The 455,690-nt window shown below is 67.4% G+C and carries 425 protein-coding genes, 5 tRNA genes and 3 pseudogenes (2 of these 433 cut by a window edge); 271 read left to right on the top strand and 162 right to left on the bottom strand.

Annotated elements, in window-relative coordinates; genetic code table 11:
- Positions 1–462 carry the 3' portion of an HhH-GPD-type base excision DNA repair protein gene (locus tag AC1DHY_RS03700; RefSeq protein ID WP_476878416.1) on the top strand. The gene continues 117 nt to the left of window position 1, outside the view, so 462 of the gene's 579 nt are visible here — the last part of the coding sequence; its start codon lies off the left edge, out of view; the stop codon is at positions 460–462.
- Between the two features lie 118 nt (positions 463–580).
- Complete coding sequence (locus tag AC1DHY_RS03695; protein WP_476903165.1) at positions 581–2,344, top strand: exo-alpha-sialidase; 1,764 nt, start codon at positions 581–583, stop codon at positions 2,342–2,344.
- Here AC1DHY_RS03695 and AC1DHY_RS03690 read toward each other — a convergent pair.
- Together AC1DHY_RS03690 and AC1DHY_RS03685 are read right to left on the bottom strand one after the other, a co-directional pair.
- Positions 2,341–2,979 (bottom strand): potassium channel family protein, encoded by a 639-nt coding sequence (locus AC1DHY_RS03690; protein WP_186372291.1) that lies wholly within the window; start codon positions 2,977–2,979, stop codon positions 2,341–2,343. The two genes, AC1DHY_RS03695 and AC1DHY_RS03690, sit on opposite strands and share 4 nt — an antisense overlap.
- Positions 2,980–3,019: 40 nt before the next feature.
- Positions 3,020–4,453, bottom strand: a complete 1,434-nt coding sequence (locus AC1DHY_RS03685) for a TrkH family potassium uptake protein (RefSeq protein WP_476878418.1) — start codon at positions 4,451–4,453, stop codon at positions 3,020–3,022.
- A 103-nt stretch (positions 4,454–4,556) separates the two neighbouring features.
- Here AC1DHY_RS03685 and AC1DHY_RS03680 point away from each other — a divergent pair, with 103 nt between their 5' ends.
- A complete protein-coding gene (locus AC1DHY_RS03680; RefSeq protein ID WP_476878419.1) occupies positions 4,557–5,780 on the top strand; it encodes an acetoin utilization protein AcuC in 1,224 nt (407 codons plus the stop codon).
- 90 nt (positions 5,781–5,870) lie between these two features.
- The gene (locus AC1DHY_RS03675; protein WP_476903164.1) at positions 5,871–6,389 is read left to right on the top strand and encodes an ArsR/SmtB family transcription factor; all 519 of its coding nucleotides are present in this window, start codon (positions 5,871–5,873) and stop codon (positions 6,387–6,389) included.
- Positions 6,390–6,431: 42 nt separating this feature from the next.
- On the opposite strand, the gene AC1DHY_RS03670 is transcribed toward AC1DHY_RS03675, so the two are convergent.
- Positions 6,432–7,751 (bottom strand): alpha-hydroxy acid oxidase, encoded by a 1,320-nt coding sequence (locus AC1DHY_RS03670; RefSeq protein WP_476878421.1) that lies wholly within the window; start codon positions 7,749–7,751, stop codon positions 6,432–6,434.
- 95 nt (positions 7,752–7,846) lie between these two features.
- Between AC1DHY_RS03670 and AC1DHY_RS03665 the strand changes: the two genes are divergently transcribed.
- The 4 genes from AC1DHY_RS03665 to AC1DHY_RS03650 all read left to right on the top strand — a co-directional run bounded on the left by AC1DHY_RS03665 (position 7,847) and on the right by AC1DHY_RS03650 (position 10,606).
- Complete coding sequence (locus tag AC1DHY_RS03665) at positions 7,847–8,536, top strand: FadR/GntR family transcriptional regulator (RefSeq protein WP_476878422.1); 690 nt, start codon at positions 7,847–7,849, stop codon at positions 8,534–8,536.
- A gap of 259 nt (positions 8,537–8,795) precedes the next feature.
- Positions 8,796–9,908 (top strand): 3-deoxy-7-phosphoheptulonate synthase, encoded by a 1,113-nt coding sequence (locus AC1DHY_RS03660; RefSeq protein WP_476878423.1) that lies wholly within the window; start codon positions 8,796–8,798, stop codon positions 9,906–9,908.
- A gap of 193 nt (positions 9,909–10,101) precedes the next feature.
- Positions 10,102–10,314: a helix-turn-helix domain-containing protein gene (locus AC1DHY_RS03655; RefSeq protein ID WP_346957799.1), complete on the top strand. Its 213-nt coding sequence runs from the start codon at positions 10,102–10,104 to the stop codon at positions 10,312–10,314.
- 193 nt (positions 10,315–10,507) lie between these two features.
- Positions 10,508–10,606 (top strand): 30S ribosomal protein bS22, encoded by a 99-nt coding sequence (locus tag AC1DHY_RS03650; RefSeq protein WP_003792170.1) that lies wholly within the window; start codon positions 10,508–10,510, stop codon positions 10,604–10,606.
- Positions 10,607–10,700: 94 nt separating this feature from the next.
- Here AC1DHY_RS03650 and AC1DHY_RS03645 read toward each other — a convergent pair whose 3' ends face one another.
- The gene (locus tag AC1DHY_RS03645) at positions 10,701–11,519 is read right to left on the bottom strand and encodes an HAD family hydrolase (protein ID WP_476878424.1); all 819 of its coding nucleotides are present in this window, start codon (positions 11,517–11,519) and stop codon (positions 10,701–10,703) included.
- A 119-nt stretch (positions 11,520–11,638) separates the two neighbouring features.
- On the opposite strand from AC1DHY_RS03645, the gene AC1DHY_RS03640 reads away from it, so the two are divergent.
- The gene (locus tag AC1DHY_RS03640) at positions 11,639–11,917 is read left to right on the top strand and encodes a glutaredoxin family protein (protein ID WP_476878425.1); all 279 of its coding nucleotides are present in this window, start codon (positions 11,639–11,641) and stop codon (positions 11,915–11,917) included.
- 81 nt (positions 11,918–11,998) lie between these two features.
- A complete protein-coding gene (locus AC1DHY_RS03635) occupies positions 11,999–12,694 on the top strand; it encodes a redox-sensing transcriptional repressor Rex (protein ID WP_476878426.1) in 696 nt (231 codons plus the stop codon).
- Between the two features lie 48 nt (positions 12,695–12,742).
- On the opposite strand, the gene AC1DHY_RS03630 is transcribed toward AC1DHY_RS03635, so the two are convergent.
- The 3 genes from AC1DHY_RS03630 to AC1DHY_RS03620 all read right to left on the bottom strand — a co-directional run bounded on the left by AC1DHY_RS03630 (position 12,743) and on the right by AC1DHY_RS03620 (position 15,227).
- Positions 12,743–13,594: a hypothetical protein gene (locus AC1DHY_RS03630; protein ID WP_476878427.1), complete on the bottom strand. Its 852-nt coding sequence runs from the start codon at positions 13,592–13,594 to the stop codon at positions 12,743–12,745.
- Between the two features lie 220 nt (positions 13,595–13,814).
- Positions 13,815–14,444, bottom strand: coding sequence for a hypothetical protein (locus AC1DHY_RS03625; protein ID WP_476878428.1), 630 nt, complete (start codon positions 14,442–14,444; stop codon positions 13,815–13,817).
- A gap of 234 nt (positions 14,445–14,678) precedes the next feature.
- Entirely contained in the window at positions 14,679–15,227 is a 549-nt protein-coding gene (locus AC1DHY_RS03620; RefSeq protein WP_476878429.1) for a YceI family protein, read from the bottom strand.
- Positions 15,228–15,442: 215 nt separating this feature from the next.
- On the opposite strand from AC1DHY_RS03620, the gene AC1DHY_RS03615 reads away from it, so the two are divergent.
- Genes AC1DHY_RS03615 through ccsB form a run of 5 tightly spaced genes read left to right on the top strand, consistent with a single transcriptional unit; the run spans position 15,443 to position 20,419 of the window.
- Positions 15,443–16,108: a histidine phosphatase family protein gene (locus tag AC1DHY_RS03615; RefSeq protein ID WP_476880180.1), complete on the top strand. Its 666-nt coding sequence runs from the start codon at positions 15,443–15,445 to the stop codon at positions 16,106–16,108.
- A 2-nt stretch (positions 16,109–16,110) separates the two neighbouring features.
- Positions 16,111–16,722, top strand: a complete 612-nt coding sequence (locus AC1DHY_RS03610) for a TlpA family protein disulfide reductase (RefSeq protein ID WP_476880179.1) — start codon at positions 16,111–16,113, stop codon at positions 16,720–16,722.
- Between the two features lie 15 nt (positions 16,723–16,737).
- A complete protein-coding gene (locus AC1DHY_RS03605; protein ID WP_476903163.1) occupies positions 16,738–17,493 on the top strand; it encodes a cytochrome c biogenesis CcdA family protein in 756 nt (251 codons plus the stop codon).
- A complete protein-coding gene (gene resB, locus AC1DHY_RS03600) occupies positions 17,493–19,301 on the top strand; it encodes a cytochrome c biogenesis protein ResB (RefSeq protein ID WP_476880177.1) in 1,809 nt (602 codons plus the stop codon). The genes AC1DHY_RS03605 and resB overlap by 1 nt, the downstream gene beginning before the upstream one ends.
- Positions 19,301–20,419 (top strand): c-type cytochrome biogenesis protein CcsB, encoded by a 1,119-nt coding sequence (gene ccsB, locus AC1DHY_RS03595; RefSeq protein WP_476880176.1) that lies wholly within the window; start codon positions 19,301–19,303, stop codon positions 20,417–20,419. Before resB ends, ccsB begins: the two co-directional genes overlap by 1 nt.
- Before the next feature lie 176 nt (positions 20,420–20,595).
- On the opposite strand, the gene AC1DHY_RS03590 is transcribed toward ccsB, so the two are convergent.
- The gene (locus AC1DHY_RS03590; protein WP_476903162.1) at positions 20,596–21,534 is read right to left on the bottom strand and encodes a hypothetical protein; all 939 of its coding nucleotides are present in this window, start codon (positions 21,532–21,534) and stop codon (positions 20,596–20,598) included.
- 826 nt (positions 21,535–22,360) lie between these two features.
- Positions 22,361–22,786, bottom strand: a complete 426-nt coding sequence (locus AC1DHY_RS03585; RefSeq protein ID WP_476880662.1) for a PLD nuclease N-terminal domain-containing protein — start codon at positions 22,784–22,786, stop codon at positions 22,361–22,363.
- A 72-nt stretch (positions 22,787–22,858) separates the two neighbouring features.
- Between AC1DHY_RS03585 and AC1DHY_RS03580 the strand changes: the two genes are divergently transcribed.
- Positions 22,859–23,167: a DUF4229 domain-containing protein gene (locus AC1DHY_RS03580; protein WP_476903161.1), complete on the top strand. Its 309-nt coding sequence runs from the start codon at positions 22,859–22,861 to the stop codon at positions 23,165–23,167.
- Between the two features lie 334 nt (positions 23,168–23,501).
- On the opposite strand, the gene AC1DHY_RS03575 is transcribed toward AC1DHY_RS03580, so the two are convergent.
- The 7 genes from AC1DHY_RS03575 to AC1DHY_RS03545 form a co-directional block, all read right to left on the bottom strand.
- The gene (locus AC1DHY_RS03575) at positions 23,502–24,383 is read right to left on the bottom strand and encodes a 1,4-dihydroxy-2-naphthoate polyprenyltransferase (protein ID WP_476903160.1); all 882 of its coding nucleotides are present in this window, start codon (positions 24,381–24,383) and stop codon (positions 23,502–23,504) included.
- 46 nt (positions 24,384–24,429) lie between these two features.
- Positions 24,430–25,593, bottom strand: coding sequence for an AMP-binding protein (locus tag AC1DHY_RS03570; RefSeq protein WP_476880517.1), 1,164 nt, complete (start codon positions 25,591–25,593; stop codon positions 24,430–24,432).
- A gap of 8 nt (positions 25,594–25,601) precedes the next feature.
- The gene (locus tag AC1DHY_RS03565; protein WP_476903159.1) at positions 25,602–26,555 is read right to left on the bottom strand and encodes a 1,4-dihydroxy-2-naphthoyl-CoA synthase; all 954 of its coding nucleotides are present in this window, start codon (positions 26,553–26,555) and stop codon (positions 25,602–25,604) included.
- Positions 26,556–26,576: 21 nt separating this feature from the next.
- The gene (locus tag AC1DHY_RS03560; protein WP_476878205.1) at positions 26,577–27,017 is read right to left on the bottom strand and encodes a VOC family protein; all 441 of its coding nucleotides are present in this window, start codon (positions 27,015–27,017) and stop codon (positions 26,577–26,579) included.
- 78 nt (positions 27,018–27,095) lie between these two features.
- On the bottom strand, positions 27,096–27,845 hold the full coding sequence (locus tag AC1DHY_RS03555; protein ID WP_476878204.1) for a lysostaphin resistance A-like protein: 750 nt from the start codon (positions 27,843–27,845) through the stop codon (positions 27,096–27,098).
- A gap of 117 nt (positions 27,846–27,962) precedes the next feature.
- On the bottom strand, positions 27,963–29,690 hold the full coding sequence (locus AC1DHY_RS03550) for a hypothetical protein (protein ID WP_476878203.1): 1,728 nt from the start codon (positions 29,688–29,690) through the stop codon (positions 27,963–27,965).
- On the bottom strand, positions 29,687–29,974 hold the full coding sequence (locus tag AC1DHY_RS03545) for a hypothetical protein (RefSeq protein ID WP_476878202.1): 288 nt from the start codon (positions 29,972–29,974) through the stop codon (positions 29,687–29,689). The genes AC1DHY_RS03550 and AC1DHY_RS03545 overlap by 4 nt, the downstream gene beginning before the upstream one ends.
- 557 nt (positions 29,975–30,531) lie before the next feature.
- Here AC1DHY_RS03545 and AC1DHY_RS03540 point away from each other — a divergent pair.
- Positions 30,532–31,989 carry an amino acid permease gene (locus AC1DHY_RS03540; protein ID WP_476878201.1) on the top strand — a complete coding sequence of 486 codons (1,458 nt, stop codon included), beginning with the start codon at positions 30,532–30,534 and terminating at the stop codon, positions 31,987–31,989.
- A 55-nt stretch (positions 31,990–32,044) separates the two neighbouring features.
- Here the strand turns inward: AC1DHY_RS03540 and AC1DHY_RS03535 are convergent, their stop codons facing one another.
- Positions 32,045–32,830: a dienelactone hydrolase family protein gene (locus tag AC1DHY_RS03535; RefSeq protein WP_476878200.1), complete on the bottom strand. Its 786-nt coding sequence runs from the start codon at positions 32,828–32,830 to the stop codon at positions 32,045–32,047.
- Positions 32,831–33,019: 189 nt separating this feature from the next.
- Positions 33,020–33,196, bottom strand: coding sequence for a CsbD family protein (locus AC1DHY_RS03530; RefSeq protein WP_476878199.1), 177 nt, complete (start codon positions 33,194–33,196; stop codon positions 33,020–33,022).
- Between the two features lie 146 nt (positions 33,197–33,342).
- On the opposite strand from AC1DHY_RS03530, the gene AC1DHY_RS03525 reads away from it, so the two are divergent.
- From AC1DHY_RS03525 to AC1DHY_RS03490, 8 genes are all read left to right on the top strand, one after another.
- Positions 33,343–33,834, top strand: a complete 492-nt coding sequence (locus AC1DHY_RS03525; protein WP_476878198.1) for an SRPBCC family protein — start codon at positions 33,343–33,345, stop codon at positions 33,832–33,834.
- The gene (locus tag AC1DHY_RS03520) at positions 33,834–34,499 is read left to right on the top strand and encodes a pentapeptide repeat-containing protein (RefSeq protein ID WP_476878197.1); all 666 of its coding nucleotides are present in this window, start codon (positions 33,834–33,836) and stop codon (positions 34,497–34,499) included. Before AC1DHY_RS03525 ends, AC1DHY_RS03520 begins: the two co-directional genes overlap by 1 nt.
- 118 nt (positions 34,500–34,617) lie before the next feature.
- Entirely contained in the window at positions 34,618–35,829 is a 1,212-nt protein-coding gene (locus AC1DHY_RS03515) for a thiolase family protein (RefSeq protein ID WP_476878196.1), read from the top strand.
- Positions 35,829–36,662, top strand: a complete 834-nt coding sequence (locus AC1DHY_RS03510; RefSeq protein ID WP_476903158.1) for an enoyl-CoA hydratase/isomerase family protein — start codon at positions 35,829–35,831, stop codon at positions 36,660–36,662. Before AC1DHY_RS03515 ends, AC1DHY_RS03510 begins: the two co-directional genes overlap by 1 nt.
- Complete coding sequence (locus AC1DHY_RS03505; RefSeq protein WP_476878194.1) at positions 36,659–37,540, top strand: 3-hydroxyacyl-CoA dehydrogenase family protein; 882 nt, start codon at positions 36,659–36,661, stop codon at positions 37,538–37,540. The genes AC1DHY_RS03510 and AC1DHY_RS03505 overlap by 4 nt, the downstream gene beginning before the upstream one ends.
- 28 nt (positions 37,541–37,568) lie before the next feature.
- Positions 37,569–38,219, top strand: a complete 651-nt coding sequence (locus AC1DHY_RS03500) for a GNAT family N-acetyltransferase (RefSeq protein WP_476878193.1) — start codon at positions 37,569–37,571, stop codon at positions 38,217–38,219.
- A 7-nt stretch (positions 38,220–38,226) separates the two neighbouring features.
- Complete coding sequence (locus AC1DHY_RS03495) at positions 38,227–38,958, top strand: tyrosine-protein phosphatase (RefSeq protein ID WP_476878192.1); 732 nt, start codon at positions 38,227–38,229, stop codon at positions 38,956–38,958.
- Between the two features lie 9 nt (positions 38,959–38,967).
- Positions 38,968–41,598 (top strand): S1 family peptidase, encoded by a 2,631-nt coding sequence (locus AC1DHY_RS03490; RefSeq protein ID WP_476903157.1) that lies wholly within the window; start codon positions 38,968–38,970, stop codon positions 41,596–41,598.
- Here AC1DHY_RS03490 and AC1DHY_RS03485 read toward each other — a convergent pair.
- Positions 41,595–42,029: a PaaI family thioesterase gene (locus AC1DHY_RS03485; RefSeq protein ID WP_476878190.1), complete on the bottom strand. Its 435-nt coding sequence runs from the start codon at positions 42,027–42,029 to the stop codon at positions 41,595–41,597. The genes AC1DHY_RS03490 and AC1DHY_RS03485 overlap by 4 nt on opposite strands.
- A gap of 172 nt (positions 42,030–42,201) precedes the next feature.
- On the opposite strand from AC1DHY_RS03485, the gene paaZ reads away from it, so the two are divergent.
- Both paaZ and AC1DHY_RS03475 read left to right on the top strand, forming a co-directional pair.
- Positions 42,202–44,313 (top strand): phenylacetic acid degradation bifunctional protein PaaZ, encoded by a 2,112-nt coding sequence (gene paaZ / locus AC1DHY_RS03480; RefSeq protein WP_476903156.1) that lies wholly within the window; start codon positions 42,202–42,204, stop codon positions 44,311–44,313.
- Between the two features lie 144 nt (positions 44,314–44,457).
- The gene (locus tag AC1DHY_RS03475) at positions 44,458–44,865 is read left to right on the top strand and encodes a VOC family protein (protein WP_476878189.1); all 408 of its coding nucleotides are present in this window, start codon (positions 44,458–44,460) and stop codon (positions 44,863–44,865) included.
- Positions 44,866–44,994: 129 nt separating this feature from the next.
- Here the strand turns inward: AC1DHY_RS03475 and AC1DHY_RS03470 are convergent, their stop codons facing one another.
- The 4 genes from AC1DHY_RS03470 to AC1DHY_RS03455 form a co-directional block, all read right to left on the bottom strand.
- Complete coding sequence (locus AC1DHY_RS03470; protein ID WP_476878188.1) at positions 44,995–45,879, bottom strand: DUF427 domain-containing protein; 885 nt, start codon at positions 45,877–45,879, stop codon at positions 44,995–44,997.
- Between the two features lie 73 nt (positions 45,880–45,952).
- On the bottom strand, positions 45,953–46,564 hold the full coding sequence (locus AC1DHY_RS03465) for a TetR/AcrR family transcriptional regulator (protein ID WP_476878187.1): 612 nt from the start codon (positions 46,562–46,564) through the stop codon (positions 45,953–45,955).
- Positions 46,565–46,663: 99 nt separating this feature from the next.
- A complete protein-coding gene (gene paaK, locus AC1DHY_RS03460) occupies positions 46,664–48,001 on the bottom strand; it encodes a phenylacetate--CoA ligase PaaK (protein ID WP_476878186.1) in 1,338 nt (445 codons plus the stop codon).
- A gap of 15 nt (positions 48,002–48,016) precedes the next feature.
- Positions 48,017–48,535, bottom strand: coding sequence for a hotdog fold thioesterase (locus AC1DHY_RS03455; RefSeq protein ID WP_476878185.1), 519 nt, complete (start codon positions 48,533–48,535; stop codon positions 48,017–48,019).
- Positions 48,536–48,626: 91 nt separating this feature from the next.
- On the opposite strand from AC1DHY_RS03455, the gene pta reads away from it, so the two are divergent.
- From pta to AC1DHY_RS03440, 3 genes are read left to right on the top strand one after another with little or no spacing between them, the layout of a single operon-like run.
- On the top strand, positions 48,627–50,741 hold the full coding sequence (pta, locus tag AC1DHY_RS03450; RefSeq protein ID WP_476878184.1) for a phosphate acetyltransferase: 2,115 nt from the start codon (positions 48,627–48,629) through the stop codon (positions 50,739–50,741).
- A gap of 8 nt (positions 50,742–50,749) precedes the next feature.
- The gene (locus AC1DHY_RS03445) at positions 50,750–51,919 is read left to right on the top strand and encodes an acetate kinase (protein ID WP_476878183.1); all 1,170 of its coding nucleotides are present in this window, start codon (positions 50,750–50,752) and stop codon (positions 51,917–51,919) included.
- Positions 51,920–51,972: 53 nt separating this feature from the next.
- Positions 51,973–52,572, top strand: coding sequence for a GNAT family N-acetyltransferase (locus tag AC1DHY_RS03440; protein WP_476878182.1), 600 nt, complete (start codon positions 51,973–51,975; stop codon positions 52,570–52,572).
- A gap of 407 nt (positions 52,573–52,979) precedes the next feature.
- Here the strand turns inward: AC1DHY_RS03440 and AC1DHY_RS03435 are convergent, their stop codons facing one another.
- The 4 genes from AC1DHY_RS03435 to rfbA form a co-directional block, all read right to left on the bottom strand.
- Complete coding sequence (locus tag AC1DHY_RS03435) at positions 52,980–55,436, bottom strand: hypothetical protein (RefSeq protein WP_476903155.1); 2,457 nt, start codon at positions 55,434–55,436, stop codon at positions 52,980–52,982.
- A 100-nt stretch (positions 55,437–55,536) separates the two neighbouring features.
- Positions 55,537–56,295, bottom strand: a complete 759-nt coding sequence (locus AC1DHY_RS03430; protein WP_476878621.1) for a peptidoglycan-binding protein — start codon at positions 56,293–56,295, stop codon at positions 55,537–55,539.
- 215 nt (positions 56,296–56,510) lie between these two features.
- Positions 56,511–58,751 (bottom strand): S9 family peptidase, encoded by a 2,241-nt coding sequence (locus AC1DHY_RS03425; protein WP_476903154.1) that lies wholly within the window; start codon positions 58,749–58,751, stop codon positions 56,511–56,513.
- Positions 58,752–58,844: 93 nt separating this feature from the next.
- Positions 58,845–59,708: a glucose-1-phosphate thymidylyltransferase RfbA gene (gene rfbA, locus AC1DHY_RS03420; RefSeq protein WP_476903153.1), complete on the bottom strand. Its 864-nt coding sequence runs from the start codon at positions 59,706–59,708 to the stop codon at positions 58,845–58,847.
- 66 nt (positions 59,709–59,774) lie between these two features.
- Between rfbA and rfbB the strand changes: the two genes are divergently transcribed.
- Together rfbB and AC1DHY_RS03410 are read left to right on the top strand one after the other, a co-directional pair.
- On the top strand, positions 59,775–60,773 hold the full coding sequence (rfbB, locus tag AC1DHY_RS03415; protein ID WP_476903152.1) for a dTDP-glucose 4,6-dehydratase: 999 nt from the start codon (positions 59,775–59,777) through the stop codon (positions 60,771–60,773).
- A 3-nt stretch (positions 60,774–60,776) separates the two neighbouring features.
- The gene (locus AC1DHY_RS03410) at positions 60,777–62,195 is read left to right on the top strand and encodes a sugar nucleotide-binding protein (RefSeq protein WP_476878616.1); all 1,419 of its coding nucleotides are present in this window, start codon (positions 60,777–60,779) and stop codon (positions 62,193–62,195) included.
- 36 nt (positions 62,196–62,231) lie between these two features.
- Here AC1DHY_RS03410 and AC1DHY_RS03405 read toward each other — a convergent pair whose 3' ends face one another.
- Entirely contained in the window at positions 62,232–63,302 is a 1,071-nt protein-coding gene (locus tag AC1DHY_RS03405; protein WP_476878615.1) for an LCP family protein, read from the bottom strand.
- Between the two features lie 52 nt (positions 63,303–63,354).
- Positions 63,355–64,422 carry an LCP family protein gene (locus tag AC1DHY_RS03400; RefSeq protein WP_476903151.1) on the bottom strand — a complete coding sequence of 356 codons (1,068 nt, stop codon included), beginning with the start codon at positions 64,420–64,422 and terminating at the stop codon, positions 63,355–63,357.
- A 199-nt stretch (positions 64,423–64,621) separates the two neighbouring features.
- Here AC1DHY_RS03400 and paaA point away from each other — a divergent pair, with 199 nt between their 5' ends.
- From paaA to AC1DHY_RS03365, 7 genes are all read left to right on the top strand, one after another.
- Positions 64,622–65,665, top strand: a complete 1,044-nt coding sequence (paaA, locus tag AC1DHY_RS03395) for a 1,2-phenylacetyl-CoA epoxidase subunit PaaA (protein ID WP_476878613.1) — start codon at positions 64,622–64,624, stop codon at positions 65,663–65,665.
- Positions 65,662–65,982, top strand: coding sequence for a 1,2-phenylacetyl-CoA epoxidase subunit PaaB (paaB, locus tag AC1DHY_RS03390; protein WP_476878612.1), 321 nt, complete (start codon positions 65,662–65,664; stop codon positions 65,980–65,982). Before paaA ends, paaB begins: the two co-directional genes overlap by 4 nt.
- Positions 65,979–66,905, top strand: coding sequence for a 1,2-phenylacetyl-CoA epoxidase subunit PaaC (paaC, locus tag AC1DHY_RS03385; protein WP_476878611.1), 927 nt, complete (start codon positions 65,979–65,981; stop codon positions 66,903–66,905). Before paaB ends, paaC begins: the two co-directional genes overlap by 4 nt.
- 2 nt (positions 66,906–66,907) lie before the next feature.
- Positions 66,908–67,483 (top strand): 1,2-phenylacetyl-CoA epoxidase subunit PaaD, encoded by a 576-nt coding sequence (gene paaD / locus AC1DHY_RS03380; protein ID WP_476878610.1) that lies wholly within the window; start codon positions 66,908–66,910, stop codon positions 67,481–67,483.
- 15 nt (positions 67,484–67,498) lie between these two features.
- On the top strand, positions 67,499–68,725 hold the full coding sequence (gene paaE, locus AC1DHY_RS03375; RefSeq protein ID WP_476878609.1) for a 1,2-phenylacetyl-CoA epoxidase subunit PaaE: 1,227 nt from the start codon (positions 67,499–67,501) through the stop codon (positions 68,723–68,725).
- A gap of 35 nt (positions 68,726–68,760) precedes the next feature.
- Positions 68,761–69,540, top strand: a complete 780-nt coding sequence (locus AC1DHY_RS03370; protein WP_476878608.1) for an enoyl-CoA hydratase/isomerase family protein — start codon at positions 68,761–68,763, stop codon at positions 69,538–69,540.
- A 131-nt stretch (positions 69,541–69,671) separates the two neighbouring features.
- Positions 69,672–70,700 carry an acyltransferase family protein gene (locus AC1DHY_RS03365; protein ID WP_476878607.1) on the top strand — a complete coding sequence of 343 codons (1,029 nt, stop codon included), beginning with the start codon at positions 69,672–69,674 and terminating at the stop codon, positions 70,698–70,700.
- On the opposite strand, the gene AC1DHY_RS03360 is transcribed toward AC1DHY_RS03365, so the two are convergent.
- On the bottom strand, positions 70,697–72,322 hold the full coding sequence (locus tag AC1DHY_RS03360; protein ID WP_476878606.1) for a glycosyl hydrolase family 28-related protein: 1,626 nt from the start codon (positions 72,320–72,322) through the stop codon (positions 70,697–70,699). The two genes, AC1DHY_RS03365 and AC1DHY_RS03360, sit on opposite strands and share 4 nt — an antisense overlap.
- Positions 72,323–72,774: 452 nt before the next feature.
- Here AC1DHY_RS03360 and AC1DHY_RS03355 point away from each other — a divergent pair, with 452 nt between their 5' ends.
- The 8 genes from AC1DHY_RS03355 (at position 72,775) to pseI (ending at position 83,685) form a co-directional block, all read left to right on the top strand.
- Positions 72,775–73,746 carry an LCP family protein gene (locus AC1DHY_RS03355; protein WP_476903150.1) on the top strand — a complete coding sequence of 324 codons (972 nt, stop codon included), beginning with the start codon at positions 72,775–72,777 and terminating at the stop codon, positions 73,744–73,746.
- Positions 73,747–73,959: 213 nt separating this feature from the next.
- Positions 73,960–75,441, top strand: a complete 1,482-nt coding sequence (locus AC1DHY_RS03350; protein ID WP_476879692.1) for a sugar transferase — start codon at positions 73,960–73,962, stop codon at positions 75,439–75,441.
- Between the two features lie 26 nt (positions 75,442–75,467).
- Positions 75,468–76,913 carry a lipopolysaccharide biosynthesis protein gene (locus AC1DHY_RS03345; RefSeq protein WP_476903149.1) on the top strand — a complete coding sequence of 482 codons (1,446 nt, stop codon included), beginning with the start codon at positions 75,468–75,470 and terminating at the stop codon, positions 76,911–76,913.
- Complete coding sequence (locus tag AC1DHY_RS03340) at positions 76,903–77,871, top strand: glycosyltransferase (RefSeq protein WP_476879690.1); 969 nt, start codon at positions 76,903–76,905, stop codon at positions 77,869–77,871. The genes AC1DHY_RS03345 and AC1DHY_RS03340 overlap by 11 nt, the downstream gene beginning before the upstream one ends.
- Entirely contained in the window at positions 77,868–78,686 is an 819-nt protein-coding gene (locus tag AC1DHY_RS03335; protein WP_476879689.1) for a glycosyltransferase family 2 protein, read from the top strand. Before AC1DHY_RS03340 ends, AC1DHY_RS03335 begins: the two co-directional genes overlap by 4 nt.
- A gap of 80 nt (positions 78,687–78,766) precedes the next feature.
- Complete coding sequence (locus tag AC1DHY_RS03330; RefSeq protein WP_476879688.1) at positions 78,767–81,346, top strand: glycosyltransferase WbsX family protein; 2,580 nt, start codon at positions 78,767–78,769, stop codon at positions 81,344–81,346.
- A complete protein-coding gene (locus tag AC1DHY_RS03325; protein ID WP_476903148.1) occupies positions 81,339–82,643 on the top strand; it encodes a hypothetical protein in 1,305 nt (434 codons plus the stop codon). Before AC1DHY_RS03330 ends, AC1DHY_RS03325 begins: the two co-directional genes overlap by 8 nt.
- Positions 82,630–83,685 carry a pseudaminic acid synthase gene (gene pseI / locus AC1DHY_RS03320; RefSeq protein WP_476878512.1) on the top strand — a complete coding sequence of 352 codons (1,056 nt, stop codon included), beginning with the start codon at positions 82,630–82,632 and terminating at the stop codon, positions 83,683–83,685. The genes AC1DHY_RS03325 and pseI overlap by 14 nt, the downstream gene beginning before the upstream one ends.
- Here the strand turns inward: pseI and AC1DHY_RS03315 are convergent.
- The 4 genes from AC1DHY_RS03315 to pseB are packed head-to-tail and all read right to left on the bottom strand — an operon-like array spanning position 83,678 to position 88,079.
- Positions 83,678–85,216, bottom strand: coding sequence for a GNAT family N-acetyltransferase (locus AC1DHY_RS03315; protein ID WP_476878511.1), 1,539 nt, complete (start codon positions 85,214–85,216; stop codon positions 83,678–83,680). The two genes, pseI and AC1DHY_RS03315, sit on opposite strands and share 8 nt — an antisense overlap.
- A gap of 1 nt (position 85,217) precedes the next feature.
- Positions 85,218–85,970 (bottom strand): cytidylyltransferase domain-containing protein, encoded by a 753-nt coding sequence (locus tag AC1DHY_RS03310; RefSeq protein ID WP_476878510.1) that lies wholly within the window; start codon positions 85,968–85,970, stop codon positions 85,218–85,220.
- Positions 85,967–87,109 (bottom strand): DegT/DnrJ/EryC1/StrS family aminotransferase, encoded by a 1,143-nt coding sequence (locus AC1DHY_RS03305; RefSeq protein ID WP_476878509.1) that lies wholly within the window; start codon positions 87,107–87,109, stop codon positions 85,967–85,969. Before AC1DHY_RS03305 ends, AC1DHY_RS03310 begins: the two co-directional genes overlap by 4 nt.
- A complete protein-coding gene (gene pseB, locus AC1DHY_RS03300) occupies positions 87,099–88,079 on the bottom strand; it encodes a UDP-N-acetylglucosamine 4,6-dehydratase (inverting) (RefSeq protein ID WP_476878508.1) in 981 nt (326 codons plus the stop codon). The genes AC1DHY_RS03305 and pseB overlap by 11 nt, the downstream gene beginning before the upstream one ends.
- Before the next feature lie 274 nt (positions 88,080–88,353).
- Between pseB and galU (AC1DHY_RS03295) the strand changes: the two genes are divergently transcribed.
- Complete coding sequence (gene galU / locus AC1DHY_RS03295; RefSeq protein ID WP_476878507.1) at positions 88,354–89,244, top strand: UTP--glucose-1-phosphate uridylyltransferase GalU; 891 nt, start codon at positions 88,354–88,356, stop codon at positions 89,242–89,244.
- Positions 89,245–89,259: 15 nt separating this feature from the next.
- On the opposite strand, the gene AC1DHY_RS03290 is transcribed toward galU (AC1DHY_RS03295), so the two are convergent.
- Complete coding sequence (locus AC1DHY_RS03290; protein ID WP_441416883.1) at positions 89,260–89,721, bottom strand: Lrp/AsnC family transcriptional regulator; 462 nt, start codon at positions 89,719–89,721, stop codon at positions 89,260–89,262.
- A 159-nt stretch (positions 89,722–89,880) separates the two neighbouring features.
- Here AC1DHY_RS03290 and pdhA point away from each other — a divergent pair, with 159 nt between their 5' ends.
- The 7 genes from pdhA (at position 89,881) to AC1DHY_RS03255 (ending at position 98,146) form a co-directional block, all read left to right on the top strand.
- Positions 89,881–91,146, top strand: a complete 1,266-nt coding sequence (gene pdhA, locus AC1DHY_RS03285) for a pyruvate dehydrogenase (acetyl-transferring) E1 component subunit alpha (protein ID WP_476878506.1) — start codon at positions 89,881–89,883, stop codon at positions 91,144–91,146.
- Positions 91,143–92,255, top strand: coding sequence for an alpha-ketoacid dehydrogenase subunit beta (locus tag AC1DHY_RS03280; protein ID WP_476903147.1), 1,113 nt, complete (start codon positions 91,143–91,145; stop codon positions 92,253–92,255). The genes pdhA and AC1DHY_RS03280 overlap by 4 nt, the downstream gene beginning before the upstream one ends.
- A gap of 2 nt (positions 92,256–92,257) precedes the next feature.
- A complete protein-coding gene (locus AC1DHY_RS03275) occupies positions 92,258–93,646 on the top strand; it encodes a dihydrolipoamide acetyltransferase family protein (protein WP_476903146.1) in 1,389 nt (462 codons plus the stop codon).
- Between the two features lie 73 nt (positions 93,647–93,719).
- Positions 93,720–94,535: an MBL fold metallo-hydrolase gene (locus AC1DHY_RS03270; RefSeq protein ID WP_476878503.1), complete on the top strand. Its 816-nt coding sequence runs from the start codon at positions 93,720–93,722 to the stop codon at positions 94,533–94,535.
- A 258-nt stretch (positions 94,536–94,793) separates the two neighbouring features.
- Positions 94,794–96,128, top strand: a complete 1,335-nt coding sequence (locus AC1DHY_RS03265; RefSeq protein WP_476878502.1) for a MinD/ParA family ATP-binding protein — start codon at positions 94,794–94,796, stop codon at positions 96,126–96,128.
- A 16-nt stretch (positions 96,129–96,144) separates the two neighbouring features.
- Positions 96,145–96,891 carry a GAF and ANTAR domain-containing protein gene (locus tag AC1DHY_RS03260; RefSeq protein ID WP_476878501.1) on the top strand — a complete coding sequence of 249 codons (747 nt, stop codon included), beginning with the start codon at positions 96,145–96,147 and terminating at the stop codon, positions 96,889–96,891.
- Between the two features lie 40 nt (positions 96,892–96,931).
- A complete protein-coding gene (locus AC1DHY_RS03255) occupies positions 96,932–98,146 on the top strand; it encodes an MFS transporter (RefSeq protein ID WP_476878500.1) in 1,215 nt (404 codons plus the stop codon).
- A gap of 27 nt (positions 98,147–98,173) precedes the next feature.
- On the opposite strand, the gene AC1DHY_RS03250 is transcribed toward AC1DHY_RS03255, so the two are convergent.
- Complete coding sequence (locus AC1DHY_RS03250; protein ID WP_476878499.1) at positions 98,174–99,385, bottom strand: aminotransferase class I/II-fold pyridoxal phosphate-dependent enzyme; 1,212 nt, start codon at positions 99,383–99,385, stop codon at positions 98,174–98,176.
- Between the two features lie 133 nt (positions 99,386–99,518).
- Positions 99,519–100,463, bottom strand: a complete 945-nt coding sequence (locus AC1DHY_RS03245; protein ID WP_476903145.1) for a phosphatase PAP2 family protein — start codon at positions 100,461–100,463, stop codon at positions 99,519–99,521.
- A gap of 136 nt (positions 100,464–100,599) precedes the next feature.
- Here AC1DHY_RS03245 and AC1DHY_RS03240 point away from each other — a divergent pair, with 136 nt between their 5' ends.
- From AC1DHY_RS03240 to AC1DHY_RS03220, 5 genes and pseudogenes are all read left to right on the top strand, one after another.
- On the top strand, positions 100,600–101,634 hold the full coding sequence (locus AC1DHY_RS03240) for an o-succinylbenzoate synthase (RefSeq protein ID WP_476878497.1): 1,035 nt from the start codon (positions 100,600–100,602) through the stop codon (positions 101,632–101,634).
- A gap of 159 nt (positions 101,635–101,793) precedes the next feature.
- A pseudogene (locus tag AC1DHY_RS03235) lies at positions 101,794–103,883 on the top strand (PhoX family protein).
- 143 nt (positions 103,884–104,026) lie between these two features.
- Positions 104,027–105,841, top strand: a complete 1,815-nt coding sequence (gene argS / locus AC1DHY_RS03230) for an arginine--tRNA ligase (protein WP_476903144.1) — start codon at positions 104,027–104,029, stop codon at positions 105,839–105,841.
- A 20-nt stretch (positions 105,842–105,861) separates the two neighbouring features.
- A complete protein-coding gene (gene menD / locus AC1DHY_RS03225; protein WP_476878515.1) occupies positions 105,862–107,583 on the top strand; it encodes a 2-succinyl-5-enolpyruvyl-6-hydroxy-3-cyclohexene-1-carboxylic-acid synthase in 1,722 nt (573 codons plus the stop codon).
- A gap of 206 nt (positions 107,584–107,789) precedes the next feature.
- Positions 107,790–108,743: a hypothetical protein gene (locus tag AC1DHY_RS03220; RefSeq protein WP_476878516.1), complete on the top strand. Its 954-nt coding sequence runs from the start codon at positions 107,790–107,792 to the stop codon at positions 108,741–108,743.
- 138 nt (positions 108,744–108,881) lie between these two features.
- On the opposite strand, the gene AC1DHY_RS03215 is transcribed toward AC1DHY_RS03220, so the two are convergent.
- The 4 genes from AC1DHY_RS03215 to AC1DHY_RS03200 form a co-directional block, all read right to left on the bottom strand.
- Positions 108,882–109,658 carry an amino acid ABC transporter ATP-binding protein gene (locus tag AC1DHY_RS03215; RefSeq protein ID WP_476878517.1) on the bottom strand — a complete coding sequence of 259 codons (777 nt, stop codon included), beginning with the start codon at positions 109,656–109,658 and terminating at the stop codon, positions 108,882–108,884.
- Positions 109,655–110,614, bottom strand: a complete 960-nt coding sequence (locus AC1DHY_RS03210) for an amino acid ABC transporter permease (protein WP_476903143.1) — start codon at positions 110,612–110,614, stop codon at positions 109,655–109,657. The genes AC1DHY_RS03215 and AC1DHY_RS03210 overlap by 4 nt, the downstream gene beginning before the upstream one ends.
- A 35-nt stretch (positions 110,615–110,649) precedes the next feature.
- Entirely contained in the window at positions 110,650–111,603 is a 954-nt protein-coding gene (locus tag AC1DHY_RS03205) for an ABC transporter substrate-binding protein (protein WP_476878519.1), read from the bottom strand.
- A 238-nt stretch (positions 111,604–111,841) separates the two neighbouring features.
- Entirely contained in the window at positions 111,842–113,224 is a 1,383-nt protein-coding gene (locus AC1DHY_RS03200) for an isochorismate synthase (protein ID WP_476903142.1), read from the bottom strand.
- Between the two features lie 87 nt (positions 113,225–113,311).
- Here AC1DHY_RS03200 and AC1DHY_RS03195 point away from each other — a divergent pair, with 87 nt between their 5' ends.
- The 4 genes from AC1DHY_RS03195 (at position 113,312) to AC1DHY_RS03180 (ending at position 117,795) form a co-directional block, all read left to right on the top strand.
- Entirely contained in the window at positions 113,312–114,103 is a 792-nt protein-coding gene (locus AC1DHY_RS03195; RefSeq protein WP_476903141.1) for a demethylmenaquinone methyltransferase, read from the top strand.
- Positions 114,104–114,115: 12 nt separating this feature from the next.
- Positions 114,116–115,456 (top strand): geranylgeranyl reductase family protein, encoded by a 1,341-nt coding sequence (locus tag AC1DHY_RS03190; RefSeq protein ID WP_476878522.1) that lies wholly within the window; start codon positions 114,116–114,118, stop codon positions 115,454–115,456.
- Positions 115,453–116,553, top strand: a complete 1,101-nt coding sequence (locus AC1DHY_RS03185) for a polyprenyl synthetase family protein (RefSeq protein ID WP_476903140.1) — start codon at positions 115,453–115,455, stop codon at positions 116,551–116,553. The genes AC1DHY_RS03190 and AC1DHY_RS03185 overlap by 4 nt, the downstream gene beginning before the upstream one ends.
- A gap of 810 nt (positions 116,554–117,363) precedes the next feature.
- Positions 117,364–117,795: an endonuclease domain-containing protein gene (locus AC1DHY_RS03180; protein ID WP_476878524.1), complete on the top strand. Its 432-nt coding sequence runs from the start codon at positions 117,364–117,366 to the stop codon at positions 117,793–117,795.
- A gap of 141 nt (positions 117,796–117,936) precedes the next feature.
- Here the strand turns inward: AC1DHY_RS03180 and AC1DHY_RS03175 are convergent, their stop codons facing one another.
- A complete protein-coding gene (locus AC1DHY_RS03175) occupies positions 117,937–118,365 on the bottom strand; it encodes a hypothetical protein (RefSeq protein WP_476878525.1) in 429 nt (142 codons plus the stop codon).
- A gap of 13 nt (positions 118,366–118,378) precedes the next feature.
- Positions 118,379–119,050, bottom strand: a complete 672-nt coding sequence (locus tag AC1DHY_RS03170; RefSeq protein ID WP_476878526.1) for a trimeric intracellular cation channel family protein — start codon at positions 119,048–119,050, stop codon at positions 118,379–118,381.
- Between the two features lie 59 nt (positions 119,051–119,109).
- Between AC1DHY_RS03170 and AC1DHY_RS03165 the strand changes: the two genes are divergently transcribed.
- The 9 genes from AC1DHY_RS03165 to AC1DHY_RS03125 all read left to right on the top strand — a co-directional run bounded on the left by AC1DHY_RS03165 (position 119,110) and on the right by AC1DHY_RS03125 (position 129,063).
- A complete protein-coding gene (locus AC1DHY_RS03165) occupies positions 119,110–119,844 on the top strand; it encodes a sirohydrochlorin chelatase (RefSeq protein ID WP_476878527.1) in 735 nt (244 codons plus the stop codon).
- A 74-nt stretch (positions 119,845–119,918) separates the two neighbouring features.
- Positions 119,919–121,664, top strand: a complete 1,746-nt coding sequence (locus tag AC1DHY_RS03160) for a nitrite/sulfite reductase (RefSeq protein WP_476903139.1) — start codon at positions 119,919–119,921, stop codon at positions 121,662–121,664.
- Positions 121,628–122,371, top strand: a complete 744-nt coding sequence (locus tag AC1DHY_RS03155; protein ID WP_476878529.1) for a phosphoadenylyl-sulfate reductase — start codon at positions 121,628–121,630, stop codon at positions 122,369–122,371. The genes AC1DHY_RS03160 and AC1DHY_RS03155 overlap by 37 nt, the downstream gene beginning before the upstream one ends.
- Positions 122,368–123,426, top strand: a complete 1,059-nt coding sequence (cysD, locus tag AC1DHY_RS03150; protein WP_476878530.1) for a sulfate adenylyltransferase subunit CysD — start codon at positions 122,368–122,370, stop codon at positions 123,424–123,426. The genes AC1DHY_RS03155 and cysD overlap by 4 nt, the downstream gene beginning before the upstream one ends.
- Positions 123,426–124,868: a sulfate adenylyltransferase subunit 1 gene (locus AC1DHY_RS03145; RefSeq protein WP_476903138.1), complete on the top strand. Its 1,443-nt coding sequence runs from the start codon at positions 123,426–123,428 to the stop codon at positions 124,866–124,868. Before cysD ends, AC1DHY_RS03145 begins: the two co-directional genes overlap by 1 nt.
- A gap of 64 nt (positions 124,869–124,932) precedes the next feature.
- Positions 124,933–125,943: a GTP pyrophosphokinase gene (locus tag AC1DHY_RS03140; RefSeq protein ID WP_476878532.1), complete on the top strand. Its 1,011-nt coding sequence runs from the start codon at positions 124,933–124,935 to the stop codon at positions 125,941–125,943.
- Positions 125,944–126,164: 221 nt separating this feature from the next.
- Positions 126,165–127,328 (top strand): ABC transporter substrate-binding protein, encoded by a 1,164-nt coding sequence (locus AC1DHY_RS03135; RefSeq protein ID WP_476903137.1) that lies wholly within the window; start codon positions 126,165–126,167, stop codon positions 127,326–127,328.
- 81 nt (positions 127,329–127,409) lie between these two features.
- A complete protein-coding gene (locus AC1DHY_RS03130; protein WP_476878534.1) occupies positions 127,410–128,135 on the top strand; it encodes an ABC transporter ATP-binding protein in 726 nt (241 codons plus the stop codon).
- Positions 128,125–129,063: an ABC transporter permease gene (locus AC1DHY_RS03125; protein ID WP_476903136.1), complete on the top strand. Its 939-nt coding sequence runs from the start codon at positions 128,125–128,127 to the stop codon at positions 129,061–129,063. The genes AC1DHY_RS03130 and AC1DHY_RS03125 overlap by 11 nt, the downstream gene beginning before the upstream one ends.
- Positions 129,064–129,129: 66 nt before the next feature.
- Here the strand turns inward: AC1DHY_RS03125 and AC1DHY_RS03120 are convergent, their stop codons facing one another.
- Positions 129,130–131,151 carry a hypothetical protein gene (locus AC1DHY_RS03120; RefSeq protein WP_476903135.1) on the bottom strand — a complete coding sequence of 674 codons (2,022 nt, stop codon included), beginning with the start codon at positions 131,149–131,151 and terminating at the stop codon, positions 129,130–129,132.
- Between the two features lie 374 nt (positions 131,152–131,525).
- On the opposite strand from AC1DHY_RS03120, the gene cobA reads away from it, so the two are divergent.
- From cobA to AC1DHY_RS03105, 3 genes are all read left to right on the top strand, one after another.
- A complete protein-coding gene (cobA, locus tag AC1DHY_RS03115) occupies positions 131,526–132,815 on the top strand; it encodes a uroporphyrinogen-III C-methyltransferase (RefSeq protein ID WP_476903134.1) in 1,290 nt (429 codons plus the stop codon).
- Between the two features lie 88 nt (positions 132,816–132,903).
- Positions 132,904–134,358, top strand: coding sequence for an FAD-dependent oxidoreductase (locus tag AC1DHY_RS03110; RefSeq protein ID WP_476878735.1), 1,455 nt, complete (start codon positions 132,904–132,906; stop codon positions 134,356–134,358).
- 102 nt (positions 134,359–134,460) lie between these two features.
- Complete coding sequence (locus AC1DHY_RS03105) at positions 134,461–135,450, top strand: DNA topoisomerase IB (RefSeq protein ID WP_476903133.1); 990 nt, start codon at positions 134,461–134,463, stop codon at positions 135,448–135,450.
- Between the two features lie 22 nt (positions 135,451–135,472).
- Here AC1DHY_RS03105 and AC1DHY_RS03100 read toward each other — a convergent pair whose 3' ends face one another.
- Complete coding sequence (locus AC1DHY_RS03100) at positions 135,473–136,330, bottom strand: DUF1206 domain-containing protein (protein WP_476878737.1); 858 nt, start codon at positions 136,328–136,330, stop codon at positions 135,473–135,475.
- A gap of 144 nt (positions 136,331–136,474) precedes the next feature.
- Between AC1DHY_RS03100 and AC1DHY_RS03095 the strand changes: the two genes are divergently transcribed.
- A complete protein-coding gene (locus AC1DHY_RS03095) occupies positions 136,475–137,011 on the top strand; it encodes a hypothetical protein (protein ID WP_476878738.1) in 537 nt (178 codons plus the stop codon).
- Here the strand turns inward: AC1DHY_RS03095 and AC1DHY_RS03090 are convergent.
- The 3 genes from AC1DHY_RS03090 to AC1DHY_RS03080 all read right to left on the bottom strand — a co-directional run bounded on the left by AC1DHY_RS03090 (position 137,008) and on the right by AC1DHY_RS03080 (position 140,502).
- The gene (locus AC1DHY_RS03090) at positions 137,008–137,694 is read right to left on the bottom strand and encodes a FadR/GntR family transcriptional regulator (RefSeq protein WP_476903132.1); all 687 of its coding nucleotides are present in this window, start codon (positions 137,692–137,694) and stop codon (positions 137,008–137,010) included. The genes AC1DHY_RS03095 and AC1DHY_RS03090 overlap by 4 nt on opposite strands.
- The gene (locus AC1DHY_RS03085; protein ID WP_476878740.1) at positions 137,691–138,965 is read right to left on the bottom strand and encodes an MFS transporter; all 1,275 of its coding nucleotides are present in this window, start codon (positions 138,963–138,965) and stop codon (positions 137,691–137,693) included. The genes AC1DHY_RS03090 and AC1DHY_RS03085 overlap by 4 nt, the downstream gene beginning before the upstream one ends.
- A gap of 94 nt (positions 138,966–139,059) precedes the next feature.
- Positions 139,060–140,502 carry a PucR family transcriptional regulator gene (locus AC1DHY_RS03080; protein WP_476878741.1) on the bottom strand — a complete coding sequence of 481 codons (1,443 nt, stop codon included), beginning with the start codon at positions 140,500–140,502 and terminating at the stop codon, positions 139,060–139,062.
- A gap of 159 nt (positions 140,503–140,661) precedes the next feature.
- Here AC1DHY_RS03080 and AC1DHY_RS03075 point away from each other — a divergent pair, with 159 nt between their 5' ends.
- From AC1DHY_RS03075 to AC1DHY_RS03065, 3 genes are all read left to right on the top strand, one after another.
- Entirely contained in the window at positions 140,662–142,092 is a 1,431-nt protein-coding gene (locus AC1DHY_RS03075) for a gamma-aminobutyraldehyde dehydrogenase (protein ID WP_476903131.1), read from the top strand.
- A gap of 110 nt (positions 142,093–142,202) precedes the next feature.
- Entirely contained in the window at positions 142,203–143,558 is a 1,356-nt protein-coding gene (gene gabT, locus AC1DHY_RS03070; protein ID WP_476878743.1) for a 4-aminobutyrate--2-oxoglutarate transaminase, read from the top strand.
- 212 nt (positions 143,559–143,770) lie between these two features.
- A complete protein-coding gene (locus AC1DHY_RS03065) occupies positions 143,771–144,643 on the top strand; it encodes a universal stress protein (RefSeq protein WP_476878744.1) in 873 nt (290 codons plus the stop codon).
- 43 nt (positions 144,644–144,686) lie between these two features.
- Here the strand turns inward: AC1DHY_RS03065 and rarD are convergent, their stop codons facing one another.
- Positions 144,687–145,607, bottom strand: a complete 921-nt coding sequence (gene rarD, locus AC1DHY_RS03060; RefSeq protein WP_476878745.1) for an EamA family transporter RarD — start codon at positions 145,605–145,607, stop codon at positions 144,687–144,689.
- Positions 145,608–145,859: 252 nt separating this feature from the next.
- Here rarD and AC1DHY_RS03055 point away from each other — a divergent pair, with 252 nt between their 5' ends.
- The 5 genes from AC1DHY_RS03055 (at position 145,860) to AC1DHY_RS03035 (ending at position 152,884) form a co-directional block, all read left to right on the top strand.
- Positions 145,860–147,296: an FAD-dependent oxidoreductase gene (locus AC1DHY_RS03055; RefSeq protein WP_476878746.1), complete on the top strand. Its 1,437-nt coding sequence runs from the start codon at positions 145,860–145,862 to the stop codon at positions 147,294–147,296.
- 239 nt (positions 147,297–147,535) lie between these two features.
- Entirely contained in the window at positions 147,536–148,930 is a 1,395-nt protein-coding gene (locus tag AC1DHY_RS03050) for a helix-turn-helix domain-containing protein (protein ID WP_476903130.1), read from the top strand.
- Positions 148,931–149,107: 177 nt separating this feature from the next.
- Positions 149,108–150,631 carry an acetaldehyde dehydrogenase ExaC gene (gene exaC / locus AC1DHY_RS03045; RefSeq protein WP_476880559.1) on the top strand — a complete coding sequence of 508 codons (1,524 nt, stop codon included), beginning with the start codon at positions 149,108–149,110 and terminating at the stop codon, positions 150,629–150,631.
- Positions 150,632–150,777: 146 nt separating this feature from the next.
- Positions 150,778–151,185 carry a DUF779 domain-containing protein gene (locus tag AC1DHY_RS03040; RefSeq protein WP_476903129.1) on the top strand — a complete coding sequence of 136 codons (408 nt, stop codon included), beginning with the start codon at positions 150,778–150,780 and terminating at the stop codon, positions 151,183–151,185.
- A 127-nt stretch (positions 151,186–151,312) separates the two neighbouring features.
- A complete protein-coding gene (locus AC1DHY_RS03035) occupies positions 151,313–152,884 on the top strand; it encodes an APC family permease (protein WP_476880319.1) in 1,572 nt (523 codons plus the stop codon).
- A 135-nt stretch (positions 152,885–153,019) separates the two neighbouring features.
- Here AC1DHY_RS03035 and AC1DHY_RS03030 read toward each other — a convergent pair whose 3' ends face one another.
- From AC1DHY_RS03030 to AC1DHY_RS03020, 3 genes are all read right to left on the bottom strand, one after another.
- Positions 153,020–153,655 carry a DUF2461 domain-containing protein gene (locus AC1DHY_RS03030; protein ID WP_476880320.1) on the bottom strand — a complete coding sequence of 212 codons (636 nt, stop codon included), beginning with the start codon at positions 153,653–153,655 and terminating at the stop codon, positions 153,020–153,022.
- A gap of 113 nt (positions 153,656–153,768) precedes the next feature.
- On the bottom strand, positions 153,769–155,268 hold the full coding sequence (locus tag AC1DHY_RS03025) for a catalase (protein WP_476880323.1): 1,500 nt from the start codon (positions 155,266–155,268) through the stop codon (positions 153,769–153,771).
- Between the two features lie 24 nt (positions 155,269–155,292).
- The gene (locus tag AC1DHY_RS03020; protein WP_476880321.1) at positions 155,293–155,760 is read right to left on the bottom strand and encodes a Fur family transcriptional regulator; all 468 of its coding nucleotides are present in this window, start codon (positions 155,758–155,760) and stop codon (positions 155,293–155,295) included.
- 81 nt (positions 155,761–155,841) lie between these two features.
- On the opposite strand from AC1DHY_RS03020, the gene AC1DHY_RS03015 reads away from it, so the two are divergent.
- Entirely contained in the window at positions 155,842–157,113 is a 1,272-nt protein-coding gene (locus AC1DHY_RS03015) for an MFS transporter (protein ID WP_476903128.1), read from the top strand.
- A gap of 64 nt (positions 157,114–157,177) precedes the next feature.
- Positions 157,178–158,047: a zinc metalloprotease HtpX gene (gene htpX / locus AC1DHY_RS03010; RefSeq protein WP_476880278.1), complete on the top strand. Its 870-nt coding sequence runs from the start codon at positions 157,178–157,180 to the stop codon at positions 158,045–158,047.
- Between the two features lie 144 nt (positions 158,048–158,191).
- On the opposite strand, the pseudogene AC1DHY_RS03005 reads toward htpX, so the two are convergent.
- Positions 158,192–158,308, bottom strand: a pseudogene (locus AC1DHY_RS03005) (nucleotide-binding YajQ family protein); the annotation flags it as partial.
- Positions 158,309–158,399: 91 nt separating this feature from the next.
- Here AC1DHY_RS03005 and AC1DHY_RS03000 point away from each other — a divergent pair.
- Entirely contained in the window at positions 158,400–158,702 is a 303-nt protein-coding gene (locus tag AC1DHY_RS03000) for a hypothetical protein (protein ID WP_476880281.1), read from the top strand.
- Between the two features lie 125 nt (positions 158,703–158,827).
- Here the strand turns inward: AC1DHY_RS03000 and AC1DHY_RS02995 are convergent, their stop codons facing one another.
- Complete coding sequence (locus AC1DHY_RS02995; RefSeq protein ID WP_476880277.1) at positions 158,828–159,319, bottom strand: YajQ family cyclic di-GMP-binding protein; 492 nt, start codon at positions 159,317–159,319, stop codon at positions 158,828–158,830.
- Positions 159,320–159,521: 202 nt separating this feature from the next.
- Here AC1DHY_RS02995 and AC1DHY_RS02990 point away from each other — a divergent pair, with 202 nt between their 5' ends.
- Both AC1DHY_RS02990 and AC1DHY_RS02985 read left to right on the top strand, forming a co-directional pair.
- Positions 159,522–159,776 carry a hypothetical protein gene (locus tag AC1DHY_RS02990; RefSeq protein WP_476880276.1) on the top strand — a complete coding sequence of 85 codons (255 nt, stop codon included), beginning with the start codon at positions 159,522–159,524 and terminating at the stop codon, positions 159,774–159,776.
- Positions 159,777–159,926: 150 nt separating this feature from the next.
- A tRNA-Tyr gene (locus AC1DHY_RS02985) sits at positions 159,927–160,008 on the top strand.
- Between the two features lie 134 nt (positions 160,009–160,142).
- Here AC1DHY_RS02985 and AC1DHY_RS02980 read toward each other — a convergent pair.
- On the bottom strand, positions 160,143–160,856 hold the full coding sequence (locus AC1DHY_RS02980; RefSeq protein ID WP_476903127.1) for an alpha/beta fold hydrolase: 714 nt from the start codon (positions 160,854–160,856) through the stop codon (positions 160,143–160,145).
- A gap of 145 nt (positions 160,857–161,001) precedes the next feature.
- Here AC1DHY_RS02980 and AC1DHY_RS02975 point away from each other — a divergent pair, with 145 nt between their 5' ends.
- The 8 genes from AC1DHY_RS02975 (at position 161,002) to trxA (ending at position 165,764) form a co-directional block, all read left to right on the top strand.
- Positions 161,002–161,394, top strand: a complete 393-nt coding sequence (locus AC1DHY_RS02975; protein ID WP_476880274.1) for a DUF7793 family protein — start codon at positions 161,002–161,004, stop codon at positions 161,392–161,394.
- A gap of 120 nt (positions 161,395–161,514) precedes the next feature.
- Complete coding sequence (locus AC1DHY_RS02970; protein WP_476903126.1) at positions 161,515–161,691, top strand: DUF1059 domain-containing protein; 177 nt, start codon at positions 161,515–161,517, stop codon at positions 161,689–161,691.
- On the top strand, positions 161,688–162,851 hold the full coding sequence (locus tag AC1DHY_RS02965; RefSeq protein WP_476879532.1) for an EAL domain-containing protein: 1,164 nt from the start codon (positions 161,688–161,690) through the stop codon (positions 162,849–162,851). The genes AC1DHY_RS02970 and AC1DHY_RS02965 overlap by 4 nt, the downstream gene beginning before the upstream one ends.
- A 52-nt stretch (positions 162,852–162,903) precedes the next feature.
- Positions 162,904–163,476, top strand: coding sequence for a GNAT family N-acetyltransferase (locus tag AC1DHY_RS02960; RefSeq protein WP_476879531.1), 573 nt, complete (start codon positions 162,904–162,906; stop codon positions 163,474–163,476).
- Between the two features lie 52 nt (positions 163,477–163,528).
- Positions 163,529–163,933 (top strand): VOC family protein, encoded by a 405-nt coding sequence (locus tag AC1DHY_RS02955; RefSeq protein ID WP_476879530.1) that lies wholly within the window; start codon positions 163,529–163,531, stop codon positions 163,931–163,933.
- A 30-nt stretch (positions 163,934–163,963) separates the two neighbouring features.
- Positions 163,964–164,689, top strand: a complete 726-nt coding sequence (locus AC1DHY_RS02950; RefSeq protein ID WP_476879529.1) for a Type 1 glutamine amidotransferase-like domain-containing protein — start codon at positions 163,964–163,966, stop codon at positions 164,687–164,689.
- A gap of 54 nt (positions 164,690–164,743) precedes the next feature.
- Complete coding sequence (locus tag AC1DHY_RS02945) at positions 164,744–165,289, top strand: acyl-CoA thioesterase (protein WP_476879528.1); 546 nt, start codon at positions 164,744–164,746, stop codon at positions 165,287–165,289.
- A 67-nt stretch (positions 165,290–165,356) separates the two neighbouring features.
- Entirely contained in the window at positions 165,357–165,764 is a 408-nt protein-coding gene (trxA, locus tag AC1DHY_RS02940) for a thioredoxin (protein ID WP_476879527.1), read from the top strand.
- 127 nt (positions 165,765–165,891) lie between these two features.
- On the opposite strand, the gene AC1DHY_RS02935 is transcribed toward trxA, so the two are convergent.
- Positions 165,892–166,170, bottom strand: a complete 279-nt coding sequence (locus AC1DHY_RS02935; protein WP_476879526.1) for a putative quinol monooxygenase — start codon at positions 166,168–166,170, stop codon at positions 165,892–165,894.
- A gap of 112 nt (positions 166,171–166,282) precedes the next feature.
- On the opposite strand from AC1DHY_RS02935, the gene AC1DHY_RS02930 reads away from it, so the two are divergent.
- Positions 166,283–167,959 (top strand): AMP-binding protein, encoded by a 1,677-nt coding sequence (locus AC1DHY_RS02930; protein ID WP_476879525.1) that lies wholly within the window; start codon positions 166,283–166,285, stop codon positions 167,957–167,959.
- 52 nt (positions 167,960–168,011) lie between these two features.
- Here AC1DHY_RS02930 and AC1DHY_RS02925 read toward each other — a convergent pair whose 3' ends face one another.
- Complete coding sequence (locus AC1DHY_RS02925; RefSeq protein WP_476879524.1) at positions 168,012–168,992, bottom strand: DNA-3-methyladenine glycosylase family protein; 981 nt, start codon at positions 168,990–168,992, stop codon at positions 168,012–168,014.
- Positions 168,993–169,169: 177 nt separating this feature from the next.
- Here AC1DHY_RS02925 and AC1DHY_RS02920 point away from each other — a divergent pair, with 177 nt between their 5' ends.
- On the top strand, positions 169,170–169,607 hold the full coding sequence (locus tag AC1DHY_RS02920) for a VOC family protein (protein WP_476879523.1): 438 nt from the start codon (positions 169,170–169,172) through the stop codon (positions 169,605–169,607).
- A gap of 10 nt (positions 169,608–169,617) precedes the next feature.
- Here the strand turns inward: AC1DHY_RS02920 and AC1DHY_RS02915 are convergent, their stop codons facing one another.
- Positions 169,618–170,751: an SLC13 family permease gene (locus AC1DHY_RS02915; RefSeq protein WP_476879533.1), complete on the bottom strand. Its 1,134-nt coding sequence runs from the start codon at positions 170,749–170,751 to the stop codon at positions 169,618–169,620.
- Between the two features lie 131 nt (positions 170,752–170,882).
- On the opposite strand from AC1DHY_RS02915, the gene AC1DHY_RS02910 reads away from it, so the two are divergent.
- The 6 genes from AC1DHY_RS02910 to AC1DHY_RS02885 are packed head-to-tail and all read left to right on the top strand — an operon-like array spanning position 170,883 to position 177,530.
- Positions 170,883–172,268 carry a cystathionine beta-synthase gene (locus AC1DHY_RS02910; RefSeq protein ID WP_476903125.1) on the top strand — a complete coding sequence of 462 codons (1,386 nt, stop codon included), beginning with the start codon at positions 170,883–170,885 and terminating at the stop codon, positions 172,266–172,268.
- A gap of 17 nt (positions 172,269–172,285) precedes the next feature.
- Entirely contained in the window at positions 172,286–173,473 is a 1,188-nt protein-coding gene (locus AC1DHY_RS02905; protein ID WP_476878915.1) for a cystathionine gamma-synthase, read from the top strand.
- Between the two features lie 6 nt (positions 173,474–173,479).
- Complete coding sequence (locus AC1DHY_RS02900; RefSeq protein WP_476878916.1) at positions 173,480–174,769, top strand: glycosyltransferase 87 family protein; 1,290 nt, start codon at positions 173,480–173,482, stop codon at positions 174,767–174,769.
- A gap of 54 nt (positions 174,770–174,823) precedes the next feature.
- The gene (locus tag AC1DHY_RS02895; RefSeq protein WP_476878917.1) at positions 174,824–175,339 is read left to right on the top strand and encodes a winged helix-turn-helix transcriptional regulator; all 516 of its coding nucleotides are present in this window, start codon (positions 174,824–174,826) and stop codon (positions 175,337–175,339) included.
- Entirely contained in the window at positions 175,336–176,700 is a 1,365-nt protein-coding gene (locus tag AC1DHY_RS02890; RefSeq protein WP_476878918.1) for an MFS transporter, read from the top strand. Before AC1DHY_RS02895 ends, AC1DHY_RS02890 begins: the two co-directional genes overlap by 4 nt.
- 20 nt (positions 176,701–176,720) lie before the next feature.
- Positions 176,721–177,530, top strand: a complete 810-nt coding sequence (locus AC1DHY_RS02885) for an SDR family oxidoreductase (RefSeq protein WP_476878919.1) — start codon at positions 176,721–176,723, stop codon at positions 177,528–177,530.
- A 26-nt stretch (positions 177,531–177,556) separates the two neighbouring features.
- Here the strand turns inward: AC1DHY_RS02885 and AC1DHY_RS02880 are convergent, their stop codons facing one another.
- On the bottom strand, positions 177,557–178,744 hold the full coding sequence (locus tag AC1DHY_RS02880; protein ID WP_476903124.1) for an acyl-CoA dehydrogenase family protein: 1,188 nt from the start codon (positions 178,742–178,744) through the stop codon (positions 177,557–177,559).
- 108 nt (positions 178,745–178,852) lie between these two features.
- Here AC1DHY_RS02880 and AC1DHY_RS02875 point away from each other — a divergent pair, with 108 nt between their 5' ends.
- From AC1DHY_RS02875 to AC1DHY_RS02850, 6 genes are all read left to right on the top strand, one after another.
- Complete coding sequence (locus AC1DHY_RS02875) at positions 178,853–179,500, top strand: MOSC domain-containing protein (RefSeq protein WP_476878921.1); 648 nt, start codon at positions 178,853–178,855, stop codon at positions 179,498–179,500.
- 394 nt (positions 179,501–179,894) lie between these two features.
- Positions 179,895–181,907 (top strand): DEAD/DEAH box helicase, encoded by a 2,013-nt coding sequence (locus AC1DHY_RS02870; RefSeq protein WP_476903123.1) that lies wholly within the window; start codon positions 179,895–179,897, stop codon positions 181,905–181,907.
- A 268-nt stretch (positions 181,908–182,175) separates the two neighbouring features.
- Positions 182,176–182,247 (top strand) — tRNA-Thr (locus AC1DHY_RS02865).
- Between the two features lie 62 nt (positions 182,248–182,309).
- Positions 182,310–182,383, top strand: a tRNA-Met gene (locus AC1DHY_RS02860).
- 85 nt (positions 182,384–182,468) lie between these two features.
- Complete coding sequence (locus AC1DHY_RS02855) at positions 182,469–183,128, top strand: SDR family oxidoreductase (RefSeq protein ID WP_476903122.1); 660 nt, start codon at positions 182,469–182,471, stop codon at positions 183,126–183,128.
- 101 nt (positions 183,129–183,229) lie between these two features.
- Entirely contained in the window at positions 183,230–184,801 is a 1,572-nt protein-coding gene (locus AC1DHY_RS02850; RefSeq protein ID WP_476878924.1) for a Na+/H+ antiporter, read from the top strand.
- 30 nt (positions 184,802–184,831) lie between these two features.
- Here AC1DHY_RS02850 and AC1DHY_RS02845 read toward each other — a convergent pair whose 3' ends face one another.
- Entirely contained in the window at positions 184,832–187,684 is a 2,853-nt protein-coding gene (locus AC1DHY_RS02845; RefSeq protein ID WP_476903121.1) for an LGFP repeat-containing protein, read from the bottom strand.
- Between the two features lie 206 nt (positions 187,685–187,890).
- Positions 187,891–189,117 (bottom strand): ROK family protein, encoded by a 1,227-nt coding sequence (locus AC1DHY_RS02840; protein WP_476880529.1) that lies wholly within the window; start codon positions 189,115–189,117, stop codon positions 187,891–187,893.
- A gap of 89 nt (positions 189,118–189,206) precedes the next feature.
- Between AC1DHY_RS02840 and AC1DHY_RS02835 the strand changes: the two genes are divergently transcribed.
- The 5 genes from AC1DHY_RS02835 to AC1DHY_RS02815 all read left to right on the top strand — a co-directional run bounded on the left by AC1DHY_RS02835 (position 189,207) and on the right by AC1DHY_RS02815 (position 194,264).
- Positions 189,207–190,913: a glycoside hydrolase family 13 protein gene (locus AC1DHY_RS02835; RefSeq protein ID WP_476903120.1), complete on the top strand. Its 1,707-nt coding sequence runs from the start codon at positions 189,207–189,209 to the stop codon at positions 190,911–190,913.
- A gap of 5 nt (positions 190,914–190,918) precedes the next feature.
- Positions 190,919–191,908 carry an aldo/keto reductase gene (locus tag AC1DHY_RS02830; protein WP_476880660.1) on the top strand — a complete coding sequence of 330 codons (990 nt, stop codon included), beginning with the start codon at positions 190,919–190,921 and terminating at the stop codon, positions 191,906–191,908.
- A gap of 130 nt (positions 191,909–192,038) precedes the next feature.
- Positions 192,039–192,902: an HpcH/HpaI aldolase/citrate lyase family protein gene (locus tag AC1DHY_RS02825; protein WP_476903119.1), complete on the top strand. Its 864-nt coding sequence runs from the start codon at positions 192,039–192,041 to the stop codon at positions 192,900–192,902.
- Between the two features lie 29 nt (positions 192,903–192,931).
- On the top strand, positions 192,932–193,891 hold the full coding sequence (locus AC1DHY_RS02820) for a DUF2797 domain-containing protein (protein WP_476903118.1): 960 nt from the start codon (positions 192,932–192,934) through the stop codon (positions 193,889–193,891).
- Positions 193,892–194,039: 148 nt separating this feature from the next.
- Positions 194,040–194,264 carry a DUF3188 domain-containing protein gene (locus AC1DHY_RS02815; protein ID WP_476880586.1) on the top strand — a complete coding sequence of 75 codons (225 nt, stop codon included), beginning with the start codon at positions 194,040–194,042 and terminating at the stop codon, positions 194,262–194,264.
- Here AC1DHY_RS02815 and AC1DHY_RS02810 read toward each other — a convergent pair.
- Positions 194,254–195,942, bottom strand: coding sequence for a SulP family inorganic anion transporter (locus AC1DHY_RS02810; protein WP_476903117.1), 1,689 nt, complete (start codon positions 195,940–195,942; stop codon positions 194,254–194,256). The two genes, AC1DHY_RS02815 and AC1DHY_RS02810, sit on opposite strands and share 11 nt — an antisense overlap.
- Positions 195,939–196,316 (bottom strand): ArsR/SmtB family transcription factor, encoded by a 378-nt coding sequence (locus tag AC1DHY_RS02805; protein ID WP_476877835.1) that lies wholly within the window; start codon positions 196,314–196,316, stop codon positions 195,939–195,941. The genes AC1DHY_RS02810 and AC1DHY_RS02805 overlap by 4 nt, the downstream gene beginning before the upstream one ends.
- A 157-nt stretch (positions 196,317–196,473) precedes the next feature.
- Between AC1DHY_RS02805 and AC1DHY_RS02800 the strand changes: the two genes are divergently transcribed.
- From AC1DHY_RS02800 to AC1DHY_RS02785, 4 genes are read left to right on the top strand one after another with little or no spacing between them, the layout of a single operon-like run.
- A complete protein-coding gene (locus tag AC1DHY_RS02800) occupies positions 196,474–196,941 on the top strand; it encodes an FAS1-like dehydratase domain-containing protein (protein ID WP_476877834.1) in 468 nt (155 codons plus the stop codon).
- Positions 196,942–196,943: 2 nt separating this feature from the next.
- On the top strand, positions 196,944–197,381 hold the full coding sequence (locus AC1DHY_RS02795) for a MaoC family dehydratase (RefSeq protein WP_476877833.1): 438 nt from the start codon (positions 196,944–196,946) through the stop codon (positions 197,379–197,381).
- Between the two features lie 21 nt (positions 197,382–197,402).
- Positions 197,403–198,674: an MFS transporter gene (locus tag AC1DHY_RS02790; protein WP_476877832.1), complete on the top strand. Its 1,272-nt coding sequence runs from the start codon at positions 197,403–197,405 to the stop codon at positions 198,672–198,674.
- Positions 198,675–198,726: 52 nt separating this feature from the next.
- Positions 198,727–199,794, top strand: coding sequence for a UDP-N-acetylmuramate dehydrogenase (locus tag AC1DHY_RS02785; protein ID WP_476877831.1), 1,068 nt, complete (start codon positions 198,727–198,729; stop codon positions 199,792–199,794).
- 49 nt (positions 199,795–199,843) lie between these two features.
- On the opposite strand, the gene AC1DHY_RS02780 is transcribed toward AC1DHY_RS02785, so the two are convergent.
- Positions 199,844–200,356, bottom strand: coding sequence for a hypothetical protein (locus tag AC1DHY_RS02780; RefSeq protein ID WP_476877830.1), 513 nt, complete (start codon positions 200,354–200,356; stop codon positions 199,844–199,846).
- A 150-nt stretch (positions 200,357–200,506) separates the two neighbouring features.
- Between AC1DHY_RS02780 and AC1DHY_RS02775 the strand changes: the two genes are divergently transcribed.
- Positions 200,507–201,625 (top strand): winged helix DNA-binding domain-containing protein, encoded by a 1,119-nt coding sequence (locus tag AC1DHY_RS02775; protein ID WP_476903116.1) that lies wholly within the window; start codon positions 200,507–200,509, stop codon positions 201,623–201,625.
- Here AC1DHY_RS02775 and asd read toward each other — a convergent pair.
- The 13 genes from asd to AC1DHY_RS02710 all read right to left on the bottom strand — a co-directional run bounded on the left by asd (position 201,622) and on the right by AC1DHY_RS02710 (position 214,246).
- Positions 201,622–202,764 (bottom strand): aspartate-semialdehyde dehydrogenase, encoded by a 1,143-nt coding sequence (gene asd, locus AC1DHY_RS02770; RefSeq protein ID WP_476877828.1) that lies wholly within the window; start codon positions 202,762–202,764, stop codon positions 201,622–201,624. The genes AC1DHY_RS02775 and asd overlap by 4 nt on opposite strands.
- Positions 202,765–202,837: 73 nt before the next feature.
- Entirely contained in the window at positions 202,838–203,170 is a 333-nt protein-coding gene (locus AC1DHY_RS02765; protein ID WP_476877827.1) for a hypothetical protein, read from the bottom strand.
- A gap of 55 nt (positions 203,171–203,225) precedes the next feature.
- Positions 203,226–203,879, bottom strand: a complete 654-nt coding sequence (locus AC1DHY_RS02760; RefSeq protein WP_476877826.1) for a hypothetical protein — start codon at positions 203,877–203,879, stop codon at positions 203,226–203,228.
- A gap of 15 nt (positions 203,880–203,894) precedes the next feature.
- Positions 203,895–204,983 (bottom strand): WXG100 family type VII secretion target, encoded by a 1,089-nt coding sequence (locus AC1DHY_RS02755; RefSeq protein ID WP_476877825.1) that lies wholly within the window; start codon positions 204,981–204,983, stop codon positions 203,895–203,897.
- A 186-nt stretch (positions 204,984–205,169) separates the two neighbouring features.
- Complete coding sequence (locus AC1DHY_RS02750) at positions 205,170–205,388, bottom strand: NF038396 family protein (protein WP_476877824.1); 219 nt, start codon at positions 205,386–205,388, stop codon at positions 205,170–205,172.
- Positions 205,388–205,972, bottom strand: a complete 585-nt coding sequence (locus tag AC1DHY_RS02745; RefSeq protein WP_476877823.1) for a dihydrofolate reductase — start codon at positions 205,970–205,972, stop codon at positions 205,388–205,390. Before AC1DHY_RS02745 ends, AC1DHY_RS02750 begins: the two co-directional genes overlap by 1 nt.
- Complete coding sequence (locus AC1DHY_RS02740; protein WP_476877822.1) at positions 205,969–206,772, bottom strand: thymidylate synthase; 804 nt, start codon at positions 206,770–206,772, stop codon at positions 205,969–205,971. The genes AC1DHY_RS02745 and AC1DHY_RS02740 overlap by 4 nt, the downstream gene beginning before the upstream one ends.
- Positions 206,773–206,781: 9 nt before the next feature.
- A complete protein-coding gene (locus AC1DHY_RS02735; RefSeq protein ID WP_476877821.1) occupies positions 206,782–207,207 on the bottom strand; it encodes a GntR family transcriptional regulator in 426 nt (141 codons plus the stop codon).
- A complete protein-coding gene (locus AC1DHY_RS02730) occupies positions 207,204–208,862 on the bottom strand; it encodes a hypothetical protein (protein WP_476877820.1) in 1,659 nt (552 codons plus the stop codon). The genes AC1DHY_RS02735 and AC1DHY_RS02730 overlap by 4 nt, the downstream gene beginning before the upstream one ends.
- 75 nt (positions 208,863–208,937) lie before the next feature.
- The gene (locus tag AC1DHY_RS02725) at positions 208,938–209,903 is read right to left on the bottom strand and encodes an NUDIX hydrolase (RefSeq protein WP_476877819.1); all 966 of its coding nucleotides are present in this window, start codon (positions 209,901–209,903) and stop codon (positions 208,938–208,940) included.
- A gap of 11 nt (positions 209,904–209,914) precedes the next feature.
- Positions 209,915–212,179 (bottom strand): RNA degradosome polyphosphate kinase, encoded by a 2,265-nt coding sequence (locus AC1DHY_RS02720; RefSeq protein WP_476877818.1) that lies wholly within the window; start codon positions 212,177–212,179, stop codon positions 209,915–209,917.
- A 103-nt stretch (positions 212,180–212,282) separates the two neighbouring features.
- Positions 212,283–213,281 carry a mycothiol synthase gene (mshD, locus tag AC1DHY_RS02715; protein ID WP_476877817.1) on the bottom strand — a complete coding sequence of 333 codons (999 nt, stop codon included), beginning with the start codon at positions 213,279–213,281 and terminating at the stop codon, positions 212,283–212,285.
- Between the two features lie 266 nt (positions 213,282–213,547).
- Positions 213,548–214,246: a winged helix-turn-helix transcriptional regulator gene (locus AC1DHY_RS02710; protein WP_476877816.1), complete on the bottom strand. Its 699-nt coding sequence runs from the start codon at positions 214,244–214,246 to the stop codon at positions 213,548–213,550.
- 376 nt (positions 214,247–214,622) lie between these two features.
- Between AC1DHY_RS02710 and AC1DHY_RS02705 the strand changes: the two genes are divergently transcribed.
- The 6 genes from AC1DHY_RS02705 (at position 214,623) to AC1DHY_RS02680 (ending at position 220,114) form a co-directional block, all read left to right on the top strand.
- On the top strand, positions 214,623–215,357 hold the full coding sequence (locus AC1DHY_RS02705; RefSeq protein WP_476877815.1) for a permease: 735 nt from the start codon (positions 214,623–214,625) through the stop codon (positions 215,355–215,357).
- 184 nt (positions 215,358–215,541) lie between these two features.
- On the top strand, positions 215,542–216,156 hold the full coding sequence (locus AC1DHY_RS02700) for a nitrobindin family protein (protein WP_476877814.1): 615 nt from the start codon (positions 215,542–215,544) through the stop codon (positions 216,154–216,156).
- Positions 216,157–216,227: 71 nt separating this feature from the next.
- Positions 216,228–216,974, top strand: coding sequence for a flavodoxin family protein (locus AC1DHY_RS02695; RefSeq protein WP_476877813.1), 747 nt, complete (start codon positions 216,228–216,230; stop codon positions 216,972–216,974).
- 22 nt (positions 216,975–216,996) lie between these two features.
- The gene (gene ygfZ / locus AC1DHY_RS02690; protein WP_476877812.1) at positions 216,997–218,079 is read left to right on the top strand and encodes a CAF17-like 4Fe-4S cluster assembly/insertion protein YgfZ; all 1,083 of its coding nucleotides are present in this window, start codon (positions 216,997–216,999) and stop codon (positions 218,077–218,079) included.
- Positions 218,076–218,492 (top strand): ankyrin repeat domain-containing protein, encoded by a 417-nt coding sequence (locus tag AC1DHY_RS02685; protein ID WP_476877811.1) that lies wholly within the window; start codon positions 218,076–218,078, stop codon positions 218,490–218,492. Before ygfZ ends, AC1DHY_RS02685 begins: the two co-directional genes overlap by 4 nt.
- Before the next feature lie 74 nt (positions 218,493–218,566).
- Complete coding sequence (locus AC1DHY_RS02680) at positions 218,567–220,114, top strand: DHA2 family efflux MFS transporter permease subunit (RefSeq protein ID WP_476903115.1); 1,548 nt, start codon at positions 218,567–218,569, stop codon at positions 220,112–220,114.
- Here AC1DHY_RS02680 and AC1DHY_RS02675 read toward each other — a convergent pair.
- From AC1DHY_RS02675 to AC1DHY_RS02655, 5 genes are all read right to left on the bottom strand, one after another.
- Positions 220,111–220,821 carry a GNAT family N-acetyltransferase gene (locus AC1DHY_RS02675; protein WP_476877809.1) on the bottom strand — a complete coding sequence of 237 codons (711 nt, stop codon included), beginning with the start codon at positions 220,819–220,821 and terminating at the stop codon, positions 220,111–220,113. The genes AC1DHY_RS02680 and AC1DHY_RS02675 overlap by 4 nt on opposite strands.
- A gap of 44 nt (positions 220,822–220,865) precedes the next feature.
- Entirely contained in the window at positions 220,866–221,891 is a 1,026-nt protein-coding gene (locus AC1DHY_RS02670; protein WP_476877808.1) for a 6-phosphofructokinase, read from the bottom strand.
- A gap of 207 nt (positions 221,892–222,098) precedes the next feature.
- Positions 222,099–222,353, bottom strand: coding sequence for a PspC domain-containing protein (locus AC1DHY_RS02665; RefSeq protein ID WP_476877807.1), 255 nt, complete (start codon positions 222,351–222,353; stop codon positions 222,099–222,101).
- A gap of 3 nt (positions 222,354–222,356) precedes the next feature.
- Positions 222,357–222,623 carry a hypothetical protein gene (locus tag AC1DHY_RS02660; protein ID WP_476877806.1) on the bottom strand — a complete coding sequence of 89 codons (267 nt, stop codon included), beginning with the start codon at positions 222,621–222,623 and terminating at the stop codon, positions 222,357–222,359.
- A 1-nt stretch (position 222,624) separates the two neighbouring features.
- Positions 222,625–224,268, bottom strand: a complete 1,644-nt coding sequence (locus AC1DHY_RS02655; protein WP_476877805.1) for a PspC domain-containing protein — start codon at positions 224,266–224,268, stop codon at positions 222,625–222,627.
- 124 nt (positions 224,269–224,392) lie between these two features.
- Here AC1DHY_RS02655 and AC1DHY_RS02650 point away from each other — a divergent pair, with 124 nt between their 5' ends.
- Together AC1DHY_RS02650 and AC1DHY_RS02645 are read left to right on the top strand one after the other, a co-directional pair.
- Positions 224,393–225,769, top strand: a complete 1,377-nt coding sequence (locus AC1DHY_RS02650; protein WP_476903114.1) for an ATP-binding protein — start codon at positions 224,393–224,395, stop codon at positions 225,767–225,769.
- A gap of 53 nt (positions 225,770–225,822) precedes the next feature.
- Positions 225,823–226,455 (top strand): LuxR C-terminal-related transcriptional regulator, encoded by a 633-nt coding sequence (locus AC1DHY_RS02645; RefSeq protein ID WP_476877837.1) that lies wholly within the window; start codon positions 225,823–225,825, stop codon positions 226,453–226,455.
- 82 nt (positions 226,456–226,537) lie between these two features.
- Here AC1DHY_RS02645 and AC1DHY_RS02640 read toward each other — a convergent pair whose 3' ends face one another.
- On the bottom strand, positions 226,538–227,755 hold the full coding sequence (locus AC1DHY_RS02640; RefSeq protein ID WP_476903113.1) for a pyridoxal phosphate-dependent aminotransferase: 1,218 nt from the start codon (positions 227,753–227,755) through the stop codon (positions 226,538–226,540).
- Between the two features lie 286 nt (positions 227,756–228,041).
- Between AC1DHY_RS02640 and AC1DHY_RS02635 the strand changes: the two genes are divergently transcribed.
- The 10 genes from AC1DHY_RS02635 to AC1DHY_RS02590 all read left to right on the top strand — a co-directional run bounded on the left by AC1DHY_RS02635 (position 228,042) and on the right by AC1DHY_RS02590 (position 236,699).
- Positions 228,042–228,114, top strand: a tRNA-Trp gene (locus AC1DHY_RS02635).
- Between the two features lie 79 nt (positions 228,115–228,193).
- Positions 228,194–228,478 carry a preprotein translocase subunit SecE gene (secE, locus tag AC1DHY_RS02630; RefSeq protein WP_056738571.1) on the top strand — a complete coding sequence of 95 codons (285 nt, stop codon included), beginning with the start codon at positions 228,194–228,196 and terminating at the stop codon, positions 228,476–228,478.
- Positions 228,479–228,590: 112 nt separating this feature from the next.
- Positions 228,591–229,397, top strand: coding sequence for a transcription termination/antitermination protein NusG (nusG, locus tag AC1DHY_RS02625; protein ID WP_476877802.1), 807 nt, complete (start codon positions 228,591–228,593; stop codon positions 229,395–229,397).
- A 129-nt stretch (positions 229,398–229,526) separates the two neighbouring features.
- On the top strand, positions 229,527–229,958 hold the full coding sequence (gene rplK / locus AC1DHY_RS02620) for a 50S ribosomal protein L11 (RefSeq protein ID WP_018773647.1): 432 nt from the start codon (positions 229,527–229,529) through the stop codon (positions 229,956–229,958).
- 181 nt (positions 229,959–230,139) lie between these two features.
- A complete protein-coding gene (gene rplA, locus AC1DHY_RS02615) occupies positions 230,140–230,847 on the top strand; it encodes a 50S ribosomal protein L1 (protein ID WP_476862376.1) in 708 nt (235 codons plus the stop codon).
- A 94-nt stretch (positions 230,848–230,941) separates the two neighbouring features.
- Positions 230,942–232,054, top strand: a complete 1,113-nt coding sequence (locus tag AC1DHY_RS02610; RefSeq protein ID WP_476877799.1) for a GNAT family N-acetyltransferase — start codon at positions 230,942–230,944, stop codon at positions 232,052–232,054.
- A gap of 132 nt (positions 232,055–232,186) precedes the next feature.
- Complete coding sequence (locus AC1DHY_RS02605) at positions 232,187–233,305, top strand: GNAT family N-acetyltransferase (protein WP_476877798.1); 1,119 nt, start codon at positions 232,187–232,189, stop codon at positions 233,303–233,305.
- A gap of 291 nt (positions 233,306–233,596) precedes the next feature.
- A complete protein-coding gene (rplJ, locus tag AC1DHY_RS02600; protein ID WP_138768559.1) occupies positions 233,597–234,187 on the top strand; it encodes a 50S ribosomal protein L10 in 591 nt (196 codons plus the stop codon).
- Positions 234,188–234,264: 77 nt separating this feature from the next.
- The gene (rplL, locus tag AC1DHY_RS02595; protein ID WP_476877797.1) at positions 234,265–234,642 is read left to right on the top strand and encodes a 50S ribosomal protein L7/L12; all 378 of its coding nucleotides are present in this window, start codon (positions 234,265–234,267) and stop codon (positions 234,640–234,642) included.
- 224 nt (positions 234,643–234,866) lie between these two features.
- Positions 234,867–236,699, top strand: coding sequence for a bifunctional metallophosphatase/5'-nucleotidase (locus tag AC1DHY_RS02590; protein ID WP_476877796.1), 1,833 nt, complete (start codon positions 234,867–234,869; stop codon positions 236,697–236,699).
- 110 nt (positions 236,700–236,809) lie between these two features.
- Here AC1DHY_RS02590 and AC1DHY_RS02585 read toward each other — a convergent pair whose 3' ends face one another.
- A complete protein-coding gene (locus AC1DHY_RS02585; protein WP_476877795.1) occupies positions 236,810–237,364 on the bottom strand; it encodes an aminoacyl-tRNA deacylase in 555 nt (184 codons plus the stop codon).
- Positions 237,364–238,563 carry an acetyl-CoA C-acetyltransferase gene (locus AC1DHY_RS02580; protein ID WP_476877794.1) on the bottom strand — a complete coding sequence of 400 codons (1,200 nt, stop codon included), beginning with the start codon at positions 238,561–238,563 and terminating at the stop codon, positions 237,364–237,366. Before AC1DHY_RS02580 ends, AC1DHY_RS02585 begins: the two co-directional genes overlap by 1 nt.
- 378 nt (positions 238,564–238,941) lie before the next feature.
- On the opposite strand from AC1DHY_RS02580, the gene rpoB reads away from it, so the two are divergent.
- The 7 genes from rpoB to AC1DHY_RS02545 all read left to right on the top strand — a co-directional run bounded on the left by rpoB (position 238,942) and on the right by AC1DHY_RS02545 (position 251,672).
- Entirely contained in the window at positions 238,942–242,457 is a 3,516-nt protein-coding gene (rpoB, locus tag AC1DHY_RS02575; RefSeq protein WP_476903112.1) for a DNA-directed RNA polymerase subunit beta, read from the top strand.
- A gap of 103 nt (positions 242,458–242,560) precedes the next feature.
- Positions 242,561–246,460: a DNA-directed RNA polymerase subunit beta' gene (locus AC1DHY_RS02570; RefSeq protein ID WP_476903111.1), complete on the top strand. Its 3,900-nt coding sequence runs from the start codon at positions 242,561–242,563 to the stop codon at positions 246,458–246,460.
- A gap of 487 nt (positions 246,461–246,947) precedes the next feature.
- Positions 246,948–247,322 (top strand): 30S ribosomal protein S12, encoded by a 375-nt coding sequence (gene rpsL / locus AC1DHY_RS02565; protein ID WP_009358312.1) that lies wholly within the window; start codon positions 246,948–246,950, stop codon positions 247,320–247,322.
- 1 nt (position 247,323) lies between these two features.
- On the top strand, positions 247,324–247,794 hold the full coding sequence (gene rpsG / locus AC1DHY_RS02560; protein WP_026531948.1) for a 30S ribosomal protein S7: 471 nt from the start codon (positions 247,324–247,326) through the stop codon (positions 247,792–247,794).
- A gap of 69 nt (positions 247,795–247,863) precedes the next feature.
- Positions 247,864–249,978, top strand: a complete 2,115-nt coding sequence (gene fusA, locus AC1DHY_RS02555; protein WP_476903110.1) for an elongation factor G — start codon at positions 247,864–247,866, stop codon at positions 249,976–249,978.
- A gap of 236 nt (positions 249,979–250,214) precedes the next feature.
- On the top strand, positions 250,215–251,405 hold the full coding sequence (gene tuf, locus AC1DHY_RS02550) for an elongation factor Tu (RefSeq protein ID WP_003803827.1): 1,191 nt from the start codon (positions 250,215–250,217) through the stop codon (positions 251,403–251,405).
- A gap of 141 nt (positions 251,406–251,546) precedes the next feature.
- Positions 251,547–251,672, top strand: coding sequence for a hypothetical protein (locus tag AC1DHY_RS02545; protein WP_476879703.1), 126 nt, complete (start codon positions 251,547–251,549; stop codon positions 251,670–251,672).
- A 37-nt stretch (positions 251,673–251,709) separates the two neighbouring features.
- On the opposite strand, the gene AC1DHY_RS02540 is transcribed toward AC1DHY_RS02545, so the two are convergent.
- Positions 251,710–253,149 carry a GH1 family beta-glucosidase gene (locus AC1DHY_RS02540; RefSeq protein ID WP_476879704.1) on the bottom strand — a complete coding sequence of 480 codons (1,440 nt, stop codon included), beginning with the start codon at positions 253,147–253,149 and terminating at the stop codon, positions 251,710–251,712.
- Positions 253,150–253,597: 448 nt separating this feature from the next.
- On the opposite strand from AC1DHY_RS02540, the gene rpsJ reads away from it, so the two are divergent.
- The 23 genes from rpsJ to map all read left to right on the top strand — a co-directional run bounded on the left by rpsJ (position 253,598) and on the right by map (position 266,525).
- Complete coding sequence (gene rpsJ / locus AC1DHY_RS02535; RefSeq protein WP_003803825.1) at positions 253,598–253,906, top strand: 30S ribosomal protein S10; 309 nt, start codon at positions 253,598–253,600, stop codon at positions 253,904–253,906.
- Between the two features lie 17 nt (positions 253,907–253,923).
- Complete coding sequence (gene rplC / locus AC1DHY_RS02530) at positions 253,924–254,574, top strand: 50S ribosomal protein L3 (protein ID WP_301226767.1); 651 nt, start codon at positions 253,924–253,926, stop codon at positions 254,572–254,574.
- A 2-nt stretch (positions 254,575–254,576) separates the two neighbouring features.
- Positions 254,577–255,197, top strand: a complete 621-nt coding sequence (gene rplD / locus AC1DHY_RS02525) for a 50S ribosomal protein L4 (protein ID WP_476879705.1) — start codon at positions 254,577–254,579, stop codon at positions 255,195–255,197.
- Positions 255,194–255,499 (top strand): 50S ribosomal protein L23, encoded by a 306-nt coding sequence (gene rplW, locus AC1DHY_RS02520; protein WP_018773664.1) that lies wholly within the window; start codon positions 255,194–255,196, stop codon positions 255,497–255,499. The genes rplD and rplW overlap by 4 nt, the downstream gene beginning before the upstream one ends.
- A gap of 29 nt (positions 255,500–255,528) precedes the next feature.
- Positions 255,529–256,368 carry a 50S ribosomal protein L2 gene (gene rplB / locus AC1DHY_RS02515; protein ID WP_024366131.1) on the top strand — a complete coding sequence of 280 codons (840 nt, stop codon included), beginning with the start codon at positions 255,529–255,531 and terminating at the stop codon, positions 256,366–256,368.
- A gap of 12 nt (positions 256,369–256,380) precedes the next feature.
- The gene (gene rpsS / locus AC1DHY_RS02510; protein ID WP_018773666.1) at positions 256,381–256,662 is read left to right on the top strand and encodes a 30S ribosomal protein S19; all 282 of its coding nucleotides are present in this window, start codon (positions 256,381–256,383) and stop codon (positions 256,660–256,662) included.
- A 38-nt stretch (positions 256,663–256,700) separates the two neighbouring features.
- Entirely contained in the window at positions 256,701–257,066 is a 366-nt protein-coding gene (gene rplV / locus AC1DHY_RS02505) for a 50S ribosomal protein L22 (protein ID WP_003803798.1), read from the top strand.
- Positions 257,067–257,900, top strand: coding sequence for a 30S ribosomal protein S3 (gene rpsC, locus AC1DHY_RS02500; protein WP_476879706.1), 834 nt, complete (start codon positions 257,067–257,069; stop codon positions 257,898–257,900).
- Complete coding sequence (gene rplP, locus AC1DHY_RS02495; protein WP_138768571.1) at positions 257,901–258,317, top strand: 50S ribosomal protein L16; 417 nt, start codon at positions 257,901–257,903, stop codon at positions 258,315–258,317.
- Between the two features lie 2 nt (positions 258,318–258,319).
- A complete protein-coding gene (rpmC, locus tag AC1DHY_RS02490; RefSeq protein ID WP_011692802.1) occupies positions 258,320–258,649 on the top strand; it encodes a 50S ribosomal protein L29 in 330 nt (109 codons plus the stop codon).
- Positions 258,646–258,954 (top strand): 30S ribosomal protein S17, encoded by a 309-nt coding sequence (gene rpsQ / locus AC1DHY_RS02485; protein ID WP_056737811.1) that lies wholly within the window; start codon positions 258,646–258,648, stop codon positions 258,952–258,954. Before rpmC ends, rpsQ begins: the two co-directional genes overlap by 4 nt.
- A gap of 405 nt (positions 258,955–259,359) precedes the next feature.
- Entirely contained in the window at positions 259,360–259,728 is a 369-nt protein-coding gene (rplN, locus tag AC1DHY_RS02480) for a 50S ribosomal protein L14 (protein ID WP_003803789.1), read from the top strand.
- 3 nt (positions 259,729–259,731) lie between these two features.
- Positions 259,732–260,091 (top strand): 50S ribosomal protein L24, encoded by a 360-nt coding sequence (rplX, locus tag AC1DHY_RS02475; protein ID WP_066436866.1) that lies wholly within the window; start codon positions 259,732–259,734, stop codon positions 260,089–260,091.
- Positions 260,091–260,672, top strand: a complete 582-nt coding sequence (rplE, locus tag AC1DHY_RS02470; RefSeq protein WP_476880333.1) for a 50S ribosomal protein L5 — start codon at positions 260,091–260,093, stop codon at positions 260,670–260,672. The genes rplX and rplE overlap by 1 nt, the downstream gene beginning before the upstream one ends.
- 94 nt (positions 260,673–260,766) lie before the next feature.
- A complete protein-coding gene (gene rpsH, locus AC1DHY_RS02465; protein WP_056737814.1) occupies positions 260,767–261,165 on the top strand; it encodes a 30S ribosomal protein S8 in 399 nt (132 codons plus the stop codon).
- A gap of 18 nt (positions 261,166–261,183) precedes the next feature.
- Positions 261,184–261,720, top strand: coding sequence for a 50S ribosomal protein L6 (gene rplF / locus AC1DHY_RS02460; RefSeq protein WP_476880332.1), 537 nt, complete (start codon positions 261,184–261,186; stop codon positions 261,718–261,720).
- A 2-nt stretch (positions 261,721–261,722) separates the two neighbouring features.
- Positions 261,723–262,106, top strand: coding sequence for a 50S ribosomal protein L18 (rplR, locus tag AC1DHY_RS02455; protein ID WP_018773674.1), 384 nt, complete (start codon positions 261,723–261,725; stop codon positions 262,104–262,106).
- Positions 262,107–262,132: 26 nt separating this feature from the next.
- Positions 262,133–262,813: a 30S ribosomal protein S5 gene (gene rpsE, locus AC1DHY_RS02450; RefSeq protein ID WP_377985280.1), complete on the top strand. Its 681-nt coding sequence runs from the start codon at positions 262,133–262,135 to the stop codon at positions 262,811–262,813.
- 3 nt (positions 262,814–262,816) lie between these two features.
- On the top strand, positions 262,817–263,023 hold the full coding sequence (rpmD, locus tag AC1DHY_RS02445; RefSeq protein ID WP_056626615.1) for a 50S ribosomal protein L30: 207 nt from the start codon (positions 262,817–262,819) through the stop codon (positions 263,021–263,023).
- Positions 263,024–263,518 carry a 50S ribosomal protein L15 gene (rplO, locus tag AC1DHY_RS02440; protein WP_058931722.1) on the top strand — a complete coding sequence of 165 codons (495 nt, stop codon included), beginning with the start codon at positions 263,024–263,026 and terminating at the stop codon, positions 263,516–263,518.
- 187 nt (positions 263,519–263,705) lie between these two features.
- Positions 263,706–265,016 carry a preprotein translocase subunit SecY gene (gene secY, locus AC1DHY_RS02435; protein WP_476880329.1) on the top strand — a complete coding sequence of 437 codons (1,311 nt, stop codon included), beginning with the start codon at positions 263,706–263,708 and terminating at the stop codon, positions 265,014–265,016.
- Between the two features lie 5 nt (positions 265,017–265,021).
- Complete coding sequence (locus AC1DHY_RS02430) at positions 265,022–265,591, top strand: adenylate kinase (protein ID WP_476903109.1); 570 nt, start codon at positions 265,022–265,024, stop codon at positions 265,589–265,591.
- Positions 265,592–265,697: 106 nt separating this feature from the next.
- Positions 265,698–266,525 (top strand): type I methionyl aminopeptidase, encoded by an 828-nt coding sequence (map, locus tag AC1DHY_RS02425; protein ID WP_476877945.1) that lies wholly within the window; start codon positions 265,698–265,700, stop codon positions 266,523–266,525.
- 95 nt (positions 266,526–266,620) lie between these two features.
- On the opposite strand, the gene AC1DHY_RS02420 is transcribed toward map, so the two are convergent.
- From AC1DHY_RS02420 to AC1DHY_RS02410, 3 genes are all read right to left on the bottom strand, one after another.
- Entirely contained in the window at positions 266,621–267,967 is a 1,347-nt protein-coding gene (locus AC1DHY_RS02420; RefSeq protein WP_476903108.1) for an ABC transporter substrate-binding protein, read from the bottom strand.
- Positions 267,968–268,045: 78 nt separating this feature from the next.
- Positions 268,046–268,963, bottom strand: coding sequence for a carbohydrate ABC transporter permease (locus AC1DHY_RS02415; protein WP_476877943.1), 918 nt, complete (start codon positions 268,961–268,963; stop codon positions 268,046–268,048).
- Positions 268,960–269,913, bottom strand: coding sequence for a carbohydrate ABC transporter permease (locus tag AC1DHY_RS02410; protein WP_476877942.1), 954 nt, complete (start codon positions 269,911–269,913; stop codon positions 268,960–268,962). The genes AC1DHY_RS02415 and AC1DHY_RS02410 overlap by 4 nt, the downstream gene beginning before the upstream one ends.
- 232 nt (positions 269,914–270,145) lie before the next feature.
- On the opposite strand from AC1DHY_RS02410, the gene AC1DHY_RS02405 reads away from it, so the two are divergent.
- From AC1DHY_RS02405 to AC1DHY_RS02370, 8 genes are all read left to right on the top strand, one after another.
- Positions 270,146–271,210 (top strand): P1 family peptidase, encoded by a 1,065-nt coding sequence (locus tag AC1DHY_RS02405; protein WP_476877941.1) that lies wholly within the window; start codon positions 270,146–270,148, stop codon positions 271,208–271,210.
- A 170-nt stretch (positions 271,211–271,380) separates the two neighbouring features.
- Positions 271,381–271,602 carry a translation initiation factor IF-1 gene (gene infA, locus AC1DHY_RS02400; protein ID WP_009358723.1) on the top strand — a complete coding sequence of 74 codons (222 nt, stop codon included), beginning with the start codon at positions 271,381–271,383 and terminating at the stop codon, positions 271,600–271,602.
- A gap of 69 nt (positions 271,603–271,671) precedes the next feature.
- On the top strand, positions 271,672–271,785 hold the full coding sequence (gene rpmJ, locus AC1DHY_RS02395; RefSeq protein WP_009358722.1) for a 50S ribosomal protein L36: 114 nt from the start codon (positions 271,672–271,674) through the stop codon (positions 271,783–271,785).
- A gap of 185 nt (positions 271,786–271,970) precedes the next feature.
- Positions 271,971–272,345 carry a 30S ribosomal protein S13 gene (gene rpsM / locus AC1DHY_RS02390; RefSeq protein ID WP_476877940.1) on the top strand — a complete coding sequence of 125 codons (375 nt, stop codon included), beginning with the start codon at positions 271,971–271,973 and terminating at the stop codon, positions 272,343–272,345.
- Positions 272,346–272,445: 100 nt separating this feature from the next.
- The gene (gene rpsK / locus AC1DHY_RS02385; protein WP_066436904.1) at positions 272,446–272,847 is read left to right on the top strand and encodes a 30S ribosomal protein S11; all 402 of its coding nucleotides are present in this window, start codon (positions 272,446–272,448) and stop codon (positions 272,845–272,847) included.
- 125 nt (positions 272,848–272,972) lie between these two features.
- The gene (locus tag AC1DHY_RS02380; RefSeq protein ID WP_476903107.1) at positions 272,973–273,983 is read left to right on the top strand and encodes a DNA-directed RNA polymerase subunit alpha; all 1,011 of its coding nucleotides are present in this window, start codon (positions 272,973–272,975) and stop codon (positions 273,981–273,983) included.
- A gap of 75 nt (positions 273,984–274,058) precedes the next feature.
- The gene (rplQ, locus tag AC1DHY_RS02375; RefSeq protein WP_476877939.1) at positions 274,059–274,748 is read left to right on the top strand and encodes a 50S ribosomal protein L17, sunset domain variant; all 690 of its coding nucleotides are present in this window, start codon (positions 274,059–274,061) and stop codon (positions 274,746–274,748) included.
- A 32-nt stretch (positions 274,749–274,780) separates the two neighbouring features.
- The gene (locus AC1DHY_RS02370) at positions 274,781–275,671 is read left to right on the top strand and encodes a tRNA pseudouridine synthase A (protein WP_476877938.1); all 891 of its coding nucleotides are present in this window, start codon (positions 274,781–274,783) and stop codon (positions 275,669–275,671) included.
- A 6-nt stretch (positions 275,672–275,677) separates the two neighbouring features.
- Here the strand turns inward: AC1DHY_RS02370 and AC1DHY_RS02365 are convergent, their stop codons facing one another.
- On the bottom strand, positions 275,678–277,303 hold the full coding sequence (locus tag AC1DHY_RS02365) for a sensor histidine kinase (RefSeq protein ID WP_476903106.1): 1,626 nt from the start codon (positions 277,301–277,303) through the stop codon (positions 275,678–275,680).
- A gap of 253 nt (positions 277,304–277,556) precedes the next feature.
- On the opposite strand from AC1DHY_RS02365, the gene AC1DHY_RS02360 reads away from it, so the two are divergent.
- Positions 277,557–278,315, top strand: coding sequence for a response regulator transcription factor (locus tag AC1DHY_RS02360; RefSeq protein ID WP_476877936.1), 759 nt, complete (start codon positions 277,557–277,559; stop codon positions 278,313–278,315).
- Here the strand turns inward: AC1DHY_RS02360 and AC1DHY_RS02355 are convergent.
- From AC1DHY_RS02355 to AC1DHY_RS02270, 18 genes are all read right to left on the bottom strand, one after another.
- The gene (locus tag AC1DHY_RS02355; protein ID WP_476877935.1) at positions 278,312–278,773 is read right to left on the bottom strand and encodes an Hpt domain-containing protein; all 462 of its coding nucleotides are present in this window, start codon (positions 278,771–278,773) and stop codon (positions 278,312–278,314) included. The two genes, AC1DHY_RS02360 and AC1DHY_RS02355, sit on opposite strands and share 4 nt — an antisense overlap.
- An 85-nt stretch (positions 278,774–278,858) precedes the next feature.
- Positions 278,859–279,740, bottom strand: coding sequence for a type II secretion system F family protein (locus AC1DHY_RS02350; protein WP_476877934.1), 882 nt, complete (start codon positions 279,738–279,740; stop codon positions 278,859–278,861).
- Positions 279,741–279,747: 7 nt separating this feature from the next.
- Positions 279,748–280,680 (bottom strand): type II secretion system F family protein, encoded by a 933-nt coding sequence (locus tag AC1DHY_RS02345; protein ID WP_476903105.1) that lies wholly within the window; start codon positions 280,678–280,680, stop codon positions 279,748–279,750.
- A 7-nt stretch (positions 280,681–280,687) separates the two neighbouring features.
- Complete coding sequence (locus AC1DHY_RS02340; RefSeq protein ID WP_476877932.1) at positions 280,688–282,205, bottom strand: CpaF family protein; 1,518 nt, start codon at positions 282,203–282,205, stop codon at positions 280,688–280,690.
- Positions 282,202–283,398 (bottom strand): CpaE/TadZ family protein, encoded by a 1,197-nt coding sequence (locus AC1DHY_RS02335; RefSeq protein WP_476903104.1) that lies wholly within the window; start codon positions 283,396–283,398, stop codon positions 282,202–282,204. The genes AC1DHY_RS02340 and AC1DHY_RS02335 overlap by 4 nt, the downstream gene beginning before the upstream one ends.
- Positions 283,395–284,171 (bottom strand): Flp pilus assembly protein CpaB, encoded by a 777-nt coding sequence (gene cpaB, locus AC1DHY_RS02330; RefSeq protein ID WP_476903103.1) that lies wholly within the window; start codon positions 284,169–284,171, stop codon positions 283,395–283,397. The genes AC1DHY_RS02335 and cpaB (AC1DHY_RS02330) overlap by 4 nt, the downstream gene beginning before the upstream one ends.
- A 2-nt stretch (positions 284,172–284,173) precedes the next feature.
- The gene (locus tag AC1DHY_RS02325) at positions 284,174–285,151 is read right to left on the bottom strand and encodes a pilus assembly protein TadG-related protein (RefSeq protein ID WP_476877929.1); all 978 of its coding nucleotides are present in this window, start codon (positions 285,149–285,151) and stop codon (positions 284,174–284,176) included.
- Positions 285,139–285,555, bottom strand: coding sequence for a TadE/TadG family type IV pilus assembly protein (locus tag AC1DHY_RS02320; RefSeq protein WP_476877928.1), 417 nt, complete (start codon positions 285,553–285,555; stop codon positions 285,139–285,141). The genes AC1DHY_RS02325 and AC1DHY_RS02320 overlap by 13 nt, the downstream gene beginning before the upstream one ends.
- A gap of 104 nt (positions 285,556–285,659) precedes the next feature.
- Complete coding sequence (locus tag AC1DHY_RS02315; RefSeq protein ID WP_476877927.1) at positions 285,660–285,890, bottom strand: Flp family type IVb pilin; 231 nt, start codon at positions 285,888–285,890, stop codon at positions 285,660–285,662.
- A gap of 254 nt (positions 285,891–286,144) precedes the next feature.
- Complete coding sequence (locus AC1DHY_RS02310) at positions 286,145–287,026, bottom strand: type II secretion system F family protein (protein WP_476877926.1); 882 nt, start codon at positions 287,024–287,026, stop codon at positions 286,145–286,147.
- Between the two features lie 17 nt (positions 287,027–287,043).
- On the bottom strand, positions 287,044–287,991 hold the full coding sequence (locus AC1DHY_RS02305; protein WP_476877925.1) for a type II secretion system F family protein: 948 nt from the start codon (positions 287,989–287,991) through the stop codon (positions 287,044–287,046).
- Between the two features lie 2 nt (positions 287,992–287,993).
- Complete coding sequence (locus AC1DHY_RS02300) at positions 287,994–289,469, bottom strand: CpaF family protein (protein WP_476903102.1); 1,476 nt, start codon at positions 289,467–289,469, stop codon at positions 287,994–287,996.
- Entirely contained in the window at positions 289,466–290,668 is a 1,203-nt protein-coding gene (locus tag AC1DHY_RS02295) for a CpaE/TadZ family protein (RefSeq protein ID WP_476903101.1), read from the bottom strand. Before AC1DHY_RS02295 ends, AC1DHY_RS02300 begins: the two co-directional genes overlap by 4 nt.
- A complete protein-coding gene (gene cpaB / locus AC1DHY_RS02290) occupies positions 290,665–291,456 on the bottom strand; it encodes a Flp pilus assembly protein CpaB (protein WP_476877922.1) in 792 nt (263 codons plus the stop codon). Before cpaB (AC1DHY_RS02290) ends, AC1DHY_RS02295 begins: the two co-directional genes overlap by 4 nt.
- Before the next feature lie 20 nt (positions 291,457–291,476).
- Entirely contained in the window at positions 291,477–292,511 is a 1,035-nt protein-coding gene (locus tag AC1DHY_RS02285; RefSeq protein ID WP_476877921.1) for a pilus assembly protein TadG-related protein, read from the bottom strand.
- The gene (locus AC1DHY_RS02280) at positions 292,499–292,906 is read right to left on the bottom strand and encodes a TadE/TadG family type IV pilus assembly protein (protein ID WP_476877920.1); all 408 of its coding nucleotides are present in this window, start codon (positions 292,904–292,906) and stop codon (positions 292,499–292,501) included. Before AC1DHY_RS02280 ends, AC1DHY_RS02285 begins: the two co-directional genes overlap by 13 nt.
- A 104-nt stretch (positions 292,907–293,010) precedes the next feature.
- Positions 293,011–293,205 (bottom strand): Flp family type IVb pilin, encoded by a 195-nt coding sequence (locus AC1DHY_RS02275; protein WP_476877919.1) that lies wholly within the window; start codon positions 293,203–293,205, stop codon positions 293,011–293,013.
- 281 nt (positions 293,206–293,486) lie between these two features.
- Entirely contained in the window at positions 293,487–294,152 is a 666-nt protein-coding gene (locus tag AC1DHY_RS02270) for a prepilin peptidase (protein WP_476877918.1), read from the bottom strand.
- Positions 294,153–294,458: 306 nt separating this feature from the next.
- Between AC1DHY_RS02270 and rplM the strand changes: the two genes are divergently transcribed.
- The 3 genes from rplM to glmM all read left to right on the top strand — a co-directional run bounded on the left by rplM (position 294,459) and on the right by glmM (position 297,032).
- Positions 294,459–294,902 (top strand): 50S ribosomal protein L13, encoded by a 444-nt coding sequence (rplM, locus tag AC1DHY_RS02265; protein ID WP_476877917.1) that lies wholly within the window; start codon positions 294,459–294,461, stop codon positions 294,900–294,902.
- A gap of 38 nt (positions 294,903–294,940) precedes the next feature.
- Positions 294,941–295,447 carry a 30S ribosomal protein S9 gene (gene rpsI, locus AC1DHY_RS02260; protein ID WP_346959848.1) on the top strand — a complete coding sequence of 169 codons (507 nt, stop codon included), beginning with the start codon at positions 294,941–294,943 and terminating at the stop codon, positions 295,445–295,447.
- A 223-nt stretch (positions 295,448–295,670) separates the two neighbouring features.
- Positions 295,671–297,032 carry a phosphoglucosamine mutase gene (gene glmM, locus AC1DHY_RS02255; protein WP_476903100.1) on the top strand — a complete coding sequence of 454 codons (1,362 nt, stop codon included), beginning with the start codon at positions 295,671–295,673 and terminating at the stop codon, positions 297,030–297,032.
- Between the two features lie 60 nt (positions 297,033–297,092).
- Here the strand turns inward: glmM and AC1DHY_RS02250 are convergent, their stop codons facing one another.
- Entirely contained in the window at positions 297,093–297,962 is an 870-nt protein-coding gene (locus tag AC1DHY_RS02250) for a M15 family metallopeptidase (RefSeq protein ID WP_476877915.1), read from the bottom strand.
- Positions 297,963–298,033: 71 nt separating this feature from the next.
- Complete coding sequence (coaA, locus tag AC1DHY_RS02245; protein ID WP_476877914.1) at positions 298,034–298,999, bottom strand: type I pantothenate kinase; 966 nt, start codon at positions 298,997–298,999, stop codon at positions 298,034–298,036.
- A 122-nt stretch (positions 299,000–299,121) separates the two neighbouring features.
- On the opposite strand from coaA, the gene glmS reads away from it, so the two are divergent.
- From glmS to AC1DHY_RS02205, 8 genes are all read left to right on the top strand, one after another.
- Positions 299,122–301,014, top strand: a complete 1,893-nt coding sequence (glmS, locus tag AC1DHY_RS02240) for a glutamine--fructose-6-phosphate transaminase (isomerizing) (RefSeq protein ID WP_476903099.1) — start codon at positions 299,122–299,124, stop codon at positions 301,012–301,014.
- Positions 301,015–301,018: 4 nt separating this feature from the next.
- On the top strand, positions 301,019–301,366 hold the full coding sequence (locus AC1DHY_RS02235) for a holo-ACP synthase (RefSeq protein WP_146336899.1): 348 nt from the start codon (positions 301,019–301,021) through the stop codon (positions 301,364–301,366).
- 5 nt (positions 301,367–301,371) lie between these two features.
- On the top strand, positions 301,372–302,910 hold the full coding sequence (locus tag AC1DHY_RS02230; RefSeq protein ID WP_476903098.1) for an NAD(P)H-hydrate epimerase: 1,539 nt from the start codon (positions 301,372–301,374) through the stop codon (positions 302,908–302,910).
- A 91-nt stretch (positions 302,911–303,001) separates the two neighbouring features.
- Positions 303,002–305,242: a glycogen debranching protein GlgX gene (glgX, locus tag AC1DHY_RS02225; protein ID WP_476878317.1), complete on the top strand. Its 2,241-nt coding sequence runs from the start codon at positions 303,002–303,004 to the stop codon at positions 305,240–305,242.
- Positions 305,239–307,563 carry a malto-oligosyltrehalose synthase gene (gene treY / locus AC1DHY_RS02220; protein ID WP_476878316.1) on the top strand — a complete coding sequence of 775 codons (2,325 nt, stop codon included), beginning with the start codon at positions 305,239–305,241 and terminating at the stop codon, positions 307,561–307,563. The genes glgX and treY overlap by 4 nt, the downstream gene beginning before the upstream one ends.
- 37 nt (positions 307,564–307,600) lie before the next feature.
- Positions 307,601–309,379, top strand: coding sequence for a malto-oligosyltrehalose trehalohydrolase (treZ, locus tag AC1DHY_RS02215; protein WP_476878315.1), 1,779 nt, complete (start codon positions 307,601–307,603; stop codon positions 309,377–309,379).
- Positions 309,380–309,393: 14 nt separating this feature from the next.
- Positions 309,394–310,431 carry an L-glyceraldehyde 3-phosphate reductase gene (mgrA, locus tag AC1DHY_RS02210; RefSeq protein WP_476903097.1) on the top strand — a complete coding sequence of 346 codons (1,038 nt, stop codon included), beginning with the start codon at positions 309,394–309,396 and terminating at the stop codon, positions 310,429–310,431.
- A gap of 190 nt (positions 310,432–310,621) precedes the next feature.
- The gene (locus AC1DHY_RS02205; protein ID WP_476878313.1) at positions 310,622–311,707 is read left to right on the top strand and encodes an inositol-3-phosphate synthase; all 1,086 of its coding nucleotides are present in this window, start codon (positions 310,622–310,624) and stop codon (positions 311,705–311,707) included.
- 75 nt (positions 311,708–311,782) lie between these two features.
- On the opposite strand, the gene AC1DHY_RS02200 is transcribed toward AC1DHY_RS02205, so the two are convergent.
- Together AC1DHY_RS02200 and mshA are read right to left on the bottom strand one after the other, a co-directional pair.
- The gene (locus AC1DHY_RS02200) at positions 311,783–313,504 is read right to left on the bottom strand and encodes a formate--tetrahydrofolate ligase (RefSeq protein WP_476878312.1); all 1,722 of its coding nucleotides are present in this window, start codon (positions 313,502–313,504) and stop codon (positions 311,783–311,785) included.
- A gap of 72 nt (positions 313,505–313,576) precedes the next feature.
- Entirely contained in the window at positions 313,577–314,842 is a 1,266-nt protein-coding gene (gene mshA / locus AC1DHY_RS02195) for a D-inositol-3-phosphate glycosyltransferase (RefSeq protein WP_476878311.1), read from the bottom strand.
- A gap of 97 nt (positions 314,843–314,939) precedes the next feature.
- Between mshA and AC1DHY_RS02190 the strand changes: the two genes are divergently transcribed.
- Positions 314,940–315,476: an N-acetyltransferase family protein gene (locus AC1DHY_RS02190; protein ID WP_476878310.1), complete on the top strand. Its 537-nt coding sequence runs from the start codon at positions 314,940–314,942 to the stop codon at positions 315,474–315,476.
- On the opposite strand, the gene AC1DHY_RS02185 is transcribed toward AC1DHY_RS02190, so the two are convergent.
- Entirely contained in the window at positions 315,473–316,936 is a 1,464-nt protein-coding gene (locus AC1DHY_RS02185; protein WP_476878309.1) for a family 4 glycosyl hydrolase, read from the bottom strand. The genes AC1DHY_RS02190 and AC1DHY_RS02185 overlap by 4 nt on opposite strands.
- An 82-nt stretch (positions 316,937–317,018) precedes the next feature.
- Between AC1DHY_RS02185 and AC1DHY_RS02180 the strand changes: the two genes are divergently transcribed.
- From AC1DHY_RS02180 to tsaD, 6 genes are all read left to right on the top strand, one after another.
- Positions 317,019–318,110, top strand: coding sequence for a carbohydrate kinase family protein (locus tag AC1DHY_RS02180; protein ID WP_476878308.1), 1,092 nt, complete (start codon positions 317,019–317,021; stop codon positions 318,108–318,110).
- Positions 318,111–318,459: 349 nt separating this feature from the next.
- Positions 318,460–319,677 (top strand): alanine racemase, encoded by a 1,218-nt coding sequence (alr, locus tag AC1DHY_RS02175; protein WP_476903096.1) that lies wholly within the window; start codon positions 318,460–318,462, stop codon positions 319,675–319,677.
- On the top strand, positions 319,674–320,318 hold the full coding sequence (tsaE, locus tag AC1DHY_RS02170) for a tRNA (adenosine(37)-N6)-threonylcarbamoyltransferase complex ATPase subunit type 1 TsaE (protein ID WP_476878306.1): 645 nt from the start codon (positions 319,674–319,676) through the stop codon (positions 320,316–320,318). Before alr ends, tsaE begins: the two co-directional genes overlap by 4 nt.
- A 2-nt stretch (positions 320,319–320,320) precedes the next feature.
- Positions 320,321–320,992, top strand: coding sequence for a tRNA (adenosine(37)-N6)-threonylcarbamoyltransferase complex dimerization subunit type 1 TsaB (gene tsaB / locus AC1DHY_RS02165; protein ID WP_476878305.1), 672 nt, complete (start codon positions 320,321–320,323; stop codon positions 320,990–320,992).
- A 38-nt stretch (positions 320,993–321,030) separates the two neighbouring features.
- Entirely contained in the window at positions 321,031–321,531 is a 501-nt protein-coding gene (rimI, locus tag AC1DHY_RS02160) for a ribosomal protein S18-alanine N-acetyltransferase (RefSeq protein WP_476878320.1), read from the top strand.
- A gap of 8 nt (positions 321,532–321,539) precedes the next feature.
- Positions 321,540–322,631, top strand: a complete 1,092-nt coding sequence (gene tsaD / locus AC1DHY_RS02155; protein ID WP_476878319.1) for a tRNA (adenosine(37)-N6)-threonylcarbamoyltransferase complex transferase subunit TsaD — start codon at positions 321,540–321,542, stop codon at positions 322,629–322,631.
- Positions 322,632–322,668: 37 nt separating this feature from the next.
- Here the strand turns inward: tsaD and AC1DHY_RS02150 are convergent, their stop codons facing one another.
- Positions 322,669–323,820: a glutamate--cysteine ligase gene (locus AC1DHY_RS02150; protein ID WP_476878304.1), complete on the bottom strand. Its 1,152-nt coding sequence runs from the start codon at positions 323,818–323,820 to the stop codon at positions 322,669–322,671.
- A 289-nt stretch (positions 323,821–324,109) separates the two neighbouring features.
- Here AC1DHY_RS02150 and AC1DHY_RS02145 point away from each other — a divergent pair, with 289 nt between their 5' ends.
- Positions 324,110–324,943 carry a shikimate 5-dehydrogenase gene (locus AC1DHY_RS02145; RefSeq protein ID WP_476878303.1) on the top strand — a complete coding sequence of 278 codons (834 nt, stop codon included), beginning with the start codon at positions 324,110–324,112 and terminating at the stop codon, positions 324,941–324,943.
- A gap of 53 nt (positions 324,944–324,996) precedes the next feature.
- Here AC1DHY_RS02145 and AC1DHY_RS02140 read toward each other — a convergent pair whose 3' ends face one another.
- Entirely contained in the window at positions 324,997–326,238 is a 1,242-nt protein-coding gene (locus AC1DHY_RS02140; RefSeq protein WP_476878302.1) for a class I SAM-dependent methyltransferase, read from the bottom strand.
- 56 nt (positions 326,239–326,294) lie between these two features.
- Between AC1DHY_RS02140 and AC1DHY_RS02135 the strand changes: the two genes are divergently transcribed.
- The 4 genes from AC1DHY_RS02135 (at position 326,295) to AC1DHY_RS02120 (ending at position 331,614) form a co-directional block, all read left to right on the top strand.
- Positions 326,295–326,720 (top strand): hypothetical protein, encoded by a 426-nt coding sequence (locus AC1DHY_RS02135; protein WP_476878301.1) that lies wholly within the window; start codon positions 326,295–326,297, stop codon positions 326,718–326,720.
- A gap of 657 nt (positions 326,721–327,377) precedes the next feature.
- Positions 327,378–327,674 (top strand): co-chaperone GroES, encoded by a 297-nt coding sequence (groES, locus tag AC1DHY_RS02130; protein ID WP_056737866.1) that lies wholly within the window; start codon positions 327,378–327,380, stop codon positions 327,672–327,674.
- An 81-nt stretch (positions 327,675–327,755) separates the two neighbouring features.
- Positions 327,756–329,366 carry a chaperonin GroEL gene (gene groL, locus AC1DHY_RS02125; protein WP_476903095.1) on the top strand — a complete coding sequence of 537 codons (1,611 nt, stop codon included), beginning with the start codon at positions 327,756–327,758 and terminating at the stop codon, positions 329,364–329,366.
- 184 nt (positions 329,367–329,550) lie between these two features.
- The gene (locus tag AC1DHY_RS02120) at positions 329,551–331,614 is read left to right on the top strand and encodes an acyltransferase family protein (RefSeq protein ID WP_476903094.1); all 2,064 of its coding nucleotides are present in this window, start codon (positions 329,551–329,553) and stop codon (positions 331,612–331,614) included.
- A gap of 47 nt (positions 331,615–331,661) precedes the next feature.
- On the opposite strand, the gene AC1DHY_RS02115 is transcribed toward AC1DHY_RS02120, so the two are convergent.
- Positions 331,662–332,630, bottom strand: a complete 969-nt coding sequence (locus AC1DHY_RS02115) for a DUF389 domain-containing protein (RefSeq protein ID WP_476903093.1) — start codon at positions 332,628–332,630, stop codon at positions 331,662–331,664.
- Positions 332,631–332,778: 148 nt separating this feature from the next.
- On the opposite strand from AC1DHY_RS02115, the gene AC1DHY_RS02110 reads away from it, so the two are divergent.
- From AC1DHY_RS02110 to AC1DHY_RS02100, 3 genes are all read left to right on the top strand, one after another.
- Complete coding sequence (locus tag AC1DHY_RS02110; RefSeq protein ID WP_476903092.1) at positions 332,779–334,863, top strand: acyltransferase family protein; 2,085 nt, start codon at positions 332,779–332,781, stop codon at positions 334,861–334,863.
- 181 nt (positions 334,864–335,044) lie between these two features.
- The gene (guaB, locus tag AC1DHY_RS02105) at positions 335,045–336,556 is read left to right on the top strand and encodes an IMP dehydrogenase (RefSeq protein WP_476879795.1); all 1,512 of its coding nucleotides are present in this window, start codon (positions 335,045–335,047) and stop codon (positions 336,554–336,556) included.
- Between the two features lie 134 nt (positions 336,557–336,690).
- Entirely contained in the window at positions 336,691–338,532 is a 1,842-nt protein-coding gene (locus AC1DHY_RS02100) for an ABC transporter ATP-binding protein (RefSeq protein ID WP_476879796.1), read from the top strand.
- 19 nt (positions 338,533–338,551) lie between these two features.
- Here the strand turns inward: AC1DHY_RS02100 and AC1DHY_RS02095 are convergent, their stop codons facing one another.
- Together AC1DHY_RS02095 and AC1DHY_RS02090 are read right to left on the bottom strand one after the other, a co-directional pair.
- Entirely contained in the window at positions 338,552–339,175 is a 624-nt protein-coding gene (locus AC1DHY_RS02095) for a hypothetical protein (RefSeq protein WP_476879797.1), read from the bottom strand.
- A 177-nt stretch (positions 339,176–339,352) separates the two neighbouring features.
- A complete protein-coding gene (locus AC1DHY_RS02090; RefSeq protein ID WP_476879798.1) occupies positions 339,353–341,248 on the bottom strand; it encodes a S8 family peptidase in 1,896 nt (631 codons plus the stop codon).
- 282 nt (positions 341,249–341,530) lie between these two features.
- On the opposite strand from AC1DHY_RS02090, the gene AC1DHY_RS02085 reads away from it, so the two are divergent.
- The 8 genes from AC1DHY_RS02085 (at position 341,531) to AC1DHY_RS02050 (ending at position 352,721) form a co-directional block, all read left to right on the top strand.
- Positions 341,531–342,667 (top strand): GuaB3 family IMP dehydrogenase-related protein, encoded by a 1,137-nt coding sequence (locus AC1DHY_RS02085; RefSeq protein WP_476879121.1) that lies wholly within the window; start codon positions 341,531–341,533, stop codon positions 342,665–342,667.
- Positions 342,668–342,759: 92 nt separating this feature from the next.
- Positions 342,760–344,511: a glycerol-3-phosphate dehydrogenase/oxidase gene (locus AC1DHY_RS02080; RefSeq protein ID WP_476903091.1), complete on the top strand. Its 1,752-nt coding sequence runs from the start codon at positions 342,760–342,762 to the stop codon at positions 344,509–344,511.
- A 64-nt stretch (positions 344,512–344,575) separates the two neighbouring features.
- Complete coding sequence (locus AC1DHY_RS02075; RefSeq protein WP_476879119.1) at positions 344,576–345,064, top strand: PTS sugar transporter subunit IIA; 489 nt, start codon at positions 344,576–344,578, stop codon at positions 345,062–345,064.
- Between the two features lie 91 nt (positions 345,065–345,155).
- On the top strand, positions 345,156–346,016 hold the full coding sequence (locus tag AC1DHY_RS02070; RefSeq protein WP_476879118.1) for an SURF1 family protein: 861 nt from the start codon (positions 345,156–345,158) through the stop codon (positions 346,014–346,016).
- Entirely contained in the window at positions 346,013–346,525 is a 513-nt protein-coding gene (locus AC1DHY_RS02065) for a DUF3817 domain-containing protein (RefSeq protein ID WP_476879117.1), read from the top strand. Before AC1DHY_RS02070 ends, AC1DHY_RS02065 begins: the two co-directional genes overlap by 4 nt.
- A 109-nt stretch (positions 346,526–346,634) precedes the next feature.
- A complete protein-coding gene (gene guaA, locus AC1DHY_RS02060) occupies positions 346,635–348,224 on the top strand; it encodes a glutamine-hydrolyzing GMP synthase (protein ID WP_476879116.1) in 1,590 nt (529 codons plus the stop codon).
- Between the two features lie 229 nt (positions 348,225–348,453).
- A complete protein-coding gene (locus tag AC1DHY_RS02055) occupies positions 348,454–352,272 on the top strand; it encodes an AAA family ATPase (protein ID WP_476903090.1) in 3,819 nt (1,272 codons plus the stop codon).
- Positions 352,273–352,352: 80 nt separating this feature from the next.
- The gene (locus tag AC1DHY_RS02050; RefSeq protein ID WP_476879114.1) at positions 352,353–352,721 is read left to right on the top strand and encodes a hypothetical protein; all 369 of its coding nucleotides are present in this window, start codon (positions 352,353–352,355) and stop codon (positions 352,719–352,721) included.
- Positions 352,722–352,760: 39 nt separating this feature from the next.
- Here the strand turns inward: AC1DHY_RS02050 and AC1DHY_RS02045 are convergent, their stop codons facing one another.
- The 3 genes from AC1DHY_RS02045 to AC1DHY_RS02035 all read right to left on the bottom strand — a co-directional run bounded on the left by AC1DHY_RS02045 (position 352,761) and on the right by AC1DHY_RS02035 (position 354,671).
- A complete protein-coding gene (locus tag AC1DHY_RS02045; protein WP_476879113.1) occupies positions 352,761–353,516 on the bottom strand; it encodes an RcpC/CpaB family pilus assembly protein in 756 nt (251 codons plus the stop codon).
- 109 nt (positions 353,517–353,625) lie between these two features.
- On the bottom strand, positions 353,626–353,877 hold the full coding sequence (locus AC1DHY_RS02040) for an FmdB family zinc ribbon protein (protein ID WP_476879112.1): 252 nt from the start codon (positions 353,875–353,877) through the stop codon (positions 353,626–353,628).
- A 146-nt stretch (positions 353,878–354,023) separates the two neighbouring features.
- Positions 354,024–354,671 (bottom strand): 5-formyltetrahydrofolate cyclo-ligase, encoded by a 648-nt coding sequence (locus AC1DHY_RS02035; RefSeq protein WP_476879122.1) that lies wholly within the window; start codon positions 354,669–354,671, stop codon positions 354,024–354,026.
- A 108-nt stretch (positions 354,672–354,779) separates the two neighbouring features.
- Between AC1DHY_RS02035 and galU (AC1DHY_RS02030) the strand changes: the two genes are divergently transcribed.
- The 5 genes from galU (AC1DHY_RS02030) (at position 354,780) to AC1DHY_RS02010 (ending at position 358,392) form a co-directional block, all read left to right on the top strand.
- Positions 354,780–355,685: a UTP--glucose-1-phosphate uridylyltransferase GalU gene (galU, locus tag AC1DHY_RS02030; protein WP_476878962.1), complete on the top strand. Its 906-nt coding sequence runs from the start codon at positions 354,780–354,782 to the stop codon at positions 355,683–355,685.
- Positions 355,686–355,689: 4 nt separating this feature from the next.
- A complete protein-coding gene (locus AC1DHY_RS02025; protein ID WP_476878963.1) occupies positions 355,690–356,331 on the top strand; it encodes a GNAT family N-acetyltransferase in 642 nt (213 codons plus the stop codon).
- Positions 356,332–356,454: 123 nt separating this feature from the next.
- On the top strand, positions 356,455–357,393 hold the full coding sequence (locus AC1DHY_RS02020) for a hypothetical protein (RefSeq protein WP_476878964.1): 939 nt from the start codon (positions 356,455–356,457) through the stop codon (positions 357,391–357,393).
- Between the two features lie 79 nt (positions 357,394–357,472).
- The gene (locus AC1DHY_RS02015; protein WP_476878965.1) at positions 357,473–358,273 is read left to right on the top strand and encodes an SDR family oxidoreductase; all 801 of its coding nucleotides are present in this window, start codon (positions 357,473–357,475) and stop codon (positions 358,271–358,273) included.
- A gap of 46 nt (positions 358,274–358,319) precedes the next feature.
- A tRNA-Ala gene (locus AC1DHY_RS02010) sits at positions 358,320–358,392 on the top strand.
- Positions 358,393–358,554: 162 nt separating this feature from the next.
- Here AC1DHY_RS02010 and AC1DHY_RS02005 read toward each other — a convergent pair.
- Positions 358,555–359,919, bottom strand: a complete 1,365-nt coding sequence (locus AC1DHY_RS02005; protein WP_476878966.1) for a sensor domain-containing phosphodiesterase — start codon at positions 359,917–359,919, stop codon at positions 358,555–358,557.
- Positions 359,920–360,282: 363 nt separating this feature from the next.
- Here AC1DHY_RS02005 and AC1DHY_RS02000 point away from each other — a divergent pair, with 363 nt between their 5' ends.
- The gene (locus AC1DHY_RS02000) at positions 360,283–361,533 is read left to right on the top strand and encodes a coiled-coil domain-containing protein (protein WP_476878967.1); all 1,251 of its coding nucleotides are present in this window, start codon (positions 360,283–360,285) and stop codon (positions 361,531–361,533) included.
- Positions 361,534–361,548: 15 nt separating this feature from the next.
- Here AC1DHY_RS02000 and AC1DHY_RS01995 read toward each other — a convergent pair whose 3' ends face one another.
- A complete protein-coding gene (locus tag AC1DHY_RS01995; RefSeq protein WP_476878968.1) occupies positions 361,549–362,091 on the bottom strand; it encodes a hypothetical protein in 543 nt (180 codons plus the stop codon).
- A 126-nt stretch (positions 362,092–362,217) separates the two neighbouring features.
- On the opposite strand from AC1DHY_RS01995, the gene AC1DHY_RS01990 reads away from it, so the two are divergent.
- The 3 genes from AC1DHY_RS01990 to AC1DHY_RS01980 all read left to right on the top strand — a co-directional run bounded on the left by AC1DHY_RS01990 (position 362,218) and on the right by AC1DHY_RS01980 (position 364,755).
- Entirely contained in the window at positions 362,218–362,679 is a 462-nt protein-coding gene (locus tag AC1DHY_RS01990; RefSeq protein ID WP_476878969.1) for a GatB/YqeY domain-containing protein, read from the top strand.
- A 91-nt stretch (positions 362,680–362,770) separates the two neighbouring features.
- Complete coding sequence (locus AC1DHY_RS01985) at positions 362,771–364,363, top strand: ABC-F family ATP-binding cassette domain-containing protein (protein WP_476903089.1); 1,593 nt, start codon at positions 362,771–362,773, stop codon at positions 364,361–364,363.
- A gap of 62 nt (positions 364,364–364,425) precedes the next feature.
- Positions 364,426–364,755: a hypothetical protein gene (locus tag AC1DHY_RS01980; protein ID WP_476878971.1), complete on the top strand. Its 330-nt coding sequence runs from the start codon at positions 364,426–364,428 to the stop codon at positions 364,753–364,755.
- A 105-nt stretch (positions 364,756–364,860) separates the two neighbouring features.
- Here the strand turns inward: AC1DHY_RS01980 and corA are convergent, their stop codons facing one another.
- Both corA and AC1DHY_RS01970 read right to left on the bottom strand, forming a co-directional pair.
- Positions 364,861–365,856: a magnesium/cobalt transporter CorA gene (gene corA, locus AC1DHY_RS01975; protein WP_476878972.1), complete on the bottom strand. Its 996-nt coding sequence runs from the start codon at positions 365,854–365,856 to the stop codon at positions 364,861–364,863.
- Positions 365,853–366,395, bottom strand: a complete 543-nt coding sequence (locus tag AC1DHY_RS01970; RefSeq protein ID WP_476903088.1) for an Lrp/AsnC family transcriptional regulator — start codon at positions 366,393–366,395, stop codon at positions 365,853–365,855. Before AC1DHY_RS01970 ends, corA begins: the two co-directional genes overlap by 4 nt.
- Positions 366,396–366,570: 175 nt before the next feature.
- Here AC1DHY_RS01970 and AC1DHY_RS01965 point away from each other — a divergent pair, with 175 nt between their 5' ends.
- A complete protein-coding gene (locus AC1DHY_RS01965; RefSeq protein ID WP_476903087.1) occupies positions 366,571–367,812 on the top strand; it encodes an MFS transporter in 1,242 nt (413 codons plus the stop codon).
- Positions 367,813–367,823: 11 nt separating this feature from the next.
- On the opposite strand, the gene AC1DHY_RS01960 is transcribed toward AC1DHY_RS01965, so the two are convergent.
- Positions 367,824–368,330: an Lrp/AsnC family transcriptional regulator gene (locus AC1DHY_RS01960; protein WP_476878975.1), complete on the bottom strand. Its 507-nt coding sequence runs from the start codon at positions 368,328–368,330 to the stop codon at positions 367,824–367,826.
- A 132-nt stretch (positions 368,331–368,462) separates the two neighbouring features.
- On the opposite strand from AC1DHY_RS01960, the pseudogene AC1DHY_RS01955 reads away from it, so the two are divergent.
- Positions 368,463–369,464 (top strand): annotated as a pseudogene (locus AC1DHY_RS01955) (trans-sulfuration enzyme family protein); the annotation flags it as partial.
- Here AC1DHY_RS01955 and AC1DHY_RS01950 read toward each other — a convergent pair.
- Complete coding sequence (locus AC1DHY_RS01950; protein WP_476903086.1) at positions 369,378–370,787, bottom strand: MFS transporter; 1,410 nt, start codon at positions 370,785–370,787, stop codon at positions 369,378–369,380. The pseudogene AC1DHY_RS01955 and the gene AC1DHY_RS01950 overlap by 87 nt on opposite strands.
- 87 nt (positions 370,788–370,874) lie before the next feature.
- On the opposite strand from AC1DHY_RS01950, the gene AC1DHY_RS01945 reads away from it, so the two are divergent.
- Positions 370,875–371,858 (top strand): LysR family transcriptional regulator, encoded by a 984-nt coding sequence (locus AC1DHY_RS01945; RefSeq protein WP_476903263.1) that lies wholly within the window; start codon positions 370,875–370,877, stop codon positions 371,856–371,858.
- Between the two features lie 13 nt (positions 371,859–371,871).
- Here AC1DHY_RS01945 and AC1DHY_RS01940 read toward each other — a convergent pair whose 3' ends face one another.
- Positions 371,872–372,912, bottom strand: a complete 1,041-nt coding sequence (locus tag AC1DHY_RS01940; RefSeq protein ID WP_476878977.1) for a nitronate monooxygenase — start codon at positions 372,910–372,912, stop codon at positions 371,872–371,874.
- Between the two features lie 36 nt (positions 372,913–372,948).
- Here AC1DHY_RS01940 and AC1DHY_RS01935 point away from each other — a divergent pair, with 36 nt between their 5' ends.
- Positions 372,949–373,869, top strand: coding sequence for an N-acetylglucosamine kinase (locus tag AC1DHY_RS01935; protein WP_476878978.1), 921 nt, complete (start codon positions 372,949–372,951; stop codon positions 373,867–373,869).
- Positions 373,870–373,891: 22 nt separating this feature from the next.
- On the opposite strand, the gene AC1DHY_RS01930 is transcribed toward AC1DHY_RS01935, so the two are convergent.
- A complete protein-coding gene (locus AC1DHY_RS01930) occupies positions 373,892–374,914 on the bottom strand; it encodes a pirin family protein (protein WP_476878979.1) in 1,023 nt (340 codons plus the stop codon).
- A gap of 65 nt (positions 374,915–374,979) precedes the next feature.
- Between AC1DHY_RS01930 and AC1DHY_RS01925 the strand changes: the two genes are divergently transcribed.
- The 8 genes from AC1DHY_RS01925 (at position 374,980) to AC1DHY_RS01890 (ending at position 382,858) form a co-directional block, all read left to right on the top strand.
- Positions 374,980–375,432 (top strand): NUDIX hydrolase, encoded by a 453-nt coding sequence (locus AC1DHY_RS01925; protein ID WP_476878980.1) that lies wholly within the window; start codon positions 374,980–374,982, stop codon positions 375,430–375,432.
- A gap of 238 nt (positions 375,433–375,670) precedes the next feature.
- Entirely contained in the window at positions 375,671–376,816 is a 1,146-nt protein-coding gene (rsgA, locus tag AC1DHY_RS01920; RefSeq protein ID WP_476878981.1) for a ribosome small subunit-dependent GTPase A, read from the top strand.
- Positions 376,817–377,042: 226 nt separating this feature from the next.
- On the top strand, positions 377,043–378,137 hold the full coding sequence (locus AC1DHY_RS01915) for an ABC transporter ATP-binding protein (RefSeq protein WP_476878982.1): 1,095 nt from the start codon (positions 377,043–377,045) through the stop codon (positions 378,135–378,137).
- Complete coding sequence (locus tag AC1DHY_RS01910) at positions 378,137–378,847, top strand: ABC transporter permease (protein WP_476903085.1); 711 nt, start codon at positions 378,137–378,139, stop codon at positions 378,845–378,847. Before AC1DHY_RS01915 ends, AC1DHY_RS01910 begins: the two co-directional genes overlap by 1 nt.
- Entirely contained in the window at positions 378,844–379,590 is a 747-nt protein-coding gene (locus AC1DHY_RS01905) for an ABC transporter permease (protein WP_476878984.1), read from the top strand. The genes AC1DHY_RS01910 and AC1DHY_RS01905 overlap by 4 nt, the downstream gene beginning before the upstream one ends.
- Positions 379,587–380,549: an ABC transporter substrate-binding protein gene (locus tag AC1DHY_RS01900; protein ID WP_476903084.1), complete on the top strand. Its 963-nt coding sequence runs from the start codon at positions 379,587–379,589 to the stop codon at positions 380,547–380,549. Before AC1DHY_RS01905 ends, AC1DHY_RS01900 begins: the two co-directional genes overlap by 4 nt.
- A 164-nt stretch (positions 380,550–380,713) precedes the next feature.
- Complete coding sequence (locus AC1DHY_RS01895) at positions 380,714–381,934, top strand: pyridoxal phosphate-dependent aminotransferase (RefSeq protein WP_476903083.1); 1,221 nt, start codon at positions 380,714–380,716, stop codon at positions 381,932–381,934.
- Between the two features lie 69 nt (positions 381,935–382,003).
- Positions 382,004–382,858, top strand: coding sequence for a polyphosphate kinase 2 family protein (locus AC1DHY_RS01890; protein WP_476903082.1), 855 nt, complete (start codon positions 382,004–382,006; stop codon positions 382,856–382,858).
- 45 nt (positions 382,859–382,903) lie between these two features.
- Here the strand turns inward: AC1DHY_RS01890 and AC1DHY_RS01885 are convergent, their stop codons facing one another.
- Complete coding sequence (locus tag AC1DHY_RS01885; RefSeq protein ID WP_476879431.1) at positions 382,904–383,155, bottom strand: exodeoxyribonuclease VII small subunit; 252 nt, start codon at positions 383,153–383,155, stop codon at positions 382,904–382,906.
- A gap of 81 nt (positions 383,156–383,236) precedes the next feature.
- The gene (gene xseA, locus AC1DHY_RS01880; RefSeq protein WP_476879430.1) at positions 383,237–384,523 is read right to left on the bottom strand and encodes an exodeoxyribonuclease VII large subunit; all 1,287 of its coding nucleotides are present in this window, start codon (positions 384,521–384,523) and stop codon (positions 383,237–383,239) included.
- 209 nt (positions 384,524–384,732) lie between these two features.
- On the opposite strand from xseA, the gene AC1DHY_RS01875 reads away from it, so the two are divergent.
- Together AC1DHY_RS01875 and AC1DHY_RS01870 are read left to right on the top strand one after the other, a co-directional pair.
- On the top strand, positions 384,733–385,581 hold the full coding sequence (locus tag AC1DHY_RS01875; protein WP_476879429.1) for a hypothetical protein: 849 nt from the start codon (positions 384,733–384,735) through the stop codon (positions 385,579–385,581).
- A 38-nt stretch (positions 385,582–385,619) separates the two neighbouring features.
- The gene (locus tag AC1DHY_RS01870; protein WP_476879428.1) at positions 385,620–386,705 is read left to right on the top strand and encodes a 4-hydroxy-3-methylbut-2-enyl diphosphate reductase; all 1,086 of its coding nucleotides are present in this window, start codon (positions 385,620–385,622) and stop codon (positions 386,703–386,705) included.
- A gap of 64 nt (positions 386,706–386,769) precedes the next feature.
- Here AC1DHY_RS01870 and AC1DHY_RS01865 read toward each other — a convergent pair whose 3' ends face one another.
- The gene (locus tag AC1DHY_RS01865) at positions 386,770–388,032 is read right to left on the bottom strand and encodes a DNA recombination protein RmuC (protein WP_476879427.1); all 1,263 of its coding nucleotides are present in this window, start codon (positions 388,030–388,032) and stop codon (positions 386,770–386,772) included.
- Between the two features lie 169 nt (positions 388,033–388,201).
- On the opposite strand from AC1DHY_RS01865, the gene ychF reads away from it, so the two are divergent.
- Positions 388,202–389,287, top strand: coding sequence for a redox-regulated ATPase YchF (gene ychF / locus AC1DHY_RS01860; protein ID WP_476879426.1), 1,086 nt, complete (start codon positions 388,202–388,204; stop codon positions 389,285–389,287).
- Positions 389,288–389,371: 84 nt separating this feature from the next.
- Here ychF and AC1DHY_RS01855 read toward each other — a convergent pair whose 3' ends face one another.
- From AC1DHY_RS01855 to AC1DHY_RS01835, 5 genes are all read right to left on the bottom strand, one after another.
- Positions 389,372–390,064 carry a hypothetical protein gene (locus tag AC1DHY_RS01855; RefSeq protein ID WP_476903081.1) on the bottom strand — a complete coding sequence of 231 codons (693 nt, stop codon included), beginning with the start codon at positions 390,062–390,064 and terminating at the stop codon, positions 389,372–389,374.
- 217 nt (positions 390,065–390,281) lie between these two features.
- Positions 390,282–391,403 (bottom strand): enolase C-terminal domain-like protein, encoded by a 1,122-nt coding sequence (locus AC1DHY_RS01850; protein WP_476879424.1) that lies wholly within the window; start codon positions 391,401–391,403, stop codon positions 390,282–390,284.
- An 82-nt stretch (positions 391,404–391,485) separates the two neighbouring features.
- Complete coding sequence (locus tag AC1DHY_RS01845) at positions 391,486–393,123, bottom strand: GMC family oxidoreductase (RefSeq protein ID WP_476903080.1); 1,638 nt, start codon at positions 393,121–393,123, stop codon at positions 391,486–391,488.
- Complete coding sequence (locus tag AC1DHY_RS01840; protein WP_476880116.1) at positions 393,123–393,779, bottom strand: gluconate 2-dehydrogenase subunit 3 family protein; 657 nt, start codon at positions 393,777–393,779, stop codon at positions 393,123–393,125. Before AC1DHY_RS01840 ends, AC1DHY_RS01845 begins: the two co-directional genes overlap by 1 nt.
- On the bottom strand, positions 393,776–394,234 hold the full coding sequence (locus AC1DHY_RS01835; RefSeq protein ID WP_476880117.1) for a hypothetical protein: 459 nt from the start codon (positions 394,232–394,234) through the stop codon (positions 393,776–393,778). The genes AC1DHY_RS01840 and AC1DHY_RS01835 overlap by 4 nt, the downstream gene beginning before the upstream one ends.
- A 219-nt stretch (positions 394,235–394,453) precedes the next feature.
- On the opposite strand from AC1DHY_RS01835, the gene AC1DHY_RS01830 reads away from it, so the two are divergent.
- The gene (locus AC1DHY_RS01830) at positions 394,454–394,828 is read left to right on the top strand and encodes a MarR family winged helix-turn-helix transcriptional regulator (protein WP_476903079.1); all 375 of its coding nucleotides are present in this window, start codon (positions 394,454–394,456) and stop codon (positions 394,826–394,828) included.
- A 398-nt stretch (positions 394,829–395,226) separates the two neighbouring features.
- Here AC1DHY_RS01830 and AC1DHY_RS01825 read toward each other — a convergent pair whose 3' ends face one another.
- From AC1DHY_RS01825 to AC1DHY_RS01810, 4 genes are all read right to left on the bottom strand, one after another.
- On the bottom strand, positions 395,227–396,249 hold the full coding sequence (locus AC1DHY_RS01825) for an SDR family oxidoreductase (protein WP_476880119.1): 1,023 nt from the start codon (positions 396,247–396,249) through the stop codon (positions 395,227–395,229).
- A gap of 59 nt (positions 396,250–396,308) precedes the next feature.
- Positions 396,309–398,081, bottom strand: coding sequence for a glycoside hydrolase family 15 protein (locus tag AC1DHY_RS01820; RefSeq protein WP_476880120.1), 1,773 nt, complete (start codon positions 398,079–398,081; stop codon positions 396,309–396,311).
- A 107-nt stretch (positions 398,082–398,188) separates the two neighbouring features.
- On the bottom strand, positions 398,189–400,024 hold the full coding sequence (locus tag AC1DHY_RS01815; protein ID WP_476903078.1) for a thiamine pyrophosphate-requiring protein: 1,836 nt from the start codon (positions 400,022–400,024) through the stop codon (positions 398,189–398,191).
- A gap of 108 nt (positions 400,025–400,132) precedes the next feature.
- Positions 400,133–400,351 carry a hypothetical protein gene (locus tag AC1DHY_RS01810; RefSeq protein WP_476879987.1) on the bottom strand — a complete coding sequence of 73 codons (219 nt, stop codon included), beginning with the start codon at positions 400,349–400,351 and terminating at the stop codon, positions 400,133–400,135.
- Between the two features lie 228 nt (positions 400,352–400,579).
- On the opposite strand from AC1DHY_RS01810, the gene AC1DHY_RS01805 reads away from it, so the two are divergent.
- Positions 400,580–401,644, top strand: a complete 1,065-nt coding sequence (locus AC1DHY_RS01805; protein ID WP_476903077.1) for a sodium:calcium antiporter — start codon at positions 400,580–400,582, stop codon at positions 401,642–401,644.
- 56 nt (positions 401,645–401,700) lie between these two features.
- Positions 401,701–402,318: a hypothetical protein gene (locus tag AC1DHY_RS01800; RefSeq protein WP_476879985.1), complete on the top strand. Its 618-nt coding sequence runs from the start codon at positions 401,701–401,703 to the stop codon at positions 402,316–402,318.
- Between the two features lie 210 nt (positions 402,319–402,528).
- Here the strand turns inward: AC1DHY_RS01800 and AC1DHY_RS01795 are convergent, their stop codons facing one another.
- The gene (locus tag AC1DHY_RS01795; RefSeq protein WP_476903076.1) at positions 402,529–403,026 is read right to left on the bottom strand and encodes a DUF4188 domain-containing protein; all 498 of its coding nucleotides are present in this window, start codon (positions 403,024–403,026) and stop codon (positions 402,529–402,531) included.
- Positions 403,027–403,081: 55 nt separating this feature from the next.
- Between AC1DHY_RS01795 and AC1DHY_RS01790 the strand changes: the two genes are divergently transcribed.
- Positions 403,082–403,651, top strand: coding sequence for a TetR-like C-terminal domain-containing protein (locus AC1DHY_RS01790; protein WP_476879983.1), 570 nt, complete (start codon positions 403,082–403,084; stop codon positions 403,649–403,651).
- A gap of 132 nt (positions 403,652–403,783) precedes the next feature.
- On the top strand, positions 403,784–404,308 hold the full coding sequence (locus AC1DHY_RS01785) for a hypothetical protein (protein WP_476879982.1): 525 nt from the start codon (positions 403,784–403,786) through the stop codon (positions 404,306–404,308).
- A gap of 75 nt (positions 404,309–404,383) precedes the next feature.
- On the opposite strand, the gene AC1DHY_RS01780 is transcribed toward AC1DHY_RS01785, so the two are convergent.
- Together AC1DHY_RS01780 and AC1DHY_RS01775 are read right to left on the bottom strand one after the other, a co-directional pair.
- Positions 404,384–405,406: an AI-2E family transporter gene (locus AC1DHY_RS01780; RefSeq protein ID WP_476879981.1), complete on the bottom strand. Its 1,023-nt coding sequence runs from the start codon at positions 405,404–405,406 to the stop codon at positions 404,384–404,386.
- Positions 405,407–405,528: 122 nt separating this feature from the next.
- Positions 405,529–406,245, bottom strand: coding sequence for a VTT domain-containing protein (locus tag AC1DHY_RS01775; protein ID WP_476879980.1), 717 nt, complete (start codon positions 406,243–406,245; stop codon positions 405,529–405,531).
- Positions 406,246–406,450: 205 nt separating this feature from the next.
- On the opposite strand from AC1DHY_RS01775, the gene AC1DHY_RS01770 reads away from it, so the two are divergent.
- Positions 406,451–409,363 carry an alkaline phosphatase family protein gene (locus AC1DHY_RS01770; RefSeq protein ID WP_476903075.1) on the top strand — a complete coding sequence of 971 codons (2,913 nt, stop codon included), beginning with the start codon at positions 406,451–406,453 and terminating at the stop codon, positions 409,361–409,363.
- Between the two features lie 100 nt (positions 409,364–409,463).
- On the opposite strand, the gene AC1DHY_RS01765 is transcribed toward AC1DHY_RS01770, so the two are convergent.
- From AC1DHY_RS01765 to AC1DHY_RS01755, 3 genes are read right to left on the bottom strand one after another with little or no spacing between them, the layout of a single operon-like run.
- Positions 409,464–410,231, bottom strand: a complete 768-nt coding sequence (locus tag AC1DHY_RS01765; protein WP_476880298.1) for an SCO1664 family protein — start codon at positions 410,229–410,231, stop codon at positions 409,464–409,466.
- Positions 410,231–410,785: a DUF3090 domain-containing protein gene (locus AC1DHY_RS01760; protein WP_476880297.1), complete on the bottom strand. Its 555-nt coding sequence runs from the start codon at positions 410,783–410,785 to the stop codon at positions 410,231–410,233. The genes AC1DHY_RS01765 and AC1DHY_RS01760 overlap by 1 nt, the downstream gene beginning before the upstream one ends.
- A 24-nt stretch (positions 410,786–410,809) precedes the next feature.
- A complete protein-coding gene (locus AC1DHY_RS01755; protein WP_476880296.1) occupies positions 410,810–411,502 on the bottom strand; it encodes a histidine phosphatase family protein in 693 nt (230 codons plus the stop codon).
- Between the two features lie 156 nt (positions 411,503–411,658).
- Here AC1DHY_RS01755 and AC1DHY_RS01750 point away from each other — a divergent pair, with 156 nt between their 5' ends.
- From AC1DHY_RS01750 to AC1DHY_RS01735, 4 genes are all read left to right on the top strand, one after another.
- A complete protein-coding gene (locus AC1DHY_RS01750; protein ID WP_476880295.1) occupies positions 411,659–412,093 on the top strand; it encodes an SRPBCC family protein in 435 nt (144 codons plus the stop codon).
- 383 nt (positions 412,094–412,476) lie between these two features.
- Positions 412,477–414,258: an ABC transporter family substrate-binding protein gene (locus tag AC1DHY_RS01745; protein ID WP_476903074.1), complete on the top strand. Its 1,782-nt coding sequence runs from the start codon at positions 412,477–412,479 to the stop codon at positions 414,256–414,258.
- A 182-nt stretch (positions 414,259–414,440) separates the two neighbouring features.
- A complete protein-coding gene (locus AC1DHY_RS01740) occupies positions 414,441–415,982 on the top strand; it encodes an ABC transporter permease (RefSeq protein WP_476903073.1) in 1,542 nt (513 codons plus the stop codon).
- Positions 415,979–417,085, top strand: coding sequence for an ABC transporter permease (locus AC1DHY_RS01735; protein WP_476903072.1), 1,107 nt, complete (start codon positions 415,979–415,981; stop codon positions 417,083–417,085). The genes AC1DHY_RS01740 and AC1DHY_RS01735 overlap by 4 nt, the downstream gene beginning before the upstream one ends.
- A gap of 57 nt (positions 417,086–417,142) precedes the next feature.
- Here AC1DHY_RS01735 and AC1DHY_RS01730 read toward each other — a convergent pair whose 3' ends face one another.
- Positions 417,143–417,778: a PH domain-containing protein gene (locus AC1DHY_RS01730; protein ID WP_476880623.1), complete on the bottom strand. Its 636-nt coding sequence runs from the start codon at positions 417,776–417,778 to the stop codon at positions 417,143–417,145.
- 79 nt (positions 417,779–417,857) lie between these two features.
- On the opposite strand from AC1DHY_RS01730, the gene AC1DHY_RS01725 reads away from it, so the two are divergent.
- The 5 genes from AC1DHY_RS01725 (at position 417,858) to AC1DHY_RS01705 (ending at position 425,533) form a co-directional block, all read left to right on the top strand.
- Entirely contained in the window at positions 417,858–419,684 is a 1,827-nt protein-coding gene (locus AC1DHY_RS01725; protein WP_476903071.1) for an ABC transporter ATP-binding protein, read from the top strand.
- A 277-nt stretch (positions 419,685–419,961) separates the two neighbouring features.
- Positions 419,962–421,602, top strand: a complete 1,641-nt coding sequence (locus tag AC1DHY_RS01720; RefSeq protein WP_476880372.1) for a peptide ABC transporter substrate-binding protein — start codon at positions 419,962–419,964, stop codon at positions 421,600–421,602.
- 214 nt (positions 421,603–421,816) lie between these two features.
- Complete coding sequence (locus tag AC1DHY_RS01715; protein WP_476880373.1) at positions 421,817–422,746, top strand: ABC transporter permease; 930 nt, start codon at positions 421,817–421,819, stop codon at positions 422,744–422,746.
- A complete protein-coding gene (locus tag AC1DHY_RS01710) occupies positions 422,736–423,728 on the top strand; it encodes an ABC transporter permease (protein ID WP_476903070.1) in 993 nt (330 codons plus the stop codon). Before AC1DHY_RS01715 ends, AC1DHY_RS01710 begins: the two co-directional genes overlap by 11 nt.
- Before the next feature lie 11 nt (positions 423,729–423,739).
- Entirely contained in the window at positions 423,740–425,533 is a 1,794-nt protein-coding gene (locus AC1DHY_RS01705) for an ABC transporter ATP-binding protein (protein WP_476903069.1), read from the top strand.
- Here the strand turns inward: AC1DHY_RS01705 and AC1DHY_RS01700 are convergent.
- Positions 425,530–426,366 carry an SGNH/GDSL hydrolase family protein gene (locus AC1DHY_RS01700; RefSeq protein WP_476880376.1) on the bottom strand — a complete coding sequence of 279 codons (837 nt, stop codon included), beginning with the start codon at positions 426,364–426,366 and terminating at the stop codon, positions 425,530–425,532. The genes AC1DHY_RS01705 and AC1DHY_RS01700 overlap by 4 nt on opposite strands.
- A gap of 271 nt (positions 426,367–426,637) precedes the next feature.
- On the opposite strand from AC1DHY_RS01700, the gene typA reads away from it, so the two are divergent.
- From typA to AC1DHY_RS01685, 3 genes are all read left to right on the top strand, one after another.
- Entirely contained in the window at positions 426,638–428,566 is a 1,929-nt protein-coding gene (typA, locus tag AC1DHY_RS01695; RefSeq protein WP_476880377.1) for a translational GTPase TypA, read from the top strand.
- 27 nt (positions 428,567–428,593) lie between these two features.
- Positions 428,594–428,971, top strand: a complete 378-nt coding sequence (locus tag AC1DHY_RS01690) for a hypothetical protein (RefSeq protein WP_476880378.1) — start codon at positions 428,594–428,596, stop codon at positions 428,969–428,971.
- Between the two features lie 388 nt (positions 428,972–429,359).
- Positions 429,360–430,169: a hypothetical protein gene (locus AC1DHY_RS01685; protein ID WP_476880379.1), complete on the top strand. Its 810-nt coding sequence runs from the start codon at positions 429,360–429,362 to the stop codon at positions 430,167–430,169.
- A 313-nt stretch (positions 430,170–430,482) separates the two neighbouring features.
- Here AC1DHY_RS01685 and AC1DHY_RS01680 read toward each other — a convergent pair whose 3' ends face one another.
- Positions 430,483–430,737, bottom strand: coding sequence for a putative acetyltransferase (locus tag AC1DHY_RS01680; protein ID WP_476878408.1), 255 nt, complete (start codon positions 430,735–430,737; stop codon positions 430,483–430,485).
- A 152-nt stretch (positions 430,738–430,889) separates the two neighbouring features.
- Here AC1DHY_RS01680 and fdxA point away from each other — a divergent pair, with 152 nt between their 5' ends.
- The 5 genes from fdxA (at position 430,890) to AC1DHY_RS01655 (ending at position 435,336) form a co-directional block, all read left to right on the top strand.
- The gene (fdxA, locus tag AC1DHY_RS01675) at positions 430,890–431,216 is read left to right on the top strand and encodes a ferredoxin (protein WP_476878407.1); all 327 of its coding nucleotides are present in this window, start codon (positions 430,890–430,892) and stop codon (positions 431,214–431,216) included.
- 10 nt (positions 431,217–431,226) lie between these two features.
- Entirely contained in the window at positions 431,227–432,375 is a 1,149-nt protein-coding gene (gene dapC, locus AC1DHY_RS01670; protein ID WP_476903068.1) for a succinyldiaminopimelate transaminase, read from the top strand.
- Positions 432,376–432,606: 231 nt separating this feature from the next.
- Entirely contained in the window at positions 432,607–433,890 is a 1,284-nt protein-coding gene (locus tag AC1DHY_RS01665) for a citrate synthase (RefSeq protein WP_476878405.1), read from the top strand.
- A 137-nt stretch (positions 433,891–434,027) separates the two neighbouring features.
- Entirely contained in the window at positions 434,028–434,666 is a 639-nt protein-coding gene (locus tag AC1DHY_RS01660; protein WP_476878404.1) for a TetR/AcrR family transcriptional regulator, read from the top strand.
- 58 nt (positions 434,667–434,724) lie between these two features.
- Positions 434,725–435,336, top strand: coding sequence for a hypothetical protein (locus tag AC1DHY_RS01655; RefSeq protein WP_476878403.1), 612 nt, complete (start codon positions 434,725–434,727; stop codon positions 435,334–435,336).
- 28 nt (positions 435,337–435,364) lie between these two features.
- On the opposite strand, the gene AC1DHY_RS01650 is transcribed toward AC1DHY_RS01655, so the two are convergent.
- Positions 435,365–436,216 (bottom strand): hypothetical protein, encoded by an 852-nt coding sequence (locus tag AC1DHY_RS01650; protein ID WP_476878402.1) that lies wholly within the window; start codon positions 436,214–436,216, stop codon positions 435,365–435,367.
- 66 nt (positions 436,217–436,282) lie between these two features.
- Complete coding sequence (dapD, locus tag AC1DHY_RS01645; RefSeq protein ID WP_476903067.1) at positions 436,283–437,293, bottom strand: 2,3,4,5-tetrahydropyridine-2,6-dicarboxylate N-succinyltransferase; 1,011 nt, start codon at positions 437,291–437,293, stop codon at positions 436,283–436,285.
- Positions 437,294–437,366: 73 nt separating this feature from the next.
- Between dapD and dapE the strand changes: the two genes are divergently transcribed.
- Complete coding sequence (gene dapE, locus AC1DHY_RS01640) at positions 437,367–438,491, top strand: succinyl-diaminopimelate desuccinylase (protein WP_476878400.1); 1,125 nt, start codon at positions 437,367–437,369, stop codon at positions 438,489–438,491.
- A gap of 84 nt (positions 438,492–438,575) precedes the next feature.
- On the opposite strand, the gene AC1DHY_RS01635 is transcribed toward dapE, so the two are convergent.
- The 4 genes from AC1DHY_RS01635 to AC1DHY_RS01620 form a co-directional block, all read right to left on the bottom strand.
- The gene (locus tag AC1DHY_RS01635) at positions 438,576–439,427 is read right to left on the bottom strand and encodes an amino acid ABC transporter permease (RefSeq protein WP_476878399.1); all 852 of its coding nucleotides are present in this window, start codon (positions 439,425–439,427) and stop codon (positions 438,576–438,578) included.
- Complete coding sequence (locus tag AC1DHY_RS01630; RefSeq protein ID WP_476878398.1) at positions 439,424–440,071, bottom strand: amino acid ABC transporter permease; 648 nt, start codon at positions 440,069–440,071, stop codon at positions 439,424–439,426. Before AC1DHY_RS01630 ends, AC1DHY_RS01635 begins: the two co-directional genes overlap by 4 nt.
- 62 nt (positions 440,072–440,133) lie before the next feature.
- Positions 440,134–441,033, bottom strand: coding sequence for a glutamate ABC transporter substrate-binding protein (locus tag AC1DHY_RS01625; protein ID WP_476878397.1), 900 nt, complete (start codon positions 441,031–441,033; stop codon positions 440,134–440,136).
- Positions 441,034–441,093: 60 nt separating this feature from the next.
- Positions 441,094–441,849 (bottom strand): amino acid ABC transporter ATP-binding protein, encoded by a 756-nt coding sequence (locus AC1DHY_RS01620; RefSeq protein WP_476878396.1) that lies wholly within the window; start codon positions 441,847–441,849, stop codon positions 441,094–441,096.
- A gap of 155 nt (positions 441,850–442,004) precedes the next feature.
- Between AC1DHY_RS01620 and AC1DHY_RS01615 the strand changes: the two genes are divergently transcribed.
- The 4 genes from AC1DHY_RS01615 (at position 442,005) to AC1DHY_RS01600 (ending at position 445,030) form a co-directional block, all read left to right on the top strand.
- Complete coding sequence (locus tag AC1DHY_RS01615) at positions 442,005–442,880, top strand: LOG family protein (RefSeq protein ID WP_476878395.1); 876 nt, start codon at positions 442,005–442,007, stop codon at positions 442,878–442,880.
- Between the two features lie 35 nt (positions 442,881–442,915).
- Positions 442,916–443,296 carry a DivIVA domain-containing protein gene (locus tag AC1DHY_RS01610; protein ID WP_476878394.1) on the top strand — a complete coding sequence of 127 codons (381 nt, stop codon included), beginning with the start codon at positions 442,916–442,918 and terminating at the stop codon, positions 443,294–443,296.
- A 20-nt stretch (positions 443,297–443,316) separates the two neighbouring features.
- Entirely contained in the window at positions 443,317–444,639 is a 1,323-nt protein-coding gene (locus AC1DHY_RS01605; protein WP_476903262.1) for a hypothetical protein, read from the top strand.
- Between the two features lie 223 nt (positions 444,640–444,862).
- Positions 444,863–445,030, top strand: coding sequence for a DUF3117 domain-containing protein (locus tag AC1DHY_RS01600; RefSeq protein WP_079550332.1), 168 nt, complete (start codon positions 444,863–444,865; stop codon positions 445,028–445,030).
- A gap of 62 nt (positions 445,031–445,092) precedes the next feature.
- Here the strand turns inward: AC1DHY_RS01600 and AC1DHY_RS01595 are convergent, their stop codons facing one another.
- A complete protein-coding gene (locus AC1DHY_RS01595; RefSeq protein WP_476878393.1) occupies positions 445,093–445,725 on the bottom strand; it encodes an O-methyltransferase in 633 nt (210 codons plus the stop codon).
- Between the two features lie 238 nt (positions 445,726–445,963).
- On the opposite strand from AC1DHY_RS01595, the gene sigE reads away from it, so the two are divergent.
- From sigE to AC1DHY_RS01580, 3 genes are all read left to right on the top strand, one after another.
- On the top strand, positions 445,964–446,593 hold the full coding sequence (sigE, locus tag AC1DHY_RS01590) for an RNA polymerase sigma factor SigE (protein ID WP_476878392.1): 630 nt from the start codon (positions 445,964–445,966) through the stop codon (positions 446,591–446,593).
- An 8-nt stretch (positions 446,594–446,601) separates the two neighbouring features.
- On the top strand, positions 446,602–447,726 hold the full coding sequence (locus AC1DHY_RS01585; RefSeq protein WP_476878391.1) for a hypothetical protein: 1,125 nt from the start codon (positions 446,602–446,604) through the stop codon (positions 447,724–447,726).
- Between the two features lie 99 nt (positions 447,727–447,825).
- Positions 447,826–448,203: a twin-arginine translocase TatA/TatE family subunit gene (locus tag AC1DHY_RS01580; RefSeq protein WP_476878390.1), complete on the top strand. Its 378-nt coding sequence runs from the start codon at positions 447,826–447,828 to the stop codon at positions 448,201–448,203.
- A 39-nt stretch (positions 448,204–448,242) separates the two neighbouring features.
- On the opposite strand, the gene AC1DHY_RS01575 is transcribed toward AC1DHY_RS01580, so the two are convergent.
- Genes AC1DHY_RS01575 through AC1DHY_RS01565 form a run of 3 tightly spaced genes read right to left on the bottom strand, consistent with a single transcriptional unit; the run spans position 448,243 to position 451,387 of the window.
- Positions 448,243–449,391 carry an Mrp/NBP35 family ATP-binding protein gene (locus tag AC1DHY_RS01575; RefSeq protein ID WP_476903066.1) on the bottom strand — a complete coding sequence of 383 codons (1,149 nt, stop codon included), beginning with the start codon at positions 449,389–449,391 and terminating at the stop codon, positions 448,243–448,245.
- 12 nt (positions 449,392–449,403) lie between these two features.
- The gene (locus AC1DHY_RS01570; RefSeq protein ID WP_476878388.1) at positions 449,404–450,123 is read right to left on the bottom strand and encodes a DUF1003 domain-containing protein; all 720 of its coding nucleotides are present in this window, start codon (positions 450,121–450,123) and stop codon (positions 449,404–449,406) included.
- Complete coding sequence (locus AC1DHY_RS01565; protein WP_476878387.1) at positions 450,104–451,387, bottom strand: magnesium transporter MgtE N-terminal domain-containing protein; 1,284 nt, start codon at positions 451,385–451,387, stop codon at positions 450,104–450,106. Before AC1DHY_RS01565 ends, AC1DHY_RS01570 begins: the two co-directional genes overlap by 20 nt.
- 77 nt (positions 451,388–451,464) lie before the next feature.
- Here AC1DHY_RS01565 and AC1DHY_RS01560 point away from each other — a divergent pair, with 77 nt between their 5' ends.
- Positions 451,465–452,361: a YflT domain-containing protein gene (locus AC1DHY_RS01560; protein WP_476878386.1), complete on the top strand. Its 897-nt coding sequence runs from the start codon at positions 451,465–451,467 to the stop codon at positions 452,359–452,361.
- Positions 452,362–452,446: 85 nt separating this feature from the next.
- Here the strand turns inward: AC1DHY_RS01560 and AC1DHY_RS01555 are convergent, their stop codons facing one another.
- Positions 452,447–454,030 (bottom strand): aminopeptidase P family protein, encoded by a 1,584-nt coding sequence (locus AC1DHY_RS01555; protein ID WP_476903065.1) that lies wholly within the window; start codon positions 454,028–454,030, stop codon positions 452,447–452,449.
- A gap of 71 nt (positions 454,031–454,101) precedes the next feature.
- On the opposite strand from AC1DHY_RS01555, the gene AC1DHY_RS01550 reads away from it, so the two are divergent.
- Positions 454,102–454,947 (top strand): PHP domain-containing protein, encoded by an 846-nt coding sequence (locus tag AC1DHY_RS01550; RefSeq protein WP_476903064.1) that lies wholly within the window; start codon positions 454,102–454,104, stop codon positions 454,945–454,947.
- Positions 454,948–454,955: 8 nt separating this feature from the next.
- Positions 454,956–455,564, top strand: coding sequence for a MarC family protein (locus tag AC1DHY_RS01545; protein ID WP_476903261.1), 609 nt, complete (start codon positions 454,956–454,958; stop codon positions 455,562–455,564).
- 31 nt (positions 455,565–455,595) lie between these two features.
- Here the strand turns inward: AC1DHY_RS01545 and AC1DHY_RS01540 are convergent, their stop codons facing one another.
- Positions 455,596–455,690, bottom strand: partial view of a DNA-methyltransferase gene (locus AC1DHY_RS01540; RefSeq protein ID WP_476880508.1) — the final stretch only. It continues 799 nt past the right edge of the window; the window shows 95 of its 894 coding nt (coding positions 800–894); the start codon falls outside the window, past its right edge; the stop codon is at positions 455,596–455,598.

The raw sequence follows: 455,690 nt of genomic DNA, 5'->3' as shown, positions 1-455,690 counted from the left end.
GGTCCGGAAAAGATCCGTGCCCGCATCGGCTCCATGGACCCGGCACGGATCGCCGGCCAGGACCCGCAGGCCTTTGTCGAGATGTTCAAGGAACGCCCCGCCGTCCACCGCTTCCCCGGCTCCATGGCCGGTCGCGTCCAGGCCCTCGCCGAGACGGTGCACAGCGACTGGGACGGCGACGCATCCGCCATCTGGACGAAGGGAAACCCCGACGGCCAGGAGGTCCTGCGCCGGTTGAAGTCGCTGCCGGGGTTCGGCGAGCAGAAGGCCAAGATCTTCCTGGCGCTGCTGGGTAAACAATGCGGACTCCAGGCCGAAGGATGGCGTGAGGCGGCCGGCCACTACGGCCAGGCGGACGCTTACCTGTCCGTTGCGGACATCGTGGATCCGGAGTCGCTGACCAAGGTCCGGGCCAGCAAGCAGGCGGCCAAAGCCGCGGCAAAGGCGGCCAAGGGGAGCTAGCGGGCGGAGGCGTTCCCCGCCGCTGCTTGCGCCGTGCCGCGGGTGTTCGGCTGACCTCCCACAAGATAGTGACTTATGGCTCGTTGTGGGGTCAGCCGCCGCGGTAACTAATTGGACTATGAACAGCCGCGGACGGGTACCGCAGCCGGGGCGCGCACGGTCAATCCTGGCGCCGCTCGTCGCCTGTGTGCTCAGCGCCGTTATGCTCGCGCCGGGCGATCAGCCAGTTTCCGGCCCCGGCACAAGTTCCAGCAGCGGTATCAGCATCGGCAGCAGCATCAGTGCCGGAATCAGCAGCGGTACCAGCATTGACGACAACGCCAGACACTTCAGCAGCCGGGTCCTCGCGTCCAACGGCGACAAGGCCATCGACCCCGTCCTTGGCAGGCACTATCGAATCGTCGCGCTCGCAAGCCTTGGCAACGGCGTCGTGCTCGCCGCCTATGACGGCCGTCCCGACGGCGGCGACTCCCCGTCGGCCAACTCCATCATCCAGCGGCGCAGCACCGATCGGGGCAAGACCTGGGGCGCCCCCACCTTCGTCGCGCGCGGCCAGGTCGCCGCGCGCAAAGCACGTCGTTTTGGCTTTAGCGACCCGAGCTACGTAGTGGACCGGGAAACCGGCACGATCTTCAACTTCCACGTCTACTCGAAGGGCGCGGGCTTCGGCAGCAGCAGGCTCGGTAAGAACGATGCCGATCGGAGAATCATCAGCTCCGAGGTCTCCGTCTCGACCGACGGCGGGCTGACATGGTCGACGGACCCGGCGAACCGGCGGGCGTTGCCCCCGCGCCCGTCCTATGCCCGGGGGTCCAAGTACGCGGCTTTCGCGGGCCCCCTCATCACCCGCGTCGTCAAACCGGTGGGAACCAGGGTCCACGGGGTGGCCAACGTCGGCGGCGTCCTAGGTCAGTTCGCGACCTCAGGGGAGGGCATACAACTCCGGTACGGGCCCCACAAGGGACGGCTCATCCAGCAATTCGCCGGCAGGATCATCCAGTGGGATGGCTCGAAGCGGCTCCAGGCGTACAGTGTGTTCTCCGACGACCACGGCCGTAGCTGGCGCAGGGGCAAACCAGTGGGCGTGAACATGAATGAAAACAAGGTCGTCGAGCTCTCCAACGGCGATGTGATGCTCAATTCCCGAGACAACGCAGGCGGCGGCGGACGGCGGATCGCGGTCTCGCACGACGGCGGCGAGACCTACGGCCCTGTCACCTACAACTCCGTGCTCACCGACCCCCGCAACAACGCCACGATCACACGGATGTTCCCCGACGCGCCCAAGGGCTCAGCCGACGCCCGGAAACTGCTCTTTTCCAACGCCAACAACCCGCCGTTCGCCCGGAAGAACGGCACGATCCGCTATTCGTGCGACGACGGGGCGACCTGGAGTACCTCACGGGCCTTCGCGCCCGGCCTGCCGACAAACTACTCCACCGTGACCGCGCTGGGGAGCGGGCTGTACGGCATCCTCTATGAGGGTGCGCACAACACCATTACCTTCGATAGGTTCGACTCCAGGTGGCTTGACCCCCTGTGCGGACATCTCATCAGCGATTCCCCCTCAGTGCCGGCAGGCGGGCGAGTGGACGTCACGTTTACGGTGACCAACGAAGGTGAGCTCACCTTCAAGCCCGGACGTCTCTCGCTGAGCCTGCCCGCCGGCTGGACCTCGACGGACGCGGAGGTGCCCGCAATCGCTGCCGGAGGCTTTGCGACCGCAGCCGTCCGCGTGCGCGTCCCGGCCACCGCGAGGGCGGGCACCACCACCTGTACCGCCAAGTTCATGAGCGAGCAGGGGCATCTGGAGGTCAAAGTCCGTGTCACGGTCACCCACGCCCGGAAACCCCGGACTCCGCCGGCCGTGGCCCAGGATTAGGGCCGGGCCGCGAACCGCTCCAGCAGGTCCACGTGGCCGGAAACAATGAGCATGTCCCGTGCGGAGACCTTGGTCTCCGGGCGGGCGTAGGTGAAGTCCTCGCCGGGGGATTTCACACCCACGATCGTGACCCCGTACTTGGAACGCACCTTGGACTCATCCAGGGTGAACCCCACGGTTTCGCGCGGAGGGTACATTTTCACGATCGCGAAGTCGTCGTCGAACTCAATGAAGTCCAGCATCCTGCCCGAGACCAGGTGTGCGGCGCGGACCCCGGCGTCGGCCTCCGGGTAGATCACGTGGTTGGCTCCGATCCGGGTCAGGATCTTGCCGTGGGAGGGCGTGATGGCCTTGACCCACAGGTGCTCGATGCCGAGGTCCACCAGGTTGACGGTGATCAGCACCGAGGACTCGATCGAGGTGCCCACGCCGACGACGGCGGAGCTGAACTCCTGCGCGCCGAGCTGGCGGAGGGCGTCGATGTTGGTCGCGTCGGCCTCGACCACGTGGGTCAGTACGCTGGCCCACTTCTGCACCAGGCTTCGGTCGCGTTCAATCGCGAGCACCTCGCGGCCCTGCTTGACCAGCTGCTCAGCGGTGGACGCGCCGAAGCGGCCGAGCCCGATTACCAGCACGGGCGCGTTGTGGGCGGGGCGGTTGACGGCGCCTGAGGTACTAGCCAATGATCGGTCTCTCTTCCGGGTAGTGGTACAACTGGCTGCGCTGGCGCAGGGCCAGCCCAGCGGCGAGGGTGACGGTGCCGACGCGGCCGGCGAACATCAGGGCGGTCAGCACGTACACGCCGGCAGGGGGCAGTTCGGCGCTGAGGTTGGTGCTCAGGCCCACGGTGGCGAACGCGGAAATCGTTTCAAAGAGCACCCGGTCCAGGGATGCGCCGCTGATCTGCAGGAGCAGCAGGGCGGAGACGGCCACCAGGGTGGCGCCGGCGACGATCACCGAAATTGCCACCCGCATGGTCCCCTCGGGGATGGTGCGGCCATAGATCTTCACGTCCGCGTCGCCCCGCGCCTCGGCAATGATGGCCAGGAACATAACGGCGATGGTGGTCACCTTGATGCCGCCGGCGGTTGAGGCCGAACCGCCGCCGGCGAACATCAGCGCGTCCGTCAGCAGCATGGTGGTGGAGTCCATCTGGTTCTGGTCCACCAGGTTGAAGCCGCCGGAGCGGGTCATCACGGAAGCAAAAAGTGAATGGGTGATCTTGTCGCCCAGGTTCATGCCCCCAATGGTGCGCATGTTTTCCCACTCCAGCAGGCCCCACAGGACCGTGCCCGCAGCCAGCAGGATCAGCGAGACCTGGATGGTCAGCTTGGTGTGGAGGTTCCACTTCTTCCAGTTCAGCCCGTTCTGCTGCAGCACCATCACGACGGGGAAGCCGAGGCTGCCGAGGAACACGCCGACCATCAGCGGGACCAGGATCCACAGGTCGGTTTCGTAGGGGACGATCCCGTCCGAATGCGGGGTGAAACCGGCGTTGTTGAATGCGGAAATGGCGTAGAAGACCCCGTGCCAGACGGACTCGCCTACGCTCTCGCCCAGGGCCAGGAAGCGGGGGATCATGGCCAGCGCCAGCCCGGCTTCGATGACCACGGAGGTGACGATCACGATCCGCAGCAGGGTGCCCACCTCGCCGAGGCGGCCGGCGTTGTTCATGGCTTCCTGGGCGATCAGCTTGCCGCGGACGCCGAGCTTCTTGCTGACCATCAGTGCGAGCAGGGAGGCCAGGGTCAGGGTGCCGAGGCCGCCAACGAAGATGCCGACCAGGATGATGAGCTGGCCGAAGAAGGACCAGTGGACGGCCGTGGACACCACGGTCAGCCCGGTCACGCAGACGGCCGAGACGGCGGTGAACAGGGCCTGGTGCAGCGGCGTGACCTGCCCGGTGGCCGAGGACACGGGCAGGGACAGGAGCGCGGTGAAAATCAGGATCACGACGGCGAATGCCGAGACCGCCAGCCGGGCCGGGGAGGTGTTGGCGATGTCGTCGATGAAGTCGCGCAGCCGGGTGAAGATCCACAGGCCCTCGCGCTCCGGCTGGCCGGGGTGCCAGCTGGCCGGGTTCTGTGACCTCGACTGGCTTTGCGTCATGTGCGGCTTGTCCTCGGTTGTAACGGCGTCCCTCAGTAGTAAACCACTTTATTCCGCGCAATGACGGGGGAGCGGGGCGGTGCGCTCCGGTAGCCTGTGATTGATGACCTTCCTGCCCGGACTCGTTCAGACCGCCCTGCCGACGACGGTGGTGTGGGACTCCGCCATGACGGCCTACAACTTCGGCCACGGCCACCCGATGGCGCCGGAGCGGATGGAGCTGACCGAGCGGCTGGCCGGCAGCCTGGGGCTGTTCGACCTGGACCATGTGAGGGTCGCGGCCCCGTCCGTGGCCAGTGATGAGGAACTGGGCGCCGTGCACAGCGCGGAATACATCCACGCCGTCCGCCGCGTCAGCGCGGACCCGGACACTCCCGACCTTGCCCGCGGTCTCGGCACAGAGGACGACCCCGCCTTCGCCGGCATGCACGAGGCCAGTGCCCGGCTGGCCGGCGGGTCCCTCCTGGCGGCCGCGGCCATCCTGGACGAAACCGCGGTCCGGGCGGTGAACTTCGGCGGCGGCATGCACCACGCCTCGCGGGAACGGGCCAGCGGCTTCTGCATCTACAACGACGCCGCCCTGGCCATCCAACGGCTGCTCGACGGCGGGGTGCAGCGGGTGGCGTACGTCGACGTCGACGCGCACCACGGGGACGGAACGCAAAGTATTTTCTGGGACGACCCCCGGGTCCTGACCATCTCGCTGCACGAAACCGGGCTGACGCTGTTCCCCGGGACCGGCTTCGCCAACGAGATCGGCGGTCCCAATGCCCAGGGCAGCGCGGTGAACGTGGCACTGCCGGCCGGAACGGGGGACGCAGGCTGGCTGCGGGCCTTCCACGCGGTAGTCCCGCAGCTCGTGGGCGCGTTTGAACCGGAGGTTATCGTCAGCCAGCACGGCTGCGACTCGCACCGGCTGGATCCCCTGACGCACCTGAACATCAGTGTGGACGGCCAGCGCGAGGCTGCCATCGCGATCGGCAACCTCGCCGCGCGCTACTGCGAGAACCGCTGGATCTCCACCGGCGGCGGCGGGTACAACGTGATCACCGTGGTGCCCCGGTCCTGGAGCCACCTGATTGCCATTGCCGCCGGGCGGCCGGTGCCCCTTCGGACCCCGGTCCCCGAGGACTGGCGGCAGTATGTGCAGGACAAGTACGGGGCCAAATACGGCGTCGAACCGCCCGCCGTGATGGGCGACGACGTCGACCTCTGGTGGCGTTCGTGGGAGGTCGGTTTCGACCCCAACGACGAGGTTGACCGCACGGTTATGGCCACGCGGAAGGAAGTCTTCCCGCTCTACGGCCTTGACCCCTGGTTCGACTGACACCGGCGCCCACGAGCCCCCGCCGGGTCCCCGGACCGGGGCAGTAATTGGTGGATGCCATCCGGCGTATATGTCGCTAGGGTGGACTGCATGGTGACAGACGACGTATTTGCCGTCATTGCTGAGGCAACCCGGCGTGACATTCTGGTGTCCCTGCGCAACGGGGACAAGGCAGTGGGGGAGCTGGTCCAGGAGCTCGACGCGAGCCAGCCCACCATCTCAAAACACCTCAAGGTGCTGCGCGAAGCAGACCTTGTGAGCATGCGCGCCCAGGGCCAGAAGCGCTACTACGCGCTGAACCCGAAACCGCTGGCCGGCGTCGCCAGCTGGCTGGAGACGTTCGACGTCGGCCGTCCCGCTGCCGAGCCAGCAGCCCCTCCCGCCCCGGCGCAGGCCGCTCCCGGCACCCTGGCAGCAGCGGCTGCCCCCTCCGGGACCGTTGCGCCCGACCTGCCGAAGGACAGCTCACTGAGCCCCGCCGTCGCCCTCCCGGTCGGCACCGCGGGAGAAGACACCCGGCCGCAGCAGATCGGGCGCAGCGTCGGTCGAGCCGCCACCCGCGCCGCGGACCTGCTGGCGAACCTGCCCAAGTTCGGCCGGAAGAAGTAGCCCCGCCCGCCCCCACGGGACAACAGCAGACCCGCCGGGCGGCTATCGGGCGAGCAGCCGGACGTGGTCAGGGGTCAGCTCCGAGATCCGGCTGACGCCCAGCAGCGCCATGGTGCGGCGCATGTCCGCCTCAAGGATGCCAATGGCACGGTCCACCCCGGCCCGGCCCCCGGCCATCAGGCCGTAAAGATACGCGCGGCCGATCAGGGTGAAGTCGGCTCCCATGGCCAGGGCCGCGATGATGTCCGCGCCGCTCATGATCCCGGTATCCAGGATGACGGCGGCGTCACTGTGGTCCGCTTTCAGGGCCGCGGAGACCTCCGGCAGGAGATGGAACGGAATGGGTGCCCGGTCCAGCTGGCGGCCGCCGTGGTTGGACAGGACGATGCCGTCTGCGCCGTGGTCCACCACCTTGCGCGCGTCCTCGACTGTCTGGATGCCCTTGACCACCAGATTGCCCTTCCAGGTTTCGCGCAGCCAGTCGAGGTCCTCGAAGGTCAGGGTGGGATCGAACATGGAGTTGATCAGGTCCGCCACCGTGCCGGTGTAGCGCGAGAGCGAGGCAAAGGTCAGGGGTTCGTGGGTGAGGAAGTTGAACCACCACGCCGGCCGGTAGGACGCGTCCAGCACGGTCTTTAGCGTCAGCGCCGGCGGGATGGTCATGCCGTTGCGGACGTCACGGAGCCGGGCGCCGGCGACGGCGGTATCCACGGTCACCATCAGGGTGTCGTTCCCGGCGCGGGCGGCGCGCTCGATCAGTTCCAGGGAGCGGTCCCGGTCCGTCCACAAGTACAGCTGGAACCAGTTGCGGCCGTCAGGGGCGGCCGCAGCGACGTCCTCGATGGAGGCCGTGCCCATGGTGGAGAGTGTGTACGGGATGCCCGCGTCCGCGGCGGCGCGCGAGCCGGCGTATTCGCCCTCCGATTGCATCATCCGGGTGAAGCCGGTGGGTGCGATGCCGAAAGGCAGGCGGGCGGTCCTGCCGAGGATTTCGGTGCTGAGATCCACGCTGGAGACATCTCGCAGGATGCCCGGGCGGAATTCGATATCAAGGAACGCCTCGCGCGCCCGGCGGAGGGTGATCTCCGCTTCGGCCGCGCCGTCCGTGTAATCGAAGGGTGCCTTGGGCGTGCGCCGCTTGGCCATGTCCCGGAGGTCCCAGATGGTGCTGGCCCGGCGCAGCCGCGCTTCGCGGCCGAAATCGGGCTTCTTGAACTGCATCAGCGGCGCGAGGTCCGCGTACTTGGGGATGCGCCGTTTCAGGGCGGCCGGGACGCCGCGCTGGGGGGCGGCGGTGGCGGAGGCTGTTTCCGACGGCGTCGTCGGCGCCTCCGGGTTGCCGGTGATGGTGGGTTGCGTCATAGCGTCCTCCGGGCGTCCAAATGCAGTGGCTGCGGTTCTGTGGTCCAACCACACTGTAGGGGATGTGGTCGGACCACAACAAGTACTATGGGTCCATGCGTACGCACCAGCTGGTCCTGCAGTGGATTGAGGAACAACTCTCCAGCGGACAGCTCCTCGTGGGCGGCCGGCTCCCCGCGGAACGGACACTGGCCGAGCGGCTGGGCGTCTCCCGCACCTCGGTTCGCGAGGCCATCCGGATCCTGGAGGCCATGGGTGTGGTCCGGGCCGGCGTGGGCTCCGGCCCCGACGCCGGGACCGTGGTGATCTCGGATCCGACGGCGGCCTTGGGCGCTGCCCTGCGGCTCCATGTGGCCACGTCGCATCTTCCCGTGGCGGACATTGTGCAGACGCGTGTGCTGCTCGAGTCCTGGGCGGCGGCACGGGCGCGGCCGGATGCGCCGGCCCTGGCCGAGGCCGCTGCCCTGCTGGAGCGAATGGAGGACTGCGCGGACACTGCCGAGTTCCTGGCCCTGGATGTCCGGTTCCACCTGGCACTGGCGGACGCCGCCGGCAACGCCGTGGTCAGCGCCATGATGGGTTCCCTGCGTGAATCCATCCAGGACTACGCCAGCCGGCTGACAGCCAACCTGCCGGACTGGCAGGCCACCGCCGCGCGCCTGCGGCATGAGCACCGGGGCATCCTTTCAGCCATCGGCAGGAACGACGGCGCCGGGGCGGCCAGGCTGGTGGCGGACCATATCGAGGGCTACTACGCCGAGGCGGGGCTGGGCGGCCGGTCCTGACCGCACCCATCCGCGCCGCGGCCGCGCGGCGGCAATATTACGCCGCCGCTTTGCCCTGCCGCCCGGGCGGGGTTATGGTCAATGGCATGACTAACCGTTGGTATGCGTATTTTTCGTTGGCTCTGGAGGGGCCCGCGTCTAACTGACACGCATCCACGTACCTTCAGAGCCAACAGGGCAGAGATAATTCTCTGCCCTTCGCCATTTCTCCGGCGGGTTCTGATCAGGGCCCGCTCCGCACCCCGGACAGGACCCCACCATGAGTATCGAAGCAGCCACTGACAGCCAGCAGTCCACATCCAACCTGCGCGTCAGCCGCTTCACCCCGCTGCCCACCCCGCAGGAAATGATCGCGGAACTCCCGCTGGACGCCCGCGGATCGGACGTCGTCGGCCGCGGCCGGGACGAGGTGCGGGCGATCATGGACGGCGTCGACGACCGGCTACTGGTGATTGTGGGCCCCTGCTCCATCCACGACCCCAAGGCCGGGCTGGAATACGCCCGGAGGCTGGTCAGCCAGGCCGAAAAGCACCGCGAGGACCTCCTCATCGTCATGCGCACCTACTTCGAGAAGCCGCGCACCACGGTGGGCTGGAAGGGCCTGATCAACGACCCCCGGCTCGATGGCAGCCATGACATCGCCGCCGGCCTGCGCGCCGCCCGCCAGTTCCTCCGCCAGGTCACGGCACTCGGGCTGCCTACCGCCACGGAATTCCTCGAACCGATCAGCCCGCAGTACATGGCGGACCTCGTCGTGTGGGGGGCCATCGGCGCCCGCACCACGGAGAGCCAGATCCACCGCCAGCTCGCCTCCGGCCTCTCGATGCCGATCGGGTTCAAGAACGGGACCGACGGCGGCCTCCAGGTGGCCCTTGACGCCTGCAGCGCCGCGGGTGCCGCCCAGGCGTTCCTGGGAATTGACGACGACGGCCGCGCCGCCCTGGTCAGCACCGCCGGTAACCCGGACACCCACGTCATCCTCCGCGGCGGCAGCGGCGGGCCCAACTTCGCCGCGGCCGACGTCGAGGCCGCCTCGGCCAGGCTTGCCGCCAAGCAGCTGAACCCGCGCCTGATCGTGGACGCCAGCCACGCCAACAGCGGCAAGAACCACCACCGGCAGGCAGAGGTGGCGCTCGAAATTGGTGCCCAGCTCGAAAACGGCGGAGCCTCGGCGTCTGCCATCGCCGGCGTGATGCTGGAGAGCTTCCTGGTCGGGGGTGCGCAGGCCCTGGACGTCGCCGACCACGCCGCCGGAACCGACAGCCTCCGGTACGGCCAGAGCGTCACCGACGCCTGCATGGACTGGGATGTCACGGCGTCGTTGCTCGGGGAGCTGGCGGCCTCGGCGCGGGCCCGGCGGAACCGAGGCTAAGGGCCAAACGTGGAAGGGTGGCTCCTGCGCAAATCCTGCGGAAATCCTTCGCAGATTCTTGCGGAAACCTTTCACATTGGCACCACTAACCCCTAGAGTATCTAGCACATGGTTGTTTGATGGCTCAGCATCGGCACACCGCCATGTCGTTCAGACGGGGCAGCCGTTCGCTTGAGCAAAAGGAATAAGGGAAATGTCTTCGGAGGCCAACTTCTCCAACGCGCGCTTTCTCACCGTGGCCGAGGTCGCGGATGTGATGCGGGTATCGAAAATGACCGTGTATCGCCTGGTGCACTCCGGCGAAATGCCGGCGGTGCGCTTCGGCCGCTCATACCGGGTTCCGGAAAACGCCGTCGAACAGTACCTCAAGGGTGCTGTCGTCGACGGACGCACTGAGACGGCCTGAGTCTTCTGCCGCCGCGCCGGGCCGCAGCAGACCCCCTCGCGGGGCCTGCGGTCGTGGTGTGCCCCCGATAGGCGGTACCCTGTTAAGGAACGTTTTACGTCATTGTAAGAACCTGTCAGTTGTTCAGTCTGCTGCTTAGCCCGCGGACCCTTCCCAACAGGCAGGTAATGCATCTAGCCGGTAAGGAACTTTCGTGGGTTCAGTTATTAAGAAGCGTCGCAAGCGTATGGCCAAGAAGAAGCACCGCAAGCTGCTTCGCAAGACGCGCCACCAGCGTCGCAACAAGAAGTAGAGATACTTCCCCAGCGTCAATGCCCGTTGCCTTCCGGCGGCGGGCATTTTCCGTTTTCCCGGCAGGTGCGGCTGGCCGGACGCGGCGGTGGCTGTTAGACGGTCGGGCCGCGGAACCTGGAGAAGCCGCGCCAAAGGCCGTAGACGGCTCCGCCGACGGTCGCGGCTTTGAGCCCCAGCGTCGCGGCCCGGCGGCCGGACCGGAAGTCGTAGACCGGCCAGTTGTTTTCGCGGGCGTGGCGGCGCAGCCGGGCGTCCGGGTTGATGGCCACGGGATGCCCCACCATGCTCAGCAGCGGGATGTCGTTGTGCGAATCGCTGTAGGCCCAGCAGCGGGCGAGGTCCAGGCCTTCCGCCTCGGCAATGGCGCGGACCGCCACGGCTTTCGCGGGGCCGTGCAGGATGTCACCCACCAGGCGTCCGGTGTAGGAGCCCTCGTGGATCTCGCCCACGGTGCCGAGGGCGCCCGTGAGGCCGAGCCGGGTGGAGATGACGGTGGCTACCTCCACGGGGGTGGCGGTGACTAGCCAGACGCGGCGGCCCACCCGCAGGTGCTGTTCGGCCAGCGCCTTGGTCCCGGGCCAGATCCGGGACTCGATCATCTCGTCGTAGACTTCCTCGCCGAGGGCCTCGATGTCCTTGACGGTAAAACCGGAGGCCAGGCTCAGCGCGGTGTCACGGACGGCGTGGACATCGTCCAGCTTCTCGCCGCGGAATACGAACATCAGCTGCTTCCAGGCGAACCCGGCGGCCTGCGGGATGGTGAACGCTCCGCGCTGGTGCATCTTCCGGGCCACATGGAACAGGCTGGCGCCCCGCATGAGGGTGTTATCGACGTCGAAGAAGGCAGCTTCGCCGTGCTGCGCGGACGCAACCGGCGGCGTGGCCACAGCGACGATCTTCTCCTCGGGCATGCCACGAGTCTAGTCAATGCACGGGGATCCCTCGCGCAGGACTGCCCGGCGTCCCGCCGGCGGGGGTGGAAACCGCAGCGGCGTCGACGACCGGATCGGGTCCGGGCTACCGTGGAGCCATGACCAAACCCGCCCCCGACGTCGTCCTCATCACCAAGGCCGACTGCCATCTCTGCACCGACGCGCGTGCCGCCGTCGGCAGGGTCACCGCCGCGCTGGGACTTGGCTGGTCCGAGCAATCCATCGACGGCGACGCCGAACTCCGCGACCGCTATGCGGAGGAGATCCCGGTGCTGCTGGTGGACGGCGTCCAGCGCGACTTCTGGCGGATCGACGAAGTCCGGCTGGCGCGCACCCTGCGGCGCGCCCTGGGCCTGCCCGAGTCACCGCCCGCCTAAGCGGGCCCCCGGGCGCGGCTTTGTGGCCCGAACTGCGGGGGCCCTAGAGTGGAGGCACAACGCGACTCAATGGAGCAGATAGTGACTTCGCTGGATTCCTCACCCGATGCCCTGCCCGGCGGAACCGGGACTGCCGCCAAGCAGATCCCGCCCGCGGCCGTGGCCCGGCTGACGATCTATCTGCGCGCCCTCACCACCCTGCTGGCCGACGGCGTGGACCGCGTGTCCTCGGAATCCCTCGCCGAAGCGTCGGGCGTCAGTTCCTCCACTCTCCGCAAGGACCTCTCCTACGTGGGCTCCTACGGGACCAGAGGCGTGGGCTATGAGGTGCAGTACCTGAACAGGCATATCGCGGCAGCCCTGGGGCTGACGCACGACTGGAAAGTCGCGATCGTCGGGGCCGGCAACCTCGGCAAGGCCCTCGCCCGCTACGGCGGATTCGAGTCCCGCGGCTTTGACATCGTGGCGATCTTCGACGCCGACCAGATGGTGGTGGGCAGCGAGGTGGGCTGGTTGCGGGTCAGCGACGCCGCGGACCTTGAGGCCGTGCTGCAGCGCACCGGCGCCAACATGGTGGTCCTGGCGCTGCCTGCGGCCGTGGCGCAGGGTGTCTGTGACCGTGTGGTGGCAGCCGGGGTGCGCAGCATCCTGAGTTTTGCCCCGGTCATGCTGCAGGTGCCGGCCGGGGTCAACCTCCGGAAGGTGGACATGGCCACCGAACTCCAGATCCTCGCCTACCACGCACAAAGGGCGCAGGACCCGGAGGACGCTGACTAGGATCAGCCTGCCCGTCCGGATCCCGCGCCCTTGGCTGCGGGTACTGGCTTAGCGCCCGTAGGGGTTCTGCGCGTAGGGGTTGGTGAACGGCTGCTGCTTCTGGAAGTACGGCGAGACCGTCGGCAAGTACAGGATCACAATGCCGGCCACACCCATCAGGATCACAATGATCTGCAGGATGCCGGAGACGACGCCGAAGGAGAAGGCTCCGCCGAAGAGGCCGAGCAGCGAGATGGCGGCGAATACGATGCCCAGGATGCGGGCCCAGTTCTTGCCCTTGCGGACCGGGAAGGCTACCAGTGCGTACAGGCCCAGGGAGATGAGTCCGCCGATGATGCCGCTGGCCGGGATGATTCCACGCACGGCGTTGATTTCGGAGGGGGAGAGGCTCTTGCCCTGCTGGACGGCAGCTTCCTGCATGGCGGTTTCAAAGTACGCCGCACCGGTGAAGGCAATGACCAGGCTGCTGACGAACGCGAGGACGCCGGCACCGATGATGAGCCAGAAGGCAAGATCCAGCTGCGCGGGCCGGGTCGCGGTGCCGCCGCCCGGGAGCTCCGAGGGATACTGCGCGTAGGGCGACTGGCCGTAAGGGCTCTGGCCGAACTGGCCGGGAGCCTGGCCATAGGCCGACGGCTGCTGCCCGTACTGCGGCGCGTTCTGGCCGTACTGCTGCTGGCCGTACTGCGGAGACTGCTGCCCATACTGCTGCTGGCCGTACTGCGGCGCGTTCTGCCCGTACTGGGGCTGCTGCTGGCCGTACTGCGGGGCCTGCGGTGCGTTCTGCCCGTACTGCGGCGGCTGCTGTCCGTACTGGGGAGGCTGCTGGCCGTACTGCGGAGCCTGCTTGCCCGACTCGGGTCCGTCCGGGCTGGAAGGCTCGACTGGCGGGTTACTCATGGCGGTCCTTTGCATGTGGTTGACGGAATGGGCTACCGGGACCAGCGTTACAACCCTGCCCCCAGCGTGGTTTAAGTACACCGTACCGCGCACACGCGGCCGTTTGGGTCATTCCCAAGAGGTATTCTCGGCGGCACGAGGGGCGCACTGAACGGCGGCACGAGCGGCGGCACGCGGGAGCGGGAGGACGGGGTGGCCAGGTCCCGTTTCCCGGCCGCGACTAGGCCGCGGGACCTGGCCGGAAACGTCCCTTGAAGCCCTCAAACCAGGACTGTGACCGGGGCAGCCACATCAGGGCCGTCGCCACGAGGCTGATGACAAAGCCGGGCCAGCTTCCGCCTCCGGCCATCCCAGAACTCAGCGCGGCGAGCACCAGGCTGACACCGGCCGCGAGGGTCAGGCCGAACCGGGCCCATTCCCAACCTTCCGCCATTTTCATCGCCAGCGTGACCTGCACCGCGGCGAGGGCCACAGAGACCAGCACCAGCAAGAGCAGCAGGATGCCGGATAGCGGTGAGACCACAAACAGGACGAGGGTGCCAAACAGCCCGATCACCCCTGCGAGCAGTCCCAACACGCCGCCGACCACCCACACCCAATACGAGATCTTCAGCTCCGTGGGCATCGCCGGGACGTTGAGTATCGACGAGTAGCCGCCAACGGGGAGTGCCTCCCGGAAGGTCCGTGGCCGGTCCTCGGGCCAACGGAATCGGAACCCGGGTGCCCGTCCGGGGCCGGGGGTGCCGCCCGCTGCGGGGCCGTCGGCCGGGCCGGGCAGGGCGGCGCCCGGCTCCGGCGGTGTTGTGCCGTCGGGCTGGGGTGGCTCGGGGACGTCGCCGGAATTGCTCATGGATTTCACTTTAGACCGCCAGGCTGGGGGTTCCCAGAGGACTCCGGGACTGGCGCGCGGCGTCCCGCAAGCACCCGGTGCGCCCGGCACCGACGCAGCGGAACCACCAGGCTCATGGCGCGGAGTGCCGGGCTTAAACGACGACACCCCGCGCCGCCTTGGAGGCGGTGCGGGGTGTCCAGGAGGCCGCCGGCGGTCAGCCGGTGAGCTCGTCCGCCCTGGAGGGCGTGGGAACTAGGCTGCGGGGGCGATGAAGGCGAGCTCAAGGTTGATGGCAACCTTGTCGCTGACCAGCACGCCACCGGCTTCGAGGACTGCGTTCCAGGTCAGGCCGAAGTCCTTGCGGCTGATGGTGGTTTCCGCGGTCAGACCGGCGCGGGTGTTGCCGAACGGGTCAACGGCCACGCCGTTGAGCTCGGTTTCCAGCGCCACCGGGCGGGTGACACCCTTGATGGTCAGGTCGCCCTGCAGCTCGTAGGCGTCGCCCTTGGCCACGATGGCGTTGGAGACGAAGGAGATCTCCGGGAACTTCTCGACGTCGAAGAAGTCCTCGCCGCGGACGTGGCCGTCGCGGTTGGCGTCGCCGGAGTCGAAGCTCGCGGTCTTGATGGTGGCGTTCACCTTGGAGTCGGCGACGTTCTCGGCGAGGTCCAGGGTTGCGTCGGCGTCCTTGAACTGGCCGCGGACCTTGCTGATGCTGGCGTGGCGGACGGTGAAGCCGATTTCGCTGTGCGAGTTGTCGAGGGTCCAGGTGCCGGTGGTGAGGTTAGCGGGAAGTGCCATGGTGGTTCTCCTTGAGTCGGGTGGGGTGGTGCCTGAGTTCGTCTGATCGTAGGTTGACGCTTCATTTGTTGAAGACTCAACTAACTGCTTCACCCAGTATAAACATGCATTTGCATCTTTTATTCCTCTTCCGGGGAACATTTCGAAAAAACTTTCAGTTCTACTTCTCGTAGAAGATTTCGTCATTGCCCCTGCCCTTTGAGAAACTGGTACACATGCCCCAAGCCACTGTTCATTTGCTCCGCCACGGCGAGGTCCACAACCCCGACGGCGTCCTGTACGGCAGGCTGCCGGAGTTCCACCTCTCCGAGCTGGGCCGGGAGATGGCCCGGACGCTCGCCGAGCACTTCAGCGAACAGGCCGCGCAGGGCGCCAAAATCGTGCATCTGGTCGCGTCTCCGCTGACCCGCGCCCAGGAAACGGCCCAGCCGATCTCGCAGGCGCTTGGCCTCGACATCGTCACTGAAGAGCGGATCATCGAGGCAGAAAACTACTTCCAGGGCCTCCAGGTCTCCAAGGGCGAGATCCTCAAGCCCAAGCACTGGCCGATGCTGCGCAACCCGCTCCGGCCCTCCTGGGGCGAGCCCTACAAGGAGCAGGCCGCCCGGGTGGCTGCCGCGGTGCAGGACGCGCGCCTTCGGGCCATTGAAGTGGGCGGCGACGGCGCCGAGGCCATCCTGGTGAGCCACCAGCTGCCCATCTGGGCCACCCGCCTCAGCGCCGAGGGCAAACCGCTGTGGCACGATCCGCGGAAACGCGAATGCACCCTGACCTCGGTCACGTCCCTGGTGTTCGACGACGCCGGTGAGATCCTGCGCGTCGACTACAGCGAACCTGCTGCCGCCCTGCTGCCCGGTGCCTCCAGCACCCCGGGGGCATAAGCATGGTGGCTAACGATGCCCGCTTGTCCCGCCGGAACGTCCTCACCGCGGGCGGTGCCGCCCTCGCCGTCGTGTTGGGCCTCTCCGGCTGCGCCCAGGAGGATGACCTGGCCAAGCAGGCCATAGCCGGCGACAACAAAAACTATGTGGCCGGCGACGGCTCCGTGACCGAATTCGCCGCCGCCGAACGCAAACGCCCGGTGGACATCAAGGGGACACTGTTCGACGGCACCGAGGTCTCGGCGTCGGCGTTCCAGGGCAAGGTCACGGTGCTGAACTTCTGGTTCGCAGCCTGCGCGCCGTGCCGGGTGGAGGCACCCTCGCTGGAGGCCCTGCACCAGGAGTTCAAGAGCCAGGGCGTGCAGTTCTTCGGGGTCAACCTGCGCGATGAGAAGCCGACGGCGGAAGCCTTCGACAAGACCTTCAACCTGAGCTACCCGAGTTTCAACGACAAGGACGGCGCCGTGCTGCTGTCCGTGTCCGGGCTCGTTCCGCCGGGTGCCGTTCCCACCACGCTGGTCCTGGACAAAAAGGGCCGCGTCGCCTCCCGGGTGCTCGGCGAAATCGAAAAGGGCACCCTGAAGTCCCTCATCGCCGCCGCCGTGGCCGAGTAGCCGGGCATCAACGCCATGAACAGCCCCTTCGCCGAAGCCATCCTGAGCGGTTCGCTTCTGCTCGCCATCCCGGTGGCGCTGCTGGCCGGTTTTGTCTCCTTCCTTTCGCCCTGCGTGCTGCCCCTGGTCCCCGGCTACCTTGGCTACGTAACGGGGCTGACCGGCGTCGACCTGCAGAAGCAGCGTCGGGGCCGGATGCTGGCCGGCATCGGACTCTTCGTCCTCGGCTTCTCGGTGATCTTCGTCCTCCTCGGCGGGGCCTTCGGCCAGCTGGGCACACTGATCACCGGCTCGCAGAACGCCTGGGTGACGCAGGTGCTGGGGCTCGTGGTGATCGTGATGGGCGTGGTGTTCCTGGGCGGCTTCTCCTGGCTGCAGCGCGACGCCAAGATCCACGCGAAGCCGCCCGCCGGTCTCTGGGGCGCGCCGCTCCTGGGCATCACCTTCGGCCTGGGCTGGGCCCCCTGCATCGGACCGACGTATTCGGCCGTCCAGCTGCTGAGCCTCTCCGGCGGGTCCTCCGCTGCCAAGGGCGCACTCCTGGCCTTCGTCTATAGCCTCGGGCTGGGCATCCCGTTCCTGCTGATCGCCCTGGCCGTCCGCCGCGGCATCGGTGTGCTGTCCTTCTTCCGGAAGCACCGGCTCGCCATCCAGCGCAGCGGCGGCGGCATCCTGATTGTGCTGGGCCTGCTGATGGCCAGCGGAGTGTGGGGCGCCTGGGTGTCCGGGCTGCAGTACTGGTTCCAAACCGATGTGACATTGCCGATCTGATGAGCGAGCGAGTGAACGTAGAGAATAAAACCCCGTCCCCCGGCACGCCCGGAACCGGTTCCAGCACCGTGGCGGAGGCCAAGTCGGACGCCGTGCTGCCCACGCTCGGGCCGCTGGGCATGCTCCGCTGGGCGTGGACGCAGCTGACCAGCATGCGCACCGCCCTGTTCCTCCTGCTCCTGCTCGCCGTCGCGGCCGTGCCCGGTTCACTGTTCCCGCAGCGTCCCGCTAACCCCGCCATCGTGACGCAGTACATCAAGGACCACCCGGATTACGGCAAGCTCCTCGATTCGCTGCAGCTCTACGACGTCTATTCGTCGGCATGGTTCTCCGCCATCTACATCCTGCTGTTCATCTCCTTGATCGGTTGCGTGGTGCCCCGCGCGATCGTGCACTACAAGGCCATGCGCTCCCAGCCGCCGCGCACCCCGGCCCGGCTGTCCCGGCTGCCCGAATACGGAACCCTGGTGGTCCCCGCGGGTGCCGGGATCCCGGCGTCGGCCGCTATTGACGACGCCGCTGCCCTGCTGAAGAAGCGCGGCTACCGGGTGGAGGTCCGGGACCGCGACGGCGCCCGGCCCTCCCTGGGCGCGGAACGCGGCTTCCTCAAGGAAGTGGGCAACCTTGTCTTCCACACGGCCCTGATCGGGGTCCTGGTCTCCGTCGCCGCCGGCGGCCTGTTCGGGTACAGCGGCCAGCGGATCCTGGTCGAGGGCGACACGTTCGTGAACACCCTGGTGGGCTACGACCAGTTCACCCCGGGCACCAACTTCCAGAGCAGCCAGCTGGAGCCGTACTCCATCCAGCTGGACAAGTTCCACATCACGTTCGACCGGGAATCGAAGGGCAAGTTCGGCCAGCCCATCGACTTCAAGGCTGATGTCACCACCAAGGAAAACCCCGGGGCGCCTGCCAAAAAAGAGGTGCTGAAGGTCAACGATCCCCTCAGCCTCGGCGGCACCAGCATCTACCTGACCGGCAACGGCTACGCCCCCGTGGTCACCGTGCGGGACGGCAAGGGCAACATCGCCATGCAGGGCCCGGTGGTGGCCAAGCTGCAGGGCGAGAACTACTACTCCTCGGTGGTCATCAAGGTCCCGGACGCGAAACCGGAACAGCTGGCGTTCGCCGGCTTCTTCCTGCCCACCGCGTTCATCACCAAGGACGGGGTGTCCTTCAGCGGCGACCCCGAACTCTTCAACCCGCAGCTGACCCTCAACTCCTACTACGGCGACCTCGGCCTGGACAGCGGGTCCCCGCAGAACGTCTTCGAGCTCGACGTGAAGAAGCTGACGCCGCTGAACGCCCGAAACCTGCCCACGAAGGGCATTGTGCTGACCCCGGGCACCACCCACACGCTGCCCAACGGCAAGGGCACCATCAGTTTCGACGGCGTCAAGCGCTACGTCGGCGTGGACATCCACCACAACCCGGGCCAGGTGTACGCGCTCATCTTCGCGCTGCTCGCCGTCGCTGGCCTGGTCACCTCGCTGTACGTCAACCGCCGCCGCGTCTGGGTCCGCACCGGAACCCATGAGGACGGCCGGACCATGGTGGAATACGGGCTCCTGGCCCGCGGCGAGGACCACCGCCTGGCGGGCGAGGCCGCCGCCATCCGTGCACTGCTCTCCGCAGCATGGCCGGTGGACGAACCCGCCGCCGATTCCCAGCCTGCTCCCAGCGCGACAGCGGATAATGACCGGGCGGATGCAGGCGCCCAATCCGGCGTACAGACCGCCCCGGAACAACCCGCAACAGACTCCACCCAGTCCACAGCAGGCTCTCCCGAGTCAAAGAAGGATCAGTAATGTTCCCCATTAACGAAACCATGGGCCAGTACAGCGAGCTCTTTATGCTGCTCGCCGCAGGCACCTACACCGTGGCCTTCATCGCCTTCGCGTGGGACCTGGCCAAGAGCAGCAAGACGCTGCGCGCCGTGGACCTCAAGGCCGCGGAGCTCTCCGGCGCCGAGGCCGCCCGCGTCCCGGTGGGCGCAGGCGTTTCTGCCGGTGCCGGCGCAGGCGTCGGCGGTTCCTCCGCGGGTGTGGACCGGGCCGATTCCGACGTCAGCGGCCCGATCGGGCGCGCCGAGCGTCCGACGTCGTCCGTCTCCGGTGGCCAGGGGGCGGGCCTGACCGCCGACGGCGGCATGCGCTACGGCGGTGAACGCCGGGCTCCGGCGCGTGTCGCCGTCGCCCTCGCCGTGCTGGGTGCCGCCATCCACGCTGCCGGCGTCATCACCCGTGCCCTTGGCGCGGGCCGGGTGCCGTGGGGCAACATGTACGAGTTCCTGACCACAGGCGCCTTCGTCGCTGTGGCCGTCTTCCTGCTGGTGCTGATCCGCCGCGACCTGCGGTTCCTCGGCACCTTCGTGATCGGGCTGGCCATCATCATGCTGGTCGCCGCGTCCGTCGCGTTCTGGACCCCCGTGGGGCACCTCGTGCCGGCGCTCCAGAGCTACTGGCTGATCATCCACGTCTCCATCGCCGTGCTTTCCTCTGCGCTCTTCACGCTGACGTTCGCCATGTCGGCGCTGCAGCTGGTCCAGTCACACCGGCAGAAGACCATTGCGGCCGGCGGGGCTGACAAGCTGGGCTTCATGCGCCTGGTCCCGAACGCGCTGAGCCTGGAGAACCTGTCCTACCGGATCAACGCGATCGCCTTCGTCGGCTGGACCTTCACGCTGATGTTCGGCGCCATCTGGGCCGAGAAGGCCTGGGGCCGGTTCTGGGGCTGGGACACCAAGGAAGTGTGGACGTTCGTGATCTGGGTGGTCTACGCCGGCTACCTGCACGCACGTGCCACCCGCGGCTGGACCGGGACCCGCGCGGCGTGGCTCTCGATCGTGGGCTACCTCTGCGTGGTCTTCAACTTCACCATCGTGAACCAGTTCTTCAACGGCCTGCACTCCTACTCGGGGCTGTAGGTTTCTGGGGGCGCGCCGGCCTAGTTGGTTCCGCCCGCGCGACGACGCTCGACGGTCCGCCACGCGCTACGCTCGACGATTCGCCACAAATGGCCGCTAAACCCCTCGGTTTAGCGGCCATTTGTGTCAGATGGACGACGTTGGCCCTCTAGACGGCGCAGGCCAACCCCTGTGGGTCAGCGCCGGGTGCTGTTGGTCTTGGGGGTCCAGCCGCGTTCGGCCAGCGCCGCCCGCACCCTGGTGACCGCCGTCGGCTCCATGCCGGGCGCGAACGGGGTCAGATCCCACTGCGTCAACACAACCACCCGCCACCCGGCGTCCCGCGCGTTTTCATCCCGAAAGATGTCGCTTCGCCGTTGGGTTGGATTGGCGTGGTGTCCGCCGTCGTACTGGATCGCGATCTTTTCCCGCTCATAAGACAGATCAGGATCCTGGATCCAGCCGCCGGTTGCGTCGAACATTGGAACGTTAATGGCCGGCTCGGGGAGGCCGTGGCGGGTCAGGAGCAGCCGGAGTTCCGTCTCTTTGGGCGAGTCCGTGCCGGCGCGAACCAGCGCCCGCGCCCGCATTGCGGGTCGGTAGCCCGGCATGCCGGCTCGACGCGCGAGGTAGGCGTCAAGCTCAGCCACGGTGGTGAAGGGATTCCGTCGACGCAGCAGATAGTCGCCTGCCATGACAAGTTCGTCCAGGCTCAGTGTGCCGGCGAGGTCGAACCACGTGCGCAGCGGGGAGGTGCACTGGACTCTGATCCCGGCCACGATGTCGTCCGCTTCAAGGACGCCTTGATGACCCTCCACATCCTTGCGGCGCACGGCACGCTCGCCCCGCTGGCTTGTCAGGTGAACGACTGCTGGATTGGCCAGCGATGTCGGCAGCGGAAAGCCCCACAGGACGGCGGCCGAAAGGTGGCTCACCACCGCACCCGTCACCGCGCACAACGCATGGAGCCGTTCCAGCAGTGTGTCGGGAAGCGAGGCGGCGGCACGCGCACCGTGGCAGGGGGTGACGAGGTCGCGCGCGCGGATCCGACGGCGGCTCAGCCCCTCTGCGCGGGCCTCCGCGACGGTGAAAGGTCTGCTCCGAAGCTGTGGCGGGAGACTGCTCGGTTGGCGCATAGGAAAATTCTGGGCCCTACAGAAGGTCGTCGCGGCGTTATCCACAGGACAGGCGCGGTGTGGGGGAGCAGTGGACTTGGTCCGTGCCGGCCGCTCGTGGATGTAGTAGCGCGGCGAACTGCCAGAGATGGCCGCTATGGGTCTCCTGAAGCGGCCGTTTGTGGCAACGGGGCGTGCACGCGGGGTACGGGGTGACGTGCGCGGAGCGAGGGCCATGATGCGGGGAGTGTGGCTGTGTGCCGACGTCTCGTGCTTGGAACACTCGTTTCATGAAGCACAAGGAGCCAGGTGGGCCGGACAATGAGGTCGGTGGCTGCCCACTGGCGCGGGGCGCTCGGCGAAGTGCCAGAGATGACCGCTATGGGTCTCCTGAAGCGGCCGTTTGAGGCAACTGGGAGTACCCGCGGGAGCGGGGGTGCGGCGGGGAGTTCGGCCGTTTGTGGCAACTGGGAGTACCCGCGGGAGCGGGGATGCGGCGGGGAGGTCGGCCGTTTGTGGCAAATGGGCGTGCACGCGGGGTACGGGGCGAAGTGCGCGGAGCGAGGGCCATGATGCGGGGAGTGTGGCTGTGTGCCGACGTCTCGCGCTTGGAACTCACGTTTCATGAAGCACAGGAGCCAGGTGGGCCGGACAACGAGGTCCGTGGCGGGCCACTGGCGCGGGGAGCACGCCGAGATGACAGAGATGGCCGCTATGAGGTGGATGAAGCGGCCGTTTGTGGCAAGTGGGCGTGCCTGCGGCGTGTGGGGATGCGACGGGCGGGGTTGTGGGCGGCGTGCAGTCCGCGCCAGGCTGCGGGGCTGGGCCCACCTACACCCGGGTAGCGCTACTTGACCTCGTCGGTGCCTTGCGTGGTATCGCCGCTGCCGTGGGTTTCGCCGGTGTCCGGGCCGCGGTTCTCCCCGCTGTTGTTGCCGAGCTCGCGCTCCTTCGCGTCGAGTTCGGCCTTCAGCTTCTTGAGCCGGTCAGCCTCCGACTGGTTGCGCCGGCGCTGTTCGAGGTTGCGGAGGAAATCGGGGTCGTCGTCCGGCGCAGTGGGGTGCCGGTAGCTGACTGGGGCCTCCGGAGCCTGGCCCCGCGGCCGGCCGATCAGGAACCACAAAACCGCTCCGAGTACGGGGAGGACGATCTGCACTACGATCCAGGCAGGCTTGGAAATGCCCTTTGTCAGGCGTGCGTCGGTCCGGATGAGGTCGATGAGACCGTAGATAAAAACGACCAGTACAAGGATTGGTACCACGACACGGAGCATAGCTTCAGTTTAGCCTCCGCGCGAGCTTCCGGCGTCGGGCGGCGGCCCGGCCAGGACGGCTAAACTGGGTACGTGGCTTTCCTGAAATACTCCCTGATCCGTCTCGCGCTATTCGCCCCGCTGTTTGCGCTGTTCATCTACCTGCAGCTCGGCTGGCTGCTCGCCGCCCTCTGCGCGGGGATGATGGCTTTCGCCATCAGCTTCCTCTTCTTCCAGAAGCAGCGCGACGAGGCCACCGCCGCAATCCACTCGCGCCTGTCGGGCCAGGCCAAGCCGCTGCGCAGCGCGGGGGAGATCGACGACGCCGACGCCGAGGACCGCCTCGTCGACCAGCACCCGGACGTCACCGTCCGAAACGAGATCCGCCCCAAGGACTCCTAGGTTTCGGAGGTTCCGCGGCGGAGGCTAGGTTTCGGAGGTCCCGCGGCGGAGGCTAGGCCCGCAGCCGAGGCCCGGTGCCGGGAGGCCCGGGGGATTCCGCGGCGGAGGCTAGGCCCGCAGCCGAGGCCCGGTGCCGGGAGGCCCGGGAAGTTCCGCGGCGGAGGCTAGGCCCGCAGCCGAGGCCCGGTGCCGGGAGGCCCGGGAAGTTCCGCGGCCGAGGCTAGGCCCGCGGCCGAGGCCAGGTGCAGGGAGGCACCGGAGACCCCGCGGCCGACGCTAGGTCCCGGCAGCCCCTCGCCGGCTCCGGCGAACCCCCCGAATAACCGACCCCGCCCTAGAACCCGCGGCTCAGCACCAGGCCCAGCGAGAACAGCACGGCGTAGCCCAGGTTGATCAAGCCGGTCTGCTTCAGCACCGGGATCAGGCTCTTGCGGCGGCGGCCCGCGATCATCAGCCAGGACGGCATCAGGATGGCCGGGATCAGCAGCAGCACAATCAACATCCACGGCCGTCCCGGCGCCAGCACAATCACCAGCAGGATCGCCACGGCCAGCATCAGCACGTAGCTTTCCCGGGCGTGCTTGTCGCCGAGGCGCACAGCCAGGGTCTTCTTCCCGGCCACACGGTCGGTGGGGATGTCCCGCACGTTGTTGGCCATCAGCAGGGCGCAGGCGATCAGGCCCGTGCCGATCGCGCCGATGATGGCCGCGACGCTGAGCTGTCCGGCCTGGGTGTAGGTGGTGCCCAGCGTGGCCACCAGCCCGAAGAACACAAACACAAACAGGTCGCCCAGGCCGAGGTAGCCGTAGGGGTTCTTACCGCCGGTGTAGCCCCACGCCGCCATCACGCAGCCCACACCCACCAGGATGAGCCACCAGGCCTGCGTGATGATGACCAGGACCAGCCCGAACAGCATCGCCAGGCCGAACGCAGCGAAGGCGGCACGCTTGACGTGTTCCGGCTTGGCCACACCGGATCCCACCAGCCGCAGCGGGCCCACCCGGTCCTCGTCGGTGCCACGGATACCGTCGGAGTAGTCGTTGGCGAAGTTCACGCCGATCTGGAGCAGCAGGGCCACCAGGGCAGCCAGTACGGCGTTGACGGGGCGGAACGCGTTCATCTCGTAGGCCGCGGCGGACCCGATCAGGACCGGAGCGACCGCGGCCGGCAGGGTGCGCAGGCGGGCGCCTTGGATCCATTGTGCGGCTGTGGCCACGGTCAGTACCTCGTTGGTTCGGTGGTGATCTGGTGGAAAGACTTTTCTATTTTCCCCGATGACGGGCGTCCAGCAGAACGCTCATGCCCAGCCGGTCAGGTTTGCCGTTGGGAAGCATCATCAGTTCCGCGGCAGTCAGCACGGTTTTCGGGACCAGGACGCCGGTCAGGGCGCCTGCGGAGCCGCCGAGAATCCCGGCAGTGAAGGCCTCGGCCGCTTCGGCGGAACCGTCGGCCAGCACCACGTACGCGGCCAGGGCCTGTCCCCACTCGGCGGACGGCACCCCCGCCACGAACGCCGCCAGCACACCCTCAAGCCGCTCCAACTCCGCCTGCACGTGCGCGGCGGAGACTTTCACGCCGCCGGTGATCACGACGTCGTCCGCGCGCCCCAGCACTGTGAGGGTGCCGTCGGGCGCGAACTCGCCGAGGTCATTGGTCCGGTACCAGCGGATCCCGCCGTCGTCGACAAAGGTCGCGGCGGTCAGCTCCGGCTCGTCGAGATAGCCGGCGGCGATGGTCGCCCCGCCTAGCAAGATCCGGCCGTCGGGCGCGATCTTGACCTCGACGCCGTCCAGCGGCACGCCGTCGTAGACGCATCCGCCGCAGGTCTCGGCAGAACCATAGGTGGTGACTACCCGGACGCCGGCCTCCCTGGCCGCCGCGAGGAGGCCCGCCGACGCCGGGGCGCCGCCCAGGAGCACGCCGTTGAAGCGCCGGAGCACGGCCAGGGTCTCCGGGGACGGCGAGTCCAGCAGGCGCTGCAGCTGGGTGGGCACCAGGGACGTGAACCGGAGCTTGTCCGTCAGTTCCTGCGCCGCGGCGGTGAAGGCCTCTGCGGTGAACCCGCCGGAGAGGTCCATGGCCCAGGGGCGGGTGCCGGCGAACAGCGACCGGACCAGGACCTGGACGCCGGCCACGAACTGCACGGGCAGTGCCAGCAGCCACTGGCCCTCGCCCTTGAGCGCCATGGCTGTCGCCATGGAGGAGGCCGCCAGGGCGTCCACGGTCAGGACCGTGGCTTTCGGTGCGCCGGTGGACCCTGAGGTCCGCACCACGACGGCGGCATCCTCGACGCCGGGCGTCTCCACCCGCGAGACGGCGGGGGAGCCATCCGGCCCGGCGGAGAGTTCGACGGCGGGACCCTCCCCGCCGAGGGCGGCGGCAAGGGCGGCGAGGGCGGGCTCGATGTCTACCGCTCCGGAGGTCATGGCGCGGCCTAGAAGTAGTACGGGAAGTTGGACCAGTCGGGATCGCGCTTTTCGAGGAAGGCTTCCTTGCCCTCCACGGCCTCGTCCGTCATGTACGCCAGCCGCGTCGCCTCGCCGGCGAACACCTGCTGGCCGGCCAGGCCGTCGTCAGCCAGGTTGAAGGCGAACTTCAGCATCCGGATGGCCTGCGGGGACTGCCGGGCGATGTCGGCGGCGTATTCCAGCGCCACTTCCTCGAGCCGCTCGTGGTCGACGGCCTCGTTCACCGCGCCCATCCGGACCATGTCCTCAGCGGAATATTCGCGGGCGAGGAAGAAGATTTCGCGGGCTGATTTCTGCCCGATCTGGCGGGCCAGCAGGGCCGAGCCATAACCGGCGTCGAAGCTGCCCACGGTCGCGTCGGTCTGCTTGAACTTGCCGTGCTGCCGGGACGCGATGGTGAGATCCGAAACGACGTGCAGGGAGTGCCCGCCGCCTGCCGCCCAGCCGTTGACGACGGCGATGACCACCTTGGGCATGGTCCGCATCAGGCGCTGGACCTCGAGGATGTGCAGCCGGCCCGCGCGGGCCGGATCGATCGTTTCCGTCGTCTCGCCGTTTGCGTACCGGTAGCCGTCGCGGCCGCGGATCCGCTGGTCGCCGCCGGAGCAGAACGAGTGGCCGCCGTCCTTGGGGGAGGGGCCGTTGCCGGTCAGCAGGACGGTGGCGACATCCGGGCTCATCCGGGCGTGGTCCATGGCCCGGTAGAGCTCATCGACGGTGCCGGGCCGGAACGCGTTGCGGACCTCGGGCCGGTTGAAGGCGATCCGGACGGTGGGCAGGTCCCGCACCACGGTGCCGTCCGCGGCGCGCTCCACCTGCCGGTGGTACGTCATGTCCTGGAAGTCGTCGAAGCCGGTCACGGTGCGCCAGCGGGTGGGGTCAAAGACGTCGGACACCTTGGCGGGGATTTCGTTGCTCACAGTCCGAGTGTAGTAATCGGCTCAGCTGATGCAGAACTCGTTGCCCTCCGGGTCCGCCATGGTGTGCCAGGAATGCGGGCCCTCATTGGCAGTCCAGAGGAACGTGGCGCCGCGCGCTTCCAGGGCTGCCCGTGCCGCGTCCTTGTCCGCCCCGGCCAGGTTTACGTCCCAGTGGATCCGGTTTTTCACGGTCTTCGGTTCGGGCGCTGTCTGGAACAGGATCCTGCGGGTGGGCGGCTTGGCATCGAGGTCCCCCGGCGGACGGATCGCGGCGCCGGTCAGCCAGACCAGCTTCCCGTGGTGCAGCTTGGTCTCCGCGTCCGTCGCGAAGCCCTGCTCGATCATGGACCGGATGAAGGCCTCATCCTGCGGTTCGACGGCCCATTCCAGGGTCTCGGCCCACCAGTCGGCAAGGGCATGCGGGTCAAGGCAATCGACAGCTATCTGGATGTTCAGTGCCATGGGAAAAACCTACGACGACGGCGGCCCGGAAGCTAGGTGCGGGGCGGAAGTTCCGTCCCGCACCGGCTTTTAGGCGGCCTACTGGAGCTGCTCGAGGACTTCGGGCGGGATCGCGTAGATAAAGATGACGGCCAGCAGGTTCTTGGCGGCGTGGACTGAATACGAAAACATCAGATTCTTGCCGGTCCAGACGTAGGCGAACACCAAAACCGCCCCTATAGCGAGATACGGCATAAGGGCCGGCAGGGTCAGCGCTTCCTGGCCCACGATGTGCAGGGCCGCGAACAGCACCACTGACAGGGCGCAGCACACCCAGATGTTCAGCCGCCGGCTCAGTTTGCCGATCAGCAGATGCCGGAAGATGTACTCCTCGACGAACGGCCCCACAATCACCAGCAGCGGCACCATCAGCCAGGCGGGAACCTGTTGCATCAGGGCCTGCAGTCCGGCCTGGTTGGCGGACGTCTGCGGCGGACCGGTGACGGCGACCAGAACGGCGGTGAGGATCATCGCGGCCACCACGGCCAGGGGCACCATCAGCAGGGTGAACCACGGCCTGGTGGCCAGCACCCGGAGATCCCGGCGCGCCACCTGGTGGGCGGCGGAGAGGGCAAGCAGGCCGATGGCCGCGTAAAACACCAGGTTCACGGCGTAAGTGACGACAGCCGGGTTGGACGAGAGGTGCACCACCAGCGGGGCGAGCAGCCCGGACGCGGTGGCGAAGAACGCCGCAACCGCCACATAGGTGCCCGCGGTGACGTAGTCCAGCCGGGAGAAGGCATACAGTTCGGGACGCGGCGCGGGTGGTTGTCGGAGTGCGGTGCCCATGCCACCAAGCCTAGCCCGCGCGGCGGGCCCGCGCGGTGGGCCTGGGTGGGTCCGGAGACAGCTAACGCCCGGGCCGAGGGCGCCGGGCGTTAGCTGTGGTGGATACGGTGCGGAGTCCTAGCGGAAGAGCGCCGAGTAGGTTCCCATGATGATCCGGTCACCCGGGGTGGACTTGCGGATGTAATCCACCACGGCCCAGTCATCGAGCGAGATGCAGCCCGCCGTCGGGATCTTGTTCATGTGCAGGAAGATGGCGAAACCGGCGTCCTGGACGATGGTGGGCCGGTTGTAGTTGATGACCACGCCCTGCCGGTAGTAGCCCAGGCTGGCGAACCACCACATGTTCTCGTCCCAGCCGACCCACGAGGAGGACTCGTGGTACTTGTTGTACGTCGGCGTCCACGGGTTGCCGCCCCAGCGCGAGCGGGGATTCAGCGTGCGGTATGCCAGTTTGGTGCCCGGGTTGCCGAGACCAAACGCCTCGGTCACGGAGAAGGATCCCGTGGGCGAGAACAGGTTCCGGGTGGGGCCGGACGGAACTCCCGGCGGCTTGAACCCGGATTTGCCCACGTACCCGTCGGTGCGCCAGTCCGGGACATACGTTCCGGCGATCTTCATGCAGTACAGGTTGGTCGCATGGTTCAGCCCGTATCCCTGGGTCCAGGTCAGCAGCACACGGTTCGCGCCGTACGTGGAGTACTTGGACTTGCCGTTGTTCAGGTTCTGGCACTCCGACATCCCGAAGATCCGGTACCCGGGTTTGACGGTCCAGCCCACAAAGCCGCGCTGGAACGCCTGGATGCACTGGCCCGGGACGCATTTCTCGTTGGCCAGCGGGTAGCCCAGGCTGCTCCGGGTCTCGCCGACCCGGAGGTACCGGGCGCCGAGGGCGCCGCGGGAAATCCAGGCTCCGGTGGCCGAGGACCAGTAGACGGTTCCGCCCTGGAAACGCTGCAGGCATCCGCCGGCGGCCTGCCCGCACGCCTTCGCGGTGGTGGGATAGCCCATCACGCCGGCCTGTGCGCCGGAGGCCTTCCAGCGGGTGTAAATGACGCCCTGGACAACCCGGGCCGCGGTTTTCGGGGACCAGAACACGGCGCCGTTGGCGAAGTACTGGTAGCAGCCCCGGGCGGTCAGTCCGCAGACCTCGGCCGTGCTTGGCAGCCCGAGTCCGGCGGCTTCACCCTGTGCCCGCCATAGGTTTCCGATCCCGCCGCGGGACCAGATCTGCTGGACTCCCTTGGTGGTCCAAGTCAGGAAGCGGCCGCTGGAGAACTTCTGGATGGTCCCGCCCGCCACCGCGGTTTCGTCGGTGACAGGGTAGCCGTACAGGGCCGCTCCGCCCTTCGCATGCCACCAGGGGCCGGTGTGGCCCGCGGTCCGCAGGACCAGCCGGGCGCCCGTTGCCGCGGTCCAGTAGACCGATCCGCCGGCGAACGCCTGGCTGCAGACGTCGCCGGAACACAGCTGGTTCGCCGTCGGAGCGCCGAGGGCGCCGGCGGCACCGCTCAGCGAGGTCCACTTCAGGCCGATCGGGCCGACGACGACGACGGGATCCGGCGCCGGCGGGGGAGTCAGGGTGGGTGCCGGGGTTGGTGTTGGGTCGACCGCCGGTGAGGTCGGATCCGGGGTGGCCGTGGTGGTCGGCGTCGGGCTGATGACCGGCGCGGGATCGGCCGGTGCCGGGGCGGAGCCGGTCGGTGACGGGGTGTCCGTCGGCGTCGCCGTAGGGCTGGCGGTGTCCGAGGGCGCCGGAGTAGCGGTCTCCGCGAATGCCGGGGCGACGGCGAGCGGGCCGGCCGCCAGGCCAAAAACCACCGCCGAGACAAGAAGTAGTTTTTTCATGGGGCATCCTCTACGGAAACGACCGGCGTGCAGGCCGTGGTTTTGTCCTTCGTCTTGGCGAAGTCGGGTGCATCGACGTCGGCCGACTGGCCGGCCGCGATGGTCTTGGTGATGATCGTGTGCCCTGCCACCAGGGGACCCGCGGTGACCGCGATCGCCACGGTGAACACCTTGCTCTTGGTGCTGGTGTTATCGAGGGTTCCCTTGAACGACCAGGACCCGTCCGCGGAGGGGCTGCAGGAGTACTGCCGCCAGGCGTAGGGCGCGTTCAGGGATGTGGACACGTCGGCGGGCGCGGACGTGTCCGGTGCCGCCGATCCTGACGCTGATGATGTTGGTGCGGATGGTGCTGCGGTGGTGCCGGCGCTGGATGTGGCTGGCCCTGGGCCGCCGCTTGAACACCCCGCTAAAGCGAGAAGCAGCACTGCAGGCAGTAGCGCTCTCCGTTTCATAGTCTCCCCCTGACTCACGGCACTTCTGCCATGGCCTGCAACGAAGTGTGCAGGCGAACCGGCGGGGAAGTTCCCGCCGGTTCGCTCAGAGTAATGGAAACAACGGCCTGACCAGCGTTTATGTATCAAAACGTTGTCTAAAAATGCGTATTCGTGGCGGCCCTGGCGCCGCGGCGGGGCGTCCTCCGGGCCGTCGAGGATGTTGCCCGCGTCACGGTGAGGCCCCGAAAGCTAGTACTATGGACGAGCCGCGCGACGCTGCGACCCCCTGTGAGTTCCGGTCCCCGCCCCTGCCCGCCTTCCTCCGCTGAGGGCGCAGGACGGGCCTGTGCCTGTGCTCCCGGAGCCGCCTCCCGCTGCGGCGCTACCCCGACATACAAGGAACAGTTGTGCCACAAAGTACTTCCACAGAAGCCAAGAGCGCGCCGGAGCAAACCGCCGTCGACTCGACCCTCAGCGCCGAGGGTTACAAGAAGTCCCTGAGTGGCCGCCAGGTCACCATGATCGCCATGGGCGGCGCGATCGGCGTCGGCCTCTTTATGGGAGCCGGCGGCCGGCTGGCCTCCACCGGCCCCGCGCTGATTTTCTCCTACGCCATCGCCGGCGTAATCGCCTACCTGCTGATGCGGGCCCTGGGCGAGCTGATCATGTACCGCCAGACCTCCGGCTCCTTCGTCAGCTACGCCGGGGAGATGTTCGGTAAGAAGGGCGCCTACCTCTCCGGTTGGATGTACTTCATCAACTGGGCCATGACCGGCATCGCGGAGCTGATCGCGATCGGCCTGTACTTCCAGTTCTTCTTCCCCAACGTACCGGTCGAGTTGACGGCCATCGCGGCGCTGCTGCTGCTGGTGGGCGTGAACCTGCTGAGTGTTAAGGCGTTCGGCGAATTCGAATTCTGGGCCTCGGTCCTGAAGGTAGCCGCCATCCTGATCTTCCTGGCCGTCGGTACCTTCATGGTGGTCACCAACGCCAAGGTCGGCAACGGCCACGCCTCCGTGACCAACCTCTTTGCCGGCGACGGCGGGATGTTCCCCAAGGGTGCCCTGGTGATGATCCTGGTCCTCAACGCCGTGATCTTCGCCTACAACGCGATCGAACTTGTCGGCATCACCGCCGGCGAAATGGAGGACCCGGCCAAGGAGGTCCCGAAGGCCATCCGCGCCGTCGTCATCCGCATCGTGGTGTTCTACGTCGGTTCGGTCACCCTGCTGGCCATGCTCCTGCCGTCGGACCAGTACAAGGCCGGCACCTCGCCCTTCGTCACCGTCTTCGGCCAGATGGGCCTGCCGTGGATGGGCGATGTGATGAACATGATCGTCATCACCGCGGCGCTGTCCTCCTGCAACTCGGGCCTGTACTCCATCGGCCGGATCTTCCGCACCATGGCCAACAACGGGCACGCCCCGCAGTGGCTGACCCGGATGTCCAAGAGCCACGTACCCTATGCCGCGATCCTGGCGATCGGCGCGGTCTACCTCGTGGGCATCCTGCTGAACATCTGGCTGGGCGGCTCCCACGCGTTCGATCTCGCCCTGAACACCGCCTCGATCGGCGTCATTTTCACCTGGGGTTCCATCTTCGCCAGCCAGATCGCGCTGCGGAAGATCAAGGGCAACGCCTCGTCCCTGCCGATGCCGGGTTCACCGTGGACCAGCTGGGCCGGCCTGGTGGCACTGCTCGCCATCACGGTGCTGATCGGTTTCGACACGATGACCAGCAAGACCGGCGAGGTGTTCCAGTTGGGCCTGTGGACCCTCGCGACCATCCCGTTCTTCGCGGTGGTGCTCTGGCTCGGCTGGCAGAAGGTCAAGCACAACGAACCCAAGAGCGAGCTCTTCAGCTAGTCTCCAACCCTATCGATTGCCCCGTAACCGCCGTTTTGGGGTCCCAAAAGGGCGGTTACGGAGCAGTCGATCCGGGATTCTTCAGGTACCGGCCGAAGTGTTCCTCGATCCGGTGCCAGGCCTCGGGGGCGGACTGCGGATCCGGGCCCACCCCAAGGACGCGGAACAGCGGACGCAGGGGCCTGGGCCCGATCTCGGCGTCGTTGAGGAATGAGTGGCCGGCAGTTTCGAATTCCTTGATGTCGTGCACCACTCCCAGCGTCCCGAGCACCGCTTCCAGCTGCGCCGACCCGTTCCGCAGCCCACGGTCCTTCGCGCCGAAGTTGGCAACGATCGGACAGGCACCGGCGAGGGCCGTTTCCGGGTCCTTCGGCAGCCGCCCGTAGTTCACGGCCGCGGCGTCGAACCCGTCATTGGCCAGCAGGAGCGCGAAACCGCCGCCCATGCAGAAGCCAATCACGCCGATCTTCCCGGTGGTGCGGCCCGAATCCAAGAGCCACTGCCGTGCGGCGGCGAGATCCGTGAACGCACGTCCCTGCCCCGCCGTGACGGCGCGCATGGTCGACACGAGGCAGCGTCGCGCGCCGCCGTCGCTGAACAGGTCCACCGCCAGCGTCAGGTAACCGGCGGCGGCCATCCGTTCCGCGTGCCGGATAGTGATGTCATCGAGCCCGAACGCTTCGTGGATCATCAGCAGGGCCGGAAACGGCCCGTCCCCGGCCGGCTCGGCGAGGTAGCCGTAAAGACGGGGCGAGCCCCCGGCCGCCATACCGGCCGCGCTCAGGTCGACATTGTGCCGCTCTGTATCCGGGCCGCTCGGGTCCGAAGCTTTCCTGGCCATCTGCGCTCCTGTGGCGTCCTGCCCGCTGGTCGCGGGCGGTTGCCGACAGTCTTGCACTGAAGCGCGCCGGGTGTGCACCGCGTGCGCGCCGGGGGCTCCCAAGATCCGGCCGGGCACCAAAGTGAAAAGAGCACAAAAAACGGCGCCGGACGTCCCCCAAAGGAACGCCCGACGCCGTCTGTGTGCGGATTAGTCGCGCTTGAACGCGTCCTTGGCGTTCTCGCCAACCTTCTTCGCGTCGGCAACGACCTGGTCCTTCTGGCCTTCGGCCTTCAGCTGGTCATTGTCCGTGGCGTTTCCGGTAGCTTCCTTGGCCTTGCCGCCGAGGTGCTCCGCTTCGTTCTGAATCTTGTCTCCGATACCCATGGTGTGCTCCACCTTTCGTTTCCGGTTGAAATTCAACGCAGTTTTAGCCTAACACGAAGCATGCTTACTAATTCAAGTCCTTTTTTCGGCGGACTTCGGCCAGGGTGTGGCTGAGGGATCTTGGGGCGCCGGACTAGGCTCGAACCATGGAGTTAAAAACCACCCTCACCCAGCACGTGAACGCCCCGGCGGCCAAGGTGTGGGCCGTCGTTACGGACATTCCCGGCTCGCCCGCAACCCTGTCCGCCGTCCAATCCGTCCAGCTCATCACAGGCAGCGCCTATGCCGAAGGGACCCGCTGGCGGGAGACCCGGACCATGTTCGGCCGGCCCGAGACCGTGGAGATGTGGGTTTCCCGCTGTGAACCGCCCTCCCCGGGACGCGCTGGCAGTGCGGGGAGCACCGGAAGCACCACCGTGCAGGCCCGCCAGAGCGGCACCGACTACACGTCCCGGTTCAGCCTGGCGGAGCGCGACGGCGGCACGGACCTCACCCTGACGTTCACCGCCGTTCCAGTCCGGACCACCCGGCTCGCCAGGGCCGCGATGGTGGTTTTTGGCCCGCTGGGGATGAGGCTCACGCGCAAGGGCCTGGCCCGGGACCTCGCCGAGATCGCCGGCAAAGCGGAAGGCCTCTGATGGCGGCGTCGGGGAAATCCAAAATCACCGCGCCGCGGCTCACGCCGGTCCGCCTCCCGGACCTCGTCGATGATCCCGCGCCGGAGTTCCGCCGCGGGATGAGGTACGACGGCGTCCGGTACAGCCGCGCGGACGCCGACGGACTGGAGCTCAGCGGCACCGACTTCGCCGAATGCGAGTTCAACGGCGCCTCCTTCAACGAGACCCAGTTGCGCGGTGCCGGGTTCCGGGACAGCATCCTGGCCGAGGTGTATGCCCCGGTGCTGACGGCCGCGCGCTCACACCTGCGCGACGTCGAGATCCGCAATCCGCGCTGGGGCTCGGCGGAACTGTATGAGAGCGGCTGGCAGTCCGTGCGGATCGACGGTGGCAAGCTGGACTACGTCAATTTCCGGGGGTCCAAACTGACCGACGTGCAGATCAGCGACTGCATCATCAACGAACTGGACCTGGGCTCCTGCACGGCCACCCGGGTCGCGCTGAAGAACTGCACCATCGGAAGCGTGGACTTCAGCGGCGCCCGGCTCAAGGATTTTGACCTCCGGGGCACGGAATTCCGCTCTGTGAGCGGCTTGGGCAGTCTCTCCGGCATCGTCGTCGACGAGTACCAGCTCACCCTGCTCGCCCCCTTGCTGGCAGGCCACCTGGGCATCACGGTCGCCTGAGCCCGGCGGCGTCATCAGGGGCCGTCCGGTTGACCCCGCTGGGCCGGTGTGTAATCTTTATAGAACGAACGGTCGGTAATTTTATTGCGGCCCAGCTCCCTTGGTGAAGGATGTTCTCATGGTCGAGGCTTTTCTTGTTGGCGGTGCCCGCACTCCGGTGGGGCGGTACGGGGGCGCCCTTTCCGGGGTCCGTCCCGATGACCTGGCCGCACTCGTGGTCCGCGAGGCCGTGGCCCGTGCCGGCGTCGACCCGGACGCGATTGACGAGGTCATCCTCGGGAACGCCAACGGTGCCGGCGAGGAAAACCGCAACGTCGCCCGGATGGCCACCATCCTGGCCGGCCTGCCGCTGCACATCCCGGGCATCACCGTCAACCGGTTGTGCGCCTCGGGCCTGAGCGCCATCATCATGGCCAGCCAGATGATCAAATCGGGCGCCGCGGACATCGTGGTGGCCGGCGGCGTCGAATCGATGAGCCGCGCCCCCTGGGTGCAGGAAAAACCGCAGACCGCTTTCGCCAAGCCCGGCCAGATTTTTGATACCTCCATCGGCTGGCGCTTCGCCAACCCGCTGTTCCAGAAGGGTGAACTTTCCCGCGACGGCAAGATGACCTACTCCATGCCGGAAACGGCGGAAGAAGTGGCCCGCGTGGACGGCATCACCCGCGAGGACGCCGATGCGTTCGCCGTCCGTTCGCACGAACTCTCCCTCGCCGCGATCGCCGCCGGCCGCTTCGCCGCGGAGATCGTCCCCGTGACCGTCAAGACCCGCAAGGCCGAAACGGTGGTCGACACCGACGAGGGCCCGCGCGCCGGCACCACCATGGACGTGCTCGCCAATCTCCGGCCGGTGGTTGCCGGGGGCTCCGTGGTCACCGCGGGCAACTCCTCCACCCTGAACGACGGCGCCTCCGCGATCATCGTCGCCTCCGAGGCGGCCATCCAGAAGCTGGGCCTCACCCCGCGGGCCCGCATCATCGACGGGGCGTCCGCCGGCTGCGAACCCGAGATCATGGGCATCGGGCCCGTCCCGGCCACCCAAAAGGTCCTCGCCCGCGCCGGCCTCGGCGTCGGTGACCTCGGCGCCGTCGAACTCAATGAAGCCTTCGCGACGCAGTCCCTGGCCTCCGTGCGCCGGCTGGGTCTGGACCCGGAGATTGTGAACCGCGACGGCGGCGCGATCTCACTGGGGCACCCGCTGGGCTCGTCGGGCTCCCGGATCGCGATCACCCTGCTGGGGCGGATGGAACGCGAAGATGCGCGGATCGGCCTGGCCACCATGTGCATCGGCGTGGGACAGGGCACCGCCATGCTGCTGGAGCGCGTCTAATGGCGGCCCAGCCCGCCTGCCTGGATACCGCTGGCTTCAGCACGCTCCTGGTCGAGGAGCAGCAGGACCGGTTGGTGGTGCTGCTGAACCGGCCAGAGGTCCGCAACGCGATCGACCAGCAGATGGTCGACGAGCTCCACCGGGTCTGCGCCTACCTGGAGCAGACCCCGAAGGTGCTGATCCTGGCCGGCACGGAGGGCGTCTTCGCCTCCGGCGCGGACATCGCACAGCTGCGTGAACGCCGCAGGGACGACGCCCTGCAGGGCATCAACTCCACCATCTTCGTCCGCATCGCCAAGCTGCCGATGCCGGTCATTGCCGCTCTCGACGGCTTCTGCCTGGGCGGCGGGGCCGAGCTCGCCTACGCGGCCGACTTCCGCATCGGCACCCCCGGGGTCCGGATCGGCAACCCCGAGACGGGCCTGGGCATCCTCGCCGCCGCCGGGGCCAGCTGGCGCCTGAAGGAACTGGTGGGGGAGCCCGTCGCGAAGGACATCCTGCTGGCCGGCGCTGTGCTCCGCGCCGACCGGGCGCTCGCCGTCGGGCTTATCACCGAGGTCCATGAACCCGCGCAGCTGATGGTCGGCGCCCACGCGCTGGCGGACCGGATCGGGCAGCAGGACCCCCTCGCCGTGCGGATCACCAAATCCGTGTTCCATGCCCCGGCCGAGGCACACCCGCTGATCGACCAGCTCGCCCAGGGCATCCTTTTCGAATCCCAGGCGAAGTTCGACCGGATGCAGGCCTTCCTGGACAAAAAGTCCGCCAAGAAGTCGGCCGCACTGCCGGCCGCACCGCCAGAGACCTCTTCAGACCGGAAGAAGCAGCCATGAGCAGCCCCTTAGTTCCCGCCAGCGTTCCCGCCGTCCCCGCCTCCGTTGGAGTGCTCGGCGGCGGCCGGATGGGCGCGGGCATCGCCCACGCCTTCCTGATCAACGGGGCCAACGTCCTGGTGGTGGAACGCGACGACGAATCCGCCGAGGCCGCCCGGGAACGGGTGGAGTCGGCCGCCGCCAAGAGCATCGAACTCGGCGCCACCGACGGCAACCTGGACGAGATGGTCTCCAGGCTCTCCGTCACTGTGGACTACGACGACTTCAAGGATCGGCAGTTGGTTGTCGAGGCCGTACCCGAGGACTGGGACCTGAAGGTCGCCTCGCTGCGCGGGATCGAGGAACGCCTCGGCGCCGACGCCTACCTCGCCTCCAACACCTCGTCGCTGTCCGTCAACGGCCTGGCCCGCGAGCTGAAGCGCCCGCAGAACTTCCTGGGCCTGCACTTCTTCAACCCGGTTCCGGCCTCCACCCTGATCGAGGTGGTGCTCGGCGAGCAGACCAGCGAAACCCTCGCCCGGGACGCCCGCGGCTGGGTCGCGGCACTGGGCAAGACCGCCGTCGTCGTCAACGACGCCCCCGGCTTCGCGTCCTCACGGCTGGGGGTAGCCATCGCCCTGGAGGCGATGCGCATGGTGGAGGAAGGCGTGGCCTCGGCCGAGGACATCGACAACGCGATGGTCCTGGGCTACAAGCACCCCACGGGCCCGCTGCGCACCACCGACATTGTGGGCCTGGACGTCCGGCTGGGCATCGCCGAATACCTGGCTTCGACGCTGGGTGAACGCTTCGCCCCGCCGCAGATCCTCCGGGACAAGGTGGCCCGCGGCGAGCTTGGCCGCAAAACCGGCAAGGGCTTCTTCGACTGGACTGCCTGAGCCGGACCGGCATGCCTAGGATGGAGCGGTGACTACCGCCCCGCCGCGCATTGAACCCATCACCCTCACCGGCACGCACGTGGTGCTGGAACCGCTCAGCCACGCGCACCACGACGGGCTGGTGGAAGCTGCCCGCGACGGCGAACTCTGGAAACTCTGGTACACCTCCGTGCCGGCCCCGGAAGCCATGACAGCCGAGATCGACCGGCGACTGGCCCTCCAGCAGGCAGGGTCCATGCTGCCCTTCACCACGCGGCTGCTCGATCCGGCCACCGGGGGTCCAGGGCAGGTCATCGGCATGACCACCTACATGAACATCGACGCCGCCACACCGCGGGTGGAAATCGGTTCCACCTGGAACGCGCTCTCCGCCCACGGCAGCGGCAGCAACCCCGACTCCAAGCTGCTGCTGCTCCGGCATGCCTTCGAGACGCTCGGATGCCCGGCGGTGGAATTCCGCACGCACTGGCTCAACCACCAGTCGCGCGAGGCGATCGCCCGGCTCGGCGCCAAACAGGACGGTGTGCTGCGCAGCCACAGCCGCACGGCCGACGGTCAGCTCCGGGACACCGTGGTGTTCTCCATCCTCGAACACGAATGGCCGATGGTCCGGACCGGCCTGGAATACCGCCTCGTCGGCCGCCGCCGGGGCTCGGCGGACGGCCGGGCCGATGGCTAGCCCGGGGATGCGGCCGGAGCCCGTTGCCCCGGCCGGCCCGCCGGATGACGGCCGCGCCGTGGATTGGGACGGTGCCGTCAACGCCTGGCATATTGCGGGGGACGTGTACCGGATGGGACGCCGGGAATGGCTCACCGAGACCGGCTGGCAGCAGGCGTACGACGGCGGCATCCGCACAGTCATTGACCTGCGCAACCCCGAGGAGGTCCGCCGGCGCGACACAGACCCTGTGGTGGGCGCCGAAACCCTGGCCGCGTTCGACGTCGTGCACGCCCCCACGGAGGACCCGGCGAACAGCGAATTCCGTGAACTCTGCGTTCCCTACCTGAACGACCCCGCGTACTATCGGGACAACGCCAGGATCTTCCCCGGGAAGCTCGCGCAGGTATTCAAGGCTGTGGCCGCAGCGCGCGGCGGCGTCGTCATCCACTGCTCCGCCGGCCGGGACCGCAGCGGCATGATCGCGGCTATGCTCCAGGACCTCGGCGGGGCCGGGGAGCCCGCCATCGCGGCGGCCTACGAACGCGCCATGCGGGGAATCAATGAGCACCACCGCCGGTCCGGGACGCCCCACCCGCACGAACGGTACCTTCCCGAGGACGTCCTGGCGCCCCTGATTGAACGACGCCGGAACAGCCTGCTGCGGTTCGTCCGGGAGGTAACCACCGCCGAATTTTTGGGCCACAATGGCGTAACGGTCCACGAGTTGGCCGCCATCCGGGGCAAACTGGCGCGTTAGAGTAACCGGGTGAAGACTCCCACCTACCGGCTTGTAATGCGGGCAGTGGCGGCCACCGCCGTTGCTCTCGGAGGGTCTTCGCTGGCCGTCCCTGCCTACGCCGAAGCCAGCGCCCCCGACCCCGCCGCGTCCTCCCCGGCGGCACCGGACATCAGCGACGCCGGACTTGCCGAAGCCGTGCAACGGGACCTGGGCATGACGATGGAAGAGTTCAACGCCGCCGGTACGCAGGCCAAACGGGCCGCCGCCGCAGCCACCACCCTGCGCGCGCTGCCGGGGTACCTCGGGATCGTCCTGCGGGACGGAAAAATCGTGGTCCAGGGTCACGGGACCGAGCTCCAGGCGGGCGTCAACGAACTCAACAAGACCGCCCCGGCCGACATCGTGCTCGAGGCACCCGCGGGGAGTGCCGCGGCAACTCCGGCACCCTCACCCTCAGCTTCGCCGGCTCCCAAGGCAACACCGAAGGCGGCACCCGGCGCCGCGCCCGAACTTCGCGCCGGCAGCGCCGAACAGCTCTTCCAGGCCTACGTCCGTGATGTGGGGCCAGCCGGGCTGCAAGCCGTCGCCTACGCGGACGGGCACTTCATCATCCGCACCGGCGGCACCAACAGCGCCGAGGCCAGCACCGCCGGCGCCCTGGTGCCCGGCATCGTCCGCCCGTTCCAGGTGCCCGCGCCCGGCACCGCCGATCCGGCAGCGCAGCCCGCTCCCGGCAAGACCTCGGCGGCAGACTTCGTGGCGCGCTACGCCAACGTGGAGCTGGAAAAGGGCGCAGCCATCAAAACCGAGGAGGACTACTTCGGCGGCCAGGGCTTTGTCATCGACAACATGACCATCTGCTCCGCCGGTTTCGGCGCCTTCGATCCGCACGGCCTGCCGCTGGTCCTCACCGCCGGCCACTGCGCCGAGGACGGAGCCGCAGCCCGGGCCGACGTCGAACCCTCCACCGCGGCACCGGCGGGCGGCGCGACGACGGCGCTGCCAGCTGTTCCCGGGCTCCTCGGAACGTTCGGCTTCAGCCAGTTCGGCGGCCCCAACAACTCGGCCATCACCGGGACCGAGGCCACCCCCGGCAACATCGGCACCGACATCGCCGTGATCAAAGACGTGCGGCCCGGCCTCGACGTTCAGTCGTCGGCCACGACCTGGCAGAACCCTGCCGCGCCCGCCCGGACGTCCGTGAAGATCATCGGCACCACCGCGCCATATCAGGGCCAGGCCGTGTGCCGCTCCGGCCGGACCACCGGGTGGTCCTGCGGCACGGTGGCCGAGACCGGCATCTACGTGGTGGCGGGACGGACCACGGACCCGGCAGACCTGCGCGCTTTCAAGGGATTCCTGTCCCACGACGTCCAGTCCAGCGGCGGCGACTCAGGCGGCCCCTGGATCAGCGGCAACTACGCGGTCGGCACCCACTCCGCCGGCGAACCGAAGGACGCCACGCAGAACTTCGCCGTCGCCACCACACTGCAGGATGCGCTCGGGTACGTGCCTGGCCCCGTCCAGCTCCGGCTGTTCCTCAACAAACCAACCCTGGCCGGAACGGCCGATGGCGGCACGGTCCTGCCCGGCTCCGTCATCCGCGGGCACGTGGCCGCCGCCCCCGCCTCGGCCGTTGCCGCCGACTCCAAGGTCCGCCTGACACGGCAGGACCAGGCCGCCGTCGACCTCCCGGTGGACGCGGCAGGCAACTGGTCGTTCAGCGCACCCGCAGCCGAGGGCCCGTTCCAGTTCACAGCCGAAACCGTCAACGGCTTCAGCAAGTCCGGGGCCAAGGACTTCCGCCTCAACGTCTCGGCCCTGCCGGCGCCCGCAATCACAACGCCCGCGCCGGGATCCACCAGCACGGGCCTCGACAGCGTCGAAGGCACAGGCACCCCGGGCAGCGTTGTGACGCTTTCCGGCGATCTGGCGGGCTCGGCGACGGTCGCGCCGGACGGACAGTGGAGTATCCCGCTGGGCAACCAACCGGTCTACGGCAAGGTGACCGTCTCCGCGGTCCAGGCCTCGGCCGGCCACGCGGACAGCCCCACGACGACGGCGGAGTTCAGTGTGCGGCCGCCGGCCCCAGTGGTCGACGGGGACTGGGCCGGGGCCTCGTTCCGCCAGGGCGAGGTGCCCGCCGCGATCTCGGGGACCGGCGTGGACGCAGCCTCCGTCACGGTACTGATCGACGGCCAGGCCGTTGGGCAAGCGCGCGCCGGCGCCGCCGGGATGGGGACGAAGGGAGTGTCCGCGTCGCTGGTGCCGCAGGTTGTGGTGGCCGGCGGGCGTTGGAGTGTGGCCGTCCCGGACGGCCTGGCCGTGGGCCCGCATACCGTGTCGGTGTCCCAGTCGGTCGACGGGGTTGCCTCGGCGCCGATGGGTTTCCGGTTCCGTATTGATCAGCCGGCAGCTGCGGCCGCTTCGGGTGGACCTGCCGCCTCGGCGGGACCCGCCGCCGCTGCGGGACCTGCCGCCCCCGCCCCGGGAGCAGCCGCCCTGGGGGCAGGCCGCCCCGTCCAGCAGCCGGGCGGCCCGGCGGCCTTGGCCAGCACCGGCGCGGGCGGTGCGCTGACCGCCGCCGGCTGGGGAGCAGGGGCGCTCTTGCTTGGCGGCGCGCTGCTGGCCGCCAGCCGGCGTCGGGCCGTCCGCTAGGGCTTCGGCCCTGGCTGGTTCTTCCGGTCCAGCAGCAGGTTGGTGATCCGCATGGTGCACAGCCGGTCGCCGGCTTCGTTGGTGATCAGGACCTCGTGAGTGGTCAGCGTGCCGCCAAGGTGCACGGGAGTGGCGGTGATCGTCACAAGCCCCCCGCGGGCGGACTTGTGATGGGTTGCCGAGACGTCCACCCCCACCGCTGTTTTCCCCATGGTGCTGGCGTGAATCACCGCGGCCCAGGAGCCCACTGCCTCGCCCACGGCCAGCGAGGCACCGCCGTGCAGCAGGCCGAAGGACTGGCGGTTGCCCTCCACCGGCATGGTCGCCACAACGCGCTCCACTGATTGCTCGAGGATCTTGACGCCCATCTTTTCGTCAAGTTCGCCGAGCGTGATGGTCCACAGGTCGGTACCGCGGGGATCGGTGGTCATTGCGTCTCCTTCGGGGGCTCTGCCCGGTCACAGACCGGCAGTGGTGCCGGTAGTCGTGCCGGTACTAGTGTGCCGCACGGCTCAGTCATGTACTGTAGACATATTACCGAACGGACGGTCAGTAATGCGCTGGCCGCGTGATCTTGCCCCGCGTTGGAAGGACCCGTCAACGATGACCACCACTGCAACTGCTCCGGAACCCTCAGTGGGCACCGTCGAGATCGTTCCCAGCTTCATCCGCAACTCCTGGTGGACCCCGGACGCCGCCTCAGCCGCCGGTGCGGCCGACGTCCTGGACGCCAGCACGGGTGAACTTCTGGCCAAGGTGAGCACCGAGGGCCTCGACCTTGCCGGCGTCGTCGACTACGGCCGCACCACCGGCCAGACGGAACTGGGCAAGCTGACCTTCCACCAGCGCGCCCTCAAGCTTAAGGAACTGGCGCAGTACCTCAACGGCCGCCGCGACGAGTTCTATGCCCTCTCCGCGCAGACCGGCGCCACCAAGATCGACTCGATGGTCGACATCGACGGCGGCATCGGCGTGCTCTTCACCTTCGGCTCCAAGGGCCGGCGCGAACTGCCCAACGCCCAGGTGGTAGTGGATGGCCCCATGGAGGTGCTTTCGCGGGACGGCTCCTTCGCCGGCGAGCACATCTACACCCGGATTCCCGGCGTCGCCGTACAGATCAACGCCTTCAACTTCCCGGTCTGGGGCATGCTCGAGAAGCTGGCCCCGGCCTTCATCGCCGGCGTCCCCACCATCGTCAAGCCGGCCACCCCCACGGGCTACGTCGCGGCTGCTGTAGTGAAGGCCATCGACGAGTCCGGGATCCTGCCCGAAGGCTCACTGCAGCTGGTCTCCGGCTCCGTCCGCACCCTGCTTGACCACCTCGACTACCGTGACCTCGTCGCCTTCACCGGCTCCGCGGCCACCGCCAACACGCTCAAGTCCCACCCCAACGTGGTCACTGGCGGCGTGCGCTTCACCTCCGAGACAGACTCCCTCAACGCCGCGATCCTCGGTACGGACGCCGTCAAGGGCACCCCGGAATTCGACGCGTTCATCAAGTCGCTCGTCACCGAAATGACCGTCAAGGCCGGCCAGAAGTGCACCTCCATCCGCCGTGCCATCGTGCCGCAGGACCTGGTGTCCGACGTCGTCGCCGCCGTGGGGGAGCGGATCGCCGAGCGCGTCGTCGTGGGCGACCCCCGCGCGGAGGGCGTCACTATGGGTGCCCTCGCCTCGCTCGACCAGCTCGCCGACGTGCGTGCCGCCGTCCAGTCCATGCTCGACGCCGGCGGGGAGCTTGCCTACGGCACGCTTGACTCACCGAAGGTCACCAGCGCCGACGGCAGCATCGGCGTCGTCGACGGCGGTGCGTTTATGTCCCCGGTGCTGCTGAGCTGGGCCAACCCGGAAGCCGAAGAGGTCCACTCGCTGGAAGCCTTCGGCCCCGTCTCCTCCGTGATCGGCTACACCGACCTCGCCGACGCCGTCCGCCTCGCGGCCCGGGGCGGCGGCTCACTGGTGGCCTCCGTCTGCACCAACGACCCCGACGTGGCCCGTGAACTGGTCACGGGCATCGCTGCCCACCACGGCCGGGTGCTGATGCTCAACCGCGAGGACGCGCGCAGCTCCACCGGCCACGGCTCCCCGGTTCCGCACCTGGTCCACGGCGGCCCGGGCCGTGCCGGCGGCGGCGAGGAACTGGGCGGCATCCGCTCGGTGATGCACCACATGCAGCGCACCGCCATCCAGGGTTCGCCCAACATGCTAACCGCCGTCACCGGCGTCTGGCACACCGGCGCCGACCGCAACTTCACCCTCGACACCGAGGGCCAGCACCCGTTCCGGAAGCCGCTGTCCACCCTGCACATCGGCGACGCCATCCGCTCGGAGCTGCGTGAGGTCTCCCTGGACGAGATCACGAAATTCGCCAACTCCACCGGCGACACCTTCTACGCCCACACCAACCAGGAAGCCGCGGAAGCCAACCCGTTCTTCCCGGGCATCGTGGCCCACGGGTACCTGCTGCTGGCCTGGGGCGCCGGACTGTTCGTCGAACCCGCTCCGGGCCCGGTCCTGGCCAACTACGGCCTGGAGAACCTGCGCTTCATCACCCCCGTCGCGGCCGGCGACTCCATCCGCGTCACCCTGACGGCCAAGAAGATCACCCCGCGTGAGACCGACGAGTACGGCGAGGTGGCCTGGGACGCCGTCCTGACCAACCAGAACGACGAGATCGTCGCCACCTACGACGTCCTGACCCTCGTCGAGAAGTAACCGCTCCCTCCTCCGCCCCGTTGCGCTATCACTTGTGGCTGCTAAAACCCCGGAATGGCAACCATAAGTGATAGGGCAACCGGGGAGGGGCGGGCTCTTTCCACCCTGCTGCGGCGTAAAATCGTGCTCGTAGGAGGTGGCGAAATGTCCCTAGTACTCAGCAAAGCCACAACAGTCCTGCCAGTTGATGATGCAGCGCGTGCCCGGCATTTTTACGCGGACACCCTGGGGCTCCCGCACCGTGGCGTGGCAGAGGACGGAAGCGAAATGTTCGGCTCAGAAGGCGGCCCGATGCTGCAGCTGATGCCAGTCAGGGATGGAAAGCATTCCGAGCACACCACCCTGAGTTTCGAAGTCAGCGAGATCGAGCGCACCGTCAGGGAGATGGAAGCCCGGGGCGTAATGTTCCAGGACTACAACCTGCCCGACCTCAAGACCGAGAACCACATTTGCACTACGGATTCTGAAAAGTGCGCCTGGTTCATGGACTCCGAACATAATGTCCTCTGCGTACACGAGAACATCATGACGGCGGCCGACTACCAGCTCTGAGCACGGTCAACAGCACCCCGGTCCTCCGGGGTGCTGTTCTGCGCACGGGCCTGCCGCCTCCCGCTGCGCGGCCGGGGCACATCGACACGGACACGCCGGTATTTCCTCCCCGAGAGGCCGGGCAGGGGGTCAATGCGCCCCAGGGCCGCCCGGGCCGCCCGGGCCGCCTGGCCGGTCCGGGCGGGACCACGGCGACACCGGCCGGGGCTGCAGCACCCCATTGACCTTCAGGTCCACGCGCTCATTGAAGAAACAGATGAGGCCATGGATCTGGGCGGCATCGCGGAACCGCCGGTCGTAGCTCCAGGCGATGTTGCCGCCCTGGTCCGACGCCGGGTAGCTCCAGTAGCTGGCCTGGCCCTTGTACGGACAGACGGTCCGCTTGGGACTGGCCTCCAGCCGGTCCAGCCGCACGTCCGCGGGCTGGAAGTAGTAGCGGACCGGCAGCATGGTCTCGTACAACAGCTGCGCGCCGGTGGTGCGGGCCAGCGTGACGCCGTCGAGCGCCACTTCCACCTCCGCCGACGACGCGCGGATGTCCACCCGGTGGAACGGATCCCGGGGGTGGCCGATGATCTCTTCGTCGTCCTCGAGCCAGTCGAAGGCCGCGAAGTCCAGGACGATGTGCCCGGAAAGGTCCGGATCCGCGGGCCGGAAGGCGGCGCGGGCGACCGTGGCCGACGGCGTCACGACGTCGAGCTCCTCGCCCGGCGCGGTATGCCGGCCAAAGCCGGTGACGGGGTCCAGTGACGTGGCAGCAGTACCCGCCCGAATCGCGAAGGCGTGCTCTTCGACGTCGGCCGCCGGCAGTGACGGGGCGGCGAGCCCGGCGAGCAGGTCCTGCTCCGGGACGGCAAAGATCGGGGTGATCCGCCGCGGCTCCCAGACCAAGTACGCGCGCGAAGTGTCCACCACCGGCACGCCGTCGTGGCTGGCGCGGATCCTCTTGGCCGTGGGCTCGTAGCGGAACTGGGGGAAGGTGCCCATCAGCACTTCGGATAACCTGGTGGCCATCCTCCCAGCGTGGCCCGCGGCAAGCGGCCCGTCAATGGCAGCAGCCCGGGACGGCCCCGGGCGGAAGGGTGGGTTAGTCCCGGCCGGGGACGTGCAGGCCGTGGAACGCCATGGTGATGACGTCGTCGGCCAGCTTCCCGGGCGAGAGCGAACCGCCGGGCTTGTACCACTCGACGATCGAGTTGATGGTGCCGAACAGGAGCCGCGTGACGGTGCGGGGGTCGATGTCCTGGCGCAGGGAACCCTCGTCGCGGGCCGCGGAAATCAGGGCCGCCACCTTGTGGTCGAAGGTGCGGCGGCGTTCCAGGGCGTCGCGTTCGATCTCGGTGTTGCCGCGCAGCCGGAGCAGCAGGGTCACGAAGGGCAGCCGCTCCACCAGGACGGAGATGGTCTCGCGGAGCACGAATTCCAGCCGGGCGTCGGCCGATCCGGTCTGCGCCCCGGGCTGGTCCAGGATGGCTTCCAGGCCGCCGAGGGCGTGGTCCAGGGCCAGCTTGAGGAGATCGCCCTTGGACGGGACATGGTGGTAGATGGCCGACTTCGAGATGCCCAGGTTCTCGGCAAGGATGCCCATTGACGTGGCGTCATAGCCGTGCCGGTTGAAGACGTCGACGGCGATCAGCAGCACTGATTGCTGGTCATAGCCGGGGCGGCCGCGCTTGGCGGTGGTAGCTGTGCTGGGCATACTCGCTAGTTTCTCATGAACGGTCGGTCAGTCCGGCAGCCGCGACGCCGGGAGTCGCGGCTGCCGGTCCGGCCGGGTGGCCGGACCCGCAGGGCGGAATTAGCCCTTCGGACGCATGTCGTAGATCCGGCGCAGCTTGCCGTTGGAGCGCTCCAGCGAACCGGGATCGACGACGTCGACGGTGCAGGAGGAGCCGACGTGGATCTTGATCTGCTGCTGCAGAACCTTCGCCGCCGAGGCGCTGCCCTCGGCGCTGACCGCTTCGCGGCGCTCGATCTTGACCGTGAGCTGGTCCATCCGCTGGCCTTCGGGGCGGGTGAGTTCCAGCTGGAAGTGCGGGCTGAGCTCGGGAATGCGCAGGGCGATTTCCTCGATCTGCGAGGGGAACAGGTTCACGCCGCGCAGGATGATCATGTCGTCGCTGCGGCCGGTGATGCGTCCCATACGGCGGTGGGCCGGGCGGGCCGTGCCGGGAAGCAGCCGGGTGAGGTCCTTGGTGCGGTACCGGATGATCGGCAGCGCCTCCTTGGTCAGCGAGGTGAAGACCAGCTCGCCGGGTTCGCCGTCGCCCAAGACCACGGAGGGGTCGAAGGCGTCGATGATTTCGGGGCGGAAGTGGTCCTCCCAGATGTGGCTGCCGTCCTGTGTCTCCACGGCTTCGCCGGCGACGCCGGGTCCCATGACCTCGGACAGGCCGTAGATGTCGCAAGCCTTGATGTTCATGGTGACTTCGAGCTCGTGCCGCATTTCCTCGGTCCAGGGCTCGGCGCCCAGCACGGCGAACTTCAGCGAGGTGGAGGCCGGGTCGATGCCCTGCTTCATCATGGCGTCCGCGATGGTCAACAGGTAGGTCGGGGTGGCCAGGATGGCGTCCGGCTTGAAGTCCTGGATCAGCGTGATCTGGCGTTCGGTCTGGCCGCCGGAGATCGGGATGACGGTGCAGCCGAGGGCCTCCGCGCCGGCGTGGGCGCCCATGCCGCCGGTGAACAGGCCGTAGCCGTAGGCGTTGTGGACCTTCATGCCCGGACGCACACCGGAGGCGCGCAGGGAGCGGGCCACCAGCTTGGCCCAGTCGGCGAGGTCCTTCTTGGTGTAGCCCACAACGGTGGCGCGTCCGGTGGTGCCGGAGCTGGCGTGGATGCGGGCCACCTCGTTCTGCGGCACGGCGAACATCCCGAAGGGGTACTCGAGCCGCAGGTCTTCCTTCGTGGTGAACGGGAACTTCCCCAGGTCCTCGAGCTCGCGGAGGTCGGAGGGGTGCACGCCGGCCTCGTCGAACTTCCGCTTGTAGAGGGGCACGCGGTCGTAGGCGTACGCGACGGTGTGCTGAAGGCGGCTGAGCTGCAGCGCCTCGAGCTCGTCGCGGGAGATGGTTTCTTCGCGGTCCAGGACGGCGTCGCTGGCGGCGAGGGCAGATTCAGCGGTGGGGGTGGTCATCGGTGTCCTACGTTTCTATTTCTTGGAGATGGTGCGGCTGCGGCCGCGGAACTCGGCGATGAGTTCGCCCGGGGCGGTGTCGGAAGGAAGCTCGCCCGGGAGCGTGGGGGATGCGGCGCCGGCGGGGGAACCGGCCGGGGCCTGCGCTGTTCCGGGGTCGGCGGCGTAGATCTGGACGTCGTACAGGCCGCTCCGTCCGGTGCTGGCACGGTGATTCGCGACGGCGGTGAGGATTTGCCCACGGAACGCCGGCTTGATGAAGTTGATGTCCACACCGGACGCGACGGTGATGGACCCGGCGTCGGACGCTGCTGGGGCCGCCGGGTTGCAGGCGAGGGCGAAGGCGGTATCGCCGAAAGCGAAGATCATGCCGCCGTGGGCCATGCCGAAGCCGTTGAGCATTTCCTGCCGGAGGGGCATCCGGATGGTGGCGTGGCCGTCGGCGAGGGCCAGAACCTCAACGCCCATCCATTCGGAGGCGTAGTCGTCCTTCAGGATGGGGTGGGTGTCACCGGAAATCGTCAGTTCAGCCATGCGTCATTGCCTCCAGCTTTATTTACCGAATGTTCATTAGGTAATCCCATTCGGGTGCCCGCTGTCAAGGGGTGTAAGTATGCTGGGACACATGGCCAAAGGAATATATGTCAGTGCGACGACGCCGGGATCCGGGAAGTCGCTGGTAGCCCTGGGCCTGGCGGACACGCTGCACCGCCACGCTGACCGCATCGGGTTCTTCAAGCCTGTGGTCCACGGCCGGGCGGACGCGGACCCGATGGTCGCGCTGATGAAATCCCGCTTTGACCTCGACGACGACCGCTGCCGGGGCGGCCTGACCTTCGCCGAAGTGCGGGGCCTACTGGCCGAGGGCAAACGCGAGGAAATCGATTCGCGGTGCGTGGAGATCTTCGCGGAGATGTCCCGCCACTGCGACGTGGTGATCATCGAGGGGACAGACCTGACCGGCCAGGACGCCGCCGTCGAATTCGACCTGAACGCCCGGCTCGCCAACAACCTCGCGGCGCCCATGGTCGCCGTCGTCGGAGCCAGGGGCCGCACCGTGGCCGAAACCGCGGACGCCGTCGAGGTGGCCCGCAAGGAACTGCTCGCCGAACGGTGCACGTTGCTGGCGATTATGGTCAACCGCGCCGAGCCCCGGGACCTGGAGGCGATCGCCGCGGCGGTCCGGCCGGGCGCTTCCGGCCGGCCGGTGTACGTCTTCCCGGAGCTTGAGGACATCGCCCGGCCCACCACCGGCGAGGTCGCCACCGCCCTGGGCTTGGGCCAGGTAGCCGGGCTGCCGGACCGCGAACGGGATGTCCGTTCGGTCAAGGTGGCCGCCATGAATGTGGCCAATTTCCTGCACGTGCTCGACGACGGCGCCCTGGTGATCGTGCCGGGCGACCGCGCGGATGTGCTGGTGGCCTGCCTGGCCTCCTCCCTTTCGGCCGAGTTCCCGGTCCCGTCGGCCCTGATCCTGACCGGTGGCCTGGCCCCGGACCCCACCATTTACTCCCTGCTGGCGCAGGCTCCGTTCCCGATCTTCGCGGCCCCGGATGACACCTACATGACAGCCAAGCGCGTCTCCGAGGTGCGCAGCGAAATCTGGTCGGGGCACCGCCGGAAGGTCGCATCCGCGCTGGGTCTCTGGGCCAAACAGGTGGACGAGGCCGAACTCCTGGAGCGGCTGCACCTGCCGCGGCCGGAGCGGATGACGCCGCTGCGGTTCCTGCATGACCTCATTGAACGGGCGCGTTCCCAGCGCCGCCACATTGTCCTGCCGGAGGGCTCGGATGTCCGCATCCTGCGTGCCGCGGAGATCCTGCACCGCCGGGACGTCTGTGAGCTGACGGTGCTGGGCCGCGAGGCCGACGTCCGCGAGCTCGCCGCCACCCAGGGGATCGACCTTAGCGGAATCAACATTGTGGACCCGGCCACCTCGGAATTGCGCCAGGGTTTCGCGCAGAAGTACGCGGAACTGCGCGCGCACAAGGGGGTGGACCTGGCCAAGGCGCTCGAAGTGATGCAGGACGAGAGCTACTTCGGCACCATGATGGTCCAGCTCGGGGTGGTGGACGGGATGGTCTCCGGCGCCGCCCACACCACGGCACACACCATCCGCCCGGCCCTGGAATTCGTGAAGACCCGCGAGGGCGTCAAGATCGTCTCCTCGGTGTTCCTGATGCTGATGCCGGACCGGGTGCTGGTCTACGGCGACTGCGCCGTCAACCCGGAACCCAACGTGGAGCAGCTCGCGGACATCGCCCTCGCCTCGGCCGAAACCGCCGCCCAGTTCGGCGTTGAACCGCGGGTCGCGATGCTCTCCTACTCCACCGGAGGCTCCGGCGCCGGCGAAGCGGTGGACGCCGTCCGGCAGGCCACCGAACTCGTGCGGCAGCGGCGCCCGGACCTCGCCGTCGAGGGTCCCATCCAGTACGACGCCGCCGTTGACGCCGCGATCGCCGAGTCCAAGATGCCGGGCTCGACCGTGGCCGGGCAGGCGACGGTGTTCATTTTCCCGGACCTGAACACCGGCAACAACACCTACAAGGCGGTCCAGCAGTCCTCCGGGGCCGTCGCCGTCGGGCCCGTCCTGCAGGGCCTCCGCAAGCCGGTCAACGACCTCTCCCGCGGCTGCACGGTGGACGACATCCTCAACACCGTGGCCATCACCGCGATCCAGGCGCAGGCCGGTGACCAGGACGCCGCGTCCGCAACCCTGTCCGTCGAAGCCAAGGCTTAGGAGGCCCCATGCTCGTGCTCGTCATCAACTCCGGTTCGTCCTCGCTTAAGTACCAGGTCCGCGATGTTGAGGCGGGCAGCGTCCTCGCCGAGGGGCTGGTGGAGAAAATCGGGATGGGCAACGGCGGCGACGGCGACGGGGAGATCGAGGGCCCCCGCGACCACGCTGAGGCGCTTGAGCAGGTGGACGGCGCTATCCACGAGGCTCTGGGCGACCGGCCGCTCGACGCCGTCGGGCACCGTGTGGTCCACGGCGGGGAACGCTTCGCCGAGCCGGTGCTGGTCAACAACGAGATCGCCCGCGCCATCGAACGGCTGAACCCGCTCGCCCCGCTGCATAACCCGGCCAACGTGCTTGGGATCCGCGCCATTGCCAAGAAATGGCCGGAACTGCCGCAGGTGGCCGTGTTCGACACTGCTTTCCACCGCACCCTGCCCGAGCACGCCTGGCGCTACGCCGTGCCGGACGAGCTCTATACAAACCACGGCATCCGGCGCTACGGCTTCCACGGCACCTCGCACGAATACGTCGCGCACCAGGCGGCCGCGCTGCTGGACCTGCCGGTGGAGGAGTTCGACGGCGTGATCGCCCACCTGGGCAACGGCGCGTCCGTTACCGCCATCCGCGGCGGCAAATCCGTCGACACGTCCATGGGGTTCACCCCGCTCGAGGGCCTCGTGATGGGCACCCGCTCCGGCGACCTCGACCCCTCGATCCTGGTGTTCCTGGCCCGGGCCGGCTGGTCCGCCGAGGACCTCGACTCCATGCTCAACCGGCGCTCCGGGCTGAAAGGCCTGGCCGGCAACAACGACATGCGCTCCGTGGTGGAGGCCGCCGACGCCGGCGACGCCAAGGCCGCAATGGCCCTCGCGGTGGCCTCCTACCGGCTCTCGAAGTACATCGGCGGGTATCACGTGGCCGTCGGTGGGGCGAAGGCACTGGTCTTCACCGCCGGCATTGGCGAGAACTCGTACCAGTTCCGCAGCCTGGTCGCGGACCGGTTGGGCGCGCTGGGCGTGGAGCTCGACGCCGGGCTGAACCGCCAGCGGTCTAAGGAACCCCGGGTGATTTCGACCGCGGAATCGGCCCTGCCGGTGCTGGTGGTGCCGACTGACGAGGAGCGCGCGATCGCCGAGGCCACGGCCGCCGTCGTCACCCAGTCATCGACTGCTCCGTAACCCCCTTTTCCCATAACGGCACCTGCGGAGCAATCGATGGGTAGCGTGGGGGCATGACCGACCCGAGCCTTCCCTTCAGCCTGCCCATCCGCACTGAGCGGCTGGTGCTGCGCCGGTTCGAGGCCGCGGACCTTGATGCCTTCCACGCCTACCACTCGCTGCCCGAGACGGCCCGCTTCCTGCCGCGGGAGGCCAAGAGCTACACCCAATCCATGGAGCAGGTGGGCAAGTACGCCAACTTCGAATTCGAGAAAGAGGGCGACTGGGTGGCCCTCGCCATCGAGGCCGCGGAGGCGCCCGGGCTGATTGGCGAAGTGGTCCTCAAATGGCTGCCCGGCCGCGGCCAGGCCGAGGTTGGCTGGAGCCTGGCCCCGGCGGCCCGCGGGAAAGGGTACGCGGCGGAGGCGGCGGCCGCGATCCTGGAATTGGGCTTCGGAGTGCTGGGCTTCCACCGGATCGATGCCAAGCTCGACGCCCTCAACACCTCCTCCGCAGCTCTCTGCACCCGCCTTGGCATGCGCCTGGAATCCACCCAGGTGGACAAGTGGCATTACAAGGGGGAGTGGGCGACCGAAGTGGTCTACGCACTGCTCGCCGACGAATGGCGGGCCCGGCAGGGTGGTGCGGGTGCGGGTGCGGGTGCGGGTTCGTGACGTGGGCTGACCCGACCAATTGACGCCTCGAAGTGACGAAAGTGGCCGCTAAGCGTGGCCTCATAGCGGCCATTTTTGGCAAACGGGTGGTTTCGGCTGGCTGGCGCTCCCTGCATCCGGATCCCGAAAGACGCAGTCGAGGTTTCGCCAGCCGCGCGTGTGCAGGAATGAGCATGTCCATTCGTCGGCCATGCCGGCGGTCCAGGAGTGGGCTTGTCCGGGTTCGCATCCACGGCGCGAGTACGACATCCGACGCGAGCCCGCACCACCAAGACCACGCCCGCGCCACCCGTTTGCCAGAAATGGCCGCTAAGGGGAGTCCCTTAGCGGCCATCTGTGGCGAATCGGCGAGCAACAAATCAGCGAGCAACACCAGCGGAGGACCAGCCCCCGCCACCCAGCAAGCCCTACGGCGCCGGCGGGGCCGTGTCCGTGGGGGCAGCCGTCGTCGCCGGGGCGGGGTCGACGACGCCGCCGGACGGCTGCCCGGGAGCAGGCGCCAGGGTGGGTGCAGGCGCTGGCCCTCCCGGAGCAGGGGCACCCGGAGCGACGGTTTCACCCGGCGCTGGAGCAGCCGTCTGGCCGGGGGCAGGCTGCTCCGTGGAGCCGCCCGTCCCGCCGGTGTTCGGTGCCGGCGTCGAACCCGGTGAGGACGTCCCGGACGGAGAAGCGGCTCCGGCCGGTGTGGCGCTGGGATCCGTCCGGACGATCTCCATGATTTGTTCCTTGAAGCCGTTCAGTTTGCCTTGGATCTCCGAGAGCGGGACGTTCTGGATATTTCCGGCGTACTCCGCGATCTGGCGCCACAAATCGTTGAGCTTGGTCATCCCGTCCGCGCTCAACGGGCCGTCCAGCGTGAGGACCAGCTGGCTGGCCAGGGCGTAGGTCAGGCAGCGGAGGCAGTTGTAGTTGGCCGCGGTGGAGAGGTTCTCCGGGACAATCACGTTGGCCTGCCCCACAATCAGCACCACCTGGAAGCCCACAGCTACCGCGGCGCAGTCCTTGCAGCTGGCGAAGGCGTTGGCGTCGTTGCGGTTGCGGACGTCGGCGCCGTCGTCGGCCCAGACAAGGGCGAAGGCGACGTCGTACACCACGGAGCCGTCCTTGGTGTTCACGGCGAGTGCCTGGTTGCCGCCGTCCTGCGGTGGAGCAGGCTTGTCGAACGGGAACACCCAGGACGGAGCCGGGGCGGACGGAGCCGATGAGCCGGACGCACCCGAACCGGCAGCCTGCGCGGCCGGGTCGCGAGGCACCAGCACCATGCTCAACTGCGGATTCTCACGGGTGGGCTTACGGGCGCCCTGGGGCCAGAGCGCCACGGTCTTTCCCGACTGGCCCTCCTTCATCCCGGTGAGGGACTGCGCCGGGAAAGCGGTTGTCGTGATGTCGCTGAGGGTCCCGCGCTCGTACGGCTGGACGGGCCGGTATGTCTCCGCGCCGGGCCACCAAGCCCAGGCCAGGCCGGCGGTGACGGCCAGGATGGCCGCCATCGCGACGCCGCGCTGGAGTGTCTTGCCCCGGGTCTTGGCCCAGAGTCCGGTGACGAACTGCCGGCCCAGGCGCAGCAGGATGTAGAAGATGCCCAGAACCGGTAGGCCGATGCAGATGATCGCCAGCACACGCACCGCGGCGTCGGCAAAGTCCCCGGCGGAGAGGCTGTGCGCGAACATGGCCTCCTGCTTGGCGGCGTTGTCCCACGCGGTGCCGAGGACCCGGGGGAGGGTCAGCACCATGCTGAGCAGGCTGAACACCAGGAGCGGCACCGTGACGAGAACCCAGACCGTAACGACTGCCCTGGCCCACGGCTTGAGCAGCTGGGCCTCGGGGTCAGTCTTCCGCCAGGGAATGAGGGCCAGCAGGGTCGGCTTGATCCGCTGGAACAGGTCCGGGACGCCGGTGGCGTCGGCCAGGATGTGGTAGCCGTCGAAACGGATCATCGGCATCAGCTGCCGGACCATCTGCAGGATCTGGGTGACCACCACCAGCAGCAACGCGTCAAAGCCGGTGGCCCACCAGACACCCATGATGACGACGGCGACAATCGCGTTGAAGTACAGCCCGCCGAGGTCAGTGCGGATCCGGCCGCCCCGGCCCAGCCGGTACGAATCGGTGACGTCCGTGTAGAACGCCGGCCACATCAGGTACAAACCGGTGCCCATGGCGCCCGGCGTGGCACCGCCGCGGCGGGCCGCAGCAGCGTGGCCGAATTCGTGGAACCCGGCTGAGAGCACCGTGACGAGCAGGATCAGCAGCACCAGGCCGGGGTTGGCGAAGGCTTCATGGGTGGCGGAGGCGAGCCCCTTGACCATCAGCACCCACCAGCACGTCGCGAGGAAGGCAGCCGTCACCGCCACCACAATCAGCGGGTTGAAGAGCGCGGCGAACGGCGACGTGATTTTCCGGGTCCGCTCCGGATCCGTCACAGAGTAGCGGAACCGCATGCCCAGCAGCGGATTGGACTTCTTGACCTCCGGTTGCGAGCCGTCCGCCAGGCGCAGGAGGCCCAGGGGGAGCAGCTGGGAGTCGATCAGCGTCCGCACGTTCTCGGCACTGATGGGTTTGCCGGTCGCCTCGCCCGCGTGCCCCGCGATCTCCTCCAGTCCGCGCTGCCCGTCGATGGCCTCGAGCACCAAATAGAGCAGCCGCGTCAGTTGGATGGTCTGCCCGTCGGCGCGCCGGACCAGTGAGGGCGCCTGCTTGTAGCCGGAGCCCTTGGTCTCGCCGAGCAGCTGGACGCCGTCGGCCAGGGCCGGCGGCGGCAGGGTGCCCACTGTAGAGGACGACGCCGGAAGGCCGGGTTCCGCTCCCGGCGCGCCAGGGGTGCCGGCCGTGCCAGCCGCGCCGGGAGCCGTCGCCCCAGCCACGCCAGACGCTGCGGATCCGGCAGCCGATGTGTCATCGCCGGACAGGGCCGGAGGGCCGCCCTGGTCGGACGGCCCCCCGTAAACGGTGCTCATCTGCGTGCTACTGCTTCAGGTCGGACTGCTGGTCGGCCGAAGCCGTGGCATTGCCGTGGATGTCCTGGTTGATGATGGCATCCTGGTGGGCGACGGCGTAGGCCTGGCTGTCGATGGAGCCGATGTTGGCGCCAACCGCGGCGTCGATCGGCGCCGCAACGTTGGCGTTGGCGGCCACGGCACCGTTGATCGGGGCGGCGATGCCCGCGTTGGCGTCCAGGTTGACGTTGACGTTGAGCAGGTTGCCGTTCAGGGCGCCCGCGGCACCGGCACCAACGCCGCCAAGGTCCGGAGTGGTTCCACCAGGCAGCACACCGCCGGGGACAATGCCGCCGTCGGTAGTCCCGGTGGGAACCGCCGTCGGATCGACAGCAGGGACGGCGGCCGGATCCACCGCAGCCGGAGCAGCCGCGGGATCTGCCGTTGCCGGCGCAGCAGTAGCGCCGCCGTCGGCAGCGGTGCCTTGGTCGATGGCGCTGTCCTGCACGGAGTGGGCCGTGGCGTCGCCGGTGATGCCCTGGTTGATGAGGGTTCCCTGGTCCGCCAGGGCCTGCGAGTCCGACCCCACGGAGAGAACGTTGGCTGATGCTCCGGCATCGATCGGGGCCGCGACGTTGGCGTTGGCCGCGACGCCGAGGTCGATCGGAGCGGCGGCGCTGATGCCGAGATTCAGGTCGGCATTCAGATCCAGGACGGACGCGACTTCCTTGTCCGGGAGCGCGGTGGCGCCTTCGGCCAGCAGTTCCTCGTCAGACAGGCCGCTCATAGCTCGTTCAGTACTCACGAATGACTCCAGTTCCGGCACGGTTTTGTGCTGCCCCCAGTGAGCAGTGTCTCCACCGACGTGCCTAGTGCAGGTCAATAGTAAGCATGATGATCAAATTTTGGTACACGCGGGATCTGAAATCCCGATCGATTGCTCCGTAGGGGCCCTTTTGGACCCTCAAAACGGCGGTTACGGAGCAATCGATCGGGGAGGGGCTACCTCAGGCCGGCTCCCGGGAGCAGGGCAGCCGCACCGAGGGAGTCCGCGACGAACGCGTAGTCCCAGGCCCGTTCCCGCCACTGGACGTACCGGCCGGAGGCGCCGCCGTGGCCGCCGTCCATCTCGATCTTCATCACGATCGGCTCGCTGCCAGTGTTCTCCTCGCGCAGCCGCTGCACCCATTTGGCGGGCTCCACATAGAGCACCCGGGTGTCATTGAAGCTGGTGACGGCGGCAATCTTCGGATACGCCGCCGCCCGGACGTTTTCGTACGGGGTGTACGACTTCATGTAGGCGTAGACCTCGGGGTCCGTGATGGGATTGCCCCATTCCTCCCACTCCAGGGCGGAGAGCGGGAGCTCGGGGTCCAGGATGGTGCTCAGGGCATCCACGAACGGGACCGCGGCGACAATCGCCGCGTACTTCTCCGGCGCCAGGTTGGCCACGGCGCCCATCAGCAGGCCGCCGGCCGAGCCGCCCATGGCCGCGATCCGGGCCGGGTCCACCCAGCCGGATCCGGCGAGCCAGTCGGTCGCGGCGATGAAGTCGGTGAAGGTGTTCTTCTTGTGCAGCTTCTTACCGTCGTCATACCAGTGCCGGCCCAGCTCTCCGCCGCCGCGGATGTGCGCGATCACAAACACAATGCCGCGGTCCAGCAGCGAAAGCCGCGGGATGCCGAAGCCCGGATCCATGCTCAGCTCGTACGAGCCGTACCCGTAGACCAGGCCGGCCGCCGTCGAATCCGGCGCCACCGAGGCGTGCCGGAGCACCGAGAGCGGGATCCGGGTCCCGTCCGCGGCCTCTGCCCATTCCCGGGTGGCCACGTAGTCCGCCGCCGAGTAGCCGCCCAGCACCGGGCTTTCCTTCCGCAGCAGCAACTCTCCGGCGGGCTGGTCCGGGGTGGGGAGCACAAAGTCGTAGACCCGCGACGGCGTGAAGTAGGAGGTGTAGCCCATCCGGATCACGGGGGCCTCGTAGTCGGAGCCGGCCACACCGGCGGTGTAGAGCTCCTCGTCGAAGGCCGGTTCCACCGGGTCGCCCTGTTCCGGGGTGCCGAGCCCGGCCAGCGGCAGGACCTGCACCCGCTCGATGGTGTCCTTGCGGATGGACAGCACCAGGTGGGTGGACGTGACGCCGGCGCCGTTGACGCGGACCTCGTCAGAATGCGCGACGACGGTCCGCCAGTGCTGCTCGGCTGCCGGCTTGGCTAGTTCGGCTGGATCGACCAGCGAGACCATGGAGTTGATGGCGCCCTTGTTGTGGGTCAGCAGGATGGCTTCGGAGGCCTCGCCGTCCGGGCCGGTCAGCAGGAACGGTTCTGCTTCGTACAGGATGCGCTCGTCGCGTGAGATCACGGTGGTCAGCCCGGCGTCCGGCGCATCAAAGCGCAGCAGCCGGGTCTCGCTGAACTCCGAGCAGCCGATGCCCAGGACCAGGTGGCGCCGGTCCGCGGAGAGCTCGAAGCCGAGCCACATCGCGACGTCGTCCTCCTGGTAGATCACTTCGTCATCGGTGACGGGCGTGCCCAGCACGTGGGACTTCACCTGGTACGGGCGCCAGGACGCGTCCACCACGGTGTAGAAGATCCGGGTGCCGTCGGGGGAGAAGGAGACGCCGTAGAAGACGTTCTCGATCACGTCGGGCAGCAGTTCCCCGGTCCGGAGGTCCTTGATCCGCAGCGTAAAGCGCTCGTCGCCGGCGTTGTCCACGGCGTAGGCATACAGGTTCCCGTCGATGGTCACCGCGGAGCCGCCGACGGCGAAGAACGGCTTGCCCTCGGCCTCCACGTTCCCGTCCAGCAGCACTTCCTCGCCGGGAATCCCGACGCCGACCTCGACGGCGGGCGGCGTCCAGTCCGCCACCCGGTCACCGCTGTCCTGCGCGCGGACGCGGCACTGGATGCCGTACTCCTTGCCCTCCACGGAACGGGTGTAGTACCACCAGCCGTCCTTGCGGTTCGGCACGGAGAGGTCGGTTTCCTGGGTGCGGCCCTTAATCTCCTGGAAGATTGCCTCGCGCAGCGGTTCCTGATGGGCGGTCACGGCCTCCTGGTAGGCGTTCTCGGCCTGCAGGAGTTCCACCACCTCCGGGGATTCCTTGTCCCGGAGCCACTCGTAGTTGTCCTCGAAGACGTCCCCGTGGTGGGTCCGCTGGAAAGGAACCTTCTTGGCCACGGGGGCGACGGGGGCAGGTGCGGCGGCGCCGGAAAGGCCCCGGGTGGCGGGAGTCTCAGTCATGCTCACCAATATATAGAGCCGACGACGCCGGCCGGCCTGTGTTCGCTACCGGGAGACCGGCGCTCATTGACGGCCGCTGTCAGCGTCTCGGGCTCATTCGGAGAGCAGGGCCATCAGGTACCGCCCGTAACCGCTCTTGGCCAGGGGCTCGGCACGCTCGCGGAGCGCGTCGTCGTCCAGGAAGCCGAGCCGCCAGGCGATCTCCTCGGGGCAGCCGATGGAGAGGCCCTGGCGCTTCTGGACCGTGCGGACAAATTCCGATGCCTCATTCAGCGAATCAAAAGTTCCGGTATCCAGCCATGCCGATCCGCGCGGAAGGATTTCCACCTGCAGCTTCCCGCGTTCGAGATAAACGCGGTTGACGTCGGTGATTTCCAATTCGCCGCGCGCCGATGGTGTGAGGTTCTTGGCAATGTCCACAACATCGTTGTCGTAGAAGTAGAGGCCGGGAACAGCGTAGTGGCTGCGGGGATTTTCCGGTTTTTCCTCCAGCGAGACGGCTTTACCCGCGGCATCGAATTCGACCACGCCGTAGGCCGACGGGTCGGCCACCCAGTACCCGAAGACGGCACCGCCGTCGATGTTCTCGAAGCGGCGCAGCTGGGTGCCCATGCCGTGCCCATAGAAGATGTTGTCGCCCAGCACCAGGGCCACCGGGCCGTCGCCGATATGGTCGGCGCCGAGCACGAAGGCCTGCGCCAGTCCGTCGGGGGAGGGCTGCTGCTTGTAGGTGATGCTGACGCCGAACCGGCTGCCGTCGCCGAGCAGGCGCTCAAACTGGTCGCCGTCCTGGGGGGTGGTGATTATCAGGATGTCGCGAATACCCGCCAGCATCAGCGTTGAAAGCGGGTAATAAATCATTGGTTTGTCATAGACCGGTACCAGCTGTTTGCTGATGCCCAACGTAATTGGATGAAGTCGTGAACCGGTCCCCCCGGCGAGGATAATTCCGCGCATGACGCCAATCTTCCACCGAGGTTTCTCGTTCAACCAAATCTGCCTCGCTGTGGAACGATATAAACCATGCAGCGATTCCTCGTTACCGGCGGCGCCGGCTTCATCGGTTCCAACTTCGTCCACTATGTCCTGGACAACACCGACCACCACGTCACGGTGCTGGACAAGCTCAGCTACGCGGGAAACCTGGAATCCCTCAACGGCCTGCCGGCGGACCGCTTCCGGTTTGTGCAGGGCGACATCTGCGACGCCGCCGTCGTCGACGGCCTGGTGGCCGGGGCCGACGTCGTGGTCCACTACGCCGCTGAATCGCACAACGATAACTCGCTGCACGATCCGCGTCCCTTCCTGGACACCAACATCATCGGCACGTACACGCTGATCGAGGCGGCCCGGAAGCACCACAAGCGCTTCCACCACATCTCCACGGACGAGGTCTACGGCGACCTGGAACTGGATGACCCGGAGCGTTTCACCGAGGACACCCCGTACAACCCCTCAAGCCCCTACTCCTCGACCAAGGCGGGTTCGGACCTGCTGGTCCGGGCCTGGGTGCGGTCCTTCGGGCTGCAAGCCACCATCAGCAACTGCTCGAACAACTACGGCCCGTACCAGCACGTGGAGAAGTTCATCCCGCGGCAGATCACCAACGTCATCGACGGCATCCGGCCCAAGCTGTACGGCAAGGGGGAAAACGTCCGCGACTGGATCCACGCCAACGACCACTCCTCCGCCGTGCTGGCCATCATTGCCAAGGGCCGGATCGGGGAGACGTACCTGATCGGTGCCGACGGCGAGAAGAACAATAAAGAGGTAGTGGAGCTGATCCTCAAGCACTTCGGGCAGGCCACGGACGCCTATGACCATGTGATGGACCGGCCCGGCCACGACCTGCGGTACGCGATCGACTCCTCGAAGCTGCGGACCGAGCTCGGCTGGGAGCCGCAGTTCTCCGACTTTGGGTCGGGCATCGAGGACACCATTGCCTGGTACCGGGACAACCAGGACTGGTGGCGGCCGCAGAAGGCCGCAACCGAGGCCCGGTACCAGGAACAGGGCCAGTAGGACATGTCGATCGAGTTTTCGAAGAAGCTCACCGCCCACCAGACCCCCATCCCCGGCGTCGTCCTCTACGACCTCCCGGTCCACGGTGACAACCGTGGCTGGTTCAAGGAGAACTGGCAGCGGGAAAAGACGGTGGCCCTGGGCCTGCCGGACTTCCGGCCGGTGCAAAACAACATCTCCTTCAACGAGAAAGCCGGTACCACCCGCGGCATCCACGCCGAGCCGTGGGACAAGTTCATCTCCGTGGCCACCGGCAAAATCTTCGGCGCCTGGGTGGACCTGCGCGAAGGTGCGACGTTCGGCGCCGTGTTCACCGCCGAACTGGACCCCAGCCAGGCCATCTTCATCCCCCGCGGAGTGGGCAACGCTTTCCAGACCTTGGAGGACAACACCGCCTACACCTACCTGGTCAACGACCACTGGTCCGCCGACGCCCAGGGCCAGTACACGTTCCTGAACCTCGCCGACGAGGCCGCAGCCATCGCCTGGCCGGTGCCCCTGGCAGACGCCGAGCTCTCGGACAAGGACAAGGCCCACCCGCGGCTCGCGGACGTGGTTCCGATGCCGCCGAAGAAGATCCTGGTCCTGGGCGCCGACGGCCAGCTCGGCAAGGCGCTGCGCGCGGCGTACGACGGCGAGACGCACGTCGAGTTCGCCGGCCGGGCCGAGTTCGACCTCGGCAGCGAGGACGCCTTTGCCGCCCGGAACTGGAAAAACTACTCGACGATCATCAATGCCGCCGCGTATACCGCCGTCGACGCCGCCGAGACCCCCGAGGGCCGCAGCACCGCGTGGGCGGTAAACGCCACGGCCGTCGCACGTCTGGCCCGGACGGCCGTCGATCACGACCTCACCCTGGTGAACGTCTCCTCTGATTACGTCTTTGACGGCACCCTAGGGACCCACGATGAATCCGAGCCCGCCACCCCGCTGGGCGTATACGGCCAGACGAAGGCCGCCGGGGATGCGGCCGCCAGCGCCGTGCCGCGGCACTACACGGTGCGCACCAGTTGGGTCATCGGGGACGGCAACAACTTTGTCCGCACCATGGTGTCCCTGGCCGGGCGCGGCATCGAACCGTCGGTGGTCAATGACCAGATCGGCCGCCTCAGCTTCACGGAGGATATCGCCGCAGGCATCCGGCACCTGCTGGAGTCGGCGGCGGAGTACGGGACGTACAACCTTACTAACAGCGGGGACCCGCAGTCCTGGGCCGAGATCGCGGCCGACGTCTTCGAGGCCTGCGGGAAACCCCGCGACGCCGTCACCGGCATCAGCACCGAGAAGTACTTCGAAGGCAAAGCCGCGGCCCCGCGCCCGCTCAACAGTGTCCTGTCCCTGGAGAAGATCACCGCGGCCGGATTCAAGCCCAGGGACGCGAAGGAAGCCCTGTCCGGCTACCTCGCTGCCCTGGCCATGTAGCGGCGGCGGGATTTTCCCAGGCGCAAGATCCGCCGCCTAGTTGCCGTTCTGGAGCTTGTGGACGGCCACGTACGTGTCCAGCTTGTTGGCGCGCAAGGCCGCCGCAACGCCCGCCGTGGCCGCAGGGTCCTGGAGAACGATCGACTGGCCGTCGGCGCTGGTGCCGATGCCGGCCGTGGGCAGCGTGAAGAACACTCCGCCCCCCGCGGGGGTGGTGCGGAAGCTGTAGGTGAGGCGCGTCAGCGTGTCCAGCGTCAATGCCGGGCTCAGCGTGATCCGGGGGAGCGCGATTGCCGCCACCTTCCGGGCGGTGGCGCGGTCCTGGACGCTTTGCTTGACCACCTTGGCCAGGACGGCCTTGAGGAAGGTCTGCTGGTTCCGCACGCGCTGGTAGTCGCCGTCGACGAAGGCCTTGCGCTCGCGGACGAAGTCCAGTGCCCGGGCGCCCTTGAGCCGGTTGACGCCGGCGGGGAACCGGACGGACGGGTCGATCGAGGACGTAAAGGCCTGCTTGACGTTGACGTCGACGCCGCCGACGGCATCGCTGAGGGCGGTGAACGTCTGGAAGTCGACCATCACCGTCTGGTTGATGTGCTGGCCCAGCAGGGACTCGACAGTGCGCGTCGCCAGCGGGATGCCGCCCATTTGCAGGCTCGCGTTGATTTTCGCTTCACCGTGGCCGGGGATGGTGACCCAGAGGTCCCGCATCAGGGAGATGCCGTAGACCCGCTTGCGGTTCGCGGGCACGTGGATGAAGACCATGGTGTCGGCCCGCTGGTCGGCTGCCTTGCCGGCCGCGGCCGCCCCGCGCTGGTCCACCCGGCTGTCGCTGCCGATCAGCAGGATGTTCAGCGCGGTGGGTGCCGGCTCCGGGACCGGCTTGGGGGTGGGCTTCGGTGTGGCCTTCGGCGTCGCAGTCGGGGTGGGGCTCGGGACCGGGGCGGCGGTCTCGGTGCGTGGTGCGAGCAGGAACGCCGCGGTAGCGACGCCGGCGCTCAGCAGCAGCGCAAGGGCGACAATCAGGATCCGGCGCCGCTTCCGATCCGCCGGCGGGGCCGGAGGCGGGGGCGGAGTTGCCGGTGGGTCTGCGGGTTCAGGGCTGGCCATGACGGGACAGTATCACCGCCGGTCCCGCCCGGACCGCCTCACACGGCGGAGATCAGTTGCCGTTTTCCAACTTGTTCGCCGCCACGTATTCGCCCAGCTTGTCCGCGGCCATCGCCGCGGCCAGGTCCTGGATGGCTTTCGGATCCGCCACCACAATGGACTGCCCGTCCGCCGACGTCCCGACGCCCCCGGTGGGCAGGGTGAACATCACGGTGTTCTGCGACCGGATGTTCCGCAGTTCGAAGGCAAGGCCGCCCACCGTGGCGGAGTCCATCCCCTTGTCCACCGTCAGGAACGGTGCGACAGCCCCCACCATGTTGTTGACCGTCACCGGGTTGGTCAGCGTGGAGCCGGAGATCGACTTCTTGATGATTTCCCGCAGGAACTCCTGCTGGTTGCGGACCCGCTGGTAGTCGCCGTCGGCGTAGGCGTGGCGCTCGCGGACGAAGGCCAGCGCTTCGGTGCCGTTGAAGGTGTGCTCGCCGGGGGCGTAGGTCTTGCCGGGCAGGGCATCGGAGGTGAAGGGCAGTTTGATGTTCACGGTCACGCCGCCCAGGGCGTCCGTGAGGCCCTTGAATCCTTCGAAGTCGACCATGGCGACGTGGTCGATGCGCTGCTTGAACAGTGACTCGATGGTCTGCACCATCAGCGGGGTGCCGCCGAGGGCCAGCGCCGCGTTGATCTTTGACTCGCCGTGGCCGGGGATGGGTACCCAGAGGTCGCGCATGATGGAAATGGAGTAGATGTGCTGGCGGTCCGCGGGGATGTGCAGGAGGATCAGCGTGTCCGCGCGCTGGTCCGAGGGTGTGCCGCCGGTGTTGTCCGCTCCGGCGGTTCCACGGCTGTCGCTGCCCATGACCAGGATGTTCATCGCGCCCTGGGCTGCGCCGGTCTTGGCCGGCCGCGTCGAATCCGCCGGGAAGGCCTGCTCCAGCTTGTGCGTGCCGGAGTCCCAGGTGTGGGCCAGGTTGAAGAGGTAGCCGCCCACCACCACGGCCACAAGGGCCACGACGGCGGCGACGGCGATCAGCACCCTGCGTCCGCGTCGCTTCCTGGCGGGCGGCAGCGCGCGGGCGGCCGGCTCGGGGGCGTGGGCGTCGGGGTCGAACGGGTGTGTCATGGCATCCTCAAGGTCGGCCGGCGAGCTGTCCGGGTTTAGGCCCCCGCTACAAACTTAACACCGCGGCCGCAGGGCCGGTGGATGGGCCGGCGGGAAAATGGGGGCGGCGCCGTCGTCGTGTGCTTGACTCGTTTCCCGCCTTCCGCATATCCTGAACGAACGGTCGGTAATTATTTATCGGAAATGCATAGGAGCAACCATGGCATCGCAGACCCTGCAGTCAGTGCCCGCCGAGCCATCGCCGGCACGGCACGAGGCCAGGCACGAAATGAGCCCCGAGGACGCGGCCCGCTACGACGCCGAGGGCCAGGCCTACTTCGACAAGGTCATGGCGGACGATTCCCGGATCGAGCCCCGCGACTGGATGCCCCCGGCGTACCGCAAAACCCTGCTCCGCCAGATCTCCCAGCACGCCCACTCGGAGATCATCGGCATGCAGCCGGAAGCCAACTGGATCTCGCGTGCGCCGAGCCTGAAGCGCAAGGCCATCCTGATGGCGAAGGTCCAGGACGAGGCCGGCCACGGCCTCTACCTCTACTCCGCCGCCGAGACCCTGGGCCAGCCGCGCGACCAGATGATGCAGGACCTGATGGCCGGCAAGGCCAAGTACTCGTCCATCTTCAACTACCCGGCCCGGACCTGGGCCGACATGGGTGCCATCGGCTGGATGGTCGACGGCGCCGCTATCGCCAACCAGGTGCCGCTCTGCCGCGCCTCGTTCGGTCCCTACGGCCGCGCCATGGTCCGCGTGTGCAAGGAAGAGTCCTTCCATCAGCGGCAGGGCTTCGAGATCCTGCTTGAACTCTCGCACGGTACCCCCGAGCAGAAGCAGATGGCCCAGGACGCCGTGAACCGCTGGTACGCCCCCGCCCTGATGATGTTCGGTCCGCCGGACGACGATTCCCCCAACTCCAAGCAGTCCATGGCCTGGAACATCAAGCGCTTCAGCAACGACGAGCTCCGCAACCGCTTTGTCGGCATGATGATGGAGCAGGTCAAGGTCCTGGACCTCACTCTGCCGGACAAGGACATCCGCTTCAACGAGGAAACCCGGAAGTGGGAGCACGGGCCCCTGGACTGGGACGAGTTCCATGAAGTCCTGGCCGGCCGCGGCCCGTGCAACGCCCAGCGCCTGGAACGGCGCCGCGACGCACACCAGAACGGCGCCTGGGTGCGCGAAGCCGCTGCCGCCTACGCGGAAAAGCAGGCAAAGAAGCTCGCAGAAAAGGAAACCGCAGCATGAGCCCCAACGTGGCCCCCACCCCCGAACCGCACGCAGGCAACGTCTGGCCCATCTGGGAAGTCTTTGTCCGCTCCAGCCGCGGGCTCTCCCACGTCCACGCCGGATCGCTGCACGCCCCGGATGCCGCCATGGCCCTGCGCAACGCCCGCGATCTCTACACCCGCCGCAACGAGGGTGTCTCCATCTGGGTTGTCCCCGCGGATGCCATCGCCTCCAGCGACCCGGACGCCAAGGGCGCCTTCTTCGAGTCGCCGCAGGGCAAGGACTACCGGCACGCGACGTACTACACCAAGAGCGAGGGCGTGAAGCACCTGTGAGCACCCCAGAGACCACCACCGAGACGGACCACGACGGCGGCCACGGCAACATTTCCGTCGGCGTCGCCGGGGCGGGCGCCGGGGGCGACGGCACGGCCAGTGCCACCCGCATCACCCCGGGCAACGCCCTTCGGCCGGAGGACATCGCCCTGGCCGTCAGCCGGGGGACCGCCAAGCCCAGCGCGGACGCCGCCGAGCTCGCCCTGCGCCTGGGCGATGACGCCCTGATCCTGGCCCAGCGGCTGGCCCACTGGATTTCCCGTGCCCCTGAGCTTGAGGAAGACATCGCCCTGGGCAACATCGCACTGGACCAGCTGGGCCACGCCCGGTCGTTCCTGAGCTACGCCGGGGGACTGGACGGCCGGAGCGAGGACGATCTCGCCTACTTCCGCCGCGAACACGAGTTCCGTTCGGTGGAACTCTTCGAACAGCCCAACGGTGACTTCGCGGTCACCATCGCACGGCAGTTCGTCGTCAGCTACTACCAGTTCGAGCTTTACCGCCGGCTGGCCGAGTCCACCGACGCCACCCTCGCCGGGATCGCGGCGAAGGCCGTCAAGGAAGTGGATTACCACCGCGACCACAGCGCCCAGTGGGTGCTGCGCCTCGCGCTCGGGACGGAGGAATCCCGCGAGCGGATGATCCACGGCTTCAAGGTCATCTGGCCGTATGTGGAGGAGCTCTTCCGCGACGACGAGCTCACGGCCCGCCTCAGTGAGTCCGGCGTGTCCGTCCAGCCCTCCAGCCTGCGCGCCGACTTCGACCGGCTCACCGCGGAGGTCCTGGCCGAGGCCGAACTCGACGTTCCGCAGGTCCAGCCGGCCCCCGGCGGTGGACGCCGCGGCCTCCACTCCGAGCACTTGGGTTACCTCCTCGCGGAGATGCAGGTCCTGGCCCGTGAATTCCCCGGAGCGAGCTGGTAACCATGCCGGACATGTACGTCAGCCACCCCACGGCCGATTCCACGGTCCGCCGGGAACAGACTGCTGAGCAGAAGGCCTGGGAGCTCGCCGCCACGGTGTGCGACCCGGAGATCCCGGTCCTCACCATCGCGGATCTCGGGATCCTCCGCGGCGTCACTGTGACGAAGGAGCCCAGCGCGGACGACGGCGGTATGGTCCCCGGTGTGCGGATCACCATCACGCCCACCTACTCGGGTTGCCCGGCTATGGATGCCATCCGCGACGACCTCACCAGTGCCTTCAACCGGGCCGGCTATCCGCGCGTCGACGTCGACCTGGTGCTTTCCCCGGCCTGGACCACGGACTGGATGAGCGCGGAAGGCAAGGCCAAGCTGCAGGAGTACGGAATTGCGCCGCCCTCCGGCCGCTCGGCCGCAGGCGGACACTCCGGGCCGGTCCGGCTCTCTCTCGCCGTGAAGTGCCCGCAGTGCTCGTCGCTGCACACCAAGGAACTCACCCGCTTCGGTTCCACCTCCTGCAAGGCGCTTTACGTCTGCCAGGAGTGCAAGGAACCGTTCGACTATTTCAAAGTTTTGTAAGGAACAGGTGCTCCCATGACTGTTGTCCGCCAGACCGCCGCCGAGCAGGCCACGGCAACCGGCCGCCGTCGTGCGTCCTTCCACGCCCTCGCCGTGGACGAGGTCCGCCGCCTCACCGACGACGCCATCGAGGTCACCTTCGGCGTCCCGCCCGAACTGGCGGGACAGTTCGACTACCTCCCGGGACAGTACGTCGCGCTGCGCACCACGCTGCCGGACGAGCAGGGCGAACCGCACGAGGTGCGCCGCAGCTACTCCATTTGCGCCGAGCCGCGCAGCTTCGCGGACGGCAGCAGCGAGATCCGCGTGGCCATCAAAAAGGACCTCGGCGGGATGTTCTCGACCTGGGCCAACGCCGAGCTCAAAGCCGGCGACGTCCTGGACGTGATGAGCCCGATGGGTGCCTTTGTGTCCAAGCACGGCCGTGACGGCAAGCCGGTCGAACAAAACGTGATGAACTCGATGAACCATCCGGAGGAGCTGGCCGGCGAGCCCGGGAACTTCGTGGCCATCGCGGCGGGATCCGGCATCACCCCCGTCATCGCCATTGCCCGGACGCTGCTCGCGGCGCACCCGGACACGCGCTTCGACCTGGTCTACGCCAACAAGGCCGCGATGGACGTGATGTTCCTCGAGGAACTGGCCGACCTCAAGGACAAGTACCCGGCCAGGCTGGCGCTGCACCACGTACTGTCCCGCGAACAGCGGATCGCCCCGCTGCTGAGCGGCCGGATCGACTCCGAGAAGCTGCAGACACTGCTCGGCACCGCCATCCACGCGGACGACGTCGACGAATGGTTCCTCTGCGGGCCCTTCGAGCTGGTGCAACTGTGCCGCGACACCCTCGCGGCCCGCGGCGTCAAGCCGGAGCATGTCCGTTTCGAGCTGTTCACCTCCGGCAAACCGGACCGTCCCGAAGGCAACATCGGCCGTCCCGTGATCGCCGACGAGTCCAAAGAAACGTACAAGATCACGTTCAAACTCGACGGCCTGCAGGGGGAGGTGGCCAGCCCCACGCACGCCCGTGAATCGATCCTGAACGCGGCCCTGCGGGTCAGGCCGGACGTCCCCTTCGCCTGTGCCGGCGGGGTGTGCGGCACCTGCCGCGCCAAGGTGGTCACCGGAACCGTCACGATGGACGAGAACTACGCGCTTGAGCAGGATGAGCTGGACAAGGGCTACGTCCTGACCTGCCAGTCCCACCCGACCACCCCGGAAGTCACTGTCGACTTCGACGTCTAGCCTTCCGCCGCCTTTTTTCAAACCCTAGGAGCCGCATGATTTCCCTGACCGTCGCCGACGGCATCGCCGAAGTTGTTCTGGACGCCCCGCAGAAGCTGAACTCGCTGGACGAGCAGGCGTTGAAGGATTTGGCACAGGCGTACGACGACGCCGCCGCGGCCGCCGCTCGCGGCGAGGTCCGGGCGCTGTTGCTCCGCGGTGAGGGCCGCGCGTTCTGCGCGGGCAGGGACATCGCCGGGGTGACTCCGGCGAACGACGACGTCCAGGGCTACCTGGGCGGCCTGGTGCAGCCGCTGCTGCAGAAGATGAGCTCCTTCCCCGCACCGACGTTCGCCGCGGCCCACGGTGCCTGCCTGGGCGTGGGGCTCGGGCTCCTGCTCGCCACGGACGTGGTGTACGTCGCGGACAACGCCAAGTTCGGGTCCCCGTTCGCCAAGCTCGGGGCCACCCTGGATTCCGGCGGGCACTGGTACTTCACGGAACGTTTGGGGATGCACCGGACCCTGGACCTGATCTACACCGCCGAGCTCATGAGCGGCACCGAGGCTGTGGCGCAGGGGCTGTTCAGCCGGGCCATGCCCGCGGACCAGCTGCTTGAGACCACCCGCGGCATCGTCGCCAATGTGGCCAGCGGCGCCACCGGGGCGTTCAACGCCAGCAAGGAACTGGTGGCGCACATCCGCGACCAGCGGCTGGGCCTCTGGGCGTCCATGGAGGAGGAGAACGCGGAGCAGGCGCGGCTCTGCAAGAGTGAGGACTACGCCGAGGGTTTCCTGGCCTTCCAGGAGAAGCGCAGCCCGGTCTTCAAGGGCTGACCGCAGCGCGGCGGGCTTCCCCCTCCGTGGCGGCCTACCCGGTGCTTACGTAGGAACTACCGTCGCCGTTCGCTGGGTGCCCGAAGAGCTGGGTAGCATTGGTCGGTTGCTACTTGAACTTGGGGGATTGGGTGCGTTCGAAATCGCTGCAGTACATGCCTGCGCTTGACGGTCTGCGGGCGGTGGCGGTCGGCATGGTATTCACGGTGCACGCGCTACCGTCGCTGAGGTTCCCCGGAGGTCTGGGCGTTGACGTATTCTTCGTCATCAGCGGTTTTCTCATCACACGGATCCTGCTGAAGGAATACCGGCGGGATGGCCGCATCGACCTGAAGGCGTTCTACCTCAAGCGGGCTTTGCGGCTTTACCCGGCGCTGCTCGTTGCCTGTCTTGCCTTCGTGGTCTTCTTCGTGGCGTTGCGGCACGCGCTGCCGGTGGCTCTGCTGAAAGTTACGGGAGTCGCTCTCGCCTACATATCCAACATTTGGATGACGGTGACCGGTACGTTTATTGGTCATTTGTCCCATACGTGGTCGCTTGCCATGGAGGAACAGTTCTATCTGGTGTGGCCGATCCTGCTGCTAGTGGTGATTCGTTTCCGTCGGCCCGAAATTATCGTCGCGCTCCTCGCCATGGGGGGGCTGGTCGCTTGGACGCTCGCCGGGGCAGACCAGCCTTATAACCCCTTGTTGAAGGCAGGTGGCCTGTTGGTCGGCTGTCTTGTGGGGTTCCTGGTTGAGAGACGTCCGTGGCAGAGTCCGGTCCTTGCCTACCTTGCCGTGGCGGTGTTCGTGGCGTGCGCGTACCTGGAGTCGATCGGTGCGCTCAAGCGTGAGTGGACGCTGCCAATCGTCAGTCTTACCGTTCCGTTCCTGATCGTGCATCTGGCTTTCGGGCAGGGCCTGTTGGTGCGCTTCCTGTCATCGCGCCTCCTGGTTCACCTGGGAATGCTGAGCTACGGTCTGTACGTCTGGCACTACATGGTGCTTTCGGCCCTGGGAATGGTCGGTTTCACGAACGGCCTCAAGATGACTCTGATCGCCGTCGTCATCACCTATGCAGGAGCTTGGCTGAGCTTCAGGTTCGTTGAGAGTCCGGTCCTGAAAATGAAAGACAAAATCGGAGTGAAGCCCCCCGCGCCCGTTCCGGCCGCGCTCTAGGCCATCTTCACGCTCACGCCACGCGGGTTCGCGGTGGATGCGCCTCCGCCGGAGAGGGCGGTGACGTGGGCTGTTACGAAGGAGGCCGATCCGCTGGCTTTTGCCGACACGGCCACGCCGGTGGTGCCGGAGGGGGAAAACGCCAGGCTGACTCCGCCCTGGGCCACGTCAGCCACCGGGGTGAAGTACTGCGGTGCCCCGTTCTCCGGCCGGACGTAACGGACGTAGCGGACGTATACCGTTCCCGTCGCGTTCCGGCCGACCACCTTGACCTCGACTTCAAACGAGCTGTAATTGCTGGTCGAGGCAATGGTCGCCAGCGGAGTGACGGTCCCGACGGCCAGGTCGAATGACTTGGACGCGTAGTCTTGCTTCCGGCCGCCGGTTCCCTCGACGTACGAGTTACGTCCCTGGCTGGCACTGCTGAGCAGGGTGGTCGAGTCGATGGCGCCCAGGGTGCAAGCAAAGAACTGGTGGTTCGACATGGATGAATCGGCCGGTGACCCGCTGAATCCCCACCCGGTGGTCTGCTCAACCCGAAGCCCCGTGAACGAGCACCGGGTGTTCGTGGCGTCGACGTCGAACCCGTGAGCCCCGGGCTGCCCGCCCATTCCCAAAACCCGCCACTTGATGCCCTCGAGCATCAGCGACGAGCAGTTGCGCGCATACACTCCGCCGCCGCCGAGCTGGACCCCGAAGACGTTGCGGACAATAACCGTGTTGCAGTTGTTTAGTTCCAGGCCGTTGGCGGAGTTCTTGGTGGTGGTGTCACCCATGATGTCGAGGCCGTCAATGGTCGAATTATTGACGTACGTGAGGGAATAGACGACGGCGGCAACTTCCGCTGACTTGTTGTCGCGGACGGTCAGTTTCTCGTGTGCGCTCGAGCTGGTTCCGGTGGCACGCAGATGCGTGCCCGCACCGTTGGAGTCGAAGTAGTTGCCGGCAATGAGCATGTGCCGGACTTTCGCGGTGGTGGTGACATCGACGGCGACTGAGCCCGTCCCGTGAAAGCGGCAGTTTTCAATAGTGGTGCCTCGGTTCCCGTTGCCGGCGCCGGCGCCGCTATGGAACGGGGTCAGACCATCGATAACCACCGCACGGGCACAGCCTGAAAACAGTGACCGAACGACGGCGGCATTGCGGCCGCGGACGAGAACGCCCACGGAGCACCGCTGGAGTGTGGCGCCGACGATGGCGCAGTCGACATCGGCGTTCGTGGAACCGTACAGATCGAGGCCCGTCACCGTTGGCGCCCCGGCAACGCCGCCGCTGTCACCAATGATGGCCATGTCCTGGAAGACGAACCCGGCATGCTTGATAACAATGACCGCTATGTTCGCAGCGGAGGGACGGAGGGACACGGCATACCCGTCCCGGGGCTGGCCCAGGAAACGGATGTTCGGCTGGACCACGGTCAGGCTGGCACTGGTTTTGTACCAGGCACCCGAGCCGGTTCCCGGAAAATACACGGTGGACCCGGGGGACGCAGCATCAACGGCGGCCTGAATGGCTGCGGTGTCATCCGCAATTCCGTCACCCTTCGCCCCGAAATCCCGGACGTTGAACATCAGCTGGCCTGCCGGTAGCGCAGCCGGGACAGCCAGCCGGGCGGACGGCACGGTGGACGCTCCCAACGCGGCAGGTAAGAGGGCTCCACCGCCAAGAAATAAGCCGAACCGGCGTCGATCAAACTCTGCACCTGTAGAACCACCAGAATGAGGTTTCATGACCATCTCCGAGAGTTGGCTAATAGACTCATCCTGCGCGCCGCGACCTTGGGAAAACCTTGGGAAATCTTGCGCGATGGCCCTGTGTTTGTTTGTGGTTGCGGCTGTCCCGCCGGGCATGCGGAGTTTTGCCCAATCCCGACCTCCCGGAGGGCGTCATGCCTGTCAAGAGGGCATGCGCCATTCGGCTAGGATTGAGCTCTTGTGAATTCTATTTGGGGGAGTGGGCGACTGTGACTGAGTCGTATGAAGATGCTGGTAATTCTGGGACGCGCGGGCCTGAAAATTCACGCCACCTGTCGAAGAAGAAATCCAGGCGCCCCCTGCTCATAGTCGCACTCTCCGTGTTGGCCGTCCTGGTGCTCGCCGGGGCTGCGGTCGGCATTTACGGCTACAACCTTGCCAGTAATTTCAACAACAACACGCAGAAGATCGAATCGGCGTTCCCCGATGACAGCACCCGGCCTGCGGCGTCGCAAGGCAAAGACGGCAAGCCGGCCCCGGTGAACATCCTGCTGATGGGCAGCGACGCCCGCAGCGCCTCGCTCGAAGCGTCCAAGGACGGACAGGCGAGCGACCAGCGCTCGGACACCCTGATGCTGCTTCACATTCCGGCAGACCGGAAAAACATCTACGTGATGTCCGTGATGCGTGATACCTGGATCAACATTCCGGGCAAAGGCGAAGCCAAGATCAACGCTGCGCTGCCCACAGGCGGCGTGCCTCTGGTGGTCCAGACCCTTGAAGGCCTCTTCGGTGTCCGCATCGACCACGTCGCGGGCATGGACTTCGCCGGCTTCGAGGCGCTGACGGACGCACTGGGCGGCGTCGAAATCACCGTGCCGTATGAATTCAAGTCTTTCCACATGCCCGGAAAAACCTTCAGCCAGGGCAAGCAGCTCATGGACGGGGCAACGGCTCTGGCGTATGTCCGGGAACGGTACGCCTTCCCCGACGGCGACTACCAGCGGGTCAAGAACCAGCAGGCGTTCCTCAAGGCCGTTATGTCCAAGATGCTGACGGCGGGCACCCTGTCCAACCCGGTCACCATCAATGACATCGTGACCAAATTCTCGCCGTACGTCAGCGTGGACAAGTCCCTGGACGCCGGAGCCGTCGCCGCCCTCGGCGTGCAGCTCAAGGACGTCCGGACGTCGAACGTCACCATGTTCACTCTCCCCAACTTGGGAGTAGGCACGTCCGCTGACGGCCAGTCCATTGTTGTTCCGGATTTCGATGAAATCAAAAAGGTTTCCGACGCATTGAAGTCCGACACCATGGACGCCTACGTTCAGGCGTCCAAACACACAAAGTAGGGCGGACGCCTCACCATGGTGGCGGCCCGGATGACTTACTCCGGGAGCCGACTACTAGGCGGTGTATTCTGCACTAGTGCCCGCGCGGACTCTTCGCATTCCAACGCGCCGGCATCAATCAGCACAAAAAGGGGTAGCACATTGTTTGGGGGAAGTTGCCGAGCCACTGTCAGTGGCATGCACAACCGCTGCAAGGCGGGTGAATTCTGACGCATGGAAACGTTAGCGACAGTCGATGTTCCGGCCGCTGAAATTCCGACCCGCGACCGGGTAACCAACGTCCTGAAAAGGCATATCCGTTGGCTCCGGGTAACGGACTTCGCCGTCGTGGTGGCGGCCGTGATGCTTGCCCAGACGGCTAAGTTTGGGCCACCCAATGAATCCGTCAAGGGATCCAGTTTTCATTTCAGCTATGAATTCCTCTCGGTGGTCCTCGCACTGGCGTGGTGCCTGTGCCTGGTCGCCTACAAGACCGCAGACGCCAAAGTCCTTGGGCTGGGGGCCGACGAATACCGGCGCACCCTGGCCGCCACACTTCGCGTTTTCGGGTCCGTGGCCATCATCGCCATGGTGTTCCAGATCGATATTGCGCGCAGCTACCTGGCGTTGTCCTTCCCCGTAGGGGCACTGGGCCTTGTGGCAAGCCGGTGGTTCTGGCGTAAATGGCTGACAAAACAACGGCGCAAGGGCGAGAAGTCCTCCCGCGTGCTGGTGGTCGGCGCCCACGATGACATCACCCGGGTGGTTCGCAGGTTGGACCAGCTCCCCGAGGCCGGGTACCGGGTAGTGGGTGTAGCACTCCTTGACGGGCCGGCGTCAGGATCGCTGAACGTGGCAGGCCACGTGGTCGACGTCGTCGGGCCTCCGGAGACGATTGTCAGCGCCGTCCTCCGCGCCCGCGCGGACGCCGTCGTCGTTGCCGGCCAGACGAAGCAGCGCTTCGAGTACCTCCGGGACCTCGGCTGGGCGCTGGAGGAAATCCGCGCCGAACTGATCGTTGCCTCCGAGCTCACCAACATCGCCGGCCCGCGCATCCACGTCCGCCCGGTGGAGGGACTGCCGCTGGTCCACGTGGAACTGCCCGATTATGAGGGCGCGAAGCTCTTTGTAAAACGAACAGCTGACTTCCTGGTGTCCGCCATCGGCTTCATCGCACTTCTTCCGGTCTTCATCGCCGTGGCCATCGCCATCAAGCTGGACAGCAAGGGGCCGGTGTTCTTCCGCCAGGAACGGATCGGCCTGCGCGGCAAACCCTTCGGGATGTGGAAATTCCGCTCCATGGCGGCCAACGCGCAGGACAACCTGGACAGCGTGCTCGACGCCGAGGACGGGTTCCGGGTCTTTTACAAAGCAAAGAAGGACCCGCGGGTCACCCGGCTCGGCCGCATCCTGCGCCGCTACTCGATCGACGAATTGCCGCAGCTGATCAATGTCCTCGCCGGCGACATGGCACTGGTGGGACCGCGGCCGCAAATCCAGCGGGAGGTTGATCTCTACGACAACCACCTGACCCGACGGCTGTACGTGAAGCCCGGGATCACCGGACTCTGGCAGGTCAGCGGCCGCAATAACCTCAGCCCTGACGACAGTGCACGGCTGGACCTCTATTACGTGGAGAACTGGTCCCTGACCACTGACATGCGGATTCTTGCCCGCACCCTCCGCGCTGTCTATGCCAGCGAAGGTGCTTATTAATGTTGTATCGAAGGGTTAGGCGCTAGGTGGCGGCACGTACTATCCAGGCGCAGGCCGCCCCGGCCGCCGGCCGTAAGTTACTGGGGCAAGGCAGCGTCTACGCCGTCGCGACCGTGGCGCCCATCCTGGTGACTCTCGGACTCACCCCGGTGCTGACCCGTCTCCTGGGACCGTTTGAGTACGGCCTCGTGGGCGTCTCCATCACGCTCTACCAGCTCGGAGCCGTGCTCCTGGGCCTCGGGTTTCCCGCCGCAATCACCCGCCACGCCATCGTGGAGAAGTCGGGCCTGGCCGGGGCGCGCGGTATCGCGGCGGCCAGCGCCCTCCTCGCCGTCCTGCTGGCGGCCGTCCTGATTGGCGCGGCACCGTTGTGGTCGCCGCTGATGATGCCCGAAGGCCACCACGGCCTGGTGGTCTGGCCGGTGGTGTCCGCAGTCGGCCTGACGGCGCTCACCGCCAGCCAGTCCATGTTCCGGGCCGCCGAAAATGTCCGCGCATTTACTGCCTTCGCAGCGCTCTCCGCCGTGGCGCCCCTGGGACTCGGCCTGCTGTCCGTCTGGCAAAGCGACGCCACAGCCGCGAACTACCTGCCGTTCGTTGCGGCCGGACACCTGGCCGTCGGCGCACTGTCCATGCTCTGGGCCTGCCGCGGTTCGAAGCTGAGAATCACACTGCACGAGACCGTTGCCGCGTTCCGGGTGGGGCTGCCCACCGTGCCGCACCAGGTTGCGAGTTCGTTGCTGCTGGTGGTCCTGGTGGCCGTCACGGTGGCATCCTCCGGGGTGGCCGCAGCCGGCGGCCTCCAGCTGGCCATTACCTTGGGCTCGACGCCGATGGTGCTGCTGGCCGCGGTCAACAACGCCTGGGCACCTATGATTTACCGGAGTCCGGACGCGCAACGAACCGCGCTACTGGGCAGCACGTTCCGGACGGTAGCGCTCCTTGTGCTCCTGCTCCTGGCCGGATTCGCGGTGCTGGGGCCGCCGGTGATCCACTTGGTGGGCGGTCCCGTGGCCGACCAGCCCGGGGTGGTCCAAAGCGCCATGATGGTAGCGGCGGCGACCGTGGCCATGACCGGGTACCTGGTCAACACGCATCTGGTTTTCCTGAGCGGACGAACCGGGCTCCTGGCGGTCACCACGCCCCTGGCAGCGGCGGCCGCCGTGGCCCTGGCCGCAATGGTTGCCGCGCAGCCGGGCAGCGCGCTGTGGGCTGTGGCTGCCGCCGTACCGGCTTTCCACCTCTGCCAGTCGATGTGGAGTATTTGGCTGCGCCGCCGAACAGGGCTGCCGATGGCGCCCACGCTCGGCGGGGTTTTGACCTTGTCCCTGGGCCTTCCGCCGCTTGCGGTGAGCGCCGTTACGGGTGACATTGTGCTGACCTTGGCGTTCTCAGTTGCTGCCTTCGCTCTGGCTTTGTTGCTCAACCGGCGGCATCTCGCCGCGCACGTGAGGACCTCCGGTGCCGCTTAAACAACCTGGTGTCATTTGCCTTGCCGTTTACCGGCCCGATCCCGGCCTGCTGCGGGTGCAACTGGAATCGATCGCTGCGCAGACCCTGACGGACTGGACCTGCATCATCGGCATCGACGGGCGTGACCCGGACGCGGCCCGGGAGGTCCGCGACATTGTCGGCTCGGACGCCCGCTTTGTGGTCCACGAATACCCTGACCGGCTCGGCTTTTACCGTAACTTCGAGCGCGTCCTGGCGGAGGCAAACCCTGACGCCGGCTGGGTCGCCCTGGCGGACCAGGATGACCTTTGGTACCCGCGCAAGCTGGAGATCATGGTGCCGTTACTGGAATCGCACGCCCTGGTGGCAGGCCAGGCGAGAATTGTCGATCTGCGTGCCGGCGACGCTGCCGCGCCGGACGCCGTCACGGTCCGCGTGATGCACGGGCTGGGACCGTTGCTCCTCGACAACTGCATTACCGGGAGCCTGAGTGTCCTGCGGACCCCCCTTCTCCGGGTGGCGCTGCCGTTCCCGGAACCCACCGACGCCGCGTATCACGACCACTGGCTCGCGCTTTGCGCCGACGTCGACGGCGGCATCAAGATCCTGCCCGACGTCGTCCAGGACTACCAGCAGCACGCCGCGAACGTCATCGGAGAAGAACTCGGCCGGTCCGTGACCAGCCGCATTTCCAAGCTCCGGGGCGCGGCGGCGGGAGGGCTGGGCCGCCAGTTGGATTACCTCAGCCAGCATCGCTTCGGCTGGCGTGCCAGGATGTGCCGGACGGTCCTGGAACGGGCAGCCGTGCCGGAAAATAAGCTCCCGATCATCAACGCTTTTGCATCCCCGACCGGCAGCTTCGAGCTTGCTAAGATCATCGTTCGTGCCGTCGTTGCACACCACTCACCTCCCGCGCGCTCATTGGCCATTCTGGCTGGCAGCATCTGGGCGGGGCGTACTAGGAGGACCCTCACATGACCGCATCCAACTGGACCATCATCACGGTCAGCTACAACAGTTCGGCTGACCTTCAACAGTGGTGGGCCGCCGAAACGCCCAAGCCCTACCGCTGGATCGTGGTGGATAACGGATCGACAGACGACTCCGTCGCGGTGGCCCGTGGCCTCGGCGCCGAAGTCATCGCCCAGGCAGAAAACCTCGGCTTCGCCACCGCCAACAACGCCGCACTAGCGCTTGTCGAGACCCCCTACGTAGCCTTCGTCAACCCGGATGTGTCCGTGAACGCGGCCGACCTGCCCCGCCTGGCGGAGATGAGCAGGACGCACGGCGCCGTCGTCGCGCCGCAGCTGGTCAACCCCGACGGTTCCCTGCAGCCCAACGGCAGGGGCCTGCCGTTCCTGATGGACAAATTCGCCCACCGCGGGCTCTCCCTTCCCGGTGCAGATGCCGAGGCGTACCTGCCGTCAACCTCCCCGGCGCCCACCTACGTTGCCTGGGCCATGGGGGCAGCGGTCTGCGGTTCAACGGAGTACTTCAAATCTACCGGCGGCTGGGATCAGCGGTTCTTCCTCTATTACGAAGACCACGCCATGGGTCTGGATGCCTGGCAGAACAATGCGCCGGTCATCGTGGATCCGACGTGCCGGTGGGTCCACGGCTGGCGCCGCGAGACGCACGGCGTGAGGTTCATGCCCTGGGTGCGGGAAGTCGCATCCGCCGCGAGGTTCTACCGGAGGCATCCCCTGTTGCTGCTGCCCGTGCGGCGGCCGGCCCAACGCCGTTACGCGGCGATCATTGAGCGTTCCGGCCAGCCGGTTGGGGCCGGCAAATGAGCGCCCCGCTGATGAGCAGCCGCTGGGCTGAAGCGTTGCAACCGTCGGCATCCAGGCCTTTGCCCCACGCCGGGCGGGTTGTGCGCGTCTTCTCCGCTGCGGTCCTGTTCTCCCTTGCCCTCTGGGGCGCCGGGGCAGTCACCTTCGGGGCGACCCGCGACGGCTGGCTGATCATCCAGGCCGTCCTCACACTGGCCATCACCTCGGTGATGCTCTATCGCTGCGTGGTGAGCCAGACCTTCAACATTGCCTGGACGATTTTCTGGACCTGGACGTTCATCTTCATGGCCCTGGCCCCGGCTTTCCAGCTGGCAGCCAACCGTTTCCCCTGGAAGGGAACGTTCACGGCGGGTACCCTCTCGACTGCCCAGCAGGTGGTCCTGGCCGGGCTCGCCGCGGCGGCAATCGGCTACTTCGCTGCACGCCGCGTGCCCTGGCGGTCTGAACCGGCGACGCGGGGCCGAGGCCCTCGGTGGTGGCAGCCGGGGATCGGCGGAGCCATGACCGCAATGCTGTGGGCGCAGGTCGGAACCGGCCTGCTGTTCGCAGCACTGATGGGCTCCGGACTGATGACCGGCCGTGTCGCTTTCCGGGAAACGCTGCTTCGCGTCGCGGACCTGCCCGGCGGCGGCTCGCTGTACTTCCTCGCCGAGGCCGGCGCCATCGCCATCCCCGCCGCCGGTATTGCCCTGTACCGCAGCGGGATCAAGGTGTCCGGCAAGCTCCTGGTGGCGGCCGTCGTCGCCGGAGCCATCGTGACCAACCCGCTGATCGGTTCACGGTTCCTCACGGGAAGCTTTGTTGTGGCGGTCGTCGCGGCATACCTGATCAACAGCAAATGGCTCCGGTGGCTGCCGGCATCCACGGTGCTGGTGTTTGTCACCGTGTTCCCCACCCTCGACCTCATGCGCGGCGACGGGACCGGCTCCACAGCCGTGGGCGCATCCCTGCCGAGCGCCACCCTGCTGAACTTCGATTTTGACGCGTTCGAGATGCTGCTGCGCGAGGTCTCGGTGCAGTCCATTCCGGCCGGCATGCCGGACCGTCTGGATCTCTTCATCGCACCCTTCCTGCGCTGGATCCCGGTGCTGTCCAACCTGGTCCAGGGACACGCCAGCGGACCCGTCGTGGCCAAGGCGACGGGGATGGGCTACACCAACGTCTCCATGCCTTTCTGGGGCGAAGCCCACCTCGTGGGTGGCTTCCTGGGCGTCTTCGTGGCGTTCATCCTGCTGGGCGCACTCCTGGCCTGGGCAGGTCCCCGGTTCCCCGGCACCGCGGCGACGCTGTCCGGCCGGGCCGTTGCCGCCCCGGTGGGCGCCCTCCTGTTTATGGTCCTGCGCGGCTCCCTCTACGAGGTGCTGGGCTTCCTGCTGCTCGCCATGGCGGTGGGCGTCGTCGTCGTCGCTGCCGCCCGGAGCGGGTCGGGTGTGCCCCAGGGCACGGTCGACGACGGCGGCGCACCGGTACCAGCGGAGGCAGCCAACCGTCCCCTCACGGTGGCGTTCTACCTCCCGCAGTACCACGCGATTCCCGAAAACGATGAGTGGTGGGGGACCGGCTTCACCGAGTGGACGAACGTCCGGAAAGCCACCGCCCTCTTCGACGGACATGACCACCCGCGCCGGCCCGCCGACTTCGGCTACTACGACCTGACGGTGGCCGGTGTGGCCGACCGGCAGGCCGAGCTCGCCCGGGCCAACGACGTCGACGCCTTCTGCTTCTACTACTACTGGTTCGCCGGCAAGCGGCTGCTGGAACGCCCCATTGACGATTACGTGGAACGCGGGCCCGATTTCCCGTTCTGCATTTCCTGGGCCAACGAAAACTGGACGCGCCGCTGGGACGGCCAGGACCAGTCGGTACTGATTGGCCAGGACTACGCGGAGGGCACGGCAGAACAGGTCTTCCTGGACTTCCTGCCGTACCTCCGGGATCCGCGCTACCTGCGCAACAACGGGCGCGCGGTTATTGTGGTGCACCGGGTGGACCACCTGCCGGACGCCCCCCAGTTCGCGCGGACCTGGCGTGAACTGGCCGACCAGCACGGCGTGGGCCCGCTGGAACTCATCGCGGCCGAGACCAAGCCCGGAATCCGCCCGGCCCCGTTCGGCTTCGACGCCGTCAGCGAGTTCCCCCCGGTCGGTTCCAACACCCTCGCCGCCGCCAAACTGGTCCCGCCAGCCGGCCTGAGCCCCAGCTTCCGTGGCCGGATCATGTCCTACCCGCGGATGGTCGAGCGCTTTATGCGCCGCCCGGAGCCCGGGTTCGTCCGCTACCGAGCCGTTGCCCCCGGGTGGGACAACACCGCGCGGCGGTCCAACAACTCCACCGTGTACGTCGACTCCTCGCCCGAGGGCTACCGTCGCTGGCTGCAGTTTGCCCGGGCCAGCGAAGCACGTCGGCAGCACGGCATGGTCTTCGTCAACGCCTGGAACGAGTGGGCGGAGGGCTCCTACCTCGAGCCGGACGAGACCCACGGAACGGACTACCTCACGGCAACCCGCTGGGACGCGGCGCCACTCCCGCACCGGCCCCGCACCCCCATGGGCAGTCCCGGCTTCCCGTGGCTCCAGTCGCTGGCGAAATCGGCGGCGGGCAGCGTGCTGGCCTCCTGGCGGACACTGCGAAACAACCTCGCCTCGCTCCGCCGTGGATAACAGGGCAGTGGCCGCGGAGGTCGCGGCCTCCCTGGCGATCGGCAACGAGACATCGCTGGACCGCCAGCTTCTACGCGCGGCCGCGGGTTTCGCCGCCCTTGTGGGCGGTGCCGCGCGCCGGTCCGGTGGCACGGGCCGGCCCGCTGACGGGGCCGTCTGGACAGTGTTCGCCAACCCCGTGGCCCACGGCGTTGTCCTGGGCTCGGCCGTTGCGGAGGCGCTGAAGGGCCTCCCGGTGGAACTTGTGGCGGACGCCAGGCACGCCTCTTCGGACCTGCGCCCGGGGTTGTCCTTCCCCGGACTGGCCCCGGCCTCCATGGCGCGCGTCTCGGGCTGGAAACGGCTGGGCGGCGCCCTGCAGCTCCGGCGCGCCCTGCCGGGGGGAGCCCTGCGGTCCCTGCCGGCGGCGAGGGTGTACAGGGAGTATCTCTTCCTGGCCCAGGCGGTGCGCTACCTCGCGGCGCTGGACGCCGTTGCCGGCGCCGCCCTGGTGCTGACCGACTTCGATCGGCATAACTACTGTTGGCCGCTGGTCTGGGCCGCGAAGCAACACGGCATTCCCACCATGACCCTGGTGCACGGAACGCCCAACGAGGCCAACTACGTCCCCGTGCTGGCCGACTGGGTGGGCGTCTGGGGGCAGGCGCAGGACTCCTGGTTCCGCCGGCACAGCCCTGACACGGCCCGGGTGGTCATCGGCCGCCCCGAAGCCGAGGAGTTCCGGCAGCCGGCCGGGCCCCTGCGGCGCGTCATCGTCTGCCACTCGATGGAAGAGTTGTCCGCCACTGAAGCCACGGCACTGGCCCGGCTGATCACCGGCCTGCGGGAGCGCGGGGTGGCCTGCGAACTCCGCCTGCACCCCAAGGTCCGGCAGCAGAAAGGCCTCGGCAGCTGGGAACCCCTTGCGGAACTGGCCGCCAAGACCGAGCTTGCCGAGGGAAACTTGTTCGCCAAGCTCCAGCCCGGTGACGGCGTGGTGGCCGTAACGTCCTCCGCCGTCGTCCAGGCCTGCGTGGCCGGCTACCCGGTGGCCGTAGTGGCCGACTCAAGCCGGGTCCTGCCGGCCGACGTCGCCGTCGTCGCCCTTCACCCGAGCCCGCTGCTGGGACTCGCCGACGGCGGTCACGACGCCGCGGACGCCGGCGCGTCCATGGCGGACCTGCGGACCTCGCTGGTCGCCTTCACAGGCCACGCGTCACGCACAGCCCTGCGGGATGCCGTCGAGGGCATCCTGGACCAAAGCATCCTTTCCACCCACCGTTCGAAGCAAGATGAGGTAGAGCATGAGCGCCGCTGACATTAACATCGGTCCCCGCAAGGTGGGGCCAGGACATAAACCGTTCATCATCGCCGAGGTCTCCGGCAACCACAACGGAGACCTGGCCCGCGCCCTGGACATCGTGGACATGGTGGCGGACGCGGGCGCAGACGCCGTCAAACTGCAGACCTACACCGCCGACACCATCACCATCGACTGTGACCGGCCCGAGTTTGTGATCTCAGCTGACCATCCGCTGTGGGGCGGGCAGACTCTTTACAGCCTCTACGAGCAGGCCCACACCCCGTGGAAGTGGCATGAGGCCATCTTCGAGAAGGCGCGCAGCCGGGGGCTGATTCCGTTTTCCAGCCCGTTCGACAACACCGCCGTGGACCTGCTCGAGGACTTGGACGCCCAGGTCTACAAGATCGCTTCGTTGGAGATCGGGGACACCGCCCTGCTCCGGACCGTGGCACGGACGGGGAAACCCGTCATCCTCTCCAACGGTGCCGCGTCCCTCGCCGATGTGGAGACGGCGCTGTCCGTCATCCGGGGCGAAGGCAACAACCAGGTGGTGGTGCTCGCCTGCACGTCCTCCTACCCGGCCTCGCCGGCGGAGTCGAACCTGCGGACCCTGCCTGTGCTGCGCGATGCCTTCGGGGTGCACGTGGGCCTCTCGGACCACACCATGGGCATCGGCGCTGCCATTGCCGCCGTCGCCCTCGGAGCATCCGTCATCGAAAAACACGTCACCCTGGACCGGAACGACGGCGGCGTAGACTCGGCATTCTCGCTGGAACCGCACGAGCTGGCCGCGCTGGTGAGGGAGAGCGAGACGGCCTGGCAGGCGCTGGGAAGCCCCACCCTGAATGTCAGTTCCGGCGAAGCGGAGAGCGCCCGCCTCCGCCGCTCCCTTTACGTGGTGCGTGATGTCCGGAAGGGCGACGTGCTGACGGAGGAGAACGTCAGGTCCATCCGGCCCGGGGGCGGTCTGGCCCCGCAGGACCTCGACCTGGTGCTCGGCCGGACGTTCGCCACTGACTGCGTGCGGGGAACACCGCTGGCCTGGGACCTTATTTAGCGGGGCGGGGGTCGGTCTTTTCCAGTCTGTCCCACGTTCCGTCGTCGCCCGCGGCCGGACCACCGCCCGGGGCGTCGCCGGGCGTGGTGCCCGGCATCATGCGCGGCGGGGGCTCGTAGCCAGCTGCGGCGAAGAGCCGGCGGGAGGCATGGTTGGTCTTCAACATTTCCGCCACCAGGGTGATCTCCGTGTCCGGATGTTCGCCGCGCAGCAGCTCCTCTGCGGCGCGCAGTGCCCGGCCGCCCATCCCCGTCCCGCGGAAGTCCGGACTGACCGTGATGGACACTTCCCAGCCGGCCGGGCGGTCCGCCAGGAGGTCAAAACGCACGACGGCGGCAGGCCGCCCCTCCGCCTCGATGATGGTCAGGAGGCGTCCGGGGTTGGCCAGGGTCCCCTGGAACCAGGCCAGATGGCTGTCCCAGGAGAATGAGTCCGTGGTCCGTGAAGCGGCCCGGACTGCCGGATCGCTGCGCCACTCAAAGATCTGGCTTGCGTCCTCCAGTACGGCACGGCGCGCGTTCACTCCTGCGGGCCGGTTCACAATCTCCTGCCAGAGGGCGACGATCCGCTGCGCGCCGGCGCCGTCCACGGCGTGCTCGGCGGCCCGGCTGAGCTGGCCCCGGAGCCGGGCGTCCGTTCCCAGCTCGCGGAGCCGGTCCCGGGCGGTCCCGTCGTCCCAGGCGTCCCACGTTCCGAGGCCCGCCGCAAAACCCTGCGCGACCGCGTAGTTGTAGCCGGCCAGCTGGTTCGGGACCAGCTGGATGATGGCCGCGGGGACCCGCAGGGCCGCGAGCTCCCACACTGTGGTTCCGGCCCCGGAAATCACCAGATCCATGCTGCCGAAGAGCAGCGGCACATCCGGGCCGGGGGCATGACGGAAAATCGCGGTGTTTCCGCTCTCTGCGGCCAGGCCTTCGTCGCCGGCCTGGGTGACCACGTGGCATTCCGAGGCGATACCCGTCCCGGTCCAGGCCCGGACTGCGCGGGCAGTCATTCCGGTCGCGTCGGTGCCGCCCATGAGGACCAGGACCCGCAGCCGGTCCGGGGGAGCAGTTCCTCGCGGCGGCGACGGGGCGTTCAGGAGGCCGCGCCGGATGGGTGCCGCCCGCAGGCCGCGCAGCAGCCGTAGGGTCCCGTCCGGCGTGCGGAACTCGCCCTCGCCGCCCGGCGAAGCGTCCACCACCAGATCGGCGGGCCGCCGGCCATACTCGCCGTCCTCCATGGAGGAGAGGGCCAGGCCGGCTTCGGCGGCCAGGCCACGCAGGCCGGGGAGCGGCCCATACGAGTCGACGTGGATCAGCTGCGCACCCGCGGCCCGGGCGGCGGCCACCAGCGCGGCACTTTCCAGCTCCACGTCAAGCACGTCCATGCCGAGGCCGGCGACGGCGGATCGGGCTACCGGGTGGTCAATGCGCCCGGCGAAGACCACGTCCCACCCGGCGGCCAGTGCCTCCTCCGCGACGGCGAGCGAGCGCATAACGTGGCCGGCGCCCGCCTCCTTCGCGGCGCTGCAGCATACGAGGACCTTCATCTCAGCCCTCGATGAGCGCTTTCTGCACCACGGCCTCGTTGAGCGCCACGATCTCCGGGTGCGCATCAAGCAGCCGCACAATCGTTCCCCACGACGGTGCCGCGTCGGGCAGAAGGGCCACCAGCGCGTCCAGCAGCCGGGCGTCGTCGTCGACGTCCAGGGTGACCCGGTACTTCTCCGACCCGGGCCGGAATGACAGGCTGGCCTGGCTGAAGCCGGAGCCTTCCTCGTAGACGGCACTGGTGACGTGCGCCCGGTGATGCGGCTCGGTGCGGGCGTTGCATTCCTCCAGGGCGCCGGCGCGGACCAGCTCCACATCCAGGCCCCGCGGCAGGCTGCGGTCCAAGGTGGTCGAGACGTAGTCCAGGTCCGGGTTCAGCCGCCACAGGGCCGCGACCTGGCCGATCACTGCCGGGTCCAGCAACGGGCAGTCCGCCGTGAGCCGGACAACGGCGTCGGCCTCGGTCTGCCGTGCAGCCTGGATGAACCGGTCCAGAACGTCGTTTTCGCTGCCGCGGACCACAGTCACGTTCTCCGCGGCGGCAAACTCGGCAATCGGATCGTCAATAGCAGATGCCGAGGTCGCGACCACCACCTGATCAATGCCGGGCGCCTCCCGGGCCGCGCGGACCACCCAGCTGAGCACGCTCCTGGCGCCGAGGGGGCGCAGGACCTTCCGCGGCAGCCGGGCCGAACCCATCCGGGCCTGGATGACGGCCACAACTTTCGCGCCGCCGGGCGCCGCGCTGCTCAACGGAGGACCTTGCGGACGGCCTCGATGACACGGTCCACGTCACCGTCGGTCATGCCCGGGAAGAGGGGCAGCGAGATTTCCCCCGCATAGTATGCCTCAGCGTTGGGGCACATCCCGCGGCGGTAGCCGAGGTCCTCGAAAACGGGGTGCCAGTAGGCGGGAATGTAGTTGACCTGGACGCCAATGCCGAGTCCGCGCAGTTCGTTGAAGATGTCCTTCCGGCGGGCGGAGGGCACACGCAGCGGGTACAGGTGCCACGCCGGAGCGGCGCCGTCCGTCAGCACCGGGACCTGCGCGTCGCTGAGCTCAGCGAAAGCGTCGTTGTACGCCCGGTGAATCGCCGCACGCCGGAGTTTGAACGATTCCAGCTTCTTGAACTGGCTGACGCCGAGCGCCGCCAGGACGTCGGGAAGCCGGTAGTTCAGGCCGAAGTCCGTCACTTCCTGGTGCCACGGGCCTTCGTCCGGGAAACGCATTTTGGACCGGTCGCGTTCCAGCCCGTGGTTCTTGAACTTTCGGGCGCGGGCTTCCAGGTCCGGGCGCGGGGTGACCACCGCGCCGCCTTCGGCGGTGGTCAGGTTCTTGGTGGGGAAGAAGGAGAACGTGGTGATGTCCGCCGTCGCACCAACCGGGACGCCGTGCAGCGTTGAGCCCACCGAATGGGCGGCGTCCTCGATGAAGACGGCGCCGGACCGGGCGGCCAGGGCGTTGAACGCCGTCGCATCCACGGGCAGGCCCGCGTAATCGACGGCGGTGATGGCGCGTGTCCTGGACGTTACGGCGGCTGCCGCGGCGTCAAGGGAGAGGTTTCCGGTGTCCGGTTCGACATCCGCGAAGACGATCTTGGCGCCGAGGACGGCGGCTGTGGCGGCCGTCGCCACAAACGTCAGCGGCGTGGTCACCACCTCGTCGCCGGCACCGATCCCGGCGGCGGCGTAGGCCACATGCAGGGCTGCAGTGCCCGAGGTCACGGACACCGCGGCGGCTCCGTCCGCGGCGGCCGAAATGGCGGCTTCGAACTCACCGACCATGGGGCCGGTGGTCAGCCAGTCGCCGGACAGTGCGGTGACCACCGCGGAGATATCGGCCTCGTCGATCGAGTGCCGGCCATAGGGCAGCACGCTGGGGCTAGAACTCATTGGCCAGCATTTCGCGGAGCTCTTCGACACCCAGCCATTCGGCGTTGGTGTGGGACTGGTAGCTGAAGCCATCCGGAACCAGCGCGCCGTCGGCTGGCTCCTTGTAGCCCCAACCGCCAAGGTGCGGCATGACCATGTACCGGGAGTCCAGCTGCAGCGTGCGGCGGGAGTCGTCCGGGGCAATCATTTCCTCATGGAGCTTCTCGCCCGGACGGATGCCGATCTCATGCATCGCTGCGCCCGGTGCGATGGCCTCGGCAAGGTCAACGATCTTTACGGAGGGGATGCGGGGGACGTAGAGCTCGCCGCCCTGCATCACGCCAAAGGAATCAAGCACAAAATCGACGGCCTGCTGGAGGGTGATCCAGAACCGGGTCATCCGCTTGTCCGTGAGGGGCAGGGACTTGCCCTGTTCGGCGAGCTTGCGCCAGATCGGCACAATGCTTCCGCGGGAACCCATGACGTTGCCGTACCGCACCACGGAGAAACGGGTGTCGTACGACGCCGCGTAGTGGTTGCCGCTGATGAACAGGCGGTCCGCGCTCAGTTTGGTGGCACCGTAGAGGTTGACCGGGCTGGATGCCTTGTCGGTGGATAGGGCCACCACTTTCTTCACGCCCGCGTCGATGGCGGCGTCGATGACGTTCTGAGAGCCGATGATGTTCGTGTTAACAAATTCGAACGGGTTGTATTCGGCGGTGTCCACCTGCTTCAGGGCGGCCGCGTGGATTACGTAGTCAACGCCGTGGAAAGCCCGTGTCAGGCGGTTCCGGTCCCGGATGTCGCCGATGAACCAGCGGATCCGGGGGTCGTCGTTGAACATACGGCGGGCTTCGAGCTGCTTCAGTTCGTCACGGCTGAAGATGACCAGCCGCCGCACGTCGTGGCGGTCCAGGAGTTCACGCGTGAGCGCCTTCCCCAAAGAACCTGTTCCACCGGTAATAAGTACTGACGAATCCTGAAACTGCATGAAACTCCCCCTGAAACAGAAGCTAAGGAACGCGGCGCCGGCGGTGAATGCCGTCTTGCGCCTTGTATCGATTGGTGGGCCACTCCTGCGGCGCCGCCGCAATTGAGTTTATGCGGCGGGCAGCATGCTATTTTCCAGCGCTGGAATGACGGACCAAAGTTTACACGTCAGACAGGTCCGCACCCCGCTGGCGGACCCTTTCTGAACGGGTCCACCGGCGAATGTGTCTTTCCCAGCCATTCTCATTTCGCGGGCCCGCTTGTAAAGTTCGGTTATGACTCTGGGGAAAGCTGTAACTAAAGCTGTCATACCTGCTGCCGGGCTGGGGACCCGTTTCCTTCCGGCCACCAAGGCGATGCCGAAGGAAATGCTGCCGGTGGTGGACCAGCCGGCCATCCAGTATGTGGTGGAGGAAGCCGTCAGGGCCGGTCTCACGGACCTGCTGATGATCACCGGGCGGCAGAAGCGTGCCCTGGAGGACCACTTTGACCGGGCGCCGGCCCTCGAACGGATCCTCGAGCTGAAGGGCGATACCGAACGCCTGGAGGCCGTGCAGCACGCGTCCAACATCTCGCCGATCCATTACCTGCGGCAGGGCGACCCGAAGGGCCTGGGCCACGCCGTGCTGTGCGCCCGGCAACACGTGGGGGACGATCCCTTCGCCGTGCTCCTCGGCGATGACCTGATCGATGAACGCGACAGGCTGCTGGACACCATGATCGAGGTCCAGGCGCGGACCGGCGGCTCGGTGGTGGCGCTCATCGAGGTGGACCCCGCGCAGATCAGCGCCTACGGCTGCGCCGCGGTTACCCCCATCCCCGGCGAGGACTACGTCAAAGTGGACGGGCTGGTGGAAAAACCGGCTCCGGGGGATGCGCCGTCGAACCTGGCCGTGATCGGCCGCTACGTGCTGCACCCCGCGGTTTTTGACGTCCTGGAACAGACCGGGCCCGGCCGCGGCGGGGAAATCCAGCTCACGGATGCGCTGCAGGTTCTCGCCGCGTCGGATGCTGAAGGCGGCGGCGTCCACGGCGTCATCTTCCAGGGCCGCCGGTACGACACCGGAGACAAGCTGAGCTACCTCAAGGCCGCCATCTCGATCGCCTCCGAGCGCGTTGACTTCGGCGAGGAGCTCAAAATCTGGCTCAAGGGCTTCCTGAACTGACGCGGTACGGCCCGGCTAGCGCGTGTCCAGGTCTTCGAACACGAGGAAGGTCTGGGTGTCCAGCACCCCCGGCATGGACTGCAGCTGGTCGAAGATGACCCGCCGCAGGTCCACGTTGTCCACGGCGCGGACCAGCAGGATGACGTCGAAGTCGCCGCCCACCAGGGCGATGTGGTGCACCTCGGGGATCGCCCGGAGGAGCTCCCGCAGTTCGCGCCAGGAGTGCTGGCGGACCTTCAGGGTCACATACGCCGAGGACTTCAGCCCGGCCTTGATAGGGTCCACCAGCGCCGTGAACTTGGTCAGGACGCCCTCACCCGTCAACCGGGCAATCCGGGTGTAGGCGTGGGCGCGGGAAATGTGGACGTTCTCCGCCACCTGGGTCACGGACATCCGCCCGTCGCGGGTCAGTTCCGCGATGATGTTCCGGTCCACGTCGTCCAGCGGCACCGCCTGGTCCGCCTCGGCCTCTGCCATTTGTCTACAACCCCCGCCGGTAATCCAGCTCACACTTACATTCTGTCTTTCAGATTAGGGCAATATTCGGGACTTCTCCACGATTTCGGCCGGGGGTGGATACGAAACGGCATCGCCGACCATACTGGGAGCGAATAGTGGCTACAGAAAGACGGACCAATGACGATCTCCGCGGACCATTCTGCGCAGCAGCCCCAACGCACGGCGCAGCCCGAACGTACGGCGCAGCCCGAACCCGGCTCGGCGCCGAACGCCGCCCACGACGCCGTCCTGAAGTTCGGCATCACGGTCGAGGACTACATGCTGCCGGCCCGCCACCCCATCCAGATCGTCGGCCCGGACGGCGCCTTGAACGCCGAAGCGGAACAGGGCGCGCAGCCCGGCCACGAGTACGGCCTCCCCGACGACGTCGAACTGCTGGCCGCGTACGAGCAGTTGGTCGTCGGGCGCCGCGTCAACGATCAGAACTCCGCGCTGGTCCGGCAGGGCCGTATGGCCGTCTACCCGTCCAGCCACGGCCAGGAAGCCTGCCAGGTCGCGGCGGCACTGTGTCTGTCCGACGGGGACTGGATGTTCCCCACCTACCGTGACTCCGTGGCCGTGATGGCCCGCGGCGTGGATCCGGTGCAGACCATGACCCTGTTCCGCGGCGACTGGCACGGCGGATACGACCCCGCCAAGCACAAGGTCGGCATCCAGTGCACCCCGCTGACCACGCAGCTGCTCCACGCCGTCGGCGTCGCCCACGCGGCCAAACTCCGCGGCGAGGACACGGTGGTCCTGGCCATGTGCGGCGACGGGGCAACCAGTGAGGGTGACTTCCACGAAGCGCTGAACTTTGCCGCCGTGTTCCACCTCCCGGTGGTCTTCTTCGTCCAGAACAACCAGTACGCCATCTCCGTGCCGCTGGCCCACCAGTCGGTCGCCCCGTCGCTGGCGCACAAGGCTGTCGGCTACGGCATGGCCGGCGAACGTGTGGACGGCAACGACATGGTGGCGCTCCTGGCCGTGCTGGGCCGGGCCGTGAAGCTCGCCCGCGAGGGCTCCGGCCCGCTGCTGGTGGAGGCCCACACCTACCGGATGCAGGCGCACACCAACGCCGACGACGCCACCCGCTACCGCCAGGACAGCGAAGTGGCCGAATGGGTGTCCAAGGACCCGGTCAGCCGGATGAAGACCTACCTGACAGGCCGCGGCCTGCTCGATGACCACAACTCCGCCCGGATCGCCGACCAGGCCGAAGCCGTTGCCACCCAGCTGCGCGAGGGCCTGGGTGAGGACGTCCCCGTGGACCCCCAGGACCTGTTCAGCTACGTCTTCTCCACGCCCACCCCGCAGCTCAAGGAACAGTCCGCCATGCTCGCCGACGAACTGGCCCGCGACGCCGCATCCACCGCATCCGCAGCAAAGGCGGCCGGCAAATGAGCCCCACCATCACCACGTCCTCCGAAGCGAACGGCAACGTCAGCGCCGCCACCGCCCGCGCCGCCGCCAAGGCCGCCGGCGACGCCGAGAAGACCGGCCCGCAGTCCATCACCCTGGCCAAGGCCCTGAACACCGCCATGGCCGACGCCATGCACGCGGACGAATCCGTGCTGGTCTTCGGCGAGGACGTCGGCATGCTCGGCGGCGTCTTCCGCATCACCGACGGCCTCACCAAAACCTTCGGAAAGAGCCGCTGTTTCGACACGCCCCTGGCCGAATCCGGCATTGTGGGCATGGCCGTGGGTATGGCCATGAACGGCATGCGCCCGGTCATCGAGATGCAGTTCGACGCCTTCGCGTACCCGGCGTTCGAGCAGATCGTCAGCCACGTCGCCAAAATGCACAACCGGACCAAGGGCACCGTCAAGCTGCCCATCGTCATCCGCGTCCCCTACGCCGGCGGGATCGGCGGAGTGGAGCACCACTGCGATTCCTCCGAGGCCTACTACGCGCACACCGCGGGCCTCAAGGTCTTCACCCCGGCCACCGTGGCCGACGGCTACCGGATGCTCCGTGAAGCCATCGACTCGGACGATCCCGTGATGTTCATGGAACCCAAGAAGCTGTACTGGTCCAAGGACCAGGTGGACCTGGACGCGCTCCGCGCCGAGCACACGGCGAACACCGAGTCCGGCACCTCCTCCGAAGGCCGTGCCGCCGTCGCCCGTCCGGGCACGGACGCCACGCTGATCGCCTACGGACCGTCCGTCCCGACGGCGCTCGCCGCCGCGGCCGCTGCCGCCGAGGAAGGCCGCTCGCTGGAGGTGATCGACGTCCGCTCGATCGTCCCGTTCGACGACGAAACGGTCTGCGCATCCGTCCGGAAGACCGGCCGCGCCGTGGTGATCGCCGAAGCGCACGGCTTCGCGTCCGTGGCCTCGGAAATTGTGGCGCGCGTCCAGGAACGCTGCTTCCACCACCTGGCCGCCCCGATCCGCCGCGTCACCGGCTTCGACGTGCCGTACCCGGCCCCGAAACTCGAGCACTATTACCTGCCCGGCGTGGACCGCATCCTCGACGCCGTCGACGACCTCCAGTGGGAAGACTGACCATGAGCGAACCCAAAGTATTCCTCCTCCCGGACCTCGGCGAGGGCCTGACCGAAGCGGAGCTGGTCAACTGGCTCGTGGCCGTGGGCGATGAGATTCGCGTCGACCAGCCGATCGCCGAGGTGGAGACCGCCAAGTCCATGGTGGAGGTCCCGTCCCCGTACGCCGGCACCGTCGCCGTCCTGCACGGCGAGCCCGGCCAGACCCTCGACGTCGGAAAACCGCTGATCTCCGTGACGCCGCTGGGGGTAGCCCCCGCTGTTGAGGAGGTTGCCGCCGAGGTCTACCGCGAGGAAGAGAAGGCCGGCTCCGGAAATGTCCTGATCGGCTACGGCACCCCGGGCGGGCATGGGGTTGCCCGGCGGACCCGGGCGTCCAAGAGCTCCGTGGCGCAGGTGTCCGGGGAGGAGAAGGCAGCCGATGACCTGCTGTTGCTGCGGACCCGGGTTCCCGGCAAGCTGGGGGCCGTGATTTCGCCGCTGGTCCGGCGGATGGCGCGGGACCACGGCGTGGATTTGGGCGAGCTGCAGGGCTCGGGAACCAGCGGGCTGATCATGCGCCGCGACGTCGAGGCCGCCATCAAACCCGCCGCCGAACAGCCGGGCGCCCGGGCCGCTGAAACGCCCGGGCCGGAGCGCCGGATTGCCGGGGACACCGACTCGCGGACCGGCCTGGGCATCACCGGGCGCACCCCGGTGCGGGGCGTCCGCAAGGCCGTCGCCGCGAACATGAGCCGGAGCCGATCCGAGATCCCCGAGGCCACCGTGTGGGTGGACGTGGATGCGACCGCGCTCGTAGAGCTGCGGGCGGCCCTGAAGAAGGCCGACCCGCACCACACTCCCGGGCTGCTGGCCTTCATCGCCCGCTACGTCACCGCCGGGCTGAAGAAATACCCGGAACTGAACACCCGGATCGTCACCACCGAGGACGCCGACGGCGGGACCAGCCAGGAAATCGTCGCCTTCGACGGCGTGAACCTGGGCTTTGCCGCCCAAACCGACCGGGGCCTGATGGTGCCCTCGGTACGCAACGCGGACAAACTCAGCGCCCGCGAACTGGACGCCGAGATCCGGCGGCTCACCGCCGTCGTCCGCGACGGCAAGGCGACACCCGCCGAACTGGGCAGCGGTACCTTCACGCTGAACAACTACGGCGTCTTCGGTGTGGACGGCTCCGCGGCGATCATCAACCACCCCGAAGTGGGAATCCTCGGCGTCGGCCGCATCATCGACAAGCCGTGGGTGGTCAACGGCGAGCTCGCCGTCCGCAAGGTCACCGAGCTGACGCTCACCTTCGACCACCGGGTCTGCGACGGCGGCACCGCCGGCGGATTCCTGCGCTACGTGGCCGACGCGATCGAGAACCCGGGCTCGGTGCTGGCCGATCTCTAAGGCCCGGTGGGTAGAATCGAGGCCAGAACTTCGCACCAACCATGCCGGCGCGGCGCCGGGATACGGAGATTTCATGTCACGATGGCTCGAGGTCGGCCAGGATAATTACGTGCTGACCACCGAAGGATCCCTGCTCAATACCGGCCTGGTTGTCGGCACCGAACGCGCCATGGTGATCGACACCGGCGGGGGTCCCCGGCAGGGCCGCGAGATCCTGGACGCCGTGCGGGAGAAGACGCAGCTGCCGCTGGTGGTGGTCAACACCCATGCCCACTACGACCACTTCTTCGGCAACGCCGTGTTCGCCGACGACGGCGTGACCGAGTTCTGGGGGCACGAAAACTGCGCCGCGGACATCGAGGACAACGGCGACGCCCAGCGCCCGCTGGTGGCGGCGGCCGAGCCGGAGATGGCCGCGGGCGACGGCGGCCAGGTGGAACTGGTGGTCCCGAACGCGATTGTCCGGGACCAGCCCGTGCTGGTGGACCTGGGCGGCCAGACCGCCACGCTCTTCTATCTGGGGCGCGGGCACACCGACGGCGACCTGCTGGTGGGCACCGGCACCACGCTGTACGCCGGTGACCTCGTGGAACAGGGCGCGCACCCGTCCTTCGAGGACTCTTTCCCGGAAGAGTGGGCCGACGCCCTGCGGCACCTGTCCGCCCTGCGCCACCGCTACGAATTCCTGATCCCGGGCCACGGCGAGCCCTGCAGCGACCAGTTCGTCAAAACCATGGCCAACACCATGAGCACCGCGGTGCGGCAGGCCACCCAGGCAACCCGCGAGACGCCCAACGATGCCACCAAGGCCGTACCGATCCTGCCTTACGGTCCGGAGCAGTCCCGCTGGTTCATCAAGCGCCTGCAGGAGACCCGGGCGCACCACTAAAAGGGCCCGGAACGGCGCCTGAAAACCGGCCGAAGCTAAGGGTGCTGGCGACTACGCCTAGACTGGCCCTTTGAAAGAAGTCACAACAAGCGCCGCAGCGTGCTCCGCTGTGAGTCCTGGGGGAGAAACCAAAAGATGCCCGAATCGGTGGAAGACAACTCAGCTGCCACTGCTGAAAACTCAGGACAGCCTGAACTCCGCCGTCGCCGCGACCTGCGTCGCGCCGACGGGGACAACACTGCTGCCCGGACAGGAACCATGCCGGTCGTCAACCCCCGCAGCCCCCAGGCGGAAACCCCTGAAGCCCCCACCCGCCCCGCACCGCTGCGCAGCAGCTCCTGGGCGCAGGCCGCCGAAGCCGCCGATGAGCGCTTCGGAAACCCCGCCACAGGCACCACCCCGGTGATCAGCCAGATCCCCGCCACGCCTGTCCAGCCCGCCGCGCCGCCGGCGTCGTTCGCCCCCGCGGCCCCGGCAACACCGGCAGCCCCGGAGGACTCGGAAACGACGGCGGCCGGGCCGGACACCGCCGGGTCCGCCGCAGCGGACCAGCCGGACAGCAGCACCCGGGCGGGCCGGACGGCCGACGCCGCAGCCGTGCCGCCGCAGCCCACCCGCGCCACCCGCTCCGCGAGCCGAGCCGCGGCCCTGGCCAACGCCCCGGTTCCGGACTTCATCAGCTCCCCGGGCCTCTTTGTCCGCGAGCAGAAGCCCCGGCCCGTCGGCGGCATCCGCGGCGCCCTCTACAGCCTCACCGGCGGCAGCCTGAACCTGGGCCCGAGCGCCCGCCAGCGCGAAGAGGACGAACTTGCGCGCAGGATTTCCCGGCAGCTCCAGGGCAGCTACAACACCGCGGTGCTGAGCCTCAAGGGCGGCATCGGCAAGACCTCCACCACCGTGGGCGTCGGACTGACCCTGGCCGAGTACCGCGGCGACCCGCCCTGCGCGATCGACGCGAACCCGGACTCGGGCGACCTCGTGGAACGCGCACTGGGTGAGGGCATCTACCAGCAGCAGGCGCCGCGGACCATCAGCGACCTGCTCCGCAACGTTGACTCCATCGATTCGCTGACGGCCCTGGCCCGCTACATGCACCACGCCGGACGCCTCCACCTGATCGCCGGTGAGCAGGACCCGGAGGTCTCCGATTCGCTCACCGCCGAGGAGTACCTCCGGATCCGCAAACTCATCTCCGGCTACTACTCCGTGGCCCTCACCGACTGCGGCACCGGCGTCACCCACAACGCCATGAGTGGGATCCTGCAGTCGGCGGACAACCTCATCATCGCTGCCGGCTACGCCGTCAGCGGCGCCAAGCGCGCCCGGAGCACCCTGCACTGGCTGGCCGACCACGGCTACGAGGACCTGGCCCGGAACGCCGTCGTGGTCATCACGGACAAGGACGAGGTCTCCTCGCGGGTGGACAAGGATGCCATCGAGGACCACCTCTCCGGTATTTGCCGCCAGCTGATCGCCGTCCCGCACGACCGCGGAGTGGCCGACGGCGACCTCGTCACCCTCGATTCGCTCCGGCCCGAGACCCGGCGGGCGTACCGCGAGATTGCCGCCGCAATCGTCGACGGCTACGTCTAACCGCTAGATTTAGGCCATGAGCAAGTACGCAGGGAACGACGCCGGAAAAGACGCCGCCCTCCAGCTGCAGGACCTTATTGTCGGCACCGAGAACGTCGAGGATTTCCTGGACCGCCTCGCCGAGTTTTCAGCCGCCATCCTCAGCCACTCGGCCGGCGTCGACATCGAATGCGGTGTCACCCTGCAGCGCCGGAAAAAGACCATGACCGTGGCGGGCAGCAGCACGAAGGCCGTCATCCTCGACCGCATCGAGCAAAGCCTGGGCGAGGGCCCCTGCATCGAGGCACTGCGCACCCGCGGAATTGTCCTCCTGGCCGACGTTGCCACGGACCCGCGCTGGCCCGAATACCAGGAGCAGCTCGCCGCCCACGGCTGCCGCAGCACCCTCGGCGTGCCCCTGGAAATCGGTGAGGACTCCGCGGCCGCGCTGAACTTCTTCGCCTCCACCACCGGCGTTTTCACCGCCGACATTGTGGCCGAGGCCGCCGGCTTCGCCGACCTCGCCGGCCGGGCGCTGCGCCTGGCAGTCCGAATCGGCACGGCCCAGGCCCGCGCCGAGGACCTGCAGTCGGCCATGGAACACCGCACCTCCATCGACCTGGCCTGCGGCGTGGTGATGGCACAGAACCGGTGCTCGCAGGAGGAGGCCATGGCCATCCTGACCCGCGTCTCCAGCAACCGGAACCAGAAGCTGCGCGACGTTGCAGCCGACGTCCTCAAGAACGTCACGGGTGAGGAAATCCACACGCACTTCGAGCGCTGAACCCCCGGAGGGCCGCACCCGCGGTCCTAGGATGAAGGGGATGACCCCAACACGCCCCGCCGGTTTCAGCCTCCGCAGCATCGCCGTCCCCGCCTTCGGCCCGGCACTGTTGTTCAGCATCGGCGAAGGCGCGATCCTTCCCGTGGTGGCACTCTCCGCCCGGGACCTCGGCGCCACGGTGGCCGTCGCGGCGCTGATCGTGACCCTCATCGGGCTCGGTTCCTGGTTCTTCAACCTCCCCGCGTCGCTCATCACCCTGAAATTCGGCGAACGCTGGGCGATCGTCGGGGCCGCGGCTGCCAGCGCCGCCGCCCTCGCCGCAGCCGCTGTGTCCCCGCTCCTGCCGGACGGGATCTGGCTGCTCGCCGCCGCCATGGTGGTGGTGGGCATGGCTGCCAGCGTCTTCAGCCTGGCCCGGCAGAAGTACCTCACCGAAGCCGTCCCCGTGATCCTGCGCGCCCGCGCCCTGTCCACCCTGGGCGGGGTCAACCGGATCGGCATCTTCATCGGGCCGTTCATCGGTGCAGCGGTGATGCAGTTCGGCGGCATCAGCGCAGCCTACTGGGCCGGCGTCGTGGCCATGGCGGCAGCCGCGGTCCTCTCCGTCACCATCCCGGACCTGGTGGCGGCGCCGACGCCCGCCGACGGTGAGCCGGCCCCGCAGCCCACCCTGCGCAGTGTGGCCGTGTCCCACGCCGGAGTGTTCCTCAGCGTGGGTGTGGGCGTGCTGCTGCTCAGCGCGCTGCGGGCGTCCCGGCAGGTGGTGATCCCGCTGTGGGCCGACCATCTGGGCATGGACGCCACCCAGGCGTCGCTGATCTACGGCATCTCCGGGGCCATCGACATGCTGGTCTTCTACCCGGCGGGGAAGCTGATGGACCGCAAGGGCCGGCAATGGGTGGCCGTGCCCTCCACCCTGATCATGGGCACCGCGATGCTGCTGATCCCGCTGAGCGCCGGGTTCGTGGGCCTGCTCCTGGCCGCGCTGCTGATCGGCTTCGGGAACGGCATCAGCTCCGGGCTGAACATGACCCTCGGGGCCGATTTCTCGCCGGACAACGGGCGCGGCCAGTTCCTGGGCATCTGGCGGTTTATGGCCGACGCCGGCGCCACCGGCGGCCCCGTCCTGCTCTCCGGCGTCACGGCGGCTGCGTCGCTGGGTACGGGGGTGGGGGCCACCGGCCTGATCGGCTTCGCGGCCGCAGCAGTCTTCGCCATCACCATTCCGCGCCTCCGGCACCGCCGCAATTACTGACCCTCCGCCGAGGGGCCGCCGCCCGGATTACGCCGGGCCGGACGCGCGCCGGATCGCCGCGGCAAAGAGCGGCAGGCTGCGGGCGACCATGTCGTCATTGGCGGTCAGCGAGATCCGGAAATACCCGGGTGTCTCGAACAGGGTGCCCGGCAGGACAAAGACCCCGTCCTCGGCCAGCGCGTCGGCGAACGCGTCGTCGTCGGTCCCGTCCGGGGTGCGCACAAAAAGGTAGAACGTGCCCTCGGGCCGGTGCAGCCGGTAGCCCATCGCGGTGAGCGCATCGACCAGCACATCACGCCGGCGCTGAAGCCGGCCGATGTCGATGGAGAACTGTTCGAGCCGCGGCAGGGCGTACTGCATCACGGCGTTGGGGAAGACCCAGCCACCGGCCATCTGCAGTGCCGCAATGGCCCCGCGCAGGCCGTCCCGGTCCGGAATGGCGGGGGAAACCGCGAGGTAGCCGATCCGCTGGCCCGGCGCGAGGTGGGTCTTGCCGTACGTGTAGGCAAGCAGCGTGTAGGGATAAAACTCGGCCGGACTGTGGAAACGGGCTCCATCGAAGACGATCCGGTTGTAGGCCTCGTCGGAGATCAGGTAGATGCGGTGCCCGATCCGCGCGGACTCCGCCTCCATCAGGTCGGCCAGGTCCGCGAGGAGGGCCGGCGGGTAGATCCTGCCGGTGGGGTTGTTGGGCGAATTCACGATCACCGCGCGGGTCCGCTCCGTCACGGCCGAGCGGATGGCCGCAAGGTCAAGGTCAAGAGTCTCCGCGTCAATGCCGACTTTCACCGGGACCAGGCCGGCCTCGACGGCCAGCGGCTCGTAGAAGAACCACGGCGGGAGGCTGAAGATCAGCTCGTCCCCGGGGTCGCCGACGGCCTTCAACGCCACGCTGATGGCCGCGAACCCGCCGGTGGTCAGGAAGATGTCGTCGGCCTCGAAGGCCACGCCCAAATGGCCCCGCAGGGAGTCGGCCGCGGCGGCCTGTGCCGCGGCTTCATTGGTCTTGTAGGCGAACCACTTCTCCGTGTGCGGGGTAAGCACCTCGCGCAGCGCCTGGACGTAGGCGTCCTGCGGCATCTCGTGCGGGTTCCCGAAGGTGAAGTCGCAGACCCCCGGGTCGTCCTGCCGCCGGGCGTACACCGAGCCGGCCAAGTAAGCGTTGATTCGCAGCTGGGACGGGACGGAGGCGAGCCGGGCGGCCCGGCGTGAGACGGGTGCTGCGGTGGTGTCGCCCATGGTGGGCTCCCTCCGGGCGGGGTGACGGAAGCCAGCGCGCTGCTGAGCCAGTGGAGGCTGTGGAGGTGCTTATTGTGGCCCCGGCGCGCGGGGTTGTAAAGGGACCTGCGGGGTCCCCTCAGGCAGGCCGGCCTCAGGCGGCCGGTGCGTCCCGGCGTCGGGCGGCATGCCCAAACAGCCAGACCCCGGCGATGGTGGCCAGGTAGCCGGTGATGACGATCAGCGAGGTCCCGGCCCAGAAGTAGTTGGTGGTGCTGCCTTCCTGGCCGGGGCCGGGCGCAATCTTCAACAGCGAGTACGTGGCCACGGCTGCCGAACCCAGGCCCGCCAGGACCGGAGCGGCCACCCAGATCCGGGCCGAGGCCCAGTGGGCGTTGTAGCCGTCCCACACATTCCACCGCGGACCGGTCCGCATGATCAGCCAGCCCGCGGGGAGGGTGAAGGCCGCCACCACCAGGAACGCCGCCACCACGTCGGCGGGCCGGTGCCACTGGTTGATCAGGGTGGAGACCCCGGTGGCGACGGCGAAGCTGCCGCCCAGGAAGCCGGCCAGCGGCCGCCAGCGCGGGGACACCATCAGGAAGACGGCCGCCGCGGCCGAGGCCGCCAGGGTGGTGTGCCCGGACGGAAGCGAATTGAATTCCAGGGTCTCGATCCCGCGGAACGGGCGCACCGGCAACAGATCCTTCAGGACCTGGGTGGCGATGTTCGCCCCGACGGCGGCGGCGACGGCAATTCCGGCGGCGGCCCAGCGGCGGCGCGCCACGGTCACGAAGACCACCATCACGGAGGCGATCAGGACCGAGAGGGCCGGCAGCCAGTCGAGGAGCTTATTGCTCGCCTTGCCGGCGGCGCCGTGGATTTCGACTGCCTCGACCAGGGCCGATTCGTCGATGAACTGTCCCGTGGTGGTCCGGACATAGAAGTAATACGTGGCGGCGAGGGCTGCCGCGGAAACCAGGGTGGCCAGCAGGAAGAGGACCCCGGTTGACCGGCCCGGCACACCCGCCGGGGACCGGACCGGCCGGGTGCCGTCCGCTGCCGGGGGAGTTTCGCTGCGCTTCTGCCGAGAAATCATCGTTCATAAGGGTCCCATATAACGCTGCGAGTGGCCTGAAGGGCGGCTGGCGGCTCACCGGATGAAGCGTCCGCGCACGGCAGGCGGCCTTGGCGCGATGGCCGGTCCGTGCGGGAGCCGCGGGTAGAGTACAGCCATGCCCACCCCTGCCGACCACCCCTCCCCGTCCGGCCTGAACCCCGGCGGCGTTGAGGAACTCCTGGACTCCGCCCGCGTGGTGAGCCTGCCCATGCGGGTGAAGTTCCGCGGCATTATGCAGCGCGAGGCCCTGCTGCTGCGCGGCCCCTACGGCTGGGGCGAGTTCTGCCCGTTCCCCGAATACGGGGACGCCGAGGCCGCTCGCTGGCTGTCCGCCGCCGTCGAAGGGGGCTGGCACGGCTTCCCGGCGCCCCTGCGGACCAGTGTCCCGGTGAACGCCACGGTCCCGGCCGTGGCCGCCGGCCGGGTACCGGAGGTCCTGGCCAGCTTCGGCCGGGTGGACGCCGTCAAGGTCAAAGTGGCCGAGCCCGGCCAGACGCTCGACGACGACGCCGCCCGGGTGGCCGCCGTCCGCGCCGAACTACCGGACGCCGCCATCCGGGTGGACGCGAACGGCGGCTGGGACGTGCCCGGGGCAGTGGAGGCACTAACCCGGCTGGCCGCCGTCGGACTCGAATACGCCGAACAGCCGGTCCCGGACATCGACGGGCTCGCGGAGGTGCGGCGCAGGCTGCGGGCAGCCGGGGTGCCGGTGCTGATCGCCGCGGACGAGAGCGTGCGCAAGGAAGAGGACCCGCTCAAGGTGGCCCGCGCGGGCGCGGCGGACCTGATTGTGGTGAAGGTGGCCCCGCTGGGCGGGGTACGGCGCGCCCTGGACATTGTGGCGCAAGCCGGGCTGCCCGCCGTCGTCAGTTCCGCGCTGGACACTTCCGTGGGGATCCGCGCCGGGCTGGCGCTCGCCGCCGCCCTGCCCGAGCTGCCCTACGCCTGCGGCCTCGGGACCGTGTCGCTGCTCGCGGCGGACGTCACCCGTGACCCTCTGGTTCCCGACGACGGCGCGATCCGGCTCCGGGACGTCGCTGTCGACGACGGTCTGCTGACCGAGTACGCCGCCCCCGGCGAACGCCGCGACTGGTGGCTGGACCGGCTCCGGCGGGTGCACGCCGTGCTCGCTTCATCGACTGCTCCGTAGCCGCCCTTTAGACCCCCGAAAGGGCACTTACGGAGCAATCGACGGGGGTGGGCGGGAACTCAGAGGGTTCATCGGCTCTTCACGTGGGGGACCGCTGCACGTTGTCCGCCGCTGGCAGGGTGGCCGGGACGCATCCCTCTGCCTGAAAGGGCCATCACTATGTCTGAATCCGCCGGACGTAAATTTTCCCTCCTGCCCTGCTCGGCCACACCAAGGGCAAACGCAGCCCCGTGACCTGCGCGCTCAAATGCGACAACGCCTGCTCCGGCGAGGTCTGCAACACCAGCTCCAACGGCTACTTCCGCGACATCGCCTCCGCAACGATGTCCCGCCGCGCCGCCCTCGGCATCGGCGCCGCCGGGGCGCTCGCCGTCGTCTTCGGCAACGCCGTCACCGCCGCCGAACCGGCCTCCGGCGCAGGCCCGGGCCTGGCTGACGCCGCCAAGAAAGGCTTCGGGAAGTCCAAGCTGAAATTCACCGCCATCGCCCCGGTGGACGCCGCCGTGGATGCCTTCACCGTCCCGGCCGGGTTCACCTGGCAGCCGATCATCCGCTGGGGCGACCCGCTCTTCAACGACTCGCCGGCCTTCGACGTGGACCGGCAGAGCGCCGCCGCCCAGGCCCGCCAGTTCGGCTACAACAACGACTACACCGACATCCTGCCGCTGGACGCCAAGAACCGCCGGGCCGTGCTCTTCACCAACCACGAGTACACCAACGAGAACATCATGGTCCCGGCCGGTTACGACGCCGCGGAAACCCGGGCCATCGGCCGCGCCGCCCACGGCCTGACGGTGGTGGAACTCGAGCGGCAGAACAAGAACCAGCCCTGGCGCTACGTCAAGGGCGCGCCGCTGAACCGACGCTTCCTGACCGACACCAGCTACGAACTCACCGGACCCGCCGCCGGGTCCGCACTCGTCACCACCGTGGCCGACCCGGCCGGCCGGACCATCAAGGGCACGCTGGGCAACTGCTCCGGCGGCACCACCCCGTGGGGCACCATCCTCTCCGGCGAGGAGAACTTCAACGGCTACTTCGTCTCCGCCGGCACCTCCGCCGCGGACAAGCGCTACGGCCTGACCAGCAAGCCGACCGCCCGCCAGTGGGAACTCGACGACCCCCGCTTCGACACCCGCAACCCCGGCTACGCCAACGAAAGCAACCGGTTCGGCTGGATCGTGGAAGTGGACCCGCAGGACCCGGCGTCGACCCCCAAGAAGCACTCCGCGATGGGCCGCTTCAAGCACGAGGGCGCCAACGTCATTGTCGCCGCCTCCGGCCACGTGGTGGCCTACATGGGCGATGACGAGCGCTTCGACTACCTCTACAAGTTCGTCTCCAGGGGCAAGTACCGTCCGGGCACCGCGCCGGCGGACCGCAGGCACAACATGACGCTGCTCTCCGAGGGCGATCTCTTCGTTGCCAAGTTCAGTGGCGACTCCCCGGCGTCGGAAATCGACGGATCGGGCAAACTGCCTTCCGACGGCGCGTTCGACGGCTCCGGTGAGTGGCTGCCCCTGGTGGTGGGCGGCAAGTCCATGGTCGCCGGTATGTCGGTGGAGGAAGTCCTGGTCTACACCCGCCTCGCCGCGGACCAGGTTGGCCCCACCAAGATGGACCGCTGCGAGGACGTCCAGCCGAGCCTGCACACCGGCAAGGTCTACGTGGTCTGCACCAACAACTCGGACCGCGGCAAGGCCGGCAAGGAGGGCGCCACCGAGGTCAACCCGCGCACCCTGAACCGGGACGGCCACATCGTGGAGATCACCGAGACCGGAGACCAGACCTCCACCAGGTTCAACTGGACCCTGCTGATGGTCTGCGGGGATCCGGCCAAGAACAGCTCCACTTACTTCTCCGGCTTCCCCGCCAGCCAGGTCTCACCCATTTCCTGCCCGGACAACGTGGCGTTCGACTCGGTGGGTGACCTCTGGATCTCCACCGACGGCGCACCCTCGAGCACCGGCCACGCGGACGGGCTCTTCAAGGTCACCCTCGACGGGCCGGAGCGCGGCCGGGTGGAGCAGTTCCTCGCCGTGCCCCGGGACGCCGAAACCTGCGGCCCGGTCATCCACGACGAGGAACGCCACGTCTTCGTCTCCGTCCAGCACCCCGGCGAGGAGGGCACCTTCGAGGCCCAGCGCTCCGCCTTCCCGGACTACGTGGCCACCGGTGCAACGCCGAAGCCGGGCCAGGCCCGGGTTCCGCGCCCCTCCGTGGTGCAGGTGTTCCGCACGGACGACTGACTCCGTAGGCCGCGGGGCCCGGTCGACTGAGTAGCACGGCGCCGCGGGGCGACTTCGGGTGAGGTGGCCCCGCTGCGCTGCCGGTGCGGGCCTCGGGGCGCGGCGGAACTGATAATTTGAACAGTGTGAATAATCCGGCCGAAATGGTTGTCCCCAGAGTCCAGGCAGCTATTGCCCACGCGTTCGGCGAAGAGTTCCGCCAGACGGACCCGGTGATCCGGCCCTCGCAGTTCGCGGACATCCAGATCAACGCCGCCATGGCACTGGCCAAGCGGGTGGGACTGCCCCCGCGCGACGCCGCCGCCCGGATCGTGGAGGCGCTGGACCTCGACGGCGTCTGCAGCCTGGTGGAGATCTCCGGGCCGGGCTTCATCAACCTCACGTTCGACGGCACCTGGATCGAGGAGCTGCTCAACGCCCCGGCGCCTCACGCCGACCAACCTGTGCACCGCGTCGTCGTCGACTACTCCTCACCCAACGTGGCCAAGGAAATGCATGTCGGCCACCTGCGCACCACCGTAGTGGGCGACAGCCTGGTGCGTGTGCTCGAGGCGCTGGGCCACACCGTGATCCGGCAGAACCACATCGGTGACTGGGGCACCCCGTTCGGCATGCTGATTGAACACTGGCTCGAGGTGGGGGAGGACTCACCCGAGGCCGCCCTGCTGGTGGAGGACCCCAGCGCGTTCTACCAGGCCGCACGGGCGAAGTTCGACGCCTCCGCCGCGGACCAGGACGGGTTCGCGACCCGTGCCCGCCTCCGGGTGGTGGCCCTGCAGGGCGGGGACCCGGAAACGTTCGCGGTCTGGCAGCGGCTGGTGGCCCAGTCCAAGCGCTACTTCAACGCGATCTACTCGATGCTCGGCATCAGCCTCACCGACGACCACATCGCCGGTGAGAGCTCCTACGACGCCCATCTGGCACAGCTGTGCCAGGAACTCGAGGAACGCGGCATCGCCCGGATCAGTGAGGGCGCGCTGTGCACCTTCCCCGCCGGCTTCACCGGACGCGACGGCGACCCGCTGCCGCTGATCATCCGCAAGTCCGACGGCGGTTACGGTTACGGCACCACCGACCTCGCCACCATCCGCTACCGCGTCCGCGACCTCGAAGCGGACCGCGTGCTCTACGTGGTGGGCGCGCCGCAGAACGTGCATCTGCGGATGGTCATGGCCAGCGCCCGCGACGCCGGCTGGCTGCCGGACACGGTGGAGGCCACCCACGTCCAGATCGGCAACGTGCTCGGCGACGACGGCAAGATCCTCAAGTCCCGCGCCGGCAACCCCGTCAAGCTGATGGCGCTGCTGCAGGAGGCCGTGGACCGGGCCCGGGCCGTCATCGACGCCAGCCGGCCCGAACTCAGCGACGACGAACGCGCCGTCACCGCCCGGCAGGTGGGCATCGGTGCCGTCAAATACGCGGACCTCTCCACCGGGCACGACACCGAGTACGTCTTCGACTTCGACCGGATGCTGGCCCTGACCGGGAACACCGGCCCGTACGTCCAGTACGCGGCGGCCCGGATCCGGTCCATCCTGCGGAAAGCCGGGGAGCTGGACAGGCACCTCGACGGGGACGGCGGCGCCCGCCCCGGCGGCGCCCGCCCCGGCGGCGCGGTTGGCGGCAGCGCTGCGGTTGGCGCCGCGGTCGACGCCGCGCGTCCCGCCGCACCGGTGGCGAGGATCGCCGTCGTCGACCCCGCAGAACGCGCCCTGGCGCTGCACCTGCTCGACTACGACGCCACACTGCGGAAGGTGGCCGAACTGCTCGAACCGCACCGCCTGTGCGCGTACCTGTTCGAACTCGCCCAGCTGTTCACCTCCTTCTACGACCAGTGCCCGGTGCTCAAGGCCGACGAAACGGTCCGCGAATCCCGGCTGTCCCTGTGCGGTCTGGTGCTGCGCCGGCTCTCCAGCGGCCTGGAACTGCTGGGCATCGAGACGCCGGAGAACATGTGAGCCCGGCCGCGGAGCCGGCCGTGCCTGCCGCGGGAGGCGGTCTGGGTGCCGTCGAGGCGGCACGGGTTGCTGTCGCGGCGCTGATCGGGGCCGGGGTCCGGTATGTCGTGGTGGCCCCGGGCTCCCGTTCCGCCCCCATGGCTTATGCCCTGGCCGAGGCTGACGCAGCCGGCCGGGTGGAGCTGCTGGTCCGGATCGACGAACGCGACGCCGGCTTCACGGCTCTGGGCCTGGCCTTGGCCACCGGCGCGCCCGCCGCCGTGCTCACCACCTCCGGCACCGCCGTCGGCAACCTGCTCCCGGCCGTCATGGAGGCCAACCACGCCGCCGTGCCGCTGGTGGTCCTCTCGGCCGACCGGCCCGAGGAACTGCGCGGAACCGGTGCCAACCAGACCACCGTGCAGCCGGACCTTTTTGGCGACCATGTGCGTTTCGCCGCGGACGTCCCGGCGGGGGAGAACCCGCTCCGGGCCGTTGAGACCGCCCTCAGCGCGGCCACCGGTGCGTTCGAGGACATCCCGCCCGGACCGGTCCAGCTCAACCTCGCTTTCCGCGACCCGCTGATCCCGGCTGCCGGCGACGGCCTCGGCGAAGCCGCCGGGCGCCGGGTCTACCAGGCCGCCCGGCAGCCGCTGGCCCTGGACTTCCCGGCCGCCTCCCCAACGCTGCCCGAACGGCGCACCGTGGTCCTGGCCGGGCACGACGCCGGCCCGGTCGCCGAGGCGTTCGCCCGCGCCCACGGCCTGCCGCTGCTGGCTGAACCGTCCTCGAACGCCCGGTTCGGTCCGAACGCGGTGGGACCGTACCGGCTGCTGCTGGAGCATTTCGGCCCGGAGTCTGGCCAGCCGATCGAACGCGTCGTCCTGTTCGGCCGACCCACCCTGTCCCGGCCCGTGTCCGCCCTGCTGGCCCGCGCCGACGTTCCGTCCGCCCTCTACCAGCCCGTTCCGGTGGCCTGGTACGAGCCCGGCCGGCGCACTGAACTGCCCCTGGAGACCCTGGCGGACCTGGCCGACTTTGCCGGTAGTGGCCGGGCGGCGTGGCTCGACGCGTGGCTGCTGGCCGGTGCCGCCGCCCAGCACGCCTTGGATTCGGTGCTTTCCGGGCCGGGCGGTTCGGGCGGGGCCGCCTCGGGTCCGGCCGTCGGGGCCCTGGTTTGGGAGCACACCCGCGGGCAACTCGTCCTTGGCTCGTCCAACGGGATCCGCGACGTCGACCTCGCCGGAACCCCGTCGCAGGAGCCCCAGGCCACCATCTTCGCCAACCGCGGGCTGGCCGGGATCGACGGCACGCTCGCCACCGCCACCGGCATCGCCCTCGGAGGGCGGCAGGAAACCACTGTGCTCTTGGGCGACGTGACCTTCCTGCACGACGCCGGGGGCCTGCTGCTGGGGGCGGGGGAGACCGTGCCTGCGCTGCGGATCGTGGTCCTGAACGACGCCGGCGGGGCCATCTTCGGGCTGCTGGAGCACGGCGCCGTCGAACGGTCCGGCCGCTACGGCACCGCCGTCGAACGACTCTTCGGCACCCCGCACACCGTGGACCTTGCCGCTCTCGCTGCGGCGTACGGCGTCGCGCACCGCGTGGTCAGCACGACGTCGGACCTTGCGGCGGCCCTGGCCGGACCCGTGGAAGGCCGCAGCATCATCGAGGTCCGCACCGACCGCCACGGCCTCCGCGACCTGCACGGGCGCATCCGTACCGCCGTCTCCGCCGCGGTCGAAGGGGTCCTGGGCCGCTAGGTCCCGGGCCACCGCCCGCCGGATCGGCGACCCTCGTACCGCGTGGCGCGGCGCTCATCGCCGGGCGATGCGCTGGAGCGCCTTCGACGCCTGAATACCCGTCGCGCCCGGACAATGACGCAGCGCAGAACCGGAAGTGCGTCGAATTTTCCACATGGCAGTGACTCATAATGGTGTGATCTCCGCCGGTCTGGGAACGTCAGCCCATGACTGAGTTGCCTAGGTTGATCCTCGCCCGCGAACACATCGAGCACGGGCTTTCTTCCAAGGAGCTGGCAAGGCGCTGCCGCTCCGGGGCGTTGGTGCGGGTGCGCCAGGGCGTCTATGTCGACGGCGGCGTGTGGCGGGACCTGAAAGCCTGGGACCAGTACCGCATCCGGGTCAGTGCGGCCGCGGAGACATTCGTGGCCCCGACGATCTTTGCCCGGCACTCCGCGGCTTCCGTTTGGAAGATACCGACCATCGGGATCCGGCAGCCCATTCATGCTCTGACGCTGCATACCGACGGCGGCCGCTCACGGGCGGGCGTGCGGCGGCACTACGCGCGGCCGGCCGGGCTGGAGTATGTCGAACGGAACGGGCTGTTGGTGACAGGGAGGGTGCGCACTGTGCTGGATCTTGCCTCCTTCACGCCCTTTGTCGAGGCGGTGGTTCCCGTCGACCACGTCCTAAAACCCGACGTCGAGCAACGGCTGACTTCCCTGACGAAAGAGCAGCTTCTGGCCGGGATCGAGGGAAACTACTCGGCGGCTGCGGCTCGGCGCATCAGGACGGCGGTGCAGTTCGCTGACCCGAGGTCCGGGTCGGCGGGTGAGTCTTACGGGCGGGCGCTCATGCATGTGGCCGGGCTTCAGGCCCCGGACCTCCAACACGAGATTCGCGACGAGGCGGGACTTGTGGGCTACACGGACTATTACTGGGACGGCGTGCGGATTGCAGGTGAGTTCGATGGCGTCGAAAAGTACCTCAAACCTGAATACCTCAAGGGCCGGACGCAGGCACAGGCCGTCATTGATGAAAAAATGCGGGAAGACCGGATCCGGGCGCAGGGACATGGTGTGGTCCGGTGGGTATGGGCGGATCTGATGGAGCCAACCCGCCTGGAGCGGAAGCTTGCGGCGGCAGGGGTGCCTCGGCGTCGTGCCCGTTCCGCCCGGTGACGGTGGCGCACATACCCGGCGACGCGTACCGCGCCCCGCGACGCGCAAAATGTCCCGCGACGCGGAAATGCCCTGCCGCGCCCGGAATTCCAGGAGCGACAGGGCATTTGCGCGTCGACGGGCGCAGGGCGCGTCGGCCTACAGTACGCGGCTCAGGAACTCCTTGGTGCGGGCGTGCTGCGGGTTGGACAACACCTCGCGGGGGTCGCCGGATTCGACGACGACGCCGCCGTCCATAAACGTCAGCCGGTCGCCAACCTCGCGGGCAAAACCAATCTCGTGAGTCACCACAATCATGGTCATACCCGACTTGGCCAGGTCCTTCATCACGTTCAGGACGTCGCCCACGAGCTCGGGGTCCAGCGCGGACGTCGGCTCGTCAAAGAGCATCAGTTCCGGTTCCATGGCGAGGGCACGGGCGATCGCCACACGCTGCTGCTGCCCGCCGGACAGCTGGGACGGGTAGTGGTCTGCGCGCTCAGCGAGACCCACCCGCTCCAACAGTTCCAGGGCGCGCTTGCGGGCAGCGGCCTTCGACTGGCCCTTGACCTGCACCGGGGCTTCCATGACGTTCTGCAGCGCCGTCTTGTGCGGGAAGAGGTTGAAGCGCTGGAAGACCATGCCGATCTCGCGGCGCTGGGCTGCGATCTCCTTGGTCTTCAGGTCATGCAGGCGGCCGTTGACCTCGCGGTAGCCGATCAGCTGGCCGCCCACGGAGATGCGGCCGGCGCTGATGGTTTCCAGCAGGTTCACGCAGCGCAGCATGGTGGACTTGCCGGACCCGGACGGTCCGATCACCACCGAGACCTCGCCCTGGTTGACCGTCAGGTCGATGCCCCGGAGCACATGGTGCTGCCCGTAGTACTTGTGCAGGCCCTCAATCGCGACCAGCGGCTTTTCTGTGGTGACGGTCATCGTGCACTCTCCTCAGGGAAGTCCGTCTTCAGTGAGCGCTGCGCATCAGCACCGGCAGCCGAGGCTTTCGCGGCTGCGGGATTGATGGCGGCCGGAGCCAGGTTGTCCACGCCCTTGCCGTAGTAGGCCTCGAGGTAGTGCTGGCCCACCATCAGGATGCTGGTGACCAGCAGGTACCAGAAGGCAGCCACGATCAGGAGCGGAATGGGCAGGTAGATGCGGTTGGCCAGCGCGTTGGTGGCGAAGGTCAGGTCCAGGGTGAACGGCACGGCCAGGACCAGGGACGTGGTCTTGAGCATGCCGATGGTCTCGTTGCCCGTCGGAGGGACAATGATCCGCATTGCCTGTGGCAGGATGATCCGCCACATGATCTTGCCCTTGGACATACCGAGCGCCTCGGCCGCCTCCGTCTGGCCCTTGTCAACGGACTTCAGGCCGGCACGGAAGATCTCGGCCAGGTAGGCGGACTCGTTGAGTCCCAGGCCAAGAATCGCCGGGATCAGGCCCTTGCTGGGATCCGAAAGCGCGTAGCTGAACAGCTCCGGCCCGAACGGGATGCCCACGGTGATGGCCGGGTAGAGCACCGTCACCAGGCCCCAGAACAGCAACTGGGTGTACACGGGGGTGCCGCGGAAGAACCAGACCCACAGCCAGCTGGTGTAGCGCAGGACGGGGTTGTCCGACTGCCGCATGACAGCCAGCAGGATGGCCAGGACAATGGCCAGGACCATCGAGGTGACCGTCAGGAACAGAGTCCACGCAACACCCTGGACTACTTTGACGTCCAGGATGTACGTTGCGACGACGTCCCAGCGGAAGTTGGGGTTCGTGAAGGCGCTTTGCACCATCAGCAGCAGGGCGCCGCCGATGATCACGGCGCTGATCCAGCGGCCCGGGTGCCGCACGGGCACGGGCTTGTTCAGGACCGGTGCTGCATGGTTGTGCTGAGTTTCCATCCCTACCCCTGTTGAGTTGTCTGTGGCGGGAAGACTCAAGACGCGGCCGCCGGGTTGACCTCGGACTTGGTGATGGCGCCCTCAGCGTTGCCCCAGGCCTCGAGGATCTTCTTGTAGGAGCCGTCGGCGATCAGCTTGGTCATGGTCTTCTGCATGAGGTCGGCCAGGGCGGTATCCGACTTGGCGACGGCGATGCCCTGCGGGGCGGCGTCGTAGACGTCGCCGAGCTTCTCCAGCTGGCCGTTGGTCTGGCTCAGCGCGTAGCCGATGATGGGCGAGTCCGCCGCCATGGCGTCGATGCTGCCGTTGACCAGGCGCGTGGTGACGTCAGTCTGGTTCTTCAGCGTGATGATGTCGATGGGCTTCTTACCCGCAGCCGTGCACTTCTTGTTGCGGCCGGCCAGGTCCGGATCCTCCTGGACGGTGCCGGTCTGAACGCCGATCGCCTTGCCGCACACGTCATCGAGGGAGAAGCCCTTCGGGTTGCCCTTCTTGACAGCCCAGGCGGTGCCGGCGTTGAAGTAGCTGACCATGTTTACCGCTCCGAGGCGCTCCTTGTTGATGGTGAAGGAGGAAATGCCGAGGTCGTACTTCGGGCCGAGGGCGGGCAGGATCCCCGTGAATTCCGCGGTCTGCACCTGGACCTTGAGGCCCAGGGTGGCGCCAATTGCCTTGGCGATATCGACGTCGTAACCCACCGGGGTCTGGCCGTCGGTGCCGAGGAACTCGGCCGGGGCGTAGCTCGTGTCCGCGCCGACGGTCAGGGTGCCCTTGGACTTGATGGCCGCGGGGACCATGGCCGCCAGCGAGTCGTCTTTCTGGACCGTCGTGGGGTCGAAGCTTGCCGACGCGGCGCCGGAAGGAGCGGGTGCGCCGCCGGTGCCGGTTTCGGAGGCGTTGGTGCAGCCGGAAAGGGCCAGGGCGCCGATGGCAAGGACCGCGGTGGCCGCGAACTTGGGGCTGCTCAGGAGCGAACGGGAGATCTGCATTTTTCTTACCTTTTGTTGCAGGGGCTGCGAAAACTAAGTCGGGTTATAGTGTATCGCCGAACAAGAGATGTACGTCACAGAAAACTTAGTTTCACTATTGGATAACTAACCAGAGGCGAAATGCAAGGCTGCGGCGAAGAAGCCTGTCTGTGACTCCGGATTCCTCCGTGGGGGCGCCGTTCGTGTGCAGGGCGTGCTTCGGCGACGGGGCGCGGGGGACCGGGCGCCCCCGGCGGGGTTAGTTGCTGATCCCGAGGGCTTCCAGCATCGGCCGGAACTTCGCCCACGTCTCGGCAAGTTCGGCTTCGGGCACCGAACCCTCCACTACGCCGCAGCCGGCATAGAGCCGCACCGTGTCCGGACCCTCGATGACCGCGCCGCGCAGGGCGATGCCCCACTCGCCGTTGCCCGCCGCGTCGAGCCAGCCGACCGGCCCGGCGTACGGCCCGCGGTCCAGGTGCTCAAGCTCGCGGATGAGGGCACCCGCCACGCCCGTGGGCGTCCCGCAGACCGCGGCTGTGGGGTGCAGGGCGTTGATCAGCGCCAGGCAGGTGGGCACGTGGCCCTCCACCTCGGCGAGTTCGGCCTTGACGTCGGACGCCAGGTGCCACACGTTCGGCAGTTCCAGGATGAACGGCTCGCTGTGGGCGTTCATCGCCTCGGAGAAGGGGGCGAGCTGGGTGGTCAGCGACTGGATGGCGATGTCGTGTTCGTGCCGCTGCTTCTCGGATCCGGCCAGGACGCGCTCGGCGAACTCCAGCGGGGAACCGGCCATCCCGTCGGCGTCGCGCCGGTCCAGGGTGCCGGCCAGGACGCGGGCCTGCGCGGTACGGCCTTCGACCTGGATGAGCATTTCGGGGGTGGATCCCACCAGCCCGTCGACGCCGTAGGTCCAGCATTCGCGGTACCTGACCGACAGCTCCCGCAGGATGCTGGCGGCGTTCGCACCGTCGGGCACGGTGGCCACGATGTCGCGGGCCAGCACCAGCTTCTCCAGCGCCCCGGTGCGGATTTCGGCGACGCCGGCGGCGACGGCAGCCATCCAGTCCGCCTCGCTGAGCGAGCCGGTGGTCAGTTTCGCGTCGCGTGCCGCCTGCGGATCCGCCGACGTCGACGACGACGCCGGGTCTCCCGCCGCCGGGTCCGCCGACGCCGACGACGCTGCCCCGCCGCCGTCGGCGTCCAGCCAGCGGGCCAGGGCGGCGCGGGCGCCTGCCTCGGTGAGCTCGCCGTCGTCGAACGTCAGCTGGGTCAGCCAGGCCGTACCGTCGCGCAGGCCCACCACGATTTCGGGCACGATCAGCCGGGAGGCGTGCGCGGACACCTTGGAGAAAGCGAAAGAGCCGAAAGCGACGGGGCCGGTGCCGGGGCCGCCGACCGCGTCTGTGACGTCGGCCTCAAGGACCAGGTGCCGCCACCAGATGTCCGCCTCCAGGAACCGGTCCGGCCCCGTGGCCGTGAACCTGGCGACCTCGCCGAAGCCGACCAGCCCGGCTTCGCGGCGGGTCCAGCACAGCACGTCGTCACGGACCAGAAACGACGGCAGCCCCCCGGGGAACGAATCTGCTTCGAGGGGGACTGTCAGGGTCCTGATAATTCTGTTACGGAACGCGCTCGTCATGATGAGACAACACTACTCCCGCCGCGCGCCGCGCCCCGGCCCGGACAGTGGTTAGGGGGTGGGTCGAAGATTTGAGACAATAACGGGGTGAACCGAGCATCCTTGGATAAGCGTCCGGACGAAGTAGCCACGATGTTTGACGACGTCGCCCCCAAATACGACGTCGTCAATGACGTCCTGTCGATGGGGCAGACGCGCCGCTGGCGCCGTGTGGTGGTCGAGGCCATGGACGTGAAAGCGGGCCAGCGCGTGCTGGACCTCGCCGCCGGGACCGGCACCTCCAGCGAGCCGTACGCCGACGCCGGGATCGACGTCGTCGCCTGCGACTTCTCCCTCGGGATGCTCAAGGTGGGCAAACGCCGCCGCCCGGACATCGATTTCATCGCCGGGGACGCGACCCGCCTGCCGTTCGCGGACAACACCTTTGACGCCAGCACCATCTCCTTCGGGCTGCGCAACGTCAACGAACCCAAGAAGGCGCTGGCCGAGATGCTCCGGGTCACCAAGCCCGGCGGACGCCTGGTGATTGCCGAGTTCTCCCAGCCCGTGGTGCCGCTGTGGCGGACCATGTACACCGAGTACCTGATGCGCGCCCTGCCCGCGATCGCCGTCAAGGTCTCCTCCAACCCGGACGCCTACGTCTACCTCGCCGAGTCCATCCGCGCCTGGCCGGACCAGGACCACCTCGCGGCGTGGCTGCAGGAAGCCGGCTGGGAAACTGTCACCTACCGCAACCTCAGCGGCGGCATCGTGGCCGTCCACCGCGCTCAGAAGCCGGCCGGCCCCGCAGCGGGTCCCGCCGCCGGAGCCGCGGCCGTGGCCAAGCACACCGGACCCGTGGCCAAACTGCGCCGCAACATCACCCGGCCCGAGCGGTAGCTGACCCCTGCCGTGAAAGTACTGATGGTCGGGGCTGGTCCGGCCGGATCCACTGCCGCGTTCTACCTGGCGCGCGCCGGCCTGGATGTCACGGTGCTGGAGAAGACCAGTTTCCCGCGTGAGAAGGTCTGCGGCGACGGACTGACCCCGCGGGCGGTCCGGGAAATCCAGAAACTCGGCCTGCCGCACCCCGAAACCGAGGGCTGGCGGCGGAACAAGGGGCTGCGGCTCATCGCCGGCGGACGCTCCATCGAGCTGCCCTGGCCCGAGGTTTCCGACTTCCCGCAGTACGGCCTGATCCGCACCCGCCTCGGTTTCGACGAGGAACTGGCCCGGCACGCCCAGGCCGCCGGCGCCGTCGTGCTCGAACGCCACAGCGTCACCGAGGCGCTTCGCTCAGAGGACGGGCGCGTGACCGGCGTCCGCTCCGCACTGCTGGACGATGCCGGCCGGAAAACCGGCGAGACGCGGGACTTCAACGCCGACGTCGTCCTGGCCGCCGACGGCAACTCCACCCGGACCGCCGTCTCCCTCGGCATCCAAAAGCGCGACGACCGGCCGCTGGGCGTGGCCGTGCGCACCTACTTCACCAGCCCGCGGCACGACGACGACTGGATGGAAGGCTGGCTGGAGCTCCCTGGACGCGACGGCAAGCTGCTGCCCGGCTACGGCTGGGTGTTCGGCGTCGGGGACGGCACCTCCAACGTGGGCCTTGGCATCCTGAACTCCTCCAAGGAATTCGGGAAGCTGGACTACAAGCAGGTCCTGCGCGAATGGACCGCCGGCATGCCGCGGGAGTGGGGCTTCACCCCGGAGAACCAGGTGGGCGAGATCCGCGGTGCCGCACTGCCCATGGGGTTCAACCGCACCCCGCACTACTCGCCGGGCCTGCTGCTGCTGGGCGACGCCGGCGGCATGGTTTCCCCGTTCAACGGCGAGGGCATCTCCTACGCGATGGAGTCGGCCCGCTTCGCCGCGGAGTTCATCCTTGACACCGCCGCCCGCTCGGCGTCGGCCGGCTGGAGCGGGGCCGACGCCGATGCGCGCCTCGCCGGTTACGCCGACTTCGTCCGGGAACAGTGGGGATCGCACTTCACGCTGGGCCGGGCCTTCGCCGCCGTGATCGGCAAGCCGGCCGTGATGAAACTGGCCCTCCGGACGGGCATGCCCATCCCTGTGCTGATGAAGTTTGTGGTCCGGTTGCTCGCCAACCTGACCGATCCCTCGGCCAAGGGCATCGAGGACCGGATGATCCGGATCCTGGAGGCCCTGGTCCCGGCCACGTCCAACACCCGGCCCGTTCCAGACTCAAATCCGCGGATTCCGCAACAAAAAGTTAGGGTTAACCCGTGACCAACTCTGCAGACCAAAGCTGGACGCACGCCGGACACGGCCTGCCGAGCGCCGAACCCAGCCTCAACACCACCGCCATCGCCACCGGCCTCCAGCTGCCGGCAGGCTTTGCGGCCATCGCCGGGGACCCGGAACTGGGCCCGGCCATCACCACCAACCTGGCCCGGGTGGAAAAGAAGCTCCGCGAGGCGATCGCCAATTCCGATCCGCTGGCCGACGCCACCTCCCGCCACCTCGTTGAAGCCGGCGGCAAGCGCATCCGTCCGCTCCTGACCCTGCTCTGCGCCCACCTCGGCGACGCCTCCCTGCCTGCGGTGGTGCAGGCCGCCGTCGTCGTCGAACTCACGCACCTGGCCACGCTGTACCACGACGACGTGATGGACTCCGCACCCTTCCGCCGCGGCGCCCCCACCGCGCACGAGGTCTGGGGCAACTCCGTGGCCGTGCTGACCGGCGACCTCATCTTCGCCCGCGCCTCGATCCTGGTTTCCGAGCTGGGGTCCCGCGCCCTGGGCATCCAGGCCCGGACCTTCGAGCGGCTCTGCCTGGGCCAGCTGCACGAGACCGTGGGCCCGCGCCCGGATGAGGATCCGGTGGCGCACTACCTCTCCGTCATCGCGGACAAGACCGGTTCCCTGGTGGCCGCTTCCGGCCAGCTCGGCGCCATCTTCGCCAACGCCGATCCGGACTTCGAGGCCCTGCTGGTCGAATACGGCGAGAAAGTGGGGGTGGCGTTCCAGCTCGCCGACGACGTCATCGACGTCACCGGCGTCAAGGTAAAGTCCGGCAAGTCCCCGGGCACGGACCTGCGCGAAGGGGTTCCCACCCTGCCGGTGCTGCTGCTGCGCAAGGCCGCCGACGACGGCGACCAGTCCGCCGTCGAGCTGCTGACCCTGATCGACGGCGACCTCAGCTCCGATGAAGCCCTGGCCGAGGCCGTGGCCGGACTGCGCGAACACCCGGTCACCGCCGAGTCCTGGCGTGTGGCACGCGTCTGGGCCGACGAGGCGATCGCCGCCCTGGCGCCGCTTCCGGCCGGTGTGGTCAAGGATTCCCTGACCAGCTTCGCCCACGCCGTGGTGGACCGCAGCAGCTAGCAGCGGAACGGCCGCGCGCATCTGCCGCGGCGGGGGGAGTGCCTCCCGAGCCTTAAACCGGAATGGCCCCGGTTCTTCACAACGTTACGAGTCGTCCGTTGTGCGGAACCGGGGCCATTTCTCCGTTCGCATCAGATCCACCGGAGGCATTTGGTGAACCCACGAACGAGCATATGACAGTTGTGTCACATTGTCTAGCCGACTTGTAAATCGACTGTCACGGGTTGTCGACGTGGGCCTTCGGCCGGGTGGGGGCACATTGCGGCCTTGGGGGAGGGTTCGGGCCGTATTCGACGGCGTGTCCGCGCCAAAGCGCCCCGGGGCTGTCGCGCGGACGGGCCGGACTTGTCCACATGACGTCGAGCGCCAGGCGGCTCTAGGCTCCCGGCGGGGCACACTTGCGACGTGAATGTTGCCTCCTACCTTGCTGCCCGGGGCGGTACCGCCACCGCAGCCGCCTTTCGCCAGGCGGGATTCAGCCGCCATCGGATCACGGAGTCGCTGGCCGGTGGCGACATTGTGCGGCTCCGCCCCGGGCACTACGGGCTGCCTGCGGATACCAGCGATTACCGGGCGGCCCGCGAACTTAGGGGCTTGCTGACCTGCCTATCGGCCGCCCCGGGGTACGGCTTATGGACGTTGGTGCCGGCCCGGTCCCTGCATCTGTGTCCCGGGCACCGCTCGGCGCCGCCCGGGTCCGTTCCGCATGGCCGCTGCCGGCACCCCCGGCACCCGTGGCTCCCCCTGGCCGGGCTGGCCGACGTGCTGGTCCACGCGCTTCGCTGCCTGCCGGAGACGGAGGCTCTGGTCATGACCCAGTGCGCCGTGGGCCGCGGAGACATCACTCTGGGGTTCCTCCGGAGCAGGCTCCCGGGAAACCGCAATGCCCGCGCCCGGGCGGTGCTGGACCTGGTCATCCCCAGGGCCGATTCGCTGCTGGAAGTACTCGCCAACCGGGCTTTTTGCCGGGCCGGACTTCAGGTATCCCGGCACGTTGATATTCCGGGCGTGGGCGAAGTCGACTTCCTGGTGGAGGGTTGCCTCGTGGTGGAGACCGACGGTGCCACACACCTGGAGTCCCGCCAGGTCAAAAAAGACCGCCGGCGTAACAACGCGACCGTCCTCGGAGGTTACCTGGTGCTCAGGTTCGGCTACGACGACGTCGTCCATCACCCGGAGAGGATGGTAGCCGACGTCGTCCGCGTGCTGGAGTTGTGGCGCGGGGGTGCCTTCCGGCCGTGATAACCCACAGCCCAGCGGCACGACGGGGCTTCTTCGGCGCCGCAGCCCGGTAACCCCGGGCCCGGCGGCGGCGTGTCCGTGTCAATGTGCCCCCGGACGGCGGCTAGCCCGGAGAAGCCAGCCCGGGAACCTGAAGGGTGGCTAGTCCTCGTCCTCGTCGTTGAACGCCCACTCGAACATGTCGAAAACGAACTCGGAGAACGTGCCTTCCTCGCTCTTCCACTGGCCGCGGGCGTTGTTGCGGCGGTAAACAATGGGGTCCGGGACGCCGAGGTCGCCCACGCGGAACCCCCAGGTGAACTGTTCTTCCTCGTCTTCGAGGAACATCAGGAAACCTTCGTCGTCGACCTCGAGCTCCTCGGGGTCCCAGAAGTAGTGGTACGCCTCCATGAGGTCTTCGCAGCCGCCGAGGGCCAGGTAGAACTCGCGGAGGACCAGCGGAACCTGGAACTGGTGTTCGGCGAGGGCCGCGTCGAGCTCGTCGGCGGCCAGCCCGTCCTCTTCCTGCCATTCGTCTTCGAGATACTTCGGAACAAGCGCGCGGAACTTCTCGAGGAACATGTCAGTCATGCTCTTATCCTAGCTAATCCCGGGGCCCGGTTTCGGCCGCACCCGGGCGCAGCCGGTGCCACCCGCGAACGGCCAAGGGGGCCACCCAGCGGCGCCGCCAGGCGGTGACGCGGAAGGCGAAAACCAGGGCCGCCACGGCGCTGGCGGTCACGGCGTTAAACACCCCGCTGACTGAGAGGGCCACGGTCAGCGCCGCCCCGGTGAACGCCGGCAGCGCGTAGATGTCCTTGGGATCGAACAGCTGCGGCACCTCATTGGCCGTGATGTCCCGCAGCAGGCCGCCGCCCACCGCCGTCGTGACCCCCAAGAGAACAGCCTCCACCGGATGCATGCCCGCGGCGAGGGCCTTCAGGCTACCCGTGATGCAGAACAAGGCCAGCCCGCCGGCGTCGAACAGGACCAGCAGCGAAGTGAAGCGCTGGACGCTGGAGAACAGGAAGTACACCAGCACCGTGGCCAGCAGCGGGGGAACCAGGTACGCCGGGTTGCTGAACGCCGCGGGCGGCCCTGTGTTGATGATGATGTCGCGGATGACGCCGCCGCCCAGGCTCACCACGGAGGCCAGCAGCAGCGAGCCCACGATGTCGAACTGCTTGCGCGCGGCCAGCAGCGACCCGGAGACCGCGAAGAAAAAGACGCCCGCCAGGTCGAGCCAGACCATAACGAGGCTAAAGGAGAAGGTCATGGGCGTTCCGGTCGGGTGCGAGGGGCGGATGGGGCGGCTCCAAGGTTACGCTAACGGCTATGAATAGCCCCATCCTGATCGCCTGCGCCCACGGCACGTCCAGCACCCAGGGAGCGGCGGAGGTCAATGCCCTGCGCGACGGGATCGCCGCCCTGCGCCCCGGGCTTGACGTGCGCGAGGCCTACGTCGACGTCCAGGACCCGGAGCTGCCCGCCGTCGTCGCCGGACTGCCCGTGGGGGAGCCCGCCGTCGTGGTGCCCCTGCTGCTCAGTGTCGGGTACCACGTCAAGGTGGACATCGCCCGGGCTGTGGAAGGCCGGCCGGGCACCGCCGCGGCGGCGCCGCTGGGACCGGACCCCCGGCTGGCCGCACTGCTGGACCAGCGGCTGCGCGAAGCAGGAGTGACAGACAACGACGCCGTCATCCTCGCCGCAGCGGGCTCCTCCGACGCGACCGCCGCGGAAAACGTGGAGGAACTCGCCGGCCAGCTGCGCGCCCTGCGGCCCAACAGGATCGTGCCCGCCTACGGTGCGTCGGCCACGCCGTCCGTGCCGGAGGCCGTGGCCATGCTCCGGGAGGAAGCCGCGGGAGGCGCCGGCGCCGGGCTCTCCGCCGGAGCCGTGGACCTGGGCGGCCGCGTAGTCATCGCCTCCTACCTGCTGGCCCCGGGCTTCTTCCACGACCAGCTCGCCAAGGCCGGCGCGGACCTGGTCACCGCCCCGCTGCTGCCGTCCCCCCTGCTGGCCGAGATCGCCCTGGCCCGGTACGACGCGGCGGTCGCCCGCACTACATGACGAAATGTTGCCCAAGGTGACCCCGCGTTTCTGAACCTTTGTGACGCCATTACGGCCACCCCTACAGTCGATCCATGACTGATACAGCTCTAGCCGGAGCGTCCCGGGACCAGGCCGACGCGGCCCGCGCCAAACGCCCTGCCCGTCCCGCGGCCAAACCGCACGGTCAGTGGAAAGTGGATGGAACCGCCCCGCTGAATGCCAACGAAAGCTGGAAACAGGAAGACAACGGACTGAACGTGCGGGAGCGGATCGAATCGGTCTACGCCAAACGCGGATTCGACTCGATCGACGGCACGGACCTGCACGGCCGCTTCCGCTGGTGGGGCCTCTACACCCAGCGCAAACCGGGGATCGACGGCGGCAAGACCGCCACCCTGGAACCGCACGAGCTCGAGGACAAGTACTTCATGCTGCGGGTACGGATCGACGGCGGCGCCCTCACCACCGAACAGCTGCGCGTCATCGGCCGGATCTCCGTGGACTTCGCCCGGGGCTCGGCCGACCTCACCGACCGGCAGAACATCCAGCTGCACTGGATCCGGGTCGAGGACGTGCCGGAGATCTGGCGCCGCCTCGAAGCTGTGGCCCTTTCCACCACAGAGGCCTGCGGCGACGTGCCCCGCGTCATCCTCGGCTCCCCGGTGGCCGGCATCGCCAAGGACGAGATCATCGACCCGACGCCGCTGATCCACGAACTCGCCGAACGCTTCATCGGCGATCCCGAACTGGCCAACCTGCCCCGCAAATTCAAGACCGCCATCACCGGGCACCCCAGCCAGGACGTGGTCCACGAGATCAACGACGTGGCCCTGGTGGGCCTGGTCCACCCCGAACTCGGCGCCGGGTACGACCTCTGGGTGGGCGGGGCGCTGTCCACCAACCCGATGCTGGGCAAACGCCTCGGCGCCTTCGTCCGGCCCGACCAGGCCGCCGACGTGTGGCTCGGCGTCACCAGCATCTTCCGCGATTACGGCTACCGGCGCATGCGCACCAAAGCCCGCCTGAAATTCCTGCTGGCCGACTGGGGAACCGAAAAGTTCCGCCAGGTCCTTGAGGACGAATACCTCGGCTACAAACTCGACGACGGCCCGGCGGCTCCCAAGCCGTCCACCCCGGGTGACCACATCGGCGTGCACGAACAGAAGGACGGCAAGTACTTCATCGGCGCCACCCCGCTGGCCGGCCGGCTCTCCGGCAGCCAGCTGGTGGAGCTCGCGGACACCCTCGAGGCCCGCGGCTCACAACGGCTGCGCACCACCCCGCACCAGAAGCTGGTGGTCCTGGACGTTCCCAAAGACCAGGTGGAACCACTCGTAGCCGAGCTCGACGCCCTTGGCCTCTCCGCCCGGCCGTCCGTGTTCCGGCGGGGCACCATCGCCTGCACCGGCATCGAGTTCTGCAAACTCGCGATAGTCGAAACCAAGGTCACCGCCGCCACCGCCGTGGCCGAACTGGAGCGCCGGCTCGCCGACCTGGTCGAAACCAAGCAGCTCCCGCAGGCGCTGTCACTGCACATCAACGGCTGCCCCAACTCCTGCGCCCGGATCCAGACGGCGGACATCGGCCTCAAGGGCATGATGCTGCCGACTCCCGACGGCGATCCCACCCCGGGCTTCCAGGTCCACCTTGGCGGCGGACTCGCCTCCGACAACCGGGAAGAGGCCGGCCTCGGCCGCACCGTCCGCGGGCTCAAGGTCACGGCCGGTGAGCTGCCGGACTACGTCGAACGTGTGGTCCGGAAATTCGTCGCGGACCACGCCGAAGGGCAGAGCTTCGCCGAATGGGCCTTTGCTGCCGAGGAGGGGGACCTCCAGTGACCACCGCTCTCCGGACCCACGACGAGCTCAAGGCCCTGGCCGAGGCCGGCGCAGCCGAGCTCGGCTGGGACACCCCGGCCCGTGACGTCATCGCCTGGGTGGCCCGCCATTTCGAGCTCCCGGCCGTCGCGGTAGCCTGCTCCATGGCCGACGCCGTACTCCCGGCCCTGGTCGCGGACCAGCTGCCCGGCGTCGACGTCCTCTTCCTCGAAACCGGCTACCACTTCCCGGAAACCTACGCCACGCGCGACGAGGTGGCCGCGAACCTGCACGTCAACGTCGTGGACGTGCTGCCGGAAACCACCGTGGAACAGCAGGACCGGCTCCTGGGCAAGGACCTCTTCGCCCGCGACGCCGCCCAGTGCTGCGCGCTGCGCAAAGTGGCACCCCTGCGACGCACCCTCGCCGGCTACGAACTCTGGTTCACCGGTGTCCGCCGCGACGAAGCCCCCACCCGCACCAACACCCCGCTGGTCAGCTGGGACGAGGCCAACGGCATGGTCAAGGTCAACCCGGTCGCGGCCTGGACCTTCGACCAGTTGGTGCAGTACTCCGATGACAACCTCCTGCCCGTCAACCCGCTGCTTTCCCAGGGCTACCCGTCGATCGGCTGCCAGCCCTGCACCCGCAAGGTAGCGCCCGGCGACGATCCCCGCGCAGGACGCTGGGCAGGAACCGACAAGACAGAATGCGGACTTCACGTATGAGCAACTTGAGTACGACGACGACCACGGCTGGCTTCGCCTCCGTGGCGGGCTACGCCTCCACAGCAGATGCCGCCCCCGCCCCTTCGCCGGACGGCGATGCTGCAAGCAGCATCCCGAGTTCGACCGCTCTGCGGTCGGGTCACCTGAACGGCGCAGCCCCGGCCCGCCTGTCGTCTTTGGACACATTGGAATCCGAGGCGATTCATATCATCCGTGAGGTGGTGGCCGAGTTTGAGAAGCCGGCGTTGCTGTTCTCCGGCGGCAAGGACTCCGTGGTGATGTTGCACCTGGCTACCAAGGCGTTCTGGCCCGGGAAGGTGCCTTTCCCCGTGCTGCACGTGGACACCGGGCACAACTTCCCGGAGGTCATCGAGTTCCGGGACCGGACCGTGGGACGGCTGGGGCTCAAACTCGTCGTCGGGAGCGTCCAGGAGTTCATTGATTCCGGTGAGTTGGCCGAACGCGCCGACGGCACCCGTAACCCGCTGCAGACGGTGCCGCTGCTGGACGCGATCCAGCGCAACAAGTTCGACGCCGTGTTCGGTGGCGGCCGCCGGGACGAGGATAAAGCCCGGGCCAAGGAGCGGATACTGAGCCTTCGGGACGAGTTTGGCCAGTGGGACCCGCGCAACCAGCGGCCCGAACTGTGGAACCTTTACAACGGCCGCCACACCGTGGGCCAGCACGTCCGGGCCTTCCCCATCAGCAACTGGACCGAGCTGGACGTGTGGCGCTACATCGAGCGCGAGAACATCGAGCTGCCTGGCCTCTACTACGCCCACGAACGGCAGGTCTTCGCCCGTGATGGCATGTGGCGCGCGGTGGGCGAGGTCTCGCAGCCGCGCGAGGACGAGGCCGTCATCACCAAAACGGTCCGCTACCGGACCGTCGGCGATATGTCCTGCACCGGCGCCGTGGAATCCGCCGCCGTCACCGTGGGCGACGTCGTCATCGAAGTCGCCGCCTCCACCATCACCGAACGTGGCGCCACCCGGGCCGATGACCGCATCTCCGAGGCCGCCATGGAAGACCGCAAGAAGGACGGCTATTTCTAATGAGTACCACTGCAACCGTGCCTGACTCCGCCGCCGCGAGCCTCGGGCTCGCCTCCGCCTCGCTGTTCCGGTTCGCGACCGCCGGATCGGTCGACGACGGCAAGTCCACCCTGGTGGGCCGCCTGCTCCACGACTCCAAGGCGATCCTCGCCGACCAGCTCGACGCCGTCGCCCGGACGTCCGCGGACCGCGGATTCGGCGGGGCCGGGGCCACCGGCACCCAGGCCATCGACCTCGCCCTCCTTACCGACGGCCTCCGCGCCGAACGCGAGCAGGGCATCACCATCGACGTCGCCTACCGCTACTTCGCCACGGACCGGCGCAGCTTCATCCTCGCGGACTGCCCCGGCCACGTGCAGTACACCAAAAACACGGTGACCGGCGCGTCCACGGCGGACGCCGTCGTCGTCCTCATCGACGCCCGCAAGGGTGTCCTGGAACAGACCCGGCGCCACCTGTCCGTACTGCAGTTGCTGCGCGTCGCCCACGTGATCGTGGCCGTGAACAAGATCGACCTTGTGGACTTCAGCGAGGACGTGTTCCGCGGCATCGAGGCGGACGTCCAGCAGGTGGGGCGCGAGCTGGGCCTCGGCCGCCAAGAATCGAAAAGTGGCGGCGCCACTGACCTGCTGGTCATACCCGTGTCCGCGCTGGAGGGGGACAACGTCGTGGAGCATTCCGCCCGGATGCCCTGGTACGCGGGACCGGCCCTGCTCGAGGTGCTGGAGCAGCTGCCCGCCGCCGACGAGCTCGAAAGCCACCTCGAAAGTTTCCGGTTCCCCGTCCAGCTGGTCATCCGGCCGCAGGGCGCGCTGGCGCCGGACGCCGTGGCCGGTGGGCTCGACGCCGGGGCGTACCGCGACTACCGGGCCTACGCCGGGCAGATCACCGAAGGCTCCGTGAAGGTTGGGGACCAGGTGTCCGTCCTGACCCCCGGCCAGGCCCCGCGCACCACCACCGTCACCGGGATCGACTTCGCCGGCACGGAGCTGGCCGAGGCGGTCGCCCCGCAGTCCGTGGCGCTGCGCCTGGCGGATGAGTTCGACGTCGCCCGCGGTGACACGATCGCCGCGACGGGGACCATCCGGGAGGCATCAGCCGATCTGTATGCGGCCCTTTGCTGGCTCTCGCCCAAGCCGCTGCGCGAAGGCGCGAAGGTCCTGGTCAAGCACGGCACCCGGACGGTCCAGGCCCTGGTCCGGAACGTGAGCGGCAAACTGGACCTGGCCACGTTCGGCCTTGAGGGCGCGTCTACCTTGGAGCTGAACGACATCGGCCACGCCCAGCTGCGGCTCGCGGCGCCCCTGCCGCTGGAGAACTACCTGCACCACCGGCGCACCGGGGCGTTCCTGGTGATCGACCCGCAGGACGGCAACACGCTGGCCGCCGGGCTGGTCAAGGATCACCCGGGCGACCACGAAGACGAGCGTTACTCGATCTGATTCACTAGAGTTGACCCCACCGGAGCGGCAGCGTCCGGGTACGGCCCGGCTGGGGAGGGGTTGGATGTCAGAGCACGCAGAGGTTGTGGCAAGATCCCTCGATGCCTACGCCGCGCAGCTGACCCGGCTGGCCGGGGCGTCCGCGGCGGTTGAGGGTGCCATCCGGGCCCGGCTGCGCGACGACGGCCTCAACCACCACACCGTCCAGTCCCGGGTCAAGGATCCCGACTCGGTCCGCGCCAAACTGGAACGGCTCACCCCGGACGGCACGCCCAAGTACAGCCGCGGCCTGGAGCAGCTCGATGACCTGATCGGCGTCCGCGTCATCATGTTCCTCGAACCCGACATCGCCGACGTCGCCACCGCCCTCAAGGCGCAGTTCCACTGCCAGGAGGACGACGACAAGACCAGCTCACAGCGCCGGAACGGCCAGATCGGCTACGGCGGCCGGCACCTGATCCTGCGCGTCCCGGACCAGCTGACCCCGGCGGGCTGCGAGCCGTTCGTCGGGCAGCGGTTCGAGGTGCAGATCCGGACCGTCCTCCAGCACGCCTGGGCCGCCTTCGAACACGATGTCCGGTACAAGGGCCGGGTCGAGGCGAGCGCCGAGGTGGACCGGGCCTTCACCATGGCCTCCACGCTGATTGAACTGGCCGACGCGCAGTTCTCGGCCATCAACGACATCGTCAAACGCCGCAAAGCCGAAAGCAGCGCGGCGTTAATCGGCAGCCGGGCCGACCTCACCGGGGAGATCCTGGAGGACCTGCTGACCCGCAGGCTCGCGGACAACCCCAGGAGCCAGGCCCACCAGTACGACCTGCTCGTGGCGCTGCTGGCGGCCAACGGCGTCGAGACAGTGGCGGAAGCGGAGGCGCTCTTCGGGGCCGCCGACTGGTCCGGGGTGTCTACGCAGATGATGTACCGGTTCCCGGCCGGGCACTTCCGGATCGCCGATGACTTCCTGCTGTGGAAGTGGGGCGCGGACTACATCGAGCGGACCAAGTCCCTCGGCGAGGATCCCAAACGCGAGTCCAAGCTGCGCTACCGGCTCGAGAAAATGGCGCACTCAGCCTGAACTTGCGCCTGGCCCTGAGCCTGCGCATGTGACGCAGCATGACCTAGCGTGACCCCGGGTTTCCGCACCATTGAACCCGGTTAGTTCCCCTCCCTAGGGTGAATCCATGACCACTCCGGAACTGTTTTCCAGTGCCTCCCTCGGGGCCTCCCGGGAGCGATGTCGCCGGCGCTGACCCCGCCAGGCCCAAGCCGCACCCCTCCCACGAACAGGATTCCCCCATGTCATCCACACCTGAAAACCCCACGCCCACCGGCACCACCCGGATCGTCGCCGGCGAAACGGCCAAACCGCGGCGCAAGCGCACCGTCGAAATCGGCGTCGCCGTCGGACTGGCACTGCTGATCGGGGCCGGTGCCGCCGTCGCCTCGACCGTTTCCCGCACCAACGACGCCGCCGCCGCGCCGGCCGCTGCCGGACCCGCCACGGAACTGCGGCTCGGCTACTTCGGCAACGTCACCCACGGCCCGGCCCTGGTGGGTGTCAGCAAAGGCTTCATCGCCAAGGAACTGGGCCAGACCAAGCTCAGCACCCAGGTCTTCAACGCCGGCCCGGCCGCGGTGGAGGCCCTGAACGCCGGAGCCATCGACGCCACCTATATCGGGCCCAACCCGGCGATCAACTCCTACGTCAAGAGCAAGGGCGAATCCATCAGCATCATCGCCGGCGCCACGTCCGGCGGCGCGCAACTGGTGGTCCGGCCCGGGATCAACTCGGCCGCCGACCTCAAGGGCAAAACACTCGCCACCCCGCAGCTCGGCGGAACCCAGGACGTGGCCCTTAGGGCCTGGCTGGGCAAGCAGGGGTTCAAGACCTCGACGGACGGCAGCGGCGATGTCACGATCAACCCCACCGAGAACGCCCAGACCCTCAAACTGTTCCAGGACGGCAAGCTCGACGGCGCCTGGTTGCCCGAGCCCTGGGCCTCGCGCCTGGTGCTCCAGGCCGGGGCGAAAGTACTGGTCGATGAGAAAGACCTCTGGGACAAGGGCCAGTTCGTCACCACCATCCTGATCGTCAATAAGAAGTTCGCGGCCGAACACCCCGCTACCGTCCAGGCGCTCCTCAAGGGCCACATCGAATCCGTGGACTGGCTGAACGCAGCGCCGGCCCCGGAAAAGGCCGCCGTCCTCAACGACGCACTCAAGGCAGCCGCGGGCAAGGCGCTGCCTGCCGACGTCATCGACCGGTCCCTGAAGAACATAGTCTTCACCGTCGACCCGCTGGCAGGAACGTACAAGAAGCTGCTGCAGGACGGCGTCGACGCCGGCACCACCAAGCAGGCCGACATCAACGGCATCTTCGATCTGGCCCCGCTCAACAAGGCCCTGGGCGGGAGTGCCGCCGGCAGGAAAGTCTCCGCCGGAGGGCTCGGCACGGACTAGCGTCCCGCCTCCGCCTCCCGTCACGCCCGCACACCGCCTCCTGGCACGCCCGCACACCGCCACAAAAGTAAGGACCAGACCATGCCAGTCGTACTGGAGAACCTGGGGAAGCGCTTCGGCGACGGCGCCCCGGTGCTGGACGGCGTCAACGCCAGCATCGGGCAGGGCGAGTTCGTCGCCCTGCTCGGTGCCTCCGGCTGCGGCAAGTCCACCCTGCTGAACATCATCGCGGGACTGGAGGCGCCGACGTCGGGCGCCCTTGAGGTGCCCAGTGACGGCGCGGCGTTTATGTTCCAGGACGCGGCGCTGTTTCCTTGGCTGACCGCCCGGGAGAACATCGAGCTGGCACTGAAGCTGCGCGGCGTCGGGAAAGCTGACCGCAGGGCCAAGGCGGGGGAGCTGCTGGACCTCGTACACCTTGGCGGTGCCGGCGACAAGCGGCCGCACGAGCTCTCCGGCGGGATGCGGCAGCGGGTGTCCCTGGCCCGCTCCCTGGCGCAGGACCGGCAGCTGCTCCTGATGGACGAGCCCTTCGCCGCCCTCGATGCGATCACCCGCGACCTGCTCCACGACGAACTTGAACGCATCTGGAAGGAAACCGGCCGCACCATCGTCTTCGTCACCCACAACGTCCGCGAGGCCGTCCGGCTGGGCCAGCGTGTACTGCTGCTCTCCTCCCGGCCGGGGCGGGTGGTGCGGGAGTGGCACGTCAGCGAGGAACACCGCACCGACGCCGGACTGGCCGGCCAACTCACCGGCGAAATCACCGCCCGGCTACGCGAGGAGATCCGCCGCCATGCCAAGTAACCAACTTCATGTGGCCGACGCGCAGGCCGGGACCCACAAGGTCACCGCCGCGCTCACCCGGTCCACCGGCGGCCAGGAAGATCTGCGCGCGCTCGAGGCGGGCCTGGATTCCCTGCAGTCCGACGCCGTCCGGAAGGTCCGCATCGACTGGACCCGGATCCTGTTGCCGGTGGCCGCCCTCGCGGTCCTGGTGATCCTGTGGCAGCTGTACGTGTCGCTGGGTTTCAAACGCCGCGACGTTGTGCCGGGGCCGCTGGATGTCGTGGGCCAGATCGGCACACTCTGGGGCGAGGGTAAACTCCAGGAGGCGGTGTTGACATCGCTGCAGCGCGGAGTGGCCGGCTTCCTGATCAGTGTGGTCATCGCCACCCCGGTGGGGCTGCTGCTGGCCCAGGTGGCACCCCTGCGGCGCGCCTTTGGTCCACTGATTTCGGGGCTGCAGGTCTTGCCGTCGGTGGCCTGGGTGCCGGCCGCCATCCTCTGGTTCGGCATCACCGACGCCACCGTCTACTTTGTGGTCTTTATGGGCGCCATCCCCTCGATCATCAACGGGCTGATCTCGGGGGTCGATCAGATCCCGCCGCAATACCGGAGTGTCGGCAAGGTCCTGGGCGCCTCCCGCCTCCAACTGGCCCTGCGCGTCATCCTGCCGGCGGCCCTGCCCGGCTACCTCGGCGGACTCAAGCAGGGTTGGGCGTTCTCCTGGCGCTCCCTGATGGCCGCTGAGATCATCGCCGTCGGCGGCACCATCGGCTTTGGCCTCGGCTCGATGCTGGACCAGGGCCGCGTCCTGTCCGACATGACCATCGTGATGGCCGCGATCCTGCTGATCCTCGGCGTCGGAATCCTCATCGAACTGCTGGTCTTCGGCCCGATCGAGAAGCGCCTGCTCCGGCGCCGGGGACTGCTGGCCGGCAGCACGCGGTAGGTTCGGGCCCGACTGAACAGAGAGCCCGACGGCGAAACTCGCCGTCGGGCTCTCTGTTGCGTACCGTCAGCCGCGGGTCAAAGTGCCGCAGCCGTGGACCTCGAAACCTTTGGCACCCGAAGGGATTGTCACGATCGTCCGGGCCGGACCAAAGTCGTTCGCGATGATCTCTTCAAAGCTGCCCCCCAATCCGCTGAGTGTCGCCCAATAGCAGGAGTCTCCGGCGCCGTACCCGTAGTACGTCCCTGGCAAAATGTCGATGCCGACTCGGTAGGTACCGTCCGCCGTAACTCGGGTGGACCTGGCCCCGGTTGACGGAACGGTGGTCCATGAGCCACAGCCAGAGGTACGGAATCCGACGTCACCAGGGGCGATCTGGACATATGTTCGGGCGGTACCAAAGTAGTTGGCATTGATCTCGTCCAGGCTGCCGTAGAACCCGTTGAGCCTCTCCCAGTAGCATCCGCTACCGGTCCCCGTCGCCTTGTACAACCCCGGCTTGATGCTCGTACCCACTCTGTAAGTACCGTCGCCCCTGAGGACGGTCACCGGCCATACGGGGACCTTCAGCGCCGGACTCATGGTGACCCGCGTTTCAGAGTACGTCCGACTCGCGGACACGCGGACCGTGATGGAACGGCCATTATCCGCCGACGACAGCCGGTACGTGCGGTAGCGGGCGCCTGAGATCGCGACGCCATTGCGGTACCACTGGTAGGAGTAGGCCGACGGGGCCGGCGAGTAGGTGCCCACGTAGGCTGTCAGGGTCGCCCCGAGAGAGGTTGCTCCGGTGACCCTCGGAGCCGTCCGGAGACTAATGAGTGCCTTGCCGACGGTGATCGACCGGGTTGCAGCCGATCGTGTGGTGTATCCGGCTTTGGATACTGTCACTTTCACATTCACCCGGGCACCGATGTAGCCGCTGCTCAGATGAAGGGCGGAACCGGTCCCGCCCCTGACGGCGACGCCGTTCCGATACCACTGGTAACGGATAGTCGAACCGGGCGTCCACCCTTGGGAAATTTTGACTGTCTGCCCGTAGCGGTGGGTTCCGGTTACTGCCAGTGACTTCGTGGCCGCAATCGTGCCGGCTGCAATCGAGCGAGCAGCCGAGAAACGGTCCAGCGTTGTGTAACCGGGCTTGGTTGCCCTCACCCTGACCTTAAGCGACTTGCCGTAATCGAGAGCCGTCGTGGTGTACGTGCGGCTGACGGCGCCCGAGATGGCTCCCGTTCCGCGGTACCACTGGTACGACAATGTTGCACCAGTCGGCGTCCACGTGCCGGCGTTGGCACCCTGCACCTGGCCCACCCTGGCGACACCACTGACGGTCGGGACCGGCGCCGCCGAGAAACTCCCGTTGCCGCCGGTGACTTGGGCTGAGGTGAATTCTACGGAGGTGAAGCCCGGTGCGGACAGCGTCACCTTGGCCCATAGCTTTTGCGCGACGTCGGCAGCGGCGACAATGTAGCTGGGGCCTGTCGCGCCGGCGATGGAGCTAGATCCGCGATACCACTGGTAGCCAACTACGGCGCCCGGTTCAGCATTGCTCCAGGTAGGCCCACTCAGCGACAGTGACTGTCCGACGACCGGCTTGCCGGCTATGGCGGTGTTCCAGCCGGCCCCCACAAATGCCCCTGAACGGACAGTTACCGGTGCGGCGGACTGTTCGGTGCCGGCCCCCTGCGCTTCCAGTGAGGCAAGCACTGTCAGTTGAACCGACTTGGTTGCCATCGACGGATCAATCGGCAACGTGTCACCCTCGCCGACCGGGTGGTCGGCCGCTCGAACCGTGACGCCGTCGATGATCCAGCGGTATTTGATCCAGCCGGCGCCGCTCCATTGGCCCCCCGTTGAGGTGAGAGTTCCACCGGCAACGGGGTCGCCCTCGATGACCGGCGGATTGATGTTTTCCGGAGTAGCGGGCGGATCAACCGCCGGCGTCGTCTCGCCCGGCGGTACCACCGGTGCAGGAGTCGGCTGGTCCGAAACCGTGCTGGTCTCCATCGGCAGCGCCTGCGCTGCCGGAGCCATCAAAAGACCGGCGAGCAGTGCGATGCTCCCGGCCGTGGCTACTGTCCTGGTCATGCCGCCAGGACGCGTCCGATTAAGGACACTTCTATGCAGAGACAACTAAGTCCCCTTCCCCCATTTGAGACCGGCTAGCCCGGTCGGAGTTATTGTAAGGGTGAGCGCCGACACTGACCGGCCGGGGCCGGCGAGGTCGCTCCTTGTGCTCCCGCAGACCTGCACCGCGGGGGCACATTGACACGGACGCGCCGTCATTTCTGCCCCAACGAGGCTGGTCCGCCCGTCAAAGTGCCCCGAACCGGCGTCCGTGCCTGCCTCGGCCCGGCGCGCAACCGCCGCGGCCCACCCCGCATGTGACGCCCCGTTACCCTGCGTGAACTGGTGTTTCCGGACCGTTGTTCCGCCCGATGACGCCGCCCTATCGTCGATGCATGGCTATTCAGGACATTTACCCCACGGCGCTGCGGCTGCTCGGCCGCCCGGTGCTGGTGGTCGGCGGCGGACCCGTCGCCGCCCGCCGCGCCAAGGGACTGCTCGACGCCGGCGCCCTCGTCACAGTGGTCGCCCCGCTCGCCTGCCCCGCCCTGAACGACCTCGCCGCTGCCGGCCTCCTCGACTGGCAGCCGCGCGCCTACCGCAGCTCCGACGTCGACGGCGCCTGGTTCGTGCAGACGGCCACGGGCGACGCCGACGTCGACGCCCGGGTTGCCGCCGACGCCGAAGCCCAGCGCATCTGGTGCGTCAACGCCTCCAACCACGAAGCCTCCGCGGCCTGGACGCCCGCCGTCGCCGTCCTTGACGACGTCAAGATCGCGGTCAACGCCGGGGGAGACCCGCGCCGCGCCATGGCCCTGCGCGACGCCGTCGCCACCGCCCTGGACTCCGGGGACCTGCCGCTGCGGCGGCACAGGCCCGGCGCAGGTGCCGGCACCGGAGCTGGCACCGTGGCCCTCGTCGGCGGCGGCCCCGGGGACACCGGACTCATCACCGTCCGCGGCCGCAGGCTCCTGGGCCAGGCCGACGTCGTGGTCGCCGACCGGCTCGGCCCGCGCGAACTGCTGGCGGAACTGGCGCCCGACGTCCGGGTCATCGAGGTCGGCAAAACCCCCGGCCACCACCCCGTCCCGCAGGCCGAGATCAACCGGATCCTGGTCGAGGAAGCCCGGCAGGGCCACCGGGTGGTCCGGCTCAAGGGCGGCGATCCCTATGTCCTGGGCCGCGGCGGCGAGGAAGCCGAGCACTGCCGGCACCACGGCGTCGAGGTCGAAGTGGTTCCCGGAGTCACATCCGCCGTCTCCGTGCCGGCCGCCGCCGGAATCCCGGTCACGCACCGCGGCCTCGCCAAAGGCTTCAGCGTTGTCACCGGCCACGAGGAGCTCTCCGAAGTTCCCGCCCGGGCCGACCACACCGTGATCCTGCTCATGGGCGTGGGCCAGCTCCGCGATTCCGCGGCCTCGCTGGGACGCGCCGGTTTGCCAGCCGGGACCCCTGTTGGCATCGTAGAGAATGGCTACCTGCCGAATCAGCGGGTGACCATTGGAACGCTCGGGACCATCGCGGATCAGGCGGAGGCGGCCGGCGTCGCGAACCCTGCCGTGATCGTCATTGGCGACGTGGTCCGGGTCAGTCCGTTCGCGCCGTCGCACTTCAAGACCGCGGACTACAGCACCACCTCCCCGAACGAGCCCCGCACTGCCAAGACCCGCGTACTGACCCCCTAACCCCGTCGATTGCTCCGAAACGGCCCTTTTCAGACCCGAAAAGGGCACGTACGGAGCAACGGATGCAGAAGACCAAAGGAACACAGCCGTGTCAACGAACACCCCCGTAGGAACTGCCGCCCGCCCGCTGCGCGTCGCCGTCGTCGGATCCGGCCCCGCCGGTGTCTACGCCGCAGACATCCTGACCAAGAGCGAGGCCGTCAAGAGCGGCGACCTCACGGCCAGCATCGACCTCTTCGACCGCTACCCGGCCCCCTACGGCCTGATCCGCTACGGCGTGGCCCCTGACCACCCGCGCATCAAGGGCATCGTCAACGCCCTGCACAAGGTCCTGGACCGCGGCGACATCCGGTTCTTCGGCAACGTGGACTACGGCACAGACCTCACCCTCGAGGACCTCCGCACGCACTACGACGCCGTCATCTTCGCCACCGGCGCCATCAAGGACGCGGACCTGAACATCCCCGGCATCGAACTCGAGGGCTCCTACGGCGGCGCCGACTTCGTCTCCTGGTACGACGGCCACCCGGACGTGCCCCGCGAGTGGCCGCTGGACGCCAAGGAAGTCGCCGTCATCGGCAACGGCAACGTGGCCCTGGACGTCGCCCGGATGCTCTCCAAGCACGCCGACGACCTCCTGGTCTCCGAAATCCCGGACAACGTCTACGCCGGTCTCAAGGCCTCCCCGGTCACGGACGTCCACGTCTTTGGCCGCCGCGGACCGGCCCAGGTGAAGTTCACGCCCTTGGAGCTGCGCGAACTGTCCCACTCCAAGGACGTCGACATCATCCTCTACGCCGAGGACTTCGAATTCGACGCCGAATCGGACCGGCAGATCCAGGGCAACAACCAGACCAAGACCATGGTGGGCACGCTCACCAACTGGATCGCCGAGCAGCCCGAGGACCTCTCCGAGCTGACCGCCTCCCGCCGGCTGCACCTGCACTTCCTGCACAGCCCGGTTGAGGTCTACGACGACGCCGCCACCCCCGGCCGCGTCGCCGGGATCAAGTTTGAGCGCACCGAACTCGACGGCACCGGCAACGCCCGCGGCACCGGGGAGTTCGTCGACTACCCGGTCCAGGCCGTGTACCGTGCCATCGGCTACTTCGGCTCCGCCCTGCCTGAGGTCGAGTTCGACCACAGCAGGGGCGTGGTCCCGAACGACGGCGGCCGGGTGCTGGACGCCGCCGGCGCCCAGGTGCCCGGCATCTACGCCACCGGCTGGATCAAACGCGGTCCGGTCGGCCTGATCGGGCACACCAAGGGCGACGCGCTGGAAACCGTGACCTACCTGCTGGAAGACCGCGAAACCCTGCCCTTGGCCGCGGCGCCCGCGCCGGAGGCCATCGTCGGGCTGCTGGATGGCCGCGGCGTGCAGTACACCAGCTGGGAAGGCTGGCTGGCGCTGGATGCCCACGAGCGCTCGCTCGGGGAAAAGGCCAGCGCCGAAACCGGCAGCGTCCAGCGCGAACGCATCAAGGTGGTTCCGCGCGGCGACATGGTGGAGATTTCCCGCGGCGGGGTCGCCGCGGAGGTCTAGGCGCCCCGCCGCGCCCTTCGCCGCGTCGGGAAGGCGGCATTCCCGGCAGGTAGTCAGTAGGCTTACCGTCATGGACACCGCCAGGCACCCAGGAACCGGCCGATGAGGCTCCGTCACAGCAACGCGTCCGGCCGCGGCTACCGCCGGGTTCCGGCCGGAACCGGGTTCAGCTACAAGGACCTGGACGGCTCAACCCTGCCGGCCGGCCCGGTCCGGGAGCGCCTGGAGAGCATCGGCATCCCGCCGGCGTGGACCGACGTCTGGATCGCCCCCTACGAGAACGGCCACATCCAGGCGACAGGAGTCGACGCCGTCGGCCGGCGCCAGTACATCTACCATCCGAGCTGGCGGGAGCGGAAAGACCGGCTGAAGTTCGACCGCTCCCTGCAGCTCGCCGAAACCCTGCCCTCCGCACGCCGGCTGGTGACGCTGGACCTGCGCACCGACGGGTTCACCCGCGAACGGGTGCTGGCGGCCGCCTTCCGGATGCTGGACACCGGATCGCTGCGTGTCGGCTCGGAGCGGTACACCAACGAGAACGGCAGCCACGGCCTGGCCACGTTGCTGTGCGCCCACGTCAGGCTGCGCAACGACGAACTCCGGCTCAGCTTCCCCGCCAAGAGCGGGAAAACCTGGGAGTCGAGGATCGACGACGCCGACCTCGCCGCCGTCGTCCGCTCGCTGAAGCGCCGCGGCGGCAACGCCCGCCTGCTGGCCTACAAAAACGGCCGCAGCTGGCACCCGGTGACCAGCGCCGAGATCAACGAGTACGTCAAGGTGCGCACCGGCGGGGACTTCACTGCGAAGGACTTCCGTACCCTGCGCGGGACCGTGGCGGCGGCCATCAGCCTTGCCGACAGCGGACCGCAGACCAAGGTCTCGGCCCGGAAGCGGGCCATCAGCCGGGCCATGGTGGACGCCGCCGCGGTGCTCGGCAACACGCCGTCGATCGCCCGGAAGAGCTACGTGGACCCGCGGCTGCTGGACCACTTCGCGGCCGGCGAAACCATCGACCCGAAGCGCCGGGATTCGGCCGAATCGGAGGTCAGGGCGTTGCTGTACCAGGAGGGCGACGTCGTCCCGCTCCGCTGAGCGGAGCTACATCCAGCCGGGGCTACATCCGGCCGAACCGGGCGCGGACCAGCGCGAAGGCCCCGTAGGCCATAAACCCGGCGCCGATCGCCAGGAGCAGGTACGGGCCGAAGGGGTGGTGCTGCAGCGCCTTGAGGCTGCCGTCGAGCCCGGTGGACGACCCGGGGTCGTGGGTCACCGCCGCCATCACAAACAGCAGGCCGGTCAGCACCAGGGCCAGCCCCTTCGCTACGTGCCCGGCCACACCGAGGACGCTGATGAGATGGCCGCGGTGTGTGCCCTCGAAATGCGCCAGCTCTTCCTTGAACTTCTTGCCCAGGCCCTTGACCACAAAGTAAATCCCGATCCCGCCCACCGTCAGGCCCAGGCCGACCAGCAGCGGAGCGCCCAGGGGCCGGTTCATCAGGGCCTCGCTGAACGCGGCGGTGGACTCGCCCGAATCGCTGCGGAAGCCCAGGGCGAAGTTGGCGAAAGTGAAGCCGATGCTGCCGTACGCGATCGCCAGGAAGCCGGAGGAGACCAGCTTGCCCAGCCGTTGGCCGCGCGGCAGGCGCCGGGCCCGCAGGGTGGCCTCGCTCAGCTGCCACACTGCCAGACCCGCGCATCCGACGCAGCACAGCCACATCACGGCAGGTCCCCACGGGTTCGCGGCAAGCTGCTCAATTGCGCCGGTCGGCTCGGCCTGACCCGGCGCGCCGAGCACCAGCGCGACCGCGATCGCGCCGATTACCACGTGGAGCAGTGCCATTACGGCGAAGCCCCAGCGGGCGATGACGTCCAGCACCTTGCTGTTGGAGGCGGCCTCGGCGGCGTCGGCAGCCTCCCCGATGGCGGCCTCGGGGGAGTGCGCCGCGGCACCGCCCGGCAGGTCCTTGCTCAACGGTGTTCTCCCATGGCCACGAGCTTACGCGCCGCGGGCACCCGCTTCCGCCTTGGTGCTAAGTGTGCTTACTATGTCCGTGGTGCGTGCCCGCAGCTGGCGGCACCACTTTCGAATTCGACGTCGCACGATAGGAAGCTCACCATGTCAGGTAACCTCGTAGCCCGATCCATCCACGACCTCACCGCCGGCGCCTGGTTCGGCGGTTCGCTGATGGGCGCCATTGGGCTGAATGGCGCCACGGCAGAGGCCAAGGATCCCGCCGAGCGGACCCGCCTCTCCAGCCTCGGCTGGAAGAAGTGGGCCCCGTACCAGACGGCGGCCTTCGGCGCGCACTTCCTCTCCGGTCTCGCGATCATGTGGGAGAACAAGGGCCGGATGGCCAAGCAGGACGGAGTCACCCGGCTGAGCATTTACAAGTCGGTGGTCACCCTGGCCGGCGCCGCCGTCACCCTCTACGCCGGCATGCAGGGCGCCAAGGTGGAGAAGCTTGCGGCCGAGGGGGCCGAAGGCGCCACCGAGCCCAAGCCGGGCGCCTCCGACGAGCTGCGTTCCGCGCAGCAGCAGCTGAAAATCCTGCAGTGGGCCATTCCGGTCTTCGCCGGCTGGGTTGTTGTCCTCGGCGCCAAGCACGGCGAAATGCAGCGGCCCAAGAACGTCTTCAAGGGCCTGTCCCGCTAGACGGACCGGATCCAGTCCGCGCAGGCATCAAGGTTGCGGTGGACGCTTTCGACGGCGGCGGCTTCGTCACGGCCGGCGATGGCGTCCACCAGCTCCCCGTGCCCCTCATCGGGGAGCCCGTTGAAGCCGTCCCGACGCTGCTGGCGGAGCAGGTCCCGGTGGAATACCCCGCCGAAGCTGACGTAGAGCTCGTGCAGCAGCGGGTTGGCTGACGCCTGCGCCACCATGATATGGAAGTCCCAATCCGCCTGCGCCCAGCCGGCGAAGTCGCCAGCCAGCCAGGCCGCGCTGCGCTGCGCCAGGAGTATCCCCATCGCCGTAACATCCGCGTCGGTGGCATGGCGGGCCGCGAGCCGGGCGGCCTGGGTGTCCAGGCCCACCCGGACCTCCAGGATGTGGGCCTGGGAATGGTCCTGGTACATCCGCTGCGCCGCGCCGGAGATTTCGCTGGTGGCGCGCACGTACGTTCCGTCACCCTGCCGGACCTCAAGCATCCCGCTGTGGGCGAGGGCCTTGATGGACTCCCGCAAGGTCCCCCGCGAGACTCCCAGAGCCGCCATCAGCTCCGGCTCGGCGGGAATCCGCTGCTGCAGCGGCCACTCCCCGGAGTGGATCGAGGCGCGCAGTTTGGCGGTCACTTCTTCGGCCAGCGGAGCCCGGTGCGGTGCGCCCGGTGTCTTCATTGCCCGGCTTCCTTAGGTGTTCCGGCCTTTGTTGCCGCCCGTCCGGCAGGGTGCCGGCCAGCTCCTGCCGTGAGCAGCTGCCCGACGGCGATCTGGCCCAGGGCGATGGCGAACAGCAGTGCCAGCGGGAGCGTCCAGGCGCCTGTGGCGCTGTGCAGCAGTCCCATGCCGAACGGGCCGACGGTAGCCAGCAGGTAGCCGGCCGACTGGGCCACGGTGGAGAGCGCCGTCGTCTCGGCCGGGGTCCGTCCGCTGCGGCTGATCATCACCATGACCAACGGGAAGATCCCGAGCCCGAAGCCGAGGAGGACGGCCGTCAGCGCTGCCCAGGAAACAGGCAGGACCAGCATCGCCAGGACTCCCAGTGCCATCGTCATCGTCGCCAGGTGGAAGGCCAGGCGCAGCCTCCGGGGGCGGGAGCCGATGGCGACGAGGATCATTCCGGCAGGGACCGAGACCAGCTGCATCAGGCCGAACATCAGCCCGCTCTCGGAAGTGGTTAGGCCGCGGGTGGCCAGCAGATACGGGAACCAGCTCAGCACGGCGTAGGCCAGGAGCGCCTGGACCGTGAAGCCGAGCGTGATCAGCACTCCGGTGCGGGTCCGCAGCAACGGCCACGGCGAGATCCGGCCGGCCTTGGCTGCCGGAGCGTTGCGGTGCGCGTGCACGGCAATCGGCAGGAAGCCCAGGCACGCGGACAGCGCCAGGATGCCGATGGTGCCCAGGCCGGCCGACGGCGACCCGAGCTGCTGGGCCGCCGGGACGATCAGCATGGCCACCACTGTGGCGCCGGTGGTCATTGTCACCGTGTACACGGCCGTCATCAGGGATGTCCGGTCGGCGAAGTGGGTGCGGATGAAGGACGGCATCGCGACGTTGCACACCGCCAGGCCGGACATGCCCACCACGGTGCCGGCCAGCAGCATCCCGGTGGAGGGGACACCGCGCAGCAGCAGGCCCCCGGCGAGCATGGCCAGCGAGAGCAGGATGGCCTTTTCGAGGCCCAGGTGCCGGGTCAGCCAGGAGGTGGCGGCCCCCGCCACAGCGAAGCACAGGGTGGGGATCGAGGGGAGCAGTGCGGCGATCAGCGGCCCGTAGCCGAGGACCTGCTGCAGTTCGTGGAACAGGGCCGCGGCCCCGGTGATGCCGGCGCGCAGGTTGAGCCCGATCAGGACGAGTGCCACGACGCCAGCCACCACCACGCCGCGCGGGCGGGGGGTCCCCGGTTGAACGGGCGGGGAAGCGACGGGTGCCGCAGTGTTGCTAACCATTCCTAAAGGTTAGACGTCTGACGTTTCAGCCCCGGCCTTTAGTGGCGAAGATCTCGCCCAGTGACACGGCCCTCCCGGGCTACGGGGGAGTGCCTCAGCGCGGGTGCCGGGAGCTGAGCCGCTGCACGGCCAGGGCCAGCCACAGCTGCACCCGGTCCGCGGTCTGGGCGGGGTCGTAACCGGTCAACTCAGTGATCTGGGCCAGCCGGTAGCGCACCGTGTTGCGGTGCAGGGTCAGCTCCTCGGCCACTGCGGCGACCGACCCGTTGTTGCCCAGGTAGCTCTCCAGGGTGGTCATCAGTTCAGCGCCGTGGGCAGCATCAAACTGCCGGAGCGGGTTCAGGGACTCGTTGGCCATGTCCGCCAGCGGCACGTCCTCACTGGCCAGCAATAGCGAGGTCAGGCTCAACCGCTCCGGCTCGTTGACGGGCAGGCCGTGGCTCGCGGCGTCGCGCGCCTCGAAATAGCTCCAGCGCAGGCCGTTCGGTTTGGTGTAGGCCCCGCCGATGCCGATCGTGGCGTGAATTCCGGCCTCGGCGAGGTGGTCGCTGAGGCTCCGGGCCAGGGCACTCGCGCCGCTGCCGTCGTCGTTGACCAGCACCACCAGGTCCTTGCCGACGACGGCAGTCACCGCCGCCGCCAGCGGCTGCGGCAGAGAGCTGCTGCCCAGCTGCTTGGTATGGGCCGCCGATTCCGCCAGCAGGACCACGTTCTTGCGGGTGCTGTTGACTCCGATGCCGGCCAGGCGCCGGGTGGCCTCGGTAGCGTCGAGCGTCCCGTGGATGACGTCCTCCAGCACCTGCCCGGCAAGGGCTCGCTGGGCCTGGCGCTGTTTGACCATGTTGTTGAGCTCGACGCTGATCAGGTTCTGCGCATAACCCACAATCCCCGAGTCCTCGAACGGATGCCGCACCCACAGGGTGCAGGCGTCGCGCCGGCCGGTCGGGATGGGGTACGACGCCCAGCCCTCCGCCGTCGGGGCCGGACTGCCCGCAGCGCTGTTGTAGAGCTGCGCCGTGAACTGGGTCAGGACGATTTCGGTGCGCAGCATGGAGCCGAGGTGCTTGAGCAGCTCGCTGAGGCCGCCGCCGGTCAGCAGCGCCCGGGCCAGCACCTGGTGCCCGGCGATCAGGCGTTCCAGTTTGGCGTAGTGGTCCGCGGACTGGGCATCGGCCACGAGCTTGCCGATCGCGATGAAGGGCGTCTCGTACGGCACTTCCACCACGGGCAATCCCCAGCGGTTGGCCTCCGCGATCAGGGCGGGCGGCACGGCGTCGTGGGTCAGCCCGATGCCGAAGCCGATCCCCACCGCGCCTGCACGCTGGACCTGGCGGACAAAGCGGCGCTGCTCGGGCGCGGTCCGGAGCCGCATCCCGGTGGTGAGGATCAGTTCGCCGCCGTTCAGGAAGCGCTGCGGGTCTTCCTGCTCGGTCACCGCGACCCAGTGGATGTCCTGGTGCCAGGTGGTCTCCGCGAGCCCGGACTTCGTCAGCTTGAGGGACGGCACCCCCAGCAGGGCGGCGAGTGAAATGGCCATAAAAAGAGGATAACCGGGGGCTGGTCAACCGCACTAAAGTCTGCCGCAGACGGTGTGCAGCTGCCTATTCCCCGCCTTGGCCCCGTGGCATAGGCTCGGAGCAGTCGCAGATCCTTCCTACCTGCCTGCTCCAGGCCAGCACGAAAGAGGTTGTACACCGTGGTTCAAACCTTGCAGAACTTCATCAACGGCGAATTCGTCACCCCCGCCGGCACAGCCCTGCTGGACATCGTGAACCCGACGAACGGCGACGTCGTGGCCAAGTCGCCGGTGTCCGTGCAGGCCGACGTCGACGCCGCCATGACCGCCGCGAAGGACGCCTTCGCCAGCTGGAAGCACGTCACCCCCGCCCAGCGCCAGCTGATGCTGCTCAAGCTCGCCGACGCCGTCGAGGCCAACAGCGACGAACTGGTCGAAGCCCAGCACCGCAACACCGGCCAGGTCCGGTCCCTGATCGCCGCCGAGGAAGTCGCCGCCGGCGCCGACCAGCTGCGGTTCTTCGCCGGTGCTGCCCGCCTCCTGGAAGGCAAGTCCGCCGGGGAATACCTTGAGGGCCACACCTCCTACGTGCGCCGCGAACCGATCGGCGTCGTGGCCCAGGTGGCCCCGTGGAACTACCCGTTCCTGATGGCGATCTGGAAGATCGGCCCCGCCCTCGCCGCGGGCAACACCGTGGTCCTGAAGCCCTCGGACACCACCCCGGAGTCCACCCTGGTCCTGGCCCGCCTCGCCGGCGACATCCTCCCGGCCGGTGTCCTGAACGTCGTCCTCGGCACGGGCGAGACCGGCGCCATGATGGTCGAACACAAGGTCCCCGGCCTGGTCTCCATCACCGGTTCCGTCCGGGCCGGGATCGCCGTCGCCTCCGGCGCGGCCAAGGGCCTCAAGCGAGCGCACCTCGAACTCGGCGGCAAGGCGCCCGCCATTGTCTTCAAGGACGCCGACATCAAAAAGAGCGCCGCCGCCATCGCGGAGTTCGCCTTCTTCAACGCCGGCCAGGACTGCACCGCCATCACCCGGGTGCTGGTTGAGGACTCCGTCCACGACGACGTCGTTGCCGCCATGGTGGAGCACACCAAGACCCTGCACACGGGCTCCCAGAACGACGAGGACAACTACTTCGGTCCGCTGAACAACGTGAACCACTTCAACGCGGTCACCTCCGTCGTGGAGCACCTGCCGGCAAACTGCAGGATCGAAACCGGCGGCCACCGCGCGGGGGAGCAGGGCTTCTTCTTCGAACCCACCATCATCACCGGCGCCAAGCAGACCGACGACGTGGTGCAGAAGGAAACCTTCGGCCCGGTCATCACGGTGCAGAAGTTCCGCACCGAGGCGGAGGCCATCGAGCTGGCCAACGACGTCGAATACGCCCTGGCCTCCAGCGTCTGGACCACGGACCACGGCACGGCCATGCGCGTCAGCCGCGATTTGGACTTCGGTGCCGTCTGGATCAACACTCACATCCTCCTCACGGCCGAGATGCCGCACGGAGGCTTCAAGCAGTCCGGCTACGGCAAGGACCTGTCCATGTACGGGGTTGAGGACTACACCCGCATCAAGCACGTTATGAGCGCGCTGGACGCTTAGAGCTCCGCCCAGCGACCCCACCCTGCCACTCCCGCCGCCGCCGGGCAGCCCCGTCGATTGACGCCGCTGCCGGGCCCGGCCGCCCGTTTCCCGCCCAGAAAGGCCTCCCCATGACCACCACCGCACACGACATCAGCTTCCGTCTTGAGCAGAAGCGCCGCGTCCAGGCCGACTTCCCGGGCCCCAAGTCCGTCGCCCTGACCGAACGCCGCAAAGCCGTCGTCGCCTCCGGCGTCGCCTCCAGCGTCCCGGTGTACGTCGCCGACGCCGACGGCGGCATCATCCAGGACGTTGACGGCAACTCCTTCATCGACCTCGGCGCCGGCATCGCCGTCACGAGCGTCGGCGCCTCAGACCCCGCCGTCGTCGGCGCCGTCAAGGAGGCCGTGGAGCACTTCACCCACACCTGCTTTATGGTCACGCCCTACGAGGGTTACGTCGCCGTCGCCGAGCAGCTGAACCGCCTCACGCCCGGCGACCACGAGAAGCGCACGGTGCTGTTCAACTCCGGCGCCGAAGCCGTGGAGAACGCCATCAAGGTGGCCCGCCTCGCCACCGGCCGGGACGCCGTCGTCGCCTTCGACCACGCCTACCACGGCCGCACCAACCTCACCATGGCCCTGACCGCCAAGGCCATGCCGTACAAGACCAACTTCGGCCCGTTCGCGCCCGAGGTCTACCGCATGCCGATGAGCTACCCGTTCCGCGAGGAGAACCCGGAGATCACCGGTGCCGAGGCCGCCAAGCGCGCCATCACCATGATCGAGAAGCAGATCGGCGGCGAATCCGTGGCCGCCATCATCATCGAACCGATCCAGGGCGAGGGCGGCTTCATCGTCCCGGCCGAGGGCTTCCTGCCCGCACTGGCCGCCTGGGCCAAGGACAAGGGCATCGTCTTCATCGCCGATGAGGTCCAGTCCGGTTTCTGCCGCACCGGCGAATGGTTCGCCGTGAACCACGAAGGCGTCGTCCCGGACATCATCACCATGGCCAAGGGCATCGCCGGCGGCATGCCGCTCTCGGCCATCACCGGCCGCGCCGACCTGCTCGACGCCGTCCACCCGGGCGGCCTCGGCGGCACCTACGGCGGAAACCCGGTGGCCTGTGCCGCTGCGCTGGCCGCCATCGGCTCGATGGAGCAGTACGACCTCAACGCCCGTGCCCGCCACATCGAGGAGCTCGCCGTCGGCAAGCTGCGCGAACTCGCCTCCGAGCTCTCCGTGGTCGGCGACATCCGCGGCCGCGGCGCCATGCTCGCGGTGGAACTGGTCCAGGCCGGTTCGAAGGAACCCAACCCGGAGCTGACCAAGGCCGTGGCCGCCGCCTGCCTCAAGGAGGGTGTCATTATCCTCACCTGCGGCACCTACGGCAACGTCATCCGGCTCCTGCCGCCGCTGGTCATCAGCGACGAACTGCTGCTGGACGGCCTCGAGGTCCTCGCCGCGGCGGTCCGCGCCAACGCCTGAACCACACCCGGGGATACCCGGACGCCACGCCCACGAGCCGCGGACTGACCAGTCCGCGGCTCGTGCGCGTCCGGGGACCGAAAGTTACCCACAATTCGCGGCAGCGCTGGGCTAGAGTCGTTCCTACCACTGCAGGAACGCAGACCGGCCGACGTCGCCCGGACCCCCGGAGCCAAGCTGGATTCTGCCCCAGACCCATAAGGGGTTCTTACATGCGATACGTAGTTGGCTACACACCCAACGACCGCGGCGCCGACGCCGTTGCGCTGGCTTCGGCCATGGCCCGCGCCCAGGGCGCCCATCTGGACCTGGTCCACGTGGTGGACCGCAAGACCCCGTACGTCGCGCTGAATCCGCAGGGAAACCGCGTCAGCGTCGCCGAGCAGTCCGTGCTCACGGCCGAGCGGCAGGGACTGGCCCTGGTCCCCGAGGGCCTGGAGGCCCGCTTCCACGTGCGGCAGGCGGACTCCTTCGCCGCCGGCCTGATCGACGCCGCCAAGGAGTACCGGGCCGGCCTGATCGTGGTGGGTGCGGCGAGCAACGGCCTCTTCAAGCGGTACAGCGTGGGCAGCGTGGCCAACGCCCTGCTGCACGCCTCCCCGGTGCCGGTGGCCCTGGCGCCCCGCGGCTACCGGCACACCGACGCCATCACCCGGCTGACCCTCGCCGTCGGGGAACGGACGGGCGCGGAGGCAGCCATTGATGTTGCGATTGCCTCGGCCGGCCGCCGCGGCGTGCCGCTGCGGCTGGTATCGCTGGTGGAGCTCGACGCCGAGGGCGACGGCGGCGAAAACGTCAACGCCGCGCACGTCCACGCCAACACGGTCCTCAAGGCCGCGGCCGAGCGGCTGCCCGAAGGCCACCACGCCAGCGTCGAGGTGGCACACGGCCGCACCATCGAGGAGGCTATCGATGACCTGGAATGGGACGACGCCGAGATCCTGATCGTGGGCTCGTCGCGCCTGGCGGAGAAGAACAAGCTCTTTATCGGCAGCACGGCCAACAAGGTCCTGCGGGCCCTCCCCGTGCCCATGGTCGTGGTGCCGCGCGACTACGAGCGCATCGACTCAAGCCCGGAAGACTAAGGGCCCGGAGTACTGAACCGGCGCCGCCGCCGGGTGCGTTCGCCTAGGCGGCGGCCCGGGCCAGCCGGCGCGTCACGGAATTCTTCCGGGCGGTCCGCAGCATGTCCGCGGTCAGCAGCAGCAGTGCGAGCCAGACGACGCCGAACCCGATCCAGCGCTCCGGGGTCATGGCTTCCTTGAAGACCACCAGGGCCACGATGAACTGCAGCACCGGGGCGAAGTACTGCAGCAGCCCGATGGTGGTCATCGGCAGCCGCCGGGCGGACGCGCCGAAGAACAGCAGCGGAACGGCCGTGATGACGCCGGAGGCGACGAGTAGCCAGAAGTGTCCTGCGCCCTGGGTGGTCAGGGACGCGGCCCCGGTGGTGGCGAGGACAATCATGGTGACGCCGGCGAGCGGGGAGAGCACGATGGTCTCCACGGAGAGGCTGGTGATCGCATCCGCCCGAGGTCCCACCCGTTTCTTCACGAAGCCGTAGAGCCCAAAGCTGAAGGCCAGGGTCAGGGCGATCCACGGCAGCTTGCCGTAGGAGTAGGTCAGGACACCGACGGCGACGAAGCCGATCCCGACGGCGGCCCACTGCAGCGGGCGGAGCTTCTCCTTCAGCACAAAGACGCCCAGCAGCACCGAAACGAGCGGGTTGATGAAGTAGCCCAGCGACGTCTCGACGGCCTGGCGCGTGGTCACGCCGTACGTGTAGGTCAGCCAGTTCACGGCGATAAGGCCGGCCGCCAGGCCGAGCGGGCCGATCACGGTCCGGTTCCGGAACGCGGCCCCGATCACCCGCCAGGTGCGGGTTACGGTGATCAGCAGGACGCAGAAGAGCAGGGACCACACCACACGGTTGGCCACGATTTCGACGGCGCTGGCCGGCTGCAGCACAAAGAAGTACAGCGGAAGCAGGCCCCACAAACCGTAAGCGCCGATCCCGAACAGGATTCCCGTCGTCGTGTCCTTGTCCACGGCCTTCAGCTCCGACACCGTCGCGGACGAGCTGCCCGCGACGGGGGCGGCTCCCGGGGCGGGAGCGGCGTCGGCCGGGGACGTCAAGGCTGCGGAAACGGGGGAGCCGTCGGAGATAGACACAAGACCAATAACACCACCCTCCGGGCGGCTATTCCTGCCGCCGGGCACGGCACGGCGCGGGGACATTTAGAATAGGGGACTGTGCGCTGTTACTTCCGGCGCACCCGCTATGACTCAGAAGGGCTCCCGGTGTCCAACACGGCCGAATCTCCGTCCAAACGTCCCCTCCGCGTCGCGATCGTCGGCGCAGGACCGGCCGGTGTCTACGCCGCTGACATCCTGACCAAGTCCAACGAGGTCAAGGACGGCGACTTCGAAGTCAGCATCGACCTGTTCGAGGCCTACCCCGCGCCCTACGGCCTCATCCGCTACGGCGTGGCGCCGGACCACCCCCGCATCAAGGGCATCGTCAATGCCCTGCACAAGGTCCTGGACCGCGGCGACATCCGCTTCCTCGGCAACGTCACGTACGGGCGGGACCTGACCCTGCACGATTTCCGCGCCTTCTACGACGCCGTGATTTTCTCCACCGGCGCCATCAAGGACGCGGACCTGGACATCCCCGGCGTCGATCTTGAGGGCTCCTTCGGCGGCGCCGACTTTGTCTCCTGGTACGACGGCCACCCGGACGTCTCCCGGGACTGGCCGCTGGAGGCCAAGGAAATCGCCGTGATCGGCAACGGCAACGTGGCCCTCGACGTCGCCCGGATGCTGGTCAAGCACGCGGACGACCTGCTGGTCACCGAGATCCCGGACAACGTGTACCGCGCCCTCAAGGATTCGCCGGTCACGGACGTCCACGTCTTCGGCCGCCGCGGGCCGGCGCAGGTGAAGTTCACCCCACTGGAACTGCGCGAACTCAGCCACGCCAACGACGTCGACATCGTGCTCTACCCGGAGGACTTCGAGTTTGACGAAGCCTCCGACGAGGCAATCCGCACCAACAACCAGATCAAGACCATGGTCAACACCCTGGGCAACTGGCTGGTCGAGGAACACGCCGAGGCCGAAGAGCCGTCGTCCCGCCGGCTGCACCTGCACTTCCTGCACAACCCGGTGGAAATCCACGACGACGCCGCGCACCCCGGCGCCGTCACCGGCATCAAGTTTGAGCGGATGCAGCTGGACGGCACGGGCAACGTCAAGGGCACCGGCGAGTTCGTCGACTATCCGGTCCAGGCCGTCTACCGGGCCATCGGGTACCACGGGTCCCCGCTGGACGAACTGGCCTACGACGCCCGGCGCGGTGTCATCCCCAACGAGGGCGGCCGGGTGCTGGACGCCGACGGCAACACCGTGCCCGGCATCTACGCCACCGGCTGGATCAAGCGCGGCCCCGTGGGGCTGATCGGCCACACCAAGGGCGACGCCCTCGAGACCATCGGCTTCCTGCTTGAGGACCGGCTGACCCTTCCGCCGGCGCAGAACCCGGACCCGCAGGCCATCATCGACCTGCTCGACGAACGCGGCATCCAGTACACCACCTGGGAAGGCTGGAACAAGCTGGACGCGCACGAGCTCGCCCTCGGCGCGGCCTGGACCGCGCCCGAAGGGGTCGACGGCGTCGTCCGCGAACGCATCAAGGTTGTGCCGCGGGACGAGATGATCCGGATCTCCCGGGACTGAGCCTCCCTGCCGCGGCGCATCCTGCCGCTCGACTCGCAAATCCCCTGGCGCACCGGGTATTACCGCGTCGAGGGGTGATTTGCGCGTCGAGGGGCGTGAGGCGCGTCGGCCGAGGCCCCGCGGATCCTCTGGCGGGGGCCCGAATCGCCCCGTAGACTCGGGGGACGGCGCCGCCTCCCGTGCGCCGTCGTGCGCAGAACGCGGTGCGCAGCCGAGGGTGCCCTTCAGGTGGGAGTTCAATGAAGAATCCGGTCGAGCAGGCAGCCCTGCGCGGTTCCGGCAACGGAGTCAGCCCGGAACTGCGCCAGAAGCAGGCCCGCGCCGGCCATGAGCACCTGGAATCCCTCGGCCTGGGCGGGGAACCGCTCCCCGGGCTCCGCAGCCTGATCCGCGAATCCTGGCAACGCTCCGCCCGGCTGCACGCCAACCCGGACCATCCCGAAGCCCCGCTGGCCATGGACCGCGAGGAACTTGAGGAATACCGCCGGCAGCATCCGCTGGCCGCAATCATGCCCGTCATCCACAAGCTCCTCGTTCTGCCCAGCCATGACAGCGGGATGCTCGTGGCCGTGGGGGACGAGGTGGGCCGGCTGCTCTGGGTCGAGGGGGACCCGGCAATGCAGCGCCGCGCCGAAGGGATGGTGTTCGTCCCCGGTGCCGACTGGTCCGAGGCCACCGTGGGAACCAGCGCCCCGGGCACCGCGCTGGCCCTGGGCCGCGGAATCCAGATCGCCGGCGCCGAACACTACAAGCGCTCCGTGCACCCGTGGAGCTGCACCGCCGTGCCCTTCCACGACCCCGACTCCGGCGCGCTGCTCGGCGTCGTCGACATCACCGGCACCGAATCCGCCGTCGCGCCGCACACGCTGTCCCTCGTTGAGGCGACCGTTGCCGCGGCCCAGGCGCACCTGCGGGTGGAGCGGCTCCAGCTCGCGGCCGCCCGGCAGGCCGCACCGGGCCGGCGCCGGACCCCCGGCACGCCGGCCGCCCACGCGGGTGCCGCACGGCGGACCGGCCGGCCCGCCACCGGCAGCCTCTACCGGAACAGCCTGCAACTGCTCGGCCGCGACCAGGCGCTGCTCAGTATCGATGGGCGCACCGTGACACTCTCCGCCCGGCACAGCGAGATCCTGGCGCTGCTCAGCACCCACCCGGACGGCCTGACCGCGGAGGAGCTCAGCGCCCTGCTCTACCCGCGTGACGGTTCCACCATGACCCTGCGTGCCGAGATGGTGCGGCTGCGGAAGGTCCTGCAGCAACTCAACCCCGACGCCGTCCCGGAGTCCCGCCCTTACCGGCTGCCGCTGGACCTGGTCCCGGATTCCGGCCAGGTCCTCAGCTGCCTGCAGCGCGGCGCGCACCGGATCGCGCTCGAGATCTACCGGGGCTCCGTCCTGCCGCGCTCCGAGGCGCCGGGGATCAACGCGCTCCGCCACCGGGTCTCGTCCCTGCTGCGGGAGGCCGTGCTCACCGACGGCAGCGCCGAGTCGCTGCTGAAGTACGCCGGGCTGCCGGAAGCCGCGGACGACGTCGAGGTCCGGACTGCCGCGCTGAAGCTGCTGCCGCCGCGCTCACCCAAGCGGGCCGCCGTCGTCGCGGACCTCGAACGGCTCGAAGCCGAACTCAGCGCCTGACCACACCCTGCGCGCACAATCCGGGAGGGTCCCTGCCGGGGTCTGCCGGGCGGCGTGATCCGGCTCACAGGGATGCAACCTTCTTGCAACCCCGGCGCTCCTAGGCTGGTGCCAGCGGCGGCCGCAGGACACCTGTGCCGCTCCCGCCACCCATCTTGCACAGCAAAGGAGCTCGCAATGACCGTCTACGCACAGCCCGGTACCGATGGTTCGAAGGTCACCTTCAAGGACCGCTACGAGAACTGGATCGGCGGCGAATGGGTCGCCCCGGTCAAGGGCCAGTACTTCGAAAACATCACCCCGGTGACCGGCAAGGCCTTCTGCGAGGTGGCCCGCGGTACCGCAGAGGACATCGAACTCGCGCTTGACGCCGCGCACAAGGTGGCGCCCTCGTGGGGCAAAACCTCCGTCGCCGAGCGCGCAGCCATCCTGAACAAGATCGCCGACCGGATCGACGAGAACACCGAGATGCTCGCCGTCGCCGAGTCCTGGGACAACGGCAAACCGATCCGCGAAACCCTGAACGCCGACATCCCGCTCGCCGCCGACCACTTCCGGTACTTCGCGTCGGCCGTCCGCGCCCAGGAGGGCCGGCTCTCCCAGCTCGACGACGACACCACCGCCTACCACTACCACGAGCCGCTCGGCGTCGTCGGCCAGATCATCCCGTGGAACTTCCCCATCCTGATGGCCGTCTGGAAGCTGGCTCCGGCGCTGGCCGCCGGTAACGCCGTCGTCCTCAAACCCGCCGAGCAGACACCGTCCTCCATCCTGGTGCTGATGGAACTGATCAGCGACCTGCTGCCCGCCGGCGTGGTCAACGTGGTCAACGGCTTCGGCGTGGAGGCCGGGAAGCCGCTCGCCTCCAGCCCCCGGATCCGCAAGATCGCCTTCACCGGCGAGACCACCACCGGCCGCCTGATCAGCCAGTACGCGTCCCAGAACCTGATTCCGGTCACCCTGGAGCTCGGCGGCAAGAGCCCCAACATCTTCTTCAACGACGTCGCCGACACCAACGACGCCTTCTACGACAAAGCCCTGGAAGGCTTCACGCTCTTCGCCTTCAACCAGGGTGAAGTCTGCACCTGCCCGTCCCGCGCCCTGGTCCAGGAAGGCATCTACGACTCCTTCATGGCCGACGCGCTGGCCCGCACCCAGAAGATCATCCAGGGCAACCCGCTGGACACCGACACCCAGCTCGGCGCCCAAGCCTCCAACGACCAGCTCGAGAAGATCCTCTCCTACATCGACATCGGCCAGCAGGAGGGCGCCAAGGCCCTGACCGGCGGCGCCCGCGCCGAGCTCTCCGGCGACCTGGCGGGCGGCTACTACGTCCAGCCCACCATCTTCGAAGGCCACAACAAGATGCGGATCTTCCAGGAGGAGATCTTCGGCCCGGTGGTCTCGGTGACCCGCTTCAGCGACTACAACGACGCCATGGGCATCGCCAACGACACCCTCTACGGCCTCGGCGCCGGCGTCTGGTCCCGCAACGGCAACGTCGCATACCGTGCCGGCCGCGAAATCCAGGCGGGCCGGGTGTGGGTCAACAACTACCACGCTTACCCGGCCGGTGCCGCGTTCGGCGGGTACAAGTCCTCCGGCATCGGCCGCGAGAACCACGCCATGATGCTGGACCACTACCAGCAGACCAAGAACCTCCTGGTCAGCTACAACGAGAACAAGCTCGGCTTCTTCTAAACCCGCGCGGCCCGCGCGGCGGGGCGGACCGGACAGGTCCGCCCCGCTTCGCCGGTCCCCGTTGCTCGTCTGATTCCCCACCAGGCGCCACCCCCCAACCCCCACCAGCCACCCCGACTCCCACCCCACTTCCAGGAGCAGCCACGATGACCCAAAGCAGGCTCGACGCCGCAGTGACGCAGCCCGGCGAGGACTTTTCCCGGGTGGCCCTTACCCCCGAGGCCGTGGAGCTGCTGCGCAAACTCTGGCTCCAGCACGGCCCGCTGATGTTCCACCAGTCCGGCGGATGCTGCGACGGGTCGTCCCCCATGTGCTACCCGGCGGGGGAGTTCCTCACCGGCGACTCGGACGTGCTCCTGGGCCTGTTCGATATTTCGGACGGGCTCCAGCCCCAGCCGCTGGAGTTCTGGATGTCCAAGGAGCAGTTCAACTACTGGAGCCACACGCACTTGACGGTGGACGTCGTGACCGGCCGCGGCAGTGGTTTCTCCGTGGAAGCGCCCGAGGGAAAGCGCTTCCTGATCCGTTCGACCCTGATGGACTGGCCCGCCTAGCCGCCCCGGTCCGCGTTCGGTGGCGGCCCGACGTCTCACATAGTGGGATAAAAGCGGCCGTCCAGTGGATGGACACTATCCTTAATAGGTCTGTTTCCCCACCAGCTACCGAAATTTTGGACTTCCTATGAACCTTTTCCGGACCAAATCCATCGAGCAGTCGATTGCAGACGCCGATGAGCCCGGACGCAAGTTGAAGCGCTCGCTCAGTACTTGGGACCTGATGATCATGGGCGTCGCCGTTGCTGTCGGCGCCGGTATCTTCTCGGTCGGGGCCAAGGCTGCCGCCAACTTCGCCGGCCCGGCTGTCACCATTTCCTTCGCGATCGCCGCTGTCACCTGCGCCCTCGCCATCATGTGCTACGCCGAATTCGCCACGGCCATCCCGGTGGCGGGCTCGGCCTACGTCTTTACCTACGCCACCATGGGCGAGGTCCTCGCCTGGATTATCGGCTGGAACCTGATCCTGGAGCTCTTCACCGCGGCCGCCGTGATCGCCAAGTACTGGGGCATCTACCTCAGCAAGGTCTTCGCGCTGATGGGCCTGGACGTTCCGCCGTCGATCTCAGTGGGCGGCGTGGACCTGTTCTGGGGCGCCTTCCTCATTGTCGCCGTGTTTACCGTGCTGCTGGTGCTCGGGACAAAGCTGTCCGCCCGCGTCGGCAACGTGTTCACGCTGATCAAGATCGCCGTGGTGCTCTTCGTGATCGTCGTCGGCTTCAGCTATGTGAAGTTCGAGAACTACACCCCGTTCGTCCCGGCCTCCGAGCCTACCGGCGGCACCGGCGCCACCGACGTGCTCAAGCAGTCCTTCTTCGGCTTCCTCACTGGCGCGGCCCCCGCGCAGTACGGAACCCTGGGCATCTTCGCGGGCGCAGCGCTCGTCTTCTTCGCCTTCATCGGCTTCGACGTCGTCGCGACCTCCGCAGAGGAAGTCAAGAACCCGCAGAAGACCCTGCCGCGCGGCATCTTCGGCGGCCTGGCCATCGTCACCGTGCTCTACATCCTGGTCTCGCTCGCACTGACCGGCATGGTCTCCTACACCAAGCTGGCCGAGGCGAAGAACCCCACGCTGACCACCGCGTTCGAAGCCGTGGGCAACACCGACGCCGCCAAGGTCATCGCCTTCGGCTCCCTGGTGGGCCTCACCACGGTGATCATGGTGCTGCTCATGGGCCTCTCCCGTGTGGTGATGGCCATGAGCCGCGACGGCCTGCTGCCCCGGTCCCTTTCGAAGACCAGCACCATCCGGGCGACGCCGGCACGCCTCCAGATCATCTGCGGCGCCGCCGTGGCCCTGGTGGCCGGTCTCACCAACGTGGACCTGCTCGAGGAAATGATCAACATCGGCACGCTCTCCGCGTTCGTGATGGTCAGCCTCGGCATCCTGGTCCTCCGCCGGAAGCGCCCGGACCTGAAGCCCGCGTTCCGGGTGCCGTTCGGCAAGGTGCTGCCCGTGGTCTCGGCCGTGCTGTGCCTGTACCTGATGACCAACCTGGCCGTCGAAACCTGGATCTTCTTCGCCATCTGGCTGGTGATCGGCATTGTGATCTACTTCGCCTACGGCAAGCGGCACTCCCGCCTCAACGAGAAGTTTGCGGAGGCAAAGACGGCCGTCAACGGCCCGGACCACCAGGTCACAGACCACACCGGGCCGGCCGCCGCCACCGAGGACGAGGACTCCTTCACCCGCTCCTGAGCCGGTGCAGACGGCCGCGCATCAGCGTCCGCCCGGATTGACAACGCCGGGGCCGCACGAATCCGCTGGAAACTCCGGCGGGTCCGTGCCGCCCCGGCGTTTGTCGTCCCGGGCATCGGGGCCCCCGCGTAACCGTCAGGGGGCGGCGTAGCGGCCTTCCCACTCCACCAGCGGGCGCAGGTCCTCCCAGCGCCTGGCCACCTCCTCCACGGCGCCTGGACCGGCCAGCCAGCCGGGCTGGCCAAGGTTCACACCGGCCGTGAGGGACTTGTGCTTCAGCAACTCCGCCCGGGGATGGTCTTTCGCGAAGCCCCGCGGCACGGTCTTGAGTTGCTCGCCCTCGACCTCGTAGCCGGCGTCGGCGACCTTGGCCACGATCGCCTGCAGGGTCTCCCCGCTGGCGGGAGCGTCCACGGCGCCGCGGAAGCGTGCCACCTGGGCCGGCGTGGATGTGTGGCATCCGCCGCCGACCAGGAGCCCGTCGGCACTGAGCTGGAGGTAGAACCCCACCCCCTCGTCCAGCGCCGCGAAGGCGCCCTGCGCGGTCTTGTACGGCGATTTGTCCGCTGAGAACCGCACATCCCGGTTGGGGCGGAAGAGCTTTGCCGGGCCAAAACGCGGCTCCAACTCGGCCAGCAGCAGGGTAAGCGGTTCCTTCACGGCGGCGTCGTACACAGGCTTGTGTTCCAGCCACCAGTCGCGGTTGTTGTTCTCTTCGAGGTCGGCGTAAAACCGGAAGGCGTCCGCCGGAATGCCTGTAAATGCGCTCATGGTCAAATCCTACGGAGCCGCCGTCCGCGGAGGCGAGCAGAATCCCCGGCCATGTGGATAACGCCAAACGCCCCGCCACGGAGTCCGTGGCGGGGCGTTTGTTGTGGCGGGGATTAGACCTTGTTGGCGGCCTCAGCGTCGGACTCCACCTGGCCGGCACCCAGGTTGGCGCGCAGCTTGGCGCCGAGTTCGGCGTCGACGTTGGTCCAGTACTGGATGGCACGTTCCCGGATGGCCGCGCTCTTGACGCCGCTCACCGCACCGGTGATGGTGTCCAGCAGGCGGGCCTTGGCGCCGTCGTCGTACACCTCGCGGTACAGCGTGCCGGCCTGGCCGAAGTCGCTGTCCTCAGCGTGCAGGGAGTGCGCGGAGAGCGTCAGCTCGCCGTCGTGCTCCCAGCCACCGGCCGGGGACTGCGGCTCCACGGCAGCGGGGCCGCCGAAGGAGTTCGGGGCGTACACCGGCACGGAGGGGGCGTTGAAGTGGTACCGGCCGGCGCCGTCCTGGCTGTAGTTGTTGACCTGGCTCTTGGGCAGGTTCACCGGCAGCTGGGCGTGGTTGGTGCCCACGCGGTAGCGGTGCGCGTCGGCGTAGGAGAAGATGCGGGCCTGCAGCATCTTGTCCGGGGAGGCGGCGATGCCCGGCACGAAGTTCGACGGCGCGAAGGTGGCCTGCTCGATCTGCGCGAAGTAGTTCTCCGGGTTCTTGTTCAGCTCCATGGTGCCGACCTTGATCAGCGGGTAGTCGCTGTGCGGCCACACCTTGGTGAGGTCGAACGGGTTGAAGCGGTAGGTCTTGGCGTCCTCGTACGGCATGACCTGGACGTGCAGCTCCCAGGAGGGGAAGTTGCCGGCGGCGATGTTCTCCTGCAGGTCGCGGATGTAGAAGTCCGCGTCCGAGCCGGCCAGTGCCTCGGCGTCGTCGCCGCTCATGGACTTCACGCCCTGGTTGGACTTGAAGTGGTACTTGACCCAGAAGCGCTCGCCCGCGGCGTTGATCCACTGGTAGGTGTGCGAGCCGTAGCCCTGCATTTCACGCCAGGAAGCCGGCAGGCCGCGGTCGCCCATGAGCCAGGTGACCTGGTGGGCGGACTCGGGGGAGAGGGTCCAGAAGTCCCACTGCATGTCGGCATCGCGCAGGTGCGTGCCCGGAAGGCGCTTCTGCGAGTGGATGAAGTCCGGGAACTTGATGCCGTCGCGGATGAAGAACACCGGGGTGTTGTTGCCGACGAGGTCGTAGTTGCCCTCAGTGGTGTAGAACTTCACGGCGAACCCGCGGGGGTCGCGCCAGGTGTCGGGGGAGCCGTTTTCGCCGGCGACGGAGGAGAAACGGATGAGCATGTCCGTCTCGGTGCCCGGCTGGAACAGGGCGGCCTTGGTGTAGCGGGAAACGTCCTCGGTGGTCTTGAAGGTACCGAACGCGCCGCCGCCCTTGGCGTGCACCACACGCTCCGGCACGCGCTCGCGGTTGAACTGGGCGAGCTTCTCCACGAGGTAGTGGTCGGTCAGGATGATCGCGCCGTCGGCGCCGACGGACTGCGAGTGCGCGTCGGAGGTGACGGGGGCACCGGCTTGGGTCGTGGATACTGCGGGCGCAGAGATGTTCTGAGTCATCATTCTCCTATTTCGGGTTCTAACTTAGTTACGGTCGGCGGAAAGTGTTTGGGTGCGCTGGCAGTCCTCGCAAATGCCCTGGTACAGGACATCCGCAATCTGGATGGTCATCGGCTTGGAACCGGCATCCCAGTGCGGGGTGAGGCACGGCGCATGGCCGACGGCGCAGTCCACGTCTTCGACGCGGCCGCAGCTGATGCAGACGGCATGGTGGTGGTTGTCGCCCACCCGCGTCTCATAGAGGGCCGGGGAGTGCGGCGGCTCGAAGCGGCGCAACATCTGCAGCCCGGTCAGGTCGCCGAGGACGACGTACACCGACTGGGCGGTCAGTTCCGGCAGCTCCTCGCGGGCGGCGGCCAAGATGGCGTCCGCCGGCGAATGCGGATGGCGTGCGACGGCGGCCAGCACGGCCAGCCGCTGTTTGGTCACGCGGCGGCCGTGGGCGCGCAGGGCCGTGGCCCATGCCTCGCTGCTGTCCGCGGAATCCATCATGGCCCCATTCAAACACTTATTCTTAGTTGTTCACAATAAGGGCGGGCTTATTTCAGCCGGGCGTCCCACTAGAGTTGCCGGGTGGGGAAATTCTTGGCGGACATCACGCCGTTACGCGAGAGTCCGGCGTTCCGCCGCCTGTGGCTGGGATCAGCCGCCTCCGCCCTGGGCAGCCAGCTCACCCTCGTGGCCGTGAGCCTGGAGGTCTACCGCCTCACCCAGGACAGCCTCTACGTGGGCCTGCTGAGCATCTTCGCCCTGGTTCCGCTGGTGATTGGCGGGCTGCTGGGCGGGTCCATCGCGGACGCCCACGACCGCCGCAAGGTAGCCTTGCTCGCCTCCGCCGTCCTGTGGCTCACCACCGTCGGGCTCGCGCTGCAGGCCTGGCTGCACCTGGGCAACGTCTGGCTGCTGTACGCCATGGTCGCGGTGCAGAGCGGTGCGCAGGCCATCAACCAGCCGGCCCGCAGCGCCATTATCCCGGTCCTGGTCCGCAAGGAACTCCTGCCCGCAGCCAACGCCCTGAGCATGATGATCTTCGGCCTGACCATGACCGCCGGCCCGCTGCTGGCCGGCGTGCTGGTTGCCACCGTCGGGTTCGCCTGGACCTACACCATCGACGTGGCCAGCTTCGCCTTCGTGGTCTGGGCCCTCCTGAAGCTGCCGCCGATGCCGCCGGGACAGGAGTCGCACCGGGCCGGCCTGCGCTCCGTGGTGGAGGGCTTCCGCTTCCTGGGCACCCGCCCCAACCTGCGGATGACGTTTGTGATCGACCTGGTGGCGATGATCCTCGCCCAGCCCCGGGCCCTGCTGCCTGCCATCGGCGCCCTGATGATCGGCGGCGGCGAGGCAACGGTCGGTGTGCTGCTCGCCTCGACCGCCGTCGGCGCCTTCCTTGCCGGGCTCTTCTCCGGGCCCCTCGGGGGAGTCCGTGCGCAGGGCGCGGCCGTGGTCTGGTCCGTGATGGGCTGGGGCGCCTCGATCGCAGGGCTGGGACTCGTCGTCGTACTGGCGGGCCGCTCCGGTGCCGGCGGCGTGACCCTGTGGCTGGTCCCCGCCGCGGTGTGCTGCGCGCTGGCCGGCATCGCCGACTCCGTCAGCGCCGTTTTCCGCACCACCATCCTGCAGTCGGCCACGCCGGACCACCTCCGCGGCCGGCTGCAGGGCGTCTTTGTGGTGGTGGTTGCGGGCGGTCCCCGGATCGGCGACATGCTGGCCGGCGGTGCGACTAAGCTCCTCAGTGAGGGCTGGGTGCTGCTGGCCGGCGGCGTGCTGTGTGCCGTGGTGGCCTGGCTTGTGGCCCGCTGGCAGTCCGGCTTCCTGAAGTACGACGCGCGGAACCCGGTTCCGTAGCGGTTCGTTTCCTAGGTGGGTGCTCCGCGCGGACACCCGACCGCAGCATTGCTTGGGAGGATCAGTGCACAACCATCACAACGGACTGAAGACGGCGGCCCTGTTCGGCGTGCTCTGGGCGGTGCTGCTGGGCCTCGGGGCGTTGATCGGGACGGGGATGCGGAGTTCGGCGCCCATCTGGATCATGGCGCTGATCGGCGTGGGCACCACGGCCTACGGGTACTGGAACAGTGGCAAGATCGCCATCCGGTCCATGCAGGCCTATCCGGTGACCGCGGCCGAGGAGCCCCAGCTACACCAGATGGTCCGGGAACTTTCGGCCCGCGCCAACCAGCCCATGCCCCGGATCTTCATCTCCCCGACCATGGCGCCGAACGCCTTCGCTACGGGCCGGAATCCGCAGAATGCCGCGGTGTGCTGCACCCAGGGCATCCTGCAGCTGCTGGACGCCCGCGAGCTCCGCGGCGTCCTCGGCCACGAGCTGATGCACGTCTACAACCGGGACATCCTCACCTCCTCGGTGGCCGCCGCCGTCGCCGGCGTGATCACCTCGGTTGGCCAGATGCTGCTGTTCTTCGGCGGCGGCGACCGCCGGAACGCCAACCCGATCGCACTGCTGGCCATGGCCCTCCTTGCGCCGTTTGCCGCGTCGCTGATCCAGATGGCCATCTCCCGGACCCGGGAGTACGACGCCGACGAGGACGGTTCCGCGCTGACCGGCGATCCGCTGGCGCTCGCCTCCGCCCTTCGCAAGATCGAGCAGGGCGTGCAGCTCGCGCCGCTGCCGCAGGACCAGCGCCTGGTGAACGCCTCGCACCTGATGATCGCCAACCCGTTCCGCGGCGGCGGCCTGGCCCGGATGTTCTCCACCCACCCGCCCATGGGGGAGCGGATCAGCCGGCTCGAGGGGATGGCCGGGCGTCCGCTGGGGTAGGCCTCAGGTTGATCTCGGCCCGCCGGCACCTGCGGACGCGCCCCGTGGCCGCCGACGCGCCTTCTGTCCCGCGACGCAGAAAAAGGCTGGCGCTACCGGAATACCGGTAGCGCCAGCCTTTTTGCGCGTCGAGGGGTACGGACCCTAGCTGCGGAAGTTCACGAACTGCAGGTCGGCCTCGTCAAAGTTCTTCAGGAGCGCCATGGTCTCCTGGAGGTCGTCGCGGGACTTGGACGTCACCCGCAGCTCGTCGCCCTGGCCTCGCGGGTCGTTGATGAGTGGCGCTGCTTCCGCTAGCGGTAATGGTACGAGCTGTACTCTTGCGGAGTCAGTAGTGCTAATTGGGGGAAAAGTGAAGCTCAAACATTCAGCTGGGATATTCGTGGCCGGGATTACGATGTTCCTAGGAGGGCCGGTGCTGAGTTACATCGGGATATTCCTCTCGACGTTATTTGCTGCTCGGCACGATAAAGCTTTGTTTGCGGTCTTTGTTGCTCTGTCGATTTTCGGTGTATTGGTGGGCCTGATGGGGTTCTTCATGCTGCTCGTGGCCATTCACCGGGCCCTGGTGAAGATCGATGCACTTCCCGTCCGCACGCAATCTGGCGCGAGGCAGGAATCGGCTTTTCAAGTTCGTCATTTCCCCGACGTGTAATGAATTAGTCGGCCCGACCAATGCCTAGGCCGCCGACACGCCTTCTGTCCCGCGACGCAGAAAAAGGCTGGCGCTACCGGAATACCGGTAGCGCCAGTCTTTTTGCGCGTCGAGAGGTACGGACCCTAGCTGCGGAAGTTCACGAACTGCAGGTCGGCCTCGTCAAAGTTCTTCAGGAGCGCCATGGTCTCCTGGAGGTCGTCGCGGGACTTGGACGTCACCCGCAGCTCGTCGCCCTGGATCTGGGACTTGACCGACTTCGGGCCCTCGTCGCGGATCAGCTTGTTGATCTTCTTCGCCAGGTCCTGCGCGATGCCTTCCTTGATGGTGGCCTCGAGGCGGAACTCCTTGCCGGAGGGGAAGGGCTCGCCGGTGTCGAGGGACTTCAGCGAGATGCCGCGGCGGATGAGCTTGGACTGCAGCACGTCAAGCACGGCCAGCACCCGCTCCTCGGAGTTGGCCTTCATCAGGATCTTCTCGCCGCTGAAGTCGACCTCGGCGCCGACGCCCTTGAAGTCGTAACGCTGCGCGAGTTCCTTCTGCGCCTGGTTCAGCGCGTTGGCGACCTCCTGCTTGTCGACCTTGCTGACGACGTCGAATGTGGATTCGCCTGCCATGACTGTCCTCCTGATGGTTGGTGGGGCACCCTGCCGAAGGGCGGTGTTTTCTGCATTCCAGCCTAGTACGGATGGCGCGGAAGCGGGTGTGCGGACGGGCGGCCGTTTCTTCACAGTCGGCTCATAGCTGAACCAAAGTGGGAACGAAGCTTCGTTCGGCAGAGTTGTACGAGTCGTAGAAGCCGCTCGAAAGGCAACGCACATGCACCGCAAGGCCATCCAGTACGTCACCAGCACCACCGCCGCCGCCGCGGGTTCCCTGACGACGGCGGTGACGACCGTGGCCGCTGCGGCGGTGGCGGCCTCCATCATCCTGAGCCCGGCCGCGGCTGCATCTTCCCGTATGGACGGCGTGCAGGCCGACCTGGCCCGGGCCGTGCAGCTGAACCAGATCACGCCCGAGCAGGCGGCCAAGTTCGAGGCCAAACTGGCCGGCCGCATCCTCGGCGAAGCCTGATATTCCGGGCCGGGACGGGCCCCGCGGCGCCGATTCGATTCTTCGGCGGAAGTTCTGTAAAGTTGTCTTGCCCGCGGTTGCTGGAAGCGGAACGGACTGGAAACAGACGCTCCAATGACGGAAGCCGCGAGTGATCTTCTTTTGAAGTTCGGCAGATTACCCGAGCGGCCAAAGGGGGCTGACTGTAAATCAGCTGGCAACGCCTACGGGGGTTCGAATCCCTCATCTGCCACCCTTGGAAAAGCCTCCGGAACCACACGGTTCCGGAGGCTTTTTCTTTGCCTGACGGCGGCCCAGGGGTCCGACGGCGGCAGGCAGCTGCCCGGCGCCCGCCTCGAAGGGCACGGGGCCGACCAACCCCCGCGGCTACGGGGCGGCCGGAGTCCGCTCCACCGCGGCAAGGATGGCCGCCCCCAGTTCCGCGGGCTTGGTGAACTGCGGCCAGTGCCCGGTGGGCAGGTCCACGTAGTCGACGTCGCGGATGCGGGAGAGTTCGGCCACGAACGGATGGCCCGCTGCAATCCACTCGCGCAGCATGGATGAGGGGAACTCGCAGGCGATGATGGTGGCGGGGACGTTGTAGCGGCGCTCATCGTGGAGCCGTTGCTTGTCATAGGCCACACCCTTGGGCTCCGGGATGGCCCGGGCGCGGAAGGCGGCGCGCAGTTCCTCGTCCAGGTCCACCAGGTCCTCGTCGTCGAAGAGCTCCCACGGCGGCAGCGGAACGTCGTCGCCGTCGGCCGGCAGTTCATCGTTCACCACTCCGCCGTCCCCCAGCGGTCCACTGTCCACGTAGATGGCGCGGGCTACGCGGTCCGGCCGCGCGTCCACGGCGCCGTGGATGATCGCGCCACCGCCGGAATGGCCCACCAGCACCACCGGACCCGCGATGCTGTCCGCTGCGGTGACGACGGCGTCGATGTGCGTTTGCAGGCCGATACCCCCGCGCGGTGCGCCGGCCGCCTCCAGTCCGGGCAAGGTCAACGGGTGGACCCGATGCCCTGCAGCCTCCAGCGGCGGCGTGACCTCCGACCATGACGATGCGTCCAACCAAAAACCGGGAACGAGGATGATGTCCATGGCCGCACCCTACGCGATCCGCTCGGCGGACGGGAGGCGCAACGCAGGCCTGGTTAGGGCCGAAACGTCATTTTCGTGTCGGAAAAAGTGGTCAACGTCACTATTTCGCTACGGAGGCGCTACTCTGGCGCAGGAAGGGAAACACATGGACATAGTTCTGGCATCCGGCAAGGGCACGCTCACCCTGGACGAAAGCGGAATCCTGCAGCTGGTCTGGGCCGGCGGGACAGTGCTCGAAACAGCCGACGCCGCCGAATCGGTCCTCGCGATCATGAAAATCAGCGCGGGCCGAATGCTGCCCCTGATGATCGACATCAGCGACGTCAAACTCACGGCCGGTGCCCGCAACCATTACCTGGAGAGCCGGTTTGTCTCTTCCGTGGCCCTGGTAGGCGAATCCAACGTGGACCGGGTGGTCGCCGCCTGGATGCGCCGCGGCAACGACTGCCCGCAACGCTATTTCACCTCCAGTGATGAAGCCCTGGAGTGGCTTGCCCAACCTGCCCTCTGCGAGGAAGCGCTGCCCCTCGCCACCTGAACCGGCCCCGCCGTCGGCCCTCCCCGCGACACCCCAACATATGGGCCCGCGAGGTTGGCCGGCTTTGACGTTACTGCGGAGTAGGGTTGGCGCGTTAACAGTTGAGCCTGAGGAGCTGAAGTGAAGTCTTTTGCATGTGGTGACGTCGTACCGGGTTGTGAATCCCGCTGGGTCTGCAGCACCGAGGACGAAATCCTCGTCCAGGTGGGCGCCCACGCGGCTGCCGTGCACGGACTGACCGAGCTGCCCGCCGAACTCGTGGAATCGGTCCACAAAGCCATCGTCCCGGTTAGTTGATACCGACTGCCGGCGGCGGGCCCGCCGGAGCAGGCGCAGAGGGGCGGCCTGACTGGGACGCCAACCTCACCGCGGCCTGCCGCGGCGAAGGCCTGGCCGCGGCCTACCAGCCCATTGTTGATACCGCGCGCGGCACAGTGGTGGGCTATGAGGCCTTGGCGCGTTTCCCGGGCTACACGGAGAAGAACCCCGAAGTGTGGTTCGCGGCCGCCCGCAGGAACGGCAGGGCCGCCGAGCTGGAAGCGGCGGCCCTCCGGACGGCACTCCAGGCCCGGCCCGCGCTGCCGCCGAACTGCTTTATGACCGTCAACGTCTCACCGGAGCTCCTGACCTCGGAATGTATCCGCAGCGTCTGGCGCGACGAGGGCAGGCTGGACGGCCTCATCGTCGAGCTCACGGAGCAGACCCCGATCGAGTCCTACGTGGAACTCGAACCGGACCTGAACCAGCTGCGGGCGGCCGGCGCGCTGATCGCCGTCGACGACGCCGGAGCCGGTTACGCGGGACTGCGCCACCTGCTGGCCCTGCGGCCGGCCATGATCAAGATCGACCGCGCCCTGATCCAGGACGTGGACCGCGATGAGGCCAAGCGGGCCCTGATTGACATGCTGGGCGCGTTTGCGAGCCGTGTGGATGCGTGGATCCTCGCCGAGGGTGTGGAACGGGCCGAGGAACTCGACGCGCTGGTGGCCCTGGGTGTGCCCCTCGTTCAGGGATACCACCTCGCCCGGCCCGCGCCGCCGTGGGCCGGCATCGACCTGGACCTGGCCCACCGCCTGGCCAGCACCCGGCCCGTGGCCCACAAAACAGTCATCCGCGACGTCGTCGAGCCGGCGACGACGGCGGCAGGAGTCACCCAGGCGGCCGAGGCCTTTGCCGGGAACCCCGCGCTGGAGGCCGTGGTGCTGCTGGGTGACCATCTGCGGCCCGTGGCGGTGCTCGACGCCGGTGCTTCCGCCCTGGGGGTGGTGAGCCCGGGGATGCGGGTGAACCTTGATACCCCGCTCAGCCAGGCGCTCGCCCGCTCGATGACCAGGCCGCGGAACCAACGGTTCGACATGCTCCTGGTGACCGACAACGCCGGCCGCTTCGCCGGCGTTGCCCGGATGGAGCGGATGATCGTGGCGCTCGCCGGCACCGAAGAGCCGGCGGCCGGCTAGGCCCACCTGAAGGCGGGCCGGCCGCCGTCGGTCGCGGTGCGAGGATGAGGGTATGCCTTTCCCCGATGACCCGCGTGACCCGCGTGACCCGTTGGCGGCGGAGCTGCCCGGCGGGATCAGCATCCGGCCGCTCCGCGTCTCCGACGCGGTCTTGCTGGGCGCCGCCTACCGGCGCAACCGTGACCACCTGGCGCCCTGGGAACCCGTCCGTCCGGACGGGTTCTTCACCACGGACGGCCAGCGCGCCAGCATCGGCGCAAAGCTCGACGAGTTCGCCGACGGCGCAGCGGTCCCGTGGATCCTGGTGGCCGGTGACCGTGCCGTGGGCACCATGACCCTGAGCGGGATCGTGCGCGGACCGTTCCTTAGCGCCAACCTCGGGTACTGGGTGGATGGGGATTTGTCCGGCCGGGGCATTGCCTCGGCCGCCGTCGCCCACGTTGTGGCGGCCGCGCGTGCCGAACTGGGGCTGCATCGCCTCCAGGCAGCCACCCTGCCGCACAATGCCGCCTCGCAGAAGGTGCTGCAGCGGGCCGGGTTCCGGGAAATCGGGTTCGCCCCCGACTACCTGCAGATCGCCGGCGCCTGGCAGGACCACGTTCTGTTCCAGCACATCCTGGACTGAGGGACGGTCACCGCGCCGGGGCCAGACCCGGGCCGCATGGGAGACTCTGACGGTGACTGTCGAATCGTTCGGTGCCCTGCACCACGTCGAGCTGTGGGTACCCCATCTGGGCCGTGCGCGGGAGGAGTGGGGCTGGCTGCTGGCCCGGCTCGGCTATGACCAGCACCAGGACTGGACGCACGGGCGGAGCTGGCGGCGCGGGCCCACGTACATCGTGGTTGAGGAGTCACCGGACCTGAGCGGCCGGGCCCATCACCGCACCGCTCCCGGGCTGAACCACCTGGCGTTCTGGGCCGGGACCCGGGCGCAGGTGGACGCCGTGGCCGCGGACGCCCCGGCCCGCGGCTGGACCGAACTGTTCCCGGAGACGTACCCCCATGCCGGCGGCCCGGAACACTTTGCCGCCTACCTGGTCAACTCCGACGGCTTCGAAGTGGAGCTGATCGCAGCCGACTGAGGCGAAGGCCCGGCGGGTACGGTAATACCCATGAGCATCATCCTGGCCGGCGGCGGACCGGATACCGTCACAACACCGGTCGTTTTCGACCGCTTCGCCGACGGCGTGCGGCGCCGCGCAGGCGGACGCACCGCACGGGTCGCCGTCGTGCTATTTGACCGCGAAGGCAGCGCGGAGTACTTCCTGCCCGCCTACCTGGAGCCGCTGCATTCCCGCCTGGCCTGCGAGGTGGCGCCGGTCCTCATCCGCTCCCACGAACCGGCTGACCCTGGGATGTTCGACGGCGTCGACGGGATTGTCGTCGGCGGCGGCCCGACGACCGAGTACCTGGCCGGCCTGCAGGGTTCGGCTCAGGCCATCCGGTCTGCGGTCGCGGACGGTGTGCCCTATCTGGGCTTCTCGGCCGGTGCCATGATCGCGCCGCAGCATGCGCTGGTGGGCGGCTACCGGCTCCGCGGCGTCGAGGTCTGCTCGGAGGAGTGCTCCGAAGGACTCGACGAACTGGAGGTGCGCGACGGGCTGGGGCTGGTCCCGTTCGCCGTCGATGTCCATGCCGCGCAGGCCGGAACCCTGAGCCGGGCGGTGGCTGCCGTGGCTGGCGGACTCGTGGACCGGGCAGTGGCGGTGGACGAGAACACGGCCCTAGTGCTCCGGCACGCGGACCTGGCGGACATGGAGGTCATCGGCACCGGGAACTGCTGGTCCATCCGGGGCGCCGGGAACAAGGCGGCCGTAGCCGTCCTCAGCGCCGGCTGAGTCCGGCAAGATCACCCTTGCCGCCCGTTGTTACTGACGGGTAACATGTTGTTCATGCACCTGCTTCTGCGCACCCTCCTCCTGCTCCTCACGTCCTCGCGGCGCCCGCCACTGAGCATCTGGGACGCGTCCTCGCTGCCGCTGCGCGTGCTGCCCACGGACATCGATATCGCCATGCATGTCAATAACGGCATGTATTTTTCCCTGATGGACCTGGGCCGTTTCGACCTGATGGCGCGCAGCGGCACCTGGAAGGCGATGCGCCGGCGCGGCTGGACGCCGGTGGCCGCGGGGGAGACCATCGCATTCAGGCGTTCCCTGCAGCTCTGGCAGCAGTACTCGATCGAGACCAGGATCATCGGGCTGGATGAGAAGGCGATCTATTTCGAACAGCGCATGGTGGTGGACGGCGAGATCTACGCGCGAGCCCACATCGCCACCCGACTGGTCAGCAAGGGAAAGCCGGTCAGCCAGGACGAGATCATCCGCGAATTCGGCGCCCCGCCGGCGGACCTGGAGCTGCCCGCCTGGATCCACGAATGGCGGGAAACCAACGCGCTGCCGGGCGCCCGCCGCGCTGCCCCGCACGCCTGGGCCTAGTCCGGCAGGGATGTGCCAACAGCGAAACGCGGGGGACTTTCGCAGGCGCCTCGCGTACCGTTGAACCATGGCAACCGTAGACATTACAGGTGAACAGTTCGCATCGACCGTCGAGGACAACGACATTGTCCTCGTAGACTTCTGGGCCGAATGGTGCGGCCCGTGCAAGCAGTTTGGCCCCACGTACTCGGCCGTCTCGGAGAAGCACCCGGACGTGGTGTTCTCCAAGGTGGACACCGAGGCGGAGCAGCAGCTCGCAGCCGAGGCCGGTATCACCTCCATCCCCACGCTGATGGCTTTCCGCGAAAAGGTGCTGGTGTTCTCCCAGCCCGGCGCGCTGAATGCCCAGCAGCTGGAGCAGGTTGTCGACGCCGTCAAGGCCCTCGACATGGAGGAAGTCCACGCACACGTGGCCCGCTCCCAAGCCGAGGCCGCCGCTACCCCGCAGGACGGCACGCAGATCCCGGACGCCTAGTCCCGGGACTCGGATCCCGGGCCGACGCCCCGGGCCACGACCCAACACCGCGGGGCCACCCCGCGCCCGTCCCGAGAGGGACTGCCGGCGCGGAGTGGCCCCGCGTTTTTGTTGGAGTTTCGGGAGCCTAGAGCTTTTCCAGCTTCACCGGCTCGGCCAGCAGCGCGCTCAGCGACTCGTTGAGGTCCTGCACCGCCGTGCCCTTGGAGTGCTTGTCCAGGTCTTCCTGGGAGGCCCACTGCTCGGTGAGGACCAGCTTGTCCTCGGTCGCTTCGGTGAGTTTGTAGCGCAGGCAGCCGGGCTCGTTGACCACCTCGTCGATGGCGATTTCCAGGGCGAGCTTCACGCGGAAGAATTCGCCCTCGTTGGGGATGAAAGTGGCCAGCAGGTCAATGGGTGCGCTCATGCTTTTCACCCTACCGAACGGCCGCGTTGTCATCGGAAACCGGCGGGAAGATTTCCTAGGACTTCCACGCTTCACCCTTCTCTTGCCGGCCGCCTGTTGGTAGCGTCGCACCATGCTTGCGTACACAGCCGGGGACACTGACGTCCCGCTGCTCGATGAGACCATTGGCGAGAACTTCGAGCGGATCGTCGCCCGGTTTCCCTTCCACGACGCCCTGATCGAGGCCGCCGCGGTTCCCGGCGGGGAAGCCCGCCGGTGGAGCTACACCAAGATGAACGACGACGTCGACCGGCTGGCCCGTGCGCTGCTGGCGGTCGGCGTGGCCAAGGGCGAGCGGGTGGGCATCTGGAGCCCGAACTGCGCCGAATGGACCATCCTGCAGTACGCCACGGCGAAGATCGGGGCGATCCTGGTCAACGTCAACCCGGCCTACCGCAGCCACGAACTCGAGTTCGTGGTCAAACAAAACGGCATGCGCATGCTGGTCGCGGCGCCGTCGGACAAAAACAGCGACTACACCGCCATGGCCCGGCAGGCCCTGGCCGCGTGCCCTGAACTGCACGAACTGGTGTTCCTGCCCGACGGCGGGCTGCCGGGCCTCACCGCCGGGGACCCGGAGAGCAGCGCGGAACAAACGTTCGCCGAACTGCTGCGGCGGGCGGACGACGTCGCGCACTCCGGACTGAAAGCGCGGATGGCCGAGCTCACCCCGCACGACCCCATCAATCTGCAGTACACCTCCGGCACCACCGGCTTCCCCAAGGGCGCCACGCTCACGCACCACAATCTGCTCAACAACGGCTACTCCATCGGTGAACTGCTGGCGTATACCGAGCACGACCGCGTGGTGCTGCCGGTGCCCTTCTACCACTGCTTCGGGATGGTGATCGGCAACCTTGCAGCCTTCAGCCACGGTGCGGCCACCATCATCCCGGGCCGCGGATTCACGCCGGCCGCCGCCCTGGAATCCGTGCAGGACTTCGGCGGAACGTCGCTGTACGGCGTGCCCACCATGTTCATCGCCGAGCTCGCCCTCCCGGATTTCAGCAGCTACGACCTCTCCACGCTGCGCACCGGGGTCATGGCGGGCTCGCTGTGCCCCATCGAGGTGATGAACCGGGTGATCTCGGAGATGAACATGCGCGACGTCGCCATTTGCTACGGCATGACGGAGACCTCGCCCGTGTCCACCATGACGCGCGACGGCGACACCATGGCCCAGCGCACCGAAACCGTAGGCCGGACCATGCCGCACCTGGAGAGCAGGATCGTGGACCCGGCCACCGGGGAGACGTCCCAGCGCGGGGACATCGGCGAGCTGTGCACCCGCGGATACTCCGTGATGCAGGGCTACTGGAACCAGCCGGACAAGACCGCCGAGGCCATCGACGCCGAGGGCTGGATGCACACCGGGGACCTCGCCCGGATGGACCAGGACGGCTACCTGGTCATCGAGGGCCGGATCAAGGACATGGTGATCCGCGGCGGCGAGAACATCTACCCGCGCGAGATCGAGGAGTTCCTCTACAGCCACCCCGATGTCCAGGACGTCCAGGTGATCGGCGTCCCGGACGCCACCTTCGGCGAGGAACTGATGGCCTGCATCATCCTCAAGCCCGGGGCTGCGCCGCTGGATGCCGCGGCCCTCGCGGAATTCTGCCGCGGCAAGCTCGCACACTACAAAATCCCGCGCTACGTCGACGTCCGGGACAGTTTCCCGATGACCGTCTCCGGGAAGATCCGCAAGGTGGATATGCGGCAGGAGGCCGTGGCCCGGCTGCATCTGTAGCCGGCCGCGGGCTGGAGCAGGCAGGGCGGGCTCCGGGCCCGAAGCGCCCGGTCTAGTGCGCGCGGTGGTCCTGGATGGTCATCCGCGGACCGAAGACGGGTTTGCGGAATCCGCTGAGGCCGATCATCCGCACCACGCGCTGGCGGTGCCCGGCCCAGGGAGCCAGGAGCCGCAGCATCCCCGCGTCGTCGGTCCGGCGCCCGGTCAGTGCCGCGCCGACGTAGGCCGCCAGATGGTAGTCGCCCACCGCGATGGAGTCCGGGCACCCGTGCGTGCGCTGCACCACCTCGGCGGCCGTCCAGACGCCGACGCCGGGAATGGTCTGCAGCTTGGCGCCTGCTTCCGCGGCGGGGAGCTCTGCCAGCCGCTCTAGGGCGGCCGCGGACCGCAGGGCCCGCATGATGGTGGCCGACCGCTGCGGGCCAACCCCGGCCTTGTGCCACTCCCACGACGGAATCCGCAACCACTGCGCGGGCGTGGGCTGGAGCAGCAAGCCGACCGGGGCTACGGTACCCGCACCGGGGGCCGGGGTTCCGAAGCGGTACACCAGGTAGCGGTAACCGCGGCGGGCCTCGATCACCGTGACTTTTTGCTCCATGATGGTGGGCACCAGGGCATCGACCATCCGGCCCGTGGAGGGCAGCCTGAGGGCGAGGTTCCGGCGCCGGGCCTCCACCACCATGCGGGGGAGTGTGGCGTGGAAGCCGGGTTCGTCGAAGGCGCTCCAGTCGTCGTCGCGCCCCAGCAGCCGCGGAACGGCGCCGGTCGCCTCCGCCGCCCCCGGCCCCCAGGCGCGGGCCTCAACCCAGGACGCAGCCGCAGGGCCGCCGGACGCCAGGCGGAGGGTCGCCGGGCCTGCCGGCGTCGTAAACGCCATCCAGAAGCCGTCCGGAGCGACCCGGATGGACGGATCGCCGTGGCCCCGGCGCAGGGGTCCGAGGGTCTGCATCAGGTCGAACGGGCCGCCCGGATGCCAGCGCAGAGAAGCGTCCGCCGCGGCAGGGGCGCAGGCGGGAAGTTCTGCTGAAGTCACCGGACCATGATCCCACGACGGGCCGACGGCCGGAGCATCCGCCAAGGGCCGCGGCTGCGTGCGGCCCCGTGCCGGGCGGCCCTTATCCGGGGGCGCCGGGCGGGACTAGAATCCGGCTGATGCATGGATGTCCGTGCCCGCCCCGGGTGCGGAGCCGATAGCGGTCAGGAGAGTGTGATGGCTGGTGGAGTGGTGCACTTCGAGCTTCCCGCGGACGACGAGAACCGCGCCCGGGAGTTCTACACCTCGGTGTTCGGCTGGGGTTTCCAGGTTATGCCGGAGATGGACTACAGCCTGGCGATGACCACCCCGATGGGCGACGACGGCCGGCCCGCCGTGGCCGGATCGATCAACGGCGGCCTGTTCCGCCGCTCGGACCTGACCACGCCGGTGGTTACCGTGGACGTCGAGGACATTGACGACGCCCTGCGGCAGATCGTGGCCCTCGGCGGTTCAGTTCACCGGGAGAAGGTGGAGGTCCCCGGCATGGGCTGGAACGCGTACTTCAAGGACACCGAAGGCAACGTGGTGGGGCTGTGGCAGAACGCCCCCGACGCGGGGGAGGCCCCCGGAGACGCGCCCGCGGGGAGTGCCGGCAACGACATCGGCGCCTGAGCGCCGCTGCCTAGTGCATGCCGCTGGCCAGCCATAGGACCACCACCGCCGCCGGGACGGTCAGGACGACGGCGGCCAGGCCGGCCAAGGCGAAGCCGCCCCAGCGGATCTCGACGTTGAGGGCGCGCAGCCGTTCATGCCAGAGCAGGGTCGCCAGTGACGCCCACGGGCTCACGAGGGGGCCCACGTTGACTCCGATCAGCAGGGCCGCGAGCCGCACCGGCGAACCGCCCACCGGTTCCAGCGCGAGGTAGGCGGGGAGGTTGTTGACCGCGTTCGCCGCGCCGGCCCCGAGCCCGGCCAGCTGCAGTAGGGCCGGGAGGCTGTCCCCGGAACCCGCGACTCCGGCAAGGACCCTGGCCAGGCCATTGGCGTGCAGGGCCTCCACCACCATAAACAGCCCGACGGTCAGCATCAGCGGCCGCCACGGAATCATGGACCAGCGCAGGCTCGACCGGCGGCGCCACAGAAACAGCGCCAGGAGTGCCGCGGCCGCGGCTCCGGCGGGGTACTGGACCGGAATCCCCGACACCAGGGCCGGCAGGAGCAGGAGCAGCACCCCGGCCGAGGAGTACAGCAGCACCTTGTCCCGCACCCGGTGGGCCGGCTGCGGCTCGTACCGGCCGCGCAGGTCCTTGCGGAACGCCAGCCAGAGCAGGACCAGGGGCAACAGGATCCCGACGAGCGCGGGCGCCCACACCAGCGAGGCGAACGCCGCCGGACTCAGGCCCAGCCGCGACTGGGCCAGCAGGTTGGTCAGGTTGGACACCGGCAGCAGCAGCGAGGCCGTGTTGGCGAGCCAGATGGTGGTCAGGGCGAACGGAAGCGGGGGAATCCGGGCGTGGACGGCCAGCAGGACGACGACGGGCGTCACCAGCACCGCCGTCGTGTCCAGCGACAGGAACACAGTGGACACTGTCGCCAGCGCGATCACCAGGAACCACAGGAGGAGCACCCGGCCGCGGCCCAGTGCGGCCAGCCGGTCCGTGACGGTCCGGAACAACCCGGCGTCGTCCACCAGTTCGGTGACCAGGGACATCGCCACCACAAATCCCAGCACGGGGACGGTGCGGCCGGTGAGCTCCTCGAACGCGGGCCAAGGCAGCAGGCCGGTGGCCAGTGCCAGGGCGCCGACGACGAGCATGCCGCCGGGAACCAGGTAGCTCCGCAGCGTCTTCCACCAGGACCGTTTCTTCACCGGCTAATCGTCGCACCTGCCGGGCGGCGGCGGCACCGCGACGTGGTCCCCGGTGCAAAGACGGTAACTTTGTACCTATGAAGTACGCGCAGTCCATCCTGGACCTCATCGGCAACACGCCGCTCGTCAAACTCAACCACGTCACCGAAGGCATCGCCGCCACGGTCCTGGTCAAGCTCGAATACCTGAACCCGGGCGGCTCCATCAAGGACCGCATCGCCGCCAAGATGATCGAAGAGGCCGAGCGCAGCGGAAAGCTCCAGCCCGGCGGGACCATCGTGGAGCCCACGTCCGGCAACACCGGGGTGGGCCTGGCACTCGTCGCGCAGCAGAAGGGCTACCGCTGCATCTTCGTGGTCCCGGACAAGGTCGGCGAGGACAAGCGCGCCGTACTTCAGGCCTACGGCGCCGAAGTTGTGGTCACACCCACCGCCGTCGCCCCCGACAGCCCGCAGAGCTACTACGGTGTCTCGGACCGCCTGGTCACCGAGATCCCCGGCGCCTACAAGCCGGACCAGTTCTCCAACCCCGCCGCTCCCGCCAGCCACTACGAGTCCACCGGCCCGGAAATCTGGCAGGACACCGACGGCAAAATCACGCACTGCGTGATCGGCGCCGGCACCGGCGGCACCATCACCGGCACCGGCCGGTACCTCAAGGAAGTCTCCGCGGACCGTTCCGCTGCCGACGGCGGCGTGGTCAGGATCATCGGCGCCGACCCGTCCGGCTCGGTCTACTCCGGCGGCACCGGAAGGCCCTACTTCGTTGAGGGCGTCGGCGAGGACATGTGGCCGGCCAACTACGACAAGGCGGTGCCGGACGACGTCATCGCCGTCAGCGACGCCGATTCGTTCGCCATGACCCGCCGCCTGGCCCGCGAAGAGGGCCTGCTGGTCGGCGGGTCCTCCGGCATGGCCGTCGTCGCCGCGCTGCAGGCCGCCAAGGACCTGCCGGCGGACGCCGTCGTCGTCGTTATCCTGCCCGATTCCGGCCGCGGCTACCTGGCCAAGATCTTCAACGACCAGTGGATGCGCAGCTACGGCTTCCTGTCCGGCGGCGACGAGGCATCGGTGGGCGAGGTGCTCAAGGCCAAGACCGGCGAGCTGCCGGACCTGGTGCACATCCACCCCAACGAGAGCGTCCGCGACGTCATCAACATCATGAACGAATACGGCGTCTCGCACATCCCGGTGCTTTCGCAGGAGCCGCCCGTGGTGATGGGCGAGGTTCTCGGTGCCGTGGACGAACGCACCCTGACCGCCAAGCTCTTCCGCGGCGAGGCGAACCTCACCGACAAGATCTCCGAGCACATGGAGGCCCGCCTGCCGGTCATCGGTTCGCTCGAATCGATCTCCGCAGCCCGCGAGCTCCTCTCCGACACCGACACCCTTATGGTGACGTTCGTCGGCGCCCCGGTGGGGATCCTGACCCGCCACGACCTCCTCGCCTACCTCAGCAACTGACAAGTTCAAGGAGTCCCATGTCCCAGCCAGAAAGCTCTTCCACGACCAGCGCCGGCTTCAACACCCGCGCCGTGCACGCCGGCCAGGCCTTCGAACCGCGCACCGGCGCCGTGGTGCCCCCGGTGCACTTCTCCTCCACCTACGCCCAGGACGGAATCGGCGGCCTCCGCGCCGGCTACGAATACGGCCGCGGCACCAACCCCACCCGTGACGCGCTGCAAGAGCAGCTCGCCGCGCTGGAAGGCGGCACCGCCGCGTTCTCCTTCGGCTCGGGCCTGGCCGCGGAGGATTCGATGATCCGCGCCCTCACCCGTCCCGGCGACCACATTGTGCTTGGGAACGACGCCTACGGCGGCACGTACCGGCTGATCAGCAGGGTCCTGGGCGAGTGGGGGATCGGCAACACCCCGGTGGACATGTCCGACCTCGACGCCGTCGCCAAGGCCGTCGCCGCCAACAAGACCCGCCTCGTGTGGGTCGAGACGCCGTCGAACCCGATGATGAAAATCACCGACATCGAGGCGCTCGCCAAGGTGGCGCACGACGCCGGTGCCCTCCTCGTGGTGGACAACACCTTCGCCTCGCCGTACCTGCAGAACCCGCTGGCCCTCGGCGCCGATATCGTGGTGCACTCCACCACCAAGTACATCGGCGGGCACTCCGACGTCGTCGGCGGCGCGATCATCGTCAATGACGCGGAGCTGGCCGAGAAGATCGGCTTCGTGCAGTTCGCCGTCGGTGCCGTCTCCGGCCCGATGGACGCTTTCCTCACCACCCGCGGGCTCAAGACCCTCGGTGTGCGTATGGACCGGCACAGCGACAACGCGCAGGCCGTGGCCGAGTGGCTGCTGGAGCGCCCCGAAGTGGAGGCCGTCCTGTACCCGGGCCTGCCCTCCCACCCGGGCCACGAGCTGGCCAAGAAGCAGATGAAGAAGTTCGGCGGCATGATCTCCGTGCAGTTCAAGGGCGGCGAAGCAGCGGCACGCACCGTGGCCGAGTCCACGTCCGTGTTCACCCTGGCCGAATCCCTCGGCGGCATCGAGTCCCTGATGAACTACCCCTCCGAGATGACGCACGCCTCGGTCAAGGGCACCGAACTTGCCGTCCCGGAGAACCTGATCCGGCTCTCCTGCGGCATCGAGGACGTCGAGGACCTGATCGCGGACCTCGAGCAGGCGTTCGCGCGCATTCAGACGGGCAGCTAGCCTCCGGTGACCGTCACGTCCAGGGCAGCCGGCTCCACCACCCGCGGCTGGATTGCGACGGCGGCCGGAGCGGCCGCCGTCGTCGCCGCCCTGGTGGTGCTGTACTCGGCGTATATCCCGCTGATGAACGACTTCGAGGTCTACTTCTACGGCGGGAACCGTGTGCTGCAGACCGGCGAGGCGGGCGTCAACGAGCTCTACGCCCCCCGGGACGGGCTCCCGTTCACGTACCCGCCGTTCGCGGCGCTGATCTTCGCCGCCATGGCCGCCCTGGGCCAGGGCACCGGCAGCCTGATCTTCATTTCGACAGCGCTGCTCGGCGCCGGTGTCGTGTCCGCCTGGCTCACCCGGCACTACTTCGGGCTGGGAGGCTGGCGGACCGCGGTCGCGGACTGGCGCTTCCGGGCCGTCGCCCTGGCCGGCACCGCCGCGATCCTGCTGCTGGGGCCGTGGCGGGACACGTTCGACTTCGGCCAGATCAACATCATCCTGATGGGCCTGATCCTGGCCGACTTCGCGCTGTACGGAAAATCCCGGGCCGGGGAAGTCCGCTGGCCGGCGGGCCTGCTGATCGGCATCGCGGCCGGCATCAAGCTGACGCCGCTCGCATTCGGCCTCTACTTCCTGGTGCGGCGCGACTTCAAGGCCCTCGGCTGGATGGCCGCCGGCTTCTTCGGCTCCATCGGCCTCGCGTGGGCCCTCCTGCCCGCGGCCTCGGTGACGTTCTGGACCAAGATCCTGCCGGATACCGGACGGATCGGCGGTCCCGGGTACGTGGACAACCTCTCGGTCAAGGGCCTGCTGCTGCACCTGGGACTGCCGGATTCGACCCTGACCTCGATGATCTGGCTGGTGCTGGCCCTGGCGCTGGCCGCCGTGGCCGCGCTGGTGATCAAGTGGGCTGTCGACGCGGACGAAAACTTCGTTGCGGTGTCCGCCACCGCCCTGCTGATGCTCCTGATCAGCCCCGTGTCCTGGTCGCACCACTGGGTCTGGATGGCCGTGGCGCTGCCGTGCATGGGCTTCGCGATCCACCGGGTTCCCTCCCGCAACGGCCGGATGCGGCTGGCCGGCTGGATCATCGTGGCCGCGTCCGCCGTCGCGTTCTACCTCACGCCGAAGTACCTGGCCGTGCTGGCCGGGGCGCACGAGTGGGGCAAGGACCCGGTCACCCAGTGGCAGCTCACGCTCGCCAGCCTGGGCGTGGTGTGCGGGACGGCGATGCTGGCCTACTGGGCCCTGGCCTACCGGCCGTCCCGCGCCGCGCTGCGGGCGGACGGGCTCCCGGCGGCCTAGCCAACTCGGCGCGAGGTATAGCTTTCTTGAAGAAAGTCAGCTACGGTTCTCGGCATGGCACTTCGATCCGACTGGTCCGGGCGCACCTGCAGCATGGCCCGGGGCCTCGACATCCTCGGCGACCCGTGGGGCATGCTGGTCCTGCGCGAAATCTTCTTCGGCAACGGCCGCTTCGAGGCCATCAAGGCACGGCTCGGGGCGGCTGACTCGGTCCTCACCCGGCGGCTTGCAGCACTGGTCGACGCCGGCCTGCTCACCCGCAGCCCCTACGACGACGGCGGCCGGCAACGCCAAGAGTACGTGCTGACCGCCAAGGGTGAGGACGCCCTCCCGGTGCTGAACGCCGTCGTGATCTGGGCCGAGAAGCACCTGCCCGCGCCGTCGGACCAGGCCCACATGTACGTGGTGCACCGCGGCTGCGGCCAGCGCACCACCTCTGCCGACACCTGCACGGCCTGCGGCGAACGGCTCACCGCAGACAACACCAGCTGGCACAGCCTCACCCGGACCGCCGCGCCGGTACCCCTCGCCACCGCACCGGCGGCCGGCACGGACGGATCCGCGGCATGAGCGCACAGCAGACCACCCCCCGACATCCGGCCCGGCGCCGCCTGCATCCGGCCTGGATGGTCGCCGCCGTCGCCTTCCTGGCGCTGGTGGGCGCCGCGGGGTTCCGGGCCGCCCCGGGCGTGCTGATGGTGCCGCTGCAGACCGAGTTCGGCTGGTCCACCACTGTCCTCTCTGCTGCTGTCAGCATCAATCTGGTGCTGTTCGGACTGACGGCCCCGTTCGCCGCAGCCTTGATGGAGCGCTTCGGCATCCGCGCGGTCACTGCCGTGGCGCTGGTGCTGATCGGGGCAGGGAGTGCCTTGACCGTGCTGGTCAACCAGTCCTGGCAGATCCTGCTGACCTGGGGGCTGCTGATCGGGCTCGGCACAGGGTCCATGGCCCTGGTCTTCGCCGCCACCATCGCCAACACCTGGTTCGTCAAAAGCCGCGGCCTGGTCATCGGCATCCTCACCGCGGGTAGCGCCGCGGGACAGCTGGTCTTCCTCCCCTTTATCGCTGCCCTCGCCCAGAGCCCGGGCTGGCGGCAGGCCTCCCTGCTGATCGCCGCAGGCGCCCTGGCCGTGGTGCCGCTGGTGCTGAAGTTCCTGAAAAACTCACCGGCCGACGTCGGCGCGCAGCCCTACGGCGCTGCACCGGTTGCCGATGACGCCGCCGGCGGGACAGCCGACACCGGGACAGACACCGGCGCCGCCGCCGAGACAGCCGCCACGGCTTCCGGGGAGCCCAGCCGGAACGCCGCCGTCCGTGCGCTGCAGGTCCTCAAGCGCGCCAGCAAGGTGCGGACCTTCTGGGCGCTGGTGGCAGGCTTCGCCATCTGCGGCGCCACCACAAACGGCCTGATCGGCACCCACTTCATCCCCTCGGCGCACGACCACGGGATGCCCGAAACCACGGCCGCCGGCCTGCTCGCCGTCGTCGGAATCTTCGACATCATCGGCACCATCGCCTCGGGCTGGCTGACCGACCGCTTCAATCCGCGGATCCTGCTCGCCGTCTACTACCAGTTCCGCGGGATCGGGCTGCTGGTGCTGCCGCTCCTGCTCAGCGCCGAGGTGCAGCCCAGCATGATCGTCTTTGTGGTCATCTACGGCCTGGACTGGGTGGCCACCGTGCCGCCGACGGCCGCCATCTGCCGGCAGGTGTTCGGCGCGGACGGCAGCGTGGTGTTCGGCTGGGTCTTCGCCGCGCACCAGCTCGGCGCGGCCGCGGCGGCGCTGGCCGCCGGTGCCGTCCGCGACGCGACAGGACAGTACACCTACGCATGGTTCGCCGCCGCGGCCATGTGCACCATCGCCGCCGTCATCAGCGCAACCATCCGCAAGGACGCCGGAAAGAAGGCCGCGGTTCCGGTCCCGGCCTAGGCCGACGCTAGGCTGGGGCCATGGTTTCCGCTGAGCCCCTGCCCGAGAACCCGGACACACCCGGTGCCGCCACCCAGCCCGGGCAGCGCAAGACGGCGCTGGTGACCGGCGTCGGACGGCTCGCCGGCATCGGTGCCGGCATCGCGCGGGGGCTCGCCGCCGACGGCTGGGACCTGGTGCTGACGTATTGGCAGGAGTACGACGCACGGATGCCCTGGGGGATCCGCCCGGACGATGTCGAACGCCTCACGGCCGAGCTGCAGGCCATCGGGGCGGCGGTAGTGGCCGTACCCGCCGACTTCGAGGATCCGGAAGCCGTGGACCGGCTGATGGCCGCCGCCGCGGACGAAGCCGGCGTCCTGCAGGGCCTTGTGCTCAGCCACGCGGAGTCCGTGGACTCGGGCATCCTGGACACGAGCCTGGAGAGCTTTGAGCGGCATTTCGCCGTCAACACCCGCGCCAGCTGGCAGCTGATCGCGGCCTTTGCCCGGCAGGCGCCGGCGGACGGTGGCGCGATCGTGGCCCTGACCAGCGACCACACCGCGTTCAACCTGCCCTATGGCGCGTCCAAGGGTGCCCTGGACCGGATTGTCATCGCTGCGGGCCGGGAGCTTGGCCCGCGGGGGATCAGCGCCAATGTGCTCAACCCGGGGCCGGTGGACACCGGGTGGATGGACGCTGAAACGCGCGAAGACCTGGCCCGGCGGCAGCCCGGCGGCCGGCTGGGAACCCCCGCCGACGTGGCCGGGACCGTCGCGTTTCTGCTCTCACCCGAGGGCCGCTGGGTGTCCGGCCAGCTGGTCAAGGCCGACGGCGGCTTCTCCGCCTGAGTTTCCCGCGGCGTACCAACTCCGGCTCAACGGAAGGCGGCGAGCCCGGTGATGTGCTGGCCGAGGACCAGGGTGTGGACCTCGTCGGTGCCTTCGTAGGTGCGCACCGACTCAAGGTTGGCGGCATGCCGGAGCGGCGAGTAGTCCAGGGTGATGCCGTTGCCGCCGAGGACGGTGCGGGCTTCGCGGGCAATCGCGATCGCCTCGCGCACGTTGTTCAGCTTCCCGAGCGAGATCTGCTCCGGCCGCAGTTTCCCGGCGTCCTTGAGCCGGCCCAGCTGCAGCGCAAGCAGCATGCCCTTCTGGATTTCCAGCAGCATGTTCACCAGTTTTTCCTGTGTGAGCTGGTAGCCGGCCAACGGTTTGCCGAACTGCAGCCGGTCCTGCGCGTACTGGAGCGCCGCCTCATACGAGTCCCGGGCCGCGCCCATCGCGCCCCAGGCGATTCCGTACCGCGCCTCGTTGAGGCAACTGAACGGCCCGCGCAGCCCGCGCGCGGCAGGAAGCTGCGCCTCGGGCCCCAGCCGGACGCCGTCGAACGCCACATCGCACTGGATCGAGGCACGCATGGACAGCTTCTGCCCGATCGGCGTGGCCGTGACCCCGGGGGTGCCGGCGGGTACGAGGAAGCCGCGCACGCCGTCGTCGGTCATGGCCCAGACCACCAGGACATCGGCCACGGAGGCGAGTCCGATCCAACGCTTGGCGCCGTCCAGGATCCAGCCGGCGTTCTCGCCGGTGCCGTCCCGGCGGGCGAAGGTCTGCATGGCGGCGGGGTCTGAGCCGGCCGTCGGTTCGGTGAGGGCGAAGCAGCCGATCAGTTCGCCGGCGGCCATCCGGGGGAGCCACTGGGTTTTCTGTTCCTCCGAGCCCCACAGATGGATGGCGGTCATGGCGAGGGACCCCTGCACCGAGACGAAGGTGCGGATCCCGGAGTCGCCGGCCTCGAGCTCCATCGCGGCCAGCCCGTATTCGACGGCGGAGCGGCCCGGGCAGCCGTAGCCCTCCAGCTGCATGCCGAGCACACCGAGCTCGCCCAGTTCCGCAGCCAGCTCGAGCGGGAAGACCCCGTCCTCGTACCAGCGCGCGATGCCGGGCCGGATCCGCTGCCGGGTGAAATCGCGGACCTTTTCGCGCACGTCCAGCTCCGCGGCGCTCAGGAGGGAATCTATTGCCAGGACATCGGACACGTCTGTTGCTCCACCACTGCTCATGGGAGCATCCTACGTTCCGCGGCCGCTGGCTCCCGCGCCGCAACGGCGCCGCATGCGCCCCGGAAACGGCCTCCAGCCCGTCAACCGCTGCGGGCCTACACTGGTGCCATGGACACCGCTACCGTTCTCGCCGTCTGCCGGGTGCACCAGCTGCTCAGTGACGAGGGCCGGCTGGGCGTGACCGCCATCGACAAGCGTCCCGTGGAGGGGCCCGTCAAGGTCCACCGGCTGGGCCTGCGCGGGGACGTCCAGGCGGACCGGATGGACCACGGCGGTGAGGACCAGGCGCTCTACGCGTACGCCCAGGCCGACGCCGACTACTGGGCCGCGGAGCTCGGCCGTGACGTCCCGCCCGGCTACTTCGGCGAGAACCTCCGGGTCGCCGGCATCGACGCCACCAACGCGGTGATCGGCGAACGCTGGAAGATCGGCCTGGACCTCGAGGTCGAGGTCACCTCACCCCGCCGGCCGTGCAGCACGTTCCAGCGGCGGGTGGACGAACCCCACTGGGTCAAGCGGTTCACCGAGGCAGGCCGGGTGGGCACCTACCTGCGGGTGGTCCGCACCGGATCCGTCCAGGCCGGGGACCACATCCACCGGCTGTACGTCCCGGCCCACGGGGTAACGATCGGCAAATGGTTCACCGACCCCACCGTCCAGGACATGGAAGCGCTGCGCGACGCCGACGCCGACGGCCTGATCCGCCTGCAGCCGGAGTACCAGCAGGAATTCGCCAAGGTCCAGGCGCGCGGCTAGCCCTGCGGCACGGGCCGGTGTGCGCAAGCTCACCGCCGCCGTCGGGCCTCCCGGTTGGCACCTATGCCGCCGCATGCCCTACACTTGAAACATCCCCCACTCCGGAAATCCCTTATTCCTGCCCAATTTTTGAGGCAGGACTGGTAAGTGTTGGGGCCCGCTACTGTGATGCGGGCATTTTCATAGGGAGAGCCGGCTAAAGAAAACGCTGTACAGACTGCTGGGATAGCAGCCAAGAGTTGCAGCGGGAAGTCCTGCCATGGGATTGCGAAAGCGCCGGACTTCTATGTGACTGGCCGGTCAACGTTTGCCCGGCGCCTACTGTCACGCGTACTGCGGCTCCGCTCACCTCGGGTTGTGCCGCCTGGCCCCTATGGATGAGGAAGATTCCCCTATGCCCGAAAATCAGGACCACTCCGTCGACACCGAGAACACCCCGGCCGACGTCGAGATGACCGAACCGGCTGCTGCAGCCGACCAGCCCGCCACGAACGACGACGACGAGGGCGGCATCCGCTTCGTCGACCTCGGCATCGATGCCCGCATCCTCGCAGCCCTGCAGGATGTCGGCTACGAGAAGCCCTCGCCGATCCAGGCCGCCACCATTCCGCTGCTCCTTGAGGGCCGCGACGTTGTGGGCCTCGCCCAGACCGGTACCGGCAAGACTGCAGCATTCGCAGTGCCGGCACTGTCCCGCCTGGCCGAACTCCACGACCTGAACGGCCCGTCCCGCAAGACCCAGGCCCTGGTCCTGGCCCCGACCCGCGAGCTCGCGCTCCAGGTCGCCGAGGCGTTCACCTCGTACGCCAAGCACATTGACGACTTCACCGTCCTGCCCGTCTACGGCGGTTCCGCCTACGGCCCGCAGCTGGCCGGCCTGCGCCGCGGCGCCCAGGTGGTTGTCGGTACCCCGGGTCGCGTCATCGACCACATCGCCAAGGGTTCCCTGGACCTGTCCGAACTCCAGTACCTCGTGCTGGATGAGGCCGACGAAATGCTGCGCATGGGCTTCGCCGACGACGTGGAGCAGATCTTCCAGCAGACCCCCGAGGGCCGCCAGGTTGCCCTGTTCTCCGCCACGATGCCGAGCCAGATCCGCCGGATGTCCAAGCAGTACCTGAACAACCCGGCCGAGGTGCAGGTCAAGTCCAAGACCACCACCGGCGCCAACACCCGCCAGCGCTACCTGCAGGTCATGGGCCCGCACAAGCTCGACGCCATGACCCGGATCCTCGAGGTCGAAGAGTTCGACGGCGTCATCGCCTTCGTGCGCACCAAGATGGCCACCGAGGACCTCGCCGACAAGCTCCGTGCCCGCGGCTTCCAGGCTGCCGCCATCAACGGCGACATCCCGCAGCAGCAGCGCGAGCGGACCGTTGACGCGCTCAAGGAAGGCCGGATCGACATCCTGGTCGCCACCGACGTCGCCGCCCGCGGCCTCGACGTCGAGCGCATCAGCCACGTCATTAACTACGACATCCCGCACGACACCGAGTCCTACGTGCACCGCATCGGCCGCACCGGCCGTGCAGGCCGCTCCGGCGACGCGATCCTCTTTATGACGCCGCGGGAAAAGTACCTGCTGCGTTCCATCGAGAAGGCCACCCGCCAGCCGGTGGAGCAGATGCACCTGCCCACCGCCGAGACGGTCAACACCCTGCGCCTGGGCAAGTTCGCGGAGAAGATCACCGAGACCCTCGCCTCCGAGGACGTCTCGGCGTTCCGTGACCTGATCGCGTCCTACGAGGAAGAGCACAACGTCCCCGCAGCCGAGATCGCCGCCGCGCTGGCCGTGATGGCACAGGGCGGCCAGCCGCTCCTGGTCAAGGAACTGCCCGCTGCTCCGGAATTCCAGAAGCGTGAGCGCTCCAAGGACGGCTTCGGCTCCCGCGGCCCGACCCGCGCCCTGACCGAGGGCAACGCCACCTACCGGATCGCCGTCGGACGCCGCCAGCGCGTGATGCCGGGCTCCATCGTCGGCGCCATCGCCAACGAGGGCGGCATCTCCTCGGCCCAGATCGGCGGCATCGACATCCGCTCGGACCACTCGCTCGTGGAGCTCCCCGCGGACCTGAGCCCCGAGCAGCTGCGCGCCCTGTCCCGCACCCGGATCGGCGGCGAGCTGATCCACCTCGAGCTGGACAACGGCCGTAAGCCCTCCGGCGACCGCGGCGCCTACCAGGGCAACCGTGGTGGGGACCGGGGCGAGCGTGGCGGTTACTCCGGCAGCAGCGGAAACTTCAAGGGCAACGGCGGTTTCAAGCGCGAGTTCCGCAAGAACGACGGCGAGCGTTCCTCCGCAGACCGCGGCGGCCGCTCCTACAGCGACCGCAACGAGCGCAGCGTCGGCACGGACACCCGCAAGCCCCGCCACGAGGGCGGCTTCAAGCCCCGCAACAAGTGGTAACTGCTAAGTCCTAGGCAGTGACAGGACGGGCCGGCTCTTTATGAGCCGGCCCGTCCTGCGTTAAAACCGTTTTGCCGCCGTCCGGACCCCTGGGCAGGCCGGCACGTCGGCTTCGTCACATCCGCGGGCGCGAACCCCTCCGAGGGGGCTCCTGCGCCTGCCGCGGGACCCCGCAGATCCACGGAACGGCGCGGATTTTGCCGTCGCGGGCGGGGGAGGGCGCCCGATTTGTTGGGAGCCGAATCTTCCGGTAGAGTATTTACTCGTTGCCCCCCTAGCTCAGTGGTAGAGCGCGTTCTTGGTAAGAACGAGGTCACCGGATCGATTCCGGTGGGGGGCTCTGAATGAGGGCCTGCGTCAAGGCGGTTTTTGACCGGCTTGACGCAGGTTTTTCTCATTCGTGGCGGCGTAGCTCAGTTGGTTAGAGCGCACGACTCATAATCGTGAGGTCGGGAGATCGAGCCTCCCCGCCGCTACAGAATGGCCCCGCAGGCCCCGCCTGCGGGGTCCTTTTGTTTTAACCCGGATGCGGGGACGGTGCGCGTGGGACAGAATGGGACGATGAGGCGAATCGCAATCATCGGCGGCCACGGAAAAGTGGCTTTGGAACTGTCCGGCATTCTCTCCAAGGACGGGGCGGCGGTCACCTCCGTCATCCGCAACCCGGACCATCGCGACGACGTCGCCGCCACCGGCGCCACCCCGCTGGTGCTGGACGTGGAAAAGTCGACGACGGCGGAGATCGCCGCCGCCGTGAAGGACCACGACGCCGTCGTATGGTCCGCCGGTGCCGGCGGCGGCAGCCCGGAACGCACTTACGCCGTGGACCGTGACGCGGCCATCCGCTCCATGGACGCCGCGGCACAGGCCGGTGTGCGGCGCTACGTGATGGTTTCCTACCTCGGGGCCGGCCCGGATCACGGCGTTCCGGCGGACAACAGCTTCCACGCCTACGCCGAGGCCAAGGCCGCCGCGGACACCTACCTGCGCGGCAGCGGCCTGGACTGGACCATCCTTGGCCCCGGATCCCTCACCGACGGCCCCGGCAACGGACTCCTGGACGTCAACCCGGCAGACACCTCGGACGGCACCGGCACGTCGCGCTCGAACGTGGCACTCGTCGCCGCCGCGGTACTGGGCCTGCCGGAGACCGCCGGCCGGACCATCGAGTTCCGCGACGGGACGCTGCCGCTGGCCGCAGCCCTCGACACCGGGAAGTAGGCGCCACCGGGGCTCCCGGTGGGGCCCAAGTAGGGTAGTGGGGGCGGCCGGCGCGTCGATGACCGGGTCCCGGCCGCCGTAACCCCGGGGAAAGAGTGCACATGGACCAGTTGGCCCTGATCATCGGACTGCTTCTCGCCACAGTGGTGGCGGTGGGCCTCGGCGACCGGCTCCGCCTGCCCTACCCGGTCCTGATGCTGATCCTCGCGGCGTCGCTGACCTTCATCCCGGGCTTCCCGGAAGTCAACATCCCGGCGGAACTGATCCTGCCCATCTTCCTGCCGCCGCTGCTGTTCGCGACCGCCCAGCGCAGTTCCTGGGCCGTGTTCAGGGTCCGTTGGCGGACGCTCCTGATGCTGGCCGTGGCCCTGGTGGTGGTGTCCACCGCCGTTGTGGCCGGCGCGGCGTGGCTGATGATCCCGGGGATCGGCATCCCGGCGGCCATCGCCCTCGGAGCGATGGTGGCGCCTCCCGATCCGGTGGCTGTGGATTCCATCGCCGGCCGGGTGCACATGCCGCGCCGGCTGATCACCGTCCTGCAGAGCGAGGGCCTGTTCAACGACGCCGCCGCCATCGTCATCTTCCAGGCCGCGGTGGCGGCGTCCGTGTCCGGCACCCGGGTGGGTCCCGGCGTGGTCCTGCAGTTCGCCGTCGGCGCAGCCCTCGCGGTCGGTGTGGGCATCGGGATGGGCTGGCTGACCCGGCTTATTACCCGGCTGGTGAGTTCCATGGTGGCCCGCAGCGCCGTGACACTCGTGGTCCCGTTTGCCGCCTACATCCTCGCCGAAGAGGTGCACGCCTCCGGGGTGATCGCCGTCGTCGTCACAGCCCTGGAAATCCAGCGGCACTCCAAACCGCAGGAGGCTGCCGAGCGGGTCACCCGCACCGCCTTCTGGGATGTGGTGGAGCTGCTCGCGACCGGCCTGGCCTTCGGGCTGGTGGGCCTGGAGATCCGGCAGGTCATCCACGATGAAGGCACCGCCGTCATCGGGATGGCCGGCACCGCAGCCGTGGTCTGCGTGCTGGTGTTTGCCGTGCGCTTCGGCTGGCTGGCCATGATGTCCGGCCTGGCCCGGTCCAGGAAGAACACCCTGCGTCCCACCTCGGCCAAGGAAGTGCTGATCCTGACGTGGTGCGGGATGCGCGGGCTGGCCACCCTGGCGCTGGCCCTGGCCCTCCCGGCCACCCTGGCCGACGGGACGGCGTTCCCGGCCCGCAGCGAGCTGCTGGTGATCGCCTGCGCGGTGCTGCTCACCACGCTCGTGCTGCCCGGGCTGACTCTGCCGTGGCTGATGCGCGTCCTGAAAGCCTCCGAAGACGGCTCGGTGGAGCGCGATGCGGCCCGGTTGCTGGCCGCCCGGGCGCAGCAGGCCGCCGTCGCGGCACTCAAGGACAACGAGCTCATGAAAGAGCTGCCGCCGGAAAAGGTGGCCCTGGTCAAGGCACGGATGACCCGGCTGCACGCCGAACTGCTGGACGGCAGCCTGCGGAACGAAAGCGTCGATGAGAAGCGCAAACGCGGCCGGGAGCTTGCCATCGCCGTGCAGACCATCGCCCTGGACGCGGCGCGTCAGGAAGTGGTGGCCGCCAGGAATGAGCCCGACATGGACCCCGAGGTTGCCGACCGGGTGCTGCGGCAGCTGGACCTGCGCACCATGATCATGCCGGAGTAGCGGCCGGGCGATTGAGGTCCGGGCGGCCGGCTACTTGCGGACCACCCGCACGCCGGTGGAGCTGTAGATCATCGAGCCGCCCTGGAACTGGACCGTCCGGTAGCCGTTGTAGGCGACGGCAGCACCGAGCGGGTAGCCCATCCCGCCAGCCTGCCAGCCGGCCACGCGCCACGCCTCGCGGTAGGGCTCGCCCACCATGTTGGCGCCCGTCGCGGCGGTGTAATAGCTGATGCCCGTCTGGAAGGGCTGGTAGCAGCCGCCGCCGTAGAGGCCGCACTGCTGCGGGCCCGTCGGGTAGCCGACGCCTTTCTGCCATCCTGCGGCGCGCCAGGACTCGAAGTAGCTGCTGGTCACGGCGTAGGCGCCCGTGGCCGGGGTGTAGTAGACGTTGGCCTTGGCGAAGGGCTGGTAGCAGCCGCCGCCATAGAGCCCACAGGACGGTGCGCCGATGGGATAGCCGATGCCGGACTGCTGCCCCGCGGCCGCCCAGGCGTTCGTGTAGACGCCGCTGACGGCGTGGGCGCCGGTGGCCGGGGTGTAGTAGACAGTGCCCTTCTGGAAGGACTGGGAGCAGGCGCCGCCGGCCAGTCCGCAGATGGGCTCGCCGGTCGCATACCCGATGGCAGGCTGCCAGCCGGCTTCACGCCACGCGTTCCAGTAGACGCCGGTGACGGCGTGGGCCCCCGAGGCCGCGGAGTAGTAAATGTTGCCCTTTTGGAAGGGCTGGAAGCAGCCGCCGCCGTAGAGCCCGCAGGACGGTGCGCCGGTGGGGTAGCCGATGCCGGGCTGCTGCCCCGCGGCGGTCCACGCGGTCGCGTAGACACCGTTCACCGCGTACGCGCCGGTCGCAGCCACGTAGTAGACGGTTCCCTTCTGGAAGGCCTGGGAGCAGGCGCCGCCGGCCAGCCCGCAGGTCGGGTCGCCGGTGGGGTAGCCGATCCCGGGCTGCCAGCCGGCGTCGCGCCAGGCGGTCCAGTAGGAGCCGGTGACGGCGTGGGCGCCGGACGCGGTGGAGTAGTAGATGTTGCCCTTCTGGAAGGGCTGGAAGCAGCCGCCGCCATAGAGCCCGCAGGACGGTGCGCCGGTGGGGTAGCCGATGCCCGGCTGCCAGCCGGCGGCCCGCCAGGCGTTCCAGTACACACCGGTCACGGCCTGCGCGCCGGACGCGGCGGAGTAATAGATGTTGCCCTTCTGGAAGGGCTGGTAGCAGCCGCCGCCGTACAGCCCACAGCTCTCGCCGCCGGTGGGGTAGCCAATGCCCTGCTGCCAGCCGGCGTCCCGCCAACCGGACATGTACGCCGTCTTGACCGCGTAGGTGCCCACGCCCGGGGTGCTGTAGACAATGCCGCGCTGGAACGACTGGTAGCAGGTGGTGGTAGCTGCCGCACCGTAGGGGCAGGTGACGTTGCTGGTGCTGTAGCCGAGGACGGGCTCGCCGCCGGCCTGCAGCCACGCGTCCCGGAACGCTCCGCTGACGGCGTTGGCGGCTGTGACGGTGACGCTGGCGGAGGTGCTGGAGATCGAGTTGATTTTGACCCGCGTGCCCGCGTGGGTGGTGAAAGTCTCCCCGGCCTGCCAGGCCTGGCGGGGGTTGTAGTATCCGGCAAAGGCCCGTGTGTCCGGCGGGAGCAGCAGCGAGTAGGCCCCCATTTGCTGGACGACCTTGACGCCGCTGTTCAGGTTCACGGCTTTGGCGGTGTCGTAGCCGACCGGCAGCCGCAACTCCAGGAAGTAGACCTCGCCGCTGACCGGGTCGGTGAACTTGATGGCGCGTCGTGCGGCCGTTCCGGCCCATGCCGTCAGGGTGTAGTTCTTCACGTCCTTGGCGACGCCTGTGTCAACGATTTCGTCGCCGCGGCCGAAACCGCCATAGGCCCACAGGGTGGAGCTGATGGTGGGCTGGGAGGTCTGGGAGACGCCCATGAGGTCCAGGCTGTCACCGTATTCACGGATGGTGCAGGAGGAGTCGGCGAAGGTCCCGTCAGAGTTGGTGGCAACATCCTGGACGCCGCTGCCGCACTGCAGGCTCTGGGCATGATTTAGTCCCAGCACGTGTCCGAATTCGTGGGTCAGCACGCTGTTGGTCAGGGACGCCGGGAGCGGCATAATGACGCGGCCGCTCGTGCCGCTGTAGCTCCAGCCGGCACCGTAGGCTCCGTCGGAAAGCGTAGGCGTGGAAACGAAGACCACCAGGGCGGTGTAGGGGTTGGGCGTCCACTTGAGCTCCGTGGCAATGGTGTTCATCATGTCCGGGTAACGCTGGGTCGAGGTGGCCTTGCTGGTCTTGCTCTCGACCGACGCGACCGACATCGACAGCCGGTTGTTGGACATGGTCTTCCAGTAATTGCTGGTGGTGGTGATGGCGGCCCGGGCAGAGGACTCCGGGATGGTGGCCTTCTTGTCGGCCAGCTGGACCATAACCAGGCGGATCTTGATGTCGCCGGACCGGGCCAGCGAGTAGGACTCCGTGCTCAGCCGCCCCGCGGTGGTGGTGGCGGAGGCGGGCTGGCCCTTCCGGCCCGTGGGGAGCGGGTCAACGAACGTGTGCGCGACGAACGGCTCGTTGGAGCCCGGAACGGGCGCCTCAGCGGAGGTCTGGGACGGTGCTGTGCCTGACGGTGCGGGGCTGGCGGGTGCTGTGACGGACGGTGCCGGCGCGGGCTGGACCGTCCCGGCCGGGGCAGCCGTGGTCGCTGCCGGCGTCGGGGTCGGCCCCGCAGATACCGCCGGGGCCGCCGTTGCCGTTGCGGACGCTCCCGCCGGCGGCGTCGCCGCAGCGCTCGCGGTCGGCGACGGCGCCGTCTCGGCATATGCGGGCAACGCACCGGTTGCGGGAGCCGACACCAGGGCAAGGACAAGTGCGGCAAAGAGCGCAGTCTTCATCCGTAAAGAGTTCACGTTTATCTTTCATGAGACCGCCGCCCAGCCGACGGGTCAGCTGAACGGCCGCAAGAGACCAAATTGCAGTCAGTCTACGGAGGGCATGCCGGAATAATTGGAAACCTGCGGCAAACTTTCGACTTGGGTATCCAATCGTTGCCGAATCTTGAGGAAGCCTTCCGGCGTGCTGCGCGCCGCCCGGAGAGCTCTCAACCGGCCAGTTCCAGTTCCAGGGCGTTGGCCTCGACGAAGTCCAGGGCGTGCCGGACAGCGCCCACCGTGACGATCCTGTCCCCGAGCGGGGAAACGGTCACGTGCGGGGGAGTGGCGGTGAAACGCGGCAGCGCGGCGGTGATGCCGGGCACGAGGGCGCCGGCCGAATCCGCGACGGCGCCGCCTATCACCACTTGCTCGGGATTGAGCAGGCTGGCAATCGCGGCGATCACCCGGGCCATCCGCTCCGAAAGCCTGCCCAGGATCGCCAGGGCCGCTGTGTCTCCGGCCGCGGCGTCCTCGAACACCTGCCGGGCGCCGGCGTCGCCCCCGTTGGCGGGACCACCATCGGCTGCCTGCCATTGCCGCGCCAGGCTGGCGATCCCGTCGCTGGACCCCACCCCGTCGACCATGTCGAGGAAGCCCATCTCGCCTGCGCCGCCGGCCCGGCCATGCAGCAGCCGGCCGGACTCCAGCACGCCCGCGCCCAGCCGTTCCCCCGCCAGGAGCACCACCAGGTCATCCACCCCGGCGCCGGATCCGCGCCAGCGTTCACCCAGCGCGGCCAGGTTGGCGTCATTCTCCAGCAGCACCGTCCAGCCGTGCAGGTCCTGCAGGGCCGAGCGGAGTCCGACGTCGAACAGGCTCCAGAAATGTTGGGCGGCCAGCACCTTGCCGCCACGGTCCACCGGTGCGGCGATGCCGGCGCCGACGGCCAGGACCTTGCCCGGGGACTCGCCCGCGGCTGCGAGCGCTTCCCGGCAGGCCCGGTCCACCACGCTGACCCGCTCCGCGGCCGGGATGTCCGCGGCACGGAAGCTTCCGCTGGCGCGGCCAAGCACCGTGCCCCGGAGGTCAGCCACCGCCGCGGTGGTGGTGGCCGCGCCGATGTCGAGGCCCAGGACGACGCCGGCCCGCGCCCGCAGTTCGAACCGCCGCGCCGGCCGGCCCTTCTGCAGGGCTCCGGCTCCCGCACCCTTCCGCGGCGCGTCCAGTTCCCTGATCCAGCCGCGCCGGATCAGGTCCTCGCACACGGCAATCACCGAGGCGCGGGTGAGGCCCGTTCCGGCCATCAGGTCCGTCCCGGTGGCCACGTCCGTGCTGCGGATGGCGGCCAGGACGGCCTGGGCGTTGACCCGGCGCAGCAGCTGGGGAGTGGCGGCGGCCTGCGGCTTCGGAATCTTGACCTCCCGGTGATAACCGACCCATAATTGTTCCGGCAATAGATTTAGCTTCTATCTAAATTATCAGACAGGCTGTTACCAATCACTGCCTGTACCAGGTACCGCTCCCCAGCCCCGAAGGATTCACCTTGTCGAACACCGCCACGCTGGCAACCCTGTCCGGTTCCGACCTCGCTGCCGACCCCAACTGGTGGCGCCAGGCGTCCGTGTACCAGATCTACCCGCGCAGCTTCTCCGATTCCAACGGTGACGGGCTGGGCGACATCAAGGGCATCACCGCCAAGGTCCCGTACCTCAAGGAGCTGGGGATCGACGCCGTCTGGCTCTCCCCGTTCTATCCGTCGGCGCTCGCCGACGGCGGCTACGACGTCGATGACTACCGCGACGTCGATCCCAAGCTCGGGACCCTGGCGGACTTCGACGAGATGTCCGCAGCCCTGCACGCCGCCGGCATCAAGCTGATCGCGGACATCGTCCCGAACCACTCCTCCAACCGCCACGTCTGGTTCCAGGAAGCACTCGCGGCGCCGAAGGGCTCGGCAGCGCGGGAACGCTACATCTTCCGTGATGGCAAGGGCGAGAACGGCGAGATCCCGCCGTCGGACTGGGAATCCGTCTTCGGCGGCCCGGCCTGGGAGCGCATCACCGAGCCGGACGGCACCCCCGGTCAGTGGTACATGCACATCTTCGCCAAGGAGCAGCCGGACCTGAACTGGTCCAACCGCGAAATCCGCGACGACTTCCTCAAGACCCTGCGCTTCTGGTCGGACCGCGGCGTTGACGGCTTCCGCGTTGATGTGGCGCACGCCCTGACCAAGGACCTCACCGAGCCCCTGCTCTCCAAGGTGGAGCTCAGCGAGGCGAACTCCGGGACCGACGGCTTCGATGACGGCTCGCACCCGTTCTGGGACCGCGACGAAGTCCACGAGATCTACGTCGAATGGCGCGAGGTCTTCAACGAATACAACCCGCCGCGCACCGCCGTCGCCGAGGCCTGGGTGCACGCTTCCCGCCGGGCCCGCTACGCCAGCCCCGAGGGACTGGGCCAGGCCTTCAACTTCGACCTCCTGCAGGCCGACTTCGATGCCGACGAGTTCCGCGAGATCATCACCCGCAACCTGGGCGAGGCCGTGGAGTCCGGCGCATCCTCCACCTGGGTGTTCTCCAACCACGACGTCGTCCGGCACGCCACCCGCTACGGCCTGCCCAAGGGCGGTGGACGGCACGCCAAGGGCCAGGACGGCAAGGGCTGGCTCCTCGCCGGCGCCCCCGCCGAGGAACTCGACGTCGAACTCGGCCTGCGCCGCGCCCGCGCCGCGACCCTGCTCATGCTGGCGCTGCCCGGCTCCGCATACCTGTACCAGGGTGAAGAGCTCGGCCTCCAGGAGGTTGCCGAGATCCCGGACACCGAACGCCAGGACCCCACGTTCTTCCGCAACAAGGGCGTGGAGATCGGCCGCGACGGCTGCCGGGTGCCGCTGCCGTGGGCTGCCGAGGGGACCTCGTTCGGGTTCGGCGACGGCGGCGCCCACCTGCCGCAGCCGGCCTGGTTCGCCCGGTACGCCGTGGCCGCCCAGGACGGGAACGAAGGCTCCACCCTGGAGTTCTACCGCAAGGCCCTGAAGCTGCGCCGCGAACTGCAGGCCTCGGAAGAGCTGGAGTGGCTGGAGTCCGCCAACGCCAACGTGCTGCACTTCCGCCGCCACGACGGCTGGCAGTCCGTCACCAACTTCGGGGACGACGCCGTCGAGCTGCCCGCCGGCGAGGTGCTGGTCAGCAGCGCCCCCGTCGACGGCCGGCTGCTCCCGGGCAACACCACCGTCTGGCTGCGGTGAGCCCGCTGTCCGGGCCGGCCGTCGGAACGGCCGGAGCCGGCCCGGACCTGGCCCAGGAGCTGATCTACGGCTGCATGGGCCTGGGCGGCACCTGGGCGGCGGAGCCGTACTCGTCCGCGCATGTGGACGAGGCGGCCGCCGCCGTCGACGCAGCCCTGGCCGCCGGGATCACGCTGTTCGACCACGCCGACATCTACCGCAACGGCAAGTCCGAGGCCGTCTTCGGCGAGGTGCTTTCGCGGACCCCCGGCCTGCGGGAGCGGATCCGGCTGCAGACCAAGTGCGGGATCCGGCTCAACGAACAGGGCCTGGAGGCGTACTACGACCTGAGCCGCGAGGGCATCCTTGAGCGGGTGGAGGGCAGCCTCGCCCGGTTGAGGACCGACTACGTCGACGTGCTGATGCTGCACCGCCCGGATCCGCTGCTGGATCCGGCCGAGGTGGCCTCCGCCGTCGGACAGCTGCTCTCCGAGGGCAAGATCCGCGCCGTGGGCGTGTCCAACATGTCCGCCCCGCAGATCGAACTGCTGCAGGACCGGCTCGAGGTGCCCGTGGTGGCCAACCAGCTGGAAATGAGCCTCTCGGCCCGGGCCTGGCTGGAAAGCACCGTGCTGGTCAACCACGCGGAGGGCACTGATTACAGCTTCCCGCACGGCACCGTGGAGCACTGCGTCCGGCGCGGCATCGCTTTGCAGGCCTACGGGGCCCTGTCCCGGGGGCTCTACACCGGGGCGGCCGCGGGCTCAGACCCGAGCGCCGCGGCGGAAGCCACAGCGGTACTGGTGGCCGAAATGGCCGCAGCGGCCGGCACCACCGGCGAGGCCGTACTGCTGGGCTGGCTGATGAAGCACCCGGCCGCCATCAGCCCGGTGATCGGCAGCGCCAATCCCGACCGGATCCGTGGTTGCGCGGACGCGGCGCGGGTGGCCGCAGCCATGACGCGGGCCGAGTGGTACAGGCTCTGGATCACCGCCCGGGGCAGCAACATTCCCTAGGCAACATTCCCTAGCGACGGACGCATCCGCCGCCCGCCGCACGGGTCCCAGCGTGATTTTGGTCGTATTGGTCGCCCTTAACGGGGGTATTACTTGGCGGCGGACGGTCCCGGGCGGCTAGCGTAGAGTCATGACCTCTATCACCACCGCCGGGATTGTCCGGCCCCAGCGCAACGTCCCGGCCGAAATCGCCCGCTCCTGGCTGCTGGTCAACGCCATGAAGCCGGAACTCTTCGGACAGTCGGCGGAGTCCCGCGCCGACGCGATCATCCTCGACATCGAAGACGCGGTGGATCCCTCCCAGAAAGACGCCGCCCGCGAGCACGTAGTCGACTGGCTGACCGCCGGCGGCAGCGCCTGGGTCCGGATCAACGACGCCACCAGCCCCTTCTGGGCTGACGACCTCGCCGGCCTCCGCGGCACCCCGGGACTGCTCGGCGTGATGCTCGCCAAAACCGAGTCCGCGGACCAGGTCACCGAAAGCTTCCACCGCATGGACGGCAAGACCCCCGTGGTGGCGCTCGTCGAGTCCGCCGTCGGCATCGAGGAAGCCAACCACATCGCCAAGGCCCAGGGCGTCTTCCGGCTGGCCTTCGGTTCCGGCGACTTCCGCCGCGACACCGGCATGGCGGCCACCCCCGAGGCGATGGCCTACCCGCGCGCCAAGCTGGTTGTTGCCAGCCGCGTCGGCAACCTGCCGGGCCCCATCGACGGCCCAACCGTCGGCACCAACCACCCGATCCTGCGTGAGCAGACCGGCATCACGGTGATGATGGGCATGACCGGCAAGCTCTGCCTCGCGATCGACCAGACCAGCGTGATCAACGAGGTCATCAGCCCCACGCCGTCCGATGTCGCCTGGGCCACGGACTTTATGGCCGATTTCGAAGCCAACGGCCGCGTCATCCGGGACGGGTCCGACCTGCCGCGCCTGGGCCGCGCCGAGAAGATCATGAAGCTCGCTGTAGCCTTTGGGGTGCAGCCGGCCCTGTAGCCGGTTCCCTGTCCCACCAAGGAGACCCCGTGACCGATACCCGCTATCTGGTCCACGGGGTCTTTTGGGATCACCCGGCACTTGCCGGAGCGCCTCCGCTGCCTGCGGGGCCGTCCGGTGCGGGCCGGGCCGTCCTGCGCCTGCAGGACGCTGCCGGCGTCTTCACCGACGTCACGCTCGACGCCGGGACCCGGCTGGGGTTCCGCTCCGCCGCCGACGGTAAGCAATGCCTGGGCCACCACAAAGTCCACGGACCCGCGGACCGGGACCACGTGGTGTGCCCGGAGCGAGAAGCGGCGGTCCGCGGCGCCCAGTGCGGAGCGTGCTTCGCCCTGGACGATTCAAGGCTGATCCACGACTTCCACCGCGGCGGCCGCGTCCCGCCCGGACTGCGTGCCTACCTGATGCAGCCGCACTGGCTCTACATCGCGACCTTCGCCAACGGCGCCAGCAAGGTGGGCACCGCCTCCGACCTGCGGAAGTGGCACCGGCTCGCGGAGCAGGGCGCCGTCGTCGCCCGCTACGTCGCCCGCGCCGCCGACGGCCGGGTGGTCAGGGTCCTGGAGGACCGGGTGACGCGCGACGCCGGGCTCCCGCAGCAGGTCCGCTCGGCCGCCAAGGCCGCCGGCCTGACCGCGCCGCCGTCCGCCGTCGTGCTGGACGAGCTGAATGCCCGGCACGTGGCCAGCGTCCGGGCCCTGCTGCGCGGTGACGACAGCGGCGGATTCTCGGTGGTGGACGAACAATGGCAGCGTCCCGCGCTGGCGGACAAGGCCTGCGCCCCGGCGGACCGGCACGCCTACCCGCACGACCTCCACTCCGGCGCCCACGGGTTCTTTATCGCGTCGCTGAGCGGCAGCGTGGCCCTGGCCGAACTCGACGGCTCGGACCTCGGGTTCGTCGTCAACCTTGGCGCCCTGAAGGCCCGCACCGTCGAACTGGGCGACCACGGCTCGGCGGTCCCGGCCGTGCAGCCGGCGTTGTTCTGAGCCGCAAAATACCCGGCGACGCGCTAAATCCCCGGTGCCGCGCAAAATTCCGGACGCACCGGGTATTCCCGCGTCGGCAAGTAATATCCGGGGCGCCAGGAACAACCCGCGTCGAGGGGTGCCCCGCGGCCGCCGGTAGACTGGCACGGTGCTGAACGAATTCTGGGCCGCCGCGCCAACGTCCTACAAGGTGCTCGTTTTTAGCGCCATGGGGTTGATCGCCGCGGGCATCATCCTGAACCTCGTCGGCAACAACACCGGCAACCAGGGCCTGGCGTTCGCCTCCCTCGGCGTCATCGGCCTCGGCCTCATCCTGCACGTCGCCGGCATCGTGGTCCGCGGCCAGACCATCCGGAAGAACCTCAAGCGCTAGCAGCGGCGTTCCGCGCCACATGGCTGCGGGCGTGTTCCACGGCGTCCGCCAGGGTGTTGAACAGGTGCTTGTGGTGCCGCAGCGACCGGATCACGCCAACGTTGGTCACGAGGTCCAGGTGCTGCGGTTGGACACCCTTGAGCAGGACGGTGACGCCGCGCAATTCAAGGGCCGAGATGACGTCCACCAGTGTGTGCGCCCCGGTCGCGTCGAGCATCCGGACTTGGGAGAGCCGGATGACTGCCACCTGGATGTTCTTGACCTGGCTGATCTCCTGCAGGACGCGCTCCGCTGCCCCGAAAAACATGGCACCGTCCAGCCGGAGGACGGCAATGCGTCCGTCTCCAGGTGCCGCCGGTCCCGGGATGTCTTCGCGCTGCACGCCGCTGAGCGAGGCGAACTTGCGCAGCGTGAATACGGCGGCCGCGACCAGCCCGATCTCAATCGCGACGATCAAGTCGAACGCCACGGTGATCAGCGCTGTCAGGACAAAGACGAAGGCGTCTGCGCGGGTGGAGCGCAGCACCGCAGCCACGGTCTGCCGGGAGACCATGCGGGTGGCCGTGACCATCAGGATTCCGGCCAGTGCCGCCAGTGGGATCCGGCCCACCAGGCCTGCTGCGAGGTAGATGATGGCCAGCAACACCAGGGCATGGACCACCGCAGCCAGGCGGGTCTTCGCTCCGGCACGGACGTTGACGGCGGTCCGGGCGATGGCCCCCGTGGCTGGCATGCCGCCGAAGAACCCCGCCGCCACCGACGCCAGGCCCTGGCCGGTAAGTTCGCGGTCCGGGCTGTAGGTGCCGGTGGGCCGGCCGTCGGGGCCGACCATGCCGGATGCCACCCGGGCCGACAACAAGGACTCGATGGCCGCGAGCGTGGCGATGGACAGGGCGGGCGCAAACAACCCGGGCAAGGACGCAGGATCCAGCGCCGGCAGGGACGGCGCGGCCAGGGAGTGCGGCAGGGCGCCGATCCGCGGAATGGGCAGGTTTAGGAGCTCGGCGGCCACCGTGGCCAGAAGTACCGCGGCCAGGCTGGCCGGGATGGCCTTGTTCAGCCGGGGCAGCAACATCATCACTGCGGCGACGCCTGCCACGACGGCCAGGGTCTGCAGCACGGCGGGCGCCGTGGCTTTGGTGGCGCTCTCGACGGCGGCCAGCACGGTGTTGTGGCCGGGCACCCCCGCTGTGCCGGTGGCCATTGGCACCTGCTGGAGGAATATGATGGCGGCGATCCCAAGGGTGAATCCCTCCACGACCGGCCATGGGATGTACGCGACGGCCCGGCCCAGGCCGCTGATACCGAGGATGATGACCAGGAGTCCTGCCAGTACGGATACCAGAGCGATGCTGCCGGTGCCGTGCTCGGCGACGACGGGGGCCAGCACCACCACCATGGCACCGGTGGGCCCGGAAACCTGGACGTGTGAGCCACCCATGACGGCAGCCACCAGTCCGGCTACTACCGCAGTGATGAGCCCGGCCTCCGCGCCGACGCCGGAACTGACTCCGAAGGCGAGGGCCAGTGGCAGGGCAACGATGCCCACGGTGACGCCGGAGAGCAGGTCCGTCCGCCACGAGCCCCGCAGCCCGTCGTAATCACGGCGGGAGGGCAGGAGCCGGATGAGAGATCCCCGGGTGCCCCGCGCCAGCCCGGTCGCCGTCGCGGCGGTCATGATGCGGAACCCGGTAGGGGCGCGGCAGGCAACTCCTGCGCCAGCCGGAGCTGTTCGCCGGAATCCGCCAGGCTGTCCAGCAGGAAGGTCCTGGCGATGGCGAGTAGCTCGGCGACCTTCGGGTGGGCCAGACGGTAGGTCACGGCGTTGGCCGTCCGGACCGAGGTCACCACACCGTGCCTACGGAGCGTGGCCAGATGCTGGGAAAGATGCGAGGCCTCCAGTCCGGTCTCGGCCAGCAGGTAGCTGACCTGCGCCGAGGTGTCCGGGGCTGCCGCCAGCAGTTCCAGCACCCGGATACGTGCCGGGTGGGCGAGGGCCTTGAACAAGTTGGCCTTGATTTCGTACAAGGGGGTCTGCGCGGAGGAAATCACTGCGGTCCTTCGCCCTTCCTGGCTGGCGGTCCGGCGAAAACCCGAACCACGGATTGATGAAATGATGTTTCCATCATATCGTTGGGATGCAAGACCCCGCCCCGCCCCCGCGTGTAACGCGGAAATCCATCCGAAGGCAGGGCGCTAGGCTGGAACCATGACTATCAATCCGGACCTGCAGGGCCGCAGTTACCCTGCCGCAGAGGTGTACGACGTCGGCCGCGAGAAGATCCGCGAGTTCGCCCGCGCCGTCAAGGCCACGCACCCCGCCCACTTCGACGTGGACGCCGCCCGGGCGCTCGGCCATCAGGACCTCGTCGCCCCGCCCACGTTCGCGATCATCGTCGCGCAGCGCGCCGACGCGCAGCTGATCGAGGACCCGGATTCAGGCATCGACTTTTCCCGTGTGGTCCACGCGGACCAGCGCTTCGTCCACCACCGGCCCATCGTGGCCGGCGACCGCCTCGTGGCCGAACTGCACGTCGACGGCGTCCGCGCCATGGGGGGAGGCGCCATGATCACCACCCGTTCGGAGATCTTCGCCCCGACCGGCGGGGAATCCGGTGCCCGGGACGCCGTCGCCACCACCACCTCATCCATCCTGGTCCGCGGAGAGGGACAGTAACCATGAGCCTCACACTTTCAGAACTCACCGTCGGCCAGGCCGTGGGCAGCCGCACCATCGAGGTCACCCGCACCGACCTCGTGAAGTACGCCGGTGCCTCCGGGGACTTCAACCCGATCCACTGGAACAGCGACTTCGCCACCGGCGTCGGCCTGCCCGGCGTGATCGCGCACGGTATGTTCACCATGGGTGCCGCCGTCCAGCTGGTGACCGACTGGGCCGGCGACCCGGCCGCCGTCGTCGATTTCCAGACCCGCTTCAGCAAGCCGGTCCCGGTGGCGGACACTACGGGCTCCGACGACGCCGGTGCGGTGATCGAGGTCAGCGGCGCCGTGGGGGCGCTAGACGCCGACGCCGGCACCGTCCGGGTTGACCTCACTGTCGTCGCGGGCGGGCAGAAAGTCCTTATGAAGGCCCAGGCCGTCGTCAGGCTGGCCTGAGCCCATGATGCTGCCGTGAGGGTGCGCGCCCCACAATCCGCCGAAGTCACGCGGTGGCGCAACGCCGTGGTGGCCGCCTACGCGTTCAGCGGGATAGCTTTCGCCAGCTGGGTCTCGAGGCTGCCGGCCATCCGTGACGGGCTCGACCTCACGCCCGGCAACGTCGGGCTGCTCCTGCTCTGTATGACGCTCGGCTCCTTCGTGTCTGTGTCCGCGTCCGGGCTGATCGTGCTGCGCTTTGGCTCCAAGCAGACCATCCGGATCGGCAGCATCATGGTGGGCGCGGGCCTGGTCCTTGCCGGCTTCGGGACGTCCGTGCTGGTCAACCCGCTGGCGGTTGCGGCCGGACTCGTGGTGGTGGGACTCGGCACCGCCAGCTGGAACACCGCCTCCAATGTGGAAGGCGCCGCCGTCGAACGCGCCGTGCGGCGGCACATCATGCCCCGGCTGCACGGTGCGTTCAGCCTCGGCACCGTCGCCGGCGCCGGAGCGGGCGCCTGGGCCGCGGGCGCGGGTATCCCCGTGTTCTGGCACCTGGCCGCCGTCGGCCTGCTGGTGGCAGCCTCCGTGGCCACCGCCGCGGCCTGGTTCCGTGCCGACATCACACCGGTAGAGCAGGGTGAAGCCTTCGCCCCGGCCGGCACGGACACGTTCGAGGACCCGTCCACCGGCCCGCTGCCCATCATCAGCCAGGCAAGCCCGGGCCCCGAGGCGCCGCTAGATAACAAGCGGCAGATCGCTCAGGCCTGGCGGGACCGCCGGACCCTGCTCCTCGGCGTCCTGGTCCTGGGGCTCGCGCTGGCCGAGGGCGCGGCCGGGGACTGGGTCGCGTTGGCGCTGGCCGACGGCCACGGCCAGTCCGACGCCGCCGGGGCCGCCGGGTACGGCCTGTTCGTCACGTTTATGACCGTGGGCCGGTTTGTCGGAACCGTGGTCCTGGACCGGTACGGCCGGGTTCCGGTGATGCGTTGGTGCGCGGCACTGGCAGTCGCCGGGCTGGCGCTCTTTGTCTTCGCGCCGGTTCCCTGGCTGGCGTACGTCGCCCTCGCGGTCTGGGGGCTTGGGGCCTCGCTGGGGTTCCCGGTTGGCATGTCCGCTGCCGCGGACGACCCCCTCAAGGCCGCCGCGCGTGTCTCGGTGGTGTCCACCATCGGCTACGGGGCTTTCCTCTGCGGTCCACCGCTGCTGGGCCTGCTGGCCGAGCACGTCGGTATCCTGCACTCACTGCTGGCCGTTATGGTGATGCTGGTGGTCAGCTTCCTGCTCTCCCCGGTGGCCCGCAAAGCCACGTAGGGCCCACCCATCGCCTTTCCGGGCGCGCACCGAACCCGGCTAGGCTGGAGGGGTGACCCAAACTCTGCTTTCCGCCCTGACCACGGCCGGCGTCGGCGGCCCGGCCGCGAACTACGTCGAAGCCCGGACCGAGCCGGAGATCATCGACGCTGTCCGGGCAGCCGACGACGCCGACGAGCCGCTGCTGATCATCGGCGGCGGCTCCAACCTGCTGGTCGGCGACGACGGGTTCCCCGGCACGGTCCTGAAGATCGCGTCAGAGGGTTTCACCGTCAACGCGGAGGACTCCTGCGGCGGCGTCGCCGTGGTGGTCCAGGCCGGCCATAACTGGGACGCCCTTGTGGAGCACGCCGTGAAGCACGCCTGGTCCGGCGTCGAGGCGCTGTCCGGGATCCCCGGCGCCACCGGTGCCACCCCGGTGCAGAACGTCGGTGCTTACGGTGCCGACGTCTCCCAGACCATTGCCGCCGTCCGGACCTGGGACCGGCAGCGTAACGCCGTGCAGACCTTCACCAACTCCGAGCTGAAGTTCGGTTACCGCGACTCCATCCTCAAGCAGGCCACCACGGAGGGGTCCCCGCGCTACGTGGTGCTCACCGTGGAATTCCAGCTCCCGCTGGGCCGGATGAGTGCACCGGTCCGCTACGCCGAGCTGGCCCGTGCCCTCGGCGTTGAACCCGGCCAGCGCGCCTACTCAAACGATGTCCGGCGCGAGGTGCTCAGGCTCCGGGCCGCCAAGGGAATGGTCCTGGATCCCGCAGACCGCGACACCTACTCCACGGGGTCCTTCTTCACGAACCCGATCGTCCCGGCCGAGGTGGCGGCTGCGCTGCCCGACGACGCCCCGCGCTACCCGGGCGGCAGCGACGGGCTGACGAAGCTCTCCGCGGCCTGGCTGATCGACAAGGCCGGCTTCGGCAAGGGATTCGGACTTGAGCCCGACAGCGTCTCCGGCGGCCGAGCCTCACTGTCCACCAAGCACACGCTCGCCATTACCAACCGCGGCGGCGCCAGCACGGCTGACCTGCTGGCGGTCGCCCGCGAGGTGCGCCGCGGCGTCATGGACCGGTTTGGCATCGAACTGCACCCGGAGCCGCTGCTGATCGGGGTAGGACTCTAGGACATGCCACCGTCGTCGCCACCGACGCCGACGCCGGCCGCCGCCGGGTTCAGTGCCTGCCGCGGCGCGGGGCTACCTTGCTGAAGAGCATAAAGGTGAATCCGGACGCCGCGGCGCCCAACAGGAATACCTGGCAGAACGCCACCGACTGTGCGCTGGGGCCGCTTCGCAGCATGAGGCCGGCGCAGGCGAACGCCACGGCACCGGCCAGCAGGGCCAAGGACCCGAGCAGGAAGCTGTGCACTGTGGCCGGGAACTCGGCGCCGGGGTCCACGTCAGTGTCCCGCCGCGGGATGTCCCGCCGCCCTCCATTCCGAAACGCAGAGTCCCGCGACGCCGGCCGCCGCTGCATCATGGCTGCGGTGACAAAGCTGGCAACTGCCACCACCATGCACACGGTGGATACCAGCTGGAAGGTGGTCATCATGGGGGAGAGGCGGGTGCCGCTGGCGATCGCGACGGCCAGTCCGGCCGCCATGCCCGCGGCGCTGGAGGCCCAGCCCAGCAGGGCGAGCCTCCTGCACACGGGCCGCAGCAGCGGCCACACATCTCCCAAAGTCATGCATCCACTTTAATCAACGCGGCTGGGCGCAGGCTGGGAGGGCACTGGGCACTGGAACTTGCGGCGGAAACCGGGACGCAGGCCTAGCTGCCGGGCCGGTTGCGGCCGCCATCCGTCCGCAGTGTCGGACCCCGGCCCTAGGATGATGGCATGGCAGCAGTGGTGCGCACACGTTTGAGCCGGGGTGTTATGGGCCGGCTCCGGCTGGTCTCGCAGGGATTGTCCGGCCCCGGCTTCGGGTCCGTCGAGGCCGCGGTCCGGGCCATGACCGCCATGCAGGCGCAGGACCTGCAGGCCGCGCTGTGGGCGGTGGGGCAGCGTGCGCCGGGCTCGCGCATCGCCGATGTCCGCGCGGCGCTGGACGGCGGCACGATAGTCCGGTCGTGGCCGATGCGCGGCACCCTCCACCTGCTGGCACCGGAGGATCTGAAATGGATCCTCGAGATAACCTCGGGCCGCCTGATCAAAAGCCTGGCCGGGCGGCACCGAGAGCTGGAAATCACCGCCGCTGATGTGGACGCCGCAGCGGCAGCAGCGCTGGACCGGGTCACCGGCGGGGCCGCGGTCAGCCGGGCCGGGCTCTTCGAGGTCTTCGAGCGGGCGGGGCAGTCCACGGCGGGCCAGCGCGGCATCCACCTGCTGGCCATGCTCTGCCAGCAGGGGTGGCTGGTGCAGGGCCCCCTGGCAGGCAACCAGCAGCTGGTGGTGGCCTTTGATGACTGGGTCAAGGAGTCCCGCCAGCTGGAGCGCGCGGAAGGCGTCGCCGAGTGGCTGCTGCGCTACTTCAGGAGCCACGGCCCTGCCACGGAACGGGATTTCGCCTGGTGGTCCGGCATACCCCTGACCGAAACCCGCGCGGCGCTGGCCGCCGTCCGCGACCAGCTGGTCTGCCTGGAGTTCGACGGGACACAGTACTGGCTCTCGCCGGAGACGGCAGCACTGCTCGACGACGCCGCCGTCCCCGGCCAGCGCTCCGTACTGGCGCTGCCGGGGTTCGATGAGTTCCTCCTGGGATACATGGACCGGTCCGTGGCGCTGGCCGCGGAACACGCGGACAGGATTGTCCCCGGCGGCAACGGTGTTTTCAAGAAGACTATCGTGGCCGGCGGCGCCGTCGTCGGCACCTGGTCGGCGCCCGGAAATGCCCGCGGCCGGACGGTGGTGCCGGAACCGTTCGACGCCGTTAACGGCCTGCGGCCTGCGGCCCGTCGATCCTTTGAGCTGCAGGCCGCGAAGTACCGGCGGTTCCTGGGGGAGGGGGCGCCCTAGAGGTTGCCGGTAGCGATCTTGAGCATGCGCCGCAGGGGTTCGGCCGCGCCCCACAGGAGCTGGTCGCCGACCGTGAAGGCGCTGATGTACTCCGGGCCCATTTCGAGCTTGCGGATCCGGCCCACCGGGATGTCCAGGGTGCCGGAGGCTGCCACCGGGGTGAGATCCGCCATGGAGGCTTCCTTGGTGTTGGGCACCACGGAAGCCCACTCGTTGTCCGCATCCACAATTTTCTCGATCTCGGCGACGGAGAGGTCTTCACGGAGCTTGAGGGTGAGCGCCTGCGAGTGGGACCGCATGGCGCCGATCCGGACACACAGGCCGTCCATGATGACGCGGTCAGCCCCGGTGGTGCCCAGGATCTTGTTGGTCTCCACCCCGGCCTTCCACTCTTCCTTGGACTGGCCGTTGCCGAGGTCCGCATCGATCCACGGGATCAGCGAGCCCGCCAGGGGAACACCGAACTGGGTCGCGTCGATCGCGGTGCGCTGGTGCGCCAGGACCTTCCGGTCGATTTCCAGGATGGCCGACGCCGGGTCGTCCAATTCACTGCTGACCTCGGCGTTGAGCGTGCCGAACTGGCTCAGCAGTTCGCGCATGTGCCGGGCGCCGCCGCCGGAGGCTGCCTGGTAGGTCATGGACGTGCCCCACTCCACCAGGCCGTTCTTGAACAGGCCGCCGAGGCCCATCAGCATGCAGGAGACAGTGCAGTTGCCGCCGATGTAGTCCTTCACCCCGCCGGAGAGGCCGGCGTCGATGGCGTCGCGGTTGATCGGATCCAGCACGATGATCGAGTCGTCGTTCATGCGCAGCGTGGACGCCGCGTCGATCCACAGGCCGTCCCAGCCCCGGTCCCGCAGCTGGGTGTGCACCTGCTTGGTGTAATCCCCGCCCTGGGCAGTCACGATGATCGGCAGCTTCGCCAGCGTTTCGACGTCGAACGCGTCCTCGAGCTTGCCGGCCGCACCGGCAGCAGCGCCGGCGATGTCCGGGGCGGCGCCTCCGGCGTTCGAGGTGGAGAAGAAGACCGGGTTGATGTTGGCGAAGTCGCCCTCGTCCTGCATGCGCTGCATCAGGACGGAGCCGACCATGCCACGCCAACCGACCAGTCCGACGGACGGGGTAGCTGCTGTAGTCATTGGGCCAGTTTAGACTTCGCGGCGGCCCGGCCGCAGTCGGTTACGTCACGCCACGGCGCGGACCGCCAGGTGGTTACTCGGCCGGCCGGGGAAGATTCCGGGCAGCCCGCAGCTTCTCGGCCCGGCGTTCCTTGAAATACCCGGCCCAGCCGGCGAACAGCGGAATGAGGACCAGCACGTACATCCACCAAATCTCGCCCATGATGTGCCACTGGTCGGTGAGGGCCATCTGGACCACGCCGTAGAGCATCAGCCCGAACAGGGCCGTGATCAGTGTGGACAGGAAAAGCAGTCCGCCGGAGGAGTTCACCGGCTTGATCACGCCGAGACCGTCGTCCTTGCGGACCCCGTATTCCTCGTCGGTATAGCTGACGATCTCGCCGTTCTCGGCCAGGCGGTGCTTCATGGGCGTCTCCGGAGGCGGCGGCGCCGTGTAACCAGGCTCCTGGGGGACGTCCCGGTCACGCCTCCCCACGGGACTCCTTGATGGCAGCAAGCACGCCTGCGTCGTCCAGCGGAGCACTCTCGGCGACCTCGTCGGTGGCGAAGTCGGGCACCCCGGTTGCCCAGCTGTCACCGTCGCGGCGGATCAGCAGGTGCTTCTCGTCCTGGAGCGTCTTGAACACCAGATACGCCGTGCCGCCCGGGTGTTCGTCGATGTGCTGCCGGAGCACTCGGAGGCTGGCCTCCGCGGAGCTGATGGTGGGGTCCTGGGCGAAGGCGAACCAGGTGCCCAGGGCGCGGGGCTGAAGCATCAGGGACACGTCCGGGGCCTCGAGCAGCACCACGTTATCCATGCTGTCCTCGGTCAGCAGCGATATTTCGGTCCAGCGCGTCGCTTGGCCCAAGGCGGTCGCGACGGCGGCGGCCACCCCCTTGACCCCGAGCTCGTCGTCGTCGGAGACGAGGGCGAGATCCCGGGCCAGAAGGGATGACGCGCCGGCGGTGTTCAGGGTGGAGTCCTCGACGAGCTCCTCAGCCCGGAAAACACTGACGGAGCGGTCACGGGCCGGGCCCTCAAAGACGTTGAGCAGGTAGGCGAGTTCGCCCACGCCAAAGCCAATGACATCGACGCCGAGGCGTGGTTCCTGGGTCATTTCGTGCTGGACGGTCATCTGGGTCTCCTAATCTCAAAAGCCGAAGAACTTGGCCACGGACTTTCCTGCATCCTTGACGTTGTTGGCGGTGTCGCTGACGAACTTGCCGGGATCCTTCACGGCGTTGACCACACCCTCGCCGATGTCCTTGCCCACGCTGGTGATGGTGCCCCAGTTTTCGTAGACAGCGATTCCCACGCTGGCGACCTGGCAGACGGTCCCGACGGGAGGCGGTAGGAAGCAGCCCACACCGAGTGCGGCTTTGCCGGCGCTGAACGCGCCGCCCTTGATGTCGCCGTCGGCGAACTTGGAGACGGAGTCAAAAGTGTTGAAACCGACTCCGGCCCAGCCGAGTCCGCGCGCGATGCCGGATTTGCCCAGCCACTCCCAGCTCTTCCCGGCGCCAAGCCAGGGTTTCTCGGCGACCAGGCCGCCGAGCTTGTCCAGCGGCTTGATGAAGCTGTTAAGGTTTTTCAACGACGCGGCATCCGAAGCCTTGTCGATGGCGTTCAGGGTGCGGCTCGCCTTGGACGAATCTTTGAGCAGCCCCTCGAGGGTCTTATTCCCCGCGGTGGTCTGCCAGAGGTTGCGCATCTCGAAGCCCGGGCCGCCTAGCCTGTGCCGGCCCTTGGTGAAGAGCGCCTTGACCAGGTCCTCACGCTGGTTCTTCAGCACCCAGCCGTACTGGCCCACCGTCTTGGCCAGGGTGAGGGGGGCTTTGATGTTCTTCTGGACCCCCATAAACCCCTTGATGCCCGCGACGCCGCCGGCCAGTATGCCGCCGGCCGCCGCCCACGCCCCGGCCCCGTGGCCCAGAGGCCCCAGCGGACCGCCGCCGGAGCCCGGAGCGGCGTTGCTGGCCTTCTCCTGCTCGTCGGCCTGGGTCATGAGCCGCCGGGATTCCTGTTTGAGGGCCCGGGCGGTCTGCTGGATGATGGCGCGGTGGCTGCCGTTCCAGTCCGAGGTGAACCGGGCACTGTCGGCGCCCTTCCACGACGTGTTGTTGTTGATGGCCGACGTCAGGGCGGTCGACTGCTGCAGCAATGTCTCCGACGTCTGGCCGAAATTTTGCGCCAGCATCCGCAACTGCGCGACGTCAGCGCCCCACAAGTTTCCTGCCATGGTGGCATCCCCCTTCACGGGCAACAGCCTAACGGGCCGCCGCCAAGACCTCGTGCATTCTGAGCAAACGCACTCGGGCCATTATTCTGACCGGCCCCAATCTAACCCGGCCGCCGTGATGGCGCGATGGGGTGATCTCCCCATACGGTCGCTGAGGCCGCGGCCCTGGACCGGCCGCCGTCGCCGCTACTCGCCGTCGGACTCTGCCAGCAGTGCGCTCTTGCGCCGCCGCAGGGCGTACACGGCGCCGAAGGCGAAGATCTGGGTGACGATGACCAGCACAATGGCGCCGGCGATCTTGTTGCCGCCGAGGATCATGGTCAGCCCCACGATCGCGGACAGCAGCGCCAACAACGGCAGCAGCATGTAGCCCAGGACGAAGAGGGTTTCGGGCTTGCGCAACATCAGTTGGACTCCGTCCGGCGCCAGAGGGTGATGCGGTAGCGCGTGCCGTTCGCAGCGGTCAGCCACCCGTCCGGCGGGAGGCTGGCGGATGCGGTCCATTCGTAGCCGAGTTCCGGCGCGAAGGTATCACCCTCGGCGGCGGTGTCGATCGTGGTGACGACGGCGAGGTCGGCAAGGTCAACCGACTGGTTGAAGATCTCGCCGCCGCCGATGATCCAGACCATCTCCTGGCCCGGCGCGAACTGGGATTCCAGCAGCGCATCGTCGAGGGATTTGACCGTCTGGGCCCCCGCGGCATCCGGGGTCGTTCCCCAGTTTTCCGTCCTTGTGATGACGATGTTTGTCCGGCCCGGCAGCGGCCGGTACTTGTCGGGGAAGGATTCCCAGGTCTTACGGCCCATGATGACGGGGTGCCCCGTGGTGAGCCGGCTGAAGTGCGCCATGTCCTCGGGCAGGTGCCACGGCATGGCCCCGGCCTGGCCGATGACGCCGGTGCTGCTCTGTGCCCACACCAGGCCAAGCCCGGTCACGGAGCCGCGCAGTTGTTCGGTGAACTGGGTGGGTTCGCTGGTTGCGTTGCTCATACTGCTATCGGGGCCTTAATCGTGGGATGGTGCTGGTAGCCGACCACCTCGAAGTCCTCGAGGGTGTAGTCGAAGATGGAGTCCGGCTTGCGGGTGATCTTCAGCTGCGGGTACTCGTAGGGCTCACGGCGCAGCTGGGTGAGGACCTGGTCGAGGTGGTTCTCGTAGATGTGGACGTCGCCGCCGGTCCAGACGAACTCGCCCGGTTCCAGCCCGGTCTGCTGGGCCAGCATGCAGGTCAGCAGGGCGTAGGAGGCGATGTTGAAGGGGACGCCGAGGAACGTGTCGGCGGAGCGCTGGTACAGCTGGCAGGAGAGTTTGCCGTCGGCGACGTAGAACTGGAAGAACGCGTGGCACGGCGGCAGGGCCATGTTCTTCAGCTCGGCGACGTTCCACGCGGAGACAATGTGGCGGCGCGAGTCCGGGTTGGCCTGGAGGTTCTCCACCAGTTCCGCGATTTGGTCGATGTGGCCGCCGTCAGGCGTGGGCCAGGAGCGCCACTGCACACCGTAGACCGGGCCGAGTTCGCCGTCGGCGCCTGCCCATTCATTCCAGATGGTGACGCCCTGGTCCTGCATCCACTTCACGTTGCTGTCACCGCGGAGGAACCACAGCAACTCAACAGCCACGGATTTGAAGTGGACGCGCTTGGTGGTGATGAGCGGGAAACTGCTGCCCAGGTCGAACCGCATCTGCCGGCCGAACACACTGCGTGTGCCCGTTCCGGTGCGGTCGGATTTGTACGTGCCGTGCTCCAGGACATCGCGCAGGAGGTCTTCGTAGGGCGTTGGGATGCTCACCGTTCCAGTCTACTGAGTCCTCGCGCCGGGGCCGTATCCGTCTCGCAGGGCGAGCCTGGCCTGCACTGCTGCCAGCAGGGCGCCGTCGTTCATCCCCGCGCGGCGGCCGGCCGCGACCAGGCGGTCGACGGCCTCGCTGACCTCCGTGGTGGCCGACGACGCCGGGCCGCCGGCCGGAGCGGGGAGAGCCGCCGCGGCGGCAACCCTGGTCCCGTTGCGCCGGCCGGTTTCCAGGAGCCCGGACTGCTCCAGCTCCTTGTAGGCGCGGGCCACCGTCCCGGCCGCGATACCGAGGTCCGCGGCGAGCCGCCGCACCGCGGGCAGCCGGGTTCCCGGCGGCAACGCCCCGGCGGCAACCAGGGCGGCGATCTGGCCCCGGATCTGCTCGTAGGGCGGGGTGGCGGATCGCAGGTTGACGGTGATCCCAGCGCTCATGCCGCGGGTTCTTTGTCCCGCCGCGCCACAGGCCTGGCCGGCAGGCGGTCCGGGCCGGTGACGGGGATGAGGGCGACGACGGTGGCCGCGGTTCCGAGGACCGCACCGGCGAGGGTGGCCGGCCACCACGACCCGGCGTCGGGGTTAAGCGGTTCGCCAAAGGATTCGGCCGCGAAAACTGCAGCCCAGGCCGGGCCCTGGCTCAGCAGGAGCACGGCGGCATGGGCGAGGAACAGGGCCGCCACCGTCCGCACGATCCGGTGGACGGTGACGGCTCGCAGCGCGGCGTCCATGCCAACGGCCAGGTCCGGCACTCCGCGGCGGTATCGTGCGGCCAGGAGAGCGGGCACCGAAGCCACGACGCCGGCCGCAACCAGCAGGGCCGGCGGGCCCCAGTCCGCATTCCCGTACAGGCGTGCCTGGCCCGCCGCGGTAACGCCCAGCGCCACCGCCAGCACCAGCACGGCCACGACGCCGGTGGTCAGCATTGCGGGGCTGACCGGCTGCCGTGGCCAGTCGCGCGGCGCCCGGGGGTCGCCATAGTTGTGCTGGAGGAGCAGTTCCCCGGCGGCAACCACCACCAGGACGGTGGCCGCCATCACGGTAGCGAAGCCGGCCATCCCGAAACCGGCCGCGGCGGCCGTCACCCCGGGAACGATGAACACGCCCGCCAGAAGCGGCACGGCGGCCGCGAGGCCCAGTAGGGGGCCCAGCGACGCGACCAGCCGGGCCGCCGGGTGCCGGCCACCGGTCTGGAGGCCTTCGACCGGCCGGTTTCGTGGCCCCAGCCCGGCGGCAGCCAGCACCGGCGGCCGCCAGCCCCACATGACCAGCAGCACCGCGATGCCGCCGAGGCCTGCCGGGTTGACCCAGGACATCACACCGGCCGCCGGGTCCGGATGCGCCGCAAAGTTCCCCGCGATGATGCCCAGGCCCGCGGCGATGGTGGCGACGGTCCGGAGGAGACGGTTCATGGCGATGGTGCGCAGCGTGGCGTTGTCAGCGGCGTCGAGGGCCTCGAGTTGGCGGCGGCTGGCGATAAGCCACAACACCAGCAGCGTCCCCCCGGTGAGGACGGCCAAGGATCCGCCCAGCCAGGCGGCCAGTTCCACCCCAGGGATCCGGCCGTCTGCCCCGCCCGTCTGGCGGGTGTATGGCCCGTCGACCACCATCGTGGCCGGCACCGGGGCGAAGCCGGGGAGCGTGGCTGCCGTCGCGATCAGGGCCCCTGCGGCGGCAAAGATGACGGCGGTGGCCACCGCGAGCCGGCGCGGCAGGAAGTCCCGGATCCGCCGGACCGACAACACGGTCTGCCGCCGCGACCGCCGCGGCCCTGGATAGCTGAACTGGCCAATCGCGTGCACCCCCAGGCATCCCAGCACTGGCCAGGCCAGAGCGGGGAGGATCGCCCAAGTGGTTGTCAGGACGCTGCCGGCGGAGGGGTTGGCGGGGATGATGCCGAGATTCATCGACCCCTGCAGCGAGCTCGCCATCCAGCCGATGACGCCCACCCAGAGGGCATGCTGCGAGACCGACGTCGGCGACGTCCCGGTGTCCGGCGCCCAGACCACCCAGCGGAGCAGGAGGTAGACCACCACCGCGCCGATGATCGGGCCGACCAGCAGCGCCGACGGAAAATAGAACTCGCCCGGCATGAATCCCCCAAGATTCTTAGTTATGTACCAAGTACTTGATACAAACTAGGCCTGGCGCTGCCCGGGGTCAAGGACCTAGTCGTCGAACGGCCGGAATTGCTCGACCGCCACCACCTTGCCCTTGGAATGCGTGACGTGGCAGACGATGATTTCCCCCGGGGAGAGGTAAGGGTCGTTGGCCGGCAATGCCGCCCGCAGCCGGGAGTTCATGTGCTTGCCCAGTTGTGCGAACACCGTCGGCAGAGCCGGCCGGTGGGTGCACAAAGCTACCGCGCGGCCCTTGTCGAAGAGCGACTCGACGACGTTGGCGGTTTTATGCGGGCTCCGCCCGTGCAGGTGCTCCGTCAGCGACTCGTGCAGTTTGACCTTGGCGTCGACGGCCTTGGCGTACGGCGCCACCGTGGCCACGCAGCGCAGCCACGGGCTAGTCACCACCCGCGACGGGCTCCACGCCTGCAGCAGCCGCCCCACCGCCTGGGCCTGGCGGGCGCCGGTGGCGGCCAGCGGACGGTCGCCCTCGGCCTTGGACCACGAGGAACGGGGCTTGGCTTTGGCGTGGCGCACCACCAGCAGCGGCCAGGTATCCAGTTCGCCGCGGGCATGGGCGGCCTCAAGGTGCTCCAGCGGGGCACGGTCGCCGGGGTTGCTCAGCAGGGCGGCAGCCTTTTCCGGGGCGCACCACATCACGCTGTCCACCTCCTTGCCGTCCGGCCGGAGCGCGGCGCCGTCGACGTCGACAGCCCAGTAGTGCACCACCTTCAGGCCGGCCGCCACGTGGTAGTGGATAGGCGGCAGCGGGATGCCGAGGGGCGCCTTGAGGCCGATTTCCTCCTCGACCTCGCGGGCCGCGCATTCCGGAATGGTCTCTCCGGGGTCGATTTTGCCTTTGGGCCACGACCAGTCGTCGTAACGGGGACGGTGGATCAGCAGGACCTCAAGCTTGTCCTTGTTGACCCGCCACGGCAGGGCACCGGCCGCGACGACGGCGATCGGCTCACCCGGATGGTCGGTCTGGTCCGCGACCAGGGAATCGCTGCTCACAACCGGCGGCCTCAGCGCAGGCTCGCCGGGCGCTGCCGCGAACGCGATGCGAGCAGCCACGACTGGACGTCCTGCAGGGCGGTCCCGTCTTCGGCGAGGTGGTGCCGGATCCACTCGCCGCTGCGGTCCAGGTGCCAGCTGGCGGTGCCCGGGTCCATGTAGCGGCGCAGCATGTCGAGCACGTAGGTGGTGTCATCGCCGCTGCTCAGCTGCACCAGTGCCTCGACCCGCCGGTCGAGGTTGCGGTGCATCATGTCGGCCGAGCCGATATAGACCACGGGATCGCCGGCGTTGGCGAACGCGAAGACGCGGGAGTGCTCCAGGAACCGGCCCAGGATCGACCGGACGGTGATGTTCTCGCTCAGTCCGGGCACGCCGGGGCGCAGCGAGCAGATGCCGCGGACAATAACGTCCACCTGCACCCCGGCCTGCGAGGCGCGGTACAGCGAATCGATGATGGCTTCGTCCACCATCGAGTTCACCTTGATCTGGACGCGGGCGGCGATGCCGGCGCGGGCGTTCCTGATTTCCGTTTCAATCCGGTCGATCAGGCCCGAACGCACGGACCGTGGCGCCACCAGCAGGCGCTTGAACGTGGACTTGGGCGCGTAGCCCGAGAGCTGGTTGAAGAGCCTGGACAGGTCCTCGCCCACCTGCTCGTTGGCGGTCAGCAGGCCGAGGTCCTCGTAGTAGCGGGCCGTCCGCGGGTGGTAGTTGCCCGTGCCGATGTGGCAGTAGCGGCGGAGCCCGTCCACTTCCTGGCGCACCACGAGGGAGAGCTTGCAGTGGGTCTTGAGGCCCACGATGCCGTACACCACGTGCACGCCGGCCTGCTCCAGTTTCCGGGCCCAGGAGATGTTGGCCTGCTCGTCGAAGCGGGCCTTGATCTCCACGAGGGCCAGTACCTGCTTGCCGGCCTCGGCGGCGTCGATCAGGGCGTCCACGATCGGCGAGTCGCCGGAGGTGCGGTACAGGGTCTGCTTGATGGCCTGCACTTTCGGGTCCGCGGCGGCCTGTTCAAGGAAGGCCTGCACCGAGGTGGAGAAGGAATCGTAGGGGTGGTGCAGCAGGATGTCCCGCCGCCGCATGGCCGCGAAGACGTTGGCGGCCTTCGAGGTCTCCGACTCGTTGAGGTACCGGGAGGTGTGCGGCACGTGCTTGGGGTAGTGCAGGTCCGCGCGGTCGATCCCGGCGATGACGGAGAGGCCGCGCAGGTCCAGCGGGGCCGGCACGGAATAGACCTCGGATTCCTCGACGCCGAGCTCCCGGATCAGCAGCGCCCGGATGTTGGGGTTGATGTCGTTGGTGACCTCAAGGCGCACCGGCGGCCCGAAACGGCGCCGCAGCAGTTCCTTTTCCAGCGCCTGCAGCAGGTTCTCGGCGTCGTCCTCTTCAACCTCGACGTCCTCGTTGCGGGTCACTCGGAACGTGTGGTGCTCCAGGACCTCCATACCGGCGAAAAGCTGGTCCAGGTGGACCGCGATGACTTCCTCGAGGGCGATGAAGCGTGCCACCCGGCCGGGGACGGAGCCGGCGCGCGGGCCGTCGATGGAGATCAGCCGGGGAAGCTGGTCCGGGACCTTGACGCGGGCGAAGAGCTCTTTGTCGCTGACCGGGTTGCGGACCACCACGGCGAGGTTCAGCGAGAGCCCGGAAATGTACGGGAACGGGTGGGCCGGATCCACGGCCAGCGGGGTCAGGATTGGGAAGACCTTCTCCGCGAACATGGCGCTGAGCTGGTCCTTGGCCTGGTCGTCGAGTTCTTCCCAGTGCATCAGGTGGATGTGTTCGTAGGCCAGCGCCGGGCGGATCTGTTCGGCGTAGACGCGGGCGTGCCGCTGCGCGAGCCGGTGTGCGGCCTCGCCGATCTGCTCGAGGACCTGCATCGGGCTCTGGCCGGCGGGGGAGGGCACGGCGAGGCCAGTGGCGATGCGGCGCTTCAGGCCGGCCACGCGGACCATAAAGAACTCATCGAGGTTGGACGCGAAAATGGACAGGAAGCCGACGCGTTCGAGCAGGTGCAGGTTGGGGTCCTCGGCGAGTTCCAGCACACGCGAGTTAAACGCGAGCCAGCTCAGCTCCCGGTCCAGGAATCGGTCCGGGCTGATGTCACCTTCCGGTTCCAGGTTCGGGGCGAACTCCGGGATGTCGATCCGGTCCTGGGTGGCGCGTGAGGCGGGCACTTCGGAGGAACCGAACCGCGCACGCACAGGACGCGCAGCTTTGTCCCGCGTAGCGGCTTCAGACGTGGCTGTCCGGGCAGATTCCCGTTGCATGGTCTCTCCTAATGCTGGCGCGATTTAGCTTCAACCTTACAAGGAATCGGCTCCCGGGCGAGCCCAGGTTTCGGCCGTGCCGGGGAGCCGGCCGCCGGTGCGGCTACCGGCCCTCGAGCGGGGCGTACATAACGTCGACGTCCCAGCGCGAGAAGCCCAGCCGCCGGTACAGTGCGACGGCGGGGATGTTGTCCGCGTCGACGTACAGCATGACGGCGTGCAGGCCCTGGTGCTGCAGGTGTTTGATGCCGGCGACGGTCAGGGCCTTGCCGAGTCCGGTGCCTTGCGCCTCGGGGGCGACGCCGACGACGTACACCTCGCCGATCGCCGGGTGCTCGCCGTGCCGCGGGTGCACCTTGGTCCAGTGGAAGCCCAGGATCCTGTCCCCGGCGTCGACCGCGAGCAGGAACCCGGCCGGGTCGAACCACGGCTCGGCCATGCGCGCGTCGAGGTCGGCGCGGCTCATGTTCCCCTGCTCGGGGTGGTGGGCGAAAGCCGCCCGGTTGACCGCGAGCCACGCCTCCTCATCGCGGCCGGGCACAAAGCTGCGCAGGGCGACGCCGTCGGGCAGCGCCGCGTCGGGAAGTTCCGAGGCCGCCGTGGCGAGCCGCATCTTCCACAGTTCGCGGACGGCGCCGTAGCCGTAGCGGGCGGCCAGGTCCGCGGCGGCCTCGTGGTTGCCGTGCGACCAGGCCTTCAGGCCCGCGAAGCCGCGCACCTCCTGCAGTTCCCCCACCAGCCGGTCCGCGACGCCCTGGTTGCGGTAATTGGGGTGCACCGCAACTTCCAGGACCCCGGTCCCGTCCGCTTCCCCAACCACGACGGCGACCCCGGCCAGGTCGTTGCCCCGCGGCGCGGATCCCCCCGCGGACGCCCCTGCGTCCTCGCGGGAGTAGTCGGGGGAATAGAGGGCGAGCGCCAAGACAGTGTGCGGGCCCGCCTGCGGGGCGCGGAGCGTGACGAGGGTCTGTTCGGAGAGCGGCGGGTTGCCGTCGGACTCCTCGGCGGCCGCCACCAGGGTGGTGACGTCCCGCAGCAGCTGTTCATCGACAGCCCCCTGCGAGGTGAGTACGGGCCAGTTTGCCGGGTTCGCGGGACTCATGCTGCAAGGCTATACGCCAGCCGGGCCGACGCGCGTGGGTCCCGGGCCGATTTGATGCATTTGCCCGGGGCACGTATAGTCATTATCTGATCCGGCTGAGCGCTTCGAAACGCTGAGTTGGTTTGAGGGGGATCCACCACTGGGGTGGCCTCGATACGTTCGACCCGTATGTCCTCCACTGCAGCGCCAAGCGGCGCAAAAAAGCCCCGGACCAATTGGTTCGGGGCTTTTTCGTGTCGCGAACCGCCTGTGGATCAGCCGTGGCCTTAGGCCTCCGTGAGTTCCTCATCCGGCTGCCGGACCAGCGTCAGGCGGTACCCGACGTTGCGGACCGTGCTGATCAGGTTCTCGTGGTCTGCGCCGAGCTTGGCCCGCAGCCGCCGGACGTGGACGTCCACGGTGCGGGTGCCGCCGTAGTAGTCGTAGCCCCAGACCTCCGTGAGGAGCTGCTGGCGGGTAAACACCCGGCCCGGATGCTGGGCCAAATACTTGAGCAGTTCAAATTCCTTGAACGTCAGGTTCAGGGCCGCCCCGTTGACCCTCGCGGTGTAGCTGGCCTCATCGATCACGACGCCGGCGGCCCGGATCTCGGTGGGGGTGTCGTCCTGGTCCGGTTGCGCCCGGGCGACGCCGAGCCGGATACGGGCCTCGACCTCCGCCGGGCCGGCCGATTCGAGCAGGATGTCGTCTACTGCCCAGGCCGAGGACACGGCAGCCATGCCGCCCTCGGTCAGGATCAGCATCAGGGGAGCGCTCAGCCCGGTGGCCTTCAGCAGCTGGGTCAGCGAACGGGCGCCCACCAGGTCCTTGCGGGCGTCCAGCAGAACGATGTCGCACGGGTCGGTTTCGAGCAGGGCCGTGGGTTCGGCCGGGAGGATGTGCACGCGGTGGTTGAGCAACTCAAGCGCAGGCAGGACGTCCACCGATGATCCGGTGCTGTTCGTCAGTAGCAGGATGTGCGACATGGTTCCTCCAAGGGGTGTCCGCGCATCATTGGGCGTCTGAGCCGGGCTTCCACCGGCCGGTACTGGACTTCCGGTTGGTGCCCTGGACCGCGGCAGCCGGAGGAAGCGTAGCTGAGCTTTGAGTATACCCAAATGACCCCCTGCGGACACTGTTCCGTTGCTCCGAATTGGTTCCCCTCCGACACAAATCGTTCATATAAGGCAGGATTGACCCGTCGGGCCAACAGCCCGGCGGAGTCGAGCAGGCCGAGTGGGTCCGCAGTGAGCGAAGGTACCGGTTGATCGTGGCTGAAGTGATCGTGGGGGACCGCGTCGAGGGCGCCCTGATGGGGCGCATTCCGGGGCATGCCCCGGGGGCAAACCCGGGGGAGCACCCATGAAGTCGTGGAGCGTCGGCGTCATCGGGCTCGCCGGGGTGGCCGCCATCATCGCCGGGGCGTACTCCAGCCCGGAAGTCCTGCTCGCCGTCGCGGTCATCACGGCCGCGTGCGTCGGTATCGGCTGGCCGCACTTCCTCGGCATCCCCGCCAAGAAAACGCTCGCCGCACTGATCGGACTGCCCGGAATCGGCTCAGCCGTCGCAGCCACCTACCTGCCCGCCCCGGGCTTCCTGGACTGGACGCCGGCGTTCGTCGCCGCCGGGGTGATGGCGATATTCGTGATGCAACTGATCCGCGGCACCGGCCAGGCCCAGCGGCTGGAATCCACCCTCGGCTCCTGCGCCGGCGTCCTCCTGTCCTGTCTGGGGGCCGGCTGGATCGCCTGTTCGCGGTTCAACGGGGTCCGGGAAATGCTGCTCATCGCCGCCATCAGCGCCGCGATTGCCCTCATGGCCGGCCTGATCCGCTGGCCCGACAGGATCGTCGCGCCGCTGGGCATCGTAGGTGCGGGCCTCGCGGGTCCGCTGGCCGGCCTGGTGCTCTCCGACATTGCCGTGCTGCCGGCCGCCCTGGTCGGAATCGTCATCGGCGCCGTCCTGGTCAGCTTCCGCCGGCTGGTGATCATCCGCGGCTCGGCCCTGAACCTTCCGGCAGTGCTGGGCATGGGTCTGGGGCCCGTCTCCGCCGTCGGTTCGCTGGCCTACTTCATAGACAAACTACTCATTCACTAACGGGTTAGGATGGCATCATGTCCGTACTTGCATTTGAGATCTTCTTCCTTGTCCTGCTCGCCGTCGCCGGCCTCTCGATGGCCTGGTTCGCCGGCTTTGTGGTGTACCGCCTTTTCAAGGGCCAGAAGTAGACACACCTTTCCCGACACCCGTCCAGAACCCGTAGTTTCCAGAGGTAGCTGCTGTGCCGATTGAAATTCCTACAGATCTGACACCCGAGATTGTTCCGTTGTCCTGGCTCATTGGTGAGTGGGAGGGCACCGGCCGGCTAGGTGCCGGCGAAGAGGACTCGGAGCACTTCAGCCAGCATGTGTCCTTCACGCACAACGGCCTGCCCTACCTGCAGTACCGGGCCGAATCGTGGCTGACGGACGATCAGGGCACCAAGCTCCGTCCGCTCACTGTCGAGACCGGATTCTGGGCGCTCGAGCGCAAGCAGCGCGATGAGGACGGCGGTCCCGGGCTCATCCCGGCCGACATCGTCCCCGTGCTCAAGAGCGCGGACGAGGTCGAGGAACTGCGCAACAGCGACGGCGGGTTCGACATTTCCGTTTCCATCTCCCACCCGGGCGGCATCTCCGAGCTGTACTACGGCCAGATCAAGGGCCCGCAGATCCAGCTCAGCACCGACATGGTGATGCGCGGCAGCCACTCCAAGGAGTACACCGCGGCAACCCGGATCTTCGGGCTGGTGGAGGGAAAGCTGCTGTGGCGCTGGGACGTCGCCGCAGGCAAGGGCGCAACACCGGGTGGCGGGCTCGAGGCCCACGCTTCAGCCATCCTCAGCAAGATCGGCTAAACCCCCGACCGGCCAGGCGCCGGGGTCTCACTGGATTTCCGTTGTCCGCAGCGAACGCAGGGAGCACCACAGTGAATGACACAGCGAATGGCACCGCCGCCCGAACGGCCCAGCCGGCCGACTACAGCGACCTGAAAGCCGTTTTCTTCAACGGCACCCTCAAAAAGTCCCCGGAAACGTCCAACACCGAAGGCCTGATCGAGGTCAGCCGGCGGATCATGGCGAAACAGGGCGTGGCGACCCGGGTCATCCGCACCGTGGACCACGACATCGCCAGCGGCGTCTACCCGGACATGCGCGAGCACGGCTGGGCCACGGATGAGTGGCCCGAGCTGTACCCGGCGGTGCAGGAGGCGGACATCGTGGTGCTGGCCGGACCCATCTGGCTCGGCGACAACTCCTCGCAGACCAAGAAACTTATCGAGCGGCTCTATGCACACTCCGGCCAGCTGAACGCCAAAGGCCAATGGGCGTTCTACCCCAAGGTGGGCGGATGCCTGATTACCGGCAACGAGGACGGCATCAAGCACTGCGCCATGAACGTCCTGTACAGCCTTCAACACGTCGGCTTCACCATTCCGCCGCAGGCCGACGCCGGCTGGATCGGTGCCGTGGGACCGGGACCCAGTTACCTGGACGACGGCTCCGGCGGACCGGAAAGCGATTTCACCAACCGCAACACCACCTTCATGACCTGGAACCTCCTGCACCTGGCCAGGATGCTCAAGGACGCCGGTGGCATCCCGGCCTACGGCAACCTGCCCGAGGCATGGAAAGCCGGGACACGATTCGACTTCGAAAATCCGGAATACCGCTGAGCGCTGAGGACTTCTACTTCATATGACTACCAAAAGCCCCCTGCTGTCGCGCCCTGGAGCCGTCGAAGGGGCGGGCCCGGATGCCGGCGTCGCAGCCCACTACGGCGAGCCGCTGCGCGAACAGCGCGCGCTGGCCGCCGGCACCGCCGTCGTCGACCTCTCCCAGCGCGGCGTGGTGACCGTGGCCGGCCCCGACCGGCTCAGCTGGCTGAACACCCTGAGCTCGCAGCAGCTCACGGCCCTGCCGCCGGGCCAGTCCACCGAGCTGCTGCTGCTGAGCGTCCAAGGCCGCATCGAGTTTGACGCCCGGGTGCTCGACGACGGCGCCACCACCTGGCTGATCGTCGAAGCCGCGGAGGCCGCGCCCCTGGCTGAGTGGCTGACCCGGATGAAGTTCATGCTCCGGGTCGAGGTGGCCGACGTCTCCGCCGAGTGGGCCGTGGTGGGATCCACGCGGCCGGTACCCGAGTGGTCCGGATTGCTGGTCTGGGAAGACCCGTGGCCGCACGTCGGAGCCGGCGGCTATTCGTACGCCGTGGTGGGGGAGGACTCCCACCCGGGACTCGAGCGGCCCTGGTTCGAGTACCTCGTGCCGGCCGACGCGCTGGCGGCGACAGTGGCGGACCGGCCCCTGGCGGGTGTCCTCGCGGCCGAGGCGCTGCGCATCGCCGCGTGGCGGCCGCGATGGGGCGCCGAGACCGACGACAAGACCATCCCGCACGAACTGGACCTGCTGCGCACCGCTGTCCACCTGGCCAAGGGCTGCTACAAGGGACAGGAAACCATCGCCCGGGTGCACAATCTGGGCCACCCGCCCCGCCGGCTGGTCTTCCTGCAGCTGGACGGTTCGCAGCACACGCTGCCCGCCGTCGGTAGCGAGGTCCGCGCCGGTGACCGGAAGGTCGGGACCGTGACGTCCGTCGGGCAGCACTACGAAATGGGCCCAGTGGCCCTGGCGGTCATCAAGCGCTCCGTCTCACCGGACGAGCAGCTGACGGTTATGGACGGCGAGGAACCGTACGCCGCGGCCCAGGAGCCGATCGTTGCGCCCGACGCCGGGCAGGTTGTGGGCCGGCAGACCGGATTCCTGCGGGGGACCCGATGACCGGCGCCCGGGAGACACCGGACTCCGCAACGGCCGCCCCCGACGACGAGGCCGTCGCCCTCGCCCACACGCTGTTCGACGCGGCACGGGAGGGAAATTCCGCCCTCCTCGGCAGCTATCTGGCTGCCGGCGCCCCCGCGACCCTGACCACGGCCGCAGGCGATTCGCTGCTGATGCTCGCCGCCTACCACGGCCATGCGGACACGGTCCGGCTGGTCCTGGCCCACGGCGGCGACGCCACCACGGCCAACGACCGCGGCCAGACGCCGCTCGCCGGCGCCGTCTTCAAGGGCTACGCCGACGTGGTGGAGCTGCTTATGGGCGCCGGTGCCGATCCCGACGCCGGCAGCCCCTCCGCGCGGGCAGCCGCGCAGTTGTTTGGCCGCGACGATATCCTGACGCTTCTCGGCTAGACCGGCACCACCCGGCCGGCACGAACCGCCGGTTTTCGACTCTTAACCAGGCAATACGCACTTTAAGGAACCGCATGGAAAACGTAGCCAGGCCGTGGGCCGCCCTCTGGTCACTGGTGATCGGGTTCTTTATGATCCTGATCGACACCACCATTGTCTCGGTGGCGAACCCCAAGATCATGGAAGGCCTGAACGCGGACATCAACTCCGTGATCTGGGTGACCAGCGCCTACCTGCTGGCCTACGCCGTCCCGCTGCTCATCACCGGCCGGCTCGGTGACCGCTTCGGCCCGAAGAAGCTCTACCTCGCCGGCCTGGTGGTCTTCACCCTCGCCTCGCTGTGGTGCGGCCTCTCCGGGGATGTGCACACGCTGATCGGGGCCCGCGTCCTGCAGGGACTGGGCGCCGCGATGATGACGCCGCAGACCATGGCGGTCATTACCCGGATCTTCCCGCCGGACCGCCGCGGTGCCGCGATGGGCATCTGGGGCGCGACCGCCGGTGTCGCCACCCTGGTCGGGCCGATCCTCGGCGGCGTCCTGGTGGACGGGCTGGGCTGGGAGTGGATCTTCTTCATCAACATCCCCGTCGGCATCGTCGGGTTCATCCTTGCCCTGCGGTTCGTCCCCAGCCTCAGCACCCACCCGCACAAGTTCGACATCCCCGGTGTCCTGCTCAGCGCCGTCGGGCTGTTCCTCCTGGTGTTCGGCATCCAGGAAGGCGAGACTTACGACTGGGGCACCATCACCGGACCTATCACCGTGTGGGGCCTGATCATCGGTGGCCTGGTGGTCCTGGTCGCGTTCGTCGCCTGGCAGCGGTTCAACAAGGGCGAGCCGCTGCTCCCGCTGGGCCTCTTCAAGGACCGGAACTTCTCCCTGGCCAACGTCGGCATCACCACCGTCGGCTTCACCGTTACCGCCTTCAGCCTGCCGCTGATCTTCTACTACCAGATCGTCCGCGGCCTCACCCCCACGCAGTCCGCCCTCATGATGGTCCCGATGGCCGTCATCTCCGGCGGCCTGGCACCCGTGGTGGGCAAGATCATCGACCGGGTCAACCCGAAGTACATTACGGCGTCCGGTCTGGTCCTGATGTCCGTGGCCCTGTTCTGGAATTCCTCCCTGATGCACCCGGACACCCCCATCTGGCTGTTCCTGCTGCCCAGCGCGGTGCTGGGGTTCGCGAACGCCGGCATTTGGGCGCCGCTGAGCTCCACAGCCACCCGTAATCTGCCCCCGCGGCAGGCCGGCGCCGGTTCCGGTGTCTACAACACCACGCGGCAGATCGGCGCGGTGCTCGGCAGCGCAGCCATCGCCGTGCTGATCCAGTCCAGGCTCGCGGCGGAACTCCCGCCGGCGCCCGGCGGAGCGGGCCGGCAGTCGAGCCCCATGGAATTCGGCGGACAGCTGCCCGAAGCGTTGCATGCCGGGTTCTCGACGGCGATGGGCCAGTCGATCATGCTGCCGGCGGCCGTCATCCTGCTGGGTGCGGCGGTGGCGCTGTTCTTCGCCAAACCGCAGCCGCAGGGCGGCTGGGGTGCCCCCGCCGCTGCCCCGGCGTCTGTCCCGGCCGCGGACAACGCCGGCGTAGCCGACGGCGCGGAGGCCAACCGGGGCTAGCCCAGCAATACGCTGGTCTGGATGCCGCCGGGGGTGAAGCCCAGGTGCCGGGCCAGCGCCAGCGAGCCCTGGTTGCTGACGTCCGAGCGCCACTGCAGCGTCAGGCCCGAGGCCAGCGCCTCATGGGCCGCGATCGAGGCGGCCAGGGCGCCGACGCCGCGACGTCGCCAGTCCGGGGCCACCAGCACACCGAGCTGGGCCAGGATGCCCTCCCACTCCGTGTAGGCGCCGCACGCCACCGGGGTACGCTGCCCGTCCTCCATGTGCATGATCGTGAAGCGGTGCTCGAGGTCAGCGAGGCCCACCTCGTTGACGTCATCCGGCGGGCACAGCGATTCAAGCTCGATCGCCTCGGGATTCCCGTGCGAGACGTTGAGTTCCTCGGAGGGCTGCTGCAATGGCAGGTCGTCGGCGAAAAACAGTGCGGCGGCGCCCAGCCCGTGGCCGCCGTGCCCGCGGGTGATGGTCAGCAGCGTCACGTGCTGGGCCAGCTCCTCGTCGGAGTACCCGGCAGCGGCGTCCAGCGCCCACTGGGGGCCGACCAGCACCGAACTGCCAAACAGGCGGACAAACTGCAGTGAACGCGCCGCGTCATCGGCCCGGCTGATGCGGGTGCCGGCGGCGGCGGCGAATGCGCCGTCGTCGAGCCCCAGCCGCCGGGCCCACGCGAGCTGGATGATGTCGGCGGAGCCGGGCGAAAGAGTCATGCCTCAACCCTACCCAGCCGCGGTGCGCGCCCCCGCGACGGGGCCTAGCCGAAGAGGACGGCTGCTTCCTCATAGCGGTTCGCGGGCACGCTCTTGAGGTTTCCGAGCGCGGCATCGAACCCGACGTGGACGATGTCCGTGCCGTGCAGGGAGACCATGGTTCCCCAGCGCTGTTCCACGACCGAGTCGATGGCCGCCATGCCGAGGCGGGTCGCCAGGACCCGGTCGAAGGCGGTTGGAACGCCGCCGCGCTGGATGTGCCCCAGCACCGTGGCCCGCGTTTCGATGCCGGTCCGGGCCTCCAGCTCCGGGGCCAGCAGCTCGGCGATGCCGCCGAGGCGGGGCCGGCCGAAGGTGTCGAGCCCGCGCTCGGAGTGCGGGGACTCCTGGCCCTCGGGGACAAAGCCTTCCGCGACCACCACCAGGGGTGCACGGCCGCGTTCGTGGGCGGAGACGACCCATTCGGTGATCTGTTCCATGGAAGCCTGCTGCTCCGGGATCAGGATGGCGTGGGCGCCGGAGGCCATCCCGGCGTGCAGGGCGATCCAGCCCACGTGCCGGCCCATGACCTCGGCGATCATGGTCCGGTGGTGGGATTCGCCGGTGGTGCGCAGCCGGTCGATGGCCTCGGTGGCGATCTCGACGGCGGTATCGAACCCGAAGGTGTAGTCGGTGGCGTCGAGGTCGTTGTCGACCGTCTTGGGCACACCGACGATCTTCAGGCCGGCGTCGGTCAGCCGCTTGGCAGCCGCCAGGGTGCCTTCGCCGCCGATGGCAATGATCGCGTCGATGCCGAGGCGGTCCATGTTGGCCTTGATGACCTCGGGACCGCCATTGTTCTCGAACGGGTTGGTCCGGGACGTGCCGAGGATGGTGCCGCCCTGCTTGGCGATGCCGCGGACCAGGGTGCGGGGGATGTCGATGATGTCGCCTTCGACCACGCCGCGCCAGCCGTCGAGGAATCCCACGAACTCGTGGCCGTGGACGGCGATGCCCTTCAGGACGGCGCCGCGGATCACGGCATTCAGTCCGGGGCAGTCTCCGCCGCTGGTGAGGATTCCAATTTTCATGTCTCGGCTCAAATCCTGGTTCGAAGGTGATTACAGGCAGAGCGCCACGCTGAGCTCACGTAGAAGTCTACTGGCGGATGTGGGGAAGGACACAAACCGTGACCAGCGGTGCCCCCGCCGGACGCGGCAGTGCCCCCGCCGGATGGCAGGGGCACTGTTGTGTGCGCAGGTGCTCGAGACCGCCGGTGCTCGGTCGCGGGGAGGGGCTCAGGGCCGGCCGGCGCGCCGTTCGAGGAAGGTCTCGAGGACAATTGCGTTCCGCTGGTCGGGCAGGATCAGCCAGGCCGCCAGGTAGAACACGAACGCGGGCCCGGGGATCAGGGCGAAGAGCAGGTACGCGATCCGGACGAACGCGACGTCGACGTTCAGCTTGGCGGCGATCCCGCCGCAGACGCCGCCAACCCAGCGCTGCGGGCCGCGCTTCAGGCCGAAGCCCCGGACAATGCTGAAGAACTTATCCATGTTTCAAGACTTCCTTGTTGTCAGGTCTTTGTCACGCCTGCGGGCGGACAGGAGGCCGCCGACCACCAGGGCTGCGCCGGCCCCGATCATCAGGCCGATGAGCACGTACGTTCCGTTCAGGGCCACCAGGCCCAGCCGGGAGATGATGATCAGCGCGGCCAGGGCCAGCACGATCAGTCCCCAGACCACGGTCCCCACCCGCGCCCGCGGAGCGCCGGAATCCACGGCCGTCGTGGCCGGCACGTCCGCCGGCCTGTCGAAGTCGCTCATGTCAGTTCCCTTCCTTCACGGTGATGTTGCTCAGGGTTCCCGAGACTTTGACGATCAGGCGTCCACCGGGTTTGTCCGTGTTGTAGTCGTTGTGCTGGGTGGTCATACCGCCGTGGCTGCCCCCACCGTCGTTTAGGTTGCCCATGGTCAGGTCCGCCTGGACCTGCACGGGAACGTTGGCGGGGATGGCCACTGTGACGTTGCTGGCTGTGGCATCGAGCCGGACCACGACGTCGGAGGCCAGCGGCGGGGTCAGGTTCAGCTGCGTCAAATCAACGGTGCCGCTGCCGCCCGTGATGTCGAAGCCGTCCGCTGCCTGGGCGAGGCTCGTCGGGCTCCAATCGACGTGTTGGAACCGTGCCCGGTCGGCGTTGGGCGCCAGGTTGAAGATCCCGCCGATGATCAGTGCGACGACGGCGAAGAATCCAAGGATGCCTGCGCTCCGGCCGCGGAGCCCGGAGACCACGATTCCGAGTCCCAGGACGGCCGCTCCGCTGGCCCAGACCACGGCGTTGCCGGCGGTGCCCAGGTTGATGGCGTGGGCGGCGTCCAGCGCCTTGATGCCGCCGCCGACAAGGAGGGCCAGGCCCGCCGCGATCGCGACTGCCGGAGCCCCCGGGCCGGGGTGGCGTGGCTTCGGGGCCGGTGCCGGGACGGGGGGAACGGAACCGTACGCTCCGCCGCCGTAGCCCCCCGCTCCGTAGCCGCCGCCGTAGCCGCCGGCGTTCCCGGCGGGCGGCTGCGGGGCGCCAGCCGGAGGCGCCGACCAGCCGGAGGCACCAGCCGGCGCGTCTGCCCGGGTGTGCGCCGGCAGTCCGTCCAGCGGGAGCGTCGGGTGGGCCTGGCCGTAGGCGCTGTGGGTCGTTCCGTCGGTGGGTGCGCCCGGAGCTGGCGCCCAGCCGGGACCAGGGCGGCTGTACATGGGGGTGCCGCCGTGCCGGGCTTTGTTGCGCTGGGTGAGGTAGTAGATCAGGTAGATGGCGCCGCCGACCCAAAATACGGTCCAGGCGAAGCCGGCAAAGCCGCCGTGGCTCCAGCCCCAGACCCCGCCGCCCAGGCCGGGGAATCCGAGAAGGGTGGTGATAAGGGCGCCGGTCATGCCGGAGCTCCAGCGTCCCGCGGCCGCCTCCTGGACGTGGATGCGCCCGTCGGGCTCGGGCAGCAGGGCCCAGGCCAGGCCGTAGAGCAGGACGCCGACGCCGGCGAACACTGTCAGGACGATCAGGATGCCGCGCACGATCAGGGGGTCGACGCCGAACCGCTGCGCGATCCCGCTGGCGACTCCGCCGATCCACCGCTCGCGGCCCCGGTGGATCCCGTGGCTGCGGATCCAGTCGAAGAAATTCTGCGGGTGACCTGCCGACGCCGGCGGGGTGCTTCCGGGACCCGCAGGGTACGGGCCGCCCGGCCGGTAGAGGGGCGGCGCCTCGCCGGGGGCGCCGGGGGCGCCAGGGCCGGAAGCGGTCGGGCTGCTGAAAGGATCGCCTGCGGGGCCGGCGGTGTGTCCGGTGGCGGAGTCGCTGCCGGGCGCGGCCGGGCCGGCTGGCGGGGATTCCGGTGAGCCGTCCGGAGTGGTGCCCGGCGAGCTGTCCGGGCGGCCCGATGCGTTCGGGTCCTCATCTGGGTGCGGAGTGTGCGGGTTCATACTTCGATCCTGCCGCCTGCGCGGTTCCGGCTCTACTGGGGAAGACCCTGAACGGCCCCTGAGTAGGCCCCGGTTCGGCCGGAAAACGGCTCCGGGAAACCCCCGTCCGTGTTTGGATTGATCCATGACAACAGTCGTTTCCCGCCCGCCGCTGGCCCGCAGCAGCGACCGCGTGATTGCCGGCGTCTGTGCCGGCCTGGCCGTCCATCTGGGCTGGCCGGTGCGGATGGTACGGATCGGCATGGTGGTGGCGGCGCTCGCCGGCGGGGCCGGCGTCGCGTTCTATGCGTGGCTATGGATCATGGTCCCCACCGCGGACGAGAGCGCCAAGCGCAACGCCCGCCGGCCGGCGTCGCCCATCGCCCCGGCCGTGAGCGGACCCGTGGCGGAGGGACCGGCCGCTGGCCGGAGCGCCGGGGTGGGAAGCGTAGGCGCCGGGGGCACCGGCGTCCGGCGCGGCCGGTTCCCCGGCATGCAATACGGCAAGGAAATCCTGCTCGGCGCCGGGCTCCTGCTGGCGGCGGCCATCCTGATTGCCCGGCTCCTGGGCGTGGACGTCCCGCTGGGCACGCTCATTCCCGTGGCCGCCATCCTCGGCGGCGCCGCGATCGCCTGGATGCAGCTGGACGAGACCCGGCGAGCCGGCATCGTGGATAAGACCAAGGCGGACCAGGCCGGCGGCTGGGCGCGGGTGGCGGCCGGGCTCGGGCTGGTGATCGCAGGGGTCCTGCTGATGGTCTCCGGTTCGGGCTCCTGGGAGCAGACCTGGCTGGCCCTGCTCGCCTCGGTAGCCGTGCTGGGCGGTGTTGCCCTGGTGCTGCTGCCGTGGGGGCTGAAGTTCTGGCGCGACCTCGAGGCCGAGCGCGCCGGCCGTGTGCGGGCCACCGAGCGGGCCGAGATCGCGGCACACCTGCACGACTCCGTACTGCAGACCCTCGCGCTGATCCAGCGCCGGGCCGGCAATGAGCACGACGTCGTCCGGCTGGCCCGCGCCCAGGAACGGGAGTTGCGGGGCTGGTTGTACCGGGATCCCGAGCAGGGGGCGGGCCAGCTGTCGGACGGGATCAAGGCTGCGGCCGCCGAGGTCGAAGACTCCCTCGGTCACGCCGTCGACGTCGTCACGGTGGGGGACTGCGCCATGACCGAGCGCCTCGAAGCCGTGGTCCAGGCTGCGCGTGAAGCCATGCTCAATGCCGCGCGCCACGGCGGTGGAGCGGTCTCGGTCTACCTGGAAGTCACCGATGAAGCCGCGGAAGTTTTCGTCAAGGACCGCGGACCGGGCTTCGACCCCGGATCGATTCCCGCCGACCGGCTGGGCGTCCGGGAATCCATGATCGGCCGGATGCGCCGCCACGGCGGGACGGCCGTCATCGCCAGCAACGCCGACGGCACCGAGGTGCGCCTCCGGCTGCCGCTCGCGGCCACCGGCCCGGTGGGCACCGGAGCAACTGCCGGCAGCAGCACCACTGCGCCCGGAACCAACGGAGAGGACACACAGTGAGCAGCCAGCCCAGGGGCAACAACGGGGCGGCGGCGCCGCCCGCGGCCACGCGTGTGGTGATCGTTGACGACCACGCCATCTTCCGCTCCGGACTGAAGGCCGACCTGGACGCCGGCATCGACGTCGTCGGCGAGGCCGGAACAGTGGAAGAAGCCGTCGCCGTCATCGCAGCCGCGCGTCCCGACGTCGTGCTCCTTGATGTCCACCTTCCGGGCGGACTGGGCGGCGGCGGCCGCGACGTCCTGGCCGGCTCGGCGCCGCTGCTGGGCACCACCAAGTTCCTGGCGCTGAGCGTCTCGGATGCCGCCGAGGACGTGGTCTCAGTGATCCGCGCCGGAGCCAGGGGGTACGTCACGAAGACCATCTCCGGGGCCGAGATCAGCGACGCCGTGCGCAGGGTCGCGGGCGGCGACGCTGTCTTTTCGCCGAGGCTGGCCGGCTTTGTCCTCGATGCCTTCGGAACGGCGCCTGCGGACATCGCGGACGACGAGCTGGACCGGCTTTCGGCCCGCGAACTGGAGGTCATGCGGCTGATCGCCCGCGGCTACAGCTACAAGGAAGTGGCCAAGGAGCTGTTCATCTCGATCAAGACGGTGGAAACCCACGTCTCGGCGGTCTTGCGGAAACTCCAGCTCTCCAGCCGGCACGAACTGACCCGCTGGGCCGCGCAGCGCCGCCTCCTCTAACCCAAAGATGCGCTATCACTTTTGGTCCCTATTCCGGCGGTTTAGGGACCAAAAGTGATAGCGCATCAGGGATTTGGGGCGGCTACTTGGCCTTGCCGAGGAAGTCCTGGAGACGGCCGACGCCGGTAGCCAGGTCCTCGTCGCCCAGCGCGTAGGAGAGCCGGAGATAACCCGACGGACCGAATGCCTCACCCGGGACGACGGCGACCTCCACCTCATCGAGGATCAGTGCGGCCAGTTCAGCCGACGTCGAAGGCCGGACCGGGCCGTTCGCGGTAGGGAACTCTTTGCCCAACAGGGCGCGGACGTCGGCGTAGACGTAGAAAGCGCCCTTGGGGGTGGGGCAGTCCACGCCCTCGATCGCGTTCAGGCCGGCAACGATGGCCTTCCGCCGGCGGTCAAAGGCCACCTTCATCTCATCCACTGCCGTGAGCGGACCGGAGACCGCAGCGAGGGCGGCCATCTGCGGAACGTTGGAGACGTTGGACGTGGCGTGCGACTGCAGGTTCGTGGCGGCCTTGATCACGTCTGCCGGGCCGATCATCCAGCCAACCCGCCACCCGGTCATGGCATAGGTCTTCGCGACGCCGTTGAGGATGACCACTTTGTCGCCGAGCTCGGGGGCGGCGGTCGCGATCGAGGTGAACGGGACGCCGTCGTACGTCAGGTGCTCATAAATTTCGTCGGTGACCACCCACAGGCCCTTGGCGGCCGCCCACTGGCCGATTTCCTTGACCTGCTCCGGTGAGTACACGGCACCGGTCGGGTTGGATGGGGACACGAAGAGCAGGATCTTGGTGCGGTCCGTGACGGCCGCTTCCAGCTGGTCCACCGTGACGAGGTAACCCTGGTCCGGACCGGCGAAAACCTCCACCGGCACGCCGCCCGCAAGCCGGATGGCCTCGGGGTAGGTGGTCCAAAACGGTGTCGGGACGATCACCTCGTCGCCCGGGTCCAGCAGCGTGGCGAAGGTGTTGTAGACGGCCTGCTTGCCGCCGTTGGTCACCAGGACCTGGGACGCCTCAGCCTTGTAGCCGGAGTCCCGGAACGTCTTTTCGGCGATGGCCTGTTTCAGTTCGGGCAGGCCGCCGGCGGGGGAGTAGCGGTGGAACTTCGGCTGGCCTGCGGCCTCGATGGCGGCCTGGACGATGTAGCCGGGAGTGGGGAAGTCGGGCTCGCCGGCCCCGAAGCCGATGACCGGGCGGCCGGCCGCCTTCAACGCCTTCGCCTTGGCATCGACAGCCAGTGTGGCGGATTCGGCTATGGCGGAAATGCGCTGGGAAATGCGGGCGGCAGGCATTGCGGGTCCGTTCTTCGCGTACAGCTCGTGGCTGGATGTGGGATTCGACGAAATCTACTCTATGCTGTTCAGCGGATCCTCCGGGGTGCCGGGTATGAATGTGACCCGAGGCGCGAAAGCGACCTCCGGGACGTTGTTTCAGCCCGCAGCCAGGGGTCCGGACGGAGCCGGTTCGACGTGGACGCAGTTGTTGCGTAGACTGGTTCTCCGGTGTTGAAAACACGATGATGGCGTGCGCCTCAGGGAAGCCTGCGGAACAAGGCAGTCTGACCCGTTTTCGATCCATAGGGTAGTGGCGCAATTGGTAGCGCAGCGGTCTCCAAAACCGCAGGTTGCAGGTTCGAGTCCTGTCTGCCCTGCGCAAGCTGTTCCGGGAACGACCGGAACCAGCGCAGCAACCATGGTTCAGTTCAGAGCCGGGTATCCGACATTGCGAGGATGAGTGAGGATCAGGTGACCGAAACAGCTGCCAGCAGCTCCAAAGGCCGCCCCGCCAAGAATGCCCCCAAGGCAGGATTCTTCGCCCGGATCGCACTCTTCGTCCGCCAGGTCATCGGCGAACTGAAGAAGGTCGTCGCGCCCACCCGCAAGGAACTGATCAACTACACGCTCGTGGTGCTGGTGTTCGTGGTCATCATGATGGTGATCGTCACCCTGCTGGACCTGGCCTTCGGGACCGGAGTGAGCTGGGTCTTCGGCGGAACAGGCGCCACGGACCGCTAAGGCGACCGGTCCGCAGACCGCGTGGACCTCCGGAAATCCGGAGCTTCTGCGGGGTGTGCGGAATTGAGTCATTTAAATAGGCATGTTAGGCAATGAGGAAGCAGGAGACCAAGTGTCTGAGCAGGAGCTCGAGGTAACTGAGACTGAGCTGGATAAGAGCCAGGACGCCGCGGTGGAAGCCAGCGACGAGTCCGAGGCTGCATCTGCTGCGCCCGAATCCGACGCCGCCGACGAGACTGCTGATGAGTCCGTAGACGCCGGGGAAGCCGAAACCGAGGAAGAGGGCGACGCCCTCGCGGCAGCCGCCGCGGCCGACGTCGACCCCGCCGACGAGTTCAAGGCCAAGCTCCGCCGCCAGGAGGGTGACTGGTACGTCATCCACTCCTACGCCGGCTACGAAAACCGCGTCAAGGCCAACCTTGAGACCCGCATCCAGACCCTGGACATGGAAGATTACATCTTCGAAATCCAGGTCCCGATGGAGGAAGTCGTTGAGATCAAGAACGCTCAGCGCAAGGTCATCAACCGCGTCCGCATCCCCGGCTACGTCCTGGTCCGCATGGATCTGACGGATGCCTCCTGGGGCGCCGTCCGCCACACCCCCGGTGTCACCGGCTTCGTGGGCAACGCCCACAACCCCGTGCCGCTGCGCCTCGACGAGGTCTTCTCCATGCTCGCCCCGGTCTTCGAGGAAGAGCAGGCCGAGAAGGGCAAGCCGGTCAACAAGCAGAGCCAGGTTCCCGTGGCCGTTGACTTCGAAGTCGGCGAATCCGTCATCGTCAAGGAAGGTCCGTTCGAGACCCTTCCGGCCACGATCTCCGAGATCAAGCCGGAGTCCCAGACCCTGGTGGTCCTGGTTTCCATCTTCGAGCGCGAAACCCCTGTCACCCTGGCGTTCAACCAGGTCAGCAAGATCTAGCTCCACCCACAGAATTCGCCCCGGGCTGCCCGCTTAGCAGCCCCGGAGCGGCCGGCCGCCTCGCCATGGCGGCCACCAACCTGAGGCACGCTCCTGTGCCCCAGGACGTATTTGAGAGAAGGACCTACATTGGCTCCCAAGAAGAAGGTCACCGGCCTCATCAAGCTGCAGATCCAGGCAGGTGCCGCTAACCCGGCCCCGCCGATCGGTCCTGCGCTTGGCCAGCACGGTGTCAACATCATGGAATTCTGCAAGGCGTACAACGCTGCGACGGAAGCCCAGCGCGGCAACGTTATTCCGGTTGAAATCACGGTCTACGAGGACCGCTCGTTCACGTTCATCACCAAGACCCCGCCGGCTGCAGAGCTCATCAAGAAGGCTGCAGGCGTCGCCAAGGGTTCGGCTACCCCGCACACCGTCAAGGTTGCCAAGCTGACCCAGGCCCAGGTCAACGAGATCGCCACCACCAAGATGGAAGACCTCAACGCCACCAGCCTGGAAGGCGCCGCGAAGATCATCGCCGGCACCGCCCGCTCCATGGGTATCACCGTCGAGGGTTAATTCCCTTTTGCTGATGCGACGGGACGGGAAACCGATCACGACGCCGTCAGTACCGCCGGCCAGCCGGCACCACCTAAACATTGAATAGCGGGAACCCGGCCGGGAACATCTGGCCGAGACCCGACTGTGGCAGGGCCCAGCGCGGTCCGCAGACCACACCTGCACAAGGAGAATAAGCAGCATGGCAAAGCGCAGCAAAGCATATGAGGCAGCCGCCGCCAAGATCGACGCGGAGAAGTTCTACGCGCCGTTCGAGGCAGTGACCCTCGCCAAGGACACCAACCCGTCCAAGTTCGACGCCACCGTTGAGGTTGCCTTCCGCCTCGGCGTCGACCCCCGCAAGGCCGACCAGATGGTCCGCGGCACCGTCAACCTGCCGCACGGTACCGGTAAGGTCGCCCGCGTCCTCGTCTTCGCCACCGGCGACAAGGCTGAGGCCGCAATCGCAGCCGGCGCCGACTTCGTTGGTTCCGACGACCTGATCGAAAAGATCGCCGGCGGCTGGACCGACTTCGACGCCGCCGTCGCCACCCCGGACCTCATGGGTAAGGTTGGCCGCCTGGGTAAGGTCCTCGGCCCGCGTAACCTCATGCCGAACCCGAAGACCGGCACCGTGACCGCTGACGTCACCAAGGCTGTCAACGACATCAAGGGCGGCAAGATCGACTTCCGCGTCGACAAGCACTCGAACCTGCACTTCATCATCGGCAAGGTTTCCTTCGACGCCGTCAAGCTGGCCGAGAACTACGCAGCAGCGCTGGAAGAGGTCCTTCGCCTGAAGCCGTCCGCTTCCAAGGGCCGCTACATCCAGAAGGCCACCGTGGCCACCACGTTCGGCCCGGGCATCTCGGTTGACCCCAACGTCACCAAGGTCCTGACCGAGGTCTAGTCCTCGCCCGCTTGCAGCAGCAAGTAACGAAAAGACCGTCCCGCTCACGCGGGGCGGTCTTTTCTGCTTTTCGGCCGCCCGTTAGGCTGGGCCGGTGACTGCATCGACGTATCTGATCGAGCCCCTGGTCCTGCCCGAGTCCCTTGAAAGCCCTGGCGCGGCGGAGTTCCTGGAATTCGGGCAGCTCTGCGACGCCCTGACCCTTGAAACGTGGGGGAATCTGGACCGTGCGTCGGCGGCCGCGGCCCGGCTGCGTTTCTGGCGGGACAACGCCTACACGCGGACGCGGCTGTTCTTCGTCCGCGTCGACGGCAAGATGGCAGCGAAGTCCTGGGTCAGGTTCGAGCAGCAGGAAAACCTCGGCAGTGCACTCCTGCACGTGGCCGTACTCAACGAGTACACCGGCCGCGGTATTGGACGGGCGCTGCTGGAACATGCCGAGGCCCTCGCGGCCGGCGATGGCCGCACCACCCTGATGACCTTCACGGAACACCCGGCGGACTTCGACGCCGACGGTCCGGACGTTGTCGTGCCCCTGACGGGCACCGGCGCCTTGCCGGCAACGGCACCTGGCGTGCGGTTCGCGGCCGCCACCGGCTACCGGCTGGAGCAGGTCGAACGGTTCAGCAGCCTGGACGTGGCCGCCGCGGCACCAGGGCTGGACGGGCTGGAGAGCGGGGCGCAGGCCAGGGCCGCCGGATACGAGCTCCTGACCTGGACCGACCGCTGCCCGGATGAGTACGTCGCCCAGCTGGCCGTACTGATGTCGCGAATGAGCACGGACGCCCCGATGGGCGGCCTCAGTTTCGACGCCGAGACGTGGGACGTCGCGCGCGTCCGGCACGTGGAGGACACCTGGCAGCGGGCCGGCAACACCTCCCTGGTGGCGGCGGCCCGGCACGTGGAGACCGGAGAGCTCGCGGCGTACTCGGTGCTGGAGCTCGCGCCCAGCAAACCGTGGCTCGCCGAACAGGATGACACGCTGGTGGCAGCCAGCCATCGCGGGCACCGCCTGGGGATGCTGGTCAAGATCGCCAATCTGCGGCGCCTGGCCGATTTTCCGGACGTGGAGCGGGTGACCACCTTCAACGCTGCCGAGAACAGCCACATGCTGGCGATCAACATCGCCCTCGGCTTCCGGCCCGCGGGCTGGGACGGGGAATGGCAACGCTCCGTCGCCCCGGAGAATGCTTCCCAATCCGGGTGACAACCCGCGGCCGGGCCCGGCCCGCAACTGGCCCGCGTGGGGCATGGAATGCGGGCCCCAACGGGCATATGCTGACGCTTGAAAGCCCGGTGAGAGCCGGGCGGAACGCACGGCGGCAGGATGGCTGGGAACATGCCCGCTAAGGCAGAGGAAGTACGGGTCGAGCAGCTCTGGATCCCCGATTCGCTGGACGGACCGGATGCCGCGGACTTCCTTGCCGCCGTCGAAGTCGGCCGCAAAGTCCGCATGCAGACGTGGGGGAGCGACGATCTCGCCTACTCCCCGCTGGAGAAGCTGTTGGAGATGGCGGACCCCTACGAGCGACAGGTCATCCTGGTGGCCAAGGTCGACGGCGTCATTGTCGGCACCGCTGACGTGGCCCTGCCCCTGGCGGACAACCTGGACCTCGCCGAATTCACCCTGGATATCCTGCCCGAGTTCCAAGGCCGCGGCGTTGGCCGGCAACTCCTGGAAGCCGCGGAGCACCTCGCCCGGGACGAGGGCCGGCGGACCATCCTGATCGATACAAACCATCCCGGCGCGAGCCTGGCGGACAGCGCAGCCGGGCAGCTCATCCCCGGCTCCGGCATGGGGTTCGTTCCGCTGAACAGCCGGGAGGTGGAGTTCGCGCAGCACACCGGGTACACGCTCCAGCACATCGAGCAGTTCAGCTCCTGCGCCCTTCCACTGGACAGCAAGGTGGTCGCGGACCTGCAGGCCGAAGCCGAGGAAGCCAACGCCGGACGGTACCGGCTGCACCACTGGACGGACCGCTGCCCGGACCAGTGGCTCGAGGCCGTCGTCGCCCTCGAAAACCGGGCCGGGGAGGGCAGCTCTCCCGGTGCCGGCGATGAGGAGCTGGTCTTCGACGGCGGCATCCTCCGGGAAGCCGAAGAGGTCGCCATCGCCCAGGGCCGCCGGACGGTGGTCACCGCCGTCGAGCACATCGCCACCGGGTCGCTGGCCGGCCTGACCACCATCAGCGTGCTGGCGCTGCGCCCCGACGTCGTCTTCCAGGATGACACTGTGGTCCTGGCCGAGCACCGCGGGAACAAGCTGGGGCTGCTGATCAAGGTCGCCAACATGGAACGGCTCACGGAGCAGTTCCCGGACGCCCGGGTCCTGTACACCTGGAACGCGCCGGAAAACCGGTATCTGCTGACCGTCAACCAGCAGCTCGGCTTCACCACCGCGGGGGTCACCGGTATCTGGCAAAAGGAGCTCCCCGACCTCGGGCCCAGTGTCAGCTGAGCCGATTTGGAGCTGCCGGGGTCCGTCCCGTAAGCTGGGGGAACCAAAGACCGTCGGTTGTTGGAAATCCACTCTCCTGAGCATCGCTCACTTCTGCAGTTGTGTGCGGGGGATCAAAGTAGATTTCCGGACGAAGGACCCCCATCGCAGGGCGGCCGGCGCAGGTGAACGAAGCAAAGCTCCGCGGCTGGCCCGCGTTGAGACAAGCCCCGTGCATCTGCGCGGGGCGTTTTTAGTTTTAGCGATCCTGAGGGGACCCGGAATACCGGCACTATCCCCGGAAGGAGGGTTATGGCAACGCCTACCAAGGTTTCAGCAGTAGCTGAGATCACTAACGATTTCAAGGAATCGAACGCCGCTGTCCTGACCGAATACCGTGGGCTCACCGTTGCACAGCTCAAGCAGCTGCGTGTTTCTCTCGGCCAGGACACTAAGTTCGCGGTCGTCAAGAACACCCTGACCGCCATTGCAGCCAAGGAAGCCGGCGTCGAAGCATTCGACGGCCAGCTTGCCGGCCCCACTGCAATCGCGTTCATCAAGGGTGACGCTGTTGCAGCTGCCAAGAGCCTGACGGATTTTGCCAAGGCTAACAAGCAGCTGGTCATCAAGACCGGTTACTTCGAGGGCAAGGCACTGAACGCCAGCGAAGTTGCTGCCCTGGCAGCACTCGAGTCCCGCGAGCTGCAGCTCGCCAAGGTTGCAGGCATCCTCAAGGCTCCTGCTGCCGCTGCTGCACGCATCATTGACGCCCTGCGCCTCAAGCTTGAAGAAGAGAACGGTGCACCGGCAGCTGCCGAAGCACCCGCCGCTGAAGAAGCCCCGGCCGCAGAAGCAGCAGAGACCGAAGCTCCGGCCGAGGCCGCAGCAACCGAAGAGAACTAACTCTCTTTCAACCAAGACTCCGGTGCGAAGCAACGGCCCAGGCCGCCCAGCACCACCTATAGGAAGGACGCCACACCATGGCGAAGCTCAGCAACGAAGAGCTCATTGAAGCTTTCAAGGAACTGACCATCATCGAGCTCTCCGAGTTCGTCAAGCTCTTCGAAGAGACCTTCGAAGTTACCGCTGCTGCTGTCGCAGTTGCCGGCCCCGCCGGTGGCGGAGCTGCTGAAGAAGCCGAAGAGAAGACCGACTTCGACGTCGTCCTCGAATCTGCTGGCGACAAGAAGATCGCAGTGATCAAGGAAGTTCGCGCCATCACCTCCCTCGGCCTCAAGGAAGCCAAGGACCTGGTTGACAGCGCACCGAAGGCTGTCCTCGAAGGCGCCACCAAGGAAGCTGCTGAGAAGGCCAAGGAGCAGCTCGAGGCTGCCGGCGCCACCGTTACCCTCAAGTAACACTCGCAGTTTCGGAAGGCTTCACGCTTTCCACCCGGGAAACCCCGTCCACTTCGGTGGGCGGGGTTTCCTGCGTTCCGGGGGCTTCGCGGGACTGCCGCGTGGATGGCGGCGCAGGTGAATCCTGTGCAAATGATGGCGGGCTCTCCTTTTCAGGACGCGGCCGCCGCCCTAGACTTTGGCTTTGTGCCGACCGGCCGCGAAACCCCTGAGGAGCTCATACAATGACCGATCCCAACCCGTCGTTCTCCCGCCGCGCCATGCTCACCGCGGCGTTCGTTGGCGGCAGCGCCGCCGCAGCGACGCTCTCCGGGGCCCCGGCCGCCCAGGCAGCACCCGCCAACGGGAAGAAGCAGTTCACCCTCACGGTGCTGGGCACCACCGACCTGCACAACAACGTCTTCAACTGGGACTACTTCAAGGACGTTCCGTACTCGGACAGCTCGGGCAACAAGATCGGCATCGCCCAGGCGGCCACCCTGATCAAGGCCGTCCGGGCCGAACGCGGCGCCGGCAACACCCTCACCATAGACTCCGGCGACACCATCCAGGGCACGCCCCTGGCCTACTACTTCGCCAAGGTGAACCCCATCTCCGACACCGTCAAGCACCCCATGGCCCTGGCCATGAACGCCGTGGGCTACGACGCCGTCGCCCTCGGAAACCACGAGTTCAACTACGGGGTCCCCATGCTGCGGACCTGGGAGAAGCAGCTTGATTTCCCGTTGCTCGGCGCCAACGTCCACGACGCCGTCAGCGGCGGGCGGGCATTCACGCCGTACGTCCTCAAGCGGGTCAAGACAGGGAACGGCTGGGTGACGGTGGGCCTGGTTGGCTTCGTGACTCCGGGGTGTGCGCTCTGGGACCGCGACAACGTGCAGGGCAAGCTCGACTTCAACGGCATCGTCGAGGAAGCCAAGACGGTCATCCCGGAAATGAAGGCGGCCGGGGCTGACGTCGTTATCGTCTCCAGCCACTCGGGCGCCACCCCGGGTTCCTCCTACGGGGATGCGCTGCCGTTCCCCGAGAACGCGTCCACCCAGCTCGCCGAGGAGGTTCCAGGGATTGACGCCATCCTGGTGGGGCACGCGCACCTGGAGATCCCCGAGCGGTTCGTCACCAACAAGGCCACCGGCCGGCAGGTCCTCCTGACCGAGCCGCTGAAATGGGGCATGCGGGTCGCCGTCATCGACCTGGATCTGGTCAAGGACCGCGGAGAGTGGAAGGTGACCTCGGCCCACTCACACCTGCTGGATGCCAAGACCGTGGACCCGGACCCCGCCGTTGTCAACGCGGTGCAGGCCGGGCACCAGGCCACCGTGAAGTACGTGAACCAGGTCATCGGCACCTCCACCGCGCCGTTGTCCACGGCCACCGCCTGCTGGGGCGATTCCGCAGCGATCGATGCGATCAACTACGTCCAGGCGGCCACCATCAAAGCCGAACTCGCCAACGGCCCGGCAGCGGCACTCCCGGTGCTGTCCATTGCGGCTGCCTTCTCCCGGTCGGTGGATGTGAAGGCCGGCCCGCTGACCATCCGCGACGTGGCGGGCCTCTACATCTTCGACAACACGCTGCTCTCCATCAAGGTCACGGGCGCGCAGGTCAAGGCCTACCTGGAGTGGTCGGCCCAGTACTTCAAGCCGGTCAGCGGCACTACCGCGCGCGCCCAGGACGTCACGAACGCGGCCACCGCCATCGCGCCGAACGGCACCCCGGATTACAACTACGACGTCGTGTACGGGCTGGACGCGCCGTTGAATTACGAGATCGACCTGGGCCGCCCGGTGGGGGACAGGATCATGAATCTCACCTACGGCGGCGCCCCCGTGCCGGCGGACAAGGAATTTGCCATGGCCATCAACAACTACCGCCAGAGCGGTGGCGGCAACTTCCCCGCGGTCAAGACGGCCCCGGTCCTCTCCAACAGCCAGCAGGAGATCCGGCAGCGCATCATCGACTACGTCGTGGCCCGCGGGACGCTCGACGCCTCGGTCTTCAGCCAGGACAACTGGCGGCTCACGGTCAACGGGCAAGCCCTGACAGTCACCGCCTGACGCAGTGAGCTCCCATCGACTGCTCCGTAACCGCCGTTTTCAGCGCCCAGAACGGCACCTACGGAGCAGTCGATGCGCCAGGCACGTGTTAACCGGGCTGGGCTACGTCGTTACTGGACCGGATCGGTGATGTCCGCGACGACGGCGCCGAGGGCGGCGGTCAGTGCGTCCGCGTCGACGAACGCGCTGTAGCCGTGCTCACCGGCACCCATCGAGATCCGGCGGCCGGCGATGGTGCTGTCCGCGTACACAGGCCACGCGGTGGTGCTGCCGAGCGGGGTGATGGTGCTCCGCTCGTAGCCGGTCGCAGCGAGGGCGACGTCGGCGCTGGGCAGGGACAACTTGTTGACGCCGACCAGTTGGCGGAGTTTGGGCCAGGAGATCTGGCGGTCGCCGGGGACAAGGGCGAAGAGGAAGCTGCCGTCCTTGTGCTTGACCACAAGGGACTTCACGATGTCGCCGGGGCTGATGCCGAGGATGGCCGCGGCCTCCTCCAGGCTGCTCGCGGCCATCCGCTCCACCAGTTCCACCGTGATCCCGCGTGCGGCGGCGTCGGCGAGGAAGCGTTTCCTGCCGGTGCTCCCGCCGTGGTGGTGCCCGGAAGGAAGACCGGCTGCGGGGCCGGAAGCCTGCCCCGCAGCCGGGTGTGCCGTGGGTTCGGTCATCAGTCGCGGTACAGCAGGAGGGCCTCGCCCTGGCCGCCGCCGCCGCAGAGGGACACGGCGGCCTTGCCGGTGCCGCGGCGCTTCAGCTCGTGGGCCGCGTGCAGGGCCAGCCGTGCTCCGGATGCGCCGATCGGGTGGCCCAGGGCAATCGCGCCGCCGTGGATGTTGCACTGTTCGAGCGGGTAGTCCAGGTCCTTGAGGGACTGCACGGCCACGGAGCCGAAGGCCTCGTTGATCTCGATGAAGTCCAGGTCCGCGGCTGACCATCCGGCCTTATCCAGTGCGCTCTTGATCGCGTTGGACGGCTGGGAGTGCAGCGAATTGTCCGGTCCGGCGACCTGTCCGGGCTTGCCGACCACGGCCAGGTACTCCAGTCCGTGGTCCTCGGCGAACTGCCGCGAGGTGAGGACCAGAGCGGCTGCCCCGTCAGAGAGAGGCGAGGAGTTGCCGGCCGTGATGGTGCCGTCCGTGGCGAACGCGGCACGCAGTCCGGCCAGGGAGGAGACCGACGTGTCCGGACGGATGCCCTCGTCGGCGCTGACCACCAGCGGGTCGCCCTTACGCTGCTTGACGCTGATCGGCGCGATCTCGCCGTCGAAGACGCCATCCTTCGCAGCCGATGCGGCGCGCTGGTGCGAGGCCGCGGCCACCTCGTCCTGGGAGGCGCGGTCGATGCCGAGGGTGACATTCTTGCTCTCCGTGGACAGTCCCATCGACTGGCCGTCGAAGGCGTCGGTGAGGCCGTCGTGGGCGGCGGCGTCGAGCGCCTGGATGGAACCGTACGTCCAGCCCTGCCGGGAGCCGGGCAACAGGTGCGGCGCCCGGGTCATGGACTCCTGGCCGCCGGCGACCACCACGGTGGCATCCCCGCTGCGGATCAGCCGGGCTGCGTCGATCACGGCGGTAAGGCCGGAAAGGCACACCTTGTTGATGGTGACGGTGGGAACGTTCCAGCCGATGCCTGCCCCGATGGCACTCTGCCGGGCCGGGTTCTGCCCGGCGCCGGCCTGCAGGACCTGGCCCATGATTACCGAATCGACCTGGTCAGCCTTGACTCCGCTGGCAGCAAGGGCGGCGCGGATTGCGTGGGCACCGAGTTCGACGGCGGTGAAGCTGGCCAGCTGCCCGTTGAGCCGGCCCTGGGGGGTGCGGGCGGCTGCGAGGATGACAACATCATTGTTGTCCGCGGAGTTGTTCATGGTTATCTCTTCCGATCTCTAACGATGTTCTTCAAGGCTATCGTGAGCCCCGTCACGGTGCTATTCGGCGGGGAGGGCGGGAGCGCCGGCGCCGGGGGACGTGCTTGCATTCACGCCGCAAGTGGGGTAGACAAGTAGGTTGCTTTGCCGTATCGTAGATATTTGCGTCTTCCCTGTTTACCTTCAGCCTTCATATAGCGGTGGGCTTAGCCTGACAGCTGCTCCATCAATGTGCCGTCTACAACGTGCACCAGCATGGTCAGCGTGGGTTCCCGGGTCATATAGCGGAACCGGATTGGTAGCACTGCGGAGTCACTTTCGCAGGGTGCATAACGGGGGAGATCTGAAAACGCCTGAAGGTCTGTGGAAGGATCCCTCTTGGTCGCCTCGAGCACCTCTAATGTAAACAACGCTACCGCTATCAATGCCGACAGCACCGACGGTGCAACCCGCCGGCTCTCCTTCGCAAAGATTCACGAACCGCTTGACGTTCCGAATCTGCTTGCCCTGCAAACGGACAGCTTCGACTGGCTGGTCGGAAACGAACGCTGGCAGGCACGCGTCGCGAAGGCCGTCGAAGAAGGCGACCTCAGCGTCGCCACCACGTCGGGCCTGTCTGACATCTTCGAAGAGATCTCCCCGATCGAGGACTTCCAGGGCACCATGTCCCTGAGCTTCTCCGAGCCGGAGTTCGCTGACCCGAAGTACACCATGGCCGAGTGCAAGGACCGGGACGCTACGTACTCGGCTCCGCTGTACGTCAAGGCCGAGTTCATGAACAACAACACGGGCGAAATCAAGCAGCAGACCGTGTTCATGGGCGACTTCCCGCTGATGACCGAGAAGGGCACCTTCGTCGTTAACGGCACCGAGCGTGTCGTCGTGTCCCAGCTCGTCCGCTCCCCGGGTGCCTACTTCGAGCGCACCGCCGACAAGACCAGCGACAAGGACATCTTCACCGCGAAGATCATCCCGTCCCGCGGCGCCTGGTTCGAACTCGAAATCGACAAGCGCGACCAGGTCGGCGTCCGCCTCGACCGCAAGCGCAAGCAGTCCGTCACGGTGCTGCTGAAGGCCCTCGGCTGGACCGAAGGCCAGATCCTCGAGGAATTCGGCCAGTACGACTCCATGCGCGCGACGCTGGAGAAGGACGCGACCGAAACCCGCGAAGACGCCTTGCTGGACATCTACCGGAAGCTGCGACCGGGCGAGCCGCCCACCGTCGAGGCTGCCCAGTCCCTGCTGGACAACCTGTACTTCAACTCCAAGCGCTACGATCTGGCCAAGGTTGGCCGTTACAAGATCAACCGCAAGCTCGGCATCGACCGCTCCCTTGGTGACAAGGAAGCCTCCGTGCTGCACGTTGAAGACATCGTTGCCATGATCAAGTTCCTGGTAGCCCTGCACGCCGGTGAGAAGACCCTCACGGGCAAGCGCGACGGTCAGGACCACGAACTCCGCGTCGAGATCGATGACATCGACCACTTCGGCAACCGCCGCATCCGCGCCGTCGGCGAGCTCATCGAGAACCAGGTCCGCACCGGCCTGTCCCGTATGGAGCGCGTTGTCCGCGAGCGGATGACCACCCAGGACGTCGAGGCCATCACGCCGCAGACCCTGATCAACATCCGCCCCGTCGTGGCAGCCATCAAGGAGTTCTTCGGAACGTCCCAGCTGTCCCAGTTCATGGACCAGAACAACCCGCTCTCGGGTCTGACCCACAAGCGCCGCCTGTCCGCGCTTGGCCCGGGTGGTCTGTCCCGTGACCGCGCCGGCATGGAAGTCCGTGACGTGCACCCGTCCCACTACGGACGTATGTGCCCCATCGAAACCCCTGAAGGCCCGAACATCGGCCTGATCGGTTCGCTGGCTTCCTACGGACGCATCAACCCGTTCGGTTTCATCGAAACCCCGTACCGCCTTGTTTCCGAAGGTGTCGTCTCCGATGAGGTCCAGTACCTCACCGCCGACGACGAGGCCGAGGTCCTGATCGCTCAGGCCAACGCGCCGCTCGACGAGAACAAGCGTTTCGCCGAAGAGACCGTCCTGGTCCGCGCCCGCGGTGGTGGAGGCGAGCCCGTGCTGGTCCCCGCCGCCGACGTCGAGTTCATGGACGTCTCCCCGCGCCAGATGGTGTCCGTGGCTACCGCCCTGATCCCGTTCCTCGAGCATGACGATGCCAACCGTGCACTCATGGGTGCCAACATGCAGCGCCAGGCTGTGCCGCTGGTCCGTTCCGAGGCGCCGTTCGTCGGCACCGGCATGGAGCGCGCCGCCGCTGTCGACGCCGGTGACGTCACCATCGCCAAGAAGGCCGGTGTGGTCACCGAGGTTTCGGCTGAACTCGTCATCGTGCTCAACGACGACGGTACCGAGACCAACTACCGGATCAACAAGTTCGCGCGTTCCAACCAGGGCAACTGCTACAACAACCGCGTCCTGGTCAACGAAGGCCAGCGCCTGGAAGTCGGCGGCATCATCGCCGACGGCCCGGCAACGGACCAGGGTGAACTCGCCCTCGGTAAGAACCTGCTCGTGGCATTCATGTCATGGGAAGGCCACAACTTCGAGGACGCCATCATCCTGTCCCAGCGGATCGTGGCCGAAGACGTCCTGTCCTCGATCCACATCGAGGAGCACGAGATCGATGCCCGCGACACCAAGCTTGGTGCCGAGGAAATCACCCGTGACATCCCGAACGTGTCCGAGGAAGTCCTGGCAGGCCTGGACGAGCGCGGCATCATCCACATCGGTGCCGAGGTTGAGGCCGGCGACATCCTGGTCGGTAAGGTCACCCCCAAGGGCGAGACCGAGCTGACCCCGGAAGAGCGCCTGCTGCGCGCCATCTTCGGTGAGAAGTCCCGCGAAGTGCGCGACACCTCCCTGAAGGTTCCGCACGGCGAATCCGGCACCGTCATCGGCGTCCGCGTCTTCGACCGCGACAACGACGACGAGCTGCCCCCGGGCGTCAACCAGCTGGTCCGCGTCTACGTGGCCGCCAAGCGCAAGATCACCGACGGCGACAAGCTCGCCGGCCGTCACGGCAACAAGGGTGTTATCTCCAAGATCCTCCCGATCGAGGACATGCCGTTCCTTGCCGACGGCACCCCCGTTGATATCGTCCTGAACCCGCTGGGTGTTCCGGGCCGTATGAACGTCGGCCAGGTGCTCGAAACCCACCTTGGCTGGGTTGCCAAGACCGGTTGGAAGATCGAGGGTGAGCCCGAGTGGGTCAAGCAGCTGCCGAACCTGCCGCGCGAGAGTGGCCAGACCACTGTTGCAACGCCGGTCTTCGACGGTGCGCGTGAAGAAGAAATCACGGGCCTGCTCGACTCCACCAACGTCACCCGCGACGGTGACCGCCTGATCAACTCCTCGGGCAAGACCCGCCTGTTTGACGGCCGCTCCGGCGAGCCGTTCCCGGATCCGATCTCGGTCGGCTACATGTACATCCTGAAGCTCCACCACCTGGTGGACGACAAGATCCACGCACGCTCCACCGGCCCGTACTCCATGATCACGCAGCAGCCGCTGGGTGGTAAGGCACAGTTCGGTGGCCAGCGCTTCGGTGAAATGGAAGTGTGGGCGCTCGAAGCTTACGGCGCCGCCTACACGCTCCAGGAACTCCTCACGATCAAGTCGGATGATATCCACGGTCGTGTGAAGGTCTACGAAGCCATCGTCAAGGGCGAGAACATCCCGGAGCCGGGCGTTCCTGAGTCCTTCAAGGTCTTGATCAAGGAAATGCAGTCGCTGTGCCTGAACGTGGAAGTGCTTTCCACGGACGGAACCACAATTGAAATGCGTGACTCTGATGACGCAGTCTTCACGGCTGCGGAAGAACTGGGCATCGATCTGTCTCGTGCAGAGCCCAGTTCCGTAGAAGAGGTTTAGCAGGTGCCGTACGACGGCGGGTGATCCCGCCGTCGTACGCCACCTCCCTCTTCCCGTAACCCAAGACTTCAGAATTTAGAGAACAAGAGAGAACAGGGACCATATGTCCAGCGAATCCTCCTTCGGCCTCATGCAGATCGGCCTCGCCACCGCGGAAGACATCCGTGGCTGGTCTTACGGCGAGGTTAAGAAGCCGGAAACCATCAACTACCGCACGCTCAAGCCTGAGAAGGACGGCCTCTTCTGCGAGAAGATCTTCGGCCCGTCCCGCGACTGGGAATGCTACTGCGGCAAGTACAAGCGCGTGCGCTTCAAGGGCATCATCTGCGAGCGGTGTGGCGTTGAGGTCACCCGTGCCAAGGTGCGCCGTGAGCGCATGGGCCACATCGAACTGGCCGCCCCGGTCACGCACATCTGGTACTTCAAGGGTGTCCCGTCCCGCCTGGGCTACCTCCTTGACCTGGCACCGAAGGACCTCGAAAAGGTCATCTACTTCGCTGCCTACATGATCACCAGTGTCGATGCTGACGCCCGTCACGAGGAACTGCCCAACCTGCAGGTTGAGCACGACATCGAGAAGAAGCAGCTGATCGACAACCGCGACTCCGACATCGCCACGATCGCCCGCGACCTCGAAAACGAGATCGCGCGCCTCGAAGGTGAAGGTGCCAAGGCTGCCGACAAGAAGAAGGCCCGCGACTCCGCCGACCGCCAGATGGCCAACGTCCGCAAGCGCGCGGATGCTGAGATCGAGCGCCTCGAGCAGGTCTGGGACCGCTTCAAGAACCTCAAGGTCGCCGACCTCGAAGGCGACGAGGGCCTGTACCGCGAACTGCGTGACCGCTACGGCATGTTCTTCGAAGGTTCCATGGGTGCCGAAGCCATCAAGAAGCGTCTTGAAGGCTTCGACATGCAGGCCGAGTCCGACCTGCTGCGCGACATCATCGCCAACGGCAAGGGCCAGCGCAAGACCCGCGCCCTGAAGCGCCTGAAGGTTGTCAACGCGTTCCTGACCACCAACAACAGCCCGCTCGGTATGGTGCTGGACGCCGTCCCGGTGATCCCGCCGGAACTGCGCCCGATGGTCCAGCTGGACGGCGGCCGCTTCGCGACCTCCGACCTCAACGACCTCTACCGCCGTGTGATCAACCGCAACAACCGCCTCAAGCGCCTGCTTGATCTTGGTGCCCCGGAGATCATCGTCAACAACGAGAAGCGCATGCTTCAGGAAGCTGTTGACAGCCTCTTCGACAACGGCCGCCGCGGCCGTCCGGTCACCGGACCGGGCAACCGTCCGCTGAAGTCCCTGAGCGACATGCTCAAGGGCAAGCAGGGCCGTTTCCGCCAGAACCTCCTCGGCAAGCGCGTCGACTACTCCGGCCGTTCGGTCATCGTCGTCGGCCCGCAGCTGAAGCTGCACCAGTGCGGCCTGCCCAAGCAGATGGCCCTGGAGCTCTTCAAGCCGTTCGTGATGAAGCGCCTGGTTGACCTCAACCACGCACAGAACATCAAGTCGGCCAAGCGGATGGTGGAGCGCTACCGCCCGCAGGTCTGGGATGTCCTCGAAGAGATCATCACCGAGCACCCGGTACTGCTGAACCGTGCACCTACCCTGCACCGCCTCGGCATCCAGGCGTTCGAACCGCAGCTTGTTGAAGGTAAGGCCATCCAGCTTCACCCGCTGGTTTGTGGCGCGTTCAACGCTGACTTCGACGGCGACCAGATGGCAGTCCACCTGCCGCTGAGCCCCGAAGCCCAGGCCGAAGCCCGGATCCTGATGCTGTCCTCGAACAACATCCTGAAGCCGTCCGACGGCCGCCCGGTGACGCTGCCTTCGCAGGATATGATCATCGGCCTCTACCACCTGACCACCAAGCGTGTCGGTTCAGCTGGCGAAGGCCGGATCTTCTCCTCCGTTTCGGAAGCCATCATGGCGTTCGACCTGCACGAGCTGCACCTGAACTCCAAGGTCAAGATCCGGCTCGAGGGCTTCGTGCCCTACGCCGGATGGGAAGCTCCGGAAGGCTGGGAACAGGGTCAGACCGCACTGGTCGAGACCTCTCTCGGCCAGGTCATCTTCAACCAGACGCTGCCCGCGGACTACCCGTGGGTTGAGGCTGTTGCCGACAAGGGCGAACTGTCCCGCATCGTCAACGACCTTGCCGAGCGCTACCCGAAGGTCGTCACCGCGGCAACGCTGGACAACCTGAAGGATGCCGGTTTCTACTGGGCAACCCGCTCGGGCGTCACGGTCGCCATCTCCGACATCGAGGTCCCGGCCTCCAAGCCGGAGCTCCTCGCCGGCTACGAGACCATGGCCGCGAAGATCCAGGGCCAGTACGACAAGGGCCTGATCGACGACGACGAGCGTCGCCAGGAACTGATCGAAATCTGGAACAAGGCCACGAACGAGATCGCCCAGGCGATGCGTGACAGCCTGTCCCCGATGAACACGATCAACCGCATGGTGTCCTCCGGTGCACGTGGTAACTGGATGCAGGTCCGTCAGATCGCGGGTATCCGTGGCCTGGTGGCCAACCCTAAGGGTGAAATCATCCCGCGTCCGATCAAGTCCTCCTACCGCGAGGGCTTGTCGGTGCTGGAATACTTCATCGCCACGCACGGTGCCCGTAAGGGTCTGGCCGATACCGCCCTGCGTACCGCCAACTCGGGTTACCTGACCCGTCGTCTGGTGGACGTCTCGCAGGACGTTATCGTCCGTGAAGAGGACTGCGGCACCGAACGCGGCCTCGTCACCCCGATCGCGGTCGCTGACGCCAACGGCGAGCTGGTCCTTGACGAAAACGTCGAGAACAGCGCCTACGCCCGTACCCTGGCCGTGGACGTCGTTGACGCCAAGGGCAAGGTCCTCGCGGCGGCCGGCACTGACTGCGGCGACGTCGTCATCGCCGAACTGTTCGCAGCCGGCATCACCGAGGTCAAGGTCCGCTCCGTACTCACCTGTGAGTCCAGCGTCGGCACCTGCGCCCTGTGCTACGGCCGTTCGCTGGCCACCGGCAAGACCGTTGACATCGGCGAGGCCGTCGGCATCATCGCCGCACAGTCCATCGGTGAACCCGGTACCCAGCTGACCATGCGTACGTTCCACACCGGTGGTGCTGTCTCCGCCGGTGGTGGCGACGACATCACCCAGGGTCTGCCGCGTATCCAGGAGCTCTTCGAAGCCCGTACTCCGAAGGGTGTCGCACCGATTGCTGAAGCAGCCGGCCGCATCACCATCGAAGAGTCCGAGCGCCAGATGCGCCTGGTCATCACCCCGGATGACGGATCCGAAGAGATCGCCTACCCGGTGCTGCGCCGTTCACGTCTTCTCATCGAAGATGGCGATCACGTCAGCGTTGGCCAGAAGCTCATCAACGGTCCGGTCGACCCCAAGCAGGTTCTGCGCATCATGGGTCCCCGTGCCGCGCAGAAGTTCCTGGTGGACGAGGTCCAGGGCGTGTACCGCAGCCAGGGCATCGGTATCCACGACAAGCACGTCGAGGTTATCGTCCGCCAGATGCTGCGCCGCGTCACGGTCATCGAATCCGGTGAATCGGATCTGCTGCCCGGCGAGCTCGCCGAACGCAGCCGCTTCGAGGACGCCAACCGCCGTGTGGTTTCCGAGGGCAAGACGCCGGCCTCCGGCCGTCCCGAGCTCATGGGTATCACCAAGGCGTCCCTGGCGACCGAGTCCTGGCTGTCCGCAGCTTCCTTCCAGGAGACCACCCGCGTCCTGACGCAGGCGGCCATGGAAGGCAAGAGCGATCCGCTGCTCGGCCTCAAGGAAAACGTCATCATCGGTAAGCTCATCCCGGCCGGCACGGGTCTCCCGCGCTACACCGAGGTCACGGTGGAACCGACTGAAGAAGCAAAGGCCAACCTGTTCACCGGCCCCAGCGCATTCAGTGACTTCTCCTACGACTCCCTGGGCGGCGACGGAGCTCCTGAGTTCCACGCCATCCCGCTGGATGACTACGACCTCGGCAGCGACTTCCGCTAACCGTAGGCAGCATTGAAGGATGGTCCCGCACCTAAAGGTGCGGGACCATCCCGCTTTAACCCGTCGAGTGTTTCGATACGGCCGTTTTGCCGAAGTGCCGGGGCCGGTGGGGAACAGTCGACGGCGGAACGGACTGCGGGGGAGGGGCGGAATCCGCGCCGATTAAGGGCTGGGGACCGTCCGTGTTAGACTTGAGACTAATTGTTATTGTGGCAGTGGATGAGTGCGCCGGTCAGTTAGACAGCTTGCAGCTGGATAGCCCGACCAGGACGACGTTTCCGGTTTGCAGGGTTCTTGTGCAACGTATGCCACATTTTCGCATGCCTAGGGGCAGTTCAGGATGAAAGTCCGGCGCCCCGGCGTGCGGTCCGACTATTAAGGCTTCGCCTCAGCTGCTCTGGAGAGATCTTCAAAGCTCGAGCGGCGGGGCGCAGCGACAAGAGAGCGGCCGCCAACGGCCGCTCCGGATAAAACGGAGAACACGAGAGTGCCTACGATTAACCAGCTGGTCCGCAAGGGCCGCACGCCTAAGGTCTCGAAGACCAAGGCCCCCGCGCTTAAGGGCAGCCCGATGCGCCGTGGTGTTTGCACCCGCGTTTACACGACGACCCCGAAGAAGCCGAACTCGGCTCTCCGTAAGGTTGCACGTGTGCGCCTCAACGGTGGCGTAGAAGTCACCGCCTACATCCCCGGTGTTGGCCACAACCTGCAGGAGCACTCCATTGTGCTCGTCCGTGGCGGCCGCGTTAAGGACCTTCCGGGTGTCCGTTACAAGATCGTCCGTGGCGCCCTTGATACCCAGGGTGTGAAGAACCGTAAGCAGGCACGGAGCCGCTACGGCGCAAAGATGGAGAAGAAGTAATATGCCTCGCAAGGGTCCGGCCCCCAAGCGGCCGCTAGTACTAGATCCCGTATACGGCTCCCCGCTGGTCACTCAGCTGATCAACAAGGTGCTCGTTGACGGCAAGAAGTCCACTGCAGAGCGCATCGTCTACGGTGCCCTCGAAGGCGCACGCGCCAAGTCCGGCGGCGACCCCGTTGCAGCCCTCAAGAAGGCCATGGACAACGTCAAGCCTTCCCTCGAGGTCCGCTCCCGCCGCGTCGGCGGCGCGACCTACCAGGTCCCCGTCGAGGTCAAGCCGGGCCGTTCCACGGCCCTCGCCCTCCGCTGGCTGGTTGGCTACTCCAAGGCCCGCCGCGAAAAGACGATGACCGAGCGCCTCCAGAACGAAATCCTGGACGCCTCGAACGGTCTCGGAGCCGCTGTGAAGCGCCGCGAAGACACCCACAAGATGGCCGAGTCCAACAAGGCCTTCGCACACTACCGCTGGTAATACTTCCCGGACGCCGCCGGCTCACCCGAGCCGGCGGCGAACGTGCAGTCCATCCGAAAGGGAGACACCGTGGCACAGGACGTGCTTACCGACCTTAGCAAGGTCCGCAATATCGGCATCATGGCCCACATTGATGCCGGCAAGACCACTACTACCGAGCGCATCCTGTTCTACACGGGTGTGAACCACAAGATCGGCGAAACGCACGACGGCGCTTCGACGACTGACTGGATGGAACAGGAAAAGGAACGCGGCATCACCATCACGTCTGCCGCCGTGACCTGCTTCTGGGAAAACAACCAGATCAACATCATCGACACCCCCGGCCACGTGGACTTCACCGTTGAGGTTGAGCGCTCCCTGCGCGTCCTCGACGGCGCCGTCGCCGTGTTCGATGGCAAGGAAGGCGTGGAGCCGCAGTCCGAGACTGTTTGGCGCCAGGCTGACAAGTACAACGTCCCGCGCATCTGCTTCGTCAACAAGATGGACAAGCTCGGCGCTGACTTCTACTTCACCGTCGACACCATCATCAGCCGCCTCGGTGCCAAGCCGCTCGTTATGCAGCTGCCGATCGGCGCCGAGAACGATTTCATCGGCGTCGTCGACCTGCTCTACATGCGCGCCCTGGTCTGGCCCGGCGACTCCAAGGGTGACGTCACCATGGGTGCCAAGTACGAGATCCAGGAGATCCCGGCTGACCTCAAGGAAAAGGCCGAAGAGTACCGCGCAACGCTCGTTGAGACCGTTGCTGAGTCCTCCGAAGAGCTCATGGAGAAGTACCTCGAAGGCGAAGAGATCACGATCGACGAGCTCAAGGCCGGCATCCGCAAGATGACGATCAACTCCGAGCTCTACCCGGTCTTCTGTGGCTCCGCGTTCAAGAACCGCGGCGTCCAGCCGATGCTCGACGCCGTCGTGGACTACCTGCCGAACCCGCTCGACGTCCCGCCGATGGTCGGTCACGATCCCCGCGACGAAGAGAAGGAACTGACCCGGAAGCCTTCCGCTGACGAGCCGTTCTCTGCGCTGGCGTTCAAGATCGCCGCACACCCCTTCTTCGGCCAGCTCACCTTCATCCGCGTGTACTCCGGTCACGTGGAAGCAGGCGCACAGGTGGTCAACTCCACCAAGGGCAAGAAGGAGCGCATCGGCAAGCTGTTCCAGATGCACGCCAACAAGGAAATGCCGGTCGACGGCGCTACCGCGGGCCACATCTACGCAGCCATCGGCCTGAAGGACACCACCACGGGCGACACCCTGTGCGATTCGTCCAACCAGATTGTCCTCGAGTCCATGAGCTTCCCGGAGCCCGTGATCTCGGTTGCGATCGAGCCGAACACCAAGGGTGACCAGGAGAAGCTCTCCACGGCCATCCAGAAGCTCTCCGCTGAGGACCCGACCTTCCAGGTCTCCCTCAACGAAGACACCGGCCAGACCATCATCGCCGGCATGGGCGAGCTCCACCTGGACATCCTGGTGGACCGCATGCGCCGCGAATTCAAGGTCGAGGCAAACGTGGGCAAGCCCCAGGTCGCCTACCGCGAAACCATCAAGCGTGCTGTGGAGCGTCACGACTACACGCACAAGAAGCAGACCGGTGGTTCGGGCCAGTTCGCAAAGATCCAGATCGCCATCGAGCCCCTGGACACCTCCGAAGGCGAGATGTACGAGTTCGAGAACAAGGTCACCGGTGGCCGCGTTCCGCGCGAATACATCCCGTCCGTTGACGCTGGTATCCAGGATGCACTGAACGACGGCGTCCTGGCCGGTTACCCGGTTGTCGGCATCAAGGCGACGCTGATTGACGGCGCTTACCACGATGTTGACTCCTCGGAAATGGCGTTCAAGATCGCCGGCCGTATGGCTTTCAAGGAAGCTGCACGCAAGGCGAACCCTGTCCTGCTCGAACCGCTGATGGATGTCGAGGTCCGCACCCCTGAGGAATACATGGGTGAAGTTATCGGTGACCTCAACTCCCGCCGTGGCCAGATGCAGTCCATGGAAGATGCCCAGGGCGTCAAGGTTATTCGCGCACACGTCCCGCTGTCCGGCATGTTCGGCTACATCGGTGACCTGCGTTCGAAGACCCAGGGCCGCGCTGTGTACTCCATGACGTTCAACAGCTACGCCGAGGTCCCGAAGGCAGTTGCCGACGAGATCATCCAGAAGAGCCGCGGCGAGTAGTCCGCAAGGACAACACGCAGCTGCAACAAACTCGGGTGCGTTCCCTCCACAGGGAATTCGCCTGGTGCTGGCGGCCGGACTCCGGCCGCCAGCACGAACAGGCTCGAGGGACTAGTATTAGTTCCTGAATCTGCAATTTCACCAATCCAAAGCCCCCCAAGTAGACTTACTGGAGTTTCTGCCGCGACAAGCGCGGTCGAAGGGTAAGTCATTTGAAAACGTTCTAGGAGGAACCTGTGGCAAAGGCAAAGTTCGAGCGGACTAAGCCGCACGTTAACATCGGTACCATTGGTCACGTTGACCACGGTAAGACGACGCTGACGGCCGCCATTTCCAAGGTGCTGTACGACAAGTACCCGACTCTCAACGAGAAGCGTGACTTCGCGTCCATTGACTCTGCTCCCGAAGAGCGTCAGCGCGGCATTACCATCAACATCTCCCACGTTGAGTACCAGACCGAGAAGCGCCACTACGCACACGTAGACGCTCCGGGTCACGCTGACTACATCAAGAACATGATCACCGGCGCTGCTCAGATGGACGGTGCAATCCTCGTGGTTGCCGCCACTGACGGCCCGATGGCTCAGACCCGCGAGCACGTCCTGCTCGCCCGCCAGGTTGGTGTTCCCTACCTGCTGGTGGCCCTGAACAAGGCTGACATGGTCGATGACGAGGAACTCCTCGACCTCGTCGAAATGGAAGTTCGTGAGCTGCTCAGCTCGCAGGGCTTCGATGGCGACGAAGCACCGGTTGTTCGCGTTTCCGGCCTCAAGGCTCTGGAAGGCGACCCGGAGTGGGTCAAGTCCGTTGAGGACCTGATGGCTGCTGTCGACGAGTCCGTGCCGGACCCGGTTCGTGACCGCGACAAGCCGTTCCTGATGCCGATCGAAGACGTCTTCACGATCACCGGCCGTGGCACCGTTGTTACGGGCCGCGCCGAGCGTGGAACCCTCGCGATCAACTCTGAGGTCGAGATCGTCGGCATCCGCCCGGTCCAGAAGACCACGGTTACCGGTATCGAGATGTTCCACAAGCAGCTCGACGAAGCATGGGCCGGCGAGAACTGTGGCCTCCTGCTCCGCGGTCTGAAGCGCGACGATGTCGAGCGTGGCCAGGTTGTCGTCAAGCCGGGTTCCATCACCCCGCACACCGACTTCGAGGCTAACGTCTACATCCTCTCCAAGGACGAAGGCGGACGTCACAACCCGTTCTACTCCAACTACCGCCCGCAGTTCTACTTCCGCACCACGGACGTAACCGGCGTTATCACCCTGCCGGAAGGCACGGAAATGGTTATGCCCGGCGACAACACTGAGATGACCGTTGCGCTCATCCAGCCGATCGCTATGGAAGAGGGCCTCGGCTTCGCAATCCGCGAAGGCGGCCGCACCGTTGGTTCGGGACGCGTCACCAAGATCATCAAGTAATTACTTGTTGATCTGAGCATGATCTCCTGATCGGAGGGCCGTTCGACGGCCGCCGTGACGACAGAACAGCCCCGCTGCACTGCAGCGGGGCTGTTCTGTTTAAGACCCTGCTACCGTTGCTGATGAAGAGAGGAGCCCGGGATGGAATGGATCATTTTTCTGGTGGTGGTAGCCGCCGTTGTTTCGGCCGGCCTGTGGGCCAAGAAGTACTTCCGGCACGAGATCGACCGTGCCAAGCGCATCAACCGCGCCAACAAGAACCAGTAGCGCCCCCGGCACGCACCGGCGGACCGGCCGTCCACGTCTAGCCGGCTGGCCGCTCCTGACGGGCCCGGCTCAGCGCCTGGTACCAGTAGAACGACTTCTTCGGTGTCCGGACCTGGGTGTCAAAATCGACGTGGACCAACCCGAAGCGCTGCGAATAGCCCGCCGCCCATTCGAAGTTGTCCATCAACGTCCAGACGTAGTAACCGAGGAGTTCGACGTCGTGGGCGACGCCGCCCGGCGCGGTCGCCGCGAGGGCATGGCCCAGGTGGTCGGCGAGGTAGCCGATCCGGCCGGCGTCGTCGATGGGACCGTCCACGTGGTCCGGTTCGGGGAAACTGGCGCCGCTCTCGGTGATAAAGAGCGGCGGAAGTGCCTCGCCGTAGCGGTCCTTCATTTCGCGCAGCAGCCCACCGAGGTGGTCCGGTGCCACCGGCCAGCCGAAACCGGTGGTCTTGTACTCCGGGAAAGCCGCGAAATGGAAGGGCAGCTTCGCCATGGCTTCGGCGGAGCCGACCGGGCTGTCCGCCGGCCCACGGCCGGTACCGACCTTGACGGGGTAGTAGTAGTTGAGCCCGTAGAAATCGAGTGGCTGGTGGATATTACGCAGATCCGCGTCGGAGAACCGGCCGAGACCCTTGAACCAGGGGCGCGCCACCAGCGGCACCTTGGGGTAGCTGCCGAGCAGGATCGGGTCGGCGTAAATCCGGTTGAGCGCGAGGTCGAACACGTTCGCCAGCAACCGGTCCGTCACCGATCCGTTGGCCGGCCGGACGGGGGAGTGCAGGTTGGTGACGCCGATGGCTCCGGAAACGCCAGCGGCCCGCAGCGCCTGGACGGCGAGCCCATGGGCGAGCAGCTGGTGGTGGACGGAGGGCAGGGCACCAAAGAGCAGGTCCCGGCCCGGGGCGTGCACGCCGAGGGCATAGCCGTTCAGCGTCACCGAGGCTGGCTCGTTCAGGGTGACCCACTGGGCCACCCGGTCGCCGAAGCGGGCACCGGCCGCGGCGCTGTACTCGGCGAAACGCTCCGCCGTCGCCCTGTTCATCCAGCCGCCGCGGTGTTCCAGCGGTAGCGGGGTATCCCAGTGGTACAGGGTGGCCATCGGAGAGATGCCGGCTTCAAGCAGCCTGTCGATCAGCCTGTCGTAGAAATCCAGGCCCTCCGCGTTGAATGGGCCGGTGCCGTCCGGCTGGATCCGGGGCCAGGAGATGGAGAAGCGGTAGGAGTCGACGCCGAGCTCCCGCATCAGCTGCACGTCATCGTCCGCACGGTTGTAGTGGTCACAGGCGACGGCGGGGGAGTGGCCGTCCTGGATGGTGCCTGGTTTTTCGGCGAAGGCGTCCCAGCCCGAGGGCCCGCGGCCGCCCGCCGCGAGGGCGCCTTCAATCTGGAACGCGGCCGAGGCCACCCCGAGCACAAAGTCCTGGGGAAGCTTTGCGGCGAGGTCATGGACGGCGGGGGAGTCCTGCACGGTCATGACCCTATCTTCGTTGCGGCGCTTCCCGAAGGCAATGACCGGGGGTACCGGAAGGCGCTGTCAGGGGGCGGGAAGCGCGAGGGCGGACAGCTACAGGACCGCTGGCGGGGGCGAATTCGCTTCTGCCGGATAATTCGGGCATACTAGATGAGTTGTTCAAGCGCTCTTTCGCGTCCCGATCCGGATAATGCCGGGTGTCAGGGTCCAGGTAGGAGCCCAAACATAACCCACTCTCCAAGGTATTGCGGACGAGTTCGCGTGAAATGCGCGACACGCCCGACCGCGGGGGTCGGTTGCGCCGGCAGGTTGAGGAACCCGGATTTATCCGGATTCAGCTTGTGCGGCGGGTGGTAGTTACGACTTCAAATGCTTCGGCAGCCGCACAACTAGTAAGTGAACAGGGCAGCCCTAATCAGGGGAAGCACAGACTGAAAGAGAGTCAGGCGACATGGCGGGACAAAAAATCCGCATCCGGCTGAAGTCATACGACCACGAGGTCATTGACGTTTCAGCACGGAAGATCGTTGAGACGGTCACGCGCGCAGGCGCAACTGTAGTTGGCCCCGTGCCGCTGCCGACGGAGAAGAACGTTTACTGCGTAATTCGCTCTCCGCACAAGTACAAAGACAGCCGCGAGCACTTTGAAATGCGCACGCACAAGCGTCTTATCGACATCATCGATCCCACGCCCAAGGCTGTCGATTCGCTCATGCGTCTCGACCTGCCGGCCGACGTGAACATCGAAATCAAGCTGTAGGGAGGTGCTGAGAGACTATGACCGCAACCCGTAACGTAAAGGGCCTGCTGGGCACGAAGCTCGGCATGACCCAGGTCTGGGACGAGAACAACAAGCTCATCCCCGTCACTGTGGTCCAGGCAGACTCGAACGTCATCACGCAACTGCGCAATGCAGACACTGATGGCTACGTCGCCGTTCAGATCGGCTACGGCCAGATCGACCCCCGCAAGGTCACCAAGCCGCTGGCTGGTCACTTTGAAAAGGCAGGCGTCACGCCTCGCCGCCACGTCGTAGAACTGCGCACTGCAGATGCTGCTTCTTACGAGCTGGGCCAGGAGCTCTCCGTTGAGCTCTTCGAAGCCGGCCAGAAGATCGACGTCGTTGGCACCACCAAGGGTAAGGGCTTCGCCGGTGTTATGAAGCGTCACGGCTTCCACGGTGTTGGAGCTTCCCACGGTGCCCACAAGAACCACCGTAAGCCCGGTTCAATCGGTGGCGCATCCACCCCGAGCCGCGTCTTCAAGGGCATGAAAATGGCCGGCCGCATGGGCGCCGTTCGTCACACCACGCTGAACCTCACGGTCCACGCGGTTGACGTCGAGAAGTCGCTGCTCCTCATCAAGGGTGCCGTTCCCGGCGCCCGCGGCCAGGTCGTACTCGTACGCACCGCCGTGAAGGGAGCCTAGTAATGACTAGCACTGTCAAGGTTGACCTGCCCGCAGAGATCTTCGACGTACAGACCAACGTGCCGCTGCTGCACCAGGTCGTCGTTGCACAGCTCGCTGCTGCTCGCCAGGGTACCCACAAGACCAAGACCCGCGCCGAGGTTTCCGGTGCAGGTCGCAAGCCGTTCAAGCAGAAGGGCACCGGCCGCGCCCGTCAGGGTTCCATCCGTGCTCCTCACATGACCGGTGGTGGCATCGTCCACGGCCCGACGCCGCGTGACTACAGCCAGCGCACCCCCAAGAAGATGATTGCTGCTGCACTGCGCGGCGCACTCTCTGACCGCGCCCGTAACGGCCGCATCCACGTCGTTGCTGAACTGGTAGCCGGCACCAAGCCGTCTTCCCGTGACGCACTGGCAACGCTGCGTGGCGTCTCCGAGCGCAAGAACCTGCTCGTTGTCATCGACCGCGCCAACGATGTTGCTGCACTCTCCGTGCGCAACCTCCAGGATGTTCACGTTCTGTACGCAGACCAGCTGAACACCTACGACGTGCTCGTTTCTGACGACGTAGTCTTCACCAAGGCTGCCTACGAAGCATTCGTTGCTGACAAGGCTGCAAAGAACGAGGAGGATGCCAAGTGAGCGCAGCCACCATCAAAGACCCGCGCGACGTCGTGCTTGCACCCGTCGTTTCGGAAAAGAGCTACGGCCTGATCGACGAGGGCAAGTACACCTTCCTGGTGGACCCCCGTTCGAACAAGACCGAGATCAAGCTGGCCGTGGAGAAGATTTTCTCCGTCAAGGTCGAATCGATCAACACCATCAACCGTGCCGGTAAGCGCAAGCGCACCAAATTCGGATGGGGTACCCGCAAGAACACCAAGCGTGCGATTGTGAGCCTCAAAGAAGGCACTATCGACATCTTCGGCGGTCCGCTCTCGTAGCGGAGACCACTTTAACGAGGAAATAAATTATGGGAATCCGTAAATACAAGCCGACTACCCCGGGCCGTCGTGGCTCGAGCGTAGCGGACTTCACCGAAATCACGCGGTCGACGCCGGAAAAGTCGTTGGTTCGTCCCCTCCCGAAAAAGGGTGGCCGTAACAACACCGGTAAGATCACGACCCGTCACAAGGGTGGTGGACACAAGCGCCAGTACCGTCTGATCGACTTCCGTCGCCACGACAAGGACGGCGTCAACGCCCGCGTTGCCGAAATCGAGTACGATCCGAACCGCACGGCTCGCATCGCCCTCCTGCACTACGTTGATGGCACCAAGCGTTACATCATCGCCCCGAACAAGCTGGCCCAGGGTGACACCGTGGAAGCAGGTGCCGACGCTGACATCAAGCCCGGCAACAACCTGCCGCTGCGCAACATCCCGGTCGGTACCGTAATCCACGCAGTTGAACTGCGTCCGGGTGGCGGCGCCAAGATGGGCCGCTCCGCCGGCGCATCGATCCAGCTCGTTGCCAAGGAAGGCCGCTTCGCCCAGCTGCGTCTGCCTTCCGGCGAAATCCGCAACGTTGACGTGCGCTGCCGCGCAACCGTCGGCGAGGTCGGCAACGCCGAGCAGTCGAACATCAACTGGGGTAAGGCCGGCCGTATGCGCTGGAAGGGCGTTCGCCCGACCGTCCGTGGTGTCGCCATGAACCCGGTCGACCACCCGCACGGTGGTGGCGAGGGTAAGACGTCCGGTGGACGTCACCCCGTCAACCCGAACGGTAAGCGCGAAGGCCGCACCCGCCGTCCCAACAAAGAGAGCGACAAGCTTATTGTTCGTCGCCGTCGTACTGGCAAGAACAAGCGATAGGAGCCTGGACACATGCCACGCAGCCTGAAAAAAGGTCCTTTCGTTGACCAGCACCTCTTTGTGAAGGTAGCCAGGGAAAACGAAAAGGGCACCAAGAACGTCATCAAGACCTGGTCCCGCCGTTCGATGATCGTCCCCGACATGCTCGGCCACACGATCGCCGTGCACGACGGACGCAAGCACATCCCGGTGTTTGTCACTGAGTCGATGGTCGGGCACAAGCTCGGCGAATTCGCTCCCACGCGGACTTTCCGCGGCCATGTCAAGGACGACCGTAAGGGCAAGCGCCGCTAGGCGCCTGCACTTACGTCAAAGACGAGAGAAGGAAAGCAATGGAAGCCAAGGCAATTGCGCGTCACATCCGCGTAACGCCTATGAAGGCCCGGCGCGTCGTCAACCTTGTTCGTGGTAAGCAAGCGAACGAGGCTCTGGCAATTCTGAAGTTTGCCCCGCAGGCAGCTTCGGAGCCGGTATTCAAGGTAGTTCAGTCGGCAATCTCCAACGCCCGGGTCCTCGCGGACCGCGACGGCGTGGCGTTTGACGAAGGTGACCTCATCATCAGCGAAGCGTTTGTTGATGAAGGCCCGACCATGAAGCGGTTCCAGCCGCGTGCCCAGGGTCGTGCATTTCAGATCAAGAAGCGCACGAGCCACATCACCGTGGTAGTCGCTACCCCGGAGAAAGAGGAGGCTCGCTAAGTGGGACAGAAAGTTAACCCGCACGGGTTCCGACTCGGTATCACCACCGATCACGTATCGCACTGGTTCGCCGACAGCACCAAGTCCGGCCAGCGGTACAAGGACTTCGTTCGCGAAGACATCCGTATCCGCCAGCTTATGTCCACGGGCATGGAGCGCGCCGGCATCGCCAAGGTCGAGATCGAGCGCACCCGCGACCGTGTCCGCGTGGATATCCACACGGCACGTCCGGGCATCGTCATCGGCCGCCGCGGCGCTGAAGCAGACCGCATCCGCGGCGAGCTCGAAAAGCTCACCGGCAAGCAGGTTCAGCTGAACATCCTCGAGGTCAAGAACCCCGAGATGGAAGCCCAGCTTGTTGCCCAGGGCGTGGCCGAGCAGCTGACTTCCCGCGTGGCATTCCGCCGTGCGATGAAGAAGGCAATGCAGTCCGCACAGCGCGCTGGTGCCAAGGGCATCCGTATCGCTTGCTCGGGTCGACTGGGTGGCGCAGAAATGTCCCGCTCGGAGTTCTACCGCGAAGGCCGTGTGCCCCTGCACACCCTCCGCGCGAACATCGACTACGGCTTCTACGAGGCCAAGACCACCTTCGGCCGCATCGGCGTGAAGGTCTGGATCTACAAGGGTGACGTCACCGCCAAGGAACTGGCTCAGCAGGCAGCTGCTGCTCCGTCCCGCGGCCGCGGTGCCGGCGATCGTCCGGGCCGCCCGGGTGGCGCTGACCGCGGTGACCGCCGTCGTCGCAACGACCGTCCGGCCGCCGACGCAGCTCCTGCTGCAGAGGCACCGGCAGTTGAGGCTGCACCTGCTGCAGTAGAAGGAGGACAGGCTTAAATGCTTATCCCACGTCGAGTCAAGCACCGTAAGCAGCACCACCCGGGTCGTTCCGGCGCTGCCACGGGCGGCACCGAGGTCTCGTTCGGCGAGTGGGGTATCCAGGCTCTGAGCCCGGCATACGTCACCAACCGTCAGATCGAGTCTGCCCGTATTGCGATGACCCGCCACATCAAGCGTGGCGGCAAGGTCTGGATCAACATCTACCCGGACCGTCCGCTGACCAAGAAGCCGGCCGAAACCCGCATGGGTTCCGGTAAGGGTTCGCCGGAATGGTGGGTCTCAAACGTCAAGCCGGGCCGGGTTCTCTTTGAACTCTCCGGTGTTAGTGAAGAGGTAGCTCGCGAGGCCCTGCGCCTGGCAATCCACAAGCTGCCGTTGAAGGCACGCATTGTGCGTCGCGAAGGTGGTGAGTAGAAATGGCAGTAGGATCCAAGGAACTTGCATCCGCACAGCTGGACGGTTTCGACAACGAGCGTCTCGTTGAAGAACTCCGCAAGGCCAAGGAAGAGCTGTTCAACCTGCGTTTCCAGTCCGCCACCGGCCAGCTGGAGAACCACGGTCGTCTGCGCGCGGTAAAGAAGGACATCGCACGCATCTACACCGTTCTCCGTGAGCGCGAGCTGGGCATTCGTGCCGAGGTTGCCGCACCGGTTGTGGAAGCCAAGGAAGAAAAGAAGTCCAAGAAGGCTGCAACCAAGAAGGCTGACAAGGCTGAAACGGTTGAGACCGAGGAGGACGCCAAGTGAGTGAAAAGGACGAGAACGTGACGGAAACTGTTTCCGACGCAGCCAAGGCTGACGAGCGCGGTTACCGTAAGACTAAGCGCGGCTACGTCGTCTCGGACAAGATGGAGAAGACCATCGTTGTCCAGGTCGAAGACCGTGTGAAGCACGCCCTCTACGGCAAGGTTATGCGCCGCAACACGAAGATCAAGGCTCACGACGAAGAGAACTCCGCCGGCATCGGCGACCTCGTTCTCCTCGCCGAGACCCGCCCGCTGTCCGCTACTAAGCGGTGGCGCCTGGTGGAGATCCTCGAGAAGGCCAAGTAACACCTGCAGCGGCCCCGTCAGGGGTACTGCGCCGAAACCCCCGTTCCCGTCTGGGAGCGGGGGTTTCCGCGTTCCCGGCAAAGGGTGAAACCGCCGGCGCCGCGCCGCTCCGTGACGGGGCGACGGCGGCAGCTGTGATATGGGGATACGCCGGAAATGTGCTAAGATTTTGAGTTTGTATGGCGCCTTCCGTGCGTCATCATCAACCTCGTAAACAATCGTGCCACGGCATAGTGCCTCCCCGCGCCTCGCGCGCACGGGAAGCAACTGTTTTTGGCACGGGCGTTTAGGCCTGGTCTGGCAAAATCCAGGCAGGTCAAGAGACACCCCGATCAACCGTTCCGCAAGGCTCATTCCGTAGGAAGATTTTCGGTCTGAGAACCGGCGCGACGCAAGGAGTAAATAGTGATTCAGCAGGAGTCGCGACTCAAGGTCGCCGACAACACGGGTGCTAAGGAAATCCTTACCATTCGCGTTCTCGGTGGATCTGGCCGTCGCTACGCAGGCATTGGCGACGTGATCGTCGCTACCGTCAAGGACGCAATTCCGGGCGGCAACGTAAAGAAGGGCGACGTCGTCAAGGCTGTCATCGTCCGTACCAAGAAGGAACGCCGCCGTGCGGATGGTTCCTACATCAAGTTTGACGAGAACGCAGCTGTGATCCTGAAGAACGACGGTGACCCCCGCGGTACCCGTATCTTCGGACCGGTTGGTCGTGAACTTCGTGACAAGAAGTTCATGAAGATCGTTTCTCTGGCTCCGGAGGTGCTCTAGTCCATGGCTAAGATCAAAAAGGGTGACCTCGTTCAGGTCATCACTGGCGCCAAGGCTGAGCGCGGCGGCGACCGTGGCAAGCAGGGCAAGGTTCTGCGCGTATTCCCGGAGACCAACCGCGTGCTGGTCGAAGGCATCAACCGCGTAACCAAGCACACCAAGGTCGGTCAGTCGCAGCGCGGCACCAAGACCGGTGGCATCGAGGTCGTTGAGGCTTCAATCCACATCTCCAACGTGGCTCTGGTTGACCCCTCCACCAAGAAGCCCACCCGCGTCGGTTTCCGCACCGAGACCGTTGAGCGCGATGGCGTGAAGCGTGAAGTGCGTGTCCGCGTGGCCAAGAGCTCAGGGAAGGACATCTAATGACTGAGACTCTCGAGACTCCGGTAAGCAAGATCGTTCCTCGTCTGAAGACCAAGTACGCGGATTCCATCAAGAGCTCGCTCGTTGAGGAATTCAAGTACGAGAACGTCAACCAGGTTCCCCGTCTGGTGAAGGTCGTTGTGAACATGGGTGTTGGAGATGCCGCCAAGGACTCCAAGCTGATCGACGGCGCTGTCCGCGATCTGACCCTGATCACCGGCCAGAAGCCGCAGGTAACCAAGGCCCGCAAGTCGATCGCACAGTTCAAGCTGCGCGAAGGCATGCCGATCGGTGCGCACGCAACTCTGCGTGGCGACCGTATGTGGGAATTCCTGGACCGTCTGGTCACGCTGGCACTGCCGCGTATCCGCGACTTCCGGGGCCTCAGCGGCAAGCAGTTCGACGGCAACGGCAACTACACCTTCGGTCTGACCGAGCAGGTTATGTTCCACGAGATCGACCAGGATTCCATCGACCGCGTTCGCGGTATGGACATCACTGTCGTGACCACTGCCAAGACCGACGACGAAGGCCGCGCGCTGCTCAAGGCGCTTGGCTTCCCGTTCAAGACCGAAGATTAATCTAACTACGTAAAAGGTCCGGCTGCCTGGTGTTCGAACTTGTTCGATAAGGCACCGCAGCGGAAACCGTTATGAGGAAGGGCAAGAGCCCACCATGACTATGACAGATCCTGTCGCAGATATGCTTACGCGTCTGCGCAATGCAAACTCGGCATACCACGATTCCGTGTCTATGCCTTACAGCAAGCTCAAGGCACGCGTTGCTGACATCCTGAAGGCAGAAGGCTTTATTGCCTCCTGGAAGGAAGAAGACGCGGAGGTCGGCAAGAAGCTGACCCTCGAGCTCAAGTTCGGTCCGAACCGCGAGCGTTCCATCGCTGGCGTTCGTCGTATTTCCAAGCCGGGACTGCGCGTTTACGCAAAGTCCACCAACCTGCCGCACGTGCTGGGTGGCCTGGGTATCGCTATCCTGTCCACCTCTTCCGGCCTCCTGACTGACAAGCAGGCCGGCAAGAAGGGCGTGGGCGGCGAAGTCCTCGCGTACGTCTGGTAACGGGAAAGGAAGAGAATAATGTCACGTATTGGACGTCTCCCCATCACCGTTCCCGCCGGCGTTGAGGTCAAGGTTGACGGCTCTGTCGTCACTGTCAAGGGTTCCAAAGGCGAGCTGAACCACACTGTGGCCAGCCCGATCGAGGTCACCCTGGAAGATGGCACCCTGACCGTCGCCCGCCCGAACGACGAGCGCGCCTCACGTTCGCTGCACGGCCTGACCCGCACCCTGATCGCCAACATGATCCAGGGTGTTACCGCAGGCTACGAGAAGAAGCTTGAGATTGTCGGTACCGGTTACCGCGTCCAGGCCAAGGGTTCTGACCTGGAGTTCGCTCTGGGCTACAGCCACCCGGTCAACGTCTCGGCTCCGAACGGCATCACCTTTGCAGTTGAGACCCCGACCAAGCTCTCTGTCTCAGGTATCTCCAAGCAGCAGGTCGGCGAGGTTGCTGCCAACATTCGCAAGCTGCGGAAGCCGGACCCCTATAAGGGCAAGGGCATCCGCTACGCCGGCGAAGTCATCCGCCGCAAGGTCGGAAAGGCTGGTAAGTAACCATGGCCATCGCAATTAACAAGAAGCGTACGAACAAGAGCAAGTCTGCCCAGCGCAGCCGCCGCCAGCTTCGTATCCGCAAGCGCATCTCCGGTACGGCTGTACGACCGCGTCTGGTTGTCAACCGTTCGGCCCGCCACGTATTCGTCCAGGTTGTCGATGACACCAAGGGCCTGACCGTAGCGAGCGCGTCCACTCTGGAAGCCGACCTTCGTGCATTCGACGGTGACAAGACCGCCAAGGCCAAGCGCGTTGGCGAGCTCGTCGCCGAGCGTGCCAAGGCTGCCGGTATCGAAGCTGTTGTCTTCGACCGCGGTGGTAACAAGTACCACGGCCGGATCGCCGCCGTCGCTGACGGCGCACGTGAAGGTGGGCTGGCACTGTGACCGAAAATAACGAAAAGGACATTCAGGTGACTGAAGCTGTAGCTGCTCCGGCAACTGAGACCGCTGCGCCTGCTACCACTGACGACCGCCGTGGTGGCGCCCGTCGTGGCGAGCGTGGCGACCGCGGCCAGGGCCGTGGCGACCGTGGTGGCCGTGGTGGCCGCGACGGCGGCCGCGAAGCCGAGAAGAGCCAGTTCGTAGAGCGCGTCGTAACCATCAACCGTGTTTCCAAGGTCGTCAAGGGTGGTCGTCGCTTTAGCTTCACCGCCCTCGTCGTCGTCGGTGACGGCAACGGTATGGTCGGCGTCGGCTACGGCAAGGCCAAGGAAGTACCCGCCGCTATCGCGAAGGGCGTTGAAGAAGCCAAGAAGTCCTTCTTCCGCGTTCCCCGCATCGGCAACACCATTCCGCACCGCGTCCAGGGTGAAGCGGCTGCAGGCGTTGTTATGCTGCGTCCGGCTTCCGCCGGTACCGGTGTTATCGCCGGTGGTCCGGTCCGTGCAGTACTGGAGTGCGTGGGTATCCACGACATCCTCTCCAAGTCGCTCGGTTCCTCCAACGCCATCAACATCGTTCACGCGACCGTTGATGCCCTGAAGCGCCTCGAAGAGCCGGCAGCAGTGGCAGCACGCCGCGGCCTCCCGCTCGACGAGATCGCTCCGCCGGCAATGGTGAAGGCTCTCCTGAACCAGAAGGCAGGTGTCTGAGTCATGGCTAAGAACCTGATTCCCTCCGACGCCCAGTTGGAGATCACTCAGATCAAGTCCGCCATTGGCGGCAAGCAGAACCAGCGCGACACCCTGCGGTCCCTCGGCCTGAAGCGGATCGGACACACCGTTGTCCGCACCGCCGACGCCGTGACCGTCGGGATGCTCAACACGGTTCCGCACCTGGTAAAGGTAGAGGAGGCGAAGTAAATGGCAGAGAAGAACACCGCCGAAAAGGCACAGGGCGCCGCTGCTGAGAAGCAGAACGCACTGAAGGTTCACCACCTGCGTCCCGCCCCGGGTGCCAAGACCGCCAAGACCCGCGTTGGTCGTGGTGAAGGCTCCAAGGGTAAGACCGCTGGTCGCGGTACCAAGGGTACGAAGGCCCGCTACCAGATCAAGGCTGGCTTTGCCGGCGGCCAGCTGCCGCTGCACATGCGCCTGCCGAAGCTGCGCGGCTTCAAGAACCCGTTCCGGGTTGAGTTCCAGGTTGTAAACCTGGACAAGCTCAACGAGCTGTTCCCGGAAGGTGGCGCAGTCACCGTGGAGAACCTGGTCGAAAAGGGTGCCGTTCGCAAGAACCAGCCCGTCAAGGTGCTGGGCACCGGCGACATCACCGTCAAGGTTGACGTCACCGTCCACGCATTCTCGGCCAGCGCCGCAGAAAAGATTGCCGCAGCAGGCGGAAGCACCACCGCCCTCTAATGAGGCGGCGGGGCATTAGCCCGTTGTGAAAAACTCCCGGTACCAGGGGCTCCGGCCCCTGGTACCGGGGGTTTTTTCTTTTTTCCCGCCCTGCCGATTGTTCGGCGGGCGCATCGACCCGTTAGACTCGGTTGTTGGGTTTATTTGACCTATCTCACACGACTTTACTTATTACTCAGGAGGACGCTTGCTTAGCGCATTTGGCCGGGCCTTTCGCACGCCTGATCTGCGACGCAAGTTGTTGTTCACGCTGGGAATCATCACAATCTTCCGCTTGGGTGCCTTCATCCCCTCGCCTGGTGTGAGCTACCAGAATGTCCAGCAATGCTTGCAGAACGGTCAGACCTCGGGCGGGATCTACCAGCTCGTCAACCTGTTCAGCGGGGGTGCGTTGCTGCAGGTCTCGATCTTCGCGCTCGGGATCATGCCCTACATCACCGCCAGCATCATCGTCCAGCTGCTCCGCGTGGTCATTCCCCGGTTCCAGCAGCTCTACGAAGAGGGCGCCTCGGGCCAGTCCAAGCTGACCCAGTACACCCGGTACCTCACCATCGCGCTGGGCCTGCTCAATGCCACGACGCTGGTGTCCCTGGCCCGTTCCGGCCAGCTCCTGCCGAACTGCCAGCTGCCGATCATTCCGGACGCGAGCATCATCACCACCATCCTGATCGTCATCACCCTGACGGCCGGCACCGGCCTGATCATGTGGATGGGCGAGCTCGTCACCGAGAAGGGTGTGGGCAACGGCATGTCGCTGCTGATCTTCACCTCCATCGCTGCCGGCTTCCCGACGTCCCTGGGCGCGATCTGGAAGGCCCAGGGCCCGGGCACCTTCTTTATGGTCCTGGTCATCGGCCTGCTGACCGTGGCACTGGTGGTCTTCGTCGAGCAGTCTCAGCGCCGGATCCCGGTGCAGTACGCCAAACGCATGATCGGCCGCCGCACGGTGGGCGGCACCAGCACGTACATCCCCATCAAGGTGAACATGGCCGGCGTCGTGCCTGTCATCTTCGCGTCCTCGATGCTGTACCTGCCGGGCCTGATCTCGCAGTTCAACCGGCCCGCACCGGGGGAGCCTGTAGCCCCCTGGGTCGAGTGGATCAACAACAACCTGACCCGCGGTGACCACCCCATCTACATGGCCCTGTACTTCGCCATGATTGTGTTCTTCACCTACTTCTATGTTGCGATCACTTTCAACCCTGAGGAAGTTTCTGACAACATGAAGAAGTACGGCGGCTTCATTCCGGGTATCCGTGCCGGCAAGCCGACCGCAGATTACCTGCAGTATGTGCTTTCCAGGATCACCCTGCCCGGCGCGATCTACCTGGGCTTTGTGGCCCTGATCCCGCTGATCGCCTTGGTCCTGATCAACGCCAACCAGAACTTCCCGTTCGGTGGCACCTCGATCCTGATCATGGTGGGCGTAGGTTTGGAGACCGTCAAGCAGATTGATGCGCAGCTACAGCAGCGTCACTACGAAGGGCTTTTGCGATGACGAGAATGTTGATTATCGGACCTCCCGGTTCCGGCAAGGGAACGCAGGCGGAACGCATTTCGGAGCGCCTCGGCGTCGTTGCGATCTCCACCGGCGATATCTTCCGTGCCAACGTCAAGGGTGAGACGCCGCTCGGCATCGAAGCCAAGAAGTACATGGACGCCGGGGACTTCGTCCCGGACAGCGTGACCAACAAGATGGTCCGCGACCGCCTCACGGAATCCGACGTCGAAGCCGGCTTCCTGCTGGATGGCTACCCGCGCACCACCGCGCAGGTGGACTACCTCGATTCGATCCTCGCCGACGGTGACCAGAAGCTCGACGTCGTCCTGCAGCTCACGGCCGACGACGAGGAACTCGTCACCCGCCTCCTGGGCCGCGCCAAGGACACCGGCCGCAGCGACGACAACGAAGCCGTTATCCGGCACCGCCTGGACCTGTACCACGGCCAGACCGAAGCCGTGGTGGCCAAGTACGCCGACCGCGGCATCCTCACCCAGGTCGACGGCATTGGCGGCATCGACGAGGTCACCGACCGCGTGATGCAGGCCATCAAGGCGGCCCAGTCGGCCTGATCCAGGCCCACGACTCACGAGGCTCCTCCCGCACCGCCGGGAGGAGCCTCAGCCATTTGTCCGCACGCCCGCCCCGGGCCGCGGCACCACCGAAAGGACGCTGACGATGGCATTCGGCCAGCCCCGCATTGAATACAAGACCAACGCCCAGATGCGGACCATGCACGAGGCCGGGCTGGTTCTCAGCCGCGCGCTGGACGCCGCTGTCGCGGCAGCCGTGCCCGGAGTCAGCACCCGCGACATCGACGCCGTATTCGCCGGCGTGCTGCACGAGGCAGGCGCCAAGTCCAACTTCCTCGGTTACCACGGGTTCCCGGCCACCATCTGCACCTCGGTCAACGAGGAAGTGGTGCACGGGATCCCGGGCGACCGCGTGCTCCAGGACGGGGACATCATCTCCATTGACGGTGGCGCGATCGTGGACGGGTGGCACTCCGACTCTGCACGGACGGTCATCGTCGGCACTGCTGACCCCGAGGACCAGCGGCTCTCCGACGTCACCGAGGAAGCCATGTGGCGCGGCATCGCGGCACTGGCCACCGGAAAATTCGTCGGTGACATCGGCAACGCCGTGGACGACTACGTCTCCAACGCCCCGGGCAAACCGCTGGGCATACTGGAGGACTATGTAGGCCACGGGATCGGCTCCGAGATGCACATGGCACCGGACGTGCTGAACTACCGCACCAGCCACCGCGGGCCCAAGATCCGCCCCGGTCTGTGCCTGGCCATCGAGCCCATGCTGGTCCGCGGCGGTATCGAGACTGCCACCCTGGAGGACGACTGGACCGTGGTGACCACCGACGGCAAGCGCTCGTGCCAGTGGGAACACTCCGTGGCGGTGCACGAAAAGGGCATCTGGGTCCTTTCAGCACCCGACGGCGGCGCCGCGAAACTGGCGCCGCTCGGCGTCGTGCCCGTCCCGATCCCCTGAAGCCGCTTCGACGTGCGGTTTCCCCTCGACGCCAAAAATCCCTGGCGCTACCGGAAGTCCGGTAGCGCCAGGGATTTTGTGTGTCGCGGGCCGGATCAGCTCTTGAGCTTCGGCTTCACGTCCTTGGTGTAGATGCCTTCCAGGGTGGCCTTCAGCTCGGTCATGGTTGCCTTGACGTCGCCCTGCTGGGTGAGGATCTTTGCGGCGGCCTTGGCCATCTCCTGGTCCGCGCCCGGCAGGAAGACACGGGCGTTGTCCTGGACGTGGGTCACGGCGAGCTGGTCGATGGCCGTCTTGATTTGCGGTGTCTTGGCCAAGACGGCGGTCATGTCAGCGGACGTCCGGGTGGGCATGTAACCGGTGGCGGCCGAGAAGGCGGCGGTGTTCTCCGGCTCGGTCATGAACTTGAGGAAGGTCGCCGCCGCGAGCTGGACCTCCTTGCTGACGCCGCTGGGGATGCCCAGGCCGGCGCCGCCGGTGGGGCAGACTCCGGTCTCCTTCTTCGGACCGCCCGGCAGGAAGCCGACGCCCACGTTGAACTTAGCGGAGCTGAGAACGCCGAGCAGGGACCCGGTGGAGGCGATGGTTGCCGAGGTGATGCCGGCGGCAAAGTCATCCGCGGCCTCCTTGGACGAGACGCCGGCCCACTTGTCCTTGTAGATCGAGTCCTGGGCCCACTGCAACGCCGCAACCGACTCGGGGGAATCACAGTTCATGGTCCACTCGTTGGACCAGCTGCCGCCCCAGCCCCACAGGTTGTTCTGCAGGGTCCAGCCGGCGTACCCGGCCAGGGCCGGGTAGATGTAGGCGTACTGGGCGCCGGAGCTGGCCTTGAGCTTGGGCGCCCACTCGCTGAACTCCTGCCAGGTCTTCGGCGCGCGGTCCGGCAGGCCCGCCGCCTTGAAGTGATCCTTGTTGTAGTAGAACAGCGGGGTGGAACGGCCGTAGGGGAGCGCCCACTGTTTCCCGGCGTACTGGTAGTCCGCGACGAGGGACTTCTGGAAGTCGTCCACCTTGATGTCCAGCTGCTTGATCGCACTGTCCAGCGGGATGATGTTTCCGTTGGTGAAGTAGCGGAACCACCAGACGTCGGAGAGCACCACCAGGCCGGGCAGGGCGGACTTCGCTGCCTGGGAGGTCTGGAACTTCTGCGCGATTTCCTCGTAGTTGGCCCCGGCGGTGATCAGGTTGACCTTGATGTCCGGGAACTTCGCCTGGAATTTGTCGATGATTGCCTTCTCGACGTCCTGGGACTTGCCGGGGTGGCTGGTCCAGAAGTCGAAGGAGGAGGCGGGTTTGACGCCGCTGAAGTCGACGTCCTTGGTCTCCGAGGCTCCGGTGCCGCCGCCCGTGGACGGGCCTCCGCAGGCGGCCAGTGCCGCCGTGCCGGCACCCGCCCCGGCCAGGCCCAGGAAGTGTCTGCGATTAAGGTTTGTTGCCATGGTGGATCCTCTCAAAACGTGCTGACGTGGTGTGCTGTATTAGGTACGGGGTCGGTGGGGTCTCTGGCGGGCCGTGGCTTACCCGGTGACGCTGCCCTGGGTGAGGCCGGCCACGATGTAGCGCTGCAGGGCCGCGAAGACCAGCAGGATCGGAACAATCACCAGGACCGCTCCGGCCATCAGGATGCCCCAGCCCGAGCCGTTGCCTTCCGAGTTCTGCAGCAGGGTCAGGCCCACCGGCAGCGTCATGGTTTCCGGGCGGTCGGTGATGATGAGYGGCCAGATGTAGTCGTTCCATTCGCTCACCACGGTCACGAGGGCGACGGTGGCGATGGAAGGACCGGAGACCGGGACCACCACCTGCCAGAGGCGGCGCCAGTGTCCGGCGCCGTCGATTTCGGCGGCCTCCAGGATGGAGCTGGGCAGGGTCATGAAGTGCTGGCGGAGCAGGAACGTGCCGAAGGCGGTGCCGAGCCCGGGAAGGATGATGCCCCACAGGGTGTTCTTCCCGCCCATTCCGGCGATCAGGATGTAGTTCGGCAGGATGGACACCTGCGGCGGCACCATCAGCGCCACCAGGATCAGGATGAAGATGACGTTCTTGAAGGGAAACCGGACGAAAACCAGGGCGTAGGCCGTCAGGATCGCCAGGATCACCTTCACCGTTGCGCCTACCGTGGTCACAATCAGGCTGTTGACGAAGAACTGTGCGAACGGCACCGTGGTCATCGCCACGTGGTAGTTCTCCAGGTTCAGTCCCTGCGGCAGGATCTTCAGGTCGGTCGTGACGATCTCACCGGGCTGCTTGAAGGAGCTCAGCACCATCCAGAGCAGGGGGACCACCACCACCAGCGTGGCGAGGACCAGGGGAACGTAGCCGCCGGCGATGGTCTGGGCCAGGTTGGCGCGGGAGAACGGCCGGTGCCGCGGAAGCGGAGCGTCGGGTCCGGATGCGGACGCGGCGGGATCGGGATTCACGGGGGAGAGCGTGCTCACGAGTAGTGCACCTTCCGTTCGACGAACCGCACCTGCAGCACGGTGATGATCAGGAGGATCGCGAAGAGCACCACGGAAATGGATGCCGAGTAGCCGGCGCGGTTGAACGCCCCGAAGGCCTGCAGGTAGGCCTCGTAGATCAGGGTGGACGTGCCGTTGCCCAGCGGGGTCATGATCCGGATCAGGTCGAAGGCCTGCAGCGAGCTGAGCATGGTGGTGATGAGCAGGAAGAACGTGGTGGGGGACAGCAGCGGGACGGACATGCTGATGAACCGGCGGAAACCGTTCGCGCCGTCCAGGGAGGCGGCCTCCATCACGTCCTGCGGAAGGGACTGCAGGCCGGCGAGGTAGACCACCGCACAGTAGCCGAGGTTCTTCCAGACGTAGACGATGATCACCATGACCAGGGAGAGCTGGGGGTCGTTGATCCACTGCGGGCTCTGCTGCCCGATCCCGCGCAGCAGCCAAGCGAGCACGCCATAACCGGGGTCGAAGATGAACAGCCACACCAGGCCGACGCCGACGCCGCTGAGCACGTAGGGCGCGAAGACCGCGGACCGGGCGAAGGTGGTGCCGCGGACCTTGGAGTTCAGGGCGAGGGCCACCAGCAGTCCGAGCACCATGGATCCGCCGACAGTGACGACGGTGAAGATGGCAGTGGTTCCGAGCACCTTGGGGGCGTCGGCGCTGGTGAAGAAGTTGATGTAGTTCTCGAACCCGACCACCGTGGCGGAGGCGGATCCCAGCGTCCAGTCGAGCGTGGAGTAGTAGATGTTGTTGATCAGCGGCAGGTAGGTAAATACCGCGATCAGGGCCAGGTTCGGGAGGGCCAGCGCGAGGAAGACGAGGAAGTCCCTGCGGGTCCGGGCGGACCAGCGTCCCCGGCGCGGGCCCTGCGTGACGGCCGCTGCTGCAGAGCGCACGGGGCTGTCGGTCAGTTGTCTAGTCATAGGGTCTCTAACGGATCCGGGCCTGCCGGTGGCAGGCGGTTGGGCGGGGGACCATGAATACTTCACCACACGGTGAATGGGTGGAACCCCGCACAAGGCCTTGTCAGAGCTTTGTTATGTCAGGCTTCCTTGCCCGTTTACCTGTTGTTGGTTGCAGTATTCCATAACGTTCGCCGGCGTTCCGGGAGAAGGTGGCACCTGTTTTCGCCGGCCAGCGGGACACAATGGAGCCATGACAGCTATTACGGACGTGCCCGGTGTCCGGGTGGGCCATGCCTCGAGGATCGGCGACGGATGGTTGAGCGGCGTGACGGTGGTGCTGCCCCCGCCCGGAACCGTCGGATCGGTGGACGTGCGCGGCGGCGGCCCGGGAACACATGAGACGGATGCCCTCGACCCGACCACCCTGACCAGCGCCGTCGACGCCGTGGTCCTGACCGGCGGGAGTGCCTACGGGCTGTCCGCCTCCCACGGTGTCCAGCGCTGGTGCGAGGAACAGGCGCGCGGGTTTGCCGTCCCCGGAGGCGTGGTGCCGATCGTCCCGGCCGCGGCGATCTTCGATCTGGGGCGCGGCGGCGACTTCGCTGCCCGACCCGACGCCGACATGGGGTACGCGGCCGCCGTCGACGCCGGGGCCCGCAAGGACGGGCACGACGTCGAACGCGGCAACGCCGGGGCGGGCACCGGCGCCCTGATAGGCAGGGGACAGTACAAGGGAGGAATAGGCACAGCCTCGATCACCTTGAACAACATCTCGCCCGACGGCCCGGTCGTCGTCGGCGCAATAGTGGTGGTGAATGCGCTGGGACTGCCGTTCAGCTCATCGCCGCAACGGGTCGAACCCGAGGGTGACACGGAACCGGAGCTGGCGGCACATCCGGAACCCGGAAGCGTGCGTCTAAGCGAGGAACGAGCGAGCACGCGGAGGGTTTCGGATGCGCCGCCGGCCGGGCATGGCCCGCCGCCGGCGCTGAACACCACGCTCGTCGTCGTCGCGACCAACGCCGTCCTGGACAAAGCCGAGTGCAAGCGCACCGCATCGGCAGCCCACGCCGGCCTCGCCCGGGCCCTCAATCCAAGCCACACTCTGGCCGACGGCGATACCGTGTTTGCGCTGGCGACCGGGGCCGTACCACTGGACCGCAGTACCGAGGCCACCCGGCAGGCGAGCCTGATTACCCTGCAGAGCGCGGCCGCCGACGTCGTACGGCTGGCCATCCTGGACGGGGTGGCCGCGGCGGCCGGGGTGGAGACCCCGGCGGGGCGGTTTCGTGCATACGGCGGCGGAGTGCGCTAGCATGGCTGGATTTAACATTCGGCCCGCAATGCCGTAGTGTTGACTGTTGGTTGTCTGCCCTGTTGTGCCCTTTTGTGGCCCGGCGGCTGCAGCCAAGCAATCAAAAAAACGTCCGCAGTGATCGTCGGTGCAAGCCGGAGGGGCTGCGGCAACAACAGTTAGCGGAGGGTATGGCCAAGAAGGACGGGGTCATTGAGATCGAGGGCGTTGTGACTGAGGCGCTGCCTAACGCGATGTTTCGCGTTGAGCTCACCAACAAGCACATCGTTCTGGCACACATCTCTGGAAAGATGCGCCAGCACTACATCAGGATTCTCCCTGAGGACCGGGTAGTGGTGGAGCTGAGCCCTTACGACCTGACACGTGGTCGTATCGTCTACCGCTACAAATAAACACTGGGCGGCCGAGGCAACAGCCAAGGGCCGTTCCAGCTGACCAACTGCAACACGCAAAGGAACGCCATGAAGGTCAAGCCGAGCGTCAAGCAGATCTGCGAAAAGTGCAAAGTGATCCGCCGTAATGGCCGGGTCATGGTGATCTGCGAGAACCCGCGCCACAAGCAGCGCCAGGGCTAATTTCCCTCACCGGAAATCCCTGGGTTGCTAACCCACGCAAGTAAATAAAAAGGCAGCACAAGCTGATCTGGGACATTGAGCACTAACGAGTCCGGACAGCTAACCCCCGGTCGGAGGCTGGGGCCGTACGGATTCTACGGGTGTACTGCCTACGACCTCCGGTTTATTCAAGGAGCACTGCCACTATGGCTCGTCTCGCTGGCGTAGACATTCCCCGCGAAAAGCGGCTGGAAATTGCGCTTACTTACATCTACGGCGTGGGCAAGACCCGTGCACACGAAACCCTGGCTGCCACCGGCATCAGCGCTGACGTTCGGGTCAAGGACCTGACCGACGCCGAGCTGGTCCAGCTGCGTGACTACATTGAAGGCAACTACAAGGTTGAGGGTGACCTTCGCCGCGAGGTAGCCGCTGACATCCGCCGCAAGGTCGAGATCGGCAGCTACGAAGGCCTGCGTCACCGCAAGGGCCTGCCCGTACGCGGTCAGCGTACGAAGACCAACGCCCGTACCCGCAAGGGCCCGAAGCGTACCGTCGCCGGCAAGAAGAAGACCCGTTAATCCCCACTTGCTCCCTAAAATCGCTGGCGCGATTTCAAGGAACCCGGCAAGTGTGGGCCCCTTAAACGGACTTCCCCAATAACTTTCTGTAGGAGAAAAAATGCCCCCGAAGACTCGTGGCGCGGTTCGCAAGCCGCGTAAGAAGGACAAGAAGAATATCGCGCTGGGCCAGGCGCACATCAAGAGCACCTTTAACAACACCATCGTTTCCATCACGGATCCGAGCGGTGCCGTCATCTCCTGGGCCTCGTCCGGTGAAGTTGGCTTCAAGGGCTCCCGCAAGTCCACTCCGTTCGCCGCCCAGATGGCCGCCGAAGCCGCCGCAAAGCGTGCGCAGGAGCACGGCATGCGCAAGGTCGACGTATTCGTCAAGGGTCCGGGCTCCGGACGCGAGACGGCCATCCGTTCGCTGCAGGCCGCTGGCCTCGAGGTTGGATCCATCCAGGATGTAACCCCCAGCGCGCACAACGGCTGCCGCCCCCCGAAGCGCCGCCGCGTCTAAGACCTAACCGGAGCTTGCCCGGACCTTGCCGGTCCGGGCAAGCCCAGCCGCGTTAAGTCTCCAGACCGATCTTTCCACCACCTGTGTTGCGTCATATAGCGGATGCTCGCCGAAAGGAAACCTAAGTGCTCATTGCACAGCGCCCCACCCTCTCCGAAGAGGTCGTCTCCGATAACCGTTCCCGTTTCATCATTGAACCGCTGGAACCGGGCTTCGGTTACACCCTCGGAAACTCCCTCCGCCGTACCCTGCTCTCCTCCATCCCCGGTGCCTCTGTCACGAGCATCCGGATCGATGGCGTGCTGCACGAGTTCACCACGGTTCCGGGTGTCAAGGAAGATGTCACCGAGATCATCCTGAACATCAAGAACCTGTCGGTCTCCTCCGAGCACGACGAGCCGGTTGTTGCCTACCTGCGCAAGCAGGGCCCGGGAGTCGTCACCGCCGCGGACATCGCTCCGCCGGCCGGCGTCGAATTCCACAACCCGGATCTGCACATCGCCACGCTGAACTCGAAGGGCAAGTTCGAACTCGAACTGACCATCGAACGCGGCCGTGGCTACGTTTCGGCAGCTCAGAACAAGTCCGGCGACTCCGAGATCGGCCGCATCCCGGTCGACTCGATCTACTCGCCGGTGCTGAAGGTTACTTTCCGCGTGGAAGCCACCCGTGTTGAGCAGCGCACCGACTTCGACAAGCTCATTGTCGACGTCGAGACCAAGCAGGCCATCGCCCCGCGCGATGCGGTTGYTTCGGCCGGTACCACCCTGGTGGAACTGTTCGGTCTGGCCCGCGAGCTGAACACGGCAGCTGAAGGTATCGAGATTGGCCCGTCGCCGACGGACGCTGCCCTGGCAGCTGACATGGCACTGCCGATCGAGGATCTGGACCTCACCGTCCGTTCCTACAACTGCCTCAAGCGTGAGGGCATCCACACCGTGGGTGAACTCGTTGCCCGCTCCGAGGCTGACCTGATGGACATCCGCAACTTCGGTGCGAAGTCCATCGATGAGGTCAAGGCGAAGCTCGTTGAACTGGGTCTGTCCCTCAAGGATTCCCCTCCCGGTTTTGACCTCGCAGCCCGCGCCGCAGCCATCGAAGAGGACGACGCCGCTTTCAGCGACGACGAGCTCTAAAACAGATCTTGGCCAGCAGGCTGGACGCACCGCAGCGTGCACAGCCCGCCGGCTTCCATATGAGGAGAAATAGTTATGCCTACCCCCACTAAGGGTCCGCGCCTCGGAGGCGGCCCGGCTCACGAGCGTCTGATGCTCGCGAACCTGGCAGCCGCACTGTTCGAGCACAAGCGGATCACCACCACGGTGACCAAGGCCAAGCGACTGAAGCCGTACGCCGAGCGCCTGGTGACTTTCGCCAAGCGTGGCGACCTGGCTTCCCGCCGTCGTGTGCTCGGCCTGATCAGCAACAAGGGCGTCGTCCACGAGCTGTTCACCGACATTGCACAGGCAGTGGAGAACCGCGATGGCGGCTACACCCGCATCACCAAGATCGGCAACCGCAAGGGCGACAACGCTCCCATGGCTGTCATCGAACTGGTTCTCGAGCCGGTTTCCGCCAAGCAGGCCGTCGTAGCCGAGGCTACCCAGGCTGCAACCAAGGCTGCTCCGGCCGCCGAGGAAGCTCCCGCTGAGACTGAAGTTGCCGAGACCGAAGCTGCCGAAGCCAAGTACGCGGGCTCCAAGCCTGCTACCGCTGACGGCGCTGCCCCCGAGGGCTTCGAGGTCAAGGGCAACGAGGACTCGATGAAGTTCCACGTTCCGGGTTCGCGCTGGTACGACGCCACGACCGCTGAAGTTTGGTTCGACTCCGCTGAGTCGGCCCAGGCTGCAGGCTTCGCGCCGGCCGGCGGCGAGGCTGCACAGGCTGTCGAAGCTGAGTAGTCTGGCTCCCGCGCCACAGTAGACTTAGGTCTATGAACGAGCTCAAACCCGCTGCCCCCGTATTGGGGGGCGGCGGGTTTTTGCGTATCCGGCTGGACTTGTCCTACGACGGCGGCCCCTTCAGCGGGTGGGCGCTGCAGCCCGGGCGCCTCACGGTGCAAGGCGTCCTGGAGGAGGCGCTGGCCCTCCTGATCCGCCGCCCGGTCCGGGTCACCGTAGCCGGCCGGACCGACGCCGGCGTGCACGCTAGGGGGCAGGTGGTGCACCTGGACCTGGCCGAGACCGAGTGGCGCAGCCTGAGCCGCGGCGCGGAACTGGACCCCGCCGTCGCGCTCCTCCGGCGGCTGAGGGGTGCTCTCAGCCGGGGCCTGGGCGATCTCAGCGGGTCGATCGAGGTGCACCGGGCGGCGGTGGCTCCTGAAGGCTTCGACGCACGCTTCTCGGCCCTGTGGCGGCGCTACAGCTATCGGATCGCCGACGGGCCCGCATTGTGGGACCCGCTGGGCCGGCATGCGACGTTGTGGCACAAGGAGCAGCTGGATACCGGCCTCCTCAACGACGGCGCCTCCCGGTTGCTGGGGCTGCAGGACTTCCGGTCGTACTGCAAGCCGCGGGAGGGTTCCACCACCATCCGGGAACTGCAGCGGTTTGAGTTTGCGAGGGGCACCGACGGGGTCATAGTGGTCACGGTGCAGGCGGACGCGTTCTGCCACAACATGGTCCGGTCACTGGTGGGCTCGGCTCTGGTGGTTGGGGCCGGGGCGGAACGGCCGGAATGGCTGTACGAGCGGCTCATTGCCCGGCAGCGTGATGCCCGGTCAGTGCTGGCCGCCCCGCACCCGCTGGTCCTTGAAGAAGTGGCGTACCCGTCGGCCAGCGGATTGCTGGCACGGGCCGAGCTGACGCGCGCCCGCCGCAGCTAGGGACCGCTAGAACGGACGGGGTGTGCCCTCGGCCGGCAGTTCCATGGTGAAGGTGCTCCCGTGCCCGGGGAGCGTGCTGCACGTAATGGACCCGCCGTGGCCCTCCACGATGGCCTTGGTGATGGACAGGCCGAGCCCGGCCCCGGGGATCGCGCCCTCCCGCACCGCCGGGCTCCGGAAGAATCGGGTAAAGACCTTCTCTGCGTCGGCCGCCGTCATGCCGATCCCGCTGTCCTCGACCGCAAGGAGCACCCGTCCGTCTTCCGCCCGGGCAGAGACTGTCACCTCTCCACCGTCGGGCGAATACTTGATCGCGTTGGAGACGAGGTTGTCCAGCGCCTGGCTGATCCGCAGCGGGTCCACGTTCGCCCACAACGGCGCGGGCACGTCCATGGCCAGCGTTACCCGGGACGCGTGCGCATGCGCCTGCGCGGAGCCGAGGCTGGCCTCCACCAGGCCGGCGAGGTCGGTCCTGCGGGGATGGATGTGGACCGCCGAGCTGGCGGACATCAGGAGGTCCGAGACGAGCGACAGCAGCCGTTCGGCATTGCGCTGCGCCACTTCGATCCGGCGGAGGACCGGCGGCGGCAGTTCGTCTCCCAGGACCAGGTCCAGATTGCCGATGATCGAGGTTAAGGGTGTCCGGAACTCGTGCGAGACGGTGGCGACGACGTCCTCCTTCGCGGCGAGGGCGTTGACCAGGCCCGTGACCTCGTTGTACACGACGACGGCGCCGCGGAAGTCGCCGTCGTCGTTCTGCAGCGGCCGGGCACCCGTGGACACCACCCGGCTCCCGGGGGCTTCCCCGAAGCAGACCAGGTGGTCCGCGAAGGATTCGCCGTCAAGGGCCCTGCGGAGCGGGCGCCGGTGCGGCGGCAGGGGCGTGGACTGGTCCGGTCCGGCCAGCAGGAGCCGGTCGTCCCAATCGGGATCTGCGGGGTCGGCCGGTCCGGGCGGTCCGGGGTGGCCGCCGGGCACCGCGGAGGCCTCCAGCCGGGCCTGCCAGCTGTTGGTCAGCAACCGCCGGCCGTCGGCACCGACGGCCACAATGCCGACGTCGACCGTATCCAGGATGGTGTTCAGCAGCCCTTCGCGTTCGCGGCTTTGAGTGAGCAGGGCCTGGAGCTCGGCCTCCTTGGCCAACACCTTGCGCTGCTGGCGCCGCAGTTGGGCCTTGGCGTATTGCATGGCCAGCCCAACGGACAGGGTCATCAGTGCCAGGAGCACCACTGTGGCAATCCGGCCCGCACGGTCCTCGGCTGCCGCGGCGAAGAGCCAGGGCAGGCCGGCTGCCAGTGGGCCGAGGAAACTGAGGGGCAATGCGACGGCGGGGGAGAGCCGTGAGGCGGAGATCCAGACGATGGGCAGGACCGACAGGACACCCAGGCCCGGGAGTTCATCGGCAGCCGCTGCCCGGCTGAAGCCTATGGCGGCCAGGTCCACCACGGGAATGGCCAGCGGAGCGAGGGCCGGAAGCCGATGCCACGGGACCGTGATGCAGGCCAGTGCTACGACGGCATGGATGGCCAGTGCCGCCTGGCCCCAGCCGGTGGCCAGGTGCAGCGCCCACGCGGCGGGTGCAGCAGCCAAGCCGGCGGCCAGGAGCGCCGTGAGCGGCAGCTGGCTGGCCACGACCCGCGATCGGGGTTTCAGATCCCCGAAGGGACGGGACAGGTTTGGGCCACGAAACAACCGTTGGTTATCCAATGACAGGCGCCCCTTCCTCGCATCTGGAGTTTACATGGCTGTCATAGCTGCTTGACACTAGTCGGATTTTTGTTGCCCTATTTCTGCGCCGCGGACTGGAATCCCTGCCGCCGATCGGTATGGTGGCAATAAGTGCGCAAACCGTGTCCCTTGGGACAGCATCGATTGTGAGGGTGGCATGACTGACCTTGGGGTGGCCGTCGTTGTTGAGGACGATGCGGACGTTCGCAACCTGGTGGAAGCGGTGCTCCGGCAGGCCGGCTTTGAGGTGCATTCGGCCGGCGAGGGCCGAGAGGGAGTCGACGTCGTCCGGCGCCGGGAAGCCAGCGTCGTCACGCTGGACGTGGGCCTGCCGGACATCGACGGCTTTGAGGTGCTGCGGCGGATCCGGCAATTCAGCGACGCCTATATCGTCATGCTGACCGCCCGCACTGATGAGCTGGATACCCTGACGGCCCTGCACACCGGGGCCGACGACTTTTTGACCAAGCCTTTCCGTCCCCGCGAACTCCGCGCCCGGGTGGCGGCGATGATGCGCCGCCCGCGGACCAACACCCAGGGCGCCCTGACCGGGGCGCAGGCCGGCACCCCTGCTGCTGTGATCGACACGGTCCTCCGGCACAACGGTGTTGCCCTGAATCCGGACACCCGCTCGGTGGCCGTCGACGGTGAGCCGCTGGCCCTGACCCGCAGCGAGTTCGACCTCCTGCACGCACTCCTCCGCGGCGCCGGAGCCGTGAAGTCCAAGGCGGAGCTGGTGCGGGTGGTGCGGGGCGAGTATTACCGGACCGATGCGTACATCAGCGAATCCGACGAGCGTGCCGTTGAGGTGCACATCGGCAACCTGCGGCGCAAACTGGGGGAGGACCCGGTACATCCGCGCTGGCTCCAGACGGTGCGCGGCGTCGGCTACCGGCTGGCGCCACTTCGCGCCTAGCGTTCCTGGTGGATGTAGCTGTACTGCAGTTCGTCCACGGTTTCGCTGCCGCGCGCGGCAACGTCGCCCAGGAGGGACTCGGCGTACTGAAGGTTTCCGGCCCGGATGGCCGCTTCAAGCCGGCCGGCGAGTTCGGCCAGCCGGAGGCCGCCGACCATTGACGAGGACGTCTTGAGGCTCAGTACGGCATCAAGCGCGGCCGCCTGGTCCCGGCGGTCCAGGGCCCCGGCCAGGGAGTCATACCGCTGGTCCCACATTTCGGCGTAGTCCCGGGCGAAGCCCTGGGCCACGGCGGTGCTGTTCAACTGCTCGCTCAGATCCTGCAGCGCGGCCGGGTCCACCAGCGGCGCGACGCCGGCTTGGGGGAGCGTCAGCCCTGCGCCGGCGGCGGCGGGGGCGTCGGCGGACAGCGGAGTGCCCACAATTCCGTCGTCGGGGCCAGCAGCTAAAAGGGACATGCCACTACGGTACCCGCTGTCCGGGACCGACGCCGCCGGCGGCCGGGTATCCTGCGGAAACCTTGCGGCTATCCTTGTCCGGTCCTCAGTGGCCACTGAATGTCTGGATAGCGTTGATCACGGCGGGTCCCAAAATTGCGATAAAAAGGACCGGGAAGATGAAGAACAGCAGGGGAAACAGGATGGTCACCGGCAACTTCATGGCCTTCTCCTCGGCCCGCTGGCGGCGCTTGACCCGCATCACCTTGGCCTGGATCCGGAGCACCCGGCTGATGGCGATTCCGCACGTGTCCGCCTGCACGACTGCCTGGACGAAGCTGCGGAGCTCCGGGATGTTTGTCCGGGCCGCGAGGGCCTGGTAGGACTCCCGCCGGCTGCGGCCCACCTGCATGTCCTGCAGGGTGCGGACCAGTTCCTCGGCCAGCGGGCCCTTGCCGTTCTCTCCGGCGCGGGCCATGGCGCCTTCAAACCCCAGTCCGGCCTCGACCGAGATCAGCATCTGGTCCAGGGTGTTCGCCAGTTCGAGCTGCATGATCTTCTGCCGCTCCTGGCCCTTGCTGTAGAGGAGAAGGTCCGGAATGAAGTAGCCAAGGAGCATCACGAACAGGCCCACCAGCTTCAGCAGTGGCGCGGGGGTGCTGGCCAGCCACAGGCCCAGGAGCGCACCGACCAGTCCCAGCAGCGGCTTGGCGGCGAGCACCCGGCCGAGGGGGAGCGAGGCCGGGCGGCCGGCGAGGGACAGCAGCCGGTCCAGCTTCCGGATATAGGCCGGGGGCGTCAGCCGGTAGCCGAGGCGCTCCAGCAGGGCTTTGTGCTGCGGGGCGCTGGTTTCGGCGGGGCCGGCATCCTGGACGAGCATCTGCCGGATGGCGCGCTGGGACTTCCGGTCCACAGACAGCAGCGACCACACCAGGTAGGCCAGCGGAAGGCAGATCAGCAGGAGGGCCAGCAGGACGAGGGGACTCATGCTCGCCTCAGAACTTCAGGTCGATGATCTTGCGCATCCACAGACCACCGATCGTCATCAGGATCACGGAAGCCGCGATCATGCCCCAGCCCAGCGGGTTGGTGAACATCACGTTCATGTACCCGGGGTTGACCAGCATCAGCATGAGCACAATGCCCACCGGCATGGCCATCAGGATGTACGCGGAGAACTTGCCCTCGGCCGCGAGGGACTTGATGTGGCCCTTGATCTCGCTGCGCTCGCGGATGGTTTCGTTCACCTGGTCCAGCACCTCGGCGAGGTTGCCGCCAACCTCGCGGTTGATCTGGATGGCCTGCGCGATCCAGACGAAGTCTTCATTCCGCATCCGGTCCGCTGTGTCGCTGAGGGAGGCCAGCAGGTCGCGGCCCAGGGAGGTTTCGGTGATGACCCGGCGCATCTCCTCGGCGGTGGGGCTCTGGGATTCGCTGCCTGCGGCGTCGATGGCGCGCAGGATGCTGTGCCCGGCCCGCAGGCCGCCGGCCAGCAGCTGCAGGGTGTCGCTGAGCTGGTCATCAAATTTGGCGCGGCGTTTCCCGGTCAGGACCGTGAGGACCAGATGGCCGGCGAGCGGGGCAAGGAGGACCAGCAGGAAGGCAAGCAGGAGACCGCCGACGACGAAGCCGGCCAGGGCCGCCACGAAGGCGCCGACGGCCAGGAGCACGTAAAAATCGCCCTGGCCCATCCTCAGCCCGGCTTGTTCCAGGGCATCCCGGTTGAAGAGCCGGACTTTACGCTGGGCGAAGAAGCCATCGGCCATGCTGACCGCGGACCCTGCGAAGCGGCTCAGCGAGGAATCCTGCGCGGCCGCGACGGGCCGCCTCCGGTCCAGCGGGACGCGTGCGGTTCCCGGCGACAGGATCGCCACGGCCAGCAGCAGGAGGGCAGCGGCCAGCAAGAGTGCGCCGACTGTCAGTGCCATGAAACGCTCACCCTTTCCCGGCCGGAGCGAGCGGCGCCGCGAAGACGCCGGGGGAGACGAAGATTCCGAGGTCCTCGAAGCGGTCGATGAAGCGGGGCCGGATCCCGGTGGCCACCGGCTTGCCGAGGAACCGGCCGTGAACGTCCACTCCGGCGGAGTAGTCGAACACAAAAGCGTCCTGGAGGGTCACGATGTCCCCCTCCATGCCCTGGACCTCGGTCACATGCGTGATGCGGCGGGTGCCGTCCCGCAACCGGGAGATCTGGACGATCAGGTTTACCGCCGAGGCGATCTGCTCGCGGATGGCACGCAGGGGCAGGTCCATTCCGGCCATCAGCACGAGCGTTTCGAGGCGGGCGACGGCGTCGCGCGGCGAGTTGGAGTGCACGGTGGAGAGGGAACCGTCGTGGCCGGTGTTCATCGCCTGGAGCATGTCGAGGGATTCGCCGCCGCGGACCTCGCCCACCACAATCCGGTCCGGCCGCATACGCAGCGAGTTGCGCAGAAGGTCGCGGATGGTGACCTCGCCCTTGCCTTCGGTGTTGGGCGGCCGGCTTTCGAGGCGCACCACGTGTTCCTGCTGGATCTGGAGTTCGACGGCGTCCTCGATGGTGACGATCCGCTCGTCGTGCGGCAGGAAGGAGGAGAGGACATTGAGCAGGGTGGTCTTTCCTGTGCCGGTGCCTCCGGAGACGATGATGTTCAGTTTGGCCCGAACACAGGCGTTCAGCAGCTCCGCCATCTCTGGGGTGAGGGTGCCGAAATCGATCAGGTTGCGCACCGTGAGGGGAACCTTGCTGAACTTTCGGATGGTCAGCGAGGAACCGCCCACGGCCAGGGGCGGGATGACCGCGTTGACGCGTGAACCGTCCTCGAGGCGGGCATCTACCAGCGGCGACGACTCATCGATCCGCCGGCCAACCTTGGAGACGATGCGTTCGATCACTTTCCGGAGGTGGTCTTCGGAGCTGAAGCGTGAATCGGTCAGGGTCAGCTGGCCTTTGCGCTCGACGTAGATCTGGTCCATTCGGTTGACCATGATCTCGGTAACCGCGGGGTCGTCCAGGAGACGCTGAAGCGGGCCGTAGCCCAGCACGTCGTCCGCGACGTCCCGGACCAGCCGGGTACGTTCCTCGCCGGACAGCGGGACCTGTTCGGCGTCGATGATCCGGATCAGTTCGTCGCGCGCGGTGGCTCGGAGCTCGTCTTCTGTGACCGCGGAATCGTTGAAGCGGGTTCCCATCCGTTCGAACAGGGCGGTGGCAGCGCGTTCCTTGAGCGCGGCGAAGGCGTCCACGGGCTGCTGGCCCTTGGTTCGCGCCGGATCGTGATGCTCCGTGGATACCGCAGCTGCCGCCGCGGCCGCCGCGGCCAGGCGCGAGGGCTCGGCCCGTGACGGTTCCCTGCGGATTGAGCCGGCGGCAGGAGTGGGGGACGGGGAGGGGGTGGAGGGTGCCTGCGGCGGCGTTGCCGGCCGGGACTGCGGTCCCGCTTCCGCAGCGGAGAGGCGCTCGGAGAGTTTCACTGGACAACCACCCGTCGGTGCAGCTTCTTCTGCGCGGTGGCCCGCCAGGCGGGATCGAAGCGGGTCACCAGCTGGCGCAGCCCTTTCACCGCGGGGTCCTTCCGCCCGTCCTGCAGCACCGGAATCCCGCGGTTGGTCGAGTACGCCACGGCTTTGGACCGCGGGATGCTCACATCCACCGGCGCACCGATGGTGGCCTCGACGTCCTGGACGCTGAGACCGGACTTGGAGTCGGCCATGTTCAGGACCACGTGGCGGGTTTCCGGCAGCAGGTCCAGGCGCCGCAGGATGCCCAGGCCCGAACGGAGCCCACGGATGCTGGGAACGTCCATGGCGCTGACCCAGACGACGTCGGTGCATTGCTCCATGGCGGCGAGTCCCACTTCGGGCAGGCCCGGGGCGGTGTCGACAACGACGTACTGGAACTGCTGCGCGAGCTGCTCGATCAGCCGGCTGACCTGCTGCGGGGTGATGTCGTCAGCTTCCACCGGGGTCCGGGGAGCGCACAGGGCGTAGATGCTGCTGGGGTGGACCGTGAGGAAGGCCTTGAGGACCAGGGAGTCCTGACTGGCCGACGCCGAGACGGCATCGGTGACGGTGTGTTCCGGATTCAGGTACAAGCCGGAGGCCACATCGCCGAACTGCAGGTCCAGGTCCACGATCACAACCCCCATCGGCGCGACTTGCCCCAGCCCGATGGCGATATTGGTGGCGATGGTGGTCTTTCCGACGCCGCCTTTGGGGGAGAACACACCGATCACGAGGCCCTTGGGCTTGCTGTCCGGCTGCTGGACTGCAGTGCCCCGCGTCCGGCTGGCATAAGACTGGCAGGCGCGTTCCAACAGCACCCGGATCTGGGCCGGGTCCGCTGCGGGGCTGAGGATGTCGCGGATCCCGGCGCGCATGGCGAGCAGCACAAACTCCGGGTCGGCCTCGGCGACCAGAATCACGCTCAGTTCCGGCAGTTGGACATCGAACACCGTGGCGAGCCGCAGCGCGTCCTCGATCGGAACATCGGGGCCGAGGATGAGGACCTCGGGGCGCTCCTGGTTGAGGTTGGCGAAGAGTTCACCGGGATTGGCCGGGTTGACGAACGCGAAGGTCTGGACGCCGCCCGGCAAACCGCCGGCAACGGCCTGGCGGACCCGCGCATCGAAGTCGGTGTTGGGGGTGATCAGAACGAAGCGGCTCACTTGTAGACCTCCGGTCGGGTGACAATTCCGGGACGGCCGCTGTCTGTGGCGTCGAGCGGTTCCCGGCTCAGCCAGATGCTCGCCACTTCCGTGAAATTCGAGGCGTAGACAATCTTCGTGGCATCCACATCGTTGACGGCCACGGTAATGATCAGTGAGCCCACAGGGAGCGTGGTGTCTTCACCCGGAGCCGCGGATCCGCTTGCTGACGGCTGCGGGGTGGGCGTGGCTGACGGTGCACGCTGCACCGCGGTCACGAGGGCTTTATGGACGGTCAACTGGGTGGTCTGCTTGTCGGGCTTTGCCTCCAGGCCGCCGTCCTTCAGATTGATGAAGATGCCAACGTGGTCGCCAGCTGCAAGTCGTCCGCCGACAACCCGCTGGGGTTCCAACTGGAAGGACACTTCCTGGAGTCCCTTGGGGATTTGCACCGACCCGCTGGTTTTCAGGTCCTGGGGCTGAACCAGGCGCTCGGAGACGAGTTGCTCGCCCGGCAGCAGATCGACAGCGGTGACCTTGCCGGCCTGGCCGTCGAGATTCGGGAGTGCCGATTTCGAGACGGCTTTGCCAGGAAGTTCCTGGGCAGTGACGAACGCTGAGAGCGACGAAACGGGGGTGCCGGCCGGGACGGCCTTTTGCACCACCAGAACGCTGACCGGGTCCAGATTCTGGACGGCCCGCGAGTCGGCGCCCTGGGCATAGCTGACGACGAGGACGGCACCGACGATGGCCAGCACCACTGCGGCCACTCCTGCCAATACGCGTGACTTCACTGTTAGGGCACTCCAATGGTGAGACGGACAACGGAGGCCCCGTAGCCGGGGGTACTTCCGAGTTCTAGGGCTTGCGAGAGGGAAACGAATTTCACGAAGTATCCGCGGAGGGACTTGTTGGCCAGCCCGCTCGAATTCCATGTGTCACTCGCAAAGCGGTAGCCGGTGACGTGAAAGGCCGCGAAGCCCTTGATGTAGTACTTGCCGCCTGACCCGTTGCCCGTGGCCACGGCGTAGAGCGGGAGAAGGACGGTCTGGTCGTTCAAAGCGCTGATGTCCGCAGGGGAACAGACGGAAGGTCGGGAGGCGCCGGTGTCGCTACTGAACCAGATGCCTGGATCATTCGCGGCGCCAGCACTGATCACGACGCTGCACGCAGAATCGGCGGCATTCGGGTCGGTAATCCATCCAAAACCCCCGGGGATTCCTGAGCATCCGCCTGCGCTCATATTGAGGACCTGCACGAAGGAGGGGTCTGGGGAGAATTTGCACTCGGCGATGGCTAAAGGGACGATGACGGTGCCCTTGGACGGAGTCCCCCACTGGACATTGGCAGTAGCTGTGACCTCCGAGTTCGAGAAGCCTAGTGCGCGGGCAAAAACGTCCGGTACCGAATTGAGGGTGCCCCCACTGTCCTTGGCGCTCGTGGTGACCGTGGCTTGGCGATTCGTCCTGTCCAAGACGATGGCTTTGACGTTGCTCTGTCCGTCAACGGCGTTGGCGTTGGCAAGCGTCCGGGCGAGAACCAGAGGCGAGGTCAGAGTGTCGGAGCAGTCCGGATCATTCGGATTCTTGGCACATTTTTGGCCCAGCATCAGGGCTACCGAATCGGCCCCGTTCTGCAATTGGCCACGCTCGGCATAGAGTCGAGCGACGTCGATGGAGATGGCCGCGAATCCAAGGAGAACCACCATAAGGAGGGCGACCACAACAGCGATCCCGCCACGTTCCGTGTCGTCCGGAACTGCTATCCGCCGCATTGCATCGTCCCTACGCCCTTCATCGAAAATGGTCCGGCAATGCCCGTCATTGTGGACAGGTTGTAGTTGATGGTCACGGTGACTTGGACGTTGGCGGCGCAGGCGGTTGGCGCGGGAGTCGAGGCCGGCGTCGTCTGATACGAGAAAAAAATCTTGTCGTTGGTCAGGCTCGGCTTCAGAACGCTCGCGGCACTCACCGCAGCGGCTTTGGCGGTCGTCGCGGCTGTTGGCGTTGAGTAGTTGACGGCCATCACCCGTGCGCCCTCACGGGCAGCGTTGGAGAGTGAGATCTGCACGTTGTACGCGCGGCCGAATTCCATGATCCCCAGCAGCAGCATGACCAGGATGGGGGCCAGAAGGGCGAATTCCACGGCGACGGCGCCCCGCTCGCTTGTCTTGGACATGGGGGGACCGCCTTCCTTGCTGACTGTTGGCTGGCGCCTGAACGCAGTCAGGGTTGGGAAAGACCGGAGCCTACCCCAACCCTGACTCGTGGATCGTGGCGGTGCTACGAGCAGGTAGCGCTGCCGGCCGGGGTGCTAGCCGTGTAGGCGTGCGGCGCGCCCGCGATGTCGCACTGGACCTTGGTGAACGTGTCGTGCAAAGTGCCGCCGAGCAGCGTCACGGCGACGATGATGACGACGGCGATGAGGGAGACCATGATGCCGTATTCGACGGCGGTGGCGCCGCGCTGGTCGCGGCGAAGGCGGGAAGCGATGTTGGAGAGGTAGGAACGCATTGGTGACTCCTGAGCGAGTTGGGCGGCTGGCCCTGCACCAGCACTGAAAGGAACTTAGCAACCGCCGACACGCCGTTGATCCGAGTTTGGAACATCCTGTGCCAACACTTCCCAAACTGCCCATTTCCTGCCCATTCCCTGCACTTATCCTGCGCTGGGGACCACGGAAGCCCAGCCACAAGGAAGGACCCCCCTCAGCTCTGGGTTCTAAGGGGGGTCCGGTCTGTGGGCGGCCGGTTCGCGGCCGCTGGGGCTTACCTCTTGGCGAAAACATCCATGATGCTCATGATTGTGGGTCCCAACACCACGATGAACAGGGCGGGCAGGATCGAAAAAATGAGCGGGAAGAGCATCTTCACGGGCATCTTCAGGGCGTGTTCCTCCGCCCGCTGGCGCCTCTTGACCCGCATGTCCTTCGCCTGTGAGTGCAGCACCTGGGCGATGGCGATGCCATAAGCATCGGCCTGGACTACGGCGCGGACGAAGGACCGGAGGTCCGGCACGTCCACGCGCTGGGCCATCGCAAGGTAAGCGTCCTTCCGGGAGCGGCCAACCTGGATGTCCTGGAGCGTCCGAATCAACTCATCAGCGAGCGGTCCCTTGCCGTTTTGGCCGGCCCTGGCCATGGCCGTTTCAAAACCAAGGCCGGCCTGCACCGAGATGAGCATCTGGTCCAGGGCGTCCGGCAGTTCCAGCTTGATGGCTTCGCGCCGCTTTTGGGCGTGGTTCCGGACCAGTATGTCAGGCACAAAGTACGCAAGCGCCGTGATCCCCGCCAGGAGGACGAAGCTGATGGCCGTGGGACTTCCAGCGACCAGCAAGATACCCGCGACAGCCCCGGCTAGGGCAAGTAGCGGCTTGATCATGATGAGGCGGCCAAGTGGCCATTCTTTAGGTCGGCCGGCTCCGGCGAGTTGTTTGTCCAGCCAGGCCGTGTACCCCTTCGGAGTGATCCGTCGGCTGAACGCCGCGAACTCTCCAGTGGCGGACAGCATTGATCCGGAGGCCTGCGGTCCCCGGCCAAGATTGGACTGGATGTTGCGCAGCCCGGCCCTGTCTCCGGTGAAGGCCAGCCACGTCATTATCGAGATCGGGGCGACGACGGCCAGGATGGCTGCGTAGGCAACAGTTTGCATTGTTCTCCCCCTTCGTCTCAGAACTTGGGTTTGATAAGCCGGCTCAGCCAAAAGCCGCCGACGACGAGCAGGACCACGGCCGCGAGGATCATGAGAAAGCCGGGAAACGTGGTGAGGAAGACTCTCGAATACATCGGATTGAAAAGCGTCAACCCGACGAACATGACCACCGGAAGCGCGATCAGGACCATGGCGGAGATCCGGCCTTCTGCGCTGAGCGCCTTGACCTGGCCCCGGAGCTGGTTGCGGTCACGAATGGTTTCGCCCACGTTGTCCAGGACCTGGGCGAGGTCCCCGCCCACTTCCCGGTGGATCTCGATCGCGCGGGTAATCGAGGCGAAGTCGTCATTGGCAGTGCGCCTGGCCACCTCCCCGAGTGATTCGCCCAGGTCCCGGCCGATCCGGGTCTCATTCACCACACGGTTGAGTTCCTCCTTCATGGGGGCCTCGTTCTCCTCAGCGGCTGCATCCACCGAGCGCAGCAGGCTGTGTCCGGCGCGCAAGCCGCCAGCGAGCATTTGCAGCGAATCGGGGACCTGTTCGTCGAACTTCTTGCGCCGCCGGGAGACCAGGACGTTGAGAAACAGGATGAGGCCAACCGGCGCCAGGACCAGCATCAGTGCTGCGAAAAGCGGGCCTGACAGTAGGAACCCCAACACCACCGAAACGAAAGTGACCGCACCCGCCATCACCAGATAGTCGCCAGGCTGCTTCTTGAGTCCGGCGCTGTCGAGCTTCTCCCGGCTGAGCAGTCCCGAGCCGCGGCTGGGCAGTCCATGATTCAGCGAGTGCACGGCCTGGTCCGTCAGTTTGGTCAGCCCGGAGGCATGGATAGCTGTCCCGTCCGGGCGGCGCCTGCTCAGCGGCACGGACCGGGACTTGAAGGCCACGGAGACCAGGACGGCCAGGGCGCCGTAGATGAGAAGGAGCCCGGCTACAAAGATGAGAGGGGATTGGTCCGGCATTGTTACCGCCCCCTGACCGGTGTGGCGCCAAACACGGCCGGCGAAATTTGTATCCCGAGTTCGGCGAAGCGATCGGTGAACCGCGGACGGACTCCGGTAGGCATGGGCCTGCCGAGGAACTTGCCGCTGGCGTCAATACCGGCGGAATAGTCGAAGACGAAAGCATCCTGGAGGGTAACGACGTCGCCCTCCATGCCCTGAACCTCGGTGATGTGCGTGACGCGCCGGGACCCGTCGCGGAGCCGGGAGATGTGCACAATCAGGTTCACAGCCGAGGCAACCTGCTCGCGGATTGCCCGCAGCGGGAGGTCCATGCCGGCCATCAGCACCAGCGTCTCGAGTCTGGCCATCGCATCCCTGGGGGAGTTCGCGTGGACGGTGGAGATGGAGCCGTCGTGGCCGGTGTTCATGGCCTGCAGCATGTCCAGGCACTCGCCGCCGCGGACCTCGCCGACCACGATCCGGTCTGGCCGCATACGCAGCGAGTTGCGGACCAGGTCCCGGATGGAGATCTCGCCCTTGCCCTCGATGTTTTGGGGCCGGCTTTCCAACCGGACCACGTGGTCCTGCTGGAGTTGGAGCTCCACGGCATCTTCGATGGTGACGATCCGGTCCGCCCGGGGGATGAAGGACGAGAGGACATTCAGGAGCGTGGTCTTGCCGGTGCCCGTTCCGCCGGAGACGATGATGTTCAGGCGCGCGACCACGCAGGCCTGCAGCAGCTCCGCCATTTCCGGGGACAGGCTGCCCATCGAGATCAGGTCATGGACGGTCAGGGGATCGCGGCCGAACTTCCGGATGGTCAGGGCCGGCCCGTTGACGGCCAGGGGCGGAATGATGGCGTTGACGCGGGATCCGTCCGAAAGCCTCGCGTCCACCAGCGGAGATGATTCATCGATCCGGCGCCCCACGTTGGTGACGATCCTTTCGATGACCCGACGCAGAGCATCGTCCGAGGTGAACTTTGAGTCGGTCAGGTAAAGCTGGCCCTGGCGCTCGACGTAGATCTGATCGAAGCGGTTGACCATGACCTCGGTCACCGTTGGATCATCGAGGTACCTCTGGATGGGTCCATGGCCCAGAACGTCATCGATGATTTCCCGGATCAGGCGCTGTCGCTCGACCGTGGTGAGCGGGATCTGCTCCTCGTCCACCACCGCCTTCAGCTCGTCCTTGACTGACTTTTGGAGTTCAGACTCATCGATCGACGAGTCCGTGATCCGGGAACCGAGCCGTTCAAAGAGCGCCTGGCTGGCGCGTTCCTTGAGGGCGTTCAGGGCTTCACTCGCCACGGTGGCGGTCTGCTGCAGGTCCGGGAGACCGGACTGGGACTCCGCCGCGGTCTTTGCCTCGAGGATCCGGCCAAGGGTGGCCGGCTGCTCCTGCTTGGCGAAAACGTCGACGGCGGCCGGCTTTCCCTCCGGTGCGGCGGGCAACGAACCGCCCCGCATTTGCTGGAATCGGTCTGTGAGGCTCACTGGACTACCGCCCTTCGGTGCAGTTGCTTGTGGGGCCTGGCGTCCCACTCCGGCTTGAAGCGGTCAACCAGCTGACGGAGACCCTTGAGGGCAGCGTCCCGGCTGCCGTCCTGAAGCAAGGGGATTCCTTTGTTGGTGGAGAACGGGAGGGTCCGGGATCGCGGCAGGACCACGTCCACAGGCGCGCCGACGGTAGCCTCAACGTCCTTGAGGGACAGCCCGGCCCGACGGTCGGCCATGTTGAGCACAATGTGGCGGTGTGCCGGCACCAGGTTCAGCTCGTCGAGGATCCGGAACCCGGTGCGCATCCCCCGGATGCTCGGAACGTCCATTCCGCAGATCCACACGGCGTCCGTGGCCTGTTCCAGGGTGGCAAGGACGTGCTCGCCTAACCCCGGCGCCGTGTCCACGACGATGTAGCGGAACTCCTGCCGCAACTGTTCGAGCAGATGCGAAACGTGGGCTGCGCTGATGCGGTCCATCTCCACCGGGGTCCGTGGGGCACAGAGAGCGTAGATGCCGGCCGGATGAACGGTGAGATAGGTCTTGAGCACCATGGAGTCCTGGCTGGCGGCTCCCATCACGGCATCCGTGACTGTGAACTCCGGCTCGAGCAGCAGCCCGCTGGCCACATCCCCGAACTGCAGGTCGAGGTCAACAATCACGACGCTCATGGGGGCGGTTTTCCCGAGGCCGACGGCGATGTTGGTGGCCACCGTTGTCTTGCCGACGCCGCCCTTTGGCGACATCACGGCAATGACACGTCCGGATCCGTGGTCCGCGTGCTCAGTGGCCTGCGGCCCCAGCCCCCGACGCCGTCCGGCGGCGGCAAGGCTGGCCCGTTCCAGCATGACCCTGATTGTCTCCGGATCGGCACCGGGGTCCAGCAGGTCCCTGACGCCGGCCCGCATGGCTTGGACCACTGTCTCCGGGCTGGCCGTGACGGCGAGGACGACGCTGATCTCCGGATACTGGAGGTCGACCACAGCGGCCAACTTAAGCGAGTCGGCGACGGGAACGCCGGGACCCAGGATGAGGACCTCAGGCGGGTCTCCGACCATCTGGCGGAGAATGTCCGCCGGGCCTTCAGGCAGATAGTCCGCCTTGAAGACGTGGAGTTCGCCGTGCATTCCGCCTACTGCCAGCTTGACCAGCCGCTCGAAATCCGAGTTCGGGGTGATCAGTACGAAGCGGCTCATCGGAACAGCCCTGCCGCATCAACTGTGCCCTTACCGGATGCCACCGCGTCAGCGGGCTCCTTCGAGAGGTAGATCTTGCCGAACTCGGCAGCGAAGACGATCCGCTCCGCATCGGCGGAGTTCCTCGCCAGCGTGATGAGGTAGCTGCCGTCGCCCTGTGACTTGGTAGTCGAGGTTGCCGAGACCTGGCTGGTGCCGGGGGCAGTCTCGGATGCGCCGGTCTGTGTGGCGGCCCCGTCGCTGAATTGGGCCGCCGTGACCAGGACCTTGTGGAACGTCTGCTGGGTTTTGCTCACTTTGGCGCCAGCAGCCCCGTCCCCTCCAGCTGCTGCAACATCCATGGACAAGAAGACCCCCACTGTGTCGCCAGCCTTCAGGATCCCGCCGGCAACGCGTTCAATCGGGAGCTTGAGCGTCAGTTCCTGCATGCCCGAAGGAACCTGGACCCGCGCCGGGCCGAGGAACGCATTCGCGTCCACCATCCGGCTGGAAAGCAGTTGCTCTCCCGGCATCAACGTCACCGCGGTGACCTTGGATCCCAACGACGCAAGGTCCGTAATGCTGTTCTCTGCCAGTGCCAGCTTCGGAACGTCCTTCTTGGTCACCATCGCCGACAGTTGGTCTGCGGCGGTTCCGGCCGGAATAGCTTTTTGCACTACGTAGATCGATTCTGTTTCCGTGCCGGCCAATGCCCGTTTGTCAGCATTCTGTACATAAGAGACCAGCAGCACGGTTCCGATAATTGCCACTAACAATGCGGCGATGCCCCCCAGCAGGCGTGTTTTCATCGTAACTCCTTAGAAATTGCTTATTTGATGAGTTTTATATCCACGGTTCCCAAGTCGGTGCTGCCGCCAGAAGCCTCTCCCGTCGAGTTAATTGTTTCGAACTTCACGAATTGGCCGATAATGCACCGGTTGTTACCGCCGCTGCAGGCCAGGGAGCTCGTCATGTTCGGATCGCCTGCCGTGTTTTTGAATTCGTAGTTGTGGTTGTTGCCGAATTTCCACCCCCACATCTTGAAAGTGGCATAGCCGATCACGTGGAAGTAACCGTTCTGCCCCTGGCCGCCAGCGTTGTCGAAGACGGGAAAAGCGACTTTGACGTCGCCGCCGGCGAGGATGGTGGAGATCCACCCGGCAAGGACGGCGTCACAGTCTGTCGGGGGGTTGTTGCCGGGATCGGACCCCACACGGTTGTTGCCGGTGGCGGTTACCGCGACGCATGGAGAGCTGCGATCGAGCCATCCCCACCCGCCCGGGATTTGAGTTCCGGATGGCCCTGTGCAGGTGCCGCCCGGTTTGTAGGAGATCTTCTGGACCTCTCCGGTTGCTACGGCTGTGGAGAGGTTGAAGCAGCTGTTGGAGATCGCGAGCGGGAATCCGGAACCGCTGCTCAACGGTGCCCAGGCGGCAGTGGCACCAGTCCGGACGGTTGCGGGTGGCGCGTTGAGAACGCTGGCAAACATCTTGGTCAGGAAGCCTGCCCCGTCGCTGCCCAGGGTTGAGGTAACTACGGATACTTGACCCGGTACCGACACGTCCACCGAATCAACGGCCGAGGCGCCGTCATTGGAATTGGGTCCGGCCAGTTCGCGGGCCCAGGCGAGCGCCTGGGCGTTGGTGCAGGTTCCTGCCGCGTGGCATCGTTGAGCTGCCGCCAAAGCGCCCGCGTCCGCAGCATTCTGCAGTTGTGCTTTTTCGGCATAGATCTCGCCGGTGTCAACAGCCAAGGCCCCTGCTCCGATGAGCACAAGCATCAAGACTGCTACGAGGATGCCGGCCGCGCCCCGCTCTGCTTCTTGGCCCCGGCGGATCCCCGCGGCGCACGTCAACCGTGGCATCGCATGGCTCCAGTTCCGTTGAGCGTGACGGAACCACCGAAGATTCCTGTCAGTGAGTTGGCGGTGTAGCCGACCGACACCTGTGCGTTGCCGGTGCCGCCGGCGGGACAAGCACCTGTAAACGTGTAGGTGAATCCGGCCGGGTTCAGCCCTGGCGCGCCTGCCACCCCGGCCGCTTGTGCACGGGCCGGATCGTTGAAGATGGCCATGCTTCGAGCGGCCTCGCGGGCCGCCTGGGTCACGGAGATCTGCAGATTGTAGGAGTACGAAAATTCGATGATCCCGCCAACCAGGGCGAGGAGGATGGGTGCAATCAGGGCGAACTCGACGGCGGCGGCCCCCCGCTCACGGTCTTGCGCTCTTAGCCGGCGCGACGGCCAGATGCTGCGCTTCATTGGATCCCCCCAGGGATAGATGCAGCTGAAGGATTAAGAGCTGTGCCGCGTCCGCGAAACACGGACGCGGCACAGTGGGTGTTGCTGAGACCTGCTCGACTTGCCTAGTGGGCAAAAGTGCCGACGTGGGTCGCGAGCTGACCGAACCACGTGTTGAGCGCGGCGCCGAAGAGCGTGACCCCGCCGATGACGATGAAGGCGATGAAAGCCACGAGCAGCGAGTATTCCGTCGCGGTCGCGCCTTTTTCCGATTCGAGCCTGTCCTTGACGCCGGCTACAAATGCGATCATTGAAACCATGAGACCAGTCATTGTAAAAGTCCTTTTCCAGAGTTTTTGAATAGTTTTACGGAATTCCAGCAACTCCCCTTTGTTGTGCCCTGGAGGTCCGTTGGGACAACATTTGCACGGCGATTATTGGCCCTGCAATGGCATTGGCTACTCGACTTCTGGAAGGCAAAACGATGGTTTTACGCGTAGGTCTGAGAGGTGTACTCAGTTCTGTAGGGTGCCAAACTCGCAACTACTTGGTTTGCTAAGTCGACTTACTGGTTCCGCCACGGATGGGCGCGAAAAGTGGGCTACGCCGAGAGCAGGATGACCGCTAGGGCGGCCGCCAGCATGGAGGGCCCGAACGGGACTTCTTTTGGCGTGTTTGCGCGCCTGCGCGAGACGAGAACCGCGGAAACTAGGCCTCCGGCGACGAAGCCCAGGGCGCCGCCGTAAAACAACTGGGACCAGCCCAAGTAGCCCAAGTACAGCCCAAGTGGCGCTGCAAGCTTCACATCGCCCATTCCGAGGCCCTTGGGGCTGATGAGAGCCAAGATGAAGTAGAAAAAGAAGAGAATGACGCCGGCGGCGAGGGCTCGGGCCAGCTTTTCCCAGCCTCCGAGCGCTGCCGAAGCCCCTGCGAGCAGCAGGACGCCAGCCCCAAGCAGTGGAAAAACCAGCCTGTTGGGCAGCAAATGATGAATAACATCTATACGCGCCAGTTGGGCGCCGATAATAACCAGGACCATAAATGCCGGCACCTCGGGAGAAACGCCCAGGCGCCACGCGAGAAGCGCGCATATCGCGGCAGCGGCCGCCGCCGTCGTCGTCCGCTGGGCGGGGGAGGGGTGCGGTTCCAGCCCGGGAAGGGTCCGCCGAACCACGACGTCAGCCAGCAGCGACAGGCACAGCGCGGCGACAGTAACGATGGCGACAAAAAGCAGCGGTGCGGGTCCTGCAATGGCGGGAACGGGCACGTGACCTCCAGGAGCGCGGCGGGCCGGAACTGACAGGCACGCGGGCAGCATGCCACCGGACACCCCATTTTGACCCACAGCCAAGGCTTCCGCTATTCTTGGTAGTCGTTGTGCGTGTCCTATCTCGATGATGCGTGCCCGCTTGAGAATCCGGTTGCAGGATAGCTACTCAACGTGCACATTCGAGACCACTGGATGACTGGTTACATAGAGCCCTCACCTCTGTTCCGGTAGCGCATAGATAGTAGGTGCACCTTCGAGTGACGCCTAAAACAAGAACGCCAGAACAAGAACGAGGCAAACACCGTGCGTACGTACACCCCGAAGCCCGGCGATATCAACCGCCAGTGGCACGTCATTGACGCCACCGACGTTGTCCTTGGTCGTCTTGCCAGCCAGACCGCAATCCTGCTGCGCGGCAAGCACAAGGCCACCTTTGCGCCCCACATGGACATGGGCGACTTCGTCATCATCATCAACGCTGAAAAGGTTGCCCTCACCGGCGCCAAGCTGGAGCAGAAGCGCGCATACCGCCACTCCGGTTACCCGGGCGGCCTGACCTCCGTCAACTACGCGGAGCTGCTGGAATCCAACCCGGTCCGCGCCGTGGAGAAGGCCATCAAGGGCATGCTCCCGAAGAACTCGCTCGCTGCACAGCAGCTGGGCAAGCTGAAGGTTTACCGCGGTGCAGAGCACCCGCACGCCGCCCAGCAGCCCAAGACTTTCGAAATCACCCAGGTCGCCCAGTAGTCCTGGCCACCAAACAACTTATTAATACAAGGAGAACCGTGGCTCAGAACGAAGAGACCACCGAAGCCGTCGAGGCTGAGGAAAACCTGACCAGCTACACCTCGGAGAGCGGTGCTGCTGACGCAGCGGCGCCGAAGAAGGAACGTCCGGCACTGACCGTCGCCGGCGCAGCTGTTGGCCGCCGCAAGGAAGCCGTTGCACGCGTTCGCGTTGTGCCCGGCTCCGGCAAGTGGACCATCAACGGCCGCGAGCTGTCGAACTACTTCCCGAACAAGCTGCACCAGCAGGACGTCAACGAGCCCTTCAAGATCCTCGATCTCGAAGGCGCCTACGACGTCATTGCCCGCATCCACGGCGGTGGCCCCTCCGGCCAGGCCGGTGCTCTGCGCCTCGGCATCGCCCGTTCGCTGAACGAGATCGACGTCGACAACAACCGCGCCACCCTGAAGAAGGCCGGCTACCTTACCCGTGACGCACGCGTCATCGAGCGTAAGAAGGCTGGTCTCAAGAAGGCACGCAAGGCTCAGCAGTACTCCAAGCGCTAATCAGCGCTTTCCCAAGCTGTGGCCGCCTGCGCGACCACAGCTTGGGGCCCGCAGCGCTGTTCAGCGCCCGGATCCCCAAGCGCTAATCAGCGCTTTCCCAAGCGCATATGGCGCTTACCCGGAAGCCCGTCCCGCATCATGCGGGGCGGGCTTCCGGCGTTAAGGCCGCGTCCGCCGCACCCGGAACGGACCCCGGGCCCGCCATCGACTAAACTTGGGCTCGATGTCTAGATTATTTGGAACAGATGGTGTCCGGGGCCTGGCTAACGGCCTACTGACCGCAGAGTTGGCGATGCAACTGGCGCAGGCCGCCGCCGTCGTGCTTGGGCACGACCGCAACACCAACGGCAACCGGCCGCGCGCCGTGGTGGCCCGCGACCCGAGAGCCAGCGGCGAGTTCATTGCCGCAGCTGTGGAGGCCGGGCTCTCCAGCTCCGGCATCGACGTCTACGACGCCGGCGTGCTCCCCACCCCGGCAGCGGCCTACCTGGTGGCAGACCTCGACGCCGACTTCGGCGTGATGATTTCCGCCTCCCACAACCCGGCACCGGACAACGGGATCAAGTTCTTCGCGCGGGGTGGCCAGAAGCTGCCCGACGACGTCGAGGACGCCATCGAGGAACAGCTGAGCAAGGAACCGGTCCGGCCGGTGGGCGGCGAAGTGGGTCGCATCCAGCGCTTCTCCGACGCTGAAGACCGCTACATCGTCCATCTGCTGGGCACCATCCCGCACCGCCTGGAGGGGCTGAAGGTGGTGCTGGACTGCGCCCACGGCGCCGCCAGCGGCTGCTCGCCGGAGGTGTTCAAAAGCGCTGGCGCTGACGTCGTGGTGATCGGAGCCGAACCCGACGGCCTCAACATCAACGACGGCGTGGGGTCCACCCACCTGGGCCCGCTGAAGGAAGCGGTAGTCAAGCACGGTGCGGACCTTGGCATCGCCCATGACGGCGACGCCGACCGCTGCCTGGCAGTCGACCACGAAGGCAACGAGGTGGACGGTGACCAGATCATGGCCATCCTCGCCGTCGCCCTCAAGGCCTCCGGCAAGCTCAAGGATGACGTCCTGGTGGCGACCGTTATGAGCAACCTCGGGCTCAAGATCGCGCTGGGGGAGGCCGGCATCAGCCTCCGCGAGACCGGCGTGGGTGACCGGTACGTCCTCGAAGGCATGCGCGAAGGCGGGTTCAACCTCGGCGGCGAACAGTCCGGCCACGTGATTTTCGCCGACTACGCCACCACCGGCGACGGCGTGCTGACCGGCCTTCAGCTGGCCGCCCAGGTAGCCCTGACAGGCCGTCCCCTCCGTGACCTGGCCACCGTCATGACCAAGCTCCCGCAGGTGCTGATCAACGTCAAGGGCGTCGACCGCACCCGGGTGAAGGGCGACGAGGCAGTTGCCCGGGCCGTAGCCCAGGCTGAAGAGCGGCTGGGTGAAACCGGACGCGTCCTGTTGCGCCCCTCCGGCACCGAACCGGTGGTCCGGGTGATGGTCGAAGCCGCGGACGAGGCGACTGCCCAGGCGATCGCCGAAGACCTGGCCCAGGTGGTGCGCACGGAGCTGGCCCTGGCGCTGGTCACCGACTGACCGCAAGTTCACGCAAGTGTGGCCCGCTTCCGGCTGGGAGCGGGCCACACCTGTCTGTTACTAGCGGTAGGCTGGCGCGGCTTCCAAGCCGAAATACTGTTCGAGGGTGGCGATGCCGCGCTTGTGCATGTCTCCGGCTGCCTCGGCACCGATGTAGCGGAGGTGCCACGGCTCGTAGAAGTAGCCGGTGACCGGGTGCGCCATCCAGGGATACCTGACCACGAACCCGAACCGGTGGGCGTTGGCCTTGACCCACACGGCAGCGGGCTGGTCGGCGAAGCACGGCTGGAAGCTGCAGCCCCCGCCGCCGTCGCCGATGTCGAAGGCCCAGCCGGTCTGGTGCTCCGAATAACCCGGCCGGGCGGAGGCCGTGTCTGCCTCCGCGCGGCCCCGCGAGTTCACGTAGCCGTTGTAGGTGGTGCTCTGCGTGGCGTAGGAGCGGTAACCGCTCGCCAGGGTCAGAACAACGCCGTCGGCCGCGGCGGCGGCAAACATCCGTTCCGCCGCCGCCGCCGTCGTGCTGTTCAGCTGGCTCGCCTCGCCGGAGACGGCCAGGGTGACGTGCGGCTGGACCAGGTCGGCCGGCACGAATGTGGCGGGGGCCAGGGGGCGGTGCTTGTTCACCACCACCCAGGGGCTCGCCGGGTCCGTGAGGGAATGCTTCGGGCCCGGGGCTGAGGATGCCGGGGGCGCCGGCGCCGTTGTTGCCGACGCGGAGGCTGTGGGGGACGAGGACGGGGCCACGTGCGACGGCGGGGATGTGGGCGTGGACGTACCGGCCGGGGACGTGCCCGTAGGGACCGCGGACGCCGCGGAGGCAGCGGCGCCAGTTGGCACGCTTGTGCCGGAGGTGCGGTCAGCGGTGTCGGAGGCGGGGCTGCAGCCGGCGGTGGCGGCCAGCAGAGCCACGGCGGCGGCGGCAACAAGCATGCGGCGGAGCACCTGCCGGCGGGGCGTTCTCCGGGCCAGCCGCGAGGCGGCGCTGTCCTGGCACACCTGTGCTAGACCTTCCGGAGCAGCATACGACGGATGGAGTGGTCGGCGTCCTTGGTCAGCACCAGCTGGGCGCGGCCGCGGGTGGGGAGGACGTTTTCTTCCAGGTTCGGCTCGTTGATCCGTTTCCAGATGCTGCGCGCGGTTTGCTCGGCCTCCGAGTCGGAGAGCGTCGCGTAGCGGTGGAAGTAGGACTCCGGCTGCGCGAACGCGGTGGTGCGCAGTTTCCGGAACCGGTCCACATACCACTCCTCGATGTAGGAGGTCTTGGCGTCCACGTAGATGGAGAAGTCGAAGAAGTCGCTCAGGGCAAGGCCCTGCCTGCCGTCGTGCCGCGGACGCGCTGGCGCCAGCACGTTCAGCCCCTCGACGATCAGCACGTCCGGCCGGCGGACCACCACTTCCTTGCCGGGGACGATGTCGTAGGTGACGTGCGAATACCAGGGGGCGCGGACCTCCTCGGCCCCGCCCTTGACTTCGCTCACGAACCGCAGCAGCGCGCGGCGGTCGTAGGATTCCGGGAAGCCTTTGCGCTCCAGGAGCTGGCGCCGCTTGAGCTCGGCCAGCGGGTAGAGGAACCCGTCGGTGGTGATCAGCTCGACGTTCGGGGTGCCGGGCCACCGGCGCAGCATCTCGCGGAGAACACGGGCGATGGTTGATTTGCCGACGGCGACCGAGCCGGCCACGCCAATGACGAAGGGAGTGCGCTGGGTCTTCTCGCCGAGGAACGTGGTGGTGGCCGCGTGGAGCTGGTTGGCGCCCTCGACGTACAGGTGCAACAGCCGGGAGAGCGGAAGGTAGACCTCCCGGACCTCCTTCATATCGAGGGGGTCGCCCAGGCCGCGAAGTCGGAGCACGTCCTCCTCGTTGAGGGGCTGCTCCATCTGGGCAGCGAGCCGGGACCAGGTCTGCCGGTCCAGCTCAACGAACGGGGAGACGCCCTCGCCGTTCGCGTCATTGCGTTGCAAAGTCACTTTAGAGATTCTGCCCTTGACGCGGCCCAGAGCGAAATGGACACCCCGCCGGCGGCGGCCTTCCGGGTTGCGCGCGCCACATCCTACGTCTCCTGACCGTGAAACCAGCTAGGCTTGTGCCCATGTGTGGAATCGTTGGATATGTAGGCCGGTCGGCTGGCCGGGTAAATACTGATCACAAGGCCCTGGACGTTGTCCTGGAAGGACTGCGCCGCCTGGAGTACCGCGGCTATGACTCTGCCGGCATCGCCGTCGTGGCGGACGGCGCTATCTCGTCCCGCAAGAAGTCGGGCAAGCTGAGCAACCTGATTGCCGAGCTGGAGGCCAACCCACTGCCGGACGCCCTGACCGGCATCGGGCACACCCGCTGGGCAACCCACGGCGGCCCGACGGACCTGAACGCGCACCCGCACCTCTCCGACGGCGGCAAGCTGGCCCTGATCCACAACGGCATCATCGAAAACTTCGCGGAACTGAAGCAGGACCTGCTCGCCAAGGGCGTCACGTTCCTCTCCGAGACCGACACCGAGGTGGCCGCGGCCCTGCTCGGGGACATCTACCGCAACCAGCTCGGCGGCGACAACTCCAACGGCGGCCTGACCAAGGCCATGGAACTCGCCTGCCAGCGGCTCGAAGGCGCCTTCACCCTGCTGGCCGTGCACGCTGACCAGCCCGACGTCGTCGTCGCTGCCCGCCGCAACTCCCCGCTGGTGGTCGGCCTGGGCGAGGGCGAGAACTTCCTTGGCTCCGACGTCTCCGGCTTCATCGACTACACCCGCCGGGCCGTGGAACTGGGCCAGGACCAGATCGTCACCATCACCGCGGACACCGTCGCGATCACCGACTTCTTCGGCGCCCCGGCCGAGGGCAAGGAATACTACGTCGACTGGGACCCGGCCTCCGCCGAGAAGGGCGGCTTCCCGTCCTTTATGGAGAAGGAAATCCACGACCAGCCCGACGCCGTCCTGCAGACCCTGCTGGGCCGCTCCGACGTCGACGGCCGGCTGACCCTCGATGAGCTCCGCATCGATACCGAACTGCTCAAGAGCGTCGACAAGATCATCGTCCTGGCGTGCGGCACCTCCGCCTACGCCGGCCAGGTCGCCAAGTACGCCATCGAGCGCTGGTGCCGGATCCCCACCGAGGTGGAGCTCTCCCACGAATTCCGCTACCGGGACCCGATCGTTGACGCCAACACCCTGATCGTCTCGATCTCGCAGTCCGGCGAGACCATGGACACCCTGATGGCTGTGCGGTACGCCAAGGAACAGGGCGCCAAGACGGTGTCCATCTGCAACACCAACGGCTCCACGATCCCGCGCGAATCCGACGCCGTGCTGTACACGCACGCCGGTCCGGAAATTGCCGTGGCCTCCACCAAGGCGTTCCTCGCCCAGATCGCCGCCGCATACCTGCTGGGCCTGTATCTGGCACAGCTGCGCGGGAACAAGTTCCAGGGCGAAATCAAGGACATCCTCGCGGACCTCGGCAAGATCCCCGCCAAGATCCAGCAGATCCTGGACAACGCCGACGTCATCAAGGCCCTCGGCGCGGACATGGCCGATTCCAAGTCCGTCCTGTTCCTGGGCCGCCACGTGGGCTTCCCGGTCGCCATGGAGGGTGCCCTGAAGCTCAAGGAGCTCGCCTACATCCACGCCGAGGGTTTCGCCGCAGGCGAGCTCAAGCACGGACCCATCGCGCTGATCGAGGAAGGCCAGCCCGTCTTTGTGGTGGTCCCCTCGCCCCGCGGCCGCGACTCCCTGCACGCCAAGATCGTCTCCAACATCCAGGAAGTCCGTGCCCGCGGCGCCAAGACGATCGTGATCGCCGAGGAAGGTGACGAGGCCGTGAAGGCCTTCGCCGAGCACGTCATCTACATCCCGGAGACCCCGACGCTCCTGGCCCCGCTGCTCTCCACCGTGCCCCTGCAGATCTTCGCCCTGGCCCTCGCCAGCGCCAAGGGCTACGACGTGGACCAGCCGCGGAACCTGGCCAAGAGCGTGACCGTAGAATAGCCGCATGATTGTTGGCATCGGCGTAGACGTCGTAGACATTGAGCGGTTCGGCCGGCAGCTGGAGCGCACCCCCGGGCTGCGTGACAGGTTGTTCGTTCCGGCCGAGCGGGAACTGAACACCCGGTCCCTCGCCGCGCGGTTCGCCGCCAAGGAGGCCGTGGCCAAGGTGCTGGGCGCCCCGGCCGGCATGAACTGGCAGGACTGCTGGATCGGGCTGGACCAGCACGGTCCGACCGTCCAGGTCAAGGACACCGTCCTTGCCGTGGCTGAGTCCAAAGGGGTCAAACGCTGGCACCTCTCGATCAGCCACGACGGCGGAATCGCTACCGCCACGGTGATCGCCGAGGGCTAGGCTCCATGATCAGCGCCTATACCGGAACCCACATCCGAGACGTCGAGAAGAACTTTCTCGACGCACGTGCGGGCTCGGGTATGGGCGCTGTTCTTATGCAGCGGGCCGCCCACGGCCTCGCCAACACGGTGGTCCGGGAGCTGCAGCACCGGGGACTGCGGCCCTATGGCTCCAGTGTTGCCGTCCTGGCGGGCAAGGGCAACAACGGCGGAGACGGCCTTTTCGCCGCGGCCCTGCTCGCCCGCCGGGGATTGCGGGCGACGGCGGTCCTCACTGCCGGCGAAGCCCACCCGGCCGCCCTTGCGGCCTTCCGCGCCGCTGGCGGCAGGGATACGGCCCTCACTGCGGGCAACGCCACGGCCCTGGCAGCCGGCGCCGCCGGATCCCACGTCGTTATTGACGCGGTCCTCGGCACCGGGGCGCGGGGCGGGCTGCACGGCACGGCAGCGACCCTGGTCGCCGAACTGCAGCGTGCCCTGCCGCGTACGGGCCGCCGCGCCCTGGTGGTGGCCTGCGACCTGCCCAGCGGCGTGGACGCCGACACGGGGGAGGCCACAGCCCCCGTGCTGCCCGCGGACATCACCGTTACCTTCGGAGCGGCCAAAACCGGCCTCCTCACCGATCCCGGGGCGGATTTCACCGGACGGATCCGCACCGTCGCCATCGGCATTGAGGACGCACTCGGTGCTCCGGAATTACGCCGCCTCGATCAGGGCGACCTGGCTGCCCTGCTGCCCCAGCCCGGTCGCCGCTCGCACAAGTACTCCCGCGGTGTGCTCGGCGTCGTCGCGGGTTCCACCCGCTACCCGGGCGCCGCCGTGCTCGCGTGCCGGGGCGCCCTGGCCGCCGGCGCCGGCATGGTCCGGTACGTGGGGCCGCCGGAGGTCGCCGACCTGGTGCGCCACTCCTGCCCGGAAGTGGTGTGCGGCACCAGCGTCGCCGAAGCCCACGTCCAGGCCTGGCTGGTGGGCTCCGGCCTCGACGACGGCGCCCACGAACAGCTCGAACGTGTCCGCGAGGCCGCCGCCGGCGGACTGCCCACCGTGGCCGACGCCGGCGCCCTCCAAGCCCTGCCCGCGGCCCTGGACGCCCGGACCGTGCTCACCCCGCACGCCGGCGAGCTGGCCGGCCTCCTGGCGCGCTACGGCGATCACCGAGGGCGCCCGGCCGTGGAGGACTCGCCGCTGGCCGCCGCCCGGCGTGCCACGGGACTCACCGGGGCCACGGTGCTGCTGAAGGGCGCCACCACATTGGTGGCCGCGCCGTCGGGTGCCGTGTTCAGCCAGGCGGAAGCGAGCCCCTGGATGGCCACCGCCGGCAGCGGCGACGTCCTGGCCGGGGTACTGGGCGCCCTGCTCGCCCAGCTCGCGGAGGACACCGGTGCGTTCAGCGCCGTCGGCATCGACGGCCCCGACCGGTGGGCCGCCATCGCGGCGATGGCGGCGAGCCTGCACGGCCGCGCCGGGACCGCGGCCTCGGACGGCGGCCCGTTGACGGCGTCGGACATCGCGAAAACCCTCCCGCGGGTTATCGCAAGGCTGTAACAAAAACGCCCGCGCTGGGGCCCCGGTCAATTACTAACCTTGCTTACAAGTAGTCTGTCTAGAGATTGTCCGCATCGCACGAGGAGTACACATGGAAGTCTGGCCCGGAACGGCTTACCCGCTGGGAGCCACCTTTGACGGCACCGGCACCAATTTTGCGCTGTTCAGCGAACAGGCCGAGCGCGTGGAGCTTTGCCTCCTGGGCGACGACCTGAGCGAGACGCGGATCGAGCTGACCGAGGTGGATGGCTACGTCTGGCACTGCTACCTCCCGCAGATCCAGCCCGGCCAGAAGTACGGGTACCGGGTGCACGGCCCCTACGACCCGGCGAGCGGAAACCGCTTCAACGCCAACAAGCTGCTGATGGACCCGTACGCCAAGGCGATCCAGGGCCAGATCGACTGGGACCCGGCGCTCTTCTCCTACGAATTCGGCGACCCGGACTCCCGCAACGACGCCGACTCGGCGCCGCACACCATGCACGGTGTGGTCATCAACCCCTTCTTCGAATGGGACGGTGACCGCCAGCTGCGGATCCCGTACCACGAGTCGGTCATCTACGAGGCGCACGTCAAGGGCCTTACCGAGCTGCACCCGGAGATCCCCGAGGACCAGCGCGGCACCTACGCCGGCGTCGCCCACCCGGCTGTGATCGAACACCTGAAGAAACTCGGTGTGACGGCGATCGAGCTGATGCCGGTCCACCAGTTCGTCAACGACGGCACGCTCGTCGAGAAGGGCCTCAACAACTACTGGGGCTACAACACCATCGGCTTCTTCGCGCCGCAGAACACGTACAGCTCCTCCGGCGACGTCGGGCACCAGGTCCAGGAATTCAAGGCCATGGTCCGCGAGCTGCACCGGGCCGGCATCGAGGTGATCCTCGACGTCGTCTACAACCACACCGCCGAAGGCAACCACCTCGGCCCCACGCTCTCCTTCAAGGGCATCGACAACCAGGCCTACTACCGCCTGGTCGACAATGACCAGAAGCACTACATGGACTACACCGGCACCGGCAACTCGCTGAACGTCCGGCACCCGCACTCGCTGCAGCTGCTGATGGACTCCCTGCGCTACTGGGTGACCGAAATGCACGTCGACGGGTTCCGCTTCGACCTCGCCTCCACGCTGGCCCGCGAGTTCTACGATGTCGACAAGCTCTCCACCTTCTTCGAACTGATCCAGCAGGACCCGATCGTGTCCCAGGTGAAGCTCATCGCCGAGCCGTGGGACGTGGGCCCCGGCGGCTACCAGGTGGGCAACTTCCCGCCGCAATGGACCGAATGGAACGGCAAGTACCGCGACACCGTCCGTGACTTCTGGCGCGGCGAGCCCTCCACGCTGGGTGAATTCGCCTCCCGCCTCACCGGCTCCGCGGATCTCTACGAGAGCTCCGCCCGGCGCCCGGTGGCATCCATCAACTTCGTCACCGCCCACGACGGCTTCACCATGCGGGACCTGGTCTCTTACAACGAGAAGCACAACGAGGCCAACGGCGAAGGCAACAACGACGGTGAATCCCACAACCGGTCCTGGAACTGCGGCGAGGAAGGCGACACGGACAACGACACCGTCCTGACCCTGCGCGCCCGCCAGCAGCGGAACTTCATCGCCACCCTGCTGCTCTCCCAGGGCGTGCCGATGCTGCTGCACGGCGACGAGCTCGGCCGCACACAGCAGGGCAACAACAACACCTACTGCCAGGACTCCGAACTGAGCTGGGTGCACTGGGAAGCCATGGACCAGCCGCTCGTGGAGTTCACCGCGTTCGTCAACAAGATCCGCCACGACCACCCGATCTTCCGCCGCAGCCGGTTCTTCGACGGCCGGCCCGTGGTCCGCGGCGAAGGCGAGAAACTGCCGGACATCGTCTGGCTGAAGACTGACGGCACCGAAATGCTGCCCGAGGACTGGGGCAGCGGCTTCGGCCGGACCATCGGCGTCTTCTACAACGGCGAAGGCATCCAGGAGCAGGACTCCCGCGGGCGCCAGATCACCGACGACAGCTTCATCCTGGCGTTCAACGCCCACGACGACGGCGTGGACTTCGCGCTGCCCAACGACGAGTACTCGCCCTTCTGGGAGCTCCTGGTGGACACAGCCGACCAGGCCGACAAGAACGAACCGCTCAAGGCCGGATCCACCCTGACCCTGGGCGCCAAGTCCATGGTGGTGCTGCGCGCCTACTCCGGTCCCGAAGTGGAGGTCGACTACTCCGCCGCCGCGTCGCTGGCCGCCATGGCCGCCGAGGAAGAGGCGCAGGAGGAGATGGTCCAGGCCCAGACCAAGGCCGCGGAAGCCAGCGAAGCGAAGGCCACCGATTCATGAGGACCCCCGTCTCGACCTATCGGCTGCAGATCCGGCCCGGCTTCACCCTGCAGGACGCCGCCGCGACCGTGCCCTACCTGAAGTCCCTGGGCGTCGACTGGATCTACCTGTCGCCGATCCTGACGGCGGAAAAGGGCTCGGACCACGGCTACGACGTCACCGACCCCGCCGCGATCGACCCTGACCGCGGCGGCGCCGCGGGCCTGGACGCCGTCGCCCGCGCGGCCAAAGAGGCCGGCATGGGCGTCCTGGTGGACATTGTGCCCAACCACGTCGGCGTCGCCACCCCGGTCCAGAACCCGTGGTGGTGGTCGCTGCTCAAGGACGGCCAGCAGTCGCCGTACGCCCCGGCGTTCGACGTCGACTGGGACTTCGGCGGCGGACGCATCCGGATTCCCGTGCTGGGCGAGGATGCCGACGTCGACGCCCTCAAGGTGGTCGACGGCGAGCTGCGCTACTACGACCACCGTTTCCCGCTGGCCGACGGAAGCTACTCGGACGGGGATGACCCGCGCGAGGTCCACGGCCGGCAGCACTACGAACTGGTGGGGTGGCGCAGGGCGGACAACGACCTGAATTACCGCCGCTTCTTCGCCGTCAACTCCCTGGCCGGGATCAAGGTGGAGGACCCCGAAGTCTTCGACGAGGCGCACGCGGAAATTGTCCGCTGGTTCCGCGAGGGACTCGTGGATGGTCTGCGGATCGACCACCCGGACGGCCTGGCCGATCCCGAAGGCTACCTCCGGCGGCTGCGCGACGTGACCGGAGGGGCGTACCTGCTGGTCGAGAAGATCCTCGAGCCGGGGGAGGCCCTGCCGGCCGGCTTCGAATGCGAGGGGACCACCGGCTACGACGCCCTGGCCGACGTCGACCGGGTCTTCGTCGACCCCGCCGGCCAGGCGGGCCTCGACGCCCTGGACGCGTCCCTGCGCGGCGGAACCCCGGCGGACTACGAGGATATGATCCATGGCACCAAACGCCGGATCACCGACGGGATCCTGCACTCCGAGCTGCGCCGGCTGGGCCGCCTGGTGCCGGCTGACGCCGGGATCGACGCGGACACTGCGGTCGACGCGCTGTCCGAAATCATCGCCGCCTTCCCGGTCTACCGCAGCTACCTGCCGGACGGCGAGGACGTCCTGCGCGAAGCCTGCGCGCTCGCCGCCAAGCGCCGGCCGGAGCTGGAGGCAGGGGTGCAGGCGCTGCTGCCCCATCTGTTGAAAGCGGGTCCCGGGGCCGACGCCGAACTGGGCCGCCGCTTCCAGCAGACCTCCGGCATGGTGATGGCCAAGGGGGTGGAGGACACCGCGTTCTTCCGCTACACCCGGCTGGGCACCCTCACGGAAGTCGGCGCGGACCCCACCGAATTCTCAGTCTCCACCGAGGACTTCCACGCCCGGATGGCGCACCGCCAGGCCGCCCTGCCGCTGTCCATGACCACCCTCAGCACCCACGACACCAAACGCAGTGAGGACACCCGGGCACGGATCTCCGTGCTCGCCGAACTGGCCCCCGAATGGACCGCTGCGCTGCAGCGCCTGCAGGAACTGGCACCGCTGCCCGACGGGCCGCTGGCCAACCTGCTGTGGCAGGCCATCGCGGGCGTGTGGCCCGCGGACCGGGAACGGCTCCAGTCCTACGCGCAGAAAGCGGCGCGCGAGGCCGGCAACTCGACCGACTGGCTGGATCCGAATGAGGACTTCGAGGCCAAGCTGACGGCCGCCGTGGACGCGGCGTTCGACAACCCCGGAGTGCGCGCCGAACTCGACGGGCTCGTGGCCCTGCTGGACCCGTACGGCGCCGCCAACGCCCTCGGCGCGAAACTGGTCCAGCTCACCATGCCCGGCGTGCCCGACGTCTACCAGGGCACCGAGTTCTGGGACCGGTCGCTCACGGATCCGGACAACCGGCGGCCCTTCGACTTCGCTGCGCGCCGGGACGCCCTCGCTGCGCTCGACGCCGGTGAGCTGCCGGCGTCGTACCGCGACGATGCCGCCAAGCTGCTGGTGACCTCCCGGGCGCTGCGGCTGCGCCGGGACCGGCCGGAATACTTCACCGGCTACACGCCCGTAGCGGCCACCGGCGCCGCCTCCGGGCACCTGATCGCGTTCGACCGCGGTGCGGGCACCCCGGGAGCCGTCACCCTGGCCACCCGCTTGCCCCGGGGCCTGGAGCAGCGGGGAGGTTGGCAGGATACTGCCATCCGCCTCGACGCCGCCATGACGGACCAGCTCAGCGGCCGGTCCTTCGGCCCGGGCAGCGTCGACGTGGCGGAGATCCTCCGCGACTACCCGGTGGCCCTGCTGGCCCCGGCTGATTGAATCGCACGAACTGACGAACTGACATAGGGGAACGGCAATGACTCTGCCTGCACACGGAACCGCCCGCTTCGACCTCTGGGCACCGGACGCCCGGGAGGTCACCCTCCTGGCGGACGGCCGGGAGTACCCGATGCGCCGGGCCGAAGCCGGAGGCTGGTGGAGCGCGCCGGACGCTCCGGCCTCCGGCGACGTCGATTACGGCTACCTCCTGGACGGGGAGACCACGCCGTTGCCGGACCCCCGGTCCCGTCGGCAGCCCGACGGCGTGCACTCGCTCTCGCGGACCTTCGACGCCGGCAGCCACCAGTGGACCGACGGGCAATGGGCCGGCCGCGAGCTGCAGGGCAGTGTGATCTACGAACTGCATCTGGGCACCTTCACCCCGGAGGGAACCCTGGATGCCGCCATCGGCAAACTCGGCTACCTGGCCGGGCTCGGTGTCGACTACGTCGAGCTGCTGCCGGTCAACGGGTTCAACGGCACCCACAACTGGGGCTACGACGGGGTCCTCTGGTACACGGTGCACGAGGGCTACGGCGGACCGGCCGCGTACCAGCGGTTCGTCGACGCAGCGCACGCCGCCGGGCTGGGCGTCATCCAGGACGTGGTCTACAACCACCTCGGCCCCAGCGGCAACTACTTGCCGAGGTTCGGGCCCTACCTGAAGTCCGGCGAGGGAAACACCTGGGGCGACTCGGTGAACCTGGACGGCCCCGGCTCCGATGAGGTGCGACGCTACATCCTGGACAACGCCGCCATGTGGCTGCGCGACTACCACGTGGACGGCCTCCGGCTCGATGCCGTGCACGCCTTCAAGGACGAGCGCGCGGTGCACCTGCTCGAGGACTTTGGCGCCCTGGCCGATGCCGTTGCCGCCGAGACCGGCCGTCCCGCGACCATGATTGCCGAATCGGACCTGAACAACCCGCGCCTGCTCTACCCGCGGGACCTGAACGGCTACGGCCTCGCCGGGCAGTGGAGCGATGACTTCCACCACGCCGTCCACGTCAACGTCAGCGGCGAAACCACCGGCTACTACAGCGACTTCGATTCGCTCGCCGCCCTGGCCAAGGTCCTCGAGAAGGGCTTCTTCCACGACGGCAGCTACTCAAGTTTCCGGGGCCGGCATCACGGCCGGCCGATCAACACCGCCCTGGTGCACCCTGCCGCGCTGGTGGTCTGCAGCCAGAACCACGACCAGATCGGCAACCGGGCCACCGGAGACCGGCTCTCCCAGACCCTCGGCTACGGGCCGCTGGCGCTCGCCGCCGTCGCGACGCTGACCTCACCGTTCACCCCGATGCTGTTTATGGGCGAGGAGTACGGCGCCACCACGCCCTGGCAGTTCTTCACCTCGCACCCGGAACCGGAACTGGGCAAAGCCACCGCCGAGGGCCGGATCAAGGAATTCGAACGGATGGGCTGGGACCCCGCCGTGGTGCCCGACCCGCAGGATCCGGCCACGTTCACCCGCTCCAAGCTGGACTGGGCGGAGGCGCAGGCCGGCGACCACGCCCGGCTCCTGGAGCTGTACCGGCAACTGATCGCGCTGCGCCGCGCAACCCCGGAACTGGCCGAAGCGGGCTTCGCGGACACCGCCGTCGACTTCAGCGAGGAAAACGGCTGGCTTTTGCTGCGGCGCGGCGGTGTGGAGGTCGCCATGAACTTCTCCGCCGAACCCCGCCGCGTGGCCGTTGGGGGCAGCACGCTGCTGCTGGGTACCGACGACGCCGTGAACCTCGGCAATGGTGAGGTCGCGTTGCCCGGCCACAGCGCCGCCGTCGTCTCAGCCGGCTCACCAGTCGCCCCGGAATAGGACAGGATAAGACCATGACTTATGTTGCAGCGGAAACCCGATACGACACCATGCCCTACCGCCGCGTTGGACGCAGCGGCCTGAAACTGCCGGCCATCTCCCTGGGCCTCTGGCACAACTTTGGCGACGACAAGCCCTTCGAGGTGCAGCGCGCCATCCTGCGCCGCGCCTTCGACCTCGGGGTCACCCACTTTGACCTCGCGAACAACTACGGACCGCCCTACGGCAGCGCCGAGACCAACTTCGGCCGCCACTTCAAGGACGATTTCGCCCCGTACCGGGATGAACTGATCATTTCCACGAAGGCCGGCTACGACATGTGGCCCGGGCCCTACGGCAATTTCGGCTCCCGGAAATACCTGCTGGCCAGCCTGGACCAGTCGCTGGGCCGGATGGGCCTGGACTACGTGGACATCTTCTACAGCCACCGGCCGGACCCGGAGACCCCGCTGGAGGAGACCATGGGCGCCCTGGACCAGGCCGTGCGCTCCGGCAAGGCCCTCTACGCCGGCATCTCGTCCTACACCCCGGAACAGACCCTCGAGGCGGCGCGGATCCTCAAGGAGCTGGGCACGCCGCTGCTGATCCACCAGCCGAGCTACTCCATGCTGAACCGCTGGACCGAGAACGGCAGCCCCAACCTCTTCGAGGCCCTGGACCAGACCGGGGCCGGAGCCATCGCCTTCTCGCCGCTGGCGCAGGGCATGCTCACCGACCGCTACCTGAACGGCGTCCCGGACGACTCCCGCGCCGCCCAGGACAAGTCCCTGGACGAGGCAAGCATTACCGGGGAGAAGCTGGACCGGGTACGTGGCCTCAACCGGATCGCCGAGGGGCGGGGCCAGAGCCTCGCGCAGATGGCGATCGCCTGGATCCTCCGGGAGCAGGGCAAGGGCATTCCGGTGACGTCCGCGCTGGTGGGTGCCTCCAGCGTCCGGCAGCTCGAGGACACCCTGTCTGCCATCAACAACCTGGACTTCACCGCCGAGGAACTGGACGCGATCGACGAGTTCGCCGTCGAGTCCGACATCAACCTCTGGGCCCAGAAGTGAGCCCGGAGCCCTCGCCGCGGCGGTAGTCCCCAAGCGGTAACAGATTCGGTGCCGCGGCCGGGAACAACCTGGACCGCGGCGCCGTTGACTAGAATGCAAGTGAGCCGCATGGCGTTATGCCCGTTTGCCGCCGTCGTACAGCAGAGTACGCCCGCGCCGGGCATGTGAAGTTTGTTCAAAAGGGAGTTTCGTGTCTTCAAATCCGATTCGTGTTGCAATCGTCGGCGTGGGTAACTGTGCCACTTCGCTGGTCCAGGGTGTCCAGTACTACAAGGATGCCGACCCCCAGGCCACGATTCCGGGTCTGATGCACGTGGAGTTCGGCAAGTACCACGTCAACGACGTGCAGTTCGTTGCCGCGTTCGACGTCGACGGCAAGAAGGTGGGCCAGGACCTGTCCGCCGCCATCATGGCCAGCGAAAACAACACCATCAAGATCGCCGACGTCCCGCCGACCGGTGTCACCGTCCAGCGCGGCCCGACCCTCGACGGCCTCGGCAAGTACTACCTCGAGACCATCGATCAGTCCCCGGACGAGCCCGTTGACGTGGTCCAGGCCCTCAAGGACGCCAAGGTCGACGTGATGGTCTGCTACCTGCCCGTCGGGTCGCAGGAAGCCGCCGAGTTCTACGCCCAGTGCGCCATCGACGCCGGCGTGGCGTTCGTCAACGCGCTGCCGGTCTTCATCGCCGGAACCAAGGAATGGGCGGACAAGTTCACCGCCGCCGGCGTCCCGATCGTGGGCGACGACATCAAGAGCCAGATCGGCGCCACCATCACGCACCGCGTTATGGCCAAGCTGTTCGAAGACCGCGGCGTGACCCTGGACCGCACGTACCAGCTGAACGTCGGCGGCAACATGGACTTCAAGAACATGCTGGAACGCGACCGGCTCGAGTCCAAGAAGATCTCCAAGACCCAGGCCGTAACCTCCAACGTCGAGGCCGACCTCGCGGCCAAGGACGTCCACATCGGCCCGTCGGACTACGTCCAGTGGCTCGATGACCGCAAATGGGCCTTCGTCCGCCTTGAGGGCCGCAACTTCGGCGACGCCCCGGTATCGCTCGAATACAAGCTGGAGGTCTGGGACTCGCCCAACTCCGCCGGTGTGATCATCGACGCCGTACGCGCGGCCAAGATCGGCCTGGACCGCGGCATCGGCGGCCCGCTGCTGTCGGCGTCGAGCTACTTCATGAAGTCCCCGCCGGAGCAGTTCAACGATGACCTGGGCCGCGAAAAGGTCGAGGCGTTCATCCGCGGCGACCTGGAGCGCTAAACCCCACCTGTTGCCCTATCACTTTTGGTCCCTCAACCCCCGGGTTAGGGACCAAAAGTGATAGGGCATCCGGCTTTAAAAGAGGCCGACAGGGTTTCCGTCGGCGTCAACGTCCATTCGCATGGCCGCCGGGACCTTCGGCAGGCCCGGCATGGTCATCACGGCGCCGGTCAGCGCGACGATGAACCCGGCGCCCGTCTTGGGAATCAGGTCCCGCACGTGCACCGTGAAGCCCTTCGGTGCGCCGAGCTTGGTGGCGTCGTCGCTGAACGAATACTGGGTTTTCGCCATACAGACCGGCATCCCTGACCAGCCGTTCTTCTCGATCTCCGCGAGCCGCTTGAGCGCCGGAACGGAGAAGTCGACGCCGTCGGCCCCATAGATTTCCTGCACGATGGTGCGGATCTTGTCCTCCACGGACATCTCCAGCGGGTACAGGTGCCGGAAACCGTGCGGGGCGTCGATGGCGGCGGCGACCTTCGCGGCGAGTTCGTCACCGCCGTCGCCGCCTCCGCCGCGGCCCCAGACGTCCGCTACCGCGGCCTGAACACCCTCGGCAGCGCACCAGTCCAGCAGCCACTGCAGCTCCTCCGGGCTGTCGGTACCGAACTTGTTGATGGCCACTACGGGGGTGATGCCGAACTTCTCCACGTTGCGCACGTGCCGCTGCAGGTTTGCGACGCCGGCGGCCAGGGCCTCGACGTTCGGCTCCTTGAGCTGGTCCTTGGCGATGCCGCCGTGCATCTTGAGCGCACGGATCGTGGCCACCACCACGACGGCGGACGGGGCGACGTCGGCCATCCGCGCCTTGATGTCCATGAACTTTTCAGCGCCCAGGTCCGCGCCGAAGCCGGCCTCGGTGATGACGACGTCGGCCAGGCTGCGGGCTGTCTGCGTGGCAATCAGGGAATTGCAGCCGTGCGCGATGTTGGCGAAGGGGCCGCCGTGGACCAGGGCCGGGGTGCCCGCGATGGTCTGCACAAGGTTGGGTTTGATCGCATCCTTGAGGAGCATGGTCAGGGCGCCCTGGACGCCGAGGTCTGCGACCGTGACCGGTTCCCGGTCGTAGGTGTAGCCGAAGGTGATCCGGCCCAGCCGTGCCCGGAGGTCGTCAAGATCAGTCGCCAGGCAGAACACGGCCATGATTTCCGAGGCGACCGTGATGTCGAAACCGTCCTGCCGCGGCACACCCTGGGTGGGGCCGCCGAGGCCGATCACCACTTCACGCAGCGCACGGTCGTTCATGTCCAGGACCCGTTTGAACGTCATCCGGCGCGGATCGATGTTCAGCACGTTGCCCTGGTAGATGTGGTTGTCCACCAGCGCCATAAGGGCGTTGTTCGCCGAGGTGATGGCGTGGAAGTCGCCGGTGAAGTGCAGGTTGATCTCGTCCATCGGCAGGACCTGGGAGTAGCCGCCGCCGGTGGCCCCGCCCTTCATCCCCAGGATCGGGCCCAGCGAGGGTTCACGCAGCGCAATCATCACCCGGTGCCCGGCGCGGGCCAGGGAGTCCGCCAGGCCCACGGTGGTGGTGGACTTGCCCTCCCCGGCCGGAGTCGGGGACATCGCCGAGACCAGCACCACCTTGCCCGGGGTGTGCGCGGCGTCGCGGCGCAGTTTGGCGGGGTCGATTTTGGCCTTGAACCGGCCGTAGAATTCCAGGGCCTCCGGATTGATCCCGGCCGCGGCGGCCACGTCCTCGATGGGCCGCATGGTGGCCCGTTGTGCGATCTCCAGATCGCTCAGGATGCGCCCTGCGGTGCTGGCTGCGGCGTGTTCGGTGGTGTTCTCAGACATCGGTGTCCTTCAGCTCGTGGCTTCGTGGGCTCCGGCCGGCGGTTCCACCCGGGAGGCCCGTCTGGCGTCCGGTCAGTGCGCGTGGCCCGCCGGGATGCTTCGACTTCCAAGGTACTGGACCAGTGCGGCCTGGTAGCTCTCCTGCGTGATCGCGGCGGTGCGTTGCCAGCCGAAATCCTGTGCGTGCACCGACGCGGCCCGGCCCATGTCCTCCCGGGTGGCCGGATCGTCGTGCAGCGCCTCCAGCGCATCCGCCCAGTCCGCCGCCTTGTGGCCCTCCACCAGCAGCCCGGTCCGGCCGTCGAAGATGGCCCGGGACAGCCCGCCGACCTTCGTGGCGACCACCGGCGTGCCGCAGGCCTGGGCCTCCAGGGCCACCAGCCCGAAGGACTCGCTGTAGGACGGCATCACCACGACGTCGGCCGAACGGTACCACCCGGCCAGTTTGGGCGCGCTGACCGGCGGGTGGTGTGTGACGACGTCGTCCATTCCGGCGGCGCTGATCAAGGACTTGAGGTCGAAATCCCGCGCCCCGCTCACCGCACCGAGGATGGTCAGCTGCAGGTCGATGTCCGGGCGCCGCGCACGCAGCAGCGCGGCCGCCTTGACCAGGATCTGCGGGCCCTTGAGCCGCTGGATCCGTCCGGCGAACAGCAGGTGGAACCGGCCCGGTGGGACGTTGTGCTCGGTGCGGGCTCGGCTTCGGAACGCGGGGGTAAAGACGGAAAGGTCCACCCCCGGGGGCGCGACGTCGATGCGGTCCGGGTCGGCGGCGTAGTGCGAGACCAGTTCCGCGGCCTCGGCGCCGGTATTGGCGATCAGCCGGGTGGCGCCGTCGACGATCCGGTGCTCACCGTCCTCACGCCGGCGCGGTTCGGGCTGCTCGCCGGACTCCAGGAGCAGGTTCTTGACCTTGGCCATGGTGTGCATGGTGTGTACCAGCGGCACCCCCCACAGCTCCGAAAGCTCCAGCCCGGCGACGCCCGAGACCCAATAGTGGGAATGGATGACGTCATAGCGGCCGTGCGGCTGGAGTTGGCGGATCCGGTCGATCTCCGCGACCATGCTGTGCAGCAGTGCCGGCAGTTCCTCTTTGGGGAGTTTCCGCGGCGGGCCGGCGAGGACGTTGTGGACGCAGACACCGGGTGACGGGTGCTCGACGGCGGCCTGCCCGGCCGCGGTGGACCTGGTGAAGATTTCCACTTCGACGCCGGTCTCGGCGAGTGCCGCCGCGAGGGCCCGGATGTACACGTTCATGCCGCCAGCGTCCCCGGAACCGGGCTGCTCCATGGGGGAGGTGTGCAGGGACAGGAACGCGACCCGGCGGACCAGCGGCATCTGCTTCCTTCCCTTGGCGTGACGTGGATTCGATAAAACACTACTCCTGTACAGCGGCCCGGCCGGCGGGGTCCCGCCTGATGCTAACGTGACGGCTGTGAACGCACCTGCACAAATCCCTCCCGCGGAGGCACCGTACCGGATCCGCGAGGCCACCGCTGAGGACTGGCCTGCCATCTGGGAGATCCTGGAGCCCGTCATCCGGGCAGGGGAGACGTTCACCTGGGAACGCGACACCACCGAGGACCAGGCGCGCAGCAAGTGGATCAAGACGTCCCCCGGCCAGACCTTCGTGGCGGTCGGGACCGGCGAGCTCGACGGCGTGGTGCTGGGCACCGGGGAGCTGCACGCGAACCAGGGCGGCGCGGGCAGCCACGTGGCCAACGCCGGCTACATGGTGGGGGCAACTCACGGCGGACGGGGTGTGGCCCGGGCCTTGTGCGCCTACTCGCTGGACGCCGCACGGGCCGCCGGGTTCCGTGCCATGCAGTTCAACGCCGTAGTGGAAAGCAATACCCGGGCTGTTGCGGCGTGGCAGGGCATGGGCTTCGAGATCCTGGCCACCATCCCGGAGGCCTTCCGGCACCCGCAGCTGGGCTACGTGGGCCTGCACGTGATGTACCGCCGGCTCTAGGCGTCCGCGGTCCACAGCTCCGTGAGCGCGGGGAACGCGGCCTCATATCCGGCCAGCAGCCGTCCGGCGAGTACTTCCGAATCGACCAGGGGATGCCGGGCGAAGGCCGCCAGCGCCGCCTCCCGCCGGTCGAAGGGCGCGTCCGTGCCTGACGACGGGCCGTCCGCGCCGGACGACGGCGCGTCAGCGCCCCGCGGCCCGGCCGCCCGGACCACCAGCCGTTCCACCTCCTTGATCCGCCGCATCAACGCCAGCTGCGCTTCCGCCGGGCGGTCCTGCGGCAGCGGCACCACGCCGTCGGCGTTCACCCGGCAGGGAACCTCGACGACGGCGTCCGCCGGGAGGCCGGGAATCGCGGCCGACACGGCGCCGCCGGGCCCGGGCACCGCATTGGGGGTGTTGAGGACCAGCTCGGCGTCCCCGCCGCCGGAGAGCGCCCGCATGACCGCCAGCGCGACGCGTTCGTACCCGCCGCCGGCCAGGTCCTCTTCGTCCCGCTGTTCGCCGGCGGTCCGGGCATCGGCCAGGTATCCCTCTTCCCGGGAGCGGCGGGCGGCGTCCCAGAGCCGGTAGGCGTCGGGGCCCCCGGAAGCGAGCCGCGGGTAGAGTCCGGACTGCTGCTGGTGGATGGATTCCCCGCGGGTCTGCGGTGCGGCCTGCATGGCGGCCACGGCGCGGGCGGTGTTGTAGTAGTAATACAGGTACTCGTTCGGCAGGCAGCCCAAGTCCGCCAGGAACGGCTGCGGGAACAGGCGGCCCTCTTCGAAGCCGGCCAGGGCGCCGGGGCTGGCGAGCAGGTCCGGGAGGACGTCACGTCCGCCGGACCGGAGCCGGTACAGCCAGCCCAGATGGTTAAGCCCGTAATAGCCCACCCCGTCCAGCCGCCCCTCCGGGAGGACGACGCCGGCGGCCCGCGCCGCTCGGTGCACCAGCCCGCCGGCCGAGTCGCAGATCCCCACCACCCTGCCGCCGAGCTCAGGGACCAGCGCCTCGGTGACCATCCCGGCCGGATTGGTGAAGTTGACCAGCCACGCTTCCGGGCAGAGGCGTTTCATGGACCGGGCCAGGTCCAGCATGGGCGGGATGGTGCGCAGGGCGTAGGAAATACCGCCCGCCCCGGTGGTCTCCTGGCCCAGCAACCCCAGCCTCTGGGCCACCCGCTCGTCGGCGGTCCGCCCCGCGGTGCCGCCCGGACGGATGGCCGCGAAGACCATGTGCGTGCCGGTCAGGGCCTCGGCCAGGGAGGTGGTGGCCAGGATGGGCGGGCCGCCGCGGGCAGCACCCTCGGCGGCCGCAGGCCCCGGCATGGCGGCCAGCACGGCCCGGATCGCAGCGAGCCGGCCGGCGTCGACGTCGTAGAGCACCAGCTCGCGCACCAGCCCGGCGTAGGGGCCGGCGGAGAGCGCCCGGTAGACCAGCGGCACGCGGAATCCGCCGCCGCCGGCAATCATTAGCCGCATGCCTGCAGTCTATTCGGCACCCGGGCCACGGGCCCGGAGCGCCGCCTTTCGCGGGGTACCGGGACGGCGTAGTGTGCCGTGTATGGACGCGATCCCAGCGCCGCGCTTCGACCCGCTCGCCGCCGTCCGGACCCCCGGGGCGGGCGGCTTCGACCTGCTCCTGACGGGCACCGTGTTCCAGGACATCATCTTCACCGGGTTGCCGCATGCACCCCGGCCCGGCACCGAGATCTGGAGCGACGGGATGGGCAGCTGCCCGGGCGGGGTGGCCAACCAGGCCATCGCCGCGGCCCGGCTGGGGCTGCGCACCGCGCTGGCCGCCGCGTTCGGCGATGACGGCTACGGCGACTACAACTGGAAGATCCTGGACCGGCAGGAACACGTTGACCTGTCGCTGTCCCGGCGTGTCCCGGGATGGCATTCCCCGGTCACCGTGTCGCTCAGCGTCGAGAAGGACCGCTCCATGGTGACCCACGGGCATCCGGCGCCGGTCTCCTCCACCGAGCTCATCGGCTGCCCGCCGCCCGCGCTCGCCGCCGTCGCCGAACTGGGCGAGGAACTGGAACCCTGGGCCGTCGACGCGCACCGGGCCGGCGTCCGGCTGTTTGGTGACGTCGGCTGGGATCCCACGGGCACATGGGCGCAGTCCCGGCTGGAGAACCTGAAATACTTCCACGCCTTCCTGCCCAACCAGCAGGAGGCCATGGCGTTCACCGGCAAGGACAACCCGTGGGCCGCGCTGTATGCGCTCGCGGACCAAGTCCCCGTGGCCGTGGTGACGCTGGGTCCGCAGGGCGCCATGGCGGTGGACTCCGAGACCGGCGAGGAGGAGTGGGTTCCTGCGCTGCCGGTCCCGGCCTACGACCCCACCGGGGCGGGGGACTGCTTCGGCGCCGCGTTTATTGTGGGCTGCCTGGCGGGCTGGCCACTGGGGGACCGGCTGCGGTTCGCCAACCTTTGCGCGGCCCTGGCCGTGCAGCACGTCGGCGGGTCGCTGGCCGCGCCCGGCTGGGGCGACCTCGCCGACTGGTGGCAGCGCGCGAATGCCCGCAAGGAGCGCCAGGGCAGCCAGTGGTTGCGCCGCTACCGCTTTCTGGAGGATATCGTCCGTGACGTGCCGCCGGAAGCGCAACGGCGGGCGACGGCGACCATCGCGCATCTCTCCGACGCGTAGGGGTGGGCGTTGCCGGGGGTGGCTGCGTGGCCTGGATAGCTTGTCGCGGACGGACATGCCCATCCCTGGGCGCGGCGGGTGGGCATACTCGGTAAGTGTCCAGTGGGTGGCGTGAAGGATGGACATGCCCGTTGGTGGTCCGGGCCTTGAGTCGTGTCCGCGGACGGACATGCCCATTCCTGGGCATGGGGGGGTGGGCATATTCCGTAAGTGTCCAGTGGTGGGCGTGAAGGATGGACATGTCCGTTGGTGGTCCGGGGCGGGAGTCCTGTCCACCGATGGGCATGTCCATCCCTGCCCGGCGATCGCGGAATTCAGCACGCCCTGCGACCACCCGTAGAATCGAACGGTGATATACCCAGCAGCAACAGGTGATTTCCGGCCCGCGGCGGAAGCCGGGACCGACCGGGTCGAGGAACGCTCGGCCGTCATTGACCTTGAGGCCATCCGGCACAATGTGCGGCGTCTGGCAGCGGTCGCTTCCCCGGCAAAGGTGATGGCCGTCGTCAAGGCAGACGCCTACGGGCACGGGGCCATCCCGGTGGCCCGGGCGGCGCTCAGCGCAGGGGCCAGTTGGCTCGGTGTCGCGCACATCTCGGAGGCCCTTGCCCTGCGTGCCGCCGGCATCGACGCCCCGCTGCTGGCCTGGCTGCACACCCCGGAAAGCAACTTTGCCGCCGCCGTCGCGGCCGGGATCGACATTGGCTGCTCCGGCTGGGAGCTGGGCCAGATCGTGGCCGCCGCCCGCGAACAGGAGCGCCCGGCCCGGATCCACCTGAAAGTGGACACCGGCCTCGGCCGCAACGGGGCCACCCTCGCCTCCTGGGACACCCTGCTGGGCGAGGCCATGGAATATCAGGACCAGGGCCTGCTGCGCGTCGTCGGGATCTTCTCGCACCTCGCCGTCGCCGATGAGCCCGAGCGCCCCGAGACCGACCAGCAACTGGCCGCTTTCCGCGAAATCCTCGCGATGGCGCAGGACGCCGGCGTCGACCCCGAAGTCCGGCACCTCGCCAACACCCCGGCGACGCTGTCCCGCCCCGACACCCACTTCGACCTGGTCCGGGTGGGGCTCGGCATCTACGGCCTGTCCCCGTTCGAAGAGCAGGGGTCCGCGGAGGTGGGGCTGCGGCCGGCGATGACGGTCCGGACGCTTGTCTCGCACTGCAAGGACGTCCCCGCCGGCCAGGGTGTCTCCTACGGCCTCAACTACCGCACCGCCGGCGCCAGCACACTGGGCCTCGTCCCGCTGGGCTATGCCGACGGCGTTCCCCGCGTCGCCACGGGCGGACCCATCCGGGTGGGCGGGGTGAACTATCCCGTGGTTGGCCGCATCGCGATGGACCAGATGGTGATCGACCTCGGCCCGCTCCACGTCACCGAGGGCGGCCCCAGCGTGCTGGGCGCCGAAGCCGTGATGTTCGGTGACGGCGCCGACGGCGGCCCCACCGCCGAGGACTGGGCCAGGGCCGCGGGAACCAACAATTACGAAATCGTCACCCGCATCAGCCCCCGCGTGCCCCGGCGCTACATCAACGAAGAGGCCACCAGCGGGGCAGCCCAGTGAGCGAACCTGCCTGGGAGCGGACCCTCGAGGTGGGTACCGCTGAACAGACCCACGCGCTCGCAGCCGCCCTCGGTGCAGGGCTGGAGGCCGGTGACCTGTTGGTCCTCACGGGCGAACTCGGCGCCGGGAAAACCACGTTCACCCAGGGACTGGGGGAGGGCCTCGGCGTTCGCGCCGGGGTCATCTCGCCCACGTTTGTACTGGTCCGGATCCACCCCAACCTGCCCGACGGGCCCCGTCCCGGCGGTCCCGACCTGGTCCACGTGGATGCCTACAGGCTCGCGTCTGCCGCTGAAATCGACGACATCGACCTCGAAAACACCATGGACAGCGCGGTCACGGTGGTGGAATGGGGCCGCGACCGGGTGGAGCACCTGAGCGAGAGCCGGCTGGAGATTGAGCTGTACCGCCAGCTCGGCGGCGCCCACGCGGTCGGCGCGCCCCAGCCGCACGACGACGGCGGCGCCCCGCAGCCCGCCCCCACCGACACCGTCCCCGCCGACGTCGTCCTCGATTTCGACACCGACGACGCCGACGAGCCCCGCACCGTGGTCTTCCGCGGCTTCGGTCCGCGCTGGGCCGAGCCGCCGGCCGTCCTCGCCGCACCGCCCGGACGTCCCGCAACCCCGGAAACGGACTGAAGATGCTGATCCTTGCCATTGATACCTCGGCCGTTGCCAGCGCCGCCCTCGTTTCGGACGATTCACCGGAATCGGTGGTGGGCAGCTTCGCCACCGAGGACACCCGCAGCCACGCCGAGGTCCTGGCCCCCGGCATCGCCCAGCTCCTCGCCGAAGCCGGCCTCAGCGGGGCCGACGTCGACGTCATCGTCGCCGGGGTAGGCCCGGGACCGTTCACCGGCCTGCGCTCCGGCATCGTCACCGCCCGCAGCCTTGCGTACGTCTGGCAGAAACCGTTGTACGGGCTGATGAGCCTGGACGCGATCGCCCTGGAGGTGGCCGAGTCCACCGAGGGGGCCGCCGAATTCATCGTCGCCACCGACGCCCGGCGCAAAGAGGTCTACTGGGCCCGCTACGCCCTGGCCGACGGCCAGCTTCCGGAACTGCTCGACGGGCCCCACGTAGGCTTCGCTGCCGGCCTGCCCAACCTGCCCGTCTTCGGTGCGGGCGCCGGGCTCTACCCCGAAGTCCTCGACGCCGTACCCGGATTCGCCGGACGCCAGCCCGAGGCGCTGTCCCTCGGCCAGTTCGCGCTCGCCCGGCTCACTGCCGGACAACAGCTGTTGGACACCACACCGCTGTACCTGCGCGAGTCCGACGCCCAGGTCCCCGGCCCGCGGAAGCGCGCCCTGTGACCGCCGCGCAGACCCCGGCGGGTGCCAATCCTGCCGGGATGAGCCTCCGGCCGATGACGCCGGCGGACATTCCCGCCGTCCATGTCCTGGAGTGCCGGCTGTTCCCGGTGGACGCCTGGCCGCTGCAGATGTTCTTCGATGAACTCGCGCAGACCGAAACGCGGCGCTACCTCGTTGCGGAGTCCGCCGGCGAGATCGTCGGCTATGCGGGTCTGATGTGCATCGAGCCCATCGCGGACGTCCAGACCATCGCCGTCGTGCCCGAACAGGAGGGGCGCGGCATCGGCTCCGCGCTGCTGACCGAACTAATCCGGGAAAGCCGGCTGCGGCATGCCGCGGACGTGCTGCTGGAGGTACGGGCCGACAACCCCCGTGCGCAGCAGCTTTACCGGCGTTTCGGCTTCGAGCAGATCCACGTCCGCCCGCGCTACTACCGGGACGGCGTTGATGCGCTGATCATGCGCCTGCAACTGCACACGGACGGCCGGCCGGCGGCCGGTACCGACGACACCCAGCCAACGGAAGCGGGCCGAGAATGAGCCACCCCCTGCACAGCTCCCAGCCACTGGTGCTGGGGATCGAGTCCTCGTGCGACGAGACCGGCGTGGGCATTGTCCGCGGCACCCGGCTGCTGGCCAACACGGTCTCCTCGTCCATGGAGGAGCACGTCCGCTTCGGCGGTGTCATTCCCGAGATCGCCTCCCGCGCCCACCTCGATGCGTTTGTTCCCACCCTCCAGGAGGCCCTCGCCGATGCTGACGTGGCGCTGGACGACATCGACGCGATCGCCGTCACCTCCGGGCCCGGTCTCGCAGGCGCTCTGATGGTGGGCGTGTGCGCGGCCAAGGCGCTCGCCGTCGCCACCGGCAAACCGCTGTACGCCATCAACCACCTGGTGGCGCACGTCGGCGTCGGGCTGCTCGACACCGGCGACGACGGCGGACCGCAGGTCCCAGCCCTGCCCGAAAATCTCGGCGCGCTCCTGGTGTCCGGCGGCCATACCGAGATCCTGCGGATCCGCAGCATCACCGACGACGTCGAACTCCTGGGCTCCACGATCGACGACGCCGCCGGCGAGGCCTACGACAAGGTGGCCCGGCTCCTGGGCCTCGGCTACCCCGGAGGCCCGGCCATCGACAAACTGGCGCGCACCGGCAATGCGAAGGCCATCCGGTTCCCGCGCGGCCTCACCCAGCCCAAGTACATGGGGACCGCGGAGGAACCCGGCCCGCACCGTTACGACTGGTCCTTCAGCGGACTCAAGACCGCCGTCGCACGCTGCGTGGAGCAGTTCGAGGCCCGCGGCGAAGAGGTGCCGGTGGCCGACGTCGCGGCGGCCTTCCAGGAAGCCGTGGTGGATGTGATCACGGCCAAGGCGGTGCTGGCCTGCCGCGAGAACGGCATTACCGAGCTGCTGCTGGGCGGGGGAGTGGCGGCCAACTCGCGGCTGCGCCAGCTTACCGAACAGCGCTGCCGTGCCGCCGGCATCCGGCTGACGGTGCCGCCGCTGCAGCTCTGCACGGACAACGGCGCCATGGTGGCGGCGTTGGGTGCGCAGCTGGTGATGTCCGGGACCGCGCCGAGCGGGATCGGCTTCGCCCCCGACTCGTCGATGCCCGTGACCTCGGTGTCCGCCTAACGGCCAGCCGGGAGCCCGAGGAGAACCCGCAGGCTGTCTACGCTTCGGGTCCCTTGCGCATCTGGTCGACGAGGTCCAGGACGACGGCGCGCAGGTCACCGCCGTGCTCCGCGGCCACCCGGCGCTGACGCTGGTAGCCGGCGCCGCGCTCGATGATCTTCTCGACGTCGGCCAGCTCCGCGGTGCAGCCGAGCTTCGCGGCGACGGGTTCGAGCCGGGCCAGCGTCTCCCGCAGGTGGTCGGTGACCAGCTGTTCGTTGCCTTCGGCGTCGAGGATGATGATGGCCTCCAGGCCGTAGCGGGCCGCCCGCCACTTGTTCTCCTGTACGTGCCACGGCGGCATGGTGGGGATGGTGCCGCCGTTGTCCAGGATGGTGGAGAACTCGTCCACGAGGCACTGGGTGAGGGCCGCGATCGCGCCGACTTCCTCAATGGTGGCCAGGCCGTCGCAGATGCGCATTTCGATGGTGCCGAGGTTGGGAACCGGGCGGATGTCCCAGCGGATCTCGGAGAGGGTATCGATCACCCCGGTGGTGAACATGTCCTGGACGTAGGACTCGTATTCCTGCCAGCTGGCGAACTGGAACGGCAGTCCCGCCGTCGGCAGCTGCTGGAACATCAGCGCGCGGTGCGAGGCGTAGCCGGTGTCCTCGCCGCCCCAGAACGGGCTGGACGCGGAGAGTGCCTGGAAGTGCGGGAAGTAATTGACCAGTCCGTCCAGGACGGGCAGGACCTTGTCGCGGCTGTCCAGGCCTACGTGCACGTGGACGCCGTAGATGACCATCTGCCGGCCCCACCACTGGGTGCGGTCGATCAGCTTCGCGTACCGTTCCTTGTCCGTGACGGGCTGCAGCTGCGGGGGGCTGAACGGGTGGCTGCCGGCGCAGAAGACCTCCACACCCATGGGGTCGGTCACTTCGCGGACAGCGGCGAGTGAACTGTTCAGGTCCGCTTTGGCTTCCGCCACGGTGGTGCAGATGCCGGTGACGAGTTCCACGGTGTTCAGCAGCAGTTCCTGCTTGATGTGCGGGTGTTCGTCATCCTCGTTCAGTTCGGGGTGCCGGGCAGCGACGCCGCGGAGCACTTCGCCGGCCACGGAGGCCAGTTCACCGGTCTCTGCGTTGACTAGCGCGAGTTCCCATTCCACACCAAGAGTTGATTGCCCGGATGAAGCGAAATCAATCTTCATGTGGTCCCTTCGCTGTTGTGTCGCCCGCCAGTGCTGCGCGCCATGAATGCCCGGTTGTGCTGTGATGCGTGACGGCCTGAACCGACTGCCCCAATGACGGCCTGAACTGACGGTTTGTCCCCACCGTCGGCGTCGGCGTTGGCGTCCGCCGCGGAAGCGGCCTGCTGCGGCACGGCAACGGTGCTCCAAGTCTAGTGCAGGGGTGGCGGCGGACTGGCGGCCAGGTGGCGGCTGTTACGTGAGAGTGTTCACATGGGGCGGCCGCGGCGGGGTGGCGTTTAATTGTGCTGTGCCCATCCTGAATAAAGACATGACCCTGTGCATCTCGCTCTCGGCCCGGCCGAGCAACAACGGAACGCGCTTCCACAACCACCTCTACGACCAGCTGGGCCTGAACTGGATCTATAAGGCCTTCGCCCCCACTGACCTCGCCCAGGCCATCGCCGGCGTGCGGGGCCTCGGGATCCGCGGGTGTGCGGTGTCGATGCCCTACAAGGAGGACGTCATCGCCCTGGTGGACGCGATGGACCCGTCGGCACGGGCGATCGAGTCGGTCAACACGATCGTGAACGACGGCGGCCGGCTCACGGCGTACAACACCGACTACACCGCCATCGAGCAGCTGCTGCAGCGCAACGCGGTCCCCGCCGACTACTCGGTGTGGCTGCTGGGCGCCGGCGGCATGGCGAAGGCGACGGCGGCGGCCCTCCGCGATGCGGGTTTCCGGCGGGTCACCATCATCGCCCGCAACGAGGAGGCCGGCCGGGCACTCGCCGGCCTGTATGGCTTCGACTGGCTCGCGGCGATTCCCGCCACGGGGACGGGCGCCGGGGCCGCGGACATGCTCATCAATGTGACGCCGGTGGGCATGGCAGGCGGCCCGGACGCCGACGCGCTGTCCTTCCCGCAAGCCGCAGTGGACGCCGCGAAGGTGGTGTTCGACGTCGTCGCCCTGCCAGCCGAGACACCCCTGATCAAGGCGGCACGCGCGGCCGGCAAACCCGTCATCACCGGAGCCGAAGTGGCCACCATCCAGGCGCTCGAACAGTTTGTGCTCTACACCGGCGTGCGGCCCGACGCCGAGCAGGTCCGTGCCGCCGAGGAGTTCATGCGCGCCCAGTAGCGGGCCTGTAGCGGGCCTGTTTGTTTATGCGGACTCGGCTCGGGCCGTTGGGCTCAGGCGGACTCGGCTGACACCGGCTCCACCGAAATGGCCACCCGTTCCTCGCCGATCCTGGTCAGGACCAGGGTGGCCGTCTTCTTCGCCGCATTCTTGCCGGTCTTGCCGCCCGGGAGCAGCTGCTTGCGGAGTTCCTCAGGAGTGACGGCGGTGCCGCGCTTCTTGATGTCCAGGACGCCGACGCCGTTGTCCCGCACCCAGGCCTTGAGGAGCTTGACGTTGAACGGCAGCACTTCCAGGACCTTGTAAGCGCGGGCGAAGGGGCTGTCGCGCAGGTCCGGTGCGCAGATGTAGGCGATGTGTTCATCCAGCAGGTGCCCGCCCAGCTGGAGCGCGACGTCGGCCACCAGGCCGGCGCGGATCACGGCGCCGTCGGGCTCATAGAGGTAGCCCTCCACCGGGCCCACGGGGGCCTCGGGTCCGGCGTCGAAGTCCTCGGTGCTGGTGAGTTCCGCGGCGCCCTGCGGCCCCAGGACCAGCGCGGCGCGCCGGATTCCGGGCCGGCGGACCGCGTTGAACCAGAGCGCCACCTCGGTGACGTCGCCGCCCACCGAAACCCATTGGGCCTCGCAGCCGGCGGGCACGGAGGCGTGCGGCATGCCGGGGCCCATCTTCACGCCCACGGCGCGGCCCGAACCTGCCAGCGATTCCACAAAGGACAGCGGCGGCGAGAAATCTTCCGGATCCCAGAGCCGTTTGGTTCCCGAGGACGAGGTGGTGCGCCGTGCAGGGTCGAGCCAGACTCCGTCGATCCCCTCGAGCGGGACGGCGGCGGCGTCGGCGTGGACGACGGTGGCGTTCCGGAACGGGATCAGGTTCATGGTGGCGCAGGCGGCGGTGGTTTCATCGAGTTCCACGGCGGTGACCGTGATGTCCAGGGAGGCCAGAGCCATGGAGTCGGCGCCCAGGCCGCAGCCCAGGTCCGCCACGTGGGCCACCCCGGCCTCGGCGAAGCGCTGCGCATGCCGTGCAGCCACGGTCAGCCGTGTGGCCTGTTCCAGGCCGGCCCGGGTGAAAATCATCTGCCGCGCGAACTCGCCAAACTTGGCCTCGGCCTTGGTCCGCAGCCGGGACTGGGTGAGTGCCGCGGAGACCAGTTCGGGGGAGTGCCCGGCCTTCCGGAGCGAGGCGTTTAGGCGGAAAGCCTCCTCCTCCCGGTAGGGCCCGAGCGACGCGAGCAGCTCCCAGCCTTCCGGATTGAGCAGCGGGGCGATCTGGTCCTGCGTCGTCTCAGCCATGCCATCAAGCGTAGTTCAGGCGCGGAACGCCCGGCGCGACCGATAGGCTGGACGGCATGAACGGCAGGGACACAAACGACTTCGGCACGGCAGGCACCAGCGAGCAAACCGGCGGGGAGGCCGCGGCGGAGGCCGTGCGCAGCACGGGCATTGCGCGTTTTGCGCGACCGGCCCTGATCGCGGGCTGCGTGGTCGCGGTCGTCTGCGTGGCCTTGCTGGTCATCATCTTCTTCCTGGATTCCTTCAACGCGACCGTCTACTCCGTGGGCGGCAAGGACGTGAAGGACGCCACGGACGAGGCGCGGGCCATCCGTGACACCTACGCCGCAGCCAAGGTTGGCGGCATAATCTTCCTCGTGCTGGGCGCGCTGGCTGCACTCGCAGGCGGCTTCGTCCTGTACCGCGAACGCAATTCGACCCCCCGCATCGACGAGGACGACGACGGCCAGGACTGGGATTACGAGGACCTCGCCGGGGAGTAGGCGGGCTGGGGGTGTCGGGTTCCGGGGGGTGCCCCCTACCGCCCACGATGGACATGTCCATTTTTCAGTGCCAGGAGTGGGCATGATCCGGATATGTCCACTGGTCGGTGCCACCACTGGACATGTCCATCCTTCGGCGCCAACGTTGAGCGTGCCCGCAAGTACTCCTCGGACATGTCCCTAGTTCAGAGCGGGGCCGCGATGGACATGCCCATTCTTCAGCGCCAGGACTGGGCATAACCCGGATATGTCCACTGTCAGGTCCCACCAATGAGCATGTCCATCCTTCGGCGTCAACGTCGCGCATGTCCGCAAGCACTCCGCGGGACATGTCCAGCGGCGACACGCCCCAACCGGCATGTCCATTGTTCAGAGCCAGGACTGGGCATGCGCATCGGGACCACTGGGCATGTCCATCGGCCGGCGCGAAGGATGGGCATGTCCGTCTCAGGCGTTCACCCACGACGAACTTCTGGCACTCACCTTGACCGAGTGCTAACACCTTACATAGAGTCGTCGTTAGCACTCTCCCTAGGCGGGTGCTAACACCTGAAGCTTCACCAGCCTGGCTGCTGCCGGCACCGCGACGACGGTCTGTACGCCTTGGCACCACAGCTTCAACGTCCACGAATTTGCTGATGAAAAGGAGAGGTCCGAGTGTCGGTCTCTATTAAGCCTCTTGAGGATCGTATTGTTGTCCGCCCGCTCGAAGCTGAGCAGACCACGGCTTCCGGCCTGGTTATCCCGGACTCCGCGCAGGAGAAGCCGCAGGAAGGCGAAGTTGTCGCAGTTGGCCCCGGCCGCTTTGACGACAACGGCAACCGCGTTCCCGTAGACGTCGCCGTCGGCGATGTTGTCATCTACTCCAAGTACGGCGGAACCGAAGTCAAGACCGGCGGCGTCGAGTACCTCGTGCTGTCCGCCCGCGACGTTCTGGCGATCGTCGTAAAGTAACTCTCTTGGACCCCCGCGCCGCCGCTCCGTCACTTTAGAACGGGACGGCTGCGCGGGGTTCTGTCTTGAAAGGACAAATCCATGGCAAAGCAGCTTGCGTTTAACGACGCTGCCCGCCGGTCGCTTGAAGCCGGCATCGATAAGCTCGCCAACACGGTCAAGGTCACGCTTGGCCCGCGCGGCCGCAACGTCGTGCTGGACAAGAAGTGGGGCGCCCCCACGATCACCAACGACGGTGTGACCATCGCCCGCGAAGTGGAACTGGACGACCCCTACGAAAACCTTGGCGCACAGCTCGCCAAGGAGGTCGCCACCAAGACCAACGACGTCGCCGGTGACGGCACCACCACGGCCACCGTGCTGGCCCAGGCCCTGGTCAAGGAAGGCCTGCGCAACGTAGCCGCCGGCGCCGCCCCGGGCCAGATCAAGCGCGGCATCGAGGTCTCCGTCGAGGCCGTTGCAGCCCGCCTGCTCGAGAACGCCCGCCCGGTCGAGGGCACCCAGGTGGCCAACGTGGCCGCCATTTCCGCGCAGAGCGACGAGGTCGGCGAACTGCTGGCCGAGGCGTTCGGCAAGGTCGGCAAGGATGGTGTGATCACCATCGAGGAGTCCTCCACCACGCAGACCGAGCTGGTTCTCACCGAGGGCATGCAGTTCGACAAGGGCTACCTGTCTCCGTACTTCGTCACCGACGCGGAACGCCAGGAAGCAGTCCTTGAGGACGCCCTCATCCTGATCAACCAGGGCAAGATCTCCTCCGTACAGGAATTCCTGCCGCTGCTGGAGAAGGCGCTGCAGAGCTCCAAGCCGCTGTTCATCATTGCTGAAGACGTCGACGGCGAGGCTCTCTCCACGCTGATCGTCAACCGCATCCGTGGCACCCTGAACGTCGTTGCCGTCAAGGCACCGGGCTTCGGCGACCGCCGCAAGGCCATGCTGCAGGACATCGCGACCCTCACCGGCGCCCAGGTTGTGTCCCCGGAGCTGGGTCTGAGCCTGGATTCGGTTGGCCTTGAGGTGCTCGGCACCGCCCGCCGTATCACCGTGACGAAGGACAACACCACCATTGTTGACGGTGCCGGTTCCGCCGAGGACGTCGCCGCCCGCGTCGCGCAGCTGCGCGCCGAGCTGACCCGCACCGACTCGGACTGGGACAAGGAAAAGCTGCAGGAACGCCTGGCCAAGCTGGCCGGCGGCATCGGCGTGATCAAGGTCGGCGCAGCCACCGAGGTCGAGCTGAAGGAAAAGAAGCACCGCATCGAGGACGCCGTGTCCTCCACCCGCGCCGCCCTTGAAGAGGGCATCGTGGCCGGCGGCGGCTCCGCCCTCATCCACGCCCTTAAGGCGCTCGACGAGGATCCGGCAGTCCAGGCGCTCGACGGCGACGCGGCAGCTGCCGTGGGCATCGTCCGCCGGGCACTGACCCAGCCGCTGCGCTGGATCGCCCAGAACGCCGGCTTCGACGGCTACGTCGTCGTCGCCAAGGTGGCCGAATCCGCCGTCAACCAGGGCTTCAACGCCAAGACCGGCGAATACGAAGACCTGATCGGCGCCGGTGTCATCGACCCGGTCAAGGTCACGCGTGCGGCCCTCCGCAACGCGGCGTCCATCGCGGCGCTGGTCCTCACCACCGAAACCCTCGTGGTGGAAAAGCCGGCCGAAGAAGACGAGCACGCCGGACACCAGCACTAAGGTTTCCGCGCACTCGCTAGGCGCAAAAGAAGGACCGGACCAGCACTGCTGGTCCGGTCCTTCTTCCGTTTGCGGCCCGTCCGTCCGAGTCCTGCCCTGGGCGGACCACCGTCATCCGGGCTCCGCGTCTACCCCGGACGGTATAGTTGCGGTTGCTATCTTGAGTATTTTTTGGGGGTTTTTCATGTCCGGAGCGGTAAGTGTTGTGTCCCCGCGCGAACCCAGGGCCGGTAGGCGTCGTGCCCCGGGACGCAAATACAGGCCGGAGATCCAGGGGCTGCGTTCGCTGGCCGTCCTGATGGTTGCCACCTATCACGTCTGGTTCGGGCGTGTGTCCGGCGGCGTCGATGTCTTTCTCCTAATCTCCGCGTTCCTGATGACGCTGCAGTTCGTGGGCCGCTACGAAAGCGGCTCGCCTATGGCCCTGCTGAAGCACTGGCTGCACCTCTTCCGGCGGCTGCTGCCCGCCGCGGCCGTGGTCATCCTGACGACTCTGCTGGCCAGTTACGTGCTGCTGCCCCGAACTCGCTTCCCGGACGTCGTCGCTCAGAGCTGGGCGTCGTTGTTCTACGCCGAAAACCGCGTACTGCAGGCGGAAGCCGTCAACTATTACGCGGCGGACCATGCCCTGGCCAGCCCACTCCAGCACTTCTGGTCGCTGTCGATCCAGGGCCAGATTTTCATCCTCTGGCCCCTCATCTTCGCCGGCACTGCCGTGGTCGCGCGCAAATACGACCTCCGGTACCGCGCGCTGCTCGCTTACATCTTCGCGGCCATCTTCCTGGTCTCGCTGACCTACTCGATCGTTTACACGGCCACCAACCAGTCGCAGGCATATTTCGACACCGGAGCGCGTCTCTGGGAATTTGCGCTCGGCACGCTGCTGGCACTGTTCCTGCCGGGACTGTCGTTCTTTTCCCGCAGGCTCCGCGTGGTCCTCGGCTGGGTGGGCGTCCTTGCGATGGTCAGCTGCGGCTTTATCCTCGACGTGGAAGGGGCGTTCCCGGGCTTCGTGGCACTGTGGCCCACACTGGCTGCCAGCTGCGTCGTCCTGGCAGGACAAACGAACAGCCGCTGGGGTATCGACCGCTTCCTCAGTTCCAAGCCCCTCGTCAAACTGGGTGACAACTCGTACGCCCTGTACTTGTGGCACTGGCCGGTTCTCGTGTTGGCCCTGACCTGGAGCGGCAAGGAACAGGCGGGCTGGCTCTCCGGCACCCTGATCATCGCCACATCCCTCGGACTCGCCTTCCTGACCACGCGCTTCATCGAGCGCCCGTGGCGGTCATGGGCATGGCCGGAAGTCCGACGACGGCGGGCCGCCCTCGCGGTCGTGCTGTGTCTCGCCGTGGTCGCCGTTCCCCTGTCCGGCGTGCAGCTCCGGCAGCACCTCCAGGCGCAGGCAGTTATGTCCGAATCGGCACGGAACAACCCCGGCGCCATCGCGCTGCTGCCGGGTTTTGTCAGTGCAGCCGACAGCGACGCCCCTGCATTGCCCCTGCCCGAACAGCTCAAGAACGATTGGGCCGGCCTCGGCAACCGCTGTACAGGTGACCTCGAGCCGGAAGACCATTCACTCAAGGGCAACTGCTCGCAAAACTCACTGTCCGGCAAACCCACCAAGACCATCCTCGTGCTCGGGGATTCCCATGCCCAGCAATGGCAGGCAGCCATCGATGCGGCCGGCAAGCAGAACGGCTGGCGTGTGTACTCGATACTCCGGGCAGGCTGCCGCTACTCGATCTCCGCCCAGGGGCGTTCGATTCCGTGCGACACGTTCAACGCGGCTGTGACGGAGGAGGTCACCGACAATCCGCCGGACGCCATCATCACCGTGGGAACGGCGGCGGCGGTTTCCTCCCCGGCGGAAAAACTGTCCCCGTCCTTCGAAGCAACCGCAAGGTTCTGGACGGAACGGCACGTGGACGTCGTGGCCATACGTGACAACCCGCGTTTCAATTTCAACATTGCCGAGTGTGCGGCCGAGAAGGGGAGTGCCAGCCCGGACTGCGTGCGCGCCCAACGCGACGTGCTCGCGGCGAAGAGTCCCCTCTCGGCGCTGCGGGGCAAAATACCTGGGCTGTCGATCGTGGACATGACGGATCTGATCTGCGACGGAAAGTCATGCCCGGGCATCGTCGGGAACACCTTCGTCTACAAGGACAACAACCACCTGACCAGAACCTACGTGGCCTCCATGGCCACTGTCTTCGGCCAGCGTCTGTCCGAGGCGACCGGCTGGAAGTAACGTCCCTTCAGGGCTTCAGGGCTTCAGGGCTTCGGGGACTCAGGGCCTCAGGGCCTCAGGTGGTGTGCGTTGGGCTGCAGGGCGCCTGCGGCAGCCGGCGGCCGGCGTTTGGCGATGAGCCGGTAGAAGACCAGAACCGCCACTGCGGAGACCACAATCCCGGCAAGGTTCACGAACAGCTGCAGGGCCGAACCAGCCGCCTTCTGGTACTCGCCCAGGACCAGGGCCACCGCCACAAAACCGGCCGCCGGGACGGTGGTGACCGAGATGAACACGCCGATCAGGGCTGCGGAGCGCCGGCCGATTACCGACAGCATCCCCGCGGTGCCCGCCAGCAGGGCGACGATCAGCGAGTAAGGTCCCGGGTGGTAGATGAACTCGACGGCGGAGCCGCGGTCCAGGGCATCGGCAGGGAAAAGCCCCAGCGGAACGGAAAGCCACGCGGTGAAGGCCGCGGCCAGCATGGCCACGGGAAAACCCACACCCAGAGCGAGCGAGGCGCTGCGTCCCAGCCGCCACTGCCGCCGGACGAGGGCCACTGCCAGCGCGGCGAGCGGGCCGAATTCGGGGCCGACGGCCATGGCACCGACGATTGCGATGGTCGAATCGGTGACGATTCCGATCGCGGCCAGCTGCGTCGCCAGCGCCAGGAACGCCAGGAAGCTCCACGTCAGCCGGGATTCCTCCCCGGTCTGCCGCGAGACCTCGTCCCAGATCACCGCATCGGCGCCTTCCCCGGGCGCCGCCTCCACGGCCTTGTCCGCCCGATCGGACAGCACCAGGTCAGGGGTGGTGACCGAGATGGACCCGACGTCCTGGACGTTGAGGCCATGAAGCTGCTCGATCAACGCCTCGACTGATTCCCGGGCCGCCAGGACCAGGACGACGTCGCCGGCCGGCACCACCGAGGCGCCCGGGTGCAGGGCAACCTCCGCGACGCCCACCCCGGCGGAGCAGCAGTCCACCACCGCGGCGGAAAGCTTTTCCGGCACGCAAATCCGCAACTGGACGATCACTGGGCGGCCTCCTTCGACTCGTAACAGACTAGCCCCGCGGCGGCCGCCGGGACGCGTCGCCGGACCGTCCCGGGCGCCGCGGCGATTGGCGAAGAAAATTACGTTTCGGTAACATTGATGCTTTGGACGCCGGCCCGAGGAAACCCCAATGTCGAACGAGCGAATCACAGCCCGCCCGCAACATGCGGCGGCCGGTTCCCCCGCGAGCCGGAAATCGGACTACCGCCCCGAAGTGCAGGGCCTGCGCGCCCTGGCAGTGCTGATGGTGGTGACGTACCACGTGTGGCTGGGCCGGGTCTCCGGCGGCGTGGACATCTTCCTGCTGATCTCCGCCTTCCTGATGACCCTAAGCTTCGCGCGCAAGGTCGAAAGCGGGAAGCCGCTGCGTCTCCTGAACCACTGGCTGCACCTGCTCAAACGGCTGCTGCCCGCCGTCGTCGTGGTGGTCCTCGGCGTCCTGATCGGCACCTGGGCGATCCTGCCCGCCAGCCGCTGGTCCGACATCCTCGACCAGGCCTGGGCTTCGCTGCTCTACCGGCAGAACTGGCTGCTCGCGGACACCGCCGTCGACTACTACGCCCAGGACCACTCCGGCGCCAGCCCGCTGCAGCACTTCTGGTCACTGTCCATCCAGGGCCAGGTGTTTGTGCTCTGGCCCCTGGTCTTCGCCGGGGCGGCCCTCCTGCGCCGCGCGCTGCTCCGTTGGACCCGCCTGGACGAACGGCAACTGAACTACCGCGTGTTCCTGGCGGTCGCATTCGGTGCCATCTTCGCCGTTTCCCTGGCCTACTCGGTCCAACAGACAGCCAGCAACCAGGCCTACGCCTACTTCGACACCCGCGCCCGGCTCTGGGAATTCGCGCTGGGGTCACTGCTGGCCCTGGCCCTGCCCTATCTGAAACCGGGCAAAATCGTGCGGCTGGTCCTGGGCTGGGCCGGCCTGGCCGCGATGCTCTCCTGCGGACTCCTGCTGACCGTGGACCGGTCGTTCCCGGGCTTCATCGCCCTGTGGCCCACCCTCGCCGCCGCCGCCATCATCGTGGCCGGCCGGAGCAGCAGCCGTTTCGGCGTCGACCGGCTCCTGACCTTGCGGCCGCTGGTGGCCCTCGGGGACAACTCCTACGCCCTGTACCTCTGGCACTGGCCGCTGCTGGTTCTGGCCCTGGCGGGCATGGGCATCACCGCGCCCGACCTGTGGCAGGGGCTGGCCATCGTCGCCGCCTCGCTGGTGCTGGCCGTGCTCACCACCCGGTTCGTCGAGAAACCACTGCGCGAGTGGCACTGGCCGCAGCGCCGTGCCTGGCGCACCGCCGTCGTGATCGCCGCCTGCGGTGCGCTGCTGGCGGGCCCGGTCACCCTCTGGCAGAGCCACATCGTGGCCGACGAGGCAGCGGCAGCAGCCCAGCCGAAGGAACTGACACCGGGCGCTGCCGTGCTGGCCCCGGAGAACGCCGGGAAGCCGACCCCGGAGGCGAAGATCATTCCCGCGCCGGCAGCCATGAAGAACGAATGGGCTGACATCGACGGCCTGTGCACCGGCGGCAACGTGCCCACCGATCCGCTGCTGCAGGGCTGCCTGCAGAACAGCCGGCCGGACAAAGTCACCAAGAGGATCGTGGTGCTCGGCGACTCGCACGCCCAGCAGTACATGGCCGCGCTGGGGCCCATCGCCAAGAACCACGGCTGGGAAGTGGTGACCCTGCTGAAGGGCAACTGCCGCTTCGGCGGCGACTCGCCCGAACGGGACGCGGACTGCAACGCCTTCAACAAGGCCAGCTCCAACTACGTCCTCGAACACAAGCCGGACGCCGTGTTCACCGTGGCCTCGCTGACCCACAAGGACGCGCCGTTCGAGACCGAGGTGCCGCAGTACCTCGAGGGCATCAAGCCGCTCACCGACGCCGGCATCGACGTGATCGGCATCCGCGACAACCCCCGGTTCACCGTGAACATGCCCGAATGCGTCCAGAAAAAGGGCGCCGACGCCGCCGACTGCAACGTCCCGCTGGAGGAGTCGCTGGCCGCGTCCTCGCCGCTGGACGACTACCGCGGCAAGGTCGCCCGGCTGCACCTGATGGACATGAGCGACTTCATCTGCGCCAACGGGACCTGCCCCGCCGTCGTCGGAAACGTCTACGTCTACAAGGACGACAACCACCTGACCAAGACCTACGTCCAGAGCATGATCCCGATGTTCGAAAAGCGCCTGCTGGCCGCCACCGGCTGGAAGTGACGCGGGCGGTGCCCCCGGCCGCATGCTGTTACTCACATTCGCGGCGCGGAATAGGGGGATCGCCGGCTAGGTTCTACTATTTATTCAACACTTCTGCACAGGCCACGCCCGTAATGACGGGCTGGTCATCTGCTGCAACCCCTACCCGTGAACCCAGAAACCCAAGGTAAGAGGCGCACTCATGACCCAGCCCGAACACGACCCCTTTGGCTTCGTCGGCCTGACCTACGACGACGTCCTGCTCCTGCCGGGGCACACCGACGTCATTCCGTCCGAGGCTGACACCTCCTCCCGGATCTCCAAGCGCATCACGGTGAACACGCCCCTGCTGTCCGCCGCCATGGACACCGTCACCGAGTCGCGGATGGCCATCGCCATGGCCCGCCAGGGTGGCCTCGGCGTGGTGCACCGGAACCTCTCGATCGCCGACCAGGCGGACCAGGTGGACCGGGTCAAGCGCAGCGAGTCCGGCATGATCACGAACCCGCTCACCATCGGCCCCGAAGCCACCCTCGCCGAACTCGACGAGATCTGCTCGCACTACCGCGTCTCCGGCCTTCCCGTGGTGGACGAGGGCATGAAGCTGCTGGGCATCGTCACCAACCGCGACACCCGCTTTGTCCCGGAGACGGACTTCCCGATCCGGTTGGTCAGCGACGTGATGACCAAGATGCCCCTGGTCACCGGGCACGTCGGCATCAGCCGCGAGGAGGCCTCGCACAAGCTGGCCACCAACAAGATCGAGAAACTTCCGCTCGTTGACGAGCAGGGCCGGCTCAAGGGCCTCATCACCACCAAGGACTTCACCAAGGCCGAGCAGTACCCCCTGGCCACCAAGGACGAGGAAGGCCGGCTGCGCGTCGGTGCCGCCATCGGTTTCTTCGGTGACGGCTGGGAGCGCGCCATGGCCCTGATCGACGCCGGTGTGGACGCATTGTTCGTCGACACCGCCAACGGCCACTCGCAGGGCGTCCTGGACATGATCCGCCGGCTCAAGTCAGACCCCGTGGCGGCGCACGTGGACATCATCGGCGGCCAGGCTGCCACCCGTGAAGGCGCCCAGGCGCTGATCGACGCCGGTGCCGACGGCATCAAGGTGGGCGTGGGACCGGGCTCCATCTGCACCACGCGTGTGGTGGCCGGCGTCGGCGTCCCGCAGATCACCGCCATCTACGAGTCCGCCAAGGCCGCCATCCCGGCCGGCGTTCCGCTGATCGCCGACGGCGGACTCCAGTACTCCGGCGACATCGGCAAGGCCCTCGTAGCCGGCGCGGACACCGTGATGCTCGGCTCCCTGCTGGCAGGCTGCGACGAGTCCCCGGGCGACCTGATCTTCGTCAACGGCAAGCAGTTCAAGCTCTACCGCGGCATGGGTTCGCTCGGGGCGATGCAGACCCGCGGCAAGAACACGTCCTACTCGAAGGACCGTTACTTCCAGGCCGACGTCTCGGGCGACGACAAGCTGATCCCCGAAGGCATCGAAGGCCGGGTGGCCTACCGTGGACCGCTCGCCTCGGTGGCGTACCAGCTGGTGGGCGGCCTCCGCCAGACCATGTTCTACACCGGCGCCCCGACCGTCCCGGAGCTCAAGGCTCGCGGAAAGTTCGTCCGGATCACACCGGCCGGCCTGAAGGAATCCCACCCGCATGACATCCAGATGACGGTGGAAGCGCCGAACTACGGCTCGCGCTGATCCCCACCCGCCCCTAGCCTCGCAAGCTCGGCCAGGGAACCCGGCGGGCGTGGGCCCAACGCAGGCAGGTCACGGGATTCTTCCCGTGGCCTGCCTGCGTTAACAGCGCCGCGACCCGCAACTAGGCTGGGAACATGTCCGAACTCCTGCCCGCGCGTGAGCCCCGGCGCAAACTGGCGCTCAGGCCCTACGCCCGGGCGGTCGCGCAGGTGCTGCGGGTCAGCTTCCGGGCCTCCCCGGCCGCCGTCGTCATGAAGGTTCTGGGCTCGCTGATCTCGGCACTGCTGCCGCTCGTCACCACCTACTTCGCCGCCCTGACGACGACGGCGCTGGCGGCCGCATACGCGGGCAATGCCGCCGCGGGGCAACAGGCCATTGTCTACGTCATCATCACCGCTGCCCTCGGCCTGTTCTGGGGAGCGTTCAGCAGCGTGGACCGCTACATCCAGCAGCTGATGAGTTTCAGGGTGGGCGCGATCGTCGGGGACCTGATGTACGAGCGCTTCCTGGCCCTGGACTTCTGGCGCTATGACGACAAGGAGACGGTGGACCTCTACGACCGCGCCAAGCGCTTCTCCGACTCCTATGCCCGCGTCCTGGACCGGATCGCCGCGATCTTCACCCAGCTGGTCTCGGTGCTCCTCGCCATCGGCGCGCTGCTGCTGGTCAGCTGGTGGATCGCCGTGATTGTCCTGGTGGCGATCGTGCCCAGCGTCTACCTGCAGTTCAAACTTTCCCGCGAGCAGATCGCGCACTGGAACACCCAGGTGGACTCCCGCCGGCAGCGGCGGATGATCGAAACGAACCTCCTGCGCCCGCAGCACATCGCCGAGATGCGGCTGTACGGGATTGTCGGCTACCTCATGGGGCTGCGCTCCCGGCTCCGGGACGCGGATGAAAAGCGCCGGCTCGACTTCCAGAAGCGCTACATCCCCAAACAGCTCGCCGCCGACGCCCTGCAGTACGGCGCCGAGGTGGTCTCGCTGATCTGGGTGGTCGGCCAGATCATCGCGCGTGCCCAACCCGTGGGCCAGTTCCTCTACGTCCAGCAGATCGTCAGCCGTGCCCTGTCCACCGCGAACAGCCTGGTCTCCTCGCTCAGTTCCATCGATGAGGACCTCGCCAACCTCAAGGACTACGAGCTGTTCATGGCGCTGCCCGTGCACTCCGGCCACGCCCCGCCCCTGCTGGCCCCGCCCGAAACGGTGGAGCTGCGTGACATCCGTTTCACCTACACCGGCAGCGACCTCGAAGTCATCAAAGGCATCTCCCTGACCATCCGGGAGGGCCAGCACATCGCCATCGTCGGGGAAAACGGTGCAGGCAAATCCACGCTGATCCGGATCCTGGCCGGGCTCTACCGGCCGGACTCCGGCCAGGTGATGCTCGACGGCGTGGACCTCGCCGCCGTCGACGTGAAGTCCTGGCACCGCCACCTGGCAGTGCTCAGCCAGGAGTTCCTCAAATACGAGTTCGCTACGGCTGCGGAGAACATCTTCTTCGGCGACGTCGATGCGGCACGGGATGACGGGCGGGTCCGCCGGGCCGCGGCTGACGCCGAGGCGCTCGAGTTCATCTCCAAGCTGCCCAACGGGCTGGACAACCACGTCAGCAACTGGATGGAGGATCCCCGGGGCCGGAAGGGCAGCGGGCTCTCCGGCGGCCAGTGGCAGCGCCTGGCGATGGCCCGGAACTTCTACCGCGACGCGGCGTTTATGGTGATGGATGAGCCGACCTCGGCGATCGACGCGCTGGCCGAACACCGGATCTTCACCCGCCTCTTCGCCGACCGCACCAGCACCATCATTGCGATCAGCCACCGGCTGGCCACGATCGAAAAAGCGGACGTGGTCTACATGCTCGAGGACGGCAGGATCGTGGAGCAAGGCACGCACCGGGAACTGGTGGCGCTGCGCGGCCGGTACTTCCGGATGTTCGAATCCCAGCTCAGTGTGGATGAGGCCGAAGGGGCCTGAGCGGCCCCGTGGCCGAGTGTCAGGGCGTGTCCGCGCGCGCGGTCGGCGTCACCGTGGTCCGCACGCGGGCCAGGCTGGGCGCAGCGGGCACGCTGCTGAAACCGAAGGTGACCGGGGGCCGGACGGCGGCCAGCGACCCGGCGTCGGCGCCTTCCCAGCTCATGCGTGCTGCCCCGATGTGGTGCAGGTCCGTCACGCCGTAGTACTCGGTCCGTCCGTCTTTGGCGGCGCCTGCGGTGCGGGCTCCGGGGCTGACCTTGGCAGCGACCGGGTTGACGGCCCGCAACCACAGCGGGTGCACCGCCACCGGTCGCGGGACCAGGCGGACGAAGCCGCCCAGCAGGGTGCGGTCGCCGATGGTGGCCCGCACGCTGAGGGGACCGGCGTCGACGGTGAGCTGCCCTCCCTCATGGGCGGCCGCCACCTCCACCACGCGGCTCTCGTCAAAGTGATAGACCGAGGCGATGAAGTCACAGGTTTCGGCGGTCGGGGCCAGGAGAATCCGGTGGCCCGAGGGCAGCTCCACCATGGCATCAGTGAAGGGTCCGAAGGGGGACCGCTGCCAGAGGCCGAGCACCGCGCGCAGCCCGGATTCCGTTCCCAGCCCGGCGATGTGGCCGTCGAAGATCCACCCTTTACGCATGCCGCCAGCGTACCTGCCGCGCTGACACTGCCCTGCGCGGGGCCGGCTCCGCCGCGGGACATGCCCTCCCGTCACAGCGGCCAGTGGACATAACGCCACTATGTCCGTTCCCTGGCACAAAGAATGGGCATGCCCATCCGGGAGGGGAGGGCATGCCCATTCGTTGCGCGGCCCGTGCTACGAGGTGGTCACCGAGGTGTCGTCCACGAAGAAGTAGGTTTTGAGCGAGGAATCTTCCACGCCCAGGAAGCGCACGGTCACGCTCTTGCCCTTGAACGAGGACAGGTCCAGGGTCTTGAGCACGTAGCCGGCGGACTTGTTCAGGTTGGAGTAGGTGGCCAGCGTCGTGGTGACGCCGCCGCTGATGGCCTGCACCTTCAGCGTGTCGTAGGCCGAGGACGCGGTGGTCTCGTCCGTCAGCGTCTTGAGGTAGAAGGAGAGGGAGGAACCGGTCACGGAGGACGGGATGGTGATGGTCTGATCGAGCGTGTACGACGTCGACTGGCCCCAGCCGTTCAGCCCGGCGAAGCCGCTGCCGGTGCGGGCGTCGGTCCCGGTTTCGAAGGTGTCGGTGTGGTCGGAGGTCCACGACGCCGCACCGCTTTCAAAGCCGGGGTTGAGCAGCAGGTTGCCCGACGGCGGCGGTGTGGTTCCGCCCAGCAGCCCCATGGTGGCCGTGGCATCCGAAAGGCCCGCGCCGCAACCCTTGGTGCAGCCGCCCGGCATGGCGCGCGTGCCCTGCCGGAGGGTGGACTCGACCTGGGCCGGAGTTAGGGACGGCGATTTGGCCTTCATCAGCGCCACCAGCCCCGCGACGTGCGGGGTGGCCATTGAAGTGCCCTGGTAGAAGGCATACCCCGCCGCGCCGGGGGTTGTGGTCCCGGTGTTCAGGGTGGAGAGGATGCCGCCGCCGCTGACGCTGGTGTCGCCGCCGGGCGCGGTGAGGTCAACGGTCGCGCCGTAGTTCGAGTAGTAGGACAGGGAGCCGCTGGGGTTGCTGGCGGCCACGGTCACCACCGAGTTGCAGTTGGCCGGCCGGAAGCCGGAAGCGTCCTGGTTGCTGTTGCCGGCAGCTACCACCACGGTGGTGCCGCGCGAGACGGCCGAGTCGATGGCCGCCTGGTAGGTGGTGCCGCAGGCGCCGGAACCGCCCAGGCTCATGTTGATGACCTTTGCCGGGTTGGCGTTGACCGGGATTCCGGCCACCGTCCCGCCGGAGGCCCAAATGATGGCGTCGGCGATGTCGGACAGCGACCCGCCGCACTTGGCCAGGACCCGGACGGGGAGGACCTTGGCGTTTGGTGCCACGCCGGCCACCCCGGTGGCGTTGCCGGTGACGGCGGCGATGGTCCCGGACACGTGGGTGCCGTGCCAGGACGAGTTGGCGGCCGCGGTTTGTCCGCATTCGCCGGCCGCGTACCAGTCGCCCTGGTCCTGGGGGTTGGCGTCCCGGCCGTTGCCGTCCCGTGCCGCGGTGGCGTCCGTGACGAAGTCATAACCCGGCAGCACGTTGGCGTCCAGGTCCGGGTGCGCGGTGATCCCGGTATCGATCACCGCCACCGTGGAGCCCGCACCGGTGGAGACGTCCCAGGCTCCCGGGATGCGCATTCCGTTGGCGCCGGTGAAGTCCCACTGCTCGCCGTAGCGGGTGTCGTTGGGCGCCAGCACGGCAGTCATGCGGGCATCGGGCTCGACGGCGTCGACGGCGCCCGAGGCTGCGATGTTGTCCATGAAGTCCTGGGCGGACTGGCCGGACAGCGCTTTGTCCGAAGCGATCAGCGTGCCGCCCGTGGCCATGGTGCGGAGTTCCCGCACACTGACCCCCTGCTGCTTCGCGGCCTTGCCCCAGGCGTTGGCGCGGCCGTTGGGCGTGGCGTTGCCGGGGGTCTTCTTGAAGCTGACGATGAACTGCGTGTACGCCTCGCCGGCGTTGACCTCCGGTGCGGGCGTGGTCTGCGAGGTGACCGGCCCGGGGGCCGCGGAGACGGGGGAGACGGCCAGAGTCAGCGTGCCGACGACGGCGGCCAGCGACAGGGCCAGGACACGTGAGGTCCTGAGTGATGCACTTCCCATGGGTTCTGCTTTCTTCGACCGGGCATTGCGGAAGGCCCGGAGCTGGGGGTGGAGGCCCGCCGGTCGATCCCGGCGGGCCGAAGCAAACGTAAGGGCATTTTCACGTTTTGTAAACTATTGACTAATCGTGTCAAGTCAGTGTTGACTATCGATTAATTTCGAGCCCCGGGATGCCCCTTGATCGGCCTGGCGGATCCGGCGGCCGGGCGGCCCGGAGCCCCGCGAGCCGCAACGGCCGGCGTGAAATGACGGCCCGCGGGCAGGGTCAAGTAAAGTGGGCACGTGACTTACGAGATTGAGATTGGCCGTGGCAAGCGTGGGCGTCGTGCCTACTCCCTGGACGACATTGCGATCGTCCCCAACCGACGTACGCGTGATCCCAAGGACGTCTCCGTCTCCTGGCAGATCGACGCCTACAAGTTCGATATGCCCGTCATCGCCGCCCCGATGGATTCCGCGATGTCGCCGGAAACCGCCATCGCCCTCGGCAGGCTCGGCGGTCTCGGCGTCCTCGACCTCGAAGGGCTCTGGACCCGGTATGAAGACCCGCAGCCTGTCCTGGAGCAGATCGCTGCCCTCGAGGACGAGACCAACAGCCCGGCCGTCACCCGCCGGATGCAGGAGCTCTACCAGGCCCCCATCCAGCCCGAACTGATCACCTCGCGGCTCGCCGAAATCCGCGCCGCCGGGGTGACCGTGGCCGGCTCGCTGACACCGCAGCGCACCCAGGAGCACTACAAGACCGTGCTGGCCGCCGGCGTCGACATTTTCGTCATCCGTGGCACCACCGTCTCCGCAGAGCACGTCTCCAAGGATCACGAGCCGCTGAACCTCAAGCAGTTCATCTATGAACTCGACGTCCCGGTGATCGTGGGCGGGGCCGCCGGCTACACCCCGGCCCTGCACCTCATGCGCACCGGCGCCGCCGGCGTCCTGGTCGGCTTCGGCGGGGGAGCGACCACCACCACCCGCCGCGCCCTGGGCATCCACTCGCCGATGGCCTCGGCCATCTCCGATGTTGCCGCCGCCCGCCGCGACTACATGGACGAATCCGGCGGACGCTACGTGCACGTGATCGCCGACGGCGGCATGGGCACCTCGGGTGACATCGTCAAGGCCATCGCCATGGGCGCCGACGCCGTGATGCTCGGCAGTGCCCTGGCACGTGCCGAGGAAGCCCCCGGCAAGGGCTGGCACTGGGGCCAGGAGGCCCACCACCTCGAACTGCCCCGCGGCGACCGGGCCAATGTCGGCACCGTCGGACCGCTCGAAGAGGTCCTGTTCGGTCCGGGCCACCACACCAACGGCACCTCGAACCTCATCGGGGCGCTCCGCCGCTCCATGGCGACCACCGGCTATTCGGACCTGAAGGAATTCCAGCGCGTCGACGTCGTCGTCTCGCCCTACGCCGGAAACTAAGCCCTCCTCCGGGCTGCCCGGAGCCCTGCCCAACGGCTGAACTTGGAAGTAGTGTGGTGCACTACGAGGTTTGATCCGGACGGAGGCGTGAGATGAACAGTTTTCCCGGTGGTGCTCCTTTGGCGGGCGGCGCGCTCGGACCCGCGGAACGCGAGGCGTCACTCGCGGTGCTCAAGGCCAGCGCCCAGCCCGGCAAAGAACTGGACATCCTGATTGTTGGCGGCGGAATCGTTGGTGCCGGGGCTGCCCTCGATGCCGTGACCCGCGGGCTCAGCGTCGGCATTGTCGAGGCCAATGACTGGGCGGCCGGCACATCGTCCCGGTCCTCGAAACTCATCCACGGCGGCCTGCGGTATCTGGAAATGCTGGACTTCGCCCTGGTCAAAGAGGCCCTGCACGAGCGTGGCCTGATCCTCTCCGTCCTCGCCCCGCACCTTGCCCGGCCCGTGCCGTTCCTCTATCCGCTGACCAAGCGCTTCGTCGAACGGCCCTACGTCGGCTCAGGCATCGCCCTCTACGACGCGATGTCCATCACCGGCGGCCACAGCCGGGGCGTCCCGTTCCACAAACACCTGAGCCGGCGCGGCACCCTCCGGGCGGCGCCGAGCCTCAAGGACGACGCCTTCGTCGGATCCATCCGCTACTACGACGGCCAGGTCGACGACGCGAAGTACGTCGCGAACCTCATCCGCACCGCCGCCTACTACGGCGCACACGCGGTCAACCAGATGGCCGTGGTGGACTTCCTGCGCGAGGGCGAACGCGTGGTGGGCGCCAAGGTGGTCAACCACGAGGACGGCTCCAGCTTCAACATCCGCGCCAAGCAGGTCATCAATGCCACCGGCGTCTGGACCGACGAGACCCAGGCGATGGTCACCGACCGCGGCCAGCTCAAGGTGCGCGCCTCCAAGGGCATCCACCTCGTGGTGCCACGGGACCGCTTCCAGTCCACCGTGGGCCTGATCCTGCGGACTGAGAAGTCCGTACTGTTCGTCATCCCCTGGGGCCGGCACTGGATCATCGGCACCACCGACACCGACTGGCACCTGGACAAGGCCCACCCCGCGGCATCGAGCAAGGACATCGACTACATCCTCGAACACGTCAACAAGGTGCTCAAACGGCCCCTGACCCGCGAGGACGTCGAGGGTGTCTACGCCGGCCTGCGCCCGCTGCTCGCCGGGGAAAACGACTCGACCGCCAAACTGTCCCGCGAACACGTCGTCGCCCACCCGGTGCCCGGCCTCGTGGTGGTGGCCGGCGGCAAATGGACCACCTACCGTGTCATGGCGAAGGACGCCGTCGACGAGGCAACCCGCAGCATGGACGAACGGGTTCCGCCGTCGTGCACCGAATCCATCCCGCTGTTGGGCGCCAGCGGCTTCAAAGCGGCGTGGAACAAGCGCAACCGGATGGCGGACGAGACCGGCGTCCACGTGGCGCGGATCGAACACCTGCTCAACCGCTACGGATCCATGGCCCCGGAAGTCCTGGCCCTCATCGGGGAGAATCCGGAGCTCGCCGAGCCGCTCCCGGGTGCCGACGACTACCTGGCGGCCGAAGCCGTTTACGCCGCCAAGTACGAGGGCGCCCGCCACGTGCAGGACGTCCTGACCCGGCGGACGAGGATCTCGATCGAGGCGTGGGACCGCGGTGTGTCGGCGGCCCCGGTAGTCGCTAAACTGATGGGCGAGGTTCTCGGCTGGAGTGACGCGCAGCGCGAGAGCGAAATCAAGCACTACCTGGCCCGGGTCGACGCCGAACGGCTGAGCCAGGAGCAGCCGGACGACGAGTCCGCCGACGCCGCGCGCCTGGGCGTCGAGGACATCGTTCCGCTGCGCTGACCGGGCGCGCCGTACGGCGCACCACCCGCCGGCCCGCGCTGGCGCCACATCGAAGGGACACCTCTTGGCGGAACCACTGGACCGGTACGATGCCGAGCTCACCACGCCGCAAATGGTGATCCTGGAGCTGGACGCCAAAGACAAGTTCGACGCGGCCGCGCAGCTGGCGCAGCGAATGTACGAGGCAGGCCGGATCTCCGACCTGGAGGGGTTCCTCGGCAGCGTCAACGCCCGCGAGCACCAGCTGGCCACCGGGCTTCCCGGCGGTGTGGGGCTGCCTCACGCGCGCAGCGAGTTCGTCTCCCGCACCTCGATCGCGGTCGGCATTACCAAGTACGGCAGCGCGCTGGACTTCGGTGCCGCCGACGGGCCCGCCACGATTGTCCTGCTGATCGCCACGCCCGCGAGTTCCTTCTCCGAGCACCTTGAAGTGCTCGCCACCCTGGCCCGCTCCCTGTCCAAGGAATCATTCCGGGAATCACTCCGCCGCGCCTACGATTCCGAAGTGATTTCGGAACTGATCAATTCCAGCCTGGTGTTCTTCGACCACTGAGATTGGGGCAAGCTTGGTGCCCCACTCTTGGGGCAAGCCCTTTGAAGGGACCGTTTCGTTGTTCTACACGCGGACGAAGTACGGTTAAGGGGTGCTGAAAACCGCCCTCAAACCCCGCTGGATCGCAGGCCTTGTGTTTGCGATCGTCATCTCGGGGGTCTTCGTACTGTTGAGCCAGTGGCAATTCGGCCGCTCAACGCAGTCCGAGGTGCCGGTTTCCACGGGCACCGAGGATCCCCGGCCACTGACGTCGGTCCTGGCACCTGGGCACTACTTCCCGGGCACCGTCGCGGACCAGGTGGTCACGGCCACCGGCCACTACGACGCGAAGAAGCAGGTCCTCGTGCCCGGCCGGGTCAACGGCGGCACCAAGGGCTTCTGGATAGTCTCCGCCTTCGCCGTGCAGGGCGCCCCGGCCCTGACGGGGGCCGGAGCCTCGCCGCAGACCTGGATCCCGGTCGCGCGGGGCTGGGTTGCAGACCCCTCCGAGGCGACGCCGCCGCCGTCGGGCGCCGTCGAACTCACCGGCAGGCTGATCCCGTCGGAAGCGCCGGTGCCCAACACCGACGCCGGCCCCGGGCGGGCCAGCGCGGTGTCCGTCGCCGAACTGATCAACCTCTGGGACGTCAGCAGCTATCCGGGATTCGTCGCGGCCAGTGCCGAGCGGTCCGGCAGCTCCGACGTCGCCGTCTCGGGGGCCATCAGGCCCCTGAAGATCGGCCCGCAGCCGCCCGCGACGACGGTGAACTGGCTTAACCTCTTCTACGCCGCGGAATGGGTGGTGTTTGCCGGCTTCGCCCTGTTCATCTGGTGGCGCCTGGTCAAGGATGACTACCGCCGCGGCCTCGAGGACGCCCAGGACGAAGAAGCCGCCCGCCGCTCCGCCGGAGACGGTCCCCACAACGCAGATTCCCCCGAAACCGAACCAACCAATCCGAGAGTGCAATCATGATCGAGCCCCAGCCGGCCATCCAGCCGCAGCAGTCCAACGGAACGGGAACCCCCGGCGGCAAAAAGCGCCGCTTCGGCGGGACCGAGGCGCAGATCCGCTCCGCCCTGAAGTTCTACAAGGTCCTGGCGTACCTCACCGGTTCCATGCTGCTCCTGCTCTGCGCGGAGCTGGTGGCCCGCTACGTCTTCGGCCAGTACCTCTTTGCCGGCGGCACCAACGCCGTGACCGGGCAGGCCTTCGGCTTCGGGTTCGCCGACGCAGAGCCCCCGGGAGTCATTGGCGGGGTCAACGTCTCCATCGCGGTGCTGATCGTGCACGGGTGGATGTATGTGGTGTACCTGATGTCCAACTTCCGGCTCTGGTCGCTAATGCGCTGGCCTTTCGCCAAGCTCATCATTCTGGCCCTCGGCGGTGTGGTGCCGTTCCTGTCCTTCTTCGTGGAGAAGCGGTTCCACGCCGAGGTGGACGCGGAACTGGCCGCCAACCCGCAGGCCCCGCAGCGCTACTGACCGGTAGCGCCGCTGGCCCCTGGTTGCCGGCGGCGCGCCGGCCTGTGAGTTCGCTTACGGGAGGCTTTTCGATGTGCGGGGGACCGGCGCCGCAAAGTAGGCTAGTACGGTGACCACTCCCACTGCATCCCAGACGTCCCAAAGGCCGGTGCTGGTTGTTGACTACGGTGCCCAGTACGCGCAGCTGATTGCCCGCCGCGTCCGGGAAGCGAATGTGTATTCGGAAGTTGTTCCGCATACCTACAGCACCGAGCAGCTGCTGGCGAAGAACCCGTCCGCCATCATCCTCTCCGGCGGACCCTCGAGCGTCTACGCCGAGGGTGCCCCCAGCGTGGGGGCGGACCTGTTCGAGGCCGGCGTCCCGGTCTTCGGCATCTGCTACGGCTTCCAGGCCATGGCCAACGCCCTCGGCGGCAAGGTGGCCCGGACCGGTCTGCGCGAGTACGGCGCCACCGAGACCACCACCATCGGCGAAGGCCGTTCCATCCTCGAGGGAATGCCGCAGCACCAGAGCACCTGGATGAGCCACGGCGACTCCGTGCATGAGGCCCCGGCGGGCTTCGAGGTCCTCGCGACGACGGCCGGCGCCGACGTCGCCGCTTTCGCCAACGAGGAAAAGTGCCTCTACGGTGTCCAGTGGCACCCGGAGGTGAAGCACTCGGCGTACGGCCAGGAAGTCCTGGAGAACTTCCTCTTCAAGGGCGCCAAGCTCGAACCGAACTGGACCACCGGCAACATCCTTGAGGAGCAGGTCGCGCGGATCCGCGAACAGATCGGCGACTCCCGGGTGATTTGCGGCCTCTCCGGCGGCGTCGACTCCGCCGTGGCCGCGGCCCTCGTCCAGCGTGCCGTCGGCGACCAGTTGACGTGTGTCTTCGTCGACCACGGCCTGCTGCGTGAAGGCGAGGCAGAGCAGGTGGAGCGCGACTTCGTCGCCGCCACCGGCGTCAAACTGTACGTCGCCAACGAGCAGGAGCGCTTCCAGGCCGCCCTCGCCGGCGTCAGCGATCCCGAAACGAAGCGCAAGATCATCGGCCGCGAATTCATCCGCGCCTTCGAGGAAGCCGAACTGGCGATCATCGCCGAGGCCGCCGCCCATGGCGAGAAGATCAAGTTCCTCGTGCAGGGAACCCTGTACCCCGACGTCGTCGAATCCGGCGGCGGCGAAGGTGCGGCCAACATCAAGAGCCACCACAACGTGGGCGGCCTTCCCGAGGACCTGCAGTTCGAACTTGTCGAACCGCTGCGCGCCCTGTTCAAGGACGAGGTCCGCGCTGTCGGCGCCCAGCTCGGCCTGCCGCAGGAAATCGTCGGCCGGCAGCCCTTCCCGGGCCCCGGCCTCGGCATCCGGATTGTCGGCGAGGTCACCAAGGAGCGCCTGGACCTGCTCCGCAAGGCCGACGCCATCGCCCGCGCCGAACTGACCGCCGCCGGACTCGACAACGAAGTCTGGCAGATGCCCGTCGTGCTCCTGGCCGACGTCCGCAGCGTCGGGGTCCAGGGCGACGGACGCACGTACGGACACCCGATCGTGCTGCGCCCGGTGTCCTCCGAGGACGCCATGACGGCCGACTGGTCCCGGCTGCCCTACGAGCTGCTGGCCCGGATCTCCAACCGGATCACCAACGAGGTGGACGGCGTGAACCGCGTGGTGCTGGACGTCACCAGCAAGCCGCCGGGAACCATCGAATGGGAATAGCGTAGTGAATGGCCGGTCTCCTCGGAGGCCGGCCATTTTCTTTGCCACCGGCACTCCGGAACCGCCAGGCCTTCTGACAGGCCGGGGTATTTGAGCCACGAATTTGGTGTGCGCCAGTGTTGCGGCCCCGCACTGGCCCCGGATTCGGGCTACCCTCGAAAGCATGCCGGTATGGTCCAGGGCGTCCCGCGCGAACCCAGAAATCGTGAGCACAGAAAAGAAGGCAGAAGTGTCAGTAGGTCAAGGCCACCCCGAGGGCTCCGAGGAGTTCAGGAAATGGCTGTCGGGCCTCAAGCCCGTCACCGGAGCAGACACCATGCTGCGGTTTACCAAAACCCCTGAAGGCTCCATCGACCTGACCCACGCCCATCCCTCGGGCCTGGCCCAGCTGATGGCCGGGCGCCGGACCCGCCTGTCCACCCTGATCCGCGACCGGCAGCAGTACGTTGTCGCCGCGAGGGCGTCCCGCAACCTGCGCTCCAAGATCTTCGAACTGGCAAACGACCGCGGCATCGACGCCGGGTACTTCTCCGCCGGCACCGTTGTCTGGACCTCCGCCGTCGGAGGCAAGCCGCAGCGGGTATCCGCCCCCGTGATGCTCTCCGCCATCTCACTCACCGTCCGCCCGGGCGAGGACGACTACGAGCTGCAGCTGACCGAGCAGGCCCGGATCAACCCGGCCCTGGTCCGGCACCTCAAATCCATCCACGGCATTGTCTTCGACGTCAACGCCGTGACCCGGATGGCCTACAGCACCGCCCGGTACGATCCCCAGCCCGTGCTGGACCGCCTGGGCACCCTGGTCCAGCCGATCCACGGCGCCGAGATCGAACACAACCTGCTGGTCTCCACCTTCGCTGACCTCTCCGGCAACCTCGACGACCCCTGGATCAACCCGGGCAACCCGCTCGTGGCCTCGCTGGCACGCGCAGCCGCCGGCACTCCGGTGGACGTCCCCGCACCGGTCCCCGGCCGGTTCCCCAGCACCGACGAACGCAGCCCGGCGGACGAGCTCCTCCTGCTCGACGCCGACACGGACCAGCAGTACGTCGTGGACGCCGTCCGCGCCGGCGACTCCCTGGTGGTCAGCAGCCCCCCGGGCACCGGCCAGACCCAGACCGCGATCAACACCATCGGGGCGCTGGTCGACGAGGGTAAAAGCGTCCTGGTGGTCAGCGACCGCCGGGCCAGCCTCGGCGAAATATCCGGCCAGCTGGAGACACTCGGACTCGATTCCCTGCTGGTCCAGCTAGCGGGCAACTCTACGCCGCTGCAGCTCAAGGGCCAGCTGGTCCGCGCGATTGTGCGGAACGAAAAGTCGCTCGAACCGCAGCTGAAAAACCTGCACTCGACGCTGACCGAACACCGGCACGCCCTGATGGACCATGTGGCGTCCCTGCACAACGTCCGCCAGCGCTGGGGCTGCTCTCCCTACGAGGCCATGCAGTCGCTGGCGGCGCTCACCGCCATCCACCCGGCACCGGCCACCACGGTTCGGCTCAAGCGCAGCGTGCTGGACAGCATCCGGGACCGCGAGGAACTTGCCGGCCGGCTCAAACGCGCTGCCGAGCTGGGCAGCTTCAGCCGTGCCTCCACCATGAGCCCCTGGCACGGAGCCCGGCTTCTGACCCGCAAAGAAACCCAGGAAGCGCAGCAGGTGGCCGTCTCCGTGGCGGAGAAGCTCCCGCAGCTGCGCGAACGCATGAACGAGGTCGCCGAGCACGCGGAGATCCGCCTCGGGACAACCTTCAGCGAGTGGGGCGACCAGATCGACTTGCTGGTTGCCGTCCGGGAAAGCCTGGACAAGTTCACCCCCGACATTTTCGACCGACCCGTCCACGACCTCATCTCTGCCACCGCCCCCTCTGCCTGGCGCCGGGAGCGGAACATCGAGATGGCCTCGATGCAGCGTTCCCGGCTGCGTCGGGTCGCCAAAGAATACGTCCGACCCGGCGTCCACATCGCAGACCTGCACAGTTCGCTGTTGCTGGTCCAGGAACAGCGGGCCACATGGTCCGAATACGCCACCACCCAGCGCCACCCCGCGGTCCCGTCCGGCCTGGCCGAAATCACTGCGCTGTACCGTGACCTCGAATCCGAGCTGGCCGAACTTTCGGCCGCCGTCCGGCACACGGAGGCCGGCGGCAACGTCCGGGACACGCCGTACCCCGAACTGATGGAACGGCTGGAACGGCTCGTCGCGGACACCGGCACCCTGGAGACTCTCCCTGAGCGGACGCTGCTGGTGGAGAACATGCGCGAGCACGGCCTGGGCGAACTCCTCGCCGACCTCGCCGAACGGGAGGTCCCTGCCGGATCGGTGGCTTCTGAACTCGAGCTCGCCTGGTGGCAGTCCGCGCTGGAGGCCATGATCAGCGGCGACGACTACCTTGCCATGTCCGACGGCGACGCCCTCCGACAGCTTGAGGCTGAGTACCGCCTGGCTGACAACGCCCACATCGCCAGCGGCGCCGCCCGGCTGCGCTGGAAACTGGCCGAACGGTGGCGCGCCGCCCTCAGCGAGCATCCCCGGCAGGCCGACCTGTTGCGCAGCTTGCTCAAGGACGGACGGGTGACCCCGACGGCCCTCACAGCCCAGTCACCCGAACTGGTGCCCCGGCTGGTTCCGGTCTGGTCCGTCAGCCCGTACCTGCTCCCCAGCCTCCTCCCTGCCGAGCAGCACTTCGATGCTGTGGTGATCCTCGACGCCGAGGCGACCTCGCTGCAGGCCGTCCTGCCCGCCGTCGCCCGTTCCCGCCAGGTCATCGCCTTCGGTGATGACAAGATCGCCAGCCCGCGCAGCTTCACCGTGGGGGTGGAACGGCTCGCCGCCGGAGAGAACCCGCACCACCCGGTCGACAGCGCCTACCGGGCACTGGCCGCCGTACTGCCGGTCTGGAACCTGCGGACCGTTTACCGTGCCGTCGACGAGGACCTCGTCCGGCAGTTGAGCAAGGGATTCTACGACGGCGAACTCCGCCGGCTTCCCGAGGGGCAGTCGGCCACCGGCCTGGACCGGGCGCTGACGGTGGAATACCTGCCGGACGGGACAGGCCTGCCCAGCGCGGACCATGACGGCGTGGAATCGGTGGTCGCCGAGGTGAACCGCGTGGTGGAACTGGTCTTCGACCACGCCCGGCTCCGGCCCCGCACCTCGCTGGCCGTCGTCACGGGAAGCCTGCGGCACGCCGCGCGGATTGGCGAGGCCATCCGCCGTCAACTGCCGAACCACCCACTGCTCGGCAGCTTCTTCACCGCCGGCGACGAGTCGTTCCGCGTGGTGGACCTCGAACGTGCACAGGGGCTGGTCCGGGACCACGTGATCTTCTCCCCGGGATACGGCCGCACCCCGCACGGGCGCGCCCTGCACAGCCTCGGGCCGCTCTCGGCCGAGGGTGGCCGCGCGAAGTTCGCCCTGGCCATGACCCGGGCACGGCGCTCCGTACACGTACTCAGCTGCTTCCGTCCCGAGGATCTGGACGTGACCCGGCTGAGCCACGGCGCCGTGGACTTCTACGAGCTCCTCGACCGCGAGATCGCGGGCAACTCCGACCTGGGCAGCCCCGCATCCCGCGCGGCGGCCAGCGAACAGTCGCTGGGTGCCGACCCGCTGGTGGCAGATTTGGGCGACCGGCTCCGGGCCCGCGGGGCCAGGGTCTGGCACCAGTACGACGGCGTCGTGGATATGGTGGCGGCCGCGGACCCCATGCACACCATCGGCCAGGACGAAGCCGAGATTCCCAGCCCGGTGGCCATCGAGTCCGACGGAACCGAGCGGTACCGCCGGATGTCGGTGCGTGAGCGGAGCCGTCTCCGGCCGCAGCTGCTCGAGCGCATGGGCTGGCGGTACATGCCACTATGGACCATAGAGGTTTTCACGGATCCTTCCGCCTGTGCTGACCGGATCGGCGGATACCTCGGCCTGGAGAAGCCCGTTGCTCCGAGCCGGTCGCGGACCTCGCCCGGGTTCTCCGACGACATCGAGAACCTTAGCGTCGAAGACGGCCTGGAGGCCTACGCTCCGGCGTCGGCCGCAGACCGCGGTTAAACTCCGCGGATAAATTCCGCGGCTGAACTGCTCGGCGCCCGGCGGCACGAATTGAGAATTGCAGTAAGGAGGCCGGCGGCATGAGTGCTCACGGCGATAACGAAGACCACGTGGACCAGGACTTGGCCGACGACTTTGTCTACGCGGGCACCCCGGCTCCCGCGGAGCCGGAGGCCGGGGAACAGGATCCTGCGGACCAGGAACCCGCCGCGGAGGACGCCGGGGAAGCTGCGGACACGGCCCCCGGGGATCAGGATCCCGAGGACGAGGAACCCGCCGCGGAGGACGCCCCCTCGCAGCCGACGAAAACGGCGGCCGCCACAGCTGGCACCCGCGGCGTGCTGCCCAACAAGGCTGCGGAGGACGATCCGCGCCGCTGGGGCGACCAGCCCGGCAGCTACGACCACGATGCCTGGCTGCGGGAGCAGCGTCCGCCGCACTGGGGCTAGCCCGGCTCACCCGTCGGCAGCCGGTCAGCGGAACAACCTTTAGCCCGGACTGGCGCCTACCAGCACAAAGAACAACTTGCCCTGCGTCGATGCGCCGGCCAGCTTCCGCGCCTGCTCCGCGGTTGCGGCCACGACTATCAGACCGTCCGTCTCCTTGGCGTCGAGCCACTGGGCCGCCCGGCCGCCCTGGGCGGAGGTCCAAAGAACAGGAACGGCAGCGGCCAGAACCTTCGACGCCGCGGGCTGGGCCAGGCCGTCGCCGTTGGTGATCACCACGTTGACCAGCTGGCCGGGGGAGACCAGCTGGATCGAGGCGGGATCGGCCATCCGCAGCGGAACGGCCGCCACACCCGGGGGACTCCCCGCCAGCAGGCCCGGCCCGACGAGTTGGGAATCCGCGAACAGCTGGCCCTTCCGCAGGGCCACGGCCAGTTGCTTGCCTTCCAGCGCGGCCCGGCTCAGCGGACCGCCGGGGACAATGCCGGGCGGAACCTGGATGGCGACGACGTCGGAGGCATCCAGCACCCGTCCGGGCGGCAGGTCGCGGGCCGCTGCCCACGCCGGGACAGTCGGGTCGGGTGCCGGGGTCAGCTGCTGCACCGTGAGCCCGGCGGCGAGGCACAACAGGAGGGCCACAGCAAGCCTGCGCTGCCTGCCAAGCCAGCCGCGGAGGCGGCGTCGGCGCTGGATCTGGCGGCCGGTTCCGGGGCGGATGCGCGGACGGGGACGCTGCGGCCCTGCAGGCCTGGGGCGCGGCAGTGCGGCGGGTGGAGAGCGGAGGATGTGGTGGGCCATACGGCCACGCTATGACTGACCCGCACTCAGGCTTCAGGTGCCGGAGCGGCTATGTGGAAAACCGGAGGGACACCGGGCCGGGTGGCCCCGCCGTGTCCGGCGTGGGTCGCTAGCTGGCGGCCGCGGACGCCGTGGACGACGCTGCGGGCGCGGCCGGGGCGGCGGAGACTGTGCTGCCCTTGGAATCGCGCGAATCGGTCCGGTAGAAGCCGGAGCCCTTGAACACGACGCCGACGCTGTTGAACTTCTTGCGCAGCGTGCCTTCGCACTCCGGGCACGTCGTCAGGGAGCTGTCCGTGAACGACTGCACGGTCTCGAAGGCGTGGCTGCAGTCCTTGCAGGCGTATGCATACGTGGGCACGGGAATTCCTCCTTTGGGACAAACGAGCAGGTCCGGTGCTGCCTTAGCAGTCGCGGGGCCTGAGTGCCAATTCTATCACCCGCACGCCCGCCTCCGGAAAGCCCTAACAACGCCCAGGCAACGCCTAAGGCAAGCCCGGAAAAGCCCTACGAAAAGTCCGACAGGGGAACCACGCCCCCCGGCGTCAGGGCACAATCAACCTTCCGGTCGAACGGCTCCGTGGGAATACTGCCGGCCGGCAGGACCTCGCCGTCGTAAACGACGGCCGCCGTCGGCAGGGGCTGCCAGTGGTGGCTGCCGCCTGTGCCGGACCCGGCAGGGTGGGGGAGCAGGTCGGCCAGCGCCGCCAGAAATTTGTCGTAGTAGCCACCGCCCTGGCCGATCCTGTTGCCCGCGCGGTCCAGGGCCGTGGCGGGCAGGACGATCCCCGTCACACCGTCCATCACGGACGTGCCGAGCCGTTCCCCCATCGGCTCCTGGATCGGGGCGTAGCGGCTCCGGGCAAATTGCGACGCCGGAGTCCAGTACACCCAGCTCAGTTCCAGGTCCGTTTCGCAGACCGGCAACAGGACCCGGTGGCCGGCATGGTGGAGCGCGGCCAGCAGCGGCATGGTGGGCGGTTCGGAGGCGACACCCAAGTAGGCGGCAAACGTACGGGGCGCTCCGTCCGCGAGCCCGCACGCCCACTCCAGGCCGTGACGGGCCACCTCGGCGCCGGCGGCGTCCAGCTCCGAGGCAGACATGGCCGCCCGGCGCAGCCGGTGGCTGGATCGGATCTCTTCCTTCGTGCTCATACGCTGGTGTCCTTTCACCCGGGCGGCAGCGTTGGTGCGGGCCGGAACGGCTGCCATGCCGACGTCGGAAATTACGTGAAGTTTTGCGCCCTCGGTTAGATTAGTCGAGTGATTACCCCCAACGCCTCCGTCCGTAAGGCCGTCATCCCCGCTGCGGGCCTCGGCACCCGCTTCCTTCCCGCCACCAAGGCGATGCCGAAGGAGATGCTGCCTGTGGTCGACAAGCCGGCCATCCAATACGTGGTCGAGGAGGCGGTGAACGTTGGGCTCAACGACGTCCTGATGATTACCGGACGCAACAAGCGCGCCCTCGAGGACCACTTCGACCGGGTCCCGACGCTGGAGGCGACCCTCGAAGCCAAGGGCGACACCGCCAAACTGGAGTCCATCCAGGCCGCCAGCAACCTCGGCGACATCCACTACGTCCGCCAGGGCGACCCAATGGGCCTTGGCCACGCCGTTCTGCGCGCCAAGCAGCACGTCGGATACGAGCCGTTCGCCGTCCTGCTGGGCGATGACCTCATTGACGCCCGCGACGAACTGCTCAGCACCATGATCGAGGTCCAGGCCAAGACCGGCGGCTCTGTCGTGGCCCTGATCGAGGTCGAGCCGTCGCAGATCAGCGCTTACGGTTGCGCCGACGTCGAGGTGGTTGAAGGCGAAGAGTACGTCCGCATCAAGCAGCTCGTGGAAAAGCCCGACGCTGACGAGGCCCCCTCGAACCTGGCCATCATCGGCCGCTACGTCCTGCACCCCGCCGTGTTCGAGGTCCTGGAGCGCACCGAGCCCGGCCGCGGCGGTGAAATTCAGCTCACCGACGCCCTGCAGGAACTCTCCGCCGGGCAGGGCGAGGGCTACGGCGTGTACGGCGTCGTCTTCCGCGGCCGCCGCTACGACACCGGTGACAAACTCAGCTACCTCAAGGCCTGCGTCCAGCTCGCCTGCGACAGCGAGGACCTCGGCCCCGGCCTGCGGGAATGGCTGCCCGGCTTCGCTTCCGGCCTGACCAAATAGTCCCGTGGGGGGCAGCTTCACCTGGCCGGTGACCCTGGAATGCGGGGACCTGGTGCTGCGGCCCATCCGCTACCGGGACCGCAAGGAGTGGAGCGCCCTGCGCGCCCGCAACGACACGTGGCTTGCCCCCTGGGAGGCGTCCAATCCGGTGCCCGGCGGCGGTTTGCCCGACTACCGGCAGACGGTGCGGTCGCTCAAAGCCCAGGCGGCCCAGGCCACCGCGCTGCCGTTCGTCATCACCGCTTGGACGCCCGGATTCCGGGAACCGGTCATCGTCGGCCAGCTGACCGTCTCCTCGATCGTGTGGGGCTCGGCGATGATGGCCACCCTGGGCTACTGGGTTGACGAAAGCCGTGCGGGCCAGGGCATCGCCCCCACCGCGGTGGCGATGGCGACGGACCACTGCTTCCGGACCCTCGGGTTGCACCGGATGGAAATCAACATCCGCCCGGAGAACGGCCCGAGCCTGCGGGTAGTGGAGAAACTCGGGTTCCGGGACGAGGGCTACCGGCCGCGTTACTTGCACATCAACGGCCGCTGGGCAGACCACCGGACCTTCGCTCTGACGTCCGAGGAAGTGCCCGAGGGACTCCTGGCCCGGTGGCTGAAGAGCAGCCCCGGGCGGGCGCCGGAAACTCCCGCCTGACCAGCAGTTTTGACATAAATCCAGTGATTTGCCAGTTGCCTCGCGACACACCGCCGGCAATGCCGTCCGCTCCGCCGTCTTGCTCATACCGTTTTGACTGTGGACTTCCCTCTTAGCAGCTCAGTGATCCTTGTCATTGCTGTTGCGCTCTGGATCGTATGGGTCGCTCCCTACATGCTCCGGAACGGCCGCCCCCAGCTGCAGTCTGCGGGGGAGCTCCGGATGGATGCCGCGGATGTAGGAAAAGCAGACCCCCAAGCCGGGATCGTCATGAAGATGGCGGCCCCGCAGGAGACATCGATGACGAGTACGCAGCGCCCCTCACCAGCTCCCGCTCCCGTTGAGCACGACGCCGGCCGCACGCCGGCCGCCCCGGCGTTCCGGATCCGCTACGGGCGCCTGAGTGTCGCTTTGGTGGGGCTGGCCTCGCTGCTGACCGGAGTGGTTGCTGCCGGCCTGCGGCTCTTCGGCATTGGCTCCGGTTGGCTGCCTGCGGTGGCCCTGTTCGTCGGGGTGGCCGCCGTCGTCCTCCTCCGCAGGCTCGCTGTCCGCGACCGCCGGCGCAAGGTCAACGCGGCCTTCCGCTCGGCCATGGGCGCCCCTGCTGGCAGCTCCGCCGCAGAGGCAGCCCGGCCCGACGCCCACCGCCCCGAGGCTCCCGCCAAGGAAAGCCCGCTCTTCGACGCCGAGGCCGGCGCACCGGCTCCCCAGCCCGCCCCGAAGCCGCTGACCGCCGAGGAACTGCGCCAGGCTGCCATGGCCGAGGCAGCCGCCTCAGGCGACACCTCTGTCCGCCGCGTCGGCGACCCGTCCACCGCGGAAGGAGCCAGCTGGGAACCCGTGCAGGTTCCGAAGCCCACCTACGTGGAAGCGCCGAAGGCCGAGCGTGCCGCACCGGAACCCCTGGACCTGCCGGAGGCGCCGAAAGCCGTCGGCAAGCCCTCCCTCAAGCAGGGGACCGTCCGCCAGCCGGAAGCGCCCGCTGCCGAGCCGAAGCAGCTTGGCAAGGGTCAGAGCGCGCTGAGCAACCTCGACGACGTTCTCCAGCGCCGCCGCGCCTGACGCAGTTTTCCGCCCCGGGCAGCCGACGTACCGGCCGCCCGGGGCTTTTTTGTCTCCGGCTGGAGGTAGCCTGATCAGCATGACGAGGATTTGCGTTGCCGGGGGAACCGGACAAGTAGGCCGCGAGGTGGTGCGGCAGGCTCTCGAGGGCGGCCATCAGGTGGCCGTCCTGAGCCGCCGCCCGCCGATGCAAGGCACCGGCAGCAACACCGCGGGGGCCGAGTATTTCCGTGCCGACGTCTCGACCGGTGAGGGGCTGGCCGCCGCGCTGGAAGGGGCCGACGTCGTGATCGATTGCCTTGAAGGACGCTCGGGAAAGGCCATGAAGGGCTTCGCCGACGGCGGGGCGCGGCTGCTCGCTGCAGCCCAGGACGCCGGCGTCGCGAAGGCGGTCCTGTTGTCCATCGTCAATTGCGACCGCAGCACCTTTGGCTACTACAAGTCCAAGGCAGCCAAGGAACGGGTCTACGAGCACTCCGGCCTCGAAACGCTGACGCTGCGGGCTACACAGTTCCATTCCCTGCTGAGCGGACTCTTTGGCGCCGGTGCCAGGGTCGGGGTGATTCCGGTGGTGCGCGGTGCCCGCTTCCAGCCGATCGCGGCCGCAGAAGTCGCCGCAGCTCTGCTGGACGCTGCCGTTCAGGCGCCGGACGGTACTGGCCACCGGGTCAGGACCATCGGGGGTCCGGACATCGCCGCGATGGGCGAACTGGCCGCCACCTGGAAGCAGGCATCAGGCTCACGCGCCAGGGTGGTGGCATTTCCGCTGCCGGGCGGGATGGGCAGGTACCTGCGTGCTGGCCTGAACCTGGTCCCGGAAGGGCGACACGGCACTCAGTCATTCGCGGGCTGGCTGGCAATGAACGCCGATAGTTTGTAGCCTAGGAACGTTGATTGCGCCGTTCCCACGGGAGCGGCGTTGTTGCGGGGCTATAGCTCAGTTGGTAGAGCGCTTCGTTCGCATCGAAGAGGTCAGGAGTTCGAATCTCCTTAGCTCCACAATTTGCAGGGGTTTTTGAATCCCTGCGTGCACGGAATAAACACTTTGCTAACACTTTGAGCCGACCGGCGACCCAGTGGCGCTCGATACCGAGCGTGAGGGCTTCATCAGACCCTTTTCCTATAGACCTTGTTCGGCACGGGTCCGGCAGGTCTGACGGTCTACCTGCTCTCGGTGTCCGGGCTTTTGGACTCTGACCACGCGGCCCAGTCCTGCGGATGGATGGAAGGCCTGCCAATGAGGTAGCCCTGCGCGGCCGTCATGCCGAGCGACGCCACTGCGGCGAGTTCTTCGGAGGTTTCGATGCCCTCGGCGATCACCGTGGCCCCGATGCGGCGGGCGAACTCGACCATGGCTGCGCCCAGGGCCTCCTGGCCCTGGTTGTCGTCGATCCCCGCGATGAGGCTGCGGTCCAGTTTGATGATGTCGGGCCGGAGATGGAGGATGTGGCGCATCGAGGCGAAGCCGGAGCCGGCGTCGTCCACGGCGATGCGCAGTCCTTCTCTCCGTAGCGGATCGAGCGCGGCCGTCAATGGGGCGTATTCGTTGACTTCAACCCGCTCTGTCAATTCGAGGACAATCCGTTTCGGCGGCAGGCCCGACCGGCGGAGGAATCCGGGCAGTCGCGGGTCCAGACACGTCTCCGGGGAGAGATTCAGGGCTACGTAAATAGTCGGCGGGAGGGCCGGGGCGGTCTCCAGGGCCTTCTCCATGGCGGCGAATTCGAGTTCGCTGAGCAACCCGACAATAGCTGCCTCGCTGAACCAGAACTCCGTTCCGGCCGTACCCTCATCGACGAAGCGGGTCAGTGCCTCGACCCCGATCAGGCCACCGGTTTCGAGACTGCGGATGGGCTGGAATGCAGTCAGCAGCCGGTCCTGGTCGAGCATCAGCTGGAGTTGTTCGCGGTTGCGGGAGTCGATGGCCTCCCGTGCCGTCAGTGGCGGGAGCAGCCTGCTCGTTCCCTCGAACCCGGCGGGGTGGTCCTGCCCTGCCGGGCGGACGGTGCCGGAGACTTCCACCCACACGGCACGGCCGTCCCGGTGCCGGCACCGTGCCACGACTCCGGTCCAGGCCGGCCCCGGCGCCTCCGCCACTTCGGACTTGGCGCGGGCCAGATCGGCGCCGTCGATGACCAGGTCACACCGCTGGCCGAGCAGCTCTTCCGGGGCCCATCCCACGATGCTCTCGCTGGCCGGGCTGGAAAACGTGAAGAGTCCTTGGTCGTCCACGGCCCAGACCCATTCGTGGCTGGTGGTCAGGACGGTATCCATCAGCTGGGCGGTCGCCCTCGTGCGCCGGCCCTCTGCCCGGTGGCGTTTCCGGAAACGGACGGCGAGGACGACAGCCATGGTGACAGGCGCCAGGATCAGGAGGGCGGCCAGCAACTGGTCCCTGGGCTCTTCCAATAAGCCGCTCGGATCAAGGATCAGGACCGCGGCGCCGATCAGGGCGAACACCAGCTGCACAACAAGGACCACTACCAGGACGTCCCGCACCCGCGACGCCGAATGTTTGACCGCCATGCCACTACCCCCAGGTTGGTGCATTACGCGTACCGCCGCGGGCCCGTAAGGCGCCGCGGTGAGCAGCCCGCCATTGAACGGCTCAACGCGAGCGTACTACGACACCGCCAGGCCACGGGAGGGGACGGGAAAAGACTCGCTGTGCCGCTTCTGATGACCTGCCGTTCCTAGGACGGTCGGGTTAGAGCCAGGACCGGCGTCGGGCTGCCGCCTTTTTCCTTAGACCTCCCAACCCATTGTCGAACACCTCTGGCGATGGAGGGGACGCTAGACAATAAAACGAGTGTGGATTGCGGCTGGGCTAGCTCCTCGGCGTGGTCTTTCCAGGCACCGCTCAGTACTGTCCAGTAGGATCTGCTGAATATGTGCAGGTTCAAGTTCACGTTGAAAGTTCCGGTTGCAAAGGTCTGCACCGTACTCACCGCCGCCGCCCTCGTGGCCGGCGTGGCTGCGCCCACCGCCAACGCTGATGACACGCCGCCGTCCGGCTATCCATCGTGGGCCGACGTCCAGGCTGCCAAAGGCAATGTCGAGGCCAAAGGCGTTGAGATCCGGAAGATCAACACCCTCCTCGACGGGCTGCAGCAGCAAGCATCCTCCTTGGGTGCCGCAGCGGTGCGGGCGGGCCTGGACTACGCCGTCGCACGCAAAAACCTGGATGCCTCGAGCGTGAAGCTCGCATCCTTGAAGGAGAAGACCGCAGCAGCCCACGCCGCAGCCGACAAGCTGCATCGGCAAACTGGCTCCCTGGCCGCACACGACTACATGGGCGGGGGCACGGACCTCGGGCCGTTCTCGGTGATGGACACCCTGCAGAGCAAGGACGGGCTGCAGAAACTCGACGTCCTGCAGATGGTCACCCTGCGGACCACGGACCTGTACAACAGCTCCCGGGCCGCGGAGGCGGCAGCGGCGTCCCTGGATGCCCAGCAGTCCGTCGAGCAGGCTGAGAACCAGAGGCTTACCGACGAGGCTCAGACCAAGCTCTCCGCGGCGCAGGACGCCCAGAAGGCGACCCAGCAGAAAGTGGACGAGGAAACGAAGTACAGCGGCACCCTCACCGCGCAGCTGGCCGCGCTGAAAGGCACCAGCGCTTCGGTCGAGCGCAACTACCGCGCCGGCGTTGAAGCACAGGCAGCTTATGAGGCGCAGCAGGAGGCCCGCCGGCGTGCGGCAGAAGCCGCCGCGGCCGCCGCCGCAGCTGCGGCAGCTGCGGCGGCCGCGGCCGCAGTGTCGGCGGCTGCTCCGGCATCTCCGCCTCCGCCGGCCGCCGTGGTGACCCCCGACATCCCCGGCGGAGCCGTCAACGATCCCGCCGGCGCCCAGTCCTACGCCTCGAGCCAGCTCGGCGCCCACGGCTGGGGCGGGGACCAAATGGGCTGCCTGCTCAAGCTGTGGAACCAGGAGTCGAGCTGGATGACCAACGCCACCAACCCGTCCAGCGGCGCCTACGGCGTCGCGCAGGCCCTCCCGCCGGAAAAGTATTCGTCCACCGGATCCGACTGGCTGACCAGCTACCACACCCAGATCAACTGGGGTCTCGGCTACATCGCCGGCCGCTACGGATCACCGTGCGGAGCCTGGGACCACGAGGTGTCCAACAACTGGTACTGACCTGGCCGGTCGGTCCTAACGGGACGTGATCTTGATGCCGGCAACCGCACCCGTCCAGGCGCCCGTCGGGTCCGACCGGGTCAGTTGCGCGCTGACGTATCCGCTGCGCAGTTGAACCATCTGGCTACGGGTTCCGCTGCAGTCGACCTCCAGGACCGTGTGTTCGGTTCCGCTCTCAGTGTTCTGGGAGATATAGATCTGCGCATGGGGAATGCCGACACACGCAGCCGTCACGACGTGCGGGCCGGCGGTCCTCACAGTGGCGGCTTTCCGGAAACCGACCGACGGCCCGTCCGCCGGACCTGCGTCGGACAGCACCACGGGCCCTGTCGCGGTATCCAGGCGTTGATGGAGCACGGCATAGTTGGCGGCGTCGACGCCCAAAACCCCTGGATCCTTTGCGGCTGCGGTGGGAGCCGCCCGGACCGAAACGGCCGTGGACTGGTGCGAACCGGCGTCGTCCTCGTAGGTGCAGGCCGCAACGCCCCCGGCGAGGATCACGCCGATAATGGATGCGGCAGCGCCGCGGACAGTTCGATTTCCCCCGAAACCAGACATGGGCCGAGTCTACGGTCTGCGGGTCGCATGGCAAGGCGTGGCCCGGCCCCGCATCGTCATTCGGCCTCCCGTAGGGGAAACTGGCGTGTTGGACACTCCACAAGTACGACCGGAAAGAGGACCACCATGACGCTCAAGGAGCGGCTCAAAGACGACGTCGTCGCCCACATGAAGGCGGGCAACAAGACTGCGCTGACAACCGTCCGCAACGTCCTCGGGGAGATCGGCACCCGGGAAAAGTCCGGGAAGACCCCGGTTGAGCTCGACGACGCCCAAGTGACCTCGCTGCTGCAGAAGGAAGCCGCAAAACGGCGCGACACCGCCCGGATCTTCACCCAGGCCGGCGAATCCGACCGGGCCGCGGCAGAGGTCGCCGAAGCCGAAATCATCGAGGCGTACCTGCCCAAGGCGCTGACCCGCGAGGAGGTGGAAGCGATTGTTGATGAGGCCATCGCCGCGCTCAGGGCCGACGGACAGGACCTCAGCATGCGCTCCATCGGGGCCGTAATGAAACCCGTTACCGCCAAGGTTGCCGGCCGTTTCGACGGCAAAACTGTCAGCGAGATTGTCCGCGGCCGCCTGGCCTGACCCCGTACCGGGCCACCCTCCGGGTCCGGCCGCGCCGCGGGTCCGGGATAACCTAGGACCCCGAACCAACCCCCTTGAGAGGACAGCGCCCATGAGCCTGATCCGGCTGCATGACGTCAGCGTCCGCTTCGATAACACCCCGGTCCTCCGGGAAGCCTTCTTCCGGCTTGAACCCGGCGACCGGGTGGGCCTGATCGGCAAAAACGGATCCGGCAAGACCACCATCCTGAAACTGGTCATGAACCAGGTGGCGCCGGACACCGGTACGGTCAGCGTCGAGCTCGGAACCAGGGTGGGATACTTTTCCCAGTTCTCCGAATTGAACGGGGACTCGACCATCACCGAGGTCCTCGATGGCCTGTTCGGCGAGATCAAAGCCGTGCAGGCCGAGCTGGCCGCCATTGACGCGGCCATCGCCGCGGAACCCGCCGCGGACGAGTTGGACCGGCTGATCGGGCGGCAGGCCGGACTCTTCGAGGACATGGACCGGCTCGACGGGTGGGACTACCCCCGCCGCATCGACACTGTGCTGACCACCCTGGGCTTTGATGACGCCCACCGCCACTGCGCCATCGACGCGTTGTCCGGCGGCTGGCGCAACCGTGCTGCACTGGCCAAGATCCTGCTCGAGGGCCCCGACGTGCTGCTGCTCGACGAGCCCACCAACTTCCTTGACGTCGCCGGGGTGGAATGGCTGGAAAGCTGGTTCCGCGACTTCAAGGGGGCCGCCGTCGTCGTCTCGCATGACCGGAAATTTCTGGACGCCGTGGTCACCCGGATCGTTGAAGTCGAGAACTTCCACCTGCACGAATATCCCGGAAACTTCGCCGAGTACGTGGTCCAGAAGCAGTTCCGGCTTAAAACCCTTGAGCAGCAATTTGTGCACGAGTCCGAGCTGCTCGCGTTCGAGGCCGAAGGGATCGCCGACCGCCGCGAGGCTGCCAAAGCCGCCAGCCGTGGCCTCGGCAACCAGCTGGCGAAGATCAAGAAATCCCGCACACCCCGGCCCGTGGACCAGATCGTCACCGAGATCTACGGCGGCCTGCACGTCAAGGACGTGCTGTGCCGGGTGGAAGGGCTGGGCAAGTCCTACGGCGCGAAGGTGCTCTTCGAGGATCTGAGCTTCGAAATCCGAAAGGGCAACCGGATCGTGGTCCTCGGCGCGAACGGCAGCGGCAAATCCACCCTCCTCAAAGTCCTGACCGGGGACGAGCAGGCCGATTCCGGTGCCGTGACCTGGGCCAAGGGGCCCGGTTTTGTGTCGTACAACCGGATGCTGGAAGACCTCGACGACGGCGACACCGTGTCTCACGCGGTCAACGCCCTGCCGGACAGCCTCGCTCTAACCGCCACCAAGAAGTCTGTGAACCGGTTCCTGGCCATGTTCCAGTTCTCCGAGGCGGACCTGAAGCAGAAGATCGGGAACCTCTCCGGCGGCCAGAAAGCGCGCGTGGCGATGGCTCAGTGCTTGCTGTCCGGTGACTCAGTACTGCTGCTCGACGAGCCCACCAACCACCTGGACCTCTCCAGTACCCAGGTCATGGAGCGGGCGCTGCTGCATTTCCCGGGCGCCGTTGTGGCCGTCAGCCACGACAGGTTCTTCACCGAAAAGATCGCTACCCGCCAGCTTGTCTTCGGCGAGGCCGGCGCTGCGCCGGGTGAGGTCGGCCAGCGGGCCGCGTAGCCTGAGCGGCGCTTGGCCTTAGGGAGCCGGCGGGAGTCCGGCGCCGGCGGGATAATGGGGATATGGCCGATCAGCGACGCGAGCAGGACCGGGACCCCTGGGAGGAATTCGACCGGCTGGGTCCGGCAGGGGAGGATCGCGTCGCCGGGATCCCGGGCGGGGAACCCAACGGCTTCGGGTTCCGCACCGGGGTCCGGAGTGCCCGTGTGGCCGTCGGGTTCGCCGTGTACGCCCTGGTCCTAGGCAGCGTGCTGGTCCTGGTGGGAGCCGTGTACTTCATCGGCCACGCCCAATGGCTGTGGCTCGGACTCATGGCGCTGATCGAAACGTGCTTCGTCTGGGCCTTCATCCGGTTGGTCGCCCTGGCCCGCCGGCGCCGCCCGAACGGCTAGCCCCGACGCGTAACTTGGCCCACGACGCGCAAAAGACCTGGCGCGGCAGGTAAACCCGCCGCGCCCGGCATTTTGCGCGTCCTCAGGACATTGGCGCCGCGCCGGCTAGAGCCAGCCCTTCCGTTTGAAGATGGCGTACATGATCGCGGCGGTTCCGGCCATAAGGCAGATCGCCATGGGGTAGCCGAAGGTCCAGTGCAGTTCCGGCATCCGTTCGAAGTTCATGCCGTACACACCCGCCACAAAGGACGGGGCGAAGAAGATGGCGGCCCAGGAGGAGATCTTCTTGACCTGCTCGTTCTGCTCCGCGCTGGCCTCATTCTGGCGGTTGGCCGTGAGCGTCCCGTCCAGGGTGAGCGCGTTCTGGAGCAGGTCGCGGAAGGAATCGGCCCGCGAGATGAGCCGCTCCACGTGGTCCTCGACGTCGCGCAGGCTGTGCTGCAATTCCGTGTCCACGTTGTATTTCTCGAACCCGCGCCGGAGCTGCTGCATCATGGCCGGCAGCGGGTGGATGGCGCGCTGGAAGTGGATGACCTCGCGGGCGAGTTCGTAGATGCGCCGGGAGACCAGGGGGTCGCCGCTGAAGAGCTGATCCTCGATCTCGTCAATGTCGTTCTCCAGGCCGGCCACCACGGGGACGTAGTCGTCCACCACCTGGTCCATCAGGGCATAGAGGACGGCTTCGGGGCCGTGGCACAGCAGGTCCGGGCGGTGTTCGAGCCGGCGCCGGACCTGGCCGACGACGGCGGTCTCCGCATGCCGGACGGTGACCACAAAGTTGCGGCCGGTGAAGACATGCAGTTCACCAAACTCCACGGTCTCGGTCTCGTCCAGGTACCTGGCCGGCCGGAGCACGGTGAAGAGGTTGTCATCGTAGCGTTCGAGTTTGGGGCGCTGGTGGGCGGAGATCGCGTCCTCCACGGCCAGGCCATGCAGGCCGAACTCCGCGGCGACGGCGGCCATCTCCTGTTCGGTCGGCCGGTACAGTCCGATCCAGGCCATGCCGCCGTGTTCGGCCATCGTTTCGAAGGTCTGCTCGAGGCTGCTCGGCTCGGCACGGCGGACGCCGTCGACGTAGACAGCGTTGTCAATAATAGTCACGGGGCCATTATCCCGTCTTTTCCTGCGGATCCGGCCCGCCGCGGCGCGGGACGGCCGGGGACCAGGGCGCTGCCCTGGGCCAGCCTGCTGATGAGCGGCTCGGTGCGGTACGGAATGTGCGTGTGGAGGGCAAGGACGGTCTCGGTCCGGATCACGCCCTTGATTCTCAGGATGGACCGCAGGGCCGCCTGCAGGTTGTGGGTATCGGTCGCCACCACGCGGCACCAGACGTCGCCCCTGCCGGAGATCTCATGGACCTCAAGGACCTGGGGGATCAGGCGCAAGGCCCCCACCACGCCGTCAAGCTCCCGGTGGTTGACCTCGATCGTGACGAAGGCGACGACGTCGTACCCCACCGCCTCCAGATCGATTTCACGGCCGCCGTCGTGCAGGAGGCCCGAGCGCAGCATCCGCCGGACCCGGGACTGGGCGGTGTTCCGGGCGATCCCCAAAGCGTCGCTCAATTCGCCGATCTGGATCCGCGGGTCCTTGATGAGTTCGAGCAGGATTTTCAGGTCGGTAGGGTCGAGGCTGTTCAAATCATCACTCCGGTTCATCCGTGGTATCCGCGATTGACGGTTTTGCTCAATTTTGGCACAAAACTTGGCTGGTTCGGTCACTGATGCCGCATTCTGTAGGTATCCAACTTCGCCGGGCCGGCGCCTCCCCACAGGGAACGCGTGCGGCCCGCATCAATGCAGCAAGGGCACCGTTATGACCGTCTTCAGCGAACTTCGCATGCGCCCCACCACCGCGGACCGCTGGGGCTGGGACGCGTCCGTCACCGCCCGGCTGGTGATGGCCGGCGTCGTGATCTTCACCCTGCTGGTTGGCGCCAACCTCGCGACGCCGCTGTACCCGCTGCTGCAGGCCAAACTCGGCATCACCCCGCTCGATGTCACGGTGGCCTTCTCCGCCTACGTGCTCTCCCTGGTGGCCACCCTGATCCTGGCCGGCCACTGGTCCGACCACATCGGCCGGCGGGCGGCCCTGGTGCTGGCGGTGCTGGTGGGCCTGGCCGGGGGATTCGTCTTCGCCAACGCTGACAGCCTGCTGTCGCTCTCCGCCGGCCGGGCGCTGCAGGGCGCCGCAGTAGCGCTCGCCACGGGGGCCAGTTCGGCGGCCCTGCGCGAACTGCTGCCCAGCCGTCCCGAATGGGCCTCACGGTTCACGCTCCTGGCCTCGGCCGGCGGTGTGGCCGCAGGCCCGGCGATCGGCGGGGTCCTCTCCGTCCTCCCCGGCCCGACCTCTACGCCGTACTACCTGCACTCGGTGGTGCTGCTGGCGCTCCTGGTGCCGCTGTACCTGCTCAAGGCCCGGCCGGCCATTACCTCCGTAGGCGGTCCGCAGCCACTGAAGGTCCTGGCGCCCCGCCGCCCCTCGGTATCGAGCGAGGCCCGCGGCGCGTTCTGGCTGGCCTCGGCGGTGGGCTTCCTCAGTTTCGCGGTGTTCGGCTTCTGCCTCTCGCTCGCTCCGGGCTACTTCGCCCAGATTGTCCACGCCGACTCGCGGCCGCTGATCGGGCTCCTCGCCGGGCTGACGCTGGCGGCTTCGGCTGTGAGCCAGCTGCTGGCCGTGCGCGGACGCTTTGTGGTGCCCGTCGGCCTCACGCTGCTGGCCGGATCCGTGCTGCTGATCGCCGCGGCCGCCGCGTGGAGCAGCCCGTGGCTGCTGATCGCCGCCAGCATCACCGCCGGCCTGGGCCAGGGAGTGTCCTTCCGGACGGTCTTCAACGATGTCGCCGGCAAGGTGGAGGCTTCACGCCATGCCCAGATCATCAGCACTGTCTACGTCATTACGTACCTTGGCAGCGCCTTCCCGGTGATCGGGCTGGGACTGGCAGCCGCCGCCGTCGGCCTGCACACGGCCGTCGCCGGATTCGTGGTGCTGTGCGCCGCCTTCGCCCTCGTGCTGGCCGCCGTGACGTTCCGGAGCGCCCTCCGCGCCGGCGCCTGAACGGCCTCCGGCTAATCCGGCAGGGGGCCGTGGTTGCCCTGGATGTGGGCGAAGACCAGCGTGGTTTCGGTGTGGCCCACCACCGGATCCGTGGCGAGGTTGTCCAGCACCCAGTCGCGCAGGTCCTCCGTGGTGGCAACGGCAATGTGCAGCAGGTAGTCCACTGAGCCCGACGTGTGGAACGTGGACAGCACCGCAGGAAGCTTGGGGACCCTGGCCGTAAAGCGGTCGATCTGCTCGCGGTCATGGGCCCGCAGCCGGACGGCGATCAGGGCCTGCACCGAACGGCCCACGGCGGCAAGGCTGAGTTTGGCCTCGAAGCCCTGGATGATTCCGCGCTCGGAGAGCGCCCGGGTCCGCATCAGTGCCGTGGAGGGCGCGATGCCCACCAGCTCGGCCAGTTGCTTGTTGGAGATCCGGGCGTCGGCCACCAGTGCGGCCAGCAGGCGCTCGTCAATGGCGTCCAGGGGTTCGCCGGCCCCGGCTCCTGGCCGAACATTCTTCGTGGTGCTGCTCACGGATCCTCCTTGATGTGTTGTGCATTCATCATAAACGGCACTATCCGGCAGTTCCATTCAAAAGCCCTACAAAACTCCGAATTATTGCCAGATACTTACCGCATTCAACGGTGAATATTCATAAGGAGTACGGTGCTTTCTCAAGACTCGCTGGCGGTCCACGCCGGCCGCAACGGCCTGACGGAACTCGGCGTCCACGCCGTCCCGATCGATCTCTCCACCACGGCTCCGCTGCCGTCGGTCCACGACGGCGGTCTCGCCTATGAACAGATGGCCACCGGCGGCGCACACCTGGACGGGCAGAGCACCGTCTACCAGCGGCTCTGGAATCCCACCGTCGCCCGGTTCGAGGAGGGTGTGGCCGTCCTCGAGGCCACCGAAGAAGCCGTCGCCTTCGCCACCGGCATGGCCGCCCTCAGCGCGGTGCTCCTCGCCGTCGTCGCCACCGGAAAGAAGCACGTGGTGGCGGTCCGTCCGCTCTACGGCGGCAGCGACCACCTCCTGGCCTCCGGTGTGCTCGGAACCGAGGTCACGTTCACCACCCCGGACGGGATCCGCGCGGCGCTGCGGCCCGACACCGGGCTTGTCATCCTGGAGACCCCGGCGAACCCCAGCCTGGAACTGGTCGACATCAGCGCCGCAGCCGCGGCGGCGGACGGTGTGCCGCTGCTGGTGGACAACACGTTCGCCACCCCAGTGCTCCAGCAGCCGTACCGGCACGGTGCGGCCATGGTGCTGCACAGCGCCACCAAGTTCTTTGGCGGCCACGGTGACGCCATGGGCGGCGTCGTCGCGACGGGTCCCGAGTGGGCCGTCCGGCTCCGCCAGATCCGCGCCATCACGGGCGGAATCCTCACGCCATGGCCCGCGTACCTCCTGCACCGGGGGCTGGCCACCCTGCCGGTCCGTGTCCGGGCGCAGCAGGCAAGCGCGGAAAAGGTCGCCGCCGCCCTGTCCGGGCACGGGCTGATCCGGCGCGTCTTCTACCCGGGGCTGCCGGAATGCGACCCGCAGGGCCTGATCGGAACCCAGATGGCGGGAGCTGGTTCACTGCTGGCATTCGAACTGGCCAGCGCAGAGCACGCCGAACGTATTCCGGCGGCCGTCAGCATGATCACCCACGCTGTTTCGCTGGGCGGCATCGACACCTTGATCCAGCACCCGGCCGGGTTGACCCACCGCCCGGTGGCCGCGGACGCCGTGCACGACGGCGGTGATGACCGCCGTCGTGCACGCCAGGCCCATCACCGCGAGGGCGAGCGCGGTCCAGCCCAGGCCCTGGAAGAGCAGGCCGCCGGCCCAGCCGATGACACTGGACCCGAGGTAATACGCCAGGTTGTAGAGCGAGGCGGCCTGTGCCCGGCCCGTACTGGCAATTACGCCGGTCCAGCCGGAACCGATGCTGTGCGCCGCAAAGAACCCGCCGGTGAAGAGGAGTAGGCCGGCCAGGATCAGGACCAGCACCTGGGTTAGGGTCAACGCCAGCCCGGCGACCATCAGCACCGTTCCCGCCACCAGCACGTTGCGCCGGCCGAACCGCGCCGTCAGCCCCGCAGCCCAGCGGGCGGACACGGTCCCGGAGAGGTAGGCCAGAAAGATCAGGCTGATCATGGAGGCCGGCAGGCTGAATGGCTGACCCGAAAGCCGGAAGCCGAGGTAGTTGTAGACCGCCACGAAGCCGCCCATCAGCAGGAAAGCCTGCACGTAGATGGCCAGCAGCCGCGGATTCCGGGTGTGGCCGGCCAGCGTGGTGAGCGCCCCGCGGACGCCTCCCGCGGCCATGGCCGTGAAGTTCCGTGCAGGCGGGACCAGCACCAGGAACAGCACCGCGGCGGCGGTGGCCATCACGGATACGGCCAGGGCCGCGGCCCGCCAGCCCCAGAGCTCGCCGACCGGTCCCGCCACAAGCCGGCCCGCCAGCCCGCCCAGGGTGGTGCCGGCAACGTAGGTTCCGGCCGCCATCGCGGCATGGGCCTTGTTCACCTCCTCGTTGAGGTAGGCGATCGCGATGGCCGGGATTCCTCCCAGCGCCATGCCCTCCAGCGTCCGCAGGACCAGCAGCACCGCGAAGCTGGGAGCCAGGGGCGCCAGCAGCCCCAGGACCGTAGCGGCGCAGATGCCCCAGGCCATGGCCCGCACCCGCCCGATCCGGTCGGCCAGGAAGGACCACGGAAGGACCGTAACGGCAAGTCCCACCGTGGCGAGGGAAATGGTCAGGGCGGCCTCGGCAGCCGTCACCCGCAGTTCCCCGGCGATCAGCGGCAGCACGGCCTGGGTGGAGTACAGCTGCGCGAACGTGGCGACGCCGGCGAAGGCCAGCCCGGCAAGGATCCTGCGGTAGGCCACGGAACCTTTGGAGTGGCCGGCCGGCGCCGGGGCCGGCGGACTCGCCCCGGGAACGGCCGCAGGTGCCGCCTGGGCGCCGGCGGTGGCCTGGGGGAGCGGATGGCTGGGCATCTACCCAGAGTAGGCTGAGCAAAGACATGCTTCCAATGCATGTTTTCGATGGAATCGATAGCTATGACGGAACGATCGGAGCCCGCCATGGACGTGGAGCACAAACAGCTGGTCCAGTTGCTGCCCCTCCTGCCGTTGCTTGCCGAGCTGGGCCGGACCCAGCACATTACGGGCACGGCCGAGGTCCTTGGGCTGCCGCAGTCGACAGTCAGCCGGGGTATTGCGCGGGCCAGCAGCATCATCGGGACGGAACTGCTGCTCCGCGACGGACGCGGTGTCCGGCTGACCCCGGCGGCCCGGGCGCTGCTCCCGTATATCGAGGCGGCGCTGGAGGAGTTCCGCAGCGGCCTAGACCTGGTCCGGCACGAGTCCGACGTCGTCCGGGGCCGCATCGCCGTGACGTTCCAGCACACCTTCGGCGAGGCCATGCTTCCCCTACTGATTAGCGCTTTCCGCGGCCGGCATCCCCAGGCCGCCTTCGACCTGAGCCAGGGGGCCCGGGACGGCTGCCTCGCAGAACTGGCCGCAGGCGACGCCGATCTCGCCCTGACCGCGCCCGTGGCCGCACCGAGCCGCCTGATTTCCTCCGCTGCCCTGTACCGCGAACCGCTGCGGCTGGTGGTGCACCACCGCCACCCCCTGGCACAGCGACGCAGCGCCCGCCTGGCCGAGATCCGGCAGGACCCGTTCGTGGCCATGGGGCCGGGCTACGGCATGCGCTCGCTGACCGACGCGCTCTTCAGGGAGGCCGGCTTCCGGCCCAGGATCGCGTTCGAAAGCCAGGACTCCCACACGGCCAGGGGCCTGGTCTCCGCCGGGCTCGGGGTCAGCATCCTTCCGCCCGGCGGGCTGGCCCCCGGACGGCACACTCCGGCCCAGCCCGGGGACCTGGGCTGGGTCGAACTGGCTCTGGACTCCGGGCTGGCCTTCCGGGAGATCGGCCTGGCGTGGCGGGAACGGCGTGGGGGAGCCGACGCGGAGCCGGACCCCGTCCGGCTCTTCCGCGAACTGGTCCTCACCGAGGGGCCCGCGCTCCTGGCCGGCTTCGTCCGCGGACGCTCGGGGAACTGAACCTGCCGCGGCCTCAGCCCAGCAGCGGGGCCAGAACCTCCGCGACGGAACCCGGCCGTGCCTGCTGCCAGCCTGTTCCGGCCCAGAGGTTCAGCCGCTCGGGATCCCCGGCGCCGGCCGCGGCAGCACGGAGCGGGGCCGTCAGGTGGTGCACGGCCGGGTAAGAGGCCGGCGCGTCGGGGTGGTCGCGGACGAACTCATTGACCAACGCCCGGGCCGCCCGCCCGGTGAAGGCCCGGGTCACTGCGGTCTGTGTGAAGTGCGGGCTGGCGAGGGCGTCCTTATGCAGTTGGCGGGCACCGCTCTGGTCCGTGCGAAGCAGGGCCGTGCCCAGCTGGGCGGCCTGGGCCCCCGCGCCCAGCACCTCGTCCACCCCGGCGGTGTCCATGATCCCGCCGGCCGCCACCAGCGGGAGCTCGACGGCGGCCCGCACGGCGGCGATCAGCTCGGCGGTCGTCCCGGGAACGGCGCCGGCCGGTGCTGTCGAGCCCGACGCCGGCAGGAAAGCCCCGCTGTGGCCGCCGGCGCAGCCGTGCTGGACCACCAGCGCATCGATGCCCTGGCCGGCGGCGTGCCGCGCCTCATCCGGCGTCGTGACCGTGGCAAGCACCATCGATCCCGCCCGATGCAGGGCCCGGACAGCGCCGGCGCCGGGAAGACCGAAAGTGAAACTGACCAGCTCCACCGGGTCCGCCAGGAGGGCGTCGATCTTGCCCTGCCATTCGTCGTCGTCGTCGATCCGCAGGGGCGGCAGCTGCACGCCGTAACGCGCGGCATCGGCGCCCAGCCGCAGCCTGAAGTCCTCCAGCTCAGCGAGGACAGCGGCGGGCGGCGGCAGCTGCGCCCGATCCGGGACAAAAACATTCATGCCGAACCGCGCACCGGCCTCCCGCACGGCCCGGATATCCTCCTGCATGGCGGCCACCGTTTTGTACCCGGCGGCCAGGAAGCCCAGCCCGCCGGCCGCGTGGACGGCCGTAACGAAGTCCGGGGTGGAAGTCCCTCCGGCCATCGGGGCGGCGATAATCCGGGTGCCAAAGATCCTCTGCGGCATTGCTCACTCCTGTCCGACATTCAGTAGGCTGGTCCGGTGACCCATTCTGACATCCCCGCCCCGCCCGCCGCCGCTACCGGTGCCGTGATCGGCCTTGACATCGGCGGCACAAAGACGCGCGGCGTCCGGTTCGAGACCGGCGTCGCCGTGGCCGACGAATCCGTAGGCAGCGCCAACGTCCAGAACGTCACCCCGGCAGAAGCCGCCCGCAACCTGGCGGACCTCTTCGCCCGGATCGGCGGGGGAAACGTTGCCCAGGTTTACGCCGGCGCAGGGGGAATTGATACCGACGACGACGCCGCCGCGCTCGCCGCCCTGATCGCCCCACACGCGCCGGGCGCCAAGATTACTGTCGTCCACGACTCCCGGCTGCTGCTGGCGGCCGGCGGGGCCAGCACCGGCGTCGCCGTGATCGCGGGCACCGGCTCGGCCGCGTGGGGCCGGAACAGCCGCGGCGACGAGGCCCGGGCCGGCGGCTGGGGCTACCTGCTCGGTGATGAGGGCAGCGGCTACTGGCTGGGCCGGGAGGCCGTCCGCCACAGTCTGCGCCGGATGAACCAGGGCCTGGAACCGGACGAGCTGACCCGCGCCCTCCTGGCCTCCTGCGGGACGGACCACCCGAACAAGCTCATCGCGTTGTTCCATTCGCCGGACACCGGCCGCCGCTACTGGGCCCAGCGCGCCCGGCTCGTTGTGGAAGCCGCCGACGCCGGCCACGCCCCAAGCCAGGCCCTGATCGTCCAGGCCGGCCGGGACCTCGCTGCCATGGCTGAGCAGGCGGTGCGGCAACTCGGCATCGACGGCCCGGTCATCCTGGGCAGCGGGCTGGGCATGAACGTGACACGCCTGCAGGAATCCTTCCGCGCAGCCCTGGCCGGCGCCGGGATCACCGACGTCCGGGTGCTGCAGCAGGAACCCGTGTTCGGAGTGCTCCAGCTCGTCGCCGAGCAGGGCTAGCCTCCGGCCCAGCTTCCCCGACTCAGCGCCGGCGCCGCGGCCGCAGCGGCACTCCCGGCAGCGGCGGCGCGGGGATCCGGCCAGCCTCGGCACCGGCGTCGGGCCCGTGCCCGTGGACCAGTCCAAAGCGTGCCCGGGCCGCATCCGCGTCCGGGAGGGCGGCCTGGGCCTCCCAGTCCAGCCGCGACTGCTCGACTTCCTCATGGCTGCGGCCGACGAAGTTCCACCACATCAGCAGCTCTTCTTCGAACGGTTCACCGCCAAGCAGGACAAAGCGGGTACCCGGAGCCGACTCGACGTCCAGGCTGGTGCGACCGGACCCGAGGTAGCCCAGCGGCCCCGGCAGCACCTGCTGCCCGTCCAGTTCCACGCCGCCGTCGAGCACTAGGACAGCGTGTTCAAACTCCGGGTCCAGCGGCACGCTGATCCGGCCCGCGCAGCTGATATCAGCACCGACGATCGGTGTGTACACCGTGGCCGGTGACCTGGTGCCGGCCAGGGCCCCGACAATCACCGTCGCGGCGTACCCGTCCCCTTCCACGACCGGCAGCTCCCGGTGCTGTTCGAAGGCCGGCGCGCGGTGCCGCTCGGCTTCCGGCAACGCCACCCACAACTGGAGTCCGCGCTGGAGCGGCAGCCCGGCGTCCGCGGCCGCGGGAAGCACGGCGAACTCGGAGTGCGAGACGCCGTTCCCTGCCGTCATGATGTTCAGCTCACCGGGCCGCACAATGACGTCGCTGCCCACGCTGTCACGGTGCCTGATGGTCCCCGCCAGCGGCCACGTGACGGTCTGCAGCCCGGTGTGCGGGTGCGGCAGCACGGACATGGCCACCCGGTCCGGCCCGAAGCTGTCCAAAAAGCACCAGGCGCCCACCGTCGGCAGCCCGCGCTGGGGCAGGGTGCGGGAGACGGTCATGGCACGGACCCCGCCCAGCGGAACCTCCCGGGCCGGCCACAGCTCAAGACACGGCCCGCTGGCCTGGCCCTCCACTGTTCCGGCGGGAGGGCAAACTTCTTCGGGCGGAAGCACTTCGAGGTTGGTCACCCTCAAACTCTAGGGCCGAACCCGGAGTTCCGGCAGGGCCGGCGCCGCGCGGATAAGCTTGATCAATGACCCTGTCCTTCGATACCCGCCCGGCCGCCTACGCCCTCATCGTCCGCGACGACAGCCTCCTGCTGGCGTACTGGAAACAGGGCGGCCGCGAAGGCTGGACCCTCCCGGGCGGCGGCCTGGACCTCGCCGAGCACCCGGTTGACGGGTGCCGCCGGGAAGTCTTCGAGGAAACCGGCTACGACGCCCGGATCGGCGCCATGCTGGGGATCGACGTCGGGCACTGGCCCGCGGAGACCCGGCTGGACGGCGGCCGGCGGGACTTCCAGTCGCTCCGGCTGGTCTACGAGGCGACCATCACCGGCGGGGAGTTGAGGCACGAGGTAGGCGGCAGCACCACCCACGCTGCCTGGATCCCGCTGGACGACGTGGCAGGGCTGAACCGGGTGTCCCTGGTGGACGCCGGACTCCGGCTGTACCGCGAGCGGCCGCTGGACGGAAAGCTCTCCTGAGAAACCCCTAGCCACCCGCGGCCCGGCCGGTTACCCTTGGAAAACCGCGGCCGCGACGGCCGCCGGACAACCGGGGAGGTGGAAGCAATGAATGCAACGGAACTGCGCGCACAGCGCACAACTTCACGCCACATCATTATTCCTGCCCCGGCACTTCGCATCTCCTAGCCCCTCCAGCTGGCCGGTCCATTCCGAGCACAGCGGGCATTGCGCCGCCGGGCCCATCAAAGGGTTTCCATTGAATTCTGAGCGCAGTCATGACACCGGCCTCCAGGGGCCGGTCCGCTATGGGTTTACCGATGCCGTAGCGGAACTTTTCACCACCACCCCCGTCCCGGGCGGGACCAGCGCGGGCCGGGTGGTCCGTGTGGACCGCAACCTGGTGCTGGTCGCGGACCATACCGGTCAGGCGCACCTGCCCTATCCACGCGCCGGCGTCCTGCCCGCCACGGGCGACTGGGTCTGGCTGGGCAGCAACCCCGGGGGCGAGCCCATCATTGCGGGGGTGCTGCCGCGCAGTTCGGAACTGAGCCGGAAGAAGGCCTTCGAGGCGTCCTCAGAGGCGCAGGTCCTGGGCGCCAACATGGACATCGTCGGCGTCGTGGTGCCGGTGGACCGTCCGCTTACCCACAACAGGCTGGAACGCACACTGGTCGCGGCCTGGGACTCCGGCGCCACGCCCCTGGTGGTGATCACCAAGGCCGATCTCGCGGACGTGGCGGACGACGTCGTCGGGCAGGTGATGATGCAGGCCGCCGGCGTCGACGTCGTCACCACCTCCGCCGAACAAGGCGACGGCCTGGACGCGCTGCTGGCCTACCTGCCTGCCGGCGGGACCATTGTGCTGCTGGGGCCTTCGGGCGCCGGCAAGTCCACCCTCATCAACGCCCTTGTGGGGTTCGAGGTACAGGAAACCGGAGCCGTCCGGGCCGGGGACGGCAAGGGCCGGCACACCACCACCTCCCGCGAACTGGTCCCGCTGCCGGGCGGTTCGGTGCTGATGGACACACCGGGGGTCCGGGGCTTCGGCCTGTTCGACGCCGAGGACGGCATGGAGGAGGTCTTCGGTGACCTGGAGGACCTCTTTGGCCGGTGCCGCTTCGCCGACTGTGCGCACCACCGCGAGCCCGGTTGCGCCGTGCAGGACGCGCTCGCCGACGGGACCCTCGATGAGCGCCGCTGGACCAGCTACCTGAAGATGCAGCGCGAACTCGCGGCCCTGAACCGGCGCCACGATGCGGCGGCCCGGCGCGCCTACCAGCGGGAGTGGCATCAGAAGGTGGTGGTGGCCAGCCGGAGCCAGCGGGCCGCCGAGCGGTTCAGCCACGACCAGGCCGGCCGCGGAAAAGGCAAGCCCAAGGGCAACCGGAAGGGCGCCGACTAGGCGCGGAGCCGGGCGGCACCCATCCGGATTCCGCCCGGCCCCGAATGCCGGGGGTAGCCGCAGCACATGGGGCAATCGGGGCCGGTTTGTCCCAAACGATGCCCCGACTTTGTCCCAGGTGGCAGCTACGCTGGGTCATACCCGCTTTACAGCCAAAAATCAGGATGCATATGATCAGTTGGCTGGACCGTCCCATGTTGCCGCCAACAGTTAGGTAAGCCCCGGAATGGCAGAGGCCATGATCGAGTTCCAGAGCGTCACCAAGCAGTACCAGGGCGGCCAGGCCGCCGTCGACGATCTGAGCATGTCCATCGACAAGGGCGCCATCACGGTCTTCGTCGGTCCGTCGGGCTGCGGGAAGACCACCTCCCTGCGGATGATCAACCGCATGGTCGAGCCGACGTCGGGCACCATCACCGTGGACGGGCGGGACGTGACCTCCGTCCCGGCCGCGCAGCTGCGCCGGTCCATGGGCTATGTCATGCAGTCCTCCGGCCTGATGCCGCACCGGTCCGTGCTGGACAACATCGCCACGGTCCCGCGGCTCAATGGTGTGTCCCGGGCGGACTCCCGGAAACGCGCCGAAGAACTGCTCGACGTCGTTGGTCTCGCCTCCGTCCTCGGCCGGCGCTACCCCTCACAGCTCTCCGGCGGCCAGCAGCAGCGTGTGGGCGTGGCCCGGGCGCTGGCGGCGGATCCGCCGGTGCTGCTGATGGATGAGCCCTTCAGCGCAGTGGATCCGGTGGTCCGCGACGAGCTGCAAAAGGAACTGCTCCGCCTGCAGCGCGACCTCGCCAAGACCATCGTGTTCGTCACCCACGACATCGACGAGGCCACGGTCCTGGGTGACAAGGTGGCGGTCTTCGCCGGCGGCGGCAAGCTGGCGCAGTACGCCGCGCCCGAGGAAATCCTCCGCGCCCCGGCCAACGACTTCGTCGCCTCTTTCGTGGGCCGCGACCGCGGCTTCCGGCACCTCGCGTTCAGCGCCTCCGACGGCGTGACCATCCACCCGGTGGACACCGTCCGTGCCGGCGAGCTGGGCTCCGGCGCACCGGGCGCCGATGAGTGGCAGCTGGTGGTTGACGACGACGGCCGGCCGCTGGGCTGGTGCGCGCCGGGTGCCGGGCGGGAGACTGTCCCGGGAGGCTCGCTATTCCACAAGGGCGAGACGCTGCGCCGCGCCCTGGACGCCGCGCTGTCCTCACCGTCGGGACGCGGCGTCGCCGTCGACGCGGACGGCCGGGTGGCAGGCGTGATCTCGGCCGAAGAAGTACTCGCCGTGATCGAAGCGGACCGCCGGGTCCGGCAAGGTGCGCGCTGATGCAATGGTTCCTGGCCAACAGCGGGCAGGTCTTCAGCCTCGCCGGCCAGCACCTGGTCCTGGCCATCCTCCCGATGGTCTTCGGCCTGCTGATTTCGATTCCGCTGGCCCAACTGGCCCGCCGGAACCGGACCCTGCGCACCGTCATCCTGACGGCGTCGTCGCTGCTGTACACCATCCCTTCGCTGGCGCTGTTCATCATCCTGCCGACCGTGCTGGGCACCAGGATCCTGGACCCCGTCAACGTTGTGGTGGCCCTGACGATCTACGCCGTGGCGCTCCTGGTTCGCGCAGCCCTGGACGCCTTCGACTCGGTCGATGAGGATCTCCAGCAGGCAGCCGTCGCCATGGGCTTCAAACCCGTTGCGCGCTTCGTCCAAATCGACCTGCCCCTGTCCCTGCCCGTGCTGTTTGCCGGCCTGCGGGTGGTGTCGGTCAGCAACATCTCCCTGGTCAGCGTCGCCGCACTGCTGGGCATCGGCAACCTCGGAATGCTCTTCACCTCCGGCCTGCAACGGGACTTCGTCACCGAGGTGGTGGTGGGCATCATCGCCATCCTGGTCCTGGCACTCGTGATGGACGCGCTGCTGGTCCTGCTGGAACGGCTCCTGACGCCCTGGACCCGCGCCAGCGTCGGGAAGACCGGCACGTCCGGGGAACCCGCAGCCGCCCGGCGCCTCGCTGACTCCACGGCGGGGGCGTCCGCATGAGCAACGTCTTCACCGATACCTTCGCCTGGCTGGCTGATCCCGAAAACTGGTCCGGCAGCACCGGTATCCCCGTGCGGCTGGCGGAGCACCTGCAGTACACCGGGCTGGTGATGCTGATCGCCACCGCCATCGCGCTTCCGATCGGCCTCTACGTAGGGCACACCGGCCGTGGCCGGGTGGCCGTGGTTGCCCTCGCCGGTGCCCTGCGTGCGCTTCCGACTTTGGGCCTGCTGACGCTGTTCGTGCTGCTGGCAGGCATTGGTCTGATGCCGCCGGTCTGGGCCCTCGTGATCCTGACCGTTCCGCCGCTGCTGGCCGGCACCTACGCCGGGATCTCCAGTGTGGACCGGAATGTGGTGGACGCGGCCCGGGCCATGGGCATGACCGAACTCCAGGTCCTCTTCCGGGCCGAGTTCCCCAACGCACTCCCTGTGATGTTCGGCGGCTTCCGCACCGGCGTCCTGCAGGTCATCGCCACGGTGTCCGTGGTCGCGTACATCAACCTCGGCGGCCTTGGCCGGTATCTCTTCGACGGGCTCGTCCTCTCCGACTTCCCCCAAATGCTCGGCGGCTCGCTCCTGATCGCGGGGCTGGCCATTGCCGTGGACCTGGTCCTGGTCCTTGTCCAGCGGCTCTTCCTGACCCGCGGGGCCGCCAAAAAACCAAACCGCCGCCAGCAGGCAGCGGTTGATCTCACAGACCCCGCGACCGCGGAGACTGTTGTCCAAGGAGGTACGTCATGAAGGAAAACCGCCAACGAGCACTTGGCAGACGCGCATTCGGCGGCCTGGCCGCCGGCGTCGGACTGGCCCTGGCCCTGTCCGCCTGCGGGGGGTCGTCGAACCCGCTGTCCTCGGCACCTGCCAGCGGCGGTTCCTCCGGCGGAGCCGGCGGGGCATTGGTCATCGGGTCGGCCGACTTCACGGAGAGCCAGATCATCGCCGAGCTCTACGCCGGGGCCCTCAACGGCGCCGGCGTCTCGGCCACCACCAAGCCGAACATCGGCTCCCGCGAGGTCTACTTCAAGGCCGTGCAGGACGGCTCAGTCGACGTGATTCCCGACTACAGCGGAAACCTGCTGCTGCACGTGAACAAGGACGCGACTGAGATCTCGGCCGACGACATCGCCAAGGCCCTGCCGGGCAAGCTTCCGGACGGCCTGGCCGTGCTGGACGCCGCCAAGGCCGAGGACAAGGACGCCATGGTGGTCACCAAAGCCACCGCGGAGAAGTACAAGCTCAAGTCCATCGAGGACCTGGCGAAGGTCTGCGGCGAGATCGTGGTGGGTGCGCCTGCCACCTTCAAGGAGCGTGCCTACGGTCTTCCGGGCCTGAAGAAGAACTACAACTGCGAACCGAAGAAACTCGAACCCTTCAGCGACGGCGGCGGCCCCGTCACGGTCAAGGCCCTGCTCTCGGACCAGGTCCAGGTGGCGGACATCTACACCACCACGCCGGCCATTGCCGACAACGACCTCGTGGTCCTGGAGGATCCGAAGAACAACTTCATCGCCCAGCAGGTCCTGCCGCTGTACAACAAGGCCAAGATGTCGGACAAGGCGAAGGAGGCCCTCAACGCCGTCTCCAAGCAGCTCACCACCGAGGACCTGATCAACCTCAACCGCGCAGTCGGCGGCAGCGAGAAGCAGAACCCCAAGGACGCCGCGGCAGCGTGGCTGAAAGAAAAGGGCCTGGTCAAGTAGGCCCTTGAAGTAAGCGTTCGACGGCGGCTGCCGGGCCCGGGATCGTGGGCTTGGCAGCCGCCGTCGTTATGTCCGCGGCAGCCTGCGGACGCCCGTATGACGCGGTATCCCGCTGTGAGACAAGTCTCAACGGAAGTACATCCGCCATATGGCATATTTGATGAATGGCAGAATTCAAGCAGTCCACCAAGCTTCATAATGTCCTCTACGACATCCGTGGACCGATTCTTCAGGCCGCCCAGCAAATGGAGGCAGAGGGTCACCGCATCCTCAAACTGAACATCGGAAACCCGGCCCCGTTTGGGTTCGAAGCGCCGGACGCGATCCTGGTGGACATGATCCGCCACCTGCCGCACGCCCAGGGCTACAGCGATTCCCGCGGCATCTTCTCCGCCCGCACCGCCGTCTCGCAGTACTACCAGACCCGCGGCATCCAGAACATCCACGTCGATGACATCTACCTCGGCAACGGCGTCAGCGAGCTGATCACCATGTCGCTGATGGCCCTCCTGGACGACGGCGACGAGGTCCTGATCCCCACCCCCGATTACCCGCTCTGGACCGCGTCCGTGGCCCTGGCCGGCGGCCGGCCGGTGCACTACCTCTGCGACGAGGAATCCGGCTGGCAGCCCGATCTTGAGGACCTCGAAGCGAAGATCTCGCCGCGGACCAAGGGGATCGTGGTCATCAATCCCAACAACCCCACCGGCGCCGTCTACCCGGAGGAAACCCTCAAGAAGATCGTGGCCCTCGCCGAGAAGCACGGCCTGGTGCTCTTCGCCGATGAGATCTACGAGAAGATCCTCTACGAGGACGCCGTGCATGTGAACATGGCCAGCCTCACCGGTGATGACGTGCTCTGCCTGACGTTCAGCGGGCTGTCCAAGGCCTACCGGGTCTGCGGCTACCGGGCCGGCTGGATGGCCATCTCGGGCCCGAAGAAGGACGCCGGGGACTACCTCGAGGGCATTAACCTGCTCGCCAACATGCGTCTCTGCGCCAATGTGCCGGCGCAGCACGCCATCCAGACGGCACTGGGCGGCTACCAGAGCATCAATGACCTGATCCTGCCCGGCGGCCGCCTCCTGGAGCAGCGGAACAAGGCCTACGACATGCTTAACGCCATCCCCGGCGTCAGCACCCAGCAGGCCCGCGGCGCGATGTATCTTTTCCCGCGCCTGGACCCTGAGGTGTACCACATCCGCGACGACGAGAAATTCGTCCTGGACCTGCTGCGCCAGCAGAAAATCCTGGTCTCCCACGGCCGCGCGTTCAACTGGGTCCGCCCGGACCACTTCCGGATGGTGACGCTGCCGAACGTGAAGGACCTGGAGGAAGCTATCAACCGCATGGCGGACTTCCTCAGCCGCTACCAGGGCAACTAGGATTCGGGACAGCAGCGCTGCGGGACGTACGTCCGGCGGGCGGGCTGCCCGAACCGGAAAGAGGCTTTGATGGCAGATGTCGTGAACTTCGACGAGCACCCCTCCGAGACGCTGAAGGCTGGCAAGAAGTTCCGCCTTGGCGACGTTGACCCGGGTTCCACCCCGGGCTACGCGGGGGACAAGGCCGCCGGCGAGAAGCTGCTCAGCGAGCTCGACGGGAAGCTGACGCAGCTGCAGGAGCAGCTTTTCGCCGAGTCCCGGATCGGCGGCAAGAAGCGGGTGTTGCTGGTCCTGCAGGCCATGGACACCGCGGGCAAGGGCGGCATCGTCAACCACGTTATGGGCCAGATGAATCCGCAGGGCGTGCAGCTGAAGTCGTTCAAGGCGCCGACCCCGGAGGAGCAGTCCTACGACTTCCTCTGGCGGATCGAAAAAGAAGTTCCGGCTGCCGGCATGGTGGGCGTTTTCGACCGCTCCCACTACGAGGACGTGCTGATCCACCGGGTACACCGCTGGGCCGACGCCACGGAACTGGAGCGCCGCTACCGCGCCATCAACGAGTTCGAGGCCCGGCAAACGGCGGCGGGCACGAAGATCATCAAGGTTATGCTGCACATCAGCCGCGACGAGCAGCAGGAACGCCTGCTGGCCCGGCTGGATGATCCGGCGAAGCGGTGGAAGTACAGCAGCAACGACCTGAAGGAACGGGCGTTCTGGGACGACTACATGGATGCCTACCAGGCCGCGTTCGAGCAGACCAGCTCAGAGCACGCGCCCTGGCACGTAGTCCCGGCCGACAAGAAATGGTTTGCCCGGATCGCCGTCCAGCAGCTGCTCCTGGACGCACTGGAGGGGCTGGCGCTGGAATGGCCCGTCCCCGAGATCGACGTCGACATGGAGGCCGAGCTGGTGCGGCGCTCCTAGCGGCCGGCTTCCTGTCCGGCCCTGTCCGGCCCCCCAGGGCTCCTGTCAGGCTTCCTGGCCGGCCTGGCCCGCTTGGTCCCGGGCTGCGGCGAGGCGCTTGCGGGCTCCTTCGAGCCACTGCTCGCAGCGCTTTGCCAGGGCTTCGCCGCGCTCCCACAGGGCGAGGGATTCCTCGAGGCTGGCGCCGCCGGCCTCCAGCCTGCTCACCACGCCGACGAGTTGTTCGCGGGCGTCCTCGTAGCTGAGTCCGTCGAGGTCCGTCTCCGGGGTGGGGGATGCCGTGTTCTCTGCTGCCATGGTGTTGCTCCTCTATACGTATGGTTGCCGGTTAGGCGATGCTTCGGTGCTGGTTCGGGGTTCCCGCGGTTTGGCGGCCGGTCAGTCCCCGCTGGCTTCCCCGCCGCCGGTGGACTGGGCTGTGAACCTGCCACCCGCCACCCGCACCGCGAGGGCCGTACCGGCCGGCGCCTGGCTGGGGTCCCGGACCACCTCATGGCGGGTTCCCGGCACGGACGTTCCGTCGTCGAGCTGCACGACGGCGTAGCCGCGGTCCAGGGTCTTTTGCGGCGAGAGGGCGCGAACCTGGGCTTTGAGGTGCACCAGCTGGTCCGCGGCCCGGACGACGGCGGTGTTGACGGCCGCATGGGAGCGGCCCTTGAGCCGTTCGACGTCGTCGTGCCGGGCCGTCACCATGCCCTCGGGCGATGCCAGGACAGGGCGCGAGCGGAGCGACGCGAGCCGGTCCGTTTCCCGCTCGACCAGACGGGTGACTCCGCGGCGAAGCTGCTCGCGGGCCTGCCGCACCCGCGCCAGTTCCTCCACAACATCCGGCACGATCCGCTTGGCCGCATCGGTGGGCGTTGAGGCGCGCAGGTCCGCGACGTCGTCGAGGATGGGCCGGTCCGCCTCATGGCCGATCGCGCTGACAATCGGGGTGGCCGCGGCCGCGACGGCCCGGATGAGTTCCTCGCTGCTGAACGGGAGCAGGTCCTCCAGCGCCCCGCCGCCGCGGGCGATGACAATGACGTCCACCTCCGGCTGGGAGTCCAGTTCCTGCAGCGCACGGATTACCTGGGCCACGGCGGTATTGCCCTGGACGGCTACTTCACGGATCTCAAATTCGACGGCGGGCCAGCGGAGGGCGGCGTTGCGCAGCACATCCTTCTTCGCATCCGAGTCGCGGCCGGTGATCAGGCCGATCCGGTGGGGGAGGAGCGGCAGGCGTTTCTTACGGGAGTCGGCGAAGAGGCCCTCGGCCGCCAGCGCCTGGCGCAGCCGTTCAATGCGGGCCAGCAGGTCACCCAGCCCCACGGGCCGGATGTCCTTGACGGACATGTTGAGCCGGCCGGTTTTTAGCCAGAACTCGGACTTCAGCAGCGCCACCACCCGGGACCCGCGTTCCAGCGGGGTAGCCTGCCGGTCCAGGACGTTGGTCCAGACCGAGGCCGGCAGCGAGATTTCCGCGTCGATGTCGCGCAGCGTCAGGTAGGCGTTCGTGCCGCGCCGGTTGAGTTCGATGACCTGGCCCTCGACCCAGGCCGAGGGCGCACGGTCGATGTGCATCTTCAGTTTCTGCGACAGCAGCTGCAGCGGCCAGGGGTTGTCCGGGCTGGTCTCGGCCGCGGTCGCCGGCAGGGTGGTGGCCGCAGCGGTATCTTCAGACATGCCGGTAACCGCAGGCGCGGCACGCCTGGTCCGTGAGCTGGTGCATGTGCTGGTGCATGGGGTGCGGAGTCCTTTGCTGGAGGCGGGGAGCTGCTTCAACTCTATCCATAGCTTTACCAGCAGGGCCGGACGTTTTGGCCTGCTGCTTTCCGGTTCGCCGCGGCGCCACCGTAGGATGGCTCTACTCCCAACCCTCCTAGGAGACTTTCGTGCGCACTTTTGTCTCGGCCGTTGCTGTGCTGATCGGCCTTGCCATGGCGGCTGTCGCCGTCCCGGCCATGTGGGTGGACCGGAATATCGTCCAGGAAGACGGGTTCGTCGCCCTCACCGCACCGTTGGGGAAGGACCCGGCATTCCAGCAGAGGCTGGCCACCGCCGCCGTGAACGGTATCAATCTGGGCGGCCGGCAACTGCCCGATGCGGTCGCGGGCCTGGTCAAACCCATTCTTGCCGAGGCGGCCCAGTCCCTGACCTCCGCGCCCGGATACGCGGACGCGTGGGCTGAGACCCTGCGCAGGAGCCACCGGCTCAGCTTCGCCGACCCCCGGACGCTGCCGCCCCAGGTGGACGGCACCTCCTCCCTGACCCTCGATGTCGCCCCGCTGGTGGGCCTGGTGGTCAAGCGGGTCTCGGACGCCTCGCCGGTACCGCTGAAGGCGCCGGACACGGTGCGAATCAACATCGGCCAGTCCAACCAGCGCCAGCTCATCGAACGGGTTTCCGCGTACGCGCCGATGGGATCTGCCGTGGCTGTGGGCGCGGCCATCGCCTTCGTCCTGGCCTTTGTCGCGGCCCGGCGGAAATGGACGGTCCTGGCGGGCGTCGGCCTGGGCGCCCTGGTGCTGGCCGGGGTGTGGAAACTGGGTTCGGACGCGGCCGGCAATATGGTCCAGGGGACCGGGAGCGGCAACGAGGTTGCGGACCTCTTCAAGCGCGAATTTGTGGCCGCCTCCACCGCCGGCTTTGGTCAGTGGATAGTGGTGGCACTCGTGGCCGGCGGGGTGCTCCTGGCCTCCGGGCTCATCCTTCGGGTAGTCGCCGGCCGCCGCAAGGCCTGAAATGACCGGCTACAGCGAACACCGGTAGCATTGGGGGCATGACCTCCACCGCTGTATCCATCCCGATGCCCTCCGTTCCGCGCCGCCGGCGATCGCCGGAGGAAGTGTTGGCGGCGGCTCCCGTGACCGGGGCGAAGAAGGTCCTCCTGGCCGCTCCGCGCGGCTACTGCGCCGGCGTCGACCGGGCCGTCATCGCGGTGGAAAAGGCCCTTGAGCACTACGGTCCGCCGGTTTATGTGCGCAAGCAGATCGTCCACAACGTCCACGTGGTCAGCTCCCTGGAGGAAAAGGGCGCCATCTTCGTGGACGAGACCGACGAGGTCCCGGAAGGGGCCCTGGTCATCTTCTCCGCGCACGGAGTCTCCCCGGCCGTGGTGCAGTCCGCCGAGGACCGCGGGCTGCGGACCATCGACGCCACTTGCCCGCTGGTGACCAAGGTGCACCGCGAGGCCGTGCGCTTCGCCAAGGACGATTTCGACATCCTCCTGATTGGCCACGACGGCCACGAGGAAGTCGAAGGGACCGCGGGTGAAGCTCCGGAACACATCCAGATCATCAACGGCCCGCATGAGGTCGACAAGGTGACGGTCCGGGATCCGGAGAAGGTCATCTGGCTTTCCCAGACCACCTTGAGCGTCGACGAGACCATGGAGACCGTCCGCCTGCTCAAGGAACGGTTCCCCACCCTGCAGGATCCGCCCAGCGACGATATCTGCTACGCCACCACCAACCGCCAGGTGGCCATCAAAAAGATCTCGCCCCAGGCTGACCTGGTGATCGTTGTCGGTTCGGCTAACTCCTCGAACTCCGTCCGCCTTGTTGAGGTGGCACTGGAATACGGTGCCAAGGCCTCCTACCGGGTCGATTTCGCCAACGAAGTCGACGAGTCCTGGTTTGAGGGCGTGGCGACCGTCGGCGTGACCTCGGGGGCGTCCGTGCCGGAGGTCCTCGTGAAGGACGTCCTGCGGCTGCTCGCCGATTACGGCTACGGCAGCGTTGAGGAAGTCGTCACGGCGGAGGAGGACCTGCTCTTCTCCCTGCCAAAGGAACTCCGCGCCACCCTGAAGCAGGCCGGGGACGTCTCGCGTGCCCTCGGCGGCCGCGGCGCCCGCCCGACCGACTAGTACCGCCGGGCAGACGTGGCCGGGCAGCTCCTACCGGGCCGGGCGGCCCTTACCCCGGGCAGCCCTAGGCTGCCGACTCTTCCGCGGCGTCGTCGTCGGATTCCTCTGCGGCGGCTGCGTCCCCTGTGGCGATGCCCTGTTGCAGCTCCGGTGCGGCCACCGAACGGGGTGTCGCCTCAACGGTGATGGGTGTGGCTAGGCTAGCGGCATCCAGGGCATTCAGCTTGCGCGCGGTCGGCAGGACCCGGGCCTCGAGGGTGCCGACCAGGGAGTTGTAGCGGTCCACCGACGTCTTCAGCGACGAGCCCAGCTTGGTGACGTTGTCGCCCAGTGTTCCCATCCGCTCGTACAGCTGCTGCGCCAGTTCGAAGAGCTCGCGCGCGCTGTCCGTCAGCACATCCTGCCGCCACGTGAACGCCACAGACTTGAGGACTGCCAGCAGGGTCCCCGGCGAGGCCAGGACAACATTCTTGGACAGGGCATAGTCCAGCAGGGCGGAATCGGCGGTGAGTGCGGCCGCCAGAATCGATTCGGCGGGCAGGAAGCAGACCACCAATTCTGGCGCGTTGCCGGGAATGTCCCAGTACTTCTTGTTGCTCAGCGCGTCCACGTGGGCCTTGAGGGCCTTCGCATGGGTAGCGAGCAGGGCCTGCTGGTTGCCCGCCGTTCCTGCGCCCCGGCCGCCCGGCTGGCTGCCAAGCTCCTGTGCCTCCAGGTACGCGGTCAGCGGCACTTTCGCATCCACGACGAGCTGCTTGTCACCCGGGAGCTGGACCACGAGGTCCGGCCGAACCGTGGTGTCGGAACCGGAGCTATGCAGTTGCTCATGGAAATCCACATGGCGCAGCATCCCGGCCGCCTCCACGACGCGGCGGAGCTGCACCTCGCCCCACTGGCCGCGGGCGCTGTTGGACCGCAGCGCCGACTCGAGCGCATGCGTTGACTTCAGCAGCTGTTCGTCGGAGAGCCTGGCCTCCTGGAGCTGCTGGGCAAGCTGCCCGTACTGCTCGAGCCGGTCACGTTCCAGGAGCGACACCTGCTGCTGGACAGCTGTCAGCTTCTCCGCCACGGGTGCCAGGGCGCGGAGGACGCTGCCATCCTGCGTCCTGGCATCGCCCAGCTCCCGGTTTTGGGCCGCGAGAAGGCGACGTTCGGCGTCGGCGGCGGCATACCGGGCGTTCACCTCGGAGAGACGAGCCGAAACGCCGTCGAAGTCCTGTTCAAGGGCAGCGCTGCGGCGCCGCAACACCACGAAGGCAAAGCCGGCCCCGGCTACGGCGCCGATCAAGAGCATCAGCAGGGCAAGAATTAGTGCGAAAGCGTCCATGCCTTCACTCTGGCACGCAGCTCCGACAGTTTTAGCCAGGACGCACTGGGCGGGGTGCGGGGAGCCTGCCCGCCGAACCTCGGCTGATGCGGATCCGGACCGGGGCCGGCCGCGCGCGTGGTCCCAAGGCCGCAAGGGGTGAGGGCGTTTACCGGTAGAATCTATACTCGTGGCTCTTACTATTGGCATCGTCGGACTGCCCAACGTCGGCAAATCAACCCTTTTCAACGCACTGACCCGCAACCAGGTGCTCGCAGCGAACTATCCGTTCGCCACGATCGAGCCCAATGTCGGCGTCGTGAACCTGCCGGACCCGCGGCTCGAGAAGCTGGCGGCCATCTTCGGGTCCGCACGCCTGCTCCCCGCTGCCGTGTCCTTCGTGGACATCGCGGGCATCGTCAAGGGCGCGTCCGAGGGTGAAGGCCTGGGCAACCAGTTCCTCGCCAACATCCGCGAGGCCGAGGCCATCGCCCAGGTGGTCCGCGTCTTCGATGACCCCGACGTCATCCACGTCGACGGCAAGGTCGATCCCCGTTCGGACATGGAAACGATCAACACCGAGCTGATCCTCGCCGACCTCCAGACCATCGAGAAGGCCGTCCCCCGGATCGAAAAAGAAGTCAAGATCAAGAAGCGGGAAGCCGCCGAACTCGCTGCCGTCCAGGCCGCGCAGGCCGTGCTGGAGCGCGGCGACACTATCTTCTCCTCGATCAAGAGCGACAAGCTGGAGATGGGGCACCTCAAGGAGCTTGGCCTGCTCACGGCCAAGCCGTTCATCTACGTTTTCAACGCCGACGAAGGCATCCTGGGCAGCCCGGAAAAGCAGGAAGAGCTGCGCGCCCTCGTGGCCCCGGCCGACTGCATCTTCCTGGACGCCAAGCTCGAATCGGACCTCGTCGAGCTGGACGAGGAAGAAGCCCGCGAAATGCTGGAAATGAACGGCCAGGACGAGTCCGGCCTTGACCAGCTGGCGCGCGTCGGGTTCCACACGCTGGGCCTGCAGACCTACCTGACCGCCGGACCCAAAGAGACCCGCGCCTGGACCATCCACCGCGGCGACACCGCACCGCAGGCCGCCGGCGTAATCCACTCCGACTTCCAGCGTGGCTTCATCAAGGCCGAGGTTGTCTCCTTCGACGACCTCATCGAGGCCGGCTCCATGGCCGAGGCCAAGGCCCGCGGCAAGGTCCGCATTGAAGGCAAGGAATACGTGATGGCCGACGGCGACGTGGTGGAGTTCCGCTTCAACGTGTAGTTGAGTTCCGCCTCAACGTCTCGTGTTGAGCCTTGACGACTTTGTGGCCGTCGGGTTCTTGCTCGTGCCGGAAGGAGCGTGCGTTCAGCTGAGAAGCGAAACGGCCCGGGAGATGACGAGGGCCAGAAGGACGAATGCTCCGGCTGCCTCCACGCCCATCATGGCTTTTGCCCGCGCAGACAACGGCATGGTGTCGGTGGGGCTAAAGGCCATGGAATTGGATAGCGAGAAGTATGCGTAATCGATGAACGATGCGACCCACCCGGTCCGCTCGGAGGACCTCGCAGCGACCTCCTCAATGGCGTCTCGGTCCTCGTCTTGAGGGAACCGGAAGTCTGCTGGCGGCATGTCCTCGCGTTCGGCGTGGCGGCGGGTAACAGGGCCACCTCGGTCCATCTCCCAGAAAGCCAGGGCGAACGCAATGATGTTGGTGACCCAGATCTGCAGTGCAGCAAACAGGATTACAGGGCCATCGCTGTTGCCCGAAGTGGTGAGCCGGATGACCACCTGTACCAGGGCCACCTCGTTCGCGGCGACCAGAAGCAGCGCCTGGCCGGTAGCAACGTTTTTTGACCGCCGCGTTTCCCTGTGGAACCGGTGCGGATTCAGGTGCACGAGCGGGATCAGCATCGTCAGACCAACGCCGACCACCGTATACCTGAGCCACGGAAGGAAGGAGCTGGGCAGCGCGGCATAAAGGCCCAGCRCGACGAGCAGTCCAATCACCGCTGGCCACCGGTGCTCGGCGCGGGCGTCAGGGGTATCGGTATCAGCCATGGCTCAGTCTGTTTCCTGCTTCGGCCGCAGCCCGGGCTCCTTTGTCTCGGTTCCGTGTTCTGAGGCTGACTACCCCGTTGCGGTCACTGCGGTCACTGCGGTCACCGCATAGAGCCGGAAATGAGTGGCCTCGGGAATGGCCGGTCGGTGCTGCGGCCCTCGTTCGTGCCGGCATCAGCGATATCCTCCTTGCGGACTGTCTGCGGTGTTGCGGCGCCTACCCCACCCGGTACTTTTCGACGGCCTCCCAGCGGAACGCGAGGCCGTTGCCTGAGGAGTTGGCATCCGGTGCGATTGCTCCGCCGGTGGGGTCCAGGGTCCCGTCGAAGAACGTCCGTTCGATTCGTACGTGGTCGTGGAACCACTCCAGATGCCGGAAGTTTTCTGTCGCGGCGGCGACGTGGGCGCTTAGGTTAGGTGCGCAGTGGCCGGACACCTGAAGCCCGTACGCTGCCACAAGGGAGGCGATGCGCAGCCATTGGGTGATACCGCCGCAGCGCGACACATCCAGCTGGACGCAGTCGACGGCTTCGGCCCGGCACAGGCGCTCGAAGTAGAACACGTCTGTACCGTATTCACCCGCGGCGACGTCGGCAGCTATCGCCTCCCTGACGGTCCGCAGGCCGGCCAGGTGGTCGGAGGAGACAGGCTCTTCAAACCACGCCAACCTGGAGTCGCCGGCCGCTTCGTAAACCCTCACCGCTTGTTTTGCCGTGTAGGCACCATTGGCGTCAACGAACAGCTCAGCGTCGTCTCCTATGACAGTTCTGGCCTGATGAATGCGCTCCAAATCCCGGGGAATGGCGTTCCCCCGGTCCTGTCCGATCTTTATTTTGACCCGTGGGATGTGCTGGCCGTGCACCCAGCCGCCCAGCTGGTCCTCAAGTTGCTGGCGGGAGTAGGTGGTGAACCCGCCGCTGCCGTAAATGTCGACCTCGTCGCGCACCGCCCCGAGGAGGCGGTACAGGGGAAGGTGAAGCAGGCGTGCTTTCAAGTCCCACAGGGCACAGTCCACCGCGGAGATCGCGTAGCCGGCGAGCCCGCTGCGGCCGGTATTGCGCACGGCCTGCAGCATCGCCAGCGCGGCTCCTCCGGTGTCCCACGCAGACCGTCCGGAGACGGCTGGCGCCAGCAATCCTGTGATCAACTGTGCGCAAGAGGGTGGAGCGTAGGTCCAGCCGAGTCCCTCGCAGTCACCGGCGCGGGCCCGGACCACCACCATCGTGGTGGAGTCCCAGGCGAACGTGCCGTCTGCTTCCGGGCTATCGGTGGGGACCGTGTAGGTGCTGACGTCCAGGCCGCTGAGGGTCGGATCGGATCTGGTTTGAGTGGCGGGCATGGTCAGCCTTTCTGATGCGGGAGGATTTTCCTGCAGCTTGGTTCTGGCTATCGGCGAAGCTGGATAGTGGGCTGTGTTTGGTTCAGGTGGCGTTGTTGGCTCCGCCGGCGATCAGCCGTTCGGCGGCGCGCGCTGCGACGGCCATGATGGTCAGGGCCGGGTTGGCGCTTCCCTGGGTGGGCAGTACGCTGCCGTCCGTGATGTAGAGGTTGGGCACGGCGAAGCTGCGGCAATCGGCGTCGACGACGCCGTGGCGCTCGTCCGCCGCCATCCTGGCCCCGCCCACCAAATGCGCGTAGCGCTTGATGGTGATGACCTCGTCGGCCCCGGCGGCCTTGAGGATCTTCTCCATGACGTCCTGCGCGGCGCCCATCAGTCGTCGGTCGTTTTCGCACTGGGAGTAGTGGAAGTGCGCTACCGGCATCGCGTTTCGGTCCTTTTCCTGTGCCAGGGTGACGCGGTTTTCCGCCTGCGGCAGGAACTCGCACAGCGCGCCCAGACAGGCCCAGTGCACGTAGTCACTCATGTATGCGCGCAGCTTTGCTCCCCAGTGACCCTGGGCGGCGACGTGCTCGGCCCAGGTGATGGGCAGCGGTGACACCGTCTGCACCGAGAACCCGCGCTTGTAGGGCTGGGAGGGGTCCGTTTCGTAGAAGTCTTCCGAGCTGACCTCCGGCGGGGGCGCCTTCCACATTCGCACTTCTGAGTCGAACCTGCCGGCCGTCTGGGGCGCACCCTGGACCATCAGGTACCTCCCCACCTGGTCGAAGTCATTGCACAGCCCGTCCGGGAATCGCTTGGAGGTGGAGTTGAGCAGCAGGCGGGGGGTCTCGATGGAGTAGCCGGCGACGGCGACGATCCGGGCGCGCTGGAACCGCGTGCGGCCGTGGCGGACATAGTGCACGCCCGTAGCCTTGCCTGTCTTATCATCAACTTCGATCCGGGTCACCATCGAGTCGGCGCGTACTTCTGCGCCGTGGTGCAGGGCGTCCGGAATGTGGGTGATCAGGGGTGAGGCTTTTGCGTTGACCTTGCAGCCCTGCAGGCAGAAGCCGCGGTAGATGCAGTGTGGCCGGTTGCCGAAGCGGCCGTTGGAGATCGCGACTGGGCCGACCTTCGCGGTGATACCGCAGGCCAGTGCGCCGCGCAGGAAGAGCTCGCCGTTCCCGGAGACGGGGTGCGGACTGTGCGGATAGGAGTGTGGATCGCCCCACGGCCAGTGTTCCCCGGCCACCGGAAGTTCGCCTTCGATGTCCTCGTAGTACGACTTAAGATCCTCGTACTCGAAGGGCCAGTCGGCGCCCACCCCGTCGGCACTGTAGGTATGGAAGTCACTCGGGTGGAACCTGGGGGTGTAGCCTGCGTAATGCACCATGGAGCCGCCCACGCCCCGGCCCGAGTTGTTCGAGCCCAGGGGCACCGGATCGTCCCCGGAGATCACCCGCGGTTCCGTCCAGTACAGGTGGTGTGAGGCCGCCTCGTCGCTGACCCAGTCGCGCTCCGGGTCCCAGAAGGGGCCCGCATCCAGAGCGACTGCCTTCCAGCCCGCGCGGGCCAAGCGCTGCAGGAGAGTTGAGCCGCCCGCACCGCACCCGACGATCACTATATCGACTTCGTCATCGTCCTGGAACCGGGCCATGTCGGTGCGCAGGGCGTGGTTAGTTCCCGGCACGGCGGGCAGCAGCCACGCGGAGGCGTTCCTATCTTTTACCGAGGCCATCAGTGCCGCCTCCCTTTCCCGGATTTTGTTTTGGGACGGGCCGGATCCTGTCCGGGGCGGGCGTCCGCCACTTCGAAAGGCTCACGGGCGTCGAGGCCAAGATTCTTGTATCCGCGTGGATAAGCGGGCCCGGCAAAACCAATCTCATCCCAGGCCAGGGGATGCGAGTAGAAGGCCGTGCACGCATACCGGGTCCAGAGGCTCCACACCTGGGGTGCCTGCCGCCCCCGCCACTGTTCGGCGTGGTGAATGTCCGTCAGGAGGCCTTCCTGCTCATCCCAGGACAGCTCGCAAAACGCGTTCCCGCTCCGGGCCCGGGCCTCGGCGTCCAACGCCGCGAGGGTGCTGCGCCAGGCCGCCGGGTCCGGTTCCATGCCTTCGTAGTGCCAGCCGTCGGTCTGGTCCTCGGCCAAACGTGAGTCGACCATGTTGACCACCGGGACCCGGGGTTCCTGGCGCTGGTCCAGCAGTTGGTCAAACAACGCCCTAGCCGCTGCCTCCTCCGCGACGGTGAAGAAGCGCAGGTCGGCCGGCCGGCCGAGGCGTGCCAGGACGACGCCTTGCGTCACCTGATCCCAGTGCCCGGATTGCCCCTGGGCATCGAAGCCCGGGAAGCGGCCGCCCCCGTCCTTCGGATCCAGTGGCAGGGCCGTCACTTTTCCCTCCTGAGCACCGCGGCGAGCAGACCCATGCCGCCCACCAGAGTCACCAGGAGCGGGGCCAGCAGCGGCGGCCCCATTTCCATGTTGTACTTCAAGTTCGAAAACCCGCCGGGTTTCTGCGCAATGCCCCGGGCGTGTAGATATGTTCCCTGCAGGCCGTTGGCGACAATCGCTGCGGAGGCCAGGGGGAGCGCCGTTTTGGCCATCCGCCTGCTGAACACTCCAGCCACGCCGGCAGCTGCTCCGACCGGTCCGAGGGCAACAGGGATCCACATCAGTTTGTTGCCAAAGCTTGCCTTGTCATGCTCAAAATAAATTTCCGCGGCGGTCACGAGGGCGCCGATTGCGGTAATCCCGGAAAGGGACCGCTCGAAGCGGCCGGTTTCCACGTTGCGGATCATCCGGTCTATCCCGTAGACGGTTGCCCCGGGTGTAACTGGTGTCTTCATGGCGCTCCTTGTCGTCAGACTGGTTCTACCGCGACGCAAATATTTCATTTGCGCAACAGATGGATGGATACTCGTGGTGTGGCAAATTCAGAAGATGCAGAACAAGCCGCCGGTGCGCGGAAAGTGATCTTGGGTGGCAGCGAGGTGGATGCGGTGGTACGGGCGGCCAACATCTTTCTCCGGGTCGCCGCGCAGTCAGTGGCAGAAGTAGAAGACGTGGTGACGACACCGCAGTTGCGGGTGCTGGTGCTCATCGCGAACCGCGGCCCGCAAAACCCCGGTGCTGTGGCTGTCGAACTGGGGGTCCATCCCTCGAACGCCACGCGAACGTGTGACAGGCTGGTACAGGCCGGGCTGATTGAACGGGGCGAGGATCCGCAGGACCGCCGCCTATCCAAGCTGGTCCTCACCGCCAAGGGCATGCAACTGGTTGAGCAGGTCATGTCACACCGGCGTGAAGCGATAGCAGCGGTCCTGGAACACCTGCCCGCCCAGACCCGGAAGTCCCTGACCGAGGCCATGAACGCGTTCGCGAAGGCCTCCGGGGAGACTGAAACCGAAGACGGGCGCTTCGCCCTGGCCCTCCACCGCTGAATCGACATAGTTTCACCGCCGCTTGCGTAGGGCCGCTGGCGGGAGCGCCGCGGGCCGGCGCGGCCTGATCCGACCGCTCAGGCCAAATTCCGTACCTGCGAACAGGGCGGCAACCACAGCGTCCAGCGCGGCGACCCTGCGGCGCCGCCGATCCGTAACCGCCAACCCCACCATGCTGGCCGAGTGCAACGAGTCCACCACACCGGCGCCGACGTGCAGCAATCGGGAGGCAGGCGCCGCACCAATGACCAGCGCCTGCAGGAGGTGCCTCGCGCCAAGAATACGGACCACTGCGCGAACCCGCCGGTCCGGCTGGTGTCCGAGCGCCAGGCGGAAGATCATGCCCGGACAGGCCAGCTGGCACAGTCCGTACACGGCCCGGGTGGCTTCCAGCGCCCTCACCGCACTGTCCTTCCCAGCAGCGAACCGCCGAAAGCCCACAGACCCAACGCGGTGGCGCCGGCAGCCGCAAGGACGGTGCCGTGGTGGTGGGAGGCCCATAGTTGAGGGCTCCGCGCCGCCGAGCGGGCATCGAACGCCCCGTGGGTGCCGAAATCCCGGTCCCCGTCGGCCGGTTCCCAGAGGTTGACGGGCTGTTCCGGGTCGCGGCGTTGCGGCCTCTGCTGGGAAGCGAATCCTTTCCGGGCCAGGTACCTGTCCAGCAGCCCGGGGGCCACAGCGTTCGCCACCAGGGTGGCTGCGGTGCTGGCCCCCACCCAGTACTCCCGGCGCTGCGGGTGGGCGGTGGCAAAGAGCACCCCGCGGGCAGCGACTTCCGGCTGGTAAATCGGCGGAACCGGCTGGGCCTTGTTCGGCACTCTGGAAAGCACCCAGCTGAACTGTGGCGTGTTGACCGCAGGCATTTGCACCATGGTCGTTTTGATCGGACTCCCGTCGTGCAGCAATTCGCAGCGAAGTGATTCGTTGAAGCCCTGGATGGCGTGCTTGGCGCCGCAGTAGGCGGACTGCAGCGGGATGCCCCGGTAGGCCAGCGCCGAGCCGACCTGGACGATGGTGCCCCGGTTATGTTTCTTCATGCGATCCAGCGCGATCATTGTTCCGTAGACGTATCCCAGGTAGCTGACGTCGGTGACGCGTTTGTATTCCTCCGGCTTGATCTCGGCGAAGGGGGCGAACACGGAAGTGAAGGCAACGTTGACCCAGATGTCAATCGGTCCCAGTTCCTGCTCTATGCGGCTTGCTGCCGCGTCGAGGGCATCATGGTCGGACGTGTCCACCGCGATGGTCAGGGCACGGCCGCCCGAGTCTTCGACTTCTTTGGCTGCACCGGCAAGCCCTGCCTCGCCGCGCGCCAGCAGGGCGACGGAGGCACCATGCCGGCCAAAGGCAATGGCCGTGGCCCGCCCGATACCGCCGCTGGCGCCGGTGACAACGATTGTCTTGTCCCTGAAGGTGTTCATGCGTGCTCCTCGTCCTCGCCCGGGCAAGCTCGCCCGGAGGTGGTTGGTGGTGCTCACTGTCAAGAATTCAGGCCCCGCCATGGTGGCGGGGGATCCGCCAGCCGCCGGGATGTTTCCAGCAGGGCTGCGTGCACAAAGGCCTGGGGGAAGTTCCCCCGGAGTTGGCGTTGTTCGATGTCGTACTCCTCTGTGAAGAGTCCCGGGGAGCCGCAGGCGGCACGGTTTCTTTCGAACCAGCGAGCCGCTTCCGTGGTCTCCCCGCTTTGGTGGAGGGCCATGGCCATATCGAAGCCGCACAGCAGGAAGGCGCCTTCGGATTGGTCCAGCGGCCGTCCGTCCTGGCGGAAGCGGTACAGGTACCCGTCGTGGGCAAGGTCGTCCCGGATCGCTTTGAGAGTGGCCACGGACCGGGGATCGTCGGCCGGAAGGGCGCCCCGGATTACCGGGAGAAGCAGGGACGCATCGACCCGGTCGTCGTCGGGTGCCCGTTGCCACCGTCCGCTGGAATGCAGGCAGTCGTTGGCCACATCGGTAATGAGGGCGTCAGCCTGCGAGGTCCACGCGGCCCCCTGTTGCGGCGGGGCATTGCGGCCGATGGCGCGCAACCCGGCGGCGCAGATGAGGCGGGAGTGGGCCCACCTTCTGTTGTCGAGTTCCCACATGCCCGCGTCAGGTTCCTGCCACCGCGCCATGATGGCCTCCGCGCAGATCTCCGCCGCCTTCCAGTGCTCGAGGTTCAGACGGTCATGCTCCGCAGCGGCGGCGAACAGCAGCAAGGACTCCCCGAATGCGTCCAGCTGGAACTGGTCATTGACCCAGTTGCCGGCCTTGCCGGACCCCCCGGGGTAGCCGGGCAGCCCAACATCCCATTCATCCGGGACCCGGCCCCCCTCGGTGGTGTAGGCCGGCTTCATTTCCGGTCCGTCCGTGAGCAGCCTCGCCGAAACAAAACCGACCGCGCTATCCAGCAGCGGAAACATCTTGCAGGCCGCCACCGACTGGCCGACAAAGCACTGATCCCGGATCCACGCGTAGCGGTAGTCGTAGTTCCTTTTCTGCCCGGCCCGTTCGGGCAGGCCCATGGTCGACGCGGCGACCATGGCTCCTCCCACCCCGGTCATTCCGCGAAGAACGGCGTAGGACTGCCGGCAGTCGTCCGCGGATATGGTGTTGTCGAAGCGGGGGACTGCCGAGTGCCACGCATTTTCTGTCGCGCTCCACGCCGGAGCGGCCTGCACGGGCTCCGCGGGCAGTTCGCGGTTGGAGATTTCCAAAACCAGATCGTGGTGTTCGCCTTCGGCAAGTTGGAGAACCACTTCGAGTCCTTCCGATCCCGCCTTCGCCCCCGGCGCGCCGCCGAGGCGGATCCTGAGGTCTCCGGAGCTCGCGGTCCATAGACCGTCGGCACAGGAAAGCCTGGTCATCTTGTGCTTGCCGAAGTTCGCTCGGGCGTCCAACGTCACCCGCACGGTTACCTGGCCCCGCGCGGCACGGATCCGGCGCAGCAGCACGGCCCGGGTTGGATCCCCGGGGTACGCCAGCGCTTCCCGGCATTCAATAATTCCTGAGCCGGTTACCCACCGGCTCACCCAGATCAGCGTTCCGTCCTCGTACTGTCCGCCCCAGACGTTGTGCGGGTCGGTAGGCGTCACGGCGTACGTTCCGGGGCCGCCCAAGAGTCCCGAGAACACCGCGTCGTCCTGCCATTGCGGTGCACACATCCACACCACTTCCCCACCGGGGCCTATTAGGGCCGCACGGGCGCCGTCGGCAACCATTGCGTACTCACGTAAAACGTGAGGGGGAAAGCCCGGAAGCGAATTACTAAGCATGTTATGTAGCCTAAGCGCAATAATTGCGTTATCGCAATGAATAACCTGAAGAATTGCTGGGCGCCCGGCGGTGGCCGAGCTGGGATGGGGAATCGGCGGGGCGTTCCCTAGTGTTGTTTCTCTTCACGGTCCTGGCCGAGGTGGAGCTTTCCTTTGACCCGTTCGATTCCTTCGGCGACCAGGGCCTTAGCGGAGTCGCGTACGACCCCAATCTCGTCGGGGTCCTTCTTGAGAAGGGCTTCTGCGGTGTGCTTGGCGAACTCAAGGGTGATGTGCGGGGGAAGGGGTGGGACGTTCTTGCTGGTGTACGCGTCGATGAGGGTGACACCGTGGTTCGCGAATGCGGTCTCCCATGCGCCGGCGACCTCACTGTCGGTCTTGACCCGGATGCCGGTAAACCCGAGCAATTCCGCCCACCCGGCATAGTCAACCGACTGGACGTCCTGGGAGGTGGGCCACACAGGATTGGCGTCCTCGGTACGCATTTCCCAGGACACCTGTGTGAGGTCGTTGTTGTGCAGCACCATGATGATCAGCTGCGGATTCTCCCATTCCTGCAGGTATTTCTTGATCGTGATCAGTTCGTTCAAGCCGAGCATCTGGAAGGCCCCGTCACCGATGGTGCAGACAACAGTACGGTCCGGATAGGCGAACTTTGCCGCTATGGCGTAAGGCATCGCGGCGAGCATGCTGGCAAGGCGTCCGGAAAGATCACCAAGCATGCCGCGGCGGAGTCGGATGTGGTGTCCGTACCAGTCCGCCGTGGATCCGGCGTCGGCGGTGACGATGGCCTGCGGGGGCAGGCGCTTGTTCAACTCGTGGTAGACGCGTCGGGGGTTGACGCCGTCCTGATAGGTCAGCATGGCCTGGGCTTCCATCTCGTTTTCCCACTCCACCATTTCCTCGGCGACGGTGTTCTGCCAGGAGAGGTCGGTTTTTGCCTCTAGATGCGGGATGAGCGCGGTGAGGGTTGCCCTCACGTCACCCCACAGGTTGAGTTCGGTGGGGTAGCGCAATCCCATTTGCTCGGGCTTGAGGTCGACTTGGATCGCGCGTGCCTGTCCGCTCTCGGGCAGGAACTGGCTGTACGGGTAGTTGGTGCCGAGGAATACGAGGGTGTCGCATCCGCTCATCTGGTGGGCACTGGGCAGGGAGCCGAGGAGACCGAGTTGCTGCGAGTGGTGCGGCACGTCGGAGGGGATCACTTGTTTGGCGCGAAGGGCCGTGATCAGGCCGGCACCGCAGAGCTCGGCGGCCCTGAGGACCTCGTCGGTGGCCCCGTTTGCGCCGTGGCCGACAATGAAGGTGACTTTACTGCCAGCATTGAGGATGCCGGCGGCCTTCACGATCTCGCTTTCCGGGGGGACGATTGAGATGGACGGGGCAACGGCACTGGAGCGTGACACCCAGTTCTGCGGAGTGAGTTCGGGCATGTTCATTCCCTGCACGTCATGGGGAATGATGATCACGGCCGGACCCAGCCGTACCCTGGCGGTACGGAAGGCGGTGTCAACGACCGCCTGGGCCTGCTCGGGTGAGACGATCGTCTGGACGTACACGGCGACATCCGACAGGGTGCGTTCGAGGTTGCTCTCCTGCTGCGTAAAGGTGCCCAGCGAGTTCAGCCCCTGCTGGCCCACGATCGAGACGACCGGCTGGTTGTCCATCTGGGCGTCATAGAGGCCGTTGAGCATGTGGAAGGCGCCCGGGCTGGAAGTGGCAACGCAGACGCCGACTTCACCGGTGAACTTGGCGTGGGCGGTTGCCATCAGGGAGCAGATCTCCTCGTGCGTGGGGCGCACGTACTTAAGTCCCGCTCCATCGCGCTGGGCCTTCTCCAAGGCACCGTCGAACTCACCGATCCCGTCGCCGGGAAAAGCGAAGATCCGGCTGACTCCCCATTCCTTGACGCGTTGGACCACAAAATCGCTAACAGTTGCCATGGTTCTTCCTCCTACTATGTTCCGAGGGCGGGCGGGCGGCGTGCGGCCATGGCCGTCATGAGCAGTTTGGGGCCTACCCGAGGACTGCCGGCGCGCCGTGGTAATTGTTCAGCTGCCAGCCCGGACTGCCGCAGCGGCGAGGATAAAGCCGGTGAGGGCAGAGGCGGCGCACAGTATCCAGAGCACGCCGACGACGCCGCTTTTCTGCCGTACGACGAGGGGTCCCGCCGTGGCCGCGACACCGGCCCGAATCAAGGCGGTACCCGCGCTGGCGACGGCGATTGTCCAGCACAGCCACTGGATGACGGCCGTTGAACCTTGTTCCATGGTCTTCCTTCCTAAAGGGGGCGTATGCGGCAGGCTGCCCGCACGGCAGTTCCTTGCATTTACGCTATCATTGCGTAAGCGCAATGGAAATAACTTCGCCTCGCCCCCTTGCCGTGGCACTCCAAGGACGGCTGTTGTGCGACGGGGCTCTGAGGCCGGGGGAACTCCGCGCAGCGCAATGGATGCTCCGTGAGTGGGCCAGCGGGCCCGGATTGGATCGTGGTAGTGATGGGGTCTTTGCCTCTGTGGCTTCTGATCGTTATTTTCGTCGGCGCCTCGGTCGTGATTTGGTTCGCTGGCATCCAGCTCTCCAGGAAGACCGACATTCTGGACAAGCGCTTCCATCTCGGCTCAGCTCTGGGCGGGTTGATTCTTTTGGCCATCGCGACGAATCTTCCCGAGCTTGCCATCACGGTCAGCGCCGCCATGTCCGGGGACCTGGAAGTTGCTGTGGGCAACATCCTCGGCGGCATTGCCCTGCAGACAGTCGTTTTGGTGGTGCTGGACGTCTTCGGCGTTAAGGGAAAGCACCCCCTGACCTACAAGGCTGCGTCCCTGACGCTCGTCATCGAGGCCGTGACTGTCGTCGCCGTGCTCGCCGTGGTCATCGCCGGAAGCCAGATGCCATCAGGCGTAGTGTTCGCGCGCGTGACGCCGAGTGCGGTTCTGATCGCAGTCGTATGGGTTGTGGGTTTGTTACTTGTCCAGCGCGCGCAGAAACACCTTCCCTGGCAGGAGGAAGGCGAGGCCCCGGAAAGCCAGTCCGAACCCAGGGGCCACAGCAAGGCAAAGAGTCAGCACGACTCCACGAAAACACAGGGCACCGGCGCTTCTGTTGCTGTTTTTGCTGTCGCCGCCGTCGCCACCCTGATTGCCGGCGTCGTGCTTGAACAAAGTGGCAGTGCAGCAGCGGAGCAGGTCGGTCTCTCCGGTGTGCTCTTCGGCGCCACTGTGCTGGCCCTGGCAACGTCCCTGCCGGAAATTTCCACCGGCCTCGCCTCGGTACGCCAGGGTGATTACAAGCTGGCAGTCAGCGACATTTTTGGCGGAAACGCCTTCCTTCCGGTTCTTTTCCTTCTGGCGGTCCTCATCTCCGGCAAGGCGGTCCTGCCGCAGGCCCAGGCCACCGACATCTACCTCACGGCCCTGGCGATCCTCCTCACTGTCGTGTACCTGCTGGGTCTGCTTTTCCGGCCCCAGCGGCGCATAGCGAGGATGGGGGCCGATTCCCTGATTGTGCTGGTGCTCTATGCGCTCGGCGTCGCCGGACTCTTCGTCGTCGCCGGAGGATGAGGGCCCTTGCCATACCCTGCGAGCGGGAAGCGGAGAACCACGATGAAAGGAAGCCCATGAATACCGACCCAAGCAAGTCCGGCGCCGTGAATGCTGAGCCACTCGAAGGGGACCCTGCCGGGCAGGACCCCACCGTTAACGTCCCTGCTGCGGACGTGAAGCTGCAGCTTCAACTTGCGATCTTCGAGGCAAGCAAGGACTCCGAAGGCAAAAGCCTCGCCGAGATCCTGGAGAGGCTGCGGTCCGCTTTCGCTGCCCGCGGCGTTGCGGAACCGCCGGCCACCTGGCTGGAGTCCGTCGCCTCTTCGGCGTTCTACGGTGAGCCCTACCTCATTGATTTCCCCACTGCGGTCGCAGCAGACTCCGCCGTGCCCGCTCCCAATCAAGAAGTCCGGAACCGCCTCGCGGGCCGCCGCGGGCTTCGAGCGGAAAAGCTTCCGCCCGGAATCTTCCCCTCCAGGGACGACTGGGACGTGCCCATCATCGAATCTCCCGCGGGTGCCCCCGAGGCTGTGAACCGGGCCGTCATTTCCCGGCGGACGACGAGAATCGCCGTGGGCCTGGTTTTCGTAGGAGTCGTGGTTGCCATAGTCCTGGTCACCCAGTCTGCCCGCACATCCAACCGGCGCCGGACGACCCTGCGGGCCAACCCCCGCGGAGGGGAAGTCGGCTAAGGCGGTAAGCTCAGCGGCCCACTGGCTCCCCGCCGCTCTCAAGTTGGATGAAAGGTTATTCCATGACGGAACGTGGTGGAGTTCCGCTTCAACGTCTAGTCCGCCTGAGACCGCAAAGGGATGGCCGCCGGGAACACCTGTTCTCGGCGGCCATGCACTTTTTCGGGCCGAGGGAAAATGAAGCCGCCTGCAAGCCTCGGCTGAGACCTCTCAATCGGACGGATGACGGCTCGACTCGTCCGCAGCAAAACGCTGGCGTGCTGTGTTCAGTCCTGGTCCGACCGGAACGTGGCCGGTTGCGGCTGCCAGCCCGAAGACTGGCATGTCGCTGTACATGCTTTCCCTGCCACCCGGGATTGTTTCGTAGGTCTCATGCCATATGCCGACGTCACCGGTGCCGGCAGATTCGCGCATGAACCTGCGCCAGGGCTCAAGGTGCGGCGCTGACCGGTCCGCCGCGAACCGTTGCAGATGCTCCGGGCTCTTCCAATAGCTGACAATGATGGTGGTCCGGCCGAACCATTGCTGGTAGCCCAGCAATCCGGCCTCCGGCGTCTTGGCCAGATAGTCGAGCATCTTTGGCATGGACGCGCCCACGCTTGCCACCTTCCCGAACTTTCGCCACCGGTTCGCGCGCATCCCGATGAGGAAGACCGTAACCGGGCCCCTGGGAGCGGCAGTGAATCGGCCTTTTTGCACTTGTGTCATCATTATTTCCTTTCCATAACAGTGTTACGGAACAGTGTTATGCCATACTGGGCAAATGGCAAGACCTGTAGTTCATGACGATGCCCTGCGCCGCAGCCTGCTGGAAACCGCAGCCTCCCAGATCGCCAGCGACGGCGCCGCCTTCGTGTCGCTGCGCGGTCTTGCTGCTGCCGCGGGGACCTCGACGACGGCGGTCTATTCACTCTTCGGAGGCAAAGCGGAACTGCTGAGTGCCGTGCTCGACGACGGCTTCGCTTCCTTTGCTGCCTCCCAAAAGGCGGCAGCTGCCGGGGGCCTCGAAGCACTGGGGCGGGCCTACCGGGCCTGGGCGCTGGAGCATCCGGTCCTCTACGGCCTGATGTTCGGCGGCTCATTGGCCAGCCAGGTGCCGTGCCGCCCGACGCCAGGAGCCGTTGAGCCAGCGATCGGGCCGCTGTTCGCCGCCGTTACATCAGCGCTGCCCGGAGCATCGGAGGATGAGATCGCCTCGGCGGTGGGAGTTGTGTGGGGCCAAGTCCATGGACTGGTGTCCCTGGAACTTGCCGGGACGCCAGCGGCCGGCTGGACTTGGGACGCGGCGTATGATGCCGCACTCGGGCAGATTGACCGCTCGCTGGGAGCCTAGGGAAGGACCTTGGCCCCAAGCGAAGGAAGGTTGGAAGTGGAGGTCTGACGGCCGTTGGTCCGGCTCCGCAAGTTATTCACATGTGGCAGGATTCTGAACCGCGCAACCTGCTGTCCGTTCAGAATCGGTCGTATGGGAATCCGATACTACGCCTACGCATTTGACCGTGATCAGGCCCGGAAAGCACTTGCTGACCCGCGCGCCGTGATCGGCCCCGACCCGCTCGCGGACGCATTCGGCCTTGAGCCTGGCTTCATTCAGGGCGTCACAGACCTCCGGCAATCTCTGCCGGAGCGCGACCTCCTTTATCTCGATAAGGCATGGCCGTATTTGCAGCGGCTAACCGCTCCCCGCTCTTCGGGTGCCGCGGCCAGAGCTTCCTACCGGATGTTCGAAGGGCAGGTGACACACTCCGACGATGGTTTTTCCTGGTACCCGTGGGTGCGTGCACTTCCGCCGCACGAGGTCGCACTGATTGCCCGGGACCTTGAAGCGATCAACCACCGCGACATCAACTCCGCCTTGGGCGGGTCCTGCTCATACGGCCAGTCGCTGGAGTCCGAGGTGGCCTATGCCGCCGCTTTCCTGGACAGAGCGAAAGTCTTCGTCAGCGCGGCCGCCTCGGACGGGCGCGGATTTGCCTACATCATCGGTTGATGGAGGTTCAGCAGCAACGGGCGGGACGTCGGGGGCGACCATTGTGTCCACCGGGAGCAGCCCCCGCTGCTGCTCTTACGCAGGGGCGATCGTCGTGTCCGGCGAGGGGGCCGGGACGGCAGGTTCGGGGCGGGCCACCGTTTTGTAAATGGTCCATCCGACGGCGGTAAGGGGCACCGCGAGCAGCGCACCGATGACGCCGGCCAGTGTCGCCCCGGCGGCCAGGGCGAGGATGATGACCAGTCCGTGGATTCGCAGGACATGCCCCATGAAGAGGGGCTGGAGGATGTGGTGTTCAAACTGATTGGCGGCGACCAGAATGATCAACACCACCAGGGCCGGCACCGGGCCGTTCTCGACCAGGGCGACCAGGACGGCCAGGCTTCCCGCCGCCGTCGCCCCGATGATCGGAATGAAGCCGCCCAGGAAAACGACTGCGGCCAGCGGCAGCGCAAGCGGCACTCGAAGGATCAGCAGCCCAATCAAAACAATCAGGGCGTCGATGCCCGCGATGATGAGCGTCCCGCGGACGTAGCCTCCCAGAACAACGATGCTGCGGTTCGCGGCAAGATGTGCCGTTTCCCGGCGATCCGCGGGGAGGAAACCGATAAGAAAGGCGCGGATCTTCTCGCCGTCCTTGAGGAAGAAAAACAGAATCACGGCCGTCAGGACCGTTCCTGCCGCTATCTCCCCGGCGGTCCTCAACCCGGTCAGTGCATCGGCGCCAAGATTTCCCCCGGCCAGGAACTTCTGGACCTCGGTTTTGAATGCGTCGATTTGAGCGTTAGACAGGGCGACCGGCCCGGTGGTGATGAATTCCTGGAGTTGTCCGACGCCGGCCTCAGCCCGGGCTGCCAGAGCAGGGGCCTGTTGCCGTACCAGTGTCACGATGCCCCCGACGACGCCGGCCGCCGCGGCCAGGATCACCAGGAACGACGACAGCACGGCCAAGGCCCGCGGCCAACCGTGCGCTGCCAGCCCCCTGACGACAGGTGCCATCGCTGACGCCAGGATTAGGGCGATGAGGACGGGGGTCGTTACGAGCGGAACCCGCGTCGCTACGGTCACAACGATCCAGACCAGTGCGGCCAGGGACACTATCTGGATGGCACGGATGCTTGACCGGCCGAGCCGATCCGTCCATAGCCTGCCCAACCGGGGTGCAAGGGTCGGGGAGTTCGGTGGGCCCTGCGGCGTCCCCTCGCCCGATTCAACCTGGTTCATGACACGCCACCCTGCCGGTCAGGAAACTCCTGCTTTTGCTTACGGCGGTTCTTCACCAGTTCAACTCCGATCGGAACGAAGGAGGCCAGGACGATGATGATGAAGATCAGGTCGATGTTGGCGCCGATCCAGTCAAAGTGTCCCAGCCAGTATCCCAGCAGCGTGACACCCACACCCCAGAGAAGTGCCCCGGCGGCGTTGTAGAGGATGAACGACCGGTAGCGCATCCTCGCGACCCCGGCCGTCACCGGGAGGAAGGTCCGGACGATGGGTACGAAGCGGGCCAGCACCACTGACCGGCGGCCGTACTTCTCGAAAAAAGCATGTGCCTTCTCAACGTATTCGCCGCGCAGGAGCCTGGACTCGGGTTTGTTGAAGACGGAGGGTCCTGCCTTCCGGCCAATCAGATAGCCAGTCTGGTCGCCGGCGAAGGCCGCCACAAACGCCGCGGTTGCGAGGAGCGCGATGTTTACCTGGATGGTGCCGGTTGAAACGAGCAGGCCCGCCGTGAACAACAGCGAATCCCCGGGCAGGAAGAAGCCGACCAGCAGCCCTGTTTCGATGAACAGGAAAACGCACACGATGGCAACCGCCCACGGCGCGAGGGCCGGGTTGCGCAGGAACTCATTAGGATCCAGCCACGGGGGCAGAAGCCCGGTGACTGGTGTAACCGGGCCGGCGGGCAACGCCGCTGCGAACACAAGTGGGTTCATGCCTCCAGAGTAGGCCAGGGGGGTGCTGGTTTCCGGTGCTGCCGCGCGGGGGAGCAGCAGCACCGATAAGGGGAGAGGACCGTATGCCGGTGCCCGGGCGGGGATAGGTGGCGAGTGGCGGGATCGCGGATTGGGCGGCAGATGGTTGCCTGGAATAACCAAGGGCGTCACCTGGATTTAAGCTGGAATCCGTAGGTTCGTTGGCATGACAAAAGTCTCAAAAACAGCCAGTGGATCCACCAGCGGGCGAGAACCCGGCCCCTCCGTCCTGCGCCAGCTCTCGAAGTCGGTTCGCGCCCGCAAGCCCCTTGCCATTGTGGCGGCGGGCTGCACGTTGGCAGTCCTCGGCGGAGCGGGTATCGCTGCCGCTTCGACGCTTCCGTTCGGTCAGCAGCAGGTCGGAACCCAGAACAACGACGGGGAGCAGATCTCCTCGAATCAGGTGATCAAACCCATCGGCGACCGTCTGATGACTCCGTTCGGCAAGATTATGGGCTCGACCGTCAGCCCGGACGGCCGCTATCTCGTCGCGACGAGCGCTGACCGCTCAATCGATGTGCAGGTTTTTGACCTCGCGACCTATAAGCCGGTGGCCGCTGCGGGCACGCTCTCGGATGCCTCATTTGCGGCCGCGGCGGGAAAAGCAGGCTTCGCCAACATGGCATACCAGCACATCACGGATGGCTCCGTGGGCCAGGAAGGCCCGGTCTTCTCGCCTGATGGGAAGTTCGTCTACGAACCTGTTGCGGGCGGGATCCTCCGTTACCCGTTCAACCCTGACGGTTCGCTCGGGACCGCAACTGCCATCAGCATCCCCAACGCGGGCGACAAGCAGGCCCTGACTGCCGGCATGGCGTTTTCCCGCGACGGCTCGACCCTGTACGCAGCCGTGAACGGCCAGAACGCGGTCGTCGCAATCGACCCGACGTCGGGTACGGTCAAGCAGACTTTCAGTACGGGCATCGCCCCGCGGCAGCTGAAGCTCGTCGGAACAAAGCTGTACGTTTCCAACGAGGGAGGCCGGCGGGCTCTCGCCGGGGAACCGACCATGGATTCCTACGGCACTCAGGTTCCCGCAGACCCCAAGCTCGGCACCTCCACGACCGGCACGCTGAGCGTTATCGACACGACCGACCCCGCGGCGACGGTATCGTCCATCGACGTTCAGCTGCACCCGACCGCGATGTACCTTGACGGCCCCACGCTGTACGTGGCGAACACCAACAGCGACACCGTCTCAGTGGTGGACACCGCCAGCAACAAAGTTCTACAGACCATCGCGACGCAGCCGTGGGCGTCATCCCGGGTCGGCTATGAACCTACAGCCCTGACTATGCGGGGTGACCACCTGCTGATCTCGCTCGGCCGTGCGAACGCCGTCGCAGTCTACAAAATCAACAAACACGATCCCAGGGACCCGGCCAGCTACATCGGGCTGCTCCCGACGGACTACTACCCCGGCAACATCACCGCGGTGAAGAACCAGATTGTAGTCACCAATGTCCGCGGCATCGACGCGCTCGGCCCCGACCAGACCATCAGCGAGGGCCCGGGCACCACGTCGGCGACCGGGCACGGCACGCACTCCACGACGGCCTCGCTCACCAGATTTACCCTGCCCGGTGACGACAAAATACGGCAGTACACGGACACGGTGTTCCGGCAGAACGGGTGGGACGGCAACTCCGCCAAGCAGGCAACGGAGGGTCAGAAGGAAGATCAAAACGACCACGGCGCGGCCGTGGCGGTGCCAAAGCGGATCGGGGAACCCTCGGCGATCAAGCACGTGTTCCTGATCGTGAAGGAGAACCGCACCTACGACCAGGTCTACGGCGACATGAAGCAGGGCAACGGCGACGCGTCACTGGCCCAGTTCGGCGCCAAAGTGACTCCGAACCAACACGCCCTCGCCAGCCAGTTCAGCCTGTACGACAACACCTACGACATCGGTACGAACTCGGCCGAGGGCCATAACTGGATGATGCAGGGCGACGACCCGGCATATACGGAGACGAGCGCCGGTGAGTACAAACGCTCATACGACACCGAGAATGACGTCCTGGGCCACCAGCGCTCAGGGTTCCTCTGGACCTCCATACAGGATGCAGGCCAGACCGCCAGGAACTACGGCGAGTTCGACTCCACCGAGGGCAAACCGGCCGGCGCGACGTGGCAGCAGTACTACTGCGCCGCCACGAGCACGATGGCCGGGGGCGACCCGGCAAAGCTGTTCACCCCGGAACTGCAGATGCACGCCGGCTCGTCCATCCCTTCGCTCAGCACAATCACGGACCCGAACGCGGCGCCGTTCGACACATCGGTGCCGGATATTTACCGGTACGCGACCTGGAAGCAGGACTTTGAGAAGAACGGACCGAAGAACTTCCAGATGACGTGGCTCTCCAGCGACCACACCGGCGGCACCGCCGACCCCAGGGCGCAGGTCGCCGATAACGACCTCGCCGTGGGCAAAATCGTCGACGAAATTTCGCACTCCCGGTACTGGAAGGACTCGGCAATCTTTATCGCCGAGGACGACAGCCAGAACGGCACCGACCACGTAGACGGCCACCGCGCCCCGGTCCAGGTCATCAGCCCCTACGCGGCGCACGGCAAGACAGTCAGCACCTTCTACTCACAGATCAACATGGTGCGGACCATTCAGCAGATCCTCGGCGCCCAGCCGCTGAACCAGAAAGTCGCCGCGGCCACCCCGATGTTTGACGCCTTCACCAACAAGGCCGATCTGACACCGTTCAACGCGGTCCCGAACCAGATACCACTCACCGAGGGTGTGAAGACCGCGCCCGCCTGCGGCCCCGACACCCTGGGCCAGACTGGGCCCGGCGCCGCAGCGGTAAACACCGCGGCAGCCAAAGCCGTCGCTGTCCCGGCACCGATGAAGGAAACCGCCGAAGAGTGGGGGACCTGGTCCGAGAGGCAGCACCTGACAGGAAACGGCGCGAAGGAAGACTCTGCGGACCCGAACCTGTTCAACCGCTGGACCTGGTACCAGACCCACACTTGGGAAAGCCCCTACCCCGGCGACACCAAGATCTATGGACCCGCTGACGTACCGGGCGTACCCGCGGGCTCATCGAACCACGAGGACGGCTGATCAGCACCGGTCCGCAAACGTAAGTGACCACCCCAGAGCGCCGGAGCCTGGTCTCTGGGGTGGTCACGCAGCGGGCGCAGGAAACGTAGCCTCAATTCCGCTAAAACAGAGGCCAGGGCACCGCGGGCATGTCACCGCTCGGAGCCGGAAACCGTCCCGCCCGGCGCAACCGGATGCAGCGCGCGGCGAGCGATTCGATCTCCTCGGCCGTGAGCAGGTCCGTCAGCTCCCGGCCCAGCCCACCGTCCAGCCCCTCGCTGACCCGGCCGATGCCGTCGCGTTCCTCTGCGGTCAGGGCGTCACCAAGCCATCCCCACAGCACTGTGCGCAGCTTGTGGTCACGATGGAACGTAAGTCCGTGGTCCACGCCGTGCCGGTGTCCGTCCGCCATGGCCAGAATATGGTCCCCTTTGCGATCGGCATTGTTGACGACGACGTCGAACACCGCCATCCGTCTGAGCGCTGGCGAGTCCTCGTGAATGAGGGCGACCGTCCGTCCGTCCTCGTTCCGTCCTTCGAGAATGTGTTTCCACCCCGTCTCCGGAACGTGGCCCGTCTCCACGAGGTCCACAGGGTTTTGCGCGGGGTCGCGGTCCTGCCAGAGCTGCACCATTCCCAGGCCCAGGGGTCCCTCGCGCAGCCAGGTCTGCGGCACAATGTCCCAGCCGAGGGCCTGGGAGACCAGATAAGCAGCCACCTCCCGGTGAGCCACGGCGCCGTCGGGAAAATCCCATAGCGGGCTTTCGCCTGCCATCGGCTTATAGACGACCACCACGTCGCCAATGCTGCCCAGAAAGGTGGCGTTTGACGCCGTCGTGATGCGGCCGGTGAGCGTCAGTTCGGCGGTCACGAGGTCCGGTGCCGGCATCAGACTTCGGGAAGGGTACAGATGTGCCCGTCGGCGTCTATGGGATATCCGCACAGTGGACACGTTGGGCGCCCGGCGCCGACGATCTCCCGGGTGCGTTTCGCGAAAGCGCGGGCGGTGCCCACCGGCATGCGTACCAGCACCATTTCGGGCTTTGAATCGCTGTCCGCATCAGGGAACTCGTCGATGTCATCATCATCGGCATCGGTGATGGGGTAGGCCTCCAGGACGACCTGCGCCGTTGTCGGATCCCAGCCCAAGCTCATGGCGCCGGTTCGGAACTGCTCTTGGACGGCCTCGAGTTCGTCATTGTCGACCAGTTCAATGGGGGTGCTTGCGGGAACACTGAAAGGGTTGCCCTCGACGGTGCTCAGCTGGTCGAGAATCTCGTCGATCTTTTCGGCGAGGAGAGCCGACTGCTGCTTCTCCAGGGCAATGCTCACAATTTGCGCCCCGGCGCGCACCTGCAGATAGAACGTGCGCGCCCCCGGAAGGCCAATGGTGCCGACGACGACCCGATCGGGCCAGACAAACTCGTGAACACGTGTAGGCATGTCAGTATTTTAGGCACATGAGGTTCATGGCGCCTTCTGCCCTGCACCGCCGCCCACCGGCGCATCACCAGATTGAATGCCGTTCGACAGCCATGACAGATCACCCGCGTCGGTATTGGTCGCGTAAACGCTTGGCCGGCTGGCGCCGTAGCGCACGATCGATATTGACGCGGGGCCAACGTTGATGCGCTGGAACAGGTCAAGGTGCATGCCTAGCGCGTCGGCGAGGATTGACTTGATGATGTCTCCGTGGCTCACCGCCGCCCAGACCGCCCCCGGCCCGAACTCGGCTTCGAAGGCTGCATCGTGGCGCCGAATCGCCGCCACTGACCGGGCCTGCATGGTCGCCATGGATTCACCGCCGGGAAAGACGACGGCGGACGGTTGCGACTGCACGACCGGCCACAGCTCCTCGGAGGCGAGATCGCTGAGCTTCCGGCCCTGCCACAAGCCGTAATCGCACTCGGTAAGATCGGGATCGACCGGGGCGTAGGGCGTGCCCGCCTGGCGGTCGAGGATGAACTGGGCGGTCTGCCGACAACGCTCCAGGGGACTCGATACCACCCCGGCCAGGGGCACGGCAGCTAGCCGGCCTCCGGTTAGAGCTGCCTGGTCGCGGCCGACGTCGTCAAGGCCGACGCCGGGTGCCCGGCCGGCCAGCAGTCCAGTGGCATTTGCTGTGGTGCGGCCATGCCGCACGAGAATGACGGTCGCCATCCACCCAGCCTAACCACCCGTTCGATGCAGGCGTGACCGCAACGGCGGGCCCTGTCGAAGAACCCTGGACGGGCCGCCGGCCAGCTCGGCATGCGATAGTGGGGATGCGCCTCCTCCGGCATCTCGGCCCCGCCTGCAACACACAGAGGAACACCCATGGTGAACGTCCAGACCGAAATACTGATCCGGCAGCCCCGCGAGCTCGTGGCCAGCTATGCGTCCGACCCGGACAACGCACCGGCCTGGTACGTGAACATCCGTTCTGCACAATGGCAGACGCCGCGGCCCCTGGCTGTCGGATCCCGGGTCGCCTTCACCGCGCGGTTTCTGGGCCGAAATTTGGATTATGTCTACGAGTTCACCGAACTTGTGCCGGGCCACAAACTCACCATGCGGACAAGCCAGGGGCCGTTCCCGATGCGGACCAGCTACACCTGGTCCGACGAGGATGGCGGCACCCTCATGACCCTCCGCAATACTGGTGAACCCTCCGGGTTCTCGACGCTTGCCGGCATCGTTATGGCGCCCATGATGCGCAGGGCCATGCGCAAGGACCTGGCGAAGCTCAAGAGGGTCCTCGAAGCCCGCTAGAGGAACACGATCGTGGGGAGTACTTTCGATTCACCACTACTTTGACCCCAAAGCTCCACCTCTTTGGCCTCCCGCGACAGTAATATCCGATTAACTCGACAAGCCCCGATCCGCATGGATCTGGGCTTTTTGCGGCATTAGGTCTTTATCCCGGACTCCCGGATTCGTCAATGAATTTCGACAAAATCTACTTAACGGGGCGGCCAATTGTTGCAGCTCGATAACGAACTATACCGGTGAACAACTTTCATGCCGTTCTTCAGCGCAACGGGTTTACGCTTCATGCCATGTGAGACGCGCCACACTGCCGCTGGGGGAGTGTGGACGTCTGTCTGGTGCCTCAGGCGCCGGTCTCATCCACACCACAGAAACAAGGAGGCGGAATGCGATTCGGTCGTATTTCCAAAGCAGTGGGGGTCGCGGCAGCTGCAGCACTCGCACTGAGCGCTTGCGCGGGCAACAGTGGCGGGTCAACCCCGTCGTCCGCGGCGGCAGCAGCCAAATCAGGCGGATCGGCAACAGTCGTCGAGGTGAACGCGTTCAACACGTTCAACTCCAACACCGCTGACGGCAACACGGATATCAACTCGAAAGTCAGCTACGCCACCCACTCCGGGTTCTTCTACATCGATAACAAGCTGAACGTTGTCCGCAACGAAAAGTTCGGCAAGATGGAAAAGGTCTCTGACAACCCGCTGACCGTCAAGTACACCATCAACGACGGCGTGAAGTGGTCCGACGGCACCCCCGTCACCGCCGCCGACCTGGTGCTCCAGTGGGCCGCCTTCTCCGGCTACTACAACGACGCCGACGCGGACGGAAAGAAGGGAACCTCCTACTTCTCCTACGCCGGCGATCCGACCGGCCTGGCGCTGACCGATTTCCCGCAGCTTGGCGACGACAACCGGTCCATGACCATCAAGTACTCCAAGCCCTTCGCTGACTGGGAAATCGCCCTTGGCGGCCCCGGCGTCGACATCCCGGCCCACGTCCTCGCCAAGAAGGCCGGCCTGGCCGACACCAAGGCGTTCTTGGACCTCCTGAAGGGTATGCCGCGCGGCGACGTCAAGAACCCGAAGCCGGCGAACAAGCAGCTCAAGGCCATGTCCGATATGTGGAACACCGGCTTCGACACCAAGACGCTGCCGGCCGACCCGAGCCTCTTCCTCTCCAACGGTCCCTACGTCGTCAAGGCGATGAACCAGGACCAGTCCCTGACCATGGTCAAGAACAAGGACTACAACTGGGGCCCGGAGCCCAAGCTGGACGAAATCACCGTCCGCTACATCGGTGAAGCTCCGGCCCAGGTCCAGGCGCTGAAGAACGGCGAGGCAGACATCATCGCACCGCAGGCTTCCGCTGACACCCTGGACCAGCTCAAGGCCCTCGAGAGCCAGGGCGTCACCGTCGACGTCGGCAACCAGCTCTCCTACGACCACCTTGACCTGAACTACAGCGGCCCGTTCGCTGACAAGAACGTCCGCGAGGCCTTCATGAAGACGGTCCCGCGCAAGGACATCGTCGACAAGATCGTCAAGAAGCTGGACGACAAGGCCAAGCCGCTCGATTCCCAGCTCTTTGTCCCGGACCAGGCCAAGTACGCCGACTCCGTCAAGGACAACGGCTCCTCCGCGTACCAGGATGTTGACATCGACGGTGCGAAGAAGCTGCTCAACGGCGCCACGCCGTCGATCCGCATCATGTACAACAAGGACAACCCCAACCGTGTTGACGCCTTCTCCCTGATCCGTGAGTCCGCCGCCAAGGCCGGCTTCAAGATCGTCGACGGCGGCCTCGGCAAGTCTGACTGGGGCAAGGCCCTCGGTGACGGCAGCTACGATGCCACCATCTTCGGCTGGATCAACTCGGGCGTCGGTGTCTCCGGTGTTCCGCAGATCTTCAAGTCCGGCAACGGCTCGAACTTCAACAAGTTCAGCGATCCCGAAGCTGACAAGCTGATGGACGAACTGATCGTCACCACCGACAAGGCCAAGCAGGATGACCTCATCCAGCAGGTCGACAAGAAGATCTGGGCTTCCAGCTACGGCCTGCCCCTCTTCCAGGCTGTTGGTGTGGACGCGTACAGCGACCGCATCACCGGCGTGAAGTACATGCCGAACCAGACCGGTGTCTGGTGGAACTTCTGGGAGTGGGCACAGAAGTAGCCCGCAACCCCAAGTGACACTTGCTAGCTGAAGGCGTCGGGACCACGGCTTTACGGTCCCGACGCCTTTCTAGCGACCCTCCCCGGCGATGACTGGCGCGGCCGCGTCGGCCGGGGCATCCGGCCTAATTCTGCGACCGGTCCGGGCGATCCCTGGGCCCGAATACCGAGGTTCTATTCCCCATGGTGACCTACATAGTCCGGCGGCTCATGACTGCCGCCCTCATTCTTCTCGGCGCATCCTTCCTGGTGTACATCCTGACAGCGGCGTCAGGTGACCCCCTCGAGGAGTACCGCGCCATCAGCGCAGCCAACAAGCAGCAGCTGATGGACGCCCGCACCGAACTCTTGCAGCTGGACCTCCCCGCGCCGCTGCGCTACTTCAAGTGGCTCGGCGGGGCCGCCCAATGCCTCGTCCCGTTCGCCAATTCCTGCGACCTTGGCAAAAACATCGTCGGGCAGCCGGTGACCGACGCCCTGGGCCACGCCCTGATCCAAACCCTGACGCTGATTACCGGAGCCACCGTGCTGGCCATCCTGATCGGCATCACGCTGGGAATCATCACCGCCCTGCGCCAGTACAGCGCGCTGGACTACGGCGTCACGTTCATGGCGTTCCTCTTCTTCTCCCTCCCCATCTTCTGGGTGGCCGTCCTGCTCAAGGAATTCGGCGCCATCGGCTTCAACAACTTCCTGCGCAATCCCGAGATTCCGATCGTGACGGCCGTCGGCATCGGCCTGGTCCTCGGGCTCGTGACGGCGGTGGCCGTCGGCGGTGAACTCAAACGCAGGGTCATCAGCGGCGGAGTGGTCTTCCTCTTCGTTACCGCCGTCCTGGTCTACTTTTCCGCCACCGAATGGTTCAAGACCCCGGGCCTCGGCCCGGTGATGATAGCGATCGCCGGCGTCGGCCTCGCCTTCGCCGTCACCCTGCTTACTGCCGGCCTGAAAAACCGGAAGGCCCTGCAGTCGGCACTGATCGCCGCCGCCGTCGGGGTGGTCCTGTATTTCGTGGTCCAGCCACTGCTGGACCAGGCGACGTTCCTGATGATCGTGCTGCTGGCCATCGCGGCTGTCGGCGTCGGCCTCGGCATCGGATACCTGGTCGGCGGCTACGACCGCGGGCAGTCAATGCGTGCGGCCGCGATCACCTCGTTCCTGGTGGGCTTCCTGATCCTGCTGGACCGCTTTATGCAGGCATGGCCCACGTACTTCAACAACAGCCGTGTCCGCGGCCGCCCCATCGCCACCATCGGGGCAACCACCCCGAACATCGAGGGCGACTTCTGGGTCCTGGGCCTGGACTCCTTCACGCACCTGATCCTGCCGACTCTGGCCCTGATCCTGATCTCCCTAGCCAGCTACACCCGATTCACCCGAGCCTCCATGCTGGAGATCATGAACATGGACTACATCCGCACCGCCAGGGCCAAGGGCCTGACGGAGCGCACCGTGGTCATGCGCCACGCCTTCCGGAACGCACTGATCCCGATCGCCACCATCGTGGCCTTCGACATCGGCGGGCTGATCGGCGGTGCCGTCATCACCGAGTCGGTCTTCTCCGTCCGGGGCATGGGTTTCCTGTTCCTGGACGGCATCTCGCACGTCGACCCCAACCCCGTGATGGGTGTCTTCGTGTGCGTGGCCATCACGGCCATGGTCTTCAACCTCATCGCGGACCTCGCCTACTCCGCACTTGATCCGCGCGTAAGGGTAAAAGCATGAGCCAGCCAAGCCAGCAAGACGAAATCATGGCCGAAGAGGCCACCCTCCCGCAGACGCCCGCGGCCGGGATCGAACCCGTCCTCGAGGCCAAAGGCCTGAGCCAGGGGCAGATTGTCCGCAAGCGCTTCCTGGGCCACTCCGGCGCCATCATCGGCCTGGCCGTGTTCGCACTCATCTTCATCGTCGCGTTCACGTCAGTCGGTTACCTGGGCCTTCCCGGCTGGTGGAAGTACAACCACGAACAGGTCTCACCGCTGGTCAACGACGGCGCCCCGACGTCGTCGCTGTGGCCCCTGGCTTGGGGCGAGCATCCGTTCGGCCAGGACCGGATCGGCCGCGACCTGTTCGCCATGACCATGCGCGGCGCCCAGCAGTCGATCACCATCATGATTGTCATCGGCATCATCGCCGGCTTGATCGGCGTTGTGGTCGGCGCGGTCTCTGGCTACTTCCGCGGCTGGGCCGAAGCCATCCTGATGCGGCTGACAGACGTAATCATCATCGTCCCGGCCCTGCTGCTTGCCGCTGTTATGGCGCAGATGGCTGGCCGGCGCGACTCCGGCAGTTGGTTCGCCGCCTTCGCCAGCACCAACGGCGTGCTGGCCCTGGGCATCTTCCTGGGCCTGATCAGCTGGGTCAGCCTGGCCCGCCTGATGCGCGGCGAGTTCCTGTCCCTGCGCGAGCGTGAATTCGTCGACGCCGCCCGGATCTCGGGCGCAAGCAACGCCCGGATCATCTTCAAGCACATCCTGCCCAACGCCGTCGGCGTGCTGATCGTCAACGTCACCCTGACCATGTCAGCCGCCATCCTGACCGAAACAGCGCTGAGCTTCCTCGGCGTCGGCGTCAAGGCACCGGACACCTCCCTGGGCCTGCTCATCTCACAGAACCAGCAGGCCTTCGCGACCCGCCCGTGGCTCTTCTGGTTCCCCGGCCTGTTCATTGTGCTGATCTGCCTCAGCATCAACTTCATCGGCGACGGGCTGCGGGATGCGTTCGATCCGCGGCAGAAGAAGTTCAACGCCAAGAAGGCCAAGGATGCGTCCGGCCGTATCCCGGAGGCTACCCCCGTCACCGCCCTCGATGGACCCAAGGACCGCTAGATGCGGTGCAGCCCCGCCCCGGGGGAGAGGGCAATCAGGAGCCGCTCCGGCGGCCAGCTACTGGGCGGCCACGGCCCAGTAGCTGGCCGCCAGCAGCACGACGACGACGCCGATCGCCGCCCAGCGCGGCGTGACGGTCACGGCGATGGCGTCCGAATCAGTGTCGGCCGCGGCCACTGCGCCGCTTTCCACCTGGTCCCGCCAGCGGCTGCGCACGAGGCGGGCAGCCTGGCCGGAATCGGTGGACTTGAGGTCACCGGGCCGCACCGACTTTCCCGGCCCGTAGCTGGTATCCGGCAGACCGGCCAGGTCCTCCGGGCGGGCGTTACGCCCGCCCCAGATGCCGGGGGCGGGCGCCGCCCAGGCGGCGTAGCTTTTCTCCGCCGTCACGAGGGTGAGCGCATAGCGGGTGTCGACGTGCACCAGGGCGGCCCACGGCACCAGTACGGTGCGGAACGGGTTCTCCAGGGTCACGCCGCCGTCGTCCACCACAACGGCCGGCATCCAGAAGAACTGCCAGCCCAGCAGGGCGATCAGGAGCAGCGGAGCCGTCCCGGCCAAGGCGGCGGGACCCGCAGCGGCGACCGTCACCACCAGGCCGACCAGCGCCACGGTCCAGGCCAGCCACGCGAACCATTTGTTCGTGCGGGCCTTGAAAATTTCTACGTTCCCGGCAGAGGGCACAGTGCTCATGCCCCCCATAATTCAGTATTCCGAGTTCCAGCACTAATCACCGGTGTGCCGGCGGCTCGGGTGGAAGGAAAAACCCGACATGACTGACTTCATCACCCTGGATCCGGCCCCGGCCCCCGCGCCCGGAAAAGGCGACACCGTCCTGGAGGTCCGTGACCTCAGCGTGGACTTCGGCGTGGACAAAAAATGGGTGCCCGCCGCGATCGGACTGAACTACGACGTGCGGGCCGGCGAGGTCCTGGCCATCGTGGGGGAGTCCGGCTCCGGCAAGAGCGCGAGTTCCATGGCGCTGCTGGGCCTGCTTCCCAGCAACAGCCGGGTCAGCGGCAGCGTGAAGCTCGGCGGCAGGGAACTGCTCAGCGGCAACGATGCGAACATCCGGGCGGTCCGCGGCAAGGACGTCGCGGTAATTTTCCAGGAACCCATGACAGCCCTGAACCCGGTGTACACCGTGGGTGCACAGATCGTCGAAACCATCCGCCTGCACAACGAGGTCTCGCCTGACCAGGCCCGCGAACGCGCCCTGCGGATGCTCGAACTCGTGGAACTGCCGGACCCGGAGAAGGCCTTCAAGTCCTACCCGCACCAGCTCTCCGGCGGGCAGCGCCAGCGCGCCATGATCGCCCAGTCGCTCTCCTGCGACCCCAAGCTGCTTATCGCCGACGAACCGACCACGGCCCTTGATGTCACCGTGCAGGCCGAAATCCTGGACCTCATGCGCAACCTGCGCAACAAGCTGGACAGTGCGATTGTGCTGATCACCCACGACATGGGTGTGGTGGCCGACCTCGCCGACCGGATCGCCGTGATGCGCCGGGGACTGATCGTGGAAACCGGTACGGCCGCGGAGATCTTCCACAACCCGCAGCACGAGTACACCCAGGCCCTCCTGGCAGCCGTGCCGCACCTGGGGCAGGGCGGTGCTGAAAGCGAGCCCGACGTCGACGTCACCGCAGCCCTGGCCGCCGCGACGCACGCCGACCTCGACGCGGTGCCGCGTTCGGAGCTGCTCCGGCGGGAGCGGGAGAACGCCGCGGCGCTGGCGGCCGCCGGGACGGCTAAACCGCAGGGCGATCCTGTCCTGGAACTCACCGACGTCGCTATCGAATACCCGAAGCAGGGACGGGTGCCGGCGTTCCGCGCTGTCGAGGGCGCCAATCTTGCCATCTACCCGGGCCAGGTCGTCGGGCTGGTGGGGGAGTCCGGCTCGGGTAAGACCACCATCGGCCGTGCCGCCGTCGGCCTGCTGCCGGTTGCCGCGGGCACCATGAAGGTGGTGGGCCAGGACATTTCCGCCGCCAAGAGGAACGGCCGCCAGTTGCACGAGATGCGCCGGCACGTCGGCATGGTCTTCCAGGACCCCTCGTCGTCGCTGAACCCGCGGCTGCCCATCGGTGAAAGCATCGGCGAACCGATGTTCCTCGCCGGCGTCGCCAAGGGGGCGGACCTGCAGTCGCGGATCGAGGCCCTGCTGGACCAGGTGGAGCTGCCGCGCGACTATCGCAACCGCTACCCGCACGAGCTCTCCGGCGGCCAGAAACAGCGCGTCGGCATCGCCCGGGCACTGTCGCTGAAGCCGAAGCTGATGGTGGCGGACGAGCCCACGTCGGCTCTGGACGTTTCCGTCCAGGCGAAGGTCCTCGAACTGTTCCAGGCCCTGCAGAAGGAACTGGGTTTTGCCTGCCTCTTCGTCACCCACGACCTCGCGGTGGTGGACGTCCTGGCCGACAGGATCTGTGTGATGCAACGCGGCCGGATTGTCGAGCAGGGCAGCCGCGACCAGATCCTCCGGAACCCGCAGCAGCCCTACACGCAGCGTCTCCTCGCGGCGGTTCCGCTGCCGGATCCGGAGAAGCAGCGCGAACGGAGGGAGCTGAGGGCGCAGTTGCTCGCGGGCGCGAGCTAGGCGGTTTTTAGGGGGTTTTCGGTTAACCCGTTATAACCCGCAGCCTCCGGAGGCGTATGGTACCAGCCAGTAATGTGTGACTTGAAATACGTTTCGATTGACGCTAGCCGTCACGAGATTGTTGAGTCACGGTTTGGCAACGGAGTTCCATCATTCGGACTTTTTGCGGTTAGGCTACTTCCATATGTAGGCCACGTCACAGGATATTTCTGTGCCCGGGCCTGCCGGGAAGCACAAGTCTCTCCCGCACGAACTCCCACAACTCTTAGGAGGCGGAATGCGTTTTTCGCGCACTTCCAAAGCACTGGGCATGGTGGCTATCGCCGCTTTGGCCCTGACCGGTTGCGGCGGCGGCGGTTCTAACACCGCCGGCGGCAGCACCGGTGGCGACGCCAGCAAGGTCATCATCGCCGACGGTTCCGAGCCCCAGCGTCCGCTGATGCCCGCCGACACCAACGAAGTTGGCGGCGGCAAGGTTATCGACATGATCTTCGCCGGTCTTGTCAGCTACGACCCCAGCGGCAAGCCCGTGAACGAACTCGCCGAGTCCATCGAGGGCAAGGACGGCCAGCACTTCACCATCAAGATCAAGAAGGACCAGAAGTTCACGAACGGCGAGGCCATCACCGCCAAGACGTTCGTTGACTCCTGGAACTTCGGTGCAGCCGCGAAGAACGCCCAGCTCAGCGGCGCCTTCTTCGAGAGCATCAAGGGCTACGACGAAGCCAGCAAAGAAGGCTCCACCGTCACCACCATGTCCGGCCTGAAGGTCGTCGACGACCAGACCTTCACCGTTGAACTGAAGCAGCCGGAATCCGACTGGCCGCTCCGCCTTGGCTACACCGCGTTCGTTCCGGTTCCGTCCGGCGCGCTGAAGGACCCGAAGGCGTTCGGCGAGAAGCCGGTCGGAAACGGCCCGTACAAGCTGGCCGACGGCGGCTGGCAGCACAACGTGCAGATCCAGCTCGTCCCGAACCCGGACTACAACGGCCCGCGCAAGGCCAAGAACGCCGGCGTGACGTTCAAGATCTTCCAGAACGACGACGCTGCGTACCAGGACCTGCTGTCCAACAACCTGGACATCCTGCAGACCATCCCCACGAGCGCTTTGAAGAACTTCAAGAGCGACCTGGGCGACCGCACCATCAACAAGCCGTACGCCGGCAACCAGACCATCGCGATTCCGGAATACCTGCCGGAGTGGAGCGGTGAAGCCGGCAAGCTCCGCCGCCAGGCCATCTCCATGGCCATCAACCGCGACGAAATCACCAAGGTCATCTTCAGCGGTGCACGCCAGCCCGCGAAGGACTTCACCGCTCCGGTTCTGTCCGGCTACAGCGACTCGATCCCGGGTTCCGAGAACCTGAAGTTCGACGCCGACAAGGCCAAGGCCGCTTGGGCCAAGGCTGACGCCATCCAGAAGTGGGACGCGAACAAGACCTTCACCATCGCCTACAACGCCGACAAGGGCGGCCACAAGGCATGGGTTGAGGCTGTTGTGAACCAGCTCAAGAACACGCTGGGCATCAAGGTTGAGGGCAAGCCGTACGCAACCTTCAAGGAAGCCCGCAACGACGCCACCGCAGGCACGCTGACCGGTGCAATCCGCGCCGGCTGGCAGGCCGACTACCCGTCGCTGTACAACTTCCTCGGACCGATCTACAAGACCGGTGCAGGCTCCAACGACGCACGCTACGCCAACCCGGCGTTCGACAAGGCCATCTCTGAAGGTCTCGCCGCTTCCTCCGTTGCAGACGGCAACAAGGCCATGAACAAGGCTCAGGAAACCCTCCTGACCGACCTTCCGGCCATCCCCCTGTGGTACCAGGTTGCCCAGGGCGGCTGGAGCGACAAGGTCTCCAACGTTGACTACGGCTGGGACGGCGTCCCGCTGTACTACAACATCACTGGCAAGTAATAACTGAACGACGGCGGGGGCTGCCTGGATTGGGGCCCTCGCCGTTGTTTTGCTTTCCCCCTATTTCTAAGCACCCGCCACGGCCGGTGCGATCCGCAGCCGGTCCGCCGTGACCGTACCGGCGCCGGCTGCACCCATAATGAAAAGGTTCTTTGATGAACAACTCCGCCGCATCCTTGCACGGGATGCCTGCTGACGGGGGTGTCGTTCGCTAATGGCGACTTACATCCTCAAGCGTTTCCTGCAGCTGATCCCGGTCTTCCTGGGCGCCACGCTGCTGGTGTACTTCCTGGTCTTCAGCCTGCCTGGCGACCCCATCGTGGCCCTCTTCGGCGACAAGCCGGTCAACGAGGCCGTCGCGGCCCAGCTCCGGCAGCAGTACCACCTCGATCAGCCGTTCTGGATCCAGTACCTGCTCTACCTCAAGGGCATCTTCACGTTCGACCTCGGCCAGGACTTCTCCGGCCGCCCCATTGCCGCCGTGCTGGGTGAGGTCTTCCCGGTGACGGCCCGCCTCGCCGTTATGGCCTTGATCTTCGAAGCCGTTTTCGGCATCATCTTCGGCCTGATCGCCGGCCTCCGCAAGGGCAAGTTCTTCGACGCGACCGTCCTGATCGCGTCCCTGATCGTCATCGGCATCCCGATCTTCGTGCTCGGCTTCGTGCTGCAGTTCACCATCGGCGTCCAGCTCGGCTGGGCCAAACCGACCGTCAGCTCGGCCGCCACGGTCCAGGACCTGATCCTGCCCGCGATCGTCCTCGGCCTCGGCTCCTTTGCCTACGTGCTGCGCCTGACCAGGACCAGCGTCATCGAAAACATGAACGCCGACTACGTGCGCACCGCCACCGCCAAGGGCCTGTCGCGTTTCCGCGTGGTCCGCGTGCACATCCTGCGCAACTCGCTGATCCCGGTCATCACCTTCCTCGGTGCTGACCTGGGCGCCCTCATGGGCGGTGCCATCGTCACCGAAGGCATCTTCAACGTCCCGGGCGTCGGCAACCGGTTGTACCGGGCCGTCACGCAGGGTGAGGGACCCACCGTCGTCTCCATCGTGACGGTGCTGGTGCTCATCTATGTTGTGTCCAACCTGCTTGTAGACCTGCTGTACGCCTGGCTTGACCCAAGGATCCGCTATGACGCCTGAGAACATCACCCCGGACCAGCGCACTGCGGCCCCGGCCAAGCGGCACGTCGAACACTTCGTCGCCGACTTCTCCGAGACACCGCTGCAGGCAACCGACAAGGTCAAGGAAGACCAGGCTCCGCTGAGCCTGTGGGGCGAGGCCTGGAAGAACCTGCGCAAGCAGCCGCTCTTCCTGATCTCCGCCTTCCTGATCCTCGTCGTCGTCGCCGTGTCACTTTTCCCCTCGCTCTTCTCCGGCATCGACCCCGCCTCGGAGGCATGCCAGCTGGCCAACTCCGACGCCGGACCGGCCGCCGGGCACCCGCTGGGCTTCACCCAGCAGGGCTGCGACGTGTACGCACGCGTGATCTTCGGTACCCGCTCCTCGGTGACCGTGGGCCTCTTCACTACCCTGGGTGTCTTGCTCATCGGCGGCATCATGGGCGCGCTTGCCGGTTACTACGGCGGCTGGGTGGATTCCATCCTGGCCCGCATCAACGACATCTTCTTCGCCCTGCCGCTGATCCTCGGCGCCATCGTGATGATGCAGCTGCCCGTCTTCCGTGCCAACCGCACGGCCTGGACGCTGGTGCTGATCCTGGTGACCTTCGGCTGGCCGCAGATCGCCCGTATCACCCGCGGTGCCGTGATCGAGGTCCGCAATGCCGACTTCGTGACCGCCGCCCGCTCCCTGGGCGTTTCTAAGTTCGGTGCGCTGATGCGCCACGTTATGCCGAACTCGCTGGCTCCGATCATCGTCGTCGCCACCATCTCGCTGGGTACCTTCATCGTCGCGGAATCGACCCTGTCGTTCCTCGGCATCGGGCTGCCGCCGAGCGTGATGTCCTGGGGCAATGACATCCAGGCAGCGCAGGCTTCCCTGCGGTCCAACCCGATGCCCCTGCTCTGGCCGGCCATCGCGCTGTCCATCACGGTCCTGAGCTTCATCATGCTGGGCGACGCCCTGCGCGATGCGCTCGATCCCAAAGCGCGCAAGCGATGAAAGGGGACGCCATGAACGCCTCTGTCGAATTCCACGAAGCCGGCGCGGCCGCCGGACGTCCGCTCCTTGAAATCAAGGACCTGGCGATCAGCTTCACCACCAGCAACGGCGAGGTGAACGCTGTCCGCAACGCCCACCTCACCGTAATGCCGGGCGAAACCGTCGCCATCGTCGGCGAGTCCGGCTCCGGCAAGTCGACGACGGCGCTGGCCGCCATCGGCCTGCTGCCCAGCAACGGCCGTGTGGCCGCCGGCAATGTCTTCTTCGACGGCGAGGACATCGCCCACGCCTCGGAGAAGCGGATGATCGAACTGCGCGGCAACAGCATCGGTATGGTGCCGCAGGACCCGATGTCCAACCTCAACCCGGTCTGGAAGATCGGTTACCAGGTCCGCGAAACGCTGAAGGCGAACGGGCTGCCCAGCGGCCCCGACGACGTCGCGAAGGTGCTGTCCGAAGCCGGTCTGCCCGATGCCTCACGCCGTGCCAACCAGTACCCGCACGAGTTCTCCGGCGGCATGCGCCAGCGTGCCCTGATCGCGATCGGCCTGTCCTGCCAGCCGCGCCTGCTCATTGCCGATGAGCCGACGTCGGCCCTGGACGTGACCGTCCAGCGGCAGATCCTGGATCACCTGGACAAGATGACCACCGAACTCGGCACGGCCGTCCTGCTCATCACCCACGACCTCGGCCTCGCCGCCGAGCGCGCCGACAAGGTTGTGGTCATGTACCGCGGCCAGGTCGTCGAAGCCGGTCCGTCGCTGGAGCTGCTGCAGAACCCGCAGCACCCGTACACCCAGCGGCTGGTTGCCTCGGCGCCGTCGCTGGCGTCACGGCGCATCCAGGCTGCCAAGGAACTCGGCGTCGAATCCGATGACCTGCTGGCACCCGCCGAGGACGTCGTCGTTGCCTCGACCCTGCCCGACGAGGTGCTGCAGATTGAGAACCTCAAGAAGGTCTTCAAGCTGCGCTCCGGCTTCGGCCGTTCCACCGACTTCACCGCTGTGGACGACGTGTCCTTCAGCGTCAAGCGGGGAACGACGACGGCGATCGTGGGGGAGTCGGGTTCCGGCAAGTCCACCGTGGCCCAGATGGTCCTGAACCTGCTCCAGCCGACCTCCGGCAAGATCGTGTTCGACGGCGTCGACACTTCCACGCTGAACAGCAAGGAGATCTTCGCCTTCCGGCGCCGGGTGCAGCCGATCTTCCAGGACCCTTACGGTTCCCTCGACCCGATGTACAACATCTTCCGGACCATCGAGGAACCGCTGCGGACCCACAAGATCGGGGACAAGGCCAGCCGGGAGAAAAAGGTCCGGGACCTGCTGGACCAGGTGGCACTGCCGCAGTCCACCATGCAGCGCTACCCGAACGAGCTCTCCGGCGGCCAGCGCCAGCGTGTGGCTATCGCCCGTGCCCTGGCCCTCGACCCCGAGGTCATCATCTGCGACGAGGCGGTGTCCGCCCTGGACGTGCTGGTGCAGGCGCAGGTGCTGAACCTGCTCGCCGACCTGCAGTCGCGGCTGGGCCTGACCTACCTGTTCATTACCCATGACCTCGCGGTGGTCCGGCAGATCGCCGACCACGTGTGTGTGATGGAGAAGGGCAAGCTGGTCGAGACCGGTTCCACCGACGAGGTCTTCGACTCGCCGAAGCAGGATTACACGAAGGCGCTGCTGAGGGGCCCCCCGTGGGGTGGACGCCGGCTCTTGCGTTGGCTGTTGCTGTGGTGGCTGGTGTTGAGTTGGCCGCTGTTGAGTTGGCTGATTCGCGTGTGTTCCGGCGGGGGCCGGGCGCATTGCTAGCCGAGGCCGAGGGCCTCGAAGCGCTTGGTGAGCACGCCGGCCGCGATCTCGTGGCCCTGCGCGTTCAGGTGTCGGTCGTCCTTCAGGTACTGCGCCAGACCGTACCGGGTGAGCCAGTCGCCCACGCTGACAAACGAGAGCCCGTATTCCTTGGCCACGGCACCCAGCAGCGTATCCACCTCGGTACGGCGCCCGCCGCCGGCCTGTGAGCCACGGGCGAGCGTTCCGACCATGACCACTTCGGCGTCGGGGTAGCGGTCTTCCACGGCCTGGATCAAACGCTCGGCATGCTCGGCGATCTCAACATTCGATGCTCCCCGGGTGGCATCGTTGCCGCCGCCTTCGATGACCACCAGGGGCGGTGCGCCGTAGGGCAGGTACCAGTCACAGTTTTCCAGGCCGTCGATGTAGTTGCCGCGGGTGCTGTTGCCGACGACGAATCCGGTGCCGCTGCCGCCGCCGAACACCACGTGGTAGCCCAGCCGTCCGAGGGCCTGCCGGGGCCAGCTGTCAGTAGGCTCCGACTGGGAATCACCAATGAGCACGGCCGTGTGGGCAACGTCTTCCACGATGATTTCCAGCCGGCCGTTCGCCGGGTTGCGGTACAGGGAACCGGCGGGAAGGCTGGCCGGGTCCACCGTGCCCTTCTTGCGGACCGTCCCGGCGGCCGCGGGCTGGCCTGGCCCGGCGACGGCCGCGACCGGGACGTCCTTCACACGGTCGGCGGACTTGGTAGGAGCAGCAGAATCCAGTGCCGGGGCACAGCCGCCAAGAAAGAGGGCGGCGGCGATCAGGGGCGGCATGACATGGGTCATCCTCAGGGCACTTCGCATGTCGGACTCCCCGCACGGTCGTAGGTACTCCAGCAATGATCCGGCATGTACCGGCCGAAAACCAGTGACATTGGTCACGGTGGGCCCCCGTCGGGTCAACGATTTGGTAACGGGGCGGGGGAGGGGTGCTGCCGGGATTTAGGCCAATAAATGCCCGGTCGTCTAGAATGGATGAAGGAGCCCTGTGTCAAAGGGCCTTGTCCGTCGTGCGTTCCGGTTGGAAATGTCGCGATACAACAGCTGACTTCACCACTGAATCGAGCAATAACGCATGTCTGAAACCACCACCAACACTGCGGTAGCCACTGCATCGCGCAGTGACCTGCGCAACGTCGCGATCGTGGCCCACGTTGACCACGGCAAGACCACCCTGGTCGATGCCATGCTCAAGCAGACCAACTCCTTTGCCGAGCACAACCACCTCGAAGACCGCGTCATGGACTCCGGTGACCTGGAACGCGAAAAGGGCATCACCATCCTCGCCAAGAACACCACGGTTGCCTACAACGGCCCGTCGTCGAACGGCGAGACCATCACCATCAACGTCATCGACACCCCCGGCCACGCCGACTTCGGCGGAGAGGTCGAGCGCGGCCTGTCCATGGTCGACGGCGTCGTCCTCCTCGTGGACGCCTCCGAGGGCCCGCTGCCCCAGACCCGCTTCGTGCTGCGCAAGGCCCTGGCCGCGCACCTGCCGGTGATCCTGCTGGTCAACAAGACCGACCGCCCCGACGCCCGGATCGAGGAAGTCGTCCACGAGTCCATGGACCTGCTCCTTGGCCTCGCCTCCGACCTCGCCGACGAAGTGCCGGACCTGGACCTGGACAAGATCCTCGAGGTTCCGGTTGTCTACGCCGCCGCCAAGGTTGGCCGCGCCTCCCTCGAGCAGCCCGCCGACGGCACCGCCCCGGAAAACGAGGACCTGGAGCCGCTCTTCAAGACCATCGTCGAGCACATCCCGGCCCCGACGTACAACCCCGAGGGTGTCCTCCAGGCGCACGTCACCAACCTGGACGCCTCCCCGTTCCTGGGCCGTCTGGCGCTCCTGCGCATCTACAACGGCACCCTGCGCAAGGGCCAGACCGTGGCCTGGGCGCGTGCCAACGGTGAGCTGAAGAACGTCAAGATCACCGAGCTGCTGGCCACCAAGGCCCTGGACCGCGTCCCGGCCGAGTCCGCCGGCCCGGGCGAGATTGTCGCCGTCGCCGGTATCGAGGAAATCACCATCGGTGAGACCCTGACCGACGCCGAGAACCCGCAGCCGCTGCCGCTGATCACCGTGGACGATCCCGCGATCTCCATGACCATTGGTATCAACACCTCGCCGCTGGCCGGCAAGGTCAAGGGCGCGAAGGTCACCGCCCGCCAGGTCAAGGACCGCCTCGACAAGGAACTGATCGGTAACGTCTCGATCAAGGTTCTTCCCACCGAGCGTCCCGACGCTTGGGAAGTCCAGGGCCGTGGCGAGCTCGCGCTGGCCATCCTCGTTGAGCAGATGCGCCGCGAAGGCTTCGAGCTGACCGTGGGCAAGCCGCAGGTTGTCACCAAGGTGGTCGACGGCAAGGTCCACGAGCCGATGGAGCACATGACCATCGACGTGCCGGAAGAGTACCTCGGCGCGGTCACCCAGCTCATGGCAGCCCGCAAGGGCCGCATGACCAACATGGCCAACCACGGCACCGGCTGGTGCCGCATGGAATTCATCGTTCCGGCCCGTGGCCTGATCGGCTTCCGCACCCGGTTCCTCACGGACACCCGCGGCGCCGGCATTGCCGCTTCGATCTCCGAGGGCTACGAGCCATGGGCCGGCCCGATCGAGTACCGTACCAACGGTTCGATGATCGCCGACCGCGCCGGTGTTGTGACGCCGTTCGCGATGATCAACCTGCAGGAACGTGGCTCCTTCTTCGTCAAGCCCACCTCCGAGGTGTACGAGGGCATGATCGTCGGCGAGAACTCCCGCGCCGACGACATGGACGTGAACATCACCAAGGAAAAGAAGCTCACCAACATGCGTGCCGCTTCCTCCGACACCTTCGAGAACCTGACGCCGCCGCGCGACCTGACCCTCGAAGAGTCCCTCGAATTCGCCCGCGAGGACGAGTGCGTGGAGGTCACCCCGGACGCCATCCGCATCCGTAAGGTCATCCTGGACACCAACGAGCGTGCCAAGGCCAACCGCGCCCGCGCTAAGGTCTGATCCCGGTCTCCGGGCCTCGGCTGAGACGTGACTAAGAGAGCTGCCGGCAGGGCAGGCGGTATTGCCGCCGCCCTGCCGGCAGCTCTGTTTGCTGCCCTGGCCGGGACCGTACTGCACCGCCAGAGCCTGTCCCTCGCCGGGGTTGAACTGCCCTGGGGTGTGCTCGCCGCGCTGGTGCTGCTGGCGTCGGTGGAGCTGTGGCTCGGAGCGGCCTTCCGTTCGGTCGTTCCGGCCGCTGTCTGCGGGGCAGGATGCTACGCCTTGGCCGGCTGGTGGGCCACCCTGGAGGCGGGCAAGCGGCTGATCATCGGCGACCTGCCCGGAAACCTGTGGATCTTCGGCATTGGCGTGGTAACAGTGGGCATGCTCATCTGGTGCCGCCGCTACGCCCGGGCGCGGAGGTAGGGCGGCTTCCCCTCCGACGGACATGCCCATCCTTCGTGCACCCGGATGAGCATGTCCATTTTTTGTGCCCGGATTTGGGCATGCCCGCCCCTCGCCCCCCGCCCGGATGGACATGCGCCGCTTCTGGTCCCCTGGACGGACATGCCCATTTTTCGTGCCAGGAATCGAGCATGCCCGCTCCTGCCGAGCACCCCGGACGGACATGCTCATTGGTCGGCTCAAAGGGTGGACATATATGCACTATGTCCATTGGTCAGGGAGGGCGTTGGACATGTCCGGCGCCGCCGACGGACATGTCCATTTCCGGGCGCTGGGACCGGACCCGGGTTTGTGCACATAGCGCCTTACGGGGCTGTCCTAGGCCAGACCTGGTCGTAACCATGGGCGCATGGTGAAAATCAATGAAGTCATGTCCACGTTCGACGGCGTCGCCCGCGCCAAGCACCTCGCGGCGGCGGGCGTTTCGGGCTTCCAGCTTCGGACAGCGCTGGCCGACGGGGCAGTCACCCGGGTGGCCCGTGGCGTCTATGCACTGCCGGACGCGGATCCGGTGCTGGTCTCCATCCGCTCCCTGCCCGCCGAACCGGCCTGCGTCAGTGCGGCCCATTTCGGCGGCCTATGGGTGCTGGATATGCCCCAACAACCCCACGTCGGCCTGACCCACAGCCGCAGCTACCCGGGTTTTGTCTGCCACCGCGCCGTGGCGCCGCCCACCCTGCTCGATACGGTGGTTCAAAGCCTGCGCTGCCTGCCTGAACTGGACGGGCTCGTGATTGCGGAATCGGCGGTCGCCATCAAGGGACTGCCATTGTCATCGCTTCGGCTACGTTTGGCCGGCCGGAACGACGCCCGGGAGCGCGCCATCGCCGCGGCCATTGTCCCGCAGTCCCAGTCAGTCATTGAGTGCCTGGCCCGATTCACTCTTCGCCGGGCTGGCTTCCACGTTGAGTCGCAGGTGAACATCCGGGGGATGGGCCACCTGGACCTCATGGTTGACGGCCGCCTGGGCATAGAGACCGACGGCGCGGGCTTCCACATGGACCGGCGGAGTTTCGAGGAAGATCGACGCCGATGGAACGTCACCACCCGGCTCGGGGTCCCCACCCTGGTGGTCACCTACCCCTTGCTCAAATACCGCCCGGAAGAATTCATCGCCATGGTCCGGGACGCGTTGAACCGGCTCAGCGTGGCAGCCTGAACCGGCGGCCCCAGCTACGGATCAGTCCGGGCCGCGACCAATGAGCATGTCCGTCTGAGACGCTTCGGCAAACGACCAATCCCGCCTGAGCTCTGAAGAATGAGCATGCTCGTCAGAAACGGTTCTGAAAAATGGGCATGTCCGTCCTGACGCACCGCGGTTGGACATGATGCCTATATGTCCATCCGTAGCGCCCGGGGATGGGCATGCCCGGCGGGGTGGGCGAAAAATGGGCATGTCCCGTCGTGGGTGGCGCGAAGGTTGGGCATGTCCCGCGGGGTGGGCCAGGGACGGGCATGTCCATCGGTGGGGGTCAGGGATGGGCATGTCCAGTGGGGCGCGGGCGCGGTTGCGGGGCCGGGGGGACCTCCTTGGCCGCCACCACCAGCGAAAGGGGAATGACGACGTCGGCGCGGCGGGTGCGGACGGTGCAGCCGTCGCCGGTCCGGTCCACGAGGTCGCCGAGGGCGTCCGTGAGGCCGCCCTCGATCCGGTAGCGCACCACCACACGGGTGCCCAGGGGCGCGTCGGAGAGGAACTGCTGCGGCGGAGGGATCGGTGAACTCACCCGTTCATAGTAGGACGCACCGGCTCTGTGACGCCCGGCTAGGTTCGCGGGATCAGGCTGGGAGATAATAGGCTCAGAAGTCAGCAGCCCGGCGCTCAGGCCGGGAGCAAGATCCGGCGGGACGCCGGAACCAACGTGGAGAGGCCAGGGACGTGACGTACGTAATCGCGCAGCCGTGTGTAGATGTCAAAGACAAGGCATGTATCGAAGAATGCCCCGTCGACTGCATCTATGAGGGCGAGCGTTCCCTGTACATCCACCCGGACGAGTGCGTGGACTGCGGCGCCTGCGAGCCGGTCTGCCCCGTCGAGGCGATCTACTACGAGGACGACACCCCCGAGGAATGGGCCGATTACTACAAGGCCAACGTCGAGTTCTTCGACGTGCTCGGCTCGCCGGGCGGCGCCGCCAAGATCGGCAACACCCACACCGACCACGCCATGATCGCCGCCCTGCCCCCGCAGAAGCAAGACAACTAGGACGGCGCCGGTGACTTCTGCGGTGCGCAGCTTCGGACTCAGCCTGCCCGACTACCCGTGGGAAGCCATGGCCCCGTATCTTGCGCGGGCCGCCGAGCACCCCGGGGGCGTCGCGAATCTCTCCATCGGCACCCCGGTGGACGACACCCCGGCACTGGTGCAGGAGGCGCTCCGCGCGGCCTCCAACGCCCCCGGCTACCCCACGGTGCACGGGACGCCGGCGCTGCGCCAGGCCATCGCGGACTGGTTTGACCGGCGCCGCGGCGTCCCCGGGCTGGACCCGGCCAACGTGATGCCCACTGTTGGGTCCAAGGAACTGGTGGCCTGGCTGCCGTTCCTGCTCGGGCTCAAGCCGGGCGACGTCGTGGTCCGGCCGACCGTCGCGTACCCCACCTACGACATCGGGGCCACCTTCACCGGCGCCGAGCATGTGGCCGCCGATGACCTTGATGAGCTCGACGCCGGCACCAGGTCCCGGGTCCGGCTCATCTGGGTTAACTCCCCGGCCAACCCCACCGGCAGTGTGCGCGACGCCGAATCCCTGAAGCGGATCGTCGACCAGGCCCGGGAGATCGGCGCCGTGGTTGCCTCGGACGAGTGCTACGCGGAACTCGGCTGGGGGGAGTGGGACCTCCAACGCGGCGGGCAGCCCGTCCCCAGCATCCTGGACCCCCGCGTGGCCGGGGACTCCCACGAGGGCCTGCTGGCGGTCTATTCGTTGAGCAAACAGTCCAACCTCGCCGGCTACCGGGCCGCTTTTGTTGCCGGGGACGGCGCTATCATGGCCAACCTGGTGAACAGCCGCAAGCACGCAGGCATGATCGTCCCCTACCCCGTCCAGGAGGCCATGCGGGTGGCCCTCGGCGACGACGCGCACGTCCAGGCCCAGAAGGACCTGTACCGGGGACGCCGCGAGCGGATCGTCCCGGCGCTGGAACGTTTCGGCCTGGCCATTCACGAATCCCGCGCCGGACTCTACCTCTGGGCCACGGCCGGGGAACCGACCTGGGACACCGTGGGCCGGCTCGCGGACCGCGGGATCGTCGTCGGCCCCGGTGTGTTTTACGGCGACGCCGGAAACGGCTTCATCCGGGTGGCGCTCACTGCCTCGGACGAACGAATCGACGCCGCCGTCGAACGTCTGGCTACGGGACCGTAACAATGCTGTGACGCGGGCCACAAGATGCGCGATTTGGTCGCTTTGGCGGCGTCCCGGATTAGTGCCACCCGCGAACTGACGGTAGTTTTTAACTGACTATCAATGGTGGCTTTCCACAAGAAGGCAGCGCAGCCGTTGGAATCCGTGTCCCGATACAGGTTCCGTGGGCCGCTCCACCAGATGTTGGATCAAGCTTTCAACAGGGGCCCAGACGCCTCATGAGGAGAATCCATGACTGAGACCACCAGCGCAACCCTGCGTCATGCAGGCGGGGAGCTCGAGCTCCCGCGCATCAAGGTTGTTGAAGGAAACGAAGGCTACGACGTTTCCAAGCTGCTGAAGCAGACCGGCGCTGTCGCCTTTGACCCCGGTTTCATGAACACCGCGGCCACCACCTCCGCCATCACCTACATCGACGGCGACGCCGGCATCCTGCGCTACCGGGGCTACCCGATCGAGCAGCTCGCCCAGCACTCCAGCTTCCTGGAAGTTTCCTACCTGCTGATCTACGGCAACCTGCCGACGCCTGCCGAGCTGGAAGCGTTCGACCAGCGGATCCGCCACCACACCCTGCTGCACGAGGAGCTCAAGGGCTTCTTCAGCGGCTTCCCGCGCGACGCCCACCCCATGCCGGTGCTGTCCTCGGCCGTGTCCGCACTGTCCACGTTCTACCAGGACTCGCTGGACCCCTTCAACGCCGAGCAGGTTGAGGTTTCCACCTACCGGCTGCTGGCCAAGATGCCCGTCATCGCCGCCTACGCCCTGAAGAAGTCCGTCGGCCAGCCGATGCTGTACCCGGACAACTCGCACAACCTGGTGGAGAACTTCCTGCGCCTGAGCTTCGGCCTGCCGGCCGAGCAGTACGAGGTGGACCCGGTGGTCGCCAAGGCCCTGGACCTGCTGCTGATCCTGCACGCGGACCACGAGCAGAACTGCTCCACCTCCACGGTGCGGCTGGTCGGCTCCTCGAACGCCAACCTCTTCGCCTCCGTCTCGGCCGGCATCAACGCCCTCTTCGGCCCGGCCCACGGCGGCGCCAACGAGGCCGTGCTCAAGATGCTCCGCCAGATCCAGGCCGACGGCATCAAGCCCGAGGACTACATGGAGAAGGTCAAGAACAAGGAAGACGGCGTCCGCCTGATGGGCTTCGGCCACCGGGTCTACAAGAACTACGACCCCCGCGCCAAGATCGTCAAAGCCACGGCCCACGAGATCCTCACCAAGCTCGGCGGCAACGACGAGCTCCTGGACATCGCGCTCCGCCTCGAAGAGAAGGCGCTGCAGGACGACTACTTCATCGAGCGCAAGCTCTACCCGAACGTCGACTTCTACACCGGCCTGATCTACAAGGCCATGGGCTTCCCGGAGAAGATGTTCACCGTGCTGTTCGCTATCGGGCGCCTGCCGGGCTGGATCGCCCAGTGGCGTGAAATGATCAGCGACCCGAACACCAAGATCGGCCGCCCGCGGCAGCTCTACACGGGAGAGCCGGAGCGGAACTACCCGTCCCGCTAGGCACAGACTGACAAACGACACCGGCCGCGCACCCCACCCGGGGGCGCGGCCGGCGTCGTTCCCGGATGTTGCTGGAGTTACTGGTGTGACCGGCGTGGGACGCCGTTGAGCGGACACATCCGTGCTAAAAAAGAGCAATGCCCAAATTTGTCGACGCTGCTTTGCGGCGCCAGGAAGTTGTCGAAGCCGTCTTCAGGATCATCGCGGCCGACGGCCTGGAACGGGCCTCCCTCCGCGAAGTGGCCGACGAGGCCGACCTGGCCGTCGGCTCCGTGCGGCACTACTTCGCCAGCAGCGACGAGCTCCTGGCCCACTCCTTCGGGGTGGTGATCGACCGGATCGCCGGACGGCTCGACGCCGCCGAGACCCGGCTGGCAGCCGAGGCCCCCGGCTCGGCGGAGCACCGCACCGCGGTGCTGACCCTGCTGTCGGAACTGCTCCCGCTCGACGAGGACCGCGCCGTCGACGCCTGCGTGTGGATGGCCTTCAAGAACGCGGCCCGGACCCGGCCCTTCCTCGCCGCCGAAGCGGACCGCAGCCACCGGACGGTGGCCGCCGTCGTCGGCCGGCTGATGATGGACCTCACCGCGGACGACGGCGGTGCGGACGACGCCGGGCGCCAGCGCCTGGTCACCGAGGCGGAACGCCTGCTGGCCACCCTGGACGGCCTGACCATGCACGCGCTGCTGCAGCCCGAATGGATGACAGCGGAAATGTGCCACGATGTCCTGGACGCCCACCTGGCGAGTCTGGGCAGCGGCACCACCGCCCATTAACCTGCGCCAGCTTCAGGAATAGACTGGGAAAGTACGTCATGCCAAGGGAGGCAATCGGATGCACCACACAGGCGGTCCCGGCTGGCGGATCACCATGGACACCTCGGGGCCGATGCTGATTGCGCTTTACGTCCGGGACGCCGCCGGCCTGGACACTGCGGGCCAGCCGACACTCTCGCACGTCGCGCCGAAGATCCGCTCCTCGGACCACACCCACCTCATCGACGAAGTCGGCGGCATGCCCGCGCTGAAGACCGAGTGGGAGGCGTGGTGGGCGCAGCTCCTGAAAGCCCACCCGGAGATGGAACCCGAACTGGGTCCGCCCAGCTTCGGCGCGTTCGGCAATTCCCCGGCGCTCCGGCGGGTGCTCCAGGCGCATTTCGGTGCGGCCCTCAGTTGGGCGCGGGAACGCCGCGGCGAGTACCTCGCGCTGGAAGCGGAGCGCGACGCCAGCGGAGCCACGCAACTGCTGGCCGACCTGGTGGATGACCGGCTCTTGGAAGTCGGCCGGGCCGCGCGTGATTTCGACCTGACCATCATCGAACTTCCGCTCGCCGAGCCGCGGGCGTGGTACCTCGAGCCGGACAAGATCATCATGAGTTCGGCGCTGTTGTCCGAACCGGAACTGTTCCGCAGTTACGTCCAGCCCGTGGTGGACCTGCTGGTCTGAACCTGCTGGTCTGCGCCCCCTGCAGGGACTACGCTGCTGGCTTCTCGGCCATCGTGATGGTCACTGTCCCGGCGGGACCATCGGCGGACTGCCAGCCGTTGTGGGACATCCTGTTCCAGCTCTTGCCATCGACGTGCACCTCGGAGATGGACAGGGCCTTGGCGTTCGCGACCGCCCACTGGGCCACCGCCCACGCCGTGTTGTCCCGGGCCTGGACAGTCACGGTCCGGCCGGACGCGGCTGCGGGCACGGCCCCGAACGCTGAGACGAGCCGCTGCCGGACCAGTCCGGCGTTCCCGGCGGCGTCCGGCGTGCGCAGCGTGCAGTCGAGTCCCTGGGGCGTGTAGCCGGTCAGGGAGGAGGCAAACGCCCGCGCCATCGGCTCATGCTGCGCGTAGGCCCCTGGATACGCCGAACGCTGGACCCGCTGGGCAGCCTCGGTAATCGGAATCACTTCGTAGCCCGGGACCTTTTCGAGCGCGTCGTAGAAGGCATTCGTGGCATGGAACGGGTCCATCACCTGTTGCTCGGTGCCCCAGCCTTGCGAGGGCCGTTGCTGGAACAATCCCCGGGAATCCGGGCCGGCCTGATCGCCGTGGCCGATGTTGCGCAGTTTCGATTCCTGCATGGACGTGGCCAGCGCGATGCTGGCGGCGCGGGCCGGCAGGCCGCGCCGGACCGCGACGGCACTGATGAGGGAGGCGTTGGCAGCCTGGTCGGTGGCCAGGTCTTCACCGCCGGCGCCTGTCGCGGTGCACCGTTCAGTGACCAGGGTGTCGGAGCGCTGCAGGAATCCCACCGCCGTGTAGACGGCGCCCGCCACCATGGCCAGGGCCAGCAGCAGCACGATCCGACGGCGCCAGCGACCTCTGCGTGCCACGTCTGTTACTCCCTCGGGCCCGTCAGGGCCGGTCCATACTTGCGCCGGTCAGTTCTCGGAACCAGCCTAGTTGGTGTGCAGGGCCTCGTTGAGTTCCACGGTCTGCCCCTTGCGCGGCAGGACCTCCACCTCGCCGCTGGAGGAGTTGCGGCGGAACAGCAGGTTAGGGACGCCGGAGAGTTCCACGGCCTTGACGATCCGGCTGGTGTCCTCGCCGTCGTCGTCCTTCGGGCCGACCACGCGCACCCGGGTGCCGGCGGTGACGTAAAGGCCGGCCTCGATCACCGAATCGTCGCCGATGCTGATGCCGACGCCGGAGTTGGCGCCGAGCAGGACGCGCTCGCCCAGCGAGATCTTCTCCTTGCCGCCGCCGGACAGGGTGCCCATGATCGACGCGCCGCCGCCGACGTCGGAGCCGTCGCCGGCCACCACACCGGCGGAGATGCGCCCCTCGACCATGGAGGTGCCCAGCGTGCCGGCATTGAAGTTCACGAAGCCTTCGTGCATCACCGTGGTGCCTTCGGCCAGGTGCGCGCCGAGCCGGACACGGTCGGCGTCGGCGATCCGGACACCGGAGGGGATAACGTAGTCGACCATCCGCGGGAACTTGTCCACCCCGTACACGGTCACGGCGCCGCGCTTGCGCAGCCGCGCACGGGTCAGTTCGAAGTCCTCGACGGCGGCGGGACCGAAGTTGGTCCACACCACGTTCGGCAGCTTGCCGAAGATCCCGTCCAGGTTGATGCTGTTGGGCCGGACCAGGCGGTGCGAGAGCAGGTGCAGGCGCAGGTAGGCGTCCGCCGTGTCCGCCGGCGCCTCATCGAGGTTGATCTGCGCGAAGACCACTTTCTGTTCGGTGCCGCGGTCGGCGTCGTCGCCCGCCGCGGCGATGTCGAGCAGTGACTGGTCCGCGTTGGCGACGTCCCGCAGGTTGTCCGCGGCCGTGCCGAGGGCCGGCGCCGGGAACCAGACGTCCAGGACCGTGGCCTCGCCGTTGCGGGTGGCGATGGTGGCGACGCCGTAACCGTAGGCGGAGCGGGCGTCGGCGGGCACAGCGGCAACAGGGGTTTCAGTCATGGGGTTAAGTCTATAGACGGCCCCTGCGCTGCCGGAAACCTGTGACGGGCGGGCGGGCGGATACAGTGGAACGGTGACTGAGCATACTGCCCCCGCCCGCCTGGACCTTCGCCAGGACGTAGCCCTGCTGACCGCGGATATCATCGACATTTTCAGTGTCTCCGGTGAGGAAGGGCGGCTGGCCGACGCCGTTGAGCACGCCTTGCGCGCCATTCCGCAACTCGAGGTGACCCGCGACGGCGATGCCATGGTTGCCCGCACCAACCTGGGCCGGGCGGAGCGGGTCATCCTCGCCGGGCACCTTGACACGGTCCCGCTGCCGTCCACCGAGGGCGCCCTGGGCACCGTTCCCTCGTACTGGCCATCCGGTTCGCCGGGGGAGGGGGTCCTCTACGGGCGCGGTGCCACCGACATGAAGAGCGGCGTCGCGGTGCAGCTGGCCCTGGCCGCGGGCCTGTTCGACGGCGCGGAGCCGAACAAGGACGTCACTTTCGTCTTTTACGACCACGAGGAAGTCGAGGGGGTCAAGAGCGGCCTCGGACGGCTGGTCCGCAACCACGGCGGCCTGCTCGAAGGCGATTTCGCGATCCTCCTGGAACCCACCGACGGAACGGTCGAGGGCGGCTGCAACGGCACCATCCGGTTTGAGGCGACCACCGTCGGCGAGGCCGCCCACTCGGCCCGCGCCTGGATGGGCAGCAACGCCATCCACGCCGCAGCGCCCATCCTGTCACGGCTGGCCGCGTACGAGCCCCGCACCGTCGCCGTCGACGGCCTGGACTACCGCGAGAGCCTGAACGCCGTGCGGGTGCACGGCGGAACGGCCGGCAACGTCATCCCGGACCGCTGCGTGGTGGAAATCAATTACCGCTTCGCCCCGGACAAGACCCCCGACCAGGCCGAGGAGCACGTCCGTGAACTGCTGGCCGGGTTCGACCTGGTCCGCACCGACGGCGCCGCCGGTGCCCGGCCGGGGCTGAACCACCCGGCTGCTGCGTCCTTCGTCGCCGCCGTCGGTGCCGAGCCGAAGCCCAAATACGGCTGGACCGACGTCGCGCGTTTCAGCGAACTGGGCGTCCCGGCGGTGAACTTCGGTCCGGGTGATGCGCTGCTGGCGCACAAGGACGACGAGCACGTCCACGCCGATGCGATCCGCGAATGCCTGCGCGCGCTGCGGAGCTGGCTTGGCGTGCGGTGACACACCGCGCTTAAAACGAACGGCCCGGAACCGCAAGGTTCCGGGCCGTTCCCGTTTCCGGCGCTGGGCGCCGTGGTCGGTTCGCTACACTTCCGCGGGCACGCTGGCCGCCGGAGTGACAGCCGCACCGGGCTTCCGGGACAGCCGGCGCTCCAGCCACTTGGCGATCGCGGCCAGGATCAGGCACATGCCGACATACAGGACGGCAGCGACGATCGCCGCCGGGATGATCGGCGAACCGTACTGGATCTGGCTGCCGAAGAACTTGGCCTGGAACAGGATCTCGTTGTACGTCACGATGAACCCGAGTGCGGTGTCCTTCAGGATCACCACAAGCTGCGAAATGATCACCGGGAGCATGGAACGGACCGCCTGGGGGAGCAGGATGCTGGTCATGACCTTGCTCTTGGGCAGCCCGATGGCGTAGCCGGCCTCGCTCTGGCCGCGGGGCAGCGACTCGATGCCGGCCCGGAAAACCTCGGCCAGCACAGAACCGTTGTAGAGCACCAGGCCGGCGACGACGGCGGTGAACGGCGTGATGCCCTGCACCCCAACCGTCGGCAGGCCGTAGTAGAAGATCATCATCAGGATCAGCAGCGGCACGGCACGGAAGAGTTCCGTGAAGCCGTAGCACGGTGCGCTGATCCAGCGGCGGTCGGAGAGGCGCCCGAAAGCCAGCAGGATGCCCAGGATCAGGCTCAGGACCGCGGCCGTGCCGAAGGCGGCCAGGGTGGCCCCGACCGCCTGGCCGATGGTCTGCTGCACCAGCGGGAACGTAAAGAGCTGCCACTTCTTGGCATCAAACTGGCCGCTCTGGGCAAACCTCAAAACGATAAAGCCCACGATCAGCAGGATCACCAGGGCAGTGATTACCCCGAAGATCCGGTACCGCGAGCGGGCCTTGGGCCCGGGGGCGTCAAAGAGGACAGAACTCATCGGGCAACCTTCCACTTCAGTTCAAGCTTTCGCTGCAGCGCGGAAAGGATGAAAACGAGGATCACGAACACCAGGGCCACCCACAGGAGGCCCACCATGGCGGGTTCGCCGCGTTCGGAGAGGTTGGCACGGATCGCGCCGGCCTCAAAGACCGAGAAGCCTGCAGCAACCGTTGTGTTCTTGAGCAGCGCGATAAACACGCTGAACATCGGCGGGATGACGGCGCGGAACGCCTGCGGCAGGATCACCAGGGTGAGCGTCTGGGCGAAGGGGAGTCCGATGGCCCGGGCCGCTTCAGCCTGGCCCACGGGGACGGTGTTGATGCCCGACCGGACCGCCTCGGCCACATAGGTGGCGGTGTAGAGGCTCAGGCCGATGATGGCCGCCGTTGTGAAGTCGATGGGGACGAGCCCGAGCTTCGGGTACCCGAGCGCGAAGAAGAACAACACCAGGGTCAGCGGCGTATTGCGCACCACGTTCACGTACAGCGTCGCGGCCGCGCGCATCGCGGGAACCGGCGAGACACGCAGGGTCGCGACGATGGTGCCAAGAATGAGGGCGAAGATCGCGGAAAAGAAGAAAAGTATCAGTGTGTTCCGGAACCCCGTGATGAAGAGGTCCGAATTGTCCAGCAGCGTATTCACAGAATCGTCGCTTTCAGCAGGTGCGGAGGGGGCGGCCCTTCGGCCGCCCCCTCAACATCGGTTTAGTAGTTATCTACTGCGGGCTGCTTGACCTTAGTGCCGGACTGGCCGAGCGACTGGTCGTAAAGCTTCTGCCACACGGAACCGCCGTCGGTGAACATCTTGTTGATGAACTGGCGCAGGGCGGTGTCACCCTTCTTCAGGCCGACACCGTACTTCTCGGTGGTGAACGGCTCGCCGACGACCTTCAGGTTGTCCGGGTCCTGGGCGGCGTAGCCGAGGAGGATGGCCTGGTCGGTGGTGACGGCGTCAACCTGGCCGCTCTTGAGCGCCTCGACGCACTGCGAGTACGTGTCGAACTCGGTGGTCTTGGTGTTGGGGAAGTTCGCCTTGATGTTCTGGATCGGCGTGGAACCGGTGGCCGAGCAGACGTTCTTGCCCGAGATGTCCTTCTCGCTGTTGATCGAGGAGTTGTCCTTCTTCACGAGCAGGCCCTGGCCGGTCACGAAGTACGGGCCAGCGAAGTCGATCAGCTTCTTGCGCTTGTCCGTGATGGAGTAGGTGCCCACGTAGTAGTCGATGTCACCGTTGGTGATGGCCGACTCGCGGTTGGCGGAGGGGATCGGCTTGAACTCGATCTTGTCCTTGCTGATGCCCATCGATGCCGCGATCCACTTGGCGATCTCGATGTCGAAGCCGGTGAACTCGCCCGTGGCCGCATCTTTGAAGCCAAGGCCGGGCTGGTCCTGCTTGACGCCGACCCGCAGCTTGCCGCTGGACTTAACGGCGTCGTAAGTGGGGCTGCCCGTGAGCGTGACGTTGTCCGCGACCTTGTACGGGGCGGGCTCGGAGTTGGCCGGAGCCGCGCCGCCACCGGTGCCGCCGCAGGCGCTGAGGGAAAGAGCCAGTGCCGCAGTAGCTGCGACCAGCATCGGCTTCTTCCGGGTAAAGAAGTTCTTCATCGGATACCTTTCATTGGACGGCCGCCGTGGGGCGGCCAGAGACAAATACCTGGTGGTTTTCTAGTGCGTCAGGAGCTTGGACAGGAAGTCCTTGGCGCGGCTGCTCTTCGGGTTGGTGAAGAATTCCTCGGGCGTCGCGTCCTCGACGATCTGGCCGTCCGCCATAAAGACCACACGGTCCGCGGCCTTGCGGGCGAAGCCCATCTCGTGGGTCACCACAATCATGGTCATGCCTTCTTTGGCGAGCTGGACCATGACGTCGAGGACCTCGTTGATCATTTCCGGGTCCAGCGCGGAGGTGGGCTCGTCGAAGAGCATCACCTTCGGCTTCATGGCCAGCGCCCGGGCAATCGCCACGCGTTGCTGCTGCCCGCCGGAGAGCTGCGCCGGCAGCTTCGGTGCCTGCTGCCCGACGCCGACGCGCTCCAGCAGGGCCATGGCGTCCTTGTCCGCCTCCGCCTTGGACACCCCCTTGACCTTGATCGGTCCGAGGGTGACGTTTTCGAGGATGGTCTTGTGGGCAAACAGGTTGAAGGACTGGAAGACCATACCGACGTCGGCGCGCAGCTTGGCGAGTGCCTTCCCTTCAGCGGGAAGTTCCTTGCCATCGATCTTGATCACGCCGTCGTCGATGGTCTCGAGACGGTTGATGGCACGGCAGAGCGTTGACTTGCCGGAGCCCGACGGGCCAATGACAACAACCACCTCGCCCTTGCGGACGCTGAGGTTGATGTCCTTGAGGACGTGCAGCTGGCCGTAATGCTTGTTGACGGCATTCAGGGAGACAAGGGCATCGCCCGGCGCTTGAGTAGTCATAAGAAGAATCTAGCGAACATTAGCCGAATATGACCGCAATCACTCGGAGATGGTCCACATCGTGATCCAAGAGATACCCGCAGGTCAGGCTCCCTGCGGCCGCTTCCGGGGGTCCGACGCGCCGCTGCGGCCGGGGCTCCGATCCGCGCTAGCCTATGGGGATGAGTACCGAACCGCAGCCCGCTGAGGGCCAGAACCCCGCAGGAAACGCCGGTTCCGGACGGCGGGACGTCCCGCCGCCCAACGGCATCCGCCATAAGGGCCCGCTGGAACTGCGGCGCAAGGCTGCGCGGGTCACGATGTCCGACCAGACGCTGCTGGACACCAAAGGACCGGGCCAGTTTGTGCACACCGACCCGTGGCGGGTGCTGAGGATCCAGAGTGAATTCGTCGAAGGCTTCGGCGCCCTCGCCGACCTCGGATCGGCAGTCAGCGTCTTCGGCTCCGCGCGGACAAAGCCCGGCAGCCCCAACTACGAGCTGGCCGTCGACGTCGGACGCAAGCTTGCCGAAGCCGGGCTGGCAGTCATCACCGGGGGCGGTCCGGGTTCCATGGAGGCCGCGAACAAAGGCGCCGTCCAGGGCAACGGGGTATCCGTCGGCCTCGGGATCGAACTGCCCTTCGAGCAGGGCATGAACCAGTGGGTGGACCTGGGCATCAACTTCCGGTACTTCTTCGCGCGGAAGACCATGTTCGTGAAGTACGCGCAGGGGTTTATCGTGCTCCCCGGCGGCCTCGGCACCCTCGACGAGCTGTTTGAGGCCATGGTCCTGGTGCAGACCCGGAAGGTCACGTCCTTCCCGATCGTGCTGATCGGCACCGCGTTCTGGAGCCCGATGCTGGACTGGATCCAAACCACCCTGGTCGCCGAGGGCATGGTGTCCGAAGTGGACCTCGACCTCGTCCAGGTGGTCGATGACCCGGCGCTCGCCGTCGAACTCATCGTCGAAGGCGCCGCACGCCACCGTAATCCGAACGGGAACAACCCGGCGACCGGCGGCACCGGCACCGGCGACGGCCCGCGGGCCTGAGCCTGCGGCCCAGCCGCGTCTGGCACGATGGAGCTGTGAGCTTCTTCCTGGTCTTTGTGGCGGTCGTGCTGGTCGCCGTCGCCATCCTCCTCGGCACCGATCTGGTGCAGCGGGTCCTTCGCCGCAGCAGCGGCGAACAACCCTTCAACGACGGGTTCGACGAGCCGGTGGCGTCGCTGCCGGCGGTGCTCCTGCCCGAGCGGGCCGAACCGGCCGACATCGACCGGATTCGGTTCGCCGTGGGTGTGAGGGGCTACCGGATGGACCAGGTGGACCAGGTCCTTGACGAACTGCGCGACCAGATCGCCCGGAAAGACCGTGAAATCACGGCCCTCCGGGACGGCCAGGCGCCCGCACGCCCGGAAAACCCGCAGCCGGCCGTTGAGGCGAAAAGCGCCCCGGACCCGGCCCCGTGACGCCGGTGGTGCAGGAGGGCCTGAACACAGCCGTGTGGCGCAGGATCTCCGCCGGCGCCGGCCGCGCCGCGCGCTGGCCCTGGTGGCTGCAGGTGGGCGGCCTCTACATTGCCGCCCGGCTGGTCAGCGCCTGCATCTTTATGGCGGCGGCGCTGCACCAGGGCGTGAACCCGTGGTTCCCGGCTAAGCCCGATTACTGGAACTTCATCAACATTTGGGACGCCCGCTGGTACGGGGAGGCCCTGCAGCACGGCTACCCCGCCGAGCTGCCCACCGACGCTGCCGGCAACGTGCAGGAAAACGCGTGGGCCTTCTACCCGCTCTTCCCGCTGCTGGGCCGGATTCTGGCCGGACTGACCGGCATCGCGCCGGCATCCGCCCTGACGATCATCGCCATGCTCTCCGGCCTGGCCGCCTCGTTTGTGGTTTACCGGCTTTTCCGGCAGAAAGCCACCCACCGCACCGCGCTCTGGGGCACGGTATTCCTCTGCTCCTTCCCCATCTCGCCGGTCCTGCAGGTCCCCTACGCGGAGTCACTTAACCTGTTGCTGCTGGCTGGCGCCCTGCTGCTGGTCCTCCGCCGGCGCTACCTCTGGGCCGTACCGGTGGTGCTGCTGATGTGCCTCTCCCGGCCCACCGGAGTTCCGTTTGCGGCCATGGTGGGGCTGCTCTTCCTGTACCGGGCCTACCCGGGCGCCGTCGCCCTCTTCCGGGGCCGGCCGTCCGCCTCCGGCCAGGCGGCCGCAGACGCCCCCGCGCCCGTCCCTGCCGCGCCCGCCCCCGCCGCGCCCGCTCCTGTCGCGCCCGCCCCTGCCGCTCCGCCGCACACCGCCAGCCAGCTGTGGTCGCTCGCGGTTCTGACCGCGGCCAGCGGGATCGGCGCGCTGTTGTGGCCCGCATACGCCTGGGCCGTCACTGGCGACATTGAGGCGTACACCAAAACTGAGACCGTGTGGCGCGGGCAGGACCTGGTGCCGTTCAAGCCCTGGTTCGACACGGGCGTCCAGTTGTTCGGGCCCGTACTGGGGCTGCTGGCGCCGTTTGTGTTCGTCGCCGTCTTCGTCCTGCTGATGATGTCCCGGCCGGTGGTGGCCCTGGGCACCGAGATGAGGCTGTGGTGTGTTTGTTACGTGGGCTACCTGCTGGTGTTCCTGCACCCGCAAACCAGTACCTTCCGGATGCTCCTGCCGCTGTTTCCGCTGGCCATCGGCGCCGCGTTTGTTTCCCGCTCGCGCGCCTACCGGGGAACGGTCGTGGTGATGTTTTTGCTGCTGCAGATTGTCTGGGTGGTGTGGCTCTGGGCCTGGGCCCCGCTGCCCGGCGGGGGCGACTATCCGCCGTGACGCGGAACACCTTTGGCTGCGGGAATTCCCGGATTCGCGCGGACCACAAAATATCCATCGATTAGCTACACGGGCGTAATTACGGGATAATGGAGCGTAAGCAAGGAAAACTAAGTATTGAGCTTCGGCGGCACCATCACGACCGCCAGGCTGCTTGTTTGACCAAGCGGACACAGCCCGGCCGGGCTGGTAAGTCACGGGACTACTGGAGGGGATATTCCTCATGGCGGCTATGAAACCACGCACCGGCGACGGCCCTATGGAAGTGACAAAAGAGGGCCGCAGCCTGATTATGCGGGTTCCGCTCGAAGGCGGGGGACGGCTTGTGGTCGAACTCAATGCTGCAGAAGCGACAAATCTTAAGGAATGCCTGGTCGGCGTTACCGAATAACTTTTAGTCACACCAGAAGGGGCCCGCTGCCAATTGGCTGCGGGCCCCTTTGTGTGTCCGGGTTATTTCTTGACCGCCACCAGCAGGCCGTCTCCGGTCGGCAGCATGGCCGCGGAGAGACGCTCGTCGTCGCGGATGGACTTGCCCACCTGGCGGAGCACCACAGTGGTGGCGTCGCGGGCGGCGGGGTTGGAGACGCGGTCCTTGTCCAGGGCGTCGTTGACAATCAGCAGGCCGCCGGACTTAAGCAGCCGGACGGCCTGCTCCACGTAGCCGGGGTAGTTGGGTTTGTCCGCGTCAATGAACACCAGGTCATAGGCGCCGTCGGTCAGGCGCGGCAGCACGTCGCCGGCGCGGCCGGAAATCGTGCGGGTGCGGTTGGCCGGGCTGCCGGCCTCCTGGAAGGACTCCCGGGCGGCACGCAGGTGCTCGACGTCGACGTCGATGGTGGTCAGGACCGCCTGCGGGCCGAGGCCCCGGAGGATGCAGACGCCCGAAACGCCCGCGCCGGTGCCGATTTCCACGGCGGTCTGCGCCTTGGACGCGGCGGCCAGTACCGTCAGGACGGCGCCGACGCCGGGACCGATCGGGGTGACACCGAGCTCGAAAGACCGTTCACGCGCGTGCAACAGAACCTCGTCCTCGGCAGGCAGATCTTCTGCGTAGGACCAGCTCGTGGACTTATCGGCGCTCATGGGTATCGCTTTCCGGGCAGGAGGGGAGTGTTTCATACAGCGTACTGTGTCCGGCCCGCCGTACCGGGCCGGCGTTCCGCCGTGGGCGGAAGAATCAGCGGCGTCAGGAAATTCCCAGCTTATTTTGACATGATGGTGATCCGCTCATCCGCGAGGTGATCGGCGCCGAACCTAGGGTATGGACCCTGCAGCAGCGTGAACCATTCGGCGTAAGAACCATCCGCGAGGGGAGTGGACAATGTCAGTTCTGGCAAGTGTCCCTGCAACTGATGATTCCCAGCCCACGGCCGAGGCCGAGTGGGTCAGGCCTACATGGGAAGAAGTGGTGACGAACCACTCCGCCAAGGTCTACCGCCTGGCGTACCGGCTCACGGGCAACAAGTTCGACGCCGAAGACCTCACCCAGGAAGTGTTTGTGCGGGTCTTCCGCTCGCTGGAGAACTTCAAGCCCGGCACTCTCGACGGCTGGCTGCACCGTATCACCACCAACCTCTTCCTTGACCAGGCCCGGCGCAAGAGCCGGATCCGCTTCGACGCTCTGGCCGAAGACGCCGAGTCACGGATCCCGGGCCGCGAACCGGGCCCGGAACAAAGCTTCGAATTCAACAACCTCGACCTCGACGTCCAGGCCGCCCTGGAGGAGCTCCCGCCGGACTTCCGCGCCGCCGTCGTACTATGCGACCTCGAGGGCCTGTCCTACGACGAGGTGGCCGTGGCGCTTGACGTCAAGCTCGGTACCGTCAGGTCCAGGATCCACCGCGGCCGGACCATGCTCCGCGAAAAGCTTGCCCACCGCGCACCGCGGCCGGCGTCGAAGCAGGCTCTGAAGCCGCGGCTCAAGATGCCGCGCATCGCCGGCCTCCTCTAACACCGGCAATGGGTCTGCTGAAACACTCCCTGGGCGGCCTTGCCTGCGCGTACTTCGCCCGCAGGCCGCGACGCCCCCTCGCCCCGGCCCGGACGCTGACCGCAAAGGCTCAGGAGCGGCGCCGCAAACACGTCGAACGCTGCGCCGCCTGCCGCGCGCGCCAGCAGCGCGAACGTGAGTACCTGGAACGGCTGCGCGCCGCCGCCGTGCCCGCCGCGAGCAGCGACCTGACCGCGCGCTTGCTGGCACGCACAAGCGCACTGGCCGCCGGGCAGGACACCGCGGGGCACAGCGCCGCCGACACAGAAGCTGCGCCCCAGCCGGGCAGACCGGAGCGGAAGTCCCAGCGCCCACCACACCGGCCGCTCGGTCTTGCCGTCCGGATCGCCGGGGGAGCCGCTGCGACGGCGGCCCTCATGGGCGGCGCCGCGTACGTCATGGGCGGCGACACCGCGCTGCCCGCGAGGGATGCCTTGTCCGCGGCGTTTCCGGGGACTGCACCGTCCGGCCCCGCTATGGCGGCGGCCAGTGTCTCCGGGGCCGCCTGGCAGCTGAGCAGCGAACCCGATGTGGCACCGCCCGGCTCGCTCACCGCCGAACAGCTCGCCGCGCTGCAATCCGGTGGCTGGGCCTGCCCGGAACTGCGGGAACTCGGCTACCACCTCGTCTGGGCCCGGGGCACCGTCGCCAACGGCTCCGAAGTCCTGGAACTCCGCCTCACCGACGGCAGCCATTTCGCCACTGTCCTGGAGCAGCACACCGCCACTGAGGGGGCCGCGGGCCAGCCCGCCAAGACCGCTGCTGCGCCGCCGATCAACGTCCTGACCGGCCACCCCGCCACCGAGGACGGCTTCGTTGCCGCGCGGGCCGGTGCTGCCACGCCCGCGGAGTACGCCGCCGTGCCGGCCGGAGCCCTCTGGGTCAACCCGGAGGCGCCGTTCCGTGCGATTTACCGTACGCCGGGGGCGACGTTCACCTACGTCTCCGACCTGCCGGCGGAGCAGGCCGACGACGCTCTGGGCGCCCTGGTGCATGGCCGGCCCGGCCAGGCAGCGAAGGTTCGGGGCACGGAGGAAATGCCTGCACGGCTCGAGCGTGGCCTCGGCCGTATTGTCGAGCTGCTGGCACGATGACGCCAGTGACTGGCCACCCGCAGGGCGGCTTCCGCGGTCGAGCCGCAGGCTGGCGCTTCGGAATCGTCGCCCGCCGGACTGAGAGGGTAATCTCCTAGAGTGCTTGGAATCAATGGACCGGAGTTCATTCTTCTGCTGATCATCGGCCTTCTGGTGATCGGCCCCAGCCGCTTGCCTGAATACACCCAGAAGCTGGCCAACATTGTCCGGGAAGTCCGCCGGATGGCCTCCGGGGCCCGGGAGCAGATCAAGGACGAAGTCGGCATCGACATCGACGACGTGGACTGGAAGAAGTACGATCCGCGGCAGTACGACCCCCGCCGGATCATCCGGGAAGCCCTGCTGGAGGACGAGACTAAGCCGGTGAGCGCCGGGGCGCCCGCAGCGGTTGCCGCGGCCGAGGAGCGCCGTCCGGCCCGCGTCGTCGAACGCCTGCCGGAAGGCGTAGCCGCGCCGTTCGACTCCGAGGCCACCTAGTCCCGACCCCGGCCCGGCGCCCTGGAAGCTCGGCGGCTGTCAGCGGGGCTGGAGGCCCAGCGACATTCCCTTGAGCCCGCGCGGGCTGGACGCCAACTTCCCGGCGATGCCCGCGAGGGCCCCCGCCGCCGCCGTCTCGGGACGGCCCAGTACCAGCGGCACCCCGCTGTCGCCGCCTTCGCGCAGCAGGATGTCCAGCGGAATCTGGCCCAGCAGCGGCACATCGGTGCCCACCGTCGCGGAGAGCCGCTCGGCGAGTACGGCGCCGCCGCCGCTGCCAAAGAGTTCCATGGTGCCGCCGTCGGGCATTTCCAGGTAGGACATGTTTTCCACGACGCCGGCCACCGACTGGCCTGTCTGCACGGCGATGGCCCCGGCCCGTTCCGCCACGTCCGCCGCCGCGGCCTGCGGAGTGGTGACCACCAGGATCTGGGCCTTCGGCAGCAGCTGGGCCACCGAGATGGCGATGTCGCCGGTGCCGGGCGGCAGGTCCAGGAAGAGGGCGTCGAGGTCGCCGAAGTAGACGTCCGTGAGGAACTGTTCGAGGGCCCGGTGCAGCATGGGACCGCGCCAGGCGACCGGCTGGTTGCCGCTGACGAACATGCCGATGGAGATGACTTTGACCCCGTAAGCGACCGGCGGCAGGATCATGTCATCCACGCGGGTGGGCGCCTGGGTGATGCCCATCAGCGCCGGCACGGAGAAGCCGTAGACGTCCGCGTCGATGATGCCCACCCGCAGCCCCTTGGCCGCGAGGGCGCAGGCCAGGTTGACCGTCACCGAGGACTTTCCCACCCCGCCCTTGCCGCTTGCCACGGCGAAGACCTTGGTCAGGGAGCCCGGTGCATTGAACGGGATACCGCGCTGCCCGCCGGGACCGCGCAGTTGCTCCTTGAGGGCATCGCGCTGCTGCTGGGTCATGACCTTGAGATCGACGTCGACGGCGGTCACGCCCGGAATGGCGGCCAGCGCCGCCTCGCAGTCGGCGGTGATCGTGCCGCGCAGCGGGCACGCGGCGATGGTGAGCAGTACGGTGATCCGCACCGCACCGGCGTCGGAAACTTGGACCGCGTCCACCATGCCGAGTTCGGTGATGGGCCGCCGCAGCTCGGGGTCGATGACGGTGGCCAGCGCTGCGCGGACAGCTTGTTCCAGGGACGCCGGGGTTGATCCCTGCGGGGTGTTCATGGGGTGTGGGGCTCAGCTTTCGGGGAAGGTGCGCGGCGCGGACGGATCCTGGCCGTCCGGTCCGGTCTTGACGCGGGGGATCTGCTGGGTGCGGGGGCTGCGCTGTTTGTCGCGGCGTTCCTTCAGCTTTTCCTTGACCTTGTCCCGCGGGGATTCGTGCATGCCCGCGGAGGGGTCGTGGGTGCGCAGTTCCTCCTGCGCTTCAAGCATGTCCTCCAGCAGGCTGCGGAGCTCGGCGCGGACGTAGTCACGGGTGGCCACTTCGCGCAGGGCGATGCGCAGCGAGGCGAGTTCCCGCGTCAGGTACTCGGTGTCCGAGAGGTTCCGCTCGGCGCGCTGGCGGTCCTGCTGGAGCGAGACCCGGTCCCGGTCGTCCTGGCGGTTCTGGGCGAGCAGCAGCAGGGGAGCGGCGTAGGACGCCTGCAGGGACAGCATCAGGGTCAGCAGCGTGAAGCCGAGGTCCCGGGAGTCGAACTGCCAGTCGGTGGGCGCCCAGGTGTTCCAGGCGAGCCAGAATACACAGAACACGGTCATGTAGACCAGGAACTGCGGGGTGCCCATAAACCGGGCGAAGCCTTCGGTGGCGTGCCCGAACGCGTCCGGGTTGGGGGAGAACTTCGGGAGGATCCGCTGCCGGCCGCTCAGCGGGGTGTCGAGGCTGCCCGTCATCCGGGCACCGGGCCGGGCGTTGGAGTTCCGGGGCGTGCTGATATCAGCCAATGCGGCCTCCAAGCTTCCTTATCGGGGCGTCGTCCTCGTGGGCGCGCCAGTCATCGGGCAACAGATGATCAAGCACGTCATCAACAGTCACCGCCCCGACGAGCCGTCCGTCGTCGTTGACCACGGGGAGTGAGTTGAGGTTGTAAGTGGCCAGGGCACGTGCGACCTCGCTGATGTGGGCCTGGTCAGACACGGGTTCCAGGTTCTTGTCCACGAGGTTGCCCAGCGGCTCCGGCGGCGGGTAGCGCAGCAGTTGCTGGATGTGCACGACGCCGAGGAAACGCCCCGTGGGAGTCTCCAGCGGCGGGCGGGCAATGAAGATCGACGACGCCAGGGCGGGGGAGAGTTCCTCGCGCCGGACGTGGGCCAGCGCCTCGGCAACCGTTGCTTCCGGCGGCAGGATGACCGGGACCGGGGTCATGAGGCCGCCGGCGGTGTCCTCGTCGTATTCGAGCAGGCGGCGCACGTCTTCGGCGCCTTCGGGCTCCATCAGCTGGAGGAGTTCCTCGGCCTGGGCACTGGGGAGTTCGGCGAGGAGGTCGGCGGCGTCGTCGGGGTCCATCTCTTCGAGCACGTCGGCGGCGCGTTCGACGTCGAGCGCGGACAGGATCTCCACCTGGTCGCCCTCCGGCATTTCCTGCAGGACGTCGGCGAGGCGTTCGTCCTGGAGTTCGCTGGCGACTTCAAAGCGGCGCTTGTCGCTCATCTCCTGCAGGGCCTCGGCGAAGTCGGCTGGCTTGAGGTCCTCGTGGGTGGCGACGAACTGGGTGGCGGCCTGGGGTTCCGTGCGGGCGCCCTGCTGCGCGTCGGCCCAGTCGATGATCATGGTCTCGTTGCGGCGCAGCCGGCTCAGCGGGGAGAGGGAGTGGCCGCGGCGGACAAAGAGTTTGCTGACAAACCAGTCCCCCGAGCGGTGCCGGTCCATCGCGATGTCCTCGATGGTCGCGTCCCCGCTGCCGTCGGCCAGGGTCACGCGGCGATCGAACATTTCGGCCACCACCAGCGTTTCCGCGCCGCGTTGTTCGAACCGGCGGAGATTCACCAGCCCGGTGCAGATGACCTGGGTCTGGTCGATGGAGGTAATGCGGGTCATCGGCACGAAGACGCGCTTCTTGCCGGGCACCTCGACGACGATGCCCACCACGTGCGGGGCGCCCCGGTTGCCGCGGGAGAGCACCACAACGTCGCGCAGCCGTCCCAGACGGTCGCCCAGGGGGTCGAAGACGTCCAGTCCGAGGAGGCGCGCGACAAATACCCGCGAAAGAGTTGTGCTCACCCCTACAGGCTACCGAGTCCGCTCTCTTTTAGCTGAATTTGCAGGTACTGCCCAGCCGGATGGGTGAGAATGGGCGTATGTCAAACATTTTTGGTGGTCCTAAGGCCGGTGTTCCCGGCGGGGCGGACGAGTCCCGCACGGTTCCCAAGGGGGACACTGTCGGTTCCTACAACTCCTACCTGGACGCCCAGAAGGCGGTGGACTACCTGGCGGACCAGCAGTTCCCGGTGCAGCTGGTCTCGATCGTCGGTAATGACCTGAAGATGGTGGAGCGCGTCACCGGCCGCCTGACGTACCCCCGCGTTGCGCTCTCCGGTGCGCTGAGCGGCATGTGGTTCGGCCTGTTCGTGGGCGTTATGCTCTCCTTCTTCTCGGAGACCGGCGGCTACTTCTCGATCGTCACCTCGGTCCTGATGGGTGCCGCCTTCTTTATGCTGTTCGGCATCGTCACGTACGCGATGCAGCGGGGCAAGCGCGACTTCACCTCCACCAGCCAGGTTGTGGCCACGAACTACGACGTCGTGGTGGCCTTTGAGGCTGCCCACGAGGCCCGCCGCCTGCTGCACCAGCTTCCCATGACGCATCATGACGCCTCCGCTCCGGTGCGCCAGCAGCCGGACCACCAGCCCCAGTACCAGCCGGGCCCGCAGCAGCCGGGCCAGCCCGGCCACGGCCCGCAGGGCTACGGCCAGCCGGGCCAGGGCCCGCAGGGCTACGGCCAGCCCGGCCAGGGCCAGGCTCCGCAGCGTCCGGCGGGCTGGAGCGACCCCTACGGCCAACGGACCGCCGACGCCGGCCGCGAGCCTGGCGCCAACGGGGAAGCCGTGCAGGAACAGCAGCCGTCCCGCCCCTCCGCCATCGCCTACCCCGACCTGCCCGACGGGCGCCCGCAGTACGGTGTCCGGGTCACGGAGGAGCCCCGGCAGGAGACCCCCCGCCAGGACGCCCCCCGCCGCGAGGGTGACCAGCAGTAGGGACACCTTCACGATAAACGGGAGGGCCGCCGGTTCATCACCGGCGGCCCTCCCTTTTTGTGTCTTCTTATGTGTCTTCCGGCTGCTACGGCTGCTCGGCTTCGACTTCCTGGTAGATGCCGGCCATCCAGGACTCGACGTCGTCGGCCCGGCGCGGCAGCGCGGCGCTCAGGTTGACCGGGCCGTCGGCCGTCATCAGGATGTCGTCCTCGATCCGGACGCCGATGCCGCGGTACTCGGCCGGAATCCCGAGGTCCTCTTCCTTGAAGTAGAGGCCGGGTTCGATCGTGAAGACCATCCCCGGGGTCAGGACACCGTCGAGGTACAGTTCACGCTTGGCCTGGGCGCAGTCGTGCACGTCCAGGCCCAGGTGGTGGCTGGTGCCGTGCGGCATCCAGCGGCGGTGCTGCTGGCCTTCGGAGCTGATGGCCTCCTCAACGGAGACCGGCAGGAGGCCCCACTCGGCGAGGCGCTCGGCCAGCACCGTGGTGGCCGCAGTGTGGATGTCGCGGAACTTCGTGCCGGGCTGCGCGGCGGCAAAGCCGGCGTCGGCGGCGTCGAGCACTGCCTCATAGACCTTGCGCTGGATTTCGGAGAAGGTGCCGTTGGCCGGCAGGGTGCGGGTGATGTCCGCCGTGTACAGGGAATCGGCCTCGACGCCGGCGTCGAGCAGCAGCAGCTCACCGGCGGTGACCTTGCCGGTGTTGCGGGTCCAGTGCAGGACGGTGGCGTTGTTGCCGGAGGCGGCTATGGTGTCGTAGCCGAGTTCGTTGCCCTCTTCGCGGGCCCGGGCGAAGAACGCGCCTTCGACCACGCGCTCGCCGCGGTGGTGGGTCAGGGCCCGCGGCAGGGCCTTGACCACTTCGGTGAAGCCCTGGACCGTGGCGGCCACAGCGGTCTTCATCTGTTCGACCTCCCACTCGTCCTTGATCAGGCGCAGCTCGGAGAGGGCTTCGCTGAGCTTCTCGTCCAGGGCGTCCAGGACACCCAGGTCCAGGTTCTCCGGATCCTTCGCGGTGTTGTAGCGGGCGGTGTCCACCAGCGCGTCGATGTTCTCATCCACCTTGCGCACCAGCCGGATGGAGGTGCCGCCGATTTCAGGGGCGCCGACGTTCTTGGTGATGGCGAGCTCGAGTTCGCCGAGGTCGGCGGTCTCCAGGCCCAGCTTGGCCTTGAACTCGGCGAGGGTGGGACGGGCGCCGATCCAGAACTCGCCGGAGCGCGAGTCGGCGTAGAACTGCTCGGTGTCGCGGCCGGCCAGGGGCCGGAAGTACAGCGTCGCGCGGTGGTGGCCGCCGTCGTCGCCGGCACCTTCATCGGTGGGCTCGAGGATCAGCACAGCGTCGGGCTCGTGGTCCAGGCCCAGGCCGGTGAGGTGCGCGAAGCCTGAGTGCGGGCGGAACCGGTAGTCGCAGTCGTTGGAGCGGACCTTCAACGGGCCGGCGGGGATGACCAGGCGTTCACCTTTGAACAGCTCGGAGATGGCTCGACGGCGGGCCGCGGCGTGGCCGGCGACGGCATCCAGCTCGGGGAGCTGGTCCGGGGCCGGAGCCCAATTGCTGGCCATAAATGCCTTGAAGGCGTCGGAACTGGGCCGCTGTGAGCGGTTGTTGACGCGCTCCTCGAGGGGCTGGGAAGTGGAGACTTGGGTGTTATCTGCATCGTTCACCGTCCCATAGTCTCACCAGCGGCGCGGCTTAGGCCAACAAGCCGCCCCGGCGGATCTACTAGGCTGGGCAGGTGAGGATTGACCTGCATGCCCACTCGAACGTTTCCGATGGCACCCAGCCCCCAGCGGGGGTGATCGCGTCGGCTGCGGAGGCGGGGCTCGACGTCGTCGCCCTGACCGATCACGACTCCACCGACGGCTGGGCAGAGGCCTCGGCCGCGGCGCGGAACCTCGGCGTGGCACTGGTCCCCGGGATGGAAGTCTCCTGCCGGACCAGTGAGGGCATCAGCGTGCACCTCCTCAGCTACCTCCACGACCCCGCACACCCCGGGCTGCTGGAGGAAATCACCAAAGCCAAGGACGCCCGGTTCACCCGCGCCGAACGAATGGTCAGCCTGCTCGCCGAGGACTACCCGCTGAGCTGGGACGACGTCATCCACCACGTAGCCCCGGGCGCCACCCTGGGCCGCCCGCACATCGCCGACGCCCTGGTGGCCGCGGGTGTTGTGGCGGACCGCAGCGAGGCCTTCGAGACCATCCTGACCTCGCGCTCCCGGTACTGGGTGCAGCACTACGCGCCGGATCCGGCATACGCCGTCGAACTGGTCCGCGACGCCGGCGGTGTGCCGGTCTTCGCGCATCCGGTGGCGTCCTCCCGCGGACGGGTAGTGGGGGAGCGCACCTATCGGGAGATGATCGACGCCGGCCTGGCCGGGCTCGAGATCGACCACCGGGACAACCCGGAAGAGGGCAGGGTGTTCCTGCGCCGCCTCGCCGAACAGCACGGCCTGCTGGTGACCGGCTCCTCGGACTACCACGGGGCCGGGAAACCGAACCTGCTGGGCGAGAACCTGACCGCCCCGGAGGTGCTGGCCCGGATCGAGGAACAGGCCAGCGGAACGTCCGTGGTGCGCTGATGGACTGGATTGACCTTCAGCTCCTGGCCTCGGTGATCGTCACGCTGTTCGTGATCATGGACCCGCCCGGCACCGTTCCGATCTTTATGTCCCTGACCGCCCAGATGGATGCCCGGGACCGCAACCGTTCCGCGCTGCAGGCGCTGCTGGTGGCGACCGGCGTGATCGTGACGTTCGCGATTTTCGGGCAGTCCATCCTCAATTACATGCACATCTCGCTGGCGGCGCTGCAGGGCGCGGGCGGCCTGCTGCTGGTGCTCATCGCGCTGCAGCTGCTCACCGGTTCCACCGGCGGCGAGGAGAACGCGGCCAAGTACAAAAACGTCGCCTTTGTGCCGCTGGGGACCCCGCTGATGGCGGGCCCCGGCGCGATTGTGGCGGTCATGGTTTTCGTTCAGCGTTCGGGAAGCATGGCGCAGTACCTCGCCGTCGGGCTTGGCATTGCGGTCACGCTCGCATCCCTGTACCTGGCGATGCGGTTCGCCGGCCTTGTGCAGCGCGCGCTGGGCGAGAACGGCGTCGAGCTGGTCACCCGGATCGCCGGCCTGCTGCTGTCCGCGATCGCCGTGCAGATGATTGCCGACGCCGTGCACGCGTTCGTCAAGAGCTGGACCTGACGACGGCGCCTGCCGGCCAGCAGCCGAAGGGCTAGCTGGGGACCGCCGGCGGTTCGGCTTCCGGCTGGGCCGTGAACTCGGCGTATGCGCCCAGCCGTTTGGCCATCACGTCCACGGCAGCCTGGT

The organism is Arthrobacter sp. 05L44, assembly GCF_056397605.1.
Note: the sequence above shows the minus strand (reverse complement) of the source record. Positions and strands in the feature narration are given on the sequence as shown.

Coding starts and splice junctions, on each gene's coding strand:
- AC1DHY_RS03695 (WP_476903165.1), top strand. CDS start 581: ATGAACAGCCGCGGACGGGTACCGCAGCCGGGGCGCGCACGGTCAATC.
- AC1DHY_RS03685 (WP_476878418.1), bottom strand. CDS start 4,453: ATGACGCAAAGCCAGTCGAGGTCACAGAACCCGGCCAGCTGGCACCCC.
- AC1DHY_RS03680 (WP_476878419.1), top strand. CDS start 4,557: ATGACCTTCCTGCCCGGACTCGTTCAGACCGCCCTGCCGACGACGGTG.
- AC1DHY_RS03675 (WP_476903164.1), top strand. CDS start 5,871: ATGGTGACAGACGACGTATTTGCCGTCATTGCTGAGGCAACCCGGCGT.
- AC1DHY_RS03670 (WP_476878421.1), bottom strand. CDS start 7,751: ATGACGCAACCCACCATCACCGGCAACCCGGAGGCGCCGACGACGCCG.
- AC1DHY_RS03665 (WP_476878422.1), top strand. CDS start 7,847: ATGCGTACGCACCAGCTGGTCCTGCAGTGGATTGAGGAACAACTCTCC.
- AC1DHY_RS03660 (WP_476878423.1), top strand. CDS start 8,796: ATGAGTATCGAAGCAGCCACTGACAGCCAGCAGTCCACATCCAACCTG.
- AC1DHY_RS03655 (WP_346957799.1), top strand. CDS start 10,102: ATGTCTTCGGAGGCCAACTTCTCCAACGCGCGCTTTCTCACCGTGGCC.
- AC1DHY_RS03645 (WP_476878424.1), bottom strand. CDS start 11,519: ATGCCCGAGGAGAAGATCGTCGCTGTGGCCACGCCGCCGGTTGCGTCC.
- AC1DHY_RS03640 (WP_476878425.1), top strand. CDS start 11,639: ATGACCAAACCCGCCCCCGACGTCGTCCTCATCACCAAGGCCGACTGC.
- AC1DHY_RS03630 (WP_476878427.1), bottom strand. CDS start 13,594: ATGAGTAACCCGCCAGTCGAGCCTTCCAGCCCGGACGGACCCGAGTCG.
- AC1DHY_RS03625 (WP_476878428.1), bottom strand. CDS start 14,444: ATGAGCAATTCCGGCGACGTCCCCGAGCCACCCCAGCCCGACGGCACA.
- AC1DHY_RS03620 (WP_476878429.1), bottom strand. CDS start 15,227: ATGGCACTTCCCGCTAACCTCACCACCGGCACCTGGACCCTCGACAAC.
- AC1DHY_RS03615 (WP_476880180.1), top strand. CDS start 15,443: ATGCCCCAAGCCACTGTTCATTTGCTCCGCCACGGCGAGGTCCACAAC.
- AC1DHY_RS03610 (WP_476880179.1), top strand. CDS start 16,111: ATGGTGGCTAACGATGCCCGCTTGTCCCGCCGGAACGTCCTCACCGCG.
- AC1DHY_RS03605 (WP_476903163.1), top strand. CDS start 16,738: ATGAACAGCCCCTTCGCCGAAGCCATCCTGAGCGGTTCGCTTCTGCTC.
- resB (WP_476880177.1), top strand. CDS start 17,493: ATGAGCGAGCGAGTGAACGTAGAGAATAAAACCCCGTCCCCCGGCACG.
- ccsB (WP_476880176.1), top strand. CDS start 19,301: ATGTTCCCCATTAACGAAACCATGGGCCAGTACAGCGAGCTCTTTATG.
- AC1DHY_RS03590 (WP_476903162.1), bottom strand. CDS start 21,534: ATGCGCCAACCGAGCAGTCTCCCGCCACAGCTTCGGAGCAGACCTTTC.
- AC1DHY_RS03585 (WP_476880662.1), bottom strand. CDS start 22,786: ATGCTCCGTGTCGTGGTACCAATCCTTGTACTGGTCGTTTTTATCTAC.
- AC1DHY_RS03570 (WP_476880517.1), bottom strand. CDS start 25,593: ATGACCTCCGGAGCGGTAGACATCGAGCCCGCCCTCGCCGCCCTTGCC.
- AC1DHY_RS03560 (WP_476878205.1), bottom strand. CDS start 27,017: ATGGCACTGAACATCCAGATAGCTGTCGATTGCCTTGACCCGCATGCC.
- AC1DHY_RS03555 (WP_476878204.1), bottom strand. CDS start 27,845: ATGGGCACCGCACTCCGACAACCACCCGCGCCGCGTCCCGAACTGTAT.
- AC1DHY_RS03550 (WP_476878203.1), bottom strand. CDS start 29,690: ATGAAAAAACTACTTCTTGTCTCGGCGGTGGTTTTTGGCCTGGCGGCC.
- AC1DHY_RS03535 (WP_476878200.1), bottom strand. CDS start 32,830: ATGGCCAGGAAAGCTTCGGACCCGAGCGGCCCGGATACAGAGCGGCAC.
- AC1DHY_RS03530 (WP_476878199.1), bottom strand. CDS start 33,196: ATGGGTATCGGAGACAAGATTCAGAACGAAGCGGAGCACCTCGGCGGC.
- AC1DHY_RS03525 (WP_476878198.1), top strand. CDS start 33,343: ATGGAGTTAAAAACCACCCTCACCCAGCACGTGAACGCCCCGGCGGCC.
- AC1DHY_RS03520 (WP_476878197.1), top strand. CDS start 33,834: ATGGCGGCGTCGGGGAAATCCAAAATCACCGCGCCGCGGCTCACGCCG.
- AC1DHY_RS03515 (WP_476878196.1), top strand. CDS start 34,618: ATGGTCGAGGCTTTTCTTGTTGGCGGTGCCCGCACTCCGGTGGGGCGG.
- AC1DHY_RS03510 (WP_476903158.1), top strand. CDS start 35,829: ATGGCGGCCCAGCCCGCCTGCCTGGATACCGCTGGCTTCAGCACGCTC.
- AC1DHY_RS03505 (WP_476878194.1), top strand. CDS start 36,659: ATGAGCAGCCCCTTAGTTCCCGCCAGCGTTCCCGCCGTCCCCGCCTCC.
- AC1DHY_RS03495 (WP_476878192.1), top strand. CDS start 38,227: ATGCGGCCGGAGCCCGTTGCCCCGGCCGGCCCGCCGGATGACGGCCGC.
- AC1DHY_RS03485 (WP_476878190.1), bottom strand. CDS start 42,029: ATGACCACCGATCCCCGCGGTACCGACCTGTGGACCATCACGCTCGGC.
- paaZ (WP_476903156.1), top strand. CDS start 42,202: ATGACCACCACTGCAACTGCTCCGGAACCCTCAGTGGGCACCGTCGAG.
- AC1DHY_RS03475 (WP_476878189.1), top strand. CDS start 44,458: ATGTCCCTAGTACTCAGCAAAGCCACAACAGTCCTGCCAGTTGATGAT.
- AC1DHY_RS03470 (WP_476878188.1), bottom strand. CDS start 45,879: ATGGCCACCAGGTTATCCGAAGTGCTGATGGGCACCTTCCCCCAGTTC.
- AC1DHY_RS03465 (WP_476878187.1), bottom strand. CDS start 46,564: ATGCCCAGCACAGCTACCACCGCCAAGCGCGGCCGCCCCGGCTATGAC.
- paaK (WP_476878186.1), bottom strand. CDS start 48,001: ATGACCACCCCCACCGCTGAATCTGCCCTCGCCGCCAGCGACGCCGTC.
- AC1DHY_RS03455 (WP_476878185.1), bottom strand. CDS start 48,535: ATGGCTGAACTGACGATTTCCGGTGACACCCACCCCATCCTGAAGGAC.
- pta (WP_476878184.1), top strand. CDS start 48,627: ATGGCCAAAGGAATATATGTCAGTGCGACGACGCCGGGATCCGGGAAG.
- AC1DHY_RS03445 (WP_476878183.1), top strand. CDS start 50,750: ATGCTCGTGCTCGTCATCAACTCCGGTTCGTCCTCGCTTAAGTACCAG.
- AC1DHY_RS03440 (WP_476878182.1), top strand. CDS start 51,973: ATGACCGACCCGAGCCTTCCCTTCAGCCTGCCCATCCGCACTGAGCGG.
- AC1DHY_RS03430 (WP_476878621.1), bottom strand. CDS start 56,295: ATGAGCGGCCTGTCTGACGAGGAACTGCTGGCCGAAGGCGCCACCGCG.
- AC1DHY_RS03425 (WP_476903154.1), bottom strand. CDS start 58,751: ATGACTGAGACTCCCGCCACCCGGGGCCTTTCCGGCGCCGCCGCACCT.
- rfbA (WP_476903153.1), bottom strand. CDS start 59,708: ATGCGCGGAATTATCCTCGCCGGGGGGACCGGTTCACGACTTCATCCA.
- rfbB (WP_476903152.1), top strand. CDS start 59,775: ATGCAGCGATTCCTCGTTACCGGCGGCGCCGGCTTCATCGGTTCCAAC.
- AC1DHY_RS03410 (WP_476878616.1), top strand. CDS start 60,777: ATGTCGATCGAGTTTTCGAAGAAGCTCACCGCCCACCAGACCCCCATC.
- AC1DHY_RS03405 (WP_476878615.1), bottom strand. CDS start 63,302: ATGGCCAGCCCTGAACCCGCAGACCCACCGGCAACTCCGCCCCCGCCT.
- AC1DHY_RS03400 (WP_476903151.1), bottom strand. CDS start 64,422: ATGACACACCCGTTCGACCCCGACGCCCACGCCCCCGAGCCGGCCGCC.
- paaA (WP_476878613.1), top strand. CDS start 64,622: ATGGCATCGCAGACCCTGCAGTCAGTGCCCGCCGAGCCATCGCCGGCA.
- paaB (WP_476878612.1), top strand. CDS start 65,662: ATGAGCCCCAACGTGGCCCCCACCCCCGAACCGCACGCAGGCAACGTC.
- paaD (WP_476878610.1), top strand. CDS start 66,908: ATGCCGGACATGTACGTCAGCCACCCCACGGCCGATTCCACGGTCCGC.
- paaE (WP_476878609.1), top strand. CDS start 67,499: ATGACTGTTGTCCGCCAGACCGCCGCCGAGCAGGCCACGGCAACCGGC.
- AC1DHY_RS03370 (WP_476878608.1), top strand. CDS start 68,761: ATGATTTCCCTGACCGTCGCCGACGGCATCGCCGAAGTTGTTCTGGAC.
- AC1DHY_RS03350 (WP_476879692.1), top strand. CDS start 73,960: ATGGAAACGTTAGCGACAGTCGATGTTCCGGCCGCTGAAATTCCGACC.
- AC1DHY_RS03335 (WP_476879689.1), top strand. CDS start 77,868: ATGACCGCATCCAACTGGACCATCATCACGGTCAGCTACAACAGTTCG.
- pseI (WP_476878512.1), top strand. CDS start 82,630: ATGAGCGCCGCTGACATTAACATCGGTCCCCGCAAGGTGGGGCCAGGA.
- AC1DHY_RS03315 (WP_476878511.1), bottom strand. CDS start 85,216: ATGAAGGTCCTCGTATGCTGCAGCGCCGCGAAGGAGGCGGGCGCCGGC.
- AC1DHY_RS03305 (WP_476878509.1), bottom strand. CDS start 87,109: ATGAGTTCTAGCCCCAGCGTGCTGCCCTATGGCCGGCACTCGATCGAC.
- pseB (WP_476878508.1), bottom strand. CDS start 88,079: ATGCAGTTTCAGGATTCGTCAGTACTTATTACCGGTGGAACAGGTTCT.
- galU (WP_476878507.1), top strand. CDS start 88,354: ATGACTCTGGGGAAAGCTGTAACTAAAGCTGTCATACCTGCTGCCGGG.
- AC1DHY_RS03290 (WP_441416883.1), bottom strand. CDS start 89,721: ATGGCAGAGGCCGAGGCGGACCAGGCGGTGCCGCTGGACGACGTGGAC.
- pdhA (WP_476878506.1), top strand. CDS start 89,881: ATGACGATCTCCGCGGACCATTCTGCGCAGCAGCCCCAACGCACGGCG.
- AC1DHY_RS03280 (WP_476903147.1), top strand. CDS start 91,143: ATGAGCCCCACCATCACCACGTCCTCCGAAGCGAACGGCAACGTCAGC.
- AC1DHY_RS03275 (WP_476903146.1), top strand. CDS start 92,258: ATGAGCGAACCCAAAGTATTCCTCCTCCCGGACCTCGGCGAGGGCCTG.
- AC1DHY_RS03270 (WP_476878503.1), top strand. CDS start 93,720: ATGTCACGATGGCTCGAGGTCGGCCAGGATAATTACGTGCTGACCACC.
- AC1DHY_RS03265 (WP_476878502.1), top strand. CDS start 94,794: ATGCCGGTCGTCAACCCCCGCAGCCCCCAGGCGGAAACCCCTGAAGCC.
- AC1DHY_RS03260 (WP_476878501.1), top strand. CDS start 96,145: ATGAGCAAGTACGCAGGGAACGACGCCGGAAAAGACGCCGCCCTCCAG.
- AC1DHY_RS03255 (WP_476878500.1), top strand. CDS start 96,932: ATGACCCCAACACGCCCCGCCGGTTTCAGCCTCCGCAGCATCGCCGTC.
- AC1DHY_RS03250 (WP_476878499.1), bottom strand. CDS start 99,385: ATGGGCGACACCACCGCAGCACCCGTCTCACGCCGGGCCGCCCGGCTC.
- AC1DHY_RS03245 (WP_476903145.1), bottom strand. CDS start 100,463: ATGATTTCTCGGCAGAAGCGCAGCGAAACTCCCCCGGCAGCGGACGGC.
- AC1DHY_RS03240 (WP_476878497.1), top strand. CDS start 100,600: ATGCCCACCCCTGCCGACCACCCCTCCCCGTCCGGCCTGAACCCCGGC.
- argS (WP_476903144.1), top strand. CDS start 104,027: ATGGTTGTCCCCAGAGTCCAGGCAGCTATTGCCCACGCGTTCGGCGAA.
- AC1DHY_RS03220 (WP_476878516.1), top strand. CDS start 107,790: ATGACTGAGTTGCCTAGGTTGATCCTCGCCCGCGAACACATCGAGCAC.
- AC1DHY_RS03215 (WP_476878517.1), bottom strand. CDS start 109,658: ATGACCGTCACCACAGAAAAGCCGCTGGTCGCGATTGAGGGCCTGCAC.
- AC1DHY_RS03210 (WP_476903143.1), bottom strand. CDS start 110,614: ATGGAAACTCAGCACAACCATGCAGCACCGGTCCTGAACAAGCCCGTG.
- AC1DHY_RS03205 (WP_476878519.1), bottom strand. CDS start 111,603: ATGCAGATCTCCCGTTCGCTCCTGAGCAGCCCCAAGTTCGCGGCCACC.
- AC1DHY_RS03200 (WP_476903142.1), bottom strand. CDS start 113,224: ATGACGAGCGCGTTCCGTAACAGAATTATCAGGACCCTGACAGTCCCC.
- AC1DHY_RS03180 (WP_476878524.1), top strand. CDS start 117,364: ATGACCCAGTGCGCCGTGGGCCGCGGAGACATCACTCTGGGGTTCCTC.
- AC1DHY_RS03175 (WP_476878525.1), bottom strand. CDS start 118,365: ATGACTGACATGTTCCTCGAGAAGTTCCGCGCGCTTGTTCCGAAGTAT.
- AC1DHY_RS03170 (WP_476878526.1), bottom strand. CDS start 119,050: ATGACCTTCTCCTTTAGCCTCGTTATGGTCTGGCTCGACCTGGCGGGC.
- AC1DHY_RS03165 (WP_476878527.1), top strand. CDS start 119,110: ATGAATAGCCCCATCCTGATCGCCTGCGCCCACGGCACGTCCAGCACC.
- AC1DHY_RS03160 (WP_476903139.1), top strand. CDS start 119,919: ATGACTGATACAGCTCTAGCCGGAGCGTCCCGGGACCAGGCCGACGCG.
- AC1DHY_RS03155 (WP_476878529.1), top strand. CDS start 121,628: ATGGGCCTTTGCTGCCGAGGAGGGGGACCTCCAGTGACCACCGCTCTC.
- cysD (WP_476878530.1), top strand. CDS start 122,368: ATGAGCAACTTGAGTACGACGACGACCACGGCTGGCTTCGCCTCCGTG.
- AC1DHY_RS03145 (WP_476903138.1), top strand. CDS start 123,426: ATGAGTACCACTGCAACCGTGCCTGACTCCGCCGCCGCGAGCCTCGGG.
- AC1DHY_RS03140 (WP_476878532.1), top strand. CDS start 124,933: ATGTCAGAGCACGCAGAGGTTGTGGCAAGATCCCTCGATGCCTACGCC.
- AC1DHY_RS03135 (WP_476903137.1), top strand. CDS start 126,165: ATGTCATCCACACCTGAAAACCCCACGCCCACCGGCACCACCCGGATC.
- AC1DHY_RS03130 (WP_476878534.1), top strand. CDS start 127,410: ATGCCAGTCGTACTGGAGAACCTGGGGAAGCGCTTCGGCGACGGCGCC.
- AC1DHY_RS03125 (WP_476903136.1), top strand. CDS start 128,125: ATGCCAAGTAACCAACTTCATGTGGCCGACGCGCAGGCCGGGACCCAC.
- AC1DHY_RS03120 (WP_476903135.1), bottom strand. CDS start 131,151: ATGACCAGGACAGTAGCCACGGCCGGGAGCATCGCACTGCTCGCCGGT.
- cobA (WP_476903134.1), top strand. CDS start 131,526: ATGGCTATTCAGGACATTTACCCCACGGCGCTGCGGCTGCTCGGCCGC.
- AC1DHY_RS03105 (WP_476903133.1), top strand. CDS start 134,461: ATGAGGCTCCGTCACAGCAACGCGTCCGGCCGCGGCTACCGCCGGGTT.
- AC1DHY_RS03095 (WP_476878738.1), top strand. CDS start 136,475: ATGTCAGGTAACCTCGTAGCCCGATCCATCCACGACCTCACCGCCGGC.
- AC1DHY_RS03090 (WP_476903132.1), bottom strand. CDS start 137,694: ATGAAGACACCGGGCGCACCGCACCGGGCTCCGCTGGCCGAAGAAGTG.
- AC1DHY_RS03085 (WP_476878740.1), bottom strand. CDS start 138,965: ATGGTTAGCAACACTGCGGCACCCGTCGCTTCCCCGCCCGTTCAACCG.
- AC1DHY_RS03080 (WP_476878741.1), bottom strand. CDS start 140,502: ATGGCCATTTCACTCGCCGCCCTGCTGGGGGTGCCGTCCCTCAAGCTG.
- gabT (WP_476878743.1), top strand. CDS start 142,203: ATGACCACCACCGCACACGACATCAGCTTCCGTCTTGAGCAGAAGCGC.
- AC1DHY_RS03065 (WP_476878744.1), top strand. CDS start 143,771: ATGCGATACGTAGTTGGCTACACACCCAACGACCGCGGCGCCGACGCC.
- AC1DHY_RS03050 (WP_476903130.1), top strand. CDS start 147,536: ATGAAGAATCCGGTCGAGCAGGCAGCCCTGCGCGGTTCCGGCAACGGA.
- exaC (WP_476880559.1), top strand. CDS start 149,108: ATGACCGTCTACGCACAGCCCGGTACCGATGGTTCGAAGGTCACCTTC.
- AC1DHY_RS03040 (WP_476903129.1), top strand. CDS start 150,778: ATGACCCAAAGCAGGCTCGACGCCGCAGTGACGCAGCCCGGCGAGGAC.
- AC1DHY_RS03035 (WP_476880319.1), top strand. CDS start 151,313: ATGAACCTTTTCCGGACCAAATCCATCGAGCAGTCGATTGCAGACGCC.
- AC1DHY_RS03030 (WP_476880320.1), bottom strand. CDS start 153,655: ATGAGCGCATTTACAGGCATTCCGGCGGACGCCTTCCGGTTTTACGCC.
- AC1DHY_RS03025 (WP_476880323.1), bottom strand. CDS start 155,268: ATGACTCAGAACATCTCTGCGCCCGCAGTATCCACGACCCAAGCCGGT.
- AC1DHY_RS03020 (WP_476880321.1), bottom strand. CDS start 155,760: ATGATGGATTCCGCGGACAGCAGCGAGGCATGGGCCACGGCCCTGCGC.
- AC1DHY_RS02995 (WP_476880277.1), bottom strand. CDS start 159,319: ATGGCAGGCGAATCCACATTCGACGTCGTCAGCAAGGTCGACAAGCAG.
- AC1DHY_RS02990 (WP_476880276.1), top strand. CDS start 159,522: ATGCACCGCAAGGCCATCCAGTACGTCACCAGCACCACCGCCGCCGCC.
- AC1DHY_RS02980 (WP_476903127.1), bottom strand. CDS start 160,856: ATGGACATCATCCTCGTTCCCGGTTTTTGGTTGGACGCATCGTCATGG.
- AC1DHY_RS02975 (WP_476880274.1), top strand. CDS start 161,002: ATGGACATAGTTCTGGCATCCGGCAAGGGCACGCTCACCCTGGACGAA.
- AC1DHY_RS02960 (WP_476879531.1), top strand. CDS start 162,904: ATGCCTTTCCCCGATGACCCGCGTGACCCGCGTGACCCGTTGGCGGCG.
- AC1DHY_RS02950 (WP_476879529.1), top strand. CDS start 163,964: ATGAGCATCATCCTGGCCGGCGGCGGACCGGATACCGTCACAACACCG.
- AC1DHY_RS02945 (WP_476879528.1), top strand. CDS start 164,744: ATGCACCTGCTTCTGCGCACCCTCCTCCTGCTCCTCACGTCCTCGCGG.
- trxA (WP_476879527.1), top strand. CDS start 165,357: ATGGCAACCGTAGACATTACAGGTGAACAGTTCGCATCGACCGTCGAG.
- AC1DHY_RS02935 (WP_476879526.1), bottom strand. CDS start 166,170: ATGAGCGCACCCATTGACCTGCTGGCCACTTTCATCCCCAACGAGGGC.
- AC1DHY_RS02930 (WP_476879525.1), top strand. CDS start 166,283: ATGCTTGCGTACACAGCCGGGGACACTGACGTCCCGCTGCTCGATGAG.
- AC1DHY_RS02920 (WP_476879523.1), top strand. CDS start 169,170: ATGGCTGGTGGAGTGGTGCACTTCGAGCTTCCCGCGGACGACGAGAAC.
- AC1DHY_RS02915 (WP_476879533.1), bottom strand. CDS start 170,751: ATGCTCGTCGTCGGCGCCCTGGCACTGGCCACCGGCCTGCTGCCTTGG.
- AC1DHY_RS02910 (WP_476903125.1), top strand. CDS start 170,883: ATGAAGTACGCGCAGTCCATCCTGGACCTCATCGGCAACACGCCGCTC.
- AC1DHY_RS02905 (WP_476878915.1), top strand. CDS start 172,286: ATGTCCCAGCCAGAAAGCTCTTCCACGACCAGCGCCGGCTTCAACACC.
- AC1DHY_RS02895 (WP_476878917.1), top strand. CDS start 174,824: ATGGCACTTCGATCCGACTGGTCCGGGCGCACCTGCAGCATGGCCCGG.
- AC1DHY_RS02890 (WP_476878918.1), top strand. CDS start 175,336: ATGAGCGCACAGCAGACCACCCCCCGACATCCGGCCCGGCGCCGCCTG.
- AC1DHY_RS02885 (WP_476878919.1), top strand. CDS start 176,721: ATGGTTTCCGCTGAGCCCCTGCCCGAGAACCCGGACACACCCGGTGCC.
- AC1DHY_RS02880 (WP_476903124.1), bottom strand. CDS start 178,744: ATGAGCAGTGGTGGAGCAACAGACGTGTCCGATGTCCTGGCAATAGAT.
- AC1DHY_RS02875 (WP_476878921.1), top strand. CDS start 178,853: ATGGACACCGCTACCGTTCTCGCCGTCTGCCGGGTGCACCAGCTGCTC.
- AC1DHY_RS02870 (WP_476903123.1), top strand. CDS start 179,895: ATGCCCGAAAATCAGGACCACTCCGTCGACACCGAGAACACCCCGGCC.
- AC1DHY_RS02855 (WP_476903122.1), top strand. CDS start 182,469: ATGAGGCGAATCGCAATCATCGGCGGCCACGGAAAAGTGGCTTTGGAA.
- AC1DHY_RS02850 (WP_476878924.1), top strand. CDS start 183,230: ATGGACCAGTTGGCCCTGATCATCGGACTGCTTCTCGCCACAGTGGTG.
- AC1DHY_RS02845 (WP_476903121.1), bottom strand. CDS start 187,684: ATGAAGACTGCGCTCTTTGCCGCACTTGTCCTTGCCCTGGTGTCGGCT.
- AC1DHY_RS02825 (WP_476903119.1), top strand. CDS start 192,039: ATGACCTCTATCACCACCGCCGGGATTGTCCGGCCCCAGCGCAACGTC.
- AC1DHY_RS02810 (WP_476903117.1), bottom strand. CDS start 195,942: ATGACCGCCGCGACGGCGACCGGGCTGGCGCGGGGCACCCGGGGATCT.
- AC1DHY_RS02800 (WP_476877834.1), top strand. CDS start 196,474: ATGACTATCAATCCGGACCTGCAGGGCCGCAGTTACCCTGCCGCAGAG.
- AC1DHY_RS02795 (WP_476877833.1), top strand. CDS start 196,944: ATGAGCCTCACACTTTCAGAACTCACCGTCGGCCAGGCCGTGGGCAGC.
- AC1DHY_RS02780 (WP_476877830.1), bottom strand. CDS start 200,356: ATGACTTTGGGAGATGTGTGGCCGCTGCTGCGGCCCGTGTGCAGGAGG.
- AC1DHY_RS02775 (WP_476903116.1), top strand. CDS start 200,507: ATGGCAGCAGTGGTGCGCACACGTTTGAGCCGGGGTGTTATGGGCCGG.
- asd (WP_476877828.1), bottom strand. CDS start 202,764: ATGACTACAGCAGCTACCCCGTCCGTCGGACTGGTCGGTTGGCGTGGC.
- AC1DHY_RS02765 (WP_476877827.1), bottom strand. CDS start 203,170: ATGAAGCACCGCCTGGCCGAGAACGGCGAGATCGTCAGCTATACCGAC.
- AC1DHY_RS02760 (WP_476877826.1), bottom strand. CDS start 203,879: ATGACCGTCCAGCACGAAATGACCCAGGAACCACGCCTCGGCGTCGAT.
- AC1DHY_RS02755 (WP_476877825.1), bottom strand. CDS start 204,983: ATGGCAGGAAACTTGTGGGGCGCTGACGTCGCGCAGTTGCGGATGCTG.
- AC1DHY_RS02750 (WP_476877824.1), bottom strand. CDS start 205,388: ATGTTGCGCAAGCCCGAAACCCTCTTCGTCCTGGGCTACATGCTGCTG.
- AC1DHY_RS02745 (WP_476877823.1), bottom strand. CDS start 205,972: ATGAGCAACGCAACCAGCGAACCCACCCAGTTCACCGAACAACTGCGC.
- AC1DHY_RS02735 (WP_476877821.1), bottom strand. CDS start 207,207: ATGAGCGCTGGGATCACCGTCAACCTGCGATCCGCCACCCCGCCCTAC.
- AC1DHY_RS02730 (WP_476877820.1), bottom strand. CDS start 208,862: ATGCCGGGCGAGTTCTATTTTCCGTCGGCGCTGCTGGTCGGCCCGATC.
- AC1DHY_RS02720 (WP_476877818.1), bottom strand. CDS start 212,179: ATGCAACGGGAATCTGCCCGGACAGCCACGTCTGAAGCCGCTACGCGG.
- mshD (WP_476877817.1), bottom strand. CDS start 213,281: ATGAGTCCCGCGAACCCGGCAAACTGGCCCGTACTCACCTCGCAGGGG.
- AC1DHY_RS02710 (WP_476877816.1), bottom strand. CDS start 214,246: ATGTCGCACATCCTGCTACTGACGAACAGCACCGGATCATCGGTGGAC.
- AC1DHY_RS02705 (WP_476877815.1), top strand. CDS start 214,623: ATGAAGTCGTGGAGCGTCGGCGTCATCGGGCTCGCCGGGGTGGCCGCC.
- ygfZ (WP_476877812.1), top strand. CDS start 216,997: ATGACTACCAAAAGCCCCCTGCTGTCGCGCCCTGGAGCCGTCGAAGGG.
- AC1DHY_RS02685 (WP_476877811.1), top strand. CDS start 218,076: ATGACCGGCGCCCGGGAGACACCGGACTCCGCAACGGCCGCCCCCGAC.
- AC1DHY_RS02680 (WP_476903115.1), top strand. CDS start 218,567: ATGGAAAACGTAGCCAGGCCGTGGGCCGCCCTCTGGTCACTGGTGATC.
- AC1DHY_RS02675 (WP_476877809.1), bottom strand. CDS start 220,821: ATGACTCTTTCGCCCGGCTCCGCCGACATCATCCAGCTCGCGTGGGCC.
- AC1DHY_RS02670 (WP_476877808.1), bottom strand. CDS start 221,891: ATGAAAATTGGAATCCTCACCAGCGGCGGAGACTGCCCCGGACTGAAT.
- AC1DHY_RS02665 (WP_476877807.1), bottom strand. CDS start 222,353: ATGGATAAGTTCTTCAGCATTGTCCGGGGCTTCGGCCTGAAGCGCGGC.
- AC1DHY_RS02660 (WP_476877806.1), bottom strand. CDS start 222,623: ATGAGCGACTTCGACAGGCCGGCGGACGTGCCGGCCACGACGGCCGTG.
- AC1DHY_RS02655 (WP_476877805.1), bottom strand. CDS start 224,268: ATGAACCCGCACACTCCGCACCCAGATGAGGACCCGAACGCATCGGGC.
- AC1DHY_RS02650 (WP_476903114.1), top strand. CDS start 224,393: ATGACAACAGTCGTTTCCCGCCCGCCGCTGGCCCGCAGCAGCGACCGC.
- AC1DHY_RS02640 (WP_476903113.1), bottom strand. CDS start 227,755: ATGCCTGCCGCCCGCATTTCCCAGCGCATTTCCGCCATAGCCGAATCC.
- secE (WP_056738571.1), top strand. CDS start 228,194: ATGAGTGAGGATCAGGTGACCGAAACAGCTGCCAGCAGCTCCAAAGGC.
- rplA (WP_476862376.1), top strand. CDS start 230,140: ATGGCAAAGCGCAGCAAAGCATATGAGGCAGCCGCCGCCAAGATCGAC.
- AC1DHY_RS02605 (WP_476877798.1), top strand. CDS start 232,187: ATGCCCGCTAAGGCAGAGGAAGTACGGGTCGAGCAGCTCTGGATCCCC.
- rplJ (WP_138768559.1), top strand. CDS start 233,597: ATGGCAACGCCTACCAAGGTTTCAGCAGTAGCTGAGATCACTAACGAT.
- rplL (WP_476877797.1), top strand. CDS start 234,265: ATGGCGAAGCTCAGCAACGAAGAGCTCATTGAAGCTTTCAAGGAACTG.
- AC1DHY_RS02590 (WP_476877796.1), top strand. CDS start 234,867: ATGACCGATCCCAACCCGTCGTTCTCCCGCCGCGCCATGCTCACCGCG.
- AC1DHY_RS02585 (WP_476877795.1), bottom strand. CDS start 237,364: ATGACCGAACCCACGGCACACCCGGCTGCGGGGCAGGCTTCCGGCCCC.
- AC1DHY_RS02580 (WP_476877794.1), bottom strand. CDS start 238,563: ATGAACAACTCCGCGGACAACAATGATGTTGTCATCCTCGCAGCCGCC.
- AC1DHY_RS02570 (WP_476903111.1), top strand. CDS start 242,561: ATGTCCAGCGAATCCTCCTTCGGCCTCATGCAGATCGGCCTCGCCACC.
- rpsG (WP_026531948.1), top strand. CDS start 247,324: ATGCCTCGCAAGGGTCCGGCCCCCAAGCGGCCGCTAGTACTAGATCCC.
- AC1DHY_RS02545 (WP_476879703.1), top strand. CDS start 251,547: ATGGAATGGATCATTTTTCTGGTGGTGGTAGCCGCCGTTGTTTCGGCC.
- AC1DHY_RS02540 (WP_476879704.1), bottom strand. CDS start 253,149: ATGACCGTGCAGGACTCCCCCGCCGTCCATGACCTCGCCGCAAAGCTT.
- rpsJ (WP_003803825.1), top strand. CDS start 253,598: ATGGCGGGACAAAAAATCCGCATCCGGCTGAAGTCATACGACCACGAG.
- rplC (WP_301226767.1), top strand. CDS start 253,924: ATGACCGCAACCCGTAACGTAAAGGGCCTGCTGGGCACGAAGCTCGGC.
- rplD (WP_476879705.1), top strand. CDS start 254,577: ATGACTAGCACTGTCAAGGTTGACCTGCCCGCAGAGATCTTCGACGTA.
- rplB (WP_024366131.1), top strand. CDS start 255,529: ATGGGAATCCGTAAATACAAGCCGACTACCCCGGGCCGTCGTGGCTCG.
- rpsS (WP_018773666.1), top strand. CDS start 256,381: ATGCCACGCAGCCTGAAAAAAGGTCCTTTCGTTGACCAGCACCTCTTT.
- rplV (WP_003803798.1), top strand. CDS start 256,701: ATGGAAGCCAAGGCAATTGCGCGTCACATCCGCGTAACGCCTATGAAG.
- rplP (WP_138768571.1), top strand. CDS start 257,901: ATGCTTATCCCACGTCGAGTCAAGCACCGTAAGCAGCACCACCCGGGT.
- rpmC (WP_011692802.1), top strand. CDS start 258,320: ATGGCAGTAGGATCCAAGGAACTTGCATCCGCACAGCTGGACGGTTTC.
- rplX (WP_066436866.1), top strand. CDS start 259,732: ATGGCTAAGATCAAAAAGGGTGACCTCGTTCAGGTCATCACTGGCGCC.
- rplE (WP_476880333.1), top strand. CDS start 260,091: ATGACTGAGACTCTCGAGACTCCGGTAAGCAAGATCGTTCCTCGTCTG.
- rpsH (WP_056737814.1), top strand. CDS start 260,767: ATGACTATGACAGATCCTGTCGCAGATATGCTTACGCGTCTGCGCAAT.
- rplF (WP_476880332.1), top strand. CDS start 261,184: ATGTCACGTATTGGACGTCTCCCCATCACCGTTCCCGCCGGCGTTGAG.
- rplR (WP_018773674.1), top strand. CDS start 261,723: ATGGCCATCGCAATTAACAAGAAGCGTACGAACAAGAGCAAGTCTGCC.
- rpmD (WP_056626615.1), top strand. CDS start 262,817: ATGGCTAAGAACCTGATTCCCTCCGACGCCCAGTTGGAGATCACTCAG.
- rplO (WP_058931722.1), top strand. CDS start 263,024: ATGGCAGAGAAGAACACCGCCGAAAAGGCACAGGGCGCCGCTGCTGAG.
- AC1DHY_RS02430 (WP_476903109.1), top strand. CDS start 265,022: ATGTTGATTATCGGACCTCCCGGTTCCGGCAAGGGAACGCAGGCGGAA.
- map (WP_476877945.1), top strand. CDS start 265,698: ATGGCATTCGGCCAGCCCCGCATTGAATACAAGACCAACGCCCAGATG.
- AC1DHY_RS02420 (WP_476903108.1), bottom strand. CDS start 267,967: ATGGCAACAAACCTTAATCGCAGACACTTCCTGGGCCTGGCCGGGGCG.
- AC1DHY_RS02410 (WP_476877942.1), bottom strand. CDS start 269,913: ATGACTAGACAACTGACCGACAGCCCCGTGCGCTCTGCAGCAGCGGCC.
- AC1DHY_RS02405 (WP_476877941.1), top strand. CDS start 270,146: ATGACAGCTATTACGGACGTGCCCGGTGTCCGGGTGGGCCATGCCTCG.
- infA (WP_009358723.1), top strand. CDS start 271,381: ATGGCCAAGAAGGACGGGGTCATTGAGATCGAGGGCGTTGTGACTGAG.
- rpmJ (WP_009358722.1), top strand. CDS start 271,672: ATGAAGGTCAAGCCGAGCGTCAAGCAGATCTGCGAAAAGTGCAAAGTG.
- rpsM (WP_476877940.1), top strand. CDS start 271,971: ATGGCTCGTCTCGCTGGCGTAGACATTCCCCGCGAAAAGCGGCTGGAA.
- rpsK (WP_066436904.1), top strand. CDS start 272,446: ATGCCCCCGAAGACTCGTGGCGCGGTTCGCAAGCCGCGTAAGAAGGAC.
- rplQ (WP_476877939.1), top strand. CDS start 274,059: ATGCCTACCCCCACTAAGGGTCCGCGCCTCGGAGGCGGCCCGGCTCAC.
- AC1DHY_RS02370 (WP_476877938.1), top strand. CDS start 274,781: ATGAACGAGCTCAAACCCGCTGCCCCCGTATTGGGGGGCGGCGGGTTT.
- AC1DHY_RS02360 (WP_476877936.1), top strand. CDS start 277,557: ATGACTGACCTTGGGGTGGCCGTCGTTGTTGAGGACGATGCGGACGTT.
- AC1DHY_RS02355 (WP_476877935.1), bottom strand. CDS start 278,773: ATGTCCCTTTTAGCTGCTGGCCCCGACGACGGAATTGTGGGCACTCCG.
- AC1DHY_RS02350 (WP_476877934.1), bottom strand. CDS start 279,740: ATGAGTCCCCTCGTCCTGCTGGCCCTCCTGCTGATCTGCCTTCCGCTG.
- AC1DHY_RS02345 (WP_476903105.1), bottom strand. CDS start 280,680: ATGGCACTGACAGTCGGCGCACTCTTGCTGGCCGCTGCCCTCCTGCTG.
- AC1DHY_RS02325 (WP_476877929.1), bottom strand. CDS start 285,151: ATGCGGCGGATAGCAGTTCCGGACGACACGGAACGTGGCGGGATCGCT.
- AC1DHY_RS02320 (WP_476877928.1), bottom strand. CDS start 285,555: ATGTCCAAGACAAGCGAGCGGGGCGCCGTCGCCGTGGAATTCGCCCTT.
- AC1DHY_RS02315 (WP_476877927.1), bottom strand. CDS start 285,890: ATGCGTTCCTACCTCTCCAACATCGCTTCCCGCCTTCGCCGCGACCAG.
- AC1DHY_RS02310 (WP_476877926.1), bottom strand. CDS start 287,026: ATGCAAACTGTTGCCTACGCAGCCATCCTGGCCGTCGTCGCCCCGATC.
- AC1DHY_RS02305 (WP_476877925.1), bottom strand. CDS start 287,991: ATGCCGGACCAATCCCCTCTCATCTTTGTAGCCGGGCTCCTTCTCATC.
- AC1DHY_RS02295 (WP_476903101.1), bottom strand. CDS start 290,668: ATGAGCCGCTTCGTACTGATCACCCCGAACTCGGATTTCGAGCGGCTG.
- cpaB (WP_476877922.1), bottom strand. CDS start 291,456: ATGAAAACACGCCTGCTGGGGGGCATCGCCGCATTGTTAGTGGCAATT.
- AC1DHY_RS02285 (WP_476877921.1), bottom strand. CDS start 292,511: ATGCCACGGTTGACGTGCGCCGCGGGGATCCGCCGGGGCCAAGAAGCA.
- AC1DHY_RS02280 (WP_476877920.1), bottom strand. CDS start 292,906: ATGAAGCGCAGCATCTGGCCGTCGCGCCGGCTAAGAGCGCAAGACCGT.
- AC1DHY_RS02275 (WP_476877919.1), bottom strand. CDS start 293,205: ATGGTTTCAATGATCGCATTTGTAGCCGGCGTCAAGGACAGGCTCGAA.
- glmM (WP_476903100.1), top strand. CDS start 295,671: ATGTCTAGATTATTTGGAACAGATGGTGTCCGGGGCCTGGCTAACGGC.
- AC1DHY_RS02250 (WP_476877915.1), bottom strand. CDS start 297,962: ATGCTTGTTGCCGCCGCCGCCGTGGCTCTGCTGGCCGCCACCGCCGGC.
- glmS (WP_476903099.1), top strand. CDS start 299,122: ATGTGTGGAATCGTTGGATATGTAGGCCGGTCGGCTGGCCGGGTAAAT.
- AC1DHY_RS02235 (WP_146336899.1), top strand. CDS start 301,019: ATGATTGTTGGCATCGGCGTAGACGTCGTAGACATTGAGCGGTTCGGC.
- AC1DHY_RS02230 (WP_476903098.1), top strand. CDS start 301,372: ATGATCAGCGCCTATACCGGAACCCACATCCGAGACGTCGAGAAGAAC.
- glgX (WP_476878317.1), top strand. CDS start 303,002: ATGGAAGTCTGGCCCGGAACGGCTTACCCGCTGGGAGCCACCTTTGAC.
- treY (WP_476878316.1), top strand. CDS start 305,239: ATGAGGACCCCCGTCTCGACCTATCGGCTGCAGATCCGGCCCGGCTTC.
- treZ (WP_476878315.1), top strand. CDS start 307,601: ATGACTCTGCCTGCACACGGAACCGCCCGCTTCGACCTCTGGGCACCG.
- mgrA (WP_476903097.1), top strand. CDS start 309,394: ATGACTTATGTTGCAGCGGAAACCCGATACGACACCATGCCCTACCGC.
- AC1DHY_RS02200 (WP_476878312.1), bottom strand. CDS start 313,504: ATGTCTGAGAACACCACCGAACACGCCGCAGCCAGCACCGCAGGGCGC.
- mshA (WP_476878311.1), bottom strand. CDS start 314,842: ATGCCGCTGGTCCGCCGGGTCGCGTTCCTGTCCCTGCACACCTCCCCC.
- AC1DHY_RS02185 (WP_476878309.1), bottom strand. CDS start 316,936: ATGCGGCTAATGATTGCCGGCGGCGGCGGATTCCGCGTGCCGCTGGTC.
- AC1DHY_RS02180 (WP_476878308.1), top strand. CDS start 317,019: ATGGACGCGATCCCAGCGCCGCGCTTCGACCCGCTCGCCGCCGTCCGG.
- tsaB (WP_476878305.1), top strand. CDS start 320,321: ATGCTGATCCTTGCCATTGATACCTCGGCCGTTGCCAGCGCCGCCCTC.
- rimI (WP_476878320.1), top strand. CDS start 321,031: ATGAGCCTCCGGCCGATGACGCCGGCGGACATTCCCGCCGTCCATGTC.
- AC1DHY_RS02150 (WP_476878304.1), bottom strand. CDS start 323,820: ATGAAGATTGATTTCGCTTCATCCGGGCAATCAACTCTTGGTGTGGAA.
- AC1DHY_RS02140 (WP_476878302.1), bottom strand. CDS start 326,238: ATGGCTGAGACGACGCAGGACCAGATCGCCCCGCTGCTCAATCCGGAA.
- AC1DHY_RS02135 (WP_476878301.1), top strand. CDS start 326,295: ATGAACGGCAGGGACACAAACGACTTCGGCACGGCAGGCACCAGCGAG.
- groL (WP_476903095.1), top strand. CDS start 327,756: ATGGCAAAGCAGCTTGCGTTTAACGACGCTGCCCGCCGGTCGCTTGAA.
- AC1DHY_RS02120 (WP_476903094.1), top strand. CDS start 329,551: ATGTCCGGAGCGGTAAGTGTTGTGTCCCCGCGCGAACCCAGGGCCGGT.
- AC1DHY_RS02110 (WP_476903092.1), top strand. CDS start 332,779: ATGTCGAACGAGCGAATCACAGCCCGCCCGCAACATGCGGCGGCCGGT.
- guaB (WP_476879795.1), top strand. CDS start 335,045: ATGACCCAGCCCGAACACGACCCCTTTGGCTTCGTCGGCCTGACCTAC.
- AC1DHY_RS02100 (WP_476879796.1), top strand. CDS start 336,691: ATGTCCGAACTCCTGCCCGCGCGTGAGCCCCGGCGCAAACTGGCGCTC.
- AC1DHY_RS02095 (WP_476879797.1), bottom strand. CDS start 339,175: ATGCGTAAAGGGTGGATCTTCGACGGCCACATCGCCGGGCTGGGAACG.
- AC1DHY_RS02090 (WP_476879798.1), bottom strand. CDS start 341,248: ATGGGAAGTGCATCACTCAGGACCTCACGTGTCCTGGCCCTGTCGCTG.
- AC1DHY_RS02080 (WP_476903091.1), top strand. CDS start 342,760: ATGAACAGTTTTCCCGGTGGTGCTCCTTTGGCGGGCGGCGCGCTCGGA.
- AC1DHY_RS02065 (WP_476879117.1), top strand. CDS start 346,013: ATGATCGAGCCCCAGCCGGCCATCCAGCCGCAGCAGTCCAACGGAACG.
- AC1DHY_RS02050 (WP_476879114.1), top strand. CDS start 352,353: ATGAGTGCTCACGGCGATAACGAAGACCACGTGGACCAGGACTTGGCC.
- AC1DHY_RS02045 (WP_476879113.1), bottom strand. CDS start 353,516: ATGGCCCACCACATCCTCCGCTCTCCACCCGCCGCACTGCCGCGCCCC.
- AC1DHY_RS02035 (WP_476879122.1), bottom strand. CDS start 354,671: ATGAGCACGAAGGAAGAGATCCGATCCAGCCACCGGCTGCGCCGGGCG.
- AC1DHY_RS02015 (WP_476878965.1), top strand. CDS start 357,473: ATGACGAGGATTTGCGTTGCCGGGGGAACCGGACAAGTAGGCCGCGAG.
- AC1DHY_RS02005 (WP_476878966.1), bottom strand. CDS start 359,919: ATGGCGGTCAAACATTCGGCGTCGCGGGTGCGGGACGTCCTGGTAGTG.
- AC1DHY_RS02000 (WP_476878967.1), top strand. CDS start 360,283: ATGTGCAGGTTCAAGTTCACGTTGAAAGTTCCGGTTGCAAAGGTCTGC.
- AC1DHY_RS01995 (WP_476878968.1), bottom strand. CDS start 362,091: ATGTCTGGTTTCGGGGGAAATCGAACTGTCCGCGGCGCTGCCGCATCC.
- AC1DHY_RS01990 (WP_476878969.1), top strand. CDS start 362,218: ATGACGCTCAAGGAGCGGCTCAAAGACGACGTCGTCGCCCACATGAAG.
- AC1DHY_RS01985 (WP_476903089.1), top strand. CDS start 362,771: ATGAGCCTGATCCGGCTGCATGACGTCAGCGTCCGCTTCGATAACACC.
- AC1DHY_RS01980 (WP_476878971.1), top strand. CDS start 364,426: ATGGCCGATCAGCGACGCGAGCAGGACCGGGACCCCTGGGAGGAATTC.
- AC1DHY_RS01965 (WP_476903087.1), top strand. CDS start 366,571: ATGACCGTCTTCAGCGAACTTCGCATGCGCCCCACCACCGCGGACCGC.
- AC1DHY_RS01950 (WP_476903086.1), bottom strand. CDS start 370,787: ATGCCCAGCCATCCGCTCCCCCAGGCCACCGCCGGCGCCCAGGCGGCA.
- AC1DHY_RS01945 (WP_476903263.1), top strand. CDS start 370,875: ATGGACGTGGAGCACAAACAGCTGGTCCAGTTGCTGCCCCTCCTGCCG.
- AC1DHY_RS01940 (WP_476878977.1), bottom strand. CDS start 372,912: ATGCCGCAGAGGATCTTTGGCACCCGGATTATCGCCGCCCCGATGGCC.
- AC1DHY_RS01925 (WP_476878980.1), top strand. CDS start 374,980: ATGACCCTGTCCTTCGATACCCGCCCGGCCGCCTACGCCCTCATCGTC.
- AC1DHY_RS01915 (WP_476878982.1), top strand. CDS start 377,043: ATGGCAGAGGCCATGATCGAGTTCCAGAGCGTCACCAAGCAGTACCAG.
- AC1DHY_RS01910 (WP_476903085.1), top strand. CDS start 378,137: ATGCAATGGTTCCTGGCCAACAGCGGGCAGGTCTTCAGCCTCGCCGGC.
- AC1DHY_RS01905 (WP_476878984.1), top strand. CDS start 378,844: ATGAGCAACGTCTTCACCGATACCTTCGCCTGGCTGGCTGATCCCGAA.
- AC1DHY_RS01900 (WP_476903084.1), top strand. CDS start 379,587: ATGAAGGAAAACCGCCAACGAGCACTTGGCAGACGCGCATTCGGCGGC.
- AC1DHY_RS01895 (WP_476903083.1), top strand. CDS start 380,714: ATGGCAGAATTCAAGCAGTCCACCAAGCTTCATAATGTCCTCTACGAC.
- AC1DHY_RS01890 (WP_476903082.1), top strand. CDS start 382,004: ATGGCAGATGTCGTGAACTTCGACGAGCACCCCTCCGAGACGCTGAAG.
- AC1DHY_RS01885 (WP_476879431.1), bottom strand. CDS start 383,155: ATGGCAGCAGAGAACACGGCATCCCCCACCCCGGAGACGGACCTCGAC.
- xseA (WP_476879430.1), bottom strand. CDS start 384,523: ATGTCTGAAGATACCGCTGCGGCCACCACCCTGCCGGCGACCGCGGCC.
- AC1DHY_RS01870 (WP_476879428.1), top strand. CDS start 385,620: ATGACCTCCACCGCTGTATCCATCCCGATGCCCTCCGTTCCGCGCCGC.
- AC1DHY_RS01865 (WP_476879427.1), bottom strand. CDS start 388,032: ATGGACGCTTTCGCACTAATTCTTGCCCTGCTGATGCTCTTGATCGGC.
- AC1DHY_RS01850 (WP_476879424.1), bottom strand. CDS start 391,403: ATGCCCGCCACTCAAACCAGATCCGATCCGACCCTCAGCGGCCTGGAC.
- AC1DHY_RS01845 (WP_476903080.1), bottom strand. CDS start 393,123: ATGGCCTCGGTAAAAGATAGGAACGCCTCCGCGTGGCTGCTGCCCGCC.
- AC1DHY_RS01835 (WP_476880117.1), bottom strand. CDS start 394,234: ATGAAGACACCAGTTACACCCGGGGCAACCGTCTACGGGATAGACCGG.
- AC1DHY_RS01825 (WP_476880119.1), bottom strand. CDS start 396,249: ATGAACACCTTCAGGGACAAGACAATCGTTGTCACCGGCGCCAGCGGC.
- AC1DHY_RS01820 (WP_476880120.1), bottom strand. CDS start 398,081: ATGCTTAGTAATTCGCTTCCGGGCTTTCCCCCTCACGTTTTACGTGAG.
- AC1DHY_RS01815 (WP_476903078.1), bottom strand. CDS start 400,024: ATGGCAACTGTTAGCGATTTTGTGGTCCAACGCGTCAAGGAATGGGGA.
- AC1DHY_RS01810 (WP_476879987.1), bottom strand. CDS start 400,351: ATGGAACAAGGTTCAACGGCCGTCATCCAGTGGCTGTGCTGGACAATC.
- AC1DHY_RS01805 (WP_476903077.1), top strand. CDS start 400,580: ATGGGGTCTTTGCCTCTGTGGCTTCTGATCGTTATTTTCGTCGGCGCC.
- AC1DHY_RS01800 (WP_476879985.1), top strand. CDS start 401,701: ATGAATACCGACCCAAGCAAGTCCGGCGCCGTGAATGCTGAGCCACTC.
- AC1DHY_RS01795 (WP_476903076.1), bottom strand. CDS start 403,026: ATGACACAAGTGCAAAAAGGCCGATTCACTGCCGCTCCCAGGGGCCCG.
- AC1DHY_RS01790 (WP_476879983.1), top strand. CDS start 403,082: ATGGCAAGACCTGTAGTTCATGACGATGCCCTGCGCCGCAGCCTGCTG.
- AC1DHY_RS01785 (WP_476879982.1), top strand. CDS start 403,784: ATGGGAATCCGATACTACGCCTACGCATTTGACCGTGATCAGGCCCGG.
- AC1DHY_RS01775 (WP_476879980.1), bottom strand. CDS start 406,245: ATGAACCCACTTGTGTTCGCAGCGGCGTTGCCCGCCGGCCCGGTTACA.
- AC1DHY_RS01770 (WP_476903075.1), top strand. CDS start 406,451: ATGACAAAAGTCTCAAAAACAGCCAGTGGATCCACCAGCGGGCGAGAA.
- AC1DHY_RS01765 (WP_476880298.1), bottom strand. CDS start 410,231: ATGCCGGCACCGGACCTCGTGACCGCCGAACTGACGCTCACCGGCCGC.
- AC1DHY_RS01760 (WP_476880297.1), bottom strand. CDS start 410,785: ATGCCTACACGTGTTCACGAGTTTGTCTGGCCCGATCGGGTCGTCGTC.
- AC1DHY_RS01755 (WP_476880296.1), bottom strand. CDS start 411,502: ATGGCGACCGTCATTCTCGTGCGGCATGGCCGCACCACAGCAAATGCC.
- AC1DHY_RS01750 (WP_476880295.1), top strand. CDS start 411,659: ATGGTGAACGTCCAGACCGAAATACTGATCCGGCAGCCCCGCGAGCTC.
- AC1DHY_RS01745 (WP_476903074.1), top strand. CDS start 412,477: ATGCGATTCGGTCGTATTTCCAAAGCAGTGGGGGTCGCGGCAGCTGCA.
- AC1DHY_RS01740 (WP_476903073.1), top strand. CDS start 414,441: ATGGTGACCTACATAGTCCGGCGGCTCATGACTGCCGCCCTCATTCTT.
- AC1DHY_RS01735 (WP_476903072.1), top strand. CDS start 415,979: ATGAGCCAGCCAAGCCAGCAAGACGAAATCATGGCCGAAGAGGCCACC.
- AC1DHY_RS01730 (WP_476880623.1), bottom strand. CDS start 417,778: ATGAGCACTGTGCCCTCTGCCGGGAACGTAGAAATTTTCAAGGCCCGC.
- AC1DHY_RS01725 (WP_476903071.1), top strand. CDS start 417,858: ATGACTGACTTCATCACCCTGGATCCGGCCCCGGCCCCCGCGCCCGGA.
- AC1DHY_RS01720 (WP_476880372.1), top strand. CDS start 419,962: ATGCGTTTTTCGCGCACTTCCAAAGCACTGGGCATGGTGGCTATCGCC.
- AC1DHY_RS01715 (WP_476880373.1), top strand. CDS start 421,817: ATGGCGACTTACATCCTCAAGCGTTTCCTGCAGCTGATCCCGGTCTTC.
- AC1DHY_RS01710 (WP_476903070.1), top strand. CDS start 422,736: ATGACGCCTGAGAACATCACCCCGGACCAGCGCACTGCGGCCCCGGCC.
- AC1DHY_RS01705 (WP_476903069.1), top strand. CDS start 423,740: ATGAACGCCTCTGTCGAATTCCACGAAGCCGGCGCGGCCGCCGGACGT.
- AC1DHY_RS01700 (WP_476880376.1), bottom strand. CDS start 426,366: ATGCGAAGTGCCCTGAGGATGACCCATGTCATGCCGCCCCTGATCGCC.
- typA (WP_476880377.1), top strand. CDS start 426,638: ATGTCTGAAACCACCACCAACACTGCGGTAGCCACTGCATCGCGCAGT.
- AC1DHY_RS01685 (WP_476880379.1), top strand. CDS start 429,360: ATGGTGAAAATCAATGAAGTCATGTCCACGTTCGACGGCGTCGCCCGC.
- AC1DHY_RS01665 (WP_476878405.1), top strand. CDS start 432,607: ATGACTGAGACCACCAGCGCAACCCTGCGTCATGCAGGCGGGGAGCTC.
- AC1DHY_RS01660 (WP_476878404.1), top strand. CDS start 434,028: ATGCCCAAATTTGTCGACGCTGCTTTGCGGCGCCAGGAAGTTGTCGAA.
- AC1DHY_RS01655 (WP_476878403.1), top strand. CDS start 434,725: ATGCACCACACAGGCGGTCCCGGCTGGCGGATCACCATGGACACCTCG.
- dapD (WP_476903067.1), bottom strand. CDS start 437,293: ATGACTGAAACCCCTGTTGCCGCTGTGCCCGCCGACGCCCGCTCCGCC.
- AC1DHY_RS01635 (WP_476878399.1), bottom strand. CDS start 439,427: ATGAGTTCTGTCCTCTTTGACGCCCCCGGGCCCAAGGCCCGCTCGCGG.
- AC1DHY_RS01625 (WP_476878397.1), bottom strand. CDS start 441,033: ATGAAGAACTTCTTTACCCGGAAGAAGCCGATGCTGGTCGCAGCTACT.
- AC1DHY_RS01620 (WP_476878396.1), bottom strand. CDS start 441,849: ATGACTACTCAAGCGCCGGGCGATGCCCTTGTCTCCCTGAATGCCGTC.
- AC1DHY_RS01615 (WP_476878395.1), top strand. CDS start 442,005: ATGGGGATGAGTACCGAACCGCAGCCCGCTGAGGGCCAGAACCCCGCA.
- AC1DHY_RS01600 (WP_079550332.1), top strand. CDS start 444,863: ATGGCGGCTATGAAACCACGCACCGGCGACGGCCCTATGGAAGTGACA.
- AC1DHY_RS01595 (WP_476878393.1), bottom strand. CDS start 445,725: ATGAGCGCCGATAAGTCCACGAGCTGGTCCTACGCAGAAGATCTGCCT.
- sigE (WP_476878392.1), top strand. CDS start 445,964: ATGTCAGTTCTGGCAAGTGTCCCTGCAACTGATGATTCCCAGCCCACG.
- AC1DHY_RS01585 (WP_476878391.1), top strand. CDS start 446,602: ATGGGTCTGCTGAAACACTCCCTGGGCGGCCTTGCCTGCGCGTACTTC.
- AC1DHY_RS01575 (WP_476903066.1), bottom strand. CDS start 449,391: ATGAACACCCCGCAGGGATCAACCCCGGCGTCCCTGGAACAAGCTGTC.
- AC1DHY_RS01560 (WP_476878386.1), top strand. CDS start 451,465: ATGTCAAACATTTTTGGTGGTCCTAAGGCCGGTGTTCCCGGCGGGGCG.